Origin of the sequence: Natronolimnobius baerhuensis (assembly GCF_002177135.1) — an archaeon.
In the GTDB taxonomy this organism is placed as follows: Archaea; Halobacteriota; Halobacteria; order Halobacteriales; family Natrialbaceae; genus Natronolimnobius; species Natronolimnobius baerhuensis.
On sequence record NZ_MWPH01000003.1, the window covers coordinates 1 to 453737 of the forward strand.

447 protein-coding genes, 4 tRNA genes and 2 pseudogenes (1 of these 453 running past the window's edge) are annotated in these 453737 nt (G+C 61.3%); 231 read left to right on the forward strand and 222 right to left on the reverse strand.

Annotation, left to right across the window (positions count from 1 at the left end; all coding sequences use genetic code 11):
• Window positions 1-846 precede the first annotated feature (846 nt).
• Together B2G88_RS12570 and B2G88_RS12575 are read left to right on the forward strand one after the other, a co-directional pair.
• Window positions 847-1224: a winged helix-turn-helix domain-containing protein gene (locus B2G88_RS12570; RefSeq protein ID WP_054864175.1), complete on the forward strand. Its 378-nt coding sequence runs from the start codon at window positions 847-849 to the stop codon at window positions 1222-1224.
• Window positions 1221-1520 (forward strand): DUF7521 family protein, encoded by a 300-nt coding sequence (locus tag B2G88_RS12575; protein WP_087714974.1) that lies wholly within the window; start codon window positions 1221-1223, stop codon window positions 1518-1520. Before B2G88_RS12570 ends, B2G88_RS12575 begins: the two co-directional genes overlap by 4 nt.
• Before the next feature lie 8 nt (window positions 1521-1528).
• Here the strand turns inward: B2G88_RS12575 and B2G88_RS12580 are convergent, their stop codons facing one another.
• From B2G88_RS12580 to lipA, 7 genes are all read right to left on the reverse strand, one after another.
• Window positions 1529-2692, reverse strand: a complete 1164-nt coding sequence (locus tag B2G88_RS12580; RefSeq protein WP_054864177.1) for a multicopper oxidase domain-containing protein — start codon at window positions 2690-2692, stop codon at window positions 1529-1531.
• A 122-nt stretch (window positions 2693-2814) separates the two neighbouring features.
• A complete protein-coding gene (gene lpdA / locus B2G88_RS12585) occupies window positions 2815-4278 on the reverse strand; it encodes a dihydrolipoyl dehydrogenase (protein WP_087714975.1) in 1464 nt (487 codons plus the stop codon).
• 72 nt (window positions 4279-4350) lie between these two features.
• Complete coding sequence (locus tag B2G88_RS12590) at window positions 4351-5988, reverse strand: 2-oxo acid dehydrogenase subunit E2 (RefSeq protein WP_087714976.1); 1638 nt, start codon at window positions 5986-5988, stop codon at window positions 4351-4353.
• Window position 5989: 1 nt separating this feature from the next.
• Window positions 5990-7012 (reverse strand): alpha-ketoacid dehydrogenase subunit beta, encoded by a 1023-nt coding sequence (locus B2G88_RS12595; RefSeq protein WP_087714977.1) that lies wholly within the window; start codon window positions 7010-7012, stop codon window positions 5990-5992.
• Between the two features lie 2 nt (window positions 7013-7014).
• Complete coding sequence (gene pdhA, locus B2G88_RS12600; RefSeq protein ID WP_087714978.1) at window positions 7015-8124, reverse strand: pyruvate dehydrogenase (acetyl-transferring) E1 component subunit alpha; 1110 nt, start codon at window positions 8122-8124, stop codon at window positions 7015-7017.
• Between the two features lie 214 nt (window positions 8125-8338).
• Window positions 8339-8596: a hypothetical protein gene (locus tag B2G88_RS12605; RefSeq protein ID WP_054863307.1), complete on the reverse strand. Its 258-nt coding sequence runs from the start codon at window positions 8594-8596 to the stop codon at window positions 8339-8341.
• 62 nt (window positions 8597-8658) lie between these two features.
• Window positions 8659-9600, reverse strand: coding sequence for a lipoyl synthase (lipA, locus tag B2G88_RS12610; RefSeq protein WP_087714979.1), 942 nt, complete (start codon window positions 9598-9600; stop codon window positions 8659-8661).
• 125 nt (window positions 9601-9725) lie between these two features.
• On the opposite strand from lipA, the pseudogene B2G88_RS20140 reads away from it, so the two are divergent.
• The 4 genes and pseudogenes from B2G88_RS20140 to B2G88_RS12630 all read left to right on the forward strand — a co-directional run bounded on the left by B2G88_RS20140 (window position 9726) and on the right by B2G88_RS12630 (window position 14975).
• Window positions 9726-11128, forward strand: a pseudogene (locus tag B2G88_RS20140) (MATE family efflux transporter).
• A 73-nt stretch (window positions 11129-11201) separates the two neighbouring features.
• Window positions 11202-11720: a PH domain-containing protein gene (locus B2G88_RS12620; RefSeq protein ID WP_054863308.1), complete on the forward strand. Its 519-nt coding sequence runs from the start codon at window positions 11202-11204 to the stop codon at window positions 11718-11720.
• Window positions 11721-11929: 209 nt separating this feature from the next.
• A complete protein-coding gene (locus B2G88_RS12625) occupies window positions 11930-12526 on the forward strand; it encodes a hypothetical protein (protein ID WP_087714980.1) in 597 nt (198 codons plus the stop codon).
• Window positions 12527-12620: 94 nt separating this feature from the next.
• Window positions 12621-14975: a DEAD/DEAH box helicase gene (locus B2G88_RS12630; protein WP_054863309.1), complete on the forward strand. Its 2355-nt coding sequence runs from the start codon at window positions 12621-12623 to the stop codon at window positions 14973-14975.
• A gap of 41 nt (window positions 14976-15016) precedes the next feature.
• Here the strand turns inward: B2G88_RS12630 and B2G88_RS12635 are convergent, their stop codons facing one another.
• From B2G88_RS12635 to B2G88_RS12670, 8 genes are read right to left on the reverse strand one after another with little or no spacing between them, the layout of a single operon-like run.
• On the reverse strand, window positions 15017-15715 hold the full coding sequence (locus B2G88_RS12635) for an urease accessory protein UreF (RefSeq protein ID WP_087714981.1): 699 nt from the start codon (window positions 15713-15715) through the stop codon (window positions 15017-15019).
• Window positions 15705-16394: an urease accessory protein UreE gene (gene ureE / locus B2G88_RS12640; protein ID WP_054863310.1), complete on the reverse strand. Its 690-nt coding sequence runs from the start codon at window positions 16392-16394 to the stop codon at window positions 15705-15707. Before ureE ends, B2G88_RS12635 begins: the two co-directional genes overlap by 11 nt.
• The gene (locus B2G88_RS12645) at window positions 16394-17392 is read right to left on the reverse strand and encodes an urease accessory protein UreD (protein ID WP_087714982.1); all 999 of its coding nucleotides are present in this window, start codon (window positions 17390-17392) and stop codon (window positions 16394-16396) included. Before B2G88_RS12645 ends, ureE begins: the two co-directional genes overlap by 1 nt.
• Window positions 17389-18009 carry an urease accessory protein UreG gene (ureG, locus tag B2G88_RS12650; RefSeq protein WP_054863311.1) on the reverse strand — a complete coding sequence of 207 codons (621 nt, stop codon included), beginning with the start codon at window positions 18007-18009 and terminating at the stop codon, window positions 17389-17391. Before ureG ends, B2G88_RS12645 begins: the two co-directional genes overlap by 4 nt.
• Entirely contained in the window at window positions 18009-18437 is a 429-nt protein-coding gene (locus B2G88_RS12655) for an urease subunit gamma (RefSeq protein WP_054863312.1), read from the reverse strand. The genes ureG and B2G88_RS12655 overlap by 1 nt, the downstream gene beginning before the upstream one ends.
• Window positions 18434-20146 (reverse strand): urease subunit alpha, encoded by a 1713-nt coding sequence (gene ureC, locus B2G88_RS12660; protein WP_087714983.1) that lies wholly within the window; start codon window positions 20144-20146, stop codon window positions 18434-18436. The genes B2G88_RS12655 and ureC (B2G88_RS12660) overlap by 4 nt, the downstream gene beginning before the upstream one ends.
• Window positions 20143-21849 (reverse strand): urease subunit alpha, encoded by a 1707-nt coding sequence (ureC, locus tag B2G88_RS12665; RefSeq protein ID WP_087714984.1) that lies wholly within the window; start codon window positions 21847-21849, stop codon window positions 20143-20145. Before ureC (B2G88_RS12665) ends, ureC (B2G88_RS12660) begins: the two co-directional genes overlap by 4 nt.
• Window positions 21846-22238, reverse strand: a complete 393-nt coding sequence (locus B2G88_RS12670) for an urease subunit beta (RefSeq protein ID WP_087714985.1) — start codon at window positions 22236-22238, stop codon at window positions 21846-21848. Before B2G88_RS12670 ends, ureC (B2G88_RS12665) begins: the two co-directional genes overlap by 4 nt.
• Before the next feature lie 517 nt (window positions 22239-22755).
• On the opposite strand from B2G88_RS12670, the gene B2G88_RS12675 reads away from it, so the two are divergent.
• From B2G88_RS12675 to B2G88_RS12695, 5 genes are read left to right on the forward strand one after another with little or no spacing between them, the layout of a single operon-like run.
• Complete coding sequence (locus tag B2G88_RS12675) at window positions 22756-24024, forward strand: urea ABC transporter substrate-binding protein (protein ID WP_054863313.1); 1269 nt, start codon at window positions 22756-22758, stop codon at window positions 24022-24024.
• A gap of 1 nt (window position 24025) precedes the next feature.
• A complete protein-coding gene (gene urtB / locus B2G88_RS12680) occupies window positions 24026-24919 on the forward strand; it encodes an urea ABC transporter, permease protein UrtB (RefSeq protein ID WP_054863314.1) in 894 nt (297 codons plus the stop codon).
• The gene (locus tag B2G88_RS12685; RefSeq protein WP_054863315.1) at window positions 24916-26013 is read left to right on the forward strand and encodes an ABC transporter permease subunit; all 1098 of its coding nucleotides are present in this window, start codon (window positions 24916-24918) and stop codon (window positions 26011-26013) included. Before urtB ends, B2G88_RS12685 begins: the two co-directional genes overlap by 4 nt.
• Window positions 26013-26792, forward strand: coding sequence for an ABC transporter ATP-binding protein (locus B2G88_RS12690; RefSeq protein WP_054863316.1), 780 nt, complete (start codon window positions 26013-26015; stop codon window positions 26790-26792). The genes B2G88_RS12685 and B2G88_RS12690 overlap by 1 nt, the downstream gene beginning before the upstream one ends.
• Window positions 26792-27583 carry an ABC transporter ATP-binding protein gene (locus B2G88_RS12695; protein ID WP_087715351.1) on the forward strand — a complete coding sequence of 264 codons (792 nt, stop codon included), beginning with the start codon at window positions 26792-26794 and terminating at the stop codon, window positions 27581-27583. The genes B2G88_RS12690 and B2G88_RS12695 overlap by 1 nt, the downstream gene beginning before the upstream one ends.
• Here B2G88_RS12695 and B2G88_RS12700 read toward each other — a convergent pair.
• Window positions 27580-28233, reverse strand: a complete 654-nt coding sequence (locus tag B2G88_RS12700) for an HAD family hydrolase (protein ID WP_087714986.1) — start codon at window positions 28231-28233, stop codon at window positions 27580-27582. The two genes, B2G88_RS12695 and B2G88_RS12700, sit on opposite strands and share 4 nt — an antisense overlap.
• Before the next feature lie 55 nt (window positions 28234-28288).
• Window positions 28289-28882 carry a DJ-1/PfpI family protein gene (locus tag B2G88_RS12705; RefSeq protein WP_054863318.1) on the reverse strand — a complete coding sequence of 198 codons (594 nt, stop codon included), beginning with the start codon at window positions 28880-28882 and terminating at the stop codon, window positions 28289-28291.
• Between the two features lie 108 nt (window positions 28883-28990).
• Here B2G88_RS12705 and B2G88_RS12710 point away from each other — a divergent pair, with 108 nt between their 5' ends.
• Together B2G88_RS12710 and B2G88_RS12715 are read left to right on the forward strand one after the other, a co-directional pair.
• The gene (locus B2G88_RS12710) at window positions 28991-29221 is read left to right on the forward strand and encodes an Lrp/AsnC ligand binding domain-containing protein (RefSeq protein WP_087714987.1); all 231 of its coding nucleotides are present in this window, start codon (window positions 28991-28993) and stop codon (window positions 29219-29221) included.
• A 48-nt stretch (window positions 29222-29269) separates the two neighbouring features.
• Window positions 29270-29578, forward strand: a complete 309-nt coding sequence (locus B2G88_RS12715) for a MazG nucleotide pyrophosphohydrolase domain-containing protein (protein ID WP_054863320.1) — start codon at window positions 29270-29272, stop codon at window positions 29576-29578.
• Between the two features lies 1 nt (window position 29579).
• Here B2G88_RS12715 and B2G88_RS12720 read toward each other — a convergent pair whose 3' ends face one another.
• The 8 genes from B2G88_RS12720 to gap form a co-directional block, all read right to left on the reverse strand.
• Window positions 29580-30755, reverse strand: coding sequence for an HD domain-containing protein (locus B2G88_RS12720; protein ID WP_087714988.1), 1176 nt, complete (start codon window positions 30753-30755; stop codon window positions 29580-29582).
• Between the two features lie 29 nt (window positions 30756-30784).
• A complete protein-coding gene (locus B2G88_RS12725) occupies window positions 30785-31300 on the reverse strand; it encodes an AAA family ATPase (RefSeq protein ID WP_054863331.1) in 516 nt (171 codons plus the stop codon).
• A gap of 132 nt (window positions 31301-31432) precedes the next feature.
• Window positions 31433-32533 carry a phosphonate ABC transporter, permease protein PhnE gene (phnE, locus tag B2G88_RS12730; protein ID WP_054863321.1) on the reverse strand — a complete coding sequence of 367 codons (1101 nt, stop codon included), beginning with the start codon at window positions 32531-32533 and terminating at the stop codon, window positions 31433-31435.
• Entirely contained in the window at window positions 32530-33324 is a 795-nt protein-coding gene (locus B2G88_RS12735; protein WP_087714989.1) for a phosphonate ABC transporter ATP-binding protein, read from the reverse strand. Before B2G88_RS12735 ends, phnE begins: the two co-directional genes overlap by 4 nt.
• A 61-nt stretch (window positions 33325-33385) precedes the next feature.
• The gene (locus B2G88_RS12740; protein ID WP_087715352.1) at window positions 33386-34381 is read right to left on the reverse strand and encodes a phosphate/phosphite/phosphonate ABC transporter substrate-binding protein; all 996 of its coding nucleotides are present in this window, start codon (window positions 34379-34381) and stop codon (window positions 33386-33388) included.
• A gap of 398 nt (window positions 34382-34779) precedes the next feature.
• Window positions 34780-35727, reverse strand: a complete 948-nt coding sequence (locus B2G88_RS12745) for an aminopeptidase (RefSeq protein WP_087715353.1) — start codon at window positions 35725-35727, stop codon at window positions 34780-34782.
• 169 nt (window positions 35728-35896) lie between these two features.
• Entirely contained in the window at window positions 35897-37108 is a 1212-nt protein-coding gene (locus B2G88_RS12750) for a phosphoglycerate kinase (protein ID WP_087714990.1), read from the reverse strand.
• Between the two features lie 50 nt (window positions 37109-37158).
• Window positions 37159-38232, reverse strand: a complete 1074-nt coding sequence (gene gap / locus B2G88_RS12755; protein WP_087714991.1) for a type I glyceraldehyde-3-phosphate dehydrogenase — start codon at window positions 38230-38232, stop codon at window positions 37159-37161.
• Between the two features lie 258 nt (window positions 38233-38490).
• Here gap and B2G88_RS12760 point away from each other — a divergent pair, with 258 nt between their 5' ends.
• Together B2G88_RS12760 and B2G88_RS12765 are read left to right on the forward strand one after the other, a co-directional pair.
• Window positions 38491-39558 (forward strand): type II glyceraldehyde-3-phosphate dehydrogenase, encoded by a 1068-nt coding sequence (locus B2G88_RS12760; protein ID WP_087714992.1) that lies wholly within the window; start codon window positions 38491-38493, stop codon window positions 39556-39558.
• Between the two features lie 131 nt (window positions 39559-39689).
• Window positions 39690-40091, forward strand: coding sequence for an Hsp20/alpha crystallin family protein (locus tag B2G88_RS12765; protein ID WP_054863324.1), 402 nt, complete (start codon window positions 39690-39692; stop codon window positions 40089-40091).
• 82 nt (window positions 40092-40173) lie between these two features.
• On the opposite strand, the gene B2G88_RS12770 is transcribed toward B2G88_RS12765, so the two are convergent.
• Complete coding sequence (locus B2G88_RS12770) at window positions 40174-41046, reverse strand: ATP-grasp domain-containing protein (protein ID WP_054863332.1); 873 nt, start codon at window positions 41044-41046, stop codon at window positions 40174-40176.
• Window positions 41047-41327: 281 nt separating this feature from the next.
• Window positions 41328-41858 (reverse strand): 50S ribosomal protein L16, encoded by a 531-nt coding sequence (locus B2G88_RS12775; RefSeq protein WP_054863325.1) that lies wholly within the window; start codon window positions 41856-41858, stop codon window positions 41328-41330.
• A 375-nt stretch (window positions 41859-42233) separates the two neighbouring features.
• On the opposite strand from B2G88_RS12775, the gene B2G88_RS12780 reads away from it, so the two are divergent.
• From B2G88_RS12780 to B2G88_RS12790, 3 genes are all read left to right on the forward strand, one after another.
• Window positions 42234-43415, forward strand: coding sequence for a CBS domain-containing protein (locus B2G88_RS12780; protein ID WP_054863326.1), 1182 nt, complete (start codon window positions 42234-42236; stop codon window positions 43413-43415).
• A 116-nt stretch (window positions 43416-43531) separates the two neighbouring features.
• Entirely contained in the window at window positions 43532-44530 is a 999-nt protein-coding gene (locus B2G88_RS12785; protein ID WP_054863327.1) for an ABC transporter ATP-binding protein, read from the forward strand.
• Window positions 44530-45327 (forward strand): ABC transporter permease, encoded by a 798-nt coding sequence (locus B2G88_RS12790; RefSeq protein ID WP_054863328.1) that lies wholly within the window; start codon window positions 44530-44532, stop codon window positions 45325-45327. Before B2G88_RS12785 ends, B2G88_RS12790 begins: the two co-directional genes overlap by 1 nt.
• Window positions 45328-45333: 6 nt before the next feature.
• Here B2G88_RS12790 and B2G88_RS12795 read toward each other — a convergent pair whose 3' ends face one another.
• Window positions 45334-46230 carry an alpha/beta fold hydrolase gene (locus tag B2G88_RS12795; protein ID WP_087714993.1) on the reverse strand — a complete coding sequence of 299 codons (897 nt, stop codon included), beginning with the start codon at window positions 46228-46230 and terminating at the stop codon, window positions 45334-45336.
• 77 nt (window positions 46231-46307) lie between these two features.
• The gene (locus B2G88_RS12800; RefSeq protein ID WP_087714994.1) at window positions 46308-47324 is read right to left on the reverse strand and encodes an NADP-dependent oxidoreductase; all 1017 of its coding nucleotides are present in this window, start codon (window positions 47322-47324) and stop codon (window positions 46308-46310) included.
• Window positions 47325-47450: 126 nt separating this feature from the next.
• On the opposite strand from B2G88_RS12800, the gene B2G88_RS12805 reads away from it, so the two are divergent.
• On the forward strand, window positions 47451-48197 hold the full coding sequence (locus B2G88_RS12805; protein WP_054864158.1) for a carbonic anhydrase: 747 nt from the start codon (window positions 47451-47453) through the stop codon (window positions 48195-48197).
• A gap of 71 nt (window positions 48198-48268) precedes the next feature.
• Window positions 48269-48487 (forward strand): hypothetical protein, encoded by a 219-nt coding sequence (locus B2G88_RS12810; RefSeq protein WP_054864159.1) that lies wholly within the window; start codon window positions 48269-48271, stop codon window positions 48485-48487.
• Between the two features lie 7 nt (window positions 48488-48494).
• On the opposite strand, the gene B2G88_RS12815 is transcribed toward B2G88_RS12810, so the two are convergent.
• From B2G88_RS12815 to B2G88_RS12825, 3 genes are all read right to left on the reverse strand, one after another.
• Window positions 48495-51002, reverse strand: a complete 2508-nt coding sequence (locus tag B2G88_RS12815) for a DUF2309 domain-containing protein (RefSeq protein ID WP_087714995.1) — start codon at window positions 51000-51002, stop codon at window positions 48495-48497.
• Window positions 50995-52491, reverse strand: a complete 1497-nt coding sequence (locus B2G88_RS12820) for a proton-conducting transporter transmembrane domain-containing protein (RefSeq protein WP_087714996.1) — start codon at window positions 52489-52491, stop codon at window positions 50995-50997. Before B2G88_RS12820 ends, B2G88_RS12815 begins: the two co-directional genes overlap by 8 nt.
• Before the next feature lie 272 nt (window positions 52492-52763).
• Entirely contained in the window at window positions 52764-53228 is a 465-nt protein-coding gene (locus B2G88_RS12825) for an Lrp/AsnC family transcriptional regulator (RefSeq protein WP_054864148.1), read from the reverse strand.
• A gap of 144 nt (window positions 53229-53372) precedes the next feature.
• On the opposite strand from B2G88_RS12825, the gene B2G88_RS12830 reads away from it, so the two are divergent.
• Window positions 53373-53567, forward strand: a complete 195-nt coding sequence (locus B2G88_RS12830; protein ID WP_005554588.1) for a cold-shock protein — start codon at window positions 53373-53375, stop codon at window positions 53565-53567.
• A gap of 275 nt (window positions 53568-53842) precedes the next feature.
• Here the strand turns inward: B2G88_RS12830 and B2G88_RS12835 are convergent, their stop codons facing one another.
• Complete coding sequence (locus tag B2G88_RS12835; RefSeq protein ID WP_087714997.1) at window positions 53843-55129, reverse strand: sensor histidine kinase; 1287 nt, start codon at window positions 55127-55129, stop codon at window positions 53843-53845.
• A gap of 272 nt (window positions 55130-55401) precedes the next feature.
• Between B2G88_RS12835 and B2G88_RS12840 the strand changes: the two genes are divergently transcribed.
• Window positions 55402-57468 carry a DEAD/DEAH box helicase gene (locus B2G88_RS12840; RefSeq protein ID WP_087714998.1) on the forward strand — a complete coding sequence of 689 codons (2067 nt, stop codon included), beginning with the start codon at window positions 55402-55404 and terminating at the stop codon, window positions 57466-57468.
• Window positions 57469-57507: 39 nt separating this feature from the next.
• On the opposite strand, the gene B2G88_RS12845 is transcribed toward B2G88_RS12840, so the two are convergent.
• Window positions 57508-57762, reverse strand: a complete 255-nt coding sequence (locus B2G88_RS12845; RefSeq protein WP_054864146.1) for a pro-sigmaK processing inhibitor BofA family protein — start codon at window positions 57760-57762, stop codon at window positions 57508-57510.
• A 193-nt stretch (window positions 57763-57955) separates the two neighbouring features.
• Here B2G88_RS12845 and B2G88_RS12850 point away from each other — a divergent pair.
• The 3 genes from B2G88_RS12850 (at window position 57956) to B2G88_RS19170 (ending at window position 60249) form a co-directional block, all read left to right on the forward strand.
• Window positions 57956-58028: transfer RNA gene (locus B2G88_RS12850), tRNA-Pro, on the forward strand.
• A gap of 588 nt (window positions 58029-58616) precedes the next feature.
• Entirely contained in the window at window positions 58617-59954 is a 1338-nt protein-coding gene (locus tag B2G88_RS12860) for a replication protein (RefSeq protein WP_245835390.1), read from the forward strand.
• Window positions 59955-60027: 73 nt separating this feature from the next.
• Complete coding sequence (locus tag B2G88_RS19170) at window positions 60028-60249, forward strand: hypothetical protein (RefSeq protein WP_140408865.1); 222 nt, start codon at window positions 60028-60030, stop codon at window positions 60247-60249.
• On the opposite strand, the gene B2G88_RS19175 is transcribed toward B2G88_RS19170, so the two are convergent.
• Window positions 60250-61122, reverse strand: coding sequence for a COG1361 family protein (locus tag B2G88_RS19175; protein ID WP_140408866.1), 873 nt, complete (start codon window positions 61120-61122; stop codon window positions 60250-60252). It abuts the gene before it with no gap.
• A 2-nt stretch (window positions 61123-61124) separates the two neighbouring features.
• Window positions 61125-61466: a transcriptional regulator gene (locus tag B2G88_RS19180; RefSeq protein WP_140408867.1), complete on the reverse strand. Its 342-nt coding sequence runs from the start codon at window positions 61464-61466 to the stop codon at window positions 61125-61127.
• A gap of 368 nt (window positions 61467-61834) precedes the next feature.
• Here B2G88_RS19180 and B2G88_RS12870 point away from each other — a divergent pair, with 368 nt between their 5' ends.
• A complete protein-coding gene (locus B2G88_RS12870) occupies window positions 61835-62860 on the forward strand; it encodes a tyrosine-type recombinase/integrase (RefSeq protein WP_054863694.1) in 1026 nt (341 codons plus the stop codon).
• Between the two features lie 279 nt (window positions 62861-63139).
• On the opposite strand, the gene B2G88_RS12875 is transcribed toward B2G88_RS12870, so the two are convergent.
• The gene (locus B2G88_RS12875) at window positions 63140-63412 is read right to left on the reverse strand and encodes a HalOD1 output domain-containing protein (RefSeq protein ID WP_054863695.1); all 273 of its coding nucleotides are present in this window, start codon (window positions 63410-63412) and stop codon (window positions 63140-63142) included.
• A 189-nt stretch (window positions 63413-63601) separates the two neighbouring features.
• Between B2G88_RS12875 and B2G88_RS12880 the strand changes: the two genes are divergently transcribed.
• Entirely contained in the window at window positions 63602-63853 is a 252-nt protein-coding gene (locus B2G88_RS12880) for a hypothetical protein (protein WP_054863696.1), read from the forward strand.
• Between the two features lie 50 nt (window positions 63854-63903).
• Here B2G88_RS12880 and B2G88_RS12885 read toward each other — a convergent pair whose 3' ends face one another.
• From B2G88_RS12885 to B2G88_RS12895, 3 genes are all read right to left on the reverse strand, one after another.
• A complete protein-coding gene (locus B2G88_RS12885) occupies window positions 63904-64161 on the reverse strand; it encodes a HalOD1 output domain-containing protein (protein ID WP_054863697.1) in 258 nt (85 codons plus the stop codon).
• Between the two features lie 92 nt (window positions 64162-64253).
• The gene (locus B2G88_RS12890) at window positions 64254-66671 is read right to left on the reverse strand and encodes a bacterio-opsin activator domain-containing protein (RefSeq protein ID WP_087715001.1); all 2418 of its coding nucleotides are present in this window, start codon (window positions 66669-66671) and stop codon (window positions 64254-64256) included.
• 128 nt (window positions 66672-66799) lie between these two features.
• Window positions 66800-67447 carry a helix-turn-helix domain-containing protein gene (locus B2G88_RS12895; protein WP_087715002.1) on the reverse strand — a complete coding sequence of 216 codons (648 nt, stop codon included), beginning with the start codon at window positions 67445-67447 and terminating at the stop codon, window positions 66800-66802.
• A gap of 177 nt (window positions 67448-67624) precedes the next feature.
• Between B2G88_RS12895 and B2G88_RS12900 the strand changes: the two genes are divergently transcribed.
• Entirely contained in the window at window positions 67625-68614 is a 990-nt protein-coding gene (locus B2G88_RS12900) for an ornithine cyclodeaminase family protein (RefSeq protein ID WP_087715003.1), read from the forward strand.
• A 25-nt stretch (window positions 68615-68639) separates the two neighbouring features.
• On the opposite strand, the gene B2G88_RS12905 is transcribed toward B2G88_RS12900, so the two are convergent.
• Complete coding sequence (locus B2G88_RS12905) at window positions 68640-69338, reverse strand: YqjF family protein (protein WP_342744122.1); 699 nt, start codon at window positions 69336-69338, stop codon at window positions 68640-68642.
• Between the two features lie 291 nt (window positions 69339-69629).
• Between B2G88_RS12905 and B2G88_RS12910 the strand changes: the two genes are divergently transcribed.
• On the forward strand, window positions 69630-70535 hold the full coding sequence (locus B2G88_RS12910) for a transcription initiation factor IIB (RefSeq protein ID WP_087715005.1): 906 nt from the start codon (window positions 69630-69632) through the stop codon (window positions 70533-70535).
• Window positions 70536-70573: 38 nt separating this feature from the next.
• Here the strand turns inward: B2G88_RS12910 and B2G88_RS12915 are convergent, their stop codons facing one another.
• Window positions 70574-71131: a hypothetical protein gene (locus tag B2G88_RS12915; protein WP_087715006.1), complete on the reverse strand. Its 558-nt coding sequence runs from the start codon at window positions 71129-71131 to the stop codon at window positions 70574-70576.
• A gap of 70 nt (window positions 71132-71201) precedes the next feature.
• Complete coding sequence (locus B2G88_RS12920) at window positions 71202-73838, reverse strand: ATP-binding protein (protein ID WP_087715007.1); 2637 nt, start codon at window positions 73836-73838, stop codon at window positions 71202-71204.
• A gap of 393 nt (window positions 73839-74231) precedes the next feature.
• Here B2G88_RS12920 and B2G88_RS12925 point away from each other — a divergent pair, with 393 nt between their 5' ends.
• Window positions 74232-75215, forward strand: a complete 984-nt coding sequence (locus B2G88_RS12925) for an asparaginase (protein WP_054863704.1) — start codon at window positions 74232-74234, stop codon at window positions 75213-75215.
• Window positions 75216-75338: 123 nt separating this feature from the next.
• On the opposite strand, the gene thsA is transcribed toward B2G88_RS12925, so the two are convergent.
• From thsA to B2G88_RS12945, 4 genes are all read right to left on the reverse strand, one after another.
• Window positions 75339-76997, reverse strand: a complete 1659-nt coding sequence (gene thsA, locus B2G88_RS12930; protein WP_087715355.1) for a thermosome subunit alpha — start codon at window positions 76995-76997, stop codon at window positions 75339-75341.
• 266 nt (window positions 76998-77263) lie between these two features.
• Window positions 77264-77830, reverse strand: coding sequence for a KH domain-containing protein (locus B2G88_RS12935; RefSeq protein ID WP_087715008.1), 567 nt, complete (start codon window positions 77828-77830; stop codon window positions 77264-77266).
• An 81-nt stretch (window positions 77831-77911) separates the two neighbouring features.
• Window positions 77912-78415, reverse strand: coding sequence for a metallophosphoesterase (locus B2G88_RS12940; RefSeq protein WP_054863705.1), 504 nt, complete (start codon window positions 78413-78415; stop codon window positions 77912-77914).
• Between the two features lie 57 nt (window positions 78416-78472).
• Window positions 78473-79708 (reverse strand): tryptophan--tRNA ligase, encoded by a 1236-nt coding sequence (locus B2G88_RS12945; protein WP_087715009.1) that lies wholly within the window; start codon window positions 79706-79708, stop codon window positions 78473-78475.
• 551 nt (window positions 79709-80259) lie between these two features.
• Here B2G88_RS12945 and B2G88_RS19185 point away from each other — a divergent pair.
• Complete coding sequence (locus tag B2G88_RS19185) at window positions 80260-80880, forward strand: hypothetical protein (protein WP_140408868.1); 621 nt, start codon at window positions 80260-80262, stop codon at window positions 80878-80880.
• Between the two features lie 243 nt (window positions 80881-81123).
• On the opposite strand, the gene B2G88_RS12950 is transcribed toward B2G88_RS19185, so the two are convergent.
• The 3 genes from B2G88_RS12950 to rio1 all read right to left on the reverse strand — a co-directional run bounded on the left by B2G88_RS12950 (window position 81124) and on the right by rio1 (window position 83777).
• Complete coding sequence (locus B2G88_RS12950; protein WP_054863706.1) at window positions 81124-81918, reverse strand: hypothetical protein; 795 nt, start codon at window positions 81916-81918, stop codon at window positions 81124-81126.
• Between the two features lie 138 nt (window positions 81919-82056).
• Entirely contained in the window at window positions 82057-82908 is an 852-nt protein-coding gene (locus tag B2G88_RS12955; RefSeq protein ID WP_054863707.1) for an RNA ligase family protein, read from the reverse strand.
• Window positions 82909-82910: 2 nt separating this feature from the next.
• A complete protein-coding gene (gene rio1 / locus B2G88_RS12960) occupies window positions 82911-83777 on the reverse strand; it encodes a serine/threonine-protein kinase Rio1 (protein WP_087715010.1) in 867 nt (288 codons plus the stop codon).
• Between the two features lie 172 nt (window positions 83778-83949).
• Here rio1 and B2G88_RS12965 point away from each other — a divergent pair, with 172 nt between their 5' ends.
• Complete coding sequence (locus tag B2G88_RS12965) at window positions 83950-84303, forward strand: 2Fe-2S iron-sulfur cluster-binding protein (protein ID WP_087715011.1); 354 nt, start codon at window positions 83950-83952, stop codon at window positions 84301-84303.
• 82 nt (window positions 84304-84385) lie between these two features.
• The gene (gene ligA, locus B2G88_RS12970) at window positions 84386-86539 is read left to right on the forward strand and encodes an NAD-dependent DNA ligase LigA (RefSeq protein ID WP_087715356.1); all 2154 of its coding nucleotides are present in this window, start codon (window positions 84386-84388) and stop codon (window positions 86537-86539) included.
• Window positions 86540-86570: 31 nt separating this feature from the next.
• Here the strand turns inward: ligA and B2G88_RS12975 are convergent, their stop codons facing one another.
• The 5 genes from B2G88_RS12975 to B2G88_RS12995 all read right to left on the reverse strand — a co-directional run bounded on the left by B2G88_RS12975 (window position 86571) and on the right by B2G88_RS12995 (window position 89446).
• Window positions 86571-86822, reverse strand: a complete 252-nt coding sequence (locus B2G88_RS12975) for a type II toxin-antitoxin system HicA family toxin (RefSeq protein ID WP_054863708.1) — start codon at window positions 86820-86822, stop codon at window positions 86571-86573.
• Window position 86823: 1 nt separating this feature from the next.
• Window positions 86824-87093, reverse strand: a complete 270-nt coding sequence (locus B2G88_RS12980; RefSeq protein WP_054863713.1) for a type II toxin-antitoxin system HicB family antitoxin — start codon at window positions 87091-87093, stop codon at window positions 86824-86826.
• Window positions 87094-87243: 150 nt separating this feature from the next.
• A complete protein-coding gene (locus B2G88_RS12985; protein WP_087715012.1) occupies window positions 87244-88188 on the reverse strand; it encodes an ABC transporter permease in 945 nt (314 codons plus the stop codon).
• Window positions 88185-89117, reverse strand: coding sequence for an ABC transporter ATP-binding protein (locus tag B2G88_RS12990; RefSeq protein ID WP_054863709.1), 933 nt, complete (start codon window positions 89115-89117; stop codon window positions 88185-88187). The genes B2G88_RS12985 and B2G88_RS12990 overlap by 4 nt, the downstream gene beginning before the upstream one ends.
• A 59-nt stretch (window positions 89118-89176) precedes the next feature.
• Complete coding sequence (locus B2G88_RS12995) at window positions 89177-89446, reverse strand: hypothetical protein (protein ID WP_054863710.1); 270 nt, start codon at window positions 89444-89446, stop codon at window positions 89177-89179.
• A gap of 120 nt (window positions 89447-89566) precedes the next feature.
• Here B2G88_RS12995 and B2G88_RS13000 point away from each other — a divergent pair, with 120 nt between their 5' ends.
• The 5 genes from B2G88_RS13000 to B2G88_RS13020 all read left to right on the forward strand — a co-directional run bounded on the left by B2G88_RS13000 (window position 89567) and on the right by B2G88_RS13020 (window position 93892).
• A complete protein-coding gene (locus B2G88_RS13000; RefSeq protein WP_087715013.1) occupies window positions 89567-90289 on the forward strand; it encodes a hypothetical protein in 723 nt (240 codons plus the stop codon).
• Between the two features lie 26 nt (window positions 90290-90315).
• Window positions 90316-92079, forward strand: coding sequence for an excinuclease ABC subunit C (locus B2G88_RS13005; RefSeq protein WP_087715014.1), 1764 nt, complete (start codon window positions 90316-90318; stop codon window positions 92077-92079).
• Between the two features lie 76 nt (window positions 92080-92155).
• Window positions 92156-92698 carry a hypothetical protein gene (locus B2G88_RS13010; RefSeq protein ID WP_087715015.1) on the forward strand — a complete coding sequence of 181 codons (543 nt, stop codon included), beginning with the start codon at window positions 92156-92158 and terminating at the stop codon, window positions 92696-92698.
• 202 nt (window positions 92699-92900) lie between these two features.
• Window positions 92901-93506 (forward strand): DUF192 domain-containing protein, encoded by a 606-nt coding sequence (locus tag B2G88_RS13015; protein WP_054864119.1) that lies wholly within the window; start codon window positions 92901-92903, stop codon window positions 93504-93506.
• Between the two features lie 89 nt (window positions 93507-93595).
• Window positions 93596-93892, forward strand: a complete 297-nt coding sequence (locus tag B2G88_RS13020) for an SUI1 family translation initiation factor (protein ID WP_054864118.1) — start codon at window positions 93596-93598, stop codon at window positions 93890-93892.
• A gap of 17 nt (window positions 93893-93909) precedes the next feature.
• Here the strand turns inward: B2G88_RS13020 and B2G88_RS13025 are convergent, their stop codons facing one another.
• Together B2G88_RS13025 and uvrB are read right to left on the reverse strand one after the other, a co-directional pair.
• The gene (locus tag B2G88_RS13025; RefSeq protein WP_140408870.1) at window positions 93910-94467 is read right to left on the reverse strand and encodes a hypothetical protein; all 558 of its coding nucleotides are present in this window, start codon (window positions 94465-94467) and stop codon (window positions 93910-93912) included.
• Window positions 94468-94536: 69 nt separating this feature from the next.
• Window positions 94537-96600 (reverse strand): excinuclease ABC subunit UvrB, encoded by a 2064-nt coding sequence (gene uvrB, locus B2G88_RS13030; RefSeq protein WP_087715016.1) that lies wholly within the window; start codon window positions 96598-96600, stop codon window positions 94537-94539.
• A 471-nt stretch (window positions 96601-97071) separates the two neighbouring features.
• Between uvrB and B2G88_RS13035 the strand changes: the two genes are divergently transcribed.
• Both B2G88_RS13035 and B2G88_RS13040 read left to right on the forward strand, forming a co-directional pair.
• The gene (locus tag B2G88_RS13035; protein WP_054864120.1) at window positions 97072-97338 is read left to right on the forward strand and encodes a DUF7553 family protein; all 267 of its coding nucleotides are present in this window, start codon (window positions 97072-97074) and stop codon (window positions 97336-97338) included.
• An 87-nt stretch (window positions 97339-97425) separates the two neighbouring features.
• The gene (locus B2G88_RS13040) at window positions 97426-97779 is read left to right on the forward strand and encodes a hypothetical protein (protein ID WP_054864116.1); all 354 of its coding nucleotides are present in this window, start codon (window positions 97426-97428) and stop codon (window positions 97777-97779) included.
• A gap of 280 nt (window positions 97780-98059) precedes the next feature.
• Here B2G88_RS13040 and B2G88_RS19620 read toward each other — a convergent pair whose 3' ends face one another.
• Window positions 98060-98230 (reverse strand): hypothetical protein, encoded by a 171-nt coding sequence (locus tag B2G88_RS19620; protein WP_176393239.1) that lies wholly within the window; start codon window positions 98228-98230, stop codon window positions 98060-98062.
• Window positions 98231-98289: 59 nt separating this feature from the next.
• Entirely contained in the window at window positions 98290-99420 is a 1131-nt protein-coding gene (locus B2G88_RS13045; protein ID WP_087715017.1) for an ORC1-type DNA replication protein, read from the reverse strand.
• A gap of 378 nt (window positions 99421-99798) precedes the next feature.
• Between B2G88_RS13045 and B2G88_RS13050 the strand changes: the two genes are divergently transcribed.
• Together B2G88_RS13050 and B2G88_RS13055 are read left to right on the forward strand one after the other, a co-directional pair.
• Window positions 99799-100185 carry a hypothetical protein gene (locus B2G88_RS13050; RefSeq protein WP_054864115.1) on the forward strand — a complete coding sequence of 129 codons (387 nt, stop codon included), beginning with the start codon at window positions 99799-99801 and terminating at the stop codon, window positions 100183-100185.
• Between the two features lie 101 nt (window positions 100186-100286).
• Window positions 100287-101378 carry a Gfo/Idh/MocA family protein gene (locus tag B2G88_RS13055; protein WP_087715018.1) on the forward strand — a complete coding sequence of 364 codons (1092 nt, stop codon included), beginning with the start codon at window positions 100287-100289 and terminating at the stop codon, window positions 101376-101378.
• A 26-nt stretch (window positions 101379-101404) separates the two neighbouring features.
• On the opposite strand, the gene B2G88_RS13060 is transcribed toward B2G88_RS13055, so the two are convergent.
• Complete coding sequence (locus B2G88_RS13060) at window positions 101405-101572, reverse strand: DUF1059 domain-containing protein (protein ID WP_087715019.1); 168 nt, start codon at window positions 101570-101572, stop codon at window positions 101405-101407.
• A gap of 194 nt (window positions 101573-101766) precedes the next feature.
• Between B2G88_RS13060 and B2G88_RS13065 the strand changes: the two genes are divergently transcribed.
• Both B2G88_RS13065 and B2G88_RS13070 read left to right on the forward strand, forming a co-directional pair.
• Window positions 101767-102345, forward strand: a complete 579-nt coding sequence (locus B2G88_RS13065) for a metal-dependent hydrolase (RefSeq protein WP_087715357.1) — start codon at window positions 101767-101769, stop codon at window positions 102343-102345.
• 38 nt (window positions 102346-102383) lie between these two features.
• Window positions 102384-102695 carry an ASCH domain-containing protein gene (locus tag B2G88_RS13070; RefSeq protein WP_054863874.1) on the forward strand — a complete coding sequence of 104 codons (312 nt, stop codon included), beginning with the start codon at window positions 102384-102386 and terminating at the stop codon, window positions 102693-102695.
• Between the two features lie 24 nt (window positions 102696-102719).
• Here the strand turns inward: B2G88_RS13070 and B2G88_RS13075 are convergent, their stop codons facing one another.
• Entirely contained in the window at window positions 102720-104783 is a 2064-nt protein-coding gene (locus B2G88_RS13075; protein ID WP_087715020.1) for a MutS-related protein, read from the reverse strand.
• Between the two features lie 251 nt (window positions 104784-105034).
• On the opposite strand from B2G88_RS13075, the gene B2G88_RS13080 reads away from it, so the two are divergent.
• The 5 genes from B2G88_RS13080 to B2G88_RS13100 all read left to right on the forward strand — a co-directional run bounded on the left by B2G88_RS13080 (window position 105035) and on the right by B2G88_RS13100 (window position 109070).
• Window positions 105035-106006 carry a DUF368 domain-containing protein gene (locus B2G88_RS13080; protein ID WP_087715021.1) on the forward strand — a complete coding sequence of 324 codons (972 nt, stop codon included), beginning with the start codon at window positions 105035-105037 and terminating at the stop codon, window positions 106004-106006.
• A gap of 73 nt (window positions 106007-106079) precedes the next feature.
• Window positions 106080-106316 carry a hypothetical protein gene (locus B2G88_RS13085; protein WP_054863873.1) on the forward strand — a complete coding sequence of 79 codons (237 nt, stop codon included), beginning with the start codon at window positions 106080-106082 and terminating at the stop codon, window positions 106314-106316.
• Window positions 106317-106522: 206 nt separating this feature from the next.
• Window positions 106523-107110: a hypothetical protein gene (locus tag B2G88_RS13090; protein ID WP_140408871.1), complete on the forward strand. Its 588-nt coding sequence runs from the start codon at window positions 106523-106525 to the stop codon at window positions 107108-107110.
• Between the two features lie 110 nt (window positions 107111-107220).
• The gene (locus tag B2G88_RS13095) at window positions 107221-108738 is read left to right on the forward strand and encodes an amidase (protein WP_087715023.1); all 1518 of its coding nucleotides are present in this window, start codon (window positions 107221-107223) and stop codon (window positions 108736-108738) included.
• Window positions 108739-108815: 77 nt separating this feature from the next.
• Window positions 108816-109070, forward strand: a complete 255-nt coding sequence (locus B2G88_RS13100; RefSeq protein ID WP_087715358.1) for a hypothetical protein — start codon at window positions 108816-108818, stop codon at window positions 109068-109070.
• A gap of 136 nt (window positions 109071-109206) precedes the next feature.
• Here B2G88_RS13100 and cmk read toward each other — a convergent pair whose 3' ends face one another.
• On the reverse strand, window positions 109207-109785 hold the full coding sequence (cmk, locus tag B2G88_RS13105; RefSeq protein ID WP_087715024.1) for a (d)CMP kinase: 579 nt from the start codon (window positions 109783-109785) through the stop codon (window positions 109207-109209).
• Window positions 109786-109822: 37 nt separating this feature from the next.
• Entirely contained in the window at window positions 109823-110656 is an 834-nt protein-coding gene (locus B2G88_RS13110; RefSeq protein ID WP_054863870.1) for an MOSC domain-containing protein, read from the reverse strand.
• A 168-nt stretch (window positions 110657-110824) separates the two neighbouring features.
• Between B2G88_RS13110 and B2G88_RS13115 the strand changes: the two genes are divergently transcribed.
• From B2G88_RS13115 to B2G88_RS13130, 4 genes are all read left to right on the forward strand, one after another.
• A complete protein-coding gene (locus tag B2G88_RS13115; protein ID WP_087715025.1) occupies window positions 110825-111148 on the forward strand; it encodes a DUF5789 family protein in 324 nt (107 codons plus the stop codon).
• A 23-nt stretch (window positions 111149-111171) separates the two neighbouring features.
• The gene (locus tag B2G88_RS13120) at window positions 111172-111762 is read left to right on the forward strand and encodes a DUF892 family protein (protein ID WP_054863878.1); all 591 of its coding nucleotides are present in this window, start codon (window positions 111172-111174) and stop codon (window positions 111760-111762) included.
• Window positions 111763-111879: 117 nt separating this feature from the next.
• Window positions 111880-112377 carry a YciE/YciF ferroxidase family protein gene (locus tag B2G88_RS13125; RefSeq protein WP_054863869.1) on the forward strand — a complete coding sequence of 166 codons (498 nt, stop codon included), beginning with the start codon at window positions 111880-111882 and terminating at the stop codon, window positions 112375-112377.
• A gap of 12 nt (window positions 112378-112389) precedes the next feature.
• The gene (locus tag B2G88_RS13130) at window positions 112390-113427 is read left to right on the forward strand and encodes a hypothetical protein (protein ID WP_054863868.1); all 1038 of its coding nucleotides are present in this window, start codon (window positions 112390-112392) and stop codon (window positions 113425-113427) included.
• Between the two features lie 9 nt (window positions 113428-113436).
• Here B2G88_RS13130 and B2G88_RS13135 read toward each other — a convergent pair whose 3' ends face one another.
• Both B2G88_RS13135 and B2G88_RS13140 read right to left on the reverse strand, forming a co-directional pair.
• A complete protein-coding gene (locus B2G88_RS13135; protein ID WP_087715026.1) occupies window positions 113437-114336 on the reverse strand; it encodes an ABC transporter permease in 900 nt (299 codons plus the stop codon).
• A gap of 123 nt (window positions 114337-114459) precedes the next feature.
• A complete protein-coding gene (locus B2G88_RS13140) occupies window positions 114460-115029 on the reverse strand; it encodes a DUF6789 family protein (protein WP_054863866.1) in 570 nt (189 codons plus the stop codon).
• 120 nt (window positions 115030-115149) lie between these two features.
• On the opposite strand from B2G88_RS13140, the gene B2G88_RS13145 reads away from it, so the two are divergent.
• The 7 genes from B2G88_RS13145 (at window position 115150) to B2G88_RS13170 (ending at window position 120725) form a co-directional block, all read left to right on the forward strand.
• The gene (locus tag B2G88_RS13145; protein ID WP_054863877.1) at window positions 115150-115815 is read left to right on the forward strand and encodes a ThuA domain-containing protein; all 666 of its coding nucleotides are present in this window, start codon (window positions 115150-115152) and stop codon (window positions 115813-115815) included.
• A gap of 68 nt (window positions 115816-115883) precedes the next feature.
• Complete coding sequence (locus B2G88_RS13150) at window positions 115884-116858, forward strand: Gfo/Idh/MocA family protein (protein ID WP_087715027.1); 975 nt, start codon at window positions 115884-115886, stop codon at window positions 116856-116858.
• A gap of 53 nt (window positions 116859-116911) precedes the next feature.
• Complete coding sequence (locus tag B2G88_RS13155; protein ID WP_087715028.1) at window positions 116912-117715, forward strand: hypothetical protein; 804 nt, start codon at window positions 116912-116914, stop codon at window positions 117713-117715.
• Between the two features lie 220 nt (window positions 117716-117935).
• Window positions 117936-118595 (forward strand): hypothetical protein, encoded by a 660-nt coding sequence (locus tag B2G88_RS19190; RefSeq protein ID WP_140408872.1) that lies wholly within the window; start codon window positions 117936-117938, stop codon window positions 118593-118595.
• A 224-nt stretch (window positions 118596-118819) separates the two neighbouring features.
• Window positions 118820-119677: an ATP-dependent sacrificial sulfur transferase LarE gene (gene larE, locus B2G88_RS13160; RefSeq protein ID WP_054863862.1), complete on the forward strand. Its 858-nt coding sequence runs from the start codon at window positions 118820-118822 to the stop codon at window positions 119675-119677.
• 205 nt (window positions 119678-119882) lie between these two features.
• A complete protein-coding gene (locus B2G88_RS13165; protein ID WP_087715029.1) occupies window positions 119883-120239 on the forward strand; it encodes a hypothetical protein in 357 nt (118 codons plus the stop codon).
• A gap of 117 nt (window positions 120240-120356) precedes the next feature.
• A complete protein-coding gene (locus B2G88_RS13170; RefSeq protein WP_054863876.1) occupies window positions 120357-120725 on the forward strand; it encodes a hypothetical protein in 369 nt (122 codons plus the stop codon).
• A 41-nt stretch (window positions 120726-120766) separates the two neighbouring features.
• Here B2G88_RS13170 and B2G88_RS13175 read toward each other — a convergent pair whose 3' ends face one another.
• From B2G88_RS13175 to tatC, 4 genes are all read right to left on the reverse strand, one after another.
• Window positions 120767-122530 (reverse strand): nitrite/sulfite reductase, encoded by a 1764-nt coding sequence (locus B2G88_RS13175; RefSeq protein ID WP_087715030.1) that lies wholly within the window; start codon window positions 122528-122530, stop codon window positions 120767-120769.
• A gap of 326 nt (window positions 122531-122856) precedes the next feature.
• Complete coding sequence (locus B2G88_RS13180) at window positions 122857-124188, reverse strand: MFS transporter (protein ID WP_087715031.1); 1332 nt, start codon at window positions 124186-124188, stop codon at window positions 122857-122859.
• A 492-nt stretch (window positions 124189-124680) separates the two neighbouring features.
• Window positions 124681-126846, reverse strand: coding sequence for an assimilatory nitrate reductase NasA (gene nasA / locus B2G88_RS13185; protein WP_087715032.1), 2166 nt, complete (start codon window positions 126844-126846; stop codon window positions 124681-124683).
• Between the two features lie 351 nt (window positions 126847-127197).
• Window positions 127198-128214: a twin-arginine translocase subunit TatC gene (gene tatC / locus B2G88_RS13190; RefSeq protein ID WP_054863589.1), complete on the reverse strand. Its 1017-nt coding sequence runs from the start codon at window positions 128212-128214 to the stop codon at window positions 127198-127200.
• Window positions 128215-128411: 197 nt separating this feature from the next.
• Between tatC and B2G88_RS19960 the strand changes: the two genes are divergently transcribed.
• Together B2G88_RS19960 and B2G88_RS13200 are read left to right on the forward strand one after the other, a co-directional pair.
• Complete coding sequence (locus B2G88_RS19960) at window positions 128412-130946, forward strand: twin-arginine translocase subunit TatC (protein ID WP_245835393.1); 2535 nt, start codon at window positions 128412-128414, stop codon at window positions 130944-130946.
• A gap of 99 nt (window positions 130947-131045) precedes the next feature.
• A complete protein-coding gene (locus tag B2G88_RS13200; RefSeq protein WP_054863591.1) occupies window positions 131046-131225 on the forward strand; it encodes a ribbon-helix-helix domain-containing protein in 180 nt (59 codons plus the stop codon).
• Here the strand turns inward: B2G88_RS13200 and B2G88_RS13205 are convergent.
• From B2G88_RS13205 to B2G88_RS13215, 3 genes are all read right to left on the reverse strand, one after another.
• The gene (locus B2G88_RS13205) at window positions 131222-132001 is read right to left on the reverse strand and encodes a 23S rRNA (uridine(2552)-2'-O)-methyltransferase (RefSeq protein ID WP_054863611.1); all 780 of its coding nucleotides are present in this window, start codon (window positions 131999-132001) and stop codon (window positions 131222-131224) included. The two genes, B2G88_RS13200 and B2G88_RS13205, sit on opposite strands and share 4 nt — an antisense overlap.
• Window positions 132002-132139: 138 nt before the next feature.
• Complete coding sequence (locus tag B2G88_RS13210; protein WP_087715033.1) at window positions 132140-132907, reverse strand: hypothetical protein; 768 nt, start codon at window positions 132905-132907, stop codon at window positions 132140-132142.
• 125 nt (window positions 132908-133032) lie between these two features.
• Window positions 133033-133371, reverse strand: a complete 339-nt coding sequence (locus B2G88_RS13215; RefSeq protein ID WP_054863594.1) for an ArsR/SmtB family transcription factor — start codon at window positions 133369-133371, stop codon at window positions 133033-133035.
• Between the two features lie 185 nt (window positions 133372-133556).
• On the opposite strand from B2G88_RS13215, the gene B2G88_RS13220 reads away from it, so the two are divergent.
• Both B2G88_RS13220 and B2G88_RS13225 read left to right on the forward strand, forming a co-directional pair.
• Window positions 133557-134906 (forward strand): DNA methyltransferase, encoded by a 1350-nt coding sequence (locus B2G88_RS13220; protein ID WP_176393240.1) that lies wholly within the window; start codon window positions 133557-133559, stop codon window positions 134904-134906.
• Between the two features lie 98 nt (window positions 134907-135004).
• The gene (locus B2G88_RS13225; RefSeq protein ID WP_054863598.1) at window positions 135005-135310 is read left to right on the forward strand and encodes a hypothetical protein; all 306 of its coding nucleotides are present in this window, start codon (window positions 135005-135007) and stop codon (window positions 135308-135310) included.
• Between the two features lie 43 nt (window positions 135311-135353).
• Here B2G88_RS13225 and B2G88_RS13230 read toward each other — a convergent pair whose 3' ends face one another.
• Window positions 135354-136916 carry a glycosyltransferase family 2 protein gene (locus tag B2G88_RS13230; RefSeq protein ID WP_087715035.1) on the reverse strand — a complete coding sequence of 521 codons (1563 nt, stop codon included), beginning with the start codon at window positions 136914-136916 and terminating at the stop codon, window positions 135354-135356.
• Window positions 136913-138325: a DUF2334 domain-containing protein gene (locus tag B2G88_RS13235; RefSeq protein WP_087715360.1), complete on the reverse strand. Its 1413-nt coding sequence runs from the start codon at window positions 138323-138325 to the stop codon at window positions 136913-136915. The genes B2G88_RS13230 and B2G88_RS13235 overlap by 4 nt, the downstream gene beginning before the upstream one ends.
• Window positions 138326-138539: 214 nt before the next feature.
• Between B2G88_RS13235 and B2G88_RS13240 the strand changes: the two genes are divergently transcribed.
• The 7 genes from B2G88_RS13240 (at window position 138540) to B2G88_RS13270 (ending at window position 146758) form a co-directional block, all read left to right on the forward strand.
• The gene (locus tag B2G88_RS13240) at window positions 138540-141938 is read left to right on the forward strand and encodes a PAS domain S-box protein (RefSeq protein ID WP_087715036.1); all 3399 of its coding nucleotides are present in this window, start codon (window positions 138540-138542) and stop codon (window positions 141936-141938) included.
• Between the two features lie 161 nt (window positions 141939-142099).
• A complete protein-coding gene (locus B2G88_RS13245; protein WP_087715037.1) occupies window positions 142100-143014 on the forward strand; it encodes a winged helix-turn-helix transcriptional regulator in 915 nt (304 codons plus the stop codon).
• The gene (locus B2G88_RS13250) at window positions 143001-143477 is read left to right on the forward strand and encodes a response regulator (protein WP_176393241.1); all 477 of its coding nucleotides are present in this window, start codon (window positions 143001-143003) and stop codon (window positions 143475-143477) included. The genes B2G88_RS13245 and B2G88_RS13250 overlap by 14 nt, the downstream gene beginning before the upstream one ends.
• A 53-nt stretch (window positions 143478-143530) precedes the next feature.
• Window positions 143531-144667 carry a hybrid sensor histidine kinase/response regulator gene (locus B2G88_RS13255; RefSeq protein WP_054863603.1) on the forward strand — a complete coding sequence of 379 codons (1137 nt, stop codon included), beginning with the start codon at window positions 143531-143533 and terminating at the stop codon, window positions 144665-144667.
• Between the two features lie 88 nt (window positions 144668-144755).
• Window positions 144756-145499, forward strand: coding sequence for a DNA polymerase sliding clamp (locus tag B2G88_RS13260; RefSeq protein ID WP_054863604.1), 744 nt, complete (start codon window positions 144756-144758; stop codon window positions 145497-145499).
• Window positions 145500-145671: 172 nt separating this feature from the next.
• Entirely contained in the window at window positions 145672-146346 is a 675-nt protein-coding gene (locus tag B2G88_RS13265) for a helix-turn-helix domain-containing protein (protein ID WP_054863605.1), read from the forward strand.
• A 94-nt stretch (window positions 146347-146440) separates the two neighbouring features.
• A complete protein-coding gene (locus B2G88_RS13270) occupies window positions 146441-146758 on the forward strand; it encodes a HalOD1 output domain-containing protein (RefSeq protein WP_087715039.1) in 318 nt (105 codons plus the stop codon).
• 16 nt (window positions 146759-146774) lie between these two features.
• Here B2G88_RS13270 and B2G88_RS13275 read toward each other — a convergent pair whose 3' ends face one another.
• Window positions 146775-147689 (reverse strand): alpha/beta fold hydrolase, encoded by a 915-nt coding sequence (locus tag B2G88_RS13275; RefSeq protein ID WP_054863606.1) that lies wholly within the window; start codon window positions 147687-147689, stop codon window positions 146775-146777.
• Between the two features lie 145 nt (window positions 147690-147834).
• Between B2G88_RS13275 and priL the strand changes: the two genes are divergently transcribed.
• Window positions 147835-148947, forward strand: coding sequence for a DNA primase regulatory subunit PriL (gene priL / locus B2G88_RS13280; protein WP_087715040.1), 1113 nt, complete (start codon window positions 147835-147837; stop codon window positions 148945-148947).
• A gap of 21 nt (window positions 148948-148968) precedes the next feature.
• Here the strand turns inward: priL and B2G88_RS13285 are convergent, their stop codons facing one another.
• From B2G88_RS13285 to htpX, 3 genes are all read right to left on the reverse strand, one after another.
• On the reverse strand, window positions 148969-149445 hold the full coding sequence (locus B2G88_RS13285) for a hypothetical protein (RefSeq protein WP_245835395.1): 477 nt from the start codon (window positions 149443-149445) through the stop codon (window positions 148969-148971).
• Window positions 149446-149514: 69 nt separating this feature from the next.
• Window positions 149515-149781: a DUF7472 family protein gene (locus tag B2G88_RS13290; protein WP_054863607.1), complete on the reverse strand. Its 267-nt coding sequence runs from the start codon at window positions 149779-149781 to the stop codon at window positions 149515-149517.
• A gap of 55 nt (window positions 149782-149836) precedes the next feature.
• Window positions 149837-150730, reverse strand: coding sequence for a zinc metalloprotease HtpX (gene htpX / locus B2G88_RS13295; protein ID WP_054863608.1), 894 nt, complete (start codon window positions 150728-150730; stop codon window positions 149837-149839).
• A gap of 364 nt (window positions 150731-151094) precedes the next feature.
• Between htpX and B2G88_RS13300 the strand changes: the two genes are divergently transcribed.
• Entirely contained in the window at window positions 151095-152288 is a 1194-nt protein-coding gene (locus B2G88_RS13300) for a 60S ribosomal export protein NMD3 (RefSeq protein WP_054863609.1), read from the forward strand.
• Entirely contained in the window at window positions 152281-153435 is a 1155-nt protein-coding gene (locus B2G88_RS13305; RefSeq protein ID WP_087715041.1) for a class I SAM-dependent methyltransferase, read from the forward strand. The genes B2G88_RS13300 and B2G88_RS13305 overlap by 8 nt, the downstream gene beginning before the upstream one ends.
• A 210-nt stretch (window positions 153436-153645) precedes the next feature.
• Here the strand turns inward: B2G88_RS13305 and B2G88_RS13310 are convergent, their stop codons facing one another.
• Window positions 153646-155532 carry a helicase C-terminal domain-containing protein gene (locus B2G88_RS13310; RefSeq protein WP_087715042.1) on the reverse strand — a complete coding sequence of 629 codons (1887 nt, stop codon included), beginning with the start codon at window positions 155530-155532 and terminating at the stop codon, window positions 153646-153648.
• A gap of 204 nt (window positions 155533-155736) precedes the next feature.
• Between B2G88_RS13310 and B2G88_RS13315 the strand changes: the two genes are divergently transcribed.
• A tRNA-Gly gene (locus B2G88_RS13315) sits at window positions 155737-155825 on the forward strand.
• A 240-nt stretch (window positions 155826-156065) separates the two neighbouring features.
• Here B2G88_RS13315 and B2G88_RS13320 read toward each other — a convergent pair.
• Window positions 156066-156311 carry a DUF7561 family protein gene (locus tag B2G88_RS13320; RefSeq protein ID WP_054863610.1) on the reverse strand — a complete coding sequence of 82 codons (246 nt, stop codon included), beginning with the start codon at window positions 156309-156311 and terminating at the stop codon, window positions 156066-156068.
• Window positions 156312-156430: 119 nt separating this feature from the next.
• Between B2G88_RS13320 and B2G88_RS13325 the strand changes: the two genes are divergently transcribed.
• Window positions 156431-157360, forward strand: coding sequence for a YkgJ family cysteine cluster protein (locus B2G88_RS13325; protein WP_087715043.1), 930 nt, complete (start codon window positions 156431-156433; stop codon window positions 157358-157360).
• Window positions 157361-157431: 71 nt separating this feature from the next.
• Here the strand turns inward: B2G88_RS13325 and B2G88_RS13330 are convergent, their stop codons facing one another.
• A complete protein-coding gene (locus B2G88_RS13330) occupies window positions 157432-158364 on the reverse strand; it encodes an alpha/beta hydrolase (protein ID WP_087715044.1) in 933 nt (310 codons plus the stop codon).
• A 189-nt stretch (window positions 158365-158553) separates the two neighbouring features.
• Window positions 158554-158727, reverse strand: coding sequence for a DUF5786 family protein (locus tag B2G88_RS19625; protein ID WP_245835397.1), 174 nt, complete (start codon window positions 158725-158727; stop codon window positions 158554-158556).
• Between the two features lie 108 nt (window positions 158728-158835).
• Here B2G88_RS19625 and B2G88_RS13335 point away from each other — a divergent pair, with 108 nt between their 5' ends.
• Window positions 158836-159843, forward strand: coding sequence for a DUF5784 family protein (locus B2G88_RS13335; protein WP_054863257.1), 1008 nt, complete (start codon window positions 158836-158838; stop codon window positions 159841-159843).
• A 193-nt stretch (window positions 159844-160036) separates the two neighbouring features.
• On the opposite strand, the gene B2G88_RS13340 is transcribed toward B2G88_RS13335, so the two are convergent.
• Window positions 160037-160324: a DUF5789 family protein gene (locus B2G88_RS13340; protein WP_054863258.1), complete on the reverse strand. Its 288-nt coding sequence runs from the start codon at window positions 160322-160324 to the stop codon at window positions 160037-160039.
• Window positions 160325-160485: 161 nt separating this feature from the next.
• Here B2G88_RS13340 and B2G88_RS13345 point away from each other — a divergent pair, with 161 nt between their 5' ends.
• Entirely contained in the window at window positions 160486-161301 is an 816-nt protein-coding gene (locus B2G88_RS13345) for a PHP domain-containing protein (RefSeq protein ID WP_054863259.1), read from the forward strand.
• A gap of 56 nt (window positions 161302-161357) precedes the next feature.
• Window positions 161358-161522: a DUF6757 family protein gene (locus B2G88_RS19630; protein ID WP_176393242.1), complete on the forward strand. Its 165-nt coding sequence runs from the start codon at window positions 161358-161360 to the stop codon at window positions 161520-161522.
• 48 nt (window positions 161523-161570) lie between these two features.
• On the opposite strand, the gene B2G88_RS13350 is transcribed toward B2G88_RS19630, so the two are convergent.
• A complete protein-coding gene (locus B2G88_RS13350) occupies window positions 161571-161894 on the reverse strand; it encodes a 4Fe-4S dicluster domain-containing protein (protein WP_054863260.1) in 324 nt (107 codons plus the stop codon).
• 129 nt (window positions 161895-162023) lie between these two features.
• Here B2G88_RS13350 and hemB point away from each other — a divergent pair, with 129 nt between their 5' ends.
• The 5 genes from hemB to B2G88_RS13375 all read left to right on the forward strand — a co-directional run bounded on the left by hemB (window position 162024) and on the right by B2G88_RS13375 (window position 168246).
• The gene (gene hemB, locus B2G88_RS13355; RefSeq protein WP_087715045.1) at window positions 162024-163037 is read left to right on the forward strand and encodes a porphobilinogen synthase; all 1014 of its coding nucleotides are present in this window, start codon (window positions 162024-162026) and stop codon (window positions 163035-163037) included.
• A 417-nt stretch (window positions 163038-163454) separates the two neighbouring features.
• On the forward strand, window positions 163455-165221 hold the full coding sequence (locus B2G88_RS13360; protein WP_054863261.1) for an ammonium transporter: 1767 nt from the start codon (window positions 163455-163457) through the stop codon (window positions 165219-165221).
• A 247-nt stretch (window positions 165222-165468) separates the two neighbouring features.
• Window positions 165469-166743 carry a glutamate-1-semialdehyde 2,1-aminomutase gene (gene hemL, locus B2G88_RS13365; protein WP_087715046.1) on the forward strand — a complete coding sequence of 425 codons (1275 nt, stop codon included), beginning with the start codon at window positions 165469-165471 and terminating at the stop codon, window positions 166741-166743.
• 67 nt (window positions 166744-166810) lie between these two features.
• Complete coding sequence (locus B2G88_RS13370) at window positions 166811-167491, forward strand: hypothetical protein (RefSeq protein ID WP_054863262.1); 681 nt, start codon at window positions 166811-166813, stop codon at window positions 167489-167491.
• 68 nt (window positions 167492-167559) lie between these two features.
• Window positions 167560-168246: a hypothetical protein gene (locus tag B2G88_RS13375; RefSeq protein ID WP_245835399.1), complete on the forward strand. Its 687-nt coding sequence runs from the start codon at window positions 167560-167562 to the stop codon at window positions 168244-168246.
• 30 nt (window positions 168247-168276) lie between these two features.
• On the opposite strand, the gene B2G88_RS13380 is transcribed toward B2G88_RS13375, so the two are convergent.
• A complete protein-coding gene (locus tag B2G88_RS13380) occupies window positions 168277-168642 on the reverse strand; it encodes a group I truncated hemoglobin (protein ID WP_054863263.1) in 366 nt (121 codons plus the stop codon).
• A gap of 152 nt (window positions 168643-168794) precedes the next feature.
• Here B2G88_RS13380 and hemC point away from each other — a divergent pair, with 152 nt between their 5' ends.
• Genes hemC through B2G88_RS13400 form a run of 4 tightly spaced genes read left to right on the forward strand, consistent with a single transcriptional unit; the run spans window position 168795 to window position 173067 of the window.
• Window positions 168795-169934, forward strand: a complete 1140-nt coding sequence (gene hemC, locus B2G88_RS13385) for a hydroxymethylbilane synthase (RefSeq protein ID WP_087715047.1) — start codon at window positions 168795-168797, stop codon at window positions 169932-169934.
• Window positions 169935-169949: 15 nt separating this feature from the next.
• Window positions 169950-170771, forward strand: a complete 822-nt coding sequence (gene cobA / locus B2G88_RS13390; RefSeq protein ID WP_054863264.1) for a uroporphyrinogen-III C-methyltransferase — start codon at window positions 169950-169952, stop codon at window positions 170769-170771.
• Window positions 170772-170799: 28 nt separating this feature from the next.
• Window positions 170800-171537 (forward strand): uroporphyrinogen-III synthase, encoded by a 738-nt coding sequence (locus tag B2G88_RS13395; RefSeq protein ID WP_087715048.1) that lies wholly within the window; start codon window positions 170800-170802, stop codon window positions 171535-171537.
• Window positions 171538-171585: 48 nt separating this feature from the next.
• Window positions 171586-173067: a single-stranded-DNA-specific exonuclease RecJ gene (locus B2G88_RS13400; RefSeq protein WP_087715049.1), complete on the forward strand. Its 1482-nt coding sequence runs from the start codon at window positions 171586-171588 to the stop codon at window positions 173065-173067.
• Here B2G88_RS13400 and B2G88_RS13405 read toward each other — a convergent pair.
• Both B2G88_RS13405 and B2G88_RS13410 read right to left on the reverse strand, forming a co-directional pair.
• Window positions 173064-173816 (reverse strand): PHP-associated domain-containing protein, encoded by a 753-nt coding sequence (locus B2G88_RS13405; protein ID WP_054863265.1) that lies wholly within the window; start codon window positions 173814-173816, stop codon window positions 173064-173066. The two genes, B2G88_RS13400 and B2G88_RS13405, sit on opposite strands and share 4 nt — an antisense overlap.
• Window positions 173817-174017: 201 nt before the next feature.
• Window positions 174018-174458, reverse strand: coding sequence for a hypothetical protein (locus tag B2G88_RS13410; RefSeq protein WP_342744123.1), 441 nt, complete (start codon window positions 174456-174458; stop codon window positions 174018-174020).
• A 114-nt stretch (window positions 174459-174572) separates the two neighbouring features.
• On the opposite strand from B2G88_RS13410, the gene B2G88_RS13415 reads away from it, so the two are divergent.
• Window positions 174573-174890, forward strand: coding sequence for a DUF5783 family protein (locus B2G88_RS13415; RefSeq protein WP_054863267.1), 318 nt, complete (start codon window positions 174573-174575; stop codon window positions 174888-174890).
• A 77-nt stretch (window positions 174891-174967) separates the two neighbouring features.
• The gene (locus B2G88_RS13420; protein ID WP_054863268.1) at window positions 174968-175339 is read left to right on the forward strand and encodes an iron-sulfur cluster biogenesis protein NfuA; all 372 of its coding nucleotides are present in this window, start codon (window positions 174968-174970) and stop codon (window positions 175337-175339) included.
• A gap of 45 nt (window positions 175340-175384) precedes the next feature.
• Here the strand turns inward: B2G88_RS13420 and B2G88_RS13425 are convergent, their stop codons facing one another.
• Complete coding sequence (locus tag B2G88_RS13425) at window positions 175385-176281, reverse strand: ketopantoate reductase family protein (protein ID WP_087715050.1); 897 nt, start codon at window positions 176279-176281, stop codon at window positions 175385-175387.
• Window positions 176282-176682: 401 nt separating this feature from the next.
• Between B2G88_RS13425 and B2G88_RS13430 the strand changes: the two genes are divergently transcribed.
• Complete coding sequence (locus B2G88_RS13430) at window positions 176683-176889, forward strand: DUF7130 family rubredoxin-like protein (RefSeq protein ID WP_054863269.1); 207 nt, start codon at window positions 176683-176685, stop codon at window positions 176887-176889.
• A gap of 85 nt (window positions 176890-176974) precedes the next feature.
• On the opposite strand, the gene B2G88_RS13435 is transcribed toward B2G88_RS13430, so the two are convergent.
• Together B2G88_RS13435 and B2G88_RS13440 are read right to left on the reverse strand one after the other, a co-directional pair.
• On the reverse strand, window positions 176975-180616 hold the full coding sequence (locus tag B2G88_RS13435) for a DNA polymerase II large subunit (protein WP_087715052.1): 3642 nt from the start codon (window positions 180614-180616) through the stop codon (window positions 176975-176977).
• A 1-nt stretch (window position 180617) separates the two neighbouring features.
• Entirely contained in the window at window positions 180618-181037 is a 420-nt protein-coding gene (locus tag B2G88_RS13440; protein ID WP_054863270.1) for a PPC domain-containing DNA-binding protein, read from the reverse strand.
• A 167-nt stretch (window positions 181038-181204) separates the two neighbouring features.
• Here B2G88_RS13440 and B2G88_RS19635 point away from each other — a divergent pair, with 167 nt between their 5' ends.
• Window positions 181205-181357: a hypothetical protein gene (locus B2G88_RS19635; protein WP_176393243.1), complete on the forward strand. Its 153-nt coding sequence runs from the start codon at window positions 181205-181207 to the stop codon at window positions 181355-181357.
• A gap of 131 nt (window positions 181358-181488) precedes the next feature.
• On the opposite strand, the gene B2G88_RS19640 is transcribed toward B2G88_RS19635, so the two are convergent.
• Window positions 181489-181656 (reverse strand): DUF7556 family protein, encoded by a 168-nt coding sequence (locus B2G88_RS19640; protein ID WP_176393244.1) that lies wholly within the window; start codon window positions 181654-181656, stop codon window positions 181489-181491.
• 119 nt (window positions 181657-181775) lie between these two features.
• Between B2G88_RS19640 and B2G88_RS13445 the strand changes: the two genes are divergently transcribed.
• Together B2G88_RS13445 and glyS are read left to right on the forward strand one after the other, a co-directional pair.
• Window positions 181776-182630, forward strand: a complete 855-nt coding sequence (locus B2G88_RS13445; RefSeq protein ID WP_054863271.1) for a CBS domain-containing protein — start codon at window positions 181776-181778, stop codon at window positions 182628-182630.
• Complete coding sequence (glyS, locus tag B2G88_RS13450) at window positions 182623-184398, forward strand: glycine--tRNA ligase (protein ID WP_087715053.1); 1776 nt, start codon at window positions 182623-182625, stop codon at window positions 184396-184398. The genes B2G88_RS13445 and glyS overlap by 8 nt, the downstream gene beginning before the upstream one ends.
• 9 nt (window positions 184399-184407) lie before the next feature.
• Here glyS and B2G88_RS13455 read toward each other — a convergent pair whose 3' ends face one another.
• Window positions 184408-184956 carry a DedA family protein gene (locus tag B2G88_RS13455; RefSeq protein ID WP_140408873.1) on the reverse strand — a complete coding sequence of 183 codons (549 nt, stop codon included), beginning with the start codon at window positions 184954-184956 and terminating at the stop codon, window positions 184408-184410.
• A gap of 261 nt (window positions 184957-185217) precedes the next feature.
• On the opposite strand from B2G88_RS13455, the gene B2G88_RS13460 reads away from it, so the two are divergent.
• The 5 genes from B2G88_RS13460 (at window position 185218) to B2G88_RS13480 (ending at window position 192492) form a co-directional block, all read left to right on the forward strand.
• On the forward strand, window positions 185218-185808 hold the full coding sequence (locus B2G88_RS13460) for a diacylglycerol/polyprenol kinase family protein (RefSeq protein ID WP_054863273.1): 591 nt from the start codon (window positions 185218-185220) through the stop codon (window positions 185806-185808).
• A 117-nt stretch (window positions 185809-185925) separates the two neighbouring features.
• A complete protein-coding gene (locus B2G88_RS13465; RefSeq protein WP_087715054.1) occupies window positions 185926-187596 on the forward strand; it encodes an HTTM domain-containing protein in 1671 nt (556 codons plus the stop codon).
• A 94-nt stretch (window positions 187597-187690) separates the two neighbouring features.
• A complete protein-coding gene (locus tag B2G88_RS13470) occupies window positions 187691-190144 on the forward strand; it encodes a DEAD/DEAH box helicase (RefSeq protein ID WP_087715055.1) in 2454 nt (817 codons plus the stop codon).
• A gap of 234 nt (window positions 190145-190378) precedes the next feature.
• Window positions 190379-191986, forward strand: a complete 1608-nt coding sequence (locus B2G88_RS13475) for an HTTM domain-containing protein (RefSeq protein ID WP_087715056.1) — start codon at window positions 190379-190381, stop codon at window positions 191984-191986.
• 59 nt (window positions 191987-192045) lie between these two features.
• Complete coding sequence (locus B2G88_RS13480) at window positions 192046-192492, forward strand: thiol-disulfide oxidoreductase DCC family protein (protein WP_087715057.1); 447 nt, start codon at window positions 192046-192048, stop codon at window positions 192490-192492.
• Here B2G88_RS13480 and B2G88_RS13485 read toward each other — a convergent pair whose 3' ends face one another.
• The 3 genes from B2G88_RS13485 to B2G88_RS13495 all read right to left on the reverse strand — a co-directional run bounded on the left by B2G88_RS13485 (window position 192493) and on the right by B2G88_RS13495 (window position 194193).
• Complete coding sequence (locus B2G88_RS13485; protein ID WP_087715058.1) at window positions 192493-193194, reverse strand: Sjogren's syndrome/scleroderma autoantigen 1 family protein; 702 nt, start codon at window positions 193192-193194, stop codon at window positions 192493-192495. It lies immediately after the preceding gene.
• A gap of 63 nt (window positions 193195-193257) precedes the next feature.
• Window positions 193258-193683 (reverse strand): GNAT family N-acetyltransferase, encoded by a 426-nt coding sequence (locus B2G88_RS13490; protein WP_087715059.1) that lies wholly within the window; start codon window positions 193681-193683, stop codon window positions 193258-193260.
• Window positions 193684-193728: 45 nt separating this feature from the next.
• Window positions 193729-194193: a TIGR00725 family protein gene (locus tag B2G88_RS13495; RefSeq protein ID WP_087715361.1), complete on the reverse strand. Its 465-nt coding sequence runs from the start codon at window positions 194191-194193 to the stop codon at window positions 193729-193731.
• Window positions 194194-194331: 138 nt separating this feature from the next.
• On the opposite strand from B2G88_RS13495, the gene mdh reads away from it, so the two are divergent.
• Both mdh and B2G88_RS13505 read left to right on the forward strand, forming a co-directional pair.
• Complete coding sequence (gene mdh, locus B2G88_RS13500) at window positions 194332-195246, forward strand: malate dehydrogenase (RefSeq protein ID WP_054863274.1); 915 nt, start codon at window positions 194332-194334, stop codon at window positions 195244-195246.
• A gap of 92 nt (window positions 195247-195338) precedes the next feature.
• On the forward strand, window positions 195339-196013 hold the full coding sequence (locus B2G88_RS13505; protein ID WP_054863275.1) for an HAD family hydrolase: 675 nt from the start codon (window positions 195339-195341) through the stop codon (window positions 196011-196013).
• 132 nt (window positions 196014-196145) lie between these two features.
• Here the strand turns inward: B2G88_RS13505 and B2G88_RS13510 are convergent, their stop codons facing one another.
• Window positions 196146-196391 carry a ferredoxin gene (locus B2G88_RS13510; RefSeq protein ID WP_054863279.1) on the reverse strand — a complete coding sequence of 82 codons (246 nt, stop codon included), beginning with the start codon at window positions 196389-196391 and terminating at the stop codon, window positions 196146-196148.
• 133 nt (window positions 196392-196524) lie between these two features.
• On the opposite strand from B2G88_RS13510, the gene B2G88_RS13515 reads away from it, so the two are divergent.
• On the forward strand, window positions 196525-197733 hold the full coding sequence (locus B2G88_RS13515) for an inorganic phosphate transporter (RefSeq protein ID WP_054863276.1): 1209 nt from the start codon (window positions 196525-196527) through the stop codon (window positions 197731-197733).
• Window positions 197734-197820: 87 nt separating this feature from the next.
• Here the strand turns inward: B2G88_RS13515 and B2G88_RS13520 are convergent, their stop codons facing one another.
• Window positions 197821-198255, reverse strand: coding sequence for a universal stress protein (locus tag B2G88_RS13520; protein WP_176393245.1), 435 nt, complete (start codon window positions 198253-198255; stop codon window positions 197821-197823).
• Between the two features lie 136 nt (window positions 198256-198391).
• Between B2G88_RS13520 and B2G88_RS13525 the strand changes: the two genes are divergently transcribed.
• From B2G88_RS13525 to B2G88_RS13540, 4 genes are all read left to right on the forward strand, one after another.
• Window positions 198392-199042 (forward strand): DUF6498-containing protein, encoded by a 651-nt coding sequence (locus B2G88_RS13525; RefSeq protein ID WP_054863277.1) that lies wholly within the window; start codon window positions 198392-198394, stop codon window positions 199040-199042.
• A 153-nt stretch (window positions 199043-199195) separates the two neighbouring features.
• Window positions 199196-201553, forward strand: coding sequence for an ATP-dependent DNA helicase (locus B2G88_RS13530; RefSeq protein ID WP_087715060.1), 2358 nt, complete (start codon window positions 199196-199198; stop codon window positions 201551-201553).
• Window positions 201553-202083, forward strand: a complete 531-nt coding sequence (gene cgi121, locus B2G88_RS13535; RefSeq protein WP_054863844.1) for a KEOPS complex subunit Cgi121 — start codon at window positions 201553-201555, stop codon at window positions 202081-202083. Before B2G88_RS13530 ends, cgi121 begins: the two co-directional genes overlap by 1 nt.
• Window positions 202084-202139: 56 nt before the next feature.
• Window positions 202140-202448 carry a hypothetical protein gene (locus tag B2G88_RS13540; protein ID WP_054863843.1) on the forward strand — a complete coding sequence of 103 codons (309 nt, stop codon included), beginning with the start codon at window positions 202140-202142 and terminating at the stop codon, window positions 202446-202448.
• Window positions 202449-202465: 17 nt separating this feature from the next.
• Here the strand turns inward: B2G88_RS13540 and B2G88_RS13545 are convergent, their stop codons facing one another.
• Entirely contained in the window at window positions 202466-203044 is a 579-nt protein-coding gene (locus B2G88_RS13545; RefSeq protein ID WP_087715061.1) for a VIT1/CCC1 transporter family protein, read from the reverse strand.
• Between the two features lie 2 nt (window positions 203045-203046).
• Window positions 203047-203325 (reverse strand): DUF211 domain-containing protein, encoded by a 279-nt coding sequence (locus B2G88_RS13550; protein ID WP_054863846.1) that lies wholly within the window; start codon window positions 203323-203325, stop codon window positions 203047-203049.
• Window positions 203326-203445: 120 nt separating this feature from the next.
• On the opposite strand from B2G88_RS13550, the gene B2G88_RS13555 reads away from it, so the two are divergent.
• Window positions 203446-204801 carry an oxidoreductase gene (locus B2G88_RS13555; protein ID WP_087715062.1) on the forward strand — a complete coding sequence of 452 codons (1356 nt, stop codon included), beginning with the start codon at window positions 203446-203448 and terminating at the stop codon, window positions 204799-204801.
• Here B2G88_RS13555 and B2G88_RS13560 read toward each other — a convergent pair.
• The 3 genes from B2G88_RS13560 to B2G88_RS19965 all read right to left on the reverse strand — a co-directional run bounded on the left by B2G88_RS13560 (window position 204798) and on the right by B2G88_RS19965 (window position 206707).
• Complete coding sequence (locus B2G88_RS13560) at window positions 204798-205565, reverse strand: rhodanese-like domain-containing protein (RefSeq protein WP_054863842.1); 768 nt, start codon at window positions 205563-205565, stop codon at window positions 204798-204800. The genes B2G88_RS13555 and B2G88_RS13560 overlap by 4 nt on opposite strands.
• A gap of 140 nt (window positions 205566-205705) precedes the next feature.
• Window positions 205706-205778 (reverse strand) — tRNA-Gln (locus tag B2G88_RS13565).
• A gap of 131 nt (window positions 205779-205909) precedes the next feature.
• Window positions 205910-206707 (reverse strand): homing endonuclease associated repeat-containing protein, encoded by a 798-nt coding sequence (locus B2G88_RS19965; protein WP_054863841.1) that lies wholly within the window; start codon window positions 206705-206707, stop codon window positions 205910-205912.
• A gap of 118 nt (window positions 206708-206825) precedes the next feature.
• Between B2G88_RS19965 and B2G88_RS13575 the strand changes: the two genes are divergently transcribed.
• The 5 genes from B2G88_RS13575 to cysE all read left to right on the forward strand — a co-directional run bounded on the left by B2G88_RS13575 (window position 206826) and on the right by cysE (window position 210021).
• Window positions 206826-207419: an IMP cyclohydrolase gene (locus B2G88_RS13575; protein WP_087715063.1), complete on the forward strand. Its 594-nt coding sequence runs from the start codon at window positions 206826-206828 to the stop codon at window positions 207417-207419.
• 103 nt (window positions 207420-207522) lie between these two features.
• Window positions 207523-208191, forward strand: coding sequence for a metallophosphoesterase family protein (locus tag B2G88_RS13580; RefSeq protein ID WP_054863840.1), 669 nt, complete (start codon window positions 207523-207525; stop codon window positions 208189-208191).
• Window positions 208192-208289: 98 nt separating this feature from the next.
• Window positions 208290-208718, forward strand: coding sequence for a hypothetical protein (locus B2G88_RS13585; RefSeq protein WP_087715064.1), 429 nt, complete (start codon window positions 208290-208292; stop codon window positions 208716-208718).
• Window positions 208711-209190 carry a hypothetical protein gene (locus B2G88_RS13590; RefSeq protein WP_087715065.1) on the forward strand — a complete coding sequence of 160 codons (480 nt, stop codon included), beginning with the start codon at window positions 208711-208713 and terminating at the stop codon, window positions 209188-209190. Before B2G88_RS13585 ends, B2G88_RS13590 begins: the two co-directional genes overlap by 8 nt.
• Before the next feature lie 318 nt (window positions 209191-209508).
• Window positions 209509-210021: a serine O-acetyltransferase gene (cysE, locus tag B2G88_RS13595; protein ID WP_054863837.1), complete on the forward strand. Its 513-nt coding sequence runs from the start codon at window positions 209509-209511 to the stop codon at window positions 210019-210021.
• An 11-nt stretch (window positions 210022-210032) separates the two neighbouring features.
• Here cysE and B2G88_RS13600 read toward each other — a convergent pair whose 3' ends face one another.
• A complete protein-coding gene (locus B2G88_RS13600) occupies window positions 210033-210401 on the reverse strand; it encodes a hypothetical protein (RefSeq protein WP_054863836.1) in 369 nt (122 codons plus the stop codon).
• Window positions 210402-210545: 144 nt separating this feature from the next.
• Here B2G88_RS13600 and B2G88_RS13605 point away from each other — a divergent pair, with 144 nt between their 5' ends.
• A complete protein-coding gene (locus B2G88_RS13605) occupies window positions 210546-211004 on the forward strand; it encodes a response regulator (RefSeq protein ID WP_087715066.1) in 459 nt (152 codons plus the stop codon).
• 33 nt (window positions 211005-211037) lie between these two features.
• Here B2G88_RS13605 and B2G88_RS13610 read toward each other — a convergent pair whose 3' ends face one another.
• Window positions 211038-212432: a phosphoglucomutase/phosphomannomutase family protein gene (locus B2G88_RS13610; RefSeq protein WP_087715067.1), complete on the reverse strand. Its 1395-nt coding sequence runs from the start codon at window positions 212430-212432 to the stop codon at window positions 211038-211040.
• A 131-nt stretch (window positions 212433-212563) separates the two neighbouring features.
• Here B2G88_RS13610 and B2G88_RS13615 point away from each other — a divergent pair, with 131 nt between their 5' ends.
• A complete protein-coding gene (locus tag B2G88_RS13615; RefSeq protein ID WP_054863835.1) occupies window positions 212564-213154 on the forward strand; it encodes an NADPH-dependent FMN reductase in 591 nt (196 codons plus the stop codon).
• 9 nt (window positions 213155-213163) lie between these two features.
• On the opposite strand, the gene B2G88_RS13620 is transcribed toward B2G88_RS13615, so the two are convergent.
• The 3 genes from B2G88_RS13620 to larB form a co-directional block, all read right to left on the reverse strand.
• Window positions 213164-213427, reverse strand: a complete 264-nt coding sequence (locus B2G88_RS13620) for a GIY-YIG nuclease family protein (protein WP_054863834.1) — start codon at window positions 213425-213427, stop codon at window positions 213164-213166.
• A gap of 83 nt (window positions 213428-213510) precedes the next feature.
• Window positions 213511-213660 (reverse strand): DUF7563 family protein, encoded by a 150-nt coding sequence (locus B2G88_RS19645; RefSeq protein ID WP_176393246.1) that lies wholly within the window; start codon window positions 213658-213660, stop codon window positions 213511-213513.
• A gap of 106 nt (window positions 213661-213766) precedes the next feature.
• Complete coding sequence (larB, locus tag B2G88_RS13625; RefSeq protein WP_087715068.1) at window positions 213767-214528, reverse strand: nickel pincer cofactor biosynthesis protein LarB; 762 nt, start codon at window positions 214526-214528, stop codon at window positions 213767-213769.
• Window positions 214529-214783: 255 nt separating this feature from the next.
• On the opposite strand from larB, the gene B2G88_RS13630 reads away from it, so the two are divergent.
• On the forward strand, window positions 214784-214951 hold the full coding sequence (locus tag B2G88_RS13630) for a DUF1931 family protein (RefSeq protein ID WP_004267503.1): 168 nt from the start codon (window positions 214784-214786) through the stop codon (window positions 214949-214951).
• 157 nt (window positions 214952-215108) lie between these two features.
• Here the strand turns inward: B2G88_RS13630 and fni are convergent, their stop codons facing one another.
• Complete coding sequence (gene fni / locus B2G88_RS13635; protein ID WP_087715069.1) at window positions 215109-216164, reverse strand: type 2 isopentenyl-diphosphate Delta-isomerase; 1056 nt, start codon at window positions 216162-216164, stop codon at window positions 215109-215111.
• A gap of 128 nt (window positions 216165-216292) precedes the next feature.
• Here fni and B2G88_RS13640 point away from each other — a divergent pair, with 128 nt between their 5' ends.
• On the forward strand, window positions 216293-216715 hold the full coding sequence (locus B2G88_RS13640; RefSeq protein ID WP_054863833.1) for a hypothetical protein: 423 nt from the start codon (window positions 216293-216295) through the stop codon (window positions 216713-216715).
• Here the strand turns inward: B2G88_RS13640 and rpiA are convergent, their stop codons facing one another.
• Window positions 216716-217423: a ribose-5-phosphate isomerase RpiA gene (rpiA, locus tag B2G88_RS13645; protein WP_087715070.1), complete on the reverse strand. Its 708-nt coding sequence runs from the start codon at window positions 217421-217423 to the stop codon at window positions 216716-216718.
• Window positions 217424-217533: 110 nt separating this feature from the next.
• Between rpiA and B2G88_RS13650 the strand changes: the two genes are divergently transcribed.
• The 4 genes from B2G88_RS13650 (at window position 217534) to B2G88_RS13665 (ending at window position 220417) form a co-directional block, all read left to right on the forward strand.
• The gene (locus tag B2G88_RS13650) at window positions 217534-217713 is read left to right on the forward strand and encodes a hypothetical protein (protein WP_054863832.1); all 180 of its coding nucleotides are present in this window, start codon (window positions 217534-217536) and stop codon (window positions 217711-217713) included.
• A 76-nt stretch (window positions 217714-217789) separates the two neighbouring features.
• Window positions 217790-218197, forward strand: coding sequence for a DUF5788 family protein (locus tag B2G88_RS13655; protein ID WP_087715071.1), 408 nt, complete (start codon window positions 217790-217792; stop codon window positions 218195-218197).
• A 64-nt stretch (window positions 218198-218261) separates the two neighbouring features.
• Window positions 218262-219083 carry an ABC transporter ATP-binding protein gene (locus B2G88_RS13660; protein ID WP_245835400.1) on the forward strand — a complete coding sequence of 274 codons (822 nt, stop codon included), beginning with the start codon at window positions 218262-218264 and terminating at the stop codon, window positions 219081-219083.
• Window positions 219083-220417 carry an ABC transporter permease gene (locus tag B2G88_RS13665; protein WP_087715072.1) on the forward strand — a complete coding sequence of 445 codons (1335 nt, stop codon included), beginning with the start codon at window positions 219083-219085 and terminating at the stop codon, window positions 220415-220417. Before B2G88_RS13660 ends, B2G88_RS13665 begins: the two co-directional genes overlap by 1 nt.
• A gap of 34 nt (window positions 220418-220451) precedes the next feature.
• Here B2G88_RS13665 and B2G88_RS13670 read toward each other — a convergent pair whose 3' ends face one another.
• Window positions 220452-221216 carry a DUF5518 domain-containing protein gene (locus B2G88_RS13670; protein WP_087715073.1) on the reverse strand — a complete coding sequence of 255 codons (765 nt, stop codon included), beginning with the start codon at window positions 221214-221216 and terminating at the stop codon, window positions 220452-220454.
• A gap of 54 nt (window positions 221217-221270) precedes the next feature.
• Window positions 221271-222470: an AI-2E family transporter gene (locus B2G88_RS13675; RefSeq protein ID WP_087715074.1), complete on the reverse strand. Its 1200-nt coding sequence runs from the start codon at window positions 222468-222470 to the stop codon at window positions 221271-221273.
• Between the two features lie 88 nt (window positions 222471-222558).
• Here B2G88_RS13675 and B2G88_RS13680 point away from each other — a divergent pair, with 88 nt between their 5' ends.
• Together B2G88_RS13680 and B2G88_RS13685 are read left to right on the forward strand one after the other, a co-directional pair.
• The gene (locus B2G88_RS13680) at window positions 222559-223800 is read left to right on the forward strand and encodes a thiamine ABC transporter substrate-binding protein (RefSeq protein WP_087715075.1); all 1242 of its coding nucleotides are present in this window, start codon (window positions 222559-222561) and stop codon (window positions 223798-223800) included.
• A gap of 98 nt (window positions 223801-223898) precedes the next feature.
• Window positions 223899-224264, forward strand: coding sequence for a hypothetical protein (locus B2G88_RS13685; RefSeq protein ID WP_054863830.1), 366 nt, complete (start codon window positions 223899-223901; stop codon window positions 224262-224264).
• A 22-nt stretch (window positions 224265-224286) separates the two neighbouring features.
• Here B2G88_RS13685 and B2G88_RS13690 read toward each other — a convergent pair whose 3' ends face one another.
• Together B2G88_RS13690 and B2G88_RS13695 are read right to left on the reverse strand one after the other, a co-directional pair.
• Window positions 224287-225639: a tryptophanase gene (locus B2G88_RS13690; protein WP_087715076.1), complete on the reverse strand. Its 1353-nt coding sequence runs from the start codon at window positions 225637-225639 to the stop codon at window positions 224287-224289.
• Window positions 225640-226011: 372 nt separating this feature from the next.
• Complete coding sequence (locus tag B2G88_RS13695) at window positions 226012-227190, reverse strand: aspartate kinase (protein ID WP_087715077.1); 1179 nt, start codon at window positions 227188-227190, stop codon at window positions 226012-226014.
• A gap of 148 nt (window positions 227191-227338) precedes the next feature.
• Here B2G88_RS13695 and B2G88_RS13700 point away from each other — a divergent pair, with 148 nt between their 5' ends.
• Complete coding sequence (locus B2G88_RS13700; protein ID WP_054863549.1) at window positions 227339-227782, forward strand: hypothetical protein; 444 nt, start codon at window positions 227339-227341, stop codon at window positions 227780-227782.
• An 11-nt stretch (window positions 227783-227793) separates the two neighbouring features.
• On the opposite strand, the gene B2G88_RS13705 is transcribed toward B2G88_RS13700, so the two are convergent.
• Window positions 227794-228546, reverse strand: coding sequence for an HFX_2341 family transcriptional regulator domain-containing protein (locus B2G88_RS13705; protein WP_054863550.1), 753 nt, complete (start codon window positions 228544-228546; stop codon window positions 227794-227796).
• 96 nt (window positions 228547-228642) lie between these two features.
• Between B2G88_RS13705 and B2G88_RS13710 the strand changes: the two genes are divergently transcribed.
• Window positions 228643-228975 (forward strand): winged helix-turn-helix domain-containing protein, encoded by a 333-nt coding sequence (locus B2G88_RS13710; protein ID WP_054863551.1) that lies wholly within the window; start codon window positions 228643-228645, stop codon window positions 228973-228975.
• A 30-nt stretch (window positions 228976-229005) separates the two neighbouring features.
• Here B2G88_RS13710 and B2G88_RS13715 read toward each other — a convergent pair whose 3' ends face one another.
• Complete coding sequence (locus tag B2G88_RS13715; protein WP_087715078.1) at window positions 229006-230580, reverse strand: DNA-directed DNA polymerase II small subunit; 1575 nt, start codon at window positions 230578-230580, stop codon at window positions 229006-229008.
• A 116-nt stretch (window positions 230581-230696) separates the two neighbouring features.
• Between B2G88_RS13715 and B2G88_RS13720 the strand changes: the two genes are divergently transcribed.
• On the forward strand, window positions 230697-231596 hold the full coding sequence (locus B2G88_RS13720; RefSeq protein ID WP_087715079.1) for a S24/S26 family peptidase: 900 nt from the start codon (window positions 230697-230699) through the stop codon (window positions 231594-231596).
• A 27-nt stretch (window positions 231597-231623) separates the two neighbouring features.
• Here the strand turns inward: B2G88_RS13720 and B2G88_RS13725 are convergent, their stop codons facing one another.
• Together B2G88_RS13725 and B2G88_RS13730 are read right to left on the reverse strand one after the other, a co-directional pair.
• On the reverse strand, window positions 231624-232103 hold the full coding sequence (locus B2G88_RS13725) for a hypothetical protein (RefSeq protein WP_087715080.1): 480 nt from the start codon (window positions 232101-232103) through the stop codon (window positions 231624-231626).
• An 83-nt stretch (window positions 232104-232186) separates the two neighbouring features.
• A complete protein-coding gene (locus B2G88_RS13730) occupies window positions 232187-233917 on the reverse strand; it encodes a Cdc6/Cdc18 family protein (protein WP_087715081.1) in 1731 nt (576 codons plus the stop codon).
• An 871-nt stretch (window positions 233918-234788) separates the two neighbouring features.
• Between B2G88_RS13730 and B2G88_RS13735 the strand changes: the two genes are divergently transcribed.
• The 5 genes from B2G88_RS13735 to B2G88_RS13750 all read left to right on the forward strand — a co-directional run bounded on the left by B2G88_RS13735 (window position 234789) and on the right by B2G88_RS13750 (window position 238124).
• Window positions 234789-235427 (forward strand): Era-like GTP-binding protein, encoded by a 639-nt coding sequence (locus B2G88_RS13735; protein WP_087715082.1) that lies wholly within the window; start codon window positions 234789-234791, stop codon window positions 235425-235427.
• 6 nt (window positions 235428-235433) lie between these two features.
• A complete protein-coding gene (locus tag B2G88_RS13740) occupies window positions 235434-235835 on the forward strand; it encodes a DUF2073 domain-containing protein (RefSeq protein WP_054863552.1) in 402 nt (133 codons plus the stop codon).
• A gap of 7 nt (window positions 235836-235842) precedes the next feature.
• Entirely contained in the window at window positions 235843-237174 is a 1332-nt protein-coding gene (locus tag B2G88_RS13745) for an OapC/ArvC family zinc-ribbon domain-containing protein (RefSeq protein WP_054863553.1), read from the forward strand.
• Between the two features lie 78 nt (window positions 237175-237252).
• Window positions 237253-237342, forward strand: a complete 90-nt coding sequence (locus B2G88_RS20245; RefSeq protein WP_449406693.1) for a hypothetical protein — start codon at window positions 237253-237255, stop codon at window positions 237340-237342.
• Window positions 237342-238124, forward strand: a complete 783-nt coding sequence (locus tag B2G88_RS13750; protein ID WP_054863554.1) for a DUF7089 family protein — start codon at window positions 237342-237344, stop codon at window positions 238122-238124. The genes B2G88_RS20245 and B2G88_RS13750 overlap by 1 nt, the downstream gene beginning before the upstream one ends.
• A gap of 10 nt (window positions 238125-238134) precedes the next feature.
• Here the strand turns inward: B2G88_RS13750 and B2G88_RS13755 are convergent, their stop codons facing one another.
• From B2G88_RS13755 to B2G88_RS13770, 4 genes are all read right to left on the reverse strand, one after another.
• Complete coding sequence (locus B2G88_RS13755; protein ID WP_054863555.1) at window positions 238135-238452, reverse strand: nucleoside triphosphate pyrophosphohydrolase; 318 nt, start codon at window positions 238450-238452, stop codon at window positions 238135-238137.
• 26 nt (window positions 238453-238478) lie between these two features.
• Window positions 238479-239057, reverse strand: coding sequence for a DUF7090 family protein (locus tag B2G88_RS13760; RefSeq protein ID WP_087715083.1), 579 nt, complete (start codon window positions 239055-239057; stop codon window positions 238479-238481).
• Window positions 239058-239122: 65 nt separating this feature from the next.
• On the reverse strand, window positions 239123-240748 hold the full coding sequence (locus tag B2G88_RS13765; protein ID WP_087715084.1) for an ABC transporter permease: 1626 nt from the start codon (window positions 240746-240748) through the stop codon (window positions 239123-239125).
• A gap of 210 nt (window positions 240749-240958) precedes the next feature.
• Window positions 240959-242197, reverse strand: coding sequence for an extracellular solute-binding protein (locus B2G88_RS13770; RefSeq protein WP_087715085.1), 1239 nt, complete (start codon window positions 242195-242197; stop codon window positions 240959-240961).
• A 275-nt stretch (window positions 242198-242472) separates the two neighbouring features.
• On the opposite strand from B2G88_RS13770, the gene B2G88_RS13775 reads away from it, so the two are divergent.
• Entirely contained in the window at window positions 242473-243153 is a 681-nt protein-coding gene (locus tag B2G88_RS13775) for a class I SAM-dependent methyltransferase (RefSeq protein ID WP_087715086.1), read from the forward strand.
• Between the two features lie 158 nt (window positions 243154-243311).
• Here B2G88_RS13775 and alaS read toward each other — a convergent pair whose 3' ends face one another.
• Complete coding sequence (alaS, locus tag B2G88_RS13780) at window positions 243312-246086, reverse strand: alanine--tRNA ligase (RefSeq protein WP_087715087.1); 2775 nt, start codon at window positions 246084-246086, stop codon at window positions 243312-243314.
• 396 nt (window positions 246087-246482) lie between these two features.
• Between alaS and B2G88_RS13785 the strand changes: the two genes are divergently transcribed.
• Together B2G88_RS13785 and B2G88_RS19650 are read left to right on the forward strand one after the other, a co-directional pair.
• Window positions 246483-248849: a GAF domain-containing protein gene (locus B2G88_RS13785; RefSeq protein WP_087715088.1), complete on the forward strand. Its 2367-nt coding sequence runs from the start codon at window positions 246483-246485 to the stop codon at window positions 248847-248849.
• A 78-nt stretch (window positions 248850-248927) separates the two neighbouring features.
• Window positions 248928-249098, forward strand: coding sequence for a hypothetical protein (locus tag B2G88_RS19650; protein ID WP_176393247.1), 171 nt, complete (start codon window positions 248928-248930; stop codon window positions 249096-249098).
• 1 nt (window position 249099) lies between these two features.
• On the opposite strand, the gene B2G88_RS13790 is transcribed toward B2G88_RS19650, so the two are convergent.
• On the reverse strand, window positions 249100-250095 hold the full coding sequence (locus B2G88_RS13790; RefSeq protein ID WP_054863559.1) for a replication factor C small subunit: 996 nt from the start codon (window positions 250093-250095) through the stop codon (window positions 249100-249102).
• Window positions 250096-250252: 157 nt separating this feature from the next.
• Here B2G88_RS13790 and B2G88_RS13795 point away from each other — a divergent pair, with 157 nt between their 5' ends.
• From B2G88_RS13795 to B2G88_RS13820, 6 genes are all read left to right on the forward strand, one after another.
• Complete coding sequence (locus B2G88_RS13795) at window positions 250253-251377, forward strand: bactofilin family protein (RefSeq protein ID WP_087715089.1); 1125 nt, start codon at window positions 250253-250255, stop codon at window positions 251375-251377.
• Window positions 251378-251430: 53 nt separating this feature from the next.
• Entirely contained in the window at window positions 251431-251661 is a 231-nt protein-coding gene (gene samp2, locus B2G88_RS13800; protein WP_054863564.1) for a ubiquitin-like small modifier protein SAMP2, read from the forward strand.
• Window positions 251662-251741: 80 nt separating this feature from the next.
• Entirely contained in the window at window positions 251742-252317 is a 576-nt protein-coding gene (locus B2G88_RS13805) for a redoxin domain-containing protein (RefSeq protein WP_054863560.1), read from the forward strand.
• A 1-nt stretch (window position 252318) separates the two neighbouring features.
• Window positions 252319-252756 carry a GNAT family N-acetyltransferase gene (locus B2G88_RS13810; RefSeq protein WP_054863561.1) on the forward strand — a complete coding sequence of 146 codons (438 nt, stop codon included), beginning with the start codon at window positions 252319-252321 and terminating at the stop codon, window positions 252754-252756.
• Window positions 252757-252849: 93 nt separating this feature from the next.
• Window positions 252850-253386, forward strand: coding sequence for an SHOCT domain-containing protein (locus B2G88_RS13815; protein WP_087715090.1), 537 nt, complete (start codon window positions 252850-252852; stop codon window positions 253384-253386).
• Between the two features lie 293 nt (window positions 253387-253679).
• A complete protein-coding gene (locus B2G88_RS13820; protein ID WP_054863563.1) occupies window positions 253680-254513 on the forward strand; it encodes a hypothetical protein in 834 nt (277 codons plus the stop codon).
• Between the two features lie 76 nt (window positions 254514-254589).
• Here the strand turns inward: B2G88_RS13820 and B2G88_RS13825 are convergent, their stop codons facing one another.
• Window positions 254590-256992 (reverse strand): ATP-dependent DNA helicase, encoded by a 2403-nt coding sequence (locus B2G88_RS13825; RefSeq protein ID WP_087715091.1) that lies wholly within the window; start codon window positions 256990-256992, stop codon window positions 254590-254592.
• A gap of 86 nt (window positions 256993-257078) precedes the next feature.
• Complete coding sequence (locus B2G88_RS13830) at window positions 257079-258053, reverse strand: CPBP family intramembrane glutamic endopeptidase (protein WP_054863565.1); 975 nt, start codon at window positions 258051-258053, stop codon at window positions 257079-257081.
• Between the two features lie 269 nt (window positions 258054-258322).
• On the opposite strand from B2G88_RS13830, the gene B2G88_RS13840 reads away from it, so the two are divergent.
• The 4 genes from B2G88_RS13840 (at window position 258323) to B2G88_RS13855 (ending at window position 263909) form a co-directional block, all read left to right on the forward strand.
• Window positions 258323-258949 carry a DUF1684 domain-containing protein gene (locus tag B2G88_RS13840; RefSeq protein WP_087715094.1) on the forward strand — a complete coding sequence of 209 codons (627 nt, stop codon included), beginning with the start codon at window positions 258323-258325 and terminating at the stop codon, window positions 258947-258949.
• Window positions 258950-259024: 75 nt separating this feature from the next.
• Window positions 259025-259804 (forward strand): alpha/beta fold hydrolase, encoded by a 780-nt coding sequence (locus tag B2G88_RS13845; RefSeq protein WP_087715095.1) that lies wholly within the window; start codon window positions 259025-259027, stop codon window positions 259802-259804.
• 277 nt (window positions 259805-260081) lie between these two features.
• Window positions 260082-260879 carry a type 1 glutamine amidotransferase gene (locus B2G88_RS13850; RefSeq protein ID WP_087715096.1) on the forward strand — a complete coding sequence of 266 codons (798 nt, stop codon included), beginning with the start codon at window positions 260082-260084 and terminating at the stop codon, window positions 260877-260879.
• A gap of 615 nt (window positions 260880-261494) precedes the next feature.
• Window positions 261495-263909, forward strand: a complete 2415-nt coding sequence (locus B2G88_RS13855) for an efflux RND transporter permease subunit (RefSeq protein ID WP_176393248.1) — start codon at window positions 261495-261497, stop codon at window positions 263907-263909.
• A gap of 147 nt (window positions 263910-264056) precedes the next feature.
• Here B2G88_RS13855 and B2G88_RS13860 read toward each other — a convergent pair whose 3' ends face one another.
• Window positions 264057-265442: a DUF6895 family protein gene (locus B2G88_RS13860; protein ID WP_087715098.1), complete on the reverse strand. Its 1386-nt coding sequence runs from the start codon at window positions 265440-265442 to the stop codon at window positions 264057-264059.
• 197 nt (window positions 265443-265639) lie between these two features.
• Between B2G88_RS13860 and B2G88_RS13865 the strand changes: the two genes are divergently transcribed.
• The gene (locus B2G88_RS13865; RefSeq protein ID WP_087715099.1) at window positions 265640-267049 is read left to right on the forward strand and encodes a serine hydrolase; all 1410 of its coding nucleotides are present in this window, start codon (window positions 265640-265642) and stop codon (window positions 267047-267049) included.
• Window positions 267050-267086: 37 nt separating this feature from the next.
• Here B2G88_RS13865 and B2G88_RS13870 read toward each other — a convergent pair whose 3' ends face one another.
• Window positions 267087-268898 carry a S9 family peptidase gene (locus tag B2G88_RS13870; RefSeq protein WP_087715100.1) on the reverse strand — a complete coding sequence of 604 codons (1812 nt, stop codon included), beginning with the start codon at window positions 268896-268898 and terminating at the stop codon, window positions 267087-267089.
• A gap of 446 nt (window positions 268899-269344) precedes the next feature.
• Here B2G88_RS13870 and B2G88_RS13875 point away from each other — a divergent pair, with 446 nt between their 5' ends.
• Entirely contained in the window at window positions 269345-269800 is a 456-nt protein-coding gene (locus B2G88_RS13875) for a hypothetical protein (RefSeq protein WP_140408874.1), read from the forward strand.
• 90 nt (window positions 269801-269890) lie between these two features.
• On the opposite strand, the gene B2G88_RS13880 is transcribed toward B2G88_RS13875, so the two are convergent.
• The 3 genes from B2G88_RS13880 to thrC all read right to left on the reverse strand — a co-directional run bounded on the left by B2G88_RS13880 (window position 269891) and on the right by thrC (window position 272289).
• Window positions 269891-270376 (reverse strand): pyridoxamine 5'-phosphate oxidase family protein, encoded by a 486-nt coding sequence (locus B2G88_RS13880; RefSeq protein ID WP_054863619.1) that lies wholly within the window; start codon window positions 270374-270376, stop codon window positions 269891-269893.
• A 150-nt stretch (window positions 270377-270526) separates the two neighbouring features.
• Window positions 270527-270931, reverse strand: a complete 405-nt coding sequence (locus B2G88_RS13885) for a hypothetical protein (RefSeq protein ID WP_054863620.1) — start codon at window positions 270929-270931, stop codon at window positions 270527-270529.
• Between the two features lie 92 nt (window positions 270932-271023).
• Window positions 271024-272289, reverse strand: a complete 1266-nt coding sequence (gene thrC / locus B2G88_RS13890) for a threonine synthase (RefSeq protein ID WP_087715102.1) — start codon at window positions 272287-272289, stop codon at window positions 271024-271026.
• Window positions 272290-272471: 182 nt separating this feature from the next.
• Between thrC and B2G88_RS13895 the strand changes: the two genes are divergently transcribed.
• Together B2G88_RS13895 and B2G88_RS13900 are read left to right on the forward strand one after the other, a co-directional pair.
• Window positions 272472-272762 carry a UPF0175 family protein gene (locus B2G88_RS13895; RefSeq protein ID WP_054863621.1) on the forward strand — a complete coding sequence of 97 codons (291 nt, stop codon included), beginning with the start codon at window positions 272472-272474 and terminating at the stop codon, window positions 272760-272762.
• A complete protein-coding gene (locus tag B2G88_RS13900; protein ID WP_054863622.1) occupies window positions 272763-273275 on the forward strand; it encodes a DUF3368 domain-containing protein in 513 nt (170 codons plus the stop codon). It begins immediately after the preceding gene.
• A 27-nt stretch (window positions 273276-273302) separates the two neighbouring features.
• Here the strand turns inward: B2G88_RS13900 and argF are convergent, their stop codons facing one another.
• From argF to B2G88_RS13950, 10 genes are all read right to left on the reverse strand, one after another.
• The gene (gene argF, locus B2G88_RS13905) at window positions 273303-274235 is read right to left on the reverse strand and encodes an ornithine carbamoyltransferase (RefSeq protein WP_087715103.1); all 933 of its coding nucleotides are present in this window, start codon (window positions 274233-274235) and stop codon (window positions 273303-273305) included.
• Complete coding sequence (locus tag B2G88_RS13910; RefSeq protein WP_087715104.1) at window positions 274232-275347, reverse strand: [LysW]-lysine hydrolase; 1116 nt, start codon at window positions 275345-275347, stop codon at window positions 274232-274234. Before B2G88_RS13910 ends, argF begins: the two co-directional genes overlap by 4 nt.
• Window positions 275344-276501 (reverse strand): aspartate aminotransferase family protein, encoded by a 1158-nt coding sequence (locus B2G88_RS13915; RefSeq protein WP_087715105.1) that lies wholly within the window; start codon window positions 276499-276501, stop codon window positions 275344-275346. Before B2G88_RS13915 ends, B2G88_RS13910 begins: the two co-directional genes overlap by 4 nt.
• Window positions 276498-277361 (reverse strand): acetylglutamate/acetylaminoadipate kinase, encoded by an 864-nt coding sequence (locus tag B2G88_RS13920; RefSeq protein ID WP_087715106.1) that lies wholly within the window; start codon window positions 277359-277361, stop codon window positions 276498-276500. The genes B2G88_RS13915 and B2G88_RS13920 overlap by 4 nt, the downstream gene beginning before the upstream one ends.
• Window positions 277358-278425 carry an N-acetyl-gamma-glutamyl-phosphate reductase gene (argC, locus tag B2G88_RS13925; protein WP_054863623.1) on the reverse strand — a complete coding sequence of 356 codons (1068 nt, stop codon included), beginning with the start codon at window positions 278423-278425 and terminating at the stop codon, window positions 277358-277360. The genes B2G88_RS13920 and argC overlap by 4 nt, the downstream gene beginning before the upstream one ends.
• On the reverse strand, window positions 278425-279303 hold the full coding sequence (gene lysX, locus B2G88_RS13930) for a lysine biosynthesis protein LysX (protein WP_054863624.1): 879 nt from the start codon (window positions 279301-279303) through the stop codon (window positions 278425-278427). Before lysX ends, argC begins: the two co-directional genes overlap by 1 nt.
• A gap of 2 nt (window positions 279304-279305) precedes the next feature.
• Entirely contained in the window at window positions 279306-279470 is a 165-nt protein-coding gene (gene lysW / locus B2G88_RS13935; protein WP_005554620.1) for a lysine biosynthesis protein LysW, read from the reverse strand.
• A gap of 219 nt (window positions 279471-279689) precedes the next feature.
• Window positions 279690-281198, reverse strand: coding sequence for an argininosuccinate lyase (gene argH / locus B2G88_RS13940; protein ID WP_087715107.1), 1509 nt, complete (start codon window positions 281196-281198; stop codon window positions 279690-279692).
• A 4-nt stretch (window positions 281199-281202) separates the two neighbouring features.
• A complete protein-coding gene (locus tag B2G88_RS13945; protein WP_087715108.1) occupies window positions 281203-282483 on the reverse strand; it encodes an argininosuccinate synthase in 1281 nt (426 codons plus the stop codon).
• Window positions 282484-282837: 354 nt separating this feature from the next.
• Window positions 282838-284109: a helix-turn-helix transcriptional regulator gene (locus B2G88_RS13950; protein ID WP_245835401.1), complete on the reverse strand. Its 1272-nt coding sequence runs from the start codon at window positions 284107-284109 to the stop codon at window positions 282838-282840.
• 83 nt (window positions 284110-284192) lie between these two features.
• Here B2G88_RS13950 and B2G88_RS13955 point away from each other — a divergent pair, with 83 nt between their 5' ends.
• From B2G88_RS13955 to B2G88_RS13965, 3 genes are all read left to right on the forward strand, one after another.
• The gene (locus B2G88_RS13955) at window positions 284193-284375 is read left to right on the forward strand and encodes a DUF7554 family protein (protein WP_054863625.1); all 183 of its coding nucleotides are present in this window, start codon (window positions 284193-284195) and stop codon (window positions 284373-284375) included.
• A 75-nt stretch (window positions 284376-284450) separates the two neighbouring features.
• Window positions 284451-284951, forward strand: a complete 501-nt coding sequence (locus B2G88_RS13960) for a 2'-5' RNA ligase family protein (protein ID WP_054863626.1) — start codon at window positions 284451-284453, stop codon at window positions 284949-284951.
• Window positions 284952-284995: 44 nt separating this feature from the next.
• Window positions 284996-285367, forward strand: a complete 372-nt coding sequence (locus tag B2G88_RS13965) for a hypothetical protein (protein WP_054863627.1) — start codon at window positions 284996-284998, stop codon at window positions 285365-285367.
• Window positions 285368-285412: 45 nt separating this feature from the next.
• On the opposite strand, the gene B2G88_RS13970 is transcribed toward B2G88_RS13965, so the two are convergent.
• Both B2G88_RS13970 and B2G88_RS13975 read right to left on the reverse strand, forming a co-directional pair.
• Window positions 285413-287590: an ATP-dependent DNA helicase gene (locus B2G88_RS13970; RefSeq protein WP_176393249.1), complete on the reverse strand. Its 2178-nt coding sequence runs from the start codon at window positions 287588-287590 to the stop codon at window positions 285413-285415.
• Between the two features lie 240 nt (window positions 287591-287830).
• The gene (locus B2G88_RS13975) at window positions 287831-288787 is read right to left on the reverse strand and encodes a D-2-hydroxyacid dehydrogenase (RefSeq protein WP_087715109.1); all 957 of its coding nucleotides are present in this window, start codon (window positions 288785-288787) and stop codon (window positions 287831-287833) included.
• A 156-nt stretch (window positions 288788-288943) separates the two neighbouring features.
• Between B2G88_RS13975 and B2G88_RS13980 the strand changes: the two genes are divergently transcribed.
• Entirely contained in the window at window positions 288944-289360 is a 417-nt protein-coding gene (locus B2G88_RS13980) for a hypothetical protein (protein WP_054863628.1), read from the forward strand.
• Between the two features lie 69 nt (window positions 289361-289429).
• Here B2G88_RS13980 and B2G88_RS13985 read toward each other — a convergent pair whose 3' ends face one another.
• A complete protein-coding gene (locus B2G88_RS13985; protein WP_087715110.1) occupies window positions 289430-290044 on the reverse strand; it encodes a YIP1 family protein in 615 nt (204 codons plus the stop codon).
• A 107-nt stretch (window positions 290045-290151) separates the two neighbouring features.
• On the opposite strand from B2G88_RS13985, the gene B2G88_RS13990 reads away from it, so the two are divergent.
• The gene (locus tag B2G88_RS13990) at window positions 290152-290670 is read left to right on the forward strand and encodes a metallophosphoesterase (RefSeq protein ID WP_054863630.1); all 519 of its coding nucleotides are present in this window, start codon (window positions 290152-290154) and stop codon (window positions 290668-290670) included.
• 403 nt (window positions 290671-291073) lie between these two features.
• Window positions 291074-291214: a DUF7859 family protein gene (locus tag B2G88_RS19655; protein WP_165160534.1), complete on the forward strand. Its 141-nt coding sequence runs from the start codon at window positions 291074-291076 to the stop codon at window positions 291212-291214.
• A 6-nt stretch (window positions 291215-291220) separates the two neighbouring features.
• Here B2G88_RS19655 and B2G88_RS13995 read toward each other — a convergent pair whose 3' ends face one another.
• Entirely contained in the window at window positions 291221-292237 is a 1017-nt protein-coding gene (locus tag B2G88_RS13995) for a threonine aldolase family protein (RefSeq protein WP_087715111.1), read from the reverse strand.
• A 157-nt stretch (window positions 292238-292394) separates the two neighbouring features.
• Between B2G88_RS13995 and B2G88_RS14000 the strand changes: the two genes are divergently transcribed.
• Complete coding sequence (locus B2G88_RS14000; protein WP_054864056.1) at window positions 292395-293069, forward strand: class I SAM-dependent methyltransferase; 675 nt, start codon at window positions 292395-292397, stop codon at window positions 293067-293069.
• A 6-nt stretch (window positions 293070-293075) separates the two neighbouring features.
• Here the strand turns inward: B2G88_RS14000 and B2G88_RS14005 are convergent, their stop codons facing one another.
• Window positions 293076-293723 carry a helix-turn-helix domain-containing protein gene (locus B2G88_RS14005; protein ID WP_054864055.1) on the reverse strand — a complete coding sequence of 216 codons (648 nt, stop codon included), beginning with the start codon at window positions 293721-293723 and terminating at the stop codon, window positions 293076-293078.
• A 167-nt stretch (window positions 293724-293890) separates the two neighbouring features.
• Between B2G88_RS14005 and B2G88_RS14010 the strand changes: the two genes are divergently transcribed.
• The 4 genes from B2G88_RS14010 (at window position 293891) to B2G88_RS14025 (ending at window position 296906) form a co-directional block, all read left to right on the forward strand.
• A complete protein-coding gene (locus B2G88_RS14010) occupies window positions 293891-294898 on the forward strand; it encodes a hypothetical protein (RefSeq protein WP_087715112.1) in 1008 nt (335 codons plus the stop codon).
• A gap of 89 nt (window positions 294899-294987) precedes the next feature.
• On the forward strand, window positions 294988-295224 hold the full coding sequence (locus tag B2G88_RS14015) for a hypothetical protein (protein ID WP_054864052.1): 237 nt from the start codon (window positions 294988-294990) through the stop codon (window positions 295222-295224).
• A gap of 61 nt (window positions 295225-295285) precedes the next feature.
• Window positions 295286-296380, forward strand: coding sequence for an aminopeptidase (locus B2G88_RS14020; protein WP_087715113.1), 1095 nt, complete (start codon window positions 295286-295288; stop codon window positions 296378-296380).
• Window positions 296381-296492: 112 nt separating this feature from the next.
• A complete protein-coding gene (locus tag B2G88_RS14025; RefSeq protein ID WP_087715114.1) occupies window positions 296493-296906 on the forward strand; it encodes a universal stress protein in 414 nt (137 codons plus the stop codon).
• Window positions 296907-296909: 3 nt separating this feature from the next.
• Here the strand turns inward: B2G88_RS14025 and B2G88_RS14030 are convergent, their stop codons facing one another.
• Complete coding sequence (locus B2G88_RS14030; RefSeq protein WP_054864051.1) at window positions 296910-297419, reverse strand: cupredoxin domain-containing protein; 510 nt, start codon at window positions 297417-297419, stop codon at window positions 296910-296912.
• 123 nt (window positions 297420-297542) lie between these two features.
• Here B2G88_RS14030 and thiE point away from each other — a divergent pair, with 123 nt between their 5' ends.
• The 4 genes and pseudogenes from thiE (at window position 297543) to B2G88_RS14050 (ending at window position 299893) form a co-directional block, all read left to right on the forward strand.
• On the forward strand, window positions 297543-298211 hold the full coding sequence (gene thiE / locus B2G88_RS14035; RefSeq protein WP_087715115.1) for a thiamine phosphate synthase: 669 nt from the start codon (window positions 297543-297545) through the stop codon (window positions 298209-298211).
• Complete coding sequence (thiM, locus tag B2G88_RS14040; protein WP_087715116.1) at window positions 298204-299046, forward strand: hydroxyethylthiazole kinase; 843 nt, start codon at window positions 298204-298206, stop codon at window positions 299044-299046. The genes thiE and thiM overlap by 8 nt, the downstream gene beginning before the upstream one ends.
• Before the next feature lie 65 nt (window positions 299047-299111).
• A pseudogene (locus B2G88_RS14045) lies at window positions 299112-299383 on the forward strand (DUF7553 family protein).
• Window positions 299384-299461: 78 nt separating this feature from the next.
• The gene (locus B2G88_RS14050) at window positions 299462-299893 is read left to right on the forward strand and encodes a universal stress protein (RefSeq protein WP_054864050.1); all 432 of its coding nucleotides are present in this window, start codon (window positions 299462-299464) and stop codon (window positions 299891-299893) included.
• Here the strand turns inward: B2G88_RS14050 and B2G88_RS14055 are convergent, their stop codons facing one another.
• From B2G88_RS14055 to B2G88_RS14065, 3 genes are all read right to left on the reverse strand, one after another.
• Entirely contained in the window at window positions 299894-300529 is a 636-nt protein-coding gene (locus B2G88_RS14055; protein WP_087715117.1) for a rubrerythrin family protein, read from the reverse strand.
• A 66-nt stretch (window positions 300530-300595) separates the two neighbouring features.
• Window positions 300596-300805, reverse strand: a complete 210-nt coding sequence (locus tag B2G88_RS14060) for a hypothetical protein (RefSeq protein WP_054864049.1) — start codon at window positions 300803-300805, stop codon at window positions 300596-300598.
• 87 nt (window positions 300806-300892) lie between these two features.
• A complete protein-coding gene (locus B2G88_RS14065; RefSeq protein ID WP_054864048.1) occupies window positions 300893-301750 on the reverse strand; it encodes a sulfurtransferase in 858 nt (285 codons plus the stop codon).
• 282 nt (window positions 301751-302032) lie between these two features.
• Here B2G88_RS14065 and B2G88_RS14070 point away from each other — a divergent pair, with 282 nt between their 5' ends.
• Window positions 302033-302830: a sulfurtransferase gene (locus tag B2G88_RS14070; protein ID WP_054864047.1), complete on the forward strand. Its 798-nt coding sequence runs from the start codon at window positions 302033-302035 to the stop codon at window positions 302828-302830.
• 16 nt (window positions 302831-302846) lie between these two features.
• On the opposite strand, the gene B2G88_RS14075 is transcribed toward B2G88_RS14070, so the two are convergent.
• Window positions 302847-303242 carry a hypothetical protein gene (locus tag B2G88_RS14075; protein WP_054864046.1) on the reverse strand — a complete coding sequence of 132 codons (396 nt, stop codon included), beginning with the start codon at window positions 303240-303242 and terminating at the stop codon, window positions 302847-302849.
• A gap of 141 nt (window positions 303243-303383) precedes the next feature.
• Between B2G88_RS14075 and B2G88_RS14080 the strand changes: the two genes are divergently transcribed.
• Window positions 303384-304196: an aldo/keto reductase gene (locus B2G88_RS14080; protein WP_054864045.1), complete on the forward strand. Its 813-nt coding sequence runs from the start codon at window positions 303384-303386 to the stop codon at window positions 304194-304196.
• A gap of 20 nt (window positions 304197-304216) precedes the next feature.
• On the opposite strand, the gene B2G88_RS14085 is transcribed toward B2G88_RS14080, so the two are convergent.
• The 5 genes from B2G88_RS14085 to B2G88_RS14105 form a co-directional block, all read right to left on the reverse strand.
• The gene (locus B2G88_RS14085; protein WP_087715118.1) at window positions 304217-305716 is read right to left on the reverse strand and encodes a dihydrolipoyl dehydrogenase; all 1500 of its coding nucleotides are present in this window, start codon (window positions 305714-305716) and stop codon (window positions 304217-304219) included.
• Between the two features lie 66 nt (window positions 305717-305782).
• Entirely contained in the window at window positions 305783-306670 is an 888-nt protein-coding gene (locus tag B2G88_RS14090; protein WP_087715119.1) for a DUF106 domain-containing protein, read from the reverse strand.
• 85 nt (window positions 306671-306755) lie between these two features.
• Window positions 306756-306989 (reverse strand): type II toxin-antitoxin system HicB family antitoxin, encoded by a 234-nt coding sequence (locus tag B2G88_RS14095; protein WP_054863828.1) that lies wholly within the window; start codon window positions 306987-306989, stop codon window positions 306756-306758.
• Window positions 306990-307043: 54 nt separating this feature from the next.
• Window positions 307044-308015, reverse strand: coding sequence for an aldo/keto reductase (locus B2G88_RS14100; protein WP_087715120.1), 972 nt, complete (start codon window positions 308013-308015; stop codon window positions 307044-307046).
• A 202-nt stretch (window positions 308016-308217) separates the two neighbouring features.
• Window positions 308218-308676 carry a response regulator gene (locus tag B2G88_RS14105; protein ID WP_087715366.1) on the reverse strand — a complete coding sequence of 153 codons (459 nt, stop codon included), beginning with the start codon at window positions 308674-308676 and terminating at the stop codon, window positions 308218-308220.
• Window positions 308677-308841: 165 nt separating this feature from the next.
• On the opposite strand from B2G88_RS14105, the gene B2G88_RS14110 reads away from it, so the two are divergent.
• Window positions 308842-310236, forward strand: a complete 1395-nt coding sequence (locus B2G88_RS14110; RefSeq protein WP_087715121.1) for a signal recognition particle protein Srp54 — start codon at window positions 308842-308844, stop codon at window positions 310234-310236.
• Between the two features lie 138 nt (window positions 310237-310374).
• Window positions 310375-311343 carry a hypothetical protein gene (locus tag B2G88_RS14115; RefSeq protein WP_087715122.1) on the forward strand — a complete coding sequence of 323 codons (969 nt, stop codon included), beginning with the start codon at window positions 310375-310377 and terminating at the stop codon, window positions 311341-311343.
• A 101-nt stretch (window positions 311344-311444) separates the two neighbouring features.
• Here B2G88_RS14115 and B2G88_RS14120 read toward each other — a convergent pair whose 3' ends face one another.
• Together B2G88_RS14120 and B2G88_RS14125 are read right to left on the reverse strand one after the other, a co-directional pair.
• On the reverse strand, window positions 311445-311858 hold the full coding sequence (locus B2G88_RS14120; RefSeq protein WP_054863824.1) for an RNA-binding domain-containing protein: 414 nt from the start codon (window positions 311856-311858) through the stop codon (window positions 311445-311447).
• 5 nt (window positions 311859-311863) lie between these two features.
• A complete protein-coding gene (locus B2G88_RS14125) occupies window positions 311864-312457 on the reverse strand; it encodes an AAA family ATPase (protein WP_054863823.1) in 594 nt (197 codons plus the stop codon).
• Window positions 312458-312578: 121 nt separating this feature from the next.
• Between B2G88_RS14125 and B2G88_RS14130 the strand changes: the two genes are divergently transcribed.
• The 3 genes from B2G88_RS14130 (at window position 312579) to B2G88_RS14135 (ending at window position 313510) form a co-directional block, all read left to right on the forward strand.
• Complete coding sequence (locus tag B2G88_RS14130) at window positions 312579-313106, forward strand: hypothetical protein (protein ID WP_054863822.1); 528 nt, start codon at window positions 312579-312581, stop codon at window positions 313104-313106.
• Window positions 313107-313190: 84 nt separating this feature from the next.
• The gene (locus B2G88_RS19660) at window positions 313191-313331 is read left to right on the forward strand and encodes a hypothetical protein (protein WP_176393250.1); all 141 of its coding nucleotides are present in this window, start codon (window positions 313191-313193) and stop codon (window positions 313329-313331) included.
• A 75-nt stretch (window positions 313332-313406) separates the two neighbouring features.
• A tRNA-Arg gene (locus B2G88_RS14135) sits at window positions 313407-313510 on the forward strand.
• A 455-nt stretch (window positions 313511-313965) separates the two neighbouring features.
• On the opposite strand, the gene B2G88_RS14140 is transcribed toward B2G88_RS14135, so the two are convergent.
• Complete coding sequence (locus B2G88_RS14140; protein ID WP_087715124.1) at window positions 313966-315312, reverse strand: AlbA family DNA-binding domain-containing protein; 1347 nt, start codon at window positions 315310-315312, stop codon at window positions 313966-313968.
• Window positions 315313-315528: 216 nt separating this feature from the next.
• Here B2G88_RS14140 and B2G88_RS14145 point away from each other — a divergent pair, with 216 nt between their 5' ends.
• The 3 genes from B2G88_RS14145 to B2G88_RS14155 all read left to right on the forward strand — a co-directional run bounded on the left by B2G88_RS14145 (window position 315529) and on the right by B2G88_RS14155 (window position 317234).
• A complete protein-coding gene (locus B2G88_RS14145; RefSeq protein ID WP_054863820.1) occupies window positions 315529-316083 on the forward strand; it encodes a hypothetical protein in 555 nt (184 codons plus the stop codon).
• 291 nt (window positions 316084-316374) lie between these two features.
• A complete protein-coding gene (locus tag B2G88_RS19665; RefSeq protein ID WP_054863819.1) occupies window positions 316375-316716 on the forward strand; it encodes a hypothetical protein in 342 nt (113 codons plus the stop codon).
• 86 nt (window positions 316717-316802) lie between these two features.
• Window positions 316803-317234 (forward strand): iron-sulfur cluster assembly scaffold protein, encoded by a 432-nt coding sequence (locus B2G88_RS14155; protein ID WP_054863818.1) that lies wholly within the window; start codon window positions 316803-316805, stop codon window positions 317232-317234.
• Window positions 317235-317358: 124 nt separating this feature from the next.
• Here the strand turns inward: B2G88_RS14155 and B2G88_RS14160 are convergent, their stop codons facing one another.
• Complete coding sequence (locus B2G88_RS14160; RefSeq protein WP_054863817.1) at window positions 317359-317664, reverse strand: hypothetical protein; 306 nt, start codon at window positions 317662-317664, stop codon at window positions 317359-317361.
• A 165-nt stretch (window positions 317665-317829) separates the two neighbouring features.
• On the reverse strand, window positions 317830-318861 hold the full coding sequence (gene radA, locus B2G88_RS14165) for a DNA repair and recombination protein RadA (protein WP_054863816.1): 1032 nt from the start codon (window positions 318859-318861) through the stop codon (window positions 317830-317832).
• A gap of 207 nt (window positions 318862-319068) precedes the next feature.
• On the opposite strand from radA, the gene B2G88_RS14170 reads away from it, so the two are divergent.
• Together B2G88_RS14170 and B2G88_RS14175 are read left to right on the forward strand one after the other, a co-directional pair.
• The gene (locus tag B2G88_RS14170; RefSeq protein WP_087715125.1) at window positions 319069-320754 is read left to right on the forward strand and encodes a CRTAC1 family protein; all 1686 of its coding nucleotides are present in this window, start codon (window positions 319069-319071) and stop codon (window positions 320752-320754) included.
• Window positions 320755-320813: 59 nt separating this feature from the next.
• Window positions 320814-322145 (forward strand): vanadium-dependent haloperoxidase, encoded by a 1332-nt coding sequence (locus B2G88_RS14175; protein ID WP_140408876.1) that lies wholly within the window; start codon window positions 320814-320816, stop codon window positions 322143-322145.
• A gap of 17 nt (window positions 322146-322162) precedes the next feature.
• On the opposite strand, the gene B2G88_RS14180 is transcribed toward B2G88_RS14175, so the two are convergent.
• Together B2G88_RS14180 and pspAB are read right to left on the reverse strand one after the other, a co-directional pair.
• Window positions 322163-323266 (reverse strand): outer membrane protein assembly factor BamB family protein, encoded by a 1104-nt coding sequence (locus B2G88_RS14180; RefSeq protein ID WP_087715127.1) that lies wholly within the window; start codon window positions 323264-323266, stop codon window positions 322163-322165.
• A 245-nt stretch (window positions 323267-323511) separates the two neighbouring features.
• Window positions 323512-324120: a PspA-associated protein PspAB gene (gene pspAB / locus B2G88_RS14185; protein WP_054863814.1), complete on the reverse strand. Its 609-nt coding sequence runs from the start codon at window positions 324118-324120 to the stop codon at window positions 323512-323514.
• A 134-nt stretch (window positions 324121-324254) separates the two neighbouring features.
• Between pspAB and B2G88_RS14190 the strand changes: the two genes are divergently transcribed.
• Window positions 324255-324689 carry a nitroreductase/quinone reductase family protein gene (locus B2G88_RS14190; RefSeq protein WP_245835404.1) on the forward strand — a complete coding sequence of 145 codons (435 nt, stop codon included), beginning with the start codon at window positions 324255-324257 and terminating at the stop codon, window positions 324687-324689.
• A 140-nt stretch (window positions 324690-324829) separates the two neighbouring features.
• Entirely contained in the window at window positions 324830-325501 is a 672-nt protein-coding gene (locus B2G88_RS14195) for an SWIM zinc finger family protein (RefSeq protein WP_054863812.1), read from the forward strand.
• Between the two features lie 30 nt (window positions 325502-325531).
• On the opposite strand, the gene B2G88_RS14200 is transcribed toward B2G88_RS14195, so the two are convergent.
• The 3 genes from B2G88_RS14200 to B2G88_RS14210 form a co-directional block, all read right to left on the reverse strand.
• Window positions 325532-325906 carry a CBS domain-containing protein gene (locus B2G88_RS14200; protein WP_176393251.1) on the reverse strand — a complete coding sequence of 125 codons (375 nt, stop codon included), beginning with the start codon at window positions 325904-325906 and terminating at the stop codon, window positions 325532-325534.
• 69 nt (window positions 325907-325975) lie between these two features.
• Window positions 325976-326497, reverse strand: coding sequence for a Holliday junction resolvase Hjc (gene hjc, locus B2G88_RS14205; protein WP_087715128.1), 522 nt, complete (start codon window positions 326495-326497; stop codon window positions 325976-325978).
• A 69-nt stretch (window positions 326498-326566) separates the two neighbouring features.
• Window positions 326567-327403 carry a CPBP family intramembrane glutamic endopeptidase gene (locus B2G88_RS14210; RefSeq protein WP_054863811.1) on the reverse strand — a complete coding sequence of 279 codons (837 nt, stop codon included), beginning with the start codon at window positions 327401-327403 and terminating at the stop codon, window positions 326567-326569.
• A gap of 386 nt (window positions 327404-327789) precedes the next feature.
• Here B2G88_RS14210 and B2G88_RS14215 point away from each other — a divergent pair, with 386 nt between their 5' ends.
• From B2G88_RS14215 to B2G88_RS14230, 4 genes are all read left to right on the forward strand, one after another.
• Window positions 327790-329235, forward strand: a complete 1446-nt coding sequence (locus B2G88_RS14215; RefSeq protein ID WP_217895826.1) for a glycoside hydrolase family 5 protein — start codon at window positions 327790-327792, stop codon at window positions 329233-329235.
• Between the two features lie 44 nt (window positions 329236-329279).
• Window positions 329280-329999 carry a hypothetical protein gene (locus B2G88_RS14220; protein ID WP_054863809.1) on the forward strand — a complete coding sequence of 240 codons (720 nt, stop codon included), beginning with the start codon at window positions 329280-329282 and terminating at the stop codon, window positions 329997-329999.
• A 217-nt stretch (window positions 330000-330216) separates the two neighbouring features.
• Window positions 330217-331917 carry a twin-arginine translocation signal domain-containing protein gene (locus tag B2G88_RS14225; protein ID WP_087715129.1) on the forward strand — a complete coding sequence of 567 codons (1701 nt, stop codon included), beginning with the start codon at window positions 330217-330219 and terminating at the stop codon, window positions 331915-331917.
• Between the two features lie 114 nt (window positions 331918-332031).
• The gene (locus tag B2G88_RS14230; RefSeq protein WP_176393252.1) at window positions 332032-333489 is read left to right on the forward strand and encodes a glycoside hydrolase 5 family protein; all 1458 of its coding nucleotides are present in this window, start codon (window positions 332032-332034) and stop codon (window positions 333487-333489) included.
• A gap of 322 nt (window positions 333490-333811) precedes the next feature.
• On the opposite strand, the gene B2G88_RS14240 is transcribed toward B2G88_RS14230, so the two are convergent.
• The gene (locus B2G88_RS14240) at window positions 333812-335167 is read right to left on the reverse strand and encodes a TIGR00341 family protein (protein ID WP_087715132.1); all 1356 of its coding nucleotides are present in this window, start codon (window positions 335165-335167) and stop codon (window positions 333812-333814) included.
• A 90-nt stretch (window positions 335168-335257) separates the two neighbouring features.
• The gene (gene rnz / locus B2G88_RS14245) at window positions 335258-336187 is read right to left on the reverse strand and encodes a ribonuclease Z (protein ID WP_054863161.1); all 930 of its coding nucleotides are present in this window, start codon (window positions 336185-336187) and stop codon (window positions 335258-335260) included.
• A 279-nt stretch (window positions 336188-336466) separates the two neighbouring features.
• Between rnz and B2G88_RS14250 the strand changes: the two genes are divergently transcribed.
• From B2G88_RS14250 to B2G88_RS14260, 3 genes are all read left to right on the forward strand, one after another.
• Complete coding sequence (locus B2G88_RS14250; protein ID WP_054863162.1) at window positions 336467-337669, forward strand: DUF7282 domain-containing protein; 1203 nt, start codon at window positions 336467-336469, stop codon at window positions 337667-337669.
• 48 nt (window positions 337670-337717) lie between these two features.
• On the forward strand, window positions 337718-338722 hold the full coding sequence (locus B2G88_RS14255) for an AAA family ATPase (RefSeq protein WP_087715133.1): 1005 nt from the start codon (window positions 337718-337720) through the stop codon (window positions 338720-338722).
• Between the two features lie 88 nt (window positions 338723-338810).
• Window positions 338811-339248 (forward strand): acyl-CoA thioesterase, encoded by a 438-nt coding sequence (locus B2G88_RS14260; RefSeq protein WP_054863192.1) that lies wholly within the window; start codon window positions 338811-338813, stop codon window positions 339246-339248.
• Window positions 339249-339272: 24 nt separating this feature from the next.
• On the opposite strand, the gene B2G88_RS14265 is transcribed toward B2G88_RS14260, so the two are convergent.
• The gene (locus tag B2G88_RS14265) at window positions 339273-340313 is read right to left on the reverse strand and encodes a TIGR01177 family methyltransferase (protein ID WP_087715368.1); all 1041 of its coding nucleotides are present in this window, start codon (window positions 340311-340313) and stop codon (window positions 339273-339275) included.
• Window positions 340314-340475: 162 nt separating this feature from the next.
• Between B2G88_RS14265 and B2G88_RS14270 the strand changes: the two genes are divergently transcribed.
• Both B2G88_RS14270 and B2G88_RS14275 read left to right on the forward strand, forming a co-directional pair.
• On the forward strand, window positions 340476-341036 hold the full coding sequence (locus tag B2G88_RS14270) for a TATA-box-binding protein (protein WP_054863163.1): 561 nt from the start codon (window positions 340476-340478) through the stop codon (window positions 341034-341036).
• Between the two features lie 200 nt (window positions 341037-341236).
• The gene (locus B2G88_RS14275; RefSeq protein WP_054863164.1) at window positions 341237-342262 is read left to right on the forward strand and encodes a potassium channel family protein; all 1026 of its coding nucleotides are present in this window, start codon (window positions 341237-341239) and stop codon (window positions 342260-342262) included.
• A gap of 34 nt (window positions 342263-342296) precedes the next feature.
• Here B2G88_RS14275 and B2G88_RS14280 read toward each other — a convergent pair whose 3' ends face one another.
• Both B2G88_RS14280 and hisG read right to left on the reverse strand, forming a co-directional pair.
• Entirely contained in the window at window positions 342297-342509 is a 213-nt protein-coding gene (locus B2G88_RS14280; protein ID WP_087715369.1) for a MarR family transcriptional regulator, read from the reverse strand.
• 111 nt (window positions 342510-342620) lie between these two features.
• A complete protein-coding gene (gene hisG / locus B2G88_RS14285) occupies window positions 342621-343478 on the reverse strand; it encodes an ATP phosphoribosyltransferase (protein WP_087715134.1) in 858 nt (285 codons plus the stop codon).
• Between the two features lie 101 nt (window positions 343479-343579).
• Here hisG and B2G88_RS14290 point away from each other — a divergent pair, with 101 nt between their 5' ends.
• The 4 genes from B2G88_RS14290 (at window position 343580) to B2G88_RS14305 (ending at window position 347327) form a co-directional block, all read left to right on the forward strand.
• Window positions 343580-344347, forward strand: coding sequence for an MBL fold metallo-hydrolase (locus tag B2G88_RS14290; RefSeq protein WP_087715135.1), 768 nt, complete (start codon window positions 343580-343582; stop codon window positions 344345-344347).
• A gap of 359 nt (window positions 344348-344706) precedes the next feature.
• Window positions 344707-346032 (forward strand): MFS transporter, encoded by a 1326-nt coding sequence (locus B2G88_RS14295; protein WP_087715136.1) that lies wholly within the window; start codon window positions 344707-344709, stop codon window positions 346030-346032.
• Between the two features lie 159 nt (window positions 346033-346191).
• Window positions 346192-346899, forward strand: coding sequence for an RAD55 family ATPase (locus B2G88_RS14300; RefSeq protein ID WP_054863166.1), 708 nt, complete (start codon window positions 346192-346194; stop codon window positions 346897-346899).
• Entirely contained in the window at window positions 346899-347327 is a 429-nt protein-coding gene (locus tag B2G88_RS14305; protein ID WP_054863167.1) for a hypothetical protein, read from the forward strand. The genes B2G88_RS14300 and B2G88_RS14305 overlap by 1 nt, the downstream gene beginning before the upstream one ends.
• Before the next feature lie 47 nt (window positions 347328-347374).
• On the opposite strand, the gene B2G88_RS14310 is transcribed toward B2G88_RS14305, so the two are convergent.
• The gene (locus B2G88_RS14310) at window positions 347375-348484 is read right to left on the reverse strand and encodes a glutamate-cysteine ligase family protein (protein ID WP_054863168.1); all 1110 of its coding nucleotides are present in this window, start codon (window positions 348482-348484) and stop codon (window positions 347375-347377) included.
• A gap of 273 nt (window positions 348485-348757) precedes the next feature.
• Between B2G88_RS14310 and B2G88_RS14315 the strand changes: the two genes are divergently transcribed.
• The gene (locus B2G88_RS14315) at window positions 348758-351349 is read left to right on the forward strand and encodes a heavy metal translocating P-type ATPase (RefSeq protein ID WP_245835417.1); all 2592 of its coding nucleotides are present in this window, start codon (window positions 348758-348760) and stop codon (window positions 351347-351349) included.
• A gap of 29 nt (window positions 351350-351378) precedes the next feature.
• Here the strand turns inward: B2G88_RS14315 and B2G88_RS14320 are convergent, their stop codons facing one another.
• On the reverse strand, window positions 351379-352488 hold the full coding sequence (locus B2G88_RS14320) for a stage II sporulation protein M (RefSeq protein ID WP_087715139.1): 1110 nt from the start codon (window positions 352486-352488) through the stop codon (window positions 351379-351381).
• Between the two features lie 52 nt (window positions 352489-352540).
• A complete protein-coding gene (locus B2G88_RS14325) occupies window positions 352541-353557 on the reverse strand; it encodes a phosphotransferase family protein (protein WP_087715141.1) in 1017 nt (338 codons plus the stop codon).
• A gap of 88 nt (window positions 353558-353645) precedes the next feature.
• Between B2G88_RS14325 and B2G88_RS14330 the strand changes: the two genes are divergently transcribed.
• The 5 genes from B2G88_RS14330 (at window position 353646) to B2G88_RS14350 (ending at window position 359122) form a co-directional block, all read left to right on the forward strand.
• Window positions 353646-354431 carry an FkbM family methyltransferase gene (locus B2G88_RS14330; protein ID WP_087715142.1) on the forward strand — a complete coding sequence of 262 codons (786 nt, stop codon included), beginning with the start codon at window positions 353646-353648 and terminating at the stop codon, window positions 354429-354431.
• Between the two features lie 90 nt (window positions 354432-354521).
• The gene (locus tag B2G88_RS14335) at window positions 354522-355823 is read left to right on the forward strand and encodes an amidohydrolase (protein ID WP_087715143.1); all 1302 of its coding nucleotides are present in this window, start codon (window positions 354522-354524) and stop codon (window positions 355821-355823) included.
• Window positions 355824-356055: 232 nt separating this feature from the next.
• A complete protein-coding gene (locus B2G88_RS14340) occupies window positions 356056-356733 on the forward strand; it encodes a hypothetical protein (protein ID WP_245835406.1) in 678 nt (225 codons plus the stop codon).
• 294 nt (window positions 356734-357027) lie between these two features.
• Entirely contained in the window at window positions 357028-358317 is a 1290-nt protein-coding gene (locus B2G88_RS14345) for an adenosylhomocysteinase (RefSeq protein WP_087715144.1), read from the forward strand.
• Between the two features lie 70 nt (window positions 358318-358387).
• The gene (locus B2G88_RS14350; RefSeq protein ID WP_140408878.1) at window positions 358388-359122 is read left to right on the forward strand and encodes a hypothetical protein; all 735 of its coding nucleotides are present in this window, start codon (window positions 358388-358390) and stop codon (window positions 359120-359122) included.
• 18 nt (window positions 359123-359140) lie between these two features.
• Here the strand turns inward: B2G88_RS14350 and B2G88_RS14355 are convergent, their stop codons facing one another.
• Window positions 359141-360013: a PAS domain S-box protein gene (locus B2G88_RS14355; RefSeq protein ID WP_087715147.1), complete on the reverse strand. Its 873-nt coding sequence runs from the start codon at window positions 360011-360013 to the stop codon at window positions 359141-359143.
• Window positions 360014-360106: 93 nt separating this feature from the next.
• A complete protein-coding gene (locus B2G88_RS14360; protein WP_054863174.1) occupies window positions 360107-360376 on the reverse strand; it encodes a HalOD1 output domain-containing protein in 270 nt (89 codons plus the stop codon).
• 267 nt (window positions 360377-360643) lie between these two features.
• Between B2G88_RS14360 and B2G88_RS14365 the strand changes: the two genes are divergently transcribed.
• Complete coding sequence (locus B2G88_RS14365; protein ID WP_087715148.1) at window positions 360644-365647, forward strand: PAS domain S-box protein; 5004 nt, start codon at window positions 360644-360646, stop codon at window positions 365645-365647.
• Window positions 365648-365665: 18 nt separating this feature from the next.
• Here B2G88_RS14365 and B2G88_RS14370 read toward each other — a convergent pair whose 3' ends face one another.
• The 7 genes from B2G88_RS14370 to B2G88_RS14400 all read right to left on the reverse strand — a co-directional run bounded on the left by B2G88_RS14370 (window position 365666) and on the right by B2G88_RS14400 (window position 379205).
• Entirely contained in the window at window positions 365666-367249 is a 1584-nt protein-coding gene (locus tag B2G88_RS14370; protein ID WP_140408879.1) for a pectate lyase, read from the reverse strand.
• A gap of 280 nt (window positions 367250-367529) precedes the next feature.
• Complete coding sequence (locus B2G88_RS14375; protein ID WP_054863179.1) at window positions 367530-368714, reverse strand: twin-arginine translocation signal domain-containing protein; 1185 nt, start codon at window positions 368712-368714, stop codon at window positions 367530-367532.
• A 35-nt stretch (window positions 368715-368749) separates the two neighbouring features.
• Entirely contained in the window at window positions 368750-370369 is a 1620-nt protein-coding gene (locus B2G88_RS14380; protein ID WP_087715149.1) for a glycoside hydrolase family 5 protein, read from the reverse strand.
• Between the two features lie 103 nt (window positions 370370-370472).
• The gene (locus tag B2G88_RS14385; protein ID WP_087715150.1) at window positions 370473-372617 is read right to left on the reverse strand and encodes a cellulase family glycosylhydrolase; all 2145 of its coding nucleotides are present in this window, start codon (window positions 372615-372617) and stop codon (window positions 370473-370475) included.
• 157 nt (window positions 372618-372774) lie between these two features.
• The gene (locus B2G88_RS14390) at window positions 372775-374526 is read right to left on the reverse strand and encodes an endo-1,4-beta-xylanase (protein ID WP_087715152.1); all 1752 of its coding nucleotides are present in this window, start codon (window positions 374524-374526) and stop codon (window positions 372775-372777) included.
• Window positions 374527-374817: 291 nt separating this feature from the next.
• Complete coding sequence (locus tag B2G88_RS19820) at window positions 374818-377178, reverse strand: PKD domain-containing protein (RefSeq protein WP_217895827.1); 2361 nt, start codon at window positions 377176-377178, stop codon at window positions 374818-374820.
• Between the two features lie 230 nt (window positions 377179-377408).
• Window positions 377409-379205: a cellulase family glycosylhydrolase gene (locus B2G88_RS14400; RefSeq protein WP_176393253.1), complete on the reverse strand. Its 1797-nt coding sequence runs from the start codon at window positions 379203-379205 to the stop codon at window positions 377409-377411.
• A gap of 235 nt (window positions 379206-379440) precedes the next feature.
• Between B2G88_RS14400 and B2G88_RS14405 the strand changes: the two genes are divergently transcribed.
• On the forward strand, window positions 379441-379725 hold the full coding sequence (locus B2G88_RS14405; protein ID WP_054864183.1) for a PQQ-binding-like beta-propeller repeat protein: 285 nt from the start codon (window positions 379441-379443) through the stop codon (window positions 379723-379725).
• Between the two features lie 49 nt (window positions 379726-379774).
• The gene (locus tag B2G88_RS14410; RefSeq protein WP_054864182.1) at window positions 379775-381748 is read left to right on the forward strand and encodes a DUF460 domain-containing protein; all 1974 of its coding nucleotides are present in this window, start codon (window positions 379775-379777) and stop codon (window positions 381746-381748) included.
• A gap of 14 nt (window positions 381749-381762) precedes the next feature.
• Here the strand turns inward: B2G88_RS14410 and B2G88_RS14415 are convergent, their stop codons facing one another.
• A complete protein-coding gene (locus B2G88_RS14415; RefSeq protein ID WP_054864181.1) occupies window positions 381763-381942 on the reverse strand; it encodes a DUF7470 family protein in 180 nt (59 codons plus the stop codon).
• Between the two features lie 309 nt (window positions 381943-382251).
• Here B2G88_RS14415 and eif1A point away from each other — a divergent pair, with 309 nt between their 5' ends.
• Window positions 382252-382542: a translation initiation factor eIF-1A gene (gene eif1A, locus B2G88_RS14420; RefSeq protein WP_054864180.1), complete on the forward strand. Its 291-nt coding sequence runs from the start codon at window positions 382252-382254 to the stop codon at window positions 382540-382542.
• A gap of 716 nt (window positions 382543-383258) precedes the next feature.
• Complete coding sequence (locus B2G88_RS14425) at window positions 383259-384638, forward strand: S8 family peptidase (RefSeq protein ID WP_087715156.1); 1380 nt, start codon at window positions 383259-383261, stop codon at window positions 384636-384638.
• Here the strand turns inward: B2G88_RS14425 and B2G88_RS14430 are convergent.
• The 6 genes from B2G88_RS14430 to hisA all read right to left on the reverse strand — a co-directional run bounded on the left by B2G88_RS14430 (window position 384635) and on the right by hisA (window position 389684).
• The gene (locus tag B2G88_RS14430; RefSeq protein ID WP_140408880.1) at window positions 384635-385294 is read right to left on the reverse strand and encodes a hypothetical protein; all 660 of its coding nucleotides are present in this window, start codon (window positions 385292-385294) and stop codon (window positions 384635-384637) included. The genes B2G88_RS14425 and B2G88_RS14430 overlap by 4 nt on opposite strands.
• 147 nt (window positions 385295-385441) lie before the next feature.
• Entirely contained in the window at window positions 385442-385570 is a 129-nt protein-coding gene (locus B2G88_RS20085) for a hypothetical protein (protein ID WP_281253876.1), read from the reverse strand.
• Window positions 385571-385701: 131 nt separating this feature from the next.
• Window positions 385702-386814: a pyridoxal-phosphate-dependent aminotransferase family protein gene (locus B2G88_RS14435; RefSeq protein ID WP_087715157.1), complete on the reverse strand. Its 1113-nt coding sequence runs from the start codon at window positions 386812-386814 to the stop codon at window positions 385702-385704.
• 138 nt (window positions 386815-386952) lie between these two features.
• Complete coding sequence (locus tag B2G88_RS14440) at window positions 386953-387432, reverse strand: plastocyanin/azurin family copper-binding protein (RefSeq protein WP_087715159.1); 480 nt, start codon at window positions 387430-387432, stop codon at window positions 386953-386955.
• 188 nt (window positions 387433-387620) lie between these two features.
• On the reverse strand, window positions 387621-388856 hold the full coding sequence (locus B2G88_RS14445; protein WP_087715373.1) for an MFS transporter: 1236 nt from the start codon (window positions 388854-388856) through the stop codon (window positions 387621-387623).
• Window positions 388857-388928: 72 nt separating this feature from the next.
• Window positions 388929-389684, reverse strand: coding sequence for a 1-(5-phosphoribosyl)-5-[(5-phosphoribosylamino)methylideneamino]imidazole-4-carboxamide isomerase (gene hisA / locus B2G88_RS14450; protein WP_054864139.1), 756 nt, complete (start codon window positions 389682-389684; stop codon window positions 388929-388931).
• Between the two features lie 165 nt (window positions 389685-389849).
• On the opposite strand from hisA, the gene B2G88_RS14455 reads away from it, so the two are divergent.
• Together B2G88_RS14455 and B2G88_RS14460 are read left to right on the forward strand one after the other, a co-directional pair.
• On the forward strand, window positions 389850-391028 hold the full coding sequence (locus tag B2G88_RS14455) for an inorganic phosphate transporter (protein ID WP_054864140.1): 1179 nt from the start codon (window positions 389850-389852) through the stop codon (window positions 391026-391028).
• Between the two features lie 34 nt (window positions 391029-391062).
• Window positions 391063-391491, forward strand: coding sequence for a universal stress protein (locus B2G88_RS14460; RefSeq protein WP_054864141.1), 429 nt, complete (start codon window positions 391063-391065; stop codon window positions 391489-391491).
• Between the two features lie 10 nt (window positions 391492-391501).
• Here the strand turns inward: B2G88_RS14460 and B2G88_RS14465 are convergent, their stop codons facing one another.
• Window positions 391502-392323, reverse strand: a complete 822-nt coding sequence (locus tag B2G88_RS14465; protein WP_176393254.1) for a hypothetical protein — start codon at window positions 392321-392323, stop codon at window positions 391502-391504.
• A 255-nt stretch (window positions 392324-392578) separates the two neighbouring features.
• Between B2G88_RS14465 and B2G88_RS14470 the strand changes: the two genes are divergently transcribed.
• The 3 genes from B2G88_RS14470 to B2G88_RS14480 all read left to right on the forward strand — a co-directional run bounded on the left by B2G88_RS14470 (window position 392579) and on the right by B2G88_RS14480 (window position 395663).
• Entirely contained in the window at window positions 392579-393817 is a 1239-nt protein-coding gene (locus tag B2G88_RS14470; protein WP_054863989.1) for an inorganic phosphate transporter, read from the forward strand.
• Between the two features lie 322 nt (window positions 393818-394139).
• Complete coding sequence (gene fer, locus B2G88_RS14475) at window positions 394140-394529, forward strand: ferredoxin Fer (RefSeq protein WP_054863990.1); 390 nt, start codon at window positions 394140-394142, stop codon at window positions 394527-394529.
• A gap of 126 nt (window positions 394530-394655) precedes the next feature.
• Complete coding sequence (locus tag B2G88_RS14480) at window positions 394656-395663, forward strand: A24 family peptidase C-terminal domain-containing protein (RefSeq protein WP_087715160.1); 1008 nt, start codon at window positions 394656-394658, stop codon at window positions 395661-395663.
• Here B2G88_RS14480 and B2G88_RS14485 read toward each other — a convergent pair whose 3' ends face one another.
• The 3 genes from B2G88_RS14485 to B2G88_RS14495 form a co-directional block, all read right to left on the reverse strand.
• Window positions 395664-395900 (reverse strand): hypothetical protein, encoded by a 237-nt coding sequence (locus tag B2G88_RS14485; protein WP_054863991.1) that lies wholly within the window; start codon window positions 395898-395900, stop codon window positions 395664-395666.
• A 59-nt stretch (window positions 395901-395959) separates the two neighbouring features.
• Window positions 395960-396379: an HIT family protein gene (locus B2G88_RS14490; RefSeq protein ID WP_054863992.1), complete on the reverse strand. Its 420-nt coding sequence runs from the start codon at window positions 396377-396379 to the stop codon at window positions 395960-395962.
• A gap of 334 nt (window positions 396380-396713) precedes the next feature.
• The gene (locus tag B2G88_RS14495; protein WP_054863993.1) at window positions 396714-397397 is read right to left on the reverse strand and encodes a uracil-DNA glycosylase; all 684 of its coding nucleotides are present in this window, start codon (window positions 397395-397397) and stop codon (window positions 396714-396716) included.
• A gap of 105 nt (window positions 397398-397502) precedes the next feature.
• Between B2G88_RS14495 and B2G88_RS14500 the strand changes: the two genes are divergently transcribed.
• The 4 genes from B2G88_RS14500 (at window position 397503) to B2G88_RS14515 (ending at window position 405070) form a co-directional block, all read left to right on the forward strand.
• Window positions 397503-397748, forward strand: a complete 246-nt coding sequence (locus B2G88_RS14500) for a hypothetical protein (protein ID WP_054863994.1) — start codon at window positions 397503-397505, stop codon at window positions 397746-397748.
• A gap of 95 nt (window positions 397749-397843) precedes the next feature.
• Window positions 397844-401116: an isoleucine--tRNA ligase gene (ileS, locus tag B2G88_RS14505; RefSeq protein WP_087715161.1), complete on the forward strand. Its 3273-nt coding sequence runs from the start codon at window positions 397844-397846 to the stop codon at window positions 401114-401116.
• Between the two features lie 165 nt (window positions 401117-401281).
• On the forward strand, window positions 401282-402859 hold the full coding sequence (locus tag B2G88_RS14510) for a tryptophan 7-halogenase (protein WP_176393255.1): 1578 nt from the start codon (window positions 401282-401284) through the stop codon (window positions 402857-402859).
• Window positions 402860-402925: 66 nt separating this feature from the next.
• Window positions 402926-405070, forward strand: a complete 2145-nt coding sequence (locus B2G88_RS14515; RefSeq protein ID WP_087715376.1) for a CARDB domain-containing protein — start codon at window positions 402926-402928, stop codon at window positions 405068-405070.
• 9 nt (window positions 405071-405079) lie between these two features.
• Here B2G88_RS14515 and B2G88_RS14520 read toward each other — a convergent pair whose 3' ends face one another.
• The 4 genes from B2G88_RS14520 to B2G88_RS14535 all read right to left on the reverse strand — a co-directional run bounded on the left by B2G88_RS14520 (window position 405080) and on the right by B2G88_RS14535 (window position 408304).
• Window positions 405080-405619 carry a heme NO-binding domain-containing protein gene (locus B2G88_RS14520; protein WP_054863999.1) on the reverse strand — a complete coding sequence of 180 codons (540 nt, stop codon included), beginning with the start codon at window positions 405617-405619 and terminating at the stop codon, window positions 405080-405082.
• Window positions 405620-405798: 179 nt separating this feature from the next.
• Window positions 405799-406653, reverse strand: coding sequence for a ribose-phosphate diphosphokinase (prs, locus tag B2G88_RS14525; RefSeq protein ID WP_087715163.1), 855 nt, complete (start codon window positions 406651-406653; stop codon window positions 405799-405801).
• Between the two features lie 99 nt (window positions 406654-406752).
• Complete coding sequence (locus B2G88_RS14530) at window positions 406753-407310, reverse strand: hypothetical protein (RefSeq protein ID WP_087715164.1); 558 nt, start codon at window positions 407308-407310, stop codon at window positions 406753-406755.
• An 85-nt stretch (window positions 407311-407395) separates the two neighbouring features.
• On the reverse strand, window positions 407396-408304 hold the full coding sequence (locus B2G88_RS14535; RefSeq protein ID WP_054864001.1) for an HVO_0234 family beta-propeller protein: 909 nt from the start codon (window positions 408302-408304) through the stop codon (window positions 407396-407398).
• 115 nt (window positions 408305-408419) lie between these two features.
• Between B2G88_RS14535 and glmM the strand changes: the two genes are divergently transcribed.
• Entirely contained in the window at window positions 408420-409784 is a 1365-nt protein-coding gene (gene glmM, locus B2G88_RS14540; RefSeq protein WP_087715165.1) for a phosphoglucosamine mutase, read from the forward strand.
• Window positions 409785-409794: 10 nt separating this feature from the next.
• Here glmM and B2G88_RS14545 read toward each other — a convergent pair whose 3' ends face one another.
• The 4 genes from B2G88_RS14545 to B2G88_RS14560 all read right to left on the reverse strand — a co-directional run bounded on the left by B2G88_RS14545 (window position 409795) and on the right by B2G88_RS14560 (window position 412809).
• Complete coding sequence (locus tag B2G88_RS14545; RefSeq protein ID WP_054862745.1) at window positions 409795-410307, reverse strand: HPP family protein; 513 nt, start codon at window positions 410305-410307, stop codon at window positions 409795-409797.
• A gap of 79 nt (window positions 410308-410386) precedes the next feature.
• Complete coding sequence (locus B2G88_RS14550; protein WP_054862746.1) at window positions 410387-410788, reverse strand: universal stress protein; 402 nt, start codon at window positions 410786-410788, stop codon at window positions 410387-410389.
• A gap of 50 nt (window positions 410789-410838) precedes the next feature.
• Window positions 410839-412344, reverse strand: coding sequence for a TrkH family potassium uptake protein (locus tag B2G88_RS14555; RefSeq protein ID WP_054862747.1), 1506 nt, complete (start codon window positions 412342-412344; stop codon window positions 410839-410841).
• Between the two features lie 201 nt (window positions 412345-412545).
• A complete protein-coding gene (locus B2G88_RS14560) occupies window positions 412546-412809 on the reverse strand; it encodes a hypothetical protein (protein ID WP_054862748.1) in 264 nt (87 codons plus the stop codon).
• 340 nt (window positions 412810-413149) lie between these two features.
• Between B2G88_RS14560 and hisB the strand changes: the two genes are divergently transcribed.
• Window positions 413150-413743: an imidazoleglycerol-phosphate dehydratase HisB gene (hisB, locus tag B2G88_RS14565; RefSeq protein WP_054862773.1), complete on the forward strand. Its 594-nt coding sequence runs from the start codon at window positions 413150-413152 to the stop codon at window positions 413741-413743.
• Window positions 413744-413763: 20 nt separating this feature from the next.
• On the opposite strand, the gene B2G88_RS14570 is transcribed toward hisB, so the two are convergent.
• The gene (locus B2G88_RS14570) at window positions 413764-414546 is read right to left on the reverse strand and encodes a hypothetical protein (RefSeq protein WP_054862749.1); all 783 of its coding nucleotides are present in this window, start codon (window positions 414544-414546) and stop codon (window positions 413764-413766) included.
• Between the two features lie 116 nt (window positions 414547-414662).
• Here B2G88_RS14570 and B2G88_RS14575 point away from each other — a divergent pair, with 116 nt between their 5' ends.
• Entirely contained in the window at window positions 414663-415166 is a 504-nt protein-coding gene (locus B2G88_RS14575) for a hypothetical protein (RefSeq protein ID WP_054862750.1), read from the forward strand.
• On the opposite strand, the gene B2G88_RS14580 is transcribed toward B2G88_RS14575, so the two are convergent.
• Window positions 415167-415544 carry a DUF7522 family protein gene (locus B2G88_RS14580; protein WP_054862751.1) on the reverse strand — a complete coding sequence of 126 codons (378 nt, stop codon included), beginning with the start codon at window positions 415542-415544 and terminating at the stop codon, window positions 415167-415169.
• Window positions 415545-415670: 126 nt separating this feature from the next.
• Between B2G88_RS14580 and B2G88_RS14585 the strand changes: the two genes are divergently transcribed.
• Window positions 415671-416279, forward strand: coding sequence for an IMPACT family protein (locus B2G88_RS14585; RefSeq protein WP_087715166.1), 609 nt, complete (start codon window positions 415671-415673; stop codon window positions 416277-416279).
• 24 nt (window positions 416280-416303) lie between these two features.
• Here the strand turns inward: B2G88_RS14585 and B2G88_RS14590 are convergent, their stop codons facing one another.
• The 4 genes from B2G88_RS14590 to B2G88_RS14605 are packed head-to-tail and all read right to left on the reverse strand — an operon-like array spanning window position 416304 to window position 421657.
• The gene (locus B2G88_RS14590) at window positions 416304-417173 is read right to left on the reverse strand and encodes a hypothetical protein (protein WP_054862752.1); all 870 of its coding nucleotides are present in this window, start codon (window positions 417171-417173) and stop codon (window positions 416304-416306) included.
• A 48-nt stretch (window positions 417174-417221) separates the two neighbouring features.
• Window positions 417222-420023, reverse strand: coding sequence for a TRAP transporter permease (locus B2G88_RS14595; RefSeq protein WP_087715167.1), 2802 nt, complete (start codon window positions 420021-420023; stop codon window positions 417222-417224).
• Entirely contained in the window at window positions 420020-420538 is a 519-nt protein-coding gene (locus B2G88_RS14600; protein WP_176393256.1) for a DUF1850 domain-containing protein, read from the reverse strand. The genes B2G88_RS14595 and B2G88_RS14600 overlap by 4 nt, the downstream gene beginning before the upstream one ends.
• Window positions 420539-420571: 33 nt before the next feature.
• On the reverse strand, window positions 420572-421657 hold the full coding sequence (locus tag B2G88_RS14605) for a TAXI family TRAP transporter solute-binding subunit (RefSeq protein WP_087715168.1): 1086 nt from the start codon (window positions 421655-421657) through the stop codon (window positions 420572-420574).
• A gap of 258 nt (window positions 421658-421915) precedes the next feature.
• On the opposite strand from B2G88_RS14605, the gene B2G88_RS14610 reads away from it, so the two are divergent.
• The 5 genes from B2G88_RS14610 (at window position 421916) to B2G88_RS14630 (ending at window position 426698) form a co-directional block, all read left to right on the forward strand.
• A complete protein-coding gene (locus B2G88_RS14610) occupies window positions 421916-424015 on the forward strand; it encodes a S9 family peptidase (protein ID WP_087715169.1) in 2100 nt (699 codons plus the stop codon).
• A gap of 77 nt (window positions 424016-424092) precedes the next feature.
• Window positions 424093-424293: a YgaP family membrane protein gene (locus B2G88_RS14615; protein WP_054862753.1), complete on the forward strand. Its 201-nt coding sequence runs from the start codon at window positions 424093-424095 to the stop codon at window positions 424291-424293.
• Window positions 424294-424649: 356 nt separating this feature from the next.
• Window positions 424650-425597 (forward strand): mannonate dehydratase, encoded by a 948-nt coding sequence (locus B2G88_RS14620; RefSeq protein ID WP_176393257.1) that lies wholly within the window; start codon window positions 424650-424652, stop codon window positions 425595-425597.
• A 123-nt stretch (window positions 425598-425720) separates the two neighbouring features.
• Window positions 425721-426251 carry a DUF7342 family protein gene (locus B2G88_RS14625; RefSeq protein ID WP_087715170.1) on the forward strand — a complete coding sequence of 177 codons (531 nt, stop codon included), beginning with the start codon at window positions 425721-425723 and terminating at the stop codon, window positions 426249-426251.
• On the forward strand, window positions 426252-426698 hold the full coding sequence (locus B2G88_RS14630; protein WP_054862754.1) for a hypothetical protein: 447 nt from the start codon (window positions 426252-426254) through the stop codon (window positions 426696-426698).
• Between the two features lie 12 nt (window positions 426699-426710).
• On the opposite strand, the gene upp is transcribed toward B2G88_RS14630, so the two are convergent.
• Window positions 426711-427388: a uracil phosphoribosyltransferase gene (gene upp / locus B2G88_RS14635; protein ID WP_087715171.1), complete on the reverse strand. Its 678-nt coding sequence runs from the start codon at window positions 427386-427388 to the stop codon at window positions 426711-426713.
• 199 nt (window positions 427389-427587) lie between these two features.
• Here upp and B2G88_RS14640 point away from each other — a divergent pair, with 199 nt between their 5' ends.
• Window positions 427588-428307 (forward strand): DUF5828 family protein, encoded by a 720-nt coding sequence (locus B2G88_RS14640; RefSeq protein ID WP_054862755.1) that lies wholly within the window; start codon window positions 427588-427590, stop codon window positions 428305-428307.
• A gap of 6 nt (window positions 428308-428313) precedes the next feature.
• Here B2G88_RS14640 and B2G88_RS14645 read toward each other — a convergent pair whose 3' ends face one another.
• The 4 genes from B2G88_RS14645 to B2G88_RS14660 are packed head-to-tail and all read right to left on the reverse strand — an operon-like array spanning window position 428314 to window position 431906.
• Window positions 428314-429312 (reverse strand): amino acid ABC transporter permease, encoded by a 999-nt coding sequence (locus B2G88_RS14645; RefSeq protein WP_087715172.1) that lies wholly within the window; start codon window positions 429310-429312, stop codon window positions 428314-428316.
• Window positions 429313-429345: 33 nt separating this feature from the next.
• A complete protein-coding gene (locus B2G88_RS14650; RefSeq protein WP_087715173.1) occupies window positions 429346-430149 on the reverse strand; it encodes an ATP-binding cassette domain-containing protein in 804 nt (267 codons plus the stop codon).
• Window positions 430146-430979 (reverse strand): amino acid ABC transporter permease, encoded by an 834-nt coding sequence (locus tag B2G88_RS14655; RefSeq protein WP_054862756.1) that lies wholly within the window; start codon window positions 430977-430979, stop codon window positions 430146-430148. The genes B2G88_RS14650 and B2G88_RS14655 overlap by 4 nt, the downstream gene beginning before the upstream one ends.
• Window positions 430980-431009: 30 nt before the next feature.
• Window positions 431010-431906 carry a transporter substrate-binding domain-containing protein gene (locus B2G88_RS14660; protein ID WP_087715174.1) on the reverse strand — a complete coding sequence of 299 codons (897 nt, stop codon included), beginning with the start codon at window positions 431904-431906 and terminating at the stop codon, window positions 431010-431012.
• Between the two features lie 239 nt (window positions 431907-432145).
• Here B2G88_RS14660 and B2G88_RS14665 point away from each other — a divergent pair, with 239 nt between their 5' ends.
• The gene (locus B2G88_RS14665) at window positions 432146-433339 is read left to right on the forward strand and encodes an inorganic phosphate transporter (protein WP_054862757.1); all 1194 of its coding nucleotides are present in this window, start codon (window positions 432146-432148) and stop codon (window positions 433337-433339) included.
• A gap of 82 nt (window positions 433340-433421) precedes the next feature.
• Window positions 433422-434225 (forward strand): hypothetical protein, encoded by an 804-nt coding sequence (locus B2G88_RS14670; protein ID WP_054862758.1) that lies wholly within the window; start codon window positions 433422-433424, stop codon window positions 434223-434225.
• Window positions 434226-434249: 24 nt separating this feature from the next.
• On the opposite strand, the gene B2G88_RS14675 is transcribed toward B2G88_RS14670, so the two are convergent.
• Window positions 434250-435659 (reverse strand): hemolysin family protein, encoded by a 1410-nt coding sequence (locus B2G88_RS14675; protein ID WP_054862759.1) that lies wholly within the window; start codon window positions 435657-435659, stop codon window positions 434250-434252.
• A 101-nt stretch (window positions 435660-435760) separates the two neighbouring features.
• On the opposite strand from B2G88_RS14675, the gene B2G88_RS14680 reads away from it, so the two are divergent.
• The 3 genes from B2G88_RS14680 to B2G88_RS14690 all read left to right on the forward strand — a co-directional run bounded on the left by B2G88_RS14680 (window position 435761) and on the right by B2G88_RS14690 (window position 437285).
• Window positions 435761-436063 (forward strand): glutathione S-transferase N-terminal domain-containing protein, encoded by a 303-nt coding sequence (locus B2G88_RS14680; protein WP_054862760.1) that lies wholly within the window; start codon window positions 435761-435763, stop codon window positions 436061-436063.
• Window positions 436063-436584 carry a redoxin domain-containing protein gene (locus B2G88_RS14685; RefSeq protein WP_087715175.1) on the forward strand — a complete coding sequence of 174 codons (522 nt, stop codon included), beginning with the start codon at window positions 436063-436065 and terminating at the stop codon, window positions 436582-436584. The genes B2G88_RS14680 and B2G88_RS14685 overlap by 1 nt, the downstream gene beginning before the upstream one ends.
• A gap of 74 nt (window positions 436585-436658) precedes the next feature.
• Window positions 436659-437285: an L-threonylcarbamoyladenylate synthase gene (locus B2G88_RS14690; protein WP_087715176.1), complete on the forward strand. Its 627-nt coding sequence runs from the start codon at window positions 436659-436661 to the stop codon at window positions 437283-437285.
• A gap of 18 nt (window positions 437286-437303) precedes the next feature.
• On the opposite strand, the gene B2G88_RS14695 is transcribed toward B2G88_RS14690, so the two are convergent.
• Together B2G88_RS14695 and B2G88_RS14700 are read right to left on the reverse strand one after the other, a co-directional pair.
• A complete protein-coding gene (locus B2G88_RS14695) occupies window positions 437304-437645 on the reverse strand; it encodes a hypothetical protein (protein ID WP_054862761.1) in 342 nt (113 codons plus the stop codon).
• Between the two features lie 220 nt (window positions 437646-437865).
• A complete protein-coding gene (locus B2G88_RS14700) occupies window positions 437866-439383 on the reverse strand; it encodes an amidohydrolase family protein (protein WP_087715177.1) in 1518 nt (505 codons plus the stop codon).
• Window positions 439384-439558: 175 nt separating this feature from the next.
• Between B2G88_RS14700 and B2G88_RS14705 the strand changes: the two genes are divergently transcribed.
• Window positions 439559-439939, forward strand: coding sequence for a hypothetical protein (locus tag B2G88_RS14705; RefSeq protein ID WP_054862762.1), 381 nt, complete (start codon window positions 439559-439561; stop codon window positions 439937-439939).
• 46 nt (window positions 439940-439985) lie between these two features.
• Here the strand turns inward: B2G88_RS14705 and B2G88_RS14710 are convergent, their stop codons facing one another.
• Together B2G88_RS14710 and serB are read right to left on the reverse strand one after the other, a co-directional pair.
• Window positions 439986-440747, reverse strand: coding sequence for a helix-turn-helix domain-containing protein (locus B2G88_RS14710; RefSeq protein ID WP_054862763.1), 762 nt, complete (start codon window positions 440745-440747; stop codon window positions 439986-439988).
• Window positions 440748-440832: 85 nt separating this feature from the next.
• Window positions 440833-441483: a phosphoserine phosphatase SerB gene (gene serB, locus B2G88_RS14715; RefSeq protein ID WP_087715178.1), complete on the reverse strand. Its 651-nt coding sequence runs from the start codon at window positions 441481-441483 to the stop codon at window positions 440833-440835.
• Window positions 441484-441658: 175 nt separating this feature from the next.
• Between serB and B2G88_RS14720 the strand changes: the two genes are divergently transcribed.
• Window positions 441659-442552 carry a hypothetical protein gene (locus B2G88_RS14720; protein ID WP_054862764.1) on the forward strand — a complete coding sequence of 298 codons (894 nt, stop codon included), beginning with the start codon at window positions 441659-441661 and terminating at the stop codon, window positions 442550-442552.
• A gap of 138 nt (window positions 442553-442690) precedes the next feature.
• Here the strand turns inward: B2G88_RS14720 and serA are convergent, their stop codons facing one another.
• The 3 genes from serA to B2G88_RS14735 all read right to left on the reverse strand — a co-directional run bounded on the left by serA (window position 442691) and on the right by B2G88_RS14735 (window position 447437).
• Complete coding sequence (serA, locus tag B2G88_RS14725; RefSeq protein WP_087715180.1) at window positions 442691-444277, reverse strand: phosphoglycerate dehydrogenase; 1587 nt, start codon at window positions 444275-444277, stop codon at window positions 442691-442693.
• A 149-nt stretch (window positions 444278-444426) separates the two neighbouring features.
• Window positions 444427-445872, reverse strand: coding sequence for a DUF6498-containing protein (locus B2G88_RS14730; RefSeq protein WP_087715181.1), 1446 nt, complete (start codon window positions 445870-445872; stop codon window positions 444427-444429).
• Window positions 445873-445931: 59 nt separating this feature from the next.
• Entirely contained in the window at window positions 445932-447437 is a 1506-nt protein-coding gene (locus B2G88_RS14735; protein ID WP_394335713.1) for a PAS domain S-box protein, read from the reverse strand.
• Window positions 447438-447632: 195 nt separating this feature from the next.
• Here B2G88_RS14735 and hisI point away from each other — a divergent pair, with 195 nt between their 5' ends.
• From hisI to metX, 4 genes are all read left to right on the forward strand, one after another.
• Window positions 447633-448007 (forward strand): phosphoribosyl-AMP cyclohydrolase, encoded by a 375-nt coding sequence (gene hisI, locus B2G88_RS14740; RefSeq protein WP_087715183.1) that lies wholly within the window; start codon window positions 447633-447635, stop codon window positions 448005-448007.
• Window positions 448004-449167, forward strand: a complete 1164-nt coding sequence (locus B2G88_RS14745) for a DUF7118 family protein (RefSeq protein ID WP_087715184.1) — start codon at window positions 448004-448006, stop codon at window positions 449165-449167. Before hisI ends, B2G88_RS14745 begins: the two co-directional genes overlap by 4 nt.
• Window positions 449168-449259: 92 nt before the next feature.
• Window positions 449260-450600, forward strand: coding sequence for an O-acetylhomoserine aminocarboxypropyltransferase/cysteine synthase family protein (locus B2G88_RS14750; RefSeq protein ID WP_087715185.1), 1341 nt, complete (start codon window positions 449260-449262; stop codon window positions 450598-450600).
• Window positions 450597-451799: a homoserine O-acetyltransferase MetX gene (metX, locus tag B2G88_RS14755; protein WP_087715186.1), complete on the forward strand. Its 1203-nt coding sequence runs from the start codon at window positions 450597-450599 to the stop codon at window positions 451797-451799. The genes B2G88_RS14750 and metX overlap by 4 nt, the downstream gene beginning before the upstream one ends.
• Before the next feature lie 6 nt (window positions 451800-451805).
• Here the strand turns inward: metX and B2G88_RS14760 are convergent, their stop codons facing one another.
• Both B2G88_RS14760 and B2G88_RS14765 read right to left on the reverse strand, forming a co-directional pair.
• Window positions 451806-452492, reverse strand: a complete 687-nt coding sequence (locus B2G88_RS14760; protein WP_087715187.1) for a CRISPR-associated protein Cas4 — start codon at window positions 452490-452492, stop codon at window positions 451806-451808.
• Between the two features lie 78 nt (window positions 452493-452570).
• A complete protein-coding gene (locus tag B2G88_RS14765) occupies window positions 452571-453161 on the reverse strand; it encodes a conditioned medium-induced protein 4 (RefSeq protein WP_087715188.1) in 591 nt (196 codons plus the stop codon).
• A 180-nt stretch (window positions 453162-453341) separates the two neighbouring features.
• Between B2G88_RS14765 and B2G88_RS14770 the strand changes: the two genes are divergently transcribed.
• A protein-coding gene (locus B2G88_RS14770) for a (Fe-S)-binding protein (protein ID WP_087715189.1) crosses the window boundary here: on the forward strand, window positions 453342-453737 show its 5' end (the start). The gene runs 1791 nt beyond the window's last position; only the first 396 of its 2187 coding nucleotides appear in the window; the start codon lies at window positions 453342-453344; the stop codon falls past the right edge of the window.

Below are 453737 nucleotides of genomic sequence, written 5' to 3' on the forward strand. Positions count from 1 at the left end.
CTTAACCCCTTCGGACCATCAGTCCGAGTCGACCTCGAGGCCGATGACCGATCCCCGGTCGTCGGTGAGGTCGAACACATCACATCCGAGTGCCCTTATACACTTAAGGGCATCGGATCGGTCGCCCACCGGAAATCGCAACCGGGGAGCGCCGTTGCGTACTCAACCAGACGCACCCTGATTACTTAAGGGCAACGTCTTGGAGTCGCGTCCGATCCGCGTTGTGGATGTGAGTTCCTACCTCCGCGCCGGGAACCGGCCGGAGGGAACGTGGCGGCGTGCGCCACGTCGTTCGCATTCAATACGAGTGCCGGGTCAATATATAAGGCCGTCGGACTGTCGGGACTTCGGAAACCGGTACCATGAGACGGGGTTCCACCACGCTATCGATGAGAATTGAATGACATTCTTGTTGACTCTGACTGTTCGTCAGGGCAGACTCTCCAGCGGCCTGTTTCAGTATTGCACTGCTCTAAACGCCTCTCAAATCGCACTGAGAGCCAGAGATAGAGTGGGCCAGATATGACACGGCGATGGTCCAGAATGTGTGAGAGTGAGTTGGGTGGGCAGAGGGCAACAAGGAGACGTCTCTCGAGTAGACTGAGATATTGCGCGGGCGGAGGTCGGTTGGTCATTCCGTCCTTGCAGACGCGGTCGAACCGAATGATACCCGCGCGTTCGCACAGGAATTGGTACATGCGCATGAAGGCTTCGGGTTCGCGCTTGCAGTTTGAGTCTCGTGTGCTCGGCGGCGTAACGAACACGTTCGGAAATCAGTGTCTAACGGCGTCACAGGGCGACGTGCATCGATGCGAATAAACCGCATGCGTTGTAAGGGACGAACGAATGGTCCGGGACCCGACCGTATCGGAGTCGGAACCATCGGCGACCGAGATCTGTGCCGCGCTTGATGATCCCGATTGTCTCGAGATTATCCGGACTCTCGAGGAGCCGATGACGGCCTCTGAGCTCGTCGATCAGTGCGAGATCCCACAGTCCACACTGTACCGGAAACTCGAGTTGCTGACTGAGGCCACGTTACTCGAGGAGTCGACCGAGATCAGGCGGGATGGACATCACGCGAGCAAATATACGGTCGCGTTCGAGGATATCACGCTGTCATTGGACGAGAATCGCGAGTTGGCAGTGGAGATTGATCGACCGGCCCGGACGGCGGATGAACGACTTGCGGAACTGTGGTCGGAGGTGCGAAAGGAGACATGAGCCCCCTCACAACAATCGGAGAGATGGAGGTAACGCTTGCGCTGGCGGTGGTCAAGACGCTTGTGCTCGTCGTAGGCGGAGTGATTACCTACTTCGCGTTCAAGGCCTATCGACGCACGCGCCAGCGAGCGCTTGGCTATCTCGCAATCGGATTTGGGTTGGTGACGCTCGGGTTCGTGCTGGCAGGCATGCTCTATGAGATTCTCAACGTCACGCTCGCGCTTGGCGTCTTACTCGAGAGTCTGCTCGTCCTGGCGGGCTTTCTGGTGATTGCGTATTCGCTGTACGTGCAGTAGGGCAGGTCTTATCCTTCGAAGCCGGCGTCGTCCATAATTTCGGCGAACTCGTCGGTTTCCATCGCCTGTTCGTAGACGATAGCCGTCGCCATCCCACCGGGATAGCGGCCCTCGGTCGTCACGTGGTGGACTTTGTGACAGTGAGCCGGGTAGATACCCGGATCGGCGGTCGCTTCGAACTCGAGAGTGTAGCGCTCAGCGGGGGCGATGTTGATGACGTCTTCTTCATACTGTGCGGCTTCGGGGATCGGTGAGCCGTCTTTTTCGATGACGGTGAATCGGTGGCCGTGGGTGTGGAACGGATGGGTTTCGTAGCCGTTGTTCGCGATGTTGAGGTGGACAGTGTCGCCTTCGGAAACGATCAGTGGCGTGCCCTCCTCTGGGTGGAACGTCGTTGGCGCGCTGCGGCCGTTGATCGTGTAGGCGTCGGAGGATCGGTCGGTTGGACTGTAGTCGGCATCGCCTCCGGCGTACATGTCGTGAAGGTTGGTGTCCCAGTCTCGGAGCGTAAAGAAGTACTCGCGGTCCGGTGGCTCGTAGTCCTCGGGATCGACACGGAGAATGCCGTACATCCCCATATCGAGGTGATTGTGCGTCTGGTAGTGACAGTGATAGACGTGCGTTCCCGGCACGTCGCCCTCGAGGACGTAGGTTTCGCTCTCACCGCTATCGACACGGTCGCGGTTGGTCACCGGGGCGCCGTCGTCCTCCCAGGATTTGCCGACGGCGTGGACGTGGACGGTGTGTGGTCGGCCGTGATTGTTCTCGTAGGTGAGTTCGAACGTCTCGCCCTCGCGCATGCGATAGATCGGGCCGGGAACGGACGGCGCGTAGTCGTCTGCCTGCCAGGCCCAGACCTCTGGGAGTTCGACGGGACCACCGGCTGCCTCGTCAGTGACGAGTTGATGGCGAGCGGAAACCGTCCGAAGCGTCGATTCGTGGTTTTGTTCGGCGAGGTCGATGATCTGCGGTGACTCAGTGTAGTCGTAATCCGTCAGTGGCACGTCTGCCGAGTCGTCATCGCTTGTCTCGCTCGAGTCCGCGTCCTCGGTCGGCTCGTCGGAGTCACCGGTGAACGTCGAGAGACACCCTGCAAGCGTACCGAGTGTGCCAACACCGGCAAGTGAGAGGACGGCACGGCGACGCATTCCTGGCGACGAAGAGTCTGTCATTGGTCTAGGTGGACCATTGGACTCCTCCAAAAGAGGTTGCTCGGTAATTCCTACGGACCGGGAACAAAACCGAATACAGCGGCAGTGTACGACGTATTATTCCACGAATACCAACGCTCGAGTTAGCGATTGAGCGTATGGATCGCCTGTCCGAGCGCATTTTCGGCGGCCTCCATCACGGATTCGGAGAGCGTCGGATGAGCGTGAATCGTCGAGGCAACATCCTCGAGCGTCGCACCGAGTTCGATAGCGAGGCCGAGTTCGGCGATCAGCTCGGAGGCTTCGGGACCGACAATTGCTGCCCCAAGAACGTACTCCTCCTCGGCGTCAGCAACGATCTTGACGAAGCCATCGCTCTCGCCGGTCGTCAGCGCACGCCCGCTGGCGCGGAACGGGAACTGTCCGACGAGTGGCTCGAAGCCGGCGTCCTCGGCGTCCGTCTCGGTCATCCCGACGGTCGCAATCTCGGGGTCGGTAAAGACGACCGCGGGCATCGCCTGGTGATCGAGCGCGGCGGGTTCGCTGGCGATCACTTCGGCTGCGACTTGTCCCTCCGCGCTGCCCTTGTGTGCGAGCATCGGCTCGCCGGCTACGTCGCCGACCGCGAAGATATGATCGACGCTCGTTCGTGCGCGCGAATCAGTTTCGATGAAGCCGCGGTCGTCCGTCTCGAGGCCGACGTTTTCAATCTCGAGCGTGTCGGAGACGGGTTCCCGGCCGACGGCGACGAGGACCTTCTCGACGTCGAGTTCGAGGCGTTCTTCCTCGATGGCGGCCTCGCTCCCCCCATTCGCCGCGGCACCGTCGACTGGCTCGGCGACAACGCGGATGCCGTCGCCGGGTTCGTACCACTCCGAGGCGGTGTGTTCGAAGTGAAAGTCGATGCCGAGATCGTTCGCGCGCTGTTTGACCGGCCGTTTGAGGTCGTCGTCGTAGCCCGGCAGGGTGGACTCGAGCATTTCGATGACGGTGACGTCCGTCCCGAGTTTCGCGAAGACGCTGGCGAGTTCCATCCCGATGTAGCCCGCGCCGACAACGGCCAACGAGTCGGGGACCGAGTCAAGCGAGAGTGCTTGTCTGGAATTCAGTACGGGCGGATTCTCGAACGAGAAGTCGGGGATCGAGATGGGGCGGGAGCCGGTTGCGATGATCGCGTGTTCGAACTCGATAGTTTCGGAGCCTTGGCCCTCGCCGCCGTGGGAAATGCGGGCGGTGTGCTCGTCGACGAACGTCGCGGTGCCCTCCATCAAATTGACCTGGTTCGCTTTGCAGAGCTTTTCGACGCCGCTGGTGAGTTGGTCCACCACATCATCTTTCCACCCGACCATCCCAGCGAGGTCGATTGCGGGGTCGGCGTGGATGCCCATTTCCTCGGCGTGGCGGGCGTCATGCGCGATATCGGTGGCAGTGATCATCGCCTTCGAAGGGATGCAGCCGTGATTCAGGCAGGTGCCGCCGTAGGCCTCCTTCTCGACGAGCGTCACGTCGAGGTCGAGTTGCCCGGCGCGGATCGCAGCCACGTAGCCTGCGGGACCCGCACCGATGATCAATACGTCCGTTCCCGTGGTGACGTCTCCGACGACCATTAGATCGATCCTCCCTGCGAAGTCGTAGCGGCAGTGATGACGTGCTTCATGCGTTGGTAGGTTGCTGTAGGCTCACTCGAGCAATAGTAGCTGTGGGTTCTCGAGGTACTCCATGACGGTGTTGGTAAATCGCGCGCCGACCGCGCCGTCGATGAGTCGGTGGTCGAACGACAGCGACAGCGTCAGGATGGAACGGGGTTCAATCGACTCCCCTCCGTCTCGTTCGATGACACGCGGTTTGCGCTTGATCTCGCCAATCGCCAGAATGCCCGACTCGGGGTAGTTCAAGATCGGCGTCGCGTACTCCCCGCCGATGCCGCCAACGTTAGTGATCGTAAACGTCGAGCCCTGCAGTTCGCCGGGCGATATCGTGCGCTCGCGGGCTTTTTGGACCAGTTCGTTCATCTCCGAGGAGAGTTGAAGCAGGCCCTTCTCGTCGGCGTTCTCGAGAACGGGAACCATCAACCCGGCGTCCGTCGCGGTGGCGACGCCGATGTTGTAGTAATCGCGGTAGACGATTTCCTGGTGTTCGTCGTCGAGGACCGCGTTCATCTCAGGGAAATCTTTCAGGGCGGCGACGACGGCTTTCATGATGAACGGCATGTAGGTCAGTCGAATGCCCCGCTCTTCGGCGCGCGGTTTGAGTGCCTCGCGCGCTTCGACGAGTTCCGTGACATCCACTTCGTCGTGGTGGGTGACGTGGGGCGCGCTCTCTTTCGACTCGACCATCGCCTCGGCGATGCGCTTGCGGACACCGCCGAAGGGTTCGCGTCGCTCGCGCTCGTCGGGGTCGAACTCGGTTCCCTTACTTGTGCTCGCGTCGCCAGCCTCGAGCGCCGCTGCATCTGCTTGTTGAGCCTGTTTCTGTGCCTCAGCGTACTCCTGAACCGCTTCAGGCGTGACAAACGCCCCGCCATCGCGGTCCTCAGTTGCGGGCACAGAATTGATATCGACGCCTTCCTCCTCTGCGAGCCGGCGGGTTGCAGGCGCGGCGAGCGTCCGGTCGCGGTCGGCGGACTCGAGCGACGAGGGCGCGTCCGGAGCGTCCGTGCCCGTGGCCTTCCCGACGCCTGTGGATTCGCTCCCAGTCGATTCGTCGTCGGCATCGCTCGAGGTCGTTGTGTCAGCCGAGTCAGCAGCGACGTCTTCCGCCTCCCCCTCCGCTTCCGTTCCACTGGAAACAGGGGGATCGCCGCCTGCAGCAGCCTTGATATCTGCAGTCGTAAGCCGTCCGCCGGGGCCGCTGCCCGCGACACTCGAGAGGTCGACCCCTTCTTCGCGGGCTAACCGGCGCACTCGAGGCGGGGCGAAGACCCGATCCTGTGGCGTGTCGACGGTCGCGGTTTCGCTGCCGGTTGCCCCTGCGTCACCAGCGCCAGCGGCGTCGGGTTCGCCATCGTCAGGTTCCGTATCGTCGGAATCCGACGCATCAGCAGTACCTGAGTCGGCTTCAGACGTGGGTGACTCCTCGCCCGCCACGTCGAAAGAGATGATGACCGTGCCAACAGGGACGACCTCGCCAGCCTCAACGTGCAACTCCCGAACGGAGCCGTTGACGGGCGCAGGCACCTCCACAAGCGCCTTGTCCGTCTCGACCTCCGCAACTGGCTGGTCTTCGCTCACCTCATCGCCCGCGTCGACGAGCCACGAGACCAACTCGCCCTCTGCAACGCCCTCGCCGACATCGGGAAGTTCAAACTCGCGAACCATCTTAGAACCCCATCGCGTTGCGGATGCCCGTCTCGATTCGTGCCGCCTCAGGCAGGTAGTAGTCCTCGAGTGCGTACAGCGGGAACGGCGTGTCAAAGCCAGTAATGCGCTCGACCGGTGCTTCCTGATAGAGGAGTGCCTCCTCCTGTAGCGTCGCGGTGATCTCCGCGCCCAACCCGCTCGTCTTCGGCGCTTCGTGGACGACCGCGGCGCGCCCGGTCTTTTTGAATGAGTCGACGATGGTCTCTTCGTCCAGCGGCGAGAGCGTTCGCAGGTCGATCACCTCCACGTCGATCTCACCCTCGAGGTTCTGGGCGGCCTCGAGCGTCGGCCTCGTCATCGCGCCCCAGGTGTAGACCGAAATGTCGCTGCCCTCGCGGCGAACGGCGGCTTCGCCGAGCGGGACTTCGTACGATTCCGTGGGCACGTCCTCGCGGAAGGCCCGGTAGATGAGCTTTGGCTCGAGGAAAATCACGGGGTCGGGGGAGCGGATCGCACTGGTCAGTAGCCCCTTCGTATCGTAGGGTGTCGAAGGCATTACGACTTTGAGGCCGGGCTGGTGAACGAACATCGCCTCGCTCGATTCGGAGTGGTGTTCGGGGGCGCGAATGCCGCCGCCGTAGGGCGCGCGGACCACCAGCGGACAGGTGTATCGCCCGCGCGAGCGCGTCCGCAAGCGCGCGGCGTGGGAGACGATCTGGTCGAATGCGGGATAGATGAATCCGAGAAACTGCATCTCGGCAACCGGCCGGAGGCCGTAGGCGGCCATCCCGATTGCCGTCCCAACGATGCCCGATTCCGCGAGCGGGGTGTCGATAACGCGGTCTTCGCCGAACTCGTCGTACAGCCCCTCGGTCGCCCGGAAAACGCCGCCGTTCTTGCCCACGTCCTCGCCCATGACGAGCACGTCCTCGTCGCGGCTCATCTCGGTCTGCAGGCCGTCTTGGACAGCCTGAACGAGGGTGAGACTCTCCGTTTCGGTCGTCGATTCGCCGTCCGTCTCAGTGCGTGCGTCCGTCGCCATTGTTAGCCCTCCAGAAGTGTGTCGTCGCCGTGCGTTTCGCGGATCGATTCGAAGTACTCGAGTTGCTGTTGGAGTCGCCGGGGCATTCCCTCGTAGACGTGTGCAAAGATTTCCTCAGGATCGGGTTGTGCGACCGACTCGGCGCTCTCGATGGCGTCGGCGACGTCCTCGCGGATGCGCGCCTCGATTGCGTCGACGCGTTCGTCGTCGAGCAGGCCGTTGTCCCGCAGGAACGTCTCGAGACGCGGAATCGGATCCTTGGCCTTCCAGCGTTCGACTTCGTCGTCGTCGCGGTAGACCGACGGGTCGTCGGCGGTCGTGTGCGCGCCAAAGCGGTACTGGACGGCCTCGATGAGCGTCGGCCGCAGTTCGTCGTCTTCGGGGCTCTTCGACTTCTCGACGGCGTCTCGAGTGACGTTGTAGACCGCCAGCGGGTCCATTCCGTCGACTTGCACGCCCTCGAAGCCGTATGCTTTTGCTTTCTGTGCTAAGGTGGCGCTTGCGGTCTGGCGCTCTCGAGGAACCGAAATCGCCCACTGGTTGTTGTTACAGAAGAAGACCGTCGGTGTGTCGAAGACGCCGGCGAAGTTCAGCCCTTCGTGGAAATCGCCCTCCGAGGTCGCGCCGTCACCGAAGTAGCAGACAAACGTTTTCTCCTCGCCTTTCAGTTTCGACGCCCAGGCAGCACCCGTTGCGTGTGGGATCTGGGTTGCAATCGGCACCGCGACGGTGAAGATGTTGGCATCCTCAGGGATGTAGTTGCCCTGCTCGTGACCCATCCAGTAGAGGAGGGTGCGCTCGAGTGAGAGGCCACGAACCAGCCCGACGCCGTGTTCGCGGTAGCTTGGAAATACCCAGTCGCTATCATCTAAGGCGTGGGCGCTCCCAATCTGTGCGCCTTCCTGTCCAGAAAGCGGCGGGTAGGTCCCCATCCGCCCCTGGCGCTGCAGGCTCACCGCCCGCTCGTCGAAATGGCGAACCAACCGCATCTGCTCGTACATCTCGACGAACGCCTCGTCGGAGAGGTCGGGGACCCTGGCACCCTCGAGGACCTGCCCGTCCTCGTCGAGGACCTGTACTCGGTCTCGGGGGTCGCGCTGTATCGTACTCACGGGTGAACCCACCTGAACATAGGTAATGATTGTATCGCACAGGATAAAGGGGTTTTCCCGATCTGCAGTACGACCCACGAGACAGACACTACACGAGCGTAATGATTCCGGCCATCAGTAGACAAACATGGACATCGGGACGATATCGTACAGTGTTCGGTCGCAGAGGGTAACAAGAAATTAAGCGCTCTCGCGGTTGATGTGATGGACCAGTTCAGAGATTGTACGCCCACCAGAACACGCCACAACCGAACGCGATACTTGCGATACCGAAAACAACGTCAGCCGTTCCTGACGATTCGACGGTCGATTGGCTACCAGCGATCACGAAAACCGCAGTGAATACGAATCCGAGACACAAGGCTGCAATACGCAAAAGCGCGTTTTCGACGGCATCTTGGACTGCTGTCTGAAACTCATCAGCATCCATCTCAAGGGAAACAGTCCCTGGGTCAGCGGTTTCATCTGTCATTGATACGCTACGTTTCGGTCAAGCTACAATAAAACCGGGATATCGACCGATGCGATCCGAGGTCACTCGGCGCGCGCTACCGTCCGCGCCTCTGTGACGCTTTTGCCCTCGCGCAAGACGGCATCGACGAACAGTTCGCCCGCTTTGTAGGACGACCGAACCATCGGGCCGCTGGCGCAGTACAGAAATCCTAACTCGTCCTCGGCCACCCGTCGCCACGTCTCGTACTTGTCCGGATGATCGTACCGGCGGACCTCGAGGTGGCTTCTCGAGGGCTGGAGGTACTGCCCGAGCGTGACGATGTCGACGCCGCGCTCGCGACAGTCCGCCAACGTCTGGTAGACCTCGTGGTCGTACTCGCCGTGGCCGAGCATGATCGACGTTTTCGTGTAAATGTCGGATTCGCGTTCGACCTGCTCGAGCACCCCGAGACTTTGATCGTACCCCGCACGTCGGTCTCGAACCGGGAACTGCAGGCGTTCGACGGTCTCGACATTGTGCGCGATGACGTCCGGGTCGGCGTCGATGATTTTTCGGACGAGGCGCTCCTCACCCTGGAAGTCCGGGATGAGTACCTCGACGAGAATCCCCGGATGTCTGGCTTTGATCTCGCGGATCGTCTCGGCGAAGTGACCAGCCCCCTGATCCGGCAGGTCGTCCCGGTCGACCGACGTCAGAACGACGTAATCGAGTCCGATTTCGGCGACCGCCTCGGCGACGTTTGCGGGTTCATCCGGGTCCAACGGCTCCATTCCGCCCGTTTCGACGTCACAGAAGTTACAGCCTCGAGAGCACCGATCACCCATAAGCATGAACGTCGCGGTGCCGCCGTCGCCGTCGCCGGTTCCGTCGCCACCGGACCAACACTCGCCCAAATTCGGGCAGTTGGCTTCCTCACAGACGGTGTGGAGATTCCGCTCGCGCAGCGTCTCACGAATGTCGGCGAACTCTCGGCCCGACGGTGGGCGCATCTTCAGCCACTCGGGCTTTCGAGCGCTGCTCATATCTTTCCTGTCGGGGCGGGACGGAAAAGTCGTTTCGTCACCGCACGCACGCGGGCAGCACTCATATGACGTATTCACAATAAGTCAGGTAAATTTATATCTATCAGCCATACTTGTGGTTAGGAATGTTCGATCTCGAGCGCGACGAGATCACCAGCGGGTCGATTCCACGGACGCTCGCCGTGCTTGCCGCGCCACTGTTCGTCCAGAACCTCGTGCAAGTCCTCCAGCAGGTCATCGACACCCTCTGGCTCGGCCGCCACAGCCTCGAGGCCGTCGCGGCTGTCGGGTTGATCTTCCCGATTGCAGGATTGCTCGCTGCCGTTGCAGTTGGTGTCAGCGTCGGGACGCAGGTGCTCGTCTCCCAGCGCGTCGGCGCGGACGAGTCGAGGGCTGGTCGCCGGGCCGCGTTCAACGGCACGCTCGTTGGCCTGCTCGCGGGCGGTGTGACTGGCCTCGTTATCTTCGTCTTCGCCTACGAAATCGTCTCCATCTTCGGTGCAGACGAGACAGTAACTGATCTGGCAGCCTCGTATCTCGCCGTCTACGCCCTGTTGTTTTTCGTCCTGACCGCGAGTGATACCCTCGAGTCGGGCTTCGTCGGCTGGGGCGATACGCGGGCCGCGCTGTACATTAACGTGGTCGCGGTCGCGGTGAACATCGTCCTCGATCCGTTCTTGATCTTCGGCTGGTGGGCGTTCCCCGAACTCGGCGTCGCGGGCGCAGCGCTGGCGACCGGGATCGGCTACGGGTTCGGCCTGTCGCTTGGCGTCGCCATGGCGACGCACGGACGCGATGGGTTCGTCTTTACGCGCGAAAGTTGTCGTCTCTCGCTCGAGGACTGGCGCGAGATCGTCGACATCGGCTGGCCGACGGCTGGCCAACATGTCTCGAGTCAGTCGGCCCGCGTCGGAATGATATGGCTCGTCACGCTCGTCGGCGGCACGGCGGGGCTGGCGGCATTTACCATCGGCGCGCGCGCGTGGCGACGATTGCGTTCGTGCCGGCGATTGGCCTCCAGCAGGCCGCACAGAGTATGGTCGGCCAGAATCTCGGTGCAGAACTGCCAGAACGAGCGCGCCGGACGACGTGGGTCGGCGTCGCCATCGCGAGTGGCGGGCTCTGTCTCGTCGGCGCAGTTCAGTGGTTCATCCCCGAAACGCTGTCGGTGGTGTTCGTCCCCGACGCAACGCCCGCAGAGGTCGCCCTCGCCGCAGAGTACCTGCGGATTCTCGCCTATGGCTACTGGGCAATCGGCGCGACCTACCTCCTGCAGGCCGGATTCAACGGTGCCCGGCGCACCCGAACGAGTCTCATCGCGACGCTGTTGCAGTACTGGATCATCCGCCTGCCAGTTGCCGCCGCGTTCGGCTACCTCCTCGAGCCAAGCGTTATCGGCGTCTTCTGGGGCGTGACGATTTCGAACATCGTCGCCGCACTTGGACTCGGCTGGTACTACTGGTACGAGACCTCGAACGGCATGAACGCTCGAGCGGCCGAGACGGCAGCCACAGAGGCAGCAGACTGACGAGTCTACTCGCTCGAGAAACCACCCCCTACCACGGGTAGTTTTACAGTCGTGAACGGAATAGCGCCAGCGTATGAGTCGTTCGACGCCGGACTGGCTGCATCTCTCCGACGACGAGGACATCGTCTGGGAGAGTCGGCCGCACCCGATTACGATGGGACCGCGAGTACCGCTCGCGCTGGCAATTGTCCTCGTCGGCGTCGTCCTCGCCGGGTGGGGCGTCACCGACGGCGGCATTGCAATCGTCGCGCTGTTCGGCGTCGTCTTGATGGCTGCTGGCCTCATCGTCGCGAGCGTCCAGTACATCATCTGGACGAACACACGCTATGTGATCACCTCCGACGAGTTGTACAAAAAGTACGGCATCATCTCGAGAGACGTGACCCAGTTTCGCCTCGACCGCGTCCAGAACACGAGTCTGCAGCAGTCAACCGTGGGGCGCGTGCTCGGCTACGGGAACCTGACGGTGTACACCGCCGGCTCCGGCGAACCCGAACTCACCTTCGAGCGCGTCTCGAGTCCGGAGCGGGCCGCGAGCGTCCTGAACGAGTACCTTGGGACCGTGAGTGCGCCGAACGATCAGACGGTGTGAGACTGACTCTTGTCAGTCACTACTACCCCGACGGTAAGCGCTCCTGTATGTTATCAGACATACAGGTGTAGCAGGTCGTATGAGACGGATTTCGATTTCCAGGTGCTGAGATGGCTATAATCCTCATCGACAGGTGGCATTATATATTTCCTAACTGAACAGACGGAACACAAAGCTCATATGTGAGAGTAGATTCTGCCAACGACACTATGGCATCTCAGCCTGTGCTGTCGAACGACCAGAGTGAGTCGAACCGGACGAGTGTCGCCGCGAGTGCCGGACTCGGAGTGGTGACCGCAGCGATTGGCTACCTGCTCACGGCGGTCCTGATCGCAGGGGAGGCTGGCCACGCAGTCGGTGAGGAGATTGCCGACTGGAAGGGCATCGCCTGGCACTACTACAACGGCCACATGGTCGATATCGGCGGCTCCGGGTCGATTGGCGGATTCAGCAGCAGCGACGCCGTCAATTTCCTCGCTGAGTCGAGTTCGACGAGTGCCACACTCGTGTACGTCATCCCACCAGTTGTCCTTCTCGCGACCGGGGCAGCCCTCGCGTACCACTTCGGTGCGCGAGACATTGGCTCCGCCGTCCTGATCGGCGCACCGGTCACGATTGGCTACGCCGTCGTGATGGGCCTCGGTGCGGTCGTCACGGAAGCAAGCGGCGAGTGGTCGGCGTTCGGCATCGACGCGACGGTCTCGATGGCACCCGAACTGATGCCCGCAATCGTCCTCGCGGGCCTCCTCTACCCGCTCGTGTTCGCTACGGCTGGAGCTGTCCTGACCGCAGTGCTTCGTTCCTAAGAAGCGCCGCTCGACACTCGGCACTCGCCACTCGAGGGCGGCCGTGCCGACTCGAAGGAAACGCCTTTCACTGCTGACTCCCCGTGTTCGCCTGATGGAGGTCGCCGAGGTTCTCCCAGAGTTCGCCGACGCCTTTGCCTTTGAGGAGTTCAATCGAATGCAACGCGAGGCCGTGCCCGCCTTACTCGAGTCCGATGACAACGTCGTCGCGAGCGCGCCGACGGCTGCGGGCAAGACCGCCCTCGCGGAACTCGCGATCTGTAAGGCACTCGCGGATGGCGGAACCGCACTGTTTATCGCGCCGATGCGAGCCCTGACGAACGAGAAAGAAGACGACTGGGACCGATTTGAGGACCTCGAGTACTCGGTGTACGTCGTCACGGGCGAACGGGATCTGAACCCGCGGCGCGCGCGACGCGCGGACATCCTCGTGATGACACCCGAGAAACTCGACTCGGCGACCCGCAAACACGATTCGCGACGCTATGACTTCGTCACCGACGTCGACGTCTGCGTTATCGACGAAGTCCACTTACTCGACGCCGACCGACGGGGATCGGTGCTCGAGGTGACGATTTCCCGACTGCGGCGACTCTGTGCGCCACGCGTCGTGGCGCTGTCGGCGACGATGCCGAACATCGACGACGTAGCGGCCTGGCTCGACGCGCCCGCGGAGACCACCTTCGAGTTCGGCGACGAGTACCGGCCGGTCGAGCTGAACGCGGGCGTCAAGACTTACACGCACGGCGAGAACTCCTTTGCCGACAAGTATCGTCGCCTCTATCGCGCACTCGACCTTGCTGAACCGCACCTCAGGGAGGACGGCCAATCACTCGTGTTCGTCTCCTCGAGACAGGATACCGTCCGCGCGGCCGAGAAAGCCCGCGACGAGATCGCCGAACGCGACATTCCAATGGGTGCACGCGGCAACTACGATTTCCATACTGACTCGAAAGCACTCGAGAACGAGACGCTCCGAAACTCCGTCCTCGACGGCGTCGCCTTCCACCATGCCGGCCTCTCGAAGAACGACCGCGACCTCGTCGAGGAGTGGTTCAAGGAGGGCATCGTCGAATTGCTCTTTTCAACCTCAACGCTGGCCTGGGGTGTGAACCTGCCCGCCCGCTGTGTCGTGATCCGGGATACGAAACTCCACGACCCGCTCGAGGGCGAAGTCGACATGAGTCCCCTCGACGTGCTCCAGATGCTCGGGCGGGCGGGTCGGCCGGGCTACGACGACGTGGGCTACGGCTGGGTCGTCTGCGACACGGCGGAGGCGGACAAGTACCGCCGCCTGCTGCGCGATGGCAAAGAGATCGAATCCCGCCTCGCAGACAGCCTCGAGACCCACCTGAACGCCGAAATTGCAATGGGGACGATTACCGACCTTGACGATGTAATGGACTGGCTCGAGACGACCTTTTACTACGTCCGCGGGCAGTCCAAACCCGAGGCATACGAGTTCCCGAACCTCCGCGAGCGCGTCCGTGATTGCCTCGAGGACCTCGTTTCCCACGGCTTCGTCGAGACCGGCGAGGACCTCTCCATCGAGGCGACGCAACGAGGCGTCCTCGCCTCGAAGTACTACCTGCGCCTCGAGACGGCGGCGACGTTCGCCCGACTCTGTGACCGGATCGACGACGGCGACGATCTCGAGACGAACGACATTCTCGAGGCGGTCGCGACGGCCGGCGAGTTCGACTCCGTCTCGTCCAGACAGGACGAACGCGACGCCATCGACGCCGTGTTAGTTGGCCAGGAGTACGGCGACCTCGAGGCCGGCCAGCGGAAAGTGCTCGCTATCTTGCGGGGTGCAGCCAGCGGGACAACCCCGACGGAACTCGCGAGCGATTCGTGGGTGATCCGCCAGAACGCGACCCGCCTGCTGTCGGCGCTGGGTGCGTTTCTCGACCGCTTTGTCGGCCCGCACGCGGCAAATCGCTCGCGACGTGTCGAGGCACGCATCGAAAACGGCGTCTCGGCGGATGCCGTCGGGCTAACCGCCATCGACGGCGTTGGTGCTGGCCGCGCGAGCAAACTCGCAACAGAAGGGCTGGCGACGCCCGGTGACGTCGTCGGGGCCGGCATTTCCGGGTTGACCGAAGCCGGACTTTCGGAAGGCGTCGCCGAACGCGTCTACGAAGGCGCACAGTCGCTCCCCTCGCTCGAACTCGAGTGGGGCGACTTCCCCGAACAGATTGAAACGGGCGAGAACGAGGTCTGTGAGGTAACCGTTCGAAACGTCGGCGAACCCGAACGCGCCGGTATCCGCGTCACCGTCAACGGCCGCGAGATGACGAGTACGAACACCTATCTTCGCGATACCGAAACCGTCCCCGTCGGCGTCTTCGGCGCAGATGCGGACGAACTCGAGTATACGGTGAGTGTTGCGTTTCCCGAGGAGCCACTGGTGCCGGTCGAGCAGACCAGACACGTCAATATCGCGTGATCGGACTCGGGCCATCACCTTCTGTGGGCTACAGCCGTCTTTCAACTCATGAACAGCCGTCGACCCGCCCGTTCGTGGCGCATTCCCATGATTTCGGCGAACGGCGCGAACGATGCCATCGCAGAGACATCGGACTCGAGATACTGCTCACAGACTTCAGTCACGACCGACTGGAGCGACTCGAGGGTCGATTGAATCGCCGTGTGACCAAATCGCCCGAGTCGCTGGGCTGCACCGAGCAGTCCCGTAACGAACGAGTGGGCGTAGGCAAGACAGGCATCTCGGCGTGAGAGGCCACGCGACTGGGCGATGACGCCAAAGACCACCGGGTAGTGACCCGGCGTCTCGTCGGTTGCGACTGCCGTCGCGAGAGTCGTCTCGACCCCTTGCTCGATGTCTGTCTCGAGGAACAATTCAGAGAGCTTCGCGCCCGCTTTCGTCGAACTCTCACGGAACTCGCGGGGCATCGTCACGGCGTGGAGCCGTTCGTCGACAGTCCGTACCGCCTCGAGATCGTTTGCCTCACTCGCTGCATGGGCGTTCGACAACGCCACGAGTTCACAGGGTCCGACGACACGCCGGAGATACGCAGCGATCACGGCCTCGAGGTCATCACGGTCATCGATTTTATCCTCGTTCAGGTACTGCTCGAGGCCGTATGAGGCCGTGTAGCCACCGACTGGCAGAAACGAGTCTGCAAGCCGAAGGGCCGACAGGAACGCATCGGGGTCAGTGGTCATGGTTGTGGGTGTGGTCGTGGTCATGACCATGGTCGTGAGTGTGCGTCTGTGTGTCTCCGGCCTCGCCATGAGAACCCTCGTGGGGTCCATCGTGAGCGTGGTCAGTTCCGTGGCCGTGCGTGTGACCATCCTCATGAGCGTGGTCATGGCCAGCCTCGCTTCCGTGAGTGTGGTCGTGCTCCGGCGTTTCCGCAGTATCCGAGACGAATCGTTCTGCGTCGACCGTCACTCCCTCGACGGTCGCACCCGGAATCACGTCCGCGACGACCCGCTCGACGATGTGTCGATCCGCTGCGAGTGGGACGTAGACGACGCCGTCTTCGACCGCCAGATCCCAGTGTTGGTTGCCGACCCGATGGCCGAGTTCGACTGCGGCCTCGAGTACCTGTGGCGTCGCCTCGGGCAGCGTCACGGCAAGCGCCTCGCGTGGCTCGAACGCGATGACGATCATTCGGTCGTCGGTGACGAGCAACACGTCGCCCGCGGAGACGGCCGCGCTGTCGACGACGACGCCGACCTCGGTTCCCATATCGGTCGTTTCACGAAAGCGCGAGCGTCTGCGCCGGTTGACATCGAGAACAACGCGCTCGAGCGTGCCTGCATCGGCGTGTGCAGCACGTAACGCGGCGAGTTCGTCGTCGGCGTGGACGTTGCCGACGATGCCGTCGATTCGCTCCATCAGTATCGCCGGTCGGCAGGTGCGCCGACCCCCAGTATCTGTTGTCGTGTTTCGTCCCAGGCCTGTCGCATCGCCTCGGTAACGTCCGCTTCTCGATGCCCGAGTATGCGAACAATCGCGCCCGACTCGTAGGGCAACGTGGAGACACCGCCATGGACGGCGTCACACGCCTCGAGACACTCGGCGATAGCGTCAGTGAGCGCCTCGAGGTCGATCCCGTCGCTGGATTCGGTGTCATCCGTCTCGGCTTCGACACGCTCGGCGGGTTCGTCAGCATCGACACCCGGTGTGAAGACATACAGCGAGCCGACAACGCCGTACTCACCGACGGTCGCCGGGTCGCGCGGGTCGCGTTCTGCCGGGCGGAGATCAACCGCATCAGCACAGATGAGTCGCCCGTCGTGGTCGGCCTCGACGCGTGCGTGATAGTGGTCGAAGCTAAACGGATCGTGATCGGACAGTCCGCTCGGAACGAGCACGTCGGCGACGACAGCAACAGCGCCGTCTTCGAGGTCGACGGCCACCGTCTGCAAGCACCGAGCATCCTCGTTGACGATGGTCGGACCCGGCATGTACTCGAGGTAGCCACCCGCAGACACCGACAGCGAAGCGTCCAAATGGGCGTAGTTCGCGCGCATACTGTGGACTTTCGTCGCACTTTGGGTCGTCACGTGTGCGCGTGCGCCTGCTCGAGCATCGATTCGCATCCGGTGGCGATCACCCTGTGCGACGCCGCCTGTCGGTTCTTGGGCGACGAGCGTCGTGAGTCCCGGCGCTGGATCGGTCTCGAGCGTCCCGGTGTGATGGTAAGGCACTTTCGCCCGGTCGCGAACGAGTCTCGTCGGCCCGTCACCGGCGCGGGCAAACGTCGCCTCGAGGAGTCCGTTCTTTCCGGGACCGCCAGCGGGAGCCTGTGCAAGGGACTCTGCGGCGTAGTCGTCGAACGCTGGCGGCAGGGCTGCCGGTTCGAGTGCGCCGGTCGTTTCGGCACCGCTCACGCGAACAGCACCTCCCGCTCGATATGCTCGAGGGTTTCATCGATTCCCGAGCCGTCCTTGCAGTTGGTGAAAACGAAGGGGTCGTCGCCACGAACCGTGGCTGCGTCCGCTTCGATCACGTCCAGATCGGCGTCGACGTGGGGCGCGAGGTCGGTTTTGTTGACGACCAGCAGATCGGCCTGCGTGACGCCGGGACCGCGCTTTCGCGGGATATCCTCGCCTTCCGCGACCGAGATGATGAACAGGAAGTAATCGGCGAGTTCGGGGTTGAAGGTTGCGGCGAGGTTGTCACCGCCGCTCTCGATCAAGACGACGTCAAGGTCAGGGTGGCGCTCGGTGAACTCGTCGATTGCTGCGAGGTTCATCGACGGATCTTCGCGAATGCCAGTGTGCGGACAGGCACCCGTTTCGACCCCGTCAACGAGGTCCTCGGGGAGAAGGTCGGCGAACGTCTCCCGGAATACGTCGGCATCTTCCTGGGTCATAATGTCGTTCGCGATGACGCCGACCTCGTAGCCTTCCTCGACGAGCGCCGGCACGAGATGTTTGACCAGTGCGGTCTTTCCCGAGCCGACTGGGCCGCCGAGACCGACTTTCGCGACGTCTCTGTAGCCCATCAGGAACCCCTCTCCGCGGATTCATCGGCTGCGCCAGACGGCTCGTTTCCATCGGTCTCGAGCGCTCGAGCCGTCGGATTCGGATCCGGCGTCGGCGATTCGCCCTCGAGTTGGTCGCGACTATCGGCTCGGATCGGGTCGTGGATCGTCACGAGTTTCGTGCCGTCGGGAAAGACAGGTTCGACCTGGATCATGTCGACCATTTCGGGGACGCCGCTCATCACGTCCTCGCGGGTGAGCAACTGGGTTGCGTCTGCGCGAATCTGTGAGACGGATTTACCGTCACGGGCGGCCTCGCAGGCCCAGTCGGAGATATAGGCCACCGTTTCGGGATGATTCAACTTGACGCCGCGAGACTTGCGGCGTCGAGCGAGCTCTGCAGCCATGAAGATCGTCAGTCGTTCGGATTCTTTGGGTGAGAGATTCATAGTGTGTATCGCTGTGCGAGCGCGACGCGCTCGGCTGGGTCGCATGTCGCTGGTTCGCCGTCGATCGACACCTCGAACGTCTGCGAGTCGACATCGACGGACGGGCTGTACGTGTTGTGAACGAGGTCATCGGTCGAGAGCGACCGCGTATTTGCGACGGGAAGCGTCATCGAGGAGAGACCGTACGCGTCGCCGATGTCCGCGTCGTAGGCCTGCTGGCTGACGAACTGGACGCTCGTTGCATGCTTTGCTGAGCCGAAGGCACCGTACTGAGGCCGTTGCATCATCGGCTCGCAGGTCATCAACGAGGCGTTTGCCTCGCCCATCGAGGCGTACGCGGGGAAGCCACCTTTGATGACGACCTCGGGTTGCAGCCCGAAGAAGGCCGGCTTCCAGAGTACGATATCTGCGAGTTTCCCCGGCTCGAGGCTGCCGACGTAGGTGTCGATTCCCGCCGTGATCGCCGGGTTGATCGTGTACTTCGCCAGATAGCGCTTGATTCGGAAGTTGTCGTTGTCGCTGTCCGCATCGGGCTCGAGCGGCCCGCGCTGTTGTTTCATCTTATCCGCAGTCTGCCAGGTTCGGGAGATCAGTTCGCCCATCCGCCCCATCGCCTGGGAGTCAGTCGTCATCATCGCGATTGCGCCCTTGTCGTGGAGTACGTCTTCTGCGGCAATCGTTTCGGCACGAATGCGTGACTCGGCAAACGCGACATCCTCCGGTACGTCCGGGTTCAGGTGATGACAGACCATCACCATGTCCAGGTGCTCGTCGAAGGTGTTCTCCGTGTAGGGCATCGACGGGTTCGTCGACGAGGGCAGCATATGCTTCTTCCCGACCAACTCGAGTACGTCGGGTGCGTGACCGCCCCCAGCGCCCTCGATGTGGAACGCATGGATCGTCCGGCCGTCGATGGCGTCGAACGTGTGCTCGACGAAGCCGGACTCGTTCAGCGTGTCCGTGTGAATCGCCACCTGCACACCGGTCTCGTCGGCGACCTCGAGACAGGTGTCGATGACGGCCGGCGTGGCACCCCAGTCCTCGTGGATCTTCAGTGCAACCGCGCCGGCGTCGACTTGCTCGTGGATGACTGCGGGTTTCGAGGAGTTGCCCTTGCCGTAGAAGCCGAAGTTAATTGGCCAGGCCTCAGCCGCTTTCATCATCAGTTTCAGGTTTCGCGCGCCGCTCGTGATGATGCCGACCGTCGATGGGCCGACGCCGCCGCCGAACATCGTCGTTATGCCCGATGCGATGGCGTGAGTCGGCAACTGTGCGGAGTTGAAGTGAACGTGAGCGTCGATACCACCCGCGGTCGCGATCAGTCCCTCCGCGGAGATAACCTCGGTGTTCGCGCTGACGATCAACTCGTCGTCGACATCGTTCATCGTCTCTGGATTGCCGGCGTTACCAACGCCCGCGATGTAGCCGTCTTTGATGCCGATGTCGGCTTTCTGAATTCCGAGGACTGGATCGAGAATGGTCAGGTTCGTCAGCACCCAGTCAAGCGCACCCTCCTCGGCCGTAAATCCCGGCTTGAGTCCGAGGCCGTCGCGAAGCGTCTTTCCGCCACCAAAAACGGCTTCGTCTCCGCGAGCAATCTGATCGTGCTCGATTTCCGCGATCAGCGACGTGTCCGCAAGCCTGACCTGATCGCCCGTCGTCGGCCCGTACAGGTCGGCGTACTCGCCAGCCTCGAGATCGCGTGTCATAGCAAGTACCGCTGGGCCAGTGGAATTTCGTCGGCTGGATCGCAGGTGACGTGTTCGCCGTCAACTTCAACCTCGAAGGTCTGTGCGTCGATGTCGATGTCGTCTGGACAGTGATCGTTATGCAACATATCTGATTTCTCGACGGATCGCGTTCCGGAAACCGGTTCGACGGGCGTTTTCAGGTCGTAGGCCTCGCCGACGCCGTTCTCGGCGGCAGCCTCGCTGACGAACGTCACGGAGAGACCGTGTTTCGCTCGCCCCTGCGCGCCGGCGCGTTCCCGTCCTTTCACCGGTTCGCAGGTCATCAGCGAGCCGTTGGCTTCGCCCATCTGAGACCAAACTGGGAAGCCGCCCTTGATGACCGCCTTCGGCTTGACCCCGAAGAAGGCCGGCTTCCAGAGCACGATATCCGCGAGTTTGCCGGGCTCGAGGCTGCCGACGTAGTCGTCGATCCCCGCCGTAATCGCCGGGTTGATCGTATATTTCGCGACGTAGCGCTTGATTCGGGCGTTATCGGCCTCGCTTCCCTCGTCGGCCTCGAGCGGCCCGCGTTGATTCTTCATCTTGTGGGCAGTCTGCCACGTTCGGCTGATGACTTCGGCCATCCGACCCATCGCCTGCGAGTCCGAGGTCATCATCGAAATCGCGCCGGTGTCGTGGAGCACGTCCTCCGCGCCGATGGTCTCCGCGCGGATGCGCGACTCGGCGAAGGCGACGTCTTCGGGCACGTCGGGGTTCAGGTGATGACAGACCATCACCATATCCAAGTGTTCGTCGAAGGTGTTCTCCGTGTAGGGCATCGACGGGTTCGTCGACGACGGCAGCATGTGCTCGTAGCCGATCAACTCGAGCACGTCGGGTGCGTGACCGCCCCCAGCGCCCTCGATGTGGAACGTGTGGATCGTCCGGCCGTCGATGGCGTCGAAGGTGTGTTCGACGAAGCCGGACTCGTTCAGCGTGTCCGTGTGGATACAGACCTGCACGTCTTCCTCGTCAGCGACCTCGAGGCAGGTGTCGATTGCGGCGGGCGTCGACCCCCAGTCCTCGTGGAGTTTGAGTCCGGCGACGCCAGCCTCGATCTGCTCGTAGAGGGAATCAGGCTGACTGCTGTTTCCTTTGCCGTAGAAGCCGACGTTGACCGGCCACTCCTCGGCGGCCTGCAGGAATCGCTTGATGTTTTCGGGACCAGGCGTACAGGTCGTTGCACCACCGCCGAAGCCGCCGCCGAACATCGTCGTGATCCCTGAAGCGACCGCGTGATCGACGAGTTGCGGGCTGTTGAAGTGGACGTGAATATCGAGCGCACCGGCCGTCGCGATCAGCCCGTCAGCCGGAATGGTATCGGTGCTCGCGCCGATGACCATATCCACGTCGTCCATCGTATCGGGATTGCCGGCCTTGCCGACGCCGACGATCTCGCCGTTTCGAACGCCAATGTCACCCTTTCGTACGCCGAGGACGGGGTCAATGATGACGACGTTCGTAAACACCCAGTCGAGGGTGCCCTCGGCCTGTGTCGTGCCCGACTGCATCCCCATCCCATCGCGCATCGTCTTCCCGCCGCCGAAAACCGCCTCCTCGCCGGGAACCGTGTGATCCGTTTCGATCTTCGCGAACAGATTCGTATCACCGAGTCGGAGCCGATCCCCTTCTGTCGCGCCGAACAGGTCCGTATACTCGCGTCTCGAGAGGTCCCGGCTCATTCGTCACCGTCCTCCGCCGAGAGATAGCCACGCTCTCGAGCGCGGTCCATCGCCCGTGTTTTCACGTCTTCATCGTCGAGGTCGCCGTTGACGAGCCCGCCCATTCCGTGGACGATCCGGTCGCCGCCGATAGCGACGAGGGCAACGTCGCGCTCGCACCCAGGCTCGAATCGAACGGCCGTGCCCGCCGGGATATCGAGTCGCATGCCGTAGGCACTCTCGCGGTCGAACGCAAGGCCGGGATTGACCTCGAAAAAGTGAAAGTGCGAGCCAACCTGTGCGGGGCGGTCACCGGTGTTTTCGACCGTAACGGTCGCCGTTTCCCGTCCCTCGTTAATACGAACAGGCTCGTCTGCTGGGCGCAACTCACCCGGAATTCGGTCACTCATTCGCACTCACCGCCGACGTGGCTACAGACAGTTGCTCGGGATAATAGTGTCTCACGCCCCACCGTATGAAGACGTTCGATGTAAATACACGGCTGTAGGACAATATTTGCCCACCTACGTAGTCTTTTGAGTGAATAGTATAATTTATATACAGATTTGTCACAACAACGGATACGTATTCAGTGCGTATCGCCAACGGCGTCTGCGGACATATCCTGTTGTACGACTATCAAGAGAGCAGACTAGTGTACGAACCGGGGCCGCCTCGAGTCAGAACAGAAAGCGATGAAGCTATAGAAAGAAAACATACGTCCAGTATAATAGGGTGTTCACAGAGGTTCTACCTGATTAGAGTGACTTTCATTCTACCTAATGTTCTATATATCCTTGAAGCAATCCTTTTATATCTCTCGTCTTTCCGTGATAAGTGGCTAATGAACGGACACATGTTGTCTACTATTGGGGAATCAGGTTACGATCAGCATATGAAGTCGAACGAAATTTGCGGTGGGGCACAATGAGTCGTCGCTCACTGTCACGTCGTGACATTCTCGCTGCCGGTACTGCCGGGACAGCCATCGGGCTATCCGGTTGTCTCAGCGATGGTGGCGTTCTCGGTGGTTCAGACGACGAGGATGGAGCGCCAACCATCGGCATTCTCGAGGATCGATCCGGTGAGTTCGCGCTCAACGGCGAATCAAAGTGGCAGGCGTCACTGCTTGCCGTCGAGGAACTCAACGCAAACGGAGGCGTTCTCGGCGAGGAAATCGAGGTGTACGATCCGGATCCACAGTCGGACAACCAGCGCTACCAGGAACTCACTCGAGAGGCGATCAACAGCGAAAACGTCGACGCACTCTGGGCAGGCTACTCGAGCGCAACGCGTGAGGCGATTCGCCCGATCATCAACGACGAAGAGCAGCTGTACTTCTACACGACGCAGTACGAGGGTGGCGTCTGTGATAGTACGACGTTCGCGATGGGGGCAACCGCCCGCCAGCAACTAGGTGCAGTGATCCCGTACATGATCGAAGAATACGGCCCGCGCATCTACACGATTGCCGCAGACTACAACTTCGGGCAGATTTCGGGAGACTGGGTCCGCATTCTCGCCGAAGAACACGGTGCAGAGGTCGTCGGCGAAGAGTACATCCCACTGGGTGAGACCGACTTCGGGTCGACGATCAACAATATTCAGGGTGAAGATCCCGACTTCATCGCCTCAATGCTCGTCGGTGACAGTCACGCCAACTTCTACGAACAGCGTGCCGACACCGGCCTCGACATTCCCATGGGATCGTCGACAACGATGGCCCAAGGGTACGAACACCTGCGTCTTGATCCACCCGCCCTCGAGGACATGTACGTTGGCGTCAACTACATGGAGGAACTCGAGACCGAGGAGAGTCAAACGTTCGTCGACGCCTTCTACGAGGAGTACCCAGATGCGGACTACCTCAACCAGGAGGCCCAGAACAACTACTTCTCGATCCACATGTGGGCCGACGCCGTCGAAGCCGCTGGCACGTTCGATCAAGAGGCAGTCATTGCCGAACTCGAGAGCGGAATGGAAATCGATGCTCCCGAGGGGACAATCGAACTCGATCCAGCGACCCATCACATGACTCACCACATGCGAATCGGTCATGCAGACGAAAATCACGAGGTAACCTTCGACGAGGAACAGTACATCGAGCCGACGTTCCTCCACGAGGTTGGGTGTGACTTGACTGAGGAGGCCGAACAAACCCAGTACGAGCCAGAAGAGTTCTACGATCTGATCTAGAATGGACGCCCTCTACGAACTGCTGAACTTCGGCTTTCAGTTCCTCGATAGCTTCGCGTTTATCGTCCTCGCGACAATAGGGTTAGCGATCATCTTCGGGATGATGGGCATCATCAACCTCGCACATGGCGAGTTTATCCTCGTCGGGGCGTACGCGACGACGCTATCGTTTCACGCTGGCTTGCCACTCCCGCTTGCGATGGTTGCCGGCGTTGTCGTGACGACGATTTTCGGCGTGATCCTCGAGCGAACGATTATCCGTCACCTCTACGGGCGGTTGCTCGATTCGATGGTGGTTACGTTCGGGATTAGCCTCGTCATGGTTCAGTTGACCAGAATCGTCTTTGGCAACTCGCTGAACCAGATCGGGACGCCGTTTGGCGGTATCAGCTACGGTCCGTACTCCTACTCGACGTACCGGAGCGTCTTTCTCGCATCGGCTGCGATAGTGACGCTCGTCGCACTGTACGTCGTGTTCACTCGAACAACGTTCGGCGTTCGGGCTCGAGCGACGATTCAGGACGAAGAGACAGCCCGCAGCATGGGCGTCGACACCGATCGGATGTACCTCTCGACGTTTGCAATCGGGTCAGCACTGGCTGGGTTGACTGGGGCACTGTACGCGCCAGCAACCACCATGTCACCCGAACTCGGGACGTACTTCCTCGTCGAGGCCTTCGTCGCCGTCGTCGTCGGTGGGCCGTCGGTCCTGCTCGGAACGCCACTGGCTGGCGCACTGCTCGGGGCCGTCGACGCGTTTTTCGCCAACCTGTGGGGCCAGTTCATCGGAACCGTCTTCTTGCTCCTGACGGCAATCATCGCAATTCGGGTCATGCCGGATGGAATCACCGGCTTGCTCAGAGATCTGCGTGAAAAGTGGGGGCAGTCAGAATGAGTTCGAAATCCGATTCATCGCTCCTTGCCAGTGTTCGCGCACCGTTCGAAGGGCCGAACACCATCGGGAACTCGAATGCGTTCTGGGCGAGTTTCGCACTGGGAGTCGCCTTGCTCGCACTCTACCCGCTGTTGTTCGGCGCGTACGCCGCAGAGTCGAGTTCGGTGTATCTCGTCTACGCGCTGTTGGGTGTGAGTCTGGCGTTCATCTGGGGATTCTGTGGCATCCTCAGTTTCGGCCAGGTCGCCTTCTTCGGCATTGCTGGCTACACGTTCGGGATCGTCTCAATCAACATCTCGACGTACACCGGCGCGACCCTCGGGATCGTCACTGGCGTTCTCGTCGCAACATTATTCGCAGCCCTGCTCGGCTACTTCATGTTCTACGGAGGCATCCGCGAGGTCTACGTGACGATCATTACGCTGGTCGTCGCGCTCGTGTTACACACCTTCATGGGACAGACCGCAGGCAGCGAGTGGGCCATCGGCGAGGCCCGACTGGGCGGGTTCAACGGCATGGTCGGCGTTCCCGACCTCGCAGTCGGTATCGGCACCACCGGCCTCGAGTTCGCCGGTGCGATGCACTACTACGTGGTGCTGCTTGTCCTCGTGGCGACGGTACTTGGACTCCGCGCGCTCGTCAACAGCCAGTTTGGCTACGCGATGGTCGCCACGCGAGAGGACGAAGCCCGAACCGAGATGTTTGGCTACAACACGACATTTATCAAGTTCGTGACGTTCACACTCGGCGGTGCACTCGCCGGACTCAGCGGTGTTCTGTTCGTCACGTGGGGGAACTACATCGACCCAAGCGAGTTCGCGATTACCGCTGCTGCAATGCCGGTCATCTGGGCCAGCATCGGCGGTCGCGAGTCAATTGCTGGAACAGTCGCTGCGGCGATTGCCATCCAATGGCTCCAGATCCAACTCACCGGTGAGTGGGCGCTCGTCATCGTTGGCTCCCTCCTCATCGTCGTCATGCTCGTCCTTCCTGACGGGATCGCCCCAGGCATCCGTGATCTGGTCGTCTCCCTCCGGGAACGCCGCCACGACGACTCCGGAACACCCGCTGCGACCGAGGAGGTGAGCGACTGATGGGAACCAGCGATCCAACAGTCAAAACCAACGTCGCAGTCGACGAAACCGGTGTCGACACGGAGACCATTCTCCAGACACGCGACCTTCGCAAGGAGTTCGGTGGACTGACCGCAACCGACGACATCGACTTCGGCATCGACGAGGGCGAACTTCGCTGTCTGATCGGCCCGAACGGCGCTGGAAAGAGTACTTTCGTCAAACTCCTCACCGGCCGCCTCGAGCCAACTGATGGCTCGATCTACTACGATGGAAGCGAGATCACGACGCTTCCGTCCCACGAACGAGTCACACGTGGAATCAGTATCAAGTTCCAAGTGCCGAGTATCTACCCGAATCTGACCGTCCGCGAAAACATTCGGATTCCGCTCCAGACCGTCGCCGACCCCGCGAACTTCGAGGAGCGAACACACGAACTCCTCGAGCGATTCCACCTGGCCGAAACGGGCGATGAGATGGCGTCTACTCTCTCACATGGCCAACAACAGCGCCTCGAGATCGCGATGGCGATGAGTCTCGAGCCGAATCTCATGTTGCTCGACGAACCGGTCGCGGGACTGTCAGTCGAAGAGACCAGCGAAATCGCTGATCTCCTGACGACGATCAACGAGGAAGACGGCGTCGCGTTCATCGTCATCGAACACGACATCGACTTCGTCGAGTCGATTGCAGATCAAGTGACGGTCTTGCACCAAGGTGAGATCTTCACCGAAGGATCGATTGCGGACATTCGAAACGATCCCGATGTCAGACGAATCTACCTGGGTGAAGAAGAATGATGCTCACAGTCGAAAACCTCGATGTATCGTACGGCAAGACACCGATATTGCGAGATATCTCGCTCACTGTCGACGACGGCGAAATCGTCGGCATCATGGGGAAAAACGGCGTCGGAAAAACGACGCTCATCAAAGCGATCATGGGCCTGCTCGAGGCCAGTTCCGGCCGAATCGTCTTCAAGGGCGAACGCGTCGCCGACGCGGCTGCGTCTGAGACGGGCACTGCGGACTCGAGCGAGTTCAGAGCCCGTCTTGCCAGCGTCTTCAACACCAGTTCGAAGTCGAATATCTGGGTCAGCGCTGACGAACGCGCTCGCCGTGGGATGGGCTACATTCCACAGGGACGAGACGTCTTTCCCGATCTGACTGTCGAGGAAAATCTCCGGATGGGTGAGGGAATCAACGAGGACGATTCGACAATTCGGTACAACGACGTCTACAACTATTTCCCCATTCTCGAGGAGCGACGCACGCAACAGGCGGGAACGATGTCCGGCGGGCAACAGCAGATGCTCGCAATCGGCCGGGCACTGATCGGCAATCCGGACCTCCTGTTGCTCGATGAACCCTCCGAAGGGGTCCAGCCGTCAATCGTCCAGGACATTACGCGCGACCTCAAACAGGTCAATCGCGACCTCGGAACGACGATTCTGTTCGTCGAGCAAAATCTCCACGTCGTCCAGAATCTCGCCGAACGATGTTACGCAATCGACAAGGGAACGATCATCGACGAACTGGGACCTGACCGAATCCAGTCGCGCGAAGAAGTCACGGAGTACCTGGCTGTCTAACGCTCGCTCGCCTCGAGCACCGTCTCCCGCAACTCGGCCGGCGAATCGGCCACGTCGTCCGCGGGCGAGAGATCCAACCCATCGTGGGCATCGATTCGATAGGCGACAACAAACGCACCCGCTCGAGCGCCTGCCTCGACGCCATTTTCGGAGTCCTCAACCACAACGCACTCAGCAGCCGACGCGCCAACCTCGCTCGCGGCGTACTCGAAGACGTCCGGTGCAGGTTTTCCGGCGGCGTCGATATCTTCGGCGCTGATGACTTCATCGAAGTCATCTTCAAGCTCGAATCGCTCGAGTACCCAGCCGATCCACTCCTGGGGTGACGAGGAGACGACAGCCGTCTCGAGGCCGCGATCCTCGAGTCGCTCAAGCAGGCCGGGGAGACCGTCCAGCAGGTCGACGTGGTCGCGATACATCGCTCGGGCCGCCGTCTCGAAGCGGTCTTCGAAGTCATCGCGCCCGATAGCGGTGCCGTAGGTTTCCTCGAGATAGTCGTAGGTTTCGCGGTAGTTCATCCCGGTGACTTCGGCGACGTCGACGTCGCCGTCGGGAACCGCCGCGGGAAGGAGTTGGTCGCGCTGGAACTCGGTCCAGTAATCTTCGCTGTTGACGAGCACGCCGTCCATATCAAAGAGCACTGCCTGCATTGGTACCTCGGCGTACCCGGTGGGCGCGTATAGCCGTTTGGCCGGTCAGAAAGGATCAGGCAAAGACCGAACCGCGCCGGTCGTGAGCCATCTCGTCGCTGACTGCATCCGCAATATCTGCGCCGAACTCGCGTTCGACGAGCCACAGTGCCAGATCAATCCCCGACGTGACGCCACCCGCAGTCAGGATGTCGCCGTCGTCGACGACGCGCTCGTCGACCACCGTCGCGGTCTCTGCGAGGTCCTCGAGTGCGACATCGTGGGTTGTGGCAGGCCGGCCCTCGAGCAGGCCAGCCTCGGCGAAGATCATCGCCCCCGTACAGACCGACGCAACGGTCGCGCCCTTGGTATAGGTTTCATCGACTGCTTCAGGGAGCACGCCGTCGTCGACCGCCGCGCGAACGCCACCATCCGCGGTCGTCCACCCACCACCGGGAACGACGAGGAGGTCAGGCTCGCCCAGTGTCCCATCCGGTTCGACCCGGAGACCGTGACTCGCCGTCACGAGATCGGTCTCCTCGAGCGTGACCAGATCCGTCTCGAGCGATGCGCCAGCCTGCGCCGCGTTCTCGAAGACCTCGTAGGGGCCGATTGCATCGAGTTCGTCGAACCCCTCAAAAAGAACGATCTCGGCGGTTGTATCGGTCATAGACTATGATTTCGGTCGGCAGTGAAACGTGTTTTGCTGGACGATATCGAGACCAACACTCCGGCGACGCTTTCGTTATTTGTTCGCTGAGGAGGTACCTACGAGAGAATGAGACACACATACACACTGGTCAGCACCTCGGCTGGAATGTCCGAAGCTGTGTGTCGAACGCTCCGTGAGACTGACGGGGTTGTCGACGCATTCGTCATCGCGGGCGACTTCGATATCATGGTCGAACTCGAGGGAGACGACTCCCACGCTGTCCTTTCGACGGTTACAAAACGCATTCGACCGCTCGAGGGCGTCGGAACAACGCGGACATATGTTTGTCTCGAGTGAGTCGATAGAAGCGAATTATATTTCTTCCAAGGGAATCGACCCGAGTACATGGACGATCACCAACAACGAGTCGCAGACTTCATCCACACCTACGACCTCGAGACGCCACCCGAATACAGACTGCTCGATCTCGTCTCCGAGATCGGCGAACTCGCCAAGGACGCAAACACCTCGACAGGGTACGGCTCGAGTCCTGACGCCCTCGCAATCGAATCCGACGAAATCGGTGACGTCCTCTTTGCCCTGCTCGCGCTCGCAGATGACCTCGAGATTGACGCGGACGCAGCGCTCGAGGAAGCACTCGAGAAGTACGAACAGCGGTTAGACGAACGAGATTCTGCCGGTTCGGGTCAGTAACTTACGGCGCAATAACCGGGTCGACCGTCAAGACGTCCGCTGCTGCCTCGCGAACGTCGTCGACGACGGCCGGTGGCGCATAGACACCGAGTCGCCAAATTTCTCGAGCACAGGCGTCGAGACCGGCGACGAGCGACGAGCGCTCCTCGAGTCGCTGCAGTTCGCCGTCGACAACGAGTCGGGCGCGAGATTCGGGCGAACTCGGTTCCGAGGGGCTGTCGACGATAACTGCCGATGGATCGACACCTGCGAAATCGGCGATTTCACGCTCGAGAGCGCGTGTTCGGTCGTACTCGAGGCCGGCGAATCGGTCGGGAACGTCCTGTCGGCGCGCCCAGATAGCCCGTTTGTAGAGGTCGCGCTCGCGGATGCGAGTCGCCATATCAGCCGTCGGCTCGTAGTCGGCGAACGTCGCGAGCAGTTCTGCATCCGTGAGCCGCGCGAATCGGTCAGGATTGACGTGGCCGTCCGCGAGCAGTCGTTCGCTTGCTCTGTCGAGCATCGCGCCGGCGATCCGGGAGACGTGGTGGCGATAGACGGTCGCGTTCATCAGCGTCCGGGCGATCAGCGCGCTCTCTGCGGTCGCGACGTTGCCCGCCTCGAGTGCGAGTTCGCCGTCGACGATTCGCAGGGCGTAGAGCAAGCGCGCGTGGTCGATTGTCCCGTAGGGAACGCCGGTGTGGTGGGCGTCACGGACGAGGTAGTCCATTCGGTCGACATCGAGCGAGCCGGAGACGAGTTCGCCGAGCGGGCCGCGGCCGTCGACCGTGGCTGCGACGGCCTCAGGCTCGAGGCCGTGGTTCTCGAGGACGGCACCGATTTCGCTGTCGGCGAGCAGCCACTCGATTTCGTCGTGATGGCGACCGATGTGGCGCTCGATGGCGGCTTCGGTCTGGTGGCCGAAGGGGCCGTGACCGACGTCGTGGACGAGTGCTGCTGCCCGCAGTCGCTCGGCTAACGGCTCGTCGACCTCGAGTCGGTCGACAGCTCTCGAGGCGAGGTGATAGACGCCGAGGCTGTGCTCGAAGCGGGTGTGGTTCGCCGAGGGATAGACGAGTTGGACGGTGCTCAGTTGTCGAATGGTTCGCAGTCGCTGCATTGCAGCGGTATCGAGCAGCGCCTCAGCGGTCGGGTCGAGTTCGATATAGTCGTGAACGCTGTCTTTGATCGTAGTCATGGCATAGTCAGAGCGTCGTCAGAGGCGAGTTACGCGTTACTCACTGCCAGAATCGAGTGGTCGATCTGTCGATAGGTCTCCTCGAGCGTGCCGGAGTTGTCGATGACGACGTGGTCGCGTTCGATTGGTTCGAACGAATCGCGAACGAGGTTGTGGACGCGGACGTCGGCATCGCTGACGGAGTCCGTGCGACTCTCGATGCGGTCGATGACGATATCAGAATCGCAGGTGACATGGACGATGTCGAAGCCGACGCCGACAGCATCGGCGAGGTCGGCTGCTCGCGCTCGTAACTGCTGTGAACGGAAGGTCGCATCACAGACGACGGTCTCGCCGGCCTCGAGGTCGCGACGGGCGCGGTCGAACAGTTCGTCGTAGGTTGTGGCGGTTTCTTCGGCGGTATACTCCGGATCGTCGAACAGTTGCTTGCGGATTTCGTCAGTCCGGTAGCGAGTTGCTGAACACTGGTCTGCGGTGTAGGCGGAGGCTGCCGACTTTCCAACCCCAGGCAGGCCACAGTAGACGAGGAGTCGTTGACGGGGCACGAGTACAGTCTGGGAGCGGACGGTACTAAATGAAACCGATTCGTCGAAACGAGGACTCGCGGTGGCAGATGCCACGCGATTCGCAGAAGAGAAACACAACGGAGAGTCGAAAAAACGAGCGACAGCAACGCGTTACTTCATCAGCGAGTCGGCAAAGCGATTCGGCATGCCGACGATGAGTTCGCGCCACCCCATCTTCTCTTCGTCAGACCGCAGTCGGGCGCGAAGGCGCTGACTGAACAGTTCGACGAGAAAGATGAGGACGAAGATGACGAGCAGCGTCGCCATCATATTCGCGAAGTTGAAGAAGTTCTCCTGTGCGGCGACGACCGCACCGAGTCCGCCGGCACCGATAACACCGACGGTCACGGCGGCCCGAACGTTGATCTCGAAGATGTACAGCGTCCAGGCGATGAACGAGGTCTTGACCTGGCTCAACATCCCGAAGAAGACAATCTGGGACTTGTTCGCACCGGTCATCTGCATCGCCTCGATAGGACCTTCCTCGAGTTCCTCGAGTTCTTCGACGAAGAGGCGGCCGAGGTTCCCGATGGTGTTCAACGCAATCGCGAGCGTCGCAGCTGCGGCACCGAGTCCGACGAGGGCGATGAAGATCAGCGCCCAGATGATCGCCGGAATCGCACGGATAAAGGACATGATTCCGCGGAAGATGAAGTTGATCGGGAACGGTGTGACCCGCTCGGAGCCGAGGATACTGAACAGTAACGCAAGCGGGAAGCCGAGAATCGTCCCGACTAACCCCATTGCGAGCGTGATCCCGGCCTCACCGAAGATCGCGAACATGCCGAGTTCCTGGAAGAAGAACGCATAGAGATCCGCGCCGCTGGGTGGGAACTGAAAGAGCAAGCCACCGATATCGGAATCGTAGATCAGGTCGTTAACCCAGATGAACTCCCAGTACCGACCAACATCGAGGAACGGAATCCCGCCGTAGTCTGTAACAGGGAAGTAATCGCCCATCCGACCCGAGAAGTGACTCCAAGTGAACTCCGTGCCGTCGTCGAAGAACTCCGTTGCCGCAAGCCCCTGCAACAAGATGAACACGAGCGCAGCCACGCCAGCAAGCCAGCCAAGTGCTCGTTGACGGCGCGTTTGCCGAATGTTCTCGAGTTGTTCGTTGACACCGTCACTTGCGGACTCGAGCCGTTGAGAGTGGTCAGTACCGCCGTCGGTTGCGGGGTCCGGACGGTCGTTGTCAGTCGAGTCAGTCACAGTGTCGCCCCCGTTTCGTTGTTCTCATCGGTTGGGTCAGTCTGGTCGTCGGTTTGGACGAACATGCCGTCCGTGTCGATATCGCCATAGATTCTGTCGATAACGTCGAGTGTCAACTCGTCTCGATAGCCGTCGAAGACCTTCTGGCCGTTGTGAAGACCGATAAATCGCTGGCCGTACTTTCGAGCGATGTTGACCTGATGGAGACTGATAAACGTCGTCAGTTCCCGTTCGTTTGCTGCATGGTGGAGATACTGCATCACGTCCTGTGCGCTCCCGGGATCGAGACTCGCGACCGGTTCGTCGGCGAGCAACACCTCCGGTTGCTGCGTTAGCGCGCGGGCGATGCCAACACGCTGTTGTTGCCCCCCACTCATTCGGCGTGCTTTCTGTTCGGCTTCCTCCAGAAGCCCGACGGTATCGAGTGCCTCGAGTGCGCGCTGTTTTTCCTCGAGGTCCTGTAACTGCAGGACGCTCTCGGTGAACGAGCAGCGATTGATTCCACCCGAGAGCGCGTTCGAGTAGGCGCTCATATCGCCAACGATGTTGTGTTGCTGGAAAATCATTGCCAGTTCCGGCCGTGGCTGGACCATCGGCTCACCATCGACAATGACCTCCCCAGCAGTTGGCGTCGTAAGCGAAGAGAGACAGCGCAATAGTGTCGATTTCCCCGACCCGGAGACACCGAGGATAATAACGAACTCACCCGCAGGCACCTCGAATGAAACATCATCGAGTGCAACGGTATCCCCGTACGTTTTTCGTAGATTATCAACGACAATTTTGCTCATTAGTTAGCCTGGGTTCGAATTCAGATTAGTTGTGGCCTATCCAATCCCCTGATCGACCGTGTTACAAGTCCCCGAGATCGATACCGAGTTCGTCCGCAAAGTCACCAATCGGCTCGTAGTCGTCGTGATCGGCCTCAATGATGTCGGTGAACCAGAGCGTGTGGTCGTCGAAGTCGTCCCAGTCGTCCTGTTGGTCTTCACTCAGGTCGTACTCGTCAGGGTCAGCACTCGCATCCGGATCGTTGTAATCCTCGAGCAGGCCCTCAGGTAGGTCGAGGTTGAGGTCATCGGCGAGATCGAACGCATCGTGATCGAGGTCTTCGGTCTCGAGACCGATCATGAACTCCTCGATATCGTAGCGGATGTCGTCTTCCCACTGGGCGTTGACGAGAATCGGTGCGCGTGGGATCGGTGGCGAGGCACCGAGCAGGCGAAGTTCTGGATCACGGGATCCAGCGCCGTCCATCTCCGCAGAGATGTCGGCGACTTCTGGGAAGCCGTCTTCAATCTGGTCGGCTGGAACGTGTGGAAGCGTCGCGAATCCACCTGCGCCCGCCGCTGCAATCGTGTCGTCCTGAATCAGTTCCTCGACAGCGAGGTCGTGTGCAACGCCGCCACGCCACTCGAAGTCATTGGCACTGCCACCCTGTGCGGCGTTACCAATGTCAAGTCCGGCATCCTGGAGAATCCACAGCGGCGCAATACCGCCCGAAACCGAGCCGGTATCGCCTGTTGCAATCGCTTCACCCTCGAGGTCCGAGATATCCGTAATACCGCTGTCAGCGGTCGTCACGAGGGTTCCGAAGTACTGCTCTGCGCCGTGTTGTTCGCGCATGCCGACTACATCGACAACATCGGGACCAAGCAGCGGAACGGCGTTTGGCGACGTATCAGCCAGAATCGCATCACCTTCACTGGCACGATCCAGTTCCTCAAGCGTTCCTGAGTAACTCGATGTCGGCTCGCCATCGATTTCGACATCGAACTCCTCTTCGATGCGGTCGAACAGCGGCTGGTACTGGATTTCGATGTCAATCGTTTCTTCGGCAGGGTTCATCACCCACGTAATGGTCTCAACGTCGTCGCTGCCACCGTTTCCACCGTTTCCACCATTACCGTCATCATCATCAGAATCGCCCATACAGCCAGCCAGTGCAACCGATCCGATACCAACAGCACCGGTTTTTGTCAAAAAGCTACGCCGAGTGTTATTCGAACCACCACGTTCTCGAGACATTCGTATAGTGGATACGACAACACCAACAAGTATTTTTCTAATTGAGGTACTGAGTGATACATTGTCTAGGTGTGAGACGCTTCATGTTACCAGACCACTGAATCCGTTTCACTGCTGGCGATTGTCACAGCAGAACGACTCTCCAGCGCAGTCAAACGGTGCTCACGGTCGGGCCCAACTCTGCACTGAGTGAACCAGTCAACTGTCTATGCGACGAACTACGCTTCTGGCAACTTGAGTACCTCACCATCCACGTAGACCCTTGGCTCGCGAACAATGCCGTCCAGGTGGAGGGGTGCTTCCGTCTCGCCGCCGATCCCGGCGTTGTCGCCGATGGCAATATGAACGGTTCCCGCGGCCTTTTCATCCAGCAAGACAGACCCCACGAGTTCCGTCACGCCAACGTTCGTTCCGATGCCGAGTTCAGCAAGGTTGTACGCCGCGTCACCGGCTTCCGCAGCGCCTTCTTCAACCTGTTGGCGAATCGCATCGTCCGATATTTCGGTGACGTAGCCGTCTTCGACGACGAACTCGAGGTCCTGGCCCTCCTCGAGTAAGCCGTGGGGACGCATCGTCCCGTCGACGACATAGGTCCCGTTTGCGGATTCAGGGCTGATGAATACCTCGCCAGCGGGCAGGTTCGAAAACGAACTGGGCTCGCTCACGTCGCCGGTGTCGTCGAACCACTCGCGGTCGCCCAATTTGAACGTGATGTCGGTGCCCCGGTCGGTCGTAACACGGATTTCGTCGGCTCCCGAAACGCGCTCGATGGTGCGTTCGCACTCTGTCCGAATGCGGTCGTAGTCGGCGTCAAGGCCGGTAATAAAGACTTCTTCAGTGATTCCCGGTAAGGTTGCTCCGCGTGCGCCTGCGTCAGTCGCCTCGGACCGAGCGCGGGTGTGGCTCAGACTCTTTGTTGTCGGCGCGAGGAAGGTATCGGCTCCCTGTAGCGCCGCAGCGACGGGCGCGGGTGGCTCGGCACCGTGTTGGTCGCCCGGCGGATAGCGAAGCAACGCTACGTCGTCACTGATCTCGCTTGCAACCTCGTACAGCGCGTTCCCAATCGGTTCACGCTTGTCGTCAGTAACGATCACACACGACTCATCAGCACCAAGCTCGAGACACTGTCGCACGGCAGTTTCAGCACCAGCACGAAGTTCGGACATATCCATATCTCTGTCGAACGCCCCGATAGAAGTTACCCCCGATTCGGTTCCCTCGGCCGATTTCAGTGGACAGTTTCCATCGTTGATACGTCCCGCACTCGAGAGCGGCGGGACACAGTGACAGCAGTCCGTCTCACCCAGGAAAACCGACTCGCAAAACAACCCGGCGCTATGGATCCTGCTCGAGGACATCGACGCCGACCAGTCCCTCGCCGGTCAGCGCGCGGACGTAGGCCCCGCCAGCGACGGAGACGTGGCCAAAGTCCGCTTCCTCGAGTCCGTACATCGAAATCGAGCGGGAGGTGTCGCCGCCGCCGATGACCGAGAAGCAGTCAGTGTCGGCGATAGCTGAGAGGACGGTGACGGTGCCATCAGCGAAGCGGTCGTCCTCGAAGACGCCGAGTGCGCCCTTGACGAAGACGGCGTCGGAGTCGGCGACGAGGTCGGCGTACTCCTCGGCGGTGTCGGAACCGATGTCGAGATAGGAGGTCTCCTTCTCGATTGCCACAACAGGTTCCTCGGCCCGCTCGCCCTCGGTACCCTCGTAGGCGAGGTCGCTGGCCAGGTGGAGTCGGTCGCCATACTCGGAGAGCACGCGCTCGAGGGTCTCCTGGTGATCCTCCCACTGCTGGTCGAAGAAGTCGGTGCCGTCGACGTCATAGCCGACGTCGTGGCCATCAGCCCGGAGGAAGAGTTCGCCGACGATACCGCCGAGACAGAACCGGTCGACGGTGTCATCGACCTGCTCGATGACGGGGATGAGGTCCTCGGCTTTCGTCCCGCCAAGTACCATCGTCACGGGGCCGTCGAACTCGCGCTCTTGGATCGCCGAGTTCGCGGTGTACTCGGCTTCCATCACGCGACCCGCGTAGGCGTTCATTACCTGCGGGAAGCCCACGAGCGAGGCGTGCGAGCGATGTGCCGCCGAGTAGGCGTCATTAATGTAGGCGTCGAACTCGGGGGCGAGCGTTTGGACGAACGCCGTCTTGGCTTTCACGTCTGGGTCTTCTTCGGGTAACTCCTCGTCGCACATGCGCGCGTTCTCGAGGACGAGCGCCTCGCCGCCCTCGAGAGCCGACACTGCAGCGAGGGCGTCCTCACCAAACGTGTCGGCGACGAATCCAACATCCTGCTCGAGGTGGTCGCCAAGAATGTCGGCGTGTTGCTCGAGCGAGACGAAGGTGTCTCGGCCCGGCCGGCCCTGATGGGCGAGGATGGCGACCGCGTGGTCTGCCTCGAGCAGTTCGGCAATGGTGTCGGCGTGGCGCTCGAATCGGCGGTTGTCCTGAACGACCCCGTCCTCGACGGGGGCGTTGATGTCGATGCGTACCAGCACGCGCTGGCCTGACTCGAGGTCGTCGATGGTCTGAAATGTCGTCATAGGTACTGTCAGTTGGCGACGTTGCTTAAACGTTCAAAGAGCAGCGGCGATCAGTGAGTTGCGGCCTCTTCGGCGTTAACATCGTCGGCTTCGGCGATGACGTACTCAGCCAGATCGAGCATCCGGTTCGAGAAGCCGTACTCGTTGTCGTACCAGGTGATGACCTTCACGAGGCCGTCCTCGAGAACCATCGACCCCTCGAGGTCGACGTAGGACGAAAACGGCAGCCCGACGATATCTCGAGAGACGATCTCTTCGTCGGTGTAGCCAAGAATGCCGGCGAGTTCGTCGTCAGCGGCGTCGCGAATCGCATCAGCGAGTTCGTCTTTCGTCACGTCGGCCTCAAGGTCGACGGTCAGGTCGGTGATCGAGCCGTTCGGAACGGGCACACGCATCGCCATCCCGTCGAGTTTGCCCTCGAGTTGTGGGAGGACTTCGGTTGTGGCGATGGCAGCGCCGGTCGAGGTCGGGATGATGTTTTCGGCGGCGGCACGGCCACGGCGGCGCTTGCCGCTTGGGCCGTCGATGAGGTTCTGCGTGCCGGTGTAGGCGTGGACGGTCGTCAGCAGGCCAGAGTCAATACCGAACTCCTCGTCGAGCACCTTCACGACAGGGGCAACGGAGTTCGTGGTACAGGAGGCGTTCGAGACGACGTCCTCGCCGTCGTAGTCGTCGTGGTTGACGCCGTAAACGATGGTCTGGACCTCCTTTTCGCCTTTCGGCGGTGCGGAGATCAGGACCTTCTTCGCACCAGCCTCGAGATGTTGTACGGCCTCGTCGTGTGTGCGAAACAGGCCCGTTGCCTCGAAGGCAACGTCGACGTCGAGGTCGTCCCATGGGAGTTCCGAGGGGTCGCGCTCGGAGAGCAGTTGCACGTCGTGGTCGCCAACCGAGAGCACGTCATCGTCGCGGGAAACGTCCTCGAGGCGGCCGTGGACGGAGTCATACTGGAACAGATATTCCATATCGTCGTTGTCCATCACGTCGTTGATGGCGACGATGTCGACGGCGTCGTTCTCGAGTGAGGCGCGCAAGACGTTCCGCCCGATTCGGCCGAACCCGTTAAGCCCGATTCGGAGCGGCTCATCTCGCTCCGCATCCCCGGAGTACGAATGTTCACTCATAAGCGAGTTGTAGGTGTTCCATCGTTAAAGTCGTTGTCCCATCGAAGACGAGCAGGGCTTGTAAACATATAGCATGCATGATGTGAGTAGGCTGCCATTGACCAATACATCAGAACCAAGATAGGTCTCTAGTCATTGGTGTGTACACGTTACCATGTGGTTGTATCCCATTATACTCCCCAGATACTCAATTACGAGTTAAGATATGTAACTTACCTGCAAAACAGTTATGAGTGTCGCCGGTGGAGTTTGACCCGTATGATACGGGTCGGAATCAACGGGTACGGAACCATCGGCAAACGCGTTGCGGATGCAGTCCGGGCACAGCCCGATATGACGGTCCACGGCGTCGCAAAGCGAAGCCCGGACTACGTCGCAGTGGGCGCTGCCGAGGCAGAGTACCCCGTCTACGCCGCCGACGAGGACCGCACCGATGGCTTCCGCGAAATCGGTATCGACCTCGCCGGCATGGTTGATGACCTGGTTGCCGAAAGCGACGTCATTGTCGATGCAACGCCCTCCGGAATCGGTGCACAGAACCGCCCGCTGTACGAACGCCACGAGACGCCGGCACTCTTTCAGGGCGGCGAGGATGCGACCGTCGCAGAAGTGAGTTTCAACGCGCGCGCCAACTACGACGAGGCCGAAGACGCTGACTACGTTCGCGTCGTCTCCTGTAACACGACCGGACTCTCGCGCTTTCTCGCGCCGCTGTACGAGAATTACGGTATCGAAAAGGCCCGCGTAACACTGGTCCGTCGCGGCGGCGACCCCAACCAGACCGGCCGCGGCCCAATCAACGACGCCGTGCCGGACCCGGTGTCAATTCCCTCTCACCACGGCCCCGACGTTCAGACGGTCTTTCCCGAACTCGACATTGATACCATCGGCCTGAAGGTGCCGACGACGATGATGCACCTCCACACCGTCAACGTCACCCTCGAGAACGCGCCCGAGGACATCGCGGCTGTTCGCGAGCAACTCCAGGACGAGGACCGACTCCTCACCATCCCCGAGTACGCCGGCATCGACGGCGCTGGCACACTCAAGGACTTCGCACTCGACGCCGGCCGCCCACGTGGCGACATCTGGGAGAACTGCATCTGGGAGGAGTCACTCACCCTCGAGGGCAACGACCTCTACTGTATGCAGGCGATTCACCAGGAATCCGACGTCGTGCCCGAAAACGTCGACGCGATTCGCGCGCTCACCGGCCATCTTCCCGGTCCGGAGAGTCGCGCGCTCACGAACGAGACACTCGGCATCGACAGCGGCCGACTGAGCAAGCGCGACGAACTCGCCATTGACCGACAGACCGCCGACTGACCGCTACTCGAGTCCGAGTACAGGCCAGTCAGTTTCATCGGCGACCAGTACGGACTTCTTCATCAAGACGCAGTATCACAAACAGCAGACGGCGGGGAAAGTTTTTGCACCTCCCTTCCCTATGGACACCCATGCGACGAGACGACCGCGACGAACCCTTCGACGACCTGTTTCGCGAAATTGAACGGATGATGAACGACATGATGAACGGTGCCGACGCCAACGTCGACTTCGACTCATCGACTGCGACCGACAACGGATTCGGCATGGACACCCACGTCGATATCCACGAAACCGACGAGGAACTCCGTGTCGTTGCCGACCTCCCCGGTGTCGAAAAAGACAACATCGAACTCGAGTGTGACGGCACAACCCTGACCATCTCCGCCGGCAGCGAACACCGCCAGTACGACGAACGCGTCTCACTGCCGACCCGCGTCAACGAACACACGGCCTCTGCCACCTACAACAACGGCGTCCTCGAGGTCGTCTTCGATTCAGCCGAGGAATCGTCCGACATCAGCCTCGAGTAGGCACGGCGTCGCGGTCGCTCCGGTTTCGTTTTCCGTCGACATCCCACCACTGCACGCGCACAACTATGCAGACAGTCCGACGCTATGTCGATGACGAACGCGACCGAATTGTGGCTGCCAACCGGTCGTAAAATCCCGACTCGTACTTCGTCTCCTCGTCAATTGTCGGCCGGGCATTCGTTTCGTTGACCACCAGCCGGCCTTCAGTCTCGAGTAAATCAACACCGAGAAACGGAATCTCGAGTTCATCAGCAACGGTCTCAGCGAGTTCACGATGCTGGTCTGGCAGGGACACACCCGTCGCCTCAGCTCCACGGTGAACGTTGTGCTTCCACTGGCCGTCCGACACGGCTGCCTCGGGGAGTCGACGCTCGACCGCCCCAACGTACTCGCCCTCGAGCACCATTACCCGATAGTCGACCGCATCCGGCAGGTACTCCTGGACCAGAAACGAGCGATCACCGGTCGCTTTGTAGTCGTGAACCAGCGAGAGGTAGTCACAAATTCCCAGAAACGAGTCGACGTCGTGAGCTTTCGCGACGCCCGTCCCGCGCGTCGTCGAGTTCGGCTTGACGACGACCGGTGGCTCGAACCGCTCGAACACGTCCGTCAGCGTCGCCTCACTCACGTCGTTCGAGACGTAGACGGACCGCGGCACCGGCAGGCCGGCCCGCTCGAGGCGGGCGATCACTTCAGCCTTATTTCGCGAGGTCAACACCGCCTCGTGGTCATTGAGCCACGGCACCTCGAGGAACGCATCCGCAACGCCACCCTCCATGATCCGGCCGGGGTAGACGTAGCCGGCATCGTACTCGTCGGGATCCCACGGCGGCTCCGCGAGGTCGACAATGCGCTCGCTCGCGGGCACGTGATGAACCTGCACACCGCGTTCGGCGAGCGGGTCGCGCATCCGCTGGAACGTCTCCGTGTCGTTGGCGACCGCGAGATCGATCATACCGAGATTCAGGATGGAAGCGATAAAAAGGTGCCTCGAACCGAGTGGCCACCCGTTCCACTCGTTTGGCCGGGAGCGCGTCTCGAGCAACCGCGAGGGACGCGCAACTCGGGGGAGGGCAGGCCACCACACCGGTCTCGACCGCGAGCGAACCAAGTGAGCGAGCGGGCCGACGACTGATGTGGAGAACGCTATGCGTTCGGAACGGAAGGAGGAGTGCTTTTCATCGAAGTTTTCCCGAGGGTGCGCCGAAGGCGCACCCGTAGAGGAAAAGTTCGTTTCTAGGCGATCAGTTCTTCTTCGCCCTTCTCGACGACGATACGGCACGGCGGCGAGATCTTGTTGTAGGCGCGGCGGAACGCTTCCTTTGCGAACTCGGCGTCTTCAACGTCACACCAGACGGTGAAGATGCGCTCGCCTTCGTCGATACGGGCTGCCGTTCCGACGATCTTCCCGAATGCCTGTCGCATCCCGTCGGAAACACGGTCTGCACCCGCACCGGTTGCCTGCTTGTTCTCTCGGATAACGTGGTGAGGGAACTTGCGCAGGATCATCTTGTACTGGAACTCGCCGGCGTTTTTCAGCATGTGGCGGTTCGCAGACAGGCGCGAGGCCTCGAGCGATCCGTGACGGAGCTGGACTTCCTCTTCGGTGATGAGGCTGATCTGAATCGGGTAATCCTCGGGGTCTTTGGTGAGGTCGCCCATTTTGTGCTGTGCAATCTTCGATCCGGGGATCCCAGTAATGTACTCGCGGCGCGTGTAGGCCGGCTTACTGATCTCCCGGTACATGGAGGCAGGTTTGTCGGACATGGTGGTTACTTACGAAAACGGAAGCCTACCGTGCGGATAAAGCCTTCGAACCGCGTCCTCGAGTGGTGCCATCCCACAGCGGAGGTACAGAACGCGAAATCGGTACGTCTCGAGGGCAATCGCGGCCGCCTCGAGTAGGCAGAGACTGGCTGTGATGAGTGTGATTAGACTGTGAGATTGTGGCACGGAGAGCGTGAACGGTGTCAGACGGATTGCTGTACCGATCTACCGCGTACCCGCTGCCCGGATCGCGGTTGGGCCGAGAATGACGGGCAGTGAACCGTATCAGCACCCGGCTAGTGGCGGCACTCGAGGCCGGTGACGCGAAACCTCTTACCGTCGGCGTCTCTAAGAGAAAGACAGGTAGCATACCGCATGATGAGGAGTTTCCGGATTGGCTCGCTGTTTGGCATTCCTATCAAGCTAGATATCACGTTCTTACTGGTATTACCGTTCTTTGCGTACCTTATTGGGTTCCAGATCGATGTCGTCTCCGAGTTGCTCAATACGGCACTCGGTGCGGGAATCGATATTGACGCCGTAACTGGCGGCATGATGCCCTGGATTCTGGGCTTTACCGCTGCTGTCGGACTGTTCGTCGGTGTGATCCTCCACGAACTGGGCCACTCGCTGACTGCCCAGCGATACGGCTTTCCAATCGATTCGATCACGCTCTGGTTGTTCGGCGGCATTGCAGCACTCTCCGAGATGCCCGAAGACTGGCGACAGGAGTTCAACATCGCGATTGCCGGCCCAATCGTCTCGATTCTCGTCGGCATCGCCTCCTTTGGCCTCTTTTATCTCACGCCTGCTAGTTTCGACGGCGCACGCTTCGTCCTCGGCTATCTTGCAATCTTGAATATCGCGCTCGCCGGGTTCAACATGCTCCCCGCGTTCCCGATGGACGGCGGCCGTGTCCTGCGGGCGTTTCTGGCCCGTTCGAAGCCCTACGCGAAAGCCACGCAGCAAGCCGCAACCGTCGGCAAAATCTTCGCGGTGCTCATGGGAATCTTCGGCATCCTCCCACCGTTCAACATCGTCCTCGTCGGGGTTGCCTTCTTTGTCTACATCGCCGCCTCGAGCGAGGCCCAGCAAGTAACGATGAAAGCAGCCTTCCAAGACGTGACTGTCGCGGACATTATGACGCCCGCAGGCGATCTCCACACGGTCGCCCCAGACACATCGGTCGCAACGCTGATCCAGCGCATGTTCACCGAACGCCACACCGGCTATCCGGTCATCGAGAGCAGCGGCTGGGAGGATGAGCGACTGATCGGCCTCGTAACACTCACTGACGCCCGTTCGATTGATCCCGTCGAACGCGAGGCCTACACGGTCGAAGACGTGATGACGACCGACCTCGAGACCATTTCCCCCGAGTCGAACGCGATGGAAGCAATCGAGAAAATGCGCGACAACGATATCGGCCGCCTGCTCGTCGTCGACAACGGTGACCTCATTGGGCTGATCTCGCGCTCAGATCTGATGACGGCGTTCGACATCGTCCAGAAAAGCGGCGCAATCGATCCCTCGAGACAGCCCCGGACGGCCGACTAGGCCGACTAAGACGACGGCGACGACGAGAGCAGACAGAAACCGGCCGTACTCGCCGCCTCGAGGCTCGAGGACCAACATTCTTAACCGCAGTCGGGGCCGACGATTCGGCGATACTGATGCCACCGGCTATCGAGACCGTCGATCTCGTCAAGGAGTATGGGGAGTTACGCGCGTTACAGGGATTATCGCTCACAGTCGAGGAAGGCGAGTTCTTCGGCCTGCTCGGCCCCAACGGCGCGGGCAAGACGACGTTCATCAACACGCTGGTCGGTCTCGTCCGCAAGAGCGGCGGCGACGCACGCGTGTTCGGCTACGACGTCGAAGACGACTACCGACAGGCTCGAGACGCAATTGGGCTCGCGCCACAGGAGTTCAACGTGGATCGATTCTTCCCGATCAAAGAAGTCCTCCAGCACAAGGCGGGCTACCACGGTCTGCCCGAAGATGAGGCGGCCGAACGCGCCGACGAAGTGCTCAAACGCGTCGGCATCTACGATAAGCGCGACGAACGCTTCGACTGGCTCTCCGGCGGGATGAAACGCCGACTCCTTCTCGCGCGTGCGCTCGTGACCGATCCCGACCTGCTCATTCTGGACGAACCGACGGCGGGCGTCGACGTGCAACTGCGCCACGACCTCTGGGAACTGGTGACCGAACTCAACGAGGAAGGGACGACTGTCCTGTTGACGACGCACTACATTGAGGAGGCCGAACGCCTCTGTGACCGCGTCGCGATCATGAACGAAGGTCGGAAAGTCACCGTTGCGACGCCGGACGAACTCAAAACCCGCGGCACGGACACGATTTCGGTTCGCCTCGAGTCGCCGCCGGCTACTGCACCCGTCCTCGACGGCTACGCTCACGAGGTGTCGCTGTCAGGCGAGACGCTCGAGGTGCGCGTCGATGACGGCGGCTCGACCGCGCCACAGTTACTCAACGACTTGGAGGCGATGGGCCACGAGATTGGTGATCTCGAGATCAGCCGAACATCGCTCGAGGAGATTTTCGTCGATCTCACGAGAAGCGAGGACCGGACGGTGACCCGGTCGTCGGCCTCGAGTGCGGACGACGACTCGTCGTCGGATCGCGAACTCGAGCAGGAGGGGGTCGCCTGATGCTCTCGGTCGGCTTTCGCGCGCTGTTCAAGCGCGAGATTTTGCGGTTCGTCCGCCGCCCCAAGAACACGTTCATGCCGCCGGCGATCACGAACGTGCTCTACTTCGCCGTCTTCGGTGTGATTCTGGGCGGGCGGATCGACGAACCCGTCGCGGGGATCGGCTACATCCTCTTTCTGATCCCCGGACTCGTCGTGCTTGGCACGATTTCGAACGCCTTCGAGAACGCCTCGTTTTCGATCTTCCACGGGCGCTGGAACGAGTACATCCACGAGACGCTGACCTCGCCGCTGTCCTATCTCGAGATGGTGGTCGCCTACGTCGCCGCCAGCGCGGTTCGCGGACTGATTGTCGGCGTCATCGTCGCCATCATCGGCGCGCTGTTCGTCCCGATCACGGTCGCGAACGCCGTCTTCCTCGTCGCGACGATGATCGTCATCTCGGCGTTGTTCGCCGGCTTCGGGATCATCGGCGGGCTCGTCGCCAGGGACTTCGACGATCTGACGGTGATGAACCAGTTCATCCTCCGGCCGCTGGTGTTCTTCGGCGCAGTCTTTTACTCGCTGACGATGCTCGAGCCGCTCTGGCAGGCCGTCTCCCTGCTGAATCCGATGGTCTACATGGTCGACAGCGTGCGCTACGGACTGCTCGGGTATTCGGATCTTCACCAGGTCGCACCGGCCGCCTACGCTGATATCGCGCCGTGGCTCTCACTCGGCGTGCTGACGGCACTAACCGCAGTCGTGCTCGCAATTGATGTCTATCTGTTCAAGATCGGCTACGGGCTGACGGACTAGAACGCCTTATTCTGCGATTGCGACGAGATCTTTTCGAACCGAAATCAGAGTCCCCAGATGGTCGTTCTCGACCGTGTGAAACGTCGTGTGTTCTCGCTCCGCGTAGACGGATCGCACGGGCTCGAGCGCCACGTTCGTATCACCGGTCCCGTGCCAGACGGTCGTCTCGACAGCAGAGCCAGGATCGGGTAGTGACCACTCGCCCGCGAGCAGGCGACTCTCGCGGACCGCGCCCGCAGGGCCGTTCTCGAGTGCAGTCCGAAAGTCTCGACCAACGATTCGGACGGTGATGTCATGCAGCGAGCGCTCGGTGAGTTGGTCGACAACGAACTCGTCGCCGCGGTAGCGCGCGAAGGCGTTGCTCGCACGGAATGCGAGCCCGAGTAGTCGCGGGAATCGAGCGAGCGTCCCGAACACGCCCGCGCTCTCGGGCACCGGCGCGCTCACGATGCCCGCGGCCGTGACGCGCTCGGGGAGGGCGTCGGCGACGGCCAACGCGTAGGGGCCACCACCCGAAAAGCCCGCGACGGCAAACGACTCGAGGCCGAGTTCGTCGGCCAGTTCCGCACAGTCGTCGGCCCACGTCTCGAGGGTACCCTCCGGGTAGGGATCGGAGCGGCCGTAGCCGGGTCTGGTCGGCGCAATCAGGCGCACGCCCTGTCCGCGGGCGGCGTAGGAGAGTACCGCACCGAGGATGCTCGAGCCGGGTGTGCCGTGATGAAAGACCAGTGGGGTGCCATCTGCAGGGCCGAACGTTGCGTAGGCGAGCGTGCGACCATCGGACAGGGTGAGCGTCTCCGTGTCCTCGAGGCCGGAATCAGACGTGTTCGCCTCCCGCGGGTCGCCATCGGACTCGCTGCTCGAGTCAGGAATCGACTCCGCGTGGGTGTCAGTTTGGTCCATCGTCGTCGGTATAGCTGTATGATAGCAGAATCGGCGCAAAAAGCTTCGGGACCGGCGCTGTGTGGGCGCTGATCGGGTTACACGTCGCGTTCAGCCACCTTCACGAGCTGTTTGCCGATGTTCTCGCCCTCGAACAGCCCGAGGAAGGCGTCGGGCGCGTTCTCGAAGCCATCAACGACGTGCTCGCGGTACTGCAACTCGTCTTCGTGGATGAACCCCGAGAGGCGCTCGAGTGCCTCTCCCCAGCGTCCCTGATAGTCGCCGACGAGGAATCCCTCCACGCGAGCGCGGGACTCGACGAGTTTGCCGAGCTTTCGCGGCCCGGTCGGCTGCTCAGTCGCGTTGTACTGTGAGATCTGCCCGCAGACGGCTACGCGGGCGCGAACGTTTAGAAGTGGCCAGACCGCGTCCGTGATCGGGCCGCCGACGTTATCAAAGTAGGCGTCGACGCCATCCGGGCAGGCCTCGGCCATCGCACCTGCGAGGTCGTCCGTCTCCGTGTAGTTGATCGCGGCGTCGAATCCCAACTCGTCGGTGAGCCAGTCGGTTTTCTCGTCGCTTCCCGCGGTGCCGACGACGCGAGCACCCGACAGGCGCGCGAGTTGTCCCGCGACGGAGCCGACTGCGCCCGCTGCGCCGGAGACGACAACGGTATCGCCGGGGGTCGGTTCGGCGACATCAAGCATGCCGAAGTAGGCCGTGATGCCGGGCATTCCGAGCACGCCGAGCGCGCTCGAGACGGGGCCGAGGTCGGGGTTGACGCGTCGGAGTTCGTCAGCGTCCGCGACCGCGTGTTCGGCCCACAACAGGTTGCCCGTGACGACGTCGCCCGCCTCGAGCGAATCAGCCTCGGACTCGAGGACTTCGCCGACGACGCCGGCCTGCATCGGTTCGCCAACATCCCACGGCTCGGCGTATGATTCGGCGTCGCGCATCCGTCCGCGCATATAGGGGTCGACTGACTGGTACAGCGTTCGGACGAGGACCTCGCCCGGCCCGGGTTCCGGGCGCTCGACGGTGACGAGGTCGAAGTTCTCCGCTGTCGGTGTGCCAGTTGGACGGCTCGCAAGTCGCCACTGTCTGGTGTCGGCCATACACGTTTGTAGTATCTCTCGCGTGAAGAGACACAGGATTGCGGAACGGAGTCGACGGGTCACGTGCCACTCGAGTACGACCAAGGGTGCCGGAGGAACTTTTCATGACCGGGGTGTAGGAAGCCCATGGGACCCGATAGCGAATCGAGCCACGAATGCGGCGACGATTCTGACGACAGCGAGCACGATATTCTCGAGGAGTTGCTCGCGGGCAATCGCCACCACGTCGACGCCTTGCCGGAAGACTACTTCGCGGACGTTCAGGTGGACCAGCACCCAGGCATCGTCGCCATCTCCTGTTCGGACTCGCGGGTGCCACAGGAAGATATGTGGGGCGTCGACCATCCGGGACAGGTCTTTACGCCGAGCAACATCGGCAATCAGGTCTGGGATGACGACAACGGCGAGCGGATCGTCGACGGCGGGTTGCTCTATCCGATCCATCACACGGACACCGAGGTCGCGGCTGTCGTCGGCCATACCGGCTGTGGAGCTATCACCGCAGCCTATCGCGTCGCAATGGGCGAACCGCTACCCGGTCCTCAGGGCGTTGATAAGTGGGTCCGCATGCTCGTTCCCGTCGTCGAGGACGCCCTCGAGAGCGGCCTGATCGACACTGACGCGGACGATGAACTGGTGGTCAACCAACTCGTCGAGTACAACGTCGACCACCAGGCGCGGTTCCTCCGCGAGTCCGCGGACGTCCCAGACGACGTCGACATCTACGGCTTCGTGTACGACTTTCAGGGCATCTACGGGAACGACTACGGCTGCACGTACCTGGTCAACGTAAACGGGGAGACCGATCCCGACGAGATCACCGAGCAGATTCCCGCGACGTACGAGGCAGTCGCCCAAAGTCTGCTATACTAACCAGATCCCCGCAAGCCGAGAAAATCCGAACGTCGGTACTGTTTTGGCGACTCGAGGCGAATTTTCAGCCAATGCGAGACCGATTCGAGTCCGATATCGGCTTCTACTACGCCGTTGGGACGTTCACGGCCGCGATATTCATCCTCGCTCTGGTGGCGCTGGCCGTGCTCTCACCTGCCGGAATTGGGACGGTCGAACTCGGCGGTCTCGTCGTCGGCTTCCTGCTGTTTATGCTGGTTTACTTCGTCTCCGTAACCGTCCACCAACTCGAGGAGCGCGAAGGACTGTAGCTGTCAATCAGTTCATTGCCGGCGCGACCGGCGAGTCCCACTCGAGGTCGCCCTGATAGTGGAACGCCTGATTGTCTTGCTCGGGGTCGATAACCGTCAGCCCGCCGATCCAGTCATTGTCAAGCAACTGCGTGACATCATCGTGGCGGCTGAGAATGTCGGTCACGCGCTCGAGTGGCGCGTGGATCACAGTCGAGAGACGCAGCGGCTGATGATACGGCTGGTCGTCGTCGATCTTGAGCGACTGCAGCGGTAGGCCGGTCATTAGGTCGCCGCCGTTGCCCTGGACGACACCGACGTTCCCGACTGGGTTCTGCGTGACCTTCGAGCCGCTGCCGTAGACGCCGTTGTCGACGGTCGCGAAGTAGTACTGGCTGTTGATCCACTGCGTGACCACGAGCGGCCCCGTCAGAATGGCCTCGAGTGCGTCGCCTTCGGCGTCGGTCGTCCAGTCGTAGGAGTGGAGGAATGCGCGCCCGTCCAGATTCTCACCCTCGGTCAACTCACGCGGGCCGATGACGAACGAGGCGTTGCCGGCCAGCCCCCACTCCGGGCGGGTCTCCGCCCAGTCAGCGGACTTGCGCTCGACCTCCTCGACGGCCGTTTCGGGGTCGGGGTCGTCCGCATCAGTCATCGACTCGAGGCGTTCGGCGGCTGCGCCAGCTTGAGCGCGCTCGAGGTCAGCACGGAGTTGCTCGAGGTCCTCGTGGTGGCTCTCGGGGACGTCGCCGTCGAACAGCGTAATCTCGTCGGTCGTCGTGTCATGTTCGCCAGCGAGGAAGACGGTGTCCTCAGGGATGTGGAAGCCGCGCTCACGGAGTTCGGCTGTGACGTTCTCGTCGTTACAGATAGTCGCGAGCACGCGGGCGTTCGGCCCGCCGGCATTGCCGGCACAGGCCCCGCAGTCGAGACTCGAGCCGAAGGGGTTGTTCGTCGTGTGGCTCGCATGGCCCGTAAAGACAACCAAGCGGGCGAACTCGGTCCAACCCATGAGCTCGAAGGCGGTTTCGGCGTAGGAGACTTTCTCCTCGAAGGTCATCCCCTGCGGAAGGTCGTGATCCGCGTGCGTGTGATCGTCGTGCTCATGGGCCTCGAGGGTCGGTGTACAGACCTCGCCGGGACTGGGAACGCGCTCATCAACGGCGCGACGGAGTTTCGCGACCGTCGAGGGGAACAGCGTGCGCGTGGCCATCGCTGAGCCGTAGGCACCGCCAGCGCCCTCGACAAACGGGAAGGCGGCGACGGCATGGGTCTTGAGCTGTTTGAAGTGCTTCCGGGTCGCGGTCGTCAGACCAGTCCAGCGCTCGCGGGCGGCGACATCGTCGTCTGCTTCGGCCGGCTGGTCGACGATGCGGTGCTGGGCGTCGACAATTGGCGGACACGCGTCGGTCTCGGCAGCCGAGTCATGGCCCTGATAGCGCATCGGGACGCCGAAGAAGCCTGCGTAGCCGTGCGTCTCGTAGCCGCCCTGGCCCTCGAGGTGACGGCGGATGATCTCCGAGCGCGTGTCGATGCAGAACACGAACTGGGCCGCCGGTCGCGCGTTGTCGCCAGCCGTCGACGGATCAGTTACCGAGGTGTCGATGTTGGCCAGCAGGCGCTCGCGGTAGCTACGCTCCCAGGCCGTCAGCCAGCAGTCTGCGAGTGGCTCCGTCTCGAGAGTCGTCTCCTCCGCCGAATCGGATTTTGTTTCGAGTTCGAGTGGCGCGTCCAGCAGGTCAACGAGCATCAGGCGGACTGCGAGGTACTCGCGCAGGGTGATTGGATACTCAGTCTGCCAGGGGTCAGTGTCATCCGCAGCGCGTTGCTTGATGAGTCCGGTCCAGCCCGGCAGCGCAGCGAGGTGGTGTTCTGCGATATCGGTCCAGCGGCTTTCGGGGGCGTCGGTGAGGATCGACTCGAGCGCCTCGAGTGCAGTCTCGGGAAGCGCTTTGGAGTCGTCACAGGGGACGTTGCTGTCAAGGGGCGCGACTGCGCGCCAGGCAGCGTAAAATCCCTCGTCACGGTCAGGCATCGGCCAGGCGGCCCTGCCCTCGTCGACGAACGCGGCGAGCCACTTCGAGAGCACCCGGTCAACGGCCTCCGTTGCGGGGTCGGTATCGGCCTCGGCTGCTTGTGCTGCGTCAGCGTCGGCTAGCTCCTCGAGCAACGTCTCGGGGTCGCCGTCGATGCCGTGAGACTCGAGTTCGTCCGCTAGAATCTCGGGACTGATCTGTCCGTTCTCCCAAGCCTGCCGGAAGACTGCGGGCGTTGGATAACCGCGGCCGCCGAACAGCCGTTCGGCCTCGGCGACGGCCTCGTGGAACGGGTGGTCTTCGAACCCCGAGAGCGGATTAGCGGTGACGAACGAGTGGATCGGCCAGACCGCCCCGATTCGCTCGGCCGCACGGTCGATGCTGTCATCGATGTAGTCGCCAAGTTGGGACGACTGCGAGTGCTCGCGGGACTTGGTGGTCAGTTGCTGTGCGGACTGGGACTCGGACTCGAGGTGGGTTTGGGATTGCTGGCTAGACATCGTTGTACTCCTCTTTGGTGGTGAGGACGGTCGACGGATCCGGCTGGGAGCGGTTCAACAGGAAGACGTAGAGACGCGTGCTCGAGCGGTGCCAGCTGAACTCCGTCGCGAGATACGCGCCGACGAATAGGGCGAGTGCGAGGAAGTGTGCGACCGTCAGTTCTGTCGGTGCGTCGGCCATCGGCACGCCTGAGAGTATCGCCGATATCGCGTTGTACAGCAGGGCGTATCCAGTGATCGCGGTCAGCACGACGGTCGGCACGGCGGCGACTCTGAGCGCCGACGAGAGGACGGTCCGATGGAGGATGTCCCGCGCCGCGGTCAACGTCGTCAGGACCACGACGAGTACGAGGATTGTGCCGCTGTCGAACGCCAGCAGCGGTTTGCCGGTGAGCGTGGCGAACACCACTCCGGCACCAATGGCCGTGAGCAGGCTGATGGCGACGCTCGAGACGCCGGTCTCGGTCGATTTGGATTTGTTGGGAACGGTTTGTTCGACTGCAGCGCCGGCAGAGAGGAAGAGGTAGGCCTTGTAGAAGCCATGAAGGATGAGGTGGGCGATTGCGGCGGCGAAAAAGCCAAGCCCACATTGCATGATCATAAAGCCCATCTGGGCGATTGTCGAACTGCCGAGTTTGCGCTTGATGTCGGTCTGGACGAGCCCCATTGCCTGGCCCAGCAGCGCGCTGACCGCGCCGATGAGGACGACGGCCGACATGACGGCAATCTCGAGGGTGACGACCGGCGCGAACCGGGTCAACAGGATGCCGCCCGCGTTGACGAAGCCGGCGTGCATCAGCGCGGACGCCGGCGTCGGAGCCGTCATTGAGGAGAGTAGCCAGTTGTGGAAGGGAAAGAGGGCGGACTGGATCAACGCCGCGAGGACGAGCGCACTGACGGCGACGAGTGCGACAGTCATCGAGAGTTCGTCTGCCTGCGCGAGAATCCCGCTAATTGTGGTCGTCCCTGTCGCCCAGGCCAGCAGGCCCAGACTGCCGGCAAGCAACGCGCTGCTGGCGAGGAAGTACCGACGGGCCAACGCGGCCGCGGCTCGAGCCTGCGTCCAGTCGCGAACGTGGCCGATGAGGGCGGCCATCAGCAGCCCCATCGCGAGCCACGCCGCCGCGAATAGCGCGACGTGGTTGGCTGCCGTCATCGTCATCACGACGAGTGTAAACCCGAACACGCGGGCGTAGAACAACTCGAGATCGCGGTCGCCCGCCATGTAGCGCCGAGAGTAGCTGTGGACGATGCCGCTGAAGAAGGTGACGACGACCCACATGACCGCGGTCAGGCCGTCGACCACCAGCACGTTCGAAACAGCCCATTCTCCCCCTCGCAGCGCTGCGAGAGCGAGGACGCCGACGCTCAGACAAAAGAGCGCCCAGATCGACCAGGTCGATGCCCGGGGGATGACCGAAGACGGCTGGCTCGTCGTCTCGGCGAGTTGTACGGAATCTGGGTCGCGTGAATCGTTGTCCACTGTCATTCGTTGGGTGGTCCTCCGACCAGTACGGCGTTTTCGCCGGGTATCCAACCTGTCTCCGGGGAAACGGGTGTACGGACTGGTCTTCGCTACAACCACATTGAACAGAGCGGTTATTATACTCTTCTATTCGAACAAACTGTTCGCCATAAGCCAAGTTAAAGAACATTATGGTCCTTATATGTGGTATAGGAGACTGTCTCTGAGTCGTGAAACTCTAATAAAAGTATGGAACCAGTACTCGAGCGAACACTCAGTTACTGTTGACCGGCGACTCACTCGCCCGAGAAGTCGTCGAACGTCGTCGTCTCGTGGCTGCGGACGAGTACCTCGTCGGTGATCGTCAGCCCCAGATCCGACAGGTCCTGTGCGACCGGCGTGATGTCCCTGTCCGTCTCGCCGATGGCCGTCACGAGCAGGTTCTCCTCGCCGGTGACGAGTTCCTGCACCGAAATAACCCGCGGAATGTCCAGAATGTCCTCGCGGTACTCGCCGCGTTCGGGAATCGGGGCCGTACAGAACAGCAGCATCCGGATTGGATACCCCGACCGCGTGTAATCGATCTCCGTACTGTAGCGCTTGATGATCCCCTCCGATTCGAGGCGCTGGATACGCTTTCGGACCGTACTCGAGGATGCATCGGTCCGCTCGGCGATTTCACTCGAGGAGAGATTTCGCGCCTCCTCCTGAAGTGCATAGAGGATCTCCCGATCCACCGCGTCGAGTTCGTACTCCGTCATAGACGGTGGATTCGGCGGGAGCCTATAAGGGGCTTCGGCTGTCGGAACCGGCGACGGCGGACCCGTCATGCTCGAGTCGTACTCAGTCGCGGTACGACTCGAGTCGTAGTGTTTATACGTAACGGGACAGTATATACAGAAGCAATGGCGAAAGGAACCGTTGATTTCTTCAACGACACTGGCGGCTACGGATTCATCGAGACTGAGGACGCAGACGACGACGTATTCTTCCACATGGAAGACATCGGCGGTCCGGACCTCGAAGAAGGGCAGGAACTCGAGTTCGACATCGAGCAGGCTCCAAAGGGCCCACGCGCGACGAACGTCGAGCGCCTGTAAGGTAGTCAAAACTGACCGGCTGGCGTCCTCGCACAGTCCGTGCGGACGGATGACTTCGGCTCAGTTGGACTATCAATTCGTACTAGTATCGGCACTTGATTGCAGTATTTTATACCGGTGAGCGACGGCGTTGTGGCTCCAGACCCACGGTATCAATTGAGCGTTGTCATCGAGCCGCGGTACTCGGTCGTCTCATACGGTTTACTGTAAGTCATTTCCGGTGCAACCGCCGGCCGGGTCGCGGTTGCACCGGTAAATCGTTACAGCAACCCGTATCAATCACTGACTTCTGCAGTATTGCTCTCAGAAGTCGGCGAGGCAGTCCCAGGAGTTGTCGTCTCGGATGTCGGCTGGGACACGTCTGTCTCGAGAGTGTGAGCAGCTGGGTCCGCTGTGTCGGTTGTGACGACCGCTTCCGCTGTGCCAGGCAGTTCGAGAGAAACGAGCGTCCCCCGTGGCTCGTTCTCCGCAAAGGTGACCGTTCCGTTGTACCGCTCAACTACCGTATCGACGATTGCCAATCCGATTCCTGCGCTCTCGTCTTCTTCGCGTTTGCTTTCCCACTCGAGAAGCGAGTCGTACTGCTCGGCTGGAATTCCGGGACCGTTATCGGCGATTTCGACGAGGACGAACTCGTCGTCGGTGTCATCAGTAGTGTTGTCGGTGACCGACACCTCGACTTGAGGCTGGTCGCGGTCGTTATGAACGATTGCGTTCGTCAACAGGTTCTCGAACACCTGATCGAGCAACTCGTCGGCAAGCACTGTCACACCATCCGGAATGTCCGCCTGAATCTGTGCGTGCTCGTAGGACTGTGCCGTGATCGTCACTCGTCGAGAGAGGTCAGCAGACAGATCTCGAGGCTGCAGTTCCGTCTCGTCGAGCAACGCCTGCGTGAGATAGCGAAACTTCCGAACGATATCAGCGACGTCCTCGCTTTGATCGCGGATCACATCAACGTGTTCACGGCCGGCAGGGCCGACAGAGCCGGTAAGAAGGGTGAGATGGCCCGTGATGATGTTGACGCCGTTTAAAACATAGTGGCGAAGCATCCGATTGAGAAACGCCAGTTTCGCCCGTTCGTCCGCCAGTTTCGCCCGTTCTTGCTCGAGTTCGCGTTGATACCGTTTCCCCCGGACATCGTAGAGGCCGATTGCGATACCAAGGACGCCACCCGCGACGAGCGTGTTCGCGAGCACGAAATGTGCCTGTGCCATTGTCTCACCGTGGGCAAGTTGATGGGTGAGCGTCCACAGAAATAGTGTCCCGAGGCTAGCCATCCCGATGACCATCCAGCCAGCAATACGGAGGACATTCTGTGGTGAGATGGACTGGCGCCACAGCCAGAGTCCAACGAGACCCAACACGAGCGCCAGTAGGATCGACAGTGACGAAGTAATCGCCAACTCCGGACTCGAGGCCAGTGACGGTCGGTTGATGAGTGCAACGAGTGCGAGAATGAACCCACAGCCACAGATACTACAGACGCCGATGAACCGCTTTGCTGTCGGCGACAGCAACCCCTGCCCGAAAACAGGCGTATCAGCCCATCGTTCTGCCATGTATGGTGTAGTTTCGATTACCAATACATAACCGTGCTGGCCAGTCGGATTCCTCCCACGACTGAAGTCGTGGGCTTCCTCCTTGCATTTCTGTGAGCGTACCAGCTGACTACTGAGGAGACTTACCCAACCGCCATGAATTGATGCGCTACCACAGGAGCCACTGAAAATTGGTGCCGATGGTAGCCTGAGAGAATACTGTGCTCGAGTATGGGGAAGGGTGCAGCCTCGAGTCCGAATCGCTCAAGTACGCTACCGTTCTATCAGGGACCGTGTCGAAGCAGGTCCAGCAGGTCGAGACAATATTCTGCCACGAAACGGGCGACGACTACCTCGTCGTCGTCCAGCGCGACGGCAAGCGACTGTTCCGGGCAAAGCTCGGGCTTTCCGAGACCTCGGCCGGTCCCCGACCCGCCAAATTCCGGCTCAAAGACGGCTCGAGCGAGGAGCCTCGCCAACCCGACGAGTTCGTCGAACTCGCCCGGCGCGCCAAACGCATTCGCATTTCGGAGCAAACCTCTCGGACCGGCCGAGACGAACTGATCGAAATGTTCGAAGGGTACCAACTCGAGGACAAGGCAACAGCCGTTCGGACCTGCCGGTACTGCGCCTCCGCGGGTCGGTACTCGCCGATCACCACCGAGACGGCAGTCAAAGACGATCAGGACTGGATCTGCCAGGACTGCGCTCGCCAGGAACTCGAGCGCCAACTCTCCTATTCGGGCAGCGGGAAGGTCACCGGCGCAGCGAAGGATCGACTCGAGGATCTCATGATGGAGGTCCAGGACTTAGAACGGATCGTCAACCTGCTAAAGGGACAACTCGATCCCGATTTGACGAAGTTCGATACGATTTCGGCGACGACCGACGAGGTCGATCCCGTCCGAATCGACTCGCTCAATTTGCACCCGGGACTGCAGGGACTGCTCGAGGATCGATTCGAAACACTGCTGCCGGTCCAGAGTCTGGCGGTTGACCACGGCTTGTTCGACGGGGACGACCAGATGGTGGTCTCCGCGACGGCGACCGGGAAGACGCTGGTCGGCGAGATGACCGGGATTGATCGCGTGCTTAACGGGAAGGGGAAGATGCTGTTTCTCGTTCCCCTCGTTGCACTCGCGAACCAGAAATACGAGGACTTTCAGGACGAATACGGCCACCTCGTGGACGTCTCGATCCGCGTCGGCGCAAGCCGAATTACGGACGACGGCAACCAGTTCGATCCCAACGCCGACGTGATCGTCGGCACCTACGAAGGGATCGATCACGCCCTGCGGACGGGCAAGGACATGGGCGACATCGGGACCGTCGTCATCGACGAGGTTCACACGCTCAAAGAGGACGAACGGGGCCACCGCCTCGACGGGCTCATTTCGCGGCTCAAGTACACCTGCGAGCAGCGGGCGAAACGCCGCGATGACTACGGCGGCGCACAGTGGATCTACCTCTCTGCAACCGTCGGCAATCCCGAGCAACTCGCCGCAACGCTCGAGTCAACGCTTATCGAGTTCGAGGAGCGCCCCGTGCCAATCGAGCGCCACGTCACCTTCGCAGACGGCCAGGAAAAACTCCGTATCGAGAACAAACTCGTCAGACGCGAGTTCGACACCGAATCCTCGAAGGGGTATCGCGGGCAGACGATTATCTTCACGAACTCCCGAAGACGGTGCCACGAGATTTCCCGGAAACTCGAGTATTCATCAGCGCCGTATCACGCGGGACTTGATTACAAACGTCGCAAACGAGTCGAACGCCAGTTCGGCGAGCAAGATCTCGCCGCCGTCGTGACGACTGCCGCACTCGCCGCCGGTGTTGACTTCCCGGCCTCGCAAGTCGTCTTCGACTCACTGGCGATGGGAATCGAGTGGCTCTCGGTCCAGGAGTTCCACCAGATGCTCGGCCGTGCGGGCCGTCCGGATTATCACGACAAAGGGACCGTCTACGTGCTGGTCGAACCCGATTGTGCGTATCACAACTCCATGGAGATGAGCGAGGACGAAGTCGCGTTCAAACTCCTCAAAGGCGATATGGAGTCGGTGATGACCCACTACGACGAAGATGCAGCCATCGAGGAGACGCTGGCAAACGTCACCGTCGGCGGCAAAGCCGCAAAAGCGCTCAACGACCGCATGCTCGGAGAAGTCCCGACGAAACACGCCGTCGGGAAGCTCTTGCAGTATGAGTTCATCGACGGCCTCGAGCCGACACCCCTTGGAAAGGTCGTCACGCGTCACTTCCTGAATCCAGGCGAGGCGTTCTCGCTCATCGACGGCATCCGCAAGGACGCCCATCCGTACGAACTCATCGCGGAGATCGAACTGCGCGACGAGGACCTGTAGCACGGGGAGGAATCGTTTCTCGAGGGGTTCGCGTCGGCGTCAGGGGACAAATGCAACGCCAAACAGCGAGAGCAAGATCACCAGTAGCGAGCCGGGGACGCCGCCGATAGCGACGATTGCGAGTGCAATTGGTGTCACGGCGACCTGCAACCCGAATATCGCCTGTGCGAGAAACAAGACGAGCAGTCCGACTGCAGCGTTGACGATAAACGGACGAACCGTCTGGATGATCGTCGACGCACCGAGGACGACCACCAACACGAGGATCAGGAGGAGGATCTCGAGGCCGGTCATAGACGACCTGGGAGTAGTCACTGCACCTACTTACACTGCTCGCACAGTTGCGCGCTGTGACAGTGTCGACAAGACGGCTCACGAGGGCCGTTTGCGTGATCCGAACCGGACCGCCTGCACTCGTGTCGAGTCCGCCACATGCTCTGGTCCAGAACGAAACCCTTTATATGTTCCACGCGCAAGCGATAGGTACGGGATCGTGGGTTAGCCTGGTATACTTCGGGCCTTGGGTGCCCGTGACCCCGGTTCAAATCCGGGCGATCCCATAGCGAGATTAAGCGTTTCGGTGGGTTTTACCCGTTGTTGCTATTTCCTCCAGAGCTGTTGCTCCCGACCCACCCACCGACCCACCCAGACCGACGCGGGGCCCTTCAATGGGTCCCGCGAGGTCTATTGGCCGTTTGATCCCTGCCAATTCGTCCCTGCGTCTGTACTTTACAGTCTCAGTGATGATGCGACAGATCTCGAAGTAAGGGCGGCCCTGGAGGGGGTTCGATGACGGATTGGAGTCAGTACTTGGCGTACAAGTGCCGGCACTGTCGCGAGGACTGCATCAATCCGCGCAACTCTGAATTCTCTCGCGATCGCGAGTGCCGGACTTGTGGAGCTGTTCCTGAGTTGGAGGACGCAGAAGAGATCGACTCCTACCAGCTCGATGCATTCGACACCCCAAGCGAGGGAGAGTCGGCGATCGCCCGGAGCGCGCGCGGTGCCAACGCGCGCGCTCAGATCGCTGACCGCCGGAAGCGGGGGCTTGCCCCCGACCCGGAAGCCCGAGCGCACAGCGCGCCCCGTGGGCGCGCAAATCGTGTGCGGTGCGGTGAGCAGTTGACGTTTGATGAGGTGGAGGGACAATGAGTCGGCACACCGATGCATCCACCGCTATCGGGAACGCCGACCTAGAGGATGCTGTCTCTCGGCCTTCCAAGACTAACTGTACAACCGGCGATAGAGACACTAAGAACGCGATTCCCGATTCGTGGCACACCTACTGGTGGCAAGAAAAGAACGAGATTGTAGATGACTTTATCGCGACCCGACCTAGTCGGGCTGCGCGTCCGATCTCTGTCCGAGACGACCAGAAGCTTCGCGAGGAATGCACAACCGAACGCCATGCCGGTGGCCGCCGAGCAAAGACCTGGAGTAGCGTACTGAACGAGTTTCTCGACTGGTACAACGGCTATCGACACGCGCATCTCATCTTCACCGATCCTGACGGCAACGAAGTACGCACGCAGATGCCGAACTCGCACCAACCACGGTATGGAAACAAGTACTACGCCCGGCTGAAGGCCCTCGAACGCCAGATGGTTCGCGAGTACGACGATCTCCATATTGCCATGCTAACGTTCACTGGGTCGACGAAGAACGACAATGGTGGCTGGCGCTGTCCAGCTGATCACCTCCGCGACGTCGTGGACTCATGGCGACCGAATCGAGGACGAGGTGTCTACCACGCGCTGCGTAGTTCCCTCGACGGAATGGAGTGGGAATATGGGCTCGTTGTCGAGAAGCACAAATCCGGATATGGTCACGTTCACTGTGCAGTCTTCATTGATGGCGAAGTGAATGAGTCTGATTTTCATCCGGCGATCGACGCACACCTCCGTCAGTGCGAGATTGCTCATCGAGATGCCCACAACTACCATGCTGACGACGAATCCGCGCGACCAATTTCGATTCGTTCCGTTGACCCGAACCTCGACTCGGACGAGCTCGATAGCAATAGAGACGACGTAGTCGGGAATGTTGGCAGTTATATTGGCGAGTACATCGGTGCATATGGTGAGCCGTTGTTCGATCGCGGCCTCGACGAGCTGCAATTCCGCGCAGCCGTCTGGGCAACTGGTACACAAGTCGTTCGATTCAGTGAGGGTGCGAACGAACTGATCCAGCGTGAACGTGACGATCGTGATGATGAAGAAGAAATTCTAGTGCCAAACCCAGAGTTCGACCCAGATAAGCATGCAAACCCGGAAAGTGATGTGCTGCCGTTCGAGGTCGTCAATCCAGGTTGGTCAATTACTGCAGTTGGTCGCGTTGATCAGGACGGAGAAGAACGACATGACGTAACTCGGTCTGGCGTAGTGTTTACTACAATCGAAGATGCTCGGCACCTAGATCCACCGAATACACAGCCAAGTACACCACCACAGCCAAAATACAACACAACAACGCTGGACAACTATTGAGGCCAGTTTCCAGTGGTTTCTGTTCCACTGAGACGAGACTGGTATTTATAATCCAGCAGTGTGAGTGACAACTATGTCGGAATTTCCGGAAACGAAAGAGGTTCCTTGCCCATTTTGTGACGATACTGTTGAGATTGAGCTGATCGATCCTGAACGTGGTGAGTACGAGGAAGTACCCCCGGATGGTCACTTCTGTGGTGATGAACCTAATATGGTTGAGATCAGCGGTAACGAAGATCGTGACCCTGCCCCAGAATTATCTTCAGAACCACCAAGACCGCCTGAAGAAAGATAGTTATCCTATATTCTGAAGTGAGGCTTTTCTAGCTGATTCACCATCGTCGTTGATCCAAATTGGTGAATCAAATAGGTCGCTCACGTCCTTTGTTTCTTCGACAAAGACCGTTCGTACTGGGAATTCCTCCGTGTATTCATCACCATAGACATCTTCATAACTCACCTTGAATTGAATATATACTATTTCTATCCCATCCTCTTTTAAATATTCCAGTAGTTTACTGAAGACTATTATTCCGGGCTCACCACCATTTCCATTAATAATATCTCTCACGGATTTATTTTTATTCGAAAAATCCACCCGGTATTCAAATCGACCACTGGAACCTTCCCGTAATATTCCTCCAGAAGGATTCATACCAGAACCTTTGACATCATTATTTTTGTATATTCCAGATGGTTGTGTTTCCAATGGTGGAACGGACGAATTAGAAATTAGTTGTGGTATCTCTGTGTCGGTTGCAGTATTAACCCCTAATTCGGGTATGCATATATCCGCCTGGAATTTTATATTATACGCTGTCCCTTCACCAATATTTTCGAGTTTAAAGGACACGAGACTATGCTTGCCAAGGGCTTCGAAATCGTTAATTTGACGAAGAACTGGTCTTGAACGGGCCCGTTGATGTTTAATTTGCTGCTGTTGATGCTTGATTAGTTTCTCATTCTGTTTAATAGTCCCAAAAGTAAACCATGCTAACATTAATGTTCCAAATGCACCCATTGCACTCGCAATGACACTCATATTTTGGACTGATACCCATCCAGCGAATTCATTCAGTATTATTAAAGATAATAGAATAGCGAAAGACAAAAACATCAAATTTGCAGAAATCTCATATGCCTTCTTTATGATTTTACCTACGTCCATTTTTATCCATTCCTCTCTGGATTGATTGACCAGTCATCATTCTCGGGCAGTACTCTTCCTTCAAGGAATTCCATACCTTCTTCTGTGATTTTATATCTACCTCTTCCAGTCTTTTTGACGTAGCTCGCTGCTTGTAGAGTGTTCAATCGGCGAGAAATTGCTTCTCTAGATTTATCTGTGTTATCTGCTATGATTTTCGGAGACAGAATAAGCCCCCTACCTAATGCATCCATTATCTGAAGATCAGTTTCTGTCATCCAATCTGGCTGCTTTAATACTCGGAACGACCCGATCTCAATCCAATCATCGGGGTCAGTGTCTTCAAACAGATCTTCATCACTCATTGGGAGATGCTTAACAGTGAACCCTAAAAAGTGACTGCCTCTTTTGAGACCGTGATCGTGATCACGATCTAGTGATAACGTTTATGTGGTGATGGTTATATTCTCGATATGCGGAACTACCCAGCAGGGTGACGATGATTCTGTAGGGAAGTGAAGGAGGCCAGCGCTGCAACGCTGGCCCGAGGTGGTTCCATCAGGAATCCATGAGTGGAACCAGTCAGGGGCAAAGCCCCAATGAAAGAGACAGGTGCATCGCAGATAACTTCAGTGGGACATGTGTCTGCTGCGGCGATCGAGCTGAAGGAATTGATGCTCAGGGTCCAGCTGCATCGTGCCGGGATTGCGCTACGAAGCGGTGGTGACCTACTGTGGTTGAACCTGAGGAACTCCCTCCACGCGAAGCCTGGCACCGTTACCTCAACGGTCGCCGCACAGAGCTGACAGAGGAAACTGCGTCGACGTACCACTACCGGCTGAAACTCTTCGCCGAGTGGTGCGAAGACAACGGGATCGAGACGGTTGCTGACCTGAACGGCTGGGTCCTCGACGAGTACGAGTCCTACCGGGCCGGGCAGGACGTCGCCTCGACGACGCTCCACAACGAGATGGAGACGCTGAAGAACTTCATCGAATACCTTGAACGAATCGAGGCCGTCGACGACGATCTTGCCGACCGGGTGAACGTTCCGCACGTTCCCCGCGGCGAACGGTCCCGCGAAACGCGGTTGTCGACCGACCGCGCGCTCGCGCTGATCCGGCACTACCGCTCGACCGACGCGGTGCACGGGTGTCGACGGCACGCGCTGCTCGAAACGGCGTGGCACACCGGCGCGCGACTCGGTGGCCTTCGAGCGCTGGATCTCCGCGACTTCAATCGCGAAGAGCAGACGGTCGAGTTCATCCACCGGCCAGAATCGGGAACGGTCCTGAAGAATAAGCGCGAGGGCGAACGTGTAGTCGCGCTGAACGAGCGGGTCTGTGAGACGATCGGGACGTACATCCAGACCGATCGGTACGACGTACACGACGACCACGGCCGCCAGCCACTATTCTCGTCGCTGCAGGGTCGTCCGAACCCGAACACGATTCGTGTCTGGATGTACCTCGCGACATTCCCCTGTGTCCAGGGCGAGTGCCCGCACAGGTACGATCCCGATTCCTGCGAGTTCCGGAATCACTCGAAGGCCAGTCAGTGCCCCTCGTCACGTGCTCCGCACCACGTCCGGACGGGTTCGATCACGTGGCACTGCGATCGAGGTGTCCCCCGCGAGGTGACCGCTGAGCGGGTGAACGCCTCCCAGGACGTGATCGATGAATACTACGACAAAGCCGAGGAGCGCGACCGGATGGAAAAGCGCCGCCGACCCCACCTTAATAAACTCACCATCGAATAACGCCATGACAACCGCTAAAACCACTACGTACGCCGCTCTACACCGTAAAAACAGCCATAATTCAACCCCGGGCGATCCCATATTACTGTCGCGAACAAACTCGTGAGCGACAGTCATTGGAAAAGCGCGGATTTGAATCAGGGAGTGGAGCAACGCGGAACGACCGTGGTTCACAATCCGGGCGATCCCATCAGTTTTGTCGCAAATACGTTCGCGAGCGATGGCTTTACTCCTCTCCACTCGAGTCGAGAAGTCAGCGACGCCACTCGAAGTGAGGGGCTACTGCCCGTAGATGGGTTCAGTCTGTGTGTCGGACTGGTGTGTGTTGTCGACGCTGATGGCGTCCGGGCCGTCGACGCGGATACGATAGCCGTTGTAGGTGAACTCGACTGTTGGGTAGGCACGGTCGCCATCGGTGGTTCGAAAGAGGGTCTCGAGTGCGTCGGTGTCGACGGCGGTATGCAGTGGTGGCTGCATCGCTTCGGGTGCGACCCCCTTGTGTTCGGCGACTGTTGCAACGACGGTGTAACAGATCGACTGCTCCCCATCCATATGCACCGGTCCCACAACCCCACATATAAAGTTCTGTGATTGTACCGTGATAGGTGCATGACGAGCGTCAGACAACAGGGGCTGGTGGATCACACAGCGCTGAGACAGCAGTCGGATACCTGTGAGAGAGTACCACGAGTAGGAATAGTTAAGTGGTGTTAGCCAAGGAACAGTACGCAAGAGCATTGAATGGCAGTTAGTGACCGTGCGACCACGCCGCGAGCCAAACTGGGGCTGTACCACACCGCGCGGTGGGTCGGACGTCTGTACCTGTTTGCAGTGGTCGTGGCGCTCGCGTATGGCAGTAACTGGATTATCGAGACGGCAGGTCTCATCCCGGATGGCTACATCGGGACGCTGTGGGCGAGCCTCTCGGTCCTGCTCGTGATCATCGGCGCAGTATTTGTGCCACTATTACTCGCAACGACGTCGGACATATGAGACTGGAAGAGTTCAAGTGACGGCGTTTCGACGGAACAGGCGGTCGAAAATTACTCAACTCGAATGGTACCTGCTGCAGTAACACGGATCGTCAACTCGAGATACTGAAATTGGATCGAGCCACTCGAGTCATCGTGAAACAGGGCCTCGAGTGCGTCAGGATCGATTGATTCGAAAAGTGGCTCGTCTAACTCGACCACAGATTGATCGCGGATATCTGCGACGACACGGAGGATGGCGTGGGAAACCGACTCGTCCGGTTGAACGTGGTCGACAACAGGCTCTTCGCGAGCACCAGTTCCACTCATGACTGTATGAACAGAAACAGCGTGACGTGGATAGGCGTTTACCCTGTATAGATAACGCCAGCAGGCGCGGCGGGTAATGTTGATAAACTCGCTCAGTTGGCGTCGAACAGCAGCGTCACGAGTTTCCGTTCAGCAGTGCGGATGTTTTCCGTGACCGTCGGCTGGGAAACGCCGAGTTGGTCGGCGATATCCTGTCCCGTACACGTGCGAGGTGTCTCGAAATACCCGCTGTAGTAAGCCGCTCGCAACACCTCCTTCTGTCGGTCACTCAGTTCGTCTTCGAACGCCTGTTTGAACTCATCACGAACGTGGAAATCGCGCTCTCGAGACTCCTGAGAAATGATCGTCACCGATTCGAATTGCTGTCTGAGCATCGAGATAAACGACCGTGTTGAGACGCGTTTGGGTAACTCGACCGTGACGTCTGCTCGGTCTGCAGACGCGTTCATGGTCGCGGGAATGCCACCTCGCTCGAGGATGTATTGGAATAGACACGGAGGCGTCACAGTGCTGGTAAACAGGTGTCCGTTCTCTCGTTCGACGATATGAGAGAGGTCATCGATACCGTAACATTGCTTGACAGCGGCTTCGACAGCAGTGCGGTCGCAGTCTCGAACGGTAAAGTACGTTTGTGGTGGTCCATCGTCCTGTGAGACGACTTCTTCGAATCGGACTCCCGTCTCGAGGTGGTCTGCCAGGCAGATACTCGGGAGCGAGGAATCTGCAACATGAAGATCCAATACGGTTAGTTCGCCACTGATCAGCGCCTGTCGTTTCTCCCGGGCGTTGATCGCGTGGCCGACGGTTTCAGCGATGGTCTCGAGTGCCTGGCGCACCCGCTCATCGAAGGTGTTCGAACTGGAGGCATACATCGTGAGCACGCCGTAGGTCGAGTCGCTGTAGACGACTGGAATGCTGGCGATTGACCGATAGCCACGTCGAAGTGCGTGACTTCGCCAGGGTTCAAACGGTGGCTCAGTCACTGTCTCGTCGATAATCGTCGGCTCACCTGTCTCGAGCGTCGTCGCTGCGGGCTCGAGTGATGCGTCCGTCTCGTGTGCGGTAACTGCCTCGAGGTAGTTCTCACCAGTGCCACTCGAGTGAGTGGGAGAGAGGACGCCAGCGCTTTCGTCTGGCTGCCCGAACCAGGCAAAGTCGATACTGGATGTTCGAGTGAGTTGTTCACAGATCGTCCGTTCGATATCGGCTCGAGACGGTGGCTCAACCAGTTTCTGTGTCGCTCGCTGGAGTAACGAGATGAGTTCCTCGAGTTCCTGGACGCGCTGTTGTTGCGTCTCGAGCGATGACGCCTGAGTGTCGACCGTCTCTCGGTACCTGATGGTATCGAAGACAGTCTGGATGGTCGTCTGTATCGTCTCCAACAGTGCTTCATCAGTCTCGGTCAGCGAGACGTAGTCGGGAAAGACCAGCAACAATACGCCGTGTCGGCCGAGTGGAACGAATGTGACCGCCTCGAGTGGAAGGTCCGACACTGCGGCGGGAACGTCCGCCGACGGGATAGTGGCTCTGGTGATCGTATTCTCTCCAGCGTAGGTATCCCAGGCATGGGCAGAAACCGCGGGCAAGATTTCCTCGAGTGCGTCGAACGCTGGCTGTGAGGAGGTTGCTGGCTCGAGTGTGCCCTGGGTTTGATCGTAGAGCCAGACTGCCGATAGCGTCGGGACGAACAGCGTTTCGACGAGTGCAATAACGGACTCGAGGAGGTGTGAGCGGCGTTCGGTCTCGGGCTGTTCGATGGATTCGGTAAACGCCGTCAAGACGTCCAGTTGTTTCGACCGGACGGCGTGTTCGCCAAGCGTTTCGAGGACATCGATGACCTGCTCGAGGGCGAACGAACCAGCGGTATCCGACGACCCGGATTCGGGAGGCTCACTGTGGAGGAAATTCGAACAGACACCTCTCGGTGTTCGATACGTTGCATGCTGTGTGAGTACCGTTCGAAGAACCGATTCGGAGAACGCATCACGGTCGTAGAGACACAGCGCCCGCACCGGCCGCTGTTCGAGTACGTCCGAAAGCCGGTGCTCGTATCCCACGAGTACATCCTCCGAAAGCGCGTCTGCGACTGTTTCAGATAAACGCCCGACGACTCGAATCGGAGTGTCGTCCGTCGCGTCACTACACTCGAGCACCCACTGTGCCATCGACTCGGCGGTAACTGGCTCGCTGGCCAGATATGTCTCAGAGACGGGACGCAGTGTCAGGTCACCGCGCTCGCGTGCTGTAGCAACGTCGATCCCGCGAGCAGTGAGTGCCGCCTCGAGGTCGGCCAAAAACGACGGTGTCCCGGTTGCGATGCAGGGCTCACCGACATGGAGTCCGTGCTGGAGAGACGCTGTGGCCGTCGCCAGCGTGTCCCGGACTGTCTCACAGACAGCAATACTGTGGGTTGGATCGAGATGTCCAGCAGACCGCTGCGGTGCCAGCGGATACTGACGCCGGTGGCCACTGTGCGGTCGTGAACCGATTCGGGTGTTCGTATCATCCATGGTGGGGTATCGCCGACTAACCTGCAGTTCCAGCCGGTCTAGGAAGTCGATGTCTGGTACTGGTTCGAGCGCGTAAAGGGTAACGAATTAGGACTTTATAAAAGAACAGAACCAAAGATATTTGGATGTTAGCGATCCGCAAGGAGTGTTGAGCGAATTAAATGGCCTGTCCCCCGCCGAAGCAAGCCGCTTGCTGACGGTGCTGAAATATCGAACTCCTCGGCCAACTCCTGTAGCGAAATCGCACGTGGCTCCTCGAAGTAGCCGGCATCGACGGCGCTGACGAGCAGTTCGCGCTGTCGCGGTGTCAGTCCGTATCCAAGCGATGCATCCGGAGCCGACAACGAGTACAACTGCCGGAGTACAGGGCTCAATTCGTGCGTGAGACAGTGCTCACTGAACGTCGACAGTCGGTCGTCGCTGGGAAAGCGGATCTCGAACAGCCAGCCAGTCTCGCGCCCACAGGCGGCGAGCAACACGGCATCACTGGCGTGAACACCACGGAGCAACGTCGAGACCCGGTCCGTCCACATCGCACGATACAGTCGCCCGCCCGAAACTGCTGTCACTTCCTCGAGCGACTCGAGACTTGGCTCCGTGTGTGCGATCCGTTCGAAATCATCAAACGCTGTTCCCCAAACCCAGAAAAACGGCATCGTCGACGTCTGTGTCGGCACGACACGCTCGAACTCGATTCGGTCAATCGTCGGGAGCAAGAGGGCATCCTCGAAGACAAATGACGCGGCTTCAAGTTCGAACTCGGCGATAATCCCCATCAGTCGTTCCAACAACGAGTGGCTATACGAATAGGCTTATCGAATGGAGAGGTTATCAGTATAAACAGCCGTCGTCTCGCCGATTCGAGTGCGACGCCGCCGCGCTTGTGTCTCTGCCGTCACGACTCGAACCGACAGAGCCTGACGAGTTAAGTAGTGTCGACAAGAGGTGCCAGTATGAACACGCTGTTACTGGACAGCGACGCTGTCGATGCACACGCACGGTTGCCTGCAGTCATCGACGCCGTCGAGGACGCCTTCGGTGCGTTCGAACGGGGAACCACGCAGATGCCGGCGAAATCCTACATCGATCTCCCACAGTACAACGGCGATTTCCGGTCGATGCCCGCCTATCTGGATGCTGGAGACTGGGATGCCGCTGGACTCAAGTGGGTCAACGTCCACCCCGACAACCCCGTCGACCACGACCTGCCGACCGTTCTCGGGACGATGATCTACTCCGATCCCGAGACCGCGTTCCCGCTTGCGATTATGGACGGGACGACCCTGACGATGAAACGAACCGGCGCTGCCGCCGCCGTCGCAACGGACTACCTCGCACGCGAGGACGCCTCGAGTCTCGGAATCCTCGGCGCAGGTGTCCAGTCGTACACACAGCTACGGGCGATTAGCGAGGTCCGAGAAATTGACACCGTCGTCGTGACAGATCAAGACGACGAGCGCGTCACGCAATTCATTGAGGCCTTCGAGTCCGACTTCGACATCCGCGGCGGTTCAATTTCTGACGCAGGCCATTGTGATATTCTCTCGACAGTAACGCCCGTCGAAACCCCAATCGTCGGCCCCGAAGACGTCGGCGACAAGACACACATCAACGCCATCGGGGCCGACGCCGAGGGAAAACACGAACTCGCAGATGAGTTGCTCGAGGCCGCTCGAATCGTCATCGACGACCACGAACAGTGCACCCACTCGGGTGAGATCAACGTTCCCTACAGCGAGGGCGTCCTCACCGACTCGGACATCCACGGCGAAATTGGGGAACTCGTCGTTGGTTCGCTCGAGGGCCGCACTGATGAGACAGGCGTCACGGTCTTCGACTCGACCGGCCTCGCGATTCAGGACGTCGCAGCAGCACACGTCGTCTACGAAAATGCCCGTGGGGCCGATGACGGCTACGAGTTCGGTATGATCGAGATGGCTTGAGACGAACACTGTACGCAGCACGCTGTTACCGCCGAATCCAGCGCGGAATCGACCCCGTCATGGGAAGTTCATCACAGTAATACGCTCGTGGCGAACCAATCGGCTCCGGGAGTCCGTTGGCCTCGAGCATCGTCTGTTCCTGTATTGTTACCTCGGCTGGCTGGACTGGCCACGGGTCGTGAGCGATTTCACCGACCATCACTGTTCGCTCGCCCGGTGCGTAGAACCGTCTGCGTTCCATACTCCAGTGTTCGAACGTCCCCGGCTCAGGTGGTTCAACGGGACCATCGGGCCGATACGTGGCTGCAAACCAACCGGTGTCTGGGTCCGTCAATTCGGTGAACGTCGGCGACTGTTCCGGTTCTCGCCGACTCGAGAAGACGATTCCATCTTCGCTTCCACTAACCCGCATATTCGCCGCTGTCACCGGAAGTCGCGTTGGTCCGGCAAGAGCGGCAACCAGCGGGTTGTTGAGGTCGATACTGAAGAAGAACAGCCCCGAGTCCCCGCGATACGACACGTACGTCCGAACGTTGAGTTCAGCGACAGCCGTCTGCGCGACTGCAGGCGCGCCACGAATGCCGATCTTTGTCAGAACAAACGGTAACACACTCACCCACGCATTGCCCTCCCACGTCTCGAGTGTGAGTGGTGCGGGCACGTGTGGACGTAACTGCGCAGGGTCGACGGGCCAGTGCAGAAACAGTCCGTGTCGCCACGTCATCGACGCGACGTGGGACCGACTCGGTACTGTCGCTGTACCGCGCTGTGAAACCGAATCCGTACGTTGTACGTTCATCTCCTCATCGCTATCACAGTTATACAGCGGGAACCGACATAAAACAGATAGCTGCCTGTCAAATGCGGTTGAAATCGGTCTCTGATGGCACTCACACGAGGAGACAAACGCTGGACCCAGCATGATAAATACGATCAACACACACTATTATTTTAGATGTCATCGGAGAATTTAAATATGGTTGGCTAGCAACCATTACTCGTTCAACATATAGAAATGTCACAGTCTTATTCGAATCAGACCTGCCCGGAATGTAACGGGAGACTACGACAACAGAATACTGAAATCGTCTGTGAGAACTGCGGTCTCGTCTCCGGTGAGGATGCAATCGATCACGGTCCCGAATGGCGATCATTCGACGGTATCCAATCATCACGACGCCGAACAGGTGCCCCACTCACCCGCTCACGACACGACCGCGGCCTCTCAACCGAAATCGGCTACGGAACCAGTGCTGACTCGAGGTATCAAACGCGACTCTCCGGTCGAAAACGACGACAGATCGCCCGACTACGCCGAGAGCACAACCGCGCACGCGTCTCGTCCAAATCCGAGCGCAATCAGGTGCTTGGCTACACCGAAATCAAACGCATCACGAACCGGCTGTCACTTCCAGAGTACGTCCGAGAGCAGGCCTGTACACTGTTCAAATCCGCCCAAGCCGACGGGCTCTTTCAGGGTCGCTCACTCGAGGGCTTTGCCGCCGCTGCCGTCTATGCCACCTCCCGAACACGGTCGAGTCCACGAACTATCGCCGAAGTAACCGCCATTTCCTACGCCGACGAAGACGAGCTTAACGCCGCCTACAGCGCCTTGAACCGCGAAATTGGCCTCGAAACAGGCCCAATCAATCCGGTCGAGTACCTCCCCCGGTATGCATCGACACTCGAGGTGAATTCGACTGTTGAACGACAGGCACACGCCTACGCAAACGCGTTAGTCGACGCTGAGCGTGTCAGTGGCCGAAACCCAAGCGGTATCGCCGGTGGCTGTCTGTACAAAGCAGCCGGTGAGTGCGAGGACGCCCCATCGCTCACCCAGGCAACCGTCGCCGACGTTGCCGACGTTGCCCCGGTAACGATCCGCTCAACGGTCGAACTCATCCAAGAACTGTCTGCGTGAGCAGAATCGATTGCCGTCGGTCCATCCTCGAGACGCATTCAGTGTGCAGTTGGCTGATTCGTCGTCCACCTACCCAATCCAACGACCGAGAGTTGCCAGCACAGCGACAGCGCAAATCCCAGCCCCAGAATGACGGCGCGAACGATCATCGTCATCTCCACTCCGGGTTCGACACCGACAAGTCCGACAAGAAGCGAAATCGGGCCTGTCAGCCCATACAACAGCCAGACAAACGGATACACCACCATACTCGCAAAGAGAACGACTGGCTCTCCCTCGAGCAGCCCAGCCGACTCGACGAGAAGCGCCACGAGGAAACCACCAAACAGGCCCCAGATGGCCGCGAGTGCTACAGAGTTCGGACACAGCAACTGCTCGAGGAACGGCTTCCCAGCACACCGGCTCTCGAGGGCGAAGACGGCGCTACTCACAGCGGCGACGGCGACAGACGCGAGAACCACGCCACCGAGACCAGCCACTCCCGCTGCAGTCGGCTCGAGACAGACGGGCCCACAGGAGTGTTCTCCCGTGAGCAGAACGAACGTCGTCGGATACGCGAGAACAAGTGCGAGCACGGCTGTCGGTCGAACGTCCATAATCGGCCGAACGAGTGCAGTCCCAAAATAGGTAGTGTCCTAACACCACCACAATACGAAAACCGGTTCCTCAGGTCGTCCGCAAATTGTCCGTACTCGGCTCGTAGACCTCGCCCTTCTGTTTGAGTTTGTCAATCTCGTGTTCAGCTTTCGAGTGATCCATCCCAACCTCCTCTGCACGCTCTAAGACAATATCGACCGGCGCACCGTCGTCGTACTCCTCTTCGATATCGCTGATCAACTGCTTGATATTCTTGATTCGGTCACGCTGGGACTTCGAGGTCCCCGCTTCGACGATATCCGCGTCGAACTCGCCAGTTTCGGGGTCGACACCGATATCTTGCAGACAAGAATGAACGATCTCGATCACCCGCTCTGCGTCGTGGTGTTCGACCGTATCCGAAAGCCGAACGCGAGCGCTGGCTTCCGACAGCCGAACCAGCGCCTCGAGTTTCCGCGCTGTCACCGGCACCGCTGCGTCCTCATCTGTCCCTTTCGAACGAAGGTCGACGTAGAAATCCCGGATCGCCTCCCGGGCTTCCTCGGTCATCCGTGGATGGCAGTTCTGCTTCGAGAAGGCGATGTACTTCCGGAGGAGGTCAGCATCGATAACGGGATCGACCTGATCGGTCATTTCCTCGATTTCGGCCTGGCTCACCTCTGTATTCGGCATCTGCTCGCGCTGTGTCGTCAACTCGCCTGCGTAGTTAGTTGTGAGGATGTGATCTGCCAGATTCCGGTCTTTTTCCTCGTCAGGATCGTCCGTCACCGTAAAGATCAGGTCGAATCGCGAGATGAGCGCCGGCTCGAGGTCGATCTGCTCGCTGATCGGCTCGTAGTGGTCGAAGCGACCGTACTTGGGGTTTGCCGCCCCGAGCAGCGAACAGCGCGATTTGAGCGTGGCGTTAATCCCTGCCTTCGAGACCGAGATTTTCTGTTGCTCGAGTGCTTCGTGCATGGCACTGCGATCCTCCGATCGCATCTTATCCAGTTCGTCAACTGCTGCGATCCCCTGATCGGCGAGAACAAGCGCGCCGGCCTCGAGCGTCCACTGCTGTCCATCTCCAAAGTCGTCCCTCACAGCGGCGGCGGTAAGCCCTGCCGAGGATGACCCTTTCCCGGACGTATAGACGGATCGTGGTGCAATATTTTGGATATAGCCGAGCATCTGGGAATTATGTGAGATGACCCCATTCGAGATGTAGTTGTGCGTGTGCTCAATCTCGAGGTCGTACACCCAGTCGTAGTCGGGTTCGACTGTCTCAATCGATTCAATTTGATCCGTCTCTGCAGTGCTGGCAGCAACGCCACCGTCAGCCGCTACTTTTCGCCTATCTGACTGGTCGAGTGCCTTTCTGGCTGTCTTTGTCACAGCAACGGTGTCGCCTACCGATAGTTCCTCGGCGCAAACTGCACGAAAGCTGTTCAGAGTAGGAACGAACAACGGATGCGACGGCGTCACCTCGAGTTCGTGACCACTCGAGGTTCGAATCTGATACATTTGTGCAGGCGCGTCGCGTTTCCACACTTTCGTCGCCTGCTGTGGGGCAATTGAGCCGTCGCCTTGCAGGGACGGCACCTCGAGATCGATGTCGTCCCACCAGCCGTCGTCGATGGGTTTCGGATCCTCTAGATTCGACTCGACGAGATCACGAATTGGCACAGTTCGTCCATCCGCGAGTGAGATCTTCGTGTCTCCGCGAACGCACTTACCAGTACCAGGATCACCGATAAGCAGCATATGGAGGTCGCCACGGATTCTCGAGCCGTCGGGTAACTGCTTCGTAACCCCCGAGAACAACTGGAGGATCATCGCGAGTTTCTCCTGCTCGTAGCCGTAGATCGACGGCGCGATGGAGCCGACCATCTGCTCGTAGACGTCCTCCTGATTCGAAATTTCGTAGATTTTCTGTTTGTCCTCGTTGGTGATGTCCATGTCCTCGAACTGCTCTTCGTCGATATCGACGGACATCCCCTCCATGTAGAAATCAAAGACGGGCGATTTCTCCTGGTCGTTGCCCTGTTGCTCGAGGCGGAGAACACCGGCGGCGGAGACGTGGTCGCCGGGTGTGACCTCGCCCGTGATGTCGTCTTCGACGTGGACGTCGAGTGCCTGTGGTGTCTCGCCCCCGCGCAGGCCCTCAGGGCTTTCTTGAATGCGCAGTTTCTGGGAGTCGACGAACTCGGATTGGTCGAAGTTGACCTGGAAGGGGCCTTGGCGTTCACAGCCCTGGCACTCGTGGGGTTCCTGAAAGTTTCCGCTCGATTGGGGGACGCGAGAGAGGGTGCCACAGAGCTGGCACTCGAAAGCGGCCTCCTCGATTTTGGGCCGCACGTCGGTTGCCTTTCGGACGATGCCATGAACTTCGACGAGCGAGTTCATGTCTCGAGCGCGGATCTCCCGGATTTCGGGCGATTCCGTCTCGGGGAGGTTTCGCACGCGGACGTGTGCCTGTCCGAGGCTGACGTCGATTGGGAGGTCGTAGAGTCGCAGCGCCTCTTCGGCGTAGCGCTGGAGTTGCTCTGGCTGGTTCAGAAAGTCATCGGCCAGATCGGGGTCGTAGCGATAGAGTTCCTGCCAATCGACGTGTAGCGACCGCTGTTCATTTGGATAGCGTTGGGCAAGCTGCTTGATCTCGTTGTCGTAGTAGTTCCGGAAGAACTGCTCGAATGCGTCGACGAGTTCGGTGTTTCCCGCTTGCGCCATTGCACTGTGATAGGGGCGCCATCGCGTATAAATGGTGGCAAAGCAGGCTGAAACTGAACGCAAGCCACTACAACCGGGTGGCAGTGCTCACTAGCCGCGAGACACAAGACAAAATCGTTCACTCGGCAGTGACACCGGCCACAGCGAACACCAGTTGAAGTCCTGTTCCGATCGATGGAACGCACACGCCGCAATCTTTCCCTGTTGGTGCCTGCGTGGCCAGTTGCTACGTTCCACTGCATAGGTTATGTATCTGAGGCCAATTTATTTTGGTATTGCCCGGTGAAACTATCCTCAGTTGTCGTTTCATATGGCCACATCAGACTGTCTCCGAACTATCCTCGCTCGAGCGGACAGTAGGTACTCAAAGTACCTGGACCGAGAAGGATGCGTATGCCACACGTTCGCGTGCTGAGTACCGGCGGGACGATTGCATCGACAGCAGGCCCAAACGGTGCGACGCCTGGAAAAAGCGGGACAGAGCTCGTCGACGCGGTACCCGAACTCGAGGACAGTGCCACCGTGGACGTCGAGTCGGTCTGTGACGAACTGAGCTTTCACCTTTCGATGGCGAACGTCCGCTCGATGCTCGAGGGGGTCGAGCAGGCGGCCGCCGACGGCGTCGATGGCGTCGTCGTCACCCACGGCACGGACACGATGGAGGAATCAGCGTACTTCCTCGATTTAGTGCTCGAGGAATCCGTTCCCGTCGTGTTCACTGGCGCACAGCGACCGGCCGACGCACCCGGCGCAGATGGACCGGCGAACCTCCTCGCAGCCGTCCAAACGGCAGCTGATGAGCGCTTCGAATCCGGCGTGTATGTCGCGTTCGCCGACCAGATCCACGCCGCCAGGTGGGTGACGAAAGCGCGCTCGAGTCGCCCGGACGCGTACGCCTCGCCTGATTCAGGCCCCGTCGCGGAACTCACAGTTGATGGACTCGCGCTCACACGCGAGCCGACAAGTGAGTCCGTCTCGTTGCCGGCCGTCGAACCAACTGCTCGAGTCGAGGTCCACACCACCGGGGTAGGCGTGGATAGTCGCGCACTCGAGCGTGCACGCGAGGACGGCGTCGACGGGATCGTGCTGGCGGCGAGCGGGATCGGGAACACGACGCCGGAAATAGGCGATGCGGTCGGTGACCTCGTTGATTCGGGTCTCCCTGTCGTCGTGGCGACGCGCTGTTTCGAAGGTGGTGTCGCCGCGCGGTACGGCGGCCCCGGCGGTGGCCAGACGCTGCGCGATCACGGTGCGATTCCGGCCGGCAACCTGCCGCCCTGGAAAGCACGGATCAAACTCATGCTGGTGCTGTCATCCGACGACGGCCCCGACGCTCGAGCGGCGTTCAAGCGTCAGCGCGGCGGAGCGAGTGAGTAGGGAGTCACTGCTCGACGTGCGAGCACTCTATAAAAAATCGCTTCGGCAGGTGGGCCGGTACGCTGTCGTCTCGAGTCGACTGGGAACGCGGTGTCAGTGGGTGGTGTGAGCTGGCCGGACCAGTTACATCATGCCGCCCATGCCGCCACCCATACCGCCCATACCGCCCATGCCACCGCCGCCCGGTGGCATCTCATCCTCGTCGTCGTTGTCCTGGACGGCGAGGTCGCCGGCTGCGATGACGTCGTCGATGCGAAGCAGCATGACAGCGGCTTCGGTCGCGGATTCGATTGCCTGGGTCTTGACGCGCAGTGGCTCGTAGACGCCTTCTTCGGCCATGTCAATCGTGTCGCCGGTGAACGCGTCGAGACCGGCTGCCTCGTTGCCACCGTCGTGGTCGGCGCGCAGTTCGACGAGCGAGTCGATTGGGTCGAGGCCTGCGTTCTCGGCCAGCGTGCGTGGGATGACCTCGAGTGCGTCGGCGAAGGCTTCGACGGCGAGCTGTTCGCGCCCACCAACGGAGTCGGCGTAGTCACGCAGTGCAAGCGAGAGTTCGACTTCAGGGGCACCGCCGCCAGCGAGGACCTTGCCGTCCTCAAGCGTGGTGCGGACGACGCCCAGCGAGTCTTCGATTGCGCGGTCGATTTCGTCGATGACGTGTTCGGTACCGCCGCGGAGGATCATCGTGACGGCCTGTGCATCGTCGACGTCTTCGACGAAGATGCGCTGGTCGCCAGCGATTTCCTTCTGGGCGACGCTGCCGGCGAAGCCGAGGGCGTCCTCGCTCAGGTCGTCGACGGACGTGACTGGCGTTGCGCCGGTTGCGCGGGCCAGTTGCGTGACGTCGCTGGATTTGACGCGACGAACGGCGAGAATGCCCTCCTGTGCGAGGTAGTGCTGGGCCATGTCGTCGATGCCGCTACTGACGAACAGCACGTCAGCGCCGGCGTCGGCGACCTGCTCGGCCATCTCCTTGAGCTGTGCCTCTTCCTGTTCGAGGAACTGCTCGAGTTGGTCAGGGTCGGTGACGTTGACTTCGGCGTCGATTTCGGTCTCCTGAATCTCGAGGGCACCGTCGACGACGGCGACGTTTGCGTCTTCGGCGAAGTACGGCATGTTCTCGGAGACGCGCTCCTTGTCGACGATGACACCTTCGACGAGTTCAGAGTTCTCGATGGAGCCGCCGACAACCTTCTCGACTTTGATGTTGTCCGTGTCGATGCCGTCGTCGTCCGCGACGGTCTGGACGGACTGGACAACAAGATTCGAGAGCAGGTCGCGAGCGTTCTCTGCGCCCTTACCGGTCATCGCCGTTGCAGCGATCTGGTGAAGAATTTCCTCGTCGTCTTCGTCGACGTCGATGGCGATCTCCTCGAGTGCCTCGGTGGCTTCCTCGGCGGCCTGGCGATACCCCTGTGCGAGCGTGGTTGCGTGGATATCCTGCTCGAGGAGTTCTTCGGCCTGACTCAGGAGTTCACCGGAGATGACGACGGCGCTCGTGGTGCCGTCACCGACCTCGTCTTCCTGGGTTTCGGCGACTTCGACAATCATGTCGGCCGCCGGGTGGTCGATTTCCATCTCCGAGAGGAGTGTGACACCGTCGTTCGTCACGATGACGTTGCCCGACGAATCGACGAGCATCTTGTCCATCCCCTTCGGACCAAGTGTGGTCCGAACGGACTCAGCAACCGCCTTTCCGGCCTGGATGTTCATCGATTGTGCATCTTTGCCGGACGTCCGCTGACTGTCGTCCGAGAGGACGATAAGGGGCTGGTTGCCCATCTGCTGTTGTGCCATAGTCAGCTGAAGGATTGATTGTGATTCTATATAAATCTTTTGAGTCCGGCTGTCAGAAATCCCGCGACGACAGTGTAGAGCACGGGTTCCCTCCGAACCCTGTCAGCCGCATTTATATTCAATCACTGGACGACATCGAGGAGTGACAGACACGTATTCAAGGAATCACAGACGCCAACTCGAGCCGTTGCTCACGTCAGAAGATACCAGTGAAAACATCGTATCAGTACCGATATCGCAGCAATTCGGCGTTATGCCTCTTCGGAATCCGACCCGGGGAAGCGATGGTACTGAAGCCCCTGATGTTTCATCTCGTTGTGTCGGTCCTCGAGGAATGAGTAAACGGTACCGTGTGGGGCACCGTCCAACAGCATCTCGGCCGCCGTTCGGGCCGCATCGACCTGCTCCGGCGTACCGATCATGCCGAGCGTCGTCCCGTAAATGACGATGTCGGCACCGGCGAGTTCCTCCATCAGCTCTCGCGTTCGCCCGTCTTCACCGATGAGACGGCCCTTCTGTCGCTGGAGGTCGTTCTTGTTTCTCGAGGCAGCGTCAATGTCGACGACGTCGAACATCATCATCTCATCCTCGAGCAGTCGGAGTGCCGCATCCGGGGCGAAGCCACGCCCAATCGCCTGGACAATTTCTGGCCCTTTGAGACCGAGAACGGGATCGCCGACGGTTTCGACTGCAACCGAACCGTTCTCCGAGTCGATATCGAGTCGCACCTCAGCTTCGGCTTCGATTTCGCGCATCGTCTCACCGCCCTGGCCGATAAGAACCCCAATCCGGTCCTGCGGAATCTTCACGTGTTGCATAGAAGACGCTACTGGCTGGGAGGGGTTAAGACCTTGGTCCCAAGTAGGCAGAACGACTCACTGGGACACTCACACATGCGCTCACTCGAGAACCGACCGGAATCGGACGGACTCATCGAGCGTGTCGACGAGTGCAACAGTGCGATGGTCCGCCGGAATCGTCGGGAACTGTCCGCCGGGATTAAGCAGCGTCGTTCCCCCTACTTCCGTCACCTCGCGCTCGTGATGATGCCCATAGCAGACGAAATCGTACGTTTCGGCGGCCGCGAGCGCCTCGACTTCGGCTTTCGACTCGCCGTGCAACACCGCAAACGAGAGCCCATCGAACTCGAGTGCAGCAAATCGGCCGTGGAGTTCGCTTTCGTTCCCGAGGGCGTCGAACGCCGCCTCGAGCCCCGAAATCTCGCCGTCGTTGTTCCCGAGGACGCCGTGGACTTCGAACCCCTCGAGCGCGGGAAGGAGCGGCGGGGCGATGAAATCGCCGCAGTGGATGACGATCTCGACACCCTCCTCGGTGAAGATTTCGGCCGCTCGCTCGGCTGCCTCGACGTTGTCGTGCGTATCGGCAATGATCCCGATGTTCATACGTCAACGCCCGCGGGCGAGGTACTAATTCGTTCGGACGGTGGCACCGCGGGAGGGTCAGAACGGCGACGATGGAACGCCGGCACGCTCGAGCGCCTGCTTGCGCTCCCCGTCAGTGAGTCGGTAGGGCTCGAGTTCGTCCTCGAGATCGCCCAGTTCTGCCCGGCGGCGCTGGTGTGCCCCGAGAAAGTCCGTGATCCGCTCGATTGCGATTTCTTTCAACTCGCCGCTCAGGAGTTCGCCCGACCGGTACTGTTCTGCGATGCGCTCGAGTTCGGCGTCGTCAGCCTCGAAGAAGAATCGCAGGTACTGGAACGGCACGTCGACGCTTGGATCGCCGCCTCGTTCGCGGTGGGCCTCGAGCGACGCCTGTCCGCCCGTGTAGGCGTGCGTGCGGATCGTCTTGGCGACAGTGTCGGGATCGTCAGTCAGGTCAATCGACGCCGCGTCGTCGGAGGCGCTCATCTTTCCCGGCCCCTCGAGACTCGGGAGAAAGCGTCCGAGCAGCGCACCGGGTTTGTCGACGGGCAGCGCCTCCTTGGCGGCCACGTCGCGACAGACACGGACGTGGGGGTCCTGATCGATGGCGATAGGGACGAGCGTCGGCTGTCGGCCCGCCACGAGTTGCGGAAGCAGGAGGTGCGTCGCCTGTACGGCAGGGTAGAACTGCAAGCCAACCGAATCTTGCTCGCCGTAGACGGCCTCGATGGTCGCGGGCGTCAGATGTTTCGCGAGGCGGGTGGCAATCGGATAGATCACGTCCGCATCGGCGGTGTCGACCACGATCCGCGTGCGCTCGGGGTCGAAGCCGACCGCCAGAATATCCCGAAGGTTGTCGCGCGTGTGCTTGCCGATGGACTCGAACGACTGAGCTTTCGCAAGGAACTTCTCGTCGTCCGAAAGCGGAATGTAGACCGTCGCACCGGTTTCCCGCTGAAAGCGCTTCGCGAGATACAGCGGCAGGACGTGACCAAGATGCATCGGCCCCGATGGCCCGCGGCCGGTGACAAGCGCATGTGGATCGCCAACTTCGGCGGCCTCGAGATAGCGATCAACGTCCCGCCCGGCGTAGAACGTCCGTCGCCGGAGCAGCGGGTGATCGGGAAAGCGGGCAATCTGGGCGTCCGTCAGTGTGTTAGCGCCGAAGCGCTCGAGCAGTTTCTCGTAGTCGACCTCGCCGGAGACGGCGTAAGGGGTGACGATGAAGTCGTCGTCGCTCGAGTCGGCTCCGTGCGCTGGATCGGTGTGTTGGTTCGAATTCGATTCGTCGTCGTGGGTTGGGTTCTCAGACATTCGTCTTGAGTAGATGCGACTGCAGTGGCTGGCAGACAAGACAGCAGAAAACGAACGGAGGGAGCAGCCGTCGCCACGGGTGACGGGTTAGGCCGCGTCGCCCGCCGCAACGATACTATCCGCTCTCGAGGATGGGAGCCAGCGCCACTGCCACTCGAGAGCGGCCGTCATCACATTACGCTTCGAATCCGGAGCCATTGAATCTTCCGTCGAGTTTGACGCCGGTGAGATACTCAAAGCGCCTGCCTAGTCGAGTAGCTTGTTGAGATTGCGGGCCATCACAGAGAGCCCAACGAAGAGAACGAGTGCGCACAGTTTGTAACCGGACGCACCGGTCCGTCCAGCCGATCCGGGTGGATTCGCGCTCGAGACATAGTCAAGATCAACACTCGAGGCGCTTCCACTTGCCTTCGTTGTCAACAGACATCGGAGGGGTGCTCGAGCACGAAATTGTCTTGAACACCTCTCTCACTCGGATATCTTCGACGTATTCGCAGAAGGGTAATCACCAAGGACGAAATTTATAAACGACATGACTCAGTGTAAAATACATGAAGCGACGTTCGCTCCTTTCAGTGGGTGGTCTCGGGCTGGCATCGGTTTCTGGCTTTGGGCTTTCGGTACAATCCAGAACTGCGGTACGAACGCCGGAAATCTCGGTTGAAGCGGATTCAGTTGCTGACGAGCGTGATGTCTCAATTGCAGTTTCGCTTGAGCAAGGCTTCTCAGACGACAATCCCGCACAAATCACTATTGCATTGACGAATACCGCTGCTGTCGAGCAACGGTTCCAATTTGGACTCACGCCGCCGTTCTCTGCCTATTCTCCCACGGAGTCAAGTTCGATCTATCTTGTTCCCAACGACACGAGTAGTTGGCTTCCAGTAATTGACGATGACGACCGTGTCCCAGCAGAAGAGACTGATCGCAGTGGAACAGAACTTATTCCCGATGAACCAATACATGGATGCTGGCGTCTTCCTCGTTCGGTTGGGTACCATCTGAGTGGTGTCGTTCTCTCGATGGACCCAGACGAAACGGTACAAGAGACGTACTCTATTTTCGGTTCTTCAACCAGTCGCCAGTGTTTGCCATCTGATGACTATCGCTTTATTGAAGAAAACTATCTTGGGCTTGATTGGGAGTGGGGAATCACGGTCTCCATTGCATGACTATGTTGGTGGGACGGTCGATAGTCATGCACATCTTCGCTGCATGGATCGCCTCCAAACGCCCACTCTCGTGTACAGAGTTACAACTGACTAAAACACTTGAACTTAGTCTCGAGAGGGATCTGGCTCCGGATTCGTGACGAACTCGAGCAGTTCGTCAACGTCTGTTATAGCCCGCCTTGAGTGCGCACAGCTTGCGACGGGACGCACCGGTTCATCCGGCCGATTCGGCTTGAGCCACGGTCACGACCAACACTCGAGGCGCTTCCACTCGTCGTCGGGAACGTCGATTGGGTTGCTCTCGAGCGTAGCACGGTCCTCGGGCCACTGTGTCGTCCGGTAGACGGCCTCGTCCGTGAACAGATAGGCGGCGATCCAGTCACCGTGGAACTCCGCTTGAGAGGCGTCGTTTTCGACGGAGAGGATGTGACCGTCGTGCTTGAGCAGGAAGTCGTCGCTGAAGTCGCCTGCGTTCAGCAGTCGTTCCAGCGAGTCAGCGTCGGTGACGGTTCGTGACTCGCCGGTTTCGACGACGGCGTTGATCGTTTCGACGAGTTGTGCAGCGTCCGAAAGTTGGTCGTCCGAGGTCGAGACGCGCTCGACGTCGGTGTCGTTCTCGTCAACTCCCTCGACGGAACTGCCGCCGCTCTCGTCAACCACACCGGGATCTCCCTCGTTTGGCGGCCGAATCAGCATTTTCCCGTCCCAGCTAGCCCCGGAAAAGCTCACGCTGGCGTCGATTCGTGCAACGGTTGTTTCGACGGCGGTCCGTGTCTCCTCAACGAAGCCACTCCGTCTAGCGTTCTCCGCCGCGGTCGTCGGGATGTAGTCCGCTTCGAACGCTTCGACGAACGGCTCGAGGGCGCTGCTCGAGAGAGTCGTCGGTGGCTCGACATCCGTTTCGGGACAGTCGCTGGCCGGCGCATCGGCGGGTGGGTCGTCCGGGAGTTCGTCACTGCCGTCGAACGCGCTCGAACAGCCTGCGAGTCCGATAGCCCCACCGACCCCGATGGCAGCCAGAATCCGCCGTCGCTCCATACCGTGACCGTGTCGGGTTCGCCGTAAATGTTTTCAGGTGATTGAAGAGATAACGCCATCGGACGACTCGAGAGCGGCCGTCATCGAGTTGATATCAGTTCGGGCCAATAAAGAGTGTTTTGCCCTGCCCAAACGCTGCTACGTCCCGTCCGTCCGCTCGTCGAGAAACGCTCGCGTGAGCGCGCCGACCTCGGCGCGAAACTCGCTCATCTCGAGAGTGTGCTCGCCGTGGGACAGCCGTCCGTGAGCCTCCCGAAGGATGTCCTCGAGAACGCGCTCGTAGTGCGTCTCGAACGTCACGGCTCGACCGTCGTCCTCGAGTTGCGTCGCGAGTCGCTCGAGTCGGTCCCGGGTCGCATACTGCGCCGCCAGTTTCTCGGCGGTCACATCGACCGGAGTCGGCGCGTCAGCGTCCCCAGCATCGGGATGGAGGAGTTTCGCACGCCGGCCTTGTTTATCTCTGATCACGACGCCTTCGGCTGGTCCATCGTACCACGCCGACTGTGGAATCGTGTACGACTCAGGGTCGAAATCGCGTGCGCGCCGTTCCCGTTCGAAGACGGTCACCGACTCGAGTCCGATCCCATCGAAGATCGCATGAACTGCGTCCGGCGGGCGGAATGTTTCCGTGTCGGCCGACCAGACGTCGAACCCGAGAAACGACGGGATACGATCCCAGTCGTAGGCGACCGTCTGATAGCTGGTCGCCTCGCCAAAGAAGACGACATCTTCGACGTCGTCGACTGCGTTCCGGAGCGCCTCGCGGTCGAGGTGGTCCCGGACGTATCGAACGGCGTGCTGGGCAGAATCGGGCACGTCGTCGGCATCGTCGTAGACACCGTTTCGGTCGCCGAATCGGATGAGCCCCGACTGCTGGAGTTGGAATCGGAGGTGTACGCCATCGATCTTCTCGAGCAGCCACAGGTGTCCGACATCAACGAGACCGTCCGGAGCAGCCTCGACCGACGGAACGGTCGGATACTCCTTCATCGTCAGTCTCGAGAGGGATCGGGCTCCGGACTCGTAACGAACTCGAGCAGTTCGTCGGCGTCGGTCTCGAGGCCCTGTCGCGAGAAGAAACTCGCGACGTTCTCACAATCGCGTTCTAAGAAGTTGCGGCTGTTGGGGTGGTGAACGGTGACGGCCTGGCCGACGTCGATGATGACGAGTTGGCCCTCGTCGAAGACGACGTTGTACTCGCTCAGGTCGCCGTGGATGATGCCTGCGGAGTAGAGTCGGCGCATGTACTCGCGCATGACCTCGTAGGCGGTTTCGGGGTTCTCGATGGTGACCTCGCCGAGGCGCTTTGCGCGGCCCTCCTCGTTGCCGATGTACTCCATGACGAGGACGTTGCGCTCGGTGGCGAGTGGCTCCGGGACGCGGACGCCAGCCTTTTCGGCGCGCCGCAGGTTCGCCAGTTCCTTTTTCGTCCAGGCGAGCACGACATCTTTTTTCTTGCCGCCTAAGCCCTCGAATCGCGGGTCGCCCTCGAGGTAGTCGCGCATCTGGCGGAAGTTCGAGGCGTTGATCCGGTAGATCTTGACCGCGACGTCGCGGTCGTCACCCAGCGCGTGATAGACGTTTGCCTCCTTGCCCGTCGAAAGCGGGCCGCCGAAGGCCTCGACGTAGCCGTCCTGGACGAGCTTATACAGCGCCGCCAGCGTCGCGTCGTCGAACACCGACTGCTCGACTTTGAACTGATCGGCATCTTTGATCCGCTCCTCGAACTGTTCGAACTTGCGGTCGCGCTTGCGGGCGATCCTGTCCGCCTCGGTCTCTGAAACGTCTATCTCTTCCCATTCGTCGCCCGGCGTGTCGACCTCCTCGAGATCGACCAGTCCGAATTCTCCCTCTCCCATCTCCCTCTACGTACGGGACGGGTGCGGGTAAAGACTGGGTATTCCTTGGTAACCAAACGCGAAACGGTAGGTGCGACCGCTGCAGTCGCCACCTCCAGCCTTTTCTCGCCCAATTCCGTAACACGGGTATGGACCACCTCGAGTATCTCGGAGCCAGGGACGAGGGCAAGCCATGACCACATACGAGATCACCCTCGAGTGGCCGGACGGCCGAGCCGAAACGATCTCGGTCTCGCCTCGAGAGTCGGTCCTCGAGGCGGCCGGGCACGAGGGGATTCGACTGCCGGCGGACTGCCGGAAAGGGACCTGTATCACCTGTGTTGGCCAGGTGGTCGGACTCGAGGGCGGCGATGAGAGCAACGACGCTGCAGCAGCGTTCGACTACCGACGCCAGCCCGCGGCCTTGACGGAACGCGAGCGAGCCGACGGCTACGTCCTCTTGTGCATCGCCATGCCGCAGGCGGACTGTCGCGTCCGCGTCGGGCCGATGGTCCGGTCGGAAGTCGGCGACAGCCCCTGGAGTTAAGACTCCTGAATACCGGCCAGTATGAGAGGCCAGCCGACGACGGTACCGTTAATTGGACGGCACCGAAATCCTCGAGCAACGAATGTCTCTCGCCGACGAAAACGTGGACGAGAACCCGTACCTGCGAGATCCGCCGACTGACTTCGAACCGGTCGACGACCTCGCGGACGAGGACGCCCGTGAGCAAGTCGACCTGCTCCGGGAGGCCATCTGCGAACACGACCGCCGGTACTACGTCGAAAGCGACCCGCTCATTGCGGATCGGGCCTACGACGCACTCTTTGCCCGCCTGCAGGACCTCGAGGATGCCTTCGACTGCACCCATCCGGACAGCCCGACCCGAAGCGTCGGGGGCGAGCCACTCGAGGCGTTCGACACCGTCGAACACGTTGCGCCAATGCTCTCAATCGACCAGAGCGGCGAGGCCGCGGACGTGCGAGAGTTCGACGAACGCGTTCGACGAGAAGTCGGTGACGTTCAGTACGTCTGCGAACCCAAATTCGACGGCGTCTCGATGGAGTTCGTTTACGAAAACGGCAGTCTCGAGCGCGCAGTCACGCGCGGGGACGGCCGCGAGGGCGACGACGTGACACGGAACGCCCGCACCATCGGCTCGGTGCCCCAGAAACTCCACGGCGACTACCCCGACTTCCTCGCGGTGCGAGGCGAGGTCTACATGCCTAAAGACGCCTTTCAGGCGTACAACCGCGAACGCATCGAGCGCGGCGAAGAACCCTTCGCGAACCCGCGGAACGCGACCGCCGGCACCATCCGCCAACTCGACCCCGCCGTCGTCGCCGAGCGCCCGCTCGATGTCTTTTACTTCGACGTGCTCGAGGCCAGCGATCTCGAGGACAGCCACAGCGCGGAACTCGAGCGATTCCCCGAGTGGGGACTTCGCGTGACCGATCACGTGGAGTTCGCAGGCGATATCGACAGCGCGGAACCACGTTCCGCGGATCAGTCGAGCGGTGACGAGCCGCGAGACGCAATCAACGGCGCACTCGAGTACCGCGACCACATGCTCGAGATGCGCGACGACTTGAACTACGAAATCGACGGCACGGTCATCAAAGTCGACGACCGCGCGGCCCGCGAAGAACTGGGTCGGACCGCACGCCACGACCGCTACGCCTTCGCCTACAAGTTCCCAGCCCGGGCTGAGGTGACCCCAATCGCAGACGTGGCCGTCCAGATCGGCCGCACGGGTCGCGTGACGCCGGTCGCCCTGCTCGAGCCGGTCGACGTCGGCGGCGTCACGGTCTCGAGAGCGAGCCTGCACAATCCCGAGGAGATCGCCGAAAAGAACGTCGACATCGGCGATACGGTCCGCGTCCAGCGCGCGGGCGACGTGATCCCCTACGTCGAGGAGGTCGTCGAGAAGGGGGCGGCGAACGAGCCGGAGAGCCACTACGAACTCCCCGAGCACTGCCCCGTCTGTGACAGCGCCATCGAACGCGACGGGCCGATGGCGTTCTGTACCGGCGGGCTGGCCTGCGACGCCCAACTGCGGCGCTCGATCCAGTACTACGCGAGCGACGACGGCCTCGATCTCGAGGGACTGGGCGAACAGAGCGTCCGCCAACTCGTCGATGCCGGCTTACTCGAGTCGGTCGCAGACCTCTACGCCCTCGAGTGCGAGGCACTCACCGCACTCGAGGGCTGGGGCGAGACGAGCGCCGACAACCTCCTCTCGGAACTCGAGGACGCCCGGGAGCCGCCGCTTCCGGACTTCCTCTCGGCACTCGGCATTCCCCACGTCGGTCCCGCGACGGCTCGCGAACTAGCCCGCGATTTTGGCTCCTTCGCGGCGGTTCGCGAGGTTTCTGAGACCGACCCCGAGCGACTTGAGGGCGTCGACGACGTCGGGGAAACGGTCGCCCAGCAGATTCACGACTTTTTCACGAGCGAGGCCAACGCAGCGGCCGTCGACGACATCCTCGAGCACGTCTCACCGCAGGAGGCCGAGATGGACGCAGGCGGCGACGAACTCGAGGGACTCACCTTCGTCTTTACGGGCTCGCTCGAGGGCGTGACCCGAAGCGAGGCCCAAGAAACGGTCGAGGCCCACGGCGCGAACGCGACGGGCAGCGTCTCGGGGAATACGGACTACCTCGTGGTCGGCACAAATCCGGGCCAGTCGAAACGCGATGATGCCGATGATAACGACGTTCCGATCATCGACGAAGACGAGTTTCGGGAGTTGGTAGGAGAGAAAGGGATTTCGCTCGAGTGATCGATGAACACCACCGTTCTGTGTGAACGAACTATGAATTGCGCTCAATCCACGCACAGAACTCTTCGAAGTCCCGTGCACCGGCACTGTCTGCGATTGACCTGAGTGTCCCTGTCCGGAGTTCGTCGTGCAGCGGAACCGTCACCCGTCGACGGTCGTCCTCGTTCGTTGGGTGTTCGTAGTACAGTTGCGCATGATCGCCGGTTGTTCGACGCCACTCGAAGCCCCCCGCGTTGACTAATGCTTTCACGACTTCCGCACCCGAGAACGTCCGTCGTGCCATCCTACTCGAGGACGTCTGGCGGCTCTTGGTCGCCGGTCGTATTGTCCGCGGGATCGATTCCCAGTTCGTGGAGGTCGTCCTTCGTCGGCTCTCGGCCTCGGTCGCCGTTGTGAAGCGCAAGCGCCTCATCGAGGTTTTTCAGGGCGACATCGCGAGACGACCCCTGACTCGTCACGCCAGTCTCGAGATCTGTGGCGATCCACTGGCCGTCTTCTCGCCAGAGACGGATCTCGCTGTCTTGAACGTCACCGTCGCTCGCTGAACTGGCCATTATATACTGTTCTTGGAGGACGATTTGCATAAGCGTTCGGCTCCTCGAGGAACTGAGACACAAACCCCACAGACAGACTACTGCCAGTCAATTTCAGCCCGACCACAAACTGTCCTGCGCTTGGACTGGAAACTCAGATAGCAGACCGTCTCAGAGGTCGACGCGATTGAACCGATAGATCGCGAGGGCGATTGGGACGACGATCCAGCACAGCAGGACGATAAAGGCGAACCAGTCTTGCAGGTAGAACGGAAGCGAACCGTCGAAGAACAGCTCGAGCATGGCGACGCTTTCGTCATCGAGATTAGGAGCCGACGTGACAAACGAGAGCGCGTTCGCGTACGCGGCGTTCGGATTGAGGCTCTGATAGAACATCGCGGCCTCGAGGAGTGTGTCGCTCTCGGGGAGGTAGTCGTAGGAGATCAACATGCCGACGACGCCGACGACGGCGCCCCAGAAGACGTAAAACAGGGCGAAGACGCCGAAGGCTGCGGCGGCGGCAAACGTCGTCGAGCGAAGCAGCGAGGACACGGCGATGGTGACGCTCGTGTAGGCGATGCCGTACAGGACCGAGATCAACAGCAAGCCGAGGTAGTCGGTCACGTCGAACGTGCCGAGCAAGACGGCGACCGGAATCGCCGCGAGGACGAAGCCGATGATGAGCGAGAGCGAGAGGACGCTCGAGCGACCGATGAGCTTCCCGAGAATGACGTCGGCTCGAGAGTGGGGAAGCGCGAGTAGAATCTTGATACTCCCGGATTCACGCTCGCCGACGATTGCCTTCCAGCCCAGCACGATTGCGATTGCGGGGATAATGAACGAGCCGACGCCGAAGACCTGACTGATGAGCACATCGGTCGTTGCCCCCTCAGCCAGAATCGCATCACCATCGAAGTAGGCAATCGCGCCCGTCAGCGTGACCAGCAGGATGAAGAAAAAGGCGCTGAGGAACCAGAACAGCCACGAGCGAATCGAATCCTGCAAGTCCTTTCGCGCCACCGCGAGGACGCTTTCAGGGTTGATATCGAGCGCGCTCGAGGACTGTTCCGGCTCCGTCTCAGCCGTTCCCGCGCCCGTTTCTGTCTCAGTACTCATCGCGCCTGCACCTCCGTTCCCGCATCGGTCGTATACGACTGGAACACGTCCTCAAGGCTTGCCTCCCAAGTCGAGAAGTCTTGCACGTCGATGCCGCGGTCCTCGAGTTCGCCGAGAACGGCGGTTTTCGAGCCCTCGACCTGCACGGTGAGCGTCGGCAGCTCATCGCGGTCAGCGGTGGCATCGGTCACGTCGGGCAGGCTTCGAACCGCTCCCAATGCGTCGTCATCGATTCGGTCGACGACGATCTCGAGTGTGGTTCCGCCACTAATCGAGTCGCGCAGTCCGGAGACGGAGTCGACGGCGACCATTTCACCCTCGCGCAGGATGCCGACCCGGTCACAGACGGCTTCGACCTGCTCCATGCTGTGACTCGAGAAGAAGACGGTCGCGCCGCGGGCGTTTTCCTCGCGGACGATTTCGCGCATCTCGCGCGCGCCGTTCGGGTCGAGGCCGGTCGAGGGCTCGTCCAGAATGAGGAGGTCGGGGTCGCCGACCAGCGCCATCGCGAGCATCAGTCGCTGGGCCATCCCCTTCGAGTAGCCGCCCGCTTTCGTGTCGATTGCGTCGGCGAGACCGACCCGCTCAAGGAGGTCTGCGGGGTCGTCGTCTGTACCTTTCGAGTCGATGGCGAACTCGAGGTGTTGGCGCGCGGTCAGGCGGTCGTAGGCCTCGACGCCTTCGGGGAGGACGCCGGTCCGCGAGCGGATTTCGCGGCTATTGGCCTGGGCGTCCATTCCGAGGACGGAAACCTGTCCGTTCGTCGGCCGGATGAAATCGAGCAGGATGTTGATCGTCGTCGACTTGCCGGCTCCGTTCGGCCCTAAAAAGCCGAACACTTCGCCCTCACGAACCTCGAACGACAACTCCTCGAGTGCGAGCGTCCGGCCGTAGGATTTCGTCACGTTGTCGACCGTGATCGCGGACATGGCTGTGTACTCTAGCCGTTCGCCGATAAGCGTTGCTTCTCTCGAAGCCCGAGACTCCCCTAGATCGAGTCGTCGGGATCGTACTGCTCGGCGGTCCGCTGTGCTTCCGTCGCGTACCGCTCGCGGGTTTCCTCGTCCGTCACGTCCTCAAGGTCGCTCGCTGTAACCTCGACTGCGGCGGTGACCGGCGATCCGGTTCGCAACGAAGTCGACGAGCGCTCGCGCTGTTGGTAGCGCGAGCCATCCGGCGTTGCGTAGATGATCGTCACGATATTGCGCGCCCCGAACTCCCGCTCGACGAGCCAGCACTGCTGCGTCGACTCACTCATAGCCACTTCTTTGCCCTCGAGCACCGAGAATGTACCGAGCGGCGGCTTTGCGTCTCTCCCTGCGAAAACCGACCCAGACGTACTTGGGTGTCGGCGGTGAGCCACACAGCAGGACCGAGCATGGCCTGGACCAGTCACGTCGACGAACTGCTGTACGATGGCGAACGCGAGCGCCATCGTCTCGAGTTCGCCCACGCGATGGCGGTCGTCACGAACCATCGAGTGCTCGTGTTTACCGACGGCGACGGCCCGGCGTATCGCCACATCGACCGCCCGAACGTCGGCCGCGTCGTCGTCGACGTCGGTGGCGAGCCACGGCATCTCGGTCATGCGCTCGTGCCCGGCCTGCTCGGGGCGCTCTTGCTCGCCGTCAGCGCACTCGCCGCGTCGGTCGACCTCGGTCTCCGGTCGGCCGCGGAGTCAATGAGCGATGGCGGCAGCGAGACGACGGGCTTGCCATCCGCACTCGACAGCGCCTTTGGGGCGGCAGAAACGCTGCTTTCGGCGTTCGAACTCGGCCTTCTCGCACTCGGCGCGCTCGCACTCTGTGGCGGGTTGTTCTTCTGTGCGCGCTACGCTCGCTCGCGGTCTCGAGCCGTCCGGCTCACCGTTTACGGTGACGACGACATCACCTTCCCCGTCGCCGATATCGATATCGAAAACGGGCGTGTGACCGCCCTCAATAGTGCGATTCAGCCGGGCGACGAGCACCACGCACTGCTCGAGGAACAACCGGACGGTCTCGAGGGCCGACCCGACACGGACGCGACTGAGCGCAACCCGCGGGCGGAGCGCACAGATGGGATCGGTCCGGGCGAGCGGAGAGGCAAGGAGTCAGGCTAAACTTCGCGCACGCCCTAGGCCCGCCGATGAATGCCGACGGGGTTCGCGACCGAGCCAGTTCGTTGCCGCGAGAGCCCGGCGTCTACCAGTTTCAAGAGGGTGAGACGACGCTGTACGTCGGGAAAGCTGTCGACCTGCGGAGTCGAGTCGGCTCCTACGCCGACCCGCGAAGCGCGCGCATCCGCCGCATGGTCGAGCGCGCCGAAACGATTGAAATCGCGGTCACAGACACCGAGACGCAGGCGCTCTTGCTCGAGGCGAACCTGATCAAGCGCCATCAGCCACGCTACAACGTCCGGCTCAAGGACGACAAGTCCTACCCGATGGTGCAACTGACGAGCCACGAGGCCCCGCGGATCGAGAGTACGCGCGACCCAGCTGAGTCCGCGACCGTCTTCGGCCCGTACACGAACAAAGGACAGGTCGAGACTGTCGTGAAGGCGCTGCGGGAAACCTACGGCGTGCGGGGCTGTTCGGACCACAAGTACTCGGGTCGCGACCGGCCCTGTCTCGACTACGAGATGGGGCTCTGTACGGCTCCCTGTACCCGCGAGATCGACCTCGAGAGCTACGCGGAGGACGTGACGGCCGTCGAGCGATTTCTCGAGGGCGAGACGGGAATTCTCGCCGATCCGTTGCGCCGCGACATGGAAGCGGCCGCTGAGAACCAGAACTTCGAGCGCGCCGCCAATCTTCGGGACCGCCTCGAGACCGTCGAGGCGTTCCACGGCGAGGGCGGCGAGGCGGTCCAGTCGGTCGGCGACGAGCGCGCCGTCGACGTCCTCGGCGTCGCCATCGAAGGCGAGGACGCGACCGTTGCCCGCCTGCGAGCCGAGAGCGGCAAACTCGTGGATCGCGAGCAACACACGCTCGAGGCACCCCAGGAGGACGCGAGCGAGGAGTCAACGCCAGCGCATGCGAGCGGCGTGCCGGCTGTTCTCGCCGCCTTCATCGTCCAGTACTACGCCGAGCGCCAGTTGCCCGACGCTCTGCTCCTGCCCGAACGCCACGGCGACGACGAAGTGGCGGCGTGGCTCGAGGCCGAAGGCGTCTCGGTCCGCGTGCCGGGTGCCGGTCGCGAGGCCAAACTCGTCGAACTCGCGCTCAAGAACGCCCGGCGAAACGTGGGCCGTCGCGACGAGTGCGGGATGCTCGCAGACGCCCTCAAAATCGATGCCGCCCGGCGGATCGAGGGCTTCGACGTAAGCCACGCCCAGGGAAAATCCGCGGTCGGCAGCAACGTCACCTTCGTCGACGGCAGCGCCGAAACCGCCGACTACCGCCGGAAGAAGTTAACAGATCAGAACGACGACTACGACAACATGCGCGCACTCCTCGAGTGGCGTGCCAGCCGGGCCGTCGAGGGGCGTGACGACCGACCCGACCCCGACCTTCTGTTGATCGACGGCGGGGCGGGCCAACTCGAGGCCGCTCGAGACGCACTCGCGGCGGTTGGGTGGGACGTGCCCGCCGTCGCGCTGGCAAAAGCCGAAGAGCGCGTGATCACGTCCCATCGGGAGTTTGCGTGGCCGTCCGACGCGCCGCATCTCCATCTGCTCCAGCGCGTGCGCGACGAGTCCCACCGCTTCGCGGTCCAGTACCACCAGACGATTCGCGACGACGTGAAAACCGTCCTCGACGACGTTCCCGGTATCGGCCCCGAAACCCGCTCCCAACTACTGGGTCGGTTCGGCAGCGTCGAGAACGTCCGCGAGGCCACACTCGAGGATCTCCAGAGCGTGTCCGGTATCGGCGAGAAGACAGCCGAGACGATCAAGTCGCGATTGTAGGGCCTTCTCGAACGGCCATTGGCGAAACGATAGGATAGACAACACATATGTGTTCCCGTAGTGTATCCTCGTCTATATGAAGGAGTTTGCCCGTGCGATGATCGTCCCCTTTTTCATGGTTCTCTTCCCGGCAGTCTGGTTTGTCAACCGAAACCTAACGACGGAACAACTCCCGCCAACAGTTGAACCGAGTGCCGGATTGATCCTGCTCGGACTCGCCGGGTCGGTCGTCGGTTCGGCCGCCGTCGCAGCCCCTCTCGCATTTCTTGGACAGAATCGATCCGTTCCATCGGAAGACCTACCGTACCGACAGCGTATCTTCCAGCCGGATACCGACGCCCTCGTCGTCTTTTTTGCCTTCATTGTGCTCTGTACGGTCTGGGCACTGGTTGTGTTCGTCGGCATCGGCCCAGCCGTCCTCGGTAACGTACTGACGGTCGTAATGATCCTGCCCGGCTTGCCGCTGCTTGTTCTCGCCCCGCTCGCCATCCACTGGGCCGTCGCAACGACCGTCGGTCTCGCTGCCTGTGCGCTCTGGCTCTCCGTTCTCTCAGTCGGCACCGTCGAACTCACCCGAAAACGGTCGGGAAATTCGACCACTAACTCTAGTGGCCACTGAGCGTCACTGTACATTCAACCACACGATAGGTGCGCCTGTTTTTATCGTGTCCAACGACGCCCTCGAGAATCTCCAGAGCGTTTCCGGTATCGGCGAGAAGACAGCCGAGACGATCAAGTTACGATTGTGAACGTAACGGGTATCGTGACACTCTCGGTTTGCCTGCAGAACTGATTTATTTCCGATCAATGCAGTGATCGGTATGGCAAAAATGCGGTCTCGACGACACGTTCTCGGTCTCGCTGGAACCGTTGCGCTCGCCGGCTGTTCGAATCTGGACGACTCGAGCGACGAGTCCATCGGTGATGCGAACACTGAGGGGGCGGTGGATGACACGAACGAGTCGAACGGGACGAGCGACGATGCCGACAACAGCGGTGACGACACCGAAAGCGATGACGATCTACACGCCGAGTACGACACGACCGAGGTGCAGGCCGTGTCGGCCGACGGCGACGACCTCGAGTCAGTGACGGCGGCGATAGCCGAAACCGACGAGGAACTGGTCCGCGGGCTGAGCGAGACTGAGGACTTGCCCGACGACCGCGGCATGCTGTTCGTCTACGACGAGGACGACCAGCGCCAGTTCGTCATGCGAGACATGGACTTCGGTATCGACATCATCTACGCCGATTCGGATGGGACGATCACCGGCATCCACCACGCGCCCGCGCCCAGAGAACGCGAGGAGGGCAGCCATCAGGTCTACGTCGGCCACGGCGAGTACGTCCTCGAGACCGTCTACGACTGGACCGTCGACCACGAGGTCCACGTCGGCGACACGCTCGAGTTCGATCTCGAGTCGTAATCGCCGATGCGCGACCGCCAGCCCACGCGGACGAACGCCCGGCGAGTGCAAGGACAGCCCTATCGACGTGTCCAATCTAATGCTAGCACGTGTCAAACGACGACGACCTCGACGACTTGCTCGATGAACTCGACAGCCAGGGCGACCTCGAGACCTCCCAGCAGGTCCTGTCCATCCGAACCGAGAGCCGACGCTACGACAAGCCGGTGACGATCATCGAGGGCTTTGACCTGTCAAAATCGGAGCTCAAATCAACCGCCTCCGAACTCAAAAGTTCGCTTGGTACCGGCGGCACGGTTGGCGACAACCGAATCGAACTGCAAGGCGATCATCGCGACCGCGTGCCCGACTTGCTCCGCGAGCGCGGTTACGACGTTCGCGACTAGTACGTGGCGTCGTGGCGTCACTCGAGCACGTCAGCACACATCGTGAGTTTCCAGTCGATACGCCCGGCGAAATCGATAGCGTGAGAATCGTAGTAGTCGATTTCTCGGCGCTCGAAAAATCGCTCGAGTGCGCGTGTCGCGGTTTCGTACGCTGACCGATTCCCCCAATGGAGTTGCGTCTCGAACTCCAGTCGCGAGAACAGGTTCGATGCCCGCTGGTAGTGCACTCGAGCGTCGGCGTTGTTGGTCATGAGCAGTGCGTCGGCGAGCCACTCACAGCCGAGTCCGCGGACGATGGCGCAGGTTCCCTCCGAAATGATCGAGCGACACCGCTCGCGGACGAACCCCGCCGTGCGGGTCGCTCGCTGCTCGTTTCCCGCGCGATCATCCAGTTCAATCGAGCGGAGCAGACTGCCGACACCATCGCGGTACGTCCGAGTATTGCGGTACATTTCCGAGGCGAACCGGTACATCCCAAGTGCAAAAAACGACGCCGCAGCATCGGTGAATTCACCGTCCGATTCGACAGTCTGAGCACGACTCTGAAGGACGTGCATGAACTCCCCCTGTGACACAGTACTGTTACTACACAGAATAGTGTATAAATATTTACTGCAGTAGTAGTTATAATATGGTGCTGTGAGCTAAAACTCCTCAGTAGGCGGAACCACGCCCTCATCCTCGTCACCAGCGAGTTCGAACTCCTCGCGGACCTCGCGGATCCGATCCCGAATATCTGCGGCCAACTCGAACTCGAGGTTGCTCGCGGCCTCCTCCATGCGGTCCTCGAGTTCGGCGATGTAGCGGGCGGCTTCCTCGTCGTCCTCGAGTTCGCGACCGGAGACCTGCGTGGTTTCGGTGGTGGAGCCGGGGAGGTTGGTCTCGCCGACCTCCTTTTCGATGGTCGTCGGCTCGAAGCCGTGTTCTGCGTTGTACTCGCGCTGAATCTTGCGGCGACGTTGTGTCTCCTCGATGGCCGACTCCATCGCGCTCGAGGGGGCGTCAGCGTAGAGGACGACCTCGCCGTTGACGTTGCGGGCCGCCCGCCCCATCGTCTGGACGAGCGTCGTCTCACTGCGCAGGAAGCCCTCTTGGTCGGCGTCGAGAATGCCGACGAGCGAGACTTCGGGAATGTCGAGTCCTTCCCGGAGGAGGTTGATCCCGACGAGCACGTCGATTTCCCCGAGGCGGAGCGAGCGGATGATCTCGTGGCGCTCGAGCGTGTCCGTCTCGTCGTGCATGTACTCGACGTTGACGCCCGCCTCCTCGAGATACTCCGTGAGGTCTTCGGCCATGCGCTTGGTGAGCGTCGTCACGAGCGTCCGTTCGTCGCGCTCGATGCGCTCGTCGATTCGATTCATCAGGTCGTCGATCTGGCCGGTGGCCTCTGACACCTCGATTTCGGGGTCGACGAGGTGTGTGGGTCGAACGATCTGTTCGACGATCTGGTCGCTCTCGTCACGTTCGTAGTCGCTCGGCGTCGCCGAGACATACAGCGTCTGGTCGGTCTTTTCCTGGAACTCCTCGAACGTGAGCGGCCGGTTGTCGTAGGCCGTCGGCAGGCGAAAGCCGTTCTCGACCAGCGAGTCCTTGCGTGACTTATCGCCGGCGTACTGGCCCCGAACCTGGGGGAGCGTCTGGTGGGACTCGTCGACGACGGTCAGGAAGTCGTCGGGGAAGTAATCCAGCAAGGTGTAGGGCGCCTCGCCGGACTCGCGATCCGAGAGGTACAGCGAGTAGTTCTCGATCCCGGAACAGTAGCCCGTCTCTTGCATCATCTCGAGATCGAACGTCGTCCGCTCGTCGATGCGCTGGGCGGCGATCATGTCGCCTGCCCGCTCGAAGTACGAAATTCGGCTGTCGAGATCGGTGCGAATCTCGTCCATCGCCCGCTCGAGTTTCGTTTCGGGAATCGAGTAGTGCTCTGCGGGGTGGATCAAGACTGCCTGCTGGTCGCCCTGGGTTTTCCCCTCGAGCGGGTCGACTTTGACCATGCGGTCGATTTCGTCGCCCCAGAGTTCGACGCGGACGGCGTAGCGGCCGTACATCGGATAGATCTCGATTGTGTCGCCCCGGACGCGAAACGTGCCCTGCGTGAAGTCGACGTCATTGCGCTCGTAGTTCAGATCCACGAGTTGTGCGAGCAACTCGTCCCGACCGATTTCTTCGCCGACCTCAAGTCGCAGCGACATGTCGATGTAGTTTCGCGGGTCACCGAGGCCGTAGATTGCGGAGACGGAGGCGACCACGATCACGTCCTCGCGCGTCAGGAGTGAACGGGTCGCGGAGTGGCGTAGGCGGTCGATTTCGTCGTTGATCGAGGCGTCTTTGTCGATGTAGGTGTCGCTCTGTTCGACGTAGGCCTCGGGCTGGTAGTAGTCGTAATACGAGACGAAGTACTCGACGGCGTTGTTCGGAAACAGGTTTCGGAACTCCTCGTACAACTGCGCCGCGAGCGTCTTGTTGTGGGCGATGACGAGCGTCGGCTTCTGGACCTCCTCGAGCATCCACGAGACGGTGTTGGTCTTTCCCGATCCGGTGACACCGAGCAGCGTCTGGGTGTCCATCCCCTGCTGGAACCCGTCGGCTAACTGCTCGATAGCCTCGGGCTGATCGCCCGCCGGCTCGAAGGGCGCATCGACCGCGAACGGCTGGGCAGCATCGGGACGATCCGGCTGCAGCGGGCCTCGAGAATCGGAATCGCTCATTATCGAGGTCAGGGGCTCGAGACACTTGACGCGCTCGCATTACTCGAGAGTGGCTGTGGAGAAGTTGGCCGGTCTGCATTGGAACCTGCCAATACCACGAAAGCCCCTGCCGTGCTCAACCATCCGGGTCTCGCTGCGCTCCTCACTCCGTTGCGGTGCTTACATCGTCCGGGATGGATCGACCACGGCAGCCCCTTTCAGTCCCACCCGTGTCGGCTGGCCGGTCGAGCCACTGCAGGGTGGGACTGAAAGGGGCTGGCACTCTCGAGGAAGGACGACGACGTAAGCACCGCAACGGAGTGAGGAGCGCAGCGAGTCGCCCGACTCGAGAGTGGCAGGGGCTTTCGTGGTGATATTGGATAGTACAGACTCGAGAACAGGTCAGTAAACGACACCGCAATCAGACCTATATGGGCGAACGTAGACAATGCCCGCCCAACCGTTATGGGTCGCCTCGTGATGCGTTCGACCATGACAGCACACCTGCAACAGGCTCGAGACGACCTCGAGGAAGCCGCGAAATCGGCGGACGACGACGTTCGCGACGATATCCGGGAGACGACTGACGCGTTCGCCGATTACGCCATGGGCGACACGAAGCCGGACCACGCGATGCTCGACGAGCGACTCAACACGCTTCGACAGGTGAGCCAGCAGGCGGAGGGAAACACCGAGCGAAAAGTCGAGTCGGCAATCGAGACAATCGAAGACTATCGCGAGCAGGTCGATCAGGCCTGAAACACTGAGTGAGAACGAACGCGCCACCGCACCGGTAGATGCAACCTGGACGCGAGGTATTTTTTGCCAGCCGAGAGATGGCTACGTATGCTCAACAGTTTCGTCGTCTTCGTCGCTAGCTTTCTGATCGGTGGGCTTGGGATCCACATCGGTGCAGTCGTCATCGCCGACGTGAGCGACTACACGTACGCTTTCTTCACCGCGCTCATCGGTGCAATTGTCTGGAGCGTCGTTGGCTTTCTGTTCGGCTGGATTCCACTCCTCGGCCCCGCACTCGTCTTGCTCGCGTACCTCGCGGTCATCAAGCGCCGCTATCCCGGGGGCTGGATCGACGCCGCCGGCATCACGCTCGTCGCGTGGATTGCCGTCCTCGTCGTCCTGTACGCCCTCGCCGCCGCCGACATTACGACGTTCGATGCGGCAGGGGTTCCCGGGACGTAGCCACCCTCAGCTTCGCTTGCAAGCGCCGCCTCAGACTGGACTGACTGATAGACGTCGTGGCGTTCCATCGGCCGTTGAACGGAATCGCTTGTGCCAATTTGAGCCGGCGAATGCTGGCGACGGACTGCGTGTGACTCGTGACTCGAGTCCACCCGACCGTTAGGCACCCGAGGCGCTCGAGAGTTTCGTCTGTCTGTCACCTGCTCAGAATGGTGTCTTAGTGCCCTGCGTCTCTCAATGAGAGTCTGGGAGTACTGTACCAGTTCACGCAGTGGCTCTCTTACGTTAGGCCCCACGCGATACCGAGAGCCAGACCCAGCGCCATCCCAATCGGAAGCCCCATTCCGATATTATCCATGGCGAGCCCAATACTCAGTCCCAACAGCGGCCCGAACGCGATCCCCATGGCCAGCTTGGTCGAATCTATCTGGTCGGTTTCGTCGGGAGACACGGTACGTCCTTTGATTTCTCGAGAGATAAGCCTGAAGATTGCAGTGCCTGTGAGCGGGGTTACTCGAGGCGCTCGAGAATGGCGTCTTTCTCGTAGGAAAGCGTCAGCGACCGTGAGCGCCCGCGGCCGTCGACCTCGGCGTATTCGGCGTCGATCAGCCCCAACTGGTCGAGTTTGTTGACGATTTCGGAGTATCTGGTGTAGCCGAGGTCAGTCTGGTCGTGGAACGCCTCGTAAATATCGCCGGCTTGCTTGCCGTCGTGGTGTGCGATCACCTCGAGCAGTGCTTCCTCGGTGTCGGCCAGACCTGAGAGGCTACGCGAGAGGTTGATGTACTTGGATTTCTCGTAAGCCTCCTCGACATCTTGGCGCTCAACCGTCCGACTCGCGCGCATTTCGGCGTTGAGTCCCGCCCGGCGCAAGAGGTCGATTCCCACGCGCAGGTCGCCGCTTTCGGCGGTGAGTGTCGCGACGTACTCGAGCGTCTCGCGTGAGATGACGCCGTCGTGAAAGCCCCGAGTCACGCGTTCCTCGAGGATGCCGACGATTTCGGGCTGGTCGTAGACCGGGAAGTAGACGTCTTCGGGCCGGAACACGCTCTGAACCCGGGAGTCGAGTTCGTCGATCACGTCGAGTGCGGGATCGGAGGAGACGACGATGACGCCGATTTTCGCGCCGGGGTGTTCCTCGTGGGCGCGAAGCAGCGAGTACAGCGTATCGGAGGCTTCGTTTTCGTAAAAGAGGTAGTTCACGTCGTCTAAGGCGACGACGAGTACCTTGTCCTCCTCGACGAGTTTCTCGGCGATCTGGCCGAACAATTTCTTAAAGGAGATTCCGGACGAGGGCGGCTCGTAGTCGAACGTTCCTTCGAACAGCCTCGAGAACACCGAGTAGCGCGTGGCGTTGACCTGGCAGTTGACCCGGATCGTCCGCACGTCGCTGGTCTGGGCTCCGACCTCGTCGAACAATTTCTGTAACGAGGTCGTCTTTCCGGTGCCGGGTGGCCCGCGGACCATGACGTTCAGCGGCCTCGAGCCCCGGACTGCCGGGCGAAGCGCGTAGGTCAGACTCTGCATCTGACTGTCGCGGTGTTTGAACGTCTCGGGGATGTAGTCGATCTCGAAGACGTGCTCGTCTCTAAACACGGATTCGTCCCACGACAACATCCCGCCCTCGGGATCGTCACCCATCACTTTCACCACGCTCTCGAAGCTACTTAGTTGTTCGTAGCGAACTCGAGATCGGGGGCTCGGATATCACCGTGACTCCGCTCACGGAGTCGGCATAGGGATATAGCCGACGTAATTCTCATCCCTGGTTACATCTACTGTTGGAGCTATTATTATATAATTAATCAGATTAGGATCGATTTCGAGCTTACTCAGCTATTACTTTCAAATAAATACATTCAGTATCGAAGGCAATTTATACAGCCAATATACACTTTCTGGTTGAAAATATATGATTGGCACCATAGATATGAATGGATTAATTGATGAGTCAGAGTCGGCAATTTCCGTCGTAGCCCTTTCACTGGCGATATTACTACTTGTATCAAGTAGATAATAATGACAGAGAATGCAATTTCCGCGACTGATGAGGAAGAGGGCTCACGCATCTGGCGAGAGGTGTTTTTCGTCGCCGCTGTATCCGCGCTGTTTCTCGTCCCGAGCGACGCTCGGACAGTCGTCTCACCCGACGTGCTCGTCGTCACTGTTACGGGAGGATTGGTCCTCGGTGTGATCGTACACGTGGTGTTCTCTCGTATCCAGATTGGCCGATTATCTGGGGGACAGCAAGTACTCGCCCTCCTGATGACTCTCGGTTCGGTGTATATCCTGGCCTGGGTACTCCTGCCAGTGGGCCAGTATGCGTTCCTCGCTCACTTCGCAGTCGCGTTTCTATGGGGGGCGACGCTGACTCAAGTCGCCGCTACGATTCGTCTCGACGATTGACACGCCGATCAGTTGTGATCGGTCAGAATTACTGTCTTCACTATTGATACCTTGGTGTTCAGATCGAGAGGCTTTACCGCACCGAACGGAAACGCGAGCGCATGACTCTCAATGCCGCCGTCGTCGGCTGTGGCAACATCGCCGACGCCTACTTCGCCGCGAAAGACCGCTTCGAGGACTACGAAATCGTCGCCTGTGGCGATCTTCAACAGGACCTCGCCGAACGGAAAGCCGACGAACACGGCCTCGAGGCCCGCCCTACTGACGACCTCGTTGCAGACCCCGAGATCGACATTATAATCAATCTGACGCCGCCGAGCGTCCACGCCGACGTGCTCGTCGACGCACTCGAGGCCGGCAATCACGTCTACACCGAGAAGCCACTCGCGACGACCGTCGCGGACGCCGAGCGGATTCTCGAGGCCGCCACAGAAACCGACAAGCTGGTCGGCTCCGCGCCGGATACGGTGCTTGGCGCTGGGGTCCAGTCCGCACGCGCGGCACTCGAGGCGGGCCACATCGGTCGGCCAATCGGGGCGACGGCCCACTGGATGACCGGCGGCCACGAGGTCTGGCACCCGAACCCGGATCTGTACTATCAGGAGGGTGGCGGCCCGCTGTTCGATATGGGGCCGTACTACGTCGGTGCGCTCATCACGCTGCTGGGATCGGCCACGACCGTCACGGGTGCTGTCGGGCAGGCCTTCGACGAACGAACGATTGGCAGTGGCGACCGCGCCGGCGAGACCATCGACGTCGAGGTGCCGACCCACGAGGCCGGCGTCGTCACCTTCGAGAACGGCGCGATTGCGAACCTCCAGTTCAGTTTCGACGCAACGGGTGGCTCCTCCGGGCCGTTCCCGCTATTCGAAATCTACGGCACCGAGGGCACGCTGCAGGTTCCCGATCCGAACAACTTCGATGGCGAGGTTCGGGTGCGAAACAGCGGTCGTGAGCCGTTCGAAACGCTCGAGCACACCCACGACTACACCGCTGGCCGCGGCGCGGGCGTCGCCGACCTCGCGCGAGCGGTTCGAGACGACGACTGGAGCCACCGCACCAGCGGCCAGCGCGCGCTCCACGGCCTCGAGATCATGGCCGGGCTTCGGACGGCCGCCGAGCAAGAGGAACACGTCACGCTCGAGCACGGCTGTTCCCAGCCAGCGCCGCTGCCGGAGTCGTTCCCGAAGTAAGGCGTCGACGCGCAACTCGACACCGGTCAGGCGGGTTCGATATGTTCGATGCCGCGCTCGAGGTCGGCCGGATCGATCCGGCCGCCGTGGGCCATGCGGACATGGGCGCGCACGAGTCGTTCGACCTCGTCCGTGCTACTCGAGTGGACCAGAAACGCACAGTGATCGTCTGAACAGACGAATCGGTATGGCATACGTTCAGTTTCGGCCGCTCGGGGCGTAGGCGTGACACTTGCGTGCGTCGGCCGGGTATACGGCGCGTGTGCGGTCACACGGTCGCTCGACGGCAGTGCGAGTGTGCGGTTCGCGTAGCAGTCGCTTGACGGCGGCGTTGCAGCGGGTGAGAATCCACCGCACCGATTTGCCGGCTGTCGACGTTTCCTCGAGTGTGTTACCGCCAGGGCACGTCGGTGTTGCCTACCTGCTGTACTCGCTGTACGCACACGGACGATTCCGCCGAGCGCCGGGATCGGGACCCGCGCTTGCCGTGCTCGTCGGCTCGCAGTTCGCCGATTTGATCGACAAGCCACTCTGGGTACTCAATGTTTTTCCGACCGGGCGCGACCTCGCGCACTCGCTGTTTTTCGCCGCTTCGCTGATTGTCGTCGTCTACGCCATCGGGTTCGCTCGCGGGTGGACCGAAACGGCGACCGCGTTCGTTATCGCCCACCTGTCGCACGTGGCCGCCGACATCCCGCTGCGAGCGCTGCTTGGCTATCCCTTCGGCACCGAATTCCTGTTCTGGCCGGTCCTTCCACACTTTACGTTCGGCTTCAGCGAGCGGTGGTTCGAGCCGCCGGCGCTCGTCGAAACGGTCGTCACGCCACTGACCGATTCGACGACGTTCCTCGCATTCGAGGGCGTGCTCTTCGCCCTTGTAATCGTGCTCTGGTACGCCGATGGCTGTCCCGGCCTCGAGTATCTCCGTCGTGGATCCGAGGCTGACAGTCAGCAGGTTGTTAACTGAACCGCCACCGTTACCAATCAGCGGCCGGAAATGGATGTATGGGAACAATCGACGCCAGCGACTTGCTGCCGGCCGAGCGACTCCGCACCGCCGCTCTCGAGGGCGAAGTCACACAACTCCACCGGGGCGACGCACACGCTTCCGAGGGCGATACGTTCGATATCGAGGGGACGACGTTCAAAGTCGTCGAGGTCCGCGAGGAACGACTCGGCGAGTTAACTGATGAAGACGCCCGCGCGGAGGGCTCGTCCGACCTCGAGTCGTACAAGCGCCGAATCGAACGAACGCACGACCTCGAGTGGGACGATAACCGAACCGCAGTGTTGCATCGGTTCGAGCCAATCTCGTAGGCGACTGCGAATTTCGCGACGCGATCAGTCGAACTTCTCGAGCAGCCGGTCGTAAAATAGCGGTTCCGCCTGCGCATCGGCTGCGGGTTCGCCGCCGTTCGTGCGAGTTGCCTCCCCTGCGTCGGTACCCGCTTCGGTCGCCAACTTCTCGACGATCAGCTCCGGCGTCGACCGGGCGAGGTGATCTTTGACCGGCGAGCGATTGACCTCGAGTTCCCCCTCAACCAGCCCCACCGCTTCGATGCCGTCGACGGTTACCTCGTAGTTCGCCATCTCGCGAATCTCGTCGGCCAGGTGCGAGACGAACACCGCCGTCGCGTCGTTTTCTGCGAGCGCCTCGAGGATGCCTGCGATGATCTTCGCCGACGCACCGGGTTCGGTGATGCTCTCGAGTTCGTCCACGAGGACGAGCGAGCCCTCGCCACCCTGGGCGAGGTCGGCGAACTCCCGGACTGTGGACTCGAACGCGCCCGCATCGAGCGTACCCTGTGTTTTCGCGTGATAGTGCAGGTCGTCGAATCGCCGTAGTTCGGCGTCCTCGGCGGGGACTGGCAGCCCCATGTGGGCGAGGACGACGACGCTCGCGACGAGGTCGAGCAGCGAGGTCTTCCCACCGCTGTTGACGCCCGAGAGCAAGGCAACGCCCGAGACCTCGTAGTCGACGGGATCGATCTCCTCGAGCGGTTCCGGAAGTAACGGTGAGCACCCGCCCTCGATGGTAAAGCCGGTAGCCGTCCCGGCCGTCTCCGCAGCGTCCCAGACGAAAGTGGGCAACTCGCACTCGAATTCGTCCGCGAACCGGGCAATCGCGAGTTCGACGTCCAACTCGAGGGCGGCGTGGACGAGGTCGCGAGCGTCTGCACGCTGGTCAGCCAGATCGGCTGCGAGATCGCGTTTGAGCCGTCCGGCGCGGCGTTCTTTGGCGGCGGTGAGTTCCTCCCGCAGTCGGGAGACGGCGTCCTCGTCGCGCTCGACCGGAAACGTCGGCTCGTCGCTGAACGCGCGCCGGGCGATTTCTGCCTCGCCGGTGTCGAGATCCAGTGCGTCGATCAGGTGCTCGCGGGCTGCCTCGACGGCTGCTGCGTACTCGTCGGCCAATTCTCGAGAGAGGAGCGAATCGACGCCAGCACCGCGTTCGACCAGCGAGAGCAGGTCCGCGCCCTCGATGGTCACGTCCTCCTCGCGGATCGCCTCGCGTAGGTGGTCGTTCGCGACGCTTTCGGCTGCGCCCGCGGCCACGTCGAGGTCGTCGACCGCTGTCGTCAGCCGATCTAACTCCTCGTCGCCCGCGACAGTCCCGTCGTCCTCGAGTCGAGAGAGGCCGTCCTCGAGAGCATCCAGATCGCAGTCGGTCTCGAGGTCGGCGACGCGATGAACCGCAATCGCGGCCCGGAGTCGGTTCCGGTTGCGCGCGAAGAAGGCGAGCGGGCGCTCGGGGACGACTTCGGCGGGGGTCTCGAGGGCGTCGGGTCGGACCTGCACGTCCCCGTCGATGGTGACGCCGGTGAAGGACTCGTCGAGTGCGATCACCGTCGAGTAGCCCCGAGCGAGTTCAGCAAGTCCCTGCGCGTCTTCGACGACCTCGACCGAGAGTTCCGGGATTGCCTCGCGAGCCTCGCTGTAGCGTTCGGCGTCCATCGTCGCCAGACAGCGCTCGCGGACGCGGACATCGCCCGATTCTCGAAGCGGTTCGACTCCGTCGAGCGCCTCGAGTACGTCGGGATCTGGGTCGCGCTCGAGGGCGTCGCAGGCGAACTCGCGAACCTCCTCGATGCGCGAGCGACAGGGGCTCGGATAGATCGTCTCGAGGCGAGCCGCGGCGTAGTTCGTGACAGTGCGGTCTTTGAGCAGGCCGAGGACCTCGCGATAGATCTCTCGTGCGCGACTGGTGGCGAGAAACCCGCCGGGGTCGTCGTGTTCGTCCCGAATTGCACCGCGAGCGATGCGGGCGGCTCGGCCCTGGCTGATCCCGGGTGCGGTCGCAATCGTCGCCACGTCGCCCGCGCGCAGCGCCTGCTCGGGGTCATCGAGGTCCGACAGCGCCCGTGCGGTCTTTTCGCCCACGCCCGGGATCGACTCGAGGTCCATTGCTTCTCGCGGAGGTATCAAACCGGAGCGAGAAAAATCCCCCGCCCCATCCCGCTCGAGAACTGCATGCTAGCACAGCACCATGTCGCCGCGAGGAACCAGACACTGAGGCAGGTCTCGCACATTTATGCCGCTCGAGGTTGCGGTGAGAGACATGCAGCGACAGCGCGATCCTCGAGCGGCGGGCTCGAGGCGATGGAGCCGACTGCGTCACAGCCAGGACGAACCCGTCGGGGCCTCGGAGCACACAGATGGGGTATGAACGCGTCGACCTCGTCGTGAACCGTCTCGAACTCCTCCGGTCGTACGGCTACGGGCTCTGTATGGGCACAGCAGACGCCCTCCCCGGCGTCTCCGGCGGCACCGTTGCCCTCCTGCTTGGCTTCTACGGCCAACTGCTCGCCGCGATTACGGCGCTGACGCCGCGCCGGGCCGCGACCGTCCTCTCGGGCTATCGGTCCGACCGACGCGAGGAGGCCCGCGAGGCACTCCTCGAGATGGATCTGCAGTTCCTCCTTCCGCTCGGGGTCGGAATGGTTACCGCCGTCGTGCTCATCGCCGGCGTCGTCTCCTCACTCGCGGAGTCGAACCCCTACCCGATGTTCGGCTTCTTCGCCGGTCTGATCGCCGCCTCGGCGATTGCACTCGGCAAGAGCCTCGAGTTCGCCTCGTGGCGTCACGTCGCGGTCGCAGCGGTCGGCGGCGGACTGGCGTTGCTCGTCGCCGCGGATATCGTCTCGCTGCCGGGCAGCGGCCCGGCCGTCATCTTTGTCGCGGGCGCAATCGCGATCAGCGCGATGATCCTCCCCGGCATTTCGGGGGCGCTCATCCTAATCCTGTTCGGCCAGTACGTCTACCTCTCTGACCAGTTGAGTGCGTTCGTCAGCGCGCTCGGCGGGCTTCCACGGGGTGGCGAGGTCGCCGCACTCGTCGACCCCGGAACGACCGTCGTCATCTTCGTCGCCGGCGGCCTCGTCGGCCTCTTTACGATTGCTCGCGTCGTCCGCGCTGCGATGGCTCGCCAGCGCGAGTTGACCCTGATCTTCCTCGTCAGCCTCATCGCCGGCTCGACGCCCGCGCCGTTGCACAACATCAGCGAACACACCGCCAGCACGCCCGTCTGGACCACTGAAACAGCCGTGATAACCGCCGGCTGGATGCTCCTCGGGGCGCTCGCGCTGTTCGCCCTCGAGTATCTCGTCGGCGGGTTCGACCCAGAATAGCGGGTTTCAGTGTTGTCGGCCGCCTTGCGCGCTCCGGGTCCGACGTTATCCCGTCGCCGTTACAAGGACAGGTATGCTCAAAAAGCTCATCGGCTCGAGTGCAACGCGCTCGCTAGCGGTCGTCTCAGTGCTCAAGGAAGCGAAACGGTCGTTCGACCGTGGCAAGCACCTGCGTATGCTCGTCTTTCTCGGCATCGCCGTCCTCGCCTGGAAGTGGGCCGTGATCGCGCTGGTCGCACAGGGACTGCTCTCGCTCGTTCGCGGTGGAAAATCGAAGTCGAAACCGAATACGGACTCGAGTCCGGCGTAATCACCTGATCGGCAGTCAACCGGCGAAATTTCGTTTTCAGCGGTAGTTAGTCGACTAGCCGCGTCTTCGCTCTACAGTTGCCAGAATCGGTAATTCAAAAAAGCCATCATGATTGGTTACCACGTCTAACCATCACTGACCATCGCCCGGATTCACAGCGGCTCGAGCCGACCGTTGCTCGAGTCGGCGGCGTGCTGGTGGCAATCGTGGGACTGGCACTGCTGTTGGTGTATCCCCTGGCGCGGCCCGTCATGTATCCGCTCGCACCCGCCGAGTGGATTCCGGGGTACAGTCACTCCCTCGAGCCGACGCATCCGTTCGTCGTATACGTCAGTGCGATTGGCGGGGCGTTACTCGTCACCTGGGGCGTGTTCGCGGTGCGCCACCGAGCAGTTGCGCCGCTAACCGTTCGACGGGCGCTTCTGGCACCGGTACTGGGCCTGTTCGCCATCGGGGCTGGTGTCGCGGTATTCACCTACGAGTGGATTCACGGGCTGCCAATCGGATGGTGGACCGCCGAGGCACCGCTTGAGTTCCACGCGTCGCAGGTCGTTCACGCCGAACTGGGAGTGCCGCAGTTCGGCGCGTTGGCTGCCGTTCTCGCGATGGTCGTCGGGACTGTCGCAGCCCGACACGGCTGGCACCGCGCTGTCGTGTGGGCACTTCTCCCAGTCACACTCATTGTCGGGCCAACCATCTGGTACGAGACGTCCCTCGGAGTCAGTCTGGTCGTCCTCGCAGTGTTTCTCGGCGGTCCCATCGCGTTCGGGTACGGTATCGCAAAGTCAGGCTAAGACAGACTGTTGCCGGCGGCGGCAGACGAGAGCGACCAGACATTCTCGAGGCGATGATGATCCGCAATCACTGAACGAAATCATTTCCCTGTTGCCGGTGAGACGAACGTATGCCGATCCGACCGCCAACAGCGGACGAGTTGCAGGACCTGGGTTCGGAGCTGTTTCTCGAGTTGACAGACGACGAAAGCGAGTTCTTTCGAGAGCAGATCGTCGAGAGTCACGAGGACTACGAAACCGTCCGGTCGTACCAGCCGAACCCGCGCCTCGGCGGTACTGAGCCGCGAATGCGGTCGGCCGGCACCAGACCAGATGACGCCGACAACCCACACCAACTGTGGGTCTCCCGCTGTGACGTGCGCGGCGACGACGGCGGCGACCTCGAGGGGTGGGACGTCGCCATCAAGGACAACATCTGCGTTGCGGGCGTCGAGATGACCTGTGGTTCACACGTCATCGAGGGCTACGTCCCTGACGTCGACGCGACGGTCGTGAGCCGCCTGCTCGAGGCCGGCGCGGATGTCGTCGGCAAAACGAACATGGACGATATGGCGCTCACGCGCACCGGCCACAGCGCCTTCGGGACGATCACGAACCCACACGACGAGGACCATCTGGCTGGCGGCTCGAGCGGCGGCAGCGCGGTCGCTGTGGTCGAAGACGAGGTGGACATGGCGATTGGCTCCGATCAGGGCGGCAGCGTCCGCATTCCGGCGGCGCTCTGTGGCATCGTCGGGCACAAGCCGACCCACGGGCTCGTGCCGTACACGGGCTGTGTCGGCCTCGAGCACATGATTGACCATCCCGGCCCGATGGCAACCGACGTCGAAACCGTCGCTCGGACGCTCTCGGTGATTGCAGGCAGCAACGAGCGTGATCTCCGGCGGCCGGAGCCGGTTCCCGTCGAACAGTACGAGGAGCACCTGACCGGCGAGACGAGCGACCTCTCGATTGGCGTCCTCGAGGAAGGATTCGGCAAGCCAGCGGGCGATCCAGCCGTCGAGGATGCGGTCCTCGATTCACTCGACTTGCTCGAGGAACGCGGGGCGACTGTCGATGACGTGTCGGTGCCGCTGCACGCCGACGCCTCGGCGCTGCACTCGGTCTGTACGAACGAGGGGCTGGTCGCCGCGCTCTCGGGGCAAGGCGTCGGCCACGGCTGGAAAGCCTGGTACAACGTCTCGTGGATCGAATCATTCGGCAAGTTCCGTCAGGCCCAGGGCGATGACTTCCCCGCAGCGCTGAAACTCTCGTTGTTGACTGGCGCGTACATGGCAACTGAGTACCACTCCCGGTACTACGCCGCCGGGATGAATCTCGTCGTCGAACTCGCACAACAGTACGACGAGGTGCTCGCCGAATACGACGTCCTCGCGATGCCGACCGTCGACGTGACGGCCCCCGAGTGCGACCCTGACCGAACCGAGTTCGAGCGCATCGAGGAACTCGAGATTCCGGGCAACACGTCGCCGTTCAATCGGACCGGCCACCCCGCCGTCAGCGTCCCCGCAGGCGACGTCGACGGTCTGCCAGTCGGGTGCATGTTCGTCGGCTCCCGGTTTGACGACGCGACGGCCCTCGACGCGGGCTACGCACTCGAGCAGGCACGGAACGAGCAGTCGAACTGATTGGTCACGAAACCCGTCTCTCAGGCCGCTTGAACGGAAGAGCGATGCTTTTCACCCATGGTAGCGTATCCCAATCGATGAACAGACCGAGTCCACCCCACCGGGGCCGTCGTGAGCGGGCACTTATCGCCGACCTCGAGACGCTCGACCGGCGATTGGCCGCTCTCGAGCGCGAACAGCGACTGGTTCGCAACACGCTATGCGGGATCGCCCGCGAAATCGGCCCGGATGTCGTGATCGGGAGCGTCTGCAGCCACTGCAGTCGGTCCTACGTGCTCATCACGGACGGCATGCTGTACTGTCCAAAGTGCAAGCATCGTCGAACGGTGTAACGAGTGCAAGCACACCACTCGGTGCCGACGCAGCGTCGCACTCGAGGCGGATAGCGACGCTGCGGCAAACTCACCGAGGCAACGCTGTAGCGGTTGTCGTGTTCGAAGCGGGAGACAGGAGCAGCCGACTAGATGGCTACAGTTCTCGGTACGTGTGCTCGACGCCAGTGACGTCGTCGATAGCCGTCTTCACCGCCTGAAACGTTGCGTCCGCCGAGAGCGTTCCCGTGTTGATCACGAGGTCATAGGGTGACAGATCATCGATGTCGATATCATAGTACTCTCGATACCGGTCGGCATCGCTTCGTTCTCGTTCGCGGAGTTCCGCGGGCGTTTCGTCTCGATCCTCGAGTCGATCCGCACGCACCTCGAGCGGCGCGTCGAGCCAGACTGATAGCGTCGCGCGGCCGTCGGCGTGCCATCCCGAAAGGCGAGATTCGACGACCAGCCCCTCGCCGGTCGGCTCACGCTCGCCAGTGAGGTGAGCGTCGATGGCGGCCTCGAGTCGACGATCTAGTTCACGGTCGATGTCGGGATCGGATTCAGCGACGGCGGTAAACTCCGCAACAGACAGGTTGCGCTCGGCGGCGAGGTCCCTGAAGATGTCACCACCGTTTACCACTTCGTAGCCAAACGCCATCGAGAGCAGTTCCGAACACGTCGTCGTCCCGGCCGCAGGCGGTCCCGAGAGCGTGATCAGTGGCGGCGTAGCCATGGCGTCACTACGGTGTTGGTGTTAGTAGTCGTTTCTGTCACCGCACTTGCTGCGTGTGGCCGTCGTCGAAGTCACTCGAGGAGGCTGACTCGTCTGTACTCGTGATCGAATCGCCGACTGCGAGAGCGCCACCGCGGTCTGTCTCCGGAATCCGCATGATGACCATCAGCGTGTAGTAGTGGTCGAACGCGTCCTCGTCGGCCCAGTCGGGAAACGTCGCCTCGCGGCGCTCGAGGAAGCGCGCTCTGAAGCCCTCGAGTGTCTCGCCCGTCTCGGGGTCGCGCTGGGGGACGACACAGCGTCCGCAGGGCGTGACGCCCTCGAGTGTGGTGTCGCCAGCCTCGAACGCAGGTGCCTCCTCACCGACGAAGCGGTCCTCCCAGAACGGCTCGACGCCGCCGACTTCGACGTTTGCTCGCATTCGTCGCCGAACGCTATCAACAGTGAGGTCCGCATCGTCGAACCAGGAGGCGACTTCGCGCAATGTGGCCGTGCTGATCACCGACGGTCCCATCTCGCGTCGATCCACGTAGCCGAGCGAGCGGTCGCGCTCGAGCGTGACCTCGAGACCGAAGTAGTCGCTGAACCAGTCGGCTGCACGCTCACGGCCGGCCGCCGACTCGAGGTCGAACGCGAGGCTGTCGCCATCGGGAGGTGCGACAGTGAGCGTCGTCGTCTCAGGATCGAAGCCAGTCTCGAGGTCGTGGACGCGATCCGTTCGCTTGCCGTTGATCACGTCGCCGTCCGCGTCGAACAGGGCGAACTCTCGGTCGGACTCGAGTGTGCCACCCTCGAGTATCGATGCGGTGTCGCAGTCGATGCCATCGAGTCCCTTGACGGGATAGACGGTGAGTCGGTCGATGTGAGCCATTGATGAGGCTAGCGTGGCAGTTTACCTATAGGTGGGTGGTCACCCGATTGTTTCCGCCTGAAAGTGTGTTTCGACAGTGAGTGATTGGGCGAATAACTGCACGCGGGCGAGGCGGTCGTCGCCTGCAGGCTTCACTACTATGTCGTCGATGCCAGTAGGAGGGGGACGATGAATCACACCGACACTGCCGATGAGCGACGATCACTTGCCGTCGGGGAGATCACCCAGCTGTTCGAGGACGCGACATTTCCACTGACGACCGCGGACGTGATCGACCGGTATGCGGACGTCGAAATCGTCTATCCACACGAATCCGATCCGCTCCAGACAGTCCTCGAGACGTCCGGCCACGAAACCTACGAGAGCCAGGACGACCTCGAGTTGGCGATCTTCAACGGCGTCAGGCGTGATGCTGTGGGACGACCGCGATACAGCGACCGCGGCGATAGCCCACACGACACCGACACGACCCGGTTGCAACAGTCGTTCTAACGCACCTCGAGCTGTTCTTTCCAATGACTACGAGAGACCCACCCCCACACGACGCACTCGAGGGCGAACTGGCTCGTCTCTACGGGCTCGAGCAGGGAATCGACACCGCACTCGAGACGATATCGAACGACGTCGCAATCGACACGCTGGATACGATTCGCGAACTCGAGTGCCGCGAGCAGTTACAGTACGCCATCGACCAGCGACGGGCGCAAACGGACGACCGCAGCGCTCGTCTCGAGGAGGCCTTCGACGCACTGAATACGTCCCCCGAAACGCGACCCGTCCCTGAACTGGACGGGCTCGTCGGGGACAAAGAGAAGTTCAACAACGTCGTCCTGAACGACGAGGTACGGCCGCTGTACTACGTCGAGACGATGCTGAAACTCGAGGCGCTCGAGTGTACGCGCTACGAACGAGCGATCAGCCTCGCCCGCTCGCTCGAGGACGACGCGGGCGACACCATCGCGGAGGCGGTCGCGCCGAACTACGAGGCGGCCTGCGACGTGCAAGCGGAACTCGAAGCACTCGCCGACGGCGAGGCAGTCGACCGCCTTCTGGCTGCGAGTCAGATCGACGACGCCGACCGAGCGTCGCTCGACCCGTACCAGTGATCCACAGACACGAGACAAGCCACATCGCTGTCGGTTCGCCGGAAACTCGGGGCAGCAAACCGGCCCCTCCCGTCCAGACACCTGCACGAAACGCAATACCCGATCTCTCACCACACTATGAACATCGAGACCATTGAGGATCTGTTCGGCTATCAGCTACAGCACGCCTACTATGCGGAGCGAACCCAGATCGAACTCCTCTCGGAACTCGCCGACGAGACCACGAGCGACGACCTCGAGCGCACACTCACGGACCATCGAGCGGAAACCGAACAGCACGTCGAGCGCCTCGAAGACGTCTTCGCAGCGCTCGGCCGTCGCCCTCGAGCGAGTCGCTCACGAACGGTCGACGGGCTGGCGGACGCGCGGCGACCCGACCGACATGGCGAGGACCCCGAGCCGACATCGACAGTTCTCGAGACCGCGTTGCTGTCCGAGCGCTTCGAGATCAGGAGCTACGAAATGTTGCTTCGGCTTGCTGGGCGACTCGCCTACGCCGACGAAATTGTGACTCCACTCGAGGCGATCCTCGCGGACGAACGCGCGATGCGCGAGTCGCTCGCGGCGTTCGAGGACGAAGCCGCGATGGCACGTCCGCGACGCGAGGAGGCATGACGATCACCGCGTATGGAGATTCGACTCGAGGTCGACTACTGGGTCGTTGACCGCGACGGCGAACTCGTCTCGGCTGACCCAGTCGTCGATGTCGCCGGGCGAGCCAGCATGAGCCGTGGCAGCGCCGACTCTCTGCTGACGATTGAAACACCGTTCGCGCCGGCAGACGACCGTCGACGAGCGCTCATCGACGAACTCGTCGCCGCCTGCGAGACCGCAACCGCGCTGGACTGTCGACTCGTCCCGCTGGCGACGCCGATCAACGGCGGGTCCCCGTATCGCTGTCGGCGCGACTCGAGTGACGACTCACTGCCAGCCAGTGCTGGTGCACGCCTTCAGATCCACGCAGACGCCGTCCTCGAGCAGTGGAACGCGCTCCTCGCGCTAACGCCCGCGCTGGCGCTGGTCAGTTCCGCGCCGTACGTGCAGGGTACTCGAGTCGCAAACAGTGCGCGAGCCCACAGCTATCGGACACAGCACGGGATTCCGACAGGCGAGCGAGCGCTCGAGTACGTCGAGAGCATTGGGGCGCTCCCCAGCAGCGACACGCCTGACGAGTGGCCGATTGCACTCCATCGAACCTGCGACTCTAACGGATCCAGTGACTCGACAACACTCGAGTGGCTCCTCCCGGATACGTCGCTGCCAAGCCAACTGCTCCGGTTGACAGCCGACGTCGAGTGCGTCCTCGAGCAGGTCGCTCGCGGCCACGTTCGAGTCGGGCGCTACGCCACCCCACGGCGCTCGGCGACGGCTGGAGACACCGACGACATCACGATTGGCCACGTCACGAACGCTGAAATCGCGTTACCCCGGGCAGAAATCGTCGCACAACTCACGGAGACGGCCATCGACATCGGACTCGATGCAACCGGCGTCGCAGATTATCTCGAGCGGATGGGCTTCGCTGTCGACTCCTACCATCCGATTGCCAGCCGAATCGACGGCCGCCAGTTCGTGACCCAGGCCGACGCCCAGGAACTGCGCCTCGAGTATGCCGGTCGACTCGAGGAGGACGTTCGCAACCTCTCGCAGGGCGGTACACAGTGACAGAGCCACTCAGATGAGGCCGCTAATAAACGCCAGCCCCATTCCGACGAGGACGACTGCCGTAATCGTGGGCAGATACGGCGTCACCCGTTCGACGCGCTCTCGGTGGTGTTCGTACCCCACGATCAACAACAGCGTCGGGATGATGATTGCGACGATAACCGCGAGTGAGTAGATGAGCATCAACTCGAGGCAGGCCTCCTCGGTGCCGAAGCAGATCGCCAGGATCTGGATCGGTTCCTCGTGGGCGAACCCGAGCAACAGCGCGGTCACCCCGAGTGCAGTGAGTCCGCGCTCGGCGTGTTCTTCGGTGAGATGCTGGTGGCCGCCGCCGGGGAGATATGAACGGAGTCGCTCAAGGAGGCCGCGCTCGTCGGGTTTGGCGTCGTGGTCGTGGCCGTGACCGTGGCTGTTGTGGTCGTCGTGACCGTGGTCGTGATCGTGGTCATGGCTGTGGCCGTACTCCTGATCGTGTACTCGAGCCATCTCGTCGGTGGCGGCCTGCGTGCCGCCGTTCGTGTACTGGACCTCGTCGTGATCGTGGTCCCCGTGGCCGTGTCCATGATCGGGGTCGTCCTCGTGGCTGTGATCGTGTCCGTGACCCACGTTCCCGTGTCCCCCGTGTCGATACTCGTGAATGCCGAGTAGAATCAACAGCGTGCCGGCGATGTAGCGCATCCATGGCCCCTCCGCGAAATCGGCGAACGCGCTGAACCAGAAGTACGCGAGGACGAGGACGACGCTGCTAATGAGATGTCCCACGCCGAGGATCAGGGCAGCGATCAGCCCGTACAAAAAGCGCCGCTGGTGCCTGAGCGCGTACGTCGCCGCGATGGGCCAGCCGTGGTCCGGTAACACGCCATGGATGAACCCGATAACAACTACGCCGACAACGACGCCGAGTTCCATACCTCAATTCCATCGTTACCGGCCTAAACAGGTTGTTATGACCGGGATCGGCAGGTCGTAATACCGCTGTTAACGCTTGGTAACTTGGACTCGAGTGCTGTTAAAAATCAACCGGCGCAGTCGTCAGTTGCCGTCGTCGTACTCGTACTCCGTCTCGGGATCGTCGACACCCTCCGTCCGGGAGCCGACCCACGCGCCGAGTGCAAGCCCGTAGACGAGGTGGCCCGCGTGAAACAACGCGAGTTCGTCCGCCTCGAGGCGGATATCGAGCACTTCCTTGAGCATGACTTGCGAGCCAAACGCCGACAGCGCCATGCCATAGACCGAGCCCCAGACGAGGCCGCGCTGTTCGGCTTCGATTGAGCGCTCGGCGTCCTGCAACGCAAAGAGACCGCCAAAGAGTGCGCCCGCCTGAATGCCGTACACGAAGTGTAAGATCAGCCCAGCAAGCGGGTGATTGTCGGGATCACCGCCGGAAACGTACTGCGACCAGAAGTTCGCCGACGGTGGGAGCGACCGGAGGATCGGCAACCGGAACGCCGTCATAATTAGCGTCGCGACGAACCCCGCCTGAACGCCTCGAGCGGTCGCGGCGACGATGTGGTCGGCGCTCGAGCGGCGCGCGTCCGATTCAAGGGGATCAGTCGTCTCGGTATCGGGTCGCAACTGACGTAAGCGGTCGGAGACGGACATTGCGGGACCATACGACGAGAACAGGCTTACCGGTCCGGCATGCGTCTGACGGGTCAGTACAGTGATACGCGATGGCGCTCGGTATCAAACTACTTGGCAGTCGACGACAACCGGACCGATATGACCGACACAACGGCACTGCTGATTGGCGAGACCACGTTCCCGTTTCACTCGATTGACGAGAAGGGGCCGGAACTGGCCGCTGCAATCGGCGACGCCGCGGACGTCACGACGACGACCGACCGCGACGCACTCTGTGATCTCTCCGAGTACGACGTGCTCATCGACTACCTGACCGACAGCGAACTCACTGAGGACCAACTCGAGGGCGTCCTCTCCTTCGTCCGCGACGGCGGCGGCTACCTTCCGCTGCACTGCGGCGCGGATCTGATCAGCACGGCTGCTGCCGACCCCGACGAACTACTCGACCAGCGCGAGGAACCCGTCCCCGAACTACGCGCGGTAATCGGCGGCCACTTCCTCACCCACCCCGAGGAGTCCGAGTTCGGCGTCGACATCCTCGAGGACCACCCCGTCACCGACGGCGTCGAGGACTTCCAGATTTTCGACGAGCCGTACCAGCTAGATGTTGACGACGGCGACGACAGCGACCTGACGATTCTCGCCCGAATGGACCACCCCGACCTCGAGGACTACCCAATCGCGTGGACTCGAACCGAGGGTGACGGCCGCGTCTGTTACATCTCGCTCGGCCACACGGACGAGGCGCTCCAAAACGAGAGTTTCCGGACGCTGTTGCGGAACGCAATCGCCTGGACGGCGTAGACCGACGAGGCGGGAGACGGGCGTTTCGACCGGGTAGTTATTTATAGCGGATCCAGAAACCTCCTATCATGGATTTTGGCGTTCTCAGCACGGCAGGAATCGCACAGGGATCGTTTCTCCCGGGAATCGAGCCAACCGACCACGACGTGACGGCCATCGCCTCCCGCGACGCAGCAGACGCAGAAGCCGTCGCCGACGAGCACGGCATCGAGACGGTCTACGAGGGCTACGATGACCTCCTCGAGAACGCCGGTGTTGACGCCGTCTACATTCCGCTGCCGAACGCGCTCCACGCGGAGTGGACGAAGAAGGCCGCCGACGCCGGTATTCACGTGCTCTGTGAGAAGCCACTGACCGTCGACGCCGCAGAGGCCCGCGACGTCGTCGACTACTGCGACGACCGCGACGTGACACTGATGGAGGCGTTCATGTACCAGTATCACCCGCGCACCGAACGCGCCCTCGAACTCGCCGACGAGGAACTCGAGGACATTCGCTCGGTGACGGCCTCGTTCAAGTTCGGTCTGTTCGGCGACCCGGACAACATCCGCCTCTCGCCAGACCTGGCCGGCGGCAGCCTGATGGACGTCGGCTGCTATCCGCTCTCGTTCGCCCGGCAAGTCCTCGGCGAACCCGACAGCGCCTACGCGTACACAACCGACACGAAAGACAGCGGCGTCGACACGGAACTTGCCGCCATCCTCGAGTACGACGAGGCCTCCGCCCGCATCGCCTGTGGCTTCGATACGACCCACATCCAGCGCTATCGCATCGAAGCCAAAAACGGCTGGATCGAGGCCGACGATGGCTTCAATCCCGGGAGCGGGTCGGTGGAACTCGAGTACAAAATCGACGGCCGCCACGCCGTCGAGACGTTTGATCCGGTCGATCAGTACCGCCTCGAGATCGAACACTTCGTTGACTGCGTCGAGACTGGGAGCCAGCCGCGAACGGACGGCGAGGAGGCCATCGCGAACATGGAGGCCATCGACGCGATTTACGAGAGTGCGGAGACGGATCGCGCCGTTGAAATCGAGGACTGACGGGAGAAAAGCGGCTCTCGCGGTCGAACCTTGTCGTAAGTATTGACAACTACATGACTAGTCCCGACGAGGACGACGAACGAATGGGAGATGGACCGCTCGATCTGCCGTCGGCTGCCGTGGGCGTCTACGCAGGACTGTTGGGCTACGGCGTCGGTGCGGCTCTCGGCGTTCCTCGGTCTGCGTTGATCGTGGGCGCGCTCTTCGGCTGGCTCGTCGTGGCGCTTGGACTCTCCCAACGACCATGGGTATGGATGGCACTGGGTCGGCGACGGCTGTTGGCGGCTCCGATGGTTGTGGCACTGGTTCCGGCGCTGGTATTGGCCGTGGGACTCGAGTACGAGGCAGTGGCCGTTCCGCTGACACCGGTGCTCTGGTTGGTCGGTCTCGCTCTCAGCGGCATGGTGGTTCTGGAGGCCGGCACCACCAGATACGCCGACCGGGCAGCGGGTGAGCAACTGATCTCGTGGACTGCAACGGCAGATCCGGCCACCCAGCGGCGAAAAACCGTCAGTATCGTGCTCGGGGCCGCCGGTTTCGTCGGAACGTTCGTCGCGATGCTACTGTTTCAAATCCCGTCGTTTCTCCTGACCGTCTCCGTCGTTATAGTCGTCGTACTGGCAGTCAGACGGGGACGACCGCAAACGTACGAGGCCTGCGAACACGGTCTGCGATACAGGGATGTCGGTACTGCCGGCGCGCAGTTTTGCCCGTGGACACGCTTCGACGACTACCGCGAAACCGACGACGCAATCGTCCTCGAGCGCCGCTTCGGGGTCGACGTGCGAATGGACGCCGATGCTGTCCCGGCGGAAGCTCGCGAGATGCTGGCAGCGTCGATTGATAACGTCCTTTAAATTGATCTGACCAATAGAATCAAACCAATAGAAAATCCTAGAAAACAATATATGTGTTAAGGTCTACCTTGATCTACGAGTGTTATTTAACTTAATTTGGCTTTTTAAATCACGTTTTTGAATTAATCTGGGTGAGAAGAAATGTACGTTTAGAATTAATTGTTCTTTACTATCTAGTTCTAGAATAAAGATTTAACTATAAGGTTAGATTACCAACAAGATGGCTATGGAAGACAATCCTCAGCCGACATCGACTCGACGTAACGTCCTCAAGAAAGGCGCTATTGCGACGACCCTTGTCGGAGGCGGTTTGGCCACAGTTAGTGGATCAGCAGCAGCAGACGAAATCGATGCTGGACTCACAGTTACCGGTGAAGGTGAATTCTCCGTCGAAATCGATGCAGATGATGTGAATGTCTCATCAGAAGGAGTGTACACCGATGTGAGTTCAGAAAATGGTATCTGGTCTATTGAAGGTGAAGCCGACGGTGGTCCTATCGGTGGCGATCATGTTTTCGTCACAATCTATGGATACGAGCAACTCATCTCGTCAGAATCCGATGATGATGCTGACCTAGAACTTGCTGGTGATGCTTTGCCTAAAGCAACTGGGCCAGCGGCAGAAGGCGAACTTGATGCTGCACTTTCTGTTACTGGAGAGGGTGAATTCTCGGCAGAAGTAGCCGCAGACGAAGTGTATGTGTCATCAGAGGGTGTATTTACTGATGTCACCTTCCAAAATGGAGCCTGGGTAATTGAGGGAAGGGCCAATGGCACACCTATTGACGGTGGTTATTCCTATGTTACGATATATGGGGATGCAGAACTCATCTCATCCGAGTCAGATGATGACGCTAACTTTAGCTTCACAACAGTATAATACGGTCCAACAATAACGACAAGAGAATATAAATTAACAAATATATTTATACCCGGTTTCTTTAGCCGGGTGTGTATAAGGAAGGCTTTAACATTTTTATCTATGGCAAAATAGCAGAGGTGTACCAACTATGTGGAAGTCAACATTTGACTTGTTTTATCGAATGCTCGAATAGTGGCTGTGAGGACAACGTCCTTTTGCCCATCCGGTGCGAACGGGCGGCTATGACAACGGTCGAGGCGAAACTCGAGGCCGCACGCGAGGACTTAGCCACCCGCGATGGGGTCGTAATCGCCTTCTCCGGCGGCGTCGACTCGAGTGCAGTGGCCGCACTCGCCCACGACGCGCTGGGCGAGGACGCCATCGCCTGTACCGCACGCAGCGAGACACTCCCCGAAGCCGAACTCGAGGATGCGAAAGCGGTCGCCGAAGAGATCGGCATTCGCCACGAGATCGTCTCCTTCTCCGAACTCGAGAGCGACGCCTTCGTCGAAAACGACGATGATCGGTGCTATCACTGCCGGACGATGCGGCTGGGCGAGATGCTCGAGACGGCCCGCGACCTCGGCGTCGGGACGGTTTGTGACGGGACAAACGCCGACGACCCCGGCGCGGGACACCGACCCGGCCTGCAGGCTGTCGAGGAACTCGACGTCCACTCGCCGCTTTTGACTCACGACATCTCGAAGGACGAAGTGCGCGAAATCGCCGCCCACTATGGACTTTCAGTGGCGGACAAACCGTCGATGGCCTGTCTGTCCTCACGGATTCCGACTGGACTCGAGGTCACCGAAGAACGCCTGACGCGGGTCGAGCAGGCTGAAGCCGTGCTTCGCCAGTGGGGCTTCGAGCAGTTCCGCGTGCGCGACCACGACGGCCTCGCACGCATTGAAGTCTCTCCGGACGAACTCGAGCGCGCGCTGACCCGCGAATTCGCTGAAACTGTCCGCGAGGAACTCTCTCAGATCGGATTCGACCACGTGACGCTCGACTTGCACGGGTATCGTACGGGCAGCGTCAGTCCAGCAGCCGAGGGGTCGGGCGGGAACAACGCCTCGGCGGAGTCAGAAATCGGCGAATAATAACTCGTCGTGGGGCTGTTTTGTCCACCTCACTCGAGTGGCGAATTCGGAATCGTTACACCTAGCCCAGTTACCGACAACAATCTTCCAATATATAACCGTATTTTCGCCACCGAACCCGCCATTAGTGCATTTGTTGCACCAGTGTCCGGGAATATTGCGCGTTGCGATACGAACGTAGCACTTGGGTTGGTATCTATACGCAATGGACGTCGACGTGCCGCTCGAGTGGAGTACGGAAGCGTGTCGGTCATACACCCCCGCCGACAGCGACCGAGAGATGGAGTATCGGACGTATCGCCACGAATCAGGCGACCTCCGACTCAAAGTCGCCCCGGCGTCGCTCGACGGCGAGAGCTACCCCGGCTACGCCCTGACAGCAACGAGTTACCCCGGCCTCGAGTTTTCGGAAACGATTCGCGTCAGGGCAGTCCTTACCTTCGAACGCTGTAACCGGATCGCCCACGATTTTATGGATCTGTTCTCGGCGAGTTACGACGGCCCTGGCTCGCTCGAGGACGCCCTCGAGTACGCCTACGAACGAACGAGAGATCACCGATAGTTGAGCCGGCCGCTGCGCTGTCACAGCACAGAGAGACTTACTGCGCCCGGACTGTTCAGATAATATCCTGTTAGTGATACCAAGAGACTTTTACTCGTCCTCGAGTAAGCGGTGATGATGATGTGGCAAGACCTCGTCTTTCTCGCCGGCAGCGTCCTCTCAATCGTCTTTCTCGCACCGACGATTCGAGATGCATCGGCACGAATCCCGCTCGGCTCGAGTGTGCCCTCGATGACGATTGGGACGGTGTATGCAGTCACCTACGGAACGCTGGGAATGACCTTCTCTGCAGTCGGCTCGCTTGGTGTCGCAATCATGTGGTCACTAATCGTCAGTTACCGTGCGCCGCGAGCAGAAACGGGACCACAGAACGTGTACTACTTCCTTCTCGATCTTCGCGAACAGGCGCAGCGATTTGCAGTGCGTGTTCTCGGGGACGAGCCGGCGACGCCAGCCCAGTCAGGACACGAACAGTCCGCAGATTGAGCGCCAGCGTTGAGCAGTGGAGCGAAATCGCCTGTTTTTGCTTAGTCGTCCGATGGGGCAGCCGACTCAGCAGCAGTCGCCGACTCGGTTTCTGCAAACGGGTACCAGGACTGCTTGGCGTCGCCCATGTACGGGGCTTCGAAGTCCGTCTCCTCTGGCTCGCAGAACTCGATCAACTGTTCGGTGCCCGTCGCCTCGACCCACTGGCGGAACGTCTGGCCGTCTTCGCGGTGGGCCGCAAAGGCCTCGAGCAGATTCTTGATCGCGCCGGGTGCTTCGTCGGCGGGCACGCGCTGTTGGACCCATTCGACGAACGATGGCTCCTCGCCGATGCCGCCACCGACGCCGATGTCGAAGGCTTCGACCATCTCGTCGTTCTTTCGGGCGCGCATGCCCTGCAGGCCGATATCGGCAGTCATTGCCTGCCCACAGTCGGCCGTACAACCCGAGTAGTGCATCTTGATTTTCTCGACGTCGTCAGGCAGGTCGACGTTCTTGTTGAGCCATCGCAGCATGCGGGCCATGCGCCCTTTCGTCTCCGTCAGTGCAATCGAGCAGAACTCAGTCCCGGTACAGGCCATCGCACCGCGTTCGAACGGACTCGGCTCAGGCTGGTACTCTTCGAGCAGTGGGTCAGCGAGTAGGTCCTCGAGGCCCTCCTCGTGGACGTCGACGATGACGGGATTCTGGCGACGCGTCAGCCGAATCTCGCCGGAGCCGTACTCGTCGGCCAGATCGGCGAGTTCGATGGCGTCCTCGGCGGGGATACGCCCGACGGGGACGTTCAGTCCGACGTATTTGAGCCCGTCCTGTTTCTGATCGTAGACGCCGACGTGGTCGTGTTTGCCCGCGTCGGTCGGTTTCCCCGCGTTGTAGGTATATTCATCGCGGAAGTCCTCGCCTGCGGTGTGCAGTTCGAAATCAACGTATCCCGCTTGCAGCGTCTCGCGAATCTTTTCCATGCCCCAGTCATCAGCGAAGAACCGCGCGCGGTTCTTCGAGCGATTCGTGCGGCCGCCGTGATCGTGATAGAGTTCGACGAAGCCACGGCCGACCTCGTAGGCCTGCTCGGGCGTGACGAAGACATCGAGGGGTGTTGCAGCACGGGGCTGACGGCCGCCGAGGCCGCCGCCGATGCGAACGTTGAATCCCTTCACGTCCTCGCCATCGATTTCTTTCTTGGCAGGTTCGAAGCCGATGTCGTTGATCGAATCCTGCGCACAGCCCGACTTCGTCCCGGTCACGCTGATGTTGAACTTTCGGGGCATATTCGCCAGCGCGTCGTCGCCACGAAGTTCGTTCTGGAACTTCTCGAGCAGCGGCCCGGACTCGACGTATTCCTCGACTTTGCCGTGCAGGGCAGTCCCCGAAATGTTACGCATCGTATCCCCGCCCGCAGAGCGCGAGGAGACGCCGGTGCTCTCGAGTTTCTCCCAGATTTCCGGGACGTCCTCGAGTTTGAGCCAGTGGAGTTGGATCGACTGGCGGGTCGTAAAGTCGACCCAGCCGTTGCCGAACTCGGGATTCTCGACGGGACCTGTCGCGTAGTCGCGAGCGACCTCGGCGATTGCGCGCAGTTGTCCTGGCTCGAGAATCCCGCTGGCGTTGGTCAGTCGCATCATGAAGTACGACTCCTGACCACTGCGCTGGTGGAACAGCCCCCAGAACTTGAACCGGGTGAACCAGATGTCGTGTTCGTCCTCCGGAATCGCCTCGTAGCCGCCGTTTTCGGCGAACTCGAGGATGTGTTCGCGGACCTCGTCACCGTAACAGTCTGCCTTTTGCTCTTCTTTCTTATGCACCATCGACGCTCACCTCACTGTCGCCCCAACGACTTGCCGCAAAGACTCGGAATTTTACTCCAAACATTTCGCGATTCACGTTAAATCAACACGAGTCTACAGCATATAACTCCAATCGTTTACATATCGGCAGATTTGGGCCTGTTTTAGGAACAGTGACGGAATGTACAACCAAATATAACGCATATTAGGAGATATTCGCGGATAGAATCCGCTCGAGACTGGACGGATTTTATTCGATTGACTCGGTTGTACGTCCAACAAGGACTGCGACGGCAAGCCCCGATTCCTCGAGCGCGAGCGAACATAACGACGTCGAGTCGTGTGAGTTAGTCATCAGCATGGGCCGGCGTCTGTGACGGGGTCACCGCCTCGCTCGAGCGATACAGCGAGCCCGCGATGATGAGCGCGAGGAGCCCGAGGACGAGGTAGACGACGAAACCAGTTGCGTAGCCCGAGACGCCCTGGACGTCGACGAACAGGCCGAGAATCGGTGGGACAACGAAGCCGCCGAAGCCACCGAGGCCGCCAACCAGCCCTGATGCGCCACCGACCGCTTCGGGGACGTACCGGGGCAGCAACTGATAGATCGCCGCACTGGCGACTCCCATTCCAGCACCGAGGATGACCGTCGCGAGGAGTGCGAGGTGGAGATTGGCGGTGATCATCAGGGCGAACGTTGAACAGACGACTAGCACGAAACTCCCAATCGTCGTGATCTCGCCGCCGAATCGGTCACTGATTGCGCCCCCGCTTGCCCGGAACAGCGGCGACGAGAGCGTAAATGCGAGCGCGGTGACGACACCGGCAGTACGGAGGTCCAGCCCGTGGAAGTTGTGCCAATACGACGGCAGCCACGTCGTCAGCGCGAGATAGCCACCGAAGGAGACGAAAAACATCAGTGTCAACAGCCACGACCGCGGGAGCGCCGCCGCCTGTTTCACCGACTCGAGCGCATCGCCGTTCGGGAACAGCTCCTGTCCGGCGTCCTCGGCGCGCGCTTTCGCCTCGTCCTCGTCGAGACCCTGATTGCGCAACTGGATGTATGGCGAGTTGACGGCAAACGTGACGAAAATCGCCGTCCCAGCGAGGAGGAATCCGAACCACAGCGCGTAGGTTCCTGTAAGTTGGATCGACTCGAGGGCAAACGGCGAGACAATCGTGAACAGGCCGGGCGAGAGCGTCCCGAGGCCGGCAAAGAGCGCGAGCATCGTTCCGCGGCGACGCGACTCGTACCAGTAGGAAATGTCGGTAATACCGACGGAGAACGCCGCGATTCCACAGCCCGAGAGCGCGCCGAAGAAGAAAATCAGCGGGTAATGGACCATCGTCAGCCCGTCGGGATAGGTTGTTATCAAAATTCCCAACAGGCCACCCATCCCGATGACAGAGAGTCCAAGCAGGATGCTAAATGGCTTTTTCGCGCCGACGCTGTCGGCCCACGCGCTGAACGGAATTCGGAGGAGCGAGCCGGTCAACTGCGGTGCAGCGACGAGCAAGCCGAGCAAGACACCCGAGAGCCCGAGGACGTTCTCGAACTCGCTTGCGACAGGCCCGTAGACGACCACGCCGGCAAACCCAACGAAGTAGCCAAAGGTCAGGATCGAAAGCGCTCGTTTCGGTGATCCACGAATCGTTGGACCGGGTTCTGCGCCACTCATGGGACGCTCCGGGCGGAGTCACCCATGATAGCACGTCGCGGTTGACCCTGACTGATCGACGAACCGAGCGCCGACTGGTTAGACACCATATCCGACCACCTCGCTCGGACAATCCAAACGAGAATTGGGAAGGAGGTTCCCAAACATAACACAACTCACGCATCATCATCATGTCTATCCATCATATAACAGTATTCGTTTATAAAGAGGGAATTTTAGGCGCGTTTCAGTCGGAAACGACGGGTATCAAATCATATACGAACTATATTAGGACATATATTCGGCGTACTCGCGGGAGTCAATTGTGGATTTTCAACGACGAACGTGGAACAGCGTCGCGAAAACAGTCAGTAACCCACGACTGAAGTCGTGGGCTTCCTCCTTGCATTTCTGTGAAACCGGAGCCGAGACGCGACGCTGGTCTCCTGATGAGTGCCCGTGAAAAAAGAACGAACGCGACGATGAATGGATGTATTCGGGACCGGGACCGGCTTATGCGCTCACTTCGGCAACAGCCGATAGCTCTCGCTCGGGCAGCGATTCGAGGCGAACGGCACACTGCTTGTAGTTCGGCTCCTTCGAGCGCGGATCGACGTCGGACACGGTTAGATCGTTGACCGCAGGATGGTGAATCGGCAGCCAAACGACGCCATCGGGAATCGCCTCGTCAGTGTCGACGCGAACAGTTACCGACGCGCGACGAGAGACGACGCGACCGTACGTCGTGGATTCGTCGTCCCCTTCCTCGTCCTCGAGACCGGTCATTTCGATATGCTCGAGTTCGTCGACCAGGGCAGCGGCCGTCGCGGGGCTGACGCGGGCGACCGGCGGGGCCGACTCGCGCGTCCGGACGCCAGTGTTGTACGCGTCCGGTCGTCGCCCGGTCGTCAGCGTCAACGGGTACGAGTCATCGGTCGACTCCGGGAGCGGGTGAGCGATCCCACTCGAGAATCGCGCGCGACCGGACGGTGTTGGGAACGTCCACGAGTCGCCACCGTCCGTCGTCTCAGTCGCCGAGTCACTCTCCGCTTGATCCGGCCCCTCGTAATAGCGGTAGCCAGCCGACACGTCCGGCGCGGGTGCGGGCCAGCGAACGGCCGACTCGGCCTCGAGGCGAGGGTAACTGATCCCCGACAGATCAGCCGGTGTGCCCGCAGTGAGGGCGGCAAGTTCGTTGAAGATTGCTTCGGGCTCAGGCATGTCGTCGAACAGATCTGGGGCGGTTCGGTCCGCAATCGCACCGATAAGCTCGAGATCCGTCTTGATGCCACTTGGCGTCTCCGTCGCCGCGCGAACGCGGGCAACAGTGCGCTCCATGTTGGTCGTTGTCCCCTCGGACTCCCCCCAGGTCGCTGCCGGCAGGACGACGTCCGCGAGTTCAACCGTCTCGCTTCGGAACGAATCCTGGACGACAAGGAACGCCTCCTCGAGTTGCTCGCGGACGTGGGTCGTATCGGGCATCCCCGCAACGGGGTTCGTCGCAACCGCGTAGACGGCCTCGACGTCGTCGCCAATCGCGTCGACGATGCCCACGGGACCGGGACCCGGTGTCTCAGGGAGTCGGGATTCGGGCACGTCCCAGGCGTCTGCAACCGCGTGGCGGTGTGCCGACTCGTCGAACGGCCGGTGACCCGGCCAACTCCCTTTCGACGAGCAGACACGCGTCCCCATCGAATTCGCCTGCCCGGTCAGCGAGAACGGGCCGGACCCGGGTCGGAGATTGCCCGTCGCAAGACACAGATCGATCAGCGCGCCCGCGGCCGCGGTGCCGTTGACGCTCTGGTTGATGCCCATCCCCCAGTAGACGAGCGTCGGGTCCTCGAGTGCGCGCGCGATGTGTTCGATATCGTCCATCGAGACGCCAGCGCGCTCTGCGGCGGCTTCGGCGTCGGGCAGCTCCGCACGCAACTCGTCGAAGCCCTCGGTCACCTCGGAAACGAACGCCTCGTCGACGCGGTCGGTCTCGAGTACGTGTGCGAGAACCGCTCGAGCGAGCGCGAGATCGCCGCCGGGCTCGAGTGGGACGTGATGGTCTGCGACCTCGGCCGTCTCGCTCGCGACGGGATCGACGACGATCAGTTCCGAGTCGTCCTCGGCGGCGGACTGATTGATCCAGCGAAACATGACCGGATGGGCAGCAGCCGGGTTCGCGCCCCAGACGAGATGCGTCTTCGCTTCGGGAATGTCGTCGTACGTCGGCGGCGGCGCGTCGCTGCCGAAGGCGTCGTAGTAGGCGGTGACCGCCGAGGCCATACACAGCGTCGTGTTAGCGTCGTAGTACGGCGTCCCGAACCCGCCACGAGCCAATTTCCCAAGCGCGTAGGCCGCCTCGTTGGTCTGTTGTCCGCTGCCCAGCACCGCGACGCGTTCAGAGCCCCCCTCGAGCGCCCCGTCGAGGCCCTCCGCGGCACGTTCGAGGGCGTTCTCGAGCGTCGTCGGCACGAGGTCGCCGTCACGGCGAACGAGCGGACGAGTCAGCCATTCGCCGCCAGGGTCGGCGGTTTCGCTGATGCCGCGCTGGCAGGCGAGGCCGTTGTTCACCGGATGCGTCGCATCGCCACGGACCACGTCGAGGCCATACCCCTTCTCGACGGGCCGTTGGACGTGCCCACAGCCGACCGCACACCGCATACACGTCGTCGGCACGAGATCAGTCACGAGGCGACACCTCCGACCGCCTTCGGACAGGCCGGCAGCGAATAGTCAGGTCCGCACTCGAGAGCGTACAATATCATACGGTAGTCCTGTATAGTCGGAAAGTATGCACCTACTAAACCGTACTCGTTTAACTACCACACATATATGGTGTATTCGATACCATATGGCCAATAGTGGTACAGATAGATACAATATAAGGATGGACAACTCGGAAACGGATTCACCAATTCAACGAGTGTCCATCCCGCGTTCACCCCCGTGTAAGCAGTTGTCATACAGTCGCGACCAGCGCTCGAGTGAGGAAAATCGGTGGAACGAAACTGATGGCGAGAACGCGAGTGGGGTGACCGATTACTCCTTGCCGACCCACTTCAGGATCAACAGGGTGCCTTCGAACAGCAGGATCATGGTGATCGCGACGAAGATGGGTGCCATCATCGTTGGGTCCATGGTGAACATGAACGACAGCCCCAAGAAGCCGGCCCAGAAGTACAGGCGCTTGTCCGCGAGCCAGCGCCGCGTCGTCACGCCCATCATGATTGCGAGCATCATGAACAGCGGAATCTGGAAGACAATGGCGAGGAAGCCAGTCAGCGTGATAACCAGATCGAACGTCTCACCGAGCGCGTAGGCGATGTCCGCACTGCCTTCGGCGTAGAACGTGAAGTACTCGAACAACAGCGGCAACACGAGCACGTACGAGAACAACATCCCGAGCGCGCCGAGCACGACACTCGTCGGGACCGCCGCGAGGTAGTACTTGCGCTCGTGAGGGTACAGCCCCGGTTTCATGAACTTATAGCACTGGTAGACAAAGGCCGGCAAGCCGACCATGATGCCAAGCAGCGCCGAGAGTTTGATCCGGGTCAGCCACAACTCGAGTGGGTGATAAATGTGTGGCGGCGGGGCCTCATCGGCCGATGCGGGGAAGATATCCGCCCAGATATAGCCGATTGCATCCGAGGCAAACAGCAGTCCAATGGCCGTCCCGGCGGACGCGAACAACAGGACGAACGCCAGCCGAAGCACCATCTCCTCGATGTGGTCGGCCAGTGGCATCTCCTGGTCGTCCGGCGGCGTCTCGAGGCCGCCGAGATCGTCGTCTTCCTCAGGGTCCGGATAGTCAGGATACGACGGCTCGCCGGTTTCTGCCTCCGGGCTCACGACGCCTTCGCCGTCGGTTTCGACTGGCGGAGTCTCGTCGCTGTCCGCGTCTCCGTCTGCATTGAGATCCTCGTCCGCGTCCGCGTCATCATCGGACTCGGGGTGCCCGCCATCGGGGAGGACACGCTCATCAGCCCGTTCGTGTGGCTGGGAGCGGGCACTCGCTGGGTCGGGGTCCCCCGAAGCCGCCAACTCATCCGACATCTATCGGGATATAGATAGGCCACTGGTTATAGGCCTTTTTCTTACGTCCATCTCGCACACCCCACAATGACTCCCTACCCGACGCCCGCGAGACGGCTTCCCCACCCTGATACAGACGCAACGACGTATATGGCTCATTTCCAGGGTACGGGACTCGAAAGGTTGATAACGGGATGTCAGTTACCCATGGACACCAAATGAGTTCTGCCGTTGACGAGGACACCGTCCGCGCAGTTCACTCCGGACGGGAAACGCTCGGTGCAATCTTTTCGAGTGCGCAAACACACCTGCAGAAGGTCTTTATCGTCTTCGTTATCGGCTTTATCGGCTCGTTTTACGCCCTTCGCATCTTCATCTGGGACTTCCTCGAGGCGACAGCGAAAGCGGAGATGGACCAGTACGTCGCCGATGCGACCTCCATTATTACGCGGACGCCGTTCGAAGTCATCCTCTTGCAGGCGAAAATCGGGATGCTCGTCGGTGTTCTCCTTGCGATTCCGGCGTTGCTGTACTATTCGCGCGGTGCGCTTCGCGAGCGCGGCATCGACTCTGTCGTGCCAGTCTCACGAACGTATCTGGCGGCACTCGTCCTGACGTCGGTGACGCTGTTCTGTATCGGCGTTACCTACGCGTACGCAGTCTTCTTTCCCTTTGCATTCGACTTCCTCGGGGCCGTTGCGTTCGATGCTGGCGTGACGCCGAGTTGGGGTATTACTGAGTTTACCGAGTTCATTGCCCTGCTAACGCTGTCGTTCGGACTGGCGGCGCAACTGCCGCTGTTTATGAGCGTCCTCTCCTACACTGAGATCATCTCTTATGAGACCTTCCGCGATAAGTGGCGCCACGCAATCGTCGGAATCACTGTCTTCGGCGCGCTGTTCTCCCCGCCGGACCCGTTCACCCTGATCATGTGGACGCTGCCACTGGTTGCCCTCTATGCGTTCAGCCTTGGTCTCGCGAAAATCGTCGCCAACGTCCGCCGACGCGGCGCGGCCGAACTCGACGGCGGCACCGCCCTGATGAAACGGCGCGTCATCCAGTTCGTTGGGGTCCTCGGACTCACGACCACTGCAGTGTCGATCTATCTCAATCAGAACGGCCTCGAGCGCACGGAAGAACTCCTCTACCCACTGCTTCCGGCTGGGCTCCGACCAAGCAGCTCGCTCGAATTGAGCTTCGGCCTCGAGGCGCTTCCAGCCGAATACGGCCTGCTCGGTGACGTTGCCGTCGCGGGCATCATCGCCCTCGGACTCGGGCTGGTGTTGCTGGTCGGCTACATGGTCAACATCCTGCAGTCGCCGGTCTACCCACGGGAGGGCGACATTCGTGCGGCCGAAACCCCAGACGATATCGACTTCAACACGCTCGCAGTCGGCGATATCGAGGAGGTTCCAGCGCCGGTCTTCCTCGCGATGACCGAAGACGAGGCGATGGACTACGCCCGGCAGGCGATGTACGACGATAACCGGGAGAAAGCCCAGACCATCATCGACCGCTTCGATACGCTGCACGAACAGCAGAAGACGGCCGACAACCCGGACGATGTCAACTTCGAGGCCCTCGACGCCGACGAGATCGGCGACCTCTCTGATTCGGTCTTCCTCGCAATGACCGAAGACGACGCCCTCGAGCACTCTCGGCAGGCCATGCACGACGAGAACCGCGCGAAAGCCGAGGCGATTCTCAACCGCTTCGACGCACTCGAAGAGGAACGCGAGGAAGCCGACCTCGAGGATGTCAGCGGTGAAACGGCGGCCGCAGGCGATGCCGGCGACGGTGACGATGACGACGGCAGCCTCTTCTCGAGTACCGCCGCGGGGATGCTCGATCCGTTCACTGAAGAGGAGACGACCGAAGACGACATCGGCGGCTATGCCTACGATCTGGCCTTTATTGTGGACAGCCTGACCTCGAAGACGATCTACATCGTCGGTGTGTTCATGGCCGTCCTCGGTGGGACGTTCCTCGCGATGTACCAGGGCGGATTCGGAATCGTCCTCGAGCAGTTCGTTGATCGCGTGCCGCGGGACGTGCTGGATGAAGTCACCGAGGAGCCGCTTGGAACGGAGGATGTGACAACGGAGGTCCTCGGCGAACTCGGGTTAGTCATCGCCTTACACCCCGTTGAAGTGCTGATCTTCATGGTGAAGGTGAGTACGATCCTCGCGATCATCTCCGTGCTGCCGATGATCCTCTATTGGGCGTGGCCCGCAGCCAGAGAGCGCGGCCTCGTCCGCGGTGACCCGCGCGTGTTCCTCGTCTGGGGTGGCACCATCTTCGCCGGCTTCGGGATGGGGCTGTTCCTTGGCTTCTACTGGATCGCGCCGACGGTCATCTCGTATCTCATCACTGACGCCCTCCGGAACCAGATGGAAGTCACCTATCGGATCAACAGCTTCTCGTGGCTCGTGATCTACACGACCATCGGCGTTGGCTTCCTCTTTAACATCATCGTCACGATGGCGATGTTCCACGTCGGCAAAATCGTCAACTACCGCACGATGCTCAAAGCGTGGCGGCCGGTCGTCGTCGGTATCTTCGTCGTCGCTGCAATCGCCAGCCCGAAGGGCATCCTGACGATGTTGCTCGTCGCCATCCCGATTGCGCTGACGTACATGCTCGGACTCGCTATTCTGTACGTCTTCACCGCAGGTGGCCGCCTGTTCGGTGGCGGCGGTGGCGGGAGCGCAACCGAGCCGGAGCCAGAGACGGACGCAACGGCGGCGAATTGACTCCCTGTTTCTGCTCAATCAGTCTCAGTCTCGGATAGCCCACCAAAAGCGCACAGCGGTTCGTATAAGCGTGGGGACTGCAAACTGGTAGCTAGACTGATGCCAAAGATTAGCGTGGAAATCCCACAGGAACTGCTCGAGGACCTCGATGCACACGTCGGTGATGACGGCAAGTTCGTCAATCGGAGCGACGCGATCCGTGCCTCGATCCGGAAAAATCTCGATATTCTCGACGAGATCGACGAGCGCCACGACCGGTTGACCGACGAGGACGCTTAAGACTCGAGTCGCTGTGCAAACCCGAAGTTGGGTTTGACGTCGTCAACACGAACCGTGACAGTCTCGCCTTCTTCGGCTCCCGGAACGAACAGCCGATAGCCTTCGACGGAGGCAATGCCATCTCCCTCGCCGCCGACGTCGATAATCTCGACCTCGAGTTCGTCGCCGATGCGGACGGGCGCGGTGAGGCGTCCTTTCGCGATAAAGTAGACTTCAGACGAGGATTTTCGGGATGCCTTGGGGCTCGTGACGCGGACGTACTGGAAATCGTCCTCAACATCGGATTTGAACTCGTCGACATCCGGTCCCTCGAAGATTTTCACGATGAAATCGCCGTCCGGACCGAGCAACTCGAGTGACGTTTCGTAGGCCTGACGGGCAAGATGCAGCGAGCGGGCCTGGTCCAGCGAGTACTCGCCGGACATGTTGGGTGCCATATCAGAGACGACCACGTCCACGTCGCCGCCTGCTGCGTCCATAACGCGTTCGCGCGTGCGCTCTTGGGTCATGTCGCCGCGAAGCGTCTCGATGCGCTCGTCGATGTCGTCGTCGAAGTCCTTGATTCGCTGGAGGTCGACGCCGATTACCGTTCCGTTGGAGCCGACTTTCTCTGCAGCAATCTGCAGCCAGCCACCGGGTGCCGCTCCGAGGTCGACAACCGTATCGCCCTCGTCGATGACGTTCTCGAGTTCGTCGAGTTGTTTGAGTTTGTACGCCGCTCGAGAGCGGTAGCCTTGCTGTTTCGCCCGGTTGTAGTAGTCGTCTTTTCGTGTCATGGGTTTCTCAGCCGACGCGGTCGTGGTCTCGCCCCACTGCATCGAGACGCGTGAGAGACGAGTCGGCAGGGATAGACGCATAGAGGAGGCTGATGCTGAAAGGGTTGACGTACTTGATCGACACCAAAGTGTCTCTCGTTACTCGTACTTCCAGACTCGCTCGGTCTCCACCCGGTCGTCACCATCCGATTCGAATACGTCGAATTCGAACAGATAGATGTCGCCTTCGTGGAGTTTGACCGCGAGCGTTCGGACGGCGTCAGGATACCGCTCCTTGTTCTCGATGCCTCGAGTGTTTCGAATCAACTGATTACGGTTCAGCGTCTCCCCCTCTCCCTTCGCTTCGACTGCGAGTGCGTAATGGTCCCCAGCGTCGTCGACGCCCACAGAGAGGTCGTCAAGTTCGGCCTCGCGACCGCGCACCCGGAATCGGAGGTGACTAGTCAGGTGATAGCACTCGAGTCCAGTGAAGTCGTCAAGTAGTCCAGCGTACCGCGTCTGGGTCAGTACACCCTGCTCATCGTCAGCGATGTACGGGCGAACAGCCTCGGGGAGCGCTGAGAGGCTCGTCTGGTGTGTCTCGTCGACAACCTCCGGGACAGCGATGAGCTGGTTTCGCTTCGTGAACAGATATGTCGGGTCCTCTCCCTCGCGAGTATCGTCGATAATGACGGCAGAGTAGCCGTGTTGAGACACCGTCTCGGGAAGCGGTCGGCGCGACCGATACGCGTATGGAATGTCGGGAACGTTCCCGACGCTGATATCGAGTTCGTCCATCGCAGCCTCGAGATCATCTCGATGAAACGGGATGTCTTCGTCGAGGGCCGACCCCTCGATTTCGTCGTCCAGTGCTGCGACCCGCTGTTTGAAGACCCATTCAATGATGCGCCGATATTTGCCTGCCATTGTCCACGTTGCTCTCGGAGGGACGAGTGAATGTATCGACCATTAGATATTTATTAAAAGGTATTCGTCTGGTATCTAAGCAGACATTCGATATACTACCGACACACCCAACGGCTACAGGTCACTCAGTCCTGTGGGAGGGCCGGTTCGCGGAGAGAAAATTCGTAGTCCCCATCTTTCACTATCTCGAGCGTGAGCGTCCTTCCATTCCCTGCTAATTCGAATTCCTTTCGAGGGCGTTTGTACGGGCCTTGGACACTCTTTGATTCAAGAAATCCTGCGCTCTCTAAGATATTTAGGTGGTACAGAATAGACTCCCCAGAGATAGCGAACTCATCTTTCTCTGCAAGGTCGGGTGCGGCGACCGGGCCATCTACTGCATACTCGAGAATACGGAGGCGCTTCTCGTCCGCGATTTTATCCAATACTGCCGCTTGCTCTGCAAAACTCATCTCCTCAGCCATTACTAAAATATCTTACTAGGCTTCCGGATAGTCTCTTCTTCAAAATCGAAAGGTTACTTAGATGTGTATCGAAAGGCTCTATAGATATTAGATAGGTATACAAACCGTTCCCCGTCCGAAACAAAAAAGACCTAACCCTAAGCCATGCCACGAGAGAATACAGGACGACACCGAATATGGAGCATATGAGCAATGTCGCTCGTCTCTCGGACACGAGCATCCACGACTGGTATCGCCACGTCTTCGCATACAGCGACCAGATAATCGTCGACCTCGTGAACGAGTTTGAGATTGAAGACGACGACGTCATTCTCGACCCGTTCAACGGGACGGGGACGACCACGCTGACGGCAAAGCGCCTCGGCATCGATTCTATTGGGGTTGACGCGAACCCGGTGGCCGTCCTTGCCGGGCAAGTCAAAACCACGTGGGACATCGACCTCGAGGAGTTCACACAGCGACGAAACGACTTGTTAGGGACGGTTGAACCCGTTTTCGATAGGATCAGTGCAGAGGGGAACGTAACTCTCGATTCGTACACGGACACGGGCAGTGACGAGACGGCCGTCTCTCTTGACCAGTATGACTTTACAGAACCCGAGAAGACGCCGAAAGACTGGCTCAGTGAGAAGCCACTGAAGAAGATGCTCGTGCTCCGGCACCACGTCGACGAGATGCCGGCCGACGAGATTACGGACATCTTCCGGCTCGCGATGCTTGCCATTTTACCGGAAGATGTCGCGAACATCGGGTTCGGCCCCGAGGCGTACAAGGTCTCGATGCAAGACGACGTGGATGTCTACACGACGTATCGAACGAAACTCGACGCCATCGAGCGAGACCTCCGGACGACCCAGGACGCACTCGAGGATGGGATGGCCGTCGGTGAGACAGAACATCTCGGTGGTGATGCTCGCAAGGTTGGAGAGATTCTTCAGGAAGAGTCGACGCTCCTCAACACGGACAAACACGAGGGCGAAATTGACTATCTCATTACGTCGCCGCCGTACCCTGCTGAACACGACTATACCCGCAACCAGCGCCTCGAGCTCATATGGATGGGCGTCCTCGAGGACAACAGCGATCTGCAGAAGATCAAGAAGACGAACATCCGGTCGAACACGAAGAACATCTACGTGGATGACGACGACGCCAAACAGACGAATATCCGAGAGAACGAGCGCATTGACACCATCGTCACTCGGATGGAGCAAATCATCGAAGAAGAGGACATTCAACACGGGTTCGGCCAATACTACCCGCGAGTCGTTGCGGAGTATTTCGCGGGAATGCTACGACACTTCGAGCAGGTATACGACATCATGGCTCCCGGTGGAAAGGCCTGTTACGTCGTCGCGGACTCGGGGTCGTACTGGCAGGTTCCCATTGAGACGGGAGAAATTCTCGAGGAACTCGCGGAGAGCCGAGTCGGATTCGTCGAGACGGAGATCCTGCCATGGCGGAAAGTTCACGCCACGACTGGTTCACACGACGGATTGGATGAGGAAATTCTCGTTCTGACGAAACCTGAGTAGGTCATTTACCCGCCGATACAGGCACTCTCCCAGCCATCACTCCCCAGTCGGCAGTGTCGTGCACATCGTTTAGGAGTGGTGGGCACCTCACCTCGAGTATGGAAACACCACCCGAACTCGAAGTTGCGGCCGGAGACAACGACGAGATCCGCATTGCGAACCGCGAGTACGACGGAGAACACATTATCGCGGTCGATTTCGGCCCAGTCGTCGGCGAGCCGTCGCTGGATATCGTCGATGGGATCGCAATCGTCGTCATCGAGCGTGTGAGCGACGAAGGTGGCGGTCTGGCGACTGCATCGGAGTCCAGTGGGAGTGATCAGTTTGAGTTTGCCATACCGACCGACGCGAGCGACGTAACGGTCAACGACGGCATGTTGACGATTACGTCGGAGCAGTCGTAACCGACTGTGGGCCGCCCTCGAGTTGGACATGAGTCCGCTCGGTTCAGTCGGACTCGAGAAGATTCGTCGCCACGGGGTCGTGATCGGCGTCGTCGGAGCGGGATTGTTCGACGCGTTTCGCGCTGGTCCAGTCGAGGTCGCGGTCAGTGAGCACGTCGAGCAGACAGCGCAGATTCAACGCGTCGTGGAACTGTTTGTAACCGATGACAAGCAGCGGTGCGTAGACGAGCAAGCGCCAGTCTTCGCCTTCGATCTGGATGCCGAGGGCGGCGATCAAGAGGACGATGCTCGTAAAGAAGACGAACACCGCGAGGACAGTCACCAGATATCCTGTGAGGGCGAGCCAGCCGATGTACGCGAGGACGACGAAACTCGCCACCGGGATGAAGAACATCTCGACGAGTCGGAACGGCAGCGCAATCCGGTTGAGGTAGCCGTAGGAGCCGTCAGTGACAACGGACCAGTGTTTGAGGATCGTCATGTAGTTGCCGCGGTACCAGCGCAGACGCTGGCGATGGAGGTCCGCCCAAGTCGAGGGCGCTTCAGTGTAGACGCGGGCGTCGCTCACCGTGACGCGGTAGCCCGCTCGCAACACCTTCATTGTCACGTCGAAATCCTCAGTGAGCGTGTCCGGATCGTACGCGAACACCTCGTCTAACACCTCGCGGCGATACGCGCCGAGGCAGCCGGGGACGACCATCACGATCCCGAAGTAATCCAGCGCCCGGCGGTAGATGTTCACCCCGATAGTGTACTCGAGTTGCTGACAGCGCGTGACTAGCGAGTCACGATTCCAGATGGTGACGTTACTCGCAACCGCGCCGACTTCCGCATCGTCGCGGAAGGGCGCGACGATGTGTTTCAGAGCGTCTTCGGCAACGATGCTGTCGGCGTCGACGGTGACGATAATCTCGCTCGAGGCGAACAGCAGGCCGTAGTTCAGCGCGGAGTACTTGCCGCCATTTTCCTTGGTGACGACGCGAACCCGGTCGGAGACGGCGGCGTAGGCGCTGGCTTCGGCGTAGGTGTCGTCGGTGCTGCCGTCGTCAATCGCGATGATCTCGAGGCGGTCGGTTGGGTAGTCGGCGTCGAGCAGCGCCTGAATCGTTCGGCCAACGTAGCCTTCCTCGTTGTACGCGGGGATCAAGACGGTGAGGTCAGGGTAGGGCGGGCCGGCCTCGAACGTCGAACGGCCAATCTGGTCGTGGAAGAACGCGATGAACGCGATGAACCAGTAGTAGATAAAGATCAACACGACCGCGCCGAGGTGGACGAACGCGAGTGGCGAGGGCTCGAGCCAGCCGAGTGCGACGATCACGACGGCGTAGCCGACGAGCGAGAGCGCGAGCGCCCGTGGCCCGAAAAGGTTCATATACCGGGGAACACGCTCGACAACGATGTACGACCAGAGCAGGTAGACCGCAAGCAGGCTGGTCAGTAACATGATAGCTGCGAGGACGCCAGGCCCCATCACGTCGATCAACAGTGCGAACGGGACCAGCGCTGAGAGAAACAGCGCGAGCGTGCGCCATTTGACCGCCCGGAGTCCACGATAGACCGTCTGGCCGTGCTCGAGGCCGACCGCCACGGGAAACAGCGGGATCATCGGTGCAGGCCTCGCTGTGCGGTCGCGATCAGGTCGCGGAAATTACCGTTCGAGCGCTCCGCGGCCGCGTCGGTGGACGCCGTTTCATCGCCGGCGTCCGAGAGCGGCTCGAGGACGCGCCAGCCGTCGTCGGTCTCCTCGAGCGTGCCCTGCTCGAGACCGAGCGCGAACTGCTCGAGCGTGAGGAAAGCGGTGTCCTCACCCTTCATGTGCTGGATGAGCGACTCGAGCAACTCGAGGTCCTCCTCGGTCGTGAAGTACTGGTAGTGAAGCATCACGACCTGAACGCCGTTCTCGGCGTGGGACTCATCGAACTGATTGGTCAGCGACTCGAGATCCTGGAGTGGGACGTCGGTTGCGTCGGCAGTTTCGTTGTTGCCGGAGTCGGCTGCAGCGTCCTCGTCCGCGTAGGCGCTCCAGTTCTCCATCGCCGTGTTCTCGGGGACGTGAACGAGCCCACCCTCGTCGAATCGGCCGGGTTCGTCGAAGTAGTCAGCGGTGAACCACTCGCCGCCGGAGACTGTCGTGTAGTTGGCATCCGCGAGGACCTCGACGGTCGTCTCGTCGTAGGTGTTCATCGGCGGGATGAACGTCGAAGACGGCGAGTCGACGCAGTCAGCGAGGATTTCCTCGCCTGCAGCGAGTCGCTCGCGTTGCTCGTCAGCCGAGAGGTCGCCGAACTCGCTCGCGCCGTAGAAATCCGTGACGGGCTCGTGCGTGTAGCCGTGCAACGCCATCTCGAACTGCCCGGGATGGTCCGCCTCGAGCGAGCGGAGGTACGCACAGGTTTGTTCGTCGTCGGTCAGTGGAGCCTCGCCTTCGACCATCGGGATGACACCGAGCGTGACCGGCACGTCCTCGTCGATGAACACCTGGTTGACCGCCCGAAGTTCATCGGGGAGGTACCACGGCTGGATGTCGTCGTTCCTGAAGATGACGACTGAGTCGTACTCCTCCCAGGACTGCTCGACCGAGACTGGCTCCGGTTCGCTCTCGAGGAGCGGCGAGACCGACAATGCACCGGCAACTCCGGAAATCAGAACCAGCACGACGAGAATCGAGGTCATAAACTGTCGCATCGCCCCGGATTCGGGCAGGAACCGTGCTGGCATCCACGCCCAGTGGTCATCCGGCGACGGCAGTGTCGGGAACGTCACCGGCTCCGGACCGTCTCCGGCGGGTGCCGCCGACTCGAGGTCGGTTACCGTTCGGTGGCCACACGCGAGACAGTGAGCGGCCGTCCCGACCGACCGGAGCGTGTCGTCCTCGGTTTCGTGGCCGCACTTGACACAGCGGTCAGCAAACGCATCGCTGGGTGCGACGTGTCCACAGTCGTGTTCGACAATGTGTTCGGGTGCGAGCGAGTCGGACCGACACCGCTCGCAGACGTGTTCCGTGACATCACTCATAGTTGAAACAGAGGTGAGACAGGGTCCAATGGAGGCTGCGACCTCGAGGTAGCCCCAGCAGCGTACCTCGAGGAAACCGACCGGCTGCGTCGCCAGCACCGCTTCGTCGTCACCACACATCGAACAGGGAAGCGACCGTCTCGATAGACAGAGAGTCACGCACACATGTTTATTCCCCGACATTGGTATTGCGCTCGCTGTCGTAGTGAGTCCAATGAGTTCGACCCTGACACAGCCACTCTCCGAACTCGCACTCTCGGTCGGGGCTGTGGCCACCCAGTCTGCGACCACTGCCGGTATCCTAGCTGCGTACCACGACCACCTCGAGTGTGACGTCGTTGCCATCTACACGCGGACAGCCGCCTCAAACGGAGCCGTAAACTACCGTCGACGAGCCGCAGTCCCGGCGTCGGCACCTGATCACGACGCCTTTCAAGCCGTCATCGCTCGGTTGCCAACGAATCGCGAGGACGATGAGCGCTTCCGAGCGACCCTCCCCCTCGTCGACACCGTTGAGGACACGCAGTACTACATCCTCGAGTTGCCCGGCGTCGGCGTACTCGTGTTGCTCGCACCGGAGCGGCTGTCGGCCGGGGCGATAGCTGCACTCGAGCCGCTGAACGAACGGGTCGCCGGACTCGTCGCACGCTCGAGTGACTCAGTTACCGCGAGCGAGGACGACGGCGTTGGGCAACCGGGGAGACGCCACGAACCGGAGAGCTACGACCAACTCCGCTGGATTATCGATCTATTTCCCCAGCCCGTGTTCGTCAAGGACGAGACAGGGCAATACCTGGTCGCAAACGAGGCGCTCGCAGAGATGTTCGGAACGACTGTCGAGGACATTGAAGGGTCCACGGACGACGAAGTCCTTGCCTCACGAACCGAAGTGACTCGAGTTCAAGAACACGATATGTCGGTCATCGAGGCAAACAAGCCAATCGAGATCACGGGCGAACGCGTCACGGATGCGGCGGGAAAACGACGCGTCTTCGATACGACGAAAGTTCCCTACGACACCCTCGATGACGGCCGCCGTGCAGTCCTTGGCGTTGCAAACGACGTCACCGAGCGCCGCGAACGCGAAATCGAACTCGAGCGAAACCGGGATTTCCTCGAGAAGGTACAAGAGAGCGCCTCAATTGGGGCTTGGGAGGTCGATCACAACGCGGAGACGCTGCGCTGGGAAGACGAAGTGGCACGGATAACCGGCTACCCACTCGCGTACGAACCAAGTATCACAGACACGATTTCGCTGTATCATCCCGAGGATCGGCCGACAATCGAAGCAGCGTTCGAGACGCTCATGGCCAACGGGACGCCGTTTGACCTCGAGTTACGGATCATCACGACCGACGACGACGTTCGCTGGGTTCGAACCCGGGCAGATCCGCGATACGACGACGAGGAATCGTTTATCGGCGCACGCGGGATCGTTCAGGACATCCACGAGCGCAAAGCGCGCGAACTCGAACTCGAGCAACTCAAGAATCGGTTCGAACGGTTCGCTGGCGCAGTCAGATACGGGTTCACGTTGATCCGCCCGGACTACTCGGAAATGCTGTATCAGAACCCGGCAGCGGCCGACGTGTATGGCGTCTCCGAGGACGCCCTCCGCGACGATCCGTTAGTGTGGCTCGAGTCCGTCCATCCCGACGACCGCGACCGCGTGGAACACTGGTTCGAGACCCAAGAGCCAGCGACGCTCGATGGCACACAGAAACTCGAGTTTCGGCTCGACCATCCCGACCGTGGCCGCCGATGGCTGTTGATCCGCTCACATGCAGTCATGGACAACGGGAACGTTGCCCACCTCGCGAGCGTGACGACCGACATTACCGAGCGCCGGCGACTCGAGGACGAACTCCGGGCGAGCGAAGACTCACTCCGTCGGCTGGTCAAAATCGCCTCGGATACGGATCGGTCCGTCGGGGAGAAACGCTCGCGATTACTGGCACTTGGCTGTGACTATCTCGACCTCCCATACGGGTTTTTGAACCGACTCGAGGGCGACGAGTGGACGCTTGTCGATGCCGAGGGGACACATCCGTCGCTTCGGGTTGGCGGACCGGCACCGGCAGGCAGGCCATGTCGCCGACAGCCCCACGGACAGGAGAGTGTCGTCGCAATCGAGGATATTCGACGTGACGAGGGGAGTGTGACGAGTGCCGAGCAACGGCCATTCGACTGCTATCTCGGCTCGACAGTGATCGTCGACGGCGAGCGATACGGGACGCTCTGTTTCGCCGACGAGTCACCGCGAACACGTGAGTTTGGCCCCAGCGAGCGCGCGTTCGTCGAACTGCTCGTGCAGTGGCTCGGCTACGAACTCACCGGGCAGAAGTTCGAACGACGGCTCCGGGAACTCAACGAGACCGCGCGGGAACTGATGGCCACCGAGACACCGGCCGAAATCGCCGCCGTCGCCACCGAGAGTGCAGACGATGTCCTCGAGATTCCCGAGACAGCCATCTGGGCGTACGACGACAGACGGGAGGCACTCGTTCCGCAAGCGGTAGCTGCGGACGAGCAGATGGGAATTAACGAGTTGCCGACGTTCGAACGAACCGACAGGAACGGTGCGGGCGACGAAAGTCGAGGCGAGACACTCGTCTGGAACGCGTTCAACTCCGGCAAGCGATTCGTCTGTGATGACAGCGACACCGTGTTGCGCACAGCAACCGACGAGCCGGAAATTCGCTCGCAACTCCTGCTCCCGCTTGGCACCCACGGCTTACTCGTTGCCGGCTCGAGCGACCGCTCGGCGTTCTCCGAAACCGACCGGAACCTCCTCGAGGTCCTCGCAGCGACCGTCGAAGCAGCGCTGGATCGAGCCGAACACGAACAGCTCCTGCGGAGCGCGCGAGCAGACCTCGAGCGCTCGAACCAGAAACTCGAGGAGTTCGCCTACGCTGCCTCACACGACATGAAAGAGCCGCTGCGCTCGACGGCAAACTACCTCACGCTGTTCGAAGAACTCTACGAACCCGGAGAGACGCTCGACGAAGCGGGATGCAACCTCCTCGAGCAGGCAGTCGCGGGAACCACTCGCCTGCGCTCGATGATCGACGGCCTGTTGGAGTACTCACGGGTCGAAGCTATCGCAGAGTGGACGGACTCCGTCGCACTCGAGACGGTTGTCGATCGGGCAATTCTCAACCTCTCCGTTCGGGTGAACGAAACCGACGGAACGGTGACTCGAGACTCGCTGCCGACCGTTCAGGGCGACAGCAGGCTGTTGGTCCAACTGTTTCAGAACCTGCTCGATAACGGGTTGAAGTACAGCGATGCGGACCAGCCACAGGTCCACGTCGCGCTCGTCGATGAGGTGGCACAATCGCCCGACACCGTCGCGAGCGAGACTGGGACGAATGTTGCAACCGACTGCTATCACCTCCGCGTCGAAGACAACGGCACTGGAATGGACGCGAGTGCCGTCGCTCGAGCGTTCGACGTGTTCGAGCGCCATGGCCGACGAGACGACGACGGCACAGGCATGGGCCTGCCGCTGTGTCAGCGTATCGTCGAACATCACGGCGGCGCAATAACAATTGAGTCAGAACCCGGCAGTGGAACGGCGGTGAACCTCTGGTTGCCGGCAGCCGAGTCATGATCCCCATCGCGAGTGAGACGATTGCTGTACCGATTCGTCGAAACGACCGCAAGACGGCTCACAATCCCTCCAGAAATGACGCACCGTAGTCCGTCCAAAACAGTTCGATCCAGCACTTATTACCGTCGGTCACGTGCTGTAGATGACGCACAGACAGACTCATGACCGACACCGACCCAGCGGAATCAGTCGCGCGGTCGCTTCTCGGCACCAAGTGGAAACCGCGCGTCATCCACGCGCTCGCAACCACCTCGAGACTGGGTTTTGGCGATCTCCAGCGCGAACTCGAGGGCGTCTCGAGTAAGGTTCTCGCAGCCAATCTCGATGACTTGCTCGAACACGACGTCATTACGCGCGACGTTGTCCGCGAGAACCCGCGCCGGGTTGAGTACGAACTCACCGCTGCCGGCCACGACCTGTACGCGATCCTCGAGTCGATGGCCGAGTGGGACGAGCGATACGTCGAGGGGGAGGGGTTCCCACGCGTGTTGCTGGCCGACGACGATCACCGACTGCTCGAGATGTACACGCTGTGGCTTTCGGCTGACTACGACGTGGTGACGGCGAACAACGGCCGCGAAGCACTCACGCTGCTCGATGACTCGATTGCGGTTGCGATACTCGACCGGAACATGCCAGAACTGACTGGTGAGGAAGTCGCGACAGCCATCAGAGAGAGCGGCCAGACGACACCACTTGCGTTTCTCACGGCAGCACAGGTTTCGCCCACTGACGTCTCGTTGCCCGCTGACCGCCTGCTTCGAAAGCCAGTGCGCAAAGACGAACTCCGCGCTGCAATCGAGGACGTACGTGCACTCACTGACCAGTCACCAATTGGGCGGGCAGTCGACGCACGACGACACCGCCTCGAGTTCGTCGAACACCATCTCGGATCGAGCGTCACCGGGACCGATGCCTACGAACAGGCACGCACAGAACTCGAGGCCATCGAAGAGGAACGGGCGGCTGATCTCGAGAAACGCCAGCCGTGGCGGCGATATCTTGCAGCGGGGATCGCAACCAGTGCCGGCGAGACCGAACCGGACTCTCCAGGTGACTCGAATGCGAGGGAGTAATCCAAACACAGCGACAGACAGCGCGTTTCCAGAAACGCTCTCCAACGTCGTTTACGTCGAAGACAGTGACGACGATGCGGCGATGATCGAACTCGTTGCCACCCAGACCGGGTGTGTGGACACCCTCGAGCGAGCCCACAACGTCGAAACTGCACTCGAAATACTCGAGGTGATTGAAGCCGGTGAGCGTGACCGGCCGAGCGTGCTCCTTGTCGATATTAACCTCGGTGATGGCTCGGGAATCACCGTCGTGCACCGAGCCAGAGCAACGTTCTCGCGGACGGCGCTCCCTATCGTCGTCTTCAGCGGCTCTGACTCGGAAACGGATGTCAAGCAGGCATACGCCGCGGGAGCGAATCTGTACGTCGTCAAACCGATGCGGTTCAGGGAGTTTCGCCGGCGGCTGGTCAGTGCGTGTCGATTCCTGGCTGTGACAGCCGCCCGTCCGCAACGCCACTACTGAAGTGAGAACCGTATGACCCCCGAAGATTAGGGGCTATAACACGTTAGCAGCGTATGGTCGCGGATCGCCAGGCGACACAGCGGGTCCTGCTCGTCGAAGACGACGACGCCGATGCACAGCTGTATCGAACGATGCTCCAGCAACTGCAAGCCGATTCATTCACCGCGATGTACACCCCGTCGGTCGCCGTCGAACACGTCGAAACGCTTGAGGCTGCACTCTCCACGCTTCGGGCGGATTCCGGGTCGATAGACGTCGTCCTCCTCGATCTGAACTTATCCGATTCTGTGGCGTTTGCGACGCTCGAGGCCGTCCTCGAGGCGGAGGCGGACGTTGCTGTAGTCGTCCTAACGGGGATCGATGACGGCTCGCTTGGACTCGAGGCCGTCGAGCGAGGCGCACAGGACTTTCTCGTCAAAGATCACGTCACACCGCGGGTGTTGACCCGGACAGTCACGTACGCCATCGAGCGCAAGCGCCAAACGCTCGAACTCGAGCAAAAGCGCCGGGAACTCGCGGTGTTGAACTGGCTTGTCCGCCACGAAATCAGAGACGACGCTGCCGTCGTCCTCGGCTGGGCGGGCGAACTCGACCCCGACGGACCCGCCGAAGAGCGAATCATCTCGCGAATCGCCGAGGCCGGCGACCACATCGTCGAACTAACTGAATCCGTCGGTGCGATGGTCCAGGCACTTGAGGAGTCCACGGCTCCCCTCAAGTCAATCGACCTCCGGGACGTTCTCGAGGAGGAAATCGAACGGCTCGAGGAGCGCCACGACGGCATCAGCGTGGCTCTCGAAGCGGAAAATGCGACGCGAGTTCGTGCCGACCGATTTCTCAACGTCGTCGTTCGAAACGTGCTGACGAACGCTGTCGTCCACGATGATACGGGGTCGCCCGAACTCACAGTGACCGTACAGGGGGACGAACCCGACCCTGAGGACTCCGCCGACTCGAGCGACGCCATGGTCTGTCTCGAGGTGAGCGATACCGGCCCTGGGATTCCGGCAGCAGAACGTCGCACCGTCACCGATCCCGGCAAGTCCGGTCAGAACGGCGGAACCGGCCTCGGACTGTATCTCGTCCGAACGTTCGTCGAGCGCTACGGCGGCCACCTCGAGATCAAGGACAACCAGCCCCGCGGGACGACCGTTCGAATCTGGCTCGAACGAGCGGCGTACCCACCGTAACTCGAGGCCGGTCCATCCGGGCGACGGTCGCCCGTTGCCCGCGCGTAAAGGGTGGCTTTTTATGTCGACCGTTCGTAGCCCGACGCATATGTTCAAGGCCATCGTGAGCGCAGAAACGCTCACCAGCGCGCTCGATTCGATCAGCGTGCTGGTCGACGAGTGTAAGATCCACCTCGAGGAAGACGGACTCGAAATTCGGGCCGTCGATCCCGCCAACGTTGGGATGGTCGATCTCTCGCTCGACGCGGCTGCGTTCGAATCGTACGAAGCCGACGGCGGACTGATCGGCGTCGACCTTTCGCGACTCGAGGACATCGCAGGGATGGCCGAATCCGGCCAGCTCATCCAACTCGAACTCGACGAAGAGACACGCAAACTCCACATCCAGATCGACGGGCTCGAGTACACCCTCGCGCTGATCGACCCCGATTCGATCCGCCAGGAACCCGACATTCCGGATCTGGACCTGCCCGCCGAGGTCATCCTCGAGGGCAAAGACGTCAACCGCTCCGTGACGGCAGCCGATATGGTTTCGGACCACATCGCACTGGGCGTCGAGGAAGGCGAGGAGTACTTCTATGTCGATGCAGAGGGCGACACCGACGATGTCCACCTCGAACTCACACAAGAGGATCTGATCGACCTGCAGCTTGGGCCTGCCCACTCGCTGTTCTCGCTTGACTATCTCAAGGACATGAACAAGGCGATTCCCTCTGACACCGAAGTGACGCTCGCACTCGGCGAGGAGTTCCCCGTCAAAATCTACTTCGGCTTCAGTGAAGGGAAAGGACAGGTCACCTACATGCTCGCGCCGCGGATCCAGAGCGACTGAAGCTACCGCATAAACGACCACGGGTCGGGTGACCCGTGGAACTCTCGCTGTTTTCTTTAGAGGCCAGTTGGAAATTCTCCAAGCGCCAATCCAGACGCTCTCAGCCACTCGAGTGTCGTACGAAGTGACGGATCCCCGCCTTTATTTCGGTCGATCTCGTCATCGAATCCTAATGGCGACCCTCGTCGAGTTTTCTGTCTCCACGGAGCAATTTCCCTTTGGAACGCTGTTTGGAACCATTCCGGGCGTGTCGGTCGAACTCGAGCGCCTCGTGCCGACGACCGAGTCACTGTTTCCGTACGTCTGGATCCGCGGGGCCAGTAGCTCCGAGGCAGAGGCTGCACTCAAGGCAGCGCCTGAGACGGCCGGATTTACGCAAATTGACGATCTTGGCACCGATGGCATCCTGTATCGCACCGCCTGGAACCCTGACATTGATGGCATTCTCGAGGCCATCGTCGACTCGAGCGTGACGCTTCTGTCCGCAACTGGCAAGCGAGATCAGTGGCTGTTTCGGCTCCGGGTTAGCAGCCACGGCGCACTCAGTGAGTTCCGCAGGCGCTGTCAGGACCGTGGCATCGAGATCGAGGTCGCTCGCGTCCAGCCACTCCAGCCAACCGACCGAACCGATGGCCTCACTCCCGCACAGTTCGAAGCGCTCGAGTTGGCGTATCGGCGGGGCTACTTCGATGAGCCACGGCGGGCAACACTCGACGAACTCGCGAGCGAACTCGAGATCACGCGCCAGTCACTTGCGGGGCGACTCAAACGTGGCCATCGAAACCTGTTGGCCGGGCTGTTCGACCTGACGCAGGCGGCTGATCGGCTCCAGGAGTCACCGTCGTAACGAGGCGAACGTCGCGCATACTCTGCGAGAATATATTTAAAAATACTACATAGTAAGGATTGCACCTACCACCCTCCTCACGGTATGTGTGGGTATGTCCTCCACCGACGACACGACGGATTCGAGTGACGGCCACGATGGCACGTATATTACGACGGTCGACCCCACCGGACCCGAACGTGTAAGCGACGCCGTCATCTCGAGCGTTGCCACAGTCTGTGAGACAGAGCCAACGCGTCTCGAGCCACTCTATGATGCAATCGACCCTGACGCACTCAATGCACTCGTTTCTCACGCTCACCGAGTTGGCAGCGAAGGCACTCACGAACTGTGGTTCGTCTACGAAGGACACGATATTGGCGTCCGAACTGACGGCGAGATTCACGTTTGCGAGCGCACGGAAGCGAACTGACTGCTACACTGCTGATCTATGTGCGTCGGGGCGAAGCCATGTCATCGACAGCAGTGGCCGCCTCGAGTCCCTCCTCGAGTGCTGTTCGGATGAGCGTCGCGACGTGGTCGTCGTTCTCGATGAAGACACAGTGAGACCCACCCTCGAGCAGTTCCAGTTGTGTGTTGGGAATACGTTCTGCGAGCAGGCGAGCGTTCGTTGCCGGACTCACGCGGTCGTCAGTACCGTGGATAACAAGTGTTGGAACGGTGAGCTGTGGCAGTCGGTCGCTGACGGAACCGCCTGTCAGGGCGGCTGCCTGTGCCGTCCGCGCCGCGCCGGTCGCATCCTGTTCGCGCCGCCATTCGATAATGCGATCCATCAGATGCGGATTCCGGTTCGTAAACCGCTCGGAGAAGGCCGGGCGCATTCGATTGCGAAGCGTCTCACGATCTGAGCCCGAGGGCGCGCCGAACAGTTGCTCGCGGGTTTCCTCAGGCATCGGCGCAGCGTCCGGCCCGCCGTGTGTCGAGCCGATGAGCGTCAGCGACGCCGCACGCGTATACTCGAGGGCGTACTCCTGGGCGATCAGGCCGCCGAGGTCGGCCCCGACGAGGTGGGCGTGTCGGACGCCGGCATCCTGCAGGATAGCGTCGAGATCGGCCGCTAACCCGGCGAGCGAGTAGCCCGCGACTCGAGAAATGAGGGGGTTCCGAAGGCGGCGTGGGAGTCGGGAAACGAGTGGTGGAAGCCCCGCGTCAGACCGGCCCGTCCCGCGCGTATCTGGTGCGATGATGTCGTACTCGTCGCTGAGTGCCTGGCGCTGCCAGCGCCACAGCCAGCGGCCGAATCCCAGCCCCTGCAGGAAGACGATTGTCTCGCTCGATCCGTCGCTGTCTGCACGCTCGTGGTCGTAGGACAGAGACACGCCGTCCCGCGTCGCCCGTGGCATACTCGAGTCGATGTGTCGTATCCCCTTGTAATCGACCCTCGAGGAAAGTGATTGGGTACCGAGTGGAACGGTGGTCACGACCCATACTAAAACGTGAACTGGACAATCAGGGTGTTTATCCCATCGGAGTCACATCGTTTCACCGATGCAGCGACTGCACGCTCGGTACCCGTTTCTCGAGGCTGCCCGCGACACTGTGGCGACGGAGACGGTCGACCTGGCCACCGTCGTCGAACAGGACCGCGCAGTCGTCGACCGAGCGCGCCAGCGCGTGATCGCCGCGCTCGACGACGGCACCGTCGGCGACGCTCACCGCGACCCCCGGATCGAACTCCTCTCCTATCCCGTCGCTCGCGTGCTGGTCTCGATGGTCGACGAACGCGTCCTCGTGCGCAAGTACGCCCGCGCCGAATCCGCGACCGCCTACGAACGCTTTACCACCGACCTCGAGGATACGACCGAACTCAAAAGCGTCGAGACCACCGGCCTCGACCTCGACGAACTACTCGCCGAGTTCGACCTCGAGGACGCAGTCGAGGACGTCACCCCTATAGAGAGCGACGACACCACCTATCGGATCGACGTGGGGCAGTACCTGTTGCTCGCCGAGGACCTGTACGACGACCGCTGGCGACTCGTGAATCAGCCCCTCAATCGGGGTGCGGTCCCAGTGTCCGAAGCCGATCTGCTAACGCTCCTGCGGGAAGCGATCCGCAGTCGCATTGATGAGGGGCTTCCCTTCGACGTTCCCGAGACAATCGCCGCCAGTCTCGAGGCCGACGCCGAAGAGATCCGGGACGTACTCGCCGATCTCGATCTGACGCGCGAGATCGACACGGTCGTCCCCGACCTGTTCCCGCCGTGTATGAAGGCGCTGCTGGACCAGATTCAGAAAGGCGAGCACCTGCCCCATCACTCGCGATTTGCGATTACCGCCTTCCTGACGAGCATCGGCATGTCGACCGACGATATCGTCGACCTCTACCGGGTGAACTCCTCGTTCGGCGAGGAGATGACGCGCTACCAGACCGACCACATCGGCGGCGAAACGTCGCCAACGGAGTACTCCCCGCCCTCGTGTGCCACGATGCAATCGTACGGCGACTGCGTGAACAAAGACGACCTCTGTGAGCAAATCCCGCATCCGATGGCCTACTACGAAGAACGGATCGACGACGCCGATGACGACGAACTCGAGGACTGGCGCGGGAATGACGATGACGGCGAGGAGGAGACGGCGTCGGCCAGCAGCGAGTGAGTCTATTTTGAACCGATTCGATTACTCTTGATGCGACTCCTCGAGTTCGTCGGCCTGTTCTTGAATCTCTTGCAGTGCCTGCTCTTGCTCGCCGCGAGCGAGGCCACCCGATTCGACGTGACGACCACCGTACTGCCAGGACGGAATGGCGTTCCAGACGCTCGAGTCGCCACCATCGTCGCCATCGCGGTCGCGGTCCTGATCCTGATCCGGAGTCTCGTCGCTGCTCGAGCGGGACGACCAGAGGACTGCAAGCAAGACGAGTACGGCAGTGCCAGCGAGCAGGACCGACGCGGGGTCGCTCAGTGACCCGCTGTCGATGACCGACGAGCGCATGAGCACCGAGGTGACGAGCAAGACGGCGACAGCGGCGAGTCCGACGCGACGGAACCGCGAGCGCCGTGGCGAGGTGCTGGCTGTGCTGTCAGCGTCGGAATCAGAACTCACCGCATCGCGAGTCTCACCGGGAGGGTCAGTATCGGACGCCGGAGGTGACATAGTCCCTCTCGAGTAGCGATGGTAAAAAAGAGCGAGGCGCGGTTACTGGCAGTGAAACAACAAGATTGGTTAGTACGCGTTCTGTGCCTCGAGGTCGTCACTATCGTCTTCAATCTCGTCACTCGGATCGTTCAGGACGAACGCGAGCAAGATGCCAATGACGGTCATGAGGATGATAAATCCGATGATGGTGTAGACGAGGAGTTCGCCGCCGTCAGACTGGAGGACACCGCTTTCGTCGCCATAGGTTGTGCCGATCCAGATCATCGTGCCGAGCATTGCGAGGACGGCACTGACGGAGACGACGATTTCGATGAGTTGCTCTCGGTCGAGCATTACTGCAAGGATTTCGTCGGACAGGCCAAAAGCGCTTCGAAGCGCGTGGGCGGGTCTAGATCGTCGCCATCTGTTTCTCGAGGTCGCGCAGTTGCTCGACTCGGTTTTCGGTCGAGGGGTGGGTGCTGAACAGTTGCCCGACGACGCCGGACTTGATTGGGATGATGAAGAAGGCGTTCATCTCGGCTTCCTCGCGCATGTCGTCTTTTGGCACCTGATCCATTTTCCCGGAGATTTTCATGAGCGCGGAGGCGAGCGCACCGGGGTTTCCCGTGATCGCTGCGGCACCGCGGTCGGCGGCATACTCGCGATAGCGTGAGAGCGCTCTGATCAGCAGGTAGCTGATAATCCAGACGACCAGCGAGACGAGGATTGCAACGACGATGCCACCGCCGCCCTTGCCGCCGCGATTGCCGCCGCCACCGAAGAACGCGCCCCAACGAACGATCATGAACGCGATTGTCGAGAGGAACGACGCAATAGTCATTACCATCATGTCGCGGTTCTTGACGTGGGCGAGTTCGTGGGCGATGACGCCATCGAGTTCGTCTCGCTCGAGGGTGTCCATCAACCCGGTCGTCACCGCGACGACGGCGTTTTTCTGATTGCGCCCGGTCGCGAAGGCGTTTGGAACGTTCGAGTCGATAACTGCAACTTGGGGTTTCGGCACATCGGCTTGCTGTGAGAGGCGTTCGACCGAGCCGTGGAGTTGCGGGTACTCGTCGGCTGAGACCTTCTGTGCGCCCATGCTGCGCAGCGCGAGTGTGTCGCTGTAGTAGTACTGCACGAGAGACATGCTGCCGAACAACGCAGCGAAGATGAAGAGACTCCCTGCACCGTCTGTGAGATATAGTGTGAGCACGCCTGCAAAGACGATGTACAGTGCAAACAGCAGAAACATCGTCAGAAACATTCGGAACCGAAGCCCCCAGTCCGCCTGCCAGTTCATAGTTCGTGTACGTGCTCAGGCGGAATAAGTGTCACCAACGGAACGCTCTCGATATATTCGATAGTTGAATATTCTCGAGGCGATGATTGACAACCCCTTCGTTTCGCATGGAGACCACGGGACACGGGGCTGTCTGACACGCTCTATGTGGTCCGTGTCTGACGGGTGGCTGACACAGCGCTCCGGGTTTGAGGGATGGGCCAGGTTACCCCTTACGGCCGAACCCACTCGAGCACCAGAGAGACACCAGCAACGGAACCCCCTCGTTTCGCATGGAGTTCTCAACTCGTGTGAATTGATGCCACAGAACATCGGTGGCGAACGGAGCGGGCCGTTTAACTCGCTCAGTCCGTAAGGATGGCTAATGAGTGACTCTCGAGCGTTCTGTCCGCGCTGTGGGGACCCCGTCCCCGAGCGAACGGACAGCGATGATTCAGCAGGTGAGGGCGGTGCACCAGATCCACTGCGACCCGGTGCGGAGGTCGAACTCTGCGATTCGTGTTACTTCGACGACTTCGACTTTATCGACGCGCCGGATCGGATCGACGTGCAGGTCTGTGCCCGCTGTGGTGCGGTCCACAAAGGGAATCGGTGGGTCGATATCGGTGCCGAAGATTACACCGATATCGCCATCGAGAAAGTCAGCGAAGTGCTTTCCGTCCACGTCGACGTCGACGACGTCGCCTGGCAGGTCGAGCCGGAACAGGTCGGCGAGAACACGATCCGGATGTACGCCTACTTCACGGGCGTCGTCCGCGATACGCCCGTCGAAGAGCAGGTGATGATTCCCGTCAAAATCGCCCGCCAGACCTGCCAGCGCTGTGGCCGGATCGCTGGCGACTACTACGCGAGCATCGTCCAGATACGCGCCGAAGACCGGACGCCGACGAGCGAAGAACTCGAGCGTGCAAAAGAGATTGCCCACCAGACGGTCGCGGATATGGAGGCGACGGGCGACCGCAATGCCTTCGTCACGGAAATCAGCGAGGACGCAGACGGGCTGAATATCAGGGTCTCGACCAACAAAATCGGCAAGAAAATTTCGAACAAGATGATCGAGGAATTCGGCGGCTCCGTCAACGACGCCGAAACGCTCGTCACCGAAGACGAAGACGGCAACGAGGTCTACCGCGTCACCTTCGCCGTCCGCCTCCCACCCTATATTCCCGGCGATATCATCGACCTCACCGACGACGGCGGCCCCGTGCTCGTCCGCAGCGCCCACGGCAACCTCAAAGGCACCCGCATCACGACGGGCGACCGCTACGAAGCGAGCTACGAGGAGGGGAACTCACCCGAAGCGCGCAGACTCGGCCGACTCGAGGACGGCGAGAAAACGACGGTCGTCACCGTCGAAGACGACAACGCCGTCCAGGTGCTCGACCCCGAAACGTTTCAGGCGACGACGGTCGCGCGCCCAGAGTATTTCGAGCCTGATGCCGAGACAGTGCCCGTCCTGAAGAGTCGCGCCGGGCTGCACGTTCTCCCGGATCCGGACCCCGACACCGGCGAGGAGAATCCAGCGCCCTACGATCCCTACTCCCACACCGATGCCTGAGGAGTTCGACGACGTTCCCGGTCTCGAGGCAGCCGATGCCCCGCTTGCAGTCATCGTCGAAAAACAGCGGACCGAAACCGCAATCGAGTCGCTGCGAGCCGAAGGCGTCTACGACGACTCGCGGCGCGTCCGGACGGACCGCGGCGAAGCCGGACGCGAAGAGCCCGATGAACCTGAGCGAATCGCGCTTCCGGTCACCGAACCGCCGACGGGAACGCGCGTGCTCGAGGTCGTGCGCCAGTTCGACCCCGAGTTTCGGACGACGGATCTCGCGGACGTGCTCGCCGAACGCGGCTGGAGCGAGGCCGAAATCGAGACGGCCCCGAGTTCGTGGGCGGTCATCGGCTCGGTGATCCTCGTGACGATGCCAGCCGAGTGTCCGGACGAGACCGCCGTCGCGGAGGCGCTCCTCGAGATTCACGGCGAGGCAGACAGCGTGTTGGCAGACGAGGGAATCGCAAATACCGGCGAGGCGGGAACCCATCGTGAGCCACGGACGCGACTGCTCGCAGGCGAGTCAGACACTGAAACGATCCACGCAGAACACGGCACTCGGTACGGACTCGACCCTGCGAAAGTCATGTTTTCGCCGGGGAACCAAGCCGAACGCGCGCGGATGGGCGACGCTGTCAGCGGCGACGAGCACGTCTTCGATATGTTCGCCGGAATCGGCTACTTCACCCTCCCGATGGCTCGTGCCGGCGCGCGAGTCAGTGCGACCGAGATCAACCCCACTGCCTTTCGCTATCTGCTCGAGAACGCCGTGCTCAACGACGTCAGCGACCGCGTCGAGGCCTACATGTCCGACTGCAGGGATCTTGCGAGTGAGATCGACGCCGACCGCGTCGTGATGGGCTACTACGGCAGTTCGGCGAGCGCCGACAACAGTGAAAACGCAGACAGCACAGCCTCGCGTGCGAACGAAGCCCACGAGTTCCTGCCCGCCGCACTCGAGGCACTCGTCCCCGGCGGCGTCGTCCACTACCACGAGGCAACACCGGAGTCACGGCTCTGGGACCGGCCGCTCGAGCGCCTCGAGCGCGCGTCGGACACGGCCGAGAGCGACCTCGAGATTCTCGAGAAACGACGAGTGAAAAGCCACAGTGCAGGGGTGGCTCACGTCGTAGTCGACGTGCGCTTCGAGTAACGCTGCCAGCGATGGTCGTGACATTCATACTGGCGCAGTGAGACTCGCATATATGGACAAGAATCAGGTTATCGCGCTTCTGTTTGCGCTCCTCATGGTGACGTCGATGATCGCCTGGGGGGCACTGGCGGCGTTCTGATACACACGGGGCACGCACACGCGACGTATCTTTTCGAACGCGTCCTCGAGCGTGGTGACTCGAGGACCCGGCTATCGTTCCGTATCCCAGACGTCCGCAAGCGGCGAGGAGTCGGAGGATCGACCGCGCCGTGAGCGACGAGATCGGCTGGTCGACGACCCCGACCCTGTACTCGAGGTGGAACCACCGGAGTCGGTCGAGCCGGACGAGCGGGTGCGGCCGCCGCCGGTCGCGTTCGAACCCGAACTCGAGGATCGACCACTATGACCCCCACCAGAAAGCGCCGCACGCGGCTCGAACGGCGGCAACTCGGGTGTGCTCATCCGGTCGACCTGCGCTTCGAACCAGTCGGGCATGTCCGTCTGTGCACGGTCGAACAGGTCGACCAGACTCGAGTCGGCGATATACGTCGAGCCGTAGTCCTCGGGCGCGCGAATCACCCGGCCGCAGGCCTGGATGACGGTTCGCAGAGACGAGCGGTAGTACCACGCCCACTGGCCCTCCTCGAGTCGGTGGGCGACTCTCGAGTCACCCGTGTTGAGAAACGGCGCTTTACAGAGGACCTGCCAGCGACAGAGATCGCCTTTCAGGTCGAGCGCTTCCTCCATTTTCACGGAGATGAAGACGTCTGGGTCGTCACAGGCTTTCCACTCCTCTAGGTCGGCGTCGCGGCTATCCCGGTCGTGGACGCGGATGCGCTCGCCGACGCCGAAATCCCGGAGGAGATCGGCCAGTTGCTCCTGAATCGCGTAGGAGTGTGCGTGGATCAACCCCTTCTCGTCGGGGTGTTCCTGCATGATGCGGACGATAGTGCGTGCGATTTTCGGCGTGGTGTCGTCGCGGTGCTCGTAGGTCATCTTCCCCTGTGTCACGTCGTACAGCGGGCGATTTTCGACGGGGAAGGTGTGGGAAACGTCGACCAGTGCGACGTCGTCCGGGGTGAGTCCGACCTGCCGACAGAACGCTGCCTTGTTCAAAATCGTCGCCGAGAGGAGTGCGAACTTGTTCCCGCGGTCCCAGACCGTATGCTGGAGGTACTTCTCGGGATTCATCGGCTTGATCGTCAGCGGCCCGCCCGCCGGCTCGTCACTGTCATTGTTCTCGCGGGTGCTCGCCGACGGCTCGGACTGATCGACCAGCCACGTCGTCGGACTCTGTGGATCACGATAATCCGAGACGAACCACTCGAGTTCGCCGATCAGTTCCTGTAAGCGGTCGCGTTCGCGCACCTCCGCGGGGGAAAACGCCTCCTGGGCGAGCAGGTCGTCCTTGCGCCGTTCGCACGTGCTCGCGAGGTTCTCCGCGTAGCGCACGGCGCGGTCGATGCCCTCGTCCTCGAGGTCGGGAACGCGAAGATCCTCCCAGAACGGGACCGTTCGCGGGCCTAACTGGATCGTCGCGTACATTTCGGCCCATTCGGCAAGGCCGTGGGCCTCGTCGACGACGACCACGTCACGTTTGCGAAACACCTCGCTGCCCGCGGTCTGCATAAAGTACGCGAGCGTCATCGCCGCAATCGACCGATTCGAGGCAATTGCGCGGTCGGAAAAGTACGGACAACGGTGTTTGACGGAACAGTCGTAGCCCCGTTCGCGGACGCAGGGAGCCTGATTGACCGGCGTATTGCGCTCTTCGGGGAGAATGCAGGTGTAGTTCGATTTCCCGCGGATCACGTTGAGATCGGCCAGTAGGTCGTCGGAGGCAACGTCGTCTAACTGCGAGACCTGTGGCGTCGTGTAGTACGCGCCCGAGGCCTCGACCGGGTCGGCCTCATCAATTGTGCGCGCACAGCCCGCGATTGCTCGTGCGAGCAGCGACTTTCCGCTGCCGGTCGGCGCGCGCACTAACACGACATCGTTGCCGGCCGCGAAGGCGTCACGAATGTCACGGAGGGCCTGCTCCTGATTCCCGCGATAGCTCGGCGCGGGAAACGACTCGAAGATCCGCTCGGGGTTCACCGTTCACTCCACCGACCGGCGGCTTCCTAAAGGCTACGAACCGTCTCCGAGAGTGACCTGGAATGGCCCGGCCTCGAGTGTCGATTCCGGGGGAGAAATCACCTGCTACCGAGAATCAGGGAGGGCATCACAGTACACAGGTGGCGGCTACCGGCGGGTAACTGGCTGATTACAAATACGAAACCCGCCATCAGGAATCAATGTGGAAGGGTCGCTCAGCGGTAGAGCACCGCGGTGCCATCTGGCCCGCGGCGGCCTCACAGCCTCGTGGCGTTCAAATCCCACCCCTTCCGCTTGCGGTCTGCGGCTTTCGGTCCCGCACCGGCTGCGGGCACCGTCATGGTTGTGATTGTGGTTGTGGTCGCGATGCGGTCGCAGTGACAGTATCACAGCACGCAACACGCTCCATCGTGGCTCCCCATCACGATGCTGTGATACGGGGCGGACTCCCCACCGCCCCAGTTCATGGTCAGGTTCCAGCGGTCGTCACCGCCCACCACGAATTTTTTTGAGAGTCACCCGGACAGCGCCGTCTACAACGCGCCCACGCGAGAGGTCTCTCCGTCCACCTGCTCGAGTCGGTCGACGTCTTCGGCCGTCGGATTATCCGGCAGCGCCTCGATACAGGGGTAACAGAGCAGGTGCTCCGTGCCGTCCTCGAACTCGAGGGTCATCGCGGTGCCGTCGCTGCCGTCGTTCTCGCCGAACGTCCAGATGTTGGCGATGCCGCCGGCAACTGAGACCGTTCGACCGCAGCCGTCACAGGAGGTCTTACCCATACGTAGCCCTGGGAATCGAACGGTGAAAGTCGTTCCCCCAAGCGGATGCGTCGGCTCGGGAACTCACGCTGCCTGCCGCCGGGCGAGCGGTTATCCGTCCTGACACGATACCCTCGCATATGGAGGTCAACTGCGAGGGCTGTGCAGGCTGTTGTATGGACTGGCGACCGCTGCTCGCAGAGGCTGGCAACGACGAGAGCGCCAACAAGCGACGCGCAGAGCCACTGCGCGACGACGCGACTCGAGCACCCCTCGACGGCGACACCAACTTCGTCCCGCTCACCCGCGACGAGGTCCGGGCGTTTCTCGAGGCGGAGATGGCCGACGCGCTGACACCGCGATTCTGGCGGGCTGCAGACGAACACGAGGCCGTCGCAATCGATGGCTACGAAGTGGCGTCCGTCGCTGATCGCCCCGTGTTCTTTGTCGGCTTGCGAAAGCCGCCGAAGCCGGTTGCTCCCTTCGATCTCGAGGACGAATCGTGGCTGCCGGCCTGCGTCTTTCTCGATCCGACGACGCTGCAGTGTCGCATCCACGACAGCGACCTGCTCCCCGACGAGTGCAGCGCGTACCCGGCGCACAATATCGCCCTCGAGCAGGAAACCGAGTGCGAACGCGTCGAGGCGGCGTTTGGCGGCGACCGCCTCGTCGACAACTCTGTTCCCGAGGATCTCGACGGGCTCTTGCTCGGCTCGCAGGCCCTCGGCGAGAAGCTGTTCTGCCATCCCCGACCCGAGCGACTCGAGGGCGTCGTCGAACGCACGGCGAGCGGGAATCTTACGCGGGAGGATCGTGCGGAGTGTCTCGCCGTCGCCGCGGCCTCGAGCGCCGGCACGGTCGCGATTTCAGACTATCATTACGAGTGGGGCAAAGAACAGGCGCTCGAGGAGAGCGATTCGTGGGTCACGGACGCACTCGAGGAGTGGGAGTCGCGCCGCGAGGATGCCGACGGCGTTCCGTCAGCGGCCATCGCCGATGCCGTCGAAACTGCTCGCGGCGCACCAGAAACGCCGGGCTGGGATGCCCTCGAGGAGTATAGTAGCCACTGAAAGTCAGTGCACACCCAATCGCATGACGGCTATGCGATTGGTGTGTAAACAGTTTCAGTTGTTACTATAGGTTAGGCCTCGAGTGCGTCCGCGAGATCGGCGGCGACGTCTGCGATGGCCTCGCGGGCGCGGTCGACCTCGCGCATCGTCATGAAGCCGTGAACCATGGCCTCGTAGTTTTCATACCGTGTGGCGACACCGTCCCGAACGAGCTGTTCGGCGTAGGCCCGGCCGCCGTCGCGAAGCGGATCGAAGCCCGCGGTGAGGACAGTCGCGGGGGCGACGCCGGAAAGATCACAGGCGTTCGACGGATCGGCGTAGGGATTGCGCCGATGAATCTCGTTGCCGTAGTAGCACGCCTCAAACCAGCGCATATCCTCCTTCTCGAGGACGAGCCCGGCGTGTTCCTCGACGGATGGCTGGCCCTCCTCGACGCCGATGGCGGGGTAGATGAGCGCCTGATAGTCAACCTCGGGACCGTCGCGTTCGGCGGCCATCAGTGCGCTCACGGCGGCGAGCGTCCCACCGGCGGAGTCGCCTGCAACCGCGACGCGTCCGTTCCCGGCGATTGCGTCGGACTTTGCGGCCGCCCACTCGAGGGCGGCGTAGGCGTCGTCGACCGCTGCGGGGAAGGGGTGTTCAGGCGCGAGTCGGTAGTCGACGGAGAGGACGGCACAGCCGCTCTCTCGTGTGAGATGTCGGCAGAGCCAATCGTGCGTCGCGATGCTTCCGAGGACGAACCCGCCGCCGTGGAAGAAGACGACCGTGGGGAACGGCCCGTTCGCTTCGGGAAGGTAGAGCCGAGCGTCGATATCGCCTGCCGGGCCGGGGATCGTCCGGTCGATAGTCGCCCCGACGCTCAGGGCGTTTCGGTTCTGAATCCACATCGCACCCCGGCTGAGCAGCCGGAGGAGTTTCAGTCCGTGGCGGCTGTGAGGGAGCGAGAACCGCCCCTGGCGATCCATTGCGTCCCTGGCCTGCGGATCGATCTCGTTGGCCTGCATACACTATCGTTCGGCGAACCGAGGCTAAGCCTTCCGGACTCGAGTAGGTGGTCTTGCTGGTCAGGCGCGCTCGCTGTTCGTCTCGAGCAAGTGCTCCCATACTAACTGATTCAGTCACAGTTGCGCCTCAGTGGCCTCTGTGGGATTGGCAAAAAGGATGCCCCGCGGGTCTCGAGTCGGTCGAGTTCGCTACTTCGATTTGATCTCTTCGAACTGACTCAGTAAATCCTCGGTCGACTCGCCGGAATCATACTCCACTTCACCGTGATAGATCGTCCGCTCGTCGTCGAAATCGGCATCCACTCTCGAGGATTGGGCTTCGCGTCGCTCGTGTTCATCTTCGTCATAGGCACCCATTGACATGGTAGACAGACACACATAGGGCAGAACCATACATCAATGTAACGGTTACCCATACCACACTTTAAGCGCGCACGTAAGACGTATGTTTGCCTGTTCCGTAGCATACCTGTGGCACAGCCGCTTCGCTTTCGATACTCGCCCGAGACCTGGAGCGAGCAACGAGTTCGACAGGACATTTTACAGCCGCTCAGGTCGAATATCGGGGCTCGAGCCGTCACGCCGACACACGAAATCGGCGCACACTGGACGACACACCGATTCGAGATGCAAAACGGCGACGTAGCACTGTTCGCACGCGACGACTCTGAAGCCTACTGGATGGGGAACACCGAAACGCCGTCATCGCTGTGGCGAACCGACAAACATGGCTGGACCGAGATTCCGTATCACGTCTCCCGGTGGGCCCAGCGGGAACTCCTCGAGATACTTCACGAGGAAGATCCGTGGCTCGCCGATTACCCTCATATTTCGTGGTTTTTCTTGCCCGTGTTCATGTCCAAAGATGGGCGTGAATCGACGCGTGCGTTTTTCCGACAACACGCCGCTGGCTTCCCCGATGCGAGTCGGCGCGAGACGACACGGTACTTCGAGGACTTTCTCACAACTGGCGCGCTCGATGAGTACCGACACGTAATGTCCGGGAAACTGGGCACGAGTGACCACGTCGACCGGGTTCGCATGAGCGCAACGATGGGCGAGTTCATCGCCGCGAAAATCCTCACCGACGCCGGCTACGAGGTCGTCCCTGAAATCGAGGTGACGACGGGACACTCACTCGACTACCGCGCCAAAGACGATGAGACGAACACACTCGTCGAAGTAACGCGACCGCAACCGCCGATGAACCGCGCCGCAGAAGGGCCGGTCGCCGCCGTTCGCGACACCGCCGAAACGAAAGTTAACGGCCAACTCGCCAACCACGGCGGCGGCGCAGTGTTGTTCGTCGACTGCTCGAGTTTCCGTGATGACGCCTGGGCCGCCGTCCGCGGCGAGCAACCCGACGTACGTCACCGCCCGGCCGTCGTCTATCGCGCCCGGCCGAACGGCCACGTCGAAGCCTACCAGAAGGGGTCGGTCCCGCTCGAGTTTGGGGACAGCCTCGAGTTCGTGGACTGAAGGTGGAGGCGGGCGCTTGAGGCGACTGTATAATTTACCGAGTTCTACCAGTGCCCTGGTTGGCTTAGTTGAGAATACCGCTCGCAAAGCGAGCGGTTTCACCGAGTGCGCCGACGGCGCACTCGGCCTTTTCATCGAAGTTTTTGCGCGAGTGGTTCGCCTACGGCGAACCCGACGCGGAAAAAGTTCGTTCTTAGAACGAAACGGCGTCGGGAGCGTATGGGCTACCGACCGGCGTCGGATCGCGGTCGCTGTAGCCGACGCGGCCAATCGCCTTCTCGCTCACGGCCGTATAGATCGCAAAGCGAGCTTCCTCAGGGTTGTTGAAGGTTTCCGACTCGAGACGAGCGAGTACGTCACCGACCTGTTCCGATCCGTTTGGGAGTTCGAGCGTGTGATCGCCGTAGTCGGCAATCAGGTCCTCGGTCGTTGCAGGGTAGTCGTAGTCGTCGATGACGTCGCCGGTACCATTGAGCAGCATTACACCTGCAACTGTGTGAACAATGATTATAAACATTGTCCATGATCAACCTCTAGCGATTGGGAAGACCTAATATGCCTAGAGTGGGGCATGCCAGAAAACCACAAGACGAAGCAGCGGACACAGAAACGGCTTTCCGCGCAGGGACGCTCGAGTGAGCTATGCCCTATGCGGATTTGCACGTGCACACAACCCGCTCGGATGGCAGTCTCGAGCGGGGCGAGGTGCCTGCCGTTGCGAACGAGTACGGCGTGTCGGTCGTCGCGTTGACGGACCACGACCGATTGCAGCCGGTCGCAGAACCAGTCGTCGAACGCGAGGGCGTCACGATCATCAACGGAATCGAGCTTCGGGTCGAAGTTGACGAAGACAACGCAAACGCCAGCGCCGATGGCCGACGCGGTGGGCAACGCGTCGACCTGCTCGGCTACGGCGTCGAACAGACGAGCGACCTCGAGTCACTGGTCGAACGCATCCAGATCAATCGGATCGAACGCGGACGGGCGATTGTCGAAAACGTTGAGGACCGACTCGGCATCGAGTTGCTGGTGACCGTCGACGACGGCTTCGGTCGACCCCACGTCGCCCGCGCAATCGATGCCCATCCTGAAACCGAGTACGACTACGAGGGTGCGTTCGACGACCTCATCGGCAACGACGGCCCGTGTTTCGTCCCGCGGGATATTCCCACGTTCGACCACGGACAGGCAGTCCTCGCTGACGCCTGTTCCCTCGTCGGCCTCGCACACCCACTCCGCTATCCCGATCCCGAAGCCGCACTTGCACTAACTGCCGACCTCGAGGCTGTCGAACGCTGGTATCCCTACACCACCGATGTCGACCACTCGCTCGTCGAGGAGGCACTCGAACGCCACGATCTGTTCCCGACTGGTGGGAGCGACGCTCACGAAACGGAACTCGGCATTGCTGGCCTCTCTCGAGCGGCGTATCAACGGCTTTCGTTGTCAGAAGAGTAATACAAATTCCCGCCGAGAGCGGAGGGTTCAATGCACCTGAGCCCATACAGTGGTCTATGAACTGCCACTACTGTGACCGTGAAGCGGCCTTCGCAGCTGACTCCGACGGCCTCAAAGTCGGACTCTGTGAAGACCACTTTCGGGAACGGTTGCAGGAACTCGCAGAAGCAGATGGGCTCGAGACACTCAAAGAACAAGTCGACGTTGATCGAGCCGAATAACGACGCTCGCAGTTCTTTTCGCTGTGTGTACTCCGCCCACAGCGACGGTTACGCCGACCGCCCAGCGTCGACGTCAATCGCATCAACCGGACAGACGTCAACACAGAGCATACAATCGATACACTGTGTCTCGTTCGCGGGGTCGGCTTTCTCCTCGCTTTCGGGGTGACCCGGCGTCTCAACCCACTCAAAAACATCGACTGGGCAATCCTCGAGACACGCGCCGTCGGCGAGACAGATGTCGAAGTCAACGGCGACGTGGGTGCCGTGGATGCCCAGTTCCTCGGGTTCGTCGACGGGTCCCCAGACGACGTGGCCGTTGTGCTCGTCGACCTGGTCGCGGTTCTCGTGGAACTGTGGATCTATGGCCATTGCTAGCAATTCTAAACGGTGGACACTTAAAAGTATATACTCGCTGTTGGCCGCTGACGGACTAAAATGCGGGGACTCATTCCTCGAGAGAGCGCGTCGTTTTTGATTCGGCCGCTTGTAGTCCAAGGCATGAACCTCACTCACCGCCCCCGCCGACTGCGACAGGATCGGGTCCGCGGACTCGTCAGCGAGACGAGCCTCGAGCCGTCCGATCTCATCGCCCCCATTTTCGTCGACGCGACGACCGACGAGCGCGTCGAAATCGAGTCGATGCCCGGCCACGAGCGCGTCCCGGTCGACGACGCCGTTGCTCGCGTCGAAGACGTCCTCGAGACCGGCGTCGAGGCCGTCATGCTCTTTGGCATTCCCGAATCCAAAGATCCCGAAGGCACCCGCGCCTGGGCCGACAACGGCGTGGTACAGGAGGCCACGCGGCGCATTACGGACGCCACCGACGCCTACGTCATCACCGACGCCTGTCTCTGTGAGTACACCGACCACGGCCACTGCGGGCCACTCGAGGAGGAACTGCGCGTCGAGGACCACGAGCACGGCGCGGACTGTGCGCACGATCCGACGCTGACCGTCGACAACGACGCGACGCTCGAGGCGCTCGAGCGCATTGCCGTCTCCCATGCCGAGGCAGGCGCGGACATGATCGCACCGAGTGGCATGATGGACGGGATGGTCGGGGCGATTCGGGACGGACTCGACGGGGCGGGCTACGAGCACGTCCCGATCATGAGCTACGCGGCGAAGTACGAGAGCGCCTTCTACGGCCCGTTCCGGGATGCAGCAGACGGCGCACCCTCCTTCGGGAACCGGCGACACTACCAGATGGATCCCGCGAACGCGCGCGAGGCCATGCGCGAGGTGCGCCTCGACGCCGAGCAGGGCGCGGACGTGATGATGGTCAAACCCGCCCTCCCCTATCTCGACATCGTCAGCGCCGTCCGCCGAGAGTTCGACCACCCCGTCGCCGCCTACAACGTCTCCGGCGAGTACGCCATGCTCCACGCCGCCGCCGAGAAGGGCTGGCTGGATCTCGAGGCAGTGGCACTCGAGTCGCTACTCTCGATTAAACGCGCGGGTGCGGACCTGATTTTGACGTACTTCGCGGAAGACGTCGCGCGCGAACTGTAATCCACTCGAGTCGACCCCGATTTTGACGAACGTCAATCCGCGTACTCGAGCGATGCGGGCGTGGCAACATCTGCCGCGCGCGAGCAGATTCGATGTCACGAGCCGTGATTTCGTGCCAAATCGCTACTCGAGCCAGCACACACTGCAAAGAACCGGTGGACGAACGGCCAATATATAACGACTATCGAAAACGAGGGTAAAGTTCAACACCATAATACACATTATATCTGTTTTAAATTCTGACGATGATACCTATTACACGCTATTTTTCGACGAATATCAACGCTAACCCTTATATTGGGTAAGTCCATGCCAGTCAAACGTGATTCAGAACACAAGCGGATGCGGATTGGGAGAAATGGTGGACAAACGTCTATCGATATTCGATAGTGTAACGGGTTCCATGGGGGCACACGAATGATCGAGCTACTCGAGCCGGTCACCCTGCAGGCAGAAGGCGACCTCGAGTCGCTCGCGACCGGGATGAACCTGATGTGGGCGCTGACGGTCACGTTCCTGATCTTCTTCATGCACGCCGGCTTCGCGATGCTCGAGGCGGGCCAGGTTCGTTCGAAGAACGTCGCAAACCAGTTGACGAAGAACATGCTGACCTGGGCAATTGGCATCTTCGCGTTCTTCGTGATCGGGATGGGGATTTCGAACAACGTCGGCTCGATGCTCGGCGGTGGCGAGTCCTCGCCGCTGACGATGTTCGGTGAAGGATCGTTCGACTGGGCAATGTGGCTGTTCAGCGCGGTGTTCGCGATGACAGCTGCAACGATTGTTTCTGGTGCTGTCGCTGGTCGCGCGAAACTCCGCGCGTACGTGGCCTACACCTTCCTGCTTGCAGCACTGATCTACCCAGTCGTCGCAGCGATGGTCTGGTACGCCCCTGGTGGCGAACCGATCCTCGCACAGTTCGGCTTCGCTGACTTCGCGGGCGGCATGGTCGTCCACGGCGTCGGCGGTGTTGCCGGCCTCACCGCAGCGTGGATCCTCGGCGCTCGCATGGACAAATACAACGACGACGGCAGCGTCAACATCATCCCCGGCCACTCAATGACCTTCGCCGTCCTCGGGACGCTCATCCTCTGTTTCGGCTGGTTCGGCTTCAACGTCGGAACCGCCGCAACGGTCATCGACCCCGCAACGCTCGAGTTGGCTGACTTCGACTACGTCGGCAGCGTCGCGATGGTCACCGCTCTCGGCATGGGTCTGGGCGCACTGGGTGCCTCGACCGTCTCGATTGTGATGAACGGCAAAGTCGATACGCTCTACGTCGCAAACGGCATGCTCGCAGGCCTCGTCGGTGTCACCGGTCCAACGGACCTCATCACGCCGATGGGCGCAATCGCGATTGGCTTCCTCGCTGGCGCACAGCTCCCAATCGTCTTCAAATTCGTCGAGCAGAAACTCAAGATCGACGACGTCTGTGCAGTCTTCCCGGTCCACGGATCTGCCGGGATGCTCGGCCTGATCATCTACCCGCTCTGGTCCATCGAGGGCACGGCAATCGGCGGTGGCGTCATCGCCGGCGGCATCTTCTCGATTGAAGCAAGCGCGTTCGTCCCACAGATCGTCGGCGTCGCCGTCATCACGATCTGGACGGTCGTCGCAACCGCAGCCGTCTGGGGCGCGTTCAAGGCAATCGGCCAGGCACGCGTCACTACCGATCACGAACGTGACGGACTCGACCTCTCCGAACACGGCGTCGATACCTACCCCGAATTCGGCAAACCTGACGTCGCCACCGACGGCGGCATGACAACTGACGACGACATGGAAGACAAAATCATTCGTACTGACGGTGGAGAACCAACCGACGACGACCCCAACGACGGCGAACTCAAGATGGTCACCGCGATCATCCGCCCGGACCGCCTCGGTGCAGTGAAAAAGAGCCTCGCAGAGACTGGTGCGCCGTCACTAACCGTCACCAACGTCTCCGGTCGCGGCTCCCAGCCCGCAAAGAAGGGCCAATGGCGCGGCGAGGAGTACACCGTCGACCTCCACCAGAAGGTCAAAATCGAGTGCGTCGTCGCCGACATCCCAGCGGAGGAAGTCGTCGAAGCAATCGGTGAGGCTGCAAACACCGGCGAACCCGGCGACGGCAAAATATTCGTCCTCCCCGTTGATGGGGCCTACCAGGTCCGTACCGGCAACACCGGACAGGACGCAGTCTAAGAACACGGACTCGAGGTCGTCACACGCGCGTGTCGCCGACACGCGTTCGCGAGCATCGACTCGCCGACCCACACGAACATCTTGGCTGGCTTCGGCACACTGACGTTTTACTTTTCTTGACAAACTGGATGTAAATCGATTGAATCGACTCACCTCGAGCAGGAGACCCTGCATACGACGGGGCGACTCGAGGTGTCGACAATCGCACCCCGGTACTACTTTCCCGACGGATTGCTTACGGCCAGCTATGAACGACGACAATTCACGCGAGCTGTATGACCGAGCGCTGTCGGTCATGCCTGGCGGGGTCAACTCGGCCGTTCGTGCGGCAATCGAACCCTATCCGTTCTTTGTCCAGAAAGGCGACGGCGGGCACATTATCGACGCGGACGGCAACCGCTACATTGACTGGGTGATGGGTCTGGGGCCGCTCATGCTGGGCCATGACCTCCCACAGCCAGTCAAGTCGAGCATTCAGCAGAAAGCAAGTGAGGGACCGATGTACGGTATGCCGACCGAAATCGAGGTCGATCTGGCGGAGTTCGTCGTGCGTCATGTGCCAAGCGTCGAGAAGATTCGGTTCGTCAATTCGGGCACCGAAGCGACCACCTCCGCGGTGCGCCTCGCACGCGGCTACACTGGCCGGAACAAAATCGTCATCAATCAGGGCGGCTACCACGGTGCACAGGAGTCGACGCTGGTCGAGGGCGACGCCGAGAACACCGCGCCATCCTCGGCGGGTGTGCCACAGGCCTTCGCCGAACACACCCTTCCCGTACCCTTTAACGACGAGGAAGCCGTCCGCAAGGTCTTTGAAAAACACGGCGACGACATCGCAGCCGTGATGACCGAGCCGATTCTGGGCAACTATGGCATCGTCCATCCCACCGACGGCTATCACGACTTTTTGCGGGAGATCACCGAGGATCACGGCTCGCTGTTGATCTTCGACGAGGTCATCACCGGCTTCCGCGTTGGCGGTCTCGGCTGTGCCCAGAGCGAGTTCGGCGTCACCCCCGACCTTACCACGTTCGGCAAGATCATCGGTGGCGGCTTCCCCGTCGGCGCAATCGGCGGCAAAGCAGAGATCATCGAACAGTTCGCCCCCTCCGGCCCCGTCTTCCAGGCCGGAACCTTCTCCGGCCACCCCGTGACGATGGCTGCCGGCCTCGAGACCCTCAAATTTGCCGCCGAAAACGACGTCTACGACCACATCGACGGACTGGGCGACCGTCTGCGCTCTGGCCTCTCCGACATCGTCGCCGAGCAGGCACCGGAGTACACCGTCGCCGGCACCGCGGGCATGTTCAAGGTGATTTTCACCCGCGATGGCGAGGCTCCACAGAACGCTGCCGACGTGAAAAACGCCGAAACCGACCGCTGGCGACGCGTCTTCTGGGGTCAGATGAAAGACCAGGGAATCGTCCTCTCGCAAAACCAGTTCGAGTGCCAGTTCGTCAGCTACAACCACACCGACGAAGACGTCGAGGAAACGCTCGAGGCGTACAAGGAAGCACTCTAATAGCGACTGGGAGCAGACAGGACGTCGCCCCTCCTTCTTTTTATACGATAGATTACTAGGCTAACGTATGGCGACAACACCGGCCAACTATGGCCGAGTCGATTCGAAATGGCTGCAACCCCTCGAGTACTGTCTGTTCGCGACAGCAGCGATATTCGGATTGCTGGTGCTCCTTCCGGTACTTGTTGAGAGTGGCCTCGTCGGGAGTCTGGCCGTCGTCTATTCGATGGGACTGCTGGCGCTCGTTCCGCTCGGATTCGTCTTCGGCCTCATCGTCGCAGTGTTGCTGTATCTGGACTCGAGGCACGTGCGCACGGCGGGCCTCGAGTGGGCACCGTCACCGGGGCTGTACGGAGTCCTCGGATTGCTCTTTTCGGGGCTCGCGGTAATCGATTACCTGTACAAGCGAAACGAACACGCAACCGGCCTCCCGACGAGTTCGCGGTGGTGGTACGGCGTCGTCGGGCTGGCGGTACTTGCACTCCTCACCGCCGGACTCCAATCCGTCACGTCTACGTGGCTCACCCGACTCCCGGAGTTGCTCGTTACCGGACTGCCAATCTGTCTGTACAGGGACAGTGGCTACCTGCGGGAAACGACTGACTGGCGCCCAAATCCGGCAACGTACTTCACAGCCGCGTGGGTCGTCCTCCTCGTGTTTATTCTGTTTTCGACCATCGGTGCGGTACTCGTTGTGACACTCCTTGCCGTCTACGGCATCCAGCGCCACCGGGCGCTCGAGCACTGAACAGCACTGCGAGTGCGACCGCGTTTCAAGAGTTACTATACCGCTCGAAAAACGAACCACCATAGAGAGTGACTGAAGTCACACGACTGACTGCCGTCTCGAGTGAGTGGGCGCGCCTGCTCGAGCGACTGCTGTATCTCTTTCCGCCGGTGATCGGCGTCGGTATCGTCGGTGTGCTACAGGACGCTGAGCCCGGCGTACCGGGGCTCCAGCAGGGGTTGATCCTGTTCGGAACGTTCGGCTATACGGTGTTGACTCTCGGCGTGACGGCGACGGTCGTCCTCGATGCGCGGCGGGTGAGACGCCAGCCGCGTGCGAGTGGGAACTGGCGACCGCGCGTGTGGCTCTACGGCGGGGCAGCAGTGCTTTCGCCGGCGATTGCGGGCGTCATCTACCTCATCCAGCGTCATCGTCAGTTCGGCACGCCATCGGGCTGGTCCGGCTGGTGGATCGTCGTCGCGATCTCGCTCGCCTCGACGCTGTTCGGGATCGTCGCGGCGACAGTTGCGCTCGTATTCGCCATGCCCGGCCTCTTTACGACCGCAGTCGGCCTCGCGGGTGCGATTGCCTTCGGCTCGTTTCCGGTTGCGATCCACCAGGACGCGGCGTACGTCAGCACCGAACGCACGAACTGGCGGCCAAATCCCGGCTTCTATCTGGGCGTCGCGTTTTTGAGCCTGTCTATACCGCCGCTGCAGCCGCTGGTCGCAGGCTACTATCTGTACAACCGCCACAGGGCAATCGGGACACTGTGATCGCACTGCACACTCGAGTCGAAATCGGATTCAATCCGCCGCAGTCACAATCGCACCGCGATAGCTCGCAATCTCCTCGAGGACGGCCTCCCGGTCCTCCTCGGGCACGTCATACTCGGCAAGTGTCTCCTCGAGGTGGGTTGCAATCGCCCCGAACTCCGAGGGTGTGATACCCATTCCGGCGTGGGCGGATTCCATCTCATCGCCGGTGTAGTCGACCGGGCCGCCGGTGACGGAACTGATGAACTGGGTCTGGTGGGCGCGTTGTTTCTGCATGTCGGTGTCTTCAAAGTAGTATGCGACCTGTTCATCTGCGAGGACGCGGTCGTAAAACGAGTCGACGACGGCTGCAATCGCGTCTTCGCCACCGAGTCGTTCGTACAGTGTATCGCTCATCCGGTCATATGTAGCCGTTTGATACAGTATAAGTCGCGTCCCGAACACCTTCGAATGGTAGTTGATAACTCGCCCCTTCGTTCGTGGCAACTGCCCGACGGGCGCGTCGGACAAGCGTGCGCTTTTCATACTCGAGGCGACGACTCATTCCTATGAAAACGCGTGGGACGTTACGACTGGCGACGCGAGGGTCAGATCTCGCCCGGCGCCAAGCCGGCCTCGTCAAAGAGGCCCTCGAGGATCGCCGATACGAGGTCGAACTCGTGACCATCGAGACAACGGGCGACGAAATTCAGGACGAACTCATCCACCGACTGGGGAAGACGGGCGCGTTCGTCCGCGAACTCGACGAGCGTGTCTTAGAGGGCGACCTCGACGGCGCGATTCACTCGATGAAGGATATGCCGACCGAACAGCCCGACGAACTCGTCACGGCTGGCGTGCCCCAGCGTGGCCAGCCGGGCGACGCACTCGTCACACCTGACGGAACGACGCTCGAGGACCTGCCCGAAGGCGCACTCGTCGGCACCTCGAGTCTGCGCCGGCGCGCACAACTGCTCTCGGAACGGCCGGATCTCGAGGTCGAACCGCTGCGGGGCAATGTCGATACGCGCCTCGAGAAACTGCTCGCGCCCGCGCTGCAAGCAGAACACGAGGCGCGAACTGACGCCGACAAAGAGCGCAAGGGCAACACCGGTGACGAGGACTTCGAACCCGAATACGACCAGACGGTCGATGAGTGGTTCGACGGGCTTTCCGAACTCGAGAAGCAGGCGCTCGGCCGTGAGATCGAAACGGAGTACGATGCAATTGTCCTCGCCGAGGCCGGCCTCGAGCGCAGCGGACTCACTCACTACGTCGAGTATCAGGAACTGCCGACGGACACGTTCGTTCCTGCACCGGGTCAGGGCGCACTTGCCGTGACCGCACTCGAGGACGAGACGGCTCGCGAGATACAGAGCGTACTCGATCACCCGCGAACGCGTGTCGAGACAACTGTCGAGCGAAGCGTGCTCGCAGAACTCGGCGGCGGCTGTATCGCACCAATCGGCGTCTACGCCGTTGTCCAGGGCGAGTACGTCAATACCGCAGTCACCGTCTTCGACCAAGACGGAGACGAATCGGTCATCGCAAACCGCGACCTGTCTGTCGAGAACCACGCCGAGGCTGCCCGCGAGTTCGCACGCGATCTCGGCGAGCGTGGCGCGACAGAACTGATCAAACGTGCAGAACGCGACGAAGACGGCGCGGATACTGCCGTCTCCGAGGAAGATAAGCCATCGGGCAAGTAGAGAGAGCGTACGACAATGTCAGGAACCGACTTCGGAACCGAGCCGGACGCTGGGACCGTCTATCTCGTCGGTAGCGGCCCCGGCGATCCTGAACTGCTGACCTGCAAGGCCAGACGCCTGCTCGAGCAGGCGGATTTCGTCCTCCACGACAAGCTTCCGGGGCCGAAGATTATCGACTTGCTGCCCGACGACCGTCGAAAAGATGTGGGCAAACGTGCACACGGCGACCGCACGCCACAGTCCGAAATCAACGAACTGCTGGTCCAACATGCCCGCGACGGCCAGTCCGTCGTGCGGCTCAAAGGCGGCGACTCGTTCGTCTTTGGCCGCGGCGGCGAGGAAGCCGAGTATCTCGCGGCCCACGGCATCCCCTTCGAGGTCGTTCCCGCAGTCACCTCAGCAGTCGCCGCACCCGCTGTCGCCGGTATTCCCGTCACCCACCGCGATCACGCCTCGAGCGTCTCGTTTGTGACCGGTCACGAAGATCCGACCAAACCCGAATCGACGGTCAACTGGGCCGCACTGGCCGACACCGGCGGAACCATCGTCGTCCTCATGGGCGTCACCCGCCTGCCCGACTACACCGACGCGCTGCTCGAGGCCGGCATGCCCGCGGAGACGCCCGTTGCACTCGTTGAACGCGCGACCTGGCCGAACCAGCAGGTCGCAACGGGCACCCTCGAGACGATTGTCGATGCACGGGATTCGGTCGGGATTGAACCACCCGCAATCACCGTTATCGGCGACGTTGCGGGCACGCGCGAGTCAGTTGTCGAGTTCCTTGCGAACGAGTCCGCTGCCGGAGCCAGCGACTCAGCGACATCGACTCGAGAGTGACAAAAGTCCTGAGACCGAACTGCGAGCAATGACTCCCGCTCCCACCGTCGCCGTCTTCCGACCCGATGATAACCGCATCGATGACGCCACCTCATTGCTCGAGTCACTCGGCGCAGAGCCGATTCCAGATCCGATGTTAGCCATCGAGCCGACCGGCCAGACGCCGCGAACCGACGCCGACTACGTCGTCCTGACGAGCAAGACCGGCGCGGAACTCGTCGCCGAGGCGGGCTGGGCCCCTGGCGAGCAGACCGTCTGTGCAATCGGCCCCGCAACGGCCGACGCGCTCGAGGCTGTCGGCTACGACGTGGATTTCATTCCTGAAGAATACACCTCGAGTGGTCTCGTTGCCGATCTCGAAGCCGACGTCGACGGCGCGCGTATCGAAGTCGCCCGCAGCGATCACGGCAGCCCAGTCCTGCTCGAGGGACTCGAGGGCGCAGGCGCGTACGTTCACGAGACGGTTCTCTACCGGCTGGTCCGACCCGAGGGAAGCGGCAGATCAGCCGAGTTGGCCGCCGCAGGCGACCTCGATGCGGCCTGTTTCACCTCCTCGCTGACTGTCGAACACTTCCTCGAGGCTGCCGGCGTTCGCGGCGGACGCAACGCGGCACTCGCTGGCCTCGAGAATGCTGTTGTCGGCGTTATCGGCGAACCAACCGCGGAAACCGCGCGGGAACTGGGTGTCGACGTCGATCTGGTCGCGAGCGAAGCGACGTTCGACGCGCTCGCGCGCGAAACGGTCACTGCGCTCGCCGAGCGCTGACCCAAGAGACCGCGACTTTATCAGGAAAGGCGCACCAAGAGAGTGTCGATGGCCGGGCCGATTCCCGAACTCGAGGAGCGAGCGACGCGTTGTGCACAGCGGCTGTGTGAGGCCGACCGCGTCCTGCTGGCCTCGCATATCGACGCCGACGGACTCACGAGCGGCGCAATCGCAACGCAGGCACTCGAGCGCGCGTCGATTCCCGTCGAAACCATTTTCGAGAAGCAACTCGACGACGACGCAATTGCCGCGATTGCGGCGACTGAGTACGACACTGTCTGCTTTACTGACTTCGGGAGCGGCCAACTCGATAGTATCGCCGAACACGAAGACGCAGGCGCATTTACGCCGATCATCGCCGACCACCACCAGCCCGCCGACAGCGACACGGAGTATCACCTCAATCCACTGCTGTTCGGCATCGACGGTGCCTCCGAACTTTCCGGTGCGGGCGCGAGTTACGTCCTCGCTCGGGCGCTCGCAGACGTTGCAGACGAAACCGGCCTTGCGACCGACGGCGGCACTTCGGGTGCAACGACAGACACAGCGACCGATGCTCGCGCCGACAACCGCGACCTCGCCGCACTGGCCGTCGTCGGCGCTGTCGGCGACATGCAAGCGTCCGGCGGCAAACTCCAGGGCGCAAACGAGAAAATCGTCGCTGAGGGTGTCGACGCCGGCGTCCTCGAGACCGGGAAGGACCTCGCACTCTATGGCAAACAGACCCGGCCGCTCCCGAAACTCCTCGAGTACGCAAGCGATGTCCACATTCCAGGCATTTCGAACAACGAGGCAGGAGCACTCCAGTTTCTCGAGGATCTCGACCTCGAACTCAAAGCCGACGGCGAGTGGCGACGGTGGTCCGGGCTGACCAACGACGAGAAACAGACTGTCGCGAGCGCGCTCGTCCGAAAGGCCGTCTCGACAGGCGTTCCCGCGGGCAAAATCGACGGCCTCGTCGGCACTGCCTACGTGCTGAGCGAGGAACCCGTCGGCACCGAACTGCGCGATGCAAGCGAGTTTTCGACCCTGCTCAATGCGACCGCTCGCTACGAGCGCGCCGACGTCGGTCTCGGGGTCTGTCTCGGCGACCGGGAGGGCGCACTCGAGCAAGCCCGAACGTTGCTTCGAAATCACCGCCGAAACCTCTCGGAAGGGATCACCCTCATCACGAACGAAGGCGTCACCCACGAGGAACACGTCCAGTGGTTCGACGCCGGCGACCGCATCCGCGAGACTATCGTCGGCATCGTCGCCGGCATGGCAATGGGCAACGACGGCGTCAGCCACTCGAAACCGATCTTCGCGTTCGCCGCGAAAAACGACGAGGAGACGAAGGTTTCAGCGCGTGGCACGCACAATCTGGTCCGACAGGGACTCGATCTCTCGAGCGTGATGAGCGAGGCGTCACAGGCTGTCGGCGGCGACGGCGGCGGTCACAACGTGGCGGCCGGGGCAACGGTTCCCGCAGGCGAAGAATCCGAGTTCATCGAGCATGCCAACGAACTCGTTGGCGAGCAACTGGGTTAGGACCGATCCATCGACGCCGGAACGGTCGGGATCAGTGGTGCACGCGAGGTGAGCAGATACGTCGATTTTCGGACCGCTCCCTTGGCGTACTGTACCGTGCTCTTGTGGACCGGCGTGCGCTTGCCACGAATCTGGGTCCGCCCCTCGAGGATGGCGTCGACGAGGTCGTCACCGTCGATCTCGGCTTTCGTCGGCGTGTCTGCAGTAGGTTCAACGAGGATTTCGGTGTAGGCTTTGCCGACGTTTGGCAGGTAGTGTGCATCGCTGGCACCGATTTCGGGGTATGCTCGACGGCGAGCAAACGTTCGAGCGCGACGGTTACGATAGCCGGTAAAGAGCATCGAGTTGTACGTTTCGATGGCATCGGCATCCTGAATATGACGTTTTCTGACGCCGTGGCGACTGCGCTGGAACGGATGGGGGACAACAGCGATGCCGCCGAGTTCCCGGACCGTTTCGACGGTCTCCATGAACGGCTGGCCGGGTTCAGGCCGTTCCTCGACACCGATTGCCAGAAGATGGCCGTGTCTGGTCGAGACCTCAACACCGGGAATGCCGACAAGTCCGTACTCAGGGGCGATTTCGGCAGCACGGAGGGATTCGCCGATCTCGTCGTGATCGGTGATGACGACCCCATCAAGACCGATATCAGCTGCGTGTTCTAACACGAGTTCAATCGGTTCGTGTCCGTCGTAAGAATCGTCAGAGTGAACGTGGAAATCGATTGCAAACGGAATCTGAGACGTCATCGAAGGGATAGCAGCACTACCTCGTTGACCAGTATAAACACTGTGCTGTCGAGATGACCAGCACGACCGTATTTGATATAACAATATGCAGTTTATTGGGTTTGGCAGCACACGATAGATCCATAACAGAAGCTGTGTCATACTAATCGCATAGCATCGCTCGATTGGGCGTACACTGCTTTCAGTGGCTTATTGTGCTGATTAGTCCGGCTTCGAGTCTGTCCCCGGGATAAAATCCGAGAGCGAAACCTGTTCTAACACCGCCGATACGTCGAACGGGTCCTCGAGCGCATCAGCACGCTCGTGAACTCGGTGCATACACTCAAGCAGGCCTTCGAGTGCGGCGTGGCGGGTCGAAACCCGGCCGATCTGGTCTGTGTGGAGGTAGTCACCAATCGAGTACCGATAGCGAAGTTCCCAGTAGCAGTGAAGGCCGAGACCGGGGTGACAGCGGTCAGCACTCGTCTCATCGGCGATCAGTTCGATTGGAGGCTGTCGATATCGGTAGACGAATCGGCCCTGACAGAACTCGAGTGCACCCCATCCCGGCGGCAACGCTTCCGGTGGGATCGGACGCTGATCCGAGAGCATGTGCGAGGGTATCGCGAGTGCAGCGGGAGTTCGTTCCCCTTGCGTACGCATCCACTGCTTAGGCCCCCAGATACGACATCACCCGTCGCGAGTGTCTCGTGTGCCGATTCATCGGCTACGGGACCAATCGTCCGACTTTTGTCCTCGCTCGCGCTGTACTCCGATATGGCTGACTTCGACCCCGAGAAATTCGAAGACAAGTACGCCAACTACTTCCCCGAACTCCAGCAGGCGTATAAAAACGCGTTCAACCGCATGAACGACCAATACGACTCCGAACTCGTCCATGCAATCGATCAACAAGTTCTCAATGAGAGCGAGCCCTTTTATGACGGAAACGGCGAGTTCACCATCGAACTCCCCGATAATCCCTACGGGCGACTATCAGGTATCGTCGTCGAGCAAGACCGCTTCGAGGAACTCCTCGAGATCCACGTCGGCGAAATCGAAACTGAACTCGAGCGTATTTTCGAGTTCCAATAGGGTGACGACCCCAGTGTACAGGTCGACCGAACACGAACGACGGAAGGTTTAGGGGCACTCACACCCAAGTGGCTCGTATGAGTACCGAGACCCAGAACGACGGGGACGACCTCGAGGAGCGCGTTTCGAACTTCCTGCGGCGAAACTTCCCGCAGATTCAGATGCACGGCGGTAGCGCGGCAATTCAGGATATCGACCGCGAGAGCGGCGAAGTCACCATCGCACTGGGCGGTGCCTGCAGTGGCTGTGGTATCTCGCCAATGACGATTCAGGCGATTAAGAGCCGAATGGTCAAAGAAATCCCCGAAATCGAGAAGGTCAACGCCCACACTGGGATGGACGGCGGCATGGGCGGCGAGAGCGGTGGCGGTGGCATGGAGCCGTCGTTCCCCGGCGAAACCGTCGATGACGACGGTGCAGCCGACGAAGGTCCTGAGGCCCCGTTCTAACGTTTCATCAGTGTTTAGCAGTCGATACCGCTGTTTTCACACCTCTCAGCGAACGCCAGCACCGGCTTCCCAGGTTCGGACGAGCGCCGCCAAGTGCCGATTCGCCGGCACCGCGACCGAGTCGGGGGCTTGCTCGAGCACATACCCGTTTATCGCGTCTATTTCAGTCCGCTGACCGGCACGAACGTCCTGGGCCATCGACGACGTGTTCGCAGCTGTTTCGGTTGCGACTCGCTCGAGTGCGGTGAGTGCTGCCTGCTCCGAGAGCGAGATGCCGTTTGCACGGGCGACACGGGCAGTTTCGCGTGTTGCCGTGCGAGCGGGGTCTGCTGCTGGGTCCTCGAGAATCGCGCCGTTTGACGTTCCAGTAAGCGCCGTAACCGGGTTGATTCCCGCGTTAACGGCGAGTTTCTCCCAGAGTCGACGCGGCATGTCGGTCGCGACAGTCGTTTCGATCCCAGCCGCCTCGAACGCTGTGCCGACCCCCTCGACGATGGGTGTTCGACCGCCGGATCGAGCGCCAAGGACGACGGTTCCCCGGCCTGTACACGCCACGACACCTGGCTCCTCAAGCAATGCGCCGTAGGAGACAGTTCCGGCGAGGATGGGACACTCGAGGCGGTCTGCGAGGAGGGTTTCGTTCCCCATTCCGTTCTGAACCGAGAGAACGGCATCGAACGAGCCGGTCGCCAGTTCGGCGGCGGCAGACGGGGTATCGAAGGCCTTGACGGCGACAATCGCGAGGTCAGCCGAGAGTCCGGTGATGTCGGTCGTCACCGCAGGGGTGACGTGATCATCGAACTCCCCCGTGAGCCGAAGGCCGCCGTCACGGAGCGTCCGGGCCTGTGCCGGACGAGCAACAAGTGTGACCTCGTGCTCCCGGGCGAGCAGTCCACCGAGGAGACTCCCAAGGCTGCCAGCGCCGAACACGACGATATCCATACTCGAACGTGTGAGTACGGGATGAAAACAGATTCGGCCAGCGAGCCAGTGCTCGAGGACAAGACGACAAATCTGTGGGACAGTATATATGGTAAACCATAGAGTGCAATATAGAATAACATCTTAGCGAGAAAGTCGTGAACGACGGTCAGGACCGTGTCGGCTTCTGCTCACGGGCCGCAGGCCCGTTCGCACGGCCCGAGTGATCTTCGATCCCTCGCTGTCCTCACCCACCCTACTCGCTTGTGCTTCCGCCGAACCGGAAGCCCGGCACTCCTTGAGGGTGGGGCCTCCGCCTCGTACTTGATGAATTACCACTGAATTCGATTTTCAGCGCTTCTAACGGGTGGACGAGGCGTTTAACACGACTCGAGACGTTCCAGTAAATGAGGTGTGTTAGTATGACTCAAGAAATAGATAGCAAACCCGCAAACAAAGAGGAGACAGAACTGCCAATCGGGGAGCCAACAGAGCCAGACGAGCGACCGCATCACTTCTGGCGCTGTTCGAACTGCGGCGAAACGGGCCGTCTGGCGGATGAATTACCCGCTACGTGTCCGAACTGCGGTGGCCCAAAAGAGGAGTTGTACTATCGAGAAGAGGACTGATCGACCCGGAGATCGGATCGCTACCGTGTGCTCGCCCGAGCGTAGTCCAGTCTGCAGTTCAAACCTGAAGAGTCGGTGCTCGCCGCTACATGAAGTCCTCAATCCCGCTTTGTTTGTTTTTGTCGTTTTCAAACACACTCTCGAGAGCACCCTCTAAGACCTCGAGGCGCTGTTTCGTGTAGGGCCGGCAGTCGTACTCCTCGGCGACCTGAATCGCCGTCTGCATGTACTTGTTCACCGATCCCTGGTGGACGGTGAGATTGACGCGGCCACCACACTCCCGGCAGTCGCCGGTCAGGGGCATTCGGCGGAACTTCTCGCCGCAGTCGAGACACCGGGTTTCCTGTCGCGAAAAGGCTCGCAGATTCCCGATCAGGTCCGGTAGGAAGTGATATTCGATGACCCGCTCGGCCACGTCGGTCTCGTCGACCGCCTCGAGTTTGCGCGATAACTCGAGTTGAGCGTCCATCTTGTCCATCATCGAGCCGAGCGTCTTGTACGCCGAGAGGTCGGGCCCCATCGCGATGTCGGTGGTGTCGTGGGTGTGAGAGAAGCCGGTGTACTCGTCGTCGGTGCCGAGCGTATCCTCGCCGATCTGGATGTCGACGGACTCGGGATCAGCCTGCTCACGACTGGCGAGGTAGAACTCGCGGGGGTACTGGCTGACGATGTCCATGTTGTGCGCCTCGTCGTCGATTTCGGCGGGATCGATTCTCGAGGACATGACGAGCGGGGCATCCATTTTCCCCCCGCGCTGATCTGGCAGGAAACTTTTACTAAAGTTGAGAAGTCCGTCCATGAGCAACATCACGCAGTCTTCGTCACCGTCACAGTTACGCCGCTTGGCGGCGTGAAAATACGGATGAGCGTATCCGACCGCCGCGCTCGTAAATCCAATCACTCTCCCGACAGTTGCCGCGCTCGTGTGGGGAGCCATCCCGAAGACGAGTTCACCGACGAGTTCCGTCCGATCCTCGAGTTCGTAGAACGGTTCGAGACCGTAATATTGCTCGAGTAAGTCGTCGATAAAGTCGGCGGTTTGCAGCATGTGCTCGGCTGCGCCATCGGAGAGGACGACGTCCTGGACTTTGAGTTCGACGAGTTGGTCCTCGTGGGTCAGCGGTTCGCCGTGGATATCTTCCTCGTAGCCAAGTGCCTGCAGTTGGCCAACGTCGACGTCGAGTTCGCTCGCCCGGACTGACGTGACCGGCAGGTCAGTCATGTCGTAGCGGACGGTGCCGTCTTTGAACGAGGAGACATCGTGTTTCGCCCGCAGGATCCCCTTCTCGATTGGTTCAGGGATTTTGGTCGCCGAGGAGAGCCCCTTGACGCCTTTCAGGATCTCGAAGGCATTCTCGCGTTCGCCGACCGACTCGAGGGCGTCGCGGAACTCCTCATTGATGTCGACCTCGCGGTTTTCGACGCAGGTTCCCTCGACTTCACAGTGGCCACATTCGACGCGGCCGGCGTCATCAGGCTCGAGTGTCTGCTCGCAGTCAGGACAGCGGTAGTCGGGTTTGGTTCGCTCGCCACAGTCCGGGCAGCGATTTTTGAAGGTTTCCTCGGCGTTACAGCTGGGGTTCGGACAGCGCTGTCGGCCAACCTGTATCTCGACGATGCCGGGCGTATCCTGCATCGTCTCGGCGTGTTTGGCCGCATCAGCGACGTTTCGCTGCGTGCCGCCGGCTTCGCCGATTGGAAAGAGCGTGTGGACGGCCGGACTCAGATCGCGGCTCTCTGACTTTTCGGGCCGGCCCATTCGATTGCCGACTCGAGTCGGCGCGCGTTCGCGAACCCGGAAGGGAGCAACTTCGTTGACCGCCTCCATGGCGTTGTCACCGTCTTTCTCGTGGCCCCACGTACGGGCGTGCTCGGAGAGGTCCTCGTCGCTCCAGGTGCGCTCGAGGTCGATGGTTGGTTCTTCGCTCCGACCATCAGGTTCCAGTGCAGCCCCATCCGTCACCGCCTGGCGCGGGTCACAGCCGACCGTGTGTGCAAGTGGCCGCCACTCGTCGATCTCGAGGCGGTCCTCGTCCGGACGCTGGCGGTGTTCGATAACAATCGTCTCGAGGGAATCGCGGACGGCCTCTGTGTACTCGAGGACGAGCGTGCCGTCCCCGGCGTCGCCGTCGCTGTCGGTCTCGACGCGGCCGTGTGAGACGGCGGCTGCGAGCGTACAGAAGGCTTCGACGGAGATGTCGTGCCAGAGGTAGGTATATTCGGGGTGCAGCGGCGCGTCGTACTCGAGTGCCCACTCGAGGGCCTCCTCGGCGTCAGGGAACTCGAGGTCGATTCGAGGGTCGTCCTCGAGCGCCTGCGTATCCGCGCCGGCGGCCTCGAGGTCCTGGACCCACCACTCGTAGGTGTAGGAGGCGGGTGCGAGCGGGTGGTTGTTCTCGACGAACTCGCCGTAGTTGACGAGGTACTCGCCCAGATCAAGGATTTTCTCGACGCCGTTTCTGATCTCGAGGGCGTCCTCGGGGTCGTCGATCCGGCGCACGTCCCCGTTTGCGAGTTTGACGGTCGGGCCTTCGATGGAGTCGACGGGGACGACTCCTGCTGCTTTGCCGGGGCGTTCGGTCTTGATCTGCGTGCCGGTCGCGAGGAAGTCATCCACGAGGTGCATTGCGGCGGGATGGACGCCCGCAGTCGCGAAGCCGTGATTGCGCGCACGGCCGTAGCGCAGGCGGAATCCGCCCTTCGCGCAGGGATGGGAAAAGACGGGCCGACCGGCGATGAGGTCCCGAAGGAACTTCTGTGATTCTTCGACGCGCGGGGGACCCGCCGAGTCGTCACTTGCATCGTCCGCCTCGCCGCTCTCGTCACCGTCGCCATCCTCGTCGTCGGCCGCAGTGTCGTCGTTCTCCTCACCTTCGCCCTCGTTGTCGGCGTAATTGCCGTCGATCAGATCCTGCAGCCACGGCCAGTCGATCTCGTCGAGATTCCGGGTGTAGCGCTGGATCTTTGGGGCCTTGAGCGCGATCCCTTCAGCCATGACCAGACACATCCCGCCGCGGGCGCTGTTGGTATCGACGCGCTCGAGGTCACGAAAGCCAGAGACCTCCTCGTCGCCCGTCGCCTCGCCGTCGAGCATGATCGGCATGTGCTTGGCGATGAACTTCGTTTCCTTGTCCTTGGGCGTATACTGCAGGCCGGTTTCCTTGTCGTAGAGGCCGATCTCCTCGGCGTAGCGTTCGACCTCCTCGTCGCGGGCGTTGTACTGTCCCATGCCGACGAGCGCGCGGGTGTAGTCCGCGACGAGGACGGAGAGCGCCTGTGCGGTCCCGCCCGCAGAACGGATCGGCCCGGCGTAGTAGACGTTGACGAACTCCGAGCCGTCGTCGTTGGTGAGAATTTCAACTTTGTCGATGCCCTCGATGGGCGCGGCGACGACACCCTCCGTAAGGAGGGCAACGGCTGTGCGGACCGCGCCTTCGACCTTGCCCGCTTTCGTCTCGTAGTCGCCGACGCGGCCCTCCGCGAAGTCCTTCGCGAGTTCCAGTGCGGCCTCTTCACGAGACATCTCGCCCTCGAGTTCGCGCACGCGCTCGGCGACGCCGTCGATACCCAGAATGTTCTCGACGCGGTCGGCCATGTCCCGCGCGGTCGGAATTTCGACCTCGGGTTTCGGATCGCCACCGCGTTCTTTGGCTTCCTCGGCGACGTCGAAGGCGTCCTCGAGTTGCGATTCGAGCCCTTCGAAGTACTGTTCGTCTTCCTCGCGCATATCAGAGCCAGAGATCCAGTTCGGTTGTCTCGTCGTACTCGCGCTCGAGTGGGTCCTCGAAGACGCGCATGTGTACCTCGCCGGCCCAGACGGTCGCCTCGTTCAGGTGACCGGCGTAGGTGGTGCCCTCATCGTCGGAGAGGACGGCGTGGGTGTGGGCGAATCGCTCACCCTTCAGAAGCGAGACATTGCCGACGCAGGCAGCGACCTCGAGCGGTTCGTCGAACGCGATGGGATAGTACTCACAGTCCGTTTGATCGTAAAACCAGAGTTCGGCGTCTTGGACTGCACCGAGTGCGCTGAACCAGGCCGCATCAGCCTCGACCGCGTCCGCGAGCGACTCGATTTCGCTTCGCCAGTCGGCCCCCGTCTCGAGACGGGCCACGTACTCGGCTGCCGTCTCGACCTCGCGATAATCCATACGTTCAGGTGTCGCGGGACGCCATCAAAAAGGTTGAGGAACGCCACTCATCGGGACCGACTCGAGAAGTCTGTCGTGGTTGTTCATTCGAACGAATAAGAAGCGTAACCAACACGGTTTATCGGCGGAAAAATACTTATCCGTCTTGCAGCAGTATTTACTCATGTATGAGTAAGATACTCGCAATCCTGGCAGCGTACACGAAAACCGGCGCAAAAGTCCGACGAACAATCGAACACTCCCCGCAGTTTGGAGAGACAGACCATGACGACGCAAGTCCAAGCGGGCGCATTCCACCCGGCGGCATGCTCACCGGGTAACGGGGCGAAGACTGGTGAGTCCCACCACAGCACACGCTATTTTCAGGAGGTTATGAGCAGCCAGCGAGAAGTATTCCTCGAGGAGCGATATCGAAAGTGACAGCGACGCGACCCACAATTCCCCAGTCCCCTTATCGCCACGCTGGCAGCGTCGGCGCGTCTTTCGCTTCCATCGACAGCCAGGCGCCATCAGCCGTAATGTCGGCGATGACGTACTCGCCGCCGTTGCTCGCGTCGGCGTCATCGATTGAGCCGACGATTGTCGTCTCGTCCGCCATGGCGTGGGGGTTCGTCGCCATGTATGAGAGTGTCTCCCACAGGCATATAAAGTCGTCGAATCGAACTATCCGGCAAACGAGGAAGTCGTCCCGTCAGGGAAACACTGGGTTTATACTCATTTTCGCCGTAGCGTGGGGACATGAACGTAGCTGACGCGATGACGCCCCGCGAAGACGTGGTGACTGCCGAACTGCCAGGCACCCGCTCGGACATCCTCGAGTACCTTCAGGAACGCTCGTTTTCGGCCGTGCCGGTCGTCAAACCGACAGACGACAACGGGCCGGAGTACCGCGGCCTGATCTCACGCGAAGAACTGATCGAACAGCCAAACGAAGACCAACTCGTCATGCTGATGGACGATGTGCCGACGACGACGCGCGAGACGAATCTCGAGGATGTCGCGCGGACGATGGTCGAGGAAAACGCGCGTCGCGTCCCCGTCGTCGACGGCGATTTCGAGGGGATCATCACGGTAACTGACGTGATCCACGCCATCGCGACTGGCGATCAGGCGACGGAGGGAACAGTCGGCGACTACGGCAGCACGAACGTCAACACGACCTACGAGGGTGCACCACTGCCCGTCGCCGAGCGCGGCCTCTCCTATGCGAACGTCCCCTACACCGTTGCGCTCTCTGAGGACGGCGAGATGACCGGCGTCCTGACTGAAGTCGACATCATCGACGTCGCCCGCATCGTCGAGGGTGAAGAAGAGACCGGCGACAACTTCCCAGATCAGGACTCGCAGTGGTCCTGGGAAGGAATCAAAGGCGTCGGAAGCCGCTACCTGCCAACGCGTGACATCGAAATTCCGAACGGACCGGTCAGCGAGTTCATGACCGACGACGTCGTGACCGCGTCGGCCGAAACGTCGCTGCAGGACGCCGCACAGGACATGATCAGCAACGACATCGAACAGATTCCGATGGTGACCGGCGAGCAACTCGTCGGCATCGTCCGCGACATCGACATTCTCGAGGCACTCTATGAGTAACGCAGACCCAGCAACGGAGACGGCAGAGGCAACGAGCGAGAAACTGGTCGAACTCGCAAAGCGCCGAGGGTACTTCTTCCAGTCCTCGGGTGCCTACGGCGGCGTCGGCGGCTTCTACACCTTCGGCCCGCAGGGCGCATCCCTGAAGGGCAACGTCGAGGACGCCTGGCGCGACCGCTTTGCCGTCGCCGAGGGCAACATGGAGATTGACGCGCCGACGATCATGCCCGAACCCGTCTTCGAGGCCTCGGGCCACCTCGACACCTTCGATGACATGCTGATCGAGTGCCCCGAATGCGAGACGAGCACGCGGGCCGACCACCTCGTCGAGGACAACACTGAGTACGAGGACGCAGAGAGTCTCCCGATCCCCGAAGTCGAGGAAGTCATCGCGGAGTACGAACTCGTCTGCCCCGAGTGCGGTGCCGGACTGGCCGACGTCGCCGTCGAGAACTTCAACCTCATGTTCGCGACGAACATCGGCCCCGGCGACGCCGATCCGGGCTACTTGCGCCCAGAGACCGCACAGGGCATCTTCGTCGAGTTCCCGCGACTCAAAGAGTACGCGCGCAACCAGCTCCCCTTCGGCGTCACCCAGATCGGCCGCGCCTACCGCAACGAGATCAGCCCTCGCCGTTCCATTATTCGAACGCGGGAGTTCACACAGGCCGAACTCGAGTACTTCATCGACCCCGAGAACGACGAGCCGGACCTCTCGAGCGTCGAAGACGTTTCGGTCACGCTCTATCCCGCAAGTGAGCAAAACAGCGAGGACGGCGACGAACTCGAGACGACCATCGGCGAGGCAGTCAGCGAGGGCATCATCAGTGACGAGTGGGTTGCGTACTTCCTCGGCGTCGCCAAGCCGTGGTACGACGCCGTCGGCGTCGATATGGACCGATTCCGGTTCCGCCAGCACCTCTCGGGCGAGCGCGCCCACTACGCGGCCGACTGCTGGGACGCCGAAGGCGAAATTGATGGCAACTGGATCGAACTAGCTGGCTTTGCCAACCGAACCGACTACGACCTCTCGAAACACGCCGAGCACTCCGAGGACCGCTTTACCGTTTTCCGGCAGTACGACGAGCCACAAACCGTCGAACGCGCCACGGTCGATCCCGACATGAGCTATCTCGGTCCCGAATTCGGCGGCGACGCACAGGCTGTCGTCTCGGCACTTGAGACGCTCGCCGAACGGGATCGCACCGCCTTCGAGGGCGACACCGTCGAGATCGACCTCGAGGACGAGACCCACGAACTCCCCGTCGAGAAAACCGGTTTCGCAGTCGAAGAACAGACCGAGGCGGGCGAGCACATCCTGCCCCACGTCATCGAGCCCTCCTTCGGGGTGGACCGATTGGTCTACACCGTCCTGCACCACGCCTATCGCGAGGACGAAGTTGCGGGCGAGGAGCGCACGTACCTCGAGCTCGAGCCCGAAGTCGCGCCCATGTTCGTCGGTGTCTTCCCGCTCCAGAACGACGACGACCTCGAGGCGCAGGCCGACGACATCGTCGCCGCCCTGCGCGCGGAAGGACTCTCCGTCACGTACGACGATTCGGGCAACATCGGTCGACGCTACCGCCGACAGGACGAGGTCGGCACGCCGTTTTGCGTGACCGTCGACTTCGAGACGATTGAAAACGAGGAGACCACGGTCACGGTCCGCGAACGTGACTCGACCGAGCAGAAGCGGCTGCCGGTCGACGGGCTCGCCGAGACCCTCGCCGCGATTCGGGAAGGCGACCTCGAGTTCGACGAGCTGTAGAGTGGGGGTTCACCACCAGGCTGCAGCGAGGTCGAGCAGTCCCCAGGCGACGGCGGTCAGGAGAGCGAGATAGAGGCCGTTCCCGATCATCGAACAGACGAGAAATCGACCGGCAGGATAACCGCTCAGTCCGGCTGGAATACTCAACAGCGACCGAACACCTGGAATTGCGTTCGTGACTACGAGTGCGGTTGCACCGAACCGATCAAACAGTCGAGTGGCCACGCGCAACCGCCGTTCGCCGATCCGCTCGTGGATCACCACCGGGACCTGATCGGCGTACGGAACCCGTCTGCGGATCCCGAAGTATTCGGGACTATCCGCGTTGAAGCCGCGGTATAGGGTAAACTGTCCGAGCGTAGCCGCCAAGGCTGACAACCCTGCAGCCACGAACAGAGCCAAATCAGTGGGAGAAACGAGGACGACGTAGGCGAGATAGAACGTCGCTGGCGGAGCGAGTTTGCCGATCACCATCCCGTCAAAATAAAATAACAACAGGAAAATCGGAACCGCAAGAGCCTGCAACAGGACGACGATTCCCTCAATGGTGGCTATCACGATGGATCGCGCCCCAGCATCGCCGTTCGAGACCGAACGGACAGAGGGACACGGACCCGACTCGAGGCAGACGCGACCACCGAGAGTGTACGAGAGAACTGTGTTGGTCGCTGAATCATACCGTTCGGTTCGGCGACAACGACATAAGCTCACCGGCAGCTCGGCCATCGCTGAGTCCGGATTGACCGGGCGGCGTGGCTGGTATCAACTGACGATATGTAACCGACGGACTGAAGGTCACATCCTTCGAGGAGAGAGGTGATGGCCGACGAACTCAAACGGCGACTCGTCCACGCAAGCGGCTCCGGGCTGGTCGCGCTCTATCTCCTCGCAAACTACCTCGAGCTCGGGCTCACCTGGGACTACTTCCGCGTGCTGATGGTCGTCCTCTCGCTCGGCGTCATCGGCCTCGAGTTCCTGCGGCTCCGCGTCGGCCTCGAGTGGGCGATTTATGACAAACTGACCCGCGACTACGAGCAGGACCAGTTCGCCGGCTACGGCTACTACATGGTGAGCATGACGGTGGCCGTCCTCGTCTTCCAGCCGGCGATTGCGCTGCCGGCGATGTTGATGCTCGCACTCGGCGATCCGATCAGCGGCGCGGTCTCTGATGACTCGCTCAAGACGGTCAAGGGACCGCAGGTGCTCGTGACGATGTTCGTCGTCAGCGCGATTATCGCCGCACCGTTTCTCTACGAGTCGCCGCTGGCCGTTTTCGCGGCCGCCCTCGGTGCGACCATCGCCGACGGCATCAAGGTCCGAATCGGCGACTTCATCGTCGACGACAACCTGACGATTCCGGTCTACGCGTCCGTGCTGGCGTGGCTCGCACTCGATCTTTCGCCGCTGTAGGTCGCTGGCGGCTGAATTTCGGATTCCAGCGCAGACCATTGTACAAGCCAACGGCACCACCACTCGAGCCATGTTAATAGAAATGCATATACGCTCTCCACAGAGTCACGAGTACCGATGGCAACCGCCGGCTCCCCCCTCCGTCGAACGCTCCAGCGCACTCGAGCGTACCTCGAGCGGTGCGTTCGGATCGATACGCGGTCGCTCGCTGTTTTTCGGATCTTCGCGGCCTTCCTAATCCTCGCAGATCTCGCACTGCGCTCGCGGAACTTTACGTACTTTTACACCGACGAGGGCGTCGTGCCGCGCTCGCTCGTCTTTGAGGCGACAAGCGATCCCGGCTGGTCGATCTATCACCTGACGACGGATCCAACGCTCATCGCGGGGCTGTTCGTCCTGCAAGCGTTGTTCGCGATCCAGTTGCTCGTCGGCTACAAGACGCGCATCGCGACGATCATCTCGTTTCTGTTCGTCATCTCGCTCGATCATCACAACCCGTTCGTCCTGAGCTACGCCGACACGCTGTTTCGGCTGTTGTTGTTCTGGGCGATCTTCCTCCCGCTGGGCGAACGCTGGTCGATTGATGCCGTCCACAACGACCGTGATCCCCGCGTGGCCGTCTCGAGTCTCGCCAGCGCGTTCATCCTCGGCCAGATGCTCTACATGTACATCACGAACGGGCTGATCAAGTCCCAGTCCGACGTCTGGGGCACCGTCGACGCAGCCCCGCTCGTGCTCGGCCTCGACGAAATGACGTACCTGCTCGGCGATACGATCCGCGAGTTCCAGACCCTGCTCGGCTTCGGCGGCGTCCTGTGGTACTACATGCTCGTGTTCGCGTGGCTACTGCTCTTCCTGCGCGGACGCCTGCGGATGGCGATGGTCGGCCTGTTCGTCGGCGGCCACCTCTCGTTCGCGCTCACGGTCCGCATCGGCGCGTTCGCCTACGTCGCACTCGCTGGCCTCGTCCTGTTCCTCCAGCCGCAGTTCTGGCGGGACACAGCCGCCCTCTGCGAACGCCTCGGACTCGAGACCGAGCGATTAGCCGCGCGAACGGAGCCACTCGAGCGACTCGCGGCTCGCGTCCCCAACCCCCGAATCGGCGGCGAGCGCGCAACTCGACTGCGCGAATCCGCCTACACGGTAAGCATCGGACTCGTCCTCGTGACGATCCTGTTCGTCGCCGTGATGATGGTCGCAAACATCGGCTTCGTCGTCGCCGAGTCAGCGACCGGTACCGACGAACCCGACCGCGCACTCGAGTATCAGGTCGAAGACGCGGTTCAGGAGACGTTAACGGAGACGGCGGGCGTGACACAGGTCGAATCGACGGCGTCGAAACTGGGGATCGATCAGCCGATTGGCTGGGGTGTCTTCGCCGGGCCCGATCCGCGGACAACGGATCGATATCACGTCTTCGCCGCGGAGACGGCAAACGGCGAGCGCCTCGACGTCTACAACGACCGGCCGCTCTCTTACGAGCGCCCCGGCCAGGAGTTACAGACTCAACACGGCACCTACCGCGAGCGCTTCTACATGAACAGCGTCCGTCGCGGCGGCACGACCGATCCGGTCGCCGAACACTTAGCCGCCCACCTCTGTGAGCAGTGGGCCGCCGACAACGGCGAGGAACTCGAGGCGATTTCGATGTACGTCGTCAACGAGGAGGTCACCCGCGAGACGATCACCGATCCGACGGATCGCGACCGCACGGCATCGTATTTCTACCGGCACGGCTGTGGCGAGAACTCGCCGCGAATCATCCAAGAGCCGGGCGACGGTCTGTAGCGCCCGCATCTCACGCAGATCATAACCGCGACGGCGGCTTCACTTTCACCGCGGTTTCTCAACGCTTAACCTCGCCCGTAGTGAATCACCGCCAATGGCAACGACGGACGAGAGTGGGGATCCGCCCAAGATCGAGCACCCGCTCCTCGAGCCCGATTTTCTCGAGCGGCGTCTCTACCAGTTGAAACTCGCGGGCACGGCCGCGAACCACCACACGCTCGTCTGTCTTCCGACCGGACTGGGGAAGACGACCGTGAGCCTCCTCGTGACGGCCCGCCGGCTCGAGGAAGTCGGCGGAAAGTCGGTGATGCTCGCGCCGACGAAACCGCTCGTCCAGCAACACGCCGAGTTCTACCGCGAAGCCCTCCAGATCCCCGATGAGGAAATCGTCGTCTTTACTGGCGACGTGAGCCCCGACGACCGCGCTGCCCTCTGGGAGGAGGCGACGGTCATCATGGCGACCCCGCAGGTGATTGAAAACGACCTCGTCGGCAGTCGCGTCTCGCTTGCCGACGTGACCCACATCACCTTCGACGAGTGCCACCGCGCGACCGGCAACTACGCCTACAACTACATCGCCGAGCGCTACCACGACGACGCCCGCCAACCGCTCGTGACAGGCATGTCGGCCTCGCCCGGCGGCGACGAAGAGGCGATTCTCGAGGTCTGTGAAAACCTCGGCCTGCAAGAGGTCGAGGTGATGACCGAAGACGACGCCGACGTGGCCGAGTTCACCCACGACACCGACGTCGAGTGGGAGCGAATCGACCTCCCCGAAGCCGTCCTCGAGATCCGTGACGCGCTAAACGAGGTCATTAAAGACCGCCTCGAGTCGCTCAAAGAGCTAGGAATCGCTGCCTCGACGCAACCGGATCAGTCCCAGAAGGACCTCAATCGGATGCGGGCGGAACTCCAGCAACTGATCAACAGCGACCAGTCGGAAGGGTTCGAGGGAATGTCGATCCACGCCGAGGTGATGAAACTCCGCCAGGCCGTCACGCTCGTCGAAACCCAGAGCGTCGAAGCCCTTCGGCGGTACTTCGACCGCCAGCGCAACCAGGCCAGATCCTCAGGTGCGTCGAAAGCGAGCCAGCGGATGGTCTCAGATCCCCGCGTCCGCGAGTCCATGCGCAAAGCCGAAAGCTTCGACGAGCTACACCCCAAATACCGCAAAACGCGGATGCTCCTTGCGGAGACGCTCGGCCTCGAGGGTGGCGAGCGCGTGATCGTTTTTACCGAATCGCGCGACACTGCAGAAGCGCTCACCGACTTCTTGAGCGAGAGCTTCGACGCGAAGCGCTTCGTCGGGCAGGGTGACCGCGAAGGCAGCGACGGGATGACCCAGACCGAACAGAAGGACGTCCTCGATGACTTCCGCGCGGGCGAGTTCGAAGTGCTCGTTTCCACCTCCGTCGCCGAGGAGGGACTGGACGTCCCCGAAGTCGACCTCGTGCTCTTTTATGAACCCGTGCCGACGGCGATCCGATCCATCCAGCGCAAGGGCCGAACGGGTCGCCAGTCAGAAGGCCGCGTCGTCGTCCTCATGGCCGAAGACACCCGCGACGAGGCGTACTTCTGGATCTCCCAGCGCCGCGAAAAGGAGATGGAGTCAGAGTTGCGCGAACTCAAGGGGATGGCCGACGACCTGAAAGACGAACTCGACGACTCCCAGCAGGCGCTCTCGGATTTCGACGGCGAAACCGGCACGGACGACGAGAGCGAAGTGAAAGTAGACACTAGACAAGTCGAAGTCGACGCAGTCGGCGATTCTTCCAGTGGAAATGAGGGGGTTTCGACACAGCCCGGACTCGAGGATTACGCTGGTGATGCAAACTCGAGCGACGCCGAAGACGACAGCAGCGATGTCGAAACCCACGAACCGGCCGCCGAGGGCGACCAGATTGCAATCGTCGCCGACCAGCGCGAGATGGACGCCACCATCGCCCGCGACCTCTCGAGGCGCGACGAGATCGACATCACGCTCGAGACGCTCGAGGTCGGCGACTACGTGCTCTCGGATCGTGTCGTCGTCGAGCGAAAGTCGGTTGCGGACTTCGTCGACTCGCTGGTCGGCAGCGACCGCTCGATGTTCGAGCAGGTCGGCTCGATGGCGCGTCACTACTCCCGACCACTCGTCGTCGTCGAGGGCGACGGCCTGTACGAACAGCGCGACATTCACCCGAACGCGATTCGGGGCGCGCTCTCGAGTCTCGCGGTCGATTTCGACGCGAGCATCCTCCGGACCGAGGGCGAAGACGAGACGACCGAACTGCTCGCAGTGATCGCCGGGCGCGAACAGCAAACGAGCGACCGCGAGGTGTCCGTCCACGGCGAGAAACAGGCCAAGACGCTCGCCGAGCAACAGGAGTACGTCGTCTCCTCGATTGCCGAAATCGGCCCTGTCACGGCGCGCTCGCTGCTTGAGGAGTTCGGCACCGTCGAAGCGATCATGATCGCGAGCGAAGACGAGTTACAGGCGGCCGACGGCGTCGGGCAGGTGACCGCCGAGCGCATGCGCGAAGTGATTGGGAGCGACTACAGCGGGTAACCGGTACCCACGGCTCTGGTGTGCTCAGCAGACTGTATACCCGTCACGAACGCTGTCGCTCGAGTTCGTTGAAACAGAAGGCATTTATAATTAGAATAACGAGTCGACGGAACGACCAGTACGGCCCGCGGTTCGCCAGTTCGATTCCCCCGGTTCAACCGGTGAGCGTTCGAGATTCAGACCGAACTGACAACATCGAGACGACCACGAGGGCCGTCGACACTCTACAGCAGCATGTCACGCGAACTCTCACAACAGGCTCGAGCCATCGGCGAACGGGTTCAGACGAATTTCCGTGACTGCATCCGGATCGATACGCGGTCGCTCGCCGTCTTTCGAATTGCTCTTGGGCTGCTCGTCCTCGCTGATCTGGCCCTACGGTCGCGAAGCTTCGCCTTCTTCTACTCGGGCGAGGGCGTCGTCCCCCACGAACTCGCGGTCGATATGGTCCCCGAGAACGCGGTTTCGATCTACTACTACGCCTCGAGTCCGACACAGATTGCGGCGTTGATGGTGCTACAGGCGCTGTTTGCACTGCAGTTGATCGTCGGCTACAAGACGCGGCTGGCAACGATTATCTCGTTTCTGTTCGTCGTCTCGCTCGACTACCACAATCCGCTCGTGTTGAGCTACGCCGATACGCTGTTTCGCCTACTCTTCTTCTGGGCCATCTTCCTCCCGCTCGGCGAGCGCTGGTCGGTCGACGCCGTCCACGCTGACCGCGAGCCGCGAGGATCGTTCGCTGGTATCATCGCTTTCTTCGCGATGGGACAGATGGTCTACATGTATTTTCTCAACTGGTATCACAAGTCTCAGGATAGCCTCTGGACCAGCGGTGAGGCAACGCCGCTGATCATGGGGCTCGACGATATGACCTTCCTCCTCGCAGAGTACGTCCGCGAGTACCCGGCGCTGCTCGAGTACGGCGGCTTGTTGTGGTACTACATGCTCATGCTTTCGCCGCTGCTGATTATCCTGATCGGCCGTCAGCGCTATCCGCTGATCCTACTGTTCGTCGGCGGCCACGCGATGTTCGCGCTGACGGTCCGCATCGGCGCGTTCCCGTACGTCGCGTTCGCTGGACTTATCCTGTTCCTGCAGCCGCAGTTCTGGCGAGACGCGACGACACTCACACGCTGGGTGAGCACTCGAGCCGAGTTCGATCCACCGTCGCTGTCCCGCCAAACTGAACGACTCGAGCGACTCGCTGCTCGCGTTCCCCGATTACGGATCGACGAGGCGCGGGTGCAGGCGGCGAAACCACATCTCTACAACGTCGGCGTCGGCGTCATCGTGTGCTCGTTGCTCATCTTCACACTCTTTACGTATCTTCCAGCTGGAAACGTCGTCGCAGACGCCGTCTCGCCGGACGAGCGCATCGAAGACAGCGCCTCGGCGCTGAACATCGACCAACCCGAGTGGAGCGTGTTCGCGCCGACACCGCGAACCAGCGATCACTACTTCGTCTTTGCCGCCGAGACGACCGGTGGCGACTACGTCGACGTCTACAACGACGGCCGAGAAGTGACGAGGGAGCGGCCCTACGACCAGTTACAGAAACAGTACAGCACCTACCGTGAGCGCTTCTACATGAACAGCGTCCGCCGTGGCGGCCTCCACGACAGAAACGACGCTCCCTCCCATCTGGCGGCCCACTACTGCGAGACCTGGGAAGGTAACGACGGCGAAGAACTCGAGCAACTCACCATGCACCGGATCGTTGAGTCGATTACGATGGACACGATTTCCGACCCGGATGCACGCGACTCCCGCAGCGGCAACGTCTACGAGTATCACTGCCACGGTGACGAGCCAGAGACGATTGACCTGCCCTACGAGTAAGATGACTCCCCCTGTCGCCATCGGAACGCTGAATTGGTGAGACCACATACGCACACCCAATGAGCGACGAGATTCCGACGGATGCGCCAATCATCCTCTTTGACGGCGTCTGCAACCTCTGTGCCGGGTTCGTGCAGTTCATCGTCCCGCGTGATCCTGAGGGAATCTTTCACTTTGCCTCCCTGCAGTCCGAGGTCGGACAGGAGTTACTCGCAGCCCACGGCCTCGTGGATCACGACCTCGATTCTATCGTCTTACTCGAGGGCGACGACGCCTACGTCAAATCGGATGCCGTCTTTCAGATCGCCGAGCGACTCGGCGGCATCTACGCGCTCGCTCGCCCGTTGAAGTACCTCCCACGGCGACTGCGCGACTGGGGCTACGACGTCGTCGCCGCCAACCGCTACCGGATTTTTGGGCAGAAAGACCAGTGTATGATGCCGACCGGCGACGTGCAGACGCGATTCCTCGAGCGAGAATCCAGTCCAGGAACGGGCTCGGAGTAGTTATTGCAGCGCCTCGAGGGCCTCGCTCGCTTCGCGTGCAGCCTCGAGACAGTCTTTCGCGTATCTCGGGTCGTCCGCTCGAGCGGCTTCGTCGGCCCACTTCTCGAGTGCCTGGACCAGCGAGTCGTGAGCGGACTCGAGGTCGCCGCTGGGACTGGCTGTCGACGGGGCGGATTGCGCGGGTGTGCGTTCCGAACTGCGGGACGTCGACGATGGCTGGCGTGAGTCGTCACGAGTCGACGCAGCGCCGGTCTGCTCGCGGTCGGTTGGCTCACTGGTAGCTGGCTCGCTGGTGGCCGGTTCTGGCTCAGTCGAGTGCTGCTGTGCGTCGTGAGTCGCGGCGTCAGACTCGTCACTCGAGTCCGCACTGCTCGGCTGACGGTCGTCGTCGGACGGTGTCGACTGCTGACGGTCCGACTCACGGTGCTGTGCAGGCGCGGCTGACGCCTCAGCGTCGTCGGCCGGCTGGGCCTCGAGGTCAGTTCCGTCGACGGCGTCCGGATTCCCGTGACAGCTGGGACAGAACGTGGTCCCGTTTTCCTGAAACAGCGGGTCGCCACAGGTTCCACAGTGGGAGTTCGTCATCGTTGCGCCCTTGAGCAACAGATCGCTCATGCGCTGGGTGGCCTCCCGTTCGGCCTTATCGCGCTCGTACTTCTTCCGGAGTTTCTCGCGCTCGGCTTCCTTGTCGAAATCGCTCATACTCGTCTCATGGAGACGGACCGTCGAAAAAGCTGCGACAACGCGGTTGTGTTGAATCGCCCCCTACTCGGTCCGACGATACATGCCCTTCGAGGCTGGCTGGACTTCCTCGTAGCCAAACCGCTCGTAGAAGTCGTCGATATCCGCGATGAGGTTTACGTACGCGTCCGGCGGGGCTTCCTCCTCGAGATAGGTCTCGAGGCGTTCCATAATCTGCGTTCCGAGCCCCTGGCCTTGGTGGTCCGGGTGGACAGCCATATCCGTAATCTGGTAGACGGTGCCGCCGTCGCCGACGATTCGACCCATGCCGACAACCTCGTCGGTCGGGTCGTGAACCACGACGACGCCGTACAGGGAGTTTGGCAGGCCGCGTTCGATGCCCTCGAGCGAGCGCGGGGGCATCCCGGCAGCCTCGCGCAAGCGGGCGAACGTTTCGGGATCAGGGAGTTCTTCGCGAACGGCGTAGCGATCCGAAGCAGCGTCGTCCATACCATTCCCTCTCAGAAGTCGCCAAAGGAGATGTCGATTGTCAGGCTACTGCTCGAGCGCGGCTTCAATTGCATCGACGGCTTCCGTGGGCGTTTCGACTGTCTCGAGGTCGATGTTTGCCTCGAGTGTCGATAGATCGTGGCTCTCGAGGCTGACAACGGGGCGGTCGTAGATACCCGCAAAGCCGATTTCGGTTAGCGTGCCGACGCCGCCGGCCAGCGCGATCACCGCGTCGCCGTTCAGCGGAACGAGCGCGTTTCTGGCGTGGCCCAGCCCGGTCGCAATCGGGATATCGACGTAGTCGTTGGCCGCCTCAGGATCGGCGGCAGGGAGGATCCCGATTGTCGTACCGCCTGCCGCTTTGGCACCGCGACAGACGGCTTCCATCGTCCCGCCGCGCCCGCCACAGACGACCGTGTGGCCTCGAGCACCGAGTTCGCGACCGACGGCGTCGGCCCGCTCGCGCTGTTCGTCCGTGATCGTTCCGCCGCCGATAACGCTGATTCGCATGCTCGAGCCGTGGGGCGCACCGACCATGGAGTGCCCGGTTTTTTGGTTCGACAATCATCGAAAATTGTGAACGTTTCAGTCAGTAACACGGCTGTTTCCGACGGATTTAACGCTTCCCGTGGTAGAGTATTACGTGACATGACGAAAGTTAGCGTGGTCGGCGCGGCCGGAACCGTCGGGGCCGCCGCAGGCTACAACATCGCGCTTCGGGACATCGCAGATGAACTCGTCTTCGTGGACATTCCGGACCAGGAAGACACGACAATCGGACAGGCCGCAGACACCAATCACGGGGCTGCCTACGACTCGAACACGACGGTCCGCCAGGGTGGCTACGAGGACACCGCGGGCTCGGACGTCGTCGTCATCACGGCCGGCATCCCGCGCCAGCCCGGCCAGACCCGCATCGACCTCGCGGGCGACAACGCGCCGATCATGGAGGACATCGGCTCCTCGCTCGCCGAGTACAACGACGACTTCGTCACCGTCACCACCTCGAACCCCGTCGACTTGCTGAACCGGCACCTCTACGAGGCCGGCGACCGCGCCCGCGAGAAGGTAGTCGGCTTCGGCGGCCGACTCGACTCCGCGCGCTTTCGCTACGTGATCGCCCAGCGCTACGACGCCCCCATCCAGAACGTCGAAGCGACCATCCTCGGCGAACACGGCGACGCCCAGGTCCCCGTCTTCTCGAAGGTCCGCGTCGACGGCCAAGACCTCGAGTTCACCGACGACGAGAAGGAAACGCTGCTCGAGGAGCTCCAGGCCTCGGCGATGAACGTCATCGAAAAGAAAGGCGCCACCCAGTGGGGTCCCGCGACTGGCGTCGGCCACACCGTCGAGGCCATCCTCCGCGATACGGGCGAAGTGCTTCCGTGCAGCGTCCCACTCGAGGGCGAGTACGGTCAGGAAGACACCGCATTCGGCGTCCCGTGTAAGCTCGGTTCGAACGGCATCGAAGAGGTCGTCGAGTGGGACCTCACCGAGTTCGAACGCAACCAGCTCGGCGAGGCCGCCGAGAAGCTCTCCGAACAGTACGACAAGATCGCCTGAGTCGGCCGAGACCGGATTCGATCCATCGACCTTTTCGAGCGCGTGACGACCGACCGAAACGATCACGTCGCTGTTCTGAGTAGTCACGCCGCGTGACAGCCTACGACGCGGTCCTGTTCGACAGCGATGGCGTCCTCGTCGAGCCACCGCCGCGAGAAACACAGACCGAGGCCACACGCGAGGCGTTCCGCGCGGTCGGCGTCACCGACCCTGATCGACGACACGTCGCCGCCGTCGTCGACGGCGTGACCGTCGAGGGCCTTCACGAGATCTGCGCGGCGTACGACCTCGAGCCGGAGGCGTTCTGGGCGGCCCGTGAGCGCCACGACGAGCGGTCGCAACTGGTCGAGTTCAGAGACGGTACCCGAACGCGATACGACGACGTCACCGCGCTTTCCGGCCTTCCAATGGAGGTGAACTGCGGCGTCGTCAGCAACAATCACCACAGCACTATCGAGTTCGTTCTAGAACACTTCGAACTCGGCCCGTTCTTCGACACCTACTACGGCCGCGAGATGACGATTGAGAGCCTCGAATTGAAGAAGCCGAACACGCACTACCTCGAGCGTGCGCTGGACGATCTATCCGTCTCTGTCGAGTCAACGCTCTACATCGGCGACAGCGAGAGCGATATCGTCGCCGCAGAACGAGCGGGACTCAAGTCAGTCTTCGTCCGCCGGTCGCACTGTCACGAGGTCGAACTCGAGACGGCACCGACCTACGAGGTGGAGGATTTGTACGGCATCGCGGAACTCGTCAATAGCTGAGACGAACGCCACAGACGAGCGCTATCGGTTCTGAATGGGGACCTCGAGCGGGCCTGGATCCAACGTTACGCCGAGCGACGGCTCGAGTCTGAACCGGACAGCGCGACGACGCTGAACACAGCCAGTACCGGTTCAGGGAATCAACTGCTCGCCGTCATCATCGTAGATTCTGATTGCATCAACGGGACAGGTTCGGGCGGCGAACTTTGCGTCGAGTTCGGCGTCCTCAGGGACCTCGCGGGAGAACACGCCGTCTTCGACTTCCTCGCTGTCCTCGAGAATCGCCTTGCCGCGCGATTTGTCTTCTGTGAAGGCATCCCACTCGGCAACGCACTGGTACATCCCGATGCAGGTGTCCTCGTCGAATTCGACTCTCATAGACGAGTGTTTCGCGTATCCGCGTAAATTTGTGACGGGTCCAGCTGCGGGCACGCGGCGAACGGACACGCGACCCTCGAGTTCGGCCGCGTACATACCCTTTTCAGTCACGTCGTCGAACGTCGAGAAAGGGATGGTTGCACTGTCGTTCGCGCTGCTGGTTGGGATTGCCGTACTCACCTGTTTGTTCATGGCGTGGGTGCTCGGGGCGAACAGTAACTCGCCGCCGTTTGCGCCCGCAATCGGAGCGAACGCGATTTCGACGATGCGGGCCGCGTTCGTCATTGGGATTCTCGCTGCTGCGGGAGCGCTCATGCAAGGCGGGAGCATCTCCGAAACTGTCGGTGCGGATCTAATCGACGGCGTCGCGATCACGCCGCTTGCTGCAACGGCGGGATTGCTCACCGCAGCGGGCTTTATGGCCATCGGAATCTACACCCGCTATCCGATCCCCGCTGCGTTCGCGACGACGGGCGCAATGGTCGGTGTTGGCCTCTCACTCGGGGGAGATCCGGCGATAGCGACCTACCAACGACTCGGGACGTTCTGGATCATGGTTCCGTTCATGTCCGGTGGATTGGCGTATGTGACCGCAATCACGCTTCGGCGCGACGATATTCCCGAAGCCGTCGGCGTCCCGCTGCTTGCGGGTATCGTCGGTGCCATCGTCGCGAACATCCGTCTCGGAGTTATTCCAGATACCGCCGCTGACCAGGGGACAATTGCCCGATTCGTCTCCCAACAAGTCATCAGTGGCCCGACACTCGTCGCAGACGTCACAGTGGGAATCGTCGTCGTGACGATTCTCTTCGGTGCGCTCTGGTTTTACTGGGTCCGAACGCAAGTCCTCGAGTCCGTCGAGACCGGGATTCGCTCGTTTCTGCTCGTCCTCGGCGGTATCGTCGCGTTCTCCTCCGGCGGTTCACAGGTCGGACTCGCGACCGGCCCGCTCGAGAATCTCTTTCGTGTCGAACTCGGGCTGCCGGGCATCGTCCTGCTCTCGATTGGCGCGACAGGCATCCTCGCGGGTGCCTGGATGGCCGCCCCGCGATTGCTACAGGCGACCTCGAGGGAGTACGCCCAACTCGGCGTTCGGCGCTCGATTGCCGCGCTGGTTCCCGGCTTCATCATCGCGCAGTTAGCAATCGCACTCGGCATTCCGATTTCGCTGAACAACATCATCCTCTCGGGCGTCATCGGCGGCGGGCTGGCAGCCGGATCAGCCGGCGTCTCCCGGCGGAAAATTGGCTTTACGATTACATTCTGGCTGCTGACGCTCGGCAGTTCCATCGTCGTCGGCTACGGACTGTATCAGGTTCTTGCGTTCGTGATAGGGGGCTAACGCGCTCAGACGGGGGCTGGTGGCAGTCAGGTCCAGGAAATCGAGGACGGCTCGCGGGTCGCCGGTAAATCGTGACAGGAGACCACCTCACTCGAGGACCGTCACTGGCCGCGGCGTTCGGTCGACGACCGTCGTTGCGACACCGCGGCCGAGAAATCGGTTGACGAGCCCGCTTGAGCGGGTGTCGTGGCCGTACATGACGACGTGGTCGACGTCGTGATCGGTCGCGTACTGCGGGACGACGGTTCCGGGTTGGCCGCCTGCGGTGTCGATTTCGACGCGGTCGGCTGCAGCCGGCTGGTCCACCCTAGCCACCAACTGACTCGCACGCTCGCGCGCCGCAGCCGTTCGGTCGTCGTCTCGCTCGAGGACGCCACCCTCGCTCATCCGGGCATCGAGCGGTGTGACGACCGCCAGGAGCGTCACGTCGGCGTCTGGAAACGTCTCGAGCGCGTAGGCGAGTGCCTCCTCTTCTCGAGGGCGGCCGAGCGTCGGGACGAGGACGATGTCGGGGTCGATCATAGCGCGGTGTACGACATCGACGGTCATCGGTCTATCGCCGTGCAGGGGCCGGATGTCGCACAAACTGCACGCGAAACGGTAGAGACGACGAGAAAAATCAATACAGTAATAGGTCAGTGTGCGTGATGTCCCCCGTGTGTCCCCGACATCGAAGCGATCGCAAACCGCGTTCGTCTGGGTCATTCTCGCGAACCTCGCCTCGCTGGCCGTCATCTGGTGGTACGACTGGCAGGCCCACGCCCTTCTGCTGGTCTACTGGCTGGAAACTGCCGTCATCGCGATGGTCTACGCCGCGAAGATCCGTCGAGCCGAGGGGACCGACGATCCCCGGGACAGTCGGTCGTGGACGAAGTTCGCCGGCCGGCCAGCCGAGTGGTACATCGGCAAGTCGAACGCGAAGGTCGCTGACGGGATCGTGTTGACCTTCATCGGCCCCTGGCTCCTTACGGGCGCGGTTATCCTCGTGATACCGTTGATCGAGGACCTGACGGTCGAATTCGCGAGTCTCGAAGTCGTCGTCCTCGCCGCTGCCAGTCTCGTCGGCTACCACTGTTTCTCCTACTGGATCACGTACGTCGGACGCCGAGAGTACGAACGACGAGGACCGGTCTCGTTGCTGGTCGAACCGGGACCGTATCTCTGGGCGCTCCTGGCGAGCGTCTTCGTCGGCCTGGGTGCGACCCAGTTTACTCGAAACCCGGCGACGCTGATCGGTAGCTTGGTGTTTTGCAAGACCTGTGCCGACCTGCTGGCTCACAGGAGAGAACGGAAACGGATGCTGGAGTGACGTCCTCGAGAAGCGAGGCAACCAATTCCTACGCACGACCGTATACTCGCCATCTACGTCGATCTAACGGATGGACAGCGTACCGCCTCGAGCGGTACAGATGGCGACTCGAGAGACGACAGTTTAAACCACAGGACGCGCCAACTGCGGGTAATGAACGTCGAGGAGCTGTCGGGGCTCCCACCCGGTGCCGTCTCGCACTTTCGCGAGGAGGGCATCGAGGAGCTCTACCCGCCACAGGCCGCCGCCGTCGACGCTGGCGCACTCGAGGGGGACAATCTCGTCGCGGCCGTCCCCACCGCCAGCGGCAAGACGATGATCGCCGCCCTCTCGATGCTCTCGGCCGTGAACCGGGGCGGGAAAGCACTCTATATCGTCCCGCTGCGAGCCTTAGCCAGCGAGAAAAAAGCCGAGTTCGAAGCCTACGAGGCGTTCGGCGTCACGACCGGCGTCGCGACGGGCAACTACGAGTCCAACAGCGAGTGGCTCGCGACGAAGGATATCGTCGTCGCCACCAGCGAGAAGGTCGACTCGCTCGTGCGAAACGGCGCGGACTGGCTCTCCGATCTCACCTGCGTCGTCAGCGACGAGGTCCACCTGATCGACGACCGGAATCGCGGCCCGACGCTCGAGGTGACGCTCGCAAAGCTCCGCAAGCTCAATCCCGGCATCCAGCAGGTCGCGCTCTCGGCGACGGTGGGCAACGCCGACGAAATCGCCGACTGGCTCGACGCCGAGTTGATCGACACCGACTGGCGGCCAATCGACCTGCAGATGGGCGTCCACTACGGCAATGCCTTAAATTTCGACGACGGCTCGACCCGCGAGATCCCCGTCGAAGGAAGCGAGAAACAGGAAGCCGCGCTCGTCCGCGATATTCTTCAGGAGGAGGGTTCGTCGCTCGTGTTCGTCAACTCCCGGCGCAACGCCGAGGCCGCCGCCCGCAGATTGGGGCAGGTCTCGAGCGAGGAACTCACCGACGAGGAGCGCGCCGACCTCGCCGAGTTGGCCGAGCAGATCCGCGACGACAGCGATACCGAAACGAGCGCGGACCTCGCCGAGTCCGTCGAACGCGGTTCGGCGTTTCACCACGCCGGGCTCTCGAGCACCCAGCGCTCGCTCGTCGAGGACGCCTTTCGCGACCGCCTGCTGAAGGTGATTTCGGCGACGCCCACCCTGGCGGCAGGGGTCAACACGCCCGCCCGACGCGTCGTCGTGCGCGACTGGCGGCGCTTCGACCCCAGCGCAGGCGGGATGGCCCCGCTCGACGTACTCGAGGTCCACCAGATGATGGGCCGGGCGGGTCGGCCGGGACTCGACCCCTACGGCGAGGCCGTCTTGCTTGCGAAGAGCCACGACGAGAGCCAGGAACTGTTCGACCGCTACATCTGGGCCGACCCCGAGGCCGTCCGCTCGAAACTGGCCGCCGAACCCGCCCTGCGGACCCACGTCCTCGCCACCATCGCCTCCGGCTTCGCCCGCACGCGTGAGGGACTGCTCGAGTTCCTCGAGGCCACCCTCTATGCGAGCCAGTCGAGCGAGGCGGGCCGCCTCGAGGCCGTAACGGACAACGTGCTTGACTACCTCGAGCGCAACGACTTTATTGAGCGTGATGGTGGCGGTGGCGGCTCCGACGTGGGCGGCTTCACCTCTGCCGCCGACCTCGCTGACAACGACGGCAACGGCAGAAGCAGCGGTCCCGACGAAGACCTCGAGGCCACCAGCCTCGGCCACACCGTCTCGCGGCTCTACCTCGACCCGATGAGCGCCGCCGAAATCGTCCACGGACTCGAGCGCGCCGACGAACGGCCCACCGCGCTCGGCCTCTATCAACTGATCTCGAGAACGCCCGACATGTACGAACTCTACTTGCGCTCGGGCGAGGACAAGACGTTCGGCGAACTATTCTACGAGCGCGAGCGCGAACTGCTCGGCGACCCGCCCAGCGAGTTCGAGGACGAACGCTTCGAGGACTGGCTCGCCGCCCTCAAAACCGGGAAACTGCTCGAGGACTGGGCCGAAGAGGACGACGAGGAACGGATCACCGAACGGTACAAGATCGGTCCGGGCGACCTCCGCGGAAAAGTCGACACGGCCGAGTGGCTGCTCGGAGCCGCCGAGTCGCTCGCGCGCGAAACTGGCAGTGAGTGGACTGTTGCGGTGCGAGAAGCCCGTGCCCGCGTCGAACACGGCGTCGGCGAGGAGCTGCTCGAGCTCGTCTCCGTCGGCGGTGTCGGCCGCAAACGCGCCCGCCGGCTCCACGACGCAGGTATCGAGGAACCCGCAGACCTCCGCAGCGCCGAGAAGGGCGTCATTTTGAGCGTACTCAAGGGCGAGAAAACGGCCGAGAACATCCTCGAGAACGCCGGTCGCGAAGATCCGTCGATGGACGGCGTCGAACCGGACAAGAGTTCGGCTGCGAGCACCTCGAGCGGCGAGGACGCAGAGCGCACCGACGACACGGCGACAGACGAGGATGACGAGAACCAAGCCAGCCTGGGTGATTTCTGATGGAGCTACTCGAGTGCCGTCTCCGAATCGACGATATCGACGCGTTCGTCGCCGACCTCGCGGAAATTGGCGACCGGTATAACGTGACGATTCAGGCGTTCGACGCACGCTACGTCGCCGACCGCGCTCACCTCGAGCAAGCCCTCGCGTTCGCGGATCGAGCCTTCGAGCGCGGCGAGAACGTCGCCCGCGACCGTGCCGTCGAAATCCTGCTATACGCTGCCGGCCGGCGACAGATCGACCGCGCCCTCGAGATGGGCGTTAGCAAGGGCGATAATCGGGCTGTGGTCCTCATCGACTGCGCTGGCACAGACGCTGGAGAGTCTGACAGCGAAGAAACAGAAACCGCGGCGCTCGAGGCCGTCACCGATCTCGAGGCGTTCGTCGAACGGACAGGGACGCTGGCACGGCAAGACAAGGACACGCTATGTGCGTTCTTCGACGTTCCACCGGCAGAGCGGGCCGCGACTGATGCCTCGCTGGCGGCACTCGTTCGCGAGCGAGTGGCCTTGCTCGAGGTCGAAAAGTAACGGCGCGATTTACTCCAACCCAGTACGTTGATAACACGCCACAACCAGACCACCGTATGGGATTGTTCGACAGTTTGCCAGCGGAACCGCTATCACGGGCACAGATCGGCCGACTCGAGCAGATGGATGCGGTCGGGGGAACGCACGCAATTTACAGCCAGTCGGAGCCGGATGCGGCCTACGGGCTCGTCATCCTGCTCAACGGATCGCTTCGGGCGTGGGCGTATTTCGACGAGCAAAAAGAGTGGGACGAAATCAACGCCACGCCACTCGAGACCAGCGAGGACGGGGAGTTCGACGACCATGATCTCGTCGAAGTGTTCCACGACGAGATACTTGCCGAACTCGGCGCAACCAAGGTGTAGGCGGCAACAGCGTCGCCTCAGCCCGGTAAGACGACGTTGAGCGCAGCAACGACGATACCCGCGATCCCCATCCGGACGGCTGCGACGTACCACCGCTGTCTCGAGATCGATGCGAGATAGATCCCGAACGTCGCCAGAATCGCAATACCGACGAGAATCGACGCGAGAACGGCCTGGAACATCGTGAAGACGACGCCCTCGAGTGCGAGCGGCGCGAGGACGAGCACGATTGCCAAAATGGGGCCGGTCGCACTCGCCGTCGCGTGGACGATTTGGGCCGCCCGATTCTCGCGCTGGAGACGCGTATCCTCGAGTTCGGTGAGCATCGCCTGCTCGATGCGTTCCTGTTCGACCAGCGCCTCGGCGCGTTCGATCTCCCAGACGCTCCAGACGCCGGAGGTACCGAGGCCGACAGCCGCGCCGAGGCCGATCATAATCGCTGTCATGCCGTCGCCGATGCCCGAGAGATACGCGCCGACGACGACGCCGATGCTAGTGAGCGTGCCGTCGAAGCCGTTCGCGATGAAGTACCGCCTCGAGATTGCGCGGACGTCGTCTTTGGCGATAACGCGTCGGATACGCTCGAGTCGCTCCATCGCTACAGCCAGGGATCCTCGAGCGTTCGCGAGCCACAGGACACCTGATCGACCGAGTGGATCGACGCGCTCAGATCCTCGATTTCCGCGCGAATCCGCTCGAGGTCCAGGTTCTCGCCTTCGATGGTGACGCGCAGCGTCTTGACGCTCTCGTCGACTTCGATGACCGTCGCAGTAGCAGCTTCGATGCTCTCGAGATCGCCCAGTTGCGTCGTGAACGTGACGACGCTCGGGTCGTGTGGTTTCAACACGTCGAGGACGAGCCGTCTAATCGGAGTCATGGCCAAAAAAAGGACAGCGCCTGTGAAAGGTCTACGGCTCGAGCGGGAGTCGCGAGAGGAGGGCCGGACCCTCACGAACCCCGGCGTCACGCTCTTGGTTCGGCCCGTGATACCTCAGCCATGACCTCCCTCGAGGACCCGCTCTCCATTGGCGACTGCGAGATTCCCAACCGGCTCTACCGGGCTCCCTTGCTCGAGTGTGCGGGCAACGGGCCGGACTCTGTCGACACGCTAATCGATGACCTCGAGCCAGCCGCCGAATCGGGCGTCGGCCTCATCTTTCAGGGCGCAACCATCGTCCGCGAGGACGGCGGCTGTGCCGCACCGGGGATGACCCGTGTCCACGACCCCGAGTTCGTCTCGCGCCTATCCCGGCTGACCGACCGCATCCACGACCACGGCGGGCGCATCTTCGTCCAACTCGAGCACGGCGGTCTCCGGAGTATGGAAACCTGGCACGCCGAACACCGCCAGGAGAATCCGAATCTCGAGCAGTTGGCAGTGTCGAAGCCACCCTGGCAGTTACGGCTCGCTGACCGCCTCGGCTTTCTCGAGTACGATCCACACGTCCTCTCGACCGAGGAAGTCTACGAACTCGCTGCTGACTTCGGCCGCTCGGCCGCTTACTGTACCGACGCAGGCTACGATGGCATCCACCTCTCGGGGGCGAACATGGGTATCATCCAGCAGTTTCTCTCGCCCTTCTATAATCGCCGGGACGACGAGTTCGGCGGCTCGCCCGAGGCCAGACTCGAGTTTCTCGCGCTGGTGCACGAGGAAATTCGCGACCGGGCGGGCGACGTGCCGCTGGTGACCAAAGTTCCGGCAGAGACACCCGCGCCGCCTGCACCCATCGTCCGGCGAAAACTCTCGCTCACGGACGGCATCGAAATCGCTCGACGACTCGAACGAATCGGCTACGACGCCGTCGTTCCCGTCCAGGCGTCGGTCGTCTGGGACATGAGCATCATCCGCGGAGAGTACCCCGAGCGCGCGTGGGCCAACGAAGCACTGCGGGAGGGCTACGACGCAGCGTTCGGGAGTCCGACTCGACGACGGCTGGTCGCGTTCGGCAACTGGCTCGAGTCGCTACAGTATGATTTCGAGCCCGCCTGGAACGCCGAGTTCTGCCAGCGTGTGCGCGAGCAGGTGTCGATTCCCGTCCTCGCGGAAGGAGGGATTCGCGAGCGCGGCGAGATAGATCGGCTGCTGGGCGACGACTCGAACCCAGCAGCCTGCGACATGGTGGGGATGGCTCGTCCCTTCTACGCCGAACCGCGATTGGGGGCACGATTGCTCGAAAGCGGTGAAACCGCAGCTATCGACGAAGAAACGCGAGTCCTCTGTGAGAGCTGTAACAACTGCACGGTGCCGCAGGCGACCGGCGCGCCCGGCATCTGTCGGACACCAGCCGTGTTACGTGAACGGGGAACCCTCGAGCGAGCGGGTGCGTATGATCGAAAGGACAGCGATTAAGCCGTAATAACGTCGCTCGTCGCCTCCTCGAGCGTCAGTTCGCGGGTGTAATCGGGCGCGTCGACCTCGAGCACGGAGTCGTCTACAAGGTTCGCAAAGTGAAGCGTCAGTTCGTAGCTGCCGTCCGGATCGACGACACTCATCTCTTCTTTGTCGCCGCTGGCCGTCCGGACGCTGATGTATTCGCCGGCGTAGGCGGGATCAGACTGCCCTTCGACGTGATAGGCTGGCAACTGCGCGGCCGCCTGACCGTCGACCTCATCGCCTTCGATTGGATACCCGTTGACGACCCACGGCTCGAGGCCATCATCCAGCGCATAGACGTCCTCGAACCCGGCATCGATGAGCGTCGCAGCGCGCTGGACTGCCATCGTGTGTGGGCAAACACAGTAGGTGACGATGCGGTCTTCCTGTGGCCAGTCTGCGGTTGGGTCGTTGTCGAGTCCGTTGGGTGCGGTACTCAACGCTGCGCCGGTGATTCGGAGATCCTCGTAGGAATTTTCTAGTCGCGTATCGACAATTCGCGCTTCTTGACGCAGATACCAGTATTCGACATCCTCGAGCGGTGCAAGCGGAACCTCCGTCCCGTTGTAGCTTGCCGTTTCGTAGCTGTCGGTGTCGATTGAACGCTCGTCTGGCGTCTCCTCGGAGTCCGGCCCGTAGCCATCCGCGGACGATCCCTGGCCGTCGTCGCCGCCGAGACAACCCGCGAGCCCAGCGGCCGTCACCGCTGTCCCCGCTGCAAGAAAGTGCCGTCGATTCATTGACAGCCAGTAGGGCCGTCGCTCAAATAGGCGTTCTGGTGACGCTCCCGTTACCGGCGACAGTGACGAGACCCCTTCGTTTCAACTGGAGATCACACTATAGCTCGAGGAGGATTCTCGAGTCGAAAGAACGGAAAGAGTAGTCCATCCTGGATTCGAACCAGGGTCGAAGCCCCCAGAAGGCTTCAGGATTGGCCACTACCCTAATGGACTTGACATGTTTCGCCGGTCCGCGATTACCGACGACGTACCAATCAGTAACGCGTGGTCATATTAGAGTGTTACGAACTGGATTGCAAGCGGAAACGGGGTACAATGTCGGGTGATTCTCAAGTGGGCAGTCCCTAATCGAGAAAACTCGTCCGTGGTGGCTCGAAGTGTTCCTTTCGGTGGCAATTCGCGCAGAGAACGGTACACTGTTCCATTTCAGTTCGAATTCGGTCTTTCGCCCGATTATCTGCGACCAATCTGGTGATGGTTGTCTCCTTCGTATTGCTGTCGTGATGGAAATCGAGACAGGCAGGATCGGACACCGAGCAGCGATTGCAGCCCACGTCCTGTTTTTGATCGTGAATCCACCGACGACGCCCCTGTGTTGGTGATGTATAATGGTGCCTGCGGTGACAATTGGCACAGAGAACCACACACTTATCGATTTCGTCACGAAGTTTCTCTTTCCCGTATCCGTAGGTGACCATTCGCCCGACTGCCATCTCTTTCGTCGTTTCGTCGACGTGGTGGAAGTCAAGACACGCAGCAGCAACAACTCCGCACCGTGAACATCCTCGATTCCGCTTTAGATCATTGAGCCACGAACGAAGGCGTGAGCGACGACGTAGCGATCGCTCTGTGTTCCACTCCGTGTTTCGATAATGCCATCGCTGATCAACGGAAAGTTCTTCCCAAACGAGATCAGCGGGAATTTCGACATCGTCAGGTTTTGGCTGGACACGAGATCCGGAGGATCGGGCCGTTTCTAACCCTGCCTTCTGCTTTGCATCGTTCCAGCCACCACACGTTCGAATAATCGTCGCTGATGCCGGCGTCAACCCCAACTCCTCGTACTGCGCTTTCGTCGGCGATTCGCCAAGCTGTTCGGCAGCCTCGAGCAAGGCCTCGAGACAGTCCGCTTCCGTCGTCACGCCCCGTTTGGGCGCACCATTGTATATAAACCACAGCCACTCGCCCGCTGCTCCGGCGAATATCACCACTCGAGCCCAAACCGATACCACTTTTCCGTTCTCTCACGCAGCCTCGAGTATGTACGTTGGACGATTCGTCGTTGTTGGACCCGAGGGTGGAGCCTACCGCGTCTCCTCGAGGTCGTTCCCGAACCGGAAGATCAGCGAGCGCGAGGATGCACTGACCGTGGGGCCAACCGAGGACGCACCGGAGACGGACAATCCCTACGTTGCCTACAACTGCCTGCGTGTGGTCGAGACGCCAGCCGACGGTGAGACCGTCGCGTTCGGGAACGGCTCGCACGTCGACCCAATCGCGGAGAAACTCGAGTTGGGGTATCCCGCCCGCGATGCCCTCGCGGAGAGTTTGCTCGCGCTGGATTACGAGAAGGACGACTACGATACGCCTCGGATTGCGGCGACGATCACTGACGACGGCGAGGCACTGATCGGCACCGTTCGCAAGGACGCCCTCATCGTCGAACCGGTCGAGGAGCCGACGCTGGTTGCGACCTACGAAAAAGACAGTCCCGAAGCAATCGAGTTCGCAGCCGAGAGCGCATCCGAGGCGGCACGCGAGGCCTACGACCTCGAGTTCGAACACGCGGTCTGTGCGGCCGGCGTCGCGCTGACCGACGATGGGTTCGAGACGGCGTTCGAGAACGGCGAGTAACGGGCTTCGAACCGCGATACTGTCGTGATCGAGGCGAAGCCAAGGGTGTGATGTGCTTGCGCGTGCCAAACCTACAAACCGCTTGCAGTTGTACACATCGGGCATGCAGGTGGGACTCATTTCGGACGTCCACGGCAACCGGGTCGCCCTCAAGGCCGTTCTCGAGGATATGCCCGGAGTCGACCGGCTGTTGTGTGCGGGCGACGTGGTGGGATACAACCCGTGGCCGGCAGACTGTATCGACACGCTGCGCGAACGGGAGGTCCCGACAGTAATGGGGAACCACGACGCCGCTGTCGCCGCCGACACGCCGTTTCGATTCAACAGCATGGCCCGCGCAGGTGTCGACTACACCAAAGAGCGCCTCTCTGCGGATCACCACGAGTGGCTGGCCGACCTCCCTACAGAGCGCCTCGCATGCGACGGTCGGATCAAACTCGTCCACGGTCATCCGGACGATCCGGATCGCTACACGCGATATACCTACCCTCGAGAGTTCTCACCCCGCCTGCTCGGCGACGAGGACGTGCTCGTCCTTGGGCACACCCACGTCCAGGGGGTCGAACGTTTCGCGGAGGGAATCGTCGTCAATCCGGGCAGCGTCGGCCAACCTCGAGACGACGACCCGCGGGCGGGCTACGCGGTGGTCGATCTCGAGGCGATGACCGTCGATACGTATCGCGTCGAGTACGATATCGAGGCAGTGCAGGCGGCGGTCAGGGAGGCCGGGTTACCCGAGCAGATCGGAAGCCGGCTTGCGCGCGGGAAGTGACATTCCGCCAGATTGGACTGAGTATCGCTTTGAATCCGTATAGCCGCCGCTTGGTCTGACCGATACATTCTTATGCTGATATTTAAATGGAGAATATAATGAGTGAAACGCTGGAGTATGCCGACCGAACGTTCGAGTTGATCGGATACGGATTCGCCGTACCGGCGTTCGCCATCTTCGCCGCGTTAGGCGTCTACGTCCTCGAGAGCGTCGTCTACGGGACTATCATGGGCGTGTTCGCGGGAGGTGGAACGGTGCTGTATGCTCCGTGGCGGCTTCGGCTCTCAGCCGTTCAAAAAGAGTCGGACGAGACCGTCCCGTTTGCAGCGGCGGTCCGCCGGGCAGGGGGCAACGCACAGCTAGCCATGTTGGGTCAGGGCCTCTATCTCGGCGCGTTCGCGATGTTCACCATCGCGTTCGTTTTCGCTGGCCCGAACCTGCTCGTTGGGCTCGCTGTAGCCGTTCCGATTGCGGTATTTGCCCCCTACGTGGGATCGACACTCATCGAGAGAACATCACATGAGTGAGCAATCAATCACCGACGAGGAAACCGAACGATGGGGCTCCCGTTTCCGCCCCGACACACTGGGAGGGCTGTTTAAGGCGCTCTTCGTCGCGTCGATAGTGTCGTTTTTTCTATCGGTGATGGGACTCATGGTGTACCTACTGTGGCTGCCCGAAGCAAATCCGACAGTGACGCTGGCCGATCCACCCGTAGCTGCGGCGGCTGGGTCGTGGATCGGTATCCCGGTCTCGCTGTTCTGTTATGGCAGCTGGTCTGCCTGGCAACTCCGAGGGCTGCCTCGAGACCCAGATCAGTTGACCTCGAAAAACCCGGTGAAGATGTTGGCGTACATGATCGCGGTGTTTGTCGCGAACAAGGATGATCTGGACGCCTACGACAGGCGCCTGCGCACGACCACCTGGGCCTTCGTCGGGGTGGTGATCTGGGGTGTGTTCACCGCGGCCATGCTGTTCGGTGAGCCACGGGCAGCGTGACGGAGCAGACGCTACTGGCGTATCTGGTCGGTATCCCGGCTGTTCCCAACTGGACAGTCGTCCGACGTCGCCCTCGTCTGTGTCCCGGCCACCACCCGACATCGAATCCCAAGCATACGATCCGGGAAGCGAACCCTTTTAGGCGCCGTACTTCGCTACTCCCAGCCATGGAAGACACCGGCGACACCGCGTGTACCGAGTGGAAGCGACCCCCACACGCCGTGAACCGGTGTTGCTGCCGTTCCCTCGTTTCTCCCGCTCGAGTCACACGCTCGTGGCGTCACACTCTCAGTGCCCTCGCAGAACCCTCCTCAAGCAATGTTACGCCGACTGCGTGAGGACACGCGGGCGATGTGCGAACGCGACCCCGCCGCAAAGGGGTGTCTCGAGGTCGCACTCGCGTATCCCGGCGTGCATGCGGTCTGGGGCCACCGGCTTGCACACTGGCTCTGGAATCACGAGTTACAACTTCTCGCACGGGTGTTTTCACATCTCGTGCGCATGCTGACGGGCGTCGAAATTCATCCGGCGGCGACGATTGGTCGTCGGGTCACAATCGACCACGGTATGGGTGTCGTCATCGGCGAGACGGCCGAGGTCGGCGACAACGTCCACATGTACCACGGCGTGACGCTCGGCGGGAGCACGAACGAACCGATCAAGCGCCATCCGACGCTCGAGGACGGGGTACAAATCGGCGCGAACGCGACGCTACTCGGTGATATCGTCATCGGAAAGGATGCAGCCGTCGGTGCTGGCTCGGTCGTCACTGCCGACGTCGAGTCGGGCACAACCGTCGCGGGCGTCCCGGCAGAGCGCGTTGACGAGTAACGACGGCCCGTCTATTGCTGACTCTCGTCGACCGTTCCATCCGTCCCCGGCGGCGACCCTTCGGCTGGAACACCCTCACCCGTCTCAACGCTTTCCTCGGACTGCTCGGCGTCCGAGTCCGTTGCGCTCGGGTCCGGATCAGAGACGTACCCAAGCTCGAGCCAGAGTTTCGCCGTGCAGTCGAAAGACTCCTCGTCGAGTTCCGTCTCATCTTCGTACTGGTCGAGATAGCCGTTACAACGACCGTGTTTGACGACGTTCATCAGCGTCGCCACAGAGCCACACTCCGGACAGTCAAGAGAGTAGTTCCCCGCGTCATTTTGATGCCAGGCATCCGGTGTCAATTCCGTGTACGCGGCGTCCTCAGATTGGTTGCTCATGGGCCACTAGTGGGGAGCAAGCCCGGTAAACGAAAGCCCGGAGCACGCAACCCTCACCGGACCACCATATATCAAGGAGCTGTTACACCACATGTTTAGGAAGGGGGCTTAGACGTGTTGCTGTACAACGTTTTAGTGACTCATATGTCCAACCTCATCCCATCCGAGCCAGTCGAGATTCTGCTCATCGAGGACAACCCGGGCGATGTCCGTCTCACGAAGGAGGCATTCAACTCGATTGAGACGGAGACGACATTTCACGTCGTCAAAGATGGCGAGGAAGCAGCCGACTACTTCCATCTGCGTGAGGACGAGCCCGGGTTGTCAGACGACAATCCCGATCTGGTACTGTTAGATCTGAATCTGCCGCGAATCGACGGGTTCAGAGTCCTCGAGTTGCTCGATACAAAACTCGATTACCCGCCACCACCAATACTCGTCCTCTCGAGTTCGTCGGCTGAAAGCGATATCTCTGAAAGTTACAAAAACGCCGCAAATGCGTATCTCACGAAACCCGATAATCTGGTCGAATATAACGAGATGGCGGGCGCTATCGAGGAGTTCTGGCTCGAGACGGCACACCATCCACCTGCACCGTCATAACGCAGCAACGACGGAGCGACAGCCGGCCTCGAACTAGACGAGCGGCTCGACCAGCGCCGTTCCGGCCTCGAGCAGCGTCTCGACGCGGTCATCGACGGTCGCCTCGGCGTAGACGCGCAACACCGGCTCGGTGCCACTCGGGCGAACGAGCAGCCACGAGCCATCCGCAAGTTGGAGTTTGAAGCCATCGGCCGTGTTGACACCCTCGACAGCGGTCCCAGCGACGGTTTCTGGAATTTCGTCCTCGAGGTCCTCGAGAACGCGTGCTTTCTCGTCATCGGGACAGGCGACGCTTCGTTTGTCCTGAACGACAGTGCCATGCTCAGCAAGCAGTCGGTCAACGCGCTCATCAAGTGGTTCTTCGGCGTGCATCGCGGCTGCGAGCAGGGCCATGAGAACGCCGTCTTTCTCGCGGACGTGGCCGCGAATCGTAAAGCCGCCGGACTCTTCGCCGCCGATTAGTGCGTCGTGGTCGGCCATCGCCTTCGCGACCCACTTGAACCCGACTGGGACCTCGTGGACGACCTCGTCGTGAGCCTCGGCAACGCGGTCGATCAGGAACGTTGTCGAGACCGAGCGGACGACGGAGCCAGTCTCGCCTGCAAGCAGATAATCGTAGCAGGCGGCGAAAAACAGGTTTTCGTCGAGGTATCCGCGTTCTGGCGTGACGATTGCGATTCGGTCGGCGTCGCCGTCGTTAGCGATTCCCAACTCGGGGGCCGTCTCCTCGGCGGTGACGAGGTCGATTAGCTCCTCGAGATTCTCGGCTGCGGGTTCCGGTGCGCCGCCGCCGAAGTCGGGGTCACGAGTACAGCGCAGACACTCGAGTGAGGCACCCGCCTCCTCGAGAATAGCGTCAGTCGTCCCGCGGCCGCTGCCGTGCATGGCATCGTAGGCGACGGTGAGGGCAGAGAGGTCGACATCGCCGGTGATGCTGGTGACGCGCTCGTGGACGGCCTCGGCGTGGGGCGTCACGAGGTCGACCTCACGGACGCTGCCGTGTTCGGCCTCGGGCAGCGGGTCAGGCTCGGCGAGTCGCTCGGCGATGGCGTCAGTCACCTCCGGCAGGGCCGGCGCGCCGTCCTCGGGAATGAACTTCACACCGTTGTACTCCGGTGGATTGTGCGAGGCAGTAATCGCGAGACCGCCCGCGAGGTCGCGCTCGACGATTGCGTGGGCGACGAGGGGCGTCGGGCGGTCGCGTTCGGGAATGAGCACGTCGAATCCGTTGACACAGAGTACGCGCGCCAGTTCCTCTGCAAAGCCACGCGACGTTTTCCGGGCGTCGTAGCCAACGACGACGGGCGCGTCGTGGCCCTCGTCGGTCAGGTACGTCGCCACGGCCTGTCCGACCATCCGGACACGGGGTGCAGTAAACTCATCGAGCGTCGCCCGCCAGCCATCGGTACCGAAACGGATCGTCTCCATACGTTACCATCACTGTCCCCCTCGAAAAAACCGACGCCGACTGGCAGCGTCCGCGCAAAAACCGAGCGCTGCAGTACGAACCGACTATCCAAGACGGCGGAGATTTATCGATAGAGACACTAGTTCGAGCCATGAGTCAGTCGCCCTCCGTTCTCGCAGTCAACGGCAGTCTCCGCGAGACGAGTTACACGCGAACCGCACTCAAGTACACACTCGAGGCGGCTTCGGAAGCCGGTGCAGAGGCCTCGCTCCTCGATTTGGGCGAGTACGATCTGCCGGTCTACAATCCGGATATCGACGGGCAAGGCGACGGGGCAGAAGTCAAACAGCTCATGCGCGAGGCCGACGCCGTCGCCCTCGGGACGCCCGTCTATCACGGCTCCTACTCGGGTGCGCTGAAGAACTTCCACGACTACTGCGGCTGGGACGAGTACGAAGACACGACTGTCGGCCTGCTCGCGACCGCCGGCGGCGGCAGCTACGGCTCGACGCTCGACCACCTTCGAATCACGGTCCGTGGCGTCCACGGCTGGGTGCTCCCCCACCAGGTCGGCATCCGCAGCGCCTCGAGCAAGTTCGTCGACGACCCCGACGCTATCGACGGCCGTGCGTTCACTGAGGACGCTCTCGAGGATCGAACGCGAAAGCTCGGGCGAATGCTTGCCGAGTATGCGTTCATCGAACCCAACGTGACCTCGCCGCGAACGACTGTTGACGACTAATTGCGCGCGTTAGTCCCTCTCGAGACGTTCCTCGAGCAATTCTTCCTTCTTCGCGCGTGTGAACTGTTTGACCTCGTACTCGCGAGACATCGCTGCTGATTGTGTCTCATAGCGTTCGTGATGACGAACCTCGACTGGCGTGCGCCCGCGCGTGTACTTCGCCCCCTCGCCTGCGTTGTGCTCGCGGACTCGCCGCTCGAGGTCAGTCGTATAGCCGGTGTAAAACGTTCCATCGGCACACTCGAGGATGTAGACGATGTGCTCGTCAGCCATAGCCAACGGTACGAACACGGCTGTAAAAAGCGACTCGTCCGCAGGGGTCCTGGGTGGTCATCAGTCGCGATTCTCAGGTGGGGTTACGAGCCACGAGCACGTTTTCTCGCGGCTTCGGAGATGCCGGCGTTTGCCGAGCAACTCACGCAGGCGTGGATGTCGCCGTACTCGTCGGCGAAGACGCGTGCAAAGCGCTCGGAAACGTGGGCATCGCAGTGGTCACAGGTGGGCATTGGACACACCGGCAGCAGCCGGTATATGGCTCTTGCAGTCGAGTTGTTAAAAAGACTTGGCCAAACGCAGTAAGGTATTGTTGATATCAGAAGATTATTTTTGCTGTTATGGTCCATCGGATCGGGCGTTGGAAACCGTGCGAGCGAGTAGCGCAGCCTGTGCGCCAGCGACGAATCCGGCGTCGATGTTGACCACCGAGAGGACGGTACAGGACTGGAGCATTCCCGCAAGGGCGGCCTCGCCGTCGCCACCGTAACCGTACCCACTCGAGACCGGGACACCGATCACTGGCGTATCGACGAGGCCCGCGATGACCGTCGGGAGTGCACCCTCTCGCCCGGCAGCGACGATCAAGACGTCCGCCTCGCGAAAGCGCTCAACCTGATCGAGCGTGCGATCAAGTGCAGCAACGCCGACGTCGTCGACTCGGTCAATCGTCGCACCCGCATCCGCACAGACCGCCTCCGCTTCGTCCGCAACCGGCCCATCAACGGTCCCCGCAGTGACGATTCCGACTGTCGCCTCGAGCGAGAGCTGTTCGTAGTCCGGTGTTTGCATCAGAACCGTGGTTCCACGACGCTCGAGCGTCGTTGCCGTTGACTCCGAGTGGGACTCGAGGGCGTCAATCTGCTCGTCCGAAGCACGTGTAATGAGTGCTCGATCCGTCGTCTCGAGTGCGGTTGCAGCGAGTTCGACCACCTGTGCGACCGATTTTCCCTCGGCGAGGATCGCTTCGGGGATGCCGCGGCGCTGCTGGCGAGCCGCGTCGAATCGGCCCGCCTCACCCGTGACGTAGCCGTTGAGTTCGGCCTCAGCCTGTGCCGGCGAAAGTGAGCCGTCAGCGACGGCCTCGAGAAGTTCGCGCATACTCGAGGTGGGTGACGTGACCACTCGAATCCGTCGACCGACTGCGAGAAAGAGAAAGCACGAGCGAGAGCGCCCGAACCGCGCGCGAGGCCCATTCGTTGCCCGAACACGGGTGAAACGACTGAGCGAGATTCATCCGACATATACTTTCCGGTGAGAACAGCCATCGAAACGGACGAATCAACCCCTGAGGACCCCATATATCGTACTACAACCAAAGAATTTATATGAGGGAAAGAGGAACAAAGACATCGTATGGCAGACCTTATCGTCAAAGCCGCCGTGAAGGAAGCGCTCGATGACAAAAACGTTGCCTCGGACTTCTACGACGCACTCGACGAGGAAGTCGACGAACTCCTCGAAGACGCAGCCCGACGCGCCGAAGCAAACGACCGGAAGACGGTCCAGCCCCGCGACCTGTAAGGAACGCCAGCTGACAACCGTTTTATCGACGCTACAGTCCATACCGACAGGTATGGTCTGATTACTGCATGCGAAAAGATAGCATACCGAGAGTGTTCCGTACGTCTTCCGTTCTCGAGGAACTGGCGAGTCCCGAACAGGCCTGAACCCATCGTCCCTATCGCTGCTCGAGATACTCGTTCGTCCGCCCGCAAACGACATATTCTGCCTCTTGGAGATCCGCAACCGATGCCGACCCAGTGACGAACATCGCCGTTCGTAACTCGAGTGCGAGCGTTTCGATCAGATCGACGACTGCGTCCGTTCCCTGCCCTGCCGGTCGGAGGAACGGTTTCGCGAGGCCGCCTGCCTGTGCGCCGAGGGCGATTGCCTTCGCGATGTCTAGCCCGGAGCGAACGCCACCGCTCGCGATGACTGTCTCGTGAGCGGACGCCGCTTCAGCCGTGCTGACAGCGGTTGGGACGCCCCACGCGCGAAACAGTTGGCCGATTGCTTCCTGTCGGTCTGCACCGACGGCGGCCGCTCGGTAGGACTCGATTCCGGACCACGTCGTCCCACCCTGGCCAGCGACGTCAATTGCGTCGACACCAGCGTCAGCGAGTCGCTCGGCTGTTTCCCGCGAGATGCCGTTACCCGTCTCCTTGACGAGTACCGGCACCGAGAGGTCGGCTGCAACGTGTTCAATCGCCTCGAGACAGCCACGCGCGTCGATATCACCTTCCGGCTGGACGGCCTCCTGTAAGAAGTTGAGGTGAATTGCCATCGCGTCCGCGTCGATCATCTCGACGGCTTGCTCGACATCGTCGACGTCGTACTCGAGCAACTGTGCTGCGCCGACGTTTCCATAGAGGAAGGCATCGGGGGCCACGTCACGGACGACGGTATAGGACTCGAGTAAGGCCTCGTCCTCGAGTTCGATTCCGGCGCGCTGGCTCCCGACGCCCATCGCAATGTTGGTCTCCTGGGCGGCTTCAGCGAGCGCGCGATTGATTTTCGTCGTGTTCGGGTGGCCGCCGGTCATGCTCTCGATGACGATGGGGGCAGCCAGTTCCTGGCCGAACAGTGTGGTCGTCGTGTCGATTTCGTCGCGGTGGATCTCCGGCAGTGCCTCGTGAACGAGGTCGATATCGGCGAATCCCGCGCCGGTCGTCTCGACGTCTTCCTCCTCGATGATGCGGATGTGATCGTCTTTCCTGTCGGATGTCTCGGGCATCGAATCGTCTCTAGGGGAGAATAGAACGAGGTCATTGAAAAGGTGTCCATCCCTGTCGCCGTCGAAACACGGCTGGCAGAACGTGGGGCTCGAGTTTTTTAGTCCGTGGGGTCGTACCTGTTGTACCGATGAAACGCGCACTCGCGGTTGGCTTCGGACTACTGTACGTTCTCGTCCCCGATAAAATCGTCAACGCGACCGAACAGGCCGCATTCGAGAATCCCGACGACGGGCAATTACGGTCGATAACAATTCCAATCGCACGACTCGAGGGGCTGGCGTTCTGTACGTTCGCGCTCCGCGGGCAGTTCCCAAAACCGTTGCGTGCACCGCTTACCCTCCTCGGCTTCATGCTCGCGGCGATTCCCCAGCAGATGCTCGCGTACGGCCTCGCCATCGCCTACGAGAACCCGACCGACCTCGAGGTGAAGCCATGGGTGGTGCCGGTCGCTCGAGTCATCGGCGTGCTGTACGTGATTCTCGGACTATTCGTCGGGCGGGTGGATGCGCCGACGGACGACGGCGGAGAAACTGAGCCGCTTGAAGGATAATCAGTACACTCGAGTCTCGACACCCTCCTCGAGGCCGACGTAGGTCACGTCCGCGCAGTCGACGAACAGCCCGTGCTCGAGGACGCCTGGAATCCGCGATAGCTGCGTTGCAAGTTCGTTCGGATCCGAAATCGGCCCGAACGCGCAGTCGAGCACCAGATTCCCGTTGTCGGTCACGATGGGGCCGTCCTTGTGTTCAGCATCGCGCAGCGTCGGCTCGCCGCCCAGATCCTGCACGCGGTCGGCGACGACGGTGTGGGCGTCGGGGATGACTTCCACCGGCACCGAGCGCTCGAGTCGGTCGGCGAGTTTCGAGGGATCGGCGACGACAACGAATCGCTCCGCGGCTGCATCAACAAGCTTCTCGCGCGTGTGCGCCGCGCCGCCGCCTTTGATCAGCGCGCCGTAGCCGCTCGCATCTGGATCGTCGACGACCTGATCCGCGCCGTCGATTGCGAGATCGACCGTTTCGACTGCATCGAGATCAGTCAGCGGGATGCTCGCCTCGAGCGCGCGCTGGCGCGACTGGAATGAGGTGGGGATACCCTGTACCTCGAGGCCGTCGCTGACAGCCTCCCCGATGGCGTCGATGGCGTAGGCGGTCGTTGACCCGGTTCCAAGCCCGACGACGTCGCCGTTGTCGACCTCTTCGGCTGCGCGTTCGCCCGCTCGTCGCTTCGCGGCGTCGGTGCCGCCTGCCGTCTTCATACTCCAACGGGTGCGGGGCGACGGGAAAAAGGTGTATCTCTCGGTCGCCCCCGACGCAATATTCGCCACGACGAGAGATTCGATTGATCAGTGAGACGAACCTAGGATAGATGACCGAATCGTTTCTGCACCGAATCGCCGTTCTCACAGTGCTGTTCGGTGGGTTCGTCACGTATATCGGCAGTGAGCCGGCGAATCCCGACCTCTTCGTACTCGGCCTCCTCATCGCACTTGGTGGCTTTCTCGTCGGCTTCGTCGGACTCGTCATCGAAGCCAGGGCGCGGTGGTAAGAATCAGGACGGGCACGACGCCGCGTCCCCTCGAGCAACCGCAACTGATTTTTCGCTCACATTCATTGCCGCCGGTATGGACACCGCCGAACGACGGTCCCTCCTCGAGCGGGCCAACCGCCAGAGTGCGACTATCGGGCAGGAACTCCCCGAGACGATCACCGTCGGCGACGACGAGCTCCCACTCGAGGAGTTCCTCATCGAGACCCGCAAGGTGGAGGGGATTCCGGACGACGCGAAACCGCTGCTACACGAGACGCGCAAGGAACTCACGGCAGAGCGCAAACGCCTCGTCCAGCGCCTCGAGTCGGCACCAATCGACCGCGAGGAGGGCGACGAAATCGTCGAGGCCATCGCCGGCATCGACCGCGCCGCGAACGCCCTTCAGAGTCTCCGGCGCGGCCGGTTCGGGTCCGAGGCACGCTCGGCAACGCTCGAGGATCACGAGCGCTGGCTCGAGTTTGTGGATACGATCCGCCGATAGAGCGCAGACGACCCATCGACGCTGCTCGGCGAACCTTTTTCCCCGTCTCCGTGGTCGACCACCTATGACATCGGGTGCAGGCGGGCAGTCGGGGCCAGCGGCGGAACCCGCGTCAACTGCGGAGTCGGCGGGAACGGGAAGCGCAGTTACCCTCGAGAACGTGCGCAAGACCTACCAGCTCGGCGAGCCGGTTCACGCGCTGGATGGCGTCTCGCTCGAGATTCCACGCGGCTCGTATACGGCGATTATGGGGCCGAGCGGCTCCGGGAAGTCGACGCTGATGAACCTCGTGGGCTGTCTGGATACGCCCACGGAGGGTACCGTCGTCGTCGACGGCGCGGACGTGGCCCAGTTGAGCGACCGCGAGCGGACCCGACTGCGTGGGACGACGGTTGGGTTCGTCTTCCAGACGTTCAATCTGATGCCGCGACTAAACGCCCTCGAGAACGTTGCACTCCCCCAGTTGTTTCAGGGAATCGACCGTGGTGAGCGCCACGAGCGGGCGCGAGAGTTACTCGAGCGCGTCGGATTAGGTGATCGGACGGACCACATGCCAAACGAGTTGTCCGGTGGCCAACGCCAGCGGGTGGCACTCGCTCGCGCGCTGGTGAACGACCCCGCAATCGTGCTGGCCGACGAGCCCTCGGGCAATCTCGACACCGAGACCGAATCGGACGTCCTCGATCTCTTCGCGGAGTTTCACGACGCCGGAACGACGATGGTCGTTGTCACTCACGAACGCCACGTCGCCGAACGGGCAGAACGAATCGTCCACGTGCTCGATGGACAACTCGAGCGGATCGAGTCGCTCGACGGCGGGGAATCGACAGCACCGAAGAGCGACTCGGCGACAGACGACGACCCGCCGGAGACGGGTGGAAAGTAATGGGGCCACTCGAGTTGCTGGGGCTGGCCTGGCGGTCGATCCGCGGACACAAACTGCGCTCGGCGCTGACGACACTTGGCGTCGTGATCGGCATCGCCGCCGTCATCGCCTTCGTCACGCTCGGTGCGAGCCTGCAAGCGGGCGTCATCGGCGATATCAGCCCGGACGACCAGCGCAACGTCTACGGCTGGGCGTCCGATCCAGATACCGAAGGCGGTCCGCTCGCGGGCGCACAGCCAGTGGTAAGCGAACGTGATCTCGAGACGCTCGACGGGGAGGCCGATATCGACGCGGCCTACGGCTACATGCCGTTGTCCACGCAGGCGCTCATCTTCGAAGACGAAATTTCCCCGCAGAGCGACGCGCTCGTCGCTGCCGGGCCGCCCTATATCAGGGAGGGGACGCTCGAGGAGGGTCGCCAGTTTGAGCAGGGCGAACAGGAGGCGGTGATCAACCCGGCCGTCGCCGAGCAGTTCGAGGAGAACGTCTCCGTCGACGACGAATTGACGATTGCGCTCCAGGGTGGCGAGACGACGACCGTCACGGTGGTCGGGATCACCGAGAGTTCGGAGGGGCTGAGCCCGTTCGAAGGCTTCGAGCCATCGCCGCGGGTGTACGTGCCCACCGACCCCTTCTACACCGAGGCGGGCGGTGACATGGTCCCTGTTCCAGGCGACGATGACGGGGCGGACGGCGATGACGACGCTGCGGAAAACGGCGATGACACAGCAGCAGCCGACGATACAGACAACGACGATGCGCTCTTTCTCGCCATCGTCGTCCAGGCCGACTCTGCCGACGAGGACGACATCGACGCCGCTCGAGAGCGCGCAGTTGCCTATCTCGAGAGCGACGACTCCGATGCAGGCGAGTTGCTGGGTGATGATCTCGAGATGACGCTGCAGACGAGTACTGAACTGCTTCAGCAACTCGAGGATATACTGGGGTTACTGCAGAACTTCATCGTCGGCATCGCGGCGATCTCGCTGGTCGTCGGCTCGATTGGCATTGCAAACATCATGCTGGTCTCGGTGACCGAGCGCACGCGTGAGATCGGGATTATGAAAGCCGTTGGCGCGCAGAATCGCGACGTCCTCGGACTGTTCCTGACGGAAGCCGTGATCCTCGGGGCAATCGGTGCGGTACTCGGGACTGTGCTGGGACTTGCCGTCGGCTATTTGGGCGCGTGGTACATCGAGTTGCCGCTAGTCTATCCCTACGAGTACGTCGCACTCGCGATTGCCGTCGGCATCCTCGTCGGCGTCGCCTCCGGGCTGTATCCCGCCTGGCAGGCCGCGCGAACCGATCCGATAGACGCGCTTCGGTACGAGTGAGCGCTGTCCGTTCGGTCGAAACAATTCTGGTGCGCTACTCGCGGTCGCGTTCCGTCTCGTGGTTTCGCTCCGTCTCTGTATCCGCATCCGATTGTGCGTCCGCGTCCGTGTTCGTGGTCGCGTCAGTTGCTTCGTTCACCTCGTCAGTCTCGAGCCAGCGCTCCGGCTCGAGTCGGTCGTTCGGGTCCGGCTGAAACGTCTCCGTTGTGCTATCTGGGCGGTCAGCCCTGGGCTGGTCGTCCGCCCGCGAACGAGGGTCTCGAGGCTGTGCTCGAGCGTCGTCGCTCCGCCATCGATCTCGGTTGGCCGTGCGCTCGCGGTCACGGGCGCGTGGAGAGTGTTCGTGAGCGGTCCACGACTCCGGCCTCGAGTGGTGTCCAGACGATGCGCGAGAGTCGGCTCCGAGCGAGCCACGTGTTCGGGCGTACTGATCGGGATACTGTCCTGCGAGGTACGCGCCGAGGTAGCCGCCGAGCAGCGCCAACCCGACGGTGTAGAGCAAGACGATCATCGAGAGGAATCCCATCACGATCAGCGCGAGTGCACCCCCCTCGAGTGGAATCGCGGCGACGCTGACACCGAGTCCGAGCACCGCCGCGACGAGGAACACACCGCCGAGGATCGGTACGAACGTGATCGCGCCGGCAAGCGCGCCGGCGACGGTGCCATCACGACTATCCGGCCCCTCGAGAAAGCCCGCGACTGCGCCACCGATGACGGTCGAAAACGGGATGAACGAGAGGACGACGCCGACGAGTGCACCGACGAGCGCGTGAACGAGGGTTCTGCCAGTCACCATAGCCGGACTCACGACGAGCACCGTGAAAAAATAGGTGTGGCGACTACTCTGTGGTTAATCGTCAGCGAGCGGCGGGTCGGGCGGGGATGCGTCGGGATCACCAGTGTCTGTCTCAGCATCGGAAGATGCTGATCCACCTTCGAGTGCGTCCTCAGCCAGCGCCTCGAGCGTGACGTCGCCGTTGACCTCGTCGGCGAGGAGGTCAACGGCTTCGACGAAGACAGCGACGATCAGCGGGCCAACGACGATGCCGATTGCACCGAGCGTAAAGAGGCCGCCGGTAAAGCCGACAAAGTAGAGGCTGCCAGCTAAGCCGGCCGAGCGCTGGGCAAGTCGCGGTCGGACGAAAATGTCGGGGAACCAGGCGATGAGCGAAATGCCAAGGACGCCGACCAGCACTGCCGCGGCGAGTTCGCCCGCAGCGATGTGATAGACTGCAATCGGGACGATCAACAAACTCGGACCGATGATCGGCACGAACTGCAAGATGGCAGCGATCATTGCGAGCGTAAAGGCCATCTCGTAGCCAAGCGCCCAGAACAGCGGATAACCAAGCGCAAGCGTCGCCACGGACGTCGCCAGTTGCAAAACATAAATCGCATACAACGTCTCTCGAGCGCGTCGTGCGAGTGCGTAGACGATGTCCCGGTAGTCGTGGGGTACCGGCGCGATTGCGGCCCGGCCGGCGGCATCACCCTTTAGCAACAGCGCGAACAGCAGGATGACGAACAGCGCAAACTTGATCGCAAGCACGGGCAACGCGAGGGCGAGTGAGGCCCCAATACTGCTCACGGTGTCGATGGCAAGCCCCTGCATCTCCGCGACATCGACGACGTAGGTCATATCGAAGGCAGCCACCGAAATCGGAATCTCCTCGGGCAGTCCTTCGATCAGTGCGATGATCTCCTCGAGTCGAAAGTAGAGGGTACCAATGATCGGCGAAAAGACGACGAGCGCACTGGCAAAGCCGATCATCGTCGCGGCGACAGCGCCCATCCACTCAGAGAGGCCACGCCGGACGAACCACCGCTGGACGGGCAAGAGGACGTATGCAACCGTCAACGCGAGCAAGATCGTACTGAGAACCTCGAGCAAGATGGCCCCCGTGAGAAGTCCCAGCGTGAGGACGATCCCAGCGAGGACGTATCGACGAGTTCGCCCCGACTGGGTGTGTTCTGGTGGCGCTGTCGGTTGTGCCGCCGTCTCACTCGGAGGAGACTGGTCCGTCGTCCGCGTCCCACGCTCGTTCGACATCGACAGAAGACAGTCATTGGAGGCGTAAAATTGTTCCCACCAACAGATCAGCATCGGTCTTAAGCCATCGCGGGAGAATGTGGGTACAATGAGACGACGGTCGTTCCTCAGGCGCGTCGGCGCAGGCTCGAGCGTCTGCGTCGCCGGCCTCGCAGGCTGTTTTACTCGCGAGGAGAGCGACGACCCGGAGGAAGACACCAGCAACGGAAGCATGGATGACGCCCTGCGTGTTGCAACCGATCCGTCGATGGTCACCGGCGACGCCTCCGCCGGCGCGTGGCTCAAAGAAACTTTTGAGGAGGAATACGACACAGAGATTCGCTGGCGCGTCCCCGAAGCCGGTATCGATCACTTCATCCGCCGCGGCGAACTCGAGGCCAGCCTTGGTGCGGACCTCTATCTCGGGCTGACCGCGGGCGACCTCGTCCGCGTCGATGACGCACTCGGCGCTGGCGCACTCTTTGAGAGTATCGACCGCGACCAGCTCGAGTACGACCAGCGGCTTCGAGGCGACCTCGCGTTCGATGATCCCGCGAACAGAGTTCTGCCGGTCGGGACAAGGTATCTCTCGCTCGTCTTCGACGAAGACGAACTCGAGGCCCCACCGACAACCTTCGAGGCACTGCTCGAGGAGGAGTACGCCGATGCGTTACTCGCACAGGACCCACGGACGTCTCCCTCCGGACTCGGCTTCTTGCTGTGGACGATTGTCGAATACGGCACGGACTTCCTCGAATACTGGCACGGACTGACAGAGAACGGCCTCGAGGTTCACGAGAACTGGATGGATGCCTACTGGACGTATCTCGCCGCAGAGCGCCCGATGCTCGTCTCCTACTCGACGGACCCCGTCAGAGCAGCCGCGGACGGCCGCGACCTGAGTCGGCATCAGACGACCGGACTCGAAGGCCAACACTTCCAGTTGACTGAGGGTGTGGCCGTCTTCGAGACGACGCCGCGGCCAGACGTCGCGTACGAGTTCATCGACTTTCTGCTCTCGGAGACGGCCCAGGCAGAACTCGCCCTGCGAAACGCCCAGTATCCCGCCGTTGAGGAGCCATACGTCGAGTTACCGGACGCCTTCGACCGCGTGGGTGAGGAGCCCCAACAGACCGTCACCGCAGACTACGACGACCTCAGTGGCCACCTCCCCGGGTGGCTCGAGGAGTGGGACGCCGAGTTCGGCGACGAGTGGGCGGACGTGACTCCACCGGACCCACCCGATCCGGATGACCCAGATGCCGAGACAACGGTTGAAGCGACCAGCGACGACGAAACCGAGTCAAATGAGAGTGAGCCAGCAAACGAAACGGCAGGCGAGCGTGAGTGAACGGTTTGCGTCATTCTCACCAAATTCGAAGGGTAAACCACCTCACACGCGACTTCGCGTTACAGTTTTAAGGTACCGAGCGTGGTACGTCGCGTCGCATGGCACTCGGACGGTTACTCAGCGGCGACCCATCGAGAAGTTCAAAACTCTACCTCGCGATTGGCGGCCTCTCGCTCGTCAAGGCCATCGCGGTACGCAACGACCAAGAGCGGTTTCGCCGAGAACTGCTCGACGCCGGTATGTTCATCGGCGTCGGCTTGCTGCTTCGTCAGTACAGCCAAATGAAAGAACAGAAGCGAGCCGAAATCGAATCGCAGGTTCCCGACTGGGCGATCAGCCTCGCTGGCTCCGAATCGGCGAAACACGGCGTCCGAACCGCAGCCCGACGGCTCCAAAGTCGTTCAGAACCCGAGCCGGACCCATCGATTCGCGACCGCGCACGCGCTGTCGTCTCGAGTCGCTAACGGCTTCCTACTCCACTCCGTCTCAGGGCGACACCGGCTCGAGTCCCGCCGTAAAGTGACGCAACTCCGGAATCGCCGGATCGGTCGCGATCTCGAGGCCCGAGATCGCCCCACTGTTCTCGAGGACAGTCTTGACCGTCTCAGCGACGTGTTCGAAGTGCTCGCGGTGATACGTTCGTCGCGGCACGGCGAGACGAACCAGTTCCGGCCGATCCGTGTCCGGAAACGCGAAACTCCCGAGTTCGACGCCGCGAACGCCGCCTTCGCGGTAGAGCGCACAGACCAGCGCTTGGCCCGGAAATGCCGTCGCCTCGAGATGGGGGAGCGCTTCAGCAGCGTCGAGATAGACTGCGTGGCCGCCGGTCGGGGTGTAGACCGGCGCGCCGACGTCGGCGAGCAGCGAGCCGAACGTTCGGACCTGTTCGACGCGGTCGGCGACGTACGTTTCCGTGACGGCTTCGCGCAGGCCGACGGCCATCGCGGCGAGGTCGCGCCCGGCCATCCCGCCGTAGGTCGGAAAGCCCTCGTAGAGGATCGCTCGCTGCTTGCAGCGGTCGAACAGGTCGGGATCGTTGGTCGCGACGAAGCCGCCGGTGTTGACCAGGCCGTCTTTCTTCCCGCTCATGACGATGGCGTCGGCGTAGCCGAGTTGCTCGCGCGCGATTTCCTCGATTGTGGCGTCCGAAAACTCGTCCTCGCGCTGGTGGACGAAGTACGCGTTCTCGGCGAACCGACAGGCATCGATGACGAACGTCGCGTCAATTTCCTCGGCGAACTCGCGCACCCGGCGGGTGTTGTCGACGCTCACCGGCTGGCCCGCCGCCGAGTTGTTCGTGATCGTCTGGATCACCAGCGGAACCTGATCGGCCCCAACATCGTCGACGACCGCCCGAAGCTCCTCGAGCGAGGTGTTTCCCTTGAACGGCTCGTCGGCGTCCGGGTCGTGTGCGTCAGGTACCGGACAGTCGACCGGCGCTGCGCCCTGATTTGCGACGTGGGCGCGAGTGGTATCGAAGTGGGTGTTGTTCGGAACCACGGCATCGGGGGTGTCGCCGAGAAGCGTGCCGTAGAGGACGTTCTCCGCCCCTCGGCCCTGATGGGCCGGGATAACGTGCTCGAAGCCCATCACGTCAGACACTGCCGACTCGAGGCGCTCGAAGCTCTGTGAGCCGGCGTAGGCTTCGTCGCCTCGCAAGAGTGCGGCCCACTGCTCGTCGCTCATTGCACCCGTCCCGCTGTCGGTCAGTAAGTCAATAAACACCGCATCAGCGGGGAGATTGAAGACGTTGTACTGGGCCTGCTGTAAGTTGCGCTCGCGTTCCTCCCTCGAGGGCAAAGAGATACGCTCGACGGATTTCGATTTGTAGCTGACCATACACCCGCCACGCCGCCGGGATAGTTGAAATTGAGTGACGGAATGTGGTCTCTAACGGCAAGATTCGGCTGAAATCGGACAGTTCCGGAGAGGCGAGTACGGCTGCGTTTTGGCGGTCAAAAAAGCGGAGTCTGTTCTGCAACCGGTTCAGATTTCGCTATCGGTGAAACGCTCCCCGCAGCCGAAACAGTGGCGCAATCCAGTCGTCGCCGGAACGCCGACGGTTCGTGCAGACGCACAGTGTGGACACTGCGTTCCGAGTCGTCGGACAGTCGCTTGAAGTCGGCCCATGGCGTCTCTAACGGGATGCAACCAAAAATTCGTTGTGCACGAACACGGTCAACGCTCGAGAATCCGGCCTCGAGCAGGCGGTTAGAACAGGTCCTGTGTTAACTCGAGGGTCTTCTCGCGGTCGTCCCACTCGACGAACAGGGCGACGCTGGTTGCGCTCGTAACGACATCCTGCAGGTGGATGCGCTCGTCGGCGATTGGCTTGACGATCTCGTTGATGATTCCCGGCTGATTGGGCAGTTCGCCACCCGTTACGCGGATAACAGCGGTAGGTGAGTCGACCGTCACACTCGAGAGTTCGTCGCGGGCGATAACCTCGCGGTGGAGGATGTTTTCGGCGCGTTCGGCTTCGGACTCGTCGATGTAGAACGTGATCGTGTCCATGCCGCTGGCGACGGCGTCGATGTTGACGTCGCTCTCGCCGAGTGCTTCCGAGAGATGCTGGAAGATACCGGGTTCGTTGCGGATTGCGCGACCGGCAACAGTCAGGCAGGCCAGTGGGCGCTCGCGCAGGTCGACCAGATTCTTGAACTCGCCTTCGATGCTCGTCCCGCCGTCGAGCAAGTCGCCGTGTTGGTAGTGGACGACACGAACGTCGAGCGGGCCTTCCTTGTACGACAGTGCAGAAGGTGCAACGACCTCAGCACCGCGGAACGAAAGGTTTCGGAGTTCATCAACCGAAATCTCGCCGACGTTGCGAGCGCCTTCGACGACGTTCGGGTCGCCGGTCATGACTCCTTCGACGTCGGTCACGATGACGACCTCGTCAGCGTCCATATACTTGCCCATCATCACGGCCGTCGTATCACTCCCGCCGCGGCCGAGCGTCGTGATCGATCCGTCCGGCCCTTCCGCGAGGAAGCCTGTCAGGACCGGAACGACGCCGTCCATCTCCTCGGCGAGCGCGAGTGCACGTGCCTGTGTTTCTTCGACGTCGACCTCGCCGTACTCGTCGGTGATCACCGGCCAGCCCTCGCTGCCAGGCTCGAGGAAGCGAGCCTCGATGCCCCGCGATGCGAGGGCGGCTTTGAGCATCCGTACGGACGTTCGCTCGCCCATACTGACGATCTGGGCGCGGTCCATTTCGTCAGTCTCGAAGGTGATGTCCTCGAGTAAGTCGTCCGTGGTCGATCCCATTGCGCTGGCGACGACGGCGATTTCGTGGCCGTCTTCGACGGCTGCAGCGACGGAATCTGCAGCGCGGTCGATTCGGTCACCGCTGCCAAGACTGGTTCCGCCGAATTTAGCTACAACTCGCATGCTGACACCTCACACGCAGATCGCATACCGGTGGCGTGGCTCATACACCGTCGTTACCAGAGCGTGCAAATAACTGTGTCCCATTGCGTGTTGCAGAGTGCCATTCGCGGGCGAGATTTATTGTTATGGGAGTACATAGCATAGAACAATGAACGTACGGGATGCCCTCGAGGCCGACGCTGATGCGCTCGCGGCCATTGCTGATTCTCCAACTGATGTGATGCGAAATCTCGTCCACGACCGGACAGTTCGCGTCGCCGAGGACGGCACCCACGACCCGAACGCCGATATCGAAAACTCACAGTACGATGGCTCGAATCCCGAAGACCTGCTGGGATTCATCAGTTTTGACGCGCGCGAAGAAACGGTACACATCACACAACTCGATGGAACCGGGGACGCCTGCAAGCGACTGCTTGGCGAACCAGTCCGATTCGCCGAACGCGAATCGATGGCCGTCGAGGTGCTCGTTTCTCCGGAGACGGACGCAATCATCGGTGCCGCGGAAGACCTCGGCTTCGAACGACAGGGACTGGGGCCGCGATTCAACGGTGCCCAGACGGTTCGATTTCGACTCGAGCCCTCGAGGTAGGGTCCCGACTCCTACAGTTTGTGTCGAAACGCCCGCAGCGCGTTCTCTCCCGTCTCGGTGAGGAGCACTTGCTTGGTCCGCCCAACCGATTCGACGTCAATATAGCCGATTTCGAGCAGCGGGTCGATGATTCGGTTGTTCAACAGGGCGAATTTCGCCTTGTCGTTGGCCGGTTGGGATTTCGTCATAAAGGTGAGATCGTTTTCTTCAGCGAAGTCGATTAGATCGCTCTTTTTCGGCGTGTAAGACGCTGTATCCTTGTTCTCGATGAAGTTCAGAATGCGGACCTGATCCGCTGTCGGCGTCTCGAGTGGATAGGATGGTAACTGTTCGGCGACCGTCATCCCTGCCGTTCGTGGCGTGTCAGTGACCGGATGCGCTCGTTCCTCAGGGTGGACGTAGTAGCCGTTCGCGTCCGTCGCCATGCAGGCAAGCGCCGCACCAATATCAGCCAGTTTCGGCCCACTCGAGACATTGACGCGGACGATATCCTCGCGGTACTCGTCGACGATGGTCGTAATCTCGCCGAGGACATCGTACATATCGCCCAGGTCGATTTCGCGGACGTGGACCGCCACACCGTGATCGGAAAGTTCCTCGATCAGTTGGTCGTGATACGGAACCGCCTCGCCGTCGTCGTCCTCGAGCAGATACAACAAATCAGCGCCGTATTCGAGGACAGGCTGGCAAATTCGGTCGTACTCGTACCCAAGCGGGGCGATATGGACCTCGACGATTGGCCGAAGCTCCGTGTCACCTGTCATTGTAGATAGTATACGTAGTACTGATACTATAGTAGTATCGATTGTATGCATAGTTTCATGAAACTACTGAATAGAACCCCCGATATAGAGGGATATATGGCACGACAGCATTACCGACAACAGAACCTCGAGGCGAACATCGATATCGATGTCGAGGCGGCACTGACCCTGCTTGGGGACGAGTACGTCCAAGAAATCTTCGCGGTGCTTCGCGAGGACCCAGCGACCGCTCGAGAGTTGACGGATCGCTGTCCGGGATCGAAGGTGACGATCTACCGCCGGCTGAACGATCTCACGGACGCCGGACTCGTCGAGTCAGAGCCACAGATTCGACCCGATGGCAATCACTGCAAGCAGTACCGCGCCGTCGTCGACGAACTGACGATTTCGCTGACTGGAGACGAATTCGAAGCGACGGTCGAGGCGTGAGCAGGCTCCATCCTGAACTCGAGGCGGCTCTCAACTGAACTTCTGAACTGTGACATCGAGCGTATCGAGGTCGACGATTGGCGCAAAGCCTGCGTCAGGATCGATGTTGACGCTCTTCTGGAAATCCGTCTGTGACTGCCAACAGCCCGAGTTGATCGCGAGCACGTTGTGATACTTGCCAAAGCCGAGTTTGTGAACGTGGCCCGTGTGGAAAATGTCGGGCACCTCATCGATGACGAGATAGTCTTTCTCCTCGGGTGCCAGTCGGGTGTGACCACCAAACTGCGGGGCGACGTGGCGCTTTTTCAAGAGTTGGTACATCGCCTTGTGTGGCTCGTCATAGTTCGCTTTCTCCTCAGGAAGTTCTGCGATGACCTCGTCCAGTGAAACCCCGTGATACATCAGGACGGAGACGCCCTCGAGCGTGACCGTCGAGGGATTGCTCACGATCTGTGGGTCGTGGGCGGACATAATCCCCCGCAGTCTCTCGTCGAATCCAGGTTGAGGTTCGGCCAGTCGAACCGCGTCGTGGTTGCCCGGAATCATGACGATGTCGAGATCGCCTGGCACCTGCTTGAGCCGTTCGTTGAACGCCTCGTACTGTTCGTAGATGTCGATAATCTCGAGTTCGTCGTCCTGATCCGGGTAGACGCCGACGCCTTCGACCATATCGCCAGCGAGGAGCAGGTATTCGACGTGTTTGGCTTGCTCAGTATGAAGCCAGTCGGCAAAGTCGTTCCAGGCATCGGCCATGAACTCGTCGCTGCCGACGTGGACGTCGCTGATCAGTGCGGCCTGGACGTGGCGATCAGCCGTTGATGGCTCGTGTGTTCGGGGCACGTCCGGGAAGTACATCGAATCGACGAACGCGATGCCGGCATCATCAGACAGTGTCCCTTCCATCGCCAGCGCCTCATCACAGAGCAGTTCGTTGACCAGATCGGCGTACTCCCGATCTTTCATCACAAGCCACGGGAAGGTTCCAGTGGCATCCTCGAGTTCGACCAGCCAGTGACCGCTGGCCGTCGAGCGAACGTCGTTGACCAACCCGACCATCGCGACCTCGCTCCCGCCCGGCATGCTCTGAATCGCCGTCGCCGGCCGGTGATTGATCCGCCCGCGAAGCTTCGATCCGAGTCGCTCGAGGCGGTCCCGAAAGACGGTCACAAAATCCGAATACTCGCCCGTGCCGGTACTCTGGCCGGTCATATCGCCTGCAATCTCGAGGTCGCGCAGGTCGTGATCGACGCTCCGCTCGATGGGCTGAGACCCCTCGGTTTCGACTGGAGTTTCAGCCCCAGAGCCACTCGCCGTGGGCTGGGTCGTTCCAGTCGAAACAGAGGGGGTGGAGTCAGTCTGTGCGGCGGAGTCGGGAGCGGCAGGATCCGGGTTCGCCGCGGCTGCGTCGGTCTCGAGGGCCGAGCGCGCCGATTCGACGTGAGCAGAGCGAACAACCAGTGCATCAGCCGGCAGGTCCTCGAGGAGGAACTCGAGGACAGCCGCGGGCTGGTCTGTGGCAGCGAGTTGCGTCACGGCTTCGCGTTCGGCGTTGTAGCCGCGGCTAGTGAGTTCACTGACAATTCGGGCGTGGTCCTCGAGCGGCACACGAATCGCATTCGTGAGGGTGGCAAAAAGAATAGCGATGGCGCGGGCTCGGGCGCGAGTGCAAAACCGTGAGCATGAGCAGAAGGTTGATTTTCGCCCCCGGCAAAGGACGGACAATGAGCGGGCCCGATGCCGGCAGGGTTGACGATGACGACGACTGGTCTGGCCAAGAGGACCAGTCGACTCGGCAGCCACCGGACGACGCCAATACAGCGGACGATGTGACGGTCGCAGACGATGGCTACGTTCGCTGGTTTCTCAACACCAGTGACGAACGAGTCGCCATCACGCGAGATATTTTGAGTAGCGTCGCCATCGTCGCTGTGGTCGGCCTCCTGTTGTTCGGAATCAGTGGCGTCTGGCCCCCACTGGTCGCTGTCGAAAGCGGAAGCATGCAACCGAACATGGAGCGTGGCGATCTCATCTTTGTCGTCGACAACGAGCGCTTCGTGGGTGACGATCCCATCGACGGCACCGGCGTCGTGCCAATGGATAACAGCGACGGCCACGACAAGTTCGGACAGGATGGTGATGTCATCATCTTCCAACCCGACGGCAGCGAGTTCCAGACACCGGTGATCCATCGTGCCCACTTCTGGGTCGATGAGGGCGACGACTGGGTCGAACGGGCAGACGAGGATATCATTGGAGACACGACCTGTGAGCAAGTCAGCACCTGTCCCGCAACCCACGCCGGCTTCATCACGAAAGGCGACGCCAACAGCGGCTACGACCAGCATCGGGGCCACGTCAGCGACGTCGTCAGACCGGAGTGGGTCACCGGCAAGGCCTCGTTCCGCATCCCATGGCTCGGGCACGTCCGACTGGCCTTCGAGGACTTCTTTGCTGGAATGGCCGCTCCAGCACCCGTAATCGACGTTCCAGCGTCTGCGTTTGACGGGTTGAACCCCGCCGGGCTGTCAGCCAGCACCCTCGGCGCGACCGGCGTCGCCGGCGTCGGTGCCAGTGCAAGCGTTGGACTCGCCGTTGCCGCGGGCCGAACTCGAGACCGATAGCTCTCATCCTGTCCGGCACAGCCCACATTATTCGGTCGCCAAAATCTCGAGCAGGAGATCATCCCCGTCGTGTAGCTCCGTCGTTGTCGGATCGACGTCCTCGCCGTTGCGCTCGAACGACAGGTCGGTGTCGTCATCGCGGCCGTCATAGACCGTCCCATCGTAGGTGATGACATCCGCGCCCTCGAGTCGGTCGTACTCGAAGAGTGGCAACAGGTCGATGCCCTCCGCGAACGTCACGCGGTCCCGGTCCATATACCACCGGTCGTCGCCCTCGTGAAAGTGAAAATCAAGCGAAACGTTCTCCGCGTGTTCGGACTGAAATCGGTCAGCGTTCAGGTCGACGGCCTCGCCGTCGATGACGATCTCGAGGTCACCGGATTCGTAGCCATCGATATCTCCCTCGAGGTCTCGAGCCTCGTGGCCACTGCCGTCTTCATTCTGGAAGAGACAGCCCGCGAGTCCAGTGAGGGCGACGCTCGAGACGAGAACCGCTCGTCGCTGCATATCGTATCACGCGCGCCGAGACGTATCGGTCCTTCGCTGCCGGTCCACCCGAAACAGGGGGCCATGAACAGAAATTGCTGCGATCAGTTCTCGAATCGCGCCTGAACGAACGGCTGGACATCGTCGATATCCGAGAGGCGCGAATCCGAGAGCAACACGGCTTCGGTCTCGTCGATTGGCACCGAGAGACTGATCTCTTTGGTGCGGCCGTACCGTCCCTTCGAGACGACGACAGCGTTGACGATCCCCAGCATATCGAGTTCGCTAATCAGATCCGTCACCCGTCGCTGGGTGAGCACATCAGCGTCGATCTCCTCACAGAGTCGCTTGTAGATGTTGAACACCTCGCCCGTGTTAATGCTGTGTACGCCGTTTTTCTCGAGTAAGATGATCGAGAAGAGGACGAGTTTCGACTGCGTGGGAAGGGTACGCACGACTTCGACGACGCGGTCAAGTTCGATCTTGTCCTGGGCCTCGCGGACGTGTTCTTCGATGATCGTCTCAGCCTGCGAGCGCTCTGCGAGTTCACCAGCAGTCCGCAACAGATCGAGTGCACGACGAGCGTCGCCGTGTTCCTGAGCGGCAAACGCCGCACACAATGGAATCACGTCATCCGAGAGTGCGTTCCCTTTGAACGCGACCTCAGAGCGGTGCTCTAAGATGTCTCGCAACTGATTCGCGTCGTATGGCGGGAAGACGATCTCCTCTTCACCCAACGAGGACTTGACGCGCGGATCGAGAAAGTCCGTGAACTTCAGGTCGTTCGAGATACCGATGATCGAGACGCGCGAGTTCTCGAGTTCAGAGTTCATCCGTGAAAGGTTATACAGCGTGTCGTCGCCGCTTTTCTCGACGAGTTTATCGATTTCGTCGAGCATGATGACGACAACGCGCTCGTCGTAATCGACGGCGTCAAAGAAGACGCTGTAGACGCGGTCGGTCGGCCAGCCGGTCATCGGCACGTCCTCGAACGAGTCCTTGTCATCCTCGAGCGACTCGATCCGGTCGTCGATTTCCTCACGAGAGTCAAACGGCGTCGACTCGAGTGGATGGTCGGCCGCGTCGGGTGCAGTCGAAGCGGTGGGGTCCGAGTCAACGGACTCCGCTCCGGTATCGATTGCCTCGGAATTAGTCGGATCCTCGCCCGATTCAGACCCCTCTGTTTCGCCTGGAGAATCGCTCTCTGTCTGCGTTTTGTCGGGTCCAGTTGAAACGCCAGGGGTGGACGACTCGGAAGTGGATTCGAACACCTCGGGATCGATCTCGAGGTCCGCTTGCTCCTCGAGATCAGCGTCGTACTCCTCGAGTGCATCACGAAGCGTCTCGAGTGAGTCGATCTGGTCGTCGATACGGGCTTTGTTCTTCTCGATAAACTTGTTTGCGAGCTGTGCGAGGACGCGATACTGGGTATCGGTCACTTCACAGTTGATGTACTCGACGTCACAGGGGACGCTGTACTTCTTGGACGTGCTCTCGAGTTCCTTGCTGACGAACTTCGCACTGGCGGTCTTGCCGGTTCCAGTTTTCCCGTAGATAAGGATATTCGACGGGGTCTCACCACGAAGCGCGGCAACGAGGATCGTTGCCATCTTGTTAATCTGATCGCTGCGGTGGGGGAGTTCGTGTGGCGTATAGGACGGTCTGAGAACCTCCTTGTTCTCAAAGATTGGCTCGCCACTCAGAAGATCGTCGAACAATCCCTGCTTGGGTTCGTCGCCGCCGAGATCAGTTCCCTCGAGATCTGCTGAAAACCCATCGCTATTGTCGATCTCGTCTGTCTCTGACTGTGTCGGTTCCGTATCGTCGTCTGACATTCCTCGTACACGCACCCCTTGGTTTCAGGTGGAATCCCGAACCCAGAACAGGAATTATCGTGCATAGATGGGCCAAACAGCACCATCTACGAGCGTCCGAGCCTGGTTCGGGTCCAGTTGATGCAAACGAAACAAAGGAAGACGGACGTATTAAATTCTTCCCTTCATTTCAGGACCGATTTCTCCCATCACTCCGAGAGTGTTGCAGTGCTGGGTAGAATGTAGCGTCTCGAATTCACGATCAGACTGACCCCGGCAAAACGTATCAGGTTCCAGAGAGTGATTCAGACTCGAGAGGTTATGGAGTGTGTTACCTCGTGTCGTGGTAATCAATACAGGGGTGGGAACCCCCCACCCCTTTGTTTCGAGTGGAACGTGGAAACAGGAGGGCGGGGGGTAGCGATGGCATCTAGAACGGGAAGGTTTAGGTGGGTAGGCAAGAAACAGTATCCGCACTCCTAGCAAATAGAATAGTTTACTAGAGGAGTGTATTATTGTTACTAGTTCCTACTAGAATAGCTCTCTAGAGCGTCTCGAGTTACTAGACTTATCGCTATTGCTGAATTCCCGTTCGAGAACACCGCTGCATCCGGTTCGAGGGGAAACACGGGTGTTCACTCACCGACTCGAGTATCGACTGGGACCCACTCCCTTCTGTAGTTCCACTCGAAACGAAGGGGTGGGGGTCTCGCAGCAACAGCGATTGGTGATATATCGGTCGATAGATATATCTATAACTGGACCACTTCCGTGCTACTTTCTCGTCTGGTAGTTCACTCTTATTGGTGAGTCGATAGGACAGACATAAGCTTAAGTGAATTCAGTCAGTAGTACGCGCAGATGCACCCCGCGGTGCTGGAGGCCCTTACAGATGGGATTGTTCACAGAACTCAAAGATAGTGTCTCTCGGGTTACGGACCGCCTGTTCTCAGAACAGGAACCCAAACGTATTGGTATCTATGGTCCGCCGAACGCTGGTAAGACGACCCTCGCGAACCGTATTGCACGTGACTGGACTGGTGACGCCGTCGGAACGGAAAGTCACGTTCCACACGAAACGCGTCGCGCACGTAGAAAAGAAAACGTCGAAATCGAACGCGACGGAAGCACGGTGACAATCGACATCGTCGACACGCCGGGTGTGACGACGAAAGTCGACTACGAAGAGTTCACCGACGAAATGGACGAAGACGACGCGATCCGTCGCTCTCGAGAAGCAACCGAAGGTGTCGCCGAAGCGATGCACTGGTTGCGCGAAGACGTCGATGGCGTGATCTACGTCTTAGATAGCGCAGAAGATCCGATCACACAGGTTAATACCATGCTGATCGGGATTATCGAATCTCGTGATCTTCCTGTTCTTATCTTCGCGAACAAGATCGATCTCGACGACGCGAGCGTCAAACGTATCGAAGACGCCTTCCCACAGCATAAGACGGTCCCGCTGTCGGCCAAAGAAGGCGATAACATGGACGAAGTCTACGATAACATCGCGGACTACTTCGGGTGATTTCCGATGCCACAAGCAACCAACGATGACTCTGAGTCGCCCGAAAACGGTGTCCAGATCGATCTGATCAGCGGCGAGCGGATGCAAGGAATGGCCTCGATGGAGAAGATCCGCATGATCCTCGATGGCGTCCACGATGGCAACATCGTCATCCTCGAGGAGGGGCTGACGCCCGACGAGGAAAGCCGCCTCATCGAGGTGACGATGGCCGAAATCAGCCCGGACGAGTTCAACGGGATCGAAATCGAAACGTATCCCAAATCAGACTCGCGCGATTCGTCCCTGCTCGGCCGGATCATGGGAAGTGAGGAAGCAGATGCAAAACTCACGGTCATCGGACCAGCAAATCAGATCGAAACGCTTCACAAGGACGAAACGCTGATCAGCGCGCTCGTCTCCCGGGACTGATCTACTCATGCCACACCAATGTACGAACTGTGGTCGGACGTTCCCTGACGGCTCCAAGGAGATGCTGTCGGGCTGTCCCGACTGTGGCGGGAACAAGTTCCAGTTTACGCCCTCGAGTGCAAGTTCGAGTTCGGCATCGAACGAACCCGCTCCCTCGAGTTCGAGTGCAGCCACATCCGACCCCGGTGACGCGGACTCAACAGGACCCGGCACGGCCGACGCCGCGGCGGATGACTCCGCACCCGCCACTGAACGCGAGAGCGTGACCGCTCGTGCTGCGGAGACGGTTCGTGATTGGGTGTCGTCGGATGAGACGACCGAGGCGACCTCCTCGAGTTCGAGTGGAACCGACCCGGCGACAGACACGCCAACTCGAGCAGACGAGACGTGGGCTGAGGGGGCCGCATCGTCGGAGGCCGATCAATCTCCAGCGACCGAAACGCAGTCTGCAACAGCGGATGCGTCCCAGTCTGCAGCAGACGCCGCCTCTCAGTCGGGGGGAGCCGATTCGTCCCAGCCTGCAGCAGATGAACCCACGCAGCCGGCAGGACGTAAGTCGTCCCACGAAGCAGATGGCGACGACCATGCGTGGCCACAAACCGCGACTCCGGAATCGCTTCCCGATGACGCTCCAGACGAAATGGAGGCGTTCTCGGAGTGGCCGGAGACCGCACGCCGGCCAGAAGACCGCCGATCCACGCCTGACTCGAGTAAGCGTTCCGAGACAGACTCGAGCGAGCAGGCTGGCCCGACGGCTCCGTCCGAGTCGGCCACTCAATCGGAGACGTCATCCTCACACTCTGTGGACTCGAGTTCCAACTCGAAGGCACAGCCGACGACGACGTACGCAGACAGCGAAAACTCCGCGCAGGCGGATGCGCGAAGCGGCGTTGTCTCCGAGAACGAACTTCCGGTTCACTCACACTCGAGTGGCGATCACGCTGGGACAGACGCTCAAGACCAGACTGAGCAGCCGTCGCCAGCCGAGTCTGCATCGACGGCTGAGATTTCGTCGGTGGCTCAGTCTCAAACCGGTGGGGCTGACACTGCCGAAGCGACACAGCCCGATTCCGACCCGACGGCCGACGCAACCGATACGCCACCGGAACACGGCCGCGTCGTGAGCGAACCGACCGGCGACGAGCCATCGATTGAGGATCTTCGGGAGGAACTCAACCAGCAGTTCGAGAGCATCAAGATCGTTCGCCCTGGACAGTACGAACTCAACCTGATGGAACTGTATAACCGCGAGGAGTACATTATTTCGCTGCAAGAGGATGGCCGATACGTGATCGACGTCCCTGACTCCTGGCGCGATGGCGACGGCGACGACGCGTAGCGCTTTTTCTCGACTCTCGAGGCCGGACGAGCGGGGGAGACAGATGGATTTAAGCGACGGCAGTGATTGCCCTCGAGTATGAGCACTGCAACCAAGATCGTTCTCGCAACGGTCGCTGTCTCAGCACTCCTGTCGGTCCTGCTCGTCTTCCAGAACGTCTTCGCCTGATGTTCAGCGAACGAGACTGCTCGAGTGCCGTCGCGGCCGTTCGGGATGAGTATGCACCCGACGCGATGGTACTCGACTGTGACCGGGACTTTGAAACACTCGCACCCGCCCGCGCGGAGGGCCTCGGGCTCGTCGTCGAGGCACTCGAGCCGGCGAGCTATCCGTCGTCGTGGCTGCCAGATGCTTCACCGACGCTCCTCGAGCGCTACGTCGGCTCGGATCTCACGATAGGCATGCCAGGGGACGGTAGCATCGCCTGGACGCGCCAGACGACGCCACCAGTCGTGCTGGTCAAACCCCGCGTCGAGGGGACGCCAGAATCGTTTTTGAACTTCTTGCTCGCCGAGGCACTCGTCGAACTCGGACTCGAGGTGCCCGAGCACTTCATTGGCTTCTTCGAGGACCAGTATCGCGAGCTCGATAAGGCGGTTGCGCTTGATCCGAACGACACCTATCAGGTCGCGGCAGCGCTGTTCGATGGGTGGGTTGGTCTGCAAACGCGCGACGAATTCGCGACGTGGCACGGCACCCATCCCGACCTCGCCGATGCCTGGCAGGACGCCGGCACACGTCTCGAGGATCGGATCTCTGGGCTCCCGCGGGCGGTTGCACGCGGCGAAACGTCGTTTGCGGATGCGACCGAACTCGCCTGTTCGGGGCTCAAACACGCACTCGAGTTACCGGCTCCGTTTGCGGCGCTCGACACCGAGGCGTATGTCGAGCATGGCCCAGCCTACGCCGTTCAGTGGGCGGAGAAAACGTTCGACTCACTCGCAGAATAAGACGACGGAATTACTGTTCGTCAACTCGCTCGAGGACGATCCCCTCTTCGAACCCGCCGCGCTCGGCCCGTTTCTCTCGACGAGCGCGCTCGAGTTCGGTTCGGTCGATGTCTCGATGTGCGAGTATCGCGTTGATGACCTCGAGAACGTCTGCTAGTTCCTCGAGCGTTCGGTCCTCGTCGAACTCGGCGGCTTCTTCGCAGAGTTTCGCTGCGAGTCGGTCTGCGTACTCTTCGTTCTCAACGGTGTGTGTTACTGGCTGCTCGTCGGTTGCTTCGATGATCGCTGGAATACGGTCGCGAACGAGTTTGTCGTATACTGTTGGCATCGCTCAGGAGTGTCGTCGAAGCGGACTTAGAAGTCGGCGTCGACACTGCCGTCTTCGTCGAGGTCGATAATCCCAGCAAACTGCTCACGGAACGCGTCGACAACTGCATCGTCGTGTGGGTCTTCCGAGAGGTGGAAGAGGCCAACGGCGTCGTACTCCTCGAGCAGGTTGAGAATTCGTTCGACGGCCTCGAGTGCATCGTCGTCGCCGGCGTAGTAGGCGAGTTCGGTGACGGAGTCGAAGCTAATGCGGAGTTTGCCGTCGTGTTCGCTCAGAAAGCCCTCGATGTGTTCGACGATGCCGTCGATGTCGTCGGGGGCGGCGACGTAGTGGACGGTGTCGGTTTTGCGTCGGGAGTAGCCGCGTTCGATTGAGAGCGTATCCAGAATTTCGGCGCGCTCTTCGTCGACGTCGTAGTACTCGAGTTTTTGTTTGACTTCGCGGGCAGTGGTTCGCGTGGAGACGACGAGGAAGTGATCCGTATCGACTTTCAGAAAGTCGGTATCGATGCGATCTGTTTCGCCTGTACTCGGATGGAGCAAGAGGATTCCTGTCCCGCCTGCAATCGTTTCCGGCGTCTCGTCAATCTCGAGCGTGTACTCCATGGTGGCGTCAACAACTCTTGGAATCGACTTAATAGTGCGGATGTGTCGTGTCAGTGGGGTCCATACTAACTGATCTTCCCGCCTTCCTGTCGGAGCAAGACGAGCATCGAGAACCCTGAAATGAGGATCAAGATGAGCGATGGGATAGCGGCGTACCGATAGGCCAGTGCATCCTGTGCGTCCCAGATAATCGACACGAGCGTATCCATCCCGACGGGTTGGAGCATGAGCGTCACTGGCAGTTCCTTCATCGTTGTCAGGAACACGAGGACGCCCCCGGCGACCAAACCCGGCATGATAGCCGGCAGGGTCACGCGGCGGAACGTCTCGATTCGGCCAGCGTTCAATGTGCGGGAGGCCTCGATTGTCTTGTCATCAACCTGGAGCACGGACGAGCGGACGGTCCCGACCGCCTGTGGCAGGAATCGAACGACGTACGCAAACACGAGCAGCCACACGCCTTGGCGGTACAGCGAGGGCAGCGTTCGGGTGCCAAGAAACACCAGCGCGAGCCCGATGACGATTCCCGGGACGGCAAAGCCGATGTAGGTCGCTCGCTCGAGGATACGCGAGACGAGAGAGTTCGCTCGGCCGGAGTAGTATGCGACTGGAATCGCGAACAGGCAGGCGATCAGCGCGGCCAGCAACGCGAGCCGGACCGAATTGTACGCGAACTCCCAGTGGAACTCGAGGGATGGAATGGGATCGCCTTGGCTGTGAATCAACCAGTTCGTAAAGATCGCAACTGGGACAACGAGTGTGAGAGCGCCGATTGCCGAGACGAACCCCATTGCTGGCCACTTCCAGTAGCCGAGTCGGATCGTACTTCCTGCGCGTGCACCGACGCCGCCGCTTGCATCCTCGTCACTTCCGATTCCGGCTTCGATGACGAGGACGATGGCGACGATTGCGATCAGTTGTAAGGCAAGTAACGCGGCGTACTCGACGGCGAAACTACTGAACTCCCAGTAGATCATGCTCGTAAAGACGCTCGCTTGCATGAACGCTGGCGTTCCGAAATCGGAAATTGCGTAGAGACCGGCGAGCAACGCACCGGCTGCGATCCCTGGCCTGATCTGTGGGAAGGTTACGCGCCGGAATGCTTCGAACGGGCCGGCGTTGAGCGTTCGTGCGGCGTCAGCCAGCGAGCTGTCCATCGACAGGAGCGCTGCTCGAGTCGTCAAGAAGACGTACGGGTAGGTGTACAGCGTGATAATGAAAATCGCGCCGGAGAGGCCGTCGACGCGCGGAATCGACATCCCCAGAAGTGAGTCGACTTGGCCGCCCGAGCCGAACATGCCGGTAAACGCAATCGCGCCGATGTAGCTCGGTATCACGAGCGGGAGCGCGGCGACGACCGTCCAGAACCGGGGATACGGAAGATCGGTCCGAGTGGTCAAGACGGCAAGTGGGACGCCAAGCAGGATCGAAAACAGCGTGACGAACCCCATCAGCCCGATGCTGTTGACTGTAATTCGTGCGGTCTCTGGCGAGAGAAGAAGATCAACCGACCGAGAGAGTTCAACTGTCGACGCCTGCCAGAGCAGCCAGAACATCGGCAACACGACCAAGAACGCGACGAACGCGCTTGCGCCGCCCAAAGCGACCACCCAGGGATCGGCGCGCTCGAGTCGCTCCGTAACCGCGTCGACAGGCTGCGCGTTGTCGATGGCGTTTTTGAGTGATTTCATCGTAGATGGTAAGGCAATCGAACCGGCGCTTCTAGGAATCGGTCGGCTCTCGATTCTCTTGAACCTCCTGATTGGTCCCTCGAATCGGGACACCAGTGTCGGTGATCGGAATAAAAAGGTGTGGGTCGAGTGATGCCAGCGGGAACGACTCGAGTTCTTGCGGTCCGACTGTCGACCCAATTTGTGTCCACTTGTCAGCCGCGACGGTACTTAGAGTGGCATCATGCCTTCGTCTTCCAGCACCTCGTTGGCTTCCTGGAGATCCATGTCGAACTCGCTGAGGTCGTACGTCGGCGAGTTGAGCTCGTCAGGGCCAGGCAGCGGGCCAACGTAGTCGACGCCGTCGACGACTGGGAACTCGCCGTTGTCGTCCATCATGAACTCTTGGCCTTCCACGGCGAGGAGGTGGCGTGCGAACTCGGCGACGAGTTCGGGGTCATCGACTTCGTTTGTCACGGCGATACCAGCGACGCTGAACAGGGCGCCTGCGTCGCCTTCAGTGAACGTCACACGGATCGGCGAGTCGGGGTCCTCGTTGACAAGGCGGGCGGCGTAGTAGCTGTTGCCGAGACCGATAATCGGGTCGTCGTCACCGCCTCGTTCGACGGCTGCAGCCTGGTCGCTCCCGCTCGGGAACAGATCTGGATCCTGTTCCATAAAGTCGCTGACCCACTGTCGCGTCGCGTCTTCGCCCTCGAGGTCGACCATTGCCTGGACGAACCCGCGGAACGTCCCGGAGTTTGGCCGCGTCGAGATGATGCCCTCGAATCGATCATCGGTCGCGTACTCGAAGATATCCGTTGGCAACTCGTCCCAGCTGTCGAACGGCGTCTCATCCAGTCGATCCTCGTTATAAAAGACGGACCGAACCCGGCCGCTGACCCCAGTCCAGTAGCCGTCGGGTTCGCGGTAACTTTCGGGGACGGTATCGACGATGTCTTCCGGAAGCTGCTGAACGAGGCCCATGTCGTGAACGGCACCGAGTGCGCCCGGGTCCTGGGAATAGAAGACGTCTGCCGGCGTCGCCTCTCCCTCCTGTTGGATCTGGTTGACCTGAACGTCGTTGTCGTCGTAATCGCGGAGAATCTCGAAACCGTCGTACTCGTTCTCGAGTTCTTCGAACACCAGGTCGATCTGGTCGCGTGTTCGGCCCGAGTAGACCGTGATCTCACCCTCGAGATCGCCGAGATCGTCCCAGGAAACGCCACTCGAGTCGACTGGACTCGCGAGTGGTTCGGCAGCGGCAACCGATCCTGCTGCGTTGGACCCTCCGCCGTTGCCGTCGTCGCTGCCGTTGCCGCTAGCGTCTTCGTCGCCGTTCCCGTTGCCGCTGTCATCATCGCCAAGACAGCCTGCAAGGGCAGCGAGGCCCGCTGCAGAAAGCCCTGCGCTGGCGAGGAATGGTCGGCGGCCGAATCGATTCGTGTGATCGCTGTTTCGCTGTTGCATACTTGTTTTAGGCCGACCTAAAACACATATACCTTCCGATTATTTTCGAGAAAACGGGAGAGAGGGCCAGACAGCGGTAGCTGTCCGTTCGACCGAGACCGATGCCCACGGTATTTCGGCCGACCTAAACCTCTCAGCTACTTCTTTTTAGGCTATCCTAAAGAGCCTGTCGGTCGCTCTAGTTTGCCGGCATCTGTTTCTCCGCTGGCGCGCGGACACACCCTCCTCGAGTCGGAAGCCGAACCGACTTTGGCCGCTGAGACCGACATCTCCGTATGAGCGTACGCGCAGAATTCGACGAGTGGGCGACGAGCGGACGCGATAAAGGGATGGAAGAGCGCCACTGGCATACCGCGAAACACGCACTCGCGCGCATGCCGGTCGAACCGGGAGAAACCGTCCTCGACCTTGGCTGTGGCAGCGGCTACGCCGGGCGTGCGCTTCGAGACACAAACGACGCCGGCCGACTGTATGGTCTGGATGGCTCGCCGGAAATGGCCCGCAATGCAGCCAGCTACACGGATGACCCAAACGTCGGCTACGTCGTCGGCGACTTCGACGCACTGCCCTTTGCCGACAACTCAATTGATCACGTCTGGTCGATGGAGGCGTTCTACTACGCCGCAGACCCCGAACACACGCTCGAGGAAATTGCCCGGATCCTCCGCCCCGGCGGCACGTTCTACTGTGCGGTCAACTACTACGAGGAGAACGTCCACTCTCACGAGTGGCAGGAGTTCATCGAGATCGAAATGACTCGCTGGGACCGAACTGAGTATCGCGAGGCCTTCCGCGAAGCCGGCCTCCACGTCGCTGAACAGGATACCATCCCCGACCGCGAGATCACGATCCCGGCCGCAGCCGAATTCCCACTCGAGGACTGGGACACTCGCGAAGCGATGGTCGAACGCTACCGTGAGTTTGGGACGTTGCTCACTGTCGGCGTCACACCGTAAGACTGTCACTGATTCCCGACCACTGTTTCCACTCGAGGTGGTCAGCATGCCCGCTACCGGCGACTCGAGAAAATCTGTCCGTTTTGCAACCCCCTGGTTTCCACTCGAGGGTCGTTCGCGTCGTTTTCACGCTGACTACAAATCCGAACTGAGACGGGTTAGGCGTCGAGTATCTGGCGCAACACATTGGGGGCGTCCTCGAGTGCGTCGTCCAGATCCTCGTCGTTGGGGCCGCCGCCCTGTGCGAAGTCCGGCGGGCCGCCACCGCCGCCGCCGACTTTGGCGGCGAGTTCGCCGACGACCTCACCAGCGTTGACGCCGACGCCGTCGGGGACGGAGACAACGAATTGGGCACCGCTTTGGCCGGTTCCGAGGACAGCGATCTTGCCTTCATCGCTGATGGCGGTTGCAGTCGCCCGGAGTTCGTCCATATCCGCGTCGATGCGGTCGACGACAGCGACTGCGTCACCAATGTCGATCTCCTCAGCGCCGCCACCGCCGCTGGCGCGGGCTTCGGCGAGCTGTTCGGTGAGGTCGTCGATCTCCTTTCCTCGAGCCTTCCACTCCTCGAAGAAGCGTTCTGCGGTCTCGGGAACGTCCTCGGGCGAGACGTCGAGACTGTTAGCGGCCTCGTAGAGGGCGTCCTCGTTATCCTGGGTCGACTCGAGGGCGGCCTCGCCAGCAGCGAAGGTGATCCGCTCGACGCCGTCTTGAACGCGTTCGGTGTTCAGGATCTTGATCGAGCCGATGTCGCCGGTTCGGGCGACGTGGGTGCCACCGCAGGCCTGGACGTCTTCGGCGACGTGGATGAGTCGGATCTGTTCACCCGGCGGGATGCCGCCCTGGTAGAGGTCGAAGCCGTGTTCGGCTTCTGCGTCGTGGCGGTCAGGCCACTCCTGCGTGACGCTGACGTTGTCCATCACGAGGTCGTTCGCGACGGCTTCGATCTGTTTGACATGCTCGCGGGAGATTCGGTCGTAGTGGCGAACGTCGATTCTCGAGGAGTCGACGCCCTTCTGGGCACCGGCCTGGCGGATGTGGTCGCCGAGGACGGCGCGGGTGGCGTGCATGATGATGTGCGTCGCCGTGTGATGGCGCATGAGTTGGCGTCGTCGGCCAGCATCGATTTGTCCGTTGACGAACTCGCCTTTGCCGAGGCTCTCGTCGGTTCGGTGGAGGATCACGCCGTCTTCGATCTGGACATCCGTGACATCGACGGCAGTGTCGTCGGTTGAAAGCGACCCAGTATCGGCAGGCTGGCCACCACCTTCGGGGTAGAACATCGTCTGATCGAGGACGATGTCGTAGCCCTCCTCGCGCTCGAAGACGTCGAGGACGATGGCCTCGAACTGGGTTCGCTGCTGGTCGTCGTAGTAGAGGCGCTCCGTTTTGGGGAGGTCCTCGAAGCGTTCGTCTTCGTCATCATCCGTCGCTGCCTCGGCGGCCTCGACAGTGTCGTGGCGGTCTGCAACGAGGCTGTAGAAGTCGTCGGGGACGTCAACCTCGGCTCCCGCCTCATCGGCGATTTCGGCGACCATATCCGGCTGAATGCCGTGGGAGTCATAGAGTTCGATCAACTCGTTGGTCGGAATCGCCTCGTCTTTCGTTGCGTACTCTTCAGCGAGACTCTCGACGCGTCGGCCGCCGCGCTCGAGCGTTTCACGATACTTTTCGACTTCGGTGCGGACGATGTCGCGGATGGTATCGCGGTTGTTGTACTCGAGGCGCTCGGCTTGCATGTCGACGAGTTCGTCGAGCGGGGCGTCGATCCCGACATTATCGCAGAGGCGTTTGGTGCGTCGGAGCACCATCCGCGCGAGATAGCCCGTGCCGACGTTCGACGGGACGATGCCGTCGCCGAACATGTACGCGAGCGTCCGGCAGTGATCGGCGATGGCGTAGATGTCCTCGAGTGGTTCGACGAGGTCGCGTAGTTCTTCGACCGAGACCTCGAGTTTGTCGGCAATCTCGCCGCGGGCTTCCTCGACGTCGTCGACGTCGTCGATGTCGAGATTCCCTGAGAGGCGGGCTGCGCGGGCAACGAGGGCGGACTGCTCGTCGGTGTGTTCGATTCCCGCGTTGTCCTTGAGGAAGTCGATCATCTCCGGGTAGATCGCCTCGTAGACGGTCGGCGTGCCCTGGCTCATCCAGGTCCAGCGCTCTAAGCCGTAGCCGGTGTCGACGATGTAGGTGTCCATGTAGGAGTAGCGGTCCCCTTTGATCTCGTAGTCGCCGTCGGGGTCTTGCTCCATGCACATGAACACGAGCGTCGCCAACTCGAGGCCCTTGTAGATGACCTCGATTGCGGGGCCGGCGTTGCCGCCGCCGACCCACGGATCTTCGATGTAGGTGACGTCGGTGATGTCTGCGCCCAACTCCTCGAGCAGCGTATCACAGAGTTCGACGGTGCGGTCCTTCCAGTAGACCTCGCCCTCGTAGGCGTACTCCTCGTCGGCGTCCTCGCGGGTGTTAAACGCGTGATGGGCCATCATCTCGAAGGCCATGGTGTGTCGGCCGGTCTTGCCGACGTTGTCGATGTCCTGCATTCGGATACAGGGCTGTGAGACCGTCAGCGGGTTCGCTGGCGGCGGCGTCTCGCCCGACGTGACCAGCGGCTGGAAGTCATAAATCGACGCCTGGGTCAGCAGGACGTCATCACGCCAGCGGTTCGCCGCGACGGGGTAGGGGTCGATTCGGTCGTGGTCCTGGTCCTCGAAGTACGTGAGGAACGCCTCGCGCATCTCCTCGAGGCTGTATTCCGCTGCGAACCCGGGGCTCCCGATGAAGTCGTATTCTTCACAGGGCGGCTCGCCGCAGGTTTCCCGGTCCTCGTCGCGCGTCCAGAAGTGTGCCCCACACTCGGGACACTCCGTGCGCACGAATCCTTCCTCCTCGAAGTACTCGAGGCGGTACTCGTCCGCCAGTTCAGTCATTATATCTGTGTTGGCCAGCCAGCGCCTAAAACAGTTCCGCAACGTTCACCACGGGAGAATTCGCCCTGAATCCGGGTCGATTGTCATCGACAGGACTGCCTGCTTGGGGATTGGTTCGGAAATCACCATTCGGAAACGAATACTGTCTGTAATGGGGGATGGTCAGACGAGAGACACTCTCGGGACACGTACCGATACGCTGCACAAAAGTATGTTCAATTGATATTTTCGCCTCGAATGCGACGATTCGGCCAGCAAATCTTTACCGCAGGTCTGCAGCACACTATGTATAGACTGCTCGCTGGGCGGACACCCGAACGGATGCGATCCCAGCGAGCCCCGACCGGACCCCCAGTCGCTCTGCCGACCGAACCCACTATCGACCGCTGATCACTGATGGCACACTCGTCACCTCGCTCACGCACACACGCACGAACGATCCTCTACGTCGCGCCGACCGACGGGACAGCCCGTTCCGGGGCTGAGACACTCGCACGCGTCACCGCACAGACCGACCCTGACCTCGAGTCCACTGTTCAAGCAGTCCAGTCACCTGAGCGCTTGCGCGAGCTAGCGCCGGACGCCGACTGCGTCGTGATCCACGAATCTACAGACGAGGAGGTCTCTATGAGCGTCCTCGAGATCGTCTCTGTCTGCGGGGCGACGCCGCTCGTGCTCTTTACCGACGCATCCTACGCCTCCGCGGTCACGCGTTCGGCAGAGGGTATCGACGGCTACGTTCGCCGCGGCACCGACGACGCCGTTGTCCACCTCGCAGACGAGATTTCGAAGGTGTGTCACAACGAGGCCATCGGCGGCCCCACCGCGGAGTCGCCGCTCGAGCGGGCGGATTCGGACGCGACTGTCGAGGCTAGTCTCGAGGGTGTAGACCACGACGAGCAGGCCCAGCCAACCGCGGACGCAGCTGACACAGCCGAGAGAGCGGACGAGAGCGGTCACGATGACGCCGACGCTGCTGGTGATTCCGGCGCAGGAACCGACACCGGCACAGGCACCGACGCTGGCGCACTCGAGGAGTCCGTTGCCCACCCCGAGCAGACAATCGATGGCGGGGGTGCGGCTAGCGCTCCCCCTGTCATCGGCACCGACCGACAGGCCATGCGCGCCGATCCCAGAACGGCGACCGCGCTGCTCGAGACGACTGCCAGAATCGTCGACTGCCGGGACCGGGAACTACTCTTTGGCCGCGTCGTCGAGGGCGCGGTCGGCGTTCTCGGCTTTCGTCACTGCTGGCTTTCGACCGTCCACTTCGGCGAACTGGTCCCGCGCGCTGCGTCGCCAGCGGTTCCGGGACACGCCCTCGAGTCCACTGCCGTCGATGGCCCGCTCGGAACGGCGTTCAAGGCGGGTGAACCGACTCGTATCGACGACGTGCGCGACCATCCGGATATTCGGCTGCCGATTGAGGGTGCTCGCTCGCTGTGTAGCGTCCCGGTTGGCGATATCGGCGTGATTCGAATCGTCGCCGACACGGAGGCCGCGTTTGACGACATGGACGTGGCGCTCTTGCAGGGCCTCTGTAACGCCGCAGCAGCCGTTCTCCAGCGCAACTGGGACGAGATGGGCGTCGTCAACGCTCGCAATCAACTGGAACGGGAAGTCGAGCGCCTCGAGTCCGAACGCGAGCAGTTCGCCGCCGCCGCAGAGCAACTCGCGAGCGAGCGGGATCGAATCGCAGCCGAACGCGACCAGTTGCTCACGCTCGTCGAAGACGTCGCCAAACCGACGCTGCGTTATGACATCGCCGACGGCCAGGCCATCATCCGCGATGTCAACGAGGCCGTCGAAGCCGTCTTCGGTGACGACCCCGACGCCGTCCGCGGCCAGCCAGTCGAGGCGTACGTCGTCCCCGACGGCCTCGAGGAGCGAGCCGAAACGCTCGCCGACGCGCTGGCTGCGACCGAGCAGTACCAGATTCTCGACCAGCGCGACACCGTTGAGGGGGTCCGCGATTTCATGCTGACGATCATCCCACTCGAGCAGGCAGCCGACGCGCCAGCGGCCGCCGACTGCGAAGGCCTGCTCGTCTACGACGATATCACCGAGTCCAAGCGACGAGAACTCGAACTCGCCGCCGCGAACGCCCGTCTCGAGCGAGTCGCCGATCTGATCGACGACGACCTCGAGCAGCCGCTGTCGACGGCACGAAACTACCGTGAACTGGCCGCCAAGACGGGCAGTAACGATCACTTCGCCGTGATCGCGGAGGCCCACGAGCAACTCGCGGCGCGACTCGAGGATCTCGAGGCCGTCGCCGCGTGGGACGATGCCTCGGACGAGACGGAGCCGATTGCGCTGCAGGACGTTGCCCGACGCGCGTGGACCGATATCGACACGGGCAACGCGCAGTTAGTTGCAGAGGATGACCTCATTCTCGAGGCCGACAGAGCGGACTTACGGGAGTTATTCGAGTACGTGCTTGACGCTGCGATTGACGACGACGGCAGGTCGGACACCGACGAGGAGACGCCGGCGACGATCACCGTCGGCGCGACTGACGACGGCTTTTACGTGGCCGGTGATCGACCGACGGGCACTGAGAACGCAACTGGCGACGGCCGGCAGGACGCGCCCACACCCGGCCGATTAACTGCCTCCGATGGTGCCGGCGTGCAACTCGGGCTGGTCGAGCGAATCGCCGACCAGCACGGCTGGGACATCGGCGTCGCCGAAGACGATGACGGGACCGCATTCGCGTTCCGCGGGGTCGACGCGATCAGCGTGAACCGAAATCGAGTGTAGCCGGCGCTGGGACTCGAGTTGTACGTACGTAGCGCAGTGTTTGAGAAAATTCATGTATCCATCGTAACTTGTTCTGGTATGAACCGCACAGAACTGTTCCTCGCGATTATCGCGTACACGCTCATCGTGCAGGTGTTCGTCGACGGCAGCGGAGACGTCTCGTTCGCGTACCTCCCGCTTTTCGTCCTCTTGTTTGCCCTCCCGATATTCGTCGTCCTCGACCTGCTGAAAAACCCGCAGTTCGAGTAGCCTATTCGCCGTCGCCCTCGAGCGCCAGCGACGCGAGCAGCGCCTCGAGTTGCAGGCGCTCGTTTGCACCCTCAGTGATCCGGTAGTCGACCTCGCCGAGGCGCTCGAGGAGCCGAACTGTGGCTTGCTCGGAGATGTCGAACTCCCAGGCGGAGCGATGGAGTTGGTCAATCACGTCGCCGCCGGCCAGTCCGCGGTCCATCAGCAGGTCCTCGAGTGCGGCGCGGGCGGCGGTGAAGTCGCCGCCGATGGCGTGGGTCACCATCTCCTCGACCTCCTCCGGGCGCGCGGTGGCGGTAATCGCGAAGACGGTTTCCTCGTCGACGGTTTCGCCCATCACGGCCGCGGCCTGCAGGGCGTTGATCGCCTTGCGCATGTCGCCGTCTGCCGCGTAGACGAGCGCGTCGACGCCGTCGTCGGTGACTTCGATATCTTGGTCGGCGGCGATTTCGCGCACCTGCGCCTCGATTGCGGTCTCGGTAAGTTGGGTGAATCGGAACACCGCACAGCGAGATTGAATCGGATCGATAATCTGACTCGAGTAGTTACAGGAGAGGATAAAGCGGGTGTTGTTGGAGAACTGCTCCATCGTCCGGCGCAGCGCTGACTGAGCGTCAGAAGTGAGCGCGTCCGCCTCGTCCAGAAAGATGATCCGGTGGTCGTAGCCGCCGAAGGAGGAGCGCGCGAAGTCTTTGATCCGGTCGCGGACGACGTCGATGCCGCGCTGATCGGAGGCATTGAGCTCGAGGAAGTTCTCGCGCCAGTCGTCGTCGTAGACTTCGCGGGCGATAGCCTGTGCAGCCGTCGTTTTTCCTGTTCCGGCTGGGCCTGCAAACATGAGATGCGGCAAGTCGTCCTGCTCGACGTACCGTTGCAGGCGCGGGACGATGTTCTCGTGGCCCTTGATCTCGTCGAGCCGCTGCGGGCGGTACTTTTCGATCCAGACTTCGGTTTTCCCGGGTGTGGGCTCCGCCGCCTCGGCGTCGGCCTCGCTCATACCGGTCCAAGGGTGGGCCGGGAAATAAATCGACCGAAGGTGGTTCCGGCTCCGACGTCCGAGCGCCAGCGCCGATACGTCCCCCTCGAGTAGTTCGCCTCCTCCCTGCGTGACAGCTTTTTCTCGCTGCTCGAGGTAGCTCGAGAGAGTGAGTGAGATGACACGAACACCAAAGCGATTACAGACACGAGCCCGGTCGGTCCGAATCGTCGCCGTCGTCGTGCTCGCCATCGCCTGTACGCTGGCGCTGGTTCCGACTGCGGTGCTCGCCCAGACCGATGCACAGACCGGCGGCACGGTGATAGTTGAGGAAGGAGAGACCGTCAGCGACCTCGAGGCGTTCGCGGGGTCGGTCGTCGTCGAGGGAACGGTCACGGGTGATGCAAGCGCCGTCGCGGGCTCGATACAGGTCGCAGAGAGCGGCGAGATCGGTGGCGACTTCGAAGCAGCCGGCGGCAGCGTCGTCATCGAGGGCACTGTCGAGGGCAACCTTCAGGCCGCAACGGGGAGCCTCGAGATCCGCGAGGACGCGACTATCGGCGGCGACCTCTCGGCCGGCGCTGGCAGCATCGTTATCGACGGCACGCTCGAGTCGAACGCAGAGGTCGGTGCCGACACGATCCGACTCGGTGACGACGCAGCAATCGCGGGCGATCTGCGCTACGGCGGCGACCTCGAGGGCAACACCGACGCCGTCGCGGGCACAATTACGGAAGATTCCTCGCTCGGTGTGACCGGCGACGTGGTACCGTCGATTGAGCCGGTGGCCTCCTGGCTGTTTTCGGCGTACATTTTCGCGGCAAACCTGCTCCTCGGTGTGGTGTTGCTCGCGCTCTTCCCGCGCTTTTCGGCGGGCGTCGCCGCTCGTGTCGCAAGCGATCCGATTCGGACCGGACTGGCCGGGCTAGGGTTGCTCATCGGTGTGCCAATCGCGCTCATTGCGCTCGCGATTACCGTCATCGGCATCCCACTGTCGGTCATTGGATCGTTCCTGTTCGCGCTGCTCGTCTGGGTCGGCGTCGTCTACGGGCGATTCGCCGTCGCGGCGTGGCTGCTCGGTTTGGTCGGCCTCGAGAATCGCTGGCTCGCGCTCGTCGTCGGGCTGGTCGCCGGCGCGCTGGTTGCGCAGATCCCCTACGTCGGCGGGCTGATCAATTTCGTCGTCTTCCTGCTCGGACTGGGCGCACTCGGCTGGGGGCTGTACGCACACCGACGAGCGGCGCGAAACCGGGAACGCGACTCGCCGGCTGGAGTCGGACCGTCCGAGTCGCCGATGGACTGAACGTGACGACGCCGAGCGACGCGCTCAAGTCCGCGCCCTCACAACCGTCGCGTATGCACGTCACCGTCGATATCAAAGGCGAGGGGACCCACGAGTTCGACCTCGAGGAGGTTGCAGACGGAACCGACGGCCGACCGACGTACGCCGCGTTGCTCCGCGCGGTCGACCTCAGTCCCCACGAGGTAAGCGTGCTCGTCGACGGGCGACCGGTGCCGGAGGATCAGCCAGTCGAAAGCGAGCACGTGACCGTGTTGCGACTGATCAAAGGCGGTTGCGTCGACTGAGACGGCCTGACATCCCGAGTTCCGGGGTCGTGGGATATGAAAGCTCGAGGGTTTTGACGGTGGCACTGATACAGAGACATATGACTGATGGTGCCCGCGTCACACTGGCGAACGTCGGTCCGGGTCCGGACACGCTCACACTTGCGGAGTTGGCCGACCCAGTCGAGCCGACGGATCCGACAACGACGGAGGAGCCGGATCCGGCCTACGAGGCGGTCGTCGTCTTGCTCCACCGCGACCACCACTGCGGGCAGTGTCGCCGCCAGGTTCGGGCAGTCGCCGACCGGTACGACGAATTTCGCGAGCGCGGGTGTCAGGTGGTCTCGATTGTCCCCGAGCCACGCGAGCGTGTCACAGAGTGGCAAGAACGCTACGACCTTCCGTTCCCGATCTGTGCCGACCCCGACGCGGTCGCCGGCGAGGCGTTCGACCAGCCGATCCGACTCGGTGCGCTCGGCGAACACTTTGACCTCGTCGGGCGGATGCCAGCCGCGCTCGTCTTCAACGTTCGATCTGACGACGCCACCGAACTGGACGCCCCGGATCAGGACTCGAGCGAGGCCAAACTCACGCTGACCGCGAGTCACCGCGGCCGAACGACCATGGATCGCCCCGACATCGACGACTTGTTGGCCACGGTCGACCGACAGGCGTGAGATGGCCGTCTTTGTCCGTCCTGCAACGCCCGACGACCGCCTCGAGGTCCGGCGGATCCTCGACGCCGCGATGCTCGAGCCGGGCGATGTCGAAACCCGGCTCGACGCTGGCGACGTATTCGTCGCGGGCGATCACCGCGGGAGTGCTTCGGCAGAGTCAGCGACCGCGTCCGGGCGCGAACGCATCCTCGGCACCATCGTCCTCGAGCCACTCGCAGACGACGACGGCGCACACATCGCAGCCATCGGCGTTCGTCGGAGCCACCGCGGTCGCGGCTTCGGCCGCGCGCTGATCGAACACGCCCTCGAGCGGGAGGGACGACTCACCGCGCGATTCGACGAGGGGGTGCGGCCGTTCTACGAGCGACTGGGGTTTTCCATCGAGTCGATTGACGACAAGCGCCATCGCGGTGTGGCTGTCGCCGCTGATCACGTATAGTCCCAAAACCGGGGGACAACCTCGAGTTCCAACACTCATGTTGATATGATGATACAGCGATACGATTATGTGTCAGTTACAATGATTATGGGTATGACCAGTCGTCGCCCCGACGAGTCCTCGTGGCGCAGGTGGCACGCACTCGTCGAACACTATACGCCGGATGGTGCCCTCGGGCGGTGGCTTCTTGGCTCGCTGAGTAGCTTTTTTGGCCTCTGGCTGCTCGCGATCTTCGGTGCCGAAGTGATCTACTGGGGGCTGTCGCTTGCCATGCTGTTCTGGACGACGGTGTTACTCGGCGTCGGCATTCCCATGGTCCTCGTGGGACTGCTCACACTCTGGCCGCTGTACCTCTCGCTCATCGGCAACCTCGAGTCGGCGGCCGACTACTCCGTTCCGGGGATGGACCGGGCGAATCCGCCGGTCGAAACGCCACAGCGCGATCCGTCCGCGAAGGACGACGTCGATGCGACGGACCCGTTCGCTGATCTCAAGCGCCAGTACGCAGCCGGTGACCTCTCCGAAGACGAGTTTGAACGCCGACTGGATGCTCGCCTCGACGAGGTCGATTCATCAACTCGAGGGGCCGACGACAACACGACTCGAGACCGACTTCAAGATCACAACTGACACTTAGCCGCTCGAAGAAAGCCTAAATACTCACCGTGCAAACGATTGACTTGCACCGAAAGGTGCGGTATGTGAGAGTGCGATCCCTACCACAACCACCCTCTCACATACGTGCTTCCACCTGGAAGCGACTGGGTGTTGTCACCCACTCTCCTAAACGATAGTGGCTGCTTAGTCATGCATTCGGCCGTGGGAGGCGTTCACGACGATGGCCGTCGTTTTCTTATCGACTCTCTGACTCGAGTATCGACTGGAACCGGTTGACTTACTAATTAGTTACGGTATTTTACACTATGAACCGCCGGGATCTTTTCGCGATAGCTGGGTCAGGGGTTACGATTCCAGTTGTCGGATGTCTACAACGTGGGTCCTCAAATACTGACGTACTCACCCCGTCACCGTCGATTGATACAGAAGCGCCGGCGGACTGCGGTCCCGCAGCACTGTCGCTCTCCGAGCGACTCGGCGACAATCCGGGCGACGAGGGGCCGTGTCCTGAGGACGCGAAGCCGGCGATTGCCGTGGAAAACGAACGGGACGAAGACGTCACGGTCTCCGTGGATATCGACCACGACGATGCGCTGACGGAGTCGTACGCGCTCGATTCGGGCGAACGGGTCCTCGAGCGGCAGGCGTTTCAGTCGGTCGAATCGGGCTGGTTTGGGTCGACGGAGCTGCGGGCGACTATCCAGATCGAGAACGAACCGGATCGAGAGGTCGTCTGGCCTGACCGGTCGTGTTACAGACACGCCATCGCAATCGTTCCCGATGGCCTCGAGATCGGATGGATCGAACCGCTGGACGGGGTCGGTGACATCGATCACGACTGTTATACGGGTGATACCGTGTCGTTCCGGCTCGAATCCCTCGGAGAGGTCCGAACGGTGTCGGTCACGATTGTCGACGTCTGTGCCGAAACGGAAACGACTGAAACGGTCGACGCGGGTGCGTACGAAGAAGGCGTTTGGCTATCCGACGTGCTCACGAACGGCGGCGTCTACGAAATCACGGTGTCCGTCGAGAACGGGCCGACGGAAACGTACGCGTTTGACGCGGAGTGTGGCGGACTAAACGCCGTGATCGACGAGGACGGTGACCTCGACGTGTTTCCAATCCCGATGGAATAGCCGTTCATGAATCCGAGTTCATTGGTACTCGGTCGAAAAGATCAGTTCCGTCCCGAACGCGGTCGACTCGTCCAGTTTACGAGGACGGCGACCTCGACTGATCCGACTCGAGTGTCGACCGAAACCGGTCCAGTCCCATCTCGAGCATGTCCGGACTCACGGTCTGGAACTCGCCGTCGTCGGGCAGATACGGACGCACAGAATCCCAGCTTTCGCGTGCGTAGCGTTCGTCGAGCAGGACACGCACGCCGACATCCTCCGGACTGCGAATCACGCGACCGATTGCCTGGCGGGCCTTGCGAACGGCGGGGATCGTCAGCGCGTAGGTAAAGCCGTCGCCGAACTCGTCGTCGTAGGCCCGCCGAACCGCCTTCGTGCGCGGGCTCGCGGTGTTGACGAGTGGAACGCCACAGACGACCGCGGCGGAGAGGCGGTCGCCGCTGTAGTCGACGCCCTCCGTGAGTGTCCCTCGCAAACTCGTCACGAGCACTTTCCCCTCGCCCGCGAAGAACTCGCTTTTGAGCGACTCCGTCGCCTCGTCGTCGCTCGAGGCGTCGAGCAAGATCGGTTTCGAGAGGTGGTCCTCGAGTGCGCCGGCGATCCACTTTGCTTCCGAATAGCTTGGCATGCCGACGAGGACGTTCCCCGGCAGGCGGCCGATCTTCGCGACCGCGTTGGCGTAGTGGGTTCGGGTTCGATTCTCGTCGCCCGGCTGCCCCCGATTATCGTAGGTAAACTTCGGTGCGGCGACGGCGAAGCTCTCGCGGTTTTCCGCGGGAAAGTGCAGCCCGTAGCGACGTTCGACGACCGGGCGGTCGTCCTCGCGTGCAAGGTACTCGAGCCCGGTCACCTCGGTGAAGGCGTCCATCGGCTCGAGGGTGGCGCTCATCAGGACGCCGCCGCCGAACGAGGCGAGGCGCTCGCCGATGGCATCGCTCGGGACGCAGTTGTGCAAGGCGAGACGGGCGTTGTAGGCGCGACGCCACGAGTCGCCGGGTTCGGTGTCGTCCCAGGTACGCTCGAGTTCGATTTCGCGGAAGTACTCGGTGTGATCGCAGCGATACCATTCGCCGAGGACGCGGCCCGCGGCGGGGGCGGCGCGCGTCCGATCTTCGTCTTCGGCTTCGTTGAGAATGCGGGCGACGACGGCGCCGACGGATTCGGCGCGAACCCACTCGGCGTCGCTGTAGCCCTCGGATCTCGCCCACTCGGTCAACTCGTCTTCGGCCGGCTGAGACGGGTCTCGGAGCGGAATTTCGTCGTCCGAGAGGTCGGTGAGGTCCGACTGCCACCCCCTGTGTTTCCGGTCGAGATGGGCAGTGACACGCCGGTCGAGTTCGATACGAAGATCCTCGACGAACTCGAGGGTGCGATTGAGTTCTTCGTAGGTGACGTCGCTGTCGTTCAGTTCGGCGCGTACGAGGTCGGCGTCGGCGGTTTTCGAGCCGCCCTGGGCCTGGCGGCCCTCGCGTTCGAATTTGATCGGCTGGAGCACGCGGGAAATCTCGGTGGCGGCGTCTCGCAGCGTCCGGTCGCCGACGCCCTCGCTGACCAGATCGCGCACGCGTGGCTCGAGCATGTGGGCTTCATCGCAGACGACGAACGTCGAGTCGTCGAGTAGGGCTCCCGTAAACGTGCCCGTCGTGCGCGGATCGAAGGCGTGGTAGTAGTTGCCGACGACGACCTCGGCGTGGCCGAGCACCGCGCCCATCACCGAGTGCGGGCAGGTGCCGTGGGCGACCGAGCGCGCGACGAGGTCATCGGGCGTGATCATCCCCGCTTCGGTGAAGTCGTACGGAACGGCTTCGCTCGCATCGCCGTCGCTGTCTTCCTCCGGAAGGTCCTCGAGGTACTGCGCGTAGAACGGGCAGTACTCGGTTTCGGCCCCGACGGGGCCGCCTTCGCCGTACTCGGGCAGATCGCGCGGATAGGGCGAGGGCTCGCCGGCGCTCTCGAGATAGGTTGCATTGCCCCCGCCTTGATTTCCACTGTCGGCGAGGCCGATCTGCTGGCTGCGGGCGCGTGCGGCGAGATTCTGAGCGGTCGTCTCGCCGGCTTCGCCGGTCAGATCGCGGGTCCGGTCCCGCAGCGTCTCACAGCGGTCGTAGACGTTCCCGTCGTCGAACCCTGCTGCACGTTCGCGGTTGTACGGACAGACGTCCGCCTTGCCGACCAGCGTGAGCCCCGAGACGGGGTTCCAGTCGTCGGGCAGATTCGCGTTGATCGTCTCTAAGTCTTCTTCGAACTGGCGCAGTTGCTGTTTGACGCTCGTGAGCACGAGCACGCGCTCGTAGTCGGTGTCTGGATCGCGCACGAGGTCGATCCCCGCAGTGAGTGCGATCATCGTCTTGCCCGTGCCGCAGGCTCCCTCGATGACCGTATAGCCGCCGTCTCGAGCGGTCTCGATGGCGGTTTCGATGCCGTCGACTTGCGGGTCGTACGGCTGGGGGTGGCCGAAGATCGAGCGCCAGTCCGTCATTGGGTTCGGAGTCGTCGGCGGTCGTCCATAGCGTTGACGAACCGACCTTGCCGCCTCCTGATAGATAAAGTCGCGGATCGGGACGGCTACTCGGAGTCTGGTTCCGGGTCGCCATCAGCGGGATCGGCCGTCTCGAGGCCTGTGTCGTCGGTATCGGCATCGGCTTCGGCGTCTGCCTCCTCGAGTGCCCAGTCGCGATCAAGCGTCGGCGTGCCGGTCAGGACAATCGCGAGGGCTGCGAGACCGAAGACGGCGATCCCAATCCCGCCAACGGGGTTGACGAGGAGTTCGTGGCCGCCCTGTGCGAAGACGAGCATCGTCGTCGCAAAGCCGTTGAAGACGCCGTGAAGCACCGTTGGCGCGACGACCGACTTCGCGCGGACGGCGACGTAGGTGTAGACCGGCGACATCGCGAGACAGGCAAGCGTCATCACGGCGACGCCCTCGAGCGGGTACGACGGGTAGTTGTACCCCTCGAGGATGATCGGTGCGTGCCAGAGTCCCCAGACGACGCCGATGGCGGCCGAGGCACCCCAGAAGCCAAGCGGCGCGAGTTCGGTCAGGAGGACGCCGCGCCAGCCGAACTCCTCGCCGAGCGCGAAGACGGCGTTGATCGTTGCGCCGACGACGAGCGCCGCGATGATCGCTACGATGAGGTTCAGCGGCCAGTCGAACGACGGGCCGGCGGGTGTCTCGCCGTCAGCACCCTCCGGAACCTGTGCGAAATCCGTTCCCTCGCCGGTCAGCGGGTTCGCGTCGGGGACGAACTCGACCCCCGGCAGGCCGAGTGCGAGCCCGGTGCCAAGCAGGACGAGGATGATTGGGATAACCGCGGCGAGAGCGAGCCACTGCAGGCGGTTCCACGGGAAGCGAAGGCCCGCTCGCTCGAACGATTTGCCGGTCGCGATGTAGGTCGCGAGCCCGGCGAAAAACGGCGTGAACATGTACGCCGGTGCAAGCAGAATCAGACTCACGCCGGTCAGCCACGAGACGGCGACGAACCCGCCCGCGAGCGCGACGAGCGACCCGACAAAGACGACGAGTGCCTGGCGGTCGATCACGGCCACTCATACTGTTGGACAGAACTATTTGAAGATCGGTCGCTCCACTGCGGCCGTCTCCGAGGGCGACGGCCGCGAATTCGCGACCGGCTTCTCACTAACTTCTGTCCGACAGTATCACCCACGACGATCTCGAGGTGTCGCATCGGTGAGTCGTTGTCGCGAGACTCGAAAAGCCTTGCGTCAGCGCCGCGAGTGGCACACAACGCCGTCTCGAGGGGGACTGCCCAAAGCGCAACCCATTCCAGTCCCGAGGTGGTAGCACCCGTATGACCGACTCCAGCGAGCCGAGCGATACCGCTGCAACCGCCGACGACGGACTCGAGGGCGACATCGACGTCGAGCAGTGGCGGGCCGAACTCGAGGACAAGCGCGCCGAAAAGGACGAGTTCTTCGCACAACATCCGCAGTCGCCGGTGCCGCCCGAAGAGCGCGACGACTTCGCGGGCGTCGAGTACTTCGATCCGGACCCGACCTATCGCGTCCACGCGACCGCGACGGTCCACGACGACCCCGAGGTCGTCCTGATGGACACGACCGCGGGCCGAGAGATGCGCTACCTTCGGCTCGTCACGCTCGAGTTCGACCTCGAGCGCGACGAGGCAGATCTCGAGGACGGCACCTACGAACTCGCGGCCTACCAACTCGAGAGCCCGAACGAACAGCAGTTGTTCATCCCGTTCCGGGACAAGACGACGGGGCAGCAGACCTACGAGGGCGGGCGCTACATGGAACTCGCACCGGATCGCGACCTCGAAACGGGCGACGACCTCGTCGTGGACTTCAACCTCGCGTACACGCCCTTCTGTGCCTACAGCGAGACCTACGACTGTCCGCTTCCGCCCGAGGAAAACTGGCTCGAGGTCACGATTCCGGCGGGCGAGCGCTTCGAGTAGTGTGGTAGGGTAGTTGACTCTCGAGCACTCGTCAGGAACCGAAACCATCGCCTTGCTCCACCCGGTTGTTCGAGTATGCCGACTGCTGTGACCGACTCCGTCTCGCTGTATTACGACCGCACAGGCGACGGTCCGTCCGTTGTCTTCGTCCCCGAAGCCGGCCTCGGCGGCTGGTCGTGGGGGTGGCAACACGGATCCATCGCCGGCCTCTACGAGGCCGTCGTCTGGGACCTCCGTGGCACCGGCCGCTCCGATTCGCCACCGGGCCCCTACGCGCTCGAGACGCTCGCAGCCGACCTCGAGGCGGTCCTCGCCGATTGCGGCATCCGGAAGGCCCACGTCGTCGGCTGCGGACTCGGCGGCGCGGTCGCACTCGAGGCCGCCCGTTCCTCGAGTCGCGTCGCAACGCTCTCGCTGATCGGCACCGCGGCCGAGGGCTCGGCGTTCGACCTCGAGACGCTGTTCGCCCCGCCGGACGATCCGGACGCACTTCGGAAGTCGCTCGAGGCAGGTCTCTCCACCGAGTTTCTCGCTGCACAGCCCGACGCTGTGTCAGGAATGGTCGACTGGCGCGCCGACGGCGACGCCGACTGCGCGGGCTGGGATGCGCAGGTTGGCGCACTCGAGGACTTCGACGCGCGCGACTGGCTCGTCGAGGTGGCCCAGCCAACGCGAGTTTTCCACGGAACCGACGATGCACTCGTGCCAGCGTCGGCGGGTCGCGACCTCGCGCGCGGGCTGCCACGCGGTGAGTTCGTCTCGCTCGAGGGTGCGGGCCACCTTGCAATGATCGAGCAATCGCGGACGCTCAACGACCGGTTGGTTGGCTTTCTCGAGGACCAGACGAACGACTGATTCATGTCAAAAGTATAACTTATTGTGGGAGGGCACGAAAATTCGCGGTATGAGCAGGGACACTGACCGCTCGCTCCGCCGACGTGCCGACGACGGACGAGACGGTATCGAACGATAGTGGTCTCGTGTGGCTATCTGGTTCAGGAACAAACGAGCTCGGACTGACTATGAGACATCCATTGTCTCACATCGGATGTGGACGGTCACATGTCCATGGTTGCGGCAACGTCCGCATCGGACAGAAAGCCTTTCTTTATCGAGTTGCCAGTAGGGGACAATGAGTCAACTACGCATTGCCGTCCTGAACGCCGCCCACCAGGACGAGAACACGACGCGGAACTTCCGGCGCGAACTGGATGCCTCGCTGTCGGAATTCGACGTAACAAGCGGAACGGTACCCGACCACTTCGCGTTCGACGGGGTCGTGGTCACCGGTTCGCGGTCCTCCGTGTACTGGGACGATGACTGGATTGCGACGACCGCTGAGTGGGTCGATGACGCTATCTCTCGAGACATTCCGCATCTTGGTATCTGTTGGGGACACCAACTTCTCGCGCATGTCCTCGGTGGCACCGTCTCCGATATGGGTGCCTACGAAGTCGGCTACAGCGATATCGAGCAGACCGCTGACTCCCGCCTGTTCGATGGCATCTCGAGCGAGTTCAGCGCCTTCACCAGCCACTCCGACGAAGTCGCCGACCTCCCGCCCGGCGCATCCCCGCTCGCCGAGAATCACTACTCCAATCACGGCTTCCGCAAGGACCGGGTCTTCGGCGTGCAGTTCCACCCCGAATACGACACCAAAACCGCCCGCGACCTCGTCCACCGCAAGGAACTCTCCGACGAACGCCTCGAGTCCATTCTCGGGGAAATCACCCAGGAGAACTATCGAGCGGCCTGCCCCGCAAAACTCGTCTTCGACAACTATCTCGAGTTCGTCCAGGAAGTGCGCGAGCAGGAGCAAGCACAGACGCAAATGCAAGCCACAGCCATCGAAACTCCATCCAGCGTCGACACCGATGCCGATGCAGATATCGACGCCGATGCGACGACCGAGGTTGGTTGTTCCGATTGAATTTTCGGTTTTCTTGAACCTCACCGTCGTCCAGTGGGTCCGTGCTGATACCCTCAAGTTCGGGTGGTTCTACATATGATAGTAGTTTCAATGAGTACTCGAGCGCATAGTTTTCGTGTGATCGGTACGCAAATAGTTTTAACTGTACGATAGCGAGTGGAACCCTCTGCCTGAAGTTTCTAGTCTGCGAAAATTCCCGTTTGCGCCGGTAACGAGTGCCTCACAGCATCTTCGTTTGGTGAACATCCAGCGGTCACCTGTTACTACGATCAATGGCTGAGTAATTATTATTAGAAAATACTAAAGCTAATCAGCAAAAACATCATTCTGTTATTGCCTACCCAAGAACCTATCAAAGTAACAGCGTCTTCCAGCGCTTACTATCGGAAACGCACTAGGGGACATATTATTATGCATATGAATATGAAAAAGAAATAGGATTACCGAGGTATTATATATTTAGAAATAGTGGTTGAAAATAGAATAAATCACTGATGACATTTTTCGAGATTAAGAGGCTATAATATGATTAGTAAACCGTTAGAAAGGCTGGTAAACTTTGTTACAACTCATAATCGTGTTGTCGTTCTCGTACTCCTCGTTCTCACGGCGGGAGTGGCCGTCGGTATCGGGAATATCGAAGGTGGTGAAGCAGAAGACGAGGATCTATTTCCCGAGACTACTCCCGCTGAGAAGGCCGAGTACGTCGATGAACGGTATTCCACCGAGGACGGTACTGAGACCGATACTGCGTACACTGAAGTATACGTAAGGGACGAATCAAATAACGCACTCTCGAAAGAACCGTTACTTGACACACTCCAGTACAAACAAACGGTTCTCGAAAACGAGTCGGTCGCAGTTGCGATTCCCGCTGATGGCGAGATCACAAGCATCGCAAGTATCGTTGCGGCGGCCGCTGCGGACGATCCGGATGCCACCCTCGATGAGCAGATCGGTGCGCTCGAATCAACTAGCGAAGCGGAGGTAACGTCGATTGTCTCGGAGGCACTTTCCGAGGAACCCGAAGCGCGTCAACTCGTCTCGAACAGTTACGACCCAGAAACGACGTCAGCCGAAAGCCATCAAATCATATTTGTATTCGAAACAACCGAGGATGGGGAAATCAACGATGCGGTGACGAGCCACCTCTTCGAAACAGCTAGTGACCGGGAAAACCCCGAGTATTTCACGTTGAATGAGCACGCCCTTGTCGAAGCTAACGAGCAGATGAACGAGAACACGATAGGACTAATCCTCCCGGTTGCATTAGCTCTCATTCTAGGCGTGCTCGCGTTCACGTACCGCGATCTCGTTGACGTTATCGTCGGAATGGTCGGCGTCGTCGTTTCGATTATCTGGATGTTCGGTATCCTTGGATGGCTCGAGATTTCTGCCGGAATAACGATGATCGTCGGTCCGGTGTTGATTGCCGCACTCAGTATCGACTATGGATTTCATATATTCATGCGGTACCGTGAACAACGGGACAGCGGCGAACCGATACGTCCGCCAATGAACCGTGCCGTTCGGTCGGTCTCGATTGCCCTCTGTCTCGTGACGATCACTGCAGGAATCGGATTCCTCTCGAATATTGTGAACCCACTCGAAAATATTCGAGATCTCGGACTCGGAATCACGTTCGGAGTCATTTCCGCGTTTCTCATCTTCGTCACGCTCGTCCCGGCTCTGAAGGTTAGCATCGACCAGACACTGGAGCGCTTCAGACTCGACCGCCAGAAACACCCATTAGGGGATGGAGCGGTGCTGCGACCGTTCCTTCAAAGTGGAGTCGTTCTCGCGAAACGGGCTGCACCAATCGTTGTCGTTGTCGCGTTGGTCGCTACCGCTGGTTCGGCAGCTGCTTGGACGGCACTCGACGAAGAACCCTTCGAACAGCAGACAGAGCCCGCTCCCGAGTGGATGGGCGAGCTTCCCGGCCCACTCGCCTGGGAGGACCCTGAGTATAACCTTAACGAAATTTATGTCCAGGAACAGTTCCAGCCAGTTGCACAAAACGAGGGTGATCGGATTCAAATTTTAATCCAAGGTGATGTGACAAACGATGAGACGCTTACGCGAATCCACGAAGCGAAAGACACCGGTGTCTTCGCTGAGAGTACCGGGAACACTGATACCGTTTCGGTCTTAACAGCAATGGACGACCTCGCCGAGGAAGACGACGAGTTCGCTGCAGCTATTTCGGAAGCCGACACGTCCGGAAACGGTGTTCCTGATACGAATCTCGAAGCACTGTATAACGAGATGTACACTCTCTCACCTGAGTCAGCGAGTCAGGTAATTGAATCGACTGATGGAACCTATCAATCGATTCGGATAATCGGTCCGGCCGATGGCGGTGGCAGTCTCAGCGAACGAGCTGATGATCAGACGGCTGTCGCATCGACTGTCGAGGACGACAGCAATCTCACGGCGACGGCAGTCAGCGAGACAACGATCCTCCAATCAGGAATCGAAGCAATTACTGACGGAATCTTGCACGTGATGGTGCTCGCCCTCGTTTCTGTTTTCGTTGTCTATACGATAATTGCACGATATCTATACGGCAGTGCAACTCTCGGTGCCGTAACGGTCATTCCTATCGTTCTCGTGACCGGCCTCGTCATCTCCGGAATGTACGTCCTGGATCTCCCCCTCACATTGGTGACTGCATTGTTAATGAGCCTAGTCATCGGTCTCGGTATCGATTACAACATCCACGTTAGCGATCGGTTCGCTCAGGAACTCGAGGCCGGACGCAATTTCTCCCAGGCCCTCGAGGCTGCCGTCGTCAACACTGGTGGTGCCTTACTGGGGAGTGCCCTAACTACTGCCGTCGCTTTTGCTGCAATAATTTTGCATCCCCATCCTCAACTCGAGAATTTAGGGACACTGGTTGTTCTGGCGTTGCTTATGTCGTTCCTCGTCAGTGTGTTCGTTCTCCCGAGCCTGCTCACAATCTGGGCACGGTTCACGTTACCGACTGAGGAGGTGACAGAGACGGAAACGACATCGCCGAGTGATGACTGAGCAATTGTCGTTTAGATACTCGATTGATGTACCCGAGTGAGGGTACAACTGTAGTTGCGCGAAAGCCTACGACTGACATCGTGGGAGCGGTCGACTTCTAAATTCTTCATACGCAATACGAGACGTGGGCACTGATTCGGGGGACGTTCACTCTCTATCTCTGTCAGTTTCATCCGATTTCACGGCAGAGAGTGCTGCTTCACACCGATTCGTACACTGATTCCGGAATTCGCGATCGAACGTATCGGTAGTTCCCACTCCGTTGCAGTATACGTACTGTTCGTCAGTAAAGTATCCAATGTGGTCGTCGGGGGTTCGTTGGTTCTGAAGGAATTTCACGCACGCGTTGAAGACATCGCTGTATGCGCGCGCAACTCGAGACCCGGTGAGAGATTCCAACAGCGGTGCGGCCTCCGTGAGTTTGTACTCGGATAGTACTGCAACGAGATTTCCGAGAGTCAGTAGTTGCGTGGCCGAGTCTGATAACCAGTAGCCGAAATCTCTTGTCGGTGCCTCGTTTCGAAGTCGGTCCCACTCTTGTTCGAGAACGGCGAAACAAAGACCGGACGCGATGACGGTGTGATAATCGTGGAACCAGTGTTCACTGTTTTCATCCCACTCACCCAACGAATCTATATCGATATCTGAATTTTGAATCCGTTGAGTTGACGACGCGATAGCGTCTCTCACTCCCGATCCTGGAACAATTCCATTCTCACTTCTGGTTTGCAGCCAGGAGAGTACGAACTTCACAAATTCCGGATCAAGCTGTCGCTGGATAATTCCAGCCAGCAGGAGTTCTGCAACGGCGTCAGTGTCGTCAATCGCAAGGAACCGAAGAAGAAGACCGGATAGACACGTCGAAAGATCGGTGGGGACGATGGTATCCGGAAACCCTTCTCCAGGGATTCCGAAGTTCGTGTAATAAAATATATTGTGAGTAATAGCGTATACATCACGGCGATTACACTGAATAAATCCTGGTTCCTTTCGGATATTACTAACGGACAAAATAGTGGCGGGATCAAGATGTTCCGTCTGGAACCCTAACTGTTCAAGAATATGATAATAGTGGAGTTGAACGAACGGGTACCGTTCTGGAGAGTGAATTGGTTTTTGTGTGACCGTCCGTTCGAGAACCATCGTGGCTTCGGTCCTTAACCTCCCGCGAGTAGCGGGAATGGCGAACGGGTACCCATACTGTACGATATCTGTAGGATAGCGGGACAACAACTCGAAGTACCGTCGATCGTTGACAGTTTCCGTGATAGAGTCTACTAGTTTGTCGTGGTTTGCTTCTTGATCCGTGATCTGACTCGTAACTTGGAGAAAGAGGCTAAGTTCACTAAATGCTTTCCGACGAATCTGTCGTTTCCTCTTATCTTTCCACACTAGTGGATTGTATTCTTCTATGTAGTTTGTGTGCCAATCAACGGAGGCATCGGCCATTTTGGCTGCTTCAGACGGCACGTTTTCCGTTGCAATTGGTTCGAGATCATGAAACCGTGAATCGACTTTTTCATCACTACCCATGATTAAAATAATTATATGTTAGGGCTATAAGTATATTGTGTAGAAAATGGTCGAGCAGTCGTCTGAGAATTCTTTATTAATAATGGGTACTGTATTCTTTCTATACCTGTTTGGACTAAACGTTGAGAGACGCGAAGCAACACGTAAATGTCAACCAATCTCAAAAACTTTATCTGTGTATTAAATAAAGAGTTATTATGAAGAAAATTAATAAGGACGATGTCGACGGAGTATCTCAAAATTTAGTATCGAAAATCGAATCATTTGTTCTCGATTGGATGAATGACAACACCGTTCCCGGTGTGAGCTTCGCATTGGTCGATGGCGATGAAATTATCTACACAGACGGTTTCGGCGCCAGAAACCTGGAGACGAACGCGCCTGCAACATCGAACACAATATATGGACTCGGATCTGCTACGAAACCGGTTACGGCCACGGCGATACTGCAATTACTCGAGCGAGAGAAACTAACCCTTGACGACGATCTATCTGATTATTTGCCAGTATTTGAGGATCTATCCGGTGATCCAATTACGATCGAGCAACTACTGACGCATACGTCCGGAATGCCCAGCGACGGGGCGGCTATTACCCTCGTTACTCGAGCGGAAATCGGGGCCGGTCCTGAAGTACCGCTCAGCAGTCGATCAGATTTTTACCGTCATGTTGACGGAGCGACTGAGTGTCGTGTAACCGATAGGCGAGACGAGTTTCTATACTATAATTCGGGATTTGTCCTTCTCGGACACCTTATCGAAGAGATAACTGGCAGAAAATACACGGACTACGTTGCGAATGAGATTCTTGAACCGTTGGGTATGGAACGGTCGACGTTCACCCAGGCCGCGTTCGAGAATAAAGAAGACACGATGCAGCCATATTACTCAGACGGAGACAACATAAAACAGGGCCGTACCGTTTTTGATGAGAATATCTCCCCTGCTGGCGGGTTATTCGGCTCCGTTACTGATATTGCGACATTTGTTTCGAATACTATCACTTGTCCAGACCAGTGTTCCATTCCAAATATCGATACTGACGTGATAACCGAAATGCAACAACCACAAGCGGTTATGACGACTCGACTTGACGGCACAGAGACCCGATACGGATACGGTTGGATGAGACAACCGTTGACGGATCGTACTCTCGTTGGCCATGGAGGTGCCTCTGCAACATCTAGCTTTGGGTACTGGGGCGAGCAGAACGGTACTCTTGGGGTAGCAATCGGGTGCAATAAGGCTCCGCGAATTTCGTCGAGATACGTAGGGGAGGCTATTATTTCGATCGCCCGCGGGCATGCCCCATCTCAGACGGTGCTTCCATTTATGCTGGAAAAAAAGTATAACCAGATTGTTGGAGAATACCAAATGTACCGCGATATTCAGTCGGCAACTGTCGAAAAGAACGGGCAAATACTAGAAATAAGCTACGACACTCCCGTTGGGAAACAGAGTCAACCCCTATTTCCAGAATCTCCTGCACCGGATGAGTTTTCCTTTTTTACACTTACTGGAGCTGGTACACGAGTTCCCGTGGAATTCCATCTAAAAGACGGTTATGTCGAGTTAGAACAAAGCCGACTGCGACTCCGTCAGGAATAGATCCCACAGTGGGTCATGGACTACTGTCCAATGACAGTTACAGGAGATGCGTTTCGAAAAAGTCAGTTGCTCTTTTACAGATTTCGATTCGATGTGCTCGATCATCTATTCGGTGACCTACGTCTGGAATGAACAGCGTTTCGACAGGGATATTCTGGTCTTTTGCCTGTTTCGCAAATTGTCGTACTTGGTTAATCGGGATCCGAGAATCATTTTCACCATGAACGATAAGTAATGGTGATTGGATATTTTCAACGTCAGTGATCGGACTGAGGTCTTCGAGTAATTCCCTGTGTTCGTCCAGCGATCCGTATTCGGCCTCCCGAAGTTCGCGACGCCACGGACCCGTGTTCTTTAGATACGTTTCGAAGTCGACGATCGGTGAGATAGCGAGTCCGCCGGCGAACTTCTCCGGCCATCGGGTCATTGCGGCTAGGACGAGAAACCCGCCGTAGGAAATACCACTAAGTAATATTTGGTCGCTATTGATACTATTCTTCTCGCTGAGCCAATCAGCAGCGGCTTCGACATCTCGGATCCCATCCGGCCGCTTCTCCACATCATCTAGTCCGAGGTACTCTTTGCCGTACCCTGAGGAGCCCCTGAAATTGGGTTCGAGTCGAGCAAAACCTTGCTCGAGATAATATTCTCGAAACGGGTCGATAGTTGGATAAATCTGGCTCCGCGGACCGCCGTGAAGGTGTATCATTGCAGGATACGAAGCCCCGGTAAATTGTTCCGGTGTCGTGTAGAACGATGGGACATCGAGTCCGTCGAATGAGGGATACGTTACGGGCTCCGGTTCGGTATAGGTTCGATCAGGGACGGGGGCAGTAAAGTCCGTCCATCGTGTGATATCCCCGGTTTTGATCTCGACTGTATAGACGTCGGGCTTCCCGTCGGAAGGATAGTGGACCAATCCGAGACGAGTTCCTTCTCGATCTATTGTTAGGGACCGAGACACACCGGCTGGAAAGGTCGGAGAGGGAAACGTGGTTACCTCGTCCGGTTTCACAAATCGAGCTGCTTTGACCGCCGAGTACCCATTTTTCGACTGGATATATCCGAGTTGTTTCGAGGGCGAGTGATAGACTAATCGTTTGATATTCGCCTCCGGCTGAAGAACCGGCACTAGGTCGAGAGAAATGAGATCAAGGCGGGCGAGATACAGCCAGTTAGCGTCCTTATCTGTGAGAAGATAGAGTGAATCCTCATCTGAGCCCCAGACGATCGATTTGTAGCGCGTTTCGTTTGTCGGACCGTCGGTAAGTAGTTCCGACTCACCTGTTTCGATATTGATTAGGTGAATGTCTGTATTAAAACTAGAATGTTTCTCTATGACTAGTAGTTTGTCATCAGTTGGACTCCATCCTAATGGAACGATAATTGACTGATGATCATGCTCGTAGATGCATCTGGCAGTTCCATACGACTGATTGCGGTTCTGTACGTAGATATCGAACACATCTGATTGGCGGCTATTCGCCGCGTAGGCAACTTGCTCACCATTACTTGACCACCCTCCCCATCGGTGGACCACCGACGGTTCAGTCGTTAGTTTTGTTACAGTCTTTTGATCGCTGGTGAGGAGGGATATTTGTATTCGGCCATCACCGAATTGATCCAATCCGAAAGCAATCTCGGTACCCGTTGGGGACCATGCATACCACTGTACACTACCATCGGTAAACGTTCGCTGCTGTGGCCACTGTCCGGGTTCTGTGAGTTCCCAAATTTCACGAGTAGACGACAGGTCACTTATAAAAAAAAGGCGGTCACCGGCTGGTCCAAACGTTGGTTTCGTAACAGCACGAACATGCATATATCGATCAATCGGATATCCAGTCATATAGCATATATGTTGGGTGTTGAATTAATATCTATTGGAATGTAATACGTATGTAGCTTTATATGTGGTTGGGCCAAAGTGCAAACCTATTAGTATTTTTTATCATCTATGTTTAAAATACTAACACCAAAAGAATTAATATAATGGGGTCACATATACTATATACTGGGACTTGATAACGCCCTCGGAGGTGACACACAATGGAAAATATTTCAGACCTTACCGACATTGCCGCAGCAGAGTCCGATGAAGATGACTGTGGATGTCTAATCATCGTCGACGAATAAGCACGGTATCCGTGTTTTGTTGAATAGATATATGACTATTTTTAGCTGTAAGTTAGCGTTGACTTCGCATTTTAACACCCATGCTATTATTAAATCAACATACTTATAAATATTAAAATCATATTAGATATTGATGGAAGAAAAACCAGATGGTAAGATATGATGAAAGCGATAAAATATACTGTGGGCCTCCTAGTCGTCGTTGGTTTGCTTTTCGGGCTGTTCACTGCATACGTGAACGGTGTTGGAGGAATCTATCCGCACGATCATGGCGAACTTGATGTCACGGTCGACGGTGAGTCCATCAACTTCGATCAATCGGAGCACCACAACCAGCATCCAACATTCCACTTTCACGAGGGATACGGTCAAACGTGGCACCACCACCCAGAAAGTCCCCTGCAACCATGGGAGTTCGAACGAATGACCGTCGCGGAAGCGCTAGCAACGTTAGATATGGCCGTTACCGAATCGACTTTCACTCTCGATGGTACCACATACGATGACGATCACTCCGAAACAACAGTTGAGATTGAAGTAAACGACACTTCGATTAATCCGCAAGAACATCTCATTCACGACGAAGATTACATTAGTATCACCGTCGAATCATAGAAAACCGGTATTCATTGTTTCGGGTTCCTTTGGCCGCCGAAGCAATGCTTATTCTCGTCATATACATGATTTCATTGGAATCAATTATTGCTACCGTTCGAGTCGTCCACAATAACCGAGAACGGTGATTCGAGGTGACTCAAGCGAATCTCCGTTGCTACGTTGTTGGGGTTTCCTTACAACGCCACTCCGAGATTCGATCTCGAACTCGTAGAGCGTTACGTCGGTTGTATATGGCCCTTCTTCGAATAGCGTCGGGTGCCACGCTTTCTCGAAGGCTGACCCGACGTGGTCCCACTCATCGGAGGGCACCTCCCCAAGCCGGCCCATCAGCTGGACGCTTTGCCAGTCGACCGGAGAGGACGCCTCGTAGACCAGAAACTGCGTGGCTTTGGCCCTGTCGCTCAACTCTCGCTTGCGGCTCTCGTCGTCGTACAGGTACGTAAAGTAGAGCCGCGAGTCGCCGTCGAAGCCAAAGGAAAGCGGGATCAGATACGGGTCCCTGCCGTTGGCGAGTCCTAGGACGCCGACGCCCTGCCGTCCAAAACGTCTCGGATCTCGTTGTCGTCCAGTCACTCAATGTCGATCCCCCCGAGTACGTCGACAATCATGTGCGACAGTGCCACCGGCGGCCGGATTAACCCGCCTGACAATTGCCACTGAAAGGGAATTTTCGACGTGTCTCTCGTGATTCGGGGTCGACGACTGCTGCTTCTGTTTACTGAGTTACCGCCAGTACTTGAGAAGTCGGCACAGGAGGCCGTCGGTCTCGTTCTTGTTCGACATTGTGTTGTCGTCCTGAGTCGTGTCGTCAGTTCGCTCCGCAAGCAGTCGCTCGTACTGTGTGATGAGATCGTATTGGCGTTCTTCGCTCGTCTTGAGGGTACGTTCCAGCGCGGTCACCTGCGTCTGGAGTTTCGTGCGCTCAATTCGGTGTGCCAGCGGGGCGTCCGACTCGGCCGCCCGAGTCTTCGGTTTCGAGTCGCCGACCGACTGTGAACGCGGGCCTATCGGAGATTCGAACTCGAGTTCGACGCCGTCGGTTGGGTGGGCGTCATTGTCTCGCTCGCTGGAATCGTTTGACGTGTCGGCTTGGCGGTCAGTCGGGATGGGGTGCTGGTCGACGGACATGGACAGCACAACCGTATGCGAGACAGTGACAAAAGGTTCAGTCAGTCGCGCGTCAGACGCGTCTGACGCAAGTCATTCGAATGACGGCTGTGTTACTCGGAGAGGTGCTCGAGGATTCCGTCGGTCTCTGCGGGCACTGGCTCCGGCTCTGCTCCGGCGGCGGCCGCAGCGTCGGGGTCTTTGAGCAGGTGGCCGGTCGTCAGGCAGGCAACGCGCTCGTCGTCGTCAACGATGCCCTCGGCACGCAGCTTGCGGAGGCCGGCGACGGAGGCCGCAGACGCCGGTTCGACGCCGATGCCTTCGCCCGCGAGATCGCGCTGGGCGTCCGTGATTTCCTCGTCGGAGACCGAAATCGCGGTCCCGCCAGTTTCGCGGATACCCGGCAGCGCCTTCGGTGCGTTGACCGGGTTACCGATTCGGATCGCCGTCGCGCGCGTTTCGACATCTTCCCAGCGTCGGACCTCGTCTGCGCCGTTCTCAACTGCTTCGACCATCGGCGCTGCGCCCTCGGCCTGGACGCCCGTCAGTTTCGGCACCTCGTCTTCCTCGAGTGAGCCCACCTGGACAAGTTCGCGGAAGGCCTTGTACAGCGCCGACGTGTTGCCCGCGTTGCCGACGGGGAGAACGATTCGATCCGGCACGGTGTCGTAGTCCGCGAGAAAGCCCTCGAGAATCTCGAGGCCAATCGTCTTCTGGCCCTCGAGGCGGAACGGGTTCAGCGAGTTCAGCAGGTAGGCTTCACCCTGCTGGGCGAGTTCCTGGACGATGTCGAGGCAGGCGTCGAAGTTGCCGTCGACCTCGAGAATGCGCGCGCCGTGCAGGCTGGCTTGGGCGATCTTGCCCGCTGCAACTTTCCCTGCTGGCAGGAGCACAAGCGTCTCCATCCCGCCGCGGGAGCCGTAGGCGGCGAGTGCGGCGCTCGTATTTCCGGTCGACGCACAGGCGAGTCGCCCGACGCCCAACTCTTTCGCGACGGCGACGCCGACGGTCATGCCGCGGTCTTTGAACGATCCCGTCGGGTTCATCCCCTCGTGTTTGATTCGCAGGGCCTCGACGCCGATATCCTCCTCGAGCCGTGGCACCTCGTACAGCGGCGTTGCGCCCTCCTGGGTCGTCACGCCTTCTTCGAGCGGGAGTGCGTCGGCGTAGCGCCAGACTCCCTGGCCCTGGCCCTCGTAGTCTTCAAGCGTCGGGAGGTCGTCGTAGCGAACCTCGAGCAAGCCGTCACACTCGTCGCAGGTGTAGCGCACGTCGTCGAAGGGCGCGAACGTTTCACCGCACTCGATACACTCGAGCCAGACGCCGTCGTCGGCGTCGTCGGGCACGGTCGGCTGGTCGGCCGAGAGACTGAGACTCATTGTCGAGCGAGAAGTGGGCGAGTGGCAAAAAGCACGTGGATTGGTTCTCGCCTACTCCGTACGTGTTTTGCTCGCTCCTCTCGGTTGAATCGTGACTCGTTTCTCGAGTTCCAGTAGCGATGACGAGAACCCCCAGTGACACCGGCAAAAGACTTGTATACATTGTATACCATGTATTCACCATGGGGACGATTTCAGCGCGCGTTCCAGACGACCTCGAGTCGGAACTCGAGGAGTACCTCGAGGAGGAACGACTCGACCGGAGTACAGCCGTCCGAAAACTCCTCTCGGAGGGCCTCGACGAGTGGCGTCGCGAGCGGGCACTCGAGCGACTCGCCGCGGGCGAGACGACGCTCTCGAAGGCCGCCGACACGGCCGGACTCTCCGTTTGGGAGTTCGCACAACTCGCGGACGAATGCGACGTGACGTGGGTCTCGAGCGATCATCTCGAGTCGGATCTCGAGGAGTTGTGAATGTGGGTTTTCGACGCGACACCGCTCATTTATCTCGCGAAAGTCGAGCAACTGGATCTCGTTTCGGCGCTCAATGGGACGTGTTACATCCCTGACCGGGTGTACGCAGAAGTCGTGACGACCGGTCTCGAGGAAGGCTATCCTGATGCCCGCCGCATCGAACAGCGTGTCGATGCAGGGGCTCTCGAGGTCGTTTCAACCCCTGACTCCCCACTCTGGGATCGATTACAGGGCAATCCTCGGTTGAGCGATGCGGATGGTGCGGTGCTTGTCTGTGCCGACCAGTTCGATGCAACTGCCGTCATGGACGAAGCCGCCGGTCGAACGGCTGCGGCGGTCGAAGATATCGAGACCAAAAGAACGGCATACCTTGTCCTCTCGTGCACTAAGAACGGCCATCTTCCTGTTGCAGAAGCGCGTGAGACTATCGACGCGATGGTCGAAGCTGGCTGGCACTGTGCGCCTGCTCTCTACGCGAAAATCGTCCACAAATTGGATTCGTTCGACAACTGAAAATCGGTTATTGCTCGCAGTCGATGCTCACTCGAGGAGCCAACTCAACAGCGCCTTCTGTGCGTGCAGCCTGTTTTCGGCCTGATCAAAGACAATCGAGTGGTCGCTTTCGACGACTGCGTCGGTGATCTCTTCGCCGCGGTGGGCCGGCAGGCAGTGCATGACCGAGGCGTCGGGGGCGTGCGAGAGCAGGTCCGCGTTGACCTGAAAGCCCTGGAAGTCGTTCATGCGGACGTCGCGTTCGTCCTCCTGGCCCATGCTGATCCAGACGTCGGTGTAGATGATGTCGGCGTCAGCGACGGCTTCGGTCGGATCGGTCGTGATCGTTGGATCGCCACCGAGGTCGCGGGCGCGCTCGAGGACATCGTCGTCGATAGCGTAGCCCTCAGGCGTCGCGACGGTCAGATCGAGGTCGGTCAGCGCAGCGCCGACCGCGAACGACTGGGCGACGTTGTTGCCGTCGCCGACCCAGGCGACCGACACGTCCTCGAAGCCGCCCTGTTGCTCGCGGATCGTCAGCAGGTCCGCGAGCGTCTGGCAGGGGTGGGCGTCGTCGGTGAGGCCGTTGACGATGGGGACCGAGGCGTACTCCGCCAGCACCTCGATGTTGTCGTGTTTGAACACGCGCGCCATCACCGCGTCGACGTAGCGCGACAGCGTTCGCGCGGTGTCTTTCAGCGGCTCGCCGTGGCCAAGCTGGATGTCGTCTTCGCCAAGGAAGACCGCGTGGCCGCCGAGTTGGGTCATCCCCGTCTCGAAGGAGACGCGGGTGCGCGTACTCGGCTTCTGGAAGATCATCCCCAGGGTCTGGCCCTCGAGGTCTTCGTGATCCTCGCCCGCGTGTTGGGCGCGTTTGTACGTCTCGGCGCGCTCGAGGACCGTCTGCAGTTCGCTCGCAGAGAGGTCGTCGATCTCGAGGAAGTGTCGCAACTCTGTCGCTGTCGAATCTGATGCTGTCATTCGTTGGCTCCTCCACACAGTGTTTGGGAAACGCGTTCTAAGATTTCGACCGCCTGATCGAACTCCGAAAGCGAGAGGCGTTCGTCTGGCGCGTGATCGAGGTCGGAGTTGCCCGGGCCGTAGGTAGCTATCGGGCAGTCCCACGCACCGGCGTAGATGTTCATGTCGCTGGTTCCAGTTTTCCGGACCAGACGCGGGTCTTCGCCCACGTCGCGGATCGCGACGCGGAACGCTCGAGCGACCGCCGTTCGCGGGCTCGTCATCACGGGCGGGACCGTATCCTTCCAGGTGACGGTCCCGACCTCGAGTTCGGCTTCCGCGGCCTCGCGGACGGTTTCGACAGTGAGGGCTGGGGGGACGCGCAGTTGGACGTCCATCGTCGCCTCGACGGAGAGGCCGTCCTCGCTGATCCCGCCGTCGATGTCGACCGGTTTGGTCGTCACCTGCTCGAAGATGGGTTCGTACTCGTCACCTTCGAAGCGGTCTTCGACGGCTGACCACCAGCGAACGGCGTGCTGGATGGCGTTCGGGTCTGGCCGAGACGTGTGGCCGGACTCGCTCGTCGCGACGTAGGTGCCGGCGATCAGGCCTCGATAGCCGAGCGTGATTCCGTCGGTTCCGGACGGCTCGCCGTTGACGACGGCGTCCGGCGTCGCATCGCGGTCGTCGACCAGATAGCGTGCGCCTTTCGAGTCGACTTCCTCGCCGACGACGCCGACGAACGAGACGCCCGTTCGGACGGCGGCCGCGGCCATCGCAGCGAGCGGTCCCGTCGCGTCGACGCTGCCGCGGCCCCAGAGAACGTCTTCGCCGGTCTCTTTGGCGATCTCGGCGGCGACGTCGTCCTCGTCTGCTGGGTTGACCTCGACCGGAATCTCGCCGGGGACGGTATCGATGTGCGAGGTCAGCAGTACCGAATCGTCCGCGGGCGCACGGACGTTGCCGACCTCATCGATCCAGACCTCCCGGTCGTGGGCCTCGAAGAACTCGACGAGTCGCTCCGCGGCCGCGTGTTCCTCGCGAGAAAGCGAGGGGATCGAGACAAGATCGATCAACAACTGTCGTGCGTCCGCGGACGAAACGTCGGACGAATCGGTGGTGCTCGCGTTCATGATTCAGCCTCTGCGGCGTCGGGCGCGATGATCTCGGTCAGCGCCGCGACGATCTGGTCTGCCTCCGACTCGTCGATTACAAGCGGCGGCAGCAGGCGCAGGACGGTCCGACCCGCCGGCAGCGCCAGAATCTGGTGATTGATCGCCAGATCTCGAGCGACGCGGTTTGCCCCGCGTTTCAACTCGAGGCCGATCAGCAGTCCCTCGCCGCGAATCTCGCGGACCTCGTCGCCGAGGGCATCCTCGAGTTCACTGGTGAGATAGTCGCCCATCTCGGCGGCGTGGGTGGGCCATTCTTCCTCGACGAGCGTCGAGATGGTCGCGTGGACGGCCGCGGCAACGACGGGGCCGCCGCTGAACGTGGCGTTGTGCGAGGCCGCGCCGTCTGCGATCCAGTCCGCGACGGCGACGGCACCGACGGGCAGGCCGTTACCGAGGCCCTTCGCGGTCGTGAGGATATCGGGCGTGACGCCCACGTTTTCGCAGGCCCACATCGAGCCCGTGCGGCCCATGCCGGTCTGGACCTCGTCGAAGATGAGCGCCGCGTCGGCCTCGTCGGTGACCTCGCGAGCGGTCTCGAGGTAGCCCTGCGGGGGCACGTTGATCCCGCCTTCGCCCTGAATCGGCTCTAAGATCACGGCCGCGGTCTCGTCGTCCACGGCGGCCGCGAGTTCCTCGCTATCGCCGTAGGGGACGAACTCCACGTCGCCGGCGAGGGGTTCGAACGGCTCCTTGTACTTGTCTTTCCAAGTGGCCGCGAGCGATCCCATCGTTCGGCCGTGGAACGAGCGGGTCGCTGCGATGATCTTCGAATTTCCTGTGGCCGAGCGGGCGAATTTCAGTGCGGCCTCGTTGGATTCGGTTCCGGAGTTACAGAACCAGGCCTGATCCAGTCCGTCGGGTGTCGCCGCCACGAGCGAGGCGTAGGCGTCCTCTCGGGACTGGACGGGGAACGAGGAATCGACGAACGTCAGATTTCCGACTTGCTCTGTGACAGCGTCGACAACGGCAGGGTGGGAGTGCCCGAGCGGCGTGCACGCGAAACTCGCGCCCGCGTCGAGGTAGTCCGTTCCGTCCGCGGTATAGAGCGAGACGCCCTCGCCGCGCTCGAGACCGATCGGCTTGCTGCCGGAGACGAAATCGTGGTCGCTCATTGGTCGACCTCCGTCGCTGCGTTTTCAGCGTCCAAGACGCCGGGCTCGAGCGTCGTGCCCTCGCCCTCGAGTGCGCTCGTGATCGGTGCGTCCGCGTTCGCCGACGCGACGATAACGGACGAGGCCCCGCCCTCGAGTGCCTCTTCGGCGGCCATGACCTTCTTCGTCATGAACCCTTCAGCGGCGTCTTTGACGCCCTCGAACTCTGCAGGGGTCGCAGCCGAATCGATCTTCGTCGACTCGTCGTCGGGGTCTTCGTAGATCCCCGACACGTCCGTGAGGACGACGAGGTCTGCCTCGAGTGCGCCCGCAATTGCGGCCGCGGCGCGGTCGGCGTCGGCGTTAACTGCCGTATAGCCGCCTTCCTTCTCCTTGCCCAGCATCGGGACGGAGACGACAGGCGTGTAGCCACCCGCGAGGACGGTCTCGAGCAGGTCGGCGTTGACCGATTCGATCTTGCCCGAGTGATCGCCACGTTTGATCTTCTTCTTGCCATCCTCTTTGACGCGGACGGCGGACTTGCGCTTGCCCTCGAGCAACTTTCCGTCAGTACCCGAGAGGCCGACCGCGTTCACGTCGAGGTTCTGCAGGCTCTCGACGAGGTCCGTGTTGAGCTTGCCCGGCATCACCATCTTGAACACGTCCATGGTGTCCTCGTCGGTGAACCGGCCGACGACGCCGCCGGGCGTCTCGACGTAGGTCGGCTCTTCGCCGAGTTCCTCTAAGGTCTCGTCGACGGCGGTCGAGCCGCCGTGGGTGAGGACGACATCTTCGCCCTCGGCGACGAGTGCTGCAACGTCGCTGAGTGCTCCTTCGGGGTCGACGGCGCGTGCGCCGCCGATTTTCACTACTACCGTCATGGTGCCCCCACGGGGTGTAGTCCCGTAAACTCGAGTCCGGCCGTCTCCTCGAGCCCGAGCGCGATGTTGGCGGCGTGGACGGCCTGTCCCGCCGAGCCTTTCATCATGTTATCGATGGCCGAGAAGACGACGATGCGTTTGTTCGATGGGTCGAGTTCGAAGCCGACTTCGGCGAGGTTCGTTCCGGCAACCGCTTTGGGTTCCGGATATCGATAGACGCCGGAGCCACCGGCGGCCATGCGGACGAACGGCTCGTCCTCGTAGCAGCCGCGATACGCTTTCCAGAGGTCGCCCTTCGAGACTGGTCCCGATGGGAAGACGTGACTCGTCGCGCTCGCACCGCGGATCATGTCCACGGCGTGGCAGGTAAAGGCCACCGAGGTGCCGAGGAACTGCTCGATCTCGGCCTCGTGGCGGTGGCCCGTCGGCGCGTAGGGACGAACGACGCCCGAGCGTTCGGGATGACTCGAGGCCTCGCCGCCGCCGGCCCCGCCTTCGGAGGAGCCGACTTTCACGTCGACGACGACCTGTTCTCCCCCCTCGAGAATCCCGTGCTCGAACAGCGGGTACAGCCCCAGAATCGTCGCGGTGGCGTTACAGCCGCCGCCGGCGATGAGGTCTGCGCCCGCGAGGTTTTCGCGGTTGATCTCGGGGAGTGCGTACTCGGCCTTCTCTAAGTATTCCGGCGCGCTGTGGCCGTCGTACCACTCGTCGTACTGCTCCTCTGTATTGAGGCGGAAGTCAGCCGAGAGGTCGACGACGGTGTCAGCGATGTCGAAAAAGTCGTCGACCTGTCCCATCGAGACGCCGTGTGGCGTCGCCGCGAACAGCACGTCGACGCTCTCGAGATCCTCGGGTTCCGTAAACCGAAGGTCCATGCCGCGAAGCGGCGGGTGGACAGAGCCGACGCTCTTGCCGGCTTTCGACCGGCTCGTGACCTCGGCGATTTCGACGTTCGGGTGCCCAGCGAGCAGGCGAAGTAGTTCGCCGCCCGTAAAACCCGAGCCGCCGATGACCGTCGCGGTGACGGTGTCGGCGCTCTCGTCGGTTGCTCCAATCGCCATCAGGCGCTCACCTCGAGTTCGTCGTCGGCCGCAGCAGCGGCCTTCTGCTCGAGCCAGTCGACGACGGTGCCGGCGATGTCGGTCTCGACGGCCCCGTCGAGGGCCTTGAACTCGACCGTGTGGTTGACTTCGTGAACCGTATAGCCATCCTCGGTCTCCATCAGGTCGATACCGAGCAGACCGCCGCCGACGGCGTCGCTGGCCTTCTGTACCAGCGCTTTCGCTTCCTCGTCGGGTTCGAAGACATCAGTCTCTGCACCCTTCGCTGCGTTGGTGATCCAGTGATCCGAGGAGCGGACCATGCCGGCGATTGGCTCGCCGTCGGTCGCGAGCACGCGAATATCCTGTCCGGGTTTGTCGACGAACTCCTGGACGTAGAACACCTTGTGCTCGTAGTGGCCAAGGGTCGCCTTGTGCTCGAGAATGGCCTCTGCGGCGTCGGGCGAGTCGATTTTCGCCATCAGGCGACCCCACGATCCCACGACGGGTTTGAGGACGCACGGATAGCCAAACTCCTCGATGGCGTCCATCGCGGTCTCTTTCGTAAAGGCGACTTTCGTCGCGGGCGTGGGTACGCCAGCCTGCTCGAGTGCGAGGCTGTTTTTGACTTTATCGGCGCAGATATCCGCGGTCTCGTGGCTGTTGATCACCGGGATGCCGTACGCCTCGAAGAACTGCGTGGCGTACAGGCTCCGGCTGGTGGCGAGACAGCGGTCCACGACGATGTCGAGGTCCGCGAACGCCTCGGGGGCCTCGCTAATGTCGAACGTCTGTTTGCGAACGTCGATCTTTTCGACCTCGTGATCGCGCTCGCGAAGCTCGTTCAACAGCAGCTTCTCGTCCTTGCGAATACGGGAGTAGAGTATTCCTACTTGCAAGGTTACTCACCCCAGTCCTCTTCGAGCTCCGGGGCTCGCTCGAGGACTGGCGGCTCGGTGTCGACGACTTCCAGTTCGGCTCCGCACGTGGTACAGTCAACGATCTCTCCAACTTCCAGATCGTCGTGCAGGGACACTTCTGCCCCACACTCGACGCATTCGGTCATTGTACTCCCCACTCGGAGCCGATATCCCTTAAAGCCTTCGAACTTAACAACAAAATTACACGATACGTACTATCCTCTAACGGTGAAAGCGCCCTACGTTACGGCGATTTTAAACTGACATATCATGTGGTAGGTAGTATGTCCCCGGGCGGGGACCGCCGCGGTCGCGGCTGTGCGTGTCGCCCGCCAGACAGCGCTGCGGTGTGACCAACTGCGCGCTCACACATACTCGGTCACCTCCGAACGCAGCGCCTCGTGGGTGTCCTCGAGCGCGCCGGCTGTCTCCTCGAGCATCGCCTCGTCGGCTGCCAACGCGTCGCGCCCTGACTCGAGTTGGTCGGCAACGGCGTCGGGTGCCGGGCCGCCCTGAGAGTCGCGACTCGCGACGCTTTCGACGGGATCGAGTGCGTCTTCGACCGCTGCGGGGTCGACGAACGACTCGAGGGAGTCACCGAGAACGTCCTGGGCAGCGGCCTCGAGGGCGTCGTAGTCCGCGCCATTTTCAGCAGCAACAGCCACCATTTCGTGGGCTGTGCGGAACGGAAGGCCGTTTGCCGCAAGCAGGTCCGCGACGCCGGTTGCGGTAGAGAACCCTTCGCCGGCCTCGGCAGCAAGTGCCTCCTCGTTCCAGTCGGCGGTTGCGACCGCGCCTGCGGCGACTTCGCTCGCGTCGGTGACTGCATCTACGATGTCCCAGGCGTGGGTCGTCGCACGCTGCAAGTCGCGGTTGTACGCACGCGGGAGTCCCTTGAGCGTCGTCGTCAGTCCTTGAACGCTCCCCGCAGCGTCACCCGCGACTGCGCGAACTAACTCGAGCGTATCGGGATTTTTCTTCTGGGGCATGATCGACGAGGTCGAGGCATAATTGTCGTTGAGGTCGACGAAGCCGCGATTCGCGAAGATGATTACGTCTTCTGCGATCCCCGACAGGGTCGTCGCGTGCGTCGACAGCGCCTGGGTCGTCTCGAGCAGGAAGTCCCTGCTCGAGGAGGCGTCCATCGAGTTTTCCACCACACTGTCGAAGCCAAGCAACTCGGCGGTGCGTTCGCGGTCGATGTCGAACGTGGTGCCGGCGAAGGCTGCTCCGCCGAGTGGCGATTCGTTGATCCGGTCGTAAGCGGCAAGCAAGCGCGCCGTATCACGACGCACGGCCCCCTCATACGAGAGCGCCCAGTGGGCGACCGTAATCGGCTGGGCGGGCTGGAGGTGGGTGTAGCCGGGCATCACCGTCTCGGTGTGCGAATCGGCCACCTCGAGCAGCGCCTCGCGCAGTGCGAGCGTCGTCTCGATTGCCTCGAGGATGTCCTCGCGCAGGCGATAGCGGATGCAGGTTGCGACTTCGTCGTTACGCGAGCGCGCGGTGTGCATCTTGCCGCCGTCGTCGCCGATGCGTTCGATGACGGCCGTTTCGATGGCCTCGTGGACGTCCTCGCCGTCCGGCAGGTTCTCGTGGCCGTCGACTTCTATCGTATCGAGAGCGGTGAGGACCTCACCCGCCGTCTCGGCGTCGATAATCCCCTGCTCGGCGAGCATCACGACGTGTGCGCGATCAACCTCGAGATCGGCCTCGAAGATTCGCCGGTCGGCTGCAAGCGAGGAGAGGAAACTCCGGGCTGGGCCGCCGCTGAAGCGGTCTCGTCGGACGACGCTGTCGCTTCCTGCGTCGCCGCTGCCGTCGGTTTCGAGCGCCGGTTCGTCGTCACCGTCGTGAGTGCTCTCCTCGGTCATGGTCTTACTCGTCGTCCGTTCCTACGTCGGACACGTCCGACGAGGATCCGCTCGCTTCGCTCGCGTCACCGCTCCCGTCCGTTGCGACCTCAACCTCCTCGTCCGCGTTCGCCGCAATCGCCTCGTTCGCGAGACGGCGCTGGAAGCCGTGGTACTTCGCGACGCCGGTTGCGTCTTCCTGGGTGATCTTGCCAACCGTCTCGGTGTCGAAGGAAGCGTGCTCGGCCGAGTAGGCCGCATAGTTGCTGTCGCGTGCAACCGGACGGGCCTGGCCGCCTTCGAAGCGGATCGTCACGGTGCCACTGACGCGTTTTTGGGTGTCAGCGATGAAGCCCTCGAGTGCGCTCACGAGTGGCGCGTCGACGAGGCCTTCGTAGCCTTTCTTCGACCACTTCTGGTCGATGAGCTGTTTGAACTCGCGTTCCTCTTGCGTGAGGACGAGGCCCTCGAGTGCTTCGTGGGCGTTGAGCAACGTTGTTGCGGCTGGGTGCTCGTAGTTCTCGCGAACTTTCAGGCCGAGCATGCGGTCTTCCATCGAGTCGGTGCGGCCAACGCCGTAGGCACCGGCGACCTCGTTCAGGTGCTCGATAAGCTCGATAGGCTCGTACTCCTCGCCGTTGACAGCGACGGGATAGCCCTGCTCGAACTCGATTTCGATCTCTTCGCTTTCGCCGGTTGGTGCGTCGGTCCAGTCGTAGATGTCCTCCGGCGGGACGTAGCTCGGGTCCTCGAGATCGTCGCCTTCGACGGAGCGACTCCAGAGGTTGGTGTCGATCGACCAGTCGCCGCCGCTGCCGCCTTCAACTGGTAGGTCGCGCTCGTCGGCGTACTCCTGTTCCCACTCGCGGGTGAGGCCGAGTTCACGCACGGGCGCGATGACTTCCAGATCGGAGTCGCGCCAGACGGCCTCGAAACGAAGTTGGTCGTTACCTTTGCCCGTACAGCCGTGGGCAATGCCAGTACAGTCCTGTTCTTCGGCGACCTCGAGAATCGCTTTCGCGATGACGGGGCGAGCGAGTGCCGTCCCGAGGGGGTAGCCCTGGTACGTCGCGTTCGCTCGGACGCTATCGAAACAGAGATCCGCAAATTCCTCTTTCGCGTCGACGACGTAGTGTTCAAGATCGAGGGCCTCGGCGGTTTCTTCTGCTTCGTCGAACTCTTCGGCCGGCTGGCCGACGTCGACGGTAACGCCGATAACCTCATCATATCCATACTCCTCTTCGAGCAGCGGAACACAGACAGTCGTGTCAAGGCCGCCCGAGAACGCAAGTGCCACGCGGGTCATATCGTACTCGAGTGAAACGGAAGGATGAACTTAAACACGTTGGTTTCAAATTCGTAAAATATCGACAGAGCGCTTGCTACGCAAGAATTCGACGTTTTCTGAGTCAGTCGAACGATGAATCAAACCGGACGCGAGGGGTGAAAGAGAGTACGGGCTCGGGGGCCCGCCGCGGTCGTCGTGGTCGCCGTCGAAGAGACGGAGTCCTGTCGGTGGCGACGGCAGCGGACGCGTAGCCGACAGTACGACTCATTGGTAGGGCTATACCACTTACGTCTATTAAAACTTGCCCGGCTGGCAAGTCTTACAGCAGGAACTGTGTCTCGACTCGAGTGTGTGGCGCTGGCGAGTCGGTGTTCACTCGTCGGTCCCGGTGTCGTCGCCGTTCGTGTCGTCTGTCTCGGACTCGGTCGTCCCGGGTGACGTTGCGTCTCCAGTCGCCTGCTCATCGCCGTCGGGAAGCGAAAGCACGTTCTCGCGACCGATTCGGAAGACCTCGATGTCGTCGTCTTCGCGCAGTCCGCTGACGACCTGACTCGTCTTGGCCTCAGTCCAGTCGAGTTGCGAGACCACTTCCTGTTGTTTGATCCGACCGCCACGCTGCTCGAGCAGTCGGAGGACGCGTTCTTCGTTGCTCAGCAGTTCCGGTGGTGGTTCGGTGACGGATTTGGCGGGATCGGGCTGTGCCTCTGGCCCTGACGCGGCTGTTTCTTCCGGTTGTGTCACCTCTGTGGGGCCGACAATGCCCGTGTCTCTGAGCCACCAGCCGACAGCGGCGACAACGACGAGCAGTACCAGCGCAGCGGCGACGATCAGCCATGGCATGGCTGGATTGGGTTCGGGGTCAGGATCGGGCGATTCCGGTTCCGTCTCAGCCTCGTTCGTATTGCCGTTCTCGATCATGACGACGGTTGGTGGATCACTGGCGAAATCGACTTCATCGCCGTGCCAGAAGACGCTTTCTGCAGTTGCTTCGTCGGTGTCGTCCTCGGTGTCTTCGTCGCCGTTACTGATGACGTACCCCGCAGGCGGGAACAACTGCATCGTCGTATCCTGCATGAGCGTCATGCCCGTCAGCGACTCGTCGACCTCGAGGCGGTTGAGTTCGCCGTAGGCGAATGCGGTCCACTCGAACGAGATTTTGACGTGACCCAGGTCCTGTGGTGCGGAACTGGTATCCGTCTCAATCGAGAGATCTCTGATCTCCATCTCTCGCTCTGTCGCGTTCTCGCCTTCTGCTTTCGTGTTGTTCCAGGCGCTTCGCTCTGCCTCGGCGTACTCCTCAGTGTTCGTCTCGATATCGTCACGGAGCGTCTCCCAGTTCGACTCGGAGTTGTTCTCGAATCGGTAATCGACCTCGAACGTCGCCGAGTGGTTCTCGTGAACGGATACGACGATATGGATCTCGCTGGCATCGGTGAGCCGATCACTCCCGGTCTGGTCGTCAGGGACTGCGTTGCCATTTTCTGTTTCGTCTTGTATCTGTCCTAGCGAGATATCGCCTTGAGCAGGTGCTCCTGGTCCAGTGTCCACTGGCTCTGCCGCGACGACCGGCATGACCGCGAGTGAACACCCCGCAAGCACAACCACAAGCACGCAAAGCAGGGCTCGAAGCCCCTTCCCCTCCATCACATGCAACTGCTGTTGCCGACTAAATAGGTCTTTCCGACCACGTCGGTGCGTTTTTTACACTGGTCGGAGCAGATAACCGTATGAACGATACGCGCGCCGAACTCGAGGTCGAAACGCTCCTGAAGATCGTCCTCGGGCTGATCGCGGTGTTGCTCGTCCTCGAGATCATCTCGATGGCCTTTGCCATCGTCAGCATGCTCATCCCCGTCATCTTGCTGGTGATGGCGGTCCTCATCGTGTTGTGGCTGCTTGACCGTATCTAAGCCGATTTTCACGCCGCGTCGTCAGTAACCTCCCAGAGCGTCACACTGATACCCGATCCGCGGGTAGCTGGAGACGTGTACAGCGTCACCGTACCGATCCCCGGTCGCGTCCGCCAGCTTGCACACGAGCTTCACCCGGACCTGCTCGGGTTCGAGACCATCCGCGAGGAGCATTCGTGTCTGCTCAAACGGCTTGGCGACGTCGACCACGTCTCCCAGTTACAGCATCGAACCACCCGCGCACTCGAGGGTACATCCGCTGTCGACGCCGAAATTACTGGTATCGACTACTTCGAAGACCCGCCACTCGGCGCTGCTCCCGTCGTCTACCTCGCCGTCGAGAGTCCCGGCCTCGAGGCGCTTCATGCGGACCTTACCGAGACGTTCGCGCCCATCGAAGGTCTCGAGGGCGAGGATTACGTCCCCCACGTCACCCTCGCGCGCGGTGGTGACGTGACGACCGCAAAGCGTCTCGCTGACCGCGAGATCGAGCCGATGTCGTGGACGGTCGACGCACTCGAGTTCTGGAACGGAGCTACGAAGTTGCCAGTGAGTCGGGTGTCGTTGTCAGCGTAGCAAACGGCCAGAAGCTATTATTGGGCAGTGTCACAACTGCCGGTATGCACCGACGCTCGTTTCTCGCGCTCGCTGCGGTCACACCGCTTGCCGGCTGTACGTCGCTGCTCGGCGGCGGCGTCGACACGACGCTGAGTGAGGGTGAACTCGTCGAGTTCGACGCCGATGAGGGTGCCGAACTCACCGTGACGGTTGACGTTGTAGAAATCGAACAGCCCGGCGACGACGATGACCTGACGACCGATGAGGCGGACGTCGAACGCGACTCGGTCGGCTTCCAGATCCGTCATGATGAGGAAGGGGTCGTCGATACGTGGTCGGTCGAAGACACTGAAGAGTTCGATATCACAATCGAACACGGCGGATCCCACTCTGCAATGGTGATGAGCGGCGAGGCTGACGTCACGATTAGCTAATCTCGCTGTTCTCGCTCGAGCGAGGCGCTTCGGCTCCGACTTCGGCTACGGCGCTGGTGGCTCACCATCGTAGGCGTTGTGGCCGCCGTAGAAGTTGAGCATCGCAAATTTGAGTTTTTCCGGATCGAGATCGATCAGTTCTTCGCGCTCTTCGTGCGGGAAGGTACCGTTGACGCTGTACCGGCCGAGGTCAGACTTCGCGCGCCTCGAGTAGCGCCGATCCAGCAGTGCGCGGACGCCGATGTCCTCGGGCGAGCGGATGACGCGTCCGAGTGCCTGTCTGGTCTTTCGAACGGTTGGAATCTCGACGGCGTAGCGCCAGCCGGTTTCGGTGCCGTCGAAGGCCGCGTCGTAGGCTTCTTGAACCGCCTCAGCACGGTCGTCGAGATGTGGGTAGGGGACGCCGACCACGAGCACCGTGTGCGCGTCGTCGCCGTCGAAGCTGACACCCTCCGCGAGGGTGCCCCACAGCGAGGTACAGAGCACGGCATCGTCGTCCGCGATGAACTCCTGGCGAAGGTCCTCGACTGAGACACCGGGTTCATCCAGATACACCGCGTCCGCGGAGCCGATCCGTCGCTCGAGGCGGTCTGCATAGCGTTCGGCTTCGCCGTAGTTCGGGAAAAAGGCGAGCGTGTTTCCAGGGGTCATCCGGGCCGCATCGAAGATGGCCTCTGTGACTTCCTCTTGGACCGCGGAGTCGTCCCGATCCGAAGCGAACAACGCCGGCGTTTCGACGGCGTACGTTCGCCGGCGCTCCTCGGGAAACTGTAGGCCGTAGGCCATCGTTACCGGGTCCTCGAGTCCGAGGACGTTTTCGGTCACGTCGAACGGTTGGAGCGTCGCGCTCATCAACACGGTCGAGTACACTTCCTCGAATAGCTGTCCGGTGACCTGGCGGGGGAGACACGTATAGAGTTCCGCGCGGCCGTAGACCTCGTCGGTGCCGGCGTCGCGGGTGACGGCGACGACCGGGTACAGGCCCTCCGTCGTGCCCTCGTTCATCCACGCGCTGACGAACGCCGCAGCTTGGAGGGTTTGACACTCTGTTCGCGTCGCGGTTTCGCCCTCGCGATAGGCCTCCTCGTACTGCTCGTCTAACTCCTGACCGAGTTGCATTGCCGCCTCGAGATCATCGTCGATCCCCTGCCCGGCGTAGCGCTGGAGGAACTCGAGGGTGAGGTCGTCGCGGCGACCCTCGTTGGCGATTGGGATATCCTCCCAGTTCTCGCCAATCTGTTCCCGTTCGCCAAAGCCAAAGGAGTCCTCGTAGGTTTCGACGAGTGCGCGATGGAACGCAGAGAGGACGTTCACGGCGTCGTCGGCTCGGATATCGTCCGTCTCGGCTAACTCCTCGAGGGCGGAGTCGAACGTTCGCTCTGAACAAGCGCGACTGGCGTGATCGCGCGCGGCGTCCTCGACGTTGTGGGCCTCGTCGAAGACGGCGATGACGTCCTCGGGGTCGCGGCCGAGCCAGCGGAAGAACTGTTCGCGAATGGTGGAATCCAGCAAATGGTGGTAGTTACAGACGACGAGATCGACGCCTTCGATCCCCTCTTTTAACAACTCATAGCCACAGAACTGCTGGTTCTCGGCGTACTCGTAGATTTCGTCGGGCGTGCGTACGTCGTCGAACAGCCACGCGAAGAAGTCGTCCGTGTTCTCGGTGAGGTTATTCCGGTAGTAGTCACAGACGTTTTTCTCTTCGAGATCCTCGAGATCGTCTTCAATCGACTCGAGTTCGTCCATGACGGCCGAGCGGGCGTCGGTTGCGGAACCGTCTCCAGCCTGACTCTCTGCGAGAAGTTCGCGCTGTCGCGCCTCGAGTTTGTCGCGGTCGCGTTCGGTTTCGACGACCGACCGCGTGGTATCCCGCAGGGCCTGGCATTCCTCGTAGCCCACGTCGATGTGACACATCGAGCCTTTGCCTTTGAAGACGACAGCGCGAATCTGCTCTTCGCGGGTGATCGCCCGGGCTTCGGCGACGAACTGGCGCATCTGCTGGTGGACGTTCGTCGTGATGACGACCGTCTTGCCCTGCTCGCGGGCCACCTCGAGGGCGGGCACGAGCGACGAGAGGGTTTTGCCGGTCCCGCAGGCTCCCTCGAAGAGGACGTTTTGCCCTCGCGTGAGGGAGTTATGGATGCGGTCCATCGCGTCGCGCTGGTTGCCGTACGGCTCGTCGTACGGGAAAAAGCGCATGTACCCGTCGGTTTCGGACACGGTAGAGGATTGGTTCCCGCTGCGATAAAAGCATTCGTCTCTCCCAATTAATATAAATCGACTGTTGGGATTGGGTGGCGCTGCTATCGTGGCAACAGGGAATTGCCGCGCCCTCCCCAACCGATTCGTTCGCTCCGGGGTCGCTCACTCATCCCTCGCGTGCGGTCGACCGCCAGTTCGCCGCTGGCTCACTGGCTGTCAGCACGCGCCACCGTAGAACGTCAGTCGTCAGTCGCCTACTCAGACCACCCGATTCTCCATCTCCTCGAGTCGCCCCTCAGCGACAGCCTCGTAATTCGGCTCGAGGATCTCGAGCCAGCGGTCGAACCGGTGTGGCGTCGAGCCGGCCATGTGGGGCGTGATGATGACGTTCGAGAGGTCCCACAGCGGCGAGTCTTGTGGGAGCGGTTCGGTCTCGAAGACATCGAGTCCTGCGCCACGGATGCGGCCCTGCTGGAGCGATTCGACGAGCGCGTCCTCGTCCGCGAGTTCGCCGCGGCCGATATTGACCAGGACCGAATCGCGGCCCATCACGTGTAACTCGCGTTCGCCGATCAGGCCGCGCGTGTCCTCGGTGAGCGGACACGCCAGCACGACGTAGTCCGCGCGGGCGAGCACCTCGTGATGGTCCTCTGCGGCGTAGATTTCGTCGACGGCGTCGGGCACGTCCTCGAGATCGCGTTTCGTCCCCAGGACGTCCATCCCGAACGCCGCACAGAGTTCGGCGACGCGCTCGCCGATTGCACCGACGCCGATGATGCCGACGGTCTGGCCGTGGAGTTCCCCGGCGCTGACGCGCTCCCAGACCGACCGGCGCTGCTGGCGGACGCTTTCGGTGAGGCCGCGTTCGAACATGAGCATGTACCCGAGCACCTGTTCTGCAATCGGCTGGGCGTGAATCCCCGCCGAGTTCGTCAGGACGATTTCGCGCTCCTCGAGCGCCTCGAGCGGGTAGCTGTCGATGCCGGAACTGAGCGCGTGGACCCACCGCAGGTTCTCAGCGTGCTCGAGTAGTTCCGGAGAGAGTCGGTTGGTAACGACGATGTCGGCGTCTTCGATTAGATCGCGCGTTTCTTTGGGAATCGCCGCCCGTTCGACGACGCCGTCGGGAAGGGCTGACTCGAGTCGGTCGACGAGTTCGGTTGCCGTCTCTCGAGCGACGTAATCCGTCACGAGCACCGTCGGCTGTGTTGACATGGCTAGTCGTTCGCCATCGTCGTAGTAAACACTTCTCGCGTCAGCTGCAGCCCGCGGGGTGTGCGGGGTCACCCACGTCCCGCCACCGAATTTTCACGCTCGGGGGCCGGCTATCGCGCGGTTCAGACCCATCCGTCTCGAGGCCCTCGCTCCGATATGGCTATTCCGGGCTACGATTCCGACAGTGTCGCCCAAGACACACTCGAGTACGCTGGCGCGCAGGTTGCCGTCGTCGCCGGCGTCGTTCCTGACGAGTTCGGGCTTCGAAAAAGCGACAGCGAGTCACCGGTGGACGCGCTCAGTGACCCAGTCGATATCTCGGGACTCGAGGGTGTGAAAGCACTCGAGGCGATTCGCGTCTCGCTCGTCTACGATCCCGCCAAACTACCGCCCGGTGCGAGCCCGACGGATGTCGCGGTCGCTGTCGACACGGATGAGGGGTGGGAACCGCTCGGGTCGACCGTCGATCTCGAGGAGACGACGGTAACGGCAGTGTTGAACGAGGTGCCGCCGGGCTCGACGGTCGTGGCAGGGTACGATAATCGCGATACGGAGTCAGGTCCGCTGGCCTAAGACGGTCCGTTGTACCGATTTCCTGGTGGATCCGCGATTTTGAGATACTGTCTCCAGTCCTTTTGTAACTTAGAAGATTCCCATAACCAGCGGAACGAACACGGCAGCGATGACGGCCGCGGCCGCTGCGCGGCGGACGCTTACGTCGTGGGTGCGTGCCATCCCGTAGGTCCAGATGTAGATCGCCCATATCGTCGTCACCAGCAGTGCTGCAAGCGTTCCGATAACGAAGAGAGCGGGTGCGTCACCGCCGAACTGGAGCGCAATCTCCGCTGGGTCTTCGGCCGTAATCGGCTCCGACGGCGTGGTAAATGGCGTTGTTGCGGCCTGGATAAGAACGGCAATCGCGTACGCACCGAGTCCCCAGGCTGCAATCTCGAGGCTCGATTTGAGCGAGCCTGAGCCGCCGGCGACGCGCGTGACACCGTGGAGAATCGTCGTGATGAGTAGCCAGATCAGTACGACGATCATTCCCATCAACAGTGCCGTCATCGGAACAATGCCGCCGAGTGACGCGTCGGGTAACTCCGTTGCTGCGTCGAAGAGATACCACATGTAGATGCTCATGTAGGCGACCATCGCGATCCAGAAGACAGCAGCCACGGTGACTGCTGCTGTCAGCGAGGCGTCCCCCTCGCGCGCGAAGTACTCCTCGGGATCGAAAAGCGGGGTCGTTGGGACCATGCGCTGTCATTCGACCACTCGAGTCTACAATCTGTCGCTCTCGGTCGCGTGCGTGCCGCCGCGCCAAAGCCGAAACAAAGGTTTTACTCGCCAACGAAGCAACCGGTATGACCACGATTGCGATTTTCTCGGATACGCACAGCAGCCACGGCCACTGCCTCGAGGGGGAGGCGCTTTCGGCGGCGCGCGAGGCCGACGCCGTCATCCACGCTGGTGATTTCAACAGTGAGGCGGCGCTCGAGGCCTTCCAGTCGGTGAATTCGAGCCTCTACGGCGTCTTCGGCAACACTGATTCGATGAGCGTCCGCGACCGGTTGCCGGAGGCACGGACCGTCGACCACGCGGGCCTTCGAATCGCGGTGACTCACCGCCGCGACGGTGGTCAGACGGGACTGAAGATGTTCGGGCGCTCGCGCGACGCTGACATCGTCGTCTCGGGTCATACCCATCGGCCGACGGTTATCGACGCCGACGACTGCGTCCTGTTGAATCCGGGGAGTCACGCCGATCCACGCGGGAACCGACCGGGATTTGCCGTTCTCGAGGATACTGGTGACTCGCTCGCAGGTGAGATTCGAGAACCCGAGGGCACGCTCATCGAGTCGTTCGACATTGCACTCGAGTAATCGGGGTGTGTCCCAGCGCAGTTAAAACGGGACGAGAGTGCGTCAGCGGGGGCGGGGTGTCAGACAGCGCCAGCGGGGACGGTGACGAGCGGGGGCGGCTACCTGGTCCATCAAACGCGAGCGGGAGGGCGATCTGCTCGGTGGTTCGATGGTCGCTGCGGGGACGGCAGGGACGGTCGCCAGGTGGTCTCGAGTCGACACTCACGGTCAGCGGCCCGTGCGATTGTCGACCCGCAGTACTCAGTAGGACCGGACAGTCAATATAAACGACGCAAGGTCAAACACCGATTTTAGCTACGGCGATATCGACCGCACGACGGGCAGCAGTGCCTTTTACTCGAGCAAGTCTTGTGTCGACGAAACGTCGAAACTGTTTTGCACAGTGACACAGTACCGGTGTCGTATGTTCATATTCGACCTCCTGCCGGACGATCCCGTTATCATCGCGATCGTCGTCATCCTGCTTTCGCTGATCTTCTTCTCGTATCTGCTGCTTCGCCGGACGGTCCTCGAGTTCCGCGACGGGATGCGCGGCCAGGAGTAACTCACGTCAGTCAAACCGGCCGGACAGTCGCTCGAGCGCCTGTTCGATATCCGCTCGCGAGATATCGCGGTGCGTACAGAACCGAATTGTCGTCGGCCCAAACGGCGTCGCCAGCACGCCCTCGTCCTGACAGCGCTCGAGCACCGCGTCGGGTTCGAGACCAGTCTCCGAAACGTCCGCGAGGACGATGTTCGTCTCCGGGTTCTGGACGTCGAAGCCGGCGAGTGCGTCGAGTCCGTGCGCGAGTAGCTGTGCGTGCTCGTGGTCTCGCTCGAGATCAGCGACGTTTTCGAGCGCCTCGAGTGCGGGGCCGGCGATGATCCCGGCCTGGCGCATCCCGCCGCCGAACAGTTTGCGCGTTCGGCGTGCGTCCGCGATGAACGCCTCGGTTCCGGCGAGCATCGAGCCGACGGGTGCGCCGAGGCCCTTCGAGAGCGAGCACATGACGGAGTCGACGGGCGCGACAATGTTGCTGGCGGGCACGTCGAGTGCCGTCGCGGCGTTGAACAGCCGCGCGCCGTCGAGGTGAACCGGCACATCCCGATCCTGGGCTGTCTCGGCTGCAGCCGCGATTTTGTCCGGTTCGATGGCGAGCCCGCCGCGGGCGTTGTGCGTGTTCTCGAGACAGAGTAATCCCGTTCCTGCGCGATGGAGGTCTTCGGTCACGACGCTCTCGGCAACCTGTTGTGCAGTTGGGACGCCTCGATCTGCCTCGAGCATGCGAACCTGCAGCCCCGAGTGCTGGGCGAGACCGCCGAGTTCGTACTTCACGACGTGGCTCTGTCGGTCCGCGAGCACCTCCTGGCCGCGTTCGGTGTGGACGCGCGCGCCGATCTGATTGGCCATCGTCCCTGTCGGACAGTACAGCGCGGCCTCGGTTCCCAGCCGCTCGGCGACGCGGGCCTCGAGTTCGTTCACGGTCGGGTCCTCGCCGTAGACGTCGTCGCCCACGTCGGCGGTCGCGGCGGCCTCGCGCATGGTCTCGTCGGGCGTCGTCACGGTATCCGAGCGCAGATCGATCATGTCTCGCGTGTATCCTCGGGAGCGCCAATACGCTGTCGTCTCGAGCGCTCCGTGTCCGGGTTTGAGACACCTCCCAGCCGAAATTCTGCTGCCCCAGATATAAAACACCGATAGGCTTCGTGAGTATCTACTCCTGTTGCCCGGTGAACACGGACGTATGGGAACGGACACACCGGAATCGGCGACGGCACAGGCCGAACGACGAGCACACCTCGAGCGAAGCCGCACCCAGTGGGACCGTTGGAGTAACTGGTACGCCCTGAGCGAGTCGGATTTCGAGCCGATGCGCGAGGACGCAATCGACCACCTCGAGTTACGGCCGGGTGATCGCGTCCTCGATATCGGCTGCGGGCCGGGCGTGAACCTCGAGCGACTTCAGGCCGATGTCGGCGAACAGGGGGAAGTCGTCGCCGTCGATTACAGCCCGGCGATGGTCGCGAAAGCGCGCGCTCGCGTCGACGACCACGGCTGGACCACCGTCGAGGTCCGGCGCGGCGACGCCACGACGGTCGACTTCGACGAGCCGTTCGACGCCGCAATCGCCAGCCTCTCGATGAGCGTCATGCCGGACGTTCACGCCGCGGTCGAGAACGTCCACCGACTGCTCGAGCCTGGCGGTTCGTTCGTCGTCTTCGATATCAGGCCGATTCAGTCCGGTCCCGGACGACTCGTTAACCCACTCCTGCGGCGCTTCCTTCGCTGGTACGCCAACTGGAATCCGGACGGCGATGTCCTCGAGTCGCTTTCGACTGTGTTCGAGGAGTGTGCTGTTCTCGAGACGTACACCGCTGGAACGACCTATACGGCGCTGTGTCGCACGGCTGAGTCGTAGCGCAGGTTACCGCTGGCGCTCGAGCGTCTGTCCGATTATCTGTGCCTCCCCACGCCGGAGCAGTTCTGACGCCGTCGATATCGCACAGTCTAACGCCTCGGCGACCGTCTCGATGCCGTTCCGTCGCGGGACTTCGTAGTAGCCCACCTCCCAGGCCGTCTCGAGTGCCGCAAGTTGGCGGTCCGACACCGGCGTCTCGGTGGTCGTCACGCGGTCGCTCGTCCACAGAATATCGATTGTCGTGCCCGCGGAGATTTCTTCGATCACGCTCGAGAGCGCACTCGAGTGACCCACAAGTGTCAGGCGAATCGTTCGATCAGATCGTACCTCCATCGGCGGGACAACGACGACGGTCTCCTGTGTGAGCGCGTCGAGCAACGACCGACCGTCCGGGCCGAGACCGCGGCGCAGGTACAGAAAGAACCCCTCCTCGGCCGGCGTCATCTCGTACTCGCGGACGGACTCGAGATCAGTCAGCAGCGACTCGTAGGCCTCCGGGTCGCCGTAAACGAACGAGGTGATCGTCTCGATGCCGTCAACTGCGTGCCCACCCAAAATGAGTTCGCGGCTGATATCAGGTGACGCACAGATGCCCTCGTGAATCGGCGCGAGCGCCTCCTGATCGTGGCCGAGCGAGACGCGAACTGATTTCATCGACTACGCGAGGGGACGGGCGGCCCGAACATAAATTACCGAGACAGTTCGTCCCACTGGTCGAGTTTTCACGAATCGGCGTCGGGACGCCCTTACCCGAGTGAGCGCTACTCGAGTCATCACCAGCGACCAACACGTTGAATATCCTATCGTTTCTCGTCGAATATATGGTCCCCACACCCGAGGAACCGCCCGGAGACGATTTCGACTCGGGCGACTCGTCGGCCAGCCAGTTAGGCAGTCCGTTCCCGAGACACGTCTCTCGAGCGACCGACCGGTTCGACAGCCTCCTTCCGTTTGCAATCATCCCGTTCGTCCTCTCGCTGTTCCCGCTCGAGCAGTTCGCGCGCACGCTCGAGCCGCGGCGCGGAGTTTCGATCAGTCTCGACCTCCAGTTCCCGTCACCAATCCTCGACCTGTGGACGTTTATCGACCCGGTGGAGCCGGTTCCGTCGATGACAGTCGGCGAGCCCACGTCACCGGGCGCGCCGGGATCTGATCCGTTCGCAACCGGACCGGGGCGGGGCTCCAGCTCTGAGTTCACCATCGACACACCCCTCGAGTCCATTGCCATGCCGGTCCAATCGCTCGGCCTCGAGACGCTCGGCTGGATCGGGTTCCTGTTGCTTATCTACGGCGTGATCGCCGCTGCCGTCACCGCTGGCTACCTCGGCGGAATCGACCGTCGACTCCGCGGTGAGCGCGCCGCACCGCTGACGTGTCTCGCCCAGTTCGCGCCGCGAATGCTGTTGTACTACGCCGTTTTCTTCGGAGCGATGTTCCTTGCACTTCCAATCCTGCTGATCGCACCTCCGCTGTTGCTGCTCGCGATCCCGTTCATCATCCTCATCGGCTACCTCTTCTATGCAGTGCCGTTCCTGCTCGTCGTCGCCGATGAAGGCGTCCTCGAGAGTTTCCGGCGCTCCTATGGCTTTGCACTCTCTGGCGGTCCCTACCTCTCCTTTGCACTCTGGCACGTCGTCGTCACTGGCATCTGTTCGCTCGTCCTGTCGGTGCTCGCAAGCGGCGGTGGCGTAGGCGTGCTCATCGCCCTCCTCGTGGTCGTTCCGCTCTCGCTCGTGCTGACGGCTGCGACGGTGTCGTTCTGTCAGGAACTCGTCGACGACGACTCCTCGGAACCCGACACTGGCGCACGTGACTCACAGCCCTGGTAACAGCGTTGATATCCGAACCTTTCTCCCCCAGCACTGTGGAGAACCGATATGAACAACCAGAACGGTCGCGAGCGGGTGAGTAAACCTCCATGACCGACGAGCGACCCGAGACGACCGGGACTCAAAACGGGCGCGCCCGACAACTCGTTTCCGTCCTTCGACTCGCGGCGGTCGCGCTCGTCGTCGTCGGCTTTATCGGCTGGCTCGAGGCCGGATACGTCGACCTCGAGTCGCCGTTCACGCTCGCCTTCGGCCTCGGCGTCGCGTGTGCGCTGGGGTCGATCTACCTGGGGATTTTTCTGGCTGAGGGCGGCGACGGCGAATAGCGACGGCAGAGGCGCGTTTCGATTCGAAAACGGTATCCCGCCGTCTCCGATACCGTGTGACATGGATCCGCGAATCCGCGAACACGCCGAAATCATCGCGAATCACTCGGTCGATCTCGAGGCAGGCGACAACGTCGTTATCGACGCTCATCCGGTTGCAGAGGATCTGGTCGTCGCACTCCACGAGGTCATTGGTGACCGTGGCGCGAACCCGGTGACAACGAGCCAGCGCACCGGAAAACGCAGCCAGCGAGCCTATCTCCGTGCCAGCGACGACGAGTTCGAGACGCCCGACCACGAACTCGCGCTGATCGAGAACACGGACGTCTACATCGCGATTCGGGCAAGCGACAATGTCACCCAGAGCAGTGACGTCGATCCCGAAACGCAGGCTGCTCACCGCCAGGCCCACCAGCCGATTCTCGAGGAGCGACTCGGAACGCGGTGGTGTCTCACGCAGTTCCCCGCGCCGGCGAACGCCCAACTCGCCGAGATGAGCACCGAAGGCTACGAGAACTTCGTCTGGGATGCGGTCAACAAGGACTGGGACGAACAGAAAGCACACCAGGCCAACATGGTCGACCTCATGGACGGCGCAGACGAGATCCGCATCAAAAGCGGCGACACGACCGACGTGACGATGTCCATCGCGGGCAACCCGACGCTGAACGACCACGGCAAGCACAACCTGCCCGGCGGCGAGGTCTTCACCGCGCCGATTCCCGACAGCGTCGAGGGCGAGGTGCTGTTCGACATGCCGCTGTATCATCAGGGTAGAGAGATCACGGACGTCTACCTCGAGTTCGAGGGCGGCGAAGTCATCGAGCACTCGGCGGCGAAAAACGAGGAGACGCTGACTGAGGTCCTGAACACGGACGAGGGAGCGCGCCGACTCGGTGAACTCGGGATCGGGATGAACCGCGATATCGACCAGTTCACTTACAATATGCTGTTCGACGAGAAGATGGGCGATACGGTCCACATGGCGGTCGGGCGAGCCTACGACGATACGATTGGCGAGGACAACGAGGGCAACGACTCCGCCGTCCACGTCGATATGATCGTGGATATGAGCGAGGGTTCGGTCATCGAGATCGACGGAGAGGTCGTCCAGCGCAATGGGACGTTCCGGTTTGAGGACGGATTCGAAGCATAGTCGCGGTTTTTCATCGAAGTTTTGGCTGGGTTTGAGCGAGCGTAGCGAGCGAAAACCCAGTTGAAAAGTTCGGAGTACCCGGATTTATCTTCGTCGCAGACCAATCTGCTGTATGGCAATTCTCGTCGCGTACGACGGCTCAGAGCCCGCACAGAAAGCAGTTCGACGCGCGTTCGACGAGTACCCTGACGAGGAGATCGTCCTTCTACGGGTCATCGAGGTCGCAGACAGCTTTACGAAACTGAGCATGCAGGCGGTCCAAGAGATGATCGGCAACCGACGCGAGGAAGTCACCGAGGAGTTGCATGCTGATGTCGGTGATCTCAGCACCAACGGCGTCGATTTCCGGACGGAAGTCACAAGCGGTGACCCCGCTCGAGAGATCGTCGCCTACGCCGAGGAGCACGATATCGATCACATTCTCGTCGGCAGTCACGGTCGAGAAGGCGTCTCGCGCGTCCTCCTCGGGAACGTCGCCGAAGGCGTGGTGCGTCGGGCACCCGTTTCGGTGACCGTCATCCGGTGAGACTCACTCGAGGGCGGCCGACTTGAGGACGGTTACATCCCCACGTTGACCCTCCTGTTGGTACTCACAGCGGTAGGTCGCCATCTCGGCCGTCGCCTCGAACGTCAGCGTTTCGCGTTCGCCTTCGACATCGGTGCCGTCGGTCGTGTAGTTGTCGACGACCTCCCGATCAGCGTCCCAGAAGGCGATATTGTGGTGCATGCCGTCCTGATTCTCCCAGGTGAGGTCGTACTCACGTCCCTCGAGCAGCACCAGCGTCGGGTTCTCGACCAGCTCGATTGGGGCGGGGTCGCGCCCGACCCAGCCGCCGACGTAGCCGTCGAAGCGGATGCTCGAGACGTCCGCCCAGGCTTCGGGGTCGGTGTCGCCCTCGGTCGTCTCGGCGATGTCGACGACGGGGTCGTCTGCGGTGCTGTCCGCGTCGTCTCCGAGACAGCCCGCTGTGACCGCGACTGCGGTCGTCGCTCCGATGCCGGCGAGGAACGCTCGCCGGCCGATTCCGTTTGTCCCCATTGAGCGCTTTAGGCCGCGAGCACGCATAAACGACCGTTCAGGACGCTTTGACTGTCGCCTCGAGCGAGCGGTTTTCGAGCATCGACCGAAGTCGCTTAGTGTGATCACCGCCGAATATCGGCCGTGAATTTCCCGCACTGGCAGACCTATCTCGTCACGCAGGCGTCGATCTCGGCTGGGCGTTCAACGGCCGAAATCGTCGAGCGCGCGATTTCCGGCGGCGTCGACGCCGTGCAACTGCGCGAAAAGGAAACTGACGCGCTCGAGCGCTACGAACTCGGCCTCGAACTGCGCGAGTTGACGGCCGCGGCGGGCGTCGACCTGCTCGTCAACGACCGGGTGGATATCGCCCAGGCCATCGACGCCGACGGCGTCCACGTGGGCCAGTCGGACCTGCCGGTCGCGGTTGCCCGTGACTTGCTCGGACCGGATGCGATCATCGGCTGCTCGACGGGCACCGTGGCGGAAGCCGAGCAGGCCGAAGCCGATAGCGCGGACTACCTCGGCGTCGGGACGATCTACGGCACCACCTCGAAGGACGTGAGTCGGTACAAAGACGGCGTCGGCCCGGATCGCGTCGCCGAGATCGTCGACGCGGTTGACATACCGGTCGTCGGCATCGGCGGCATTACCGCGGAGAACGCAGGACCGGTCGCCGAAGCGGGCGCGACTGGCGTCGCCGTCATCTCCGAAATCACCGCCGCGGACGATCCCCAAGCCGCCACCGAAGCGCTTGCGCGTGCCGTCGAAACCGCCACGCCGCTCGAGAACGGAGGGCCGACCAATGAGTAGTGACTTCGACCCGTCGAGTCTGACCGGCGACGACCTCGCGGAGGCGCTCGAGACGCTCGAGTCGGGCGGCCCGCTCGTACATTCGATCACCAACGAGGTGACGATGAACGACGTGGCGAACCTGATTCTGCACTGGGACGCGCTGCCGGTGATGGCCGACTCGGACGGCGACGCGGGCGAGATGGCGTCCATCGCGGACGCCGTGTTGTTCAATACGGGGCAGGTGCCGGAGCGACGCGTCGACGCCATGCACGACGCGGCCGAATCGGCCGCCGAGAGCGGCGTACCGATTGTGCTGGATCCGGTCGGCGTTGGCTCGACGCCGACGCGTCAGGCCGTCGCCGAGGACTTACTCGAGGACACTAACTTCGCGATCATCAAGGGCAACTACGGCGAGATCAGCGCGCTCGCGGGCGTCGAAGCCGAGGTCAAAGGCGTCGAATCCGTCGGCGAGTACGACAATATCGAGGAGACGGCCCGCTCGCTCGCCGAATCGACCGGCTCGGTCGTCGTCGCCAGCGGCGTCGAGGATGTCGTCGCGACGGGCGACACTGTCGTCCGCATCACAGCAGGGGACGAGATGCTCTCGACGGTCGTCGGCACCGGCTGTATGCTCGGCGGTACCATCGCTGCCTTCCGCGGTGCACTCGAGGACGACGCGGCTGCCGCCGTCTACGGGACGCTCGCGTTCGGAATCGCAGGCGAGCGCGCGGCAGAGACCGACTATGCGGGACCGGCGAGCTATCGGACTGCGTTCCACGATACGGTTGCTGCCCTGTCCGCGGGCGACCTCGAGTCGGTCGATCTCGAGGGGCGACTCGAGTTCATCGAGTGACGGAGCGCCGGAATTTCCGATTGCCGACTGAAATCGTTTTATTCGCGACTGCTGAACGATACCGCATGGCACGAGAGAAGCTCGAGGACGCCGCCGAGACGCTCCAACACGCGGCCGATCAGCCACAGACGAGGAGACACGGGATCGCCTCCGGACGCAGTCGAGCCAGCTCGCCGACCACGCGACGGCCGACCGCGGCCCCGACCACGGCACGCTCGCCCGACACGAGCACATCTTGACGGAGATCGCCGACGAGGAAGGCGGTGACGTTGCTGCGTCCGTCGAGGACGCACTCGAGTCGATTCGGTCGTTTCGGGAGACCGTCTCCGGCGTCTGATCGCTCTTGGATACCGACTCTTCTCACCCTGTAGGAACAGGTGTGAGTGCTATACGCATTGACGTTCTATACACTCGTATGACCATCCTCGTCGCAACCGATGGCTCGGAAGTGAGTGATACCGCAGTCGAACACGCCGCACGGGCCGCACGCGCCTGGGATGAGCCACTCGAGATCGTCCACGTGCTGACGCCCGAGACGGAACTCGTCGACGGGACGCTCGTCCTGCCCGGCGAAGACGAGGCCGTCGAATACGGCGAGCGGACGGTCCAACAGGCAAAAACCATCGCGGCCGACACCGTCGTCGGCCCCGGCGCAGACCTCGAGGTCACGACGGAACTGCTCGCCGGCCGGCCTGCCGACGCGATCACGGACCACGCGGCAGCGACCGAGGCGCGCGCAATCTTCGTCGGTCACCGCGGCCTCTCGGAGGAACGCGAACAGGTCGTCGGCAGCGTCGCGAAAACGGTCGTCGACAAGGCGACGGTGCCGGTAACGATCATCAAGTAATCAACAGACTGGCTTCGGATTCGCGCCCATCGCCTCGAGATTCTCGACGTACTCGCCGTAGGCGGCCTCGATTGCACCCGTCGCGGCGTCTTCGGCGCGCTCCCAGTCGTCGTCGCTTGCACAGACATCCTCGAGCAGGTCGTCGACGCGCTCGAGTTGGGCGTCTAAATCGTCGCCAAAGTCGCGGAAGACGCCGGCGGTCTGGGGATCGGCGTCGCCGACGAAGTAGCCGACGACCTGTTCTTTCGAGCGCTTGCTCGCGAGCACGCGCCCCGCGAACGCGCCGACGCGCTCGACGGTCGACTCGAGGCCGCGCAGGTACTCGTGGAGTGCGGGCACCGACTGGGGCTCGTACGCCTCGTTTCCGAGGTGCTCGCAGACGGTCTCGAAGTGTCCTTCCTCCTCCGCAGCGGTGTCCGCGAACGCCTCGCTCGCGGCGTCGGTGTCCTCGTCGTCGGCCCACGCGCTGAAGGTCTGCCAGGCGGCGTATTCGGCGTCCGCCGTCGCCTCGAGGACGGGTTCGGTGTCGATGTCACCGCCGGTGTCGGCGTACAGCGATTTCGAGGAGCCGAGTCGCGAGAGGGCGGTCTGATTTGTTTCGCGAACGGTCTCGAGGAAGACGTCTGCGTCGGTCATGGACGGGCGTTCGGGCGGGCGGGAGTTAGGCCTGTCGTCGCAGGTTTGGCCGAGCGAGTGGCTCCCCTACGGTTCGGTGAACAGCAAGTACCCGAGCGCGGTCACGAACAGCCCGAAAAAGAGGATCATAAGGAAGCGGTCGGCAATGATCCGAATATTGTAGAATTCGTCACCACCGAGACTGACGAAGCCAGTCGTGAGGACGGCGATCAGTACCAGCAGGAGCTGATTCGTCGCTTTCCGACTCGAGAGCCACGGTCGATTCGTGTCGCTCATTAGTTGGGAATCCAACTCGAGTGTGATACGGGTTCCGATGGCTACTCGAGAGCGATAAAGAGGACGTCTGTCGTTCGCAGGGTACGTCTACTCGCCCTTCTCAATCGGCGCGTTCACGAGATTCCCCCACTCGGTCCACGAGCCGTCGTAGTTGACGGCGTCGTCGTAGCCGAGCAGTTCGTGCAGCGCGAACCACGCGACCGACGAGCGCTCGCCGATGCGGCAGTAGGCGACGGTCGTCTCGTTCCCGTCAATGTCCTCCTCGCCGTAGAGGTCCTCGAGTTCCTCGCGCGTTTTGAAGGTGCCGTCGTCGTTCGTGACGGCGGCCCACGAGATGTTCTTCGCGCCGGGGATGTGACCGCCGCGCTGGGCGGTTTCCTGCAGTCCTGGTGGCGCGAGGATCTCGCCGCTATACTCCTCGGGCGAGCGAACGTCGACGAGTGGCACGCCGCGCTCGATTGCGTTCTCGACGTCCTCACGGTAGGCGCGGATGCTCTCGCGCGGGCCGGCGGCGTCGTACTCGACTGCTGAGAACTCCGGTACCTCGTCCGTGGTCGGATAGTCGTTCTCGAGCCAGTAGCTGCGAGCGCCGTCGAGCAGGTAGACGTCCTCGTGGCCGTAGTACTTGAACTGCCAGTAGGCGTAGGCGGCGAACCAGTTGGCGTTGTCACCGTAGAGGACGACCGTCGAGTCCTCGCTGATGCCGTGGCTTCCGAGCAGGTCCTCGAAGTCCTCCTTCGAGAGGATGTCTCGAGTCGTCTGGTCCTGCAGTTGGGTCTCCCAGTTGAAGCCGATTGCACCGGGTGCGTGTTCCTCCTCGTAGGCTTCCGTGTCGACGTCGACCTCGACGAGTCGAAGGTCGGCGTCGTCATCCTGGAACTCCTCGAGACGGTCCTCGACCCAGTCAGCCGTGACGAGCACGTCGTTGGCGTAGTCTGTTGCCATACCTATTCCTACGGATGCGGTAGTTATAGGGCCTCTCGAAGCGGTTAATGCAGTCGCTGGTCGACCGTCGCGGACACAGTTGCCGGTATCTCGGCTGGGATCGATTCGGCGACTGGCGAGCGCCTGCTCCCGTCAGCCGATTCCAGACGCCCCCCTCATACGACCCGTCATTTGCAACGGGGACCGCAGCAAGAACCAGAGATACTTGCCACAACCTCGGTACCCAGGGGAGTGGTGCCGTGATCGATGCGTTATGAACGCTGGAGTGGCTACCGTCGGCCAATGGACGATTCCTTCGTTGTCTCCCCCGACTGGCTCGCCGCGCATCTCGAGGACGCCGCCGTTCGCGTCGTCGACGTTCGCGACGCCTGGGAGTACGACGGCATCGGGCACGTGCCCGGCGCTGTCAACGTCCCGTTCGACAGCTATCGTGACGAAACCGACGTGGATCGGGGCACGCTGCCGGGAGCCGACGCCTTCGCCGACCTGCTCTCCGACGCCGGGATCAGCCCCGAGGACACCGTCGTTGCCTACGACGACACCCACGGCGTCTTCGCCGCCCGGTTCGTGCTCACCGCCCTCGAGTACGGCCACGACGACGTTCGCCTGCTCGACGGCGACTTCAGCGCCTGGAACCGCGACCACGAAACGACGAGCGACGTGCCTGATGTGCAGTCGACCGGCTACGAAGCCGATCCGCTCGAGCGCGACGACAGCCCGCTCGTCGGCCTCGAGGCGGTCGAGAACGCCCTCGAGCGCGACGCCGTCTTCGTCGATACGCGCGAACAAGATGAGTTCGAGGAGGCCCACCTGCCGGGTGCAGTGCGCTTCGACTGGCGCGAGGTCGTCGACGACGAAACCCGCCGACTGAAGCCCGCGGACGAACTCGAGGCCCTGCTCGCCGAGCACGCCATTACGCCCGACCGCGAGATCGTCCTCTACTGTAACACCGCCCGGCGGATCAGCCACACCTACGTCGTGCTTCGGGCGCTCGGCTACGAGACCGTCGCCTTCTACGAGGGCAGTTTGACGGAGTGGCTGGCAAACGACGGTGAGGTGGTGACGGGCTCGAGCGAGTGACTGGACGGTACCAGTGTTACGTGAATTTATGCGAGACAGAGACGAGGTAGAAGAGGATGATCCCCGAAATGAGTGCGCCGATTACATCCACCATGACGAGATCGAGGAGTAGCCCGATCCCGTAGAACACGTACGCCCACGTCAGCGCAGTTGCGCTCATCTGCAACAACCCGATGATGACGAGCAGGTGAGCAATGTTGAGTCCGAACAAAAAGAGCGCGAGGGTAGCAGCGCCGCCGCCCATTCCGAGTAACTGGAGAATTGGACCGAACGCCAAGAGAAAGCCGAGAATGCCGAGCGCACAGATGATCGTGACGCCAAGCGGGCGGTCCGTCTCGCCTGACGCTGGCGGTGATCGTTTCCTCGAGTGACTCGTTGCGGTTCCTGTTGACGAACGAGACCCTGATTGCATACCCTATCGTTCAAGTAATCAAACAAGTGCTTTGTGACTGGTTGCAGCAGTTTCATATTCTGACACTGCGACGCTCGAGCGCTCATCCCCATAGTTCCGCGATCCGAAGAGTAAACCGCCCGCCTCGCAAACGCCGACCCAATGCCACGCGACTCGTTCCCACGGATCGGACTCGGCACGTACTCTGACGACAACCGCGAGCAGTGGGCCGACAACGTCCAGACCGCCCTCGAGGTCGGCTATCGCCACGTCGACACCGCGCAGGTGTACGAAAACGAGCAGTACGTCGGCGAGGGACTCCGCTCGAGTGCGGTCGACCGCAACGACATCTTCCTCTCGACGAAGACCGTTCACCACAACGTGCCGGCAGAGCCCGCGGACGTACCGGACGCCATCGACGGCTGCCTCGAGCGCCTCGGGGTCGACGCCGTCGACTTGCTGTACGTCCACTGGCCGTCGGGAATCTACGACCACGAGACGGTGCTTCCACACTACAACGACGCCTACGAGGCGGGCAAAACGCGCCGCATCGGGCTCTCGAATTTCACACCCGAACTCCTCGACGAGGCTCGCGAGGTGCTCGAGGCCCCGCTGTTCGCCCATCAGGTCGAGATGCATCCGCTGCTCCCGCAGGAGGAACTGGTGGCCTACGCGCAGGAACACGACCACTGGCTCGTTGCCTACTCGCCGCTGGCGAAAGGCGAGGTGTTCGACGTGCCCGAAATTCAGGACGTCGCCGACAAACACGACGCGACGCCAGCGCAGGTGTCGCTCGCCTGGCTACTCAGTCACGACAACGTCGCCGCGATTCCGAAAGCCAGCAGCCGCGAACACATGCAACAGAATCTCGCTGCGGCCGACCTCGAGTTGGACGACGACGATCTCGAGCGAATCAATTCAATCGACCGCCGGCATCGCGTGATCGACGCCGGTCACGGTCCCTGGAACTGGTAGACTGGGACTGCATCGGTCGATTACGCCACGTCTCGCCAGTCCGGCGCGGTCGAATACGGCCGCGCGGACAGTTCGTCGAACGCCGCGTGAACCACCTCCGACAGCGCGGGGTGGACGTGGACGGGGTCCGCCACGTCGTCGACGGTTCCCGACCCGCTGTCCATCGCGACGACGACCTCCTGAATCAGCGTCGAGGCGTCGGGGCCGGCGATATGGCAGCCCAGAATCTCGCCGTCCGGGCCAGCGAGGACTTTCACGATTCCGTCGTCCGCCCCGCGGATCAGCCCCAGCGGCGCGGCGGTGAACGGGACCGTCGCTGACTCGTATTCCCGACTATCGTCCTCGAGTTCCCCTTCCGTTTTCCCGACGCTCGCGACCTGTGGCGACGTGAAAATTGCGTGGGGCATCGCCCTGTAGTCGACTTCTGTCTCTGCAGCATCGAGGACGTTCGCCGAGACGATTCTCGTCTCGTAGTCTGCCGCGTGTTTGTACGGCTCCTCGCCGACGATATCGCCCAGCGCCCAGACGTCCTCGACAGCCGTCTCGAGTCGGGTATCCGTCTCGACGTGGCCCGACTCGTCCGTTTCGATGCCCGTGTTCTCGAGGGCGAGCGTGTCGGTGTTCGGCTGGCGGCCAGTTGCGAGCAAGAGATCATCCGCCTCGAGATCGACGCTTGCGGGTTCGTCACCGCCGTCATCGCTCTCTTTGTTGGTCGGCTCCGCGGTGACGACCACGCCGCCGCCCTCGCCCGACTCGACTGCGCTGGCCTCGTAGCCGGTGTAGACGTCGCAGTAGCGCTCGAGCGAGTCGGTTACGACGGCGCTGATCTCGTCGTCCTCTCGCGGGACGAGGTGCTCGCTGCGCCCGATTAGCGAGACCTCGGTGCCGAGCGCGCCGAAGACGTAGCCGAGTTCGACCCCGATGTAGCCCCCGCCGACGATGACGAGCGAGTCGGGCTGGGCGGAAAGAAAGAGTGCGTCGTCGCTCGTGAGGAAATCCACGGTCTCGAGCCCGTCGATTGGCGGTACCACGGGTCGGCCTCCGACCGCGAGGACGATTGTTTCGCTCTCGATCTCGAGCCCCTCGACCCCGTCGTCGCGTTCGGTACCGTCGACTGCGACCGCGTCGCGGTCGTCGCCCGGTTCGACCCTGATCGTGTGGTCGTCGGCAAATCTCCCCTCGCCGCGATAGAGCGTGACGTGCGCGTTGTCCTCAAGGCTCCGGGCCTGTCGCTCGGCCTTCTCGTAGACGGTGTCGTGAATCGTGTCGGTGAACGCGCCGTAGTCGACCGACTCGAGGTCGGCGTCGATCCCGAACTCGCCCGCGCGTCGAACCGTCTCGGCCACGTCCGCACGGTGGATGAGCGCCTTCGAGGGGATACAGCCGCGAGTGATACAGGCCCCGCCGAGGGGGCCGGGTTCGATGACGGCCGCCTTGAGGCCCTGCTCGGCCGCTGCGGTCGCTACCTGACTGCCCGAGCCGCCGCCGATGACGACGACATCGTACGCCGTGGTGGTCATGCGAACTGCGTCTACCGTCTGCGGGGTAAAACCGAGACCTGCGATGCCAGCCGCGTCGGCCGCCGGCTACGCGCTCGTGGCGAATTGGTCCGGAATCGCTCGAGCAACGCCCCGGGCGACGAGACTCGAGGCGAGCGAACAGAGCGCGTACCAGGCGAGCCACGCCTGGACGGGGCCGACGACGCGGGCGGTCCAGACGATGTCGCCGAGAATCGGGGCGACCGTCACCAGCGGCGCGGTCGCGCGGGCTGGCGAGGTGACCAGCCACGAGAGATAGATGATGACGGGAACGGTCATGAGCATCGTCCACGCGAGGATTCTGAGGTGATCGGTCAGCAGGAGCGCCTGGCGCTCCAGCAGGGCTTGGCGCTGTGACGTGAGCCGGGTCGCTGTCGTCTCGTCACCTCGCGCTCGAGCGGCGGCGAGCCGCGCTTGCAGTTCGCGACTCCGGTGGCGCAGCCCGCCCATATCGGGCGAGTCGATTCGGTGGCGGACGATCACTGCAGTGATGGTCGTCGCGGCCGCACACAGGAGAACAAGCCCCGGGAACGGGAGGAGCGTCGCAAGCGGCCCGAGCGCGAGATCCAGCGCGGCTCCCAGCGCTGCTCGAGTAGCGCCGATCCAGTAACTCGCAAGCAGTGCGAACGCGCCGACGGCGGCGACGACATCCGCGCGGGACCACCCCTTCGGTTCGGGTGGAACGAACTCGCGTTCCTCGAGCGTCTCGGCGACCGCGGTCGGATTCGCGAAGACGAACCGATCACCGTCGCCGTCGCTTGCTGCCGGAACGAGGACGCCCTGCTCGAGCATTGCACCCCAGTGCCTGCGTTCGATTTCGGCGCTGACATCGTCCCAGGCGATGGTGCCATCACCTTCTTCGGCGGTCCGGAGGACGACCGCCAGGGCCGCCGCACCGTCGTCGTCGGTTGCAACTGCTGTTCCAGCGGCTGTCATGCCGGACGAAATGATGCCGGCAACAGTAGCCGTTACTCGCGGTTACTCGCTGTGAAACAGCCCCACCGATCCCGACAGTCGTGTCCTATAACCAGTCGTCGCCCGTCGTATCCTCGTCCGCTTCCCGGTGGGTGTCGACCGCGGCCGCGAGGTTTTCGACGGCCGTTCGCTCGTCCGGTCCCTGACTCGAGACGCCCGTGATCTCGTCTTCGGCGATGTGGAGGCCGTTTTCGTCCACCCACGTTTCGACGTCTGCGTCCACGAGTTCGTCGTACTCGTCGGGGTCGACTGTCTCGGTCTCGTCTCCGTCGGAACTCATACTCCGCTCTCGGGTCGCGCGGGTGAAATACGCATCGACAGCGTGGGACTAGGCTTAGATTCCGATTACCGGCTGTGGCTCGTACGGCTCCTCGAGATACTCCACGTCCGAGTCGGAGAGGTCGATCTCGAGGGCTTCGACGGCGTCCTCGAGATGCTCGATGCTCGAGGTGCCAACGATTGGCGCGTCGACGTACTCGTTCTGGAACTGCCAGGCGAGGGCGATCTGGGCCATCGTGACGCCCTTGTCGGCTGCCAGTTCCTGAATGCGGGCGTTGATCTCGCGTCCGCCGCCGCGGTCGTACTCCGGGGCCGGGTTGTGGCGATTCTCGGGGTCGCCACGCGTGGTGGACTCGAGGTCGTCGACGGGACGGGTCAGGTAGCCCTGGCCGAGTGGCCCCCATGGGATGACGGCGATGTCGTTTTTATCGCACATCGGCAGCATGTCGCGCTCTTCCTCGCGGTAGGCGAGGTGGTAGTGATTCTGCATCGTCTCGAAAGACGCGAGGCCCTCGCGCTCGCTCGTGCGCAGTCGCTCTGCGAGGTCGTGGGCGTACATCGAACTCGTCCCGACGTGTCTGACTTTCCCGCGGCGGACGGCATCATCCAGTGCGCGAAGGGTGGTTTCCGGCGGCGTGTTCGGATCGACGCGATGGGTCTGATAGAGGTCGATTGTGTCCATACCCAATCGGTCGAGCGAGGCCTCGAGTTCCTGTTCGATGGTCTTTCTCGAGAGGCCTGCGGCGTTCGGGTGGTCGCTGTCGGATGGGAACCGGACTTTCGTCGCGACGACCTGCTCGTCGCGGTCGTAATCGGCGAGTACGTCGCCTAAAATTTCCTCTGACTCGCCACTCGAGTACATATTCGCGGTATCGAAGAAGTTGATCCCGAGGTCGATGGCGCGCTCGATGAGTTCGCGACTCTCCTTGCGGTCTAACATCCACGATTCGCCGCTGCCGAAGCTCATACAGCCGAGACAGATCTTACTGACCTGCATGCCCGTCGAGCCGAGTGTGGTGTATTCCATGGGTGTGTCTCTCACGTATGGTCACGCCGGTCGAACATATACCGCTGGTGTTCCCAGAAGCCGCTCGTCGCCACTGATGGGGGTATAGTAACAACTGAAACTGTGTACACCCAATCGAATCGCTGTCGTGCGATTGGGTGTGCACTGACTTGCAGTGGCTACTATATTACCGAAACGAGTCACAGACTGGTGTCCGGATCTGTCAGTTACCGACTGGGTCCTCTTGGATGATCGCCATCCAAAACCCTTCAATTTCCTGTACGAACCCGATGTAATCTTCCGGCTCGACTGGTTTTTGAACGTAATGATCCGCATCGATGCCATGCGATTTGATGATGTCTTCTCCGGCCGCCGAACTCGTGAGGATGACCACCGGAATGTCAGCTAGTGCTGGCTCATCATTCAGTTCGGTGATGACGTCTGTCCCGTTCGTTCCGGGCACATTCGGCTCGAGCAGGATGAGATCCGGCTTCGGATCGGTCGCATACTCGCCGCGCTGATTAATAAAATCTAGAGCGTCGTCAGCATCGGAGACGGTGTATAGCTGATTTGTGAGCTTTGCGTCTTTGAACGATTCCGTAAAGAGTCGCGTATCGCCGGGGCTTGGTTCGACAAGAAGAATAGTCACGAGCTCATCCCCGTGTTCAACGTCAGAGACCATTGCACCCTCTTTTTCGTAGGTGAATAAAAAGTTGCGGTCAGGTGGATTGATCAGTTCACACCCGCTACTCGAGTCCATGAATACCACTTATCTCGGCGTTGAGTCGGTCTCTGCGATCCGCGGGTAGAAAAAGCCTTTAACGCCGTCGCCTCGTAGGGAGTACAAATGGTACTCGACGATCTCGGCAGTTCGCTACGGGGCACGCTCGACAAGCTCCGTGGCAAGTCCCGGATCAGCGAGGAAGATGTCGAGGAAATCGTCAAGGAGATCCAGCGCTCGCTGATCTCCGCCGACGTCGACATCTCGCTCGTCCAGGAACTCTCAAGCAACATCAAACAGCGCGCACTCGAGGAGGAACCACCCGCCGGGACGCCCGCGCGGGACTTCGTCCTCCGCATCGTCTACGAGGAACTGGTCGATCTCATCGGTGACTCGACGGAACTCCCGCTCGAGGAACAGACCATCCTCCTCGCCGGGCTGCAGGGGTCGGGTAAGACGACCTCCTCGGCCAAGATGGCCTGGTGGTTCTCGACGAAGGGGCTGCGCCCGGCAGTGATCCAGACCGACACCTTCCGACCCGGTGCCTACCAGCAGGCAAAAGAAATGTGCGAACGCGCCGAGGTCGACTTCTACGGCAACCCAGATGCCGAGGACCCAGTCGAAATCGCACGCACGGGACTCGAGGAGACGAGCGACGCGGACGTACACATCGTGGACACGGCCGGTCGCCACGCGCTCGAGGACGACCTGATCGACGAGATCGAGCAGATCGAGGGTGTCGTCGAGCCGGATACGTCCCTGCTCGTCCTGGACGCCGCAATCGGTCAGGGCGCGAAGGATCAGGCTGCTCAGTTCGACGAGTCGATTGGGATCGACGGCGTGGTAATCACGAAACTCGACGGTACTGCGAAGGGTGGTGGTGCCCTGACGGCAGTCGATCAGACCGATTCGTCGATTGCCTTCCTCGGGACCGGTGAGGAAGTACAGGACGTCGAGCGATTCGAGCCTGACGGCTTCATCTCGCGGCTGCTCGGCATGGGTGATCTCGGCCAACTCGCAGAGCGCGTCGAGCGCGCGATGGAGCAGACCGAGATCGAAGAAGAGGACTGGGACCCAGAGGACATGCTCAAGGGCCAGTTCACCCTGAACGACATGCAAAAGCAGATGGAGGCGATGAACAACATGGGGCCGCTCGATCAGGTCATGGACATGATCCCCGGCTTCGGCGGCGGGATCAAAGACCAGTTGCCTGACGATGCGATGGACGTCACCCAGGAACGGATGCACACCTTCAGCGTCATCATGGATTCGATGACCGACGCCGAAAAGGAGTATCCGAAAGCCATCGGCGCGAACCAGATCGAACGCATCGCCCGCGGTTCGGGAACGAGCGAAGAGAAGGTCCGCCAACTGCTCCAGCAGTACAAGATGATGGAAAAGACCATCAAGCAGTTCCAGGGCATGGGCTCCGATCAGGAGATGCAACGCATGATGCAACAGATGCAACAGGGCGGTGGCGGAGGCGGCGGTGGCATGGGCGGCATGGGGCCGTTCGGCTAATCGACCACAACCTCAAATTTTCAGGTATTCCTCGAGTTGTTTTTCACCGAGAGACAGACCTCTCTCCGACCATGATTGTGCTGTTCGCGTGACAGTCCGGTCGTCACGTTAAAGAGAGCCGAGACGAACGCTCGAGTCATGAATCGTCGACAGTGTCTCGCCCGTGGCGGTGCCGGGCTGGGCGTCGTTACACTCGCAGGTTGTCTCGGAACGCTTACTGGGGATGACGAGGGCCACGAAGTCGCGGATCGGACCGGCGAACGGGCGCTCTCTCGAGCCGTCGGCGAACTGAACGACGCCGCACTCGCAATCTACGAGGCGGACCTCGATGCGGCCGACGCCGATGACGTCGAGTTCGACGCCGCTGCACCGCAAGCGCATCTCGAGCAGGCGGCGGACTACCTCGACACCGCCGAGTCCGAACTGGACGGTCGAGACGCCGACCTCGCGGAACTTCGCGCCTACGCCGACGTGCTCGCAGTCGTCGTCGAGACGACCGCCGTTGTCACCGACGGGGCGCTTACTGACGAAATCGAGCAGGTCAGCGCCGCACTCGAGGCCGAGGGCGACGACGACCTCGCAGACGCACAGGAGACGATTGACCAGCGAACGTCGACGCTCGAGGCTGCAGGGGCGGAGTTTGCCGAGGCGACCGCCGAGTTGGCGGCGCTTGAGGAGGATCGTCTTTCGGATCTCGCGGTCATCGCCCTCGAGGAAATCGAGTCCGGCGTCGACGAGTTGGAGTCGGTGCTCGAGGCCCAAACGGCGCTTGCCGCCGGCTACGATGTGTTACTGGGCGGCTACGACCATCTCGAGACTGGCCGCGAGTACGCTGACGACGAGGACCACGAGGCCGCGGCGGCTGCGTTCCGTGAGGCAAAACAGGAGTTCGAGGCCGCAACCGAGACGTTCGAATCGCCAGACGAAGACGCGCCGTCGAATCTGGCTGAGGCCTTTGACACCGCACACTGTCAGAGCCACAATCTGACCGACGCCGCAGCCAACTTTGCGGCGGCAGCCGACGCATCGAAGGAGTACGATCTCAGCACCGCACAACAGCGCCAGTCCGAGGCTGAAGACGCACTCGAGGCTGCTCGAGCGTGTTAGATTGAGCCGTTTGGCAGTCTCCAGACGGCTGTGTACCGGTATCCACTAAACTGACGCTTTGGAAGAAGGGAATCGTTCGGTGTTCCGTGTCGGCGCAGCGCTTACTTCTCAACCGGTCTGCCGTCCTCTGTCGGCGGTGCGATGTGGTCGATATACTCCTCGAGCGTTGGCTCGTCGACGCGGACGCGGACGCTGATCTCCCCGAGTTCGTCGGGTTCGCCGACCGAGAAGTTGATTCGATCCTCGAAGGCCGCTTGTTTCTTGAGCGCGAACGAGAACGTCTGTCCGTCGCGGTTCGCAAAGAACTCGCCGCGGGCTGTATCGAGGATTTCCTGCTGGTGAAGCAACTCCGAGACGTGGTCCAGTGCGTGGGCCTCGGCGCGGATCTCGCCGAACTCCTCGCTGATCTCTGCGTTGGGGAAGATGTTCCCGACAGCGTCGGCGACACGACTCGTTACCTCGGTGTCGTAAATCGGTGCCGTGATCTCTACGTCGACACGGTAAATTTCTGTCATGGGTGTCAGTTGTTCTCGGGCTGCTCGAGTGTCGTCTCGCTCTCGCCATCAGTCGGTCCGTTGCGGATCACGCGCCGCACTCGCTCGTGGAACGCCTCGAGCGAGTCCGTGTTCTCGATGACCACATCCGCGCGATCCATCGCGTCGTCCATCCCGAAGCCGCGTTCGCGCTCGTCGCGGGCCTCGAGCGGTTCGCCGCCGTCGTCCGCGCTCGCATCGCGCCCGCGGTCGTCGATTCGCTCCGCGCGGAGATCGAAGGGGGCTTCGATGCTGACGAGTGTGAAGTACTCGCCGAACGCGTCTTCGAAGGCGTCGAGTTCGGTTCCCGAGCGCAGGCCGTCGACCAGGACGGTCTCGTGGCTCTCGAGTCGGTCCTCGATCATCGGCAGTGATCGCTCGGCGATCGCCGCCGGGCCGTTTTCCTCGCGCAGCGCCTGGGCGACGGTCCCGTGGTCTTTCGTCGGGTCGAGGCCGCGGTCGGCCGTCTCCTGGCGGACGACATCGCCCATCGTCACCACCGGGATTCCGTCCTCGCGTGCGACGGTGGCCGCCTCGCCCTTGCCGCTGCCCGGGAGGCCCACCGTTCCGATGACGTGCATCGACTTGAGGTAACAGTGTTGCGTGCTTAAGGACTGTGGGTTCGCTATCGTGTTCGCGTTCGCACTCGAGGATGGCCGTTCCGGAACGCTATTGCTGGTCGGTTGATACGTTGTGCTCGAGATGGGACTTCGAATCCGGCTTGGGTCGGATGACGACGACGATGACGGCTACGACGAGCCAGCGTGGGCGAGAGACGAGGATGCGGATGACGACGAGACGCTGCGGGAGTGGGCGGTTAGCCCACCCGATCTGGGTGGTCTGTTCGTTCGAGCCGCACTCGTCTGTCTCGTGGTGACTGTGCTGTCGATGCTCGCGCTCGTCGTAGAACTCATCGCGGCGTCTGATGAGTTGTTCGTGGATCAACCGCATCTCGAGGACCCGATCACTGCGTGGGTGTGGCTGTTCGCGCTGACGGGGACTGCGCTCTCGATCACCGGCTACGCCGTCTGGTCGGCCTGGAAACAGCGCCAGCTGAAACGGCAGATTGCAGGTCCCAGCCAGCCGACGCTCGGCGGGGCGCTCAGTAAGTTGAACGCGGACAGCAGCGAGTGCAACGCCTACGAGGAACAGGTGAAAAAGACCGTGATGGCGCTGGTCTTCGCTGTCATCGTCGGGAATCTCCCCGCCCGGATACTGCTTCCGCTCTAGGGCTGCGCGCTCGAGGGCGTGGCGACTGTCGCTGCCGTGTCCTGACCCTGGCCCTCTTTGGCGCTCGAGGGCGAGCGTGTTCGTATGCGCCTGTCCACGACAGTCATCGCCGTCGCCCTCCTGTTGATCGTCATCCCGATTCCGGTGGTGCCGCCGTTCGTCGGGACTGCGATTGGTATTTTGGTGTTACTGCTCGGATTGTTCCTGCGGTTTCTCGGGGTGTGAGTGTCGGCGCTTGTGTGCCGTTCTGAGGCGACAATCCGCACTGTTTATGCCAATCGGTCGTTGAAGTAGTCTCGAGGGCACGTAGCTCAGTCCGGAAAGAGCGTCGGACTTCTATCCTCGCCGCGTTTGCGGTGGGGGAAGACATCCGACGGTCGTGGGTTCAAATCCCATCGTGCCCGTGAAGCCGCCGAGTACTACGAGGCGTGCTGAACGCAGCACGCAGGGGATTTGAATCAGGGAGCTGCTTGCTGCGACCGTGGTTCAAATCCCATCGTGCCCGAACCGTTGTGAACGGGTTTCACCGTTTATTGGAGACTGGCCTCGAGCGTACGTCTATTCTGCTTTTACCAAGAAGCACCGTAATCTGTTTGAGAACTTCAGGTGTTGATTTGTACTCGAGGGCGGGGTTGCTGGGTCAATCTCGCTACCCCGCTGCGAGGCCGGTTCAATCTGGGAAAATGCTCCTTCCCGGGTGTCCTAAGGAAACAAAGCCGAGAAATACATCGCCCCGCTCCACCTTCGTATTCAACTTTCCAGTTGAATCATATGAAATATAGGAAAAACATCACTATGTGGCTTACAGCAATAAAATAGTGCGGGTTATTTTCCCACTTTAAAATTTGAGTTAATACTGCTATTCTACCCTGTCGTCAATCAAATACCTCAATTCATCCAGTTTATTTTCAATTTGGAATAGCTTTCTATTAGGGAGACTCTCTTCAAACTGTTCCCAGTCATATCTGTCTACCACTATGTTCGCGATCTCTTCACTATAAAATTTACTAGTCATATATCCATTATAGTCTTGCTCTGGATATGCAAATTCTGTAGACATTTGGATTGACCCAGTAATTGTTCTCTTTGACCCATCGACTCTCTCATGTGGGTTTCCTGTATTTGATTTAGATTCAGGATGCTCTTCAGGTAACCCTGTTTGGCTACTATGCCAGTTTATCTTTAGTACAATCTCGAACTCATTTTCCAAATATATATTTATTTCTGATATATCTTCGGAGACCTCCACTTCCCCACCTTTTGGAATAAACAAGCCAGTCTTATCTTGGTCTGTGAAATATAGATCTTCATTTAATTCAGACAAGCATTCCTCAAAGTCAAATCCGATTTCATCAAGTAGTACCTCATCTTTTATTTTCAATGTACTCAGGTCATAGCTCTCAAACTCATATCCTTTGTTTATATCTATATCACTTACCTTTTCATTAATTGATTTCTGCATTTGATCATGGGATCGAATATTCAATCTATGTAGTATGGATATAATCAAAGCTCTTCGGAATAATGCATGATACATAGTATAGCCGCTTTCCGGATCATCCAGAACTTTTGCTATCTCTTCACTGAAGTTAGAAAGATAGTCATATAAATCGTTCATTCTTAGGAAATATATCGGAGTTGGCGAAACGCTCAACGGTTCATAATCGTGAGTATGGAAATATTTAACAAGAGATGAAGTTTCAAGTTCTAAGTCAGGGTTTTCGTGGAAAAGCGAGACTAACTCTCCGTCAGTAACCAAGCGGGTTGAGTCGCCCGATCTTATCCTATATTCTCTTTTCCTAATATTTCCATCTGAGCGCTCAGTGACAGCAATTGGTGGAGAATTTGCCCTTTGTAAGACATTTAACACTAACACACATCCCGCAGATAAATCATTGCTTTGATTTGAATAGAAATTATGAGAAAAATCCACTGTTGGACTACACCTAGCATTCGCTATTTCAGAGATTGTGCTGAGACATTCACTTTCGATTAAATTGACGCCTTCAGGTTCTCTATCGTCGTCTACGCCAAATATGATTTTTCCACCGCGATGGTTCGCAAAGCCAGCAAGATGTTTTGCTATCTTATATCTATTTTCCCCATCAGGATTCGTCAGCAATTCTGAACTTTTGAAGTCTACTTTATCATTCTCATCATGCTGCAGCAAATCCCACAACTTTTCATTGTTTATGAGTACCGACATATTGGTGTATTCGTAAGGTCAATACAAAAACATTAGGATGATTGTGTTATAAACCCCATTCTCCAGTATCTGGGTTCTCGGTGTCGGATGTTGGCAAAACACGTTTCTCGAATATATACTCTTGTACCCGGTGCTCTCATCCAACCCACTAGCTATTCTGGGACTGCTGTTTTTATACAGAAGAAAGCATATATGTAATCCGTCTTTGATGAACATATGTTACGTCGCCAGTTTTTCACAACGGCAACTCTCTGCGGGATTGTTGGAACAGTCGGCTGTCTAAGCGGGAACAATGGTGACGAAACCACTGACACCAACGACAGCGATTCGGAATCTGATCAAGAAACTGACGACGAGGATGACGAACCCGAACACTGTGAGATTGCGTCCAGAGACGAACAGGGAACTGCCGATCCAATCGAGGAATCAGCCACCGTCGACGCGGATGAAGTCGATTCAGCAGCGTGTGGAACGAAAAGTGCTGAAGCCGCACTTACGGAATTAGACGACCAACTCGAGATCAGCATTGCGGGCGAACCCTGGGTTGATCCGCAGTTTATGCAACGGGATGGCGAGGAACTCGCGGTGGTTTCTGTGTCGACAGTTGGCTCTGGTGGTGAGAAAACGATCTGTCCAGATCCAGACTGGGATTTTGATAAGGCGCTTGCGGTGTTGCCTCGAAAAGTCACGCTCAATGTATCTACTGCTACTGAGACCAGCGAGTGTACGTTTGAGACGAGGCTGCAACAACAGGAACTGTGGGAGGGCTAACGAGAGTCTCGTTTCTGAGTGCCTATCAAGCACACCTCCCTGACAGCAGATACTGTTTTCTCCCTGCCCGTGAACCGTAGATATAAGTCACAACATGACAATAAAACAACCGGAAGCCAAACCGGGCATGAGTGAAATGCCCCGGGTGTTAGAGGCACCCGAGACGGCTTCCAAAACCCGCTCCGGGTTTTGCAAGCATGATTCCGTTCATTCTACCGGGACATAAACATCCCGCACGACAGTTGAATCGCTCCCCTCGAGAGAGCCATCCACACCCAGCGGCAACAGCCGATGGCCGCTGATCGCGATGGGGAACCGGACTGTGGCACAAATGTAGACGCCGACGGCGGAACAGACTCGGACGCCGGTGAGAGAACTGACTCGAGGCCCGACACGGACACAGACTCCGACACGGACGCAGACGACTCCAACACGGACGCCAACCCAGACACGGACACCAACCCAGACTCGAGTCAATCCCAACCGCTCTCGAGGACGCCCTCGAGTTGCCCCTGCCCGGCCTGTGACGGCCGCATTGCGGGCGTGACGGTTCTCGGGCCGACAACGGCGTTCGCCCGCCCCTGTGGCTGTCGGGTGGCACCGGAGGTGTTGCACCAACTCGACGAGGACTGAACCCACGGCAAACGGGGACGCACTCGAGTCTGCGACACACAACCCCGGAACCCTTTTACAGCAGACAGCCGTATCCGTGTGCAACGATGGGACTGGGCTCGGATATGTACCGACAGCAGATCCTCGACCACTACAAAAACCCGCGTAACTACGGGCAACTCGAGGAGCCGACGTTTACCCACATCGGCGAGAATCCAATGTGCGGCGACGAGATCCGCATGGATGTCACACTCGCCGACGAGGACGACGGCGAGACACAGACAATCGAGCGCGTCGCCTTCTCCGGCGACGGCTGTGCGATCAGCCAGGCCTCCGCGAGCATGCTCTCGACGAAATTGCAGGGGAAAACGCTCGAGGAACTGCTCGAGATGGATCGCGACGATATCATCGACATGCTCGGTGTCGACATCTCCCCAATGCGAGTCAAGTGTGCGGTGCTCGCCGAGAAGGTCGCCCAAGATGGCGCAGAGATCTATCAGGGCGAACTCGACGTGGAGAAGACGACGACTGAAGACTAACGGCTTGTTCTCGAGTCGTCATCTGTTCTCACTGATTAGCACTGATCCGACGTATCGTACTGTCGTCTACTCGCTGTGTCTGCGGCGTACGAACCAATCAGTAACAGCTGGTTCCTATAGACGATTATCCGACGACGCCATGCGTAGTGAGCACCGTGGTGAGTGCGGCTCCGAGTCCGACGCTGACCGTGATCCGCAAAGCGGCTGTCCGGGACAGTGGCGTCACTCCGTACAGGAGCAATCCAATGGGAACCGATGCTAGCGCAGCGGCAATCCAGTCAGGAAGCGCGGCGAACAGATCGAGCCGGAAATAGAGCACAGTGAGTCCAAGCCCGGCGAGAACGGCTCCGATACGAGTCCACTGCCACTCGGTCCACGTCGCTAACTCGAGCCCACGTTCCTCACCGAGAAAATCACGCTTAGAAACCATCGCTCGAGTATCGTCTATCAGTCCATTTATGTTTTTCGTGTGTTATCTAGACACCGATCTACTACATCAACTTGCACCAACGCTGATCGCAGTCTTCCCACGAATTTCCGACTGCAAAACAAAAATCGAATGGAGAGCGGTTACTGCGGTTACTGGTGCCGTCGACTATTCGGGCTTCAGACCGCCGTCCTGGACGCGCATGACAGCCTCGCCGTCGGCGAGGTTCGGTGCGTCGACGAGGCGGACGATCCGCTTGTCGCCTTTGGACTTGCGCAGGTACATTCGGAACGTCGACTTGTGGCCGAGGATGTTCCCGCCAATTGGCTGCGTTGGGTCGCCGAAGTACGAGTCGGGGTTCGACGCGACCTGATTCGTCACGATAACGGCGGCGTTGTAGAGGTTGCCGACCTTATCGAGATCGTGAAGGTGCTTGTTGAGTTTCTGCTGTCGGTCCGCGAGTTGGCCACGACCGACGTACTCCGCGCGGAAGTGCGCGGTCAGCGAGTCGACCGCGAGCAGGCGAATCGGGTACTCGCTTTCTTCGTGTTCGCTTGCCAGTTCCTGTGCCTTCTCAGCGAGCAGCATCTGGTGGTTTGAGTTGAACGCCTTTGCGACGTGGATCTTATCGAGGATATCGTCGACGAGTTCGTCGACCGCTGCTTCGTCGCCAGCCGAGCCTTCGATTTCGCGGTCCTCGAGCGTGGCGTCAATTACGTCGTCAGGCAGCCCACGGACCATGTCGTCGATTCGCTCTGGGCGGAACGTGTCCTCGCTGTCGATGAACATCGAACTGCCGTGGAGGCCGCCGACTTCCTTGGGTAACTGGACGTTGACGGCCATCTGGTGGGTGACCTGGGACTTCCCGGAGCCGAACTCACCGTACACTTCGGTGATCGACTGGGTTTCGATGCCGCCACCAAGCAGGTCGTCGACCTCGTCGATCTGCCAGGAGAGCTTGCCGATTTCGTTTCGCCGCTCGAGCACGGTCGAACCGGTTTCGAAGCCACCGATGTCGGCGGCGTCACGGGCGGCGCGAACGATATCTGCAGCGGTCGATTCGCCAACATCGGCTGTGTTCGACAGTTCGGAGGGTGAGGCAACGGCGAGGCTCTGGAAGGATTCAAAGCCTGCTTCCTGCAGTTTTTCGGCGGTTGCTGGGCCAACTCCGGGGAGTGTCTCGAGGTCTGCGTCAGGCATACTTCTCCGTTGTGGTGGCCACCCCATAAAGCCTCGTTAACAGGGGAGTGAAAGTGAAACTCGAGTCCGACATGCGACTTTCCTGGATCCAGAGCGGGCCGCTTTCGGCTGGTTTCTCATTGAGTCGCAGTTACTGGTTGTTGGAATTGATCGAGAAGTTGGCCTGTGAATATAACAATTTATTACACTGTGAGTCAATCACACTCTATGCGAGTCTGGAGGGGGGTTGGCGTTCTGATCGCTGTTGTCGTGCTTGCGGGCTGTGCGGGCGGTTTCGTCCCGGACGGGTCGGTATCCGACGACGAATTGTCGGACCCGACCGCTGACGACTACGCCTTTAGTGACGTCAGCGAGACCGTCGGCCTCGAGTACGAGTCGATCAGCATTGGGGCAATCAACGGGAACGACGGCGTCTATACGACCGACTACACGAACTCACTCGAGACGGACGTCCTCGCAATCGGGGGCGGCGGGCCGGTTTTATTCGAGAATCGCGGCGGTGAGTTCGAGCGCGCTGACGCATTGCCGCCGATCAACGGCACGGTTCAGGGCGCGCTCTTTTTCGATCATGACAACGACGGCTGGGAGGACCTCCTGCTTTTGCGCCGGGGCAACACACCAATTTTCCTCGAGAACGATGAGGGGACGTTCCACGAGCGCGACGTGGGCTTCGACGAGTCGTTCGTCGTTCCAACGTCGGCGAGCGCGGCGGACGTGACCGGAAACGGCTGCGCGGACGTGTTCATCGTCGATTACAACGACTGGCTCGACGAGCAGCCGATGGGGTGGCACCACTACCTCAACCTCACCGCACCGGAGGACAACGGCCAGCCAAACGCGCTCTATACGAGCGACTGCACGGAGTTCGAGCGTGCGACGGACGCCGGAATCGAGGGTGATGGCGACCACTGGAGCATGGCCACGAGTATCGTCGATCTGACGGGTAATGGCCACCCCGATATCCACGTTGCAAACGACTTTTTCGAAGACGAGTTGCTCACCAATCAGGGCGATGGGACGTTCGAGCACGCCTATCTCGGCGAGGCCACGGACCGAAACGGCATGTCCTCGCGCGCGGTCGATGTTACAGGCGACGGGCACCTCGAGATTTTCGTGACGAACATCCACTTCCCGCGGGATCGGTGGGCTGACCTGCCGGATACGCAGCGCCAACTCTTCGTCGACTTCATGAACTCGAGAATCGGTGATCGAAACCAGGGCAATAACCTCCTCGTCTGGACTGGCGACGGGTTCGAGGATCAGGGGGCTGCCCGCGGACTCAACGAGAGCGGCTGGGGTTGGAGCGGCGCACTCGAGGATTTCGACAGCGACGGACGCATAGATATCTTCCACACGACGCAGTTCGAAGCCCGCTTCGAGGGTGGTGAGCCGACGTTCGTCGAACCAATGTTGTTCGCACAGGGCGACGGCGAGTTCCACCGACTCAACGCGAGCGAGGTCGGTCTCGAGGAACTGGACGAACGGGGAGCGAGCGCGCTGGATTACGACACCAGCGGGTCGATGGACGTCGCCGTTGCCGGAAACAACGCTCGATACCGGCTCTACAGCAATGACGCACCACAGGGCAACAGCCTGCAGGTGGTCGTCGGCGGCGCGAGCGACCTCGAGTACACGACACTTGGGACGACGGTCGAAGCGACTGCTGATGGCGAGACGCAGTATCGCGTTCGAAACGCGAAGGCCGATTACCAGTCACAGGACACGCGAACGCTCCACTTTGGTGTCGGCGACGCAACCGCTGTGGACGAACTCCACGTCACCTGGCCCGACGGCACCGAGCGGACGTTCGATGATGTCGACACGGGGCAGCGACTCCTCGTAACGCCTGATGGAATCGAGACGCAGCGATCATACACGGCCGACCAGCAATGACTGACTCCCAGCCTTCCGACGACCGAGTCGATAAGCGAGATCGAGCACAACAGTACCCAGTGGCCGACACTCGAATCCGCTCGAGCCACTCCTCGCAAGCGCCACCGTCGACCGCCCGTCGCCGCCAGTTTCTGGCGCTGGGTGCAAGTGCGGTGGCCGGTTCGCTCGCGGGTTGTCTCTCCCTTCGCGGACCGGCCGCCGACCCGGCAACGGACCCGGTTTGTCGCTGGAACGAGCAGTTTATCGAGGAAATTCAGCACTTTCGGGGAGGCAACTTCGCGCCCACACGCCGCGGTGCACTGCTCAACGTCGCGATGTTCGACGCAGTCAACGGGGTCGTGGCTGCAGCGGACGAAGACCACTTCGAGCCATATTTTGCCGATCCAACCGATGCACCTGCAGACGCCCCGCCGCTTGCAGCACTCGCCGGTGCAGCCGACGAGGTTATGACCACGCTGTACGGGAGCGAGTTCGACGAGACACTCGAGGCGACGCTTGTAGCTGCAGACGGTGGCGACGCTGGCGCTGGCGAGGCGTGGGGTCGGCGCGTTGCAACGGACCTGCTCGCACACCGCGACGACGAGTACACGACGGGCATCTACGTTCCCTGCGAGGAGGCGACCCAGGCCGGCTGCTTCCGACGTGACTGGAATCCGGTGTACGCGACCGTCCGCCCGTGGACGCTCGAGTCGCACGAGCAGTTCCGCCCCGATGGCCCACCGGCACTCGAGAGCGAGGCTTACGCCGCTGACTGGCACGAAGTGTACGAGCAGGGCCGCGCTGGCGGTGATCGACCACAGGAACACGTCGACATCGCCGCGTTCTGGCGCGGGGCACCGGGGTCGCCACGGCCACCGAACATGTGGAACGTCATTACGCAGACGCTCATGCTCGAGGACCCACTGCCCGTGCTCGAGGAGGTGCGACTCTTTGCCCTCTTGAGCCTGGCGCTGGCTGATGCGGGAATTGCGGGGTCGGACGGCAAAGCCGAGTACGGTTTCTGGCGGCCCAGAACGGCGATCCATCACGCAGATCGGGATGGGAATTCGGACACGCACGCCGATCAGTCCTGGGAGCCGCGTGCAACTGGCGGCTCACCCGAGTATCCCTCGACACTCGCTGCCTACGGTGGTGCGGGCTGTGCCGTTCTCGAGGGTGTGCTCGGCCGTGGCGACTACGCCTTCGAGTTCGGCGGCGATATCCGAACTGGGACGACCGGCGAAGACGAAGGCATCACTCGCTCGTTCGACAGTCTTGAGGACGCACTCGAGGAGTCACTCGATAGCCGGATCTACGTCGGCAATCACTTTCGATTCACGATGGATGACAGCTGCGAGATGGGCGAACAGATTGGCGAGTGGGTGCTCGAGAACTATTTGCGGCCGGTCTGAGCGACGGGAACGTCCGCCTAGTGTTCGTCAGTAGTCCACGTCAGACAGTGGAGTCGCCCATCTACGCTGCCAACGAACAGCTGTTCCTCGCCGACGGCGGGCGTGTTCGCAATTGCACTCGAGTCTTCGGTACCGAAGTGCCAGAGATGCGAGCAGTCGTCGGTGAGATCGAGGCCGTACAGCGAGCCGGTTGTATCCCCGACACAGACGACGTCGCCGATCACGACCGGATTCGCCTGGACTTCACCATCGAGTGCGACGCCTTTCTTTGCAAAGAGCCAGCCTCGGAGTTTGCGTCGACCGAAGGTCGTATCGGTGATGTGGAGATAGCCGTCTGCCGCGCCGATAAATGTCGATTCTTCGTCGGGGAGCACTGTTGCAGACGAGGTGAACGCGTCGCGAATTTCGTAGGAAAACCACGTGCGCCCCGAGTTGGTATCGAGTGCAAGCAACGTTCCGTCATCGTCGCCGACGTAGACGCGCCCGTCTGCGACCGTTGGGCTGGCGGTCACGACGCCGTCCGACGGCGCAGTCCAGACGTTTTCGCCGTCGTCGACAGCCAGAGCGACGACCGTTTCGTTCTCGAGGGGGGCGAACACGCGCGAGTGCTCCCACTCTCGATCACGGACGCGAGCATCGGCGATGACGGGTGCGGTGACGACGGGCGCGTCGGTTTCGTGGGTCCACCGCACGTCGCCGGTGTCGGCCTCGAGCGCGGAGAGGCCGTCCGCGTGGCCGACGTAGAGCTGTCCCTCATCAAGCGTTGGCGTCGTTACTCCCCTCGAAAGCGATGTTTCCCACTCGAGATCGCCTCTTGCGGGGTCGACGGCCGTGAGCGCGTCGTCGCTGGCGAAGACGAGTCGCTCGCGGGTAACGACCGGCGTCGCGTCGGTCGCAGTGAGCGTGTCGTACGTCCATCGGCGTCGGCCCGTCTCGCGGTCGAACGCGTATATGTTTCCACGCTCGGTTCCGACGAAGACCGTATCGCGGTCGAGTACTGGCGAGCCGACTGCACCCGAGAGGTCGACTGTCCAGTCTGTCTCGAGTCGCTGTGGTCCCTCGAGATCACGTCGATGGCCGGTGTGCTGTGGGCCGCCGTTGTATTGGGTCCACTGTGTCACTGCCCGGGGCTACTCAGTGGACTGGTATAATGGATACGACACGCACGCGAGGCTGTTGGAAGCCAGTGCGACAACGCCACAGAAAGGGGAGGCGTTGGTGGTGGGTGAACGGTACGACAGGAGCAAATGGATGTATGGCGCAGCGGTGTGTGACGATGCGGTATCCTCCTGTCGCATGCTTTGCTAGCGGTGCCAGCATCAAACCACTACTCCCAAATATATTTGGGTCGCGCGCGAAATGGTCCCTACTCCCAGGGATGGGTCCCGCCCGTACTCGGCCAGAGTGGGTACCAGTACTCTTTCTCGCGTTCGATTTCGAGTTCGCCATCGAGTGCCGACTCGAGTTTGAATTCCGTACTCGAGTCACGTTCGCGACCGGATCGGGGGGCAAAGGGATAGAATCGCCCGCGGCGGAATGAGTAAATCCAGTAGGCTGGCTGGCCCGCTCGGTCCTCGTAGGCAAAGACGGCCGCGAGCAGCCGTGAGCCGTAGTTGTGTTCGACGAACGTATCGGCAGCGAAGTGCAGGCTCGTAATCAGATCCTCGGGATCGCTATCCTCGAGAATCACCCAGTGATAGCCGTGGTCGTCCTCCGAAACTGAAAAGTCGGTGCCGGTCTCTTGCTGGCCCGCCTCGAGAATGGCTTCGACTTCGTCGACGGCTTCGCGAAAGCTGTGTGAGTCGACGCCGGAGAAACAGAGCGCGCCGATATCGAGCGCGTCGTAGCCGAGTTCGGCTTCCATCGTCAGATAGGCAGTGCTCATCCCGAACAGATCCTCGGGATCGGCATCACGTTTGGCGTCGGCTTCGGCCCGCAACCCGAGGGCGGCACGAAGTCCGTCCAGCAGTCCCATACGCCATGCAACGGGGCCAACCTCTTAGAATTCACGTCTCTCGACTCGAGATTCGAATAGTCGCCTCCGCGAGCACCCACATAGTGATGTAGCGCGTACCCGTATCATCGGCCGTGTCTCGGGTATCCAGTACGATGACGAGAGTCGCTCGAACGGTCGAAACCCGCGTCGTGAACCCACTCGTCTGTTGGCTCCTGCGATCACCATTCCACTGGCTTGCCAGTTTTGCACTCGTTCTCGTCACGTACCGAGGACAAAAGAGCGGCCGGGTGTACACGATCCCCATCGCGTACGCTCGCGCGGACGGGGTGCTCGTCGCTGTGACGCCGAAAGCGGAGACGATCTGGTGGACGAACGTTCGCGAGCCAACTGCGTGTACGCTCCACGTTCGCGGCAACCGACGACCTGCAGAAGGGGAACTCATCGAGGACGATGCCGAGCGCGCCGAACTGCTTGCAGCGTACGCCGGACAGCGGCGTGTTCTCGCCCGACTGGTCGGGATCGACACCGCGCGACCCACCGCCGAAAACGAACTCGCAGTCGTCCGGTTCACGCTCGAGGATCAGTGACCGATTGCCGCTCACAGTGACGTTAGAATAGCAGAGTTACAGCCGATCTAACGTCCGCCGAGTCCGTTATACGCCTCGAGAACCTACTTTTAGATGAACCGCCTGCCAACCGAATCTACCCGCAGACACCCGATGCACTCATGAACACAACCGCATCACCGAAAGCACCGCTTCCCGTTCCGACAGCGTCTCACCTCGAGGAGCGCTCGCGCCGTGCACGCACCGACGCCATGTCGGTGCTCGCACTGGGCGATGGGCTCTACGAGGTCGAATCAGCCAGCGACAGCACCTATCTCGTCGATCTCGAGGCAGGCCGGTGTACCTGTCCGGATCACATCTTCCGCAACGTCCGCTGTAAGCACATTCGTCGCGTCGCCATCGAGATTACGGAGGGGCGGACCCCACCGCCAGGAAAAATCGCCGTCGCCTGCCACGACTGCGGTGCGTCTGTCTTCGTCCTCGAGGACGAGCCAGCCCCTCACTACTGCGCCGAGCACACGCTCTGGCCGGGCGACACCGTCCGGGACCGCGAGACTGGCGACCGGCTCACCGTTGTTGATATCTCGGAGTACCGCGCCGATGCCGTCCGGATTGACGCCGCCAACTGCACGGTCGCCGAGTACGCGACGAACAGCGAGTACGAGCCGGACGTCCCAGTTGTCGGTGCAATCTACCCGCACGCGAGCGTTCGCGCGAACGGCGTCGTTCCCTCGTCGCTTCGCGTCTACGTCTTCCCGCGGACGCGCCTCGAGCGCGTGTCGCCTCGAAACAGTCCCACAGATCGCGCAGAAATCCGGTCGGTCGCTGACTGATCGAAGCGCCGGTCAGCGCCCGTCTCGCGCTTATGAGTGGTGCGCTGCGATATCCGTCGAGGAGATCATCCCGACGTAGTCGTCGTCGACGACGGGCAGGTGTTTGATTCCGTACGTCGTCATCATTGCGGCGACTTCCTCCATGTACAGGTCCGGCGCGGCAGTTTCGACATCGGTTGTCATCACGTCGCTCACCTGCACCTCCGTCGTATCCTGGCCCTCTGCGACGGCCTCGAGGACGTCCGTGCTGCTGATGATCGCTCGCGGCGTCGTCCGGACGACGAGCGCGTTGATATCGTGTTCGCGCATCTGCTGTGTTGCCTCCATCACCGTGGCATCCTTGGCAACGGTCTCGAGTGGTGTCGACATTACGTCCTCGACGGTCGTTCGGTCGTCAGAAGTCATACGCTGAGTGTGTGCGCCTATAACTTGAGTCTATTCCTACATCGACGGTGTGTCGGGGCTCTCGCCAACTTACTCGAGCATTGTCGCGGCTTCTTCGACGTCCATGATGCCCTGCTCGACGGCATTGAGAACCCGCAAAATGTCCTCATCGGGGCCGTCATCGTCATTCTCGCCGAGTTCGTCTAAGGTCACTTTCTGGCTCGTGCCGACGAACTCGTCGAAGTCGATTCCCTCCGCAATGGCGGTCTCTTTTTTCACGCGATAGTTCCCGCCGTCGGTGACGTAGAGGTCGCCAGGATGGAAGAAGTACCAGTCCTCACGGTCGAATCGGATGCCGATCCGCGGTTTCGCGCCGAAGTTCTGTGCGAAGTAGATGAGGGCTTCGACCTCCTCGCCAGTCAGATAGATGGGGTCGCCCGAACTCGATTTTGCTTCGATTGCATAGAAGTGTTCGCCGTCGCCAGCCAGCACGTCGGGAAGTTCCCGTTCCGTGGCCGACCCGCTCGCGGGGGCGCGCATCACCGCAAAGCCGGCCTCGTCAAGTGCGTTGACGAGTTCGCGTTCGCGGCGATCACCCTTCGCCTGAGACATACCCTGCTCTCACGTGCGGGTGCTAATAAAGCACCGGACGTCGGCGCGGTCGTCCTCTGTTGAAAACCACTACAGCGGGACGACCGCAAGGATATCTGCGAGTAGTGACGTCGCCATCTCTTCGTCTAAGCCGTAGACCATCGAGATGTAGAGGATGACGAACTGGAAGGCGTTGAGCGCGGCGTGGGCGGCGGTCGGCACCAACAGGTTGTCGGCTTTGACGTAGACGTAGCCGAAGATGACGGAGCCGCCGAACATGATGACGAGCGAGGCAGCAGTCGCAACCATCGAGCCGGAAAGCATGTACATCGGGAAGTGGACAATCGCGAAGATGACGCTCGCGATCAGCACCGCCTGCATCGGGGAGAACGCCTCATAGAGACGTTTCTGGATGATGTTCCGAAAGAGGAACTCCTCTGCCGGCGCGTTAAAGAAAAGGACGATGGCGATCATGAGCAACACCATCGTCTGGTCGTCGGCGATAATCTCGATGATCTGGCTCTCCTCGGCGGGAACGCCGAGGACGGCATAGAGATTGCTAATGACGAGCAGGAAGACGATGCTCCCGACGCTGCCCGCGAGAATGTACTTCCAGTCTCGCATCGTCGGAACGCGCAGGTCGATCCACGACAGCCCGCGATCAGTCCATAGCAGATAGGCGATGCCAGCCAGGGCCATCCCGACGAAGTTCAGCGCCAGCATGAGCGTTCGACCCCAGAGCGACACCTCGCCATACTCTCCGGTCTGGCCGGCCTCGAGCAGTGCTGGATCGGCCAAAAATGCCGGAATCGTCGTTACCTGTGGCACGACGACGAGGCCGAAAACCGTCAGTCCGAGTGCAACCAGCATCGACCGGATTGGCGCACCGTTGCGCTCGATGTCGGCCGAACGGGAGGGTGTTTCCATGCACGGGTCCTACGCCGTCACTCCCCTTGGGCGTTCCTTTCTGTTTCTGACCGAGAAGGCACGCCCTCGAGTCCGGCCACGACGGCGTTTCTGTGGTGTCTGGCTGTGGCTACGCCACACTCCATGTTGTGATCACTCGAAAAACGATATGTGTCGCTCGAGCGCTTTCGCCGTGGTATTAACTGTCACGGATGCACATTCGAGCCGTCAGGTTGGAACGCGTCTCGCCTCGAGGCGCTGTTGCCAGCGGGACTCGCACAGCCGTTATCCACTGATGCCTCCAGCGACAGCGACGTCACACGCTGACCATGTCTGCTCATCACTATCGGGAACTAATTTCCATACTCTCCAGTATGTATTTATATTTTGATTCGGTACTGGTGTGTATGGGAAGAAAGCGCGAACACAACGAATCGGGCCGCGTCGAGCCAACCGAGATGCAATCGCTTCGACCGACGCGACGCTCGTTCGTCAAAGCAGCCGGAATCGGCGCTGGTGGCCTCGCACTCGGCGGCTTGCCGGGAACTGTCGCCGCAGCCGAGGAGCCGTTGCCCCGCCTCGAGACCGAGGGTAAGTGGATCGTCACCGAAGACGGCGAGCAGGTGCGACTGCGTGGATTCGCCACGGCCTCGCTCGATTTCATGGACTACGATTTCTTCCCCAAGACCCAGACCGAGGTCCTAGAGCGCGGGACTGATGGCGAAAAGTGGCACCCAAACGTGGTCCGCCTCCCGATCACCGAAGACGCGGTCCACGAGCAGGGAATGGACTACGTCATCGACGACTTGCTCCGGCCCGCAGTGGATCTGCTGGCCGAACGGGGCATGTACGCGATGATCGACCTGCACCTGATCCGACCGTACATCGACACGCAGGCACAGGCCGAAGGCATGGTCGAGGATGGCTGGGCGGACAGCCTCGATGAGTTGGGGTTCAACCCCTGGGTCGAGACTGACGACCTCCTCGAGGAGTTCTGGAGCGCCGTTGCACCGGCGTTTGCCAACGATACGAACGTCCTCTACGAACTGTACAACGAACCGACGCTGCCGGTGACGTGGTCGGAATACGGCGAGTACGGCTCCGGCGTGACGAGTCAGGAAGACGAGTGGCTGCTCTGGCGCGACGAAGCCCAGCCGTGGGTGGATACGATCCGCGAGCACGCCCCAGAGACGCCGATCATCATCGGCTCGCCCGATTGGACCTCCCGCACCGCGTACGCGCCGGAGTACCCATTCGAGGGCGAGAACCTCATCTACGCCAGTCACATCTACCCCGACAATGGCGTTCCCGAGGAGTTCGACGACGAGTACGGCGCACCCGCCGAGGAGGTGCCCGTCGTCTGTACCGAGTTCGGCTGGGATCCCGACGAGGAGTTCGAAGAAACCGTCGAGTACGGGACAACGAGCGAATGGGGCGATCCGTTCCGCGAGTGGGTTGACTCCTACGAGAACATGGGCTGGGTCGCGTGGTGTTTCGACGACTCGTGGGCACCCACCTTCTTTGACTCGCCCGACGAGGGGACCGGCGAACCGTGGGAACTGAAAGACGACTACGAACAGATGGGGTGGTACATCCGTGAGTGGCTCGAGGAGGAAGCTGACGACGGAAACGGCGAGTCGATTACTGTCGGCGAGTACGAAACGACAGACACCACGAGCGACGGCTTACACAACGATTTCACTGGGGACGGCCAGACCAGCCACGACGACGTCACGGCCTTCTTCGAAAACTTCGAAGCCGATGGCGTCCAAGACAATCCGGAGGCGTTCGACTTCGCCGAGAACGACGACCTCGGCTTTGCGGATGTCGTCGAACTGCTCCGGCAGGTGTAGCGACCAGGGGTTATTTTTATATTCTCTCGGGTTAATTATTTTCTATGGCAAACACTGAAAATTACAACACAGTCGCTGCCGAGACGGCGACGCTCGTGCAGGCACAGTCATCGCAGACCGTCCTCGAGACGTTTGACTCCTGGCCCGGCGGGAACAGCCTCAATGAGTTCTCGAGTGCGGGCGCGTTTGAAAACGGTGATGGAAGCGGCGAGGTCGTCGACGGCGCATTGCGACTTGAGTACGACGATACGGGCTGGTTCTGTAGCAACGTTCGCGCGGATCGCTCGGACGACACCCACCTGGAACTGGTCGTCCGCGGCGACGACGGCGGCGAAGAGGATGAGGTGTACCTCGAGATCGACGCGGTTGAAGCACCGTTGTCGGACCTGACCAGCGATTCCATTGGCACCGAGTTCGACACCGTTAGCGTCGACCTCGAGGCCGCGGGTGTCGAGACAGCGTCTGTACAGGACGTCTGGCTCACGTTCTGGGACGCCGGGAGTGGGGCACTCGAGATCGAGGAGATTCGGTTTGTCGACCGCGGCGACCCGATCTCCGTCGGCGACTACGACACGCGAGATACGACGGGCGATGGTCTCCACAACGACTTCACCGGTGACGGACAGACCAGCCACGACGACGTCACGGCTTTCTTCGAGAACCTCGAGGCAGACGAGATTCAGGACAATCCCGAGGCGTTCGACTTCGCCGAAAACGACGACGTCGGCTTCTCGGATGTCGTCGAACTGCTCCGAGGCGTCTGAGGCGATCTCCTGTCAGTCAATACCGCCGCAGTCGGGAACCTGCTCCGAGTGCGGTGGCACACAGTTACAGTAGTCCGTCTGAGCGATCAGGGAAGGTCGTGGCGCTCGAGTTTCCCTCGTGAGACGAGACGCACATAGCATGACGACCTGTTCCTGACTTTCTTTCCTTCAACAGCTAGTGAAAATATTTATTATATTCTGTGTGTATTATTTGTATATGGTTAACCGACGAAACGTACTCAAAGGTGGACTTGCCGCCGTCACTGCCGGCGCAGTCGGCATGAGTGTGACTGGTACCAGTGGCGCACAGTCAGGCAACGATGGCGTGCTCGTCAACGACTTCGAGTCCGACGGCTATCCCGGCGCAAATGCCGTCAATGAATGGGCAAATCACGCTGCATTCGACGACGCGGCACTCGCAGACGGCGCGCTCCGCCTCGAGTACGACGACGGCGGCTTCTTCGGCAGCGTTCTCCTGACGGACGTCTCGGCGTATGAACGCCTCGAGTTGGTCGTCCGCGGAGACGACGGCGGCGAAGAAGACGACATCGACCTGCGCGTCGGCGACGTGCGCGCGCAACTATCGGAACTGACCGACGATTCGATCAGCACCGAGTTCGACACCGTCAACATCGACCTCGAGGATGCAGGCGTTTCCCGCTCGGCCGTCAGGCAGCTTCGATTCGGCTTCTGGCACGGCGCAAGCGGCGCAATCGAACTCGAGGAAATCGCGTTCGTCGGCGACGGTGACGGCAACGGCGGCGAGGAGCCACCGCAGGTCGTCACCGAGGAGATGACGCTGCTCGAGTACTACGAGGACTACGAGTACGGCGGCTACGGCGACGCCGTCGAGATAGACGAGTACTTCCCGGGCGACCTCGGCGACGGCCACGGCGACCACGACCAGGTTAACTGGTCGGACGAAGAGAAGGCCGATCACTTCAACGTCGACCTCGACGCCATCCGTGACGGTGCCCGCGACGGTTCGGTCACGTTCGGCGAGATGGGTGACGCCGTGATTGACCACGTCAACCAACTCGAGGCGGAAGGATTCCCGCGCCAGGCCATCGTCCAGTTGCTGCCGCGGCTGATCTTCCTGCCCGAAGAAACTGAAGAGCTGACGCTGCACAATGGGCCGCCGAACTACTGGGACGAAATCTACGGGCCGCAAGAGGCGACGAACGATCCCGACACGCTCATTCAGGATCCGTGGCCGCCGGATGCGCGGTCGTACGATCCGGATGAGGTGGCGATCCGTGATCGCGCCCACGACCAGCCCCAGCACGAGGATCAGGAAGGCTGGACCACGGCCGACCGACTGCCGGATGATCGGTACTACGACGACGACAACCCGATTCACCTCCTCGGCGATGGTATCCATCCGGCAACGGAGGAACCACTCGGTGGCGACGGCTTCACCGCGAACGCGCCGATGGACTGTCGTGCGACCGTCCACGAGGAGAGCAACGCCTGGTGGTACCAGATCCTCGAGTTCGAGAATCTGAGCCCGGTTCCGTACCACCTCAATGCCGCGGTCATCATGTGGATCGGCCCCTCGGGCGCAAACGGCGACCTCCGGACGGGCCACTACAACAACGAACAGCGCCCACAGCCGGGCTGGGGCCACCCTCAGCGCGACGTGATCGAGGTCATGTACGACGAAGAGCAACAGCTCTCGGCCTACGCGGTCCGCATCGCGTTCCACGACGAGCCGTACAACATGCGAACGGCCTACCCGAACCAGCGTTGGTCACTCGAGATCGGCATGAGCGCGAACGACCACTTCGATGACGAGGCCTCTCGCGAAGAACTCGTCCAGACGATGGTCGAGTCCTGTCACGTCGAGGTCGAGACGGATATGGACCGCAACGACGACCTGCTCGATGCGTTGGACCTGCGTAACCGGATGACGAACTGAGCGAGCCGACCACCACCCACCACAGATTTCTCACTTCCAATGAGACCACACAACACATCAGCAGACGGTACAGATTCCCACTCAGCACAGCCTCAAGCGAGCCGCCGCGGCGTGATGAAAGCGATTGGCGCGGGCGCTGCAGCGGCCACGCTCGGCATCGCCGGCGTCTCGCCGGCCGCAGCGACGCCCGATGTTTCCTTACCGACCGACGAGTTCGTCGAGACGGATGGAACGGAGTTCGTCATCGACGGCGAACCCGTCTACTTCAACGGCGCGAACAACTTCTGGATCACTCACGAGTACGACGGCACCACGGACCGCATCGATGATGTCCTTGACCTCTATACCGATCTCGGCATCAATCTCGTGCGTATCTGGGCTCACGGCGAGGCCAAAGAGGGGCCGTTCTCCCTCCAACCCGAACCCGGCGAGTACAACGAGGACGCACTCGAGAACCTCGATTACCTGATCGAAGCAGCTCGAGAACGCGGAATCAAGATCATCGCGACGCTGGTCGACAACTGGGACCACGAAGGCGGCATGCTCCAATACGCCGAGTGGGCCGGCGCGGAGTCGCGCTACGAGTTCTACACGATGGACGAGACCCGCGAGATGTACCGCAACCACGTCGAGACCATCCTTACCCGCGAAAATCACATTAGCGGCCTCGAGTGGCGCGAAGACCCCACAATTGCGATGTGGGAACTCGCGAACGAGCCTCGCCTCGAGCAGGATGACGTTCCTGAGGATATGGACAATCTCGAGCCGCCGGAACATCAGGAGATTCTCGGCGAGTGGATTCAGGAGATGTCCGCCTACATCAAGGACCTCGACGATACCCACCTCGTCTCGACGGGGTCGGAGGGCCACTACTACGGCCACTGGGAGGACGACTACCCGGACGACGACTGGGACGGCCAGGACTACATCGAGCACCACTCTTACGACACGATTGACGCTGCCTCGTTCCATCTGTATCCGGACCACTGGGGCGACAACCCGGCTGATCCGGACGACCGGCTCTCCCTGCACGACGGCGCGGACTACATCACCGAGCGCGTCGAAGACGCCCACACCGAACTGGGTATTCCGGCCTACCTCGGCGAGTTCAACGTCAACCTCCACGATCACGACCTCGAGACCAGACACGAGTTCTTGGAGGAGTGGTACGACGCCGCTGACGCGGTCGACTGTAACGCCGTTCTCCCGTGGCAGGTCGTCCTCGAGGACACGGAGGACCACGACGGATTCCAGCTCTATGCGAGCGATTCGGGTTACATCATCGAAGACTACGCTCAGGTCGTCGCCGAGAAAAGCGGTGACTGGGACGGTGACAACGGGAACGGCGATGAAGAGACGATTGCAGTCGGCGAGTATAATACAACTGACACCACAAGCGACGGCCTACACAACGATTTCACGGGTGATGGGCAGACCAGTCACGACGACGTGACCGCCTTCTTCGAGAACTTCGAAGACGACGGCGTCCAGGACAACCCCGAGGCGTTTGACTTCGCCGAGAACGACGAACTCGGCTTTGCGGACGTCGTCGAACTGCTTCGACAGGTGTAGGCACCGCCTATCCCCTCACACTCCGGCGTGGTTTGACTGACGGCGCGTGACGGCCCAACTCATTTTGGCGCGCCAGACGTTTCTCGAGCATGCGCGGAACGTACAGATGCAACGCCTGTACCGCCCATTTCAAGGCAACTCGGCGACAGTGTGGCGTCTGCGGGACGAGCGGGGTTGAGACGGACCGAAAGCGGTGTCTACGTTGCGGTACGAGCTACGACGATTCGACGCATCAGCGCTGTCAGCGCTGTGGCTCGACCGACGTCACACTGCTCGAGCGGGCGTGAGTCGAGACGAGGCGAGGAATCAAACGGGGCGGAGACTACGTCGCCGGAATATCGTCGTCAGTTTCGGTCGGTTGATCGAGTTCTGCGCCGCCGGTCGTGATGAATCGAACCTGTACCTCGGTTTCACCGCTCGTGTGGGCGTTAATCCGTTCCTCGAGCGTCGTGACGACCCCCTCATCGTATGCACCCGGTGGACCACCGACTTCGATAATGACGACGTCGATCTGTTGTGTCGCATCGAGCGAGCGATCAAGCGGGAAGCCGCCGCCGTGGACTTCGACCTCGACCTCGAGCAACGAGAGGGCGTCTTCGCTCTCGAGGACGGATTCGGCTTCTCCGGCTGCCGTGCCTTCGAACTCGGAGACCTGATACGAGGCGAACGTCGTCCCGGCCAGAAACAGCGAGAGGATGGTGATGACGGCGACGAAGACGGCGACCTGTTTGACGAACTTCGTGTGTGCCGTCGATATTTCGAACCAGCTGTTGGGTCGATAGCCCATGTAGCGAAGCGTCAGCAGCCCCGAGAGGTTGACCCCGAGGAGATTGACGAGGACGAGGACGGTCGAGCCGAGTGCGGCGACGGGTAGCCCGTAGGCGAGGGCAATTCCGGCAGCGGCCATCGGCGGAACGAGCGCGGCGGCGATCATCACGCCGACGATGGCAATCGAAAAGCCGGTTGCGAGGCTGAGAATCCCCGCTGCGCCCGCGCCGAGTGCGACCGGTAACAGAAGCAGTTCGGGGGCGATGCGCTCCGCTATTTCGTCGATTTCGGTAATCTCCGCGCCGGGCGGGACGAGAAACAGCGATTGGAAGATCCACGCGACGACCGCTGCGGCGATGATCCCACCGAAGACGCCGGTGAACTGATAGCGCATCCCGTCCATGAACACCTCGCGATCATTGACGACCGTCCCAATCGACGCACTCAGTGCAGGACCGATCAGCGGTGCGATCACCATCGAGCCGACGACGACGGCCGGCGAGTCGAGCATGAGCCCAACCGTTGCGACGATGGCGCTGATCACCGTCATCGCGAGGAACACGCTGAACGTCGGCGTGAGTTCGTCCGCTCGAGTCAGGAGTTCCTGCCTCGAGATCTGTTCCTCCTCGACGGTTTCGGTGGCGTACTCTTCTTGAAGTTGGTCGAACTGCCGTGAGACGACGGTTTCGGCGTCGAGGACGACGGTGTGGGCGTCGTCGTCGATCCCGGCGTCTTGCAGTGAGTCGAGAATAGGCTCGACAGCGTTTGTCGGCACCGGAAACGAGACGACCGCGTCGTACTCGCGCGAACTGGTCTCATCGGTCACGACGTAGTCGATTCCCTCGTCATCTAAGAGAGCAAGCAGCGCCTTTCGCTTTCCAATCGGAATCGTGACCTGAATGTGGCGCATCCACAGTGAGTCATCGGCCGTCCTCAAAGACGCTGGGTCGGACACTGCTTGCTCGTGGACTCTCGCGGGCGCTCGAGGCCGGCCCCAACGCTACTCAGCGTTGGAAAACGGAATCTCGAGGACGTCGCCATCGTCGGGGGCGATCACCTCGTGATCGGCGATTTCCCGTGCCTGCTCGAGGTGGTCGTCGACGTGGCCGGCGTAGCGCGAGGAGAGATGGACGAGTGCGAGGCGGTCCGCGCCGGCGCGATTGGCGATTTCGGCGGCCTGTCTGGCCGTCGAGTGAGCCGTTTTTGCGGCCCGCTCTGCCCGGTCGTCCGCGAACGTCGCGTCGTGAATCAGCAGGTCGGGTTCGTCGGCGACCTCGAGCGTTTCGACCGTCGGGCGGGTGTCGCCCGTGTAGACGATGGTGCGGCCCGGCCGCGGCTCGCCGACGACCTGCTCGGGGTCGACGACGGTGCCGTCCTCGAGTTCGACGGCCTCGCCGTTGTGGAGCCTCGAGAATTTCGGGCCGACGGGGACGCCGAGTTCTTCGGCGTGCTCGCGGTCGAAGCGGCCCTTGCGGTCGTCCTCGACGAGGGCGTAGCCGACCGAGCGGGTGTCGTGGTCAGTGTTGAAGACGCGGACCTCGTACTCGTCGGCGCGGTAGGCGACATCGCCGCCGCCGATCTCGTTGATGTGCACGGGAAACGAGGGGCTGTTGTCCAGTGCGGTGACGAGGTTTCTGAGCGACTGTCGGGTGCCCTGTGGCGTATGAATCGTCAGCGGCGCGTCGCGTTCGTTGAACGCCATCGTCTGGAGCAAGCCGGGAATTCCAAGGACGTGATCGCCGTGGAGATGCGTGACAAACAGATTTGAGATCGAAAAGCCGGTTCCAAACCGCATCATCTGTCGCTGGGTTCCTTCGCCGGCGTCGAACAGCAACTCATCGCCCTCGCGGGCAACGTAGAGTCCGCTTGGATTCCGCTCCGTCGTCGGCACCGCCCCAGCCGTCCCCAGAAACGTCACGCGTAGTGGCATCTGTCCGTAGTCGACGGCCCGCGGCTAAACCGGCTTCGGATCGATGCGCCGTCTTTGCCCGTTTTGCCCTCGTTCGAACAGTAATTCGGCCAGCTGAATTCGGCTCAATACATCCGTTTTGATTGTTCATCTCCCCTCGAGTCACCCATGAGTCGCCGTTTCTCGAGTTTCTGTGCCCGGCTCGGGTGCCCCATCTCTTCGGCTCCGAATCCTGCGAACAAACTACGCGTTTTACGTTGCCTGAGCCCCAATGTCTGCTATCGACACATCTGAGTGCCAATGAGTTCGAGATCGACCCTGGGTACGATCAAGCGAGTCGCCGCAATCTTGATCGCTATCGCGATTGTCCTCGCTGCGGGAATTCTCGTCGGCCAGGCACCGGCCATCTTCGGCGTCGAGGAGGATCCAGAGGCATCACTCGCGTTCGAAGATCAAGAGGGCGACGGGACGAACGTGACCGTTGACAACGTCTCGCTGTCGGAGGGCGGTTTTATCGTTCTCTCCGATAGCCAGTCTGAGACGCTCGTCGTCTCCGATTATCTCGAGGATGGGAGCCACGAGAACGTCACCATCGACATCGAGGAGGACGAGGAACCGGTCTTGATCGGCCGCCTGACGGCGACCGTCCATCAGGATACGACTGACGACGAGACGTACGCCTACGACGAGACTGACGGCGCAGAGGACCATCCATACCTCGAGAACGGATTCCCGGTGAGTGAGACGGCAACGGTGACGACGACCGACGACGACGGCGTCACTGACTCGTTCGTCGTCGACTCAGTTGATGCGCCATCGACAGCCACGACAAACGAAACGGTCGACGTCGTCGCCGAAATCAGTAACCCGACTGACTTCCAGACCCAACAGCTGGTCGACTTCCGCGTCGATGGGGCCGTCCTCGAGCAACAGCTGATTGATCTCGAGCCGGGTGAGGTTCGCGAGGTAACGTTCGAGGTCAACACGCAAGGATCGGAGCCTGGAGAGCAGACCTACGGCGTCTACACCGAAGCCGACGGCAGCCTCCATACCGTCGAACTCGAGTTCCACGCAACGCCAACAGTGACCGTCACCGACGCGACCGACGACAGCGTGACGGTCGATGCCGCACTCCCCGAGGACGGCTTCGTCGCCATCGAGGACAACGAAACGCTACGCGGGACGAGCGAGGCCCTCGAGTTTGGCGAGTACGAGAACGTCACCATCGACCTTGACGACATGGAGAACGTGACGATTGAACTCGAGGACGACGACATCGACTCCGTCGAGGAAGACGACGAACTCACGGCGGTCCTGTACAGCGGCGACCCCGATAACTACGAGAGCGAGTCACCCATCGAGTACAACGGCGAACCGGTCGATACGACGTTTACGCTCGAGGAGGCGATGTCCGAGGACGATGAGTCGGCTGCGGGTGATAGCGACGACAACGAGGGCGACAACGGCGACGAAGTTGCCGAGGGCGAAGACGACGACCAGTAGCGCGCACAATCGACCGATTCTTACCCATCCCGTTCGTAGCGTCCGTCGATGGACGCGCCGCTGTGGACTGATACCTACGCGCCCGAGTTGGCCGAGTTGCCACAGGACGACGCCCGCGAATACCTAGAGCGGGCAGTCGAGGAGCCGCTTAACCTCCTGTTGCAGGGCCCGCCGGGAAGCGGCAAGACCGCAGCGGCACGCGCACTCGCTCGAGAGGCACACGCTGACCCCGATAACGACCTCGTCGAGATCAACGTCGCGGACTTCTTCGGGCGAACGAAAACCGAGATCAAGAACGATCCGCGCTTCTCGCAGTTCCTCGTAGGCCGCTCCTCGATGTCCAAACGCGACATGATCAATCGCGTGCTCAAGGAATCGGCGAGCTACTCCTCCGTCTCCGGCGAGTACAAGACGATTCTACTGGACAACGCCGAGGACGTCCGAGAGGACTTCCAGCAGGCGTTGCGTCGGATCATGGAGAAACACCACCAGACAACCCAGTTTGTTATCGCGACGCGCCAGCCGACGAAACTCATCCCGCCGATTCGCTCGCGCTGTTTCCCCGTCTCCTTTCGCTCGCCGACGACCGACGAAACCGTCGCCGTCTTAGAGCGCATTCTCGAGGCCGAGGCTGTCGAGTACGACGCGGACGGCCTCGAGTTCGTTTCGAACTACGCCGGGGGCAACCTCCGCGAGGCGATTTTGGGTGCCCAGACGACGGTCGAAGCCGAAGGCCAACTCACGATGAACGCGGCCTACGAGACGCTCGGAGAAGTCGGCTTAGACGATGACCTCGAGTCGATGCTTGATGACGCTGAGGAAGGCGAGTTTACCGACGCTCGAAAGACGCTTGACGATCTGCTGGTCGATGAGGGCTTAGACGGCGAGGAAGTGCTCGACGGCATCTTGCGGATTGCGCGGAAACGCTACCAGGGCCCGCAACTCGCTCGCATTCACCGCCTCGCCGCAGATGTCGAGTTCGAACTCCACGAGGGAACGAGCGACCGGATTCACGTCTCGCACCTGCTGGCGGAGCTGGGCCGAGACGCGTAAGCGCGAACTCGCTCGAGGCGAGGGCCTCGTCTATCGCGAAAACCGCCCGATGGCAAAGCTTCTTTGCGGTCTCGAGGAACACGAGCGTATGCCAACTGTCCTCGATACTCATATCGAGAATCGCTTTCGCGTTCAGCCGAATCACGCGAACAACAACGACTCGCTGCACGGCGGGAACCTGATGAAGTGGCTCGACGAGATTGGGGCAATGTCCGCGATGCGCTTTGCCGGCGAAACCTGTGTCACCGCGCAGGTGAACGAACTCGCCTTCGAACGGCCGATCAGAATCGGCGATACGGCGCTGGTCGAGGCCTACGTCTACGACGCGGGACGGACGAGCGCCCACGTCGCACTCCGTGCCTGGCGCGAAGAACCCAGAAGCGGCGAGACTGAGAAGACGACTGCCTCCTCGTTTACGTTCGTCGCAATCGATGAGGATGGTTCGCCGGTGCCGGTCCCTGATCTCACCGTCGACAGCGAGCGAGGCGAAGCACTCCGTGAGCGGGCGCTCGACGCCGAGTACTAACCGAAATCGCGTGTCAGAGACGCGCTACTCGAGCACCAGCACGTACCGCGTCAGCGACCGATGCACGCGCCGTTCGAACGTGGCCTCGAGTTCCCAGCCTGCCGCCTGCGCTTCGTCTTGCCACGACCGATCAGCGACGACGACGGCTCGTGACGCGACGCGGCGGGCTTCGGCGAGCGCGCCGGCAACGAGGTCCTCGAGGCGGTGGGTTTCAATCTTCGACTGGCGGCCGTAGGGAGCGTCGAAGACCACGCCGTCGACGGCGTCGTCGGCGAGCGGCAAGCGGGTTCCGTCACCGCGTCCGACGTGCCAGGAGCCGCGGTCGACGCCCGTCGGCGAGAGGTTGGGGGCGTCGAGAAAGTGCTCGAGATTCGTCCGTGCGCCTGCAGCCATCTTTTCCTGAGCGTCGGTGCCGATCACGTCCGCGCCGACGAGACCAGCCTCGACGAGCACGCCGCCGGTGCCACACATGGGATCGAGAATTGTCGCGCCTGAGCGTGCGCCGGCGACGTTGGCGACGGCGCGAGCGAGCAGCGGGTCCATGCTGCCGGGCTGGAAGAAGGGCTTGTCTGTCGGTGCGCGCGTCCCGAAATCGCGGACGCTCTCGGCGGCGAGCCAGCCGAGCGCACAGACGGAGTCCTGTTCGCTTTCGGCGTCGGTGCTGCCGACTGAACCGGCCGAAAACACCGCACGCAGAAGATGATCCGGATCGTCGAGATCAACCGAAAAGCCGCGTTCGACGAGCACGCGCCCGAGTTCGCGTTCGGCGCGTTCGGTATCGATGCCCGTCGCGCCGTGGACATCCGTTGCGCGGACAGCGATTGATCCATCGTCGCGCTCGAGCGTGGCGGCCTCGAGTAACGCCTGTGCGCTCTCGAGGTCGGCGTCGGTTCGGCCGAGTAACCCACTCGCGCGGTGGGTGTAGGCCAGGCCGCGAACGCGTTCGGGGGCGATCCCACGGGCAACGGCGAGGCCGGGTGCAATCGGTCGCACGCCAGTCGCCGCACTTTCTGCCTCGCGGGCTGCGAACGCATCGTCCTCACCACCGAGCTCGAGCAGGTACACAGCCATGTGTCGCTGGGGCGCTCCTATGAGCCTACCGCTTTCTCGAGTCGGCTCCGGTCCGATTTCGGGGAGACTCTCCTTGGGCAGAGTGTCGACATACCGGATATATCATGCGGCGGCACCAACCTTTATAAACCTTAAATACGTCTTTTTAAGCGACTAATGACGGACCCGAAGGATACCATCAATATCGAAAACGTGGTAGCGTCGACCGGTATCGGCCAGGAACTCGATCTCCAGAGTGTGGCGATGGACTTAGAGGGGGCCGACTACGACCCTGAGCAGTTCCCCGGTCTCGTCTACCGCACGCAGAATCCAAAGTCCGCCGCACTGATTTTCCGCTCGGGGAAGATCGTCTGTACCGGCGCGAAAAGCACTGACGACGTCCACGAGAGCCTTCGTATCGTCTTCGATAAGCTCCGTGAACTCCAGATTCAGGTCAACGACGACCCTGAAATCGTCGTCCAGAACATCGTCACCTCCGCGGACCTCGGTCGCAACCTCAACCTGAACGCCATCGCAATCGGCCTCGGCCTCGAGAACATCGAGTACGAACCAGAGCAGTTCCCGGGTCTGGTCTACCGTCTCGACGAACCCGAAGTCGTTGCCCTGCTGTTTGGCTCCGGCAAACTCGTCATCACCGGCGGCAAGAAGCCAGAAGATGCCGAACACGCCGTCGACAAAATCGTCTCGCGTCTCGAAGACCTCGGTCTGCTCGAGTAAGCCGCTGGGTTGAGATCGGTTGACGCTCGATTGACGCGCAATCGATGAGACCGACGATGCTCGTTTCTGTTCGTTCCCGCTCGTCCGCGCCGTTCGGACGACGGCCGACCTATAGTGTCCTGTGACTGTCGCCGACCGGTGGGTATTGACCACTGTGCCGGCCATTTGTTGACAGTCGTCCAGGACGTACCGTCCAAGAAATGCAACCGCTGTACCTGTTTGTGGGCCTCGCGATCCTCGTCACGGTGATCATCGATATCCTCTGGACGACGCTCTGGGTCGATGGTGGTGCTGGCCCGGTTTCGGGGCGGTTGGCGGCCAAACTCTGGCGCGGTCTTCGCGCCATCAGCCGTGGCAACTCGCGTTTGCTCAGCCTCGCCGGGCCGCTCATTCTCGTGTCAACGCTTGCGCTGTGGATCGCCCTCTTGTGGATCGGCTGGACGCTGCTGTTTGCGGGCGGCTCGGTCGCGCTCGTCAGTGCCCACACCGGCGAACCCGCTTCCTGGTCGGGCTATATCTACTACGTCGCCTACACGATGTTTACGAACGGAAACGGCGACTACACGCCCACGAGCGGGACCTGGGAAATCGCCAGTTCGTTCACGACGGCGACGGGGATGGCGTTCGTCACGCTCGGCGTCTCCTACGTCCTCTCGGTGATGGGAGCCGTTTCCGAGAAGCGCGCCTTTGCGAGCGACGTGACCGGGCTTGGCCATCGCAGCGAGGCGTTCGTCCGCGCAAGCTGGGACGGCAGAGACGATGCCACAAGTAGCCAGTTCCGCGGCGTCGAACTCCCGCTCGAGTCGGTGTCCTCTCAACTCTCCCGACTTGCCAAACAGCACAAATCGTACCCGATCTTGCATTACTACCACAGCGACCCCGGCGATGAGGCGTCGGCGATGGCCGTCCCGATTCTCGATGAGGCGCTGACGCTCTATCGCCACGGCGTTCCCGCAGACGACCAGTTGAATCCGACGCTGATCGAGGCTACCCGCTCGAGTGTTGATGACTACCTCGAGACGCTTGGCACGGCGTTTATCGAGCCTGCCGATGACGTTCCGCCTGCTCCTGACCTGGATCGGCTTCGCGAAGACGAGATTCCGACAGTCTCGGATCAGGAGTTCGACGACTCTCTCGAGGAGTTGACTGAACGCCGACGGAAACTCCTCGGCATCGTCCGAGCCGATGCGTGGGACTGGCCACCGCTTGAAGACGAATATCGGTGAGCAAGAGAGGGTCGTCCTGAAACGCCGCTATCGCTTAGTTGGACTTCGCTTCGAGGTGGTTTCGCCCGGTCGAAGTAATGCCGTAGACGTCCGCCGAGAGCCGCTGAATGTGGCCTTCTGTGTGTAGTTGTTCGCAGTGTGTCGTCACTGTCAACGGATGAACCTCGAGTTCGGTTGCCAGTCGTGTAACCCGCAGTGGCCCCTGGTCGTCAAGCACCGATAGGACTGCGTGTGCTGGACAGTGCATCTGGTTCGACTGATAGCTATCACTCCCAATAACCATTTCGTAACAGGACGGGATACTGAAAGGAACACAACTCAGTTCCGAGTTGTGAATGCGGCTCGTACTCGATTTCGATTACTCGACGAGGCGCTCGATTTCAGTAACGAGGATGTCGCTCGCGCCGGCCTTCTTGACCTCCGTGATGGTCTCGAAGACGTCGCTCTCGTCGACGACGGCGTGGACGGCGACTTTGCCGTTGCCGTTCTCGTCGGCGATATCCATGATCGTCGGCCCGCCCATGCCCGGAATCACGTCGCGGACGGCCTCGAGTTCGGATTCGGGGACGTTCATCATCAGGTAGCGTTTGCCGTCGGCCTGTTTAACCGAGGCGAGTGCGGTGCGAACTTCCTCGACTTTCGTGTTTTCGACGACGTCATCGCGAGCAAAGAGTCGGACGGAACTCGCGAGGACCTCGTCGACGACGGCCAAGCGATTCATTTTCAGCGTCGTGCCGGTGCTCGTAATATCGACGATGGCATCGGCCATCTCGACGTGGGGCGTGAGTTCCGTCGCGCCAGATACTTCCACGATGTCGGGTTCGACGCCGGTGTCGGCGAAGAAATCCGCCGTGATGTTCGGGAACTCGGTCGCGACGGTTTTCCCCGCCAGATCGGCTACCTCCTCGATGTCGCCATCCTCGGGCGCAGCGAGGACGAGTCGACAGCGGCCGAACTCGAGGTCGAGCAACTCAGAAACGGTCTCGACGCGGGCTTCTTGGACCTGATCGTAGCCGGTGATACCCATCTCGGCTGCGCCGTCGGCGACGTACTCCGGAATGTCCGCTGCGCGAGCGAACAGTACCGATACGTCGGGGTCGACGGTATCGGCGTAGAGTTTCCGGTCGGCACCGTTCTCGAGATGGAGTCCCGCCCGCTCGAGAAGGTCGATTGTCGGCTCGTGCAGGCGGCCCTTGTTGGGAACGGCGATTCGCATTGGGCGAATAATTGGGTTGGGAGGGCAATTGTCTTTTCATGTCGCCCTCGGAAACCGCCGGAACCACGGCACTTTATTGGGCGACCAGCGTTGTGCTGTGTATGACGATCACTCACGATGGGCTCACCGTCTCGTGGCTCGGCTACGCAACCGCACGTCTCGAGGCCCCCGATGGAACCGTCGTCTACACCGATCCCGGCCGCTACGGCACACTCGAGGGGACCTGGGCGGACCAGTACGGCGATGCACCACATCCAAGCGGCCCGGCCTACGACGCCCAGGATGGCGACGTCGTCGTGGTCACACACGACCATCACTACGACAGCGACGGCGTCGAGCGCGTTGCCAGCGAGGACGCGACGATTGTCGTCTACGAGGACGTCTCGGCCGAGCGGATTACCGACGGCGGCCGCGATGTGGTCGAACCGGAGTCGCTGCCCTACGACATCGAGCGCGTCGGCTACGGCGACACCCTCTCTGTTGCGGGCGTCGACATCGACGTGATTCCGGCGTACAACCTCCCCGATGGCCCGAACGCACCCAACGGCGAGCCAATCCATCCGGAAGGGCTTGGCTGTGGGTTCGTCCTAACACTCGAGGGCACGCGCTGTTTCTGGACGGGCGACTCCGACGTCATCGACGAGCAGCAGGACCTCGAGGTGTCGCTGTTCATGCCCTCTATCGCCCAGAACTACACGATGGACCGCCACGACGCGGCCGACCTCGCCGAGACGCTCGAGCCGGATCTCGTGCTGCCGATTCATTACAACACGTTCGCGGAACTCGAGGCGGATTCGACGGCGTTCGCCGGCGACGTCGCGAGTCGTGGCATTCCGGTCGTGCTCGACGAAGGCTCGCTCGAGCACTGACGAGGGTCCGCGTCTCTGTCTCCGCGTCGATCAGTCCGGTCACTGTGGCGAGAACTCGGTTTTCGTCACTGTCGTAGAATCCACTCTTATTCGCTGTTCTTCCGGATAACCATCGCTTCGTGACCGGTCTTTCCAGCGTCCGTCGAATACCTAAAGGTGTATTAAGAGAATAAGCGTTCCCACCTACAATATAACTATTTGGTCTGTCTAATAAATAGGCTTATACACCGTCGACTGTCCAGCTATTGGTAGAATATGACTCAGTTCGTTGGGGCTAGAGCGGAAAACGATGGCAGTTGTGGAGTAGATCTGCGAACGGCATGCAATTCGGACAGACACAGGGCCGTCGGTGAGAGTGCATGATCCCCGGCAAGTGGAAGAACCTGCTGTTGGCGACGGCGATGTTCAACCTCGGCTTCGTCATTTGGTTCTCGTTCGCACCGTTTACCGGCGAGATCGCCGACGAATTCGGACTCTCGGTTGCCCAACTGGGGATCGTCTCGAGTGCAGCCGTCATCGCGGTGCCGCTCGGACGAATCATCATCGGCCCGCTGACGGACAAGTTCGGTGCGCCGATCACCGCCAGTGCGACGCTGATCGTCGTCGGCATCTTCTCGATCATCAGCGCCTACGCTCAGACCTACGAGGTCTTTACCGTCTCGCGGGTGATCGCCTCGCTCGCGGGAATTACCTTCGTCATTGGCATCCAACACGTCGCCCAGTGGTTCGAAGAGGAGAATCTGGGACTGGCCGAAGGGATCTTCGCCGGCGTTGGTAACGCTGGCGCAGGACTTGGGGCGTACTTTACGCTCCCGCGGATTTTCGGTGAGGGCTACGTCGGCCCGCTGTTCGATGCGAACTGGCGTGCCGCGTTCTTCTACACTGGCGTGATCGCCATCCTGCTGGGGATCATCTACCTCGTCTTCGGTCAGGCCGCAAAAACAGACGAGCGACGCCAGGCGTCAAAGCAGGGCGTGACGTTCAAGCAGTGGCTCTACATCGCCACGCGCCACGGCGCAGTCGTCCTCTCGGCAGCCTACGTCATGACCTTCGGCCTCGAGGTTGCAATGAACGGCTGGCTAGGAACGTACTACCGCGAAGGGTTCGGGCAGGGCGATATCGTGATCGCGGCGACGTTCGCAGCGACGTTCTCGATTGCGGCTGGCTTGCTCCGTCCGCTTGGGGGCTACATCAGTGACGTGGTCGCGCGCAAGGAGATGGAAATCCTGCCGTGGTTCGACGGCCGCTACCGCGAACAGTGGACGTTCGCGACGATGGCGTTCGTCGCGCTTGCGCTGGTCGGGATGACCGCTGCCGGTCTGACGGGGAACATTTACCTCGCCGTCGCTGCCGGCTTCCTCGTCGGCGTCGGCTGTGCGTTCTCCGAGGGCGCGATCTTCGCCCAGGTGCCCGCGATGTTCCCGAACAACTCCGGGACCGTTGCGGGCGTCGTCGGTGGCATCGGCACAGTCGGCGGCTCGATCTACCCGTTGATCTTCGCCGCGCCGTTCCTGCCGAACCTCCACGTCGGCTACGCACTCGTCGCCCTGACGATGATCCCAATCCTTGCACTCACCGCCTGGGTCTTCCAGCCCCAGATCGCCGAGAACGCAACCGAAGATGGCTGGCTCGTTACCGACGACCCTGCTGTTGCGACACAGAACGTTGCCTCGAGCGACGATTGAGCCATCTCGAGGCCGGAGTTACGTTCTGTACGTTCGGGCAATTACCTCTCCATATACGGAGAAAAGTAGACGGTCAAACAGGTTCTGGTGGACTGATCGCTTCCACATTTGAGAACTGCTGCGGAATCTATTTAATTGGGTAGCACCCTGCATGTACCGATGCGGCTCTCTACGGGCGTGCCCGGCTTCGACCGGTTGGTTAGCGGCGGGCTGTTGCGAGATCGCCTCTACATCGTCAGCGGCCCGCCCGGAAGCGGCAAGACGACGCTCTGCTCGCAGTTTCTCACCAAAGGGGCGTTCAACGGCGAAACCGGCCTCTACGTGAGCATGCACGAATCGCAGTCGGAACTCGCTCGAGACATGTCTTCGTTTCAGTTCGGCTTCGAGCAGGCGGTCAACGCGGGCCAGCTGAAGTTTATGGACGTCTTCGAGACCGAGACCAAGCGCTTTTTCGCCGGCTCTCGAGGCGCGGGCGACGGCCCCGATAGCGTCGAAGCCCTCTCGACCAAACTCGTCTCCTTTATCGACGCCAACGACATCGACCGCGTCGTCGTCGACTCGACGATGATCCTCGAGTACTTCTTTGCGAACGCACTCGAGGAACTGATCACGTTCATCACGACGCTCAAACGCGCCGACGCGACGGTGCTCGTCATCTCGGAGATGACCGATCCGACCTCCTACTCGGACGCCCAGTATCTCGCCCATGGGGTCCTCTTCATGCACAACTACCTCGAGTCCGGCGGCATGACTCGCGGCGTCCAGGTCATCAAAATGCGTGGCACCGAAATCGACTCGACGATCCGCCCACTCGAGTTTACCGACCGCGGACTGCGAGTCGACCCTGATGGGGAGGTCCAATCCTGATGTACGACCGCACCTTCGGTACGGACTGGGAAACACTCGAGGATGGCGACGAGGTGCTGCGCCGAGCGTTCACCCTTGGCGTTGCAGAGACACTTGGCGAGCGCCATCCCGAGGAGTTCGACCGCCTCGAGGACACTCTCGCCACGGCTTCTGATCGCCAGTTCCTCGAGATTGCCTACCAGCAGGGGATTCAGTACGTTCGCCAACTCGAGCCACAGGTCGACGACGAACAGCAGTTACGGACGTTCCTGGCCGACGAACTCGCCGAGATCGATCCCCTCGACAGATCGGAGTTGGAGTTCGAGTTTGACGAGAACGACGAGGATGAGAGCACCAACGGACTTCCTGACTCGCTGCGGGGATTCCGGATGGATACTCGTCCCGACGACAGCCGTGATCGAGTGCGACGGCCCGATCTGCTCGAGTAGCGGCGGCCTGACTTGCTCGAGTAGCGGCGACGTGGAACGAACCGATTTCAATCGTTCGGAATCGGGGTGGTTGATCGAACGTCACCCTCGAGACGTTCCGCGTAGTCGAGTCGACACTGACGCGCTTTTGAGGGAGTGACCACCTCGTCGTCAAAGTCGTCTGTGAGTGGCTCGTAGGCTGTGACGTCGAAGCCCATCCGCTCGAGGTACGCCCGAACTGCAGCCGATGACAGGCCGTCTCGAATCGCAGCGTCGACGTACTCCTGGACCGCGTCGAACTCGGGCAGGACGAACTCGTCGTCGGTTATCCGGCCGTTGTCACCCTCGATGCGGACCTCGGCGTCCAGCAGCCGTTCGACAGTGTCTGCGAGATCGCCAGCCAACTGGACGACGTGACTCGGAAGCGCCGTATCGGGTGAGCGCCATTCGACTGTCGAAAACTCGTTCCGAAGTTGGACTGGCGTCCAGACCGCGCTCTCCGGCTCGAAGTTCGACTCGATTGTCGCTCGGTCACTGCCCGCCTCGAGCGCTGCCGTCACGAACTCCTCATACCGATCCTCGAGTCGCTGGTTCCAGTCGGCAGTATCGTCGACGTACGGCCACAGCCGCCCTTGATGCGGGAGCGAGTCATACGCCATCCAGCGGTACAGTTTCGAGCGGGCACCAGTCGCGAGGTGTCGCCCTTGGAAGTACGGTGAGGAGTTGACGAGCGCCAGCGCGGGGTCAAGCGCGATGAGCGTATTCAACTGCTCGGCCGCTCGGCCCGGTTGCTGTTCGACGTGGATGTGGGTCCCCGCACAGTGGCGGACGTATTCGAACGGCTCGCCAATGACGCGGTTCTGGATCTGCGTTCGATCACTCTCGAGTTCTTGGATCTCCTCGCGAGTGATCGGCGTTGCGAGCGGAACGAGTCCTTTTCCCACCTCGTCCGCGCACTGCAGTACCCGACTGATTCGCTCGAACAGTTCCTCGCGCAGTTGCGCCGTCGTCTCACACGGCGTTGTTTTGATCTCGAGTACCGGCTCGACGAACTCCCGTTCAGCGCCCGGTGTTGCGTCGACAAGTGCTCCCGGTTCCACCAGCCGACCCTCGTCGTCGATGACCCAGTACTCGACTTCGATGCTCCGACGTATTGGGTTCGATTCAGTACGTGACACGGTCTCTCTGTGCTTTCAGTGGCGGTTTTATCAGTTTCTGCCGCCCGCTGTTAGGGTCTGTTCGTGACTCACTTGTCGCCGACCATTTGGTATGTTAACACTAGTCACGTTTGATGGGTATATACGCCACAATAAAAATTTGTGGTTAGCTGTGATTTTTGATCGCCACTCGAGCAGCGGACATCGGGTCTGCCGGGAACGCCCGACACCGGTTTGAACGTGGGTCACCTCGGTTCTCGTATGACGAGACGTGCGCACCTCGAGATTACGGGGATGTCGTGTTCGACGTGTTCGGGGACTGTCGAGGACGCGGTGGGCGACCTCGAGGGCGTCGAGGAAGCGAGTGCGAACTACGCGACTGACGAGGGGACGGTGGCGTACGATCCAGAGCGAGTGTCACTGGCTGATATTTACGACGCCATCGAGGAGGCAGGCTACGAGGCCGCTGCTGAGACGGAGTCACTGACCGTGATGGGAATGTCGTGTTCGACCTGCTCGGAGACTGTCGGTGAGGCCATCTCCGATCTTCCGGGCGTCATTCGGTCCGACGTGAACTTCGCTTCTGACGAGGCCCGCGTCCGGTACAACCCGTCCGACGTATCACTCGGCGAAATTTCTGCAGCCATCGAGGAGGCGGGCTACGACCCAGTCCGTGACGACCTCGAGGAGACCCAGGGCGCGAGCCAGCGCGAGCGGGCCGTTGAGAAAGAGCTTCGTCGACAGCGCCGGCTGGTGATCGGCGGTGGCCTGTTGACGCTGCCGTTCGTCCCGATCATGCTCGCAATGTTGGGGCTGATGGAACTTCCCCACCTGGGAACCGTCGATCTGGGCGTCGTGACGGTCTCCGCGATGGGACTGGGAGAGTTCGTCCTCGCAACAGCCTTGATGGCCACGCTGGGCAAGGAGTTCCTCGTCGGTGCCTACCGGGCATTCTCGCACAATCGGCGCGCGAATATGGACACGCTGGTCGCGCTCGGCACCAGCGCGGGCTACATCTATAGCACGGCCCTGCTGTTCAGCTTGATCGCCGGCGCGGGGCTGTACTTCGAGGCCGTCGCCTTCATCCTCTGGTTCATCACGCTCGGCAACTGGCTCGAGGTGCGTTCGAAGGCCCGTGCAGGCAACGCGTTGCGGGAGTTGCTACAAATGGAGGCAGACGAAGCCACCATCGTCGTCGACGGAGAGGAACGGCAGGTGCCACTCGAGGACGTCGAGCCGGGCGACGTGTTGAAGGTCCGGCCGGGCGAAAAGATTCCGACGGATGGCGTGGTCGTTGACGGCCAGAGTGCGGTCGACGAGTCGATGCTGACAGGCGAGTCCGTCCCAGTCGAAAAAGGCGACGGCGACGAGGTCGTCGGCTCGACGATCAACGAAAACGGCGTGTTGCTCGTGGAGGCGACGAACGTCGGCTCCGAGACGGCCATCCAGCAAATCGTCGACCGGGTCAAGGAAGCCCAGTCGCGCCAGCCCGAAATTCAGCGCCTAGTCGACACGGTCAGCGCCTACTTTGTGCCTGCAGTGATCGTTAACGCCATCTTCTGGGCGCTGCTATGGTTTGCCTTCCCCGACGCACTGTATGGCGTCTCCGCCGCGCTCGGCTCGTGGATTCCGATTCTCGAGCCAGTCGGCGGCGGCCCCGTCGTGGGCGGCGTGCCCGTCCTCGAGTTCTCGGTGATCGTGCTCGCGTCGTCCTTACTGATCGCCTGTCCCTGTGCGCTCGGGCTGGCGACGCCCGCAGCGACGATGGTCGGTTCGACGCTTTCGGCGACGAACGGTGTGCTGTTCAAAGGCGGCGACGTCCTCGAGCAGGTTCGCGGCATCGACACCATCGTCTTCGACAAGACGGGGACGCTGACCCATGGCGAAATGACGCTCACTGACGTCGAACTCGTCGGAGAACAGGCAACACCCGACGGCGGCGTCGTTACCGAAGCGGATCGAGACGACGACCTCGAGTCATTGGTCCTCGGTGCGGCGGCGACCGCCGAATCCGGCTCCGAGCACCCAATCGCGCGGGCAATCGTCGATGGTGCGACTGATCGCGACGTTACCGTCGGCGAGGTCAGCGAGTTCGAGAACGTTCCCGGCCACGGCATTCGCGCTGAAACCGAGCGTGGAAGCGTTCTGATCGGCCGCCGCAAACTGCTGGCAGACGCGGGAATTGACACCGAGCCAGCGGAAGAGACGTTGACGCGCCTCGAGCGCGAGGGGAAGACGGCGATGCCGGTTGCGGTCGACGGCGAATTACTGGGTGTGCTCGCAGTCGCCGACGAGGTCCGCGAGAGCGCGACGGAAACGGTTGCAGCCCTGCGCGAGCGCGGCACCGAGGTCGTGATGCTCACCGGCGACAACGAGCGCACGGCGAAAGCGGTCGCCGAGCAGGTCGGAATCGACCCCGAAAACGTCCGTGCCGAAGTGCTACCGGAGGACAAAGCGGATCACGTCGAGGACCTGCAAGCGGGTGGCAGGCGGGTGATGATGGTCGGCGATGGCGTCAACGACGCGCCCGCGCTGACCACCGCGCAGGTCGGCGTCGCCATCGGCTCCGGCACTGACGTCGCAATCGAATCTGCCGACGTAACGCTGATGCGAGACGATCCCGCCGACGTCCTGAAAGCCGTCCGAATCTCGGAGGCGACGATTTCGAAGGTCCGCCAGAACCTCTTCTGGGCGTTTATTTACAACATGACGCTCATTCCAATCGCCTCGCTCGGGCTGCTCAATCCCGCACTCGCCGGGCTAGCAATGGCTGCCTCGAGCGTGAGCGTCATGGCAAACAGCCTCTCGTTCGCAAACTACGACCCCCACGAGGAGTACCGCCCGCTCGTGTTGCGCCCGCTCGCGTGGATTCGCGGTGGCCGCTGAGAACGCGATCATACGACCCAGTTGCGGTCTCAGGGCAGTTCCGGGCCGGTTCCGGCACCATTCTCGAGTTGTGCTTCGAACAGTGCCTCGAGCAGGGCTGGCGTCACGTAGGCTTCGACGAACGCCGCGAGGACGAGCAAGAGCCACGCGAAGAGGACGAATGCGACGGTTCGAGCGACGTAGGGTTTCGTAAAGAATTGCTCTCGAGAGCCGACGAGGCGCTGGCCAAAGCGATAGACGATCTGGAAGCCGACACCGCCGGCGATGAAGATTGCCGGGAGTTCGAAGATGCCGTGGGGGGCAATCCCGATGATGATGAAGTCGATCCCAATCTCGTTGGCCGCGGACGCACCGATGTTACCGAGAATGACGCCGTTGAAGATCATCACGAACGCGGTCAGCAAGCCGACCGTCAGTGCGCCTGCGATGGCCATCAGGAACGCCTGCGTGTTGTTGACGATGAAGAAGGTCGCGGTAAGTTCGAGTTCACCCGTCTCCTCATCGGCTTCGGGGAAGAGTTCTTCCTCGAACTCCTCGATCAACTCGGCGACCATCTCGAGTAAGTCGAATCCTGCGGCGAGCAGCGCAACGCCGATGAGCGTCCCGAACGCGAACAGGCCGGTCGCGAACCAGACGGCGCGTCGGTTTTCCGCCCAGCCCCTCGAGAGTCGCCGGATGAGGTCGTTGTTGCCGGTCTGGGGCAGGGCAGCGAGTGCGGCAAAGACAACGCCGAGGACGGCTGAGCCAAGCGCCGGCTCGAGTGCGCGATCACCCTCGAGCGTCACCAGGATGAACAGGGTTGTCGCGAACGAGACGGCTGCGAGAGTGGCGAACATCGCCGTCCAGTTTCGAATCGCGTTCGGGCCGGGGTCCGGTCCGGGCTCGGGTGCTGTCTGCTCCGGGTCGCGACCAGGTGGTCCGCTCACGTCAGTATCGGAGCGGTCCTCGAGGTCCATCCGAATTCGGTCCGACCGATCTTCGCGTTCCTCGGCCGACTGCCCGGTGGTGTCGCCTGCGCGTGACTGTTCATCCGGTGGCTGTTGGTCGGGTCCGAACTCGAACCCACCCGCGTCATCGGAGCGGCCACGGTCGTCTCTCTCGTCTCCGCCCGTGTCATCTCCATTCCCGGCTCCGTTCATACACCCTCATTGGACAAAAGAACGAATAAATCCGCCGACCGGTTTCAGAACCTCACTCGAGCAGGCGGCGACACTGTCGCCAGAGCTGTTCCCGGCCGCGGGTGCTGCGGGCGACGTGTGCGTAGTTTGCCAGCGATTGAGCGAGCCACAGACCCTTGTACCAGCGAAGTTGACGGCCCATTTCGTCCGTGACATCGAGTGGCCCCTTGCGTGCGTAGCCCTCACGAAACTGCTGGCGGAGCCGAGCACGCTCCCCTCGCTTGAGTCGACCGGCACTCCACTCGAGGTCGACGAATCGACACTCGGCGCGGGCAAGTGCGTACGCTGCGTGGGTGATGTGGGCGTTTCCCCAGTCGAGGACGCCCGTTATCGTCCCTGTATCATCGACGAGCAGATTGCTCGGCTGGTAGTCGCCGTGCGTGAGCACCGCCAGACAGTCGACATCGCCAGCCAGCGGAACCGAAACCCGACTGCAAAGCGCCTCGAGCGCCCCGCCAGAATCCATCGCATGCCAGCCGTCGGGAGCGCAGACGGTGAGGCCCCCGCCGGATGCTCGAGCGATTCCGCCAACGTCGACGTCCGTGGCTGTTGTCGTCTCGAGTCCAAACGATTCTTGCGGCGTTGCGTGCAGTCGGCCGAGCAGTCTCCCAGCGTTTGCGACGAATTGGTGACGAACTGCGGGCTCGAGGTCGCCCTGGTCTGGACTCTCGCCCTCGAGATGCTCGTAGAGCGCCCAACGTTCTGGTTCGCCGTCCTGATCGGTGCCTGCGAGCGAGCCCCGCGCCAGCACCTCGGGGACGGGAAGCTCGGTTGCGGCGGCGACGCGCTCGCAGACGAACGGTTCGATCACGTCGCCGGTCCAGACGCTCGCGCCGCCGCGCTTGCAGACGACGCGGTCCGGAACGGGAGAGTCGGCGTCGGCAGCGAGTTCCAGCACGGCAGTGTCGGCGACCGAGCCGGCTCGTGGTCGCCGCAGTGACTGGACCTCAGCCTCGAGTACGGTGTCGACGATTCGCTCGAGTACGGGCGGAACCCGGCTGTACCCGGCCCGCGATTCGTCGCCTGTCACGTCCGTTCCTATTTCGGGGCGCACCGTAGCCGTTTGGACCCTTCTCGAGCGAACGTACAACTGGCTCGAGCGCGTACAATCCTCGAGTATGGCGAGCGCTCCCCCCGAGTCAGCGACGACCGCGTTCTACGTTGCCCGCGGGCTCGTCTTTCGGGCCTATCACCGCCTCACGCGGTCGAACTACGAGTACGGCTGGCTTGTTCGGGAAAACGAAACGCCAGCAGGTACGTTTCGGTGTTACGAACCGCTCACTCGCCACGGCGACGACGAAATGCTCGCCGAACTGGACGCCGCTTGCGGCCCGTCGGACGTGATCTACGACATCGGCGCAAACATCGGCGTCTACGCGCTGGCGCTGACGGTTGATGAACCCGACCGCCGATGCATCGCGTTCGAGCCAGTTCCTACGACCGCCGACCGACTGCGGGCGAACGTCCGACTCAACGACCTCGAGAACCGGATCGACTACCGCGTCTGTGGACTCGGCGACGAAACCGGCGAGCAGCGATTCTATCGCTCGAGCAACCCCGAACTGTCCTCGTTCGACCGCGAGAGTGCCCAGCGCTGGGGTGCAACTGTGTCCGCAGCGGAGACTGTCTCGAGCTATCGACTCGACGATCTCGTCGCTGGTGTCGGCGATTCCGTTGACGACGTGGCGCCACCCGACGTGCTCAAACTCGACGTCGAAGGCACCGCACCCGACGTACTTCGCGGCGCTCGCGAAACCCTCGAGACGTCCCAGCCGCTCATCTTCGTCGAAATTCACGCAGACGGACTCGAGCGCAACGTTCCAGGCGAAACGAGGGGGGTGCTCGAGGAGGCAGGCTATGACGTTCGGGAACGAGACGGCTACTGGCGCTGTTCCCCAGCGTAGTGAGTCTCGAGGGGGTGTTGTTCCGGTCCGGCTCTGTCGCCGATGATCCGATAGCCATTATATAAGTCCCACCAGCGAGAAATCCCGGCAATGACGACGCTTGCGATTACCGGCGGGCAGGTACTGCATCCGGATATCACTGTCTCGCGCGCGGACGTGTTGATCGATCAGGACAGTGGCGAAATCCTCGAGATCGGTGCCGATCTCGCTGGCGACGCGGACGAGACGCTGGATGCGTCAGACTCGCTCGTAACGCCCGGATTCGCCAATGGCCATAGCCACGTCGCGATGACGTTGCTTCGGGGCGTTGCCGACGACAAACCGCTGGATGCGTGGCTGCAGGAGGATATCTGGCCGGTCGAGGCCGAACTGACGGCCGAGGACATTCGTGTCGGGACCGAACTCGGCATCCTCGAGATGATCAAATCCGGCACGACCGCGTTTTCGGATATGTACTTCGAGGTCGACGAAATCGCCGCTGTCGTCGAGGAGGCCGGCGTCCGCGCCGTCCTCGGGCACACGGCGATCACCGTCGGCAAAGACGACGACGGCGCACACGCGGATCTAGAACAGAGCCTCGAGGTTGCAATCGACCTCGACGGGGCGGCTGACGGGCGAATTTCGACGACGTTCCAGCCCCACTCGCTGACGACCGTCGGCGGCGAGTATCTCGAGGAGTACGTCCCGAAAGCGCGGGAAGCGGGCCTCCCGATTCACTTCCACGCGAACGAGACCGAACACGAGGTCTCGCCGATTGTCGACGAACACGGCGTTCGCCCGCTCGAGTATGCCGTCGAGAAGGGCCTACTCGAGTCCGAGGACTTCATCGCACACGGCGTCCACGTCGATGAGACCGAGATCGAACTCCTCGCCGAAACCGGTGCGAGCGTGATTCACTGTCCGGCCTCGAACATGAAACTCGCAAGCGGAATGGCACCGGTCCAGCAACTGCGCGATGCGGGCGTCACGGTCGGCCTCGGCACTGACGGCGCGGCCTCGAACAACGATCTCTCGATGCTCGATGAAGCCCGCGATGCAGCGATGATCGGCAAACTCGCGGCCGACGACGCGAGTGCGGTTCCGGCCGACGCCGTCGCCGAGATGATGACCCAGGGGAGCGCCGACGCGATGGGTCTCGAGAGCGGCCGACTCGAGGCCGGTGCGCCCGCGGACCTGGCGGTGATCGACCTCGAGACGCCGCATTTGACGCCGCGTCACGACCTCGTAAGCCATCTCGCGTACGCGGCCGCGGCAGCGGACGTGAAACACACGATCTGTGACGGGCAGGTGCTCATGCGCGACCGCGAGGTGCTGACGCTCGATGCGCAGGCGGTTCGTGAGCGCGCACAGGAGACCGCCGAGTCACTGCTGTCGCGTGCGAATTCGGCCTGAACAGTTCGGTCGTCACGCCCGATTTGCAAACGAAATCTAAACACTCTCAGCAGTTTATGAACGCTTATACTGTTTCTCTACCGGTCCTTTTACGGTCGAACTGGTGAGAACGTCCGGGCGGGTTTATCCTCGGAAAACGGGACTGTCAGCCCGGATGAGGAGATCAAAACTCTGTGCTGTGACGTTGGCGATTGTGATGGCCCTGTCCATCCTCACCCCGGCTGGAGCAGTGGTGGCTGACCCGGCCGTCAACGACAGCGACGAGCTATCAGTGAGCGCCGACGGCGAACTCGTCACGGTCACGGCAGACGAGACGCCGGTCGAGAACGCAAGCGTCGCGGTCGAACCCGTCGATGAAAACGCGACGTACACGGGAACAGGCGAGTATCGAACTGACGAGAACGGTACGGTGACACTCGAGTCAGCGACTACCGACTCCGTCGAACTCGAGATCACGGCAACCGTCGATGGTGTGTCTGAGACGACGACGGTGACGCTCGAGGCTGCGGCGGATAGTTTCGGCGCGCTGGTCTCGCAGTTCGTTTCCCAGCAACAGGCTGAAACGAACAGCTCGATTGGACTCTCGGTTGCGAATTTCGTCCTCGAGAATAACCCTGGCAATGCGCCGGCTCACGCTGGTCCCCCAGAACATGCTGGTCCGCCGAGTGACAGTGATGGCGAGCGCACGCAGGGGCCACCGGCACACGCGGGACCGAACGGGAACGATGCTGACGGTGAGGATGCTGACGATTCGCCGGCCAACACTGGCGGCCCGCCGGCACATGCGGGTCCGCCGAGCGAATCCAGTGATGACGATGACACTGACGACAGGGACGACATGGAATCCACCGACAGCGGCATCAACGACGACAACGGCGGCGGCCCACCGGACCACGCTGGCCCGAACTAGCGTGTCACGGCGGCTGCCCCACAGCTGATACCGGCTGACGACTTCGGCACCGACTGTCAGAGGCACGGCCCGTCACCGGTATCGATGCGGCGTGTATAGGAGCTATTGAAAGTCAATGCACACCTGATCGCAGGATGGCGTTGCGATCAGTGTGTAAATCGTTTCAAACGCTCCTATCCGAACACAGGAATCGGATCGGCTCGAGATCGACACCAATTCACCCCCACTTCGTTTTGCAACCACTGGTAGCACTGCTTCGGTAGCGTTTTGGCCCCGCTTGCACTCACTGTAGCTATGACCGAATCTGCGTACCCGCCGATCAGCGACCAACTCGAGGAACTCGAGTCGGCACAGGAAGAGGGCCGACGGAAGATGGACTGGGCGACCCAGCACATGCCGATTCTCGAGGCCGTCCGCGAGGAGTTCGTGGCCGACCAGCCCTTCGAGGGCGAGCGTATCGCGATGGCGATGCACGTCGAAGCGAAGACGGCAGTGCTCGTCGAGACGCTCGCGGAGGGTGGCGCGGAGGTCGCCGTCACCGGCTGTAATCCGCTCTCGACCCACGACGACGTAAGCGCGGCACTCGACACGCACGAGAACATTACGTGCTACGCCAAACGCGGCGTCGACGACGAGGAATACTACGAGGCTATCGAGGCCGTCATCGCTCACGAGCCGACAGTGACGGTCGACGACGGCATGGACCTCGTCGCCGCGATCCACGAGGACTACCCCGAACTGATCGACGGTATTGTGGGTGGCGCTGAAGAGACGACGACTGGTGTGCACCGCCTGCGCGCGATGGACGAGGATGGCGCGCTTGACTACCCAGTCTTCGCGGTGAACGACACGCCGATGAAACGGCTGTTCGACAACATCCACGGCACCGGCGAGTCCTCGCTGGCGTCGATTGCGATGACCACGAACCTCTCGTGGGCCGGCAAGAACGTCGTCGTCGCCGGCTTCGGCTACTGTGGCAAGGGCGTTGCCCGAAAAGCGTCGGGCCAGAACGCGAACGTCATCGTCACCGAAGTCGAACCTCGGAGAGCGCTTGAGGCCCACATGGAAGGCTACGACGTGATGCCGATGGCTGAGGCGGCCGAGATTGGCGATGTCTTCCTCACGACGACGGGCAATCGGGACATCATCGTTGAGGAGCACTTCGAGGCCATGAAAGACGGCGTCCTGCTCGCCAACGCGGGCCACTTCGATATCGAAATCGACCTCGAGGCCCTTTCGGACCTCGCAGTCGACACCTACGAGGCTCGTGACGGTGTCGAGGCCTACGAGATGGACGACGGTCGACGGCTGAACGTTATTGCCGAGGGGCGACTCGTCAACCTCGCCGCACCCGTCTCGCTTGGCCACCCCGTCGAAGTCATGGACCAGAGCTTCGGCATTCAGGCCGTCTGTGTGCGCGAAATCCTCGAGAATCCCGACGAGTACGATGCGGGCGTCCACGATGTGCCGGACGAACTCGATAAGGAAATCGCCGAGATCAAACTCGCAGCCGAAGGCGTCGACTTCGATTCGCTGACCGATACCCAGCGCGACTACATGGGCAGCTGGGACCACGGAACATAAGGCTAGACGAGACACCGACCTGACACGGACGGCCACTACGCTGAAACCGGGTCCCCGAGATATCCAATCGATGGGTGAACGGGTTACAGCTGTGGGGGACACCGGTGATGAACCGGGGGAGTTTCCGATCTCGCCGTTACTCGAGCGGTCGTCGATCAATGACAACGGCCACCTCGAGATCAGCGTGTCTGCTGTCGGTCGCGATCCACTCGATGCGAACGAACTCGATGTCTTTCTCAGACAGTCTCGAATCGCACCCGGTGAGCGAATCGAACTCGGCGTGTTTGTCGCGTCGGAGGCGATTGAGCACACGGATCTCGACGTCTTTTCCGATCACGACGATATCATCGACCTCGAGGATCCGGGGACGGTTCGACGACGCTCGAGCGAGCAACCGGCTGGTGGCGATTCCGATGGCGAGGCACACGCCGGTGAGCGACTCGAGTCGCAGGTGACTGGGACTGAGACGGACACGGACACACGGGCGGCCATCCATACGGCCGTTGGTGAGACTGACCACGAACTCACCCACAAGCCACTGGGCGGGACTGGCGCGGGCGGGCCGGGCTATATCCTCGAGATTAACACTCGCTCGACGGCTCCACCGGGGGCGTACTCGCTGCCGATTGTCTTTACGTACCGCTCGAGTGATGGCATCAAGCAGGTCAAAGAACAGCGGACGGTACACGTCAAGACACGCCGCCAGCAGTGGGAGCCGTGGGTTACCCGCGTTATCATTGTACTCGTTAGTCTGGCTGGGTTGGGAACGGTGTTCCTTCTCGAGCCAGCGCTATTCGTTTCGTAGCAGCAGTTCCAACAGTAGTTAGCGCGGCTCAGAGCCGGCGTCGGTCGACGCTGACTGCTCCGAGTCGCCGTCGCGCTCGGTTGCGACAAAGATGAGACTGCCGTCCTCGAGGCCGCCGAGGCGGATGTGGACTGGCACTGGCTCCCCGGATTTCTCGCGGCCGGTACAGTGGCCGGTCCAGCGCCAGCCATCGGTGACGGTCGCAATCGCCGTCGACTCGAGGTGGGAAACGGTTTCGTCGCTGAAACACGTCTGCCAGGGCTGGCCCTCGAGTTCGCTGGGGCTGTAGCCAAACTGCATTGTATACCGCCGCGTAACGTGTTCGAAGGTTCCATCTGGCGCGACGATTGCGAGTGGTTCCTCTGTTAGTTCGACGGCAGCCAATGATCGGCTCACGATTCCATCGAGACGGTGATGGTCGACGAGGTCGGTTACGCGCTGTCCGATCCGCTCGAGGTCGGCCGACTCGTCGTGGGCGCTGATCGGGACGTGGACGGTCCAGCGCTGTGTGTGTGCAGCAGTTGCCAGTTCCGTCGCCGTCTCGCTGTCGGGATCGGTCGTGACCACGACGACTGGAAACGCCGGCGCGTAGTTTCTGAGGCGATCTAGGACGTCGACGCTCGCGGTGGTCGTCTCTCCGGCGTTCTCCGTCTCGTCAGCAACGAGTACGAGACAGTCTGTCGCCTCGAGTCGTTGCAAGACTGCCCCAGTCGATGTCGCGTTGGAAACCTCGAGTCCCGACTCGCTCTCGAGATGGGACTCGAGTGATGGCGGGAGCGAGTCGTCCGGTGTGAAGAGGAGGACGCTGCGGTTCGTTGGTCGCGCTATCGCGTCCGTCTCAGGTGCCAGTGCTGTCTCAGCGCTCGAGTCGGGAGAATCGGATGGATGCATTGTTACCAAACGGGTCGAGTCGCAGTCGATGATACTCGAGGCGTGTGCGAAACGACTGTAATGCCCGTCGCCGCCGTTGCCTGTACGGTGCGATCAGTTATCGCCATGGGCGTAGACCGAGCCATCGACGGCAATCGATCCGTCACCGCGGACCTGAACGTCGTGTCCATCGTAGACGAACTGGACACTGAGATGGTCGACCTGATCGCCGTCGCTGTTGACAATCTGATCCAGCGCTTCCGGATCGACGACATTGTAGAGCGGGTCGAGATCGAGCGGGTCGGTATCAGTGACAGCAGCGAGTGCATCGACGATGCGAAGGCTTGGCGAGTCGTGGTGGTAATCGAGTGTCGTTCCAGTCATCCTGTTTGGAGACACGCCAACGATGGGTATCCCCCTGTCCATTATACACGTAGCTTCCGCGCTGTAGCGGTGCTATATGTGTAGTGTCATCAGCAAAACCGCATGCAGGCGTCGCGTTCCATCTGTCTCCTCTCGTGTGGGTCCTTTCCATGGTTCTTGTGAACTCGCACCATGAGGTGAATTATCGTCCTGGGCTGTGGCTTTCATTCATGTATCAAAAGACTGTCGTACCAAACGGATAATTTTGTTCGGCCGTGTATGTGACCTATGTTCGGTGACTGGGCGCAGCGACTGACAGAGCGTCAGTTGGCTGCCCGAAAACATCGACGTCGCCCCCGGTATCACGGCTCTCTGGCAGTCCTCTGTTGCTGCCTCGTTGTGGGCGTCTTGCTCTCGAGTCAGAGCCTCGATAGCGCGGTCGCACTTGAGGCGAGTGATGGCCCGATACCGTTTGTCCCGCTCATTTTCGGTCTCGCAGCAAGCGGTGACCGACGCGATACCCTCGAGCGACTGACGGCTGCCATCGAAACGTATGCGGATCGACTCGGGCAGGAGACGGTGACCGACCTGACAGAGACCGACCGGAGCCATGGGTTCGGACTCGAGACTGAGTCAGGTGAAACCAAGGCCCCACCTGAGCTACTCACGGACCTCGAGACGGTCGCCAGCGACCGGGATGACGAACTCGGCCACCTGTCGGCTGCAGTCGAGGAGTTAGTGTCGACGATACAGACCCGCGAGCAGTGTCTCGACCGGCAGCGAACGGTTACTGCCGACATACTCGATACTGTTCCCGACCTGATCTACGTTCTCGACGCTGACGGTGACCTCCGCCGGTGGAATCAAAGTGTGGGCGATGTCACGGGCTATGACGATGACTCCATCGCAGAGATGCACGCCATGGAGTTCTTCGACGAGAGCGACCGTGCGGCCATTGAAACGGCAATCAACGATGCACTCGAGGAGGGAACCGTCCGTGTCGAGGCGGTCCTCCGTACTGCCGAGGGCGAGCGAATCCCCTATGAGTTCTCTGCGAGCGCACTCGAGGATCCGGATGGGAACACGGTCATTGCTGGGATCGGCCGTGACATCGCGGAACGAACGGGATACGAACGCGACCTCGAGCGGACGACGCAACTGTTAGCACAGGTCCAGCGACTGTCGACTGTTGGTGGCTGGGAACTGACCGCAGACACGAGCGACGATACTCGAGAGCCAGACTCGACTCCAGAGCGTGACGACCCTCGTTTGTCCGAGTGCGATCTTCGCCTGACCGATGAAACTGCCCGCATTCACGGTTTCTCTCCCGATGCTGATCCCACTCTCGAGGCAGTCCTCGAAACCTATCACCCGGACGACCGGCCGCGCGTTCGAACTGCACTCGAGCAGTCGCTCGCGAACGGAACGGGGTACAATCTCGAGGTTCGATTGGCTGCTGGCGATGGAACGCGCTGGGTTCGAGCCACTGGCGAACCGGTCCAGACGGACGAGACGGCCGCTGTCGTGCGTGGCTCCGTCCAGAATATCACCGACCAGAAGGCGCGTGAGCGACGTCTCGAGGCGACGTCTGCACGACTCGAGGCGCTGTTCGAACACTCGCCGGATATCATCGACGTCATCGATTCGGAGGGCACGATTCTCGAGGTGAACCAGCGCTTCTGTACGGAACTTGGCTACGACGACGCTGACGTGGTTGGGACGAAAATCTGGGAGCACGACGCACTGTTCGATGCCGACGCGGTCAAATCGATGCTTGCGGACCTCGCAGTCGACGAGCGCCGGAAGTTCGAAGGTCGATTCCAGCGGGCTGACGGCTCGACGTTCCCCGTCGAAGTGCATCTGATCCACCTCGATCTGACTCGAGATGCAGTCCCAACGGATACCACTCCGGAGACCGTCACTCGGTATCTCGCGATCTGTCGCGATATTTCGTCCCGAAAAGCCCGCGAACAGGACTTACAGGAAACGAAACGCCGACTCGAGCTTGCACTCGAGGGAGCCGATGCGGGGATTTGGGAGTGGCAGATCGACTCCGATGACATCGCCTGGAACGAGACGCTTGAACGACTGCTCGGGCTTGAGCCGGGCGGGTTCGAAGGGACCTACGAGGGCTTTGCCAGCCGGGTCCATCCGGACGATCTCGAGCGTGTCGAGCAGGCGCTTCAGGAGTCGGTTGCGACAGGCGAGTCCTATCGTGCAGAGTTCCGTATGTTCCATGCGGAGGGGGATGTGCGGTGGTTCGTCGCCCGTGGCCGACTCATCGATGAGGCCGATCCGAGTGCTGCAACGGACGATACTGCCAGTGCAGCCAACGGGACCAGACGAATGCTCGGCATCGTCAACGACATCACACAGCGAAAGCGCAGTGAGCGTCGACTCCGCGACCGAGAGCGCGACCTCGAGCGGTACAGAGCCTATACGAGCGATATTATCGATGCCATCGACGACGTGGTCTACGTCCTCTCTGCGGAGTACGAACTCCAACGCTGGAACGCGAGTTTTGCGGCTGTCACCGGCTGTAGCGACGCGGAACTCGAGGCGATGGATGCCCTCGAGTTCATCGCGCCTGAGGACCGTGAGACTGTTCGAACAGGTCTCGACGAGATCGAAGAGCTCCATGGCGTGCCACTCGAGGCGGACATCATCTCTGCAACTGGCGAGCGCATTCCCTACGAGTTCGTCGCTGCGCCGCTGTCGGATCCCGACGGCGACCGGGTCATCGCAGGTGTTGGCCGAGACATTAGCGAGCGACTCGAGACGGAACGACAGCTTTCGCGGCTGATTAGCAACGTGCCTGGATTCGTTTACCGCTCCAGAAACGAACCCGGGTGGCCAATCGAATTCGTCAGCGATGGTGTCGCCGAGATCACCGGCTATGAACCGGCTGCACTCGAAGATGGCGACGTGCGATGGGGCGACGATATCGACCGTAGCGATGGAATCTGGACTGACGTCCAGACCGCACTCGAGAACGGTGAGTCGTTCAGCCTGGTGTATCCAATCGAAACCGCAGCTGGCGAGCGCCGGTGGCTCAAAGAACAGGGCAGTGGTGTGGGAAACGGTGGCTCACCTGACCTGATTGAAGGCGTCATCATCGACATCACCGAGCGCATCGAGTACGAACAGGAACTCGAGCGGACGACTGATCTTCTTGATCGAACCCAGGGGCTGGCAGGCGTCGGTGGCTGGGAACTCAACATGCAGGATGACCCGCGAACAGCCACCTGGACCGACGAAATGTATCGTATTCACGATGTCTCGCACGATGTAACCCCAACCCTCGAGCGTACGCTCGAGTGTTACCATCCCGAGGATCGCTCGGCTGTCCGCGAGACACTCGAGACGGCGATTACGACTGACTCGAGCTACGAACTCGAGGCTAGACTCCAGACTGACGCTCACGGAACGATCTGGGTGCGAGCCATCGGCGAACCGATTCTCGATGACGGTGATCTCGTGACGTTCCGGGGTGCCATCCAGGATATTACCGAGCAAAAAGAGCGCGAGCAGGCGCTCGAGGCGCTCACCGAGACTGCACGGAATCTACTTCACGCCGAAACGGAGCAGGCAATCGCCGAACTGGTCGCCGAGAGTGCAACCGACGTCCTCGAGTCGGTTGGGGCTGCGGTCTACGTTCTCGATGGCGAAACGAATCAGTTCGAACCGATTGCACACACTGCTGAGTTTGTCACCGCGGACGAGACGCTGCCATCGATTCCGGTCGGCGATAGCGACTCCATCGTCTGGAACGCCTATGTCGCTGGCTCACAGATGGTCATCGACGCTGGAAGCACGGATACCCACTCGCTGCTGTTCGAGGACGGCGGGCTAGTCGCCCCAATCGGTGATCATGGCGTGTTCGTCCTCGATACGCCGCCGACCGCCATCGACGACGACATCCGCCAACTGTTTGAAACACTCGTTGCAACGACCGAAGCCGCCTTCGACCGACTCGAGAGCGAAGCCAGTCTGCGCGAACGTGACGCCGAACTGGAAGCGCGCAATCGCCGGCTGCGACGCCAGATCGAGATCACCGAACTCATCAGACGGATCGATCAGTCACTCATCGGCGCAGCAAGCCGAGCTGAGATCGAACAGGCAGTTCCCGAACGCCTCGTTGAGTCCGACGCGATTGATTTCGCCTGGATCGGGACCGTCGACACCAGCGCAACCACACTCGAGGCCCAGACCTGGGCGGGCGCACACGGCGAGTATCTGGATGCCGCCGCACTCGACCTGGAGGGCGGAGGGGGTGACACCAATTCGGATATCACGACGGTCGAACCGGCCGTTCGAACGGCACACACGGAACAGCCAACACTCGTCGAGAACATCGTCGAACGGCTCCAGCAGGACGACTGGCGGCGAACCGCTGTCGATGCTGGGTTCCAGTCTGCGCTTGCCGTTCCGCTCTCGTTCGACGACTACACCTACGGCGTCCTCGCGATTTACGCCGACGAACCCGGGGCGTTTACCGACCTCGAGCGGACGGTCCTGCTGGAACTCGGTGAGACCATCGCCAACGCGATCAACGCAGTGAAAACTCGAGCAGCACTGCACGCCGAAACGTTCGCCGAACTCACACTCGAGATACCTGGCGCGGCTGGGAGCGGACCGGGCGATGATATTCTCTCGAGACTTGCCGCAACGACTGGCGGGACAGTCACCTATGAGGGATTAGGCTCCGTCTCGGCCGACCGAACGGTGCTGTTCGTCGAACTCTCCGGTGTCGATATCGACGCTGTCGAGACCACCCTCGAGACCCTCGTCGCTGTCACGGACTATCGCCAGATTCGAGCGACAGACGAGACCTGTCTCGTCGAACTGACGGTTGCCGGTGACACACTCGCCTCGAGACTGGTCCGCTACGGCGGGAGTCCACGCTCGATTACGGCAGATGGGGCAATGACAACCGTCTCCGTCGACGTTCCGATTGGCACGGACGTCCGCGAGTTCATCGAGATGCTTCGTGATCACTACGCAACTGTCGACCTCCAGTCCCAGCGCCACGTCGAACGGGAAACCCAGACGCGACAGGAACTGGTCACGTCGCTGTTCGAACCACTCACCGAGCGCCAACTCGAGGTGCTCCGGACGGCGTATCTCGCCGGCTTTTTCGAGTGGCCACGCGAGAGCACCGGCGAGGACATCGCTGAGATGCTCGAGGTGACCCAGCCGACGGTCAATCGCCATCTTCGGGTCGGCCAGCAACAACTGCTTGCGCAACTGTTCGACGAACAGGCGCTCACACTCGAGGGTGACCTGTCGTAGCGGGTGCGTGGAACGTCCTTAGACGCGCCGCAGCAGATCGGCCACGTCCGCAAAGCCGACCTCGCCGTTGCCAGCGAAATCGAAGGAGTCAACGTTATTCTGTACCGCGTCATCCTCGAGATTCTCGAAGAAGACCGTTACGTCGTCGTGGGTCGTCTGGCCGTCGCCAGTCAGATCGTTGTACGTGCCGTCCCCGTCCGGATCGGTTGGTCGCGTACCACCGATTTCGGGCGGCCCCGACCCGCCCTCTCCAGGCGGTGCCTCGCCGAGTTCAACGGCCCGTGTGTGCTGGACGAGCCAGTTCGTCACGTCGCCATCGGGTATCTCGAGGTCACGCGTCGCCGACTCGAGGTCGGGATAGCCGCCGACGTCGTCTTGGCTGTCGATGATCGTGCCAGTGCGATTCTCGACGTCAGCAAGGATGCGCTCGTCAATCTCGGTCCGGTCGGCCGGGCGCGCGCCAGCGTGCAAGCGAACCTGATCGTAGGGATCGCCGTCGATTGGCATGAAGTCTGCGGGCCAGTACTCGTCGATCCGGTCGGACTCGAGTTGCCACGGCGCGTCGGGTTCGACCAGCGTATACCCATCGTCGAAGACGTTGTTCGACGTATGGAGGGAAATCGTTGGGTCGCTCTCGTCGTGTGCGGTGTAGACGATTGGGCGGTCGGTATCCGCGTCGGGGCCGTCGCGGTAGTGGTTGCCGACGACGTTGATGTAGTTGGGTTCGTCTACGTCGCCACCGATCCGCATGCCGCGTTCGAAGTTGTACCAGACGTTGTTCGCGACCGTGACCTCTGTGCCACCCTTGAGGCGCGGATTACGACTCCACGTGTGGGCGTAGAGATTCCCTAGGATTGCCGTTCGGTCGGCACCGTTGCCGACCAGGCTCCCATAGGCGCGCTGATCGTCGCCGCCGTGGGCCGGCGAATCGAACAGTCCCTCCGCGATGAGATTGTTGCTGAAGGTGATGTCCTCGGAGTGGTCGCTCGCGTTGACCGACATCGACTCCTCGCTGCCCCAGCTCACGCTACAGTGGTCGAAACAGACGTTGAAGCCGTTATCACCGACGACCATCGAATCCGACGGCCCGCTGATCTCATCGCCCGGTCGCGAGCGGATGTGCTGGACGAACTGATTCTCCTCGTCGAACTCGAGGCCGGGTGCATCCACTCGGATGAGCGTGATCCCCGGCGACGGCGCGGTCTGACCGGCGACGTAGATGTTCTTTCGCTCGGCCTGTATATCCGTATTCTCGAGGTCGATGACGCCGCCAACTTCGAAGACGATCAGTCGCCGCCCGATGTCTTCGGCGTTCAACTCGTCGTAGCCCACTTCGCAGGCCCACTTGAACGACCCTTCGCCGGTTGCATCGAGATTCGTCACCCGGACGACCACGAGTGGCCCCTCCTCGAGCCACCTCAGATCGGCGAAGCCGTCGTCGGGTGCAATCGGTGAACTCGGAGAGACCGCGCCGACGTTTTCGAGTGTGACGACCTCGCGGCCATCTCTCGTCTCTTGGGCGGTGACAGTCTGTGTACTTCCAAGCGTCGCTGCGCCAAGGCTCGCTGCTCCCACAGCGTGCAGGAAATTCCTTCGTTCCATCAAATAAATACAAGAGATACAATATAGAAATATATGTGTGCCCCCGAATCGGCTGCCGGTTAGCGTAGCACTACATGCCTGCAGTCCCGTTACAGGAATACGCACTCTCGTTCTCTCATCGTCGCCGCTGTTCTCAGTAGTGACATCGTGTTCCGCTCATAGACAGCTATAGTAGCCACTGGAAGTCAGTGTACACCTGATCGCACTCGTAACTGCTCGACTCATCTTCGAATCTCGGGCAAAAATCGCACTCGAGGGTGTGACTCCGAACTCGGGGCTGTTAGACGCGCCGGAGCAAGTCGACCACGTCCGCAAAGCCTATTTCATCGTTGCCGGCGAAGTCGAACGCGTCCGGATTGTTCTGGATGTTTTCGTCCTCGAGGTTTTCGAAGAAGGCGGTCACGTCGTCGTGGCTGGTCTGCCCGTCGCCGGTAAAGTCGTTTTGCAGGCCGTCGTCGGTGGTATCCTGCGTTTCGTACTCGCCGACCTCGATGGCTCCGGGTTCTGGATCCGAGCCGTTTCCAGCATCGCTGCCGCTCTCGTAGGTCGTGCCGTTGACCGTCACGTCGAGGGTGTTGTAGGTCACATCGCCCTGAACGCCCTCCCAGTACTCATTGCCGACTTCGATGCCGCTGACCCACAGGTCTTGACTGAGGCCGTAGCGCTCGGTCATGAAGTCGATAATCTCGGTCAGGTCAACCTGTCCGGTCGTCAGCCCACCGTTGACGCGGAAGATGTGGAATGCGGCGTCCGTGCCGCCGCCACCGCCGTAGACCGTCCAGTAGTCGATTTCGTTGCCGAACTGATCGGTCCAGACACCCGGCTCGTCGACCCCGCCGTGGCTGTGTTCTGCGCCCCACTCGAGGACGAGCATGATTTCGTGCGTGTGGGTTTCGATCTGCTGGTCGGGCGGCTGTTCCATCAGCCACCACTCTTCGGCGAGGTTCCACTCGCCGCCAGAGACGTCGAGGTCGATATCGACCTCGAGGGTCAACTCGTCGACGTCGCCGCGCTGGATCGGGAACGAGTCGGCCCCGCTGTCGTCGCCCCAGGGTTTGGTGCCGAGTAAGACCTGCGGATAGTTCGGCTCGCCACCGGCGGGGCGGGAGGTCCACTCGTAGCCGTAGCTGCCGTCCTCGGCGAGCCAGCTACACATCTCGAAGCCGTGGTCCTCGACGCTCGCGCCCCAGTCGTTGTTGATCAACAGGAAGTCGCCGTCGCCGATGTCGATTTCGCCGAAAGACTCACAGGTCTCCTCGAGTGGCTGTGCACCGGCGATGCCGGTGCCACCAAGTGCGAGTGCGCCCGCCGTTGCACCGGTTGCCTGGACGAACCGCCGCCTCGAGAGTGCGCGGCTGACGCCGTTGTTGTCAGAACTCGCCGTCTCGTCTGGGTCACGCTGTGAGTGGTCGGTCGTCTCGGTTCGGTCACCGTCTGTGTCGTCCGTGTCTGGATTCGAATTCATGGCTGTCTGTTGTGGAGGGTGCTCGAGTGCGATGCTCAGACCCGTCGAAGCAGTTCGGCCACGTCTGCGAAGCCGACCTCGTTGTCGTCGGCGAAGTCGAACGCATCGGGGTTTTCCTGAATGCCCGCATCCTCGAGATTCTCGAAGAAGGCGGTCACGTCGTCGTGGGTCGTCTCGCCGTCGCCGGTGAAGTCGTTGTGCAGGCCGTCGCCTGTCGTGTCTTCGGGTGTGTACTCGCCGACCTGAATCGGCTCCGGCTCCGAGCCGCCGCCGTCGCCCGGAAGCCCATCGTCGCGATAGGCCTCGAGGTGTGCTTTGACGTACTCGCCGGCGAACTCGTCGCCGCCGAGGAGGTCCCACTCACAGGGCAGGTCCTCGCAGTGGACGGGAATCTCGTCTTCGTAGGGGTGGCCGATGGAGTCGGTATCCTCCGGTAGCGTCGGATCTTCGTCGAGAAACGCTCGCGTGAACATAACCGGTCGCCAGATCGGATCGGCACACCAGGCCGTCCAGTGAATCGCCTCGCTCGACTCGAGCCACTCGAAGAACGGGTCGGCGAAGTCGCTCGTGCGCCCGTAGAGTTCGGTCGCGCCGGCGTGGGTCGCCTCCCAGCCGAACTCGGTGACGAACACCGGGACCTCCTCGTAGACGCCGTCGGTACCCATCCCGTCGATACCGACCTCGTCCCAGGCTTCGTCCTGGCTGACGACGTGGCCTGAGTAGATGTGATACGCGTAGGCGAGATTCTCGCCCTCGAAGGGCTCGATGTAGTAGCCCTCCGGGTTCTGGCTCCAGCTTGGCGAGCCGACGATGACGATGTTGTCGGCGTGTTCGCGGATCGTATCCACCCACGGCTGGGCCAACTCCTTCCACAGCCGCCAGTTGTCTCTGACCCACTGGCGGTCGACCTCGGCCCACATGCCGGGTTCGGTCGGCTCGTTGTAGACCTCGTAGAGGACGTGGTCGTCGTCGGCGTACCGCGGCGCGACGATCTCCCAGAACATGTTGACCTCTTCTTGCAACTCCTCGTTGATCGTCCCCGTCTCACTGTTTCCCCACTCGCCGTCCCAGCCGTCTTCGGCGTCGTTGTCCGTCCAGTGGCGGTGGAAATCGACGATGGCGTAGACGCCCAACTCGCCTAACTGCTCGATGATCGGATCGTAATGCGTCTCGAGATACTCCTCGAGTTCGGCTTCGGTGAACGCGACTGGATCGGGCGGGCCGCCGGTGTGGCCGGGTTCGTGCTCGCCGATATCGACCGGCTGGGCGGGTACGCGGATGACTCTGGGATACCAGCCCTGGCTCTCATCCGTGAGGAGGTCGACGACGTGTTCGGCGGCTTTCCCGCGTGCCGGTGCCGTCACGTTCAGGCGCTTCGGATCAGCGATGTTGAGTCCGCGGAGCGTGACGGTGTTTCCCTGCGGGTCTTTGATCAGGTTCCCCTCGACATGGAGCCGTGGCGTTGGGATGCCCGTCGTGGCCGCCGAAACCGTCCCTGCTGACCCTGCGCTGAATCCGGCCGCAAGCGCTCCTGTCGCAGCCGCTGATTGGAGAAATCGCCGTCGGGTCGGTGCCCGTTTGTCGGTGGCTCCGCGCTCGAGGCGAGTTACTGACTGGTCGTCTGTCTGCTCGTCTGTCGATGATGCGTGTTTCATGCCCTTTCACTGCTCGTTCTGTGTGCTGACAGATTTCAAATAGTGGTGAAAATGTGTGCCAGCAGCGTGTGGTTGGAAATCGATACTGGTCTGCGGCTGCAGCTTACAGCTGACGCAGCAGTTCGGCGACGTCCGAGAAGGTAACGTCACCGCTCTCGGTGAAGTCGAACGCTTCGGGGTTGTCCTGGATCCCGTCGTCTTCGAAGTTCTCGAAGAAGGCCGTCACGTCGTCGTGGGTCGTCTCACCGTCACCGGTGAAGTCGTTGTGCAAGCCGTCATCGGTCGTATCTTGGGCTGTGTACTCGCCGACTTGAATGCCCTCCGAGCCGTTGTAGAGGTCCGGATCGTCGTGGCCGGGCTCGGTCGTTCCCAGATCGAACGGCACCATATCGTCGCGGTGGACCTCGAGTTGCTCTTTGATGTACTCGCCGCTGTGTTCGCCGCCGAGGAGATCCCACTCGCAGGGCTGGTTCTCCACGTCGGGACACGGTGCGCCGTTCGGCAGCGCCGCCCAGATGTCCTCGAGATCGGTGTCGTAGAAGTTGTCGTTGACGAGGACGTCGCCGATGAGGTCACCCTCGTCAGGCCCTTCTGGGAACTCGAACATCGTCGGGTACCAGCGAACGTCGGCACACCAGGCGATCCAGCTGATGCGGTCGTCGGCTTCGATCTGGTCAAAGAACGGAATGCCGTACTCCGGCAGCGTCCCCTGGCCGGTGGTCGTCCCGCGCAGCCAGTGAGCGACTTCCGGGTCGTTGATCCAGCCGAACTCGCTGATCGAGATGTGATGGAAGTCCATCGCATCCTGCAGGCCGGCGGCCTCGTAGCCTTCCCAACCGTAACACGAGTCGTCGTAGACGTCCTGTTCCGGCTCGATGTATGGGTCAGTCAACTCACCCTCAGTCTCTGCGGCGATGTCTTCGTGCCAGCGGTAGTTCGTGTCGTTGAACCAGTTGTTGAGTTGGCTCACGTCGTGGCCGGCGTAGTTGTGCCAGGTGACGGCGATGTTGTCGTAGCCAGCGTCGTTGAAGTCATACCAGTACAGTCCCTGCAGCGACTGACACCAGCCGGGGACGCCGACCAGCAGCACCTGTTCGGGCTGGTGCTGTCGGATTTCGTCGATGATCGGTCCCATGAAGTCGTCGACGAACGTCTCCCACAGCGGCTCCTGTTTGAGCGCGCCACAGCCCTCGACTGGTCCCCAGATACCCGGGGCAGTCGGCTCGTTGTACGGCTCGAAGACCACGTGCGGTTCGTCGGCGTACCGGTCGGCGACGACGCTCCAGAACAGGAGTGCCTCCTCGAGCAGTTCCTCGTTGACCTGCCAGTTTTCGTAGGCGTATGGCGTACCAGGGATGTCTGCCGGTGAGTCGACGCCGGCCCACTCTCCCTGTTCGCCGTCGTGATCTCCCTCGTTGATGTACGTCGAGTCGACGTAGCCCCACGAACTGGGCGTCGTTTCGTCGAAGGTAACGTTCGGCCCCGAGAACGTGTTGTACGCCCAGTAGTTCGTGTACGGACTGTCGTAGGGCAGGTGGTTCTCCGCCGCGCCGGGGGCTTCCGTTCCTGGCGGCTGTTCGTGCCAGTGGCGGTGGAAGTCGACGATGGCGTAGACGCCTCGTTCCTTACAGCGCTCGACGAGTGGGTCGTAGTAGTTCTCGAGATAGTCCTCGAGTTCGGCTTCGGTGAACGCGACGGGCTGTGGCGGCTGCATCGCCCGGCGGTTGTCGCGAATCGCGTCCGGATTCTCGATGTCTGGTGCCTCTGGACGCAGGTTGCCGTTGTCGTCGAAGTACTCCGGACCGGCGTGTCCCATCGGGTGTTCGCCGATGTCCTGTGGCTGGGCGGGCAGGCGAATGGCGCGTGGATACCAGCCCCGGTCGTTGTTGGTCATCATGTCGAGCAACTGCATCGGGGTTTTCCCGCGCAGTTGGCTCGTCCGGTCGAGTCGCTTCGGATCGGGAATGCTGACGCCCCGCATCTTGAACGGCTCGCCCGACTCGTTGACGATTCGGTTCTGGCTATCGATTGTCAGGTCGTCGAACTCGCTGATGTTGCCGGCGACGCTGCCGGTAATGCCTGCACCCAGTCCGAGCGCGGCCATGCTTGTACCAGCCGTTGCTCGCATCATCGACCGGCGCGACATGTTGATCGTCGGTCGCTCACTCGCACGGTCTAACGCGCGTCGTCTTGCGCTTTTGTTCGTCGATTCGCCCGTCTGCTGTCTGCTGTCGTTGTTGTCGTTCATTGTCGCCTCATCTGGTTTGTCGCTGGCTGTCCCGCGTTCGCTGCGAAGACATTCAATATTACAGTATAGATTATATTAAAACTAACTACTACAAAGTGAAATAATATTGGCAAAGGGGGTGACTCAGCCCGCCCCTCTGAGCGCCGCTATACTCGTTCTACACGTCGTAAAGCAGTTCGACGACGTCCGCAAAGCCGACCTCGTCGGTACCAGCGAAATCGAAGTCCGCCCAATTCTGCTGGATCGCATCGTCCTCAAGGTTCTCGAAGAAGGCGGTGACGTCGTCGTGGGTCGTCTGGCCGTCACCGGTGAAGTCGTTCCGGAGGCCATCGCCGGTCGTATCCTCGGGTGTGTAGTCGCCGACGACTGGGTCGTCGTCGCCGTTTCCGTCGCCATCGACTGTGAGTTCCAACTGCACGGGCCCGTCGGCGTCGGTCACGGAGACCTGCTGGGTCGCCGACTCGCCGTTGACAGTGACAGTAACCTCGTGGTCCCCGTGGAACACAGCTGTCTCGAACTCGCCGCTGGAATCGGTCGTGCCGGACTCGTCGGTCCACCACTCGTCGAAGACCAGATCGACGTACTCGTCGTAAGCCGGCTTTTCGGTCCAGTCCTCTTCGTACAGCGGCGCGTCCGGATCGTCGCCCATTTCCGGGCCCCAGTGGACTGGATCCCAGTGGCCCCACATGAGGAAGTCCTCGGCTTCGGGATGGCTGAAGAACGTCTTGAGGAACCGGTGGAGGTAGTCGGCCTGCATCTGTCGGTCCCAGCCGTCGCCGAACATATCGAACTCGGTGACCTTGAGGCCGGCACCGTACTGGGCGTACTCATCGAGCCGGGTCATCATCTCGTCGTAGCTGATCCGCTCGTCGGCGTAGTGGTGGGACTGCATCCCGATGCCGTCCAGATCGATCCCGCGCTCGTTCATCAGATAATCGATCTGGTCGTGGTACTGGTCGCGGGCGTAGCCGTGGTTGCCGTTGAGCGTGTTGTAGTCGTTGACCGCAATGTCGATGTCGTACCGGTCGGCGACCTCTTCACCGAACTCGTACCAGTCGCCCAGGATTTCTGCGGTCTCCGGAGTGGTTCCCTGCCCTTCGATGGCTTCGATCATCGCTGGCTCGTGGAAGACCTCATTGACGATCTCCCACTCCGTAATGTCGTCGCCGTAGTGTTCGATGATCGTCTCGATGTGATCCATCGACTCCTCGACGACGTAGTCGGGGTCGTGATCCGGCTCACCAGCTTCTTCCCAGTCTTCACCCATCGCTTCGACGACCCGCGGCGGAATCGCGTGCGCGTCGATGTTCCCCCACAGTGCGACGTGACCGCGCACGTCCATATCCCGCTCGCGAGCCCACTCGACCGCCTCGTCGGCGATCTCGGTGTTGTCTTCCCACAGGTTCCACTTGTGGACGTTCTCGAGGACGATCATGTTGAAGTGCTCCTCGAGGGTTTCGGCGTAGCGCTCCTGATCTTCGTCGGTGTAGATATCCTCGCCCCACTCGCTGCCCCGCGTGAGGAACTCGGCGTGGGCCATACACCCAAAGCCAAAGTCGTGTCCCTGTTGTTCGATTTCGACCGTTGCATCCGTCACCGCCGCGCCGTCGTCGGTCTCGACGACGACCTCGAGGTCGCCCATTCGGTACTGCTCGATTCGCTCGTCGGCCGCGGCCTCCCACGACTCCTGTGCGAGCGCACTCCCGGTCGCACCAGCACCGAGGCCGAGTCCGCCAAGTCCGCCGGCCAGCCCCGCGGCTCCGATTCCGCGAAGGTAGTCTCGCCGCTCGAGCGCTGTCGTCGACTCTTGCTCGTTGCTCGCTTGCGACTCTGTCCCCGCTGCCCGTTGGTCATCCGATGCTGTTCGCTCGTCGTGCTCCCCTGGCGTTGTCTCGGTATTCCGTGTCATTGTCGTGGTCTCCGTTGCTGGTCGCTCGAGTGATCGATCACGCCGGGTGTACCCGGTGTCTGGTCACCACTTCAGGTGCACTCGTGATTGGCTCACTCGGCTGTCTGACTATATTTCACAGTAATTAGTATAAATATTATCTAGATAAAAATAGAATAGTAGGCAGACAGTTCAGCCGACCTCGTCGACTGACAGGTAGGTCGGTTGGGTTCTGTCCGGTGGCTGTGTACCGTGGCGCGTCGTGATCCCAACAGGGTGATGCCAGTTTCCCTGCTATCGGTGCGTCTCCGATCAGGAGACGGTGATTTCGACTTCGTCAGTCGACTGACGGTCGAGTTGGTCCGTCGCGGTGAGTGTCACCGTGTACGTGCCACTCGAGTCGTAGGTGTGGTCGTTCCACCAGCCACTGGCGGTCGTGCCGTCGCCGAAGTCCCACTCGAGGGACGTAATCCAGGCGTCGTTCGGGGAGGTATCGCTGACGCTGAACTCGAGGCGCTCGCCGGCCGAGGCGGACGTACTCGAGGGCTGCAGTTCGGCCAGATCATCCTCGAGCGGAATCTCTCCCTCGAGTGGTTCCCAGGTACCGTTGACATCGTATTCGGGTTCCTGACCCTGGTTCGTCCACTTGGCTTCCCAGTTCTCGCCATCCCAGGAGACGCGCTCGCCTTGCTGGTAGAGGACGTCCGACTCCCAGGTTGGGTAGTCGCCTGGTGCTGGTTCGTCTTCTTCGTCGGTCGTCGCCGTCACCGTCGCGGTGTCGGTCTCGTCGCCGTCGTCGCCAACAGCGCTGACGCCGATTTCGTAGGTCGTGTCGTCGTCGAGACCCGTGATCGTCGCGCTGGTCATCGTGGTATCGCTGTCGAGGCTGCCGTCGAGGTAGACGTTGAAGCTGGCCGCGTTGGCGTCGGCGCTCCAAGAGACCTCGATGGAGCTCTCAGTCGTCGAGACGACCTCGAGGGCTTCGGGGACGACCGGCGGTTCCTCAACCGGTTCACCCACGACGGAGAGGGTTGCGGATTCGGTTTCTGCCGGGATATCGTCGTCGTCGAGATCCTCCATGCGGACGATTTCGACGTCGATGTCGGTGTCGCCGTTGGCCTGCCCCTCGAGTTCGACGTGACCGAAGTCGATATCGGTCGTGCCGGGGTCGAGCGGCTCGATGGCGCTGAGGCGGACAGTGTCGCCCTCAATGTCGACGTAGCTGATTGGCTGGGACGTATCAGGGAACGGCTCGCTGATGTCGGCATCGGTGATCTCGACGATGCTGTCGTCGATGGTGAGATCGACGGTAAAGCCGAGCAGGCCGTCGGGTGCCTCCGTGAGGCCGAGGTCGACGGTCGTCGTCTCGCCAGTGTCGATCTCGTCGTCGGCTGGGTCGACCGTAACAGTCGGCGTTTCCGGCGGCTCCTCACCAGTGACGGTCAGCGATTCGGACTGGGTTTCTGCCGGGATATCGTCGTCATCGAGGTCCTCGAGACGGACAACTTCGACGTCGATGTCGGTGTCGCCGCCAGCCACGCCCTCGAGTTCGACGTGACCGAAGTCGATGTTGGTCGTGCCGGGGTCGAGGGGTTCGATGGCGCTCAGGCGGACGGTATCGCCGTCGATATCGACATAGCTGATCGGGCTGGAGGTGTCTGGGAACGGCTCGCTGATATCTGCGTCGGCAATCGAGACGACGCTGTCGTCGATGGTGAGATCGACGGTAAAGCCGAGCAGGCCGTTCGGTGCCTCCGAGAGGCCGAGGTCGACGGTCGTCGTGTCGCCAGGCTCGATCTCACTGTCTGCAAGATCGACCGTGACCGTCGTCGTTTCCGGCGGCTCGTCGTCTTCGGCGTCGGTCGTTGCCGTCACCGTCGCGGTACTCGTCTCGTCGCCGTCGTCACCGACAGCGCTGACACCGATTTCGTAGCTGGTGTCGGCGTCGAGACCCGTGACCGTTGCACTCGAGGTGGTCGTTTCGTCCTCGAGACTGCCATCGACGTAGACGTTGTAGCTGGCTGCGTTCGAGTCGGCGCTCCAGTCGACTTCGATGGAACTCTCGCTCGTCGAGACGACCTCGAGGCTCGTCGGCGTACTCGGTGGCGATGGGCCGTCGTCGGGCTCGCCAACGGTCAGCGTTGGGGCGTCGTAGTTGGCTTCTCTGACGACGTTGCTGTCCGGGTCTGTGAGTGCGAAGTCTTGAAGCTCGAGCGTCGTTTCGCCGTCACCCTGTGCTTCGAGGTGATAGGTTCCGACTTCGACGCTAGACTCTTCGATATCGGCGATCCGCGGGAGCAAAATCGAGTCGACCCCGCCGCCTGCCTCCTCGATTTCGTCGTTGAGTTCGAGTTCGAGCAGCGAGTTATTGATGTCGATTTCGGTGATCAGTGCAACGTCGGGGTCGACCTCGAGCGTGACGTTGACGCCGGCTGAGCCGACTGGAACGTCCTCGAGTGAAACCGTTGCGGTTGTCGTTTCGCCGGGATCGAGTTGGTCGTCAGCGAGTTCGGTGACGATGGTTGGGACGTCCTGTGCGGATGCCGCTGTGGCACCGAGTGTAAGCGCACCTGCGCTCGCGCCGGCGGCTTTGATGAAGGTCCGGCGTGAGGTCGGTGTACGGTCGTTTTCGGCCGCTTCGTCTGTGTTGTGGTGTGTTGTATCGTCGTTCATCGTGGGTGTCTCCTTTCTGTGCTGTCTCCGATTCCATGCTGGTGTGTCGTCGCTACCGTTCGTGCCCGCCAGCGATGGAAGGGACACATATTACAGCTCTATTCCGACAGATAATAAGATTTTTTATTGACTGAATAAATTAATATTAACTCTATTTTCTGTCGGTGTTGTGCCCTCCCGCTGTTGCTGGTGCGGACGGACCAGCGGTGGAATGGGATCGCTGTTCCGGATTAGATGCGGTTGAGCATATTGACGACATCCGCAAAGCTGACCTCACCGTCTCCAGCGAAGTCGAACGCGTCAGGGTTGCCCTGCACGTTTTCATCCTCGAGGTTTTCGAAGAAGGCGGTCACGTCGTCGTGGCTGGTCTGTCCGTCGCCGGTGAAGTCGTTGTGCAGACCGTCGTCGGTGGTGTCTTGTGCGTTGTAGTCGCCGACTTGGATGCCATCACCGGTCTCGCCGATTGGGCCAGGTCCGACGTGCAGCGGGTTCTTGCCGTTGTCGGCGTCCGGATACGGCTCGTCTCCGGGTGCGAACTCGTCTCGGTCGCCAGCCATCTGCTGGTTCCATTCGTGCCACCAGACACCGGGCGTGTCGTCGTTCAGGTAATCCATCCAGTCGTCGGCGTCGGGTGCGCCGGATGCGCCGCCCGGGCCGGGGTCGCCGTGTTCAAACATGTGTGGCTCCCAACTGTGGTCGAAACACCAGGCCTGTGGATGCACGTCGTACTCCGTGAGGAACTCCTCGTAGCCCTCGATAAACGGCTCACAGTCCGCATCTTCTGGATCCTGGTCTGGATCGGTCGTACAATCCATCCACGGCGTGTCGACTTCCTTGCCGCCGCCTTCGATCCAGCCGAATTCGCTGAAGAAGATCGGCACGTGCTCGGATGGCTCACCGATGTAGTCACCCAGTGGCCGCATGTCCTGTTGCGTGTAGACGTGGGCCGTGTAACACATATTCGTCGCGTCGAACTCGTTGTACGGTGCCCAGTAGGCGTACTGACTCCAGCGTGGGCTGCCAATCGTGATGAGGTGGCCGGGTGCGTTCTCCTCGACCGTATCGACCCACGGCTGCGCACGGTCGCGCCAGAGGTCGTACCAGCCTTTCATTTCGTCGAGTCGAACGTCGTAGTCGCCTTCGGCCTCGCCCGGTGCTTGCTCTGGGAACGAGAGTTCGCCGGCCTGGCGCTCTGGGCCGCCCCAGTCGCCGCCGTACGGGCCGGTTGGCTCGTTGTAGACGTCGAAGATGACGTGGTCGTCTCCCGCGTAGCGATCCGCGATAACCTCCCAGAACGTGTGCAGTTCCTCATCGAGCGCGTTCGACACTTCCGGTGGCTCGAGGTAGATATCGTCCTCGTCGAGGTCGAACGCTTCGACGATGTTCTGGTCGTCGATCAGTGACCAGATGTCGTCAATCTGGTCCTCACCGTGCCAGAGCGGGCCGCGTTCGCCACAGACTTCGGGATTTCGCCAGCTTTCGCCGCCGTCGGAGTCACACTGCCACGTATCGTATGGAATGTCGTGGCCCGCGTGGTCTTCCTGATGGAAAACGGGATAGTGGCGGTGATAGTCGATCATCACGTAGGCGCCGCGTTCGGCACCCATGTCGACGAGTTCGTCGAGATACGTTTCACAGTACCACTCGACGTCGCTCGCGTCGAACGAGCCAGGCAGCAGTGGGCCCCAGTCGTCGCCGTGGGGCATCTGTCCAGGTTCTGGCGCGCTCGTTCCAGCGGCAATGAACTCGGCTTGGACCGGGATACGGACGATATTCGTGTACCAGCCTTCGCTCTCGTCAGTCGCCAGTTCAAACGTTTCGGGTGCAGTCTGTCCGCGCCACTCACGGCTCTGCTCGCCGGGATCGGCGATGTTGACTCCGCGGAGAATGACCTCGTTCCCGCTCGGGTCGACGATCTTGTTTCCGTCACGCGCAAGCGGCGGCAGATCTGCGGCCTGCCCCGCCGCGCTGCCGGCGACCGCCCCAAGGCCGCCGACTGCGAGGACGCTTGCACCGGTTGCTTTCATAATGGACCGTCGCGACGTCGAGACCCCTCGACGTCCGCCAGTTGCCTGTTCTGCTCGGTCAGATGGATTTGTGTTCTTGGTCATGGTCAGTCGAACGCATCCCGCCGCGACACTGAGTCGCGGCACACGAAGGGCCGTCAACGACCCTCTCGACATACTTACAACCCATACAATATGAAATTTACTTCTAGGAGAATAAATATTATATTTTTACTACTGGCTGTAATACCCTCGAGTGCTCGCGTTGTGGTGGCACGGAACAGTATTCCTCTACGACCGCCAAGACGGCACACTGAACTGGGGCGCACCGATTGGCGATTCGGCCATCGGCAGACCGGTGTTTCCCGTCGCGGACGAGCGACGCGTTTACGCAACCTATCGGGGCCACCTCGCGTGTATCGAACCGCGGTCAGACCGACTGTGGAATCTCGAGGTCGACTGCGGAAACGGAACCATCGCCATCATCGACGGCGCGCTGTTCGTCGCCACGACAGGTGGCCGCTGCTACGCGGTCGCCTGACCCCCGAACCCGCGTCGCATTTATACCTTGTTCGCCCCTAGGGCCGTCCGTGAGTACGCGAACGAGTGCGCTCGATGCAGTCGTCTACGGCGTCGATATCCAGAGTGGCGACGTACGCGGCGATGCTCCCTCCTACGCCCTGGTCCGATACGATGGCGAGGAACTCGAGCGGGATGTCGTCAGCCACCGCAAGCTCCGACGACTGATCGACGACGAGGAGCCGGCGATCATCGCGACGGACAACATGTACGAGCTGGCCGCCGACAAGGACCAGTTGATTCACTTTCTGGGTTCGCTGCCGAGCGGGACGAAACTCGTCCAAGTGACGGGGGCCGAACAGCCCGAACCGCTCTCTCGAGTCGCGAAACGCCACGGAATCTCCTACGGTAAGGAGCCGATGAAAGAGGCCGAGGCCGCCGCCCGCCTCGCCGCGCACAACGTCGGCCACGAAGTCTCCGCGTTTACCGACACGACGGAAGTCAAAGTCGCCCGCGGGCGCTCGACCGGCAGCGGCGGCTGGAGCGAGGACCGCTACACGCGGCGCATCCACGGCTCGGTTCGCAAACGCGCCCGCGAGGTCGAATCCGAACTCGAGGACGAAAACCTCGCCTACGAGAAAGACGTCCGCGAGTCCTACGGCGGCTTCGCGAACGCCATCTTCACCGTCGAAGCGAAACCCAGCGAGATTCCCGTCTCGCGGAATCGCTCGGGCGACGTACGCGTCGAAATCGAACGGGAACGCCGTGATGGCATCGAGTTCCGCCCGCTCGCAAAACGCCGCGATCACGTCATCGTCGGCATCGACCCCGGGACGACCACCGCCGTCGCCATCGCCTCACTCGAGGGTGAGGTCCTCGATGTCTGGAGTTCACGCATGAGCGACACCGCCGACGTCATCGAGTGGATCGTCGAGCGCGGCCGGCCGATCATCGTCGCGGCAGACGTGACGCCGATGCCCGAGACGGTCGAGAAATTCCGCCGTAGTTTCGACGCCGCGGGGTGGACGCCAGAATCAGATCTTCCGGTCGACGAGAAACAACACCGCACGCGCGAAGAACCATACGATGACGACCACCAGCGTGACTCGATGGCGGCCGCCCTGTACGCCTTCGACGACCACGAGGATCAGTTCGAGCGCATCGCGCGAAAGCTCCCGCCGGGACTCGACCGCGGCGAGGTCACCGCCCGCGTCGTCGCCGGCGAAGAGAGCGTCGAGGCCGTCCTCACCGACCTCGAGGACGACGACCAACCAGAGGAGAACTCGACCGAACACGAACCCCGCGAACTCTCCCCGGAGGAACGCCAGATCAAGGACCTCAAGCGCCAGGTCGAGCGCCTCCAGTCCCACGTCGAAACTCTAGAGGGTCGCCTCGAGGCAAAAGACGACCGGATCGACGACCTCGAGTCCGACCTCGAAAGTGCCCGCAGCGACCAGCGAAAGGAGGTCCGTCGCGACCGGGAAGTGACTCGCCACCGCCGCCGCGCGGAGCGCCTCGAGTACGAACGCGACGAGGCCCGCGAGGAAGTCGACCAGTTAGAGCAGAAAGTCGACCGAATGAAAGCCCTCTGGAAGCTCGATCACTCGAACTTCAGCGATGTGTCGGCCAAAAAGGAAGGCCTCGTCCCGGTCAAAGTGATCGAGAAGTTCACCAAGGGTGCGATTCGCGAGGCGGACGACCAGTACGGGATCGCACCCGGCGATGTCGTCTTCGTGCGCGACGCAAGCGGTGCGGGTCGCTCGACCGCTGAACTACTAGCGGATTTCGGCCCGCGCATCGTCCTGAAGAAAGGCGGCCTTTCAGAAATCGCCGACGAAATCCTCTTCGACGAGGACATTCCGGTCGGCCCCGCCGACGACGTCGCCATGCAGGAAGTCGACGAACTCGCCGTCGCCCGCGAAGACGACGTCGAAGCCGTCATCGACGACTGGCACGAACGCGCTCGAGACCGTCGCCTCGACCGGAAAGCCGAGATGGTTGATCAACTCATCAGCGAGCATCGTGCCGGCGATAACGAAGTGTAACGTCCGGCGAGCACTCAAAACATCCCGAAACTCTGGAGCACGCTCGAGACGAGTGACTTGACGACTAGGCCGAGGCCGGCAAGGACGAGCGCGATCCCAGCCGCGATAATCCAGTCTGCATACGCGATCAGTCCGATACCGGCGAGCAACACCACAATCCCGACGAAACCAAGCGGGCCAATCTTATCGATCATACGCTGAGTGGCCAGTCGACCGAAATAAACGACGTGGTTTTGTGATACTGCCGGACAAAACGAGTTACAGACTTTCGACCGAACGGTTGGTCGAAAATCTGTACTGACTTTTGTCTGGTATAGTAGCCACTGAAAGTCAGTGCACACCTGATCGCCAGACAGATCGGCGATCAGTGTGTGAATCGTTTCAGTTGTTACTATAGTATGACTCGCCGCTGGCTCGAGGGTCACGGCTCGAGTCGGGGTTTCGGCTGGGTGGCGCGAGAAAATCGATAAAGGGTTAAACACCTCCACCGCGAATTTCAGGGTATGAGTGACGACGGAGACGGCGGTCGAAAGAACCTCCGGATGCCAGAGGACGACGAGGTCTTCGCGACCGTCACCGATATGCTCGGGGCGAATCGGGTTCAGGTACGCTGCGCAGACGGCCAGGAACGCACGGCGCGTATTCCAGGCAAGATGCAAAAGCGCGTCTGGATTCGCGAGGACGATGTTGTCCTCGTTTCCCCGTGGGACTGGCAGGACGAGAAGGCCGATATTACGTGGCGGTACGAAAAGAGTGACGCCGATCAGTTGCGTGAGGAAGGCCATATCCAATAAAACGAACTTTTGCGCTGTCGTTCGAAAGACGCAAAGCGTCTTTCGTGATGACGAGAGAGCTTCGCTCTCTCGAACCACGGGCGCGGCAAGCCGCGCCCTCGGCAAAATCTTCAAAAGAGCGCGCAGCGCTCTTTTGGACCTCGCGGGATCAAAGATCCCGCTTAGCTTCGATGAAAAGCACTCCTCCTTCCGTTTCCTCCCTGTGGAGCGACGCAAAGCGTCGCGTCCTCGCTCGTTCACATCAGTCGTCGGCCCGCGAGCGCCGTCGGCGCTCGCGGTGAACAGCTTCGCTCACGGTTCACTTCGTTCACCGTTCGCTGGTCGCGGTTCTCGCCCTCCGGGCTCCGAACCGCGCTTCGCTCGGGTTTTTCAAACCACTCGCTCGCCGATACTATGTCGTGGGTAGTTTGGTAGCTGAGGTACTCCGGCGCTGTGCTCTGCCTTCGATGGTTTCCCTTCGTCAGCCTGCCCTTCCCCGTTGAGCGAAACCGAAGGTTTCGCGAGATTCTCGGCGCTTTGCGCCGACTGCTCGAGGGACCTTTGGTCCCTCGCTGCTCGGAAGCGCTTGCGCTTCCGTTGGTTCGTGCGCTTCTCGAGATTCTCGGAGCGCACTCACAGCCATGATATTGGTGGCTCAACTCGTCGATCATGAGACGCAGACACGTCCAGCACCGTCGTACAGAAAGCTTATTCCTTTCCTTGACTTTCCAGCCGGCATGACTCTCAGTCGACGCCAGCTCCTGCAGGGTGTCGGAGCCGGCGTTTCCGTCGGCGTGCTCGGGAACACGGCATCGACGCCGGCAGCCGCGTCGACAGCGCCGTCGGGGGACGACACGCGACGCGTGCTGGTCCATCCGGACAACGGACTGCTCGGCGGGCTCATCGACGTGATCGAGCAACTCGGGGGAACGAAACTCCTCGAGTTCGAGCACTTCGAGTTCGTCGCCGCGGAGGTGCCCGAAAGCCGACTGGACGACCTGCTCGGTGCATCGGGCATTGCCCACGTCGAAGACGACGAGGAGACGGGCATTCCCGACGACTGGTCGCCCGACCTGCTCGAGTTTTTGTTGCCGCCAGATCGGTCGGACTGTTCGACCCACCCCGACGAGCAGGCATCGTGGGGCCTCGAGCGAATCGGGGCTGACGAGGTCGAGGCGGATGGCTCGGGCGTTGATATCGGCATTCTCGATACGGGGATTCAGACCGATCACTGTAGCGTCTCGGTCGCTGGCGGGCGCAATTTCACGGCCGACGGACTGGCTGGCGACTACGAGGACCGACACGGCCACGGTACCCACGTCGCCGGTATCGCGGGCGCACTCGAGAACGATCTCGGCGTGGTCGGAACCGCTCCGGAGGCGACTCTCCACGCGGTAAAGGTGCTCGACGACGAGGGCCGGGGCCGCTACAGCGAGTTGATCGCGGGCATCGACTGGTGCATGTCGAACGATATCGAACTCATTTCGATGAGCCTCGGCGGCGAGGAGGAGAGCCGCGCGGTCGACGACGCGGTCGAGGCCGCACACGACGCGGGCCATCTGCTGCTCACCGCGGCCGGAAACGCCGGGAACGCCGGCGACGGTGCCTGCAGCGAGGAGACCATGTCCTATCCGGCGACCCACGAAAAGGTGCTTGCGGTCGCAGCGATGGACGAGGACGACACGCTGGCGTCCTACAGCAGCGTCGGCGAGGCCATCGATCTGCTGGCTCCGGGTACTGACATCGTCTCGAGCGTCGTCGACAACGAGTACGCCGAAGCCAGTGGGACGAGCATGGCCTGTCCGTTCGTCACCGGCGTTGCCGCGCTGGTCTGGGAAAATGGCGAGGGTAACGGTCCCGGTCCGAACGAGACCGTCCGCGAGGTGCTGACGGTGACCGCCGAACCGGTCCTCGAGACCTGCGAGGAAGGCGCGGGCCTCGTCGACGCCCGCGCAGCGCTCGGTGCGGATATGGCTGGTGACTCGGACGGCACCCCACGGAGCGGCAGCGGTCAGGACGGCGGCCTCGGCGGCGGCGGGCGCATCGGCTCGGCGCTCGAGTGGGTTTCGGACGCGGTTACGGGCCTTCTCGAGTGGATTCGGGGTCTCTTCGGCTAATCAGTGGTCGGGGTGGCGAGGTAGCCAATGCTGAACGGCACGATTGCCATGGCTGCTGTTCCAACAAACGTCGTGACGCCGGTCTCAATTCTCGAGATGGGGGACAGTAAGAGCAACGCGAACCCAATCGGGAGGAGGGCACTCACGAACGCGTCGCGCCGGCCGCGTCGGGTTGCGACTGACCCAACAATCATCGCCGAGACAGCAGTGAGTGCGATGAACTGCGTCCCGGTTACCTCCCGCAGGACAATTTCGGACACCGACGGGTCGACAGTCGTCGGCTGGGTGTCGCCAGCTACGAACGGGGTTTCCTGCACCCATTCGTAGGTATATCGCGCAATTCCAGCCACGCTCACGAGGACGCTGAGAAGCAGCGCGAGAAGCGACCGACGCGGTGTCAGCGGTCTCCGTGTTTGCTGTCGCATCGCGAACGCACCCCACGTGAGAAGTATCGGGCCAGCGATTGCGCTGGTATACACAACGAACGGGTGGGCACTTCTGATCCCTCCGTAGGGGAGCGAGTCGCTACCCGGAATAACGTCAGCGGGGGACAGCGGATACGCCATCATGCAGGCGATTCCAATGACACCCATAGCCGCACCGAGTGCGCGAGTTCGTCTCGCTTTGAGTCGGCTCACGCGGGTGCGTTTGGGCATAGCGCTTGCTCATTCGCCGATTGTATAATTGTTCCGCCGTTGAATTAAACAGAGACGACTTCGATTAATTCCAGCCTGCAAACCGCCTGCCTGCAAATCGGTCGCGGTGCGAAGCGCTCGCCGCTGAGTCGTGACTGCGAACGCTGCCTACAGACCCGCGATGTCTTCGATTGCACCGGTCAGGGCTTTGATCGACTCGAGGTCGTGTTCGCCCATATAGGCCCACCTTTTGCACTGCGGGCCGCCTTCGGCGTCCGTCGGCAGAATCTGGACCAAAAGCACTCCTCTTTCCGTTTCGGGTGCTTTGCACCCTCCACATCAGTCGTCGGCCCACTCACTCACGTCCGTTCGTTCGCGGTTGAACGTCCTCGACAGAGACTCCAATCCGGCGATGTCCTCGCCAGTGATTACAGTCCGGCCACGTCTTCGATTGCATCGGTCAGGGCCTTGATCGACTCGAGGTCGTGTTCGCCCATGTGGCCGATGCGGAACGTTGTCTCGCCAAGTTGGGAGCCGTAGCCGTTCGAGAAGACGAAGTCGTACTCCTCGCTGACGGTCTCGATGGTGTCGGCCACGTCGATTCCCTGCGTGTTCTCGATGCAGGAGACGGTCTGGGACTCGTAGCCTGCCTCGGGGAACATGTCGAAGTGCTCGCGGGCCCACTCCTGGGTGTATTCGGCCATCTCGCGGTGGCGCTCGTCGCGAGCATCGTGTCCCTCCTCGAGCATGTGTTTCATCTGCGTGCGGTAGGCGAGCATGATCGGGATGGCGGGCGTCGAGTGGGTCTGGCCCTTCCGGTCGTAGTAGTCGATGGTGCGCTGGAAGCCGCCGTACCACGAGGCCGAATCGGACTCGAGTTCGGCGTCGTAGGCGTCCTCGCTGACCGTACAGATGGCGAGTCCCGGGGGCATCGCGAATGCCTTCTGGCTCGAGGCGAACAGGACGTCGATGTTGTGCTCGTCGATATCGACGTAGTCACCGCCCAGCGCGGAGACAGCGTCGACGACGAAGTAGGTGTCTGGATACTCAGCGATGACATCGCCGATTTCCTCGATTGGGTTCCGAACGCCGGTCGAGGACTCGTTCATGACGGTTGCGACGACGTCGTAGTGTGTGTCGCTCTCCTCGAGGGTTTCGCGGATGTCTTCGGGTTTGATCGCCTGGCCCCAGTCGTACTCGAGGCGATCAACGTTTTTCCCGAGTCGTTCGGCGACGTTGGCGTGGCGCTCGCTGAAGCTGCCACAGGTCGGAACGAGGATGTTCTCGTCGACGAGGTTGAGCGTCGAGGCCTCCCAGAACTCGGTGCCCGAACCCGTCAGGACGATCACGTCGTTGTCCGTGCCGAGGAACTCCTTCGTGTCCTCGACGATGGTCGTATAGAGGTCGGTCATACGGTCCATGCGATGGCCGAACATCGGCTCGCACATGGCCTCGATGACGTCCTCGCGCACTTCGGTTGGCCCCGGAATGTACAGCGTCTTGTCGGGATAGTCGCCCGTATACTCGCGTTTGTTGGTCACGAAATCACCTGATACAGTGTACTGACGTGCCAACCAGTATGGTACTTTTGATGCCCTGCCGGACTCGAGACTGCTCGCACTCGAAACTACCCACTCTCAGGACAGCAAAAAAGAACCGCACAAACGAACGGTGTCGGCTTACTGAACGTCGATGTCGCCGGCCATCGACCCTTCGTGTGGGTCGCAGACGTATTCGACCATCTCCGTACTGGCTTCAAACTCGAGCCACTGGTCGTCGTCAGGGTCGCTGACTTCGTCGGTCTCGAGGTCGTCGACAACGTCGCCGTCGTCGTTTCGAATCTCGATGTTGTGGTCCTGACCGTCGCCCTCGGACCAGCCGAGTTCGTAGCTCTCGCCCTCCTCGAGGACGAGCGTTGGGTTGGTCTCGCCAGCGATGGCGTCGGGTGCAATACCCTCCCAGCCGGCCGTCTGGCCGTCGAGTTCGATTTCCGTGCCTGGCTCGAGTGCTTCGGCCTCGTCGCCGTTGTCGTCGCCGTTTCCGTTGCCGTTTCCGTTGCCGTCGTCATCGTCGCTACAGCCAGCAACGAGTGCCGTTGCAGCAGCCGCGCCGGTGAGCTTCATCGCAGTTCGGCGGGAGACCGATTTGTCTCGTGTCATCAGCTGTGAGTTAGGGCTGAGCACATAAAAATTAATACCCTCCATTCCTTCCCAGACATGCGTTCACATGCCACAATTTTACCCGCCGTTTTTGTGAATCTGTATATTTTGTTGTGTAGGAAACGCCATTGTGCACTCGTTATTGCGCGAACCACGCAGTTCGTGTTCGATAGCCGTCGCTTTTCCCGTTAGTCACCAGATTCGCTGCTCTTCCGACCAACGAGTCCGTCTTGCTCGAGCGAGAGACGCAGAAAGATTGGAATGGTGACGAGTGCAATTGCAATCTCGAGGCCGCCGACGGTGAGGAAGGCCAGATCGTAGCCGTAGCTGCTGGCGACGGTACCGCCGATGAGGAAGCCCCCGAGGAAGCCGAGGTTGCCGGCAAGGTTGAACCCGGCCATCGCGAGGCCGCGTTCGCTCTCGTCGGCGAGGTCGGTCACGAGTGCCATCGTCGTCGGCGAGACAAGTGCGCCGAGGATGCCGATGGTGATCATCGCGATGGCGGCGGTCGAAACGGTGGGTGCAGCGCCGACGAGCAGAATACCAACCCCGTAACAGATCGATCCGACGACAATCGGTGCCGTGCGACCGATTCGGTCCGAGAGCGTCCCCATCGGATACTGCAGCAAAGCAAAGGGGGCGAAAAAGCACGCCAGCAGGAGTCCCGTCGTTCCGGCGTCAATGTTGAACGTTTCCTGAAAATATAGCGTCCCGACGAGTGCGAAAAAGCCGGCCGTCATCCGGTCGACGAACCCGAAGGCGTACGGAATCGAGAGCGTGGGTCGTCGGCTAATCCCCTCGAGCAGCGCGCGTGCGGTCCGGGTCTGGGTTGGCGTGCGGTCCGGGACGAACGAGACCAGCACGCCGCCGACGACGAGCAAGCCGCTGGCGACGGCAAGCGGTGCGAGCGGGTTGACCTCGGTGAGTTGGCCACCAATTGGCGCGCCCATCGCAGCGCCGAGTCCGATTGCGATGCCAGCCGCGCCCATGTTGCGGCCGTGGCCGCCCTCTAAGTCCATCAGCATCGTCATCGTCAGCGAGAGCGCGCCGATAGTCATCGCGCCCTGCAGAACGCGCAACAGGAGGACGCCCTCGAACGAGATCGAGCCGATAGTCGGGACGAGTGCAAGCGCCGCATAGCTGGCCGCACCGGCGAGTGCGCTGACGATAATAAATGGCGTTCGACGGCCCGTCACGTCACTGAGCATCCCCCAGACGCCGACGAAGGCGACGTAGGCGGCGAACTCACTGACAAGAAACCACATGCTCGCATCGAGTGCGGTCTGGGCGAACGGCGAGGCGGTCGCGTCGGCACCGAGCGTCTCGACCAGCGTCGCGATACCGGGATAGAGCAACAACTGCGAGAACAACACGGCGAAGACGACCGCTGCGAGGACCAGCCGGTCGCGGTCTCTCGAGTGCACGTCGGCCACTACGGGTCGGAGTCCTATCAAGCGTCCGACTTCGGCCAAGTAGCGGGGCGTCTCTCGACCGCCTTACTCCGAGACAGCGGCCTGTGCCTCCGCGAGCGTGAAGTTCCCTTCGTAGAGTGCGCTGCCGACGACGACCGCAGCCGCGCCTGTCGCCTCGAGCGCCTGGACATCCTCGAGCGTCGCGACGCCGCCGCTTGCGATCACTGGAATGTCAGTCGCTTCGACGAGTTCGCGGACCGGCTCAGTTGCGACGCCCTCGAGTTGGCCTTCGACGTCGACATTTGTAAAGAGAATCGCTGCGGCTCCGAGGTCCTCGTATCGCTCGGCGGCTTCGACGGGCGAGATGCCCGCGCCCTCGGTCCAGCCCTCGACGACGACCTCGCCGTCTTTGGCGTCGAGACTGACGACGACGCTGTCGGGGTAGTCCGCGCTAATCTCCGCGACAATGTCGGGGTTTTCGACTGCCGCTGTGCCGAGGATTACCCGGTCGAGACCGCGCTCGAGCAGGTCTGCGGCGTCGTCAGCGGTTCGGATACCACCGCCGAGTTGGGTTGGGACATCGACGGCCTCGAGCACGCTGTCGATTGCCGCGCCGTTTGCGCGCTCGCCGTCGAATGCGCCGTCTAAGTCGACCAGGTGAAGCGACTCGGCACCGGCGTCGATCCACCGTGTTGCGGCCTCGACTGGCTCGCCGTAGGTCGTCTCTGTGCCGCGTTCGCCCTGGACCAACTGGACGACCTCGCCGTCCTGAATGTCGACTGCTGGAATCACGTCGAACTCCTCGAACTCGTCGCTGCCGTTCGCGTTTGCATCGTTCATACGCGTGTGGGCGCGGTCAACTCGAGTAAAGGCGACGGTTTCGCGCTCGGCGTTGCGTTGTGCGAACGAGCAATGGCCATCGACAGCGTGCTCGAGAGCAACATCGGACCCACTCGCAGACAGTGTCCAGTACTTATTTTATCGGTATTGGTGTATGTGTGATCGATGGTCGAAACCGTGCTGTTGGTTGGTGTTGTGGCCTCGGTTTTCGTCGGGTTCAACATCGGTGGCTCCTCGACGGGGATTACGTGGGGGCCGTCGGTGGGGGCTGGAATTGTGTCGAAGACGACCGCTGCGGCAGTGATGACGGTGTTCGTCTTCCTCGGTGGGATGACTGTCGGCCGAAACGTGATGGATACGCTTAGCGAGGGGATCATCGATGTCGAACTCACGCTCGCAGCGGGCGTTGCGATCCTCTTTTTCATCGGTCTGGGGATGCTCATCGCCAACATCTTCGGTGTTCCCGTCCCGACGTCGATGACGACAGTCGGGGCAATTGCCGGTCTCGGACTGGCGACTGACACGCTGAACTACGAGATGATTGCCGGTATCATCACGTGGTGGATCGTTACCCCAATTATCGGTCTCTGGGTTGGCGTGTTGATCGGGCGCTACGTCTACCCGTGGGTCAACGAGCAGGTGACGATCACAAAATCCGACGGGCCGTTGCTCGCACTCGAGCGCGGCGACAGGGTGCCGAAGCCGACCCTCGGCCCGAATACGACGAGTACCGAACTCGCGACGACGATTGCTGTCCTCGTGATTGGCTGTTACATGGCGTTCAGCGCAGGTGCGAGCAACGTCCCGAACGCTGCAGCCCCGCTTGTGGGGACCGCAGACGGTCTCGAGGACACGACCGCGATTATCGTTGCCACACTCGCGATCAGTCTCGGCGGGTTCACAATCGCTCGCCGAACGATGGACTCGGTCGGCGGCGAACTCAGTGATATTCCGCTGCTCGCGGCGCTGTTCGTCATGGTGACTGCCTCGACGATCACCACCGTGCTCTCGTGGGCTGGCATTCCGATCAGTCTCGTGATGGCCACCGTGATGACTATCGTCGGCATCGGCTGGGGCCGGGCAACACGTCCAATCACTGTCCGTGAGGCGGTTACCCGCGACCCCGAGACAGCGGACATCGAACTCGGTGCGATTGTTTCCGAGGAGAAAGTCGACGAGGCCGCCCCCGCTATCGGTGAACCCGAATCCGAGGACGTGCTTCGCGGTGACGAACTGTTTAACCCGCGCGCGATCATCAAATACGTCTCGATGTGGGTTATCGGTCCCTCGATGTCGACACTCCTCGCGTACGGCTTCTTCGCTGTCGTTCCCGGTGTCGCCTAAATAGACCTTTGGGGCTGGGCGTTGTCGTACGCCTATGCTCTCGAATATTCTCGTCCCAATGGACGACTCCGACCACGCCGAACACGCCCTCGAGTACGCCCTCGAGAACTACCCAGACGCCGAAATCACCGTCTTGAACGTCGTCGGCGTCCCCTCGATGATGATGGGTGATGCAGTCGGTCTCACGCTCGAGGATGATCTTGATGCGGCTGCAACAGACCATGCACAAGCAGTGTTCGACCGTGCGCACAAGTGTGCCGAGGAACGGGACCGAGACCTCGAGACGGTCGTCGGTATCGGACATCCGGCGCGGAACATTATCGACCGTGCTGCTGACTACGATGCAGTCATCCTTGGGAGCCACGGCGAAGACTGGAGCCGTGCGACACATCGGTTTCTCGTTGGCAACGTCGCAGAGACGGTGTCAAAACGGGCACCAGTTCCAGTAACGATTGTCAGATAAAGACAGGCCGTTACGAGTCCGCTTCCTTCTCACCGGATTCTTTGTCTTCGTCGTCTTCGTCTTTGTCTTCGCGCGGATGCTGGTGTTCGTCGACGGCTTCGAACTGCGCCTGAACTTCTCCGACCTGTTTTCCAACGGTCTCTTCGACGGTTTCACTCACCGTTTCTTCGACAGTTTCACTGACCGTTTCCTCGACGGTTTTATCGACTGCCTCGCCGACGGATTCTTCGACGGTTTCACTCACCGTTTCTTCGACAGTTTCACTGACCGTTTCCTCGACGGTTTTATCGACTGCCTCGCCAACGGATTCTTCGACGGTTTCACTCACCGTTTCCTCGACAGTTTCACTGACTGTTTCCTCGACGGTTTTATCGACTGCCTCGCCAACGGATTCTTCGACGGTTTCACTGACTGTTTCCTCGACGGACTTATCGACTGCCTCGCCGACGGATTCTTCGACGGTTTCACTCACCGTTTCACTGACCGTTTCCTCAACGGTTTTATCGACTGCCTCGCCAACAGATTTCTCGACGGTTTCACCGACGGCAGTTTCGACCGTCTCTTCCATCTGCGCCTGGACGTCATCGACTTGCTTTTCGACAGTCTCACCGACTGTCTCCTCGACTGTCTCCTCGACAGCCTCTGTCATCCAGTTCGGATCGAATCGTGCCATCTTCCAGACGACGTGGATCACGTACGAAATAAAGACCCCAATCCCGAACGCGAGTCCAGCGTTTGTGGTGTCGAGCACGACGATTAGAACGATTGAGAGCGCAATCAGCGCCCCATACGCGATATCAACTGCCGCATCGACACGGACCGGATTCAACATTGGTTTCGCTCACCCGACAGTGACTGGCTAGTGCCTACAGCACTATTGATGACTCGAGTCCAGTGGCACTGCTCGGTCTGCGTCTGCAAGTGCCGGCAGTGTCCGTGTCGTCGACTGTCCATCCATATCGCATACATAGTATCTTGTTGTATGGTCGGCGTTGTTGAAATGGTTTCCATAGCGACGTACCGATCTGCCAACAGCAGATGGGTCGAATAGTGTTCTTTTTAGGATCAGCCCACGTGAGTTCACAGTGTGAGTGAAGTACTCCTTCTCGTCGGTCTTCTCGTTGCTGCGTTCGTCGGGTACAACATCGGCGGTGCGACGACGGGTCCAGCGTTTGGGCCGGCCGTCGGCGCGAACGTCATCACGAAACTGATGGCCGCCGCACTGATGTCGGTTTTCTTCTTTCTGGGGGCGGCGACAATCGGGCCGAATGTCGTTACGACACTCGGTGAAGACCTCGTTCATACCACTGACATCTTTACGCTTCAAGCGAACGTCGCCGTGCTCTTCTTTATCGGTGGCGCGCTGTTTATCGGTAACTACGCTGGTGTTCCAGCCTCGACCTCGATGACCGCTGTCGGCGCAATCGCTGCACTTGGACTCGCAACGGGCGAACTTGCCTGGGACGTCCTCGGGCAGATCGTCGTCTGGTGGATCGTCGCCCCAATCGTCGGCTTCTGGGTCGCCGGTGTCGTCGGCCGCTACTACTACCCACAAATCAACGAGTGGGTCGCTATCGAAGGCACCAGTGAGGGCAGACAGATGATCTCCGTGGATCGCTCCGGGCTTGCACCGCGACTCCAGTTCGGCGAGGGTGCAACCCGCCGTGAGATCACAGGCGCGTTTGTCGTCGTCGGTATCGGCTGTCTGATGGCCTTTTCCTCGGGGACAAGCAACATCGCCAACGCAATCGCCCCCATCTACGGTGCCGATATCGACGTTCTCGAGGTGCTCGGGCTTGGCAGTGACGTCGGTGAGATTGCCGGTGTCGAACCCGACATGATGTTCCTGATCGTCATCGGATCGATTGCCGTCACAATTGGCTGTTTCACGATTGCGCGCAGAACCCTCGATACGCTCGGGAACGACATCACGAACCTGCCGCTGACGGCCGCAATCGTCGTCGCTGTCATCGCCTCAGGAATTGTCATCGGCCTCTCGTGGATCGGTATCCCAGCGAGTTTCGTCGTCATCGCAACGATGAGCATTATCGGCCTCGGTTGGGGTCGTGCAACCCGGACAACCACGATTTCAGACGTTCGGAAAGGTGAGGAGACTCGAGTCTCTGTCGGCGCACTTACTGCCGACGAGGAAGGCGAGCCATCGCCGGAAATCGGCGAGGAAGAACCCGAAGACATCCCCAAAGCATCGGACCTGTTCAATCCGTCGACGACTGCCCGCGTCATCCTTATGCAAAACGTCGTCCCGCTCATCTCGACCGTTGGCGCGTTCATCACGTTCCGATTCATCCCCATTTTCGGCCTGTAATCGAGAATCGTTTCTCGAGTTGAGACGATCCCAGATTGCAGCTGAGATCACGCTGCATGGGCACACAGTTGGTGCGTGCTGTCGAACGAAGCACTGTCCGCCTTCGGCAGTCTGCGGGTCGTTAGACTGTCACATTCGGTGGAATTGAAACTGCCCCGTATCTTCACACAATTGGCAGACAATTGTCGACTATTTTCTCCGTTATGGCGGCATTTTCTGACGATTGTCGACATCCTTTTCTTCTGAGCCGTCGATTCACCGGTAAAGACAATTTAGGGCTGAACAGCAAGCTATACCAGTGCGGGACGTGAATCACCGAGTGATGCCCACGGTAGAATACCTCAATTACGAAGTAGTGGACGACAACGGCTGGGACATTTATGACGACGACGTCTTCTCGGAGGCCGCCGACGCCGGTCTCGACGACGAAGACTACGGGACCCTCGATGTCAACGAGGGCGAGTACATCCTCGAGGCCGCTGAGGCACAGGGCTACGACTGGCCCTTCTCGTGCCGTGCTGGCGCGTGTGCAAACTGTGCTGCAATCGTCGTCGAGGGCGAAATCCAGATGGACATGCAGCAGATTCTCTCCGACGAAGAAGTCGAGGAGAAAAATGTCCGCCTGACCTGCATCGGCTCCGCTGAGACCGACGAGGTCAAAATCGTCTACAACGCAAAGCACCTCGACTACCTGCAGAACCGCGTCATCTAAACGCGCTGCAGTTCAACCAATTACCCCATTTCGGGGATTTTTCGCCGCTCGAGCACCACGTAGCCGATGGCTCGTCAGTCCACGCGAGCCGAAAGGATAACACCCTCTCGCTCGAGAGTGGCCACTGTGACACTCGCTGTCGTCTCGGCGACGGGACCGGACCTCCTGCGACTCGTTGCCATCCCCGTGTTCACCTGGGCTGCCATTCGGGATATCAAGACCAGACGCATCTCGAGTGACGTCTGGATTCCGCTCGCGCTGTTAGGCGCGCTCTTGCTCGGGTGGGAGGGCTGGCTCGCCTGGACCGCCGGGGGAGTCGCCTGGACACACGAGTTCGTGATTCCGGCGGCAGTGAGTCTCGGGTTCGTCGTCCCGATTGCGTATCTGTTCTGGTGGATCGGCGGCTTCGGCGGCGCGGACGCGAAGGCGTTGCTCGTCCTCGCGCTGTTGTTCCCGACCTTTCCGACGTACGTCGTCGGCTCGTGGACATTCCCACTGACGGCGACGCCGGTCGGCGCGCTCTCGTTTACGATTCTGACGAACGCCGTCCTCGTCGCGGTCACGATTCCGCTCGCACTCGCCGTCCGCAACGCCGTTGCCGGTCGCATCGCGCCAGTTATGTTCATCGGTTGGCCGATCAGTTGGGACCAACTTCCCACCCGTCACGGCCGACTGCTCGGCACGCCATCCGGTGGCGCTCGAGGCGGCCTCGATCTCGACGCCTTGCGGATGTATCTGCGCTGGCGTGGCCTCTCGCTGGCTGCCGTTCGCGACAATCCCGATTACTACCGCAATCCCGAGACGCTCCCTGACGAGCCAAACCCGCCGACAGACGGCGCTGTGGCAGCCGACGTGGCGGTCGAAGACGGCGGCACTGTCGACGCCGAGACACTCGAGAGAGCGGGAGACGCTGACGCGACGTCCGACGATCCGTGGGGTGCCGAGGCCTTCCTCAACGATATCGAGGGCTCGGCTTACGGGACGACGCCGACGGAGCTACGCGAAGGACTCGAGGCAGCCGTCGAGAAGGAGACGGTCTGGATTTCGCCTGGAACGCCGTTTCTCGTCCCCGTCTTTGTTGGGCTGCTTATCGCGCTCGTGTACGGCGACGTGCTGATCGGCGCGCTGCTATAATCAGTCGAAGCCGACGACTCGCTCGTAGAGCGGTACCAGCGCCGTCCAGAAGACGACGAACACGGCTCCGACTCCGATGATCACCAGCCACGGCATTCCCGCGCCGACCGGCGGACCACTCGCGAGCAGCAAAAATGTCGCGACGAACAGAAACACGCAGACAATGACGCTGCCGACCTCGAGTGTGGTCGCGACTGGATGGGCGCGAAACTGGGCGACGATGCTGGCGGAAGGCATACTCGAGACTCACGCTGAATCGTAAAAACGGTCACGGCGACGGGGCGCTGGGATGGCGATCAGACCTGCGAGTCGATATCGGCGGCGATGTCGTCGAGTTCGTCATCCGAAAGTTCGGGTGGCTCGCCCGCAACGGCGTGGATTGGGCCGCCGCCGTCGCCCTCGAACCGAGGAACGATATGGCAGTGAACGTGGGGCACTTCCTGGCCGGCTTCTTCGCCGTTATTAAACGCAACTGTCGTCGCGTCGGCGTCGACACTTTCTTCGACGGCAGGTACGAGCCGGTGGATGGTATCGTAGAGATCGCTCGAGACGTCGTCGGGCACGTCGTTTAGCCGTTCGTACTCGTCTTTCGGGATGACAAGCGTATGTCCCGGCGCGAGCGGGTTTGCATCCAGAAACGCAAGCGTTGTCTCGTCTTCGTACACGACGCGCGCTGGAATCTCTCCCTCGACAATCTGGGTAAAGATCGTACTCATACGCGAGTGTGTGTCGCCTCGACGTAAGAAGCTTACTCGCAGGTCGGCGCTGGTGCCCAGTCTCGAGGATGCAACGAGAACTGACTTTCAGCCATTCGAACCCGTTTTTGCCCAGTTGTCGTGACTAATTCTGCTAAACTCTCGGTAATAACGCTGGACAGTCGTTGAATTTCTTATACCCTCTCCCACTCTCCTCGAGTGCCTGCAAAGGCGACCGTGTCGCGGTGGCGGACCACCTCACGCAGTGACACACCACCACACCACACCCACCACCTTTCCGCCATCGCTCCAGTCATTCCGTTTCATACCGCACGATCACCCTCGAGTGACAGACTTACTCGTCCTCGAGCGCACACAACTCGTCGATTGTATCGCCGATTTCTGCGAGGTACTCGTCCGGCTCGTACCCCAGCCGCCCGATCCAGACATCCTGATACGACGGGTGAAAAATCGGCACTAGCCACGTTTCCAACCCGGGACAGCGGATCGGCTCGAGCACGCTGTCGACGAATCCCTCGAGTGTCTCCCCTTCTGCAGCCAACACCGTCTTCGTCGCGTGTTTTCCGGTCGCAAGGATGACGTTCGGATCGACTGCCTCGAGTTCGGTGAGCAGATGTGTTCGGCAATTCGCGCGTTCCTCAGGAGTCGGCTCACGGTTGCTCGATGGCTCTTCTGGGTCTGCTGGGAAGCACTTGACCGCATTTGTATAGTAGGCGCCCTCGCCATAGCCAACGTCGGCGACCATCCGGCGGATTCGCCGCCCGGAGTGTCTCGAGGTGTAGGCTTTGCCGGTCCAGTTGCCGCCCTGCCAGTGCTCTGCGTCGGGGTTTCCAGCGCCGGGTGCTTCGCCGATGACGAAGACACTTGCCTCGAGCGAGCCAGTCCCCCACGAGATGCACTCGCGAGTGTCTGTGAGGGCGGGACAGCGCGTGCAGTCGGACTCGAAGACGTGGCGAGAGTCGGGAAACGCGGGCGTTGCACTGTCGTCGGCGTCGGCCGACGATGATGGAGGGGACACGCTCGAGGGTCAGGTGTCGAGCAGTATATGCTGCCCGGCTCTCACTGGCGATCTGTCCCTCGGGGAGGGACAAGTTTACCTTGCCTGGGGCGCTCTGTGGCGATAATGTCGTCACTCAGTCCGGAACTGCTCGTTGAAGCAGCGCAGGTAGTCGTCTACCTCGTCGTCGCTGTCGTCCTCACGGCTGGCGGACTCGCCGCGGAACTCGCCAGCGTTCAACAGTTCGGAGCCGGCGAGATGGCCACCGCGCTGTGGCTCGCCGCAATCGGCGGCGTCATGCTCTATGCAGGCATCTACGGGATTGCTTACAAGAAAGTCCTCGCGCGAGCGATGGTCTCGAGACAGCGGTGAGGTCGCAGTTGATTTAGTCAGTCCCTGTGGTGCTGGGTGAAATGCCCTCGCACAGGACCGATTCTCCTTTACTCTCGGAGCGAATCACTGCAGGTATGAGCCGGTTTGGTGAGGTCGACGATCAGTACGATCCCCACGATCTCGAGCAGCGGGTGTTCGAGTACTGGGATGACGTCGACGCCTACGAGCGGACGGTGGAGCATCGATCCGACGGTGAGTCGTTCTTCTTCGTCGATGGCCCACCGTACACGTCGGGGTCGGCCCACATGGGAACGACCTGGAACAAGACGCTGAAAGACGTCTACCTGCGCTTCTGGCGGATGCAGGGCTACGACGTGACGGATCGACCGGGCTATGACATGCACGGCCTGCCGATTGAGACTCGCGTCGAGGAACGCCTCGGCTTCGAGAACAAGAAAGACATCGAGGAGTTTGGCGAGGAGAACTTCATCCAGGAGTGCAAAGACTACGCGAACGAGCAACTCGAGGGACTCCAATCTGATTTCCAGGATTTCGGTGTCTGGATGGACTGGGACGACCCGTACCGCACGCTGACGCCGGAATACATGGAGGCCGCCTGGTGGGGCTTTTCGAAGGCTGCCGAACGCGGCCTCGTCGAGAAGGGCCATCGCTCCATTTCGCAGTGTCCGCGGTGTGAAACCGCGATTGCGAACAACGAAGTCGAGTACGAAGACGTCGACGATCCGTCGGTCTACGTCAAATTCGATCTGACCGACCGCGGGGCCGATCAGAGTGAGGCCCCGGACAAAGCGAACGGGGACGACGGACCCGTGAGCAGCGACGGCAAGATCGTCATCTGGACGACGACGCCGTGGACGATTCCCGCGAACACGTTCGTCGCCGTCGACGAGGACGGCGACTACGTTGGCGTGCGCGCGGAAAAAGACGGTGAGGAGGAACTCCTCTATCTCGCCGAGGCCAAACACGAGGACGTCCTTCGGGAGGGGCGCTACGACGACTACGAGGTCGTCGAAGAACTCACCGGCGAGGACCTGATCGGTTGGTCCTACGAGCACCCGCTCGTCGAGGAGGTTCCAGACCACGTCGACGCCGACGGCACCCACGAGGTCTACGCCGCCGACTACGTCGACACCGAGGGAGACGGCACAGGGCTCGTCCACTCCGCACCCGGCCACGGTGAGGAGGACTTCGAGCGCGGGCGCGAACTCGAGTTCCCGATCTTCTGTCCCGTCGGCAGCGACGGCGTCTACACCGACGAAGCAGGGAAATACGAGGGCCAGTTCGTCAAGGACGCAGACGACGAGATCATGGCGGATCTCGAGGCCAACGGAGTCCTTCTCGCCTCGGGCACCGTCAACCACAGCTACGGGCACTGTTGGCGCTGTGATACGGGCATCATCCAGATCGTCACCGACCAGTGGTTCATTACGATCACGGACGTCAAAGACGAGTTACTCGAGAACATCGAGGACAGCCAGTGGAACCCCGACTGGGCCCGCGACAATCGCTTCCGCGATTTCGTCAAAGAAGCGCCGGACTGGAACGTCTCGCGACAGCGCTACTGGGGCATCCCGCTACCCGTCTGGACGGCCGAGGACCGCGAGGACGATCAAGATCGTCTCGTCATCAGCGACCGCGAGGAACTCGCCGAACGCGTCGATCAGGAGATCGATCCCGAGGACGTCGATCTGCACAAAGACACCGTCGACGACCTCACCATCACCGAGGACGGGACAACGTACACGCGCGTGCCTGACGTGTTCGACGTCTGGCTCGATTCCTCCGTGGCGTCGTGGGGCACGCTCAACTTCCCCGAAGACGACAGCCGCTTCGACGAACTTTGGCCCGCCGACTTCATCCTCGAGGCCCACGACCAGACCCGTGGCTGGTTCTGGTCCCAGCTTGGGATGGGCACGGCCGCACTTGGCGAGAGTCCCTACACGGAAGTCCTGATGCACGGCCACGCGCTCATGCCCGACGGCCGGGCGATGAGCAAGTCCAAGGACATTCTGATCGACCCACACGAGGCCATCGACCGCCACGGCCGGGACACTATGCGGCTGTTCTTGCTGTCGAACAACCCGCAGGGCGACGACATGCGTTTTGACTGGGACGGCATGCAGACGATGGAGAACCACCTCCGGACGCTCTGGAACGTCTTCCGGTTCCCGCTACCGTACATGCGCTTGGACGGGTTCGATCCACAGGAAACGACTCTCGAGGACGTAGACGAGAACCTCGAACTCGTCGACGAGTGGGTCCTCGCTCGCTTGCAGTCCACGAAGGCCGAGATGACCGAGCACTTCGAAGACCGCCGTCAGGACAAGGCTATCGACGCACTCATCGAGTTCGTCGTCGAGGACGTCTCCCGGTTCTACGTGCAGGCGGTCCGCGAGCGCATGTGGGACGAAGACGACAGCGACTCGAAAGCGGCCGCCTACGCGACGATCTATCGCGTCCTGCGCGAGACGGTCACGCTGCTTGCGCCGTACGCGCCGTTCATCTCGGAGACGATCTACGACACGCTCACCGACGAGGACGGCTACCGCACCGTCCACATGGAAGACTGGCCGGAGGTCGACGAGTACTGGCAGGACGACCAACTCGAGGAGGATGTTGCCTTCCTCCGCGCCATCGAGGAGGCTGGGGCACACGCCCGCCAGCAGGCCGGTCGAAAACTGCGCTGGCCGGTCCCACGCGTCGTCGTCGCCGCGGACGACGACCGCGTCGCTGCTGCGGTCGAACGCCATGCCGACTTGCTCGCCGACCGGCTCAACGCCCGCGAGATCGAACTTGTCTCCACCGAGAATCGGTGGGAGGAACTCGCCTACAGCGCCGAAGCCGACATGAGCGAACTTGGACCCGCCTTCGGCGGTCGCGCCGGGGAGGTCATGAACGCGCTCAACGAGGCTCGGATCGACGAGCCATCGCTCGAGGCACTCGAGGAAGCCGTCTCGGACGTACTCGAGGACGGCGAATCGATTGAGGAGTCGATGGTAAGCTTCGTCACGGAGACGCCCGACGACATCGCCGGCACCGCGTTCGGTGTGGACGGCGACGACCACGGTGTCGCCTACGTCGACGCCTCGCTCACCGAAGACATCGAAAGCGAGGGCTACGCCCGTGAGGTCATCCGCCGCGTTCAGGAGATGCGCAAGGATCTCGATCTCGAGGTCGAAGAACGGATTTCCCTCGAACTCGCCATCGACGACGACCGCGTTGCCGACCTCGTTGGCGACCGTGAGGGCCTGATCCGTGAGGAAGTTCGTGCTGACGAACTTGGAGACCTCGAGGTCGCTGATGGGAACCGCAAGGAATGGGAGGTTGAGGGTGTGACGATGGAAATTGCACTCGAGCCGCTGGCGGCGACTGAAGCGTCCGACTAACGCTGACCGGCTATTTTCGATCAGGCGGTACCGTCGTTCTGTATTTGCGTTTATCTCTCCGAGTGTCCGTTCTCTCTGTTCAGCCATCCAAATACTGACTAGTCAGTCAACGCCCACATTCGATGGGCTTATGCTATGATAATCCATCCCACCACATGGGGTTGCATGAATAATTATCAAGATTCGGAAGAGATTGATTCAATCGGTATCGTCGGTGCAGGCGATGCCGGATTGTTCGCCGCGCTCGCCCTCGAGAAAGGACTCGAGGACGTTGACGTGTTCATCGTCGATGATTTCAGTGAGCCGGTGCCACAGGTGGGGAAGAGTACGCTTCGGTACGTTCTCACGTTTTTACATGACCGACTCGAGATCAGCCAGCCGCGGCTATTAGAGGAGGTAAAGTTGGCGTTTAAGACGACGGTCTATCTCGAGGATTGGTGCGGGCAGGAGTTTCATAGCCCGCTCGGGAAGCCGATTCCGACGGTCCAACAGGCCGACCTCTCGCCAGCAATCGAACCGACGGTCCATCAGGAGACGCTGACGAAGACAAACGAAGCGGTGTTTGATGAGTTTTACTACCGATATCACGAAGACGAGTTCACGACGCTGTACAACGAACTCGCAGAGACACCCGGAAAGTCCCCGATGGTTATCGATCCGCAGAACATCTCGAACATTCAGAAGGGGCTTCCCGATGCCGCGTATCACTTCGATGCAACCGGTCTGAATCAGTTCCTGCGGACGATCTGTGCGGAACGCGGGATCGAACTGATTGATGACCGGCTCACCGAAATCGAGATTGCGGATGGACAGATCGACCGTCTCGAGAGCGAGGACTCAACTTACGAGGCAGATCTCTACGTCGACGCCTCGGGCTTTCGCCGACTCTTGATGAGCGAACTCGACAATCCACTGCAGGAGTTCGATCTGCCGGTTGATTCGGCGGTCGTCGCGACGACCGATATCGACATGTCGGACGTTACCTCTGCGACCGTCGTCACCTCGGGCGATGCGGGCTGGTTCTGGCAGATCGACACGATTGAACTCCGGGACCTTGGCTACGTCTACTCCTCGGACCATATCTCCGACGAGGACGCGCTCACGGAGTTCATCGAGACGCGCGATGAACCGATTGACCCCGACGAGGTGCGCCAGTACCGCTTCGATTCGGGCGTCCTCGAGACGCCCTGGAAGGGCAACTGTGTCGCAATCGGGAACGCGGTCGGGTTCGTCGAACCGCTGCAGTCGACCGCACTGACGACGTCGGCAAGACTGGCGGATCGCCTCGCGATGTTCCTCGGGATGCACGGCCGCGTCAACCATCAGGGCGTCCGTGACCTGTACAACGAGACGACCCATGCAACCTGGGAGGAGGTCTATGACTTCGTCAGCCTCTACTACAAGTACAACTCGGGGACGACGCCGTTCTGGGAGGACGCCCGCGAGGTCCATCCCGAGCCGATTCAACACGTCGAGACCTATCGTGCGTCGGGCTTTTGTGCACCCGAAACGCGGGCCGGCCTCACGCGGACGCGAACCGACCTGAACAACTACTACCTGTACTACCTCGTCTTGCACGGGCTGGGCGTCGAGTCGCCGTTTTACGAGAATCTCGAGCACGAACCCGACCCGGCCGTCCTCGAGCGTATCGAGGAGTACACCGACAGCGTCTTCGACCGACTCGATGACTGTCTGAGCTACGACGAGGTCTACGGGGTATTCCATCCAGGGTTCAAAACGTAGGGCTGTCCGACAGCGACAGGTCGAGAGACCACAAGAGACTTGACTGTCTGTTTCGAGCGCCAGTTTGTGGACGCTCGACTCGTCGGTCTCGTTGTCGTCATTGGACTGCTCGTTGGCTCGCTTCCAGTCGGTATCGCGGTCGCGACAGCCAGTGGGCCGTCTCACCCCTCGAGTACCCTCGAGACCGACCGGGGAGCGTCGATGCAGCCCGCTGTCCAGACACCGGCAGCAACACATGCGGCCTGGCCCGACTCGAGCATCAGCGATACCCTCGAGTATCGAACCGAACTCCGCCAACTTCCCGACCAGCCTGGTGAGTTCGAAGCCGAGTTCCAGTTTGCGATTCCGGAGAGCGTGACCAAACTCGAGATCGACCTCGAGTCAGGGGCAACCGTCGAGGGTGCGGACGGCTTTGAGGAAACCGACGACGGGCGCTATCGCTGGACAGAGACGAGCGAATCGCCGACCATTCGGACGACACTATCGGCGAATCGAAGCGCTGACGGTGGCCATCACGCCCCAGCTCACACTCACGCACACGACGTTGGCGCAGATTCAGCCGGCGACGAAACCGGATACGCGTTCCTCGAGACCGGTGAGTGGGGCGTTGTGCAGGTACCGCACCTCGGACTCTCGTTCCAACGAACTGAACCAGTCGGTCTCGAGAAGTCCGCCGTCGTCGATGGACCCGGCGCAACCGGCGGCGATATCGCCTTCTTCGGGCCGGTCACCGAACACGAACGCAGTACCGCTGGGGAGACGATCCGACTCGCAGTTCCCGAGGCGGCGACACTAGACGAGGACCCAGCCGACGTCCTCGAGGCACTTACTGGAGGCAGCGAAACCCTCGAGATTGGTGCCCGAAACGACGAAACGTTCATGGTCGCAGTCCCGGCAGACGCTGACTTTGGCCCCGAGGGAGTGCAGTACGGACAGGCTGACGCCTGGGTTAGTGCCGACGCATCGCTGTCTGAACCGGGATCCGTCTGGTTTCACGAGTACGTCCATACCAGACAGGAGTACGCGAACTCGGCCGACGGAACGACAGCCGAAACGGCCTGGCTCATCGAAGGCCAGGCCGAGTACGAAGCCGCCCGACTCGGCCTCGAGACGGGGCTACTCGAGTTTGATGCGTTCAGTCGGTTCCTCGCTGGCGGCGAGCGCTCGCCCTATGCGGATGGCGTACTCGCCGATCAGACGACGTGGACCGACGACCGAACGGATTACGTCAAGGGTCGCCTCGTCTATGGCGACCTCGACCGCCAGATACGGACGGCAACTGATGGCGACCGCTCGATAGAGTCCGTCTTTCAGCGACTCAACGCAGCCGACGGGCCAGTAACGGGTGCAACGTTCCTCGAGTCACTCGAGGCGGTCGGCGGCGAGGACGTCCGAGCCACAGCCGAGCGCTACACCAAGACAGCTGAAACGCCCGACATGTGGGATACGGCCGCTCACGAGGCGGCGTTCGGGCACTCGAGTACCGATATGACGGTCGGCCTCGAGCCGGAGACGACGTCGATCACAGCCGGCGACTACGAGTGGCCCTTCCTCGAGTCTCACTCGAGCGAGTCAGCGGGAGAACCGGCGGTACTGGCTGTCCCGGCCGATGAGCCACTGACGATTCCAGTCGCTGTCGCAAACGACGGCGACGCTGCGGGCACATACGATGTGGCCCTACAGGCCGACGGCAAGACTGTCGCATACGAACACGACCGGCTTGCTGCCGGCGAAACGGCGACTGAAACGCTGTCGTGGACACCGCCGACGCCCGGTGAGTACACGCTTCGCGTCGGCGACGAACAGGTCCCAGTTGTCGTCCGTGCACCCTCGAGCGTGGCTGTAACCGATCTCTCCCTCGAGTCCGAGCCGCTCGAGGCCGGCGAGTCGGTGACGGCAACGGCGACGGTCGAGGCGACGGATGACCGGCCCGGGGCGACGCTGGTTCCGTTCCGAACCGCGTCTGCGACCGACAAACAGCCCGTTTCGGTCCCTGCCGGCGGCGTCACGACTGTTGAACACGAATTCATGTTCGACGAGGACGGCCAGTACGAAGTCGCAGCCGGCGAGAAATCCGCGATGGTGACCGTCGGGCACAACGCGCCCGCAGAACTCGAGAGCGTGCCCGGCTTTACCGGGCCTGCAGTGCTCGTTGCGGCCGCGCTTGTGGGTGGCGTGTTGCTACTTCGTCTCCGCCGCCACAGCGTCTGACTGGTCGCGTTACTCGAGTGTTACCGAAAACTGACAGCAGTCGTCACCGTCGTGGAGACACGCCTCTTTGGTGACGGTAGCATCCGCCTCGAAGACGGTACTGAGTCCCTCGAGAATGCCGTGTGCGAGGTGACAGTAGTGTTGTTCACGTGGTGTTCGATATCTTACGAGTACCGTCTCACCGTCGCGTTCAGTCGAAATGTCGGGCAGTCGCAGGTCATCGTTTGCGTTCCCGATTTCCGCGTAGACGGCCTCGAGATTCGTGAGTAACTCGAGAATTCCCCAGTCGGCTTTGCTGTATGCACCAAAGGTCGACCGAATCGCTGGCGCAAGCGAGCGTCCAAAATCCCGTTCGATGGCCGGTCGATCCTGTGTTGCCATCGAGGACAGCGTCTCGAGGATGGCCTCGAACTCGTCGTCGTCGTAGTGTGACACCTGCAGATACAGCGTTGGCTCGAGGTCCGCCCGTTCCCGGATCGTTTCCCAGGTGTCCTCGTCGGTGCGGTCGATGATGTACTCCTCTAAGGTCTTGTGGAGGATGCCGTGCATTGGTGAATTCTGTCGGTCCCGGCGGCGTGTGTCTGACCGATACTCGAGTGCGCTGTCGATCAGCGGCCTCTCTGATTCTAGCGCTTTTGAGCCAACCCGCTTCGTTCTATCGGCTTGTCCGTCACTGCGCTTGCATGTTCGCTGTTGGGCGATTGACGTCTATACTGTTTCGGATCTGATTAGAGCGCATCGGCGAGTACTGGCGCGACCGAAACCGCGCTCGCTTCGCGTTCGATGGTGTCCGTCCCGTAGACGGCTTCGACGCCCGCTCGAGCGAGTTTTGTCGAGGCATTGCGCGCGAGCAGTGGATGGACGCAGGTGACGAAGACGCGACCAACGTCGCGGTCACCGAGAACGCCGATTGCCTCGCTCATCGTCGAGCCAGTTGCGATAATATCGTCCGTGACTACCACATCGCGCCCGGCGACATCGACGTCGCTCGGGGTGATTTCGACCTCAGTGCCGGAGTGGCGGACCTTCTCGAAATAGTCTGTTTCGCCCGAGCCGTAGTGCTTGCGAACGGTCTCTGCAAGTTCGATTGCACCGGCATCGGGCGAGAGGAAAACGGGATCTGTGAGGTCTGCAGGCAGCGGTTCCGCGAGTCGACCCGCTGCGTTGACGGCCGTCGCCGTCGGCTCGAAGAAGTCACAGACGGCCTCCTCGTGTGGCGAAACCGTCAGCACACGGTCCGTGCCGGTCGAGATCGCCTTCGCGACCGCACGCGCTGAGATCGGATGGCCCGACTCGAAGGCAGCATCCTGGCGACCGTAGCCCATGTACGGCAGGACGGTGATTACCTCGTCTGCGCCCGCCTCTCGAGCGGCATCTTGCAACTGTAACACCTCGAGATGGGCGTCACTCGAGATAGTCGAGGCGACGATCACGGCTCGGTCGGCGTCGGCCGGAAAGTCAGGCACAGCCGCGAGTAGTTCGCCGTCGGGGAAGCGGTCGTACTCGACGGCGGCGAGTGGCTCCTCGAGTTCGGCCGAGAGTGCCGCAGCAAGCGTCTGTGATGCGGATCCGCTAACGATCATACTCGAGGGGACAGCCTGTGGGGTAAACCCGTTTTCGTTCTCCGTTTCGCGTTGGCCCTCGTTCGTCGACGCATAGTCATCCAGCAGCCGACGTGCCGATTACTCCTCGGGTTCATCGAACGCGGCGTCACCATCGCCGCAGTGGCCGCCGTCAGTGTCGCCCAGCATCGTGAGTTCGCCATTGCGATTGACCAGTGCAAACAGGCTGAGACAGTCCTGTCCGTTCCACTGGGCTGGCTCGACTTGCGTGAGTTCGTCATCATCGAGGCGCGCCAGCACGCGGAACGACCCCGGATCGCTCGGCCAGTCTTGCTCGAGTGTCGTTCCGTCACCGGCCTCGAGTTCGTGTGTCGTCCAGTGTTCGATCTCGCCGTCGAATTCGACGATGATATCGACGGTGTGGGCTTCGCTATGGACGTTTTCGATACTGATCCCGCCAAGAACTGTTTCCTGGTTGTCGGCGTCGTCCGCGGTTTCGTCTGGTGATTCGGTTTCGGATTCGGTGTCCGTCTCGGCCGGTTCGCCCTCGTCTTCGTTTTCGTTGTCGGTGCCATCTTCGGGGTCGTCATCGGTTGCACCGTCCGAGCAGCCAGCAAGTGCAACTGCCAGCGTCGCTCCGGAACCGGCAAGGAGCCGGCGACGTGTGAGCCCTGTCATCTATCCCGATAGCAGGAAAGCCGACCAGATAACTTCCCGTCAGACGCGCGGCAGACGCCAGCGCAAACGGGTCGCCCCTCACGCACTACTCGAGTGCGGAAATCGCAAGCGCACTGACGTCGTGAACGCCGAGCGAGCGACAGCGCCATTCAAGGTCGGTGCGCTCGTGAGTATCGACGCCTTCGCGCTCATCGATTTTCTCACGTTCGTCAGCGCGTGTGTCGCCAGCCAGCGCACAGAACGTCCCCTGTTCGGTGACGGCATACACCGTCTCGCCGTACTCGAGCGCGACGACCGACTCGTCTGTTGGCGCGGCCACCTCGACCCACTCGTTTCCGATGAACGCGGTGAGCGTCCCATCAGCCGCGACGGCGTGCGCTCGAGACAGTTGTCCGGGCTCGGTCACCGGATCGGCAGCGACGGCCGTCATTGGCTCCTCGAGACAGTCCATCCAACCGTTTCCGAGTTTGAACAGTCCCTCGTCGGTTGCGGCGAGCGGGACGCTGGCAGCGGCGACGTCTCGCACGTCCGTTAGGCCGACGTGATCTAGCCCGCCATCGTGGACGCGGTAGACGCCGCTGTCGGTCCCGATGAGGCCGCCATCGATTGCTCGAACCGTCGCGATAGATTGCTCCTCGAGTGGGACCCAGTCGCCGCCGACGATGGGACGACGCGCGACCGTTCCGTCGGGGGCCGCCGCGATCAGTTCCTCGTGAGTCACACCGACGGCGACAGCCGGACCAAAGCCAGTCTCGGTCGCCGTCATCTCACCGTCGGAGTCGCGCTCGAGGATGACGATGTCGTCATCGCTCGCAACGACAACGCCATCTGCTGTCGTTGCGAGATCACGAGCAGTACAGCGCTCACAGAGATCGAACTCGCCAACCGTGTCGCCGGCAACCCGGACGCGAACGACGCCGAGGGCGCTCGCCACGTAGGCCTCGAGTGCGCCCTCGCGGTCGCCGTAGACACGTTTCTCCTCGATTGAGTCCATACAGCGTAGTCGGTGTCGGCGGTTGAAAGGGTTCTGTCTCCACAGTCCGTGAGGTCCGTATCGGGGGCGAACGGCTCCGGAATCCCTTTGAGGTATCCGGTGTGACTAGCGCCTAATGGAAGTGTTCGGATCGAGTGGGACACGCGGGGTCGCAAACGAGGAACTGACGCCCGCGTTCGTCTTGCGCGTCGCGAAAGCGGCAGCAACCGCCTGGGGGGTCGACCGGGTCGCCATCGCACGCGATACGCGATACACCGGCCGGATGCTCGCTGATGCGGCGGTCAGCGGACTCACGAGTACGGGAACGGACGTCGACCGGCTGGGCGTCATCCCAACACCAGGGGCGCAGGCCTACGCCGAGCGCGAGGGTGTGCCGGTTATGGTCATCACTGCCTCGCACAATCCGCCACAGTACAACGGCGTCAAACTCGTCGGCAGCGATGGGGTCGAACTCGCCGTTGCCGACCTCGAGGACATCGAGGAAACGCTTCTCACGGAACGATTCACCGTCGCATCGTGGGACGAAACTGGCCGGGTCCGAGAAATCGACGACGCAACGGACACCTACATCGACGAACTGCTCGCAACGGTCGACCGCGAGCGGATCGCCGACGCCGAGTTGACGGTTGCACTTGACCCCGGCCACGGGTCGGGTGCGGTGACGAGCCCTGAATTCTTCCGCGCACTCGGCTGTCGTGTCGTCACCGTCAATGCCCAGCCCGACGGGCACTTCCCCGGCCGTGATCCCGAACCCGTCCCCGACAATCTCACGGATCTCGGCCGTCTCGTCCGAGCGACCGACGCCGACGTTGGCATCGCCCACGACGGCGACGCCGACCGCGCGATTTTCTACGACGAACACGGCGAGTACGTCCAAGGCGACGCCACCCTCGCTGCACTCGCTGCCGCCAAACTCGAGGCTGGCGACACGACCGTCTCTGCGGTCAACGTCTCACAGCGTCTCGTCGATGTCGTCACGGATGTCGGCGCAACCCTCGAGTTGACGCCCATCGGCTCGACGAACATCATCACACGCATCGAGGAACTCGAGGCAAACGGCAACAGCGTGCCGGTCGCTGGTGAGGGCAACGGCGGCATCTTCTTCCCTGACTACCGGCTCTCGCGAGATGGCGCGTTCACCGCCGCAAAATTCCTCGAGTTAGTCGCCGACCACCCAGTCAGCGAAATCGTCGCCCCCTACGACGGCTACGCGAACGTCCGGCGCAACCTCGAGTACGAGTCGACCGCAGAACGGGATGCAATGCTCGATGCAGCCGCCAACCACGCCCAGGCCGCTGATGCGGAACTCAACACACGAGACGGCTACCGGCTGGATTACGGCGACGCCTGGGTGCTCGCTCGCCCGTCAGGAACCGAGCCACTCGTTCGCGTCTACGCCGAAGCCCGCGACGAAGCCCGCGCACAGGAACTGGTCGAAGAACTCGGCGAAACCCTCGAGAACGCACGCGCAGACACCTAATCGGCTCTTTTCATTTTGACTTCCAGTCTTCGGTATAGCGAACGCCAAGCCGTTCAGTCGCGAGCAAGAGTCGGTGTGTCACGACAAGAACCACGACTGCGAGAATAATTATCGCCCCCTCGAGTAGCGTCGAGAGCAGGCCGAGCGAGACGATCAGCGTCGTCGCACAGGCCGGCGGATGGCGCGTATCCGTTGCGAGCATGCCGCCCGCTGTGAGTGTTGTCGCAAGCACGCCGCTTGCGGCAAGGCGTAGCCCCTCGAGCGAGCCGGGATCGGTCGTCCCTGTCATACTGATTCCCGTCGCAAACAGCAGGTAGGCGGCGAGCCCGGCCACAACGCCGATTGTATGGCCGCCGATCACCCGCCGCGGTGCGGTCGCGTCGCTGTCCTGAAAGAGCGCAAGAACGAACGCAGAGGGGCCGAGACTCGGAAACAACAGTGGCAGTCCCGACAACCAGGCCAGTGCGGCCGTCGTCGAGATGAGAACGCCAGTGTGCAGCGTTGTTCCCGTTCGGTCGTCCATACAAGGTGGTTCCGTTCGGGCGGGAAAACCGCGCTGGTTCGGTTGTCGGTCGTGTGCTCGAGGCCTCCGCCGTCAGCAGTTAGCGCTCGTGCGGAACAATAGTCACCGGCACCGACGCGCGCCGCGTCACGTTCTCGGCGACACTTCCGAGAAGCATTCGCGAGACGCCAGCACGGCCTTCGCTGCCCATCACGATCTGATCAATACCGTGCTCGTCGACGTACTCGAGAATTGCGTCTGCTGGCGTCCCTTCGACGACCTGCGTCTCGAGGTGGCGGTCCGCAGCGCGTGTCTCGACGTCGTCGAAGAACGCCGGCTCGTGATCATCGGCCGTCGGCCCGCCGCCGTAGCCACTCTCGAGGTCATCAACGACGTGAATCACCGACACCGCTGTTTCCGGATCGAAGACGGTAAGCGCGTGCTCGAGGGCCGCTCGAGCGGGGTTGGAGTCGTCAATCGGGACGAGCACCTGTCGAGTCATACTGGTGCCTACGGCCGCCCGTAGGGTAAACTCGAGGGTCGGGTATACCGTTACGAGCGCCAGTACGCCGGCGTCAGCAGGACGAGCACGGGAATGATCTCGATGCGGCCGATCCACATCATGACGATCATGACCGCTCTCGAGGACGTCGGGAAGCCGGCGTAGTTGTCCATCGGCCCGGCGAGTTCGAACGCAGGGCCGATGTTCAGGAAGATCGAGGCCGCAGCACCCAGCGCGGCAAACTCGTTGAAATTGCCCGTCCCAGCGCGCGTTGCATCGACGACGAGAAAGATCGTCAGCAGGAAGAAGATGACGAGAGCCAACAGGACGTAGGAAAACACGTCGTTGACCGTCTCCTCGTCGACGACGCTGTCGCCGAGACGAAGCGGCCGGACCGCCTCGGGGTGGACCACCGTAAACAGGTTCCGTCGGAACGCTTTCAGGACGATCACCCAGCGTAGCGACTTGATCGAACAGGTTGTACTCCCAGCCATTCCGCCCAGAAACATGCACAAAAACAGCATGTGCTTTGCACCGACGGTCCACGTGTCGAAGTCAGTCGAGGCATACCCCGTCGTCGTAATCAGCGAGACGACGTTGAACAACCCGTGACGAACCGTCGCCTCGAGGTCGCCGTCAAGCCCTGGATTCGAATCGAGAAGGAGGATGGCAACGACGATGGTTCCGAAAACAACAATCGTGCCGAGATAAAAACGCAGCTCCTCGGACTGCAGCGGGCGCTCAAAGTCGCCTTGCGTGATGTAGTACAGCAGGACGAAGTTGGTCGAGCCGAGGATCATGAACGGCATCACCGACCACTGGACGACCGGCGAAAACGCGCCAACACTGTCTGGTTCGGGCGAGAATCCGGCGGTTGCAACGCTCGTGAGTGCGTGTGAGACGGCATTAAACAGGTCCATGTTTTCCGCGACCCCAGCGACGTGTAAGCCATAGAAGACACAGATAGCGAGCACCGTCAGCCCGACGTACAGCCCCCAGATGAGCCGTGCGGTCTCAGAGATGTGTGGCCGGAGTTTTGTGACGTTTCGTGTCTGGGTTTCGGTCTCCATGAGCTGTGCCCCACCGACCATCAGGTGCGAGAGCAGACCGATTGCGACGATCAGGATTCCCAGCCCGCCAAGCCACTGGATGAGTTGTCGCCACAGCATGATCGCTCGAGAGTGGGCCGAAAAGTCTTCCATGACGGTCGCGCCTGTCGTCGTCAGCCCACTGACGCTCTCGAACAGGGCGTTAATGGGATGTGCAATTGAGCCAACACCGGCGACGACGAATGGAATCGCACCGACGAATCCGATGCTGAACCAGATGAGCGCAACGACCAGAAACGACTCTCGCTGGCCGAGTTCGCGCTCGTCGGTGATCTGCTCGAGGGCGAGTCCGACGGCGATAGTAACTGCGATTGCGACGAGAAATGGAAGCGGATCGTCGCCATCGAGAATCGCAAGGAGTAACGGTGCCGTCAGTGGCACAGCGAGCCATTTAAGCACCGTTCCGGTCAGACTACAACTTGCTCGCCACTCGACGCGAATCCTCATCTGCTCTCAACCTGTGTGGCGAGGGCTATAATGGATTCGGACAGCAGCCACTGGCGTCACCCTCGAGAGAGGAGCATATGCGAAGACAGAGTGGCCGGTGGCGCAGTCGTCTGGAGGCGAGCAGAGACGACAGTCCATCCACCGGGGGAGGAGTCCGCGAGGCCGCGGCCTCGAGTGGAATCCGGCTCCGTTTCGGGTTGGTCAACTTTGGTTGTGGCCGTGGCCGGCGTATAACGCGACGACGTTGACTGCGAGCAGTGCGAGGAACGTGAGTGTCACACTCGGATCGCCAAGCCCCTGCATGAGTAACGGCAGATGGATGAAGGGGAGAGCAATCGCAATCCAGAACGAGAGGAACTGTGCTGGACCTTTGAGAGAGCGGACGAGAGGGCGTCCCTGGTTACGGTCCGCTTCAGCGCTGGACGGACCGATCGATTCGTTCGAGAGCGGGGAATGGTTCGACATCGTGGACGGTTCACCTTTGCGTATTCACGACATTCACTGTCGGGATCATATAAGGGGCTGAATATTGGTCTTGTTTCGCCTCGTTTCACCGTGGTAACCGATAGCTGGATCCGTTTTGAAACGGCCTGAAATCGCGTTTAAAATTTTAAAACTGTCTCTCTGTCCGTAGTTTCGATAGTCGGTGAAGATCGGTCAGTCCGTCTGGTCGCCGGTCAAACGAACCGGATTCGTTCACCAGAACGCGACATCGCTCGCCCACTCACCAGCCTGCTCGAGTATGCTGTCACTTTTTCGAGAGTCGAGCGCAATCCCCTTGTACTGTCGCTGCAATCGATGCGACATGAGCGAGCGAACGGCGACGGCAACCCGTGAGACTGCCGAAACGACGATTGAGTGTACACTCGGCGTCGACGGCACCGGGTCGGCCACAATCGACACTGGCATCGGCTTCTTCGATCACATGCTCGAGGCACTCGCCAAACACGGTCTGTTCGACCTCGAGGTCGACTGTGACGGCGATCTCGAGATCGACGATCACCACACGGTCGAGGACGTCGCAATCGTACTTGGGACGGCACTCGATGAGGCACTGGGTGATCGAGCGGGAATCGTTCGCTATGCAGATCGCCGAGTGCCCCTAGACGAGGCCGTCGCCGGCGCTGTCGTCGATCTCAGCGGGCGTCCGCGATTTTACTTCGACGGCGAGTTCTCCCAGGCATCGGTTGGTGGCTTCACGAGTGATATGGCACGCCATTTCTGTGAAACGCTTGCGATGAACGCCGGAATTACACTTCACGTCGATGTCGAGGGCGAAAACGCCCACCACGAGGTCGAGGCGCTGTTCAAGACGCTGGCGCGGACGCTCGACGACGCGACGCGACTCGACGACCGACGCGAAGGAACGCCGAGCACGAAGGGGACGCTTAACGGCTAAGTACAGTTCTCACGCCCGCTTCAGGCCCGTCGTAACTCGCCACCGTCCTCGCGAAACTCCCCGTTTTCGATGGCGTGATCGAGAATTGTGGTGACGTCGGCCTCCTCGAGGTCGTAGGCCCCGCTTGCGAGTGCTTCGACGGCGGTTCGGTCCATCGGGAGATCACGGTTGCGAAGCAGGCGAATGACCTTGCCGTAGGCCTGTGGCGGGCGGGGTTTGTCGGTGCTCGTGTCTGTGTCTGTTGCTGTCGCCGTCTCTGCGTCTCTTTCCGCAGTCGTGTCTGCATCCGTTTCCGTCGCTGTGTCCGTCTCCGATGCTGTCTCTCCCGTCGCACTGGTGTCAGTGTCGGTTTCATCGGCTGTCTCATCACTGCTCGAGTCTGTGTCGACTGTGTCGTCGGCATTGGGAGTCTCCTCAGTGGCGTCAAACGACGACACGGAGCCGCTTGTCGTGGACGGCTCATCGGTCGTCGCATCCACTGCCGCGTTGTCCGTCGCTGCGTCTCCATCGGCGGTAAACGTGATGCCGTCATCTGACTCGAGCGTTTCAGCCGACGCTGTCTGTGCTGGTGTGGTCTCGGTGTGCTCAGTGCTCGAGGCAGTCTCTCCAGCAGACTCAGTTGCTCCATTGGCCCCAGCGCGGGCGAGCAACGGCTCGAGGAGGTGCTCGAGGTGGTCCTTACAGTCCGAACAGAGGACGACGCGGCGCTGTTCGGCCTCGGTTGGCTCGAGTTCGGGTGAAAGGAGTTCGAACGTGCCGACTGCGGTTGCCTCACAGAATTCACAGGTCCGGAGTGCGCGCATGGCTGGTGATAGCACGCCGGCGTGTAAAAACGCACGTCAGACAGCGTGGGCGGGGACGGACTGACAACCACCGATAATTATACCCCCGCAGTCGTATATTCGCCAGCGAATCGCGAATGTTTGACGAAATTATGGAGAAGTTCGAGGGCTCGCCGAGTCAGCAGGCAGTGATTCGCCTGCTCTTAGAGCGGGGCTTCTCCGTCAACGACGACGGACGGGTCGTATCGGGCGGAATCGAGATTCCGAACACCGGAATCGCACGCGAGATCGACGTCGACCGGCGGGTCGTCGACTCGACGACCGACGCGATTCTCGAGGATCCCGAGTTGCGTCGGATCTTCCAGAACATCTCGCAGGTGCCGAGTCTGATGGATCTGGCACCGGTGTTGGATCTGACGGTGCTGTCGATTGCGGTCGATGACGCCGAGCGCGAGGGAATCGTCTCGCAGGTGACCGGCACGCTGGCGGACAACGGCATTTCGATCCGCCAGACAATCAGCGAGGACCCGGAGTTTACCGACGAACCGCGGCTGTATCTGGTCACTGATGAGAATCTGTCGGGCACTGTTATCACTGATCTCCGGGCGCTCGAGTTCGTCCGTAAAATCGAGATTCAGTAGTTAGGCCTCCTCGAGGACAGTCATGAGCGCGCTTGTGAGCTCTTCGAATCGGTCCATCGACATGCTGTCCGTCGTCACCCAGACGCCGTGGTCGCCCCGGATTACCCGAGAGAGATAGCCGTTTTCGAACATCCGGACCGTCGCTTCGTAGTCGCCGAGTTGGGTCTTTCTGTAGGCTGATTGCGAGTGAAATCCGCGACGTTCGTGTTCGGCAAACCCGACGAGGTCTGCGGTTTGCTCGAGGTCTGACCGAAGGTAGAGCTGTTCGACGTCGTTGTCAGTGAAGTAGGTGATACTGCGAAGTTCGTCGCCGACCGTGGTTCGACAGATCGACTGCAGTTCGTCTGCGAGTTCGGGATCAATCGCATCGCCGTCCATGATGTATGCTATCTCCTGGCGTGGTAATAACGTGTGGGGTCGCCTCGTCGACGACCGACGGTCTCTTTTCGCGGCCACGCGTAGGGAACTCATGGTCATCGCGCGGGCAGCAAGAGGTGTGCGACCGTGAGTCGGACGTTCGAGACGATTGCTGAGCCCGCCACCGCCGAGTTCGTCGTCCAGGGCTCGGAGTTTATCGGCCACGCCCGCCCCGTCGAGTCGGTCGAGGCCGCGGAAGCGTTCGTCGACCGGGTCAGCGAGGAGTACGCCGACGCGACTCACAACGTCCCCGCCTACCGCGTTCGGGCCGACCCCGACGGCGAGTTTCTGCGGGAATACTCGAGCGACGACGGCGAACCGTCCGGATCGGCGGGGAAACCGGCGCTGAACGTCCTCACACAACAGAATATCGAGAACTGTGTGGTCGTCGTCACGCGCTACTACGGCGGCACGAACCTCGGCGTCGGCGGCCTCGTTCGGGCGTACTCGCAGGCGGTCAAAGACGCGGTCGACGCGGCCGGCATCGTCGAAGAGCGTCCACACGAGCAGGTTCGGGCAACCGTGGCGTACGACGACTCCGGAACGGTTCGGGGCATTCTCGAGAGCGAGGGCTACGAGTTTGATGCCGCTTACGAGGCGGACGTGTCCTTCGATGTCCGCGTCCCGATTGCCGATGCTGCGGCGCTCCGAGATCGGCTTCGAAGTGCGACGAGCGGCCGTGTCGACCTCGAGTGACGACTCGCGGCACGACTCGTCACGCTACACCACGCGCACGTCTCGAGAGAGTTGTCCCTCGATCACCGAGAGCACGTCTTTGGGGTCCTCGAGGGTACCCTGATCGAATCGCACGTCGAAGAAGCCACGCTCGAGGACGAGTTCGCCATCGCGCAGGCGGACGTGATCGACGTCGTCCCACGAGACGAGGGTGGCGCTGTAGGGCCGCTGTTTGACGAGCCCTGCCTCGTAGATTCGGATTTCGGGGTCGACGCCCGTGTCGCCGAGGCGAAATCGGCCCTCGATGAGGCCGCTTGTCGCCCAGAGTAGCCCAAGACCAGCCCAGATGAACGCGGAGAACCAGTCGCCGACGTACGCGTTCATCGCAGCCACCAGTGGCCACAGACCGAGCAGCAGCCAGTCGAGTGCCGGCGAGCGTGGCGGCTGCCAGCGGGCAGTTGCGAGCGCCTTGCTGCTTACAGTTGCCGCGACAGCGCGGGTCCGGGCTACGCTCGAGAGCCACTGGCCGGCGAGGACGATCCCAAATGCGGATGCAATCGCGGCGAGTCCGGTCTGACTCCCAACGGAGCCGAAAATCGCAGCGAACGTAATGGCCACAAACGGTGCTGCGAGTCCGACGACCGCGCCGCGGCGGTATCGCGTGCGACCGATGTGGATCGGCAGTGTGGGGACTCGACTCGAGGCAACGCCACCGGCGGCGGCTCCGGCTACGAACCCGGCGAGTGTCGCACCGAGAAGAACGAGTGCGGAGGTGTTCGCCGCGACGGCTGCTGTCAGCGCGAGTGCTGCGACAACCACGCCTACGTAGCCAGCGACGGCGCGGTGAACCGTCGTATCCGACAGATCGGTGGCGTCGGCTGCGTGGGGACCCGCTCCGGACGCACTGGAGGACATACGGGTTGATTCGATTTCCGCTGTAAAAATTGTATTGCTGTTGAAGGGTTACCCCTCGCTCGTTGCTGGCGTCGTGAACTCGGCGTCGGTCTCGAGTGCGCGCTCGCGGTTGCGCTGGGTGAGTCCGACGAGCATGACGAGGCCGACAGCCCGCAATCCGGCGGTCACCGAGAAGATCGTCAGCATGGACGGGATTCCGAACAGGCCGAGGATCGCCTCCGTGATGAGCAGCGGGATTTCGGGGACCATCAGGAAGATCGAGGACAGCGTATAGAGGATTCGCTCGAGGCTCGTTACCTTCGCGTACTGGTAGCCGATGATGGTCGCGCCGAGTGCGTAGACGCCGAGGAACATGCCGGCGACGGGGATCACGACCTCGGGGACGAAGAAGCCGAGTTCGGCGACGTCTGCCCAGCCGATGATCCACCAGTCGTCGCCGGACACTCGAATAAGGAGGATGCCTGGCGAGAAGACGAACGCGAACGGAACGAGGACCTTGTTCAGCGAGAGCATGAACGCGATGATCGCGGTTTGCATCTCGTCAGCTTTGGCGACGCCGGCACCGGCGAACGCGGCGACGGCGACCGGCGGCGTTACGTCCGCCATCAGCCCGAAGTAGAGCACGAAGAGGTGACCCGCGAGAATTACGATCCCGGCGTCTTCGATTGGCCCGCCGAGCATCGCGATCAGGATGATGTACATCGCGGTCGTCGGCATCCCCATCCCGAAGATGATCGACGAAATACCCATCAGAACCAGCAACAAGAGCATCGAGTCGCCGCTGACCGCGCCGATGAGCGCCGCCAGGTTCGGCCCGAGCCCGGAGACGCTAATCACGCCGGGAACGACGCCCGCGGCGGCGACGGCGACGACGACCGTCGTCGCGGTTCGTGCACCCGAATCCATCGACGTCAGGACGAACGTCCCGAAGCGGTACGCCGAGTTCCCCGCGAGCGTCGGCCGGCCGAGTTTCGAGGCAGTGTGTTCGGCCGTGTCGTCGACCTCGTCGTCGAGTTCCAACAGTGGCGACGCAGCGCGCGGCCGAGCCAGAATAAACGCGAGACTGACGAGGATCGCAATCGTCCCGAGATCGGACGCTGCAGCGAACGCGGCGTCCTCGAGCGGGTAGGGCGTGCCAGCGGCCTCGAGTCCGGCAGCGACCTGAATCGCATGGACGAGGCCGCCACCGGTGGTTGCGAACGCGCCAGCCTGTGCGAGGGTGAGGCCGGCAATCGTCGCGAACAGCGGAATTCTCGTCTGTCTGTCGTAGGCGGTGACGACTGCTATCAGGGCGATGACTGCCACGATGGTGAACCAGCCAGCCCGGTTGACCGAGAACCGGGCGATCACGAGGAAGTACAGCAAGAGGACGATTGGTATCAGGTAGAACCAGCCCTCACGGATGCTCGAGCGCATATCGGGGAGTTCGCTCCGCGGCAGTCCACCAATTCCGCCGCGGACGGCCTCGAAGTGGACCATCACCCACATGCCGAAGAAGAAGGCGATGGCCGGGAGCGTCGCGGCGATGATCACGTCGGCGTACGGCGTGCCCGTAAACTCCATGATCAAGAACGCGGCGGCCCCCATCACCGGCGGGAGCATCTGCCCGCCAGAGGACGAGGAGGATTCGACCGCGCCGGAGAACTCCGGCGAGTAGCCCGAGCGCTTCATTAAGGGGATCGTAAACGCGCCCGTCGTGACCGTGTTCGCGATTGAAGAGCCCGAGAGCATCCCCATGAACCCGCTCGAGACGGTGCTGGCTTTCGCGGGGCCGCCCTTTCGCGTCCCGGTCAGCGAGTAGGCCAGATCGATGAACCACTTGCCAGCGCCGCTCATCTCGAGGAACGCGCCAAAGAGGATGAAGATGTAGATAAAGCGGACGCTGACGGTGACGGGCGTACTCATCACGCCCGCTTCGACGGTGTACCAGAGGTTGTAGACGATGTTGCCCCACGATTCGGGCTGGATCGAGAGCGCGCCGATAACGGAGTCTCGCGGGATGAGATAACCCCAGTGAGCATAGACGATGAACGAGGCGACGAGCGCCATGAGAAACGGCCCGAGCGTCCGTCTGGTCGCCTCGAGCACGAGCAGCAATCCGAGGACGCCCATCAGGAAGGCATAGGAGGTTTCATCGAGTGGGATCCCGACTGTTGCGAGCGCCATGACGACCGGCTCGGTCCACGGGTAGACCTCCTGTATCGGTCGCGCCGCGTGGATGCCGAAGATCGGGATTTCGCGGATTTCGTCGAACTCGGTCATCGTGTAGTAGACCGGCAACAGTGCGAGGAACAGACAGCCGATGTCGATGGGCGTGATCCGGCTGAGCGACGGATCGATAGCCGCCCACCGGACGCCTGCGCGCACTCGCGCTGTTGCCCGCGTTATGGGATGTGTCGCTCCGAAGCGTCGTTCGACGGCGGGTTCGACCGCACCCAGCCGTCGCGCAACGAACCCAGTGCCCCGACTGGCCGGAAACAGCAAGAACGCAAGGACTAGCGCGAATGTCACGTGGAGTGCGTTTACCTGTAACTGCTGGAGCGAAATCGTCGTACTCTCGAGGCTCGCCTGGAGCGGCCACAGCGAGACATCCGAAATCGGCACCCAGAAGACGTAGCTCCGGGCGGCGATCCACATCTGGAACGCCGAGAACGTGATCCCGAGGAGGGCGACGATTACCGCCGCCGGCCCGCGGGGACTGCGCGTCCGCTCGACTTCCTGCAGGATCTCCTTTTGCTCTTCCTCGGAGAGTTCTTCGCTCGAGTGAATCGCCGTCTCTGCATCCGAGGTCGGTCCCGAGTCGCCACGTTCGTCTGTCTCGTCGTCCGTATCGCGCGTCTCGTCACTCATCGTGTATCATGGGTCCACTTCAGGTGCTCGAGGCCAGTTTTGCTGTTCGAGGCCGCAGTGTCTGTGACCGAGAGGACGACGGGGCCGTCGCTGCGCTCGACTAGATCGTATCGGTCGTCGCCGACGACGAGTTCGTGCCCGGCGATCTCCCCTGGGACGACGCCGAGGTCCTCGTAGCGTTCGTCCGAGGAGACGACGTAGCCCTCGTCGGTCTGCTCGATTGCTTCGTCCGAGGGCAGCCCAGCGCCGTGCGAGCGAAATACCATCCGATCCATTTGCAGCGTCGTCTCTTCGATGACGTAGACGTCCTCGATTGGCGTCTTCTCGACGCTGTGTGTGTACGCCAGTGTGACCTCGTCGCCGTCTTCGACCGGAATCTCGAGGAGGTTCTCGCCGGTCTCCGCGTCGGAGACGACGAGTGTCTGCCCGGCGGCTGTCGGCGCAACGACGGCTGCTGTGGCTCCGACGACCGCGAGTATGGCGATGGCGAGTCCCCAGCGTGTCAGTCGATCCACTGTGAATCCGGTCGTGTGAGTGCGTTCGGAGCGCTACTCGTCGAAGTAGGCCTGTGCACCCGGATGGAGGTCGATTGGCATCCCGTCCTGTGCCGAGTCGACGTCGATGAAGTCCTCTTTCTGGGTGACGTCGTCGGTGTTATCGAAGATCGCAGCGGTGACCTCCTCGACGATGTCCTCGTCGACGCCCTCGTGGGTCGCGATCATTGCCTGGACCGACACCGTCTCGACGTCGTCGTCGACGCCGTCGTATGTGCCGCCCGGAATCGTATCTTCGGCGAACCACTCGGCGTCGTCCATCACGTCGCCGCGCAGGTCCTCCGAGACCTCGACGAGCGCGATGTCTTCGGTCGTCGCCAACTCCTCGACGGAGCCAACCGGCCAGCCGCCGACGACGAACGCAGCGTCGACGTCACCGTCGCGAATCTGATCCGCTGCCGTGTCGAAGTCCGCATTTTGCTCGTCGAAGTCGTCCTCAGAGATCCCCGCCGTCTCGAGGATCTGCAAGGCGTTGACCTGCGTCCCGCTGCCGAGATCTCCGGTGTTGACCGTCTCTCCCTCGAGATCCTCGACCGTCTCGATACCCGAGTCCTCCTGAGTGATGATGTGGATCGTTTCGGGGTATAACGTCGCGACGCCGCGGATATTCTCCATTTCGTTGCCCTCGAACTCCTCGAGGCCGGTGCCGTTGTACGCGAAGTACGCGATGTCGTTCTGGATCAGCGCGAACTCGGCTTCCTCGCGATGGAGGCTGCCGACGTTCTCGACGCTGGCCCCGGTCGACTGGACCTGCAGCCCGTGGGGCGTGTGCTCCTCGACGATACTCTTGAAGTCACCCGACAGCGGGTAGTACGTGCCACCGGTGCCGCCGGCGTGCCAGGAGAGGACTTCCCCGCCTTCGTCAGGCTCGGCTTCCTCGAGGTCCTCTTCCTCTTCTTCCTCCTCGTCACCGTTGTCGTCGGGGTCGTCTTCGGCCGCGTCGTCGTCGCCGTTTCCATTGCCGTTTCCGTTGCCGTTCCCATCGTCCTCGGCGTCGTCACCAATACAACCAGCCAGGCTGGCGAACCCAACAGTCCCACCGACTGCGATGAATCGTCGTCTGTCAATCTGTCGCACCATGACGCACTATCACGAAGATTGTCGTCATAGTTACTCATATCATTGCTGTTGTTGGAAATATTTTGGTGACAATTACACAAACCTATCATAACCAACGATCTGCGTTGAATGTTATACGGCCGGCTTACGAGTCAACGCGCCAACACGGTGTTGGACTCCGCTATCTCCCTGAAGGCGGGCTGTTCGGGCAGCCAAACCCAGCCGATGCCGGTAGTAGGCCACCCGAACGTCTTTCTCGCCGCCCTCGGTACTGGTGATATGAACGGTATTGCTGCAGCCGACTATCACGAGCTGGTCCATGCCGAAGCGCCGCAGTTGTCTCCGTCCGGCGAGCGCGTCGCGTTCGTCCGGCGCGGACCCGACGACGGCGAGTCGTATACAGCGACAATTGATGTCGTCCCCGTCGGCGGCGACGAGCCGCGCCAGTTCACTGTAAGCGACGGCGTCGACAGTTCGCCCCGCTGGAGCCCCGACGGCTCATACCTGGCCTTTGCCAGCACCCGCGGCGAGGGCGACCGCCAGCAGCTTTGGGTGCTCCCCACCGACGGCGGCGAAGCCCAGCGCGTGACGAGCGTCGTCGGTGGTATCGGCGACCTCGAGTGGAGTCCGGACGGTTCCCGACTGCTCGTCACCCAGCAGGTCACGGCCGCAGATCGCGAGTCCGAACGGGACCGCACAGTTGACCCGGACTACGAACCCGACGCACCCGATCCACGGGTGATCGACCGCTCGATCTACCGCGCTGGGACCGAGTACCTCGACGGGCGTCGAAGTCACGTCTACGCGCTGGACCTTGAGTCCGCACTCGAGGACGGAGCGGACAGCGGCGATGCGATCACCCGGCTCACCGACGGCGACCGCGATCACGTCGCGCCGACCTGGGGTGACGACGAGACGATCTACTACGCGCGCAAGCTCCCCGAAAACGGCGATCCGGACGACTCGCTTCGGTACGAACTGCTCGAGTACGACCTCGAGGAGGGGTCCGAACAGGCGTTTACGGAGACGACCGGCTGGCTCGGTCCCGGTGCGATTGATGCGACCGAGGACGGCCGCGTCGCGTTCGCGTTCACGCCCGAAGAGAACGCGTCGATGCGCCAGACGGAGATTCGAGTCCACGACCGCACGGACGGGACGGAGGGAACGCCAACTGCGCCGCTGGATCGAACGATTGGCCATCGCTGCGGGTTCGAGTGGGCACCGGGGGGTGACCAGCTCTACGTTACGACACCCGATTCGGGGGCGCGAACGCTCTGGTCGGTGCCCGGCGACGGGAGCACGGAGCCGACGGCGGTCTACCGCGACGGCACAATCGCAGGGTTTTCAGTCGGCACCGACGCCGTCGCGTTCGTCCAGAGCGAGTGGGACCATCCCGGCGACGTGTTCGTGACGACCCGCGCCGGCGCGGAAACGCATCGACTCACGCGGGTCAACGACGACTACCTCGCGGATCGGGCGGTCCGCCAGCCCGAGGAAGTTCGATTCGAAAGCGATGACGGCACGGAGATCCAGGGCTGGGTGCTCACGCCGCCCGCGTTCGACGCCGACGCCTCGCCCGGTGAGACGTACCCGCTGGCGGTCGAAATCCACGGCGGCCCCCACGCCCACTGGACGACGTCGGGAACGATGTGGCACGAGTTCCAGTCGCTCGCAGCAGCGGGCTACGTCGTCTTCTGGTGTAACCCGCGGGGGTCGACGGGCTACGGCGAGGACTACGCCATGGCAATCGAGCGCGATTGGGGAGCTGTCACGCTCGAGGATGTCCTCGCCGGCGTCGATCACGTCTGCGAGCAAGAGTACGTCGACGACGAGGAGGTGTTCGTCACCGGCGGCAGCTTCGGCGGGTTCATGACCGCCTGGGCGGTGGGCAACACCGACCGCTTTACGGCCGCCGTCTCCCAGCGTGGCGTCTACGACCTCACGGGTTTCTACGGCTCGACGGACGCGTTCACACTGATCGAAGGCGATTTCGGGACGACGCCGTGGGACGAACCCGAGTTCCTTTGGGAGCGCTCGCCTGTTTCCCATGTGCCCGAAGTCGACACGCCGACACTCGTGATGCACTCGGATCAGGACTACCGGACGCCCGCGAACACGGCCGAACTGTTCTACCTCGGCCTCAAGAAACACGGCGTCGACACCCGTATGGTCCGGTATCCTCGAGAGGGCCACGAACTCTCCCGCTCGGGCGAACCCGCCCACGTCGTCGACCGCCTCGAGCGAACCACCCGCTGGTTCGACGGCTACTCCGAGTACAGCGACGCCCCGCCGGCGCTCGAGCGCGGTCGTGGCGACGGCCTGTCGGCCGCTGAAACCGATGACGGCGATGAGAGCGACGGCAGCGACTCGAGCGAGTAGCTGTCCAGTTGCACGTCCCGCCGCGAGCCATCCAGTGACGGGGTAACGACTACGGTCTCGAGTCAGCTATATGTGGTATGGACAAGAACGTCGGCGGCTACGACCGGCCGCTGCGATTCCTCCTCGGTGCGGCGTTACTCACGTACGGCTATCAGAATCGGGAGCGAACGATTGGGACGCTCGCGTTCGTCGCCGGCAGCGACATTTTCGCGACCGCTGTCATCCAGCGCTGTCCGCTGAACGCGCTCTTTGGGATCAACACCTGCGGCGAGACATAGGAGGAGAGAGTAGTGTGAGTTCTGTATTCAGGAGTGCAGTTGAAATTGAGTGAGGCAGTCCGGTCACTACACGCGCGAATCGAACACGAGCATTCGCGCGAACGAGCGGTCCGAAGGACCCGGTAGTGAGAGCGATTCCCCGGTCGAGCGAAGCGAGACCGGCTTTTTGGCATGAACGGGTTTTCGTCAAGCGGTGCGCGAAGCGCACCCGAGGCGAAAAGAGGTTCGCCTATACTGATCGCGAGTTGTAGGCCACACTGAACACCGAACCCGTACTCCACGCTCCTGTTCAGACGAGTGACTCCCTCGAGTGCCGTTTCGAAACACCGATACCACCAGCGCAAGACCAGTCGGCTATGGATCCAACCGTAATGCTGCCGCCAAAGCCGGACGAGCGCTGGACGATTGCCAAGCAACTCGGCCTTGACACGGCCGTCGTCCGCTTCTGGGGCCACGACGGCGAGTGGTGGGACTACGAGACGCTCATGCAGACGACGACGCGATTCGAGGACCACGGCTTTTCGCTGGATGTCGTCGAAGACCGCCCGCCGATGAACAAAACGGTGCTCGGCGAGGAGGGTCGCGACGAGGAGATCGAGACCGTCAAGACGCTCATTGAGAACATGGGCCGACTCGGCATCGACACCTACTGCTGGGTCTGGACCGAGAACCCGGTCGGCGTGATCCGCACCTCCGATTCGATGCCCGGTCGCGGCGGCTCCCAGCGCATCGGCTACGACAACGAGTGGATGGACCGTGCGCCCGAACACCCCGCAGCCGATATCACCGAAGACGAGCTGTGGGAGAACCTCGAGTACTTCCTCGACGAGGTCGTCCCCGTCGCAGAAGAGTACGGTGTCAACCTCGCGTTGCACCCCGACGACCCGCCACGCTCGCCGGTTCGTGGCGTCCCGCGGATCGTCAAATCCGCCGAGGACTACCGCCGAATTCTCGATCTGCACGACAGCCCACGCCACGGCGTGACTTTCTGTCAGGGCAACTTCTCGGCGATGGAGACTGACACCATCGAGGCGATCCGCGAATTCGGCGACCGCATCCACTTCGTCCACTTCCGCGACGTCGAGGGCGACGCTGACTCGTTCGTCGAAACCTGGCACGACGACGGCCCAACCGACATGCGTGCTGCGATGGACGCCTATCAGGAGGTCGGCTTCGACGGCCCGATCCGACCCGACCACGTCCCGCGAATGGTCGGCGAGGACGACCGCGAGGACGCCATGTCCGGCTACACCGACATGGGACGGCTGTTCTCGATTGGATACATTAAGGGCCTGCTCGAGTAACGCGGTTCACCTCTATCTGCCGTCGAAAATACTCTCTCGTTGTCTCCTCGCTGTGGCGACTCCGAATGTGCACATATCTGCGAGGTGCGAAGATATATTGTGCACGGTTGCGTACAGTCAGCTATGACTGCGTTCGATCCCGCTCCAGAATCCGACGCTGCCACGCAGCGGTGGCAAGCGGGCACGGATACGTTCGGCCGGGTCTACAATGTCGCACTCGGCGTTACCTCACCTACCGCGTACACCGAAATCGCAACCCTCGCAGATTGCTCTCCAAACGCTGCCAAAAAGCATCTCGAGCGGTTAGCCGAGATGGGGATCGTTCGCGCAGACGTCGACAGTCGTCCCGCCCAGTACGAACGAAACGACGGCTATCTCGAGTGGCAAGACACCAGCCGGATTGCCGACGAACTCACGACCGACGAAATCATTGATCGCGTGGCGACGCTGGAAGCGGAACGTGCGGCGTACGAGGACCAGTTCGGAACGACCGACCCGACTAGGGTCTCCGTGTTCGACGACGACCACGACGACCATGCCGTCCACGAGCGAATGACTGCGATCTCCGAATGGCAGGGAATCATTCGCGATATTCGGCTGTACGAACTCGCTCGACAGCTCGCAGAGAACGACGGGCATTTGCTTCCAGCCTGAATGACGCCGCCCGACTCGGAGTCCCCACCCGACTCGACAGGACCGCTGGATCGCCAGACGTTGCAATTGCTCGAGCGTCAGCTTGCGTCAGATCCGCTCGTTGCGACGACTGCCCTCGACCCAGATTCGTACGAACCGCGGCTCCTCAGTGCATCGCTCGAACAGGACCGCTATCCGAAGTCGATAGCAGCGGCTCGAGTTGACATCCGCTGGTTCACGACGGCTGATTTTACATTCCACTATATCGAGGACCACGACGATGGAGACCAGTGGGAATGCCGCTGGGATCGCCACCCCAACACGCACAATTCCCGGTTGCATTTCCATCAGCCACCAACTGCAACCCAGGTCACTGATCTCGACCTTCCCTCGCTTCACCCACTCGAGGTATACTCGACAGTACTTACTGCAATCGAACAGCGCCTCGAGAAAGTCTGGTCCGAATAAAATCCGCGCTGGTCAGGTCGTCCGGAACGCTCGGTCGCCAGCGTCGCCAAGTCCCGGTACGATGAAGCCGTCGTCGTCCAGATGGTCGTCAATCGAGACCGTCAGCAGGTCGACCTCGTCGAACTGGTTGTCGACGCGCAGCAGGCCCTCGGGTGCCGAAACCGCCGAGAGGACGATCATGTTCTCCGGGTCAGGCGAGTTCTCGATGACGTGCTCGAGGACGGTACACATCGTCGACCCGGTCGCGAGCATTGGATCGGCGATGATCACGGTGTCGTCTTCGGTGATCTCGGGCAGTTTCACGTAGTCGACGGAGATCGGGAACGAGCCGTCGTCCTCACGCCCGGCTTCCTCATCACGACTCGCGCTGATGACGCCCTGGCGAGCGCGCGGGAAGGCTTTCAGGAGTCCTTCGACGAACGGTGTTGCCGCGCGAAGCACGTTGATAATCACGACGTCGTCGAGACCCCGAACCTGCTCGCCCATCGTGGGCTCGAGTGGGGTGTCGATCTCGACGTATTCGGTTTCCATGCGTCCATCGATGATCTCGTAGCCACAGATGCGCCCGAGTTTGACGAGGCCCTTTCGGAAACTCACCTGCTCGGTCTCGACGTCACGAAGTTGTGAGAGCGTGTGTTTTGCGAGCGCGTGCGTGACCAGATACGCGTCATCCCGGTCTTCGATGGTCATATATCTATGCGCACGCGCCGGGACTTTTACGGTATCGATCACCGCTGGGAGATGTGTGGTGGGTTCGTTTCACACGATTTGGGGCTGTTGCAGCGTGCTGGCTGTATTTGTGTGTTCGTGTCTGTCGTGAACTGGCCCTGGCAGTCGCACTCCGGCGAAGAGGTTTATAACAGTCCGCGCCATACCACAGCCACGTCGAATGGAAGAGAGTATCTCGGGATTCAAGGTCCGCGGTGACTGGGGTGACGTCGTCGAACACGGCGAACGCATCACACACGCCCTGCGGGACGCCGGTACCCACGACGAGGCGCTCGAGGATGCATCGCTCGTCGATGCCTACGAAGAGTGGGACGAGTGGCGACCGAAGGCACACGAAACGCTCGAGAGCGACGTCAGCGAGAAAACGGCCGACCAAGCAAGCGTCGAGGAAGGCAAAGGGGAAAAAGCCGGCAAGAACCCGGACGAAGACATCAAAACTGCGGGTGAGAAGCTCTCGGAGTCCTACGAGCAACTCGAGGAGGATGATCCTGATGCAGCCGTCGACAACTGGAAGGAGTCAATCGATTACGTCGCGCGCGCGGCCGACTCGGCCAGCCGCAAGGCGCTTCGACGGGTCGAGGACACGGTGTATCAGAACGTGATGACCCAACTCGCACCCTACTATTTCGATAACGAGCTGGTCAGTGCGAATATCCAGCAGTCAGCGCGCGGCGTCGACAACGGCGAGCAGTTCGTCTTCGAGGTCAACGTCAACGACGACGAATTGAAAGACCACGTCTCGGATCGACTCGCCGAGTACGACGACGAGATCGACCGCTGGCACGTCGCCGTCGAGAAAGATACCGACGCAGCTGAAGCAATCGAAGGCGCAGAGCCGCCGCCGGAACCAGACGAAGAATCGCAGTCGACGACGAACTGAGACGGATTACTCTGCACCACCCTGTTGTCGACCCTCCGCGCCGCCGATTCCAGGGACAGAAACGCGACGCTCGACGTACTCCATGAGGGTCGTCGCCGAGAGCACGATGCCGATGTAGACGAGCGCTAACAGCGCGTAAATCGGCATGTACTCGAACGTCGAGGAGGCGATCCGGCTCGCGCGATAGTACAGTTCTGGCACCGTGATGAATCCGGCCAGCGAGGAGTACTTGATCAGGTAGACGAGTTCGTTTGTCCATGCCGGAATCGCATAGCGCAGCGTCTGCGGGAGCACGACGTAGCGAATCCCCTCGAGTCGCGAGAGGCCGATGGCTCGAGCGGCCGTCAGTTGTCCCTCGTCGACGCTCTCGAGTGCGCCGCGGATGTACTCGGCTTGGTAGGCCGAGCCGTTGATAGTAAAGCCGACGATGGCGATCCAGAAGGCGTACTCGGGGACGAAGCCCTGCCCGACGACCGAGACATCGTTGAGCCAGACGGCAAGTGGCAGGCCGTAGTAGAGGACGAACAACTGCGCGAGCAACGGCGTCCCGCGGATCAGTTCGGTGTAGGCGAGCGAGAGCCAGCGGAACGGCCCGCCGTAGACGCGCAGGACGGCAACGGGAACGGCGATGAAAAAGCCGAGCCCGATGCTGACGCCCGTTAGGACGATGGTGTACCACGCGCCAGCCGCAAGCGCCGGCGAGATGTCAATCGCCAGCGCGATGCCATCGAAGATCGTCCCAACCCACCCCATCGGGATATCAATCGGGCCGATTGGGGCAACTGTTCCCTCAAACGTCGCGGCTGCTGACTCGAACGGCGCACTCGGGAGGAAGCTTTCGCCCGCGCCGGGACCGATACCGACGCGAGCGAGCGTCCAGTCGTAGAGCCAGCGCCCGACCAACCAGCCCCAGAAGGCGACGCCGACGAGCACCATCAGCCCGCGGCCGGTGTCGTCGAACGACGCACGCAGCCGGTCGCTTCCAGTGGCTTTTGCCCCGCTCATCGACCGCCCTCCGCTCGAGTCGGTGTCGTCTTCTCAGTCATGGCGAATGCTCTCGAAGAAGCGTTCGGTTCGCTCGTGGGTTGGATTCTCGAACAGCTCGTCGGGTGGCCCTCGCTCGACGATTTCGCCATCCGCGAGGAACGTAATCCCGCTCGCGCCGCCGCGTGCAAACCGCATCTCGTGGGTGACGACGACCATCGTCATCCCGTCAGCGACGAGTTCGGCCATCACCTCGAGCACCTCGTTGCTCAGTTCGGGATCGAGCGCGCTGGTTGGCTCGTCGAACAACATTACTTCGGGGTCCATCGCGAGCGCGCGGGCGATGCCGACACGCTGTTTCTGGCCGCCCGAGAGCTGTGCCGGATACGACTCTGCCTGATCCGCGAGGCCGACGCGCTCGAGTTCGGCGTCGGCTCGATGGCGGGCCTCTTCCGCGCTCATCCCGCGAACCTTGCGGAGACCGAGCGTAATGTTCTTGCGAGCGGTGAGATGCGTGAACAGGTTGATATCCTGAAACACCATGCCGATCTGCTGGCGGACGGTGTCTGGGTTGGTGTCTGCAGCCGTCACCTCGAGATCCTCGAGATAGATTTGTCCCTGATCGACCTCGGTGAGTCGGTTGAGACAGCGAAGCAGTGTCGACTTGCCGCTGCCACTCGGACCGACGAGCACCTCGACGTCGCCGCGGTCGACCGTGAGGTCGATGCCGCGAAGGACCTCCTCGTCGCCGTAGGATTTCCAGACGTCCTCGATTCGGAGCAGCGGCGTCTCGCCCGTCTGGTCGGTCGTCTCGTGGCCCGGTTCGTCAGTCGTCTCAGTTGGGTGGTGTTCGGTCATGACGATTCACCTGGGATTGCAAAGTGAGTACTCAACGCATCGAGCATCCGATTCGTTGTGAACGTCAACACGAAGTAGATGAGGCTGATGAAGATGATGACCTCGAGTACGGCAGTCGTTTGCTGTAAGAACAGGTCCTGGCTGCGCCTGAGCAGTTCGCCAAGCCCGATGGCGAAGGCAATCGAGGTGTCTTTGAGCACAATCGTAAACTCGTTCTGGAAGCCGGGCACGCTCCGACGCAGCGCCTGTGGCATAATCACGTGTCGAATCGCCTCGAGTCGGCTCATGCCAATCGAGCGAGCGGCTTCCATCTGTCCGTCGTCAATGCTCTGGAGCGCCCCACGGAAGATCTGTGACTGGTAGGCTGCGCTCCGAAAGCCGAGTGCAATCGTCGCCGCGATGAAGGCATCGGGGACGTCCGGGCCCGTAAACGGCGTCGGCCCGAGAACCACCTCGAAGGCGTTGACGCCCGCCTGAACCGCGTTGTACACTGGCTCGAGCGGGAGCGCGAAGTACGTAAACAGCATGATGACCAGAATCGGCGTTCCGCGGAGCAAGACGCCAAATTTCCGGACGAACGAGTGGACGTACCCGCTTCCGTACGTTTCGATTACGCCGGCGGGAAATCCTGCTAGAAAGCCAAGCAAGATACTGGTCAGCGTCAGTGCGATGGTAACGATGAGGCCCCAGAACAGATATTCTCGATTCCGGTAGACGAACGCCCAGTCCTCACCGAGATACTGTTCGATCAGGGCGTCGTTGATCGCCACCAGCTGGTGCTGGTCGGCCAAAAGCGCTGTACTCTCCGCGAGCGGGACGGCGAAATCCATATGTAGTGAGAGAGCCGCAACCGGCGAGGGTTACTCGCCGAACCACTCCTGGGTAATCTCGTCGTACTCGCTCGACTCCTCGACGGCGGCGATCCCCTCGTTGAGGGCCGCCTGCAGGTCGTCGTCGCCCTGACGGATCCCGAGGCCGTACTGCTCGTCGGTCTCGTAGGTAAAGGCGACTTCGACCTCGTGGTCGTCCTGGAACGAGTTCCCGACTGGTTCGTCGATGATGATGGCGTCGATCAGTCCGCGCTCGAGGTCCTGAATCGCATAGACGTAGTTATCGTAGGATGTGTAGTCGTCGTCCTCGATGAGTCCCTCGTCGATCAGTTCGTCCTGAACGATTCCTTCGCCGGTCGTCCCCGATTGCGCACCGACCTGGCTTCCCTCTAAGTCCTCGAGTGACTCGGGTTCGAAACCAGCGCCCGTTTCGACGAGCACCGACTGGTCTGCGCTGTAGTACGGATCGCTGAACGCAATCGACTCCTCGCGCTCCTCGGTGATCGTCATCGCCGCTGCGATCACGTCGATCCTTTCGTTCTCGAGGGCCGGAATCAGCGAGTCGAACTCGTACTCCTCCCACTCGACCAGTTCGTAGTCGGTCTCTTCGACGACGGCCTCGAGGTGGTCAATGTCGAAGCCGACGAGTTCGCCGTCGCGGGTCATCTCGAACGGCTCGAAGCCAGGTGCGGTGCCGGCGATGATCTGGTTGTCCTCGGTGTCGTCACCGTTACCAGTGTCCTCGTCGCTGGCGTCGTCGCCGTTGCCGTCATCGGTGTCGTCGCCGTTTCCGTTGCCAGCATCGGCATCATCGTCACCGTTGCCAGCATCCTCGAGACAGCCGGCAAGTGTCGTGAGCGCAACGCCTGATGCCCCAGCCGCTTTCAAATATGCTCGTCGGTTCAGTGGTTCGCGCTTTTTTGCCATTGCTCTACGTACTACTCCCGTGGCAGCGGTTTATGTCTTAAGATGTATTGCCGGTGTTTCGACTGTATGACCGCGAAAATAATCTACAAAACTGAACATACTGTTTCTTCTGATCGCCCGACGTTTACGTAACCCCGCAGTCAGTTCTGGGACTCACAGTGAATCGACGCCCTCGAGCGCATTTGCGACAACTGCAGGTCGGCACACACTTGTAGCATCGGCCAGTAGGAGTCCCGTAGATGGTCGATCCCGCGACGATTGCGACGTTTCTCGTAGCTGCAGTTGCCAGCCTCTTTATGGCCTGGGCAATCGGCGCAGGCTCGAGCGGGTCGACTCCGTTCGCGCCAGCGGTTGGGGCAAACGCGATTTCGGTGATGCGGGCCGGCTTTCTCGTCGGGTTGCTTGGCTTTGCTGGTGCAGTGTTACAGGGAGCGAACGTCTCCGAAGCGGTTGGAAACGATTTGATCGGTGGCGTCGTCCTGTCGGCACCGGCAGCGACGATTGCGCTCGTCATCGCGGCGACACTGGTCGCGATTGGCGTCTTCGCGGGGTATCCGATTGCGACGGCATTTACCGTCACCGGTGCGGTAATCGGTGTCGGGCTCGCAATGGGCGGCGATCCAGCGTGGCCGAAGTATATCGAAATCGCGACGCTGTGGATTTTGACGCCGTTCGTCGGTGGTGGACTCGCCTATGTGATTGCCCGATTATTACGCAGCGAACCAATCTCTGAAGAAATCTCAATCATGGTCCTCGCCGGATTTGTCGGCATTCTCATCGCAAACATCGAGTTCGCCATCCTGGGCTCTGCTGATGCCGGGGGCGAATCGATTGCACAGTCGACGAGCGAGTTCCTTCCGATTCCCGAGTTCGCTGGTATCCTTGTCGTCACAGCGGTGATGGCTGGTCTCTGGGCAGGCGCGATTGGCGTTGACCTTCGCAAGGGTACCGAACGCGGCGAGCGACACTTCCTCTTAATTCTCGGTGCACTGGTCGCGTTCTCCGCCGGTGGGAGTCAGGTTGGACTGGCGATTGGGCCGCTGATTCCGCTGTCTGGCGACCTCGAGTTGCCACTGCTCGCACTTCTGGTCGGCGGCGGATTCGGGCTGCTCCTTGGCTCGTGGACCGGCGCACCACGGATGATCAAGGCGATTTCGCAGGACTACTCCTCACTCGGGCCACGCCGGTCTATCGCCGCGTTGATCCCGTCGTTTCTCATCGCACAGACGGCTGTTCTCTACGGCATCCCCGTCTCCTTTAACGAGATTATCGTCAGTTCGATCATCGGGAGCGGCTACGCGGCAGCCGGTGCCGGCGGCGGCGTCAGCGCCCGTAAAATGGGCTACACCGTCCTCGCGTGGATCGGCTCGCTCGCCGGCTCGATCATCATCTCGTTTGTCGGCTTTTACGGATTCGCTTTGCTCTTTCTCTGAGCGCTCGAGGCCGGTTTCGACGCTCGTACCACTGTAGTTCCAGACCGAACGGGCTTTACCGACTGGGCGGTCAGGTTCATCTATGGACGCGGATTCGCCCGTCGACCCGGACGACCCCGGCACGGTCCAGTGGCGACGTGATGCCACCACCTCGAGAACGCTTCGGTTGCTGTGGTCGTTCGGTGTCGGGACGCTCTTTGCGATGGTATTGATCATCGCCGTCTGGCGGCTGTACGATATTGCAGGGCAAGCCGGTGATGTGTTTCAAGCCGTTATCCTTGCAGCCGTCGCCGCGACTATCGTCACCATCCTCGCGGTGGTACTCAGTAGTAACTCGGCGGCCCAACTCGAGCGACTACTGGCTCCGCTGCCGGTACCGATGCCCGATCACAGTGGTCTCGACCGGGTGCTGAACGCGGCACTTGGCACGGTCATCATGGCAGTGTTCATCGCGACACTGATGGTGATGGGACGAATCGCCGCCCAGCCTGAATTCCTTGGAGCGGGTGGTGAAAGCCCCTTTACCGGCCTCGCTGCGGCGACGATTCCCCTTGCGCTGATCGGCCTTGCGCTAGCGTCGTTTTTGCACTCCGTTGGCGCGTTCGACCGCAAAGACGAAACGATCTACCTCTACGACCCGGATCAAGCAATCGACCTCGCCGACATCAACGCCGTCTCGAGTCGGACGGTCGGTGACACGGCCATCCTCACGCTCGAGTACGCCCAGCCGGATGGGCAGTATGTTGCCGGCCCGCGTCGCATCGTCGTTCCACCCGCAGTCGCTGACGATGTTCGGTCGACTGTCGACGCTCGGCGACTGCGATTCTCCGAGAAAGTCCGCCAGCGGATTCGCGGGTGGCTCCCATCCCGCTTTCGCTCGTCGTAGGCGTTTGCGTATACGTTTTAGCCTCTAGCCGTTCTGTTGGTCCGCCGTCCCGTTTGTGCCACCGTCTTCACCGTTCTCTGCCGACGTCTCCGTGTCCATGTCCTCGAGCTTTCGCAGTCGAGCCATCATGATACGGGTGTTTTCGACGTCTTCAACGGTGATCCGGACGCCGTCGTAGGTAATTTCCTCACCCTCTTCGACGAGGCGGCCAGCCCGGTTGAAGATGAAGCCTGCAAGCGTTTCGAACTCCTCGCCTTCGGGCAGATCGATCTCCATGGCCTCGTTGACGTCCTCGATGTTGACTTCGCCGCGGACGAGGACAGTTCGGTCGTCGATTTCCTCGATTGGCTGTTCCTCGCCGCCCTCGAGAATTTCGCCGATGATCTCTTCGACCATGTCCTCCATCGTGACGAGGCCCTCGGTGGTGCCGAACTCGTCGATGACGATGGCCATGTGCATCCGATTCTCGCGCATTTCGGTCAGGAGTTCGTCGACGTTTTTCGATTCGGGGACGTGTAGTGTCGGCTGGATCAGATCTGCAAGCTCGAGGTCTTCGGCTTCGGTTTCGCCGTAGTTGAGATCGCGGACGAGATCGCGGATGTGGACCACGCCCTGAACGTTGTCGAGGCTGCCTTCATACACGGGAATCCGGGCGTGGCCGCTCTGGATGCAGGTTTCGATAGCTTCGTCGATACTCGCGTCTTTGGGTACCGCGGTCATATCGAGTCGCGGCGTCATGACTTCCTTGACGATGGTGTTGTTGAACCGGAAGATGCGGGTCAGCATCTCGTGTTCTTCTTCCTCGAGAACACCCTCTCGCTCCCCGGATTCGATCATTTCCTGGATTTCGTCGCGGGTGACGTATGGTGACTCGATGGCTCCCGTCGAGCCGATGAGCTTGTTCACCTGCCGAGTAAGGTAATCGAACAGAACGATCAGTGGAAAGAGCAGGTACTCCGTGGCTTTCAGTGGTTTTGCGATACGCCGAGACCACGAATCCGTGTTCTCGACCGCGTAGGATTTGGGGACGCTTTCGCCGAACAGGAGGACGAGCGCGGTGATCCCGAACGTCGCGAGCAACACGCCGACCAGCCCCCCGAAGTGCATCGACAGGATCGCCGTTGCAATCGATGACATCGCGATATTGACGATGTTGTTCCCGACCAGAATCGTTACGAGCAGCCGATGCGGGTCGTCTTTGAGTTCCTTGACGAGGGCCGCGTCTTTGATGCCGTCCTCGACCATCCCCTCGAGTCGGTGTTTCGGAAGATTGAACATCGCAATTTCTGACGAGGAGAAAAACCCAGACAGCAAGATGAGAACGGTAACTGCGACTACGCCGAGGATCGTGATCGTCGAGTCCTCGAGTTCGAGCCCGACTACTGATAGCTCGGGGGCAGTGAGCACGGCCTCGAACAGCAGAGATAACGCCATTGATGGAGACGATTGGGCCCGTATCGGTTAACCGTTTTCCATTTCAGGGGTAACTCACCGCTAACGACACGCTTTCCCGGGCCGTTACCGAACGAACGTGTATGGAACCTGCCGAGACTCCGATTACGTTCTATCGGTTGCACGGGTGTCCGTTCTGTGAGCGCGTTGCCCGCCTGCTCGGCGAGTTCGACCTCGCCTATCAGTCGCGCTTCGTTGAGCCGTTACACTCGAAACGTGACGTGGTCAAGCGCGTCGCTGGCGTGCGAACGGTGCCGGTGATCGTCGACGAGAACACTGGCGTCACGATGGCCGAAAGCGGAAACATCGTCGAGTATCTCGAGGCGACCTACGGCGGCGATTCGGACGCCGAGTCCGAGCCGGCATCCGCTGGAGGTGACAACTGATGCCGGCGTTCGACGTCGTCGACCTCGAGCCGGCGTCTCACCCCGACCCCGGCGAGGACGCGCCCGCGTTCACCAGGCCGCTCGTGACCGACGAGTTCTGGACGGATCGCTCGCTGTCGTCGGTAGTCGCCGAGGCCGAGCGGACGATCCTCGTGTTCACGCCGATGATCGGCTCGTTTCTCGCAACCTACGTCTGGGACGAACTCGCCGAACGCGGCTGGGCAGCGGCATCCGAGACCCAACTCGTCGGCGTGTCGGCTGCGAACCCCTACACCGCCACACGATTCCTCGAGGAGAACGACCTCGAGGCGCGGATCTTCGCGGATCCGGCGAACGACGTGGCACGCGCCTACGGAATCGAACACGATGTCGACGGCATGGCGGGAATCAGCGAGCCGCGACCCGCGATCATCGCGCTCGATTCGGACGGCACCGTCGAGTACGCCTGGGCCGCAGACGAGTGGCCGGAGTTCCCCGACTACGACGCGCTCGAGGACGAACTCGACCTCGACCTCGAGTAGGTGCCCAGACAGAATCGACGGACGCGCGACTCGCGGACGGTATTCTTTTGCCGATTCCGCCGCGAGAGACAGGTATGAACGCGAATAACGCCAGTGACGACCGCGCGATTGCGCGCGCAGCGGACGCACTCGGCGATGGCGACCTCGTCGTCTACCCGACTGAAACCGTCTACGGCCTCGGCGCGAACGCACTCGAGTCGACGGCCGTCGAGCGCGCTTTCGAGGTGAAAGGCCGGGATCGAGACAAACCGGTCTCGCTCGCCGTCCCGACGTTCGAGACGGCCCTCGAGGCGGGGTATATCGAGGCGACCGCGCGCGAACGGGCGTTCGCCGAGCGATTTCTGCCCGGCCCGATCACGCTGTTGTGTGAGCGGACGAGTGTTGTCCCGGACGTACTGTGTGCCGGCCGAGACCGGGTTGGGATTCGAGTGCCCGACTGCAAACAGGCACTCTCGCTGCTCGAGGCCGCGCCGTGTCCGATCACCGCCACGAGCGCCAACGTCAGCGGTCAGCCAAGCGCCCGGACGGTTGCGGAGATCGACGGGCAGGTCCGCGAGGAGGTGGTCGTCCTCGACGGCGGCGAAACGCCAGGCACTGAGAGTACGGTCGTCGACGTTTCGAGCGAGACGATTCACCGTCGTGGTGCACTGGCGGATGAGATTGCGGCGTGGCTCGAGGGTGAAAACGGCGAAGAGCGGTGAAAAAAGCGGCGGACGGCGTTACTCGAGAACGTACTGGTCGGCGACGACGCGATCCGAGCGGCGGCGGTCGTACCAGCGCGAGAGGTCGTTCGCAAACAGCGTTGTGGTGGTTCGAACGCGCTGGGAGGCAGGCGAGCGAAAGAGCGCGATCAGCGACCACATTGTCCCCGACGCGATGGCTCCGGCCGCAGAGAGGGTCATCCCGAGCGTAAAGAACGTAACCCCGTAGACGAACCCGATTCCCATTGAGGGGAGACTCGTCCCTAACGGCACGTTCGCACTCGCATTGCGAAGTGTTGGGGCGAGAAAGACAATCGAGAGGCCACTGCCGAACATGAAGACCAGATCTTGCCACATCATCGAATCTACTTACTCGGTCACGAGTTAATAACTCCCTCGGTGTTGAAATCGGTTCTGAAGGCGTATAGTCGCTGCTTTCGACCAATTCGAGAACCGACGTGTTGTACTGGATGAAACAGGACAACGGTGACAAACTGCAGAAACTGTTCGCTCGTCACTCTGTTGAGCGGGGCCGGATGCCCACGGTCTTCCCGCTCAACCTCTCTGTTCAGTTTCTCACTTACTCCTCGAGGAGGCCGCTTTGCTCGAGGACGCGGCGGCCGGACTGGACGAGCTGGTGCTGGTGTCGCCGGCCGGTCTGGTTGTAGAGGTCGCCATCGCGTTTGACGATCTCGCCGTCGACCAGCACGGTGTCGATGTTTTCGACGCCGGACTGGAAGACAATCGTCTCGACGGGGTTGTGAGATGGCACCGTGTTGATGTCGTCCGTCCGAATCATGGCGATATCCGCGCGTTTTCCGGGCGTTAGCGAGCCAACCTCGTCTGCGAGGCCAAGCGCGCGAGCACCCTCAATCGTCGCGAACTCGAGGGCGTCGTGAGCGGTCAACGAGAGTTCCATCACCTGCTCGCCGGCCTCGACGGTCGGCTGGTTGTCGAGTGCGCGCTGGGTCTGGAGCGCCGTGCGGGTCTGGGTGAACATGTCGCCGCTGACGTTCGAGACGATGTCGACGCCAATTGACGGGATTGCGCCGCCCTCGAGCGTCTCTCGGAGCGGTGGCATGCCCATCCCCATCTGCATCTCGACTTCGGGCGTGATCGAGACCGAGCCACCGGAGTCGCCGATGAGTTCGAATTCCTCGTCGGTCAAGCGGTTGCCGTGGACGTAGTTCAGATCGTCGCCGAGGAGATCGAGTTCCGCGAGTGTTTCGACGCCGCCGGGGCCGAGCGAGCCGATGTGCATCGAGGCCCGGATGTCGAGTTCGCGCGCGAGTTCGATGTCGTGGGTGACGACCTCATCGCTCGAGTAGTCGGGGCCGCGAATCCCCATCGCGAGCGTGAGCAGGTCGTCCTCGTCGGCGTCGGCGAATCGCTCGTCGTGCACGCGGCGGATATCGTCCGGGTGGGGTTCCGTGCTCTCGTCCCACCACGTCTCGTTGTCGTCGCCGGGCGTGCCGTGGGCGAAGACGGCGCGGATGCCCGCGTCCTTGAGGCCGTCAATCGCTCGGTTCGTGTGGCCGGGCGAGTTGGCGACGTGGAACCAGTCCATCACGGTCGTCGTCCCCGCGTTCAACTGCTCGAGTGCGCCAAAGAGGTTGCCCAGGTAGACGTCGTTGGGCGTGTAGTGACTGCTGATTTCGCCGAGCATCGTCTCGAGATACTCCATGAACGACCAGTCGCCGGCGACGCCGCGAACGCCGGCCTGCCAGGTGTGGTGGTGGGAGTTGACGAAGCCGGGGAAGACGATGGAATCGCTCGCGTCGATGGTCTCCGCGCCCGGCGCGTCGATGTCGTGACCGATCTCCTCGATTCGGCCGTCTTCGACCAGCAGGCTCGCGTTCTCGAGAACGCCGTGTTCCTCGTCGACCGTGACAATCGTGCCGTTTTCGATCAGGAGCCGTCCGCTCTCGAGTCCGTTTCCGTGGCCCGGTCCCTGTCCACGACCGCGTCCGCGCCCGGGATTGCCCTCGTTGGCGCTGCCGATGCCGGCAAAGGAAAGCGCCGCCAGTGCGCCGCCGCTGAGTCCGAGGTAGTTCCGTCGCGAGACGCTCGAGTCGGTTTCGGTGTCGTCTGCTTGCATAGTTGTTCTCACCCGATTGTACCGCCTGCTTGGAGTTGGAATTTCGTTCGGTATATTCCAATACGTGCCCCGAGTGTGACACGACCCTCGAGCCAGTCGCGCGAGCACCGTCTCAGCTCACAATTTGTCGAAGTATTTATTGATGACTCGCTGAAACATCCTCACGTATACGCAGATGGCGACACACCGCTCACTCTCGAGGCCGGTCCGATTCGCGCTCGAGGCGGCTGCTCTCGCTATTCTCACCGCCGTGTTGCTGCTCGGCGGAACGCAGTCCGGATTCGTCACGCCGACGCTGACGTGGGTGACGCCAGTCCTCGTGATCGCGGGCTGTTGCTCGGGAGTGCTGTTCTGGCGGTATTCGACCGACAGCGAACAGGGACTTTTCCACCCCTGGCTGTCCGGACCCACCCTCGTGGCAGGACTGCTCGCCGTCGTCACCGGCGGCGCGCTCTGGGTCGCGTTCGTTCCGCCCGCCTACGGTACTGATCTGGTGTACGGCGTGCTGGCGCTCGCCTGGACGGCGTTCGTCCTCTCGAGTATTGCCCGATTCTGAAAGCGCCGCTGCTCAGTTGGGATGTTAAAAGTCTCCAACGCACCGCTTAGTCGGTCGCCGTCATCTGCATCGCCTGCACAACTGGATCACCCGTCTCGCTCGAGACGAATGTCGTCGCGAGCCAGGATTCCGCCTGCGTCAGGCGGTACTGCAGCGTCGAGGTCGGAATCTCCTCTGCCTCGGCGATTTCCTGAATCGAGTGGCGTCGCGGACTATCGTAGTAGCCGTACTCGACGGCCAACTCGAGGGCGTCGCGCTGTTTGTAGGGTAACTCCGCCTGCGTCGCGTGCTCGTCGGGCCACTCGTTCGCGCCGTTGACGCGCTCGAACTCGAGGCTGAGTCCCTCGCGTAGGTTCCCCTCGAGTTCGTCGTAGATCGGCCGTACGGCGGCGTCGTCTTCGGCGAGAATCCGCCACTTGTACTCGTGGCCGTGCTGTTCGGCCCGACAGAGCACGCCGTCCTCGAGATGTGTGGCGGCGAGATACGGCACCGACCGGCAGCCGTCGCCCTCGGATTGGCGAGAGTAGATGAGTCGGCGCGTCGGGCGCTCGGCGAGGGTTTCGTGGGTCCAGTCGATTGGACAGCCACCCATCCCGCGCACGCTCGAGCACCGAGAAAGATTCGCCAGCCGGTCGTCGTAGACGGAAAGCGCCTCGCGTGGCCCGGTCACTTCGTCGAGTCGCCACATCGTCTCCGAGGTGGCGTGACAGGAGACGGTTCGCGCGTAGAGCCCCGGATGGTCGATGAAGGTGTCCATCAGGTGGTCCGCACCGTGGTCGTAGGTGATCGTAAAAGCGAATTCGCGCATACGAACGCTATGTGGTACGGCGGTATCAACGTCTCGTTGGTATATCCCAACTGCCCGCCTCGCTGCGCACGTTGTCGCGCTCGCGTTAGTTTGCCGTGAGCACGTCGTCCGCGATAAGTTCCTCACGCGCCTCGCTCATCGAGGTGACGACGACGTCACAGTGGGGTTCGACGGCCGGTTTCGGCTCGAAGCCGATTGCGAGGCCGGCGACCTCGAGCATCGGGAGGTCGTTCGCGCCGTCGCCGATGGCGACGCAGTCCTCGAGGGACGCGTCGACGTCGCTCGCGAGGTTCTCGAGGGCGGTGTCTTTGGTGCCCTCGATGAGCGAGCCCGTTACGTCGCCGGTCAGTTCCGTTTCGGCGTCGTCCATCGGCAGACGATTCGAGACGATATGATCGACCGAGACACCCTCGCGCTCGAGGGCGGTCGCGACGCCCTTCTCGAACCCACCGGTTAGAATCGCGGTCGTGACGCCGGACTCGTTTAGTTCGGCGATCAGGTCCGCTGCACCCTCGCGGAGTTCGACTTTCTCGAAGGCGGCCTGGGCATCCTCGGCTGGCAGGCCCTCGAGCAAGGCGGCGCGCTTGCGCAGGCTCTCGGCGTAGTCGATTTCGTCGTTCATCGAGGCCTCGGTAATCTCGGCCATGTCGTCGGCGACGCCACAGCGCTCGCCGAGCAGGACGGTCATCTCGGAGTCAGAAAGCGTTCCATCGAAGTCGAAGGCGACGACTGTCATCGACCGGTGATTGTGCGGCCCCCAATAAACCAGTTCAGGTTTTGTGTGGCAATGTGTTGCCTGAGCGGTTCGTGACAATGACGTTCGCACCGCCGGGCGCTGTCACCACTTTCGGATGTTCTCACACAGCGGACAGTCACGAGCAGTTATGACTCCGTTCGTGGTGGGCCACTGTATGACAGACTCGAGGACGACCCTGACACGTCGCGGTGCCGTAGCGGCGACGGCGGCCGGTCTCGCGGGCCTCGCCGGCTGTGCAAGTAGCAGTGATGATCACGAGAGCCCGTCCACCGAGACGAACAACGAGTCCGACGACAGCGAGACAGGCGTGCAGAGCGAAGACGACATTCCGGACATTTCCGGCCCCGAGACGCCGCCGGAGTGGGACCACGCTGAGTTCCGTGCGTGGCTGCTCGATGACGATTCCGGAACCGGGAGCCGGCGCTTCGATTACACCGAGACGATTCCCGAGGGCTTCGGGAGCGACCTCCCATCGTTTTTCGACGTCTCCGCAGCGACTGTCGACGCCCACCTCTCACAGTCATCCACGCAGGTCTTTTTCGGCGCGTTCGACGTCGATGCGATGATCGACGGCGCAGCGGCCGCGGATGGCTTCACCGTCACCGACGAGTACCGCGGCTACGGCATCCTCGAGCCAACGAGCGACGGACCCTCGGCTGCAGTCGGGCCGACCGCCATCGTCATCGGCACCGACTACGAGCAGCGAATCGACGCCCGCTACGGCGAGGAAGCACGTCTCGAGGAAACCGACGAGACGGTCGCACAGCTCTTTGCGGAACTTCCTGACGAGAACACGATTAGCGGCCAGTATGGCAGTCCAACGGGCATCGACATCGCCGCCGAGGATATCATCCTCTGGGGCGTCTCGAGTCCGGAGCCGATGGCCGACTCGATGACCTGGGTCGCCATCTTCGAGGACGACGTCGAGGTCACCGACGACATGATTGACGCATTTGAAGAAATCTCGAGCGACGTGACCGAGTCCGAACTCGATGGACAGGTCGCTCGCGTGACCGGCGCGCCGCCGGATCTCTCCGAGTCGGAGTGATCGCTTCGGGTCGGAGTGGTCGACTTCTGATTGTGCTGTCTTCAGCGCGGGTGCTGCGGGCGTCGCTTGTTTACCTACTAGTCGCCGCTGCGAGTCGAACTCGAGTAGAAAAAGCCGATGGACTCGAGGTCGGAGTTGCTACTCCTGGCCGTTCAGCGTGATGTAGTCGACGCCGATGATGCGGTCGTCGTCGTTGAGTTCTGCTTTTGCGGCCTCTGGGACCTGTCCGTCGACGTTGTAGACGGTCAGTGCCTCGCCGCCAATCGTCTCACGGGCGTTGAACATCCCTGCGATGTTGACGTCGTGTGTGCCCATAACGGAGCCGATAAGGCCGATGACGCCCGGTTCGTCCGTGTTGCGCGTGACGACCATCTTGCCGTGGGGGATGGCGTCGACGCGGTAGCCATCGACGCGAACGATTCGCGGGTCGTCGCCCGCAAAGAGCGTCCCCTCGACGGTGACCGAGTCGTCGTCGTTGCTCACGGTCACCGAAATCAGGCTCTGGAAGTCTGCTGTCTGCCGGGTCTTCGATTCGGTCACGTCGACGCCGCGGTCCTCTGCAATCTGTGGCGCGTTGACGGCGTTGACCTGCCACTCGAGCGGTTCGAAGACGCCTTTGAGCGCGCTGGCGGTGACAAATTCGATGTCCTCATCGACGATGTCACCCTCGTAGGTGACTTCGACGTTCTCGATACGGCCCTCGAGCAACTGTGCAGCGACCTTGCCAGCGGTCTCTGCGATGTCGATGTAGGGTTCGACGCGTGGGAACGCGCTCTCATCAATCGACGGCGCGTTGAGTGCGTTTGCGACGGGTTCCTCGAGGAGTGCAGCGTTAATCTGTTCAGCCGTCGAGGTTGCGACGTTCTCCTGGGCTGCTTCGGTCGATGCGCCGAGGTGGGGCGTGACGATCACGTCGTCCTGTTCGAGCAGCGGGGAGTCCGTCGCCAGTGGTTCCTCGGCGAAGACGTCGAGTGCTGCGCCGGCAACGGTGCCGTCCGCAACTTTTGCGGCGAGTGCGTCCTCCTGGATAATGCCACCGCGGCCAACGTTGACGATGTAGCCGCCCTCGAGCAGGTCGAGTTCGTCTGTGCCGATCAGGCCCTCGGTTTCGGGAGTCAGCGGCGTGTGAATCGTCAGGAAGTCGGCGGCTTCGAGACAGTCCTCGAACTCGACGAGTTCTGCGCCGATGCGCTGGGCGCGCTCCTCGCTGATGTAGGGATCGTAGGCGACGATGTCCATGCCCAGCGAGTCGAGCTTTTTCGCGACCTCCTGGCCGACGCGGCCGAGGCCAACGACGCCGAGCGTTTTGCCGTTGAGTTCCGTGCCGAGATACTCGCTTTTCGCCCACTCGCCATCTTTCAGACGGATGTGTGCCTGCGGGATTGACCGCGCGGTCGCGAACGTCATCGCGACGGTGTGTTCTGCGGCCGCGCGAACGTTACCCTCAGGGGCGTTCGCGACGATGACACCCTCGTCGGTCGCCGCGTCGATGTCGATGTTGTCGACGCCGATCCCTGCTCGGCCGACGATCACCAGTTCCTCGGCCGCCGCGAGCACTTCATCGGTGACTTCGGTCCCCGAGCGGACGATCAGTCCGTGCGCGTCGGAAACCGCCTCGAGGAGTGCCTCGCCCTCGAGTTCATAGCCCGTTTCGACTTCGTGGCCGGCGTCTCTAAGTACGTCAAGACCCGCATCCGCGATTGGGTCTGTGACCAGCACCTTCATGCGCGACTCAATCAGGTCGAGTAGGTAAACCCTTCCGTTGTGTCCCTGCCTGGCAAAAACTACACACGTTTCGAGTAATTGAGACGGATTCGAGTTACAATTTCGAGCGGCGATGCTGAGTCGTTCTGCCGGTGGAACTGTCCTCTCCGTTATGCAGGCTCCGGACAGGCCTGCTTCCAGAGTTTCCAGGGAACAACGAGGGCGAATGGGACCAGCCACAGCGTCTCGAGGTGTGCGCCGATGTCGACGGAAGGAGCAACGATCACCGCCGGGACCGTCAGCACGATTCCAACAGCGAGGACGACTGCACCGGCCGCGAGCGGGCGATTGATCGGCTCGAGGTCGGTCGTCGAAATCGGGACCGCCGTCATGTCGACGAGTCGCTCGGGTTCCGAGACAGGCCCGAGTCGTCTCTCTTGCTCCTGCGTGCCCCAGCCGGTTGTTACCCGAATCGTTCGCGTTCCGAGAACGCGGTCGGCGAACCGGTCGGTGACGACGGCCGCATCCCGGAGGTCCTCGACCGGGGCCGTCCACTGTGGCTCGTCGACCAGCCAATCGTACGCCACGAGCGAGTCGCCCCGACGCTGGTACTCGAGCGTGCCGTAGACCAGGTCGTAACGGACGAACTGGATCGCAACAATCGCGACGAGCAAGAGGCCGAACGCGACCACACCGAGCCAGAACAACAGGATGGAGTCTGCCCAGGCGACGACCACGAGCAAAATAAAGAACCAGCCGACGCCGACAAACGGCAGGTATGCGCCGGTTCCCCAGAGCGCGAGGAGCACGCCCTCGAGGGCGACGGCGGTTCGGTCAGTCCGAACGCGCTCGCTCGGGGGCGTGGATGGGACGCGAACGCGCGTGTCGCGGCGTGCTTGGTCCGCTGGCGACCCGGACAGCCACTCAGCGAAGCGGTCGACGAACCGGTTCGTCTCGGCGTCCGCTCGAGTCGCTCGAATCGTCGACCATTCGACTAGTACTTTCACGCAGACGACGGCCGCGAGCGTCGCCGTCGAGCCAACGGGCAGGCCGAGAAACGCCAGCACGAACACCACCACGAAGAGCTGTCTGGCGGGCGGTTCGATAACCGCATGCGGCGAGACGCGCTCGTAGGCTCGTCGGCCGAAATACTCCCGTTTCGTCTCGAGGAGTTGACCGCCACAGAGCGCAAGCACGCTCAGGAGAACGCCGGTCTGCGTGAGTTGCGCTGCGTCGTCGACGACAATGGCGACGACTGCGACGAGCATGATCGCGTACGCGCCGACGAGAAAGCTCACACCAAGAGCGAACGGCACGTTTCGCAGCGGGATCGGCGGCAGCCGGTGACTCGGCTGCACAGATCCACGCTTGTTCACCAGTCGCGCCTCCGAAACCGATATGACGCCGCTCCCGTCGGTTGGCGGCGGCCGCTGTGCGAACAGGGCTTTCCCAGCCGCCAGAACGAGCGAGAGCACAATCTCGAGGCCGTAGATGAACACGAGCGTCCCGGACTGCCAGCCGAACCAGAGGACACCGACGAGCGGGACAAGATTCGCGAGGAAGATCGGCAGAAAGGCCGTCGATCCGGACGTGCGGTTCGGCGGGCGGAGGGGCATCGAGAGTCGACTCGAATGAGACATGTAATGCTGCGATGAAGTACTTTTAGGTTCGCGTTCTAGCCCGTCTCCCCGCCGCGTGGCAGCGAAATCGTCACGCGAGCGCCGTGGCCGGGAGAGTCCGTATATGAAAGAGTGCCGTCGTAATCGTCTAAAATGAGTTCGACGAGCCAGAGTCCGAGCCCGCTGCCGTGGTCGAGTTGTGTCACGGGTTGTTCGTTGAACACCCCGGTCTGTTCCGTTTCGGGTATTCCCGGCCCGTTGTCGGTGATGTGGATGGAAACCGGCGTTGTATCGTCAATCTCGAGTTCGACGACCGGCTCTGCTGTCTCCGTATGTTCAATCGCGTTCTCGAGGACCTCCTGAAAGACGGTCGCGAGTCGCTCGTCGGCAGCGACCTGCAGGTGCACTGGTTCAGGCAGGACAATCTGACTGTGTGGGTACTCGTCCTGTAGTCGCTCGACGACGGTCGCAAGGACCGGCCACAGTTGGACTGGCTCCTGGTCAAACTCGCTTTCGAGCGCCGCGTCGGCGAGTTTCTTCGCTGTCTCGTTCAGTTCGGACAGTTCCTCGACGGTGGCGACGATTTCGGCTGCGTACTCGAGCTGTTTGCCCTCGAGTTCACGCTCGAGGGTTTCAGCGAAGCCACCGATTGCGGTGAGATCGTTTCGGAGGTTGTGCCGCAGTAGGCGATGGAGCACTTGCAAATGTTGCTCGCGCTTTTTGAGGCTGGTAATATCGCGTCCCTCCGGAAGGAGCCAGCGAATCGTGCCGTGATGGTCTGTTACCGGCCGGATCGAAAAGTCGATGATCGCGGACCGCTCTTCTCCCTGTACGCGGATTTCATCGTGGATAAAGCCGCCGTTTGCGGCCTTTTCGACGCCCTTACGGGCAATTTCTCGCGCCCGTTCGTTCGACTGGAACCAGATTACCTCCCACAGCGGTGTGCCGACGATTTCTTCGCGCTTGAGGCCGCCAAACGACAGCGCCGTGTCGTTGGCCTCGATCAGCGTGCCATCGGGTTCGAGCAGGCCGGTGAACTGGTAGGTGTTGTTGAAGACGGCTTCAAAGCGTCGTTCGCGGAGTTTCTGATCGGAGAGATCGCGAAAGAGGCCGGTAAAGAGGCGTTTTTCTTCGGTATCTGGGTGCTCTTTGAGACTCACCAGAACGGGCACTTCGTGGCCGTCTTTGTGCAATGCGGGCAGTTCGATCCCACCCCAGTTGATATGCTTATTTCCTGTTCGAAGATACTTCTCGAGGCCGGCGGCGTGAGCCGCGCGGAGTCGCTCTGGAATCAGGCTCAGCTTCGAACTGCCGACCAGTTCCGCGGGTTCATACCCGAGAATGTCTTTGATTGCTGGATTTGCGAATACAATCGTACTATGTTCGTCGATTGTCAGGACGCCCTCGGAGGTGTTTCCGACGAGTCGTCGAAAGAAGTCATCGCTGTCGTAGGGCTCGAGTGGTGACACGGTTTCGTCGCCGGCATCGGAGGGGTCAGTGCCGGTGTTGGTGTCCGTGTCGGAAGTGTGAGCCGTTTTCCACGGCTCGTCGGCATCTGACACGAGCGAAGACAAACACTGCATCTGTATAGAAGTGTTGCCTAACATCCACCAAAGTGAGCGAAATATGCTTTCATCGCCACCATTTCGTATCAAACATCCAATTACAATGGCAGCTGTTGGCCGTCTGGGACAGTCGGAGTCCACCGTCAGAGCCACGGCAAAAGACCTATCGCTCCGACGAACAACCACACGAGTATGGACGACGCTGTTGCAGTCGATTTCGGCGAGAAGGGACTCGTTCCCGCCGTTGCCCAGGACGCCCAGTCGGGCGAAGTCCTCATGCTCGCGTACGTCTCACCCGAGGCCGTAGAGCGGACACGCGAGACTGGGCGCGCCCATTACTACTCTCGGAGTCGCGACGAACTCTGGGAGAAAGGCGCAACCAGTGGCCATACGCAGGCCGTCGAGGAGATCCGCGTCGACTGTGACGCCGACACCCTGTTGTACATCGTCGAACAGGACGGTGGGGCCTGTCACACTGGCCACCGGTCCTGTTTCTACCGAACACTCGAGGGCGAGAACGTCGGCGAGAAAGTGTTCGACCCAGACGCAGTGTACGACGACGAATGAGTCACTCCGCCCACTCGAGCGCCACGAACGATCAGTCACACTCACCACTCGAGGCGCTTGAGGCCGCCCGCGAGCGCTTCGAGCAGGCACAACAGCGCATCGACGAACAGGGAACTGCAACCGTCGAGGACGCGGCCGAGGCATACCGAAACGCGGCAACGTTACTTGAGAACTATGTCGACCGCGCGACCGGCACTGGCCGCGAGAACTTCAAGGCTTACGTCGAACTCGAGGGGCAGTTCGCCACGCTCGTCGAGAACCTGCCCGATGACCTGCGCGGACGCGAGGCCTTCGAAGATGCGCTCGATGCCATCGACAAACGCCGTCTCAGCGAGTCGGATTTCGAGGCGGCTCACGCAAAACTCGAGCCGGCCGAGCGCTACGACGACTTGCTCACCGAACGCGAAGACGCCCGCGAGGAACTCGAGAACGCCCGGACTGCGGCCGGAGTGCGACTCCGTGAGATCGACGACGAACTCGCAGAGCATGAACGCTTGCTCGAACTCGCGAACGCGGACCTCGATGCGCCAGTCGAACGCCTGCGCGAGCCAATCGAGACCTACAACGAGGAAATCCGCGAGGCCGTCGAAACCTATCGACTCGAGGCGTCCGCCCGGGAGGTGTTCGCCCTTCTCGAGCGCAGTCGGTGGTATCCGTTCGTCGAGTACGAACACCCGCCCGACGACCTCCGAGCGTACGTCACCGACGATCCGGCCGGCGAGTACACGATTCCAGAACTGCTCGAGTACGCCGAGTACTCCCGGTCGAAACTCGACCACTATGTCGACGATGCAGACCTGCTGAAACGCCGCGTGGCGACCCAGCGAACGTTCCTTGATAATATCGACGCCGAGGCGCTGCTGATTGAGTGGCCGCCGGGTCCGGCGGGTGAACTTCGGCGACGCGTCCGCGAATATCGCCCGTTCGTCGAGCGAATCGCCGGCGAGGACGGCGTTGTTGCACTCCAAAACGTCCGTGCGCTCATTTTCGATCCCGAGATCGACTACGACCGTCTGCAGACGGCCGCACAGGCGGTCGCCCAACTCACGCCCGCCGAACGCGAGCGACTGGCCAGCGGGCAGGTTGCCGACGAACTCGAGGCCCTGCGCGAAGAACGAGCCCAACTCGAGGCCGCACTCGAGGTGGACGACCCGATCTGAGTTCCGTTTATTTCATGCCATACCTTTGCACGATTAGCGGTTTTTGCCGTTACTGAGACGCATATGTGGCTCGAGTAGTATGCATACTAAACATGAGCGACGACGCGAGCGACGGGACCGACGAGTCGGACTGTTCCGAGCGCGGGCTCGGGACACGAAGCGTCCACGCCGGCCAATCGCCGGACTCGGAGACGGGCGCGATGGCCCCGCCGATCTACCAGACGACCTCTTACGTTTTTGACGACGCCGACACCGCCGCGGATCTCTACGCGCTCGAGCAGGAAGGCTACATCTACTCTCGAATCGCCAACCCAACCGTGACCACGCTCGAGGATCGCCTCGCTGCCCTCGAGGGCGGCGCAGGTGCGGTCGCAACCGCAAGCGGCATGGCCGCACTCGATTCGGCAACGCTCGTCCTCGCTGAGGCGGGCGACAACGTGGTCTGTTCGACGGACACCTACGGCGGGACAACGGCGTACTTCTCGAAGACGGCCTCTCGACGGGACATCGAGACGAAATTTGTCCCGACGCTCGAGTACGACGCCTACGCCGAGGCCATCGACGAAAACACTGCGTTCGTTCACGTCGAAACGATTGGCAATCCCTCGCTCGTCACGCCTGACTTCGAGCGCCTTGCTGAGATCGCCCACGACAACGGTGTCCCGCTCGTCGTGGACAACACGTTCGCGACGCCCGCGCTCTGTCGACCGCTCGAGCACGGCGCGGACGTTGTCTGGGAGTCGACGACGAAGTGGCTCCACGGCTCCGGCACGACCGTCGGCGGCGTGCTCGTCGACGGCGGCAACTTTGACTGGGGCGCACACGGCTACGACGAAATCGCCGGTCCGAACCACGCCTACCACGACGTCGACTTCTCGCGTGACTTTGCAGACGCCCCCTTCGCCGCAACCGTTCGCTTTCGCTCGCTGCGCAGTCTGGGCAACCAGCAATCGCCCTTCGACGCCTGGCAAACCCTGCAGGGCCTCGAGTCGATGCCCCTACGCGTCGAGAAACACTGCGAGAACGCCTCTATCGTCGCCGATTACCTCGCGGACCACGACGACGTCGCCTGGGTGACGAACCCTGGACTCGAAGCCCACCCGACCCACGAGAACGCGACGCGCTACCTCGAGGATTACGGTGGAATGGTCACGTTCGGTCTCGAAGGCGGGTACGAGGCAGGCAAAACCTTCTGCGAGGAAGTCGAGGTTGCCCAGTTCCTCGCGAACATCGGCGACGCAAAGACGCTCGTGATCCACCCTGCGAGTACGACACACGGACAACTTACGCCCACGGAGCGCGAAGAAGCCGGCGTGACGGAGGACCTAATCCGGATGTCCGTCGGCATCGAATCCCCCGAAGACATCCTGGCCGATCTCGAGCAAGCTATCGACGCGGCGACGCACGCGTGTCGGGAGGGCGAGACACGATGACGACCCAGGGTACAGTCGACCTTGGTGAGTTTCAGTTTCTCTCCGGGGAGACAATCTCGAGCCTCGAGGTCGCCTACGAGACCTACGGCGAGTTTACGGGCGACAATGCGGTCCTCATCTGTCACGCGCTGACGGGCAGCTCTCACGTCGCGCGCCGACCCGACGCGGGCGACGAAACTGCAGGCCAGGCCCGCGCGTGGTGGGGCGACGTCGTCGGCCCCGGGAAAGCCATCGACACCACCGAGTACTACGTCGTCTGTGCGAACGTCCCCGGCTCCTGTTACGGGACCACGGGGCCCTCGAGCGAGAACCCGGAGACGGGCGAGCCCTACGGGACGGATTTCCCGCCGGTCACCGTCGGCGACTGGACTCGCGCCCAGCGGAAACTGCTCGACGAACTCGGCGTCGGCCGGCTGCACGCCGTCATCGGCGGCAGCGTCGGCGGAATGAACGTCCTCGATTGGCTACGTCGCTATCCCGACGATATCGGCTGTGCGGGCGTCGTCGCCGCTGCTGGCCGACTTGATGCCCAGGTGCTCGCACTCGATACGGTCGCCCGGCGAGCGATCACGAGCGATCCGAACTGGAACGGCGGCCACTACTACGGCGGCCCCGAGCCCGCAGACGGCCTCGCACGCGCCCGCCAGATTGGCCACATCATGTACCTCTCGAAGGCCTCGATGAGTCGCAAGTTCGGCCGTCGCTCGGCGGGCCGCGAAACGGTGCACGAGACGTCGCCGGATCCCGCAGCCGCCTTCTTCCCCTACCGCGAAGTCGAGTCGTATCTCGACTATCAGGCCGACAAGTTCGTCGACCGATTCGACGCCAACAGCTACCTCTACATGACTCGCGCGATGGACGATTTCGACCTCTCAGCGGGCTACGAGGGCGACGCCGACGCACTGGCCGCCTTCGAGGGCGAACTCCTGCTCCTCTCGTTTACCGGCGACTGGCACTTCACCGTCGAACAGTCCGAGGCGCTCGCAGAGGCCGCCCGCGAGGCCGACGTCAACGTCGCCCACCACGTCGTCGAATCCGACCACGGCCACGACGCCTTCCTCGTCGAACCCGAAAAGGTCGGCCCGCCGCTCTCGGCACTGCTCGAGGACGGCCTCAAAGGCCGGCTCATCACCGACACCGACGATGAGGACGATTCGGATTCGTTCGCGCCGGTTCACACGAGCCTCTTTTCGGATTAGGCACCGTCAGCCGAATCCAAGCAGCGACCGCAGCGTTCGCGTCCGCACGCCACACTCGTCTGCGAACTCGCACTGCTCACACTTCGAGCGGTTGCTGGTCCGAGCCGGCGGGCCGTCCATCTCTCGAACTGTCCGCAGCGCCCGCCGATACCGTGCTTTCCGCCGCGTCGTCAGCGTAATCGAGCGAACGACGCCGTAGGCCGGGTACTCGAGCCAAGCGCGTTCAATCGGCGTTTCGTGTTCCCAGCCGAGCGCCTTCGCGGCCGCAACGGCCTGTACCGACTGGGGCTCCCAGACGCCTTGCTCCGGTGGCTTCCCCGTCGAGACGAGGACCGGCTCGAGTGGCTCCGTGAGCACTTTGTGGACGATACCGCGACAGTCTCGCCCAGTAAGGAGGGCGTCTCGAGCCTCCAGAGTGCAGAGTCGCTGCCAGTGGCCATCAGCGGCGAGTCGGTCGCGCGTCGTCTCGAGTTGGCTCTGATACGCGACTGGCTCGAGTGCGAGTGGCTCCTCGGCGAGCGTCTTGGGGTCGGCCTCGAGCAACTCGTCGTAGCGCCTCGAGAGTGAGCGAATTGTTTCGACCGACGGCGGCGGCTCGCGGTCGTCTTGACTCTGTCGGCGCTGATAGTAGCACTTTCGCGGGCAGTAGGCGGCGGTTCGTAGGTCGCTGAACGCAACCAACTGACGAGACATGCCGCCGTTGGCCGCGCCTTCCAATAAGAACCCTCGGATGCGCGGGGTGCAGTAACGAACGCGAGAACTGACGAACTCTCAGAAGTCGACGTCCGTTTCCATCCCTTCAGTTGCGTCCTCGAGGCCGTCCTCACGAACGTCGGTCGTCATCTGTGCAGAGAGGTCGGCGTCCGCGAGGATGCTGTCGAACTCGTCGCGGTAGCGGTCGTTTGCCGTTCGGGATTCGTCTTCGGCAGCGGCGACCCGGCGGTAGCGCCGAATTCTGGCTTCGCTCACGTCGTACTCCGCCGCAAGCGTCGCATTGTCCTCCTCGCGGTTGCGGATCGCCGCGAGATCAACCTCGTCTGCGTCGTCCTCGCTCACGAGGTGCAACGACATACGAGCCTCGAAGATGTCGTCGGGTTCGACGCCGAGGTCGGCTGCGATTTCTGCGTCGCTTTCGTCGTCGTAGAACGACTCTGCGACAGTGATGAGTTCGTCAGTCGACAGCGGCGTGTCGAACTCGTAGCGCTCTCGCATCTGCGTGATCACGTTCTCGAGACGTTCCTCGTCCGTTTGGTCGTCGCGCTCGAGTGATCCACGCGTATCCTCCTGTGACTGGGTGACGGTTGCCTCACCGTCGGTGACAGTTGTGAAAATATCCCGAAGCTCCTCGGTTTTTTCGTTCATGAGTGGACACTCCCGACGGGTGGCTATTTAAGCCTGTTGCCAGCTAGCGTTGGCCCGTCTGATCATCTCCGTGAACGACAATAAACGAAAACTTAGTTTTCTATTTTCGCAAGACTGCGTCGGGGTATGGTATGTCATCCGGGGGCAAGAATTAAGGTCACGCCTTCCGCGTGGTTGAACATGAACGTTCTGGCGCAAGCGGAAGTGTCCCGAGAAACTTACTGGGGGATCAGTTCCACCGGCTTTGCGGTGTTCTATCTCCTGGCGGCGATTACGATTGCAGTCTTTCTCTACGGCGTGTACCGCCGGTTCAGCCGCTATACCGACGGCGACGACGACCCGTTCGCTCGGGTAAACGACCTGCCGGCGCGCGTCCTCGGCGCGGCCAAAATTGCACTCTCGAACGAGAAGCAATTTAATCGCGATCTCTACGGCGGATTGATGCACGCATTCATCTTCTGGGGCTTTCTAACGCTGTTTATCGCAACCTCGATTCTCGCCATCGATGGCTACGTCTACGAACCCATCGTGCAGGGCAACTTCTGGGAGGGCGACTTCTATCTGGCCTACCAGTTC

Coding starts and splice junctions, on each gene's coding strand:
- B2G88_RS13530 (WP_087715060.1), top strand. CDS start 199,196: ATGAACGTCGAGGAGCTGTCGGGGCTCCCACCCGGTGCCGTCTCGCAC.
- B2G88_RS14690 (WP_087715176.1), top strand. CDS start 436,659: ATGAACGCGAATAACGCCAGTGACGACCGCGCGATTGCGCGCGCAGCG.
- B2G88_RS13820 (WP_054863563.1), top strand. CDS start 253,680: ATGAACCGCCGGGATCTTTTCGCGATAGCTGGGTCAGGGGTTACGATT.
- B2G88_RS13015 (WP_054864119.1), top strand. CDS start 92,901: ATGGCAAAAATGCGGTCTCGACGACACGTTCTCGGTCTCGCTGGAACC.
- B2G88_RS13420 (WP_054863268.1), top strand. CDS start 174,968: ATGAGTACCGAGACCCAGAACGACGGGGACGACCTCGAGGAGCGCGTT.
- glmM (WP_087715165.1), top strand. CDS start 408,420: ATGGAAGTGTTCGGATCGAGTGGGACACGCGGGGTCGCAAACGAGGAA.
- B2G88_RS13235 (WP_087715360.1), bottom strand. CDS start 138,325: ATGAGTGATGTCACGGAACACGTCTGCGAGCGGTGTCGGTCCGACTCG.
- B2G88_RS13600 (WP_054863836.1), bottom strand. CDS start 210,401: ATGAGCAACCAATCTGAGGACGCCGCGTACACGGAATTGACACCGGAT.
- B2G88_RS19660 (WP_176393250.1), top strand. CDS start 313,191: ATGCGCCTGTCCACGACAGTCATCGCCGTCGCCCTCCTGTTGATCGTC.
- rnz (WP_054863161.1), bottom strand. CDS start 336,187: ATGCCACTACGCGTGACGTTTCTGGGGACGGCTGGGGCGGTGCCGACG.
- B2G88_RS12715 (WP_054863320.1), top strand. CDS start 29,270: ATGGACGATCACCAACAACGAGTCGCAGACTTCATCCACACCTACGAC.
- B2G88_RS14385 (WP_087715150.1), bottom strand. CDS start 372,617: ATGAACGACAACAACGACAGCAGACAGCAGACGGGCGAATCGACGAAC.
- B2G88_RS14400 (WP_176393253.1), bottom strand. CDS start 379,205: ATGAAAGCAACCGGTGCAAGCGTCCTCGCAGTCGGCGGCCTTGGGGCG.
- B2G88_RS13210 (WP_087715033.1), bottom strand. CDS start 132,907: ATGGCAGGCAAATATCGGCGCATCATTGAATGGGTCTTCAAACAGCGG.
- B2G88_RS14660 (WP_087715174.1), bottom strand. CDS start 431,906: ATGGCAAAAAAGCGCGAACCACTGAACCGACGAGCATATTTGAAAGCG.
- B2G88_RS19655 (WP_165160534.1), top strand. CDS start 291,074: ATGTTCATATTCGACCTCCTGCCGGACGATCCCGTTATCATCGCGATC.
- B2G88_RS13095 (WP_087715023.1), top strand. CDS start 107,221: ATGCCGATCCGACCGCCAACAGCGGACGAGTTGCAGGACCTGGGTTCG.
- B2G88_RS14415 (WP_054864181.1), bottom strand. CDS start 381,942: ATGATCGATAAGATTGGCCCGCTTGGTTTCGTCGGGATTGTGGTGTTG.
- B2G88_RS13810 (WP_054863561.1), top strand. CDS start 252,319: ATGGCCGTCTTTGTCCGTCCTGCAACGCCCGACGACCGCCTCGAGGTC.
- argH (WP_087715107.1), bottom strand. CDS start 281,198: ATGACCGAGGAGAGCACTCACGACGGTGACGACGAACCGGCGCTCGAA.
- B2G88_RS19190 (WP_140408872.1), top strand. CDS start 117,936: ATGGCTATGGAAGACAATCCTCAGCCGACATCGACTCGACGTAACGTC.
- B2G88_RS13735 (WP_087715082.1), top strand. CDS start 234,789: ATGGGATTGTTCACAGAACTCAAAGATAGTGTCTCTCGGGTTACGGAC.
- B2G88_RS14010 (WP_087715112.1), top strand. CDS start 293,891: ATGGTCCCCACACCCGAGGAACCGCCCGGAGACGATTTCGACTCGGGC.
- fni (WP_087715069.1), bottom strand. CDS start 216,164: ATGCCCGAGACATCCGACAGGAAAGACGATCACATCCGCATCATCGAG.
- B2G88_RS13435 (WP_087715052.1), bottom strand. CDS start 180,616: ATGCGCGAGGAAGACGAACAGTACTTCGAAGGGCTCGAATCGCAACTC.
- B2G88_RS14100 (WP_087715120.1), bottom strand. CDS start 308,015: ATGGAATACACCACACTCGGCTCGACGGGCATGCAGGTCAGTAAGATC.
- B2G88_RS13660 (WP_245835400.1), top strand. CDS start 218,262: ATGACATCGGGTGCAGGCGGGCAGTCGGGGCCAGCGGCGGAACCCGCG.
- B2G88_RS14645 (WP_087715172.1), bottom strand. CDS start 429,312: ATGAGCGGGGCAAAAGCCACTGGAAGCGACCGGCTGCGTGCGTCGTTC.
- B2G88_RS13745 (WP_054863553.1), top strand. CDS start 235,843: ATGCCACACCAATGTACGAACTGTGGTCGGACGTTCCCTGACGGCTCC.
- hjc (WP_087715128.1), bottom strand. CDS start 326,497: ATGTCTCAGGCGAAGGGTGATCGCCGCGAACGCGAACTCGTCAACGCA.
- B2G88_RS12570 (WP_054864175.1), top strand. CDS start 847: ATGGTCCGGGACCCGACCGTATCGGAGTCGGAACCATCGGCGACCGAG.
- B2G88_RS12835 (WP_087714997.1), bottom strand. CDS start 55,129: ATGGCAGAACGATGGGCTGATACGCCTGTTTTCGGGCAGGGGTTGCTG.
- B2G88_RS13000 (WP_087715013.1), top strand. CDS start 89,567: ATGGCCTGGACCAGTCACGTCGACGAACTGCTGTACGATGGCGAACGC.
- B2G88_RS12675 (WP_054863313.1), top strand. CDS start 22,756: ATGAGTCGTCGCTCACTGTCACGTCGTGACATTCTCGCTGCCGGTACT.
- B2G88_RS13345 (WP_054863259.1), top strand. CDS start 160,486: ATGCCCTATGCGGATTTGCACGTGCACACAACCCGCTCGGATGGCAGT.
- B2G88_RS13785 (WP_087715088.1), top strand. CDS start 246,483: ATGGCACACTCGTCACCTCGCTCACGCACACACGCACGAACGATCCTC.
- B2G88_RS13700 (WP_054863549.1), top strand. CDS start 227,339: ATGAACGTACGGGATGCCCTCGAGGCCGACGCTGATGCGCTCGCGGCC.
- B2G88_RS13740 (WP_054863552.1), top strand. CDS start 235,434: ATGCCACAAGCAACCAACGATGACTCTGAGTCGCCCGAAAACGGTGTC.
- B2G88_RS19645 (WP_176393246.1), bottom strand. CDS start 213,660: ATGCCCACCTGTGACCACTGCGATGCCCACGTTTCCGAGCGCTTTGCA.
- thrC (WP_087715102.1), bottom strand. CDS start 272,289: ATGAGTCTCAGTCTCTCGGCCGACCAGCCGACCGTGCCCGACGACGCC.
- B2G88_RS14760 (WP_087715187.1), bottom strand. CDS start 452,492: ATGTCTCGTCAGTTGGTTGCGTTCAGCGACCTACGAACCGCCGCCTAC.
- B2G88_RS14315 (WP_245835417.1), top strand. CDS start 348,758: ATGTCGTGTTCGACGTGTTCGGGGACTGTCGAGGACGCGGTGGGCGAC.
- B2G88_RS12890 (WP_087715001.1), bottom strand. CDS start 66,671: ATGGATGATACGAACACCCGAATCGGTTCACGACCGCACAGTGGCCAC.
- B2G88_RS14605 (WP_087715168.1), bottom strand. CDS start 421,657: ATGGTGCGACAGATTGACAGACGACGATTCATCGCAGTCGGTGGGACT.
- B2G88_RS13300 (WP_054863609.1), top strand. CDS start 151,095: ATGAGTGACTCTCGAGCGTTCTGTCCGCGCTGTGGGGACCCCGTCCCC.
- B2G88_RS12885 (WP_054863697.1), bottom strand. CDS start 64,161: ATGAGTGGAACTGGTGCTCGCGAAGAGCCTGTTGTCGACCACGTTCAA.
- B2G88_RS14465 (WP_176393254.1), bottom strand. CDS start 392,323: ATGTTGAATCCGGTCCGTGTCGATGCGGCAGTTGATATCGCGTATGGG.
- B2G88_RS12945 (WP_087715009.1), bottom strand. CDS start 79,708: ATGTCTGAGAACCCAACCCACGACGACGAATCGAATTCGAACCAACAC.
- B2G88_RS13775 (WP_087715086.1), top strand. CDS start 242,473: ATGAGCGTACGCGCAGAATTCGACGAGTGGGCGACGAGCGGACGCGAT.
- B2G88_RS14425 (WP_087715156.1), top strand. CDS start 383,259: ATGACTCTCAGTCGACGCCAGCTCCTGCAGGGTGTCGGAGCCGGCGTT.
- B2G88_RS13705 (WP_054863550.1), bottom strand. CDS start 228,546: ATGACAGGTGACACGGAGCTTCGGCCAATCGTCGAGGTCCATATCGCC.
- B2G88_RS12625 (WP_087714980.1), top strand. CDS start 11,930: ATGGCATCTCAGCCTGTGCTGTCGAACGACCAGAGTGAGTCGAACCGG.
- B2G88_RS14675 (WP_054862759.1), bottom strand. CDS start 435,659: ATGGCGTTATCTCTGCTGTTCGAGGCCGTGCTCACTGCCCCCGAGCTA.
- B2G88_RS13575 (WP_087715063.1), top strand. CDS start 206,826: ATGTACGTTGGACGATTCGTCGTTGTTGGACCCGAGGGTGGAGCCTAC.
- hisA (WP_054864139.1), bottom strand. CDS start 389,684: ATGAACGATGCAAACGCGAACGGCAGCGACGAGTTCGAGGAGTTCGAC.
- B2G88_RS13510 (WP_054863279.1), bottom strand. CDS start 196,391: ATGAGAGTCGAATTCGACGAGGACACCTGCATCGGGATGTACCAGTGC.
- B2G88_RS13895 (WP_054863621.1), top strand. CDS start 272,472: ATGGGGACGATTTCAGCGCGCGTTCCAGACGACCTCGAGTCGGAACTC.
- alaS (WP_087715087.1), bottom strand. CDS start 246,086: ATGACTGAACTGGCGGACGAGTACCGCCTCGAGTACTTCGAGGAGGAA.
- B2G88_RS12580 (WP_054864177.1), bottom strand. CDS start 2,692: ATGACAGACTCTTCGTCGCCAGGAATGCGTCGCCGTGCCGTCCTCTCA.
- B2G88_RS13485 (WP_087715058.1), bottom strand. CDS start 193,194: ATGAGCGATTTCGACAAGGAAGCCGAGCGCGAGAAACTCCGGAAGAAG.
- glyS (WP_087715053.1), top strand. CDS start 182,623: ATGAGTAACGCAGACCCAGCAACGGAGACGGCAGAGGCAACGAGCGAG.
- B2G88_RS13240 (WP_087715036.1), top strand. CDS start 138,540: ATGAGTTCGACCCTGACACAGCCACTCTCCGAACTCGCACTCTCGGTC.
- B2G88_RS12775 (WP_054863325.1), bottom strand. CDS start 41,858: ATGTCCGACAAACCTGCCTCCATGTACCGGGAGATCAGTAAGCCGGCC.
- B2G88_RS13260 (WP_054863604.1), top strand. CDS start 144,756: ATGTTCAAGGCCATCGTGAGCGCAGAAACGCTCACCAGCGCGCTCGAT.
- B2G88_RS13180 (WP_087715031.1), bottom strand. CDS start 124,188: ATGAGTGGCGCAGAACCCGGTCCAACGATTCGTGGATCACCGAAACGA.
- B2G88_RS13290 (WP_054863607.1), bottom strand. CDS start 149,781: ATGCTCGACCGAGAGCAACTCATCGAAATCGTCGTCTCCGTCAGTGCC.
- B2G88_RS13250 (WP_176393241.1), top strand. CDS start 143,001: ATGCGAGGGAGTAATCCAAACACAGCGACAGACAGCGCGTTTCCAGAA.
- B2G88_RS13075 (WP_087715020.1), bottom strand. CDS start 104,783: ATGGACCTCGAGTCGATCCCGGGCGTGGGCGAAAAGACCGCACGGGCG.
- B2G88_RS14270 (WP_054863163.1), top strand. CDS start 340,476: ATGACGGACCCGAAGGATACCATCAATATCGAAAACGTGGTAGCGTCG.
- B2G88_RS14765 (WP_087715188.1), bottom strand. CDS start 453,161: ATGAACGAAAAAACCGAGGAGCTTCGGGATATTTTCACAACTGTCACC.
- B2G88_RS14665 (WP_054862757.1), top strand. CDS start 432,146: ATGGTCGATCCCGCGACGATTGCGACGTTTCTCGTAGCTGCAGTTGCC.
- B2G88_RS13990 (WP_054863630.1), top strand. CDS start 290,152: ATGACCACGATTGCGATTTTCTCGGATACGCACAGCAGCCACGGCCAC.
- B2G88_RS13695 (WP_087715077.1), bottom strand. CDS start 227,190: ATGCGAGTTGTAGCTAAATTCGGCGGAACCAGTCTTGGCAGCGGTGAC.
- B2G88_RS13540 (WP_054863843.1), top strand. CDS start 202,140: ATGGGATTGTTCGACAGTTTGCCAGCGGAACCGCTATCACGGGCACAG.
- B2G88_RS13410 (WP_342744123.1), bottom strand. CDS start 174,458: ATGCGTACGCAAGGGGAACGAACTCCCGCTGCACTCGCGATACCCTCG.
- B2G88_RS12575 (WP_087714974.1), top strand. CDS start 1,221: ATGAGCCCCCTCACAACAATCGGAGAGATGGAGGTAACGCTTGCGCTG.
- hemC (WP_087715047.1), top strand. CDS start 168,795: ATGAAAACGCGTGGGACGTTACGACTGGCGACGCGAGGGTCAGATCTC.
- B2G88_RS13220 (WP_176393240.1), top strand. CDS start 133,557: ATGAGCAATGTCGCTCGTCTCTCGGACACGAGCATCCACGACTGGTAT.
- B2G88_RS14210 (WP_054863811.1), bottom strand. CDS start 327,403: ATGGAAACACCCTCCCGTTCGGCCGACATCGAGCGCAACGGTGCGCCA.
- rio1 (WP_087715010.1), bottom strand. CDS start 83,777: ATGGGAGAGGGAGAATTCGGACTGGTCGATCTCGAGGAGGTCGACACG.
- B2G88_RS13690 (WP_087715076.1), bottom strand. CDS start 225,639: ATGGTCAGCTACAAATCGAAATCCGTCGAGCGTATCTCTTTGCCCTCG.
- B2G88_RS14455 (WP_054864140.1), top strand. CDS start 389,850: ATGGTCGAAACCGTGCTGTTGGTTGGTGTTGTGGCCTCGGTTTTCGTC.
- B2G88_RS13710 (WP_054863551.1), top strand. CDS start 228,643: ATGGCACGACAGCATTACCGACAACAGAACCTCGAGGCGAACATCGAT.
- B2G88_RS14750 (WP_087715185.1), top strand. CDS start 449,260: ATGAGCGACGACGCGAGCGACGGGACCGACGAGTCGGACTGTTCCGAG.
- B2G88_RS14555 (WP_054862747.1), bottom strand. CDS start 412,344: ATGAGGATTCGCGTCGAGTGGCGAGCAAGTTGTAGTCTGACCGGAACG.
- B2G88_RS13560 (WP_054863842.1), bottom strand. CDS start 205,565: ATGAATCGACGGCACTTTCTTGCAGCGGGGACAGCGGTGACGGCCGCT.
- B2G88_RS14170 (WP_087715125.1), top strand. CDS start 319,069: ATGCGAGTCTGGAGGGGGGTTGGCGTTCTGATCGCTGTTGTCGTGCTT.
- B2G88_RS13425 (WP_087715050.1), bottom strand. CDS start 176,281: ATGGATATCGTCGTGTTCGGCGCTGGCAGCCTTGGGAGTCTCCTCGGT.
- B2G88_RS13060 (WP_087715019.1), bottom strand. CDS start 101,572: ATGCCATACCGATTCGTCTGTTCAGACGATCACTGTGCGTTTCTGGTC.
- B2G88_RS14250 (WP_054863162.1), top strand. CDS start 336,467: ATGAGTTCGAGATCGACCCTGGGTACGATCAAGCGAGTCGCCGCAATC.
- B2G88_RS13550 (WP_054863846.1), bottom strand. CDS start 203,325: ATGACTCCGATTAGACGGCTCGTCCTCGACGTGTTGAAACCACACGAC.
- B2G88_RS14545 (WP_054862745.1), bottom strand. CDS start 410,307: ATGGACGACCGAACGGGAACAACGCTGCACACTGGCGTTCTCATCTCG.
- B2G88_RS14290 (WP_087715135.1), top strand. CDS start 343,580: ATGACGATCACTCACGATGGGCTCACCGTCTCGTGGCTCGGCTACGCA.
- B2G88_RS12990 (WP_054863709.1), bottom strand. CDS start 89,117: ATGTCCGCGATCACGGTCGACAACGTGACGAAATCCTACGGCCGGACG.
- B2G88_RS12980 (WP_054863713.1), bottom strand. CDS start 87,093: ATGGCCAGTTCAGCGAGCGACGGTGACGTTCAAGACAGCGAGATCCGT.
- B2G88_RS13630 (WP_004267503.1), top strand. CDS start 214,784: ATGGCAGACCTTATCGTCAAAGCCGCCGTGAAGGAAGCGCTCGATGAC.
- B2G88_RS13360 (WP_054863261.1), top strand. CDS start 163,455: ATGATCGAGCTACTCGAGCCGGTCACCCTGCAGGCAGAAGGCGACCTC.
- B2G88_RS13200 (WP_054863591.1), top strand. CDS start 131,046: ATGCCAAAGATTAGCGTGGAAATCCCACAGGAACTGCTCGAGGACCTC.
- ureE (WP_054863310.1), bottom strand. CDS start 16,394: ATGGAGCGAATCGACGGCATCGTCGGCAACGTCCACGCCGACGACGAA.
- B2G88_RS19640 (WP_176393244.1), bottom strand. CDS start 181,656: ATGGCGACGAACCCCCACGCCATGGCGGACGAGACGACAATCGTCGGC.
- B2G88_RS13845 (WP_087715095.1), top strand. CDS start 259,025: ATGCCGACTGCTGTGACCGACTCCGTCTCGCTGTATTACGACCGCACA.
- B2G88_RS14230 (WP_176393252.1), top strand. CDS start 332,032: ATGAAAGCGATTGGCGCGGGCGCTGCAGCGGCCACGCTCGGCATCGCC.
- B2G88_RS14460 (WP_054864141.1), top strand. CDS start 391,063: ATGCTCTCGAATATTCTCGTCCCAATGGACGACTCCGACCACGCCGAA.
- B2G88_RS19960 (WP_245835393.1), top strand. CDS start 128,412: ATGAGTTCTGCCGTTGACGAGGACACCGTCCGCGCAGTTCACTCCGGA.
- B2G88_RS12790 (WP_054863328.1), top strand. CDS start 44,530: ATGCTCTCGGTCGGCTTTCGCGCGCTGTTCAAGCGCGAGATTTTGCGG.
- B2G88_RS14610 (WP_087715169.1), top strand. CDS start 421,916: ATGAACGGTATTGCTGCAGCCGACTATCACGAGCTGGTCCATGCCGAA.
- B2G88_RS13885 (WP_054863620.1), bottom strand. CDS start 270,931: ATGTCCGTCGACCAGCACCCCATCCCGACTGACCGCCAAGCCGACACG.
- lpdA (WP_087714975.1), bottom strand. CDS start 4,278: ATGGTCGTCGGAGACGTCACCACGGGAACGGACGTATTGATCATCGGT.
- B2G88_RS13950 (WP_245835401.1), bottom strand. CDS start 284,109: ATGGAGGGGAAGGGGCTTCGAGCCCTGCTTTGCGTGCTTGTGGTTGTG.
- B2G88_RS13040 (WP_054864116.1), top strand. CDS start 97,426: ATGCTCAACAGTTTCGTCGTCTTCGTCGCTAGCTTTCTGATCGGTGGG.
- B2G88_RS14355 (WP_087715147.1), bottom strand. CDS start 360,013: ATGCATCCATCCGATTCTCCCGACTCGAGCGCTGAGACAGCACTGGCA.
- B2G88_RS13765 (WP_087715084.1), bottom strand. CDS start 240,748: ATGAAATCACTCAAAAACGCCATCGACAACGCGCAGCCTGTCGACGCG.
- B2G88_RS14020 (WP_087715113.1), top strand. CDS start 295,286: ATGGATCCGCGAATCCGCGAACACGCCGAAATCATCGCGAATCACTCG.
- serA (WP_087715180.1), bottom strand. CDS start 444,277: ATGAAGGTGCTGGTCACAGACCCAATCGCGGATGCGGGTCTTGACGTA.
- B2G88_RS12975 (WP_054863708.1), bottom strand. CDS start 86,822: ATGGCACGACGGACGTTCTCGGGTGCGGAAGTCGTGAAAGCATTAGTC.
- B2G88_RS19625 (WP_245835397.1), bottom strand. CDS start 158,727: ATGTCAATGGGTGCCTATGACGAAGATGAACACGAGCGACGCGAAGCC.
- B2G88_RS14080 (WP_054864045.1), top strand. CDS start 303,384: ATGCCACGCGACTCGTTCCCACGGATCGGACTCGGCACGTACTCTGAC.
- B2G88_RS12910 (WP_087715005.1), top strand. CDS start 69,630: ATGTCACAGTCTTATTCGAATCAGACCTGCCCGGAATGTAACGGGAGA.
- B2G88_RS13350 (WP_054863260.1), bottom strand. CDS start 161,894: ATGGCCATAGATCCACAGTTCCACGAGAACCGCGACCAGGTCGACGAG.
- B2G88_RS14510 (WP_176393255.1), top strand. CDS start 401,282: ATGAATAATTATCAAGATTCGGAAGAGATTGATTCAATCGGTATCGTC.
- thiM (WP_087715116.1), top strand. CDS start 298,204: ATGAGTAGTGACTTCGACCCGTCGAGTCTGACCGGCGACGACCTCGCG.
- B2G88_RS13305 (WP_087715041.1), top strand. CDS start 152,281: ATGCCTGAGGAGTTCGACGACGTTCCCGGTCTCGAGGCAGCCGATGCC.
- B2G88_RS14190 (WP_245835404.1), top strand. CDS start 324,255: ATGACGAGAGTCGCTCGAACGGTCGAAACCCGCGTCGTGAACCCACTC.
- B2G88_RS14320 (WP_087715139.1), bottom strand. CDS start 352,488: ATGAACGGAGCCGGGAATGGAGATGACACGGGCGGAGACGAGAGAGAC.
- B2G88_RS12880 (WP_054863696.1), top strand. CDS start 63,602: ATGGCAGTTAGTGACCGTGCGACCACGCCGCGAGCCAAACTGGGGCTG.
- B2G88_RS13995 (WP_087715111.1), bottom strand. CDS start 292,237: ATGATCGATCTGCGCTCGGATACCGTGACGACGCCCGACGAGACCATG.
- B2G88_RS13230 (WP_087715035.1), bottom strand. CDS start 136,916: ATGATCCCGCTGTTTCCCGTGGCGGTCGGCCTCGAGCACGGCCAGACG.
- B2G88_RS14700 (WP_087715177.1), bottom strand. CDS start 439,383: ATGCAAGCAGACGACACCGAAACCGACTCGAGCGTCTCGCGACGGAAC.
- B2G88_RS14085 (WP_087715118.1), bottom strand. CDS start 305,716: ATGACCACCACGGCGTACGATGTCGTCGTCATCGGCGGCGGCTCGGGC.
- B2G88_RS14345 (WP_087715144.1), top strand. CDS start 357,028: ATGACCGAATCTGCGTACCCGCCGATCAGCGACCAACTCGAGGAACTC.
- B2G88_RS14560 (WP_054862748.1), bottom strand. CDS start 412,809: ATGTCGAACCATTCCCCGCTCTCGAACGAATCGATCGGTCCGTCCAGC.
- B2G88_RS12710 (WP_087714987.1), top strand. CDS start 28,991: ATGAGACACACATACACACTGGTCAGCACCTCGGCTGGAATGTCCGAA.
- B2G88_RS14220 (WP_054863809.1), top strand. CDS start 329,280: ATGGCAAACACTGAAAATTACAACACAGTCGCTGCCGAGACGGCGACG.
- B2G88_RS14550 (WP_054862746.1), bottom strand. CDS start 410,788: ATGACTCGACAGGTGCTCGTCCCGATTGACGACTCCAACCCCGCTCGA.
- B2G88_RS14440 (WP_087715159.1), bottom strand. CDS start 387,432: ATGACACGAGACAAATCGGTCTCCCGCCGAACTGCGATGAAGCTCACC.
- B2G88_RS14650 (WP_087715173.1), bottom strand. CDS start 430,149: ATGACCGAACACCACCCAACTGAGACGACTGACGAACCGGGCCACGAG.
- B2G88_RS12950 (WP_054863706.1), bottom strand. CDS start 81,918: ATGGAGCGACGGCGGATTCTGGCTGCCATCGGGGTCGGTGGGGCTATC.
- hisI (WP_087715183.1), top strand. CDS start 447,633: ATGGACGACGCTGTTGCAGTCGATTTCGGCGAGAAGGGACTCGTTCCC.
- B2G88_RS14695 (WP_054862761.1), bottom strand. CDS start 437,645: ATGATGTGGCAAGATCTGGTCTTCATGTTCGGCAGTGGCCTCTCGATT.
- B2G88_RS14050 (WP_054864050.1), top strand. CDS start 299,462: ATGACCATCCTCGTCGCAACCGATGGCTCGGAAGTGAGTGATACCGCA.
- B2G88_RS12760 (WP_087714992.1), top strand. CDS start 38,491: ATGATACGGGTCGGAATCAACGGGTACGGAACCATCGGCAAACGCGTT.
- B2G88_RS13860 (WP_087715098.1), bottom strand. CDS start 265,442: ATGGGTAGTGATGAAAAAGTCGATTCACGGTTTCATGATCTCGAACCA.
- B2G88_RS12750 (WP_087714990.1), bottom strand. CDS start 37,108: ATGACGACATTTCAGACCATCGACGACCTCGAGTCAGGCCAGCGCGTG.
- ureC (WP_087714984.1), bottom strand. CDS start 21,849: ATGAGCCGGGACCTCTCGAGACGCGAGTATACGGACCTGTTCGGCGCG.
- cobA (WP_054863264.1), top strand. CDS start 169,950: ATGTCAGGAACCGACTTCGGAACCGAGCCGGACGCTGGGACCGTCTAT.
- B2G88_RS12705 (WP_054863318.1), bottom strand. CDS start 28,882: ATGACCGATACAACCGCCGAGATCGTTCTTTTTGAGGGGTTCGACGAA.
- B2G88_RS14705 (WP_054862762.1), top strand. CDS start 439,559: ATGGCGACACACCGCTCACTCTCGAGGCCGGTCCGATTCGCGCTCGAG.
- larE (WP_054863862.1), top strand. CDS start 118,820: ATGACAACGGTCGAGGCGAAACTCGAGGCCGCACGCGAGGACTTAGCC.
- B2G88_RS14360 (WP_054863174.1), bottom strand. CDS start 360,376: ATGACTGGAACGACACTCGATTACCACCACGACTCGCCAAGCCTTCGC.
- B2G88_RS14255 (WP_087715133.1), top strand. CDS start 337,718: ATGGACGCGCCGCTGTGGACTGATACCTACGCGCCCGAGTTGGCCGAG.
- B2G88_RS14530 (WP_087715164.1), bottom strand. CDS start 407,310: ATGACAGGGCTCACACGTCGCCGGCTCCTTGCCGGTTCCGGAGCGACG.
- B2G88_RS13750 (WP_054863554.1), top strand. CDS start 237,342: ATGTTCAGCGAACGAGACTGCTCGAGTGCCGTCGCGGCCGTTCGGGAT.
- B2G88_RS13875 (WP_140408874.1), top strand. CDS start 269,345: ATGATGAAAGCGATAAAATATACTGTGGGCCTCCTAGTCGTCGTTGGT.
- B2G88_RS13980 (WP_054863628.1), top strand. CDS start 288,944: ATGGCTATTCCGGGCTACGATTCCGACAGTGTCGCCCAAGACACACTC.
- B2G88_RS14195 (WP_054863812.1), top strand. CDS start 324,830: ATGAACACAACCGCATCACCGAAAGCACCGCTTCCCGTTCCGACAGCG.
- B2G88_RS13870 (WP_087715100.1), bottom strand. CDS start 268,898: ATGACTGGATATCCGATTGATCGATATATGCATGTTCGTGCTGTTACG.
- uvrB (WP_087715016.1), bottom strand. CDS start 96,600: ATGAGCGATTCCGATTCTCGAGGCCCGCTGCAGCCGGATCGTCCCGAT.
- B2G88_RS14430 (WP_140408880.1), bottom strand. CDS start 385,294: ATGCCCAAACGCACCCGCGTGAGCCGACTCAAAGCGAGACGAACTCGC.
- B2G88_RS14105 (WP_087715366.1), bottom strand. CDS start 308,676: ATGGTCTCTGACGTTGAACACGGGGATGAGCTCGTGACTATTCTTCTT.
- B2G88_RS14155 (WP_054863818.1), top strand. CDS start 316,803: ATGGGACTGGGCTCGGATATGTACCGACAGCAGATCCTCGACCACTAC.
- B2G88_RS14500 (WP_054863994.1), top strand. CDS start 397,503: ATGTCGTCACTCAGTCCGGAACTGCTCGTTGAAGCAGCGCAGGTAGTC.
- B2G88_RS12595 (WP_087714977.1), bottom strand. CDS start 7,012: ATGGCGACGGACGCACGCACTGAGACGGACGGCGAATCGACGACCGAA.
- B2G88_RS13655 (WP_087715071.1), top strand. CDS start 217,790: ATGGACACCGCCGAACGACGGTCCCTCCTCGAGCGGGCCAACCGCCAG.
- B2G88_RS13205 (WP_054863611.1), bottom strand. CDS start 132,001: ATGACACGAAAAGACGACTACTACAACCGGGCGAAACAGCAAGGCTAC.
- B2G88_RS12805 (WP_054864158.1), top strand. CDS start 47,451: ATGGGACCCGATAGCGAATCGAGCCACGAATGCGGCGACGATTCTGAC.
- serB (WP_087715178.1), bottom strand. CDS start 441,483: ATGACAGTCGTCGCCTTCGACTTCGATGGAACGCTTTCTGACTCCGAG.
- B2G88_RS14685 (WP_087715175.1), top strand. CDS start 436,063: ATGCCGGCGTTCGACGTCGTCGACCTCGAGCCGGCGTCTCACCCCGAC.
- B2G88_RS14005 (WP_054864055.1), bottom strand. CDS start 293,723: ATGAAATCAGTTCGCGTCTCGCTCGGCCACGATCAGGAGGCGCTCGCG.
- B2G88_RS13320 (WP_054863610.1), bottom strand. CDS start 156,311: ATGGGTAAGACCTCCTGTGACGGCTGCGGTCGAACGGTCTCAGTTGCC.
- B2G88_RS13255 (WP_054863603.1), top strand. CDS start 143,531: ATGGTCGCGGATCGCCAGGCGACACAGCGGGTCCTGCTCGTCGAAGAC.
- B2G88_RS13150 (WP_087715027.1), top strand. CDS start 115,884: ATGGATTTTGGCGTTCTCAGCACGGCAGGAATCGCACAGGGATCGTTT.
- B2G88_RS14375 (WP_054863179.1), bottom strand. CDS start 368,714: ATGAATTCGAATCCAGACACGGACGACACAGACGGTGACCGAACCGAG.
- B2G88_RS13140 (WP_054863866.1), bottom strand. CDS start 115,029: ATGTCCGTCTCCGACCGCTTACGTCAGTTGCGACCCGATACCGAGACG.
- B2G88_RS13050 (WP_054864115.1), top strand. CDS start 99,799: ATGACAGAGAATGCAATTTCCGCGACTGATGAGGAAGAGGGCTCACGC.
- B2G88_RS14535 (WP_054864001.1), bottom strand. CDS start 408,304: ATGGACTCAATCGAGGAGAAACGTGTCTACGGCGACCGCGAGGGCGCA.
- B2G88_RS14305 (WP_054863167.1), top strand. CDS start 346,899: ATGTACGACCGCACCTTCGGTACGGACTGGGAAACACTCGAGGATGGC.
- htpX (WP_054863608.1), bottom strand. CDS start 150,730: ATGAACTGGCAGGCGGACTGGGGGCTTCGGTTCCGAATGTTTCTGACG.
- B2G88_RS14720 (WP_054862764.1), top strand. CDS start 441,659: ATGACAGACTCGAGGACGACCCTGACACGTCGCGGTGCCGTAGCGGCG.
- B2G88_RS12795 (WP_087714993.1), bottom strand. CDS start 46,230: ATGGACCAAACTGACACCCACGCGGAGTCGATTCCTGACTCGAGCAGC.
- B2G88_RS13805 (WP_054863560.1), top strand. CDS start 251,742: ATGACTGATGGTGCCCGCGTCACACTGGCGAACGTCGGTCCGGGTCCG.
- B2G88_RS13975 (WP_087715109.1), bottom strand. CDS start 288,787: ATGTCAACACAGCCGACGGTGCTCGTGACGGATTACGTCGCTCGAGAG.
- B2G88_RS12630 (WP_054863309.1), top strand. CDS start 12,621: ATGGAGGTCGCCGAGGTTCTCCCAGAGTTCGCCGACGCCTTTGCCTTT.
- B2G88_RS14335 (WP_087715143.1), top strand. CDS start 354,522: ATGACGACGCTTGCGATTACCGGCGGGCAGGTACTGCATCCGGATATC.
- B2G88_RS13120 (WP_054863878.1), top strand. CDS start 111,172: ATGACTACGAGAGACCCACCCCCACACGACGCACTCGAGGGCGAACTG.
- B2G88_RS14200 (WP_176393251.1), bottom strand. CDS start 325,906: ATGACTTCTGACGACCGAACGACCGTCGAGGACGTAATGTCGACACCA.
- B2G88_RS14125 (WP_054863823.1), bottom strand. CDS start 312,457: ATGCACGTCATCGGAACGGTGGGCCTCCCGGGCAGCGGCAAGGGCGAG.
- B2G88_RS14070 (WP_054864047.1), top strand. CDS start 302,033: ATGGACGATTCCTTCGTTGTCTCCCCCGACTGGCTCGCCGCGCATCTC.
- B2G88_RS13145 (WP_054863877.1), top strand. CDS start 115,150: ATGACCGACACAACGGCACTGCTGATTGGCGAGACCACGTTCCCGTTT.
- B2G88_RS14640 (WP_054862755.1), top strand. CDS start 427,588: ATGGAAGAGAGTATCTCGGGATTCAAGGTCCGCGGTGACTGGGGTGAC.
- B2G88_RS13725 (WP_087715080.1), bottom strand. CDS start 232,103: ATGCAGCGACGAGCGGTTCTCGTCTCGAGCGTCGCCCTCACTGGACTC.
- B2G88_RS14490 (WP_054863992.1), bottom strand. CDS start 396,379: ATGAGTACGATCTTTACCCAGATTGTCGAGGGAGAGATTCCAGCGCGC.
- B2G88_RS14390 (WP_087715152.1), bottom strand. CDS start 374,526: ATGACACGGAATACCGAGACAACGCCAGGGGAGCACGACGAGCGAACA.
- B2G88_RS20245 (WP_449406693.1), top strand. CDS start 237,253: ATGAGCACTGCAACCAAGATCGTTCTCGCAACGGTCGCTGTCTCAGCA.
- B2G88_RS13325 (WP_087715043.1), top strand. CDS start 156,431: ATGGAGGTCAACTGCGAGGGCTGTGCAGGCTGTTGTATGGACTGGCGA.
- B2G88_RS14145 (WP_054863820.1), top strand. CDS start 315,529: ATGTTACGTCGCCAGTTTTTCACAACGGCAACTCTCTGCGGGATTGTT.
- B2G88_RS14015 (WP_054864052.1), top strand. CDS start 294,988: ATGACCGACGAGCGACCCGAGACGACCGGGACTCAAAACGGGCGCGCC.
- B2G88_RS14260 (WP_054863192.1), top strand. CDS start 338,811: ATGCCAACTGTCCTCGATACTCATATCGAGAATCGCTTTCGCGTTCAG.
- B2G88_RS14575 (WP_054862750.1), top strand. CDS start 414,663: ATGTTTGACGAAATTATGGAGAAGTTCGAGGGCTCGCCGAGTCAGCAG.
- B2G88_RS13665 (WP_087715072.1), top strand. CDS start 219,083: ATGGGGCCACTCGAGTTGCTGGGGCTGGCCTGGCGGTCGATCCGCGGA.
- B2G88_RS14590 (WP_054862752.1), bottom strand. CDS start 417,173: ATGTCCTCCAGTGCGTCCGGAGCGGGTCCCCACGCAGCCGACGCCACC.
- B2G88_RS12720 (WP_087714988.1), bottom strand. CDS start 30,755: ATGACTACGATCAAAGACAGCGTTCACGACTATATCGAACTCGACCCG.
- ureG (WP_054863311.1), bottom strand. CDS start 18,009: ATGGGCTACAGAGACGTCGCGAAAGTCGGTCTCGGCGGCCCAGTCGGC.
- B2G88_RS13850 (WP_087715096.1), top strand. CDS start 260,082: ATGAGTCAACTACGCATTGCCGTCCTGAACGCCGCCCACCAGGACGAG.
- thsA (WP_087715355.1), bottom strand. CDS start 76,997: ATGGGCAACCAGCCCCTTATCGTCCTCTCGGACGACAGTCAGCGGACG.
- B2G88_RS13770 (WP_087715085.1), bottom strand. CDS start 242,197: ATGCAACAGCGAAACAGCGATCACACGAATCGATTCGGCCGCCGACCA.
- B2G88_RS13965 (WP_054863627.1), top strand. CDS start 284,996: ATGCACCGACGCTCGTTTCTCGCGCTCGCTGCGGTCACACCGCTTGCC.
- B2G88_RS12860 (WP_245835390.1), top strand. CDS start 58,617: ATGAGTCGGCACACCGATGCATCCACCGCTATCGGGAACGCCGACCTA.
- B2G88_RS13545 (WP_087715061.1), bottom strand. CDS start 203,044: ATGGAGCGACTCGAGCGTATCCGACGCGTTATCGCCAAAGACGACGTC.
- B2G88_RS14300 (WP_054863166.1), top strand. CDS start 346,192: ATGCGGCTCTCTACGGGCGTGCCCGGCTTCGACCGGTTGGTTAGCGGC.
- B2G88_RS13100 (WP_087715358.1), top strand. CDS start 108,816: ATGAACAGACCGAGTCCACCCCACCGGGGCCGTCGTGAGCGGGCACTT.
- B2G88_RS13445 (WP_054863271.1), top strand. CDS start 181,776: ATGAACGTAGCTGACGCGATGACGCCCCGCGAAGACGTGGTGACTGCC.
- B2G88_RS14620 (WP_176393257.1), top strand. CDS start 424,650: ATGGATCCAACCGTAATGCTGCCGCCAAAGCCGGACGAGCGCTGGACG.
- B2G88_RS12695 (WP_087715351.1), top strand. CDS start 26,792: ATGCTCACAGTCGAAAACCTCGATGTATCGTACGGCAAGACACCGATA.
- B2G88_RS12655 (WP_054863312.1), bottom strand. CDS start 18,437: ATGAATCTCTCACCCAAAGAATCCGAACGACTGACGATCTTCATGGCT.
- ligA (WP_087715356.1), top strand. CDS start 84,386: ATGTCTCTCGCCGACGAAAACGTGGACGAGAACCCGTACCTGCGAGAT.
- B2G88_RS13395 (WP_087715048.1), top strand. CDS start 170,800: ATGACTCCCGCTCCCACCGTCGCCGTCTTCCGACCCGATGATAACCGC.
- B2G88_RS14670 (WP_054862758.1), top strand. CDS start 433,422: ATGGACGCGGATTCGCCCGTCGACCCGGACGACCCCGGCACGGTCCAG.
- B2G88_RS13400 (WP_087715049.1), top strand. CDS start 171,586: ATGGCCGGGCCGATTCCCGAACTCGAGGAGCGAGCGACGCGTTGTGCA.
- B2G88_RS12810 (WP_054864159.1), top strand. CDS start 48,269: ATGCGAGACCGATTCGAGTCCGATATCGGCTTCTACTACGCCGTTGGG.
- B2G88_RS13110 (WP_054863870.1), bottom strand. CDS start 110,656: ATGGCTCACATCGACCGACTCACCGTCTATCCCGTCAAGGGACTCGAT.
- eif1A (WP_054864180.1), top strand. CDS start 382,252: ATGAGTGACGACGGAGACGGCGGTCGAAAGAACCTCCGGATGCCAGAG.
- B2G88_RS14520 (WP_054863999.1), bottom strand. CDS start 405,619: ATGCACGGCATCCTCCACAAGACCTTAGAGGAGTACATCATCGACCGC.
- B2G88_RS13470 (WP_087715055.1), top strand. CDS start 187,691: ATGGCAACGACGGACGAGAGTGGGGATCCGCCCAAGATCGAGCACCCG.
- B2G88_RS14110 (WP_087715121.1), top strand. CDS start 308,842: ATGGTACTCGACGATCTCGGCAGTTCGCTACGGGGCACGCTCGACAAG.
- B2G88_RS19650 (WP_176393247.1), top strand. CDS start 248,928: ATGAACCGCACAGAACTGTTCCTCGCGATTATCGCGTACACGCTCATC.
- B2G88_RS14730 (WP_087715181.1), bottom strand. CDS start 445,872: ATGCCCCTCCGCCCGCCGAACCGCACGTCCGGATCGACGGCCTTTCTG.
- B2G88_RS19635 (WP_176393243.1), top strand. CDS start 181,205: ATGAGTAAGATACTCGCAATCCTGGCAGCGTACACGAAAACCGGCGCA.
- B2G88_RS13085 (WP_054863873.1), top strand. CDS start 106,080: ATGCTCAAAAAGCTCATCGGCTCGAGTGCAACGCGCTCGCTAGCGGTC.
- B2G88_RS13675 (WP_087715074.1), bottom strand. CDS start 222,470: ATGTCGAACGAGCGTGGGACGCGGACGACGGACCAGTCTCCTCCGAGT.
- B2G88_RS13585 (WP_087715064.1), top strand. CDS start 208,290: ATGAGTGAAACGCTGGAGTATGCCGACCGAACGTTCGAGTTGATCGGA.
- B2G88_RS14055 (WP_087715117.1), bottom strand. CDS start 300,529: ATGACCGACGCAGACGTCTTCCTCGAGACCGTTCGCGAAACAAATCAG.
- B2G88_RS12920 (WP_087715007.1), bottom strand. CDS start 73,838: ATGGCGCAAGCGGGAAACACCGAACTCGTCGACGCATTCGAGCAGTTC.
- B2G88_RS13430 (WP_054863269.1), top strand. CDS start 176,683: ATGACTCAAGAAATAGATAGCAAACCCGCAAACAAAGAGGAGACAGAA.
- B2G88_RS13380 (WP_054863263.1), bottom strand. CDS start 168,642: ATGAGCGATACACTGTACGAACGACTCGGTGGCGAAGACGCGATTGCA.
- B2G88_RS13175 (WP_087715030.1), bottom strand. CDS start 122,530: ATGGTGCATAAGAAAGAAGAGCAAAAGGCAGACTGTTACGGTGACGAG.
- cmk (WP_087715024.1), bottom strand. CDS start 109,785: ATGGCTACGCCGCCACTGATCACGCTCTCGGGACCGCCTGCGGCCGGG.
- B2G88_RS14025 (WP_087715114.1), top strand. CDS start 296,493: ATGGCAATTCTCGTCGCGTACGACGGCTCAGAGCCCGCACAGAAAGCA.
- lipA (WP_087714979.1), bottom strand. CDS start 9,600: ATGAGCAGCGCTCGAAAGCCCGAGTGGCTGAAGATGCGCCCACCGTCG.
- B2G88_RS12740 (WP_087715352.1), bottom strand. CDS start 34,381: ATGAACCCTGCCGAAGAAACGATTGACATCGAAATCCAGTACCAGCCG.
- B2G88_RS13225 (WP_054863598.1), top strand. CDS start 135,005: ATGGAAACACCACCCGAACTCGAAGTTGCGGCCGGAGACAACGACGAG.
- B2G88_RS13825 (WP_087715091.1), bottom strand. CDS start 256,992: ATGACGGACTGGCGCTCGATCTTCGGCCACCCCCAGCCGTACGACCCG.
- B2G88_RS12875 (WP_054863695.1), bottom strand. CDS start 63,412: ATGGATGGGGAGCAGTCGATCTGTTACACCGTCGTTGCAACAGTCGCC.
- B2G88_RS12670 (WP_087714985.1), bottom strand. CDS start 22,238: ATGAGTGACCGAATTCCGGGTGAGTTGCGCCCAGCAGACGAGCCTGTT.
- B2G88_RS12905 (WP_342744122.1), bottom strand. CDS start 69,338: ATGACGTGGCGACACGGACTGTTTCTGCACTGGCCCGTCGACCCTGCG.
- B2G88_RS13640 (WP_054863833.1), top strand. CDS start 216,293: ATGAAACGCGCACTCGCGGTTGGCTTCGGACTACTGTACGTTCTCGTC.
- B2G88_RS14120 (WP_054863824.1), bottom strand. CDS start 311,858: ATGACAGAAATTTACCGTGTCGACGTAGAGATCACGGCACCGATTTAC.
- B2G88_RS12620 (WP_054863308.1), top strand. CDS start 11,202: ATGAGTCGTTCGACGCCGGACTGGCTGCATCTCTCCGACGACGAGGAC.
- B2G88_RS12635 (WP_087714981.1), bottom strand. CDS start 15,715: ATGACCACTGACCCCGATGCGTTCCTGTCGGCCCTTCGGCTTGCAGAC.
- B2G88_RS13555 (WP_087715062.1), top strand. CDS start 203,446: ATGACCTCCCTCGAGGACCCGCTCTCCATTGGCGACTGCGAGATTCCC.
- B2G88_RS14240 (WP_087715132.1), bottom strand. CDS start 335,167: ATGCGCCACATTCAGGTCACGATTCCGATTGGAAAGCGAAAGGCGCTG.
- B2G88_RS12685 (WP_054863315.1), top strand. CDS start 24,916: ATGAGTTCGAAATCCGATTCATCGCTCCTTGCCAGTGTTCGCGCACCG.
- B2G88_RS14225 (WP_087715129.1), top strand. CDS start 330,217: ATGGTTAACCGACGAAACGTACTCAAAGGTGGACTTGCCGCCGTCACT.
- B2G88_RS13080 (WP_087715021.1), top strand. CDS start 105,035: ATGGGGTATGAACGCGTCGACCTCGTCGTGAACCGTCTCGAACTCCTC.
- tatC (WP_054863589.1), bottom strand. CDS start 128,214: ATGTCGGATGAGTTGGCGGCTTCGGGGGACCCCGACCCAGCGAGTGCC.
- cgi121 (WP_054863844.1), top strand. CDS start 201,553: ATGGAGCTACTCGAGTGCCGTCTCCGAATCGACGATATCGACGCGTTC.
- B2G88_RS14710 (WP_054862763.1), bottom strand. CDS start 440,747: ATGCGCGAATTCGCTTTTACGATCACCTACGACCACGGTGCGGACCAC.
- mdh (WP_054863274.1), top strand. CDS start 194,332: ATGACGAAAGTTAGCGTGGTCGGCGCGGCCGGAACCGTCGGGGCCGCC.
- B2G88_RS12995 (WP_054863710.1), bottom strand. CDS start 89,446: ATGAGTGAGTCGACGCAGCAGTGCTGGCTCGTCGAGCGGGAGTTCGGG.
- B2G88_RS12820 (WP_087714996.1), bottom strand. CDS start 52,491: ATGACAGTGGACAACGATTCACGCGACCCAGATTCCGTACAACTCGCC.
- B2G88_RS12955 (WP_054863707.1), bottom strand. CDS start 82,908: ATGAAGGAGTATCCGACCGTTCCGTCGGTCGAGGCTGCTCCGGACGGT.
- metX (WP_087715186.1), top strand. CDS start 450,597: ATGACGACCCAGGGTACAGTCGACCTTGGTGAGTTTCAGTTTCTCTCC.
- B2G88_RS12900 (WP_087715003.1), top strand. CDS start 67,625: ATGAACACGCTGTTACTGGACAGCGACGCTGTCGATGCACACGCACGG.
- B2G88_RS13795 (WP_087715089.1), top strand. CDS start 250,253: ATGACACGAACACCAAAGCGATTACAGACACGAGCCCGGTCGGTCCGA.
- B2G88_RS13865 (WP_087715099.1), top strand. CDS start 265,640: ATGAAGAAAATTAATAAGGACGATGTCGACGGAGTATCTCAAAATTTA.
- B2G88_RS13815 (WP_087715090.1), top strand. CDS start 252,850: ATGACCAGTCGTCGCCCCGACGAGTCCTCGTGGCGCAGGTGGCACGCA.
- ileS (WP_087715161.1), top strand. CDS start 397,844: ATGAGCCGGTTTGGTGAGGTCGACGATCAGTACGATCCCCACGATCTC.
- urtB (WP_054863314.1), top strand. CDS start 24,026: ATGGACGCCCTCTACGAACTGCTGAACTTCGGCTTTCAGTTCCTCGAT.
- upp (WP_087715171.1), bottom strand. CDS start 427,388: ATGACCATCGAAGACCGGGATGACGCGTATCTGGTCACGCACGCGCTC.
- B2G88_RS13035 (WP_054864120.1), top strand. CDS start 97,072: ATGACAGCACACCTGCAACAGGCTCGAGACGACCTCGAGGAAGCCGCG.
- B2G88_RS13055 (WP_087715018.1), top strand. CDS start 100,287: ATGACTCTCAATGCCGCCGTCGTCGGCTGTGGCAACATCGCCGACGCC.
- B2G88_RS13285 (WP_245835395.1), bottom strand. CDS start 149,445: ATGTCACCTCCGGCGTCCGATACTGACCCTCCCGGTGAGACTCGCGAT.
- B2G88_RS13495 (WP_087715361.1), bottom strand. CDS start 194,193: ATGCGAATCAGCGTTATCGGCGGCGGAACGATCACGGACGAACAGCGC.
- B2G88_RS14655 (WP_054862756.1), bottom strand. CDS start 430,979: ATGGATTTCGCCGTCCCGCTCGCGGAGAGTACAGCGCTTTTGGCCGAC.
- B2G88_RS13615 (WP_054863835.1), top strand. CDS start 212,564: ATGAGTCAGTCGCCCTCCGTTCTCGCAGTCAACGGCAGTCTCCGCGAG.
- B2G88_RS14295 (WP_087715136.1), top strand. CDS start 344,707: ATGATCCCCGGCAAGTGGAAGAACCTGCTGTTGGCGACGGCGATGTTC.
- B2G88_RS14350 (WP_140408878.1), top strand. CDS start 358,388: ATGGGTGAACGGGTTACAGCTGTGGGGGACACCGGTGATGAACCGGGG.
- B2G88_RS12605 (WP_054863307.1), bottom strand. CDS start 8,596: ATGACAGATGAAACCGCTGACCCAGGGACTGTTTCCCTTGAGATGGAT.
- B2G88_RS13155 (WP_087715028.1), top strand. CDS start 116,912: ATGACTAGTCCCGACGAGGACGACGAACGAATGGGAGATGGACCGCTC.
- B2G88_RS12985 (WP_087715012.1), bottom strand. CDS start 88,188: ATGAGTACTGAGACAGAAACGGGCGCGGGAACGGCTGAGACGGAGCCG.
- B2G88_RS12895 (WP_087715002.1), bottom strand. CDS start 67,447: ATGGGGATTATCGCCGAGTTCGAACTTGAAGCCGCGTCATTTGTCTTC.
- B2G88_RS14140 (WP_087715124.1), bottom strand. CDS start 315,312: ATGTCGGTACTCATAAACAATGAAAAGTTGTGGGATTTGCTGCAGCAT.
- B2G88_RS14215 (WP_217895826.1), top strand. CDS start 327,790: ATGGGAAGAAAGCGCGAACACAACGAATCGGGCCGCGTCGAGCCAACC.
- B2G88_RS12915 (WP_087715006.1), bottom strand. CDS start 71,131: ATGGACGTTCGACCGACAGCCGTGCTCGCACTTGTTCTCGCGTATCCG.
- radA (WP_054863816.1), bottom strand. CDS start 318,861: ATGCCTGACGCAGACCTCGAGACACTCCCCGGAGTTGGCCCAGCAACC.
- B2G88_RS12830 (WP_005554588.1), top strand. CDS start 53,373: ATGGCGAAAGGAACCGTTGATTTCTTCAACGACACTGGCGGCTACGGA.
- B2G88_RS13460 (WP_054863273.1), top strand. CDS start 185,218: ATGGCCGACGAACTCAAACGGCGACTCGTCCACGCAAGCGGCTCCGGG.
- prs (WP_087715163.1), bottom strand. CDS start 406,653: ATGATCGTTAGCGGATCCGCATCACAGACGCTTGCTGCGGCACTCTCG.
- B2G88_RS12770 (WP_054863332.1), bottom strand. CDS start 41,046: ATGATCGATCTCGCGGTCGCCAACGACACGGAGACGTTCCAGCGGATG.
- B2G88_RS13955 (WP_054863625.1), top strand. CDS start 284,193: ATGAACGATACGCGCGCCGAACTCGAGGTCGAAACGCTCCTGAAGATC.
- B2G88_RS14275 (WP_054863164.1), top strand. CDS start 341,237: ATGCAACCGCTGTACCTGTTTGTGGGCCTCGCGATCCTCGTCACGGTG.
- B2G88_RS12845 (WP_054864146.1), bottom strand. CDS start 57,762: ATGACCGGCCTCGAGATCCTCCTCCTGATCCTCGTGTTGGTGGTCGTC.
- B2G88_RS13465 (WP_087715054.1), top strand. CDS start 185,926: ATGGCAACCGCCGGCTCCCCCCTCCGTCGAACGCTCCAGCGCACTCGA.
- argC (WP_054863623.1), bottom strand. CDS start 278,425: ATGGCGATTGGAGCAACCGACGAGAGCGCCGACACCGTCACCGCGACG.
- B2G88_RS13680 (WP_087715075.1), top strand. CDS start 222,559: ATGAGACGACGGTCGTTCCTCAGGCGCGTCGGCGCAGGCTCGAGCGTC.
- B2G88_RS13945 (WP_087715108.1), bottom strand. CDS start 282,483: ATGACCCGCGTGGCACTTGCGTTCTCGGGCGGCCTTGACACGACTGTC.
- B2G88_RS13330 (WP_087715044.1), bottom strand. CDS start 158,364: ATGCAGGCCAACGAGATCGATCCGCAGGCCAGGGACGCAATGGATCGC.
- B2G88_RS13580 (WP_054863840.1), top strand. CDS start 207,523: ATGCAGGTGGGACTCATTTCGGACGTCCACGGCAACCGGGTCGCCCTC.
- B2G88_RS19820 (WP_217895827.1), bottom strand. CDS start 377,178: ATGAACGACGATACAACACACCACAACACAGACGAAGCGGCCGAAAAC.
- B2G88_RS12940 (WP_054863705.1), bottom strand. CDS start 78,415: ATGAACATCGGGATCATTGCCGATACGCACGACAACGTCGAGGCAGCC.
- B2G88_RS14380 (WP_087715149.1), bottom strand. CDS start 370,369: ATGAAACACGCATCATCGACAGACGAGCAGACAGACGACCAGTCAGTA.
- B2G88_RS14365 (WP_087715148.1), top strand. CDS start 360,644: ATGTTCGGTGACTGGGCGCAGCGACTGACAGAGCGTCAGTTGGCTGCC.
- B2G88_RS19180 (WP_140408867.1), bottom strand. CDS start 61,466: ATGAGTGATGAAGATCTGTTTGAAGACACTGACCCCGATGATTGGATT.
- ureC (WP_087714983.1), bottom strand. CDS start 20,146: ATGACACGCGATCTCGAGGCTGGCGAGTACGCCGACCTGTACGGGCCG.
- B2G88_RS13520 (WP_176393245.1), bottom strand. CDS start 198,255: ATGATCGACCCCGACATCGTCCTCGTCCCGACGCTCGGCCGCCCTCGA.
- gap (WP_087714991.1), bottom strand. CDS start 38,232: ATGAGTGAACATTCGTACTCCGGGGATGCGGAGCGAGATGAGCCGCTC.
- B2G88_RS13045 (WP_087715017.1), bottom strand. CDS start 99,420: ATGGGTGACGATCCCGAGGGCGGGATGTTGTCGTGGGACGAATCCGTG.
- B2G88_RS14030 (WP_054864051.1), bottom strand. CDS start 297,419: ATGGGGACAAACGGAATCGGCCGGCGAGCGTTCCTCGCCGGCATCGGA.
- B2G88_RS14090 (WP_087715119.1), bottom strand. CDS start 306,670: ATGACAGCCGCTGGAACAGCAGTTGCAACCGACGACGACGGTGCGGCG.
- B2G88_RS14370 (WP_140408879.1), bottom strand. CDS start 367,249: ATGGAACGAAGGAATTTCCTGCACGCTGTGGGAGCAGCGAGCCTTGGC.
- B2G88_RS14580 (WP_054862751.1), bottom strand. CDS start 415,544: ATGGACGGCGATGCGATTGATCCCGAACTCGCAGACGAACTGCAGTCG.
- B2G88_RS13910 (WP_087715104.1), bottom strand. CDS start 275,347: ATGAACGCGAGCACCACCGATTCGTCCGACGTTTCGTCCGCGGACGCA.
- B2G88_RS13125 (WP_054863869.1), top strand. CDS start 111,880: ATGAACATCGAGACCATTGAGGATCTGTTCGGCTATCAGCTACAGCAC.
- B2G88_RS13070 (WP_054863874.1), top strand. CDS start 102,384: ATGGGAACAATCGACGCCAGCGACTTGCTGCCGGCCGAGCGACTCCGC.
- cysE (WP_054863837.1), top strand. CDS start 209,509: ATGTTACGCCGACTGCGTGAGGACACGCGGGCGATGTGCGAACGCGAC.
- B2G88_RS13670 (WP_087715073.1), bottom strand. CDS start 221,216: ATGGTGACTGGCAGAACCCTCGTTCACGCGCTCGTCGGTGCACTCGTC.
- B2G88_RS13440 (WP_054863270.1), bottom strand. CDS start 181,037: ATGGATTATCGCGAGGTCGAGACGGCAGCCGAGTACGTGGCCCGTCTC.
- B2G88_RS14280 (WP_087715369.1), bottom strand. CDS start 342,509: ATGCACTGTCCAGCACACGCAGTCCTATCGGTGCTTGACGACCAGGGG.
- B2G88_RS12815 (WP_087714995.1), bottom strand. CDS start 51,002: ATGTCTAGCCAGCAATCCCAAACCCACCTCGAGTCCGAGTCCCAGTCC.
- samp2 (WP_054863564.1), top strand. CDS start 251,431: ATGCACGTCACCGTCGATATCAAAGGCGAGGGGACCCACGAGTTCGAC.
- B2G88_RS13620 (WP_054863834.1), bottom strand. CDS start 213,427: ATGGCTGACGAGCACATCGTCTACATCCTCGAGTGTGCCGATGGAACG.
- B2G88_RS14625 (WP_087715170.1), top strand. CDS start 425,721: ATGACTGCGTTCGATCCCGCTCCAGAATCCGACGCTGCCACGCAGCGG.
- B2G88_RS19630 (WP_176393242.1), top strand. CDS start 161,358: ATGAACTGCCACTACTGTGACCGTGAAGCGGCCTTCGCAGCTGACTCC.
- B2G88_RS14060 (WP_054864049.1), bottom strand. CDS start 300,805: ATGAGCGACACGAATCGACCGTGGCTCTCGAGTCGGAAAGCGACGAAT.
- B2G88_RS13275 (WP_054863606.1), bottom strand. CDS start 147,689: ATGCCACGGGCGACGCGGGACGGCGTGTCTCTGTCCTACGACCACGAG.
- B2G88_RS13650 (WP_054863832.1), top strand. CDS start 217,534: ATGACCGAATCGTTTCTGCACCGAATCGCCGTTCTCACAGTGCTGTTC.
- B2G88_RS13215 (WP_054863594.1), bottom strand. CDS start 133,371: ATGGCTGAGGAGATGAGTTTTGCAGAGCAAGCGGCAGTATTGGATAAA.
- larB (WP_087715068.1), bottom strand. CDS start 214,528: ATGCGCGAACTTCTCGAGGCCGTCGCTGACGGCTCACTTTCGCCGGCA.
- B2G88_RS12745 (WP_087715353.1), bottom strand. CDS start 35,727: ATGTCCGAACTTCGTGCTGGTGCTGAAACTGCCGTGCGACAGTGTCTC.
- B2G88_RS13165 (WP_087715029.1), top strand. CDS start 119,883: ATGGACGTCGACGTGCCGCTCGAGTGGAGTACGGAAGCGTGTCGGTCA.
- B2G88_RS13685 (WP_054863830.1), top strand. CDS start 223,899: ATGGCACTCGGACGGTTACTCAGCGGCGACCCATCGAGAAGTTCAAAA.
- B2G88_RS19175 (WP_140408866.1), bottom strand. CDS start 61,122: ATGGACGTAGGTAAAATCATAAAGAAGGCATATGAGATTTCTGCAAAT.
- B2G88_RS13130 (WP_054863868.1), top strand. CDS start 112,390: ATGGAGATTCGACTCGAGGTCGACTACTGGGTCGTTGACCGCGACGGC.
- B2G88_RS13985 (WP_087715110.1), bottom strand. CDS start 290,044: ATGGTCCCAACGACCCCGCTTTTCGATCCCGAGGAGTACTTCGCGCGC.
- rpiA (WP_087715070.1), bottom strand. CDS start 217,423: ATGAAGACGGCAGGCGGCACCGACGCCGCGAAGCGACGAGCGGGCGAA.
- B2G88_RS14630 (WP_054862754.1), top strand. CDS start 426,252: ATGACGCCGCCCGACTCGGAGTCCCCACCCGACTCGACAGGACCGCTG.
- B2G88_RS12780 (WP_054863326.1), top strand. CDS start 42,234: ATGATGAGGAGTTTCCGGATTGGCTCGCTGTTTGGCATTCCTATCAAG.
- B2G88_RS13490 (WP_087715059.1), bottom strand. CDS start 193,683: ATGGACGACGCTGCTTCGGATCGCTACGCCGTTCGCGAAGAACTCCCT.
- B2G88_RS13340 (WP_054863258.1), bottom strand. CDS start 160,324: ATGCTGCTCAATGGTACCGGCGACGTCATCGACGACTACGACTACCCT.
- B2G88_RS13755 (WP_054863555.1), bottom strand. CDS start 238,452: ATGCCAACAGTATACGACAAACTCGTTCGCGACCGTATTCCAGCGATC.
- B2G88_RS12800 (WP_087714994.1), bottom strand. CDS start 47,324: ATGGCCGACACCAGACAGTGGCGACTTGCGAGCCGTCCAACTGGCACA.
- B2G88_RS14615 (WP_054862753.1), top strand. CDS start 424,093: ATGGACAAGAACGTCGGCGGCTACGACCGGCCGCTGCGATTCCTCCTC.
- hemB (WP_087715045.1), top strand. CDS start 162,024: ATGAACCTCACTCACCGCCCCCGCCGACTGCGACAGGATCGGGTCCGC.
- B2G88_RS12825 (WP_054864148.1), bottom strand. CDS start 53,228: ATGACGGAGTACGAACTCGACGCGGTGGATCGGGAGATCCTCTATGCA.
- B2G88_RS19665 (WP_054863819.1), top strand. CDS start 316,375: ATGGCCGCTGATCGCGATGGGGAACCGGACTGTGGCACAAATGTAGAC.
- B2G88_RS12935 (WP_087715008.1), bottom strand. CDS start 77,830: ATGCAACACGTGAAGATTCCGCAGGACCGGATTGGGGTTCTTATCGGC.
- B2G88_RS14570 (WP_054862749.1), bottom strand. CDS start 414,546: ATGCGCGCACTCCGGACCTGTGAATTCTGTGAGGCAACCGCAGTCGGC.
- B2G88_RS13720 (WP_087715079.1), top strand. CDS start 230,697: ATGAGCGGGCCCGATGCCGGCAGGGTTGACGATGACGACGACTGGTCT.
- B2G88_RS14485 (WP_054863991.1), bottom strand. CDS start 395,900: ATGCCTTCCGCCAGCATCGTCGCCCAGTTTCGCGCCCATCCAGTCGCG.
- B2G88_RS13415 (WP_054863267.1), top strand. CDS start 174,573: ATGGCTGACTTCGACCCCGAGAAATTCGAAGACAAGTACGCCAACTAC.
- B2G88_RS13170 (WP_054863876.1), top strand. CDS start 120,357: ATGATGTGGCAAGACCTCGTCTTTCTCGCCGGCAGCGTCCTCTCAATC.
- B2G88_RS14745 (WP_087715184.1), top strand. CDS start 448,004: ATGAGTCACTCCGCCCACTCGAGCGCCACGAACGATCAGTCACACTCA.
- B2G88_RS14095 (WP_054863828.1), bottom strand. CDS start 306,989: ATGAGTTCCGACGGAGACGAGACCGAGACAGTCGACCCCGACGAGTAC.
- B2G88_RS12590 (WP_087714976.1), bottom strand. CDS start 5,988: ATGGTTCGCGAGTTTGAACTTCCCGATGTCGGCGAGGGCGTTGCAGAG.
- B2G88_RS13590 (WP_087715065.1), top strand. CDS start 208,711: ATGAGTGAGCAATCAATCACCGACGAGGAAACCGAACGATGGGGCTCC.
- B2G88_RS13900 (WP_054863622.1), top strand. CDS start 272,763: ATGTGGGTTTTCGACGCGACACCGCTCATTTATCTCGCGAAAGTCGAG.
- B2G88_RS12785 (WP_054863327.1), top strand. CDS start 43,532: ATGCCACCGGCTATCGAGACCGTCGATCTCGTCAAGGAGTATGGGGAG.
- B2G88_RS14160 (WP_054863817.1), bottom strand. CDS start 317,664: ATGGTTTCTAAGCGTGATTTTCTCGGTGAGGAACGTGGGCTCGAGTTA.
- hisG (WP_087715134.1), bottom strand. CDS start 343,478: ATGCGAATCGCCGTTCCCAACAAGGGCCGCCTGCACGAGCCGACAATC.
- B2G88_RS12925 (WP_054863704.1), top strand. CDS start 74,232: ATGCCACACGTTCGCGTGCTGAGTACCGGCGGGACGATTGCATCGACA.
- B2G88_RS13265 (WP_054863605.1), top strand. CDS start 145,672: ATGGCGACCCTCGTCGAGTTTTCTGTCTCCACGGAGCAATTTCCCTTT.
- B2G88_RS13245 (WP_087715037.1), top strand. CDS start 142,100: ATGACCGACACCGACCCAGCGGAATCAGTCGCGCGGTCGCTTCTCGGC.
- B2G88_RS13010 (WP_087715015.1), top strand. CDS start 92,156: ATGAAGGAGTTTGCCCGTGCGATGATCGTCCCCTTTTTCATGGTTCTC.
- B2G88_RS13405 (WP_054863265.1), bottom strand. CDS start 173,816: ATGACGTCTCAGATTCCGTTTGCAATCGATTTCCACGTTCACTCTGAC.
- B2G88_RS13790 (WP_054863559.1), bottom strand. CDS start 250,095: ATGAGCGAGGCCGACGCCGAGGCGGCGGAGCCCACACCCGGGAAAACC.
- B2G88_RS13840 (WP_087715094.1), top strand. CDS start 258,323: ATGACCGACTCCAGCGAGCCGAGCGATACCGCTGCAACCGCCGACGAC.
- B2G88_RS14065 (WP_054864048.1), bottom strand. CDS start 301,750: ATGGCAACAGACTACGCCAACGACGTGCTCGTCACGGCTGACTGGGTC.
- B2G88_RS14330 (WP_087715142.1), top strand. CDS start 353,646: ATGGCGAGCGCTCCCCCCGAGTCAGCGACGACCGCGTTCTACGTTGCC.
- hisB (WP_054862773.1), top strand. CDS start 413,150: ATGAGCGAGCGAACGGCGACGGCAACCCGTGAGACTGCCGAAACGACG.
- argF (WP_087715103.1), bottom strand. CDS start 274,235: ATGACAGCATCAGATTCGACAGCGACAGAGTTGCGACACTTCCTCGAG.
- B2G88_RS13005 (WP_087715014.1), top strand. CDS start 90,316: ATGAATGCCGACGGGGTTCGCGACCGAGCCAGTTCGTTGCCGCGAGAG.
- B2G88_RS13135 (WP_087715026.1), bottom strand. CDS start 114,336: ATGGAACTCGGCGTCGTTGTCGGCGTAGTTGTTATCGGGTTCATCCAT.
- B2G88_RS14115 (WP_087715122.1), top strand. CDS start 310,375: ATGAATCGTCGACAGTGTCTCGCCCGTGGCGGTGCCGGGCTGGGCGTC.
- B2G88_RS13475 (WP_087715056.1), top strand. CDS start 190,379: ATGTCACGCGAACTCTCACAACAGGCTCGAGCCATCGGCGAACGGGTT.
- pspAB (WP_054863814.1), bottom strand. CDS start 324,120: ATGGGACTGCTGGACGGACTTCGTGCCGCCCTCGGGTTGCGGGCCGAA.
- B2G88_RS13370 (WP_054863262.1), top strand. CDS start 166,811: ATGGCGACAACACCGGCCAACTATGGCCGAGTCGATTCGAAATGGCTG.
- B2G88_RS14680 (WP_054862760.1), top strand. CDS start 435,761: ATGGAACCTGCCGAGACTCCGATTACGTTCTATCGGTTGCACGGGTGT.
- B2G88_RS14595 (WP_087715167.1), bottom strand. CDS start 420,023: ATGAGTGACGAGACGCGCGATACGGACGACGAGACAGACGAACGTGGC.
- fer (WP_054863990.1), top strand. CDS start 394,140: ATGCCCACGGTAGAATACCTCAATTACGAAGTAGTGGACGACAACGGC.
- B2G88_RS12690 (WP_054863316.1), top strand. CDS start 26,013: ATGGGAACCAGCGATCCAACAGTCAAAACCAACGTCGCAGTCGACGAA.
- B2G88_RS14000 (WP_054864056.1), top strand. CDS start 292,395: ATGGGAACGGACACACCGGAATCGGCGACGGCACAGGCCGAACGACGA.
- B2G88_RS13515 (WP_054863276.1), top strand. CDS start 196,525: ATGGTTGCACTGTCGTTCGCGCTGCTGGTTGGGATTGCCGTACTCACC.
- B2G88_RS13115 (WP_087715025.1), top strand. CDS start 110,825: ATGAATCACACCGACACTGCCGATGAGCGACGATCACTTGCCGTCGGG.
- B2G88_RS13480 (WP_087715057.1), top strand. CDS start 192,046: ATGAGCGACGAGATTCCGACGGATGCGCCAATCATCCTCTTTGACGGC.
- B2G88_RS13610 (WP_087715067.1), bottom strand. CDS start 212,432: ATGGAGACGATCCGTTTCGGTACCGATGGCTGGCGGGCGACGCTCGAT.
- B2G88_RS13270 (WP_087715039.1), top strand. CDS start 146,441: ATGTCCTCCACCGACGACACGACGGATTCGAGTGACGGCCACGATGGC.
- B2G88_RS13605 (WP_087715066.1), top strand. CDS start 210,546: ATGTCCAACCTCATCCCATCCGAGCCAGTCGAGATTCTGCTCATCGAG.
- B2G88_RS12965 (WP_087715011.1), top strand. CDS start 83,950: ATGACCACATACGAGATCACCCTCGAGTGGCCGGACGGCCGAGCCGAA.
- lysW (WP_005554620.1), bottom strand. CDS start 279,470: ATGACCGAATGCGTCGAGTGTGGGGCAGAAGTGTCCCTGCACGACGAT.
- B2G88_RS19185 (WP_140408868.1), top strand. CDS start 80,260: ATGAAGCGACGTTCGCTCCTTTCAGTGGGTGGTCTCGGGCTGGCATCG.
- B2G88_RS14130 (WP_054863822.1), top strand. CDS start 312,579: ATGGGACTTCGAATCCGGCTTGGGTCGGATGACGACGACGATGACGGC.
- B2G88_RS14075 (WP_054864046.1), bottom strand. CDS start 303,242: ATGCAATCAGGGTCTCGTTCGTCAACAGGAACCGCAACGAGTCACTCG.
- B2G88_RS13920 (WP_087715106.1), bottom strand. CDS start 277,361: ATGACGGTAGTAGTGAAAATCGGCGGCGCACGCGCCGTCGACCCCGAA.
- hemL (WP_087715046.1), top strand. CDS start 165,469: ATGAACGACGACAATTCACGCGAGCTGTATGACCGAGCGCTGTCGGTC.
- B2G88_RS13915 (WP_087715105.1), bottom strand. CDS start 276,501: ATGAGCGACCACGATTTCGTCTCCGGCAGCAAGCCGATCGGTCTCGAG.
- B2G88_RS13760 (WP_087715083.1), bottom strand. CDS start 239,057: ATGGAGTACACGCTCGAGATTGACGAGACGCCGGAAACGATTGCAGGC.
- B2G88_RS13730 (WP_087715081.1), bottom strand. CDS start 233,917: ATGTCAGACGACGATACGGAACCGACACAGTCAGAGACAGACGAGATC.
- B2G88_RS12765 (WP_054863324.1), top strand. CDS start 39,690: ATGCGACGAGACGACCGCGACGAACCCTTCGACGACCTGTTTCGCGAA.
- B2G88_RS12700 (WP_087714986.1), bottom strand. CDS start 28,233: ATGCAGGCAGTGCTCTTTGATATGGACGGCGTGCTCGTCAACAGCGAA.
- B2G88_RS19170 (WP_140408865.1), top strand. CDS start 60,028: ATGTCGGAATTTCCGGAAACGAAAGAGGTTCCTTGCCCATTTTGTGAC.
- B2G88_RS12735 (WP_087714989.1), bottom strand. CDS start 33,324: ATGAGCAAAATTGTCGTTGATAATCTACGAAAAACGTACGGGGATACC.
- priL (WP_087715040.1), top strand. CDS start 147,835: ATGCAGCGACTGCACGCTCGGTACCCGTTTCTCGAGGCTGCCCGCGAC.